330 protein-coding genes, 2 tRNA genes, 2 rRNA genes and 1 riboswitch (2 of these 335 cut by a window edge) are annotated in these 443,946 nt (G+C 70.6%); of the genes, 132 read left to right on the forward strand and 202 right to left on the reverse strand.

Features of this window, described 5'->3' with window-relative positions; all coding sequences use genetic code 11:
• Together OG226_RS13465 and OG226_RS13470 are read left to right on the forward strand one after the other, a co-directional pair.
• Nucleotides 1–505: the 3' portion of a dolichyl-phosphate beta-glucosyltransferase gene (locus tag OG226_RS13465; RefSeq protein ID WP_328677362.1), read on the forward strand. The gene continues 338 nt to the left of window position 1, outside the view; the window shows 505 of its 843 coding nt (coding positions 339–843); its start codon lies off the left edge, out of view; its stop codon occupies nt 503–505.
• Nucleotides 502–2,685 carry an ArnT family glycosyltransferase gene (locus OG226_RS13470; RefSeq protein ID WP_329349091.1) on the forward strand — a complete coding sequence of 728 codons (2,184 nt, stop codon included), beginning with the start codon at nt 502–504 and terminating at the stop codon, nt 2,683–2,685. The genes OG226_RS13465 and OG226_RS13470 overlap by 4 nt, the downstream gene beginning before the upstream one ends.
• Nucleotides 2,686–2,815: 130 nt before the next feature.
• Here the strand turns inward: OG226_RS13470 and OG226_RS13475 are convergent, their stop codons facing one another.
• A complete protein-coding gene (locus OG226_RS13475; protein ID WP_329349092.1) occupies nt 2,816–3,427 on the reverse strand; it encodes a hypothetical protein in 612 nt (203 codons plus the stop codon).
• Between the two features lie 149 nt (nt 3,428–3,576).
• On the opposite strand from OG226_RS13475, the gene OG226_RS13480 reads away from it, so the two are divergent.
• The gene (locus OG226_RS13480; protein ID WP_329349093.1) at nt 3,577–4,224 is read left to right on the forward strand and encodes a hypothetical protein; all 648 of its coding nucleotides are present in this window, start codon (nt 3,577–3,579) and stop codon (nt 4,222–4,224) included.
• 79 nt (nt 4,225–4,303) lie between these two features.
• Entirely contained in the window at nt 4,304–4,447 is a 144-nt protein-coding gene (locus tag OG226_RS13485) for a hypothetical protein (RefSeq protein ID WP_329353751.1), read from the forward strand.
• Between the two features lie 127 nt (nt 4,448–4,574).
• On the opposite strand, the gene OG226_RS13490 is transcribed toward OG226_RS13485, so the two are convergent.
• The 3 genes from OG226_RS13490 to OG226_RS13500 are packed head-to-tail and all read right to left on the reverse strand — an operon-like array spanning nt 4,575 to nt 7,120.
• Entirely contained in the window at nt 4,575–5,315 is a 741-nt protein-coding gene (locus tag OG226_RS13490) for an FAD:protein FMN transferase (RefSeq protein ID WP_329349094.1), read from the reverse strand.
• Between the two features lies 1 nt (nt 5,316).
• The gene (locus OG226_RS13495; protein WP_329349095.1) at nt 5,317–5,772 is read right to left on the reverse strand and encodes an FMN-binding protein; all 456 of its coding nucleotides are present in this window, start codon (nt 5,770–5,772) and stop codon (nt 5,317–5,319) included.
• A 10-nt stretch (nt 5,773–5,782) separates the two neighbouring features.
• A complete protein-coding gene (locus OG226_RS13500; protein ID WP_328677368.1) occupies nt 5,783–7,120 on the reverse strand; it encodes a ferredoxin reductase family protein in 1,338 nt (445 codons plus the stop codon).
• A 150-nt stretch (nt 7,121–7,270) separates the two neighbouring features.
• Here OG226_RS13500 and OG226_RS13505 point away from each other — a divergent pair, with 150 nt between their 5' ends.
• Both OG226_RS13505 and OG226_RS13510 read left to right on the forward strand, forming a co-directional pair.
• The gene (locus tag OG226_RS13505; protein ID WP_328677369.1) at nt 7,271–7,960 is read left to right on the forward strand and encodes a response regulator transcription factor; all 690 of its coding nucleotides are present in this window, start codon (nt 7,271–7,273) and stop codon (nt 7,958–7,960) included.
• Nucleotides 7,957–9,399, forward strand: a complete 1,443-nt coding sequence (locus OG226_RS13510; RefSeq protein ID WP_328677370.1) for a sensor histidine kinase — start codon at nt 7,957–7,959, stop codon at nt 9,397–9,399. The genes OG226_RS13505 and OG226_RS13510 overlap by 4 nt, the downstream gene beginning before the upstream one ends.
• A gap of 150 nt (nt 9,400–9,549) precedes the next feature.
• Here OG226_RS13510 and OG226_RS13515 read toward each other — a convergent pair whose 3' ends face one another.
• The gene (locus tag OG226_RS13515; RefSeq protein WP_329349096.1) at nt 9,550–10,155 is read right to left on the reverse strand and encodes a GOLPH3/VPS74 family protein; all 606 of its coding nucleotides are present in this window, start codon (nt 10,153–10,155) and stop codon (nt 9,550–9,552) included.
• A gap of 369 nt (nt 10,156–10,524) precedes the next feature.
• Between OG226_RS13515 and OG226_RS13520 the strand changes: the two genes are divergently transcribed.
• Genes OG226_RS13520 through OG226_RS13545 form a run of 6 tightly spaced genes read left to right on the forward strand, consistent with a single transcriptional unit; the run spans nt 10,525 to nt 25,373 of the window.
• Nucleotides 10,525–17,406, forward strand: coding sequence for an SDR family oxidoreductase (locus OG226_RS13520; protein ID WP_443066884.1), 6,882 nt, complete (start codon nt 10,525–10,527; stop codon nt 17,404–17,406).
• A 38-nt stretch (nt 17,407–17,444) separates the two neighbouring features.
• Nucleotides 17,445–21,977, forward strand: coding sequence for a beta-ketoacyl synthase N-terminal-like domain-containing protein (locus tag OG226_RS13525; RefSeq protein WP_443066993.1), 4,533 nt, complete (start codon nt 17,445–17,447; stop codon nt 21,975–21,977).
• Nucleotides 21,974–22,276: an acyl carrier protein gene (locus OG226_RS13530; protein ID WP_328677373.1), complete on the forward strand. Its 303-nt coding sequence runs from the start codon at nt 21,974–21,976 to the stop codon at nt 22,274–22,276. The genes OG226_RS13525 and OG226_RS13530 overlap by 4 nt, the downstream gene beginning before the upstream one ends.
• A gap of 3 nt (nt 22,277–22,279) precedes the next feature.
• Nucleotides 22,280–23,098, forward strand: coding sequence for an alpha/beta fold hydrolase (locus OG226_RS13535; protein WP_329349098.1), 819 nt, complete (start codon nt 22,280–22,282; stop codon nt 23,096–23,098).
• Nucleotides 23,095–24,294 carry a glycosyltransferase gene (locus tag OG226_RS13540; RefSeq protein WP_329349099.1) on the forward strand — a complete coding sequence of 400 codons (1,200 nt, stop codon included), beginning with the start codon at nt 23,095–23,097 and terminating at the stop codon, nt 24,292–24,294. Before OG226_RS13535 ends, OG226_RS13540 begins: the two co-directional genes overlap by 4 nt.
• Nucleotides 24,291–25,373, forward strand: a complete 1,083-nt coding sequence (locus tag OG226_RS13545; protein ID WP_329349100.1) for a class I SAM-dependent methyltransferase — start codon at nt 24,291–24,293, stop codon at nt 25,371–25,373. The genes OG226_RS13540 and OG226_RS13545 overlap by 4 nt, the downstream gene beginning before the upstream one ends.
• A 17-nt stretch (nt 25,374–25,390) precedes the next feature.
• Here OG226_RS13545 and OG226_RS13550 read toward each other — a convergent pair whose 3' ends face one another.
• Entirely contained in the window at nt 25,391–25,861 is a 471-nt protein-coding gene (locus OG226_RS13550; protein WP_329349101.1) for an AAA family ATPase, read from the reverse strand.
• Entirely contained in the window at nt 25,831–26,523 is a 693-nt protein-coding gene (locus OG226_RS13555) for an MFS transporter (RefSeq protein ID WP_329349102.1), read from the reverse strand. The genes OG226_RS13550 and OG226_RS13555 overlap by 31 nt, the downstream gene beginning before the upstream one ends.
• Nucleotides 26,524–26,555: 32 nt before the next feature.
• On the opposite strand from OG226_RS13555, the gene OG226_RS13560 reads away from it, so the two are divergent.
• Nucleotides 26,556–27,134: a DeoR/GlpR family DNA-binding transcription regulator gene (locus OG226_RS13560; protein WP_328677379.1), complete on the forward strand. Its 579-nt coding sequence runs from the start codon at nt 26,556–26,558 to the stop codon at nt 27,132–27,134.
• A 208-nt stretch (nt 27,135–27,342) separates the two neighbouring features.
• Here OG226_RS13560 and OG226_RS13565 read toward each other — a convergent pair whose 3' ends face one another.
• Entirely contained in the window at nt 27,343–28,107 is a 765-nt protein-coding gene (locus OG226_RS13565; protein ID WP_328677380.1) for an SIS domain-containing protein, read from the reverse strand.
• A 118-nt stretch (nt 28,108–28,225) separates the two neighbouring features.
• Here OG226_RS13565 and OG226_RS13570 point away from each other — a divergent pair, with 118 nt between their 5' ends.
• The 6 genes from OG226_RS13570 to OG226_RS13595 all read left to right on the forward strand — a co-directional run bounded on the left by OG226_RS13570 (nt 28,226) and on the right by OG226_RS13595 (nt 37,499).
• Nucleotides 28,226–29,110 (forward strand): MurR/RpiR family transcriptional regulator, encoded by an 885-nt coding sequence (locus OG226_RS13570; RefSeq protein WP_328677381.1) that lies wholly within the window; start codon nt 28,226–28,228, stop codon nt 29,108–29,110.
• A gap of 133 nt (nt 29,111–29,243) precedes the next feature.
• Nucleotides 29,244–33,476, forward strand: a complete 4,233-nt coding sequence (locus OG226_RS13575; protein ID WP_329349103.1) for an NEW3 domain-containing protein — start codon at nt 29,244–29,246, stop codon at nt 33,474–33,476.
• Nucleotides 33,473–34,102, forward strand: coding sequence for a peptidyl-prolyl cis-trans isomerase (locus OG226_RS13580; protein WP_329349104.1), 630 nt, complete (start codon nt 33,473–33,475; stop codon nt 34,100–34,102). The genes OG226_RS13575 and OG226_RS13580 overlap by 4 nt, the downstream gene beginning before the upstream one ends.
• A gap of 129 nt (nt 34,103–34,231) precedes the next feature.
• Complete coding sequence (locus tag OG226_RS13585) at nt 34,232–35,602, forward strand: extracellular solute-binding protein (RefSeq protein WP_329349105.1); 1,371 nt, start codon at nt 34,232–34,234, stop codon at nt 35,600–35,602.
• Nucleotides 35,602–36,618: a carbohydrate ABC transporter permease gene (locus tag OG226_RS13590; protein ID WP_329349106.1), complete on the forward strand. Its 1,017-nt coding sequence runs from the start codon at nt 35,602–35,604 to the stop codon at nt 36,616–36,618. The genes OG226_RS13585 and OG226_RS13590 overlap by 1 nt, the downstream gene beginning before the upstream one ends.
• Nucleotides 36,615–37,499 carry a carbohydrate ABC transporter permease gene (locus OG226_RS13595; RefSeq protein ID WP_329349107.1) on the forward strand — a complete coding sequence of 295 codons (885 nt, stop codon included), beginning with the start codon at nt 36,615–36,617 and terminating at the stop codon, nt 37,497–37,499. Before OG226_RS13590 ends, OG226_RS13595 begins: the two co-directional genes overlap by 4 nt.
• Here OG226_RS13595 and OG226_RS13600 read toward each other — a convergent pair.
• A complete protein-coding gene (locus tag OG226_RS13600; protein ID WP_329349108.1) occupies nt 37,489–39,720 on the reverse strand; it encodes a glycoside hydrolase family 3 N-terminal domain-containing protein in 2,232 nt (743 codons plus the stop codon). The genes OG226_RS13595 and OG226_RS13600 overlap by 11 nt on opposite strands.
• The gene (locus OG226_RS13605) at nt 39,717–40,727 is read right to left on the reverse strand and encodes an N-acetylglucosamine kinase (protein WP_329349109.1); all 1,011 of its coding nucleotides are present in this window, start codon (nt 40,725–40,727) and stop codon (nt 39,717–39,719) included. The genes OG226_RS13600 and OG226_RS13605 overlap by 4 nt, the downstream gene beginning before the upstream one ends.
• 11 nt (nt 40,728–40,738) lie before the next feature.
• Here OG226_RS13605 and OG226_RS13610 point away from each other — a divergent pair, with 11 nt between their 5' ends.
• Nucleotides 40,739–42,055 carry a glycoside hydrolase 5 family protein gene (locus OG226_RS13610; protein WP_443066994.1) on the forward strand — a complete coding sequence of 439 codons (1,317 nt, stop codon included), beginning with the start codon at nt 40,739–40,741 and terminating at the stop codon, nt 42,053–42,055.
• Between the two features lie 3 nt (nt 42,056–42,058).
• Here the strand turns inward: OG226_RS13610 and OG226_RS13615 are convergent, their stop codons facing one another.
• Nucleotides 42,059–43,537, reverse strand: coding sequence for a glycoside hydrolase family 3 N-terminal domain-containing protein (locus tag OG226_RS13615; RefSeq protein WP_328677390.1), 1,479 nt, complete (start codon nt 43,535–43,537; stop codon nt 42,059–42,061).
• 255 nt (nt 43,538–43,792) lie between these two features.
• Between OG226_RS13615 and OG226_RS13620 the strand changes: the two genes are divergently transcribed.
• The 3 genes from OG226_RS13620 (at nt 43,793) to OG226_RS13630 (ending at nt 47,383) form a co-directional block, all read left to right on the forward strand.
• Nucleotides 43,793–44,836: a lysylphosphatidylglycerol synthase transmembrane domain-containing protein gene (locus OG226_RS13620; RefSeq protein WP_329349111.1), complete on the forward strand. Its 1,044-nt coding sequence runs from the start codon at nt 43,793–43,795 to the stop codon at nt 44,834–44,836.
• A gap of 87 nt (nt 44,837–44,923) precedes the next feature.
• A tRNA-Lys gene (locus OG226_RS13625) sits at nt 44,924–44,995 on the forward strand.
• Between the two features lie 3 nt (nt 44,996–44,998).
• A complete protein-coding gene (locus tag OG226_RS13630; protein ID WP_329349112.1) occupies nt 44,999–47,383 on the forward strand; it encodes a hypothetical protein in 2,385 nt (794 codons plus the stop codon).
• Between the two features lie 22 nt (nt 47,384–47,405).
• On the opposite strand, the gene OG226_RS13635 is transcribed toward OG226_RS13630, so the two are convergent.
• Nucleotides 47,406–48,023, reverse strand: a complete 618-nt coding sequence (locus OG226_RS13635; protein WP_328677393.1) for a TetR/AcrR family transcriptional regulator — start codon at nt 48,021–48,023, stop codon at nt 47,406–47,408.
• 175 nt (nt 48,024–48,198) lie between these two features.
• Between OG226_RS13635 and OG226_RS13640 the strand changes: the two genes are divergently transcribed.
• Nucleotides 48,199–48,657, forward strand: coding sequence for a cupin domain-containing protein (locus OG226_RS13640; RefSeq protein ID WP_328677394.1), 459 nt, complete (start codon nt 48,199–48,201; stop codon nt 48,655–48,657).
• Between the two features lie 32 nt (nt 48,658–48,689).
• Here the strand turns inward: OG226_RS13640 and OG226_RS13645 are convergent, their stop codons facing one another.
• From OG226_RS13645 to OG226_RS13680, 8 genes are all read right to left on the reverse strand, one after another.
• Nucleotides 48,690–50,156 carry an NADase-type glycan-binding domain-containing protein gene (locus OG226_RS13645; protein WP_328677395.1) on the reverse strand — a complete coding sequence of 489 codons (1,467 nt, stop codon included), beginning with the start codon at nt 50,154–50,156 and terminating at the stop codon, nt 48,690–48,692.
• Nucleotides 50,153–50,719 carry a phage tail protein gene (locus tag OG226_RS13650; RefSeq protein WP_328677397.1) on the reverse strand — a complete coding sequence of 189 codons (567 nt, stop codon included), beginning with the start codon at nt 50,717–50,719 and terminating at the stop codon, nt 50,153–50,155. The genes OG226_RS13645 and OG226_RS13650 overlap by 4 nt, the downstream gene beginning before the upstream one ends.
• 31 nt (nt 50,720–50,750) lie before the next feature.
• Nucleotides 50,751–52,709 carry a putative baseplate assembly protein gene (locus OG226_RS13655; protein WP_328677399.1) on the reverse strand — a complete coding sequence of 653 codons (1,959 nt, stop codon included), beginning with the start codon at nt 52,707–52,709 and terminating at the stop codon, nt 50,751–50,753.
• A 3-nt stretch (nt 52,710–52,712) separates the two neighbouring features.
• Entirely contained in the window at nt 52,713–53,156 is a 444-nt protein-coding gene (locus OG226_RS13660) for a GPW/gp25 family protein (RefSeq protein ID WP_019062855.1), read from the reverse strand.
• Between the two features lie 37 nt (nt 53,157–53,193).
• Nucleotides 53,194–55,101, reverse strand: a complete 1,908-nt coding sequence (locus OG226_RS13665; protein ID WP_328677407.1) for a VgrG-related protein — start codon at nt 55,099–55,101, stop codon at nt 53,194–53,196.
• On the reverse strand, nt 55,101–55,823 hold the full coding sequence (locus OG226_RS13670) for a CIS tube protein (protein ID WP_327400575.1): 723 nt from the start codon (nt 55,821–55,823) through the stop codon (nt 55,101–55,103). The genes OG226_RS13665 and OG226_RS13670 overlap by 1 nt, the downstream gene beginning before the upstream one ends.
• A 34-nt stretch (nt 55,824–55,857) precedes the next feature.
• The gene (locus OG226_RS13675) at nt 55,858–56,280 is read right to left on the reverse strand and encodes a phage tail protein (protein WP_200691099.1); all 423 of its coding nucleotides are present in this window, start codon (nt 56,278–56,280) and stop codon (nt 55,858–55,860) included.
• Between the two features lie 71 nt (nt 56,281–56,351).
• Nucleotides 56,352–57,104 carry a hypothetical protein gene (locus OG226_RS13680; protein ID WP_328677410.1) on the reverse strand — a complete coding sequence of 251 codons (753 nt, stop codon included), beginning with the start codon at nt 57,102–57,104 and terminating at the stop codon, nt 56,352–56,354.
• A 70-nt stretch (nt 57,105–57,174) separates the two neighbouring features.
• On the opposite strand from OG226_RS13680, the gene OG226_RS13685 reads away from it, so the two are divergent.
• Nucleotides 57,175–57,450: a hypothetical protein gene (locus OG226_RS13685; protein WP_329349113.1), complete on the forward strand. Its 276-nt coding sequence runs from the start codon at nt 57,175–57,177 to the stop codon at nt 57,448–57,450.
• 2,642 nt (nt 57,451–60,092) lie between these two features.
• On the opposite strand, the gene OG226_RS13690 is transcribed toward OG226_RS13685, so the two are convergent.
• The 4 genes from OG226_RS13690 to OG226_RS13705 form a co-directional block, all read right to left on the reverse strand.
• Nucleotides 60,093–60,251: a DUF6760 family protein gene (locus tag OG226_RS13690; protein ID WP_328677412.1), complete on the reverse strand. Its 159-nt coding sequence runs from the start codon at nt 60,249–60,251 to the stop codon at nt 60,093–60,095.
• Nucleotides 60,248–60,754 (reverse strand): hypothetical protein, encoded by a 507-nt coding sequence (locus OG226_RS13695; RefSeq protein ID WP_328677414.1) that lies wholly within the window; start codon nt 60,752–60,754, stop codon nt 60,248–60,250. The genes OG226_RS13690 and OG226_RS13695 overlap by 4 nt, the downstream gene beginning before the upstream one ends.
• A complete protein-coding gene (locus OG226_RS13700; protein ID WP_327400579.1) occupies nt 60,754–61,197 on the reverse strand; it encodes a phage tail protein in 444 nt (147 codons plus the stop codon). The genes OG226_RS13695 and OG226_RS13700 overlap by 1 nt, the downstream gene beginning before the upstream one ends.
• Before the next feature lie 78 nt (nt 61,198–61,275).
• Nucleotides 61,276–62,868 (reverse strand): phage tail sheath family protein, encoded by a 1,593-nt coding sequence (locus tag OG226_RS13705; protein WP_329349114.1) that lies wholly within the window; start codon nt 62,866–62,868, stop codon nt 61,276–61,278.
• Nucleotides 62,869–63,160: 292 nt separating this feature from the next.
• Here OG226_RS13705 and OG226_RS13710 point away from each other — a divergent pair, with 292 nt between their 5' ends.
• Complete coding sequence (locus OG226_RS13710) at nt 63,161–64,588, forward strand: COG1470 family protein (RefSeq protein WP_329349115.1); 1,428 nt, start codon at nt 63,161–63,163, stop codon at nt 64,586–64,588.
• Nucleotides 64,589–64,601: 13 nt separating this feature from the next.
• Here the strand turns inward: OG226_RS13710 and OG226_RS13715 are convergent, their stop codons facing one another.
• The 3 genes from OG226_RS13715 to OG226_RS13725 form a co-directional block, all read right to left on the reverse strand.
• Nucleotides 64,602–66,629: an ATP-binding protein gene (locus tag OG226_RS13715; RefSeq protein WP_328677421.1), complete on the reverse strand. Its 2,028-nt coding sequence runs from the start codon at nt 66,627–66,629 to the stop codon at nt 64,602–64,604.
• On the reverse strand, nt 66,626–67,309 hold the full coding sequence (locus OG226_RS13720) for a DUF4255 domain-containing protein (protein WP_328677423.1): 684 nt from the start codon (nt 67,307–67,309) through the stop codon (nt 66,626–66,628). The genes OG226_RS13715 and OG226_RS13720 overlap by 4 nt, the downstream gene beginning before the upstream one ends.
• A 172-nt stretch (nt 67,310–67,481) precedes the next feature.
• Complete coding sequence (locus OG226_RS13725; RefSeq protein ID WP_328677425.1) at nt 67,482–68,150, reverse strand: helix-turn-helix transcriptional regulator; 669 nt, start codon at nt 68,148–68,150, stop codon at nt 67,482–67,484.
• A gap of 218 nt (nt 68,151–68,368) precedes the next feature.
• Between OG226_RS13725 and OG226_RS13730 the strand changes: the two genes are divergently transcribed.
• A complete protein-coding gene (locus tag OG226_RS13730) occupies nt 68,369–71,179 on the forward strand; it encodes a LuxR C-terminal-related transcriptional regulator (RefSeq protein ID WP_328677427.1) in 2,811 nt (936 codons plus the stop codon).
• A 37-nt stretch (nt 71,180–71,216) separates the two neighbouring features.
• On the opposite strand, the gene OG226_RS13735 is transcribed toward OG226_RS13730, so the two are convergent.
• Nucleotides 71,217–72,482, reverse strand: coding sequence for an alpha/beta hydrolase (locus tag OG226_RS13735; protein WP_328677429.1), 1,266 nt, complete (start codon nt 72,480–72,482; stop codon nt 71,217–71,219).
• Nucleotides 72,483–72,792: 310 nt separating this feature from the next.
• Between OG226_RS13735 and OG226_RS13740 the strand changes: the two genes are divergently transcribed.
• Entirely contained in the window at nt 72,793–74,934 is a 2,142-nt protein-coding gene (locus tag OG226_RS13740; protein WP_329349116.1) for an ATP-binding protein, read from the forward strand.
• A 94-nt stretch (nt 74,935–75,028) separates the two neighbouring features.
• On the opposite strand, the gene OG226_RS13745 is transcribed toward OG226_RS13740, so the two are convergent.
• Entirely contained in the window at nt 75,029–75,589 is a 561-nt protein-coding gene (locus OG226_RS13745; RefSeq protein WP_329349117.1) for a DUF3455 domain-containing protein, read from the reverse strand.
• Between the two features lie 353 nt (nt 75,590–75,942).
• Between OG226_RS13745 and OG226_RS13750 the strand changes: the two genes are divergently transcribed.
• Nucleotides 75,943–76,980, forward strand: coding sequence for a thaumatin family protein (locus OG226_RS13750; protein WP_329349118.1), 1,038 nt, complete (start codon nt 75,943–75,945; stop codon nt 76,978–76,980).
• Between the two features lie 78 nt (nt 76,981–77,058).
• Here the strand turns inward: OG226_RS13750 and OG226_RS13755 are convergent, their stop codons facing one another.
• The gene (locus OG226_RS13755; RefSeq protein WP_329349119.1) at nt 77,059–78,963 is read right to left on the reverse strand and encodes a sigma-70 family RNA polymerase sigma factor; all 1,905 of its coding nucleotides are present in this window, start codon (nt 78,961–78,963) and stop codon (nt 77,059–77,061) included.
• Between the two features lie 210 nt (nt 78,964–79,173).
• On the opposite strand from OG226_RS13755, the gene OG226_RS13760 reads away from it, so the two are divergent.
• Both OG226_RS13760 and OG226_RS13765 read left to right on the forward strand, forming a co-directional pair.
• Entirely contained in the window at nt 79,174–80,187 is a 1,014-nt protein-coding gene (locus tag OG226_RS13760) for a thaumatin family protein (protein WP_329349120.1), read from the forward strand.
• A 114-nt stretch (nt 80,188–80,301) separates the two neighbouring features.
• Nucleotides 80,302–81,027, forward strand: a complete 726-nt coding sequence (locus tag OG226_RS13765; RefSeq protein WP_329349121.1) for a DUF4241 domain-containing protein — start codon at nt 80,302–80,304, stop codon at nt 81,025–81,027.
• A 140-nt stretch (nt 81,028–81,167) separates the two neighbouring features.
• Here OG226_RS13765 and OG226_RS13770 read toward each other — a convergent pair whose 3' ends face one another.
• Nucleotides 81,168–82,136 (reverse strand): alpha/beta hydrolase, encoded by a 969-nt coding sequence (locus OG226_RS13770; RefSeq protein ID WP_328677443.1) that lies wholly within the window; start codon nt 82,134–82,136, stop codon nt 81,168–81,170.
• 98 nt (nt 82,137–82,234) lie between these two features.
• Entirely contained in the window at nt 82,235–82,552 is a 318-nt protein-coding gene (locus OG226_RS13775; protein WP_328677444.1) for a putative quinol monooxygenase, read from the reverse strand.
• Between the two features lie 143 nt (nt 82,553–82,695).
• Here OG226_RS13775 and OG226_RS13780 point away from each other — a divergent pair, with 143 nt between their 5' ends.
• Nucleotides 82,696–83,601, forward strand: a complete 906-nt coding sequence (locus tag OG226_RS13780) for an AraC family transcriptional regulator (protein WP_328677446.1) — start codon at nt 82,696–82,698, stop codon at nt 83,599–83,601.
• 156 nt (nt 83,602–83,757) lie between these two features.
• Nucleotides 83,758–84,507, forward strand: coding sequence for an SDR family oxidoreductase (locus tag OG226_RS13785; RefSeq protein ID WP_328677448.1), 750 nt, complete (start codon nt 83,758–83,760; stop codon nt 84,505–84,507).
• A gap of 119 nt (nt 84,508–84,626) precedes the next feature.
• Here the strand turns inward: OG226_RS13785 and msrB are convergent, their stop codons facing one another.
• The 4 genes from msrB to OG226_RS13805 form a co-directional block, all read right to left on the reverse strand.
• A complete protein-coding gene (gene msrB, locus OG226_RS13790; protein WP_328677450.1) occupies nt 84,627–85,034 on the reverse strand; it encodes a peptide-methionine (R)-S-oxide reductase MsrB in 408 nt (135 codons plus the stop codon).
• A 13-nt stretch (nt 85,035–85,047) separates the two neighbouring features.
• Entirely contained in the window at nt 85,048–86,436 is a 1,389-nt protein-coding gene (gene murC, locus OG226_RS13795) for a UDP-N-acetylmuramate--L-alanine ligase (RefSeq protein WP_328677452.1), read from the reverse strand.
• Nucleotides 86,437–86,596: 160 nt separating this feature from the next.
• Nucleotides 86,597–87,070 carry an indole-3-glycerol phosphate synthase gene (locus OG226_RS13800; protein ID WP_328677454.1) on the reverse strand — a complete coding sequence of 158 codons (474 nt, stop codon included), beginning with the start codon at nt 87,068–87,070 and terminating at the stop codon, nt 86,597–86,599.
• Nucleotides 87,071–87,224: 154 nt separating this feature from the next.
• Complete coding sequence (locus OG226_RS13805; protein ID WP_328677456.1) at nt 87,225–88,019, reverse strand: pyrimidine reductase family protein; 795 nt, start codon at nt 88,017–88,019, stop codon at nt 87,225–87,227.
• 37 nt (nt 88,020–88,056) lie between these two features.
• Here OG226_RS13805 and zapE point away from each other — a divergent pair, with 37 nt between their 5' ends.
• The 10 genes from zapE (at nt 88,057) to OG226_RS13855 (ending at nt 96,959) form a co-directional block, all read left to right on the forward strand.
• The gene (zapE, locus tag OG226_RS13810) at nt 88,057–89,160 is read left to right on the forward strand and encodes a cell division protein ZapE (RefSeq protein ID WP_328677458.1); all 1,104 of its coding nucleotides are present in this window, start codon (nt 88,057–88,059) and stop codon (nt 89,158–89,160) included.
• 154 nt (nt 89,161–89,314) lie between these two features.
• The gene (locus tag OG226_RS13815; RefSeq protein WP_328677461.1) at nt 89,315–89,713 is read left to right on the forward strand and encodes a hypothetical protein; all 399 of its coding nucleotides are present in this window, start codon (nt 89,315–89,317) and stop codon (nt 89,711–89,713) included.
• An 87-nt stretch (nt 89,714–89,800) separates the two neighbouring features.
• On the forward strand, nt 89,801–90,382 hold the full coding sequence (locus OG226_RS13820; protein ID WP_328677463.1) for a carbonic anhydrase: 582 nt from the start codon (nt 89,801–89,803) through the stop codon (nt 90,380–90,382).
• An 8-nt stretch (nt 90,383–90,390) separates the two neighbouring features.
• Nucleotides 90,391–91,917, forward strand: a complete 1,527-nt coding sequence (locus tag OG226_RS13825; protein WP_328677465.1) for a SulP family inorganic anion transporter — start codon at nt 90,391–90,393, stop codon at nt 91,915–91,917.
• 100 nt (nt 91,918–92,017) lie between these two features.
• Complete coding sequence (locus OG226_RS13830) at nt 92,018–92,821, forward strand: slipin family protein (RefSeq protein WP_328677467.1); 804 nt, start codon at nt 92,018–92,020, stop codon at nt 92,819–92,821.
• A 71-nt stretch (nt 92,822–92,892) separates the two neighbouring features.
• Complete coding sequence (locus tag OG226_RS13835; RefSeq protein WP_328677469.1) at nt 92,893–93,780, forward strand: PPK2 family polyphosphate kinase; 888 nt, start codon at nt 92,893–92,895, stop codon at nt 93,778–93,780.
• Between the two features lie 23 nt (nt 93,781–93,803).
• Nucleotides 93,804–95,009 carry an NADAR family protein gene (locus OG226_RS13840; RefSeq protein WP_328677472.1) on the forward strand — a complete coding sequence of 402 codons (1,206 nt, stop codon included), beginning with the start codon at nt 93,804–93,806 and terminating at the stop codon, nt 95,007–95,009.
• Nucleotides 95,010–95,036: 27 nt separating this feature from the next.
• Nucleotides 95,037–95,879 carry a polysaccharide deacetylase family protein gene (locus OG226_RS13845; protein ID WP_328677474.1) on the forward strand — a complete coding sequence of 281 codons (843 nt, stop codon included), beginning with the start codon at nt 95,037–95,039 and terminating at the stop codon, nt 95,877–95,879.
• A 46-nt stretch (nt 95,880–95,925) separates the two neighbouring features.
• A complete protein-coding gene (locus OG226_RS13850) occupies nt 95,926–96,069 on the forward strand; it encodes a hypothetical protein (RefSeq protein ID WP_317888587.1) in 144 nt (47 codons plus the stop codon).
• 158 nt (nt 96,070–96,227) lie between these two features.
• Entirely contained in the window at nt 96,228–96,959 is a 732-nt protein-coding gene (locus OG226_RS13855) for an aminoacyl-tRNA hydrolase (RefSeq protein ID WP_328677476.1), read from the forward strand.
• Nucleotides 96,960–97,103: 144 nt separating this feature from the next.
• On the opposite strand, the gene OG226_RS13860 is transcribed toward OG226_RS13855, so the two are convergent.
• Nucleotides 97,104–97,370: a hypothetical protein gene (locus OG226_RS13860; RefSeq protein ID WP_328677477.1), complete on the reverse strand. Its 267-nt coding sequence runs from the start codon at nt 97,368–97,370 to the stop codon at nt 97,104–97,106.
• Complete coding sequence (locus OG226_RS13865; protein WP_328677479.1) at nt 97,316–97,960, reverse strand: methyltransferase family protein; 645 nt, start codon at nt 97,958–97,960, stop codon at nt 97,316–97,318. Before OG226_RS13865 ends, OG226_RS13860 begins: the two co-directional genes overlap by 55 nt.
• 193 nt (nt 97,961–98,153) lie before the next feature.
• Here OG226_RS13865 and OG226_RS13870 point away from each other — a divergent pair, with 193 nt between their 5' ends.
• Nucleotides 98,154–99,038, forward strand: a complete 885-nt coding sequence (locus OG226_RS13870; protein WP_329349122.1) for a DUF2236 domain-containing protein — start codon at nt 98,154–98,156, stop codon at nt 99,036–99,038.
• A 12-nt stretch (nt 99,039–99,050) separates the two neighbouring features.
• On the opposite strand, the gene OG226_RS13875 is transcribed toward OG226_RS13870, so the two are convergent.
• The 9 genes from OG226_RS13875 to OG226_RS13915 all read right to left on the reverse strand — a co-directional run bounded on the left by OG226_RS13875 (nt 99,051) and on the right by OG226_RS13915 (nt 107,745).
• Nucleotides 99,051–99,578, reverse strand: coding sequence for a flavin reductase family protein (locus OG226_RS13875; protein WP_328677482.1), 528 nt, complete (start codon nt 99,576–99,578; stop codon nt 99,051–99,053).
• A 49-nt stretch (nt 99,579–99,627) separates the two neighbouring features.
• Nucleotides 99,628–101,067, reverse strand: a complete 1,440-nt coding sequence (locus OG226_RS13880) for an MFS transporter (RefSeq protein ID WP_328677484.1) — start codon at nt 101,065–101,067, stop codon at nt 99,628–99,630.
• Nucleotide 101,068: 1 nt separating this feature from the next.
• On the reverse strand, nt 101,069–102,403 hold the full coding sequence (locus OG226_RS13885) for an NtaA/DmoA family FMN-dependent monooxygenase (protein ID WP_329349123.1): 1,335 nt from the start codon (nt 102,401–102,403) through the stop codon (nt 101,069–101,071).
• Nucleotides 102,400–103,059 carry a cysteine hydrolase family protein gene (locus OG226_RS13890; protein ID WP_329349124.1) on the reverse strand — a complete coding sequence of 220 codons (660 nt, stop codon included), beginning with the start codon at nt 103,057–103,059 and terminating at the stop codon, nt 102,400–102,402. Before OG226_RS13890 ends, OG226_RS13885 begins: the two co-directional genes overlap by 4 nt.
• Complete coding sequence (locus OG226_RS13895; protein WP_329349125.1) at nt 103,059–104,120, reverse strand: LLM class flavin-dependent oxidoreductase; 1,062 nt, start codon at nt 104,118–104,120, stop codon at nt 103,059–103,061. Before OG226_RS13895 ends, OG226_RS13890 begins: the two co-directional genes overlap by 1 nt.
• 56 nt (nt 104,121–104,176) lie before the next feature.
• A complete protein-coding gene (locus tag OG226_RS13900) occupies nt 104,177–105,289 on the reverse strand; it encodes an ABC transporter substrate-binding protein (RefSeq protein ID WP_329349126.1) in 1,113 nt (370 codons plus the stop codon).
• Between the two features lie 135 nt (nt 105,290–105,424).
• A complete protein-coding gene (locus OG226_RS13905) occupies nt 105,425–106,294 on the reverse strand; it encodes an ABC transporter permease (protein ID WP_329349127.1) in 870 nt (289 codons plus the stop codon).
• 17 nt (nt 106,295–106,311) lie between these two features.
• A complete protein-coding gene (locus tag OG226_RS13910) occupies nt 106,312–107,139 on the reverse strand; it encodes an ABC transporter ATP-binding protein (protein WP_329349128.1) in 828 nt (275 codons plus the stop codon).
• A 150-nt stretch (nt 107,140–107,289) separates the two neighbouring features.
• Nucleotides 107,290–107,745 (reverse strand): hypothetical protein, encoded by a 456-nt coding sequence (locus OG226_RS13915; protein WP_329349129.1) that lies wholly within the window; start codon nt 107,743–107,745, stop codon nt 107,290–107,292.
• Nucleotides 107,746–107,790: 45 nt separating this feature from the next.
• Between OG226_RS13915 and OG226_RS13920 the strand changes: the two genes are divergently transcribed.
• From OG226_RS13920 to OG226_RS13950, 7 genes are all read left to right on the forward strand, one after another.
• The gene (locus OG226_RS13920) at nt 107,791–108,474 is read left to right on the forward strand and encodes a TetR/AcrR family transcriptional regulator (RefSeq protein WP_329349130.1); all 684 of its coding nucleotides are present in this window, start codon (nt 107,791–107,793) and stop codon (nt 108,472–108,474) included.
• A gap of 115 nt (nt 108,475–108,589) precedes the next feature.
• Nucleotides 108,590–109,201: a TIGR03086 family metal-binding protein gene (locus OG226_RS13925; RefSeq protein WP_329349131.1), complete on the forward strand. Its 612-nt coding sequence runs from the start codon at nt 108,590–108,592 to the stop codon at nt 109,199–109,201.
• A gap of 133 nt (nt 109,202–109,334) precedes the next feature.
• Entirely contained in the window at nt 109,335–110,123 is a 789-nt protein-coding gene (locus OG226_RS13930) for a DUF4142 domain-containing protein (protein WP_328677502.1), read from the forward strand.
• A 171-nt stretch (nt 110,124–110,294) separates the two neighbouring features.
• On the forward strand, nt 110,295–111,653 hold the full coding sequence (locus OG226_RS13935) for a DUF692 domain-containing protein (RefSeq protein WP_329349132.1): 1,359 nt from the start codon (nt 110,295–110,297) through the stop codon (nt 111,651–111,653).
• 136 nt (nt 111,654–111,789) lie between these two features.
• Entirely contained in the window at nt 111,790–112,560 is a 771-nt protein-coding gene (locus OG226_RS13940) for a DUF4142 domain-containing protein (protein WP_329349133.1), read from the forward strand.
• A 128-nt stretch (nt 112,561–112,688) separates the two neighbouring features.
• A complete protein-coding gene (locus OG226_RS13945) occupies nt 112,689–113,465 on the forward strand; it encodes a TIGR04222 domain-containing membrane protein (RefSeq protein ID WP_328677508.1) in 777 nt (258 codons plus the stop codon).
• Nucleotides 113,466–113,599: 134 nt separating this feature from the next.
• Nucleotides 113,600–115,195, forward strand: a complete 1,596-nt coding sequence (locus tag OG226_RS13950) for an alpha/beta hydrolase (RefSeq protein ID WP_329349134.1) — start codon at nt 113,600–113,602, stop codon at nt 115,193–115,195.
• 66 nt (nt 115,196–115,261) lie between these two features.
• Here the strand turns inward: OG226_RS13950 and hemQ are convergent, their stop codons facing one another.
• Together hemQ and hemG are read right to left on the reverse strand one after the other, a co-directional pair.
• Entirely contained in the window at nt 115,262–115,993 is a 732-nt protein-coding gene (gene hemQ, locus OG226_RS13955) for a hydrogen peroxide-dependent heme synthase (protein ID WP_328677512.1), read from the reverse strand.
• 4 nt (nt 115,994–115,997) lie between these two features.
• The gene (hemG, locus tag OG226_RS13960; protein WP_329349135.1) at nt 115,998–117,428 is read right to left on the reverse strand and encodes a protoporphyrinogen oxidase; all 1,431 of its coding nucleotides are present in this window, start codon (nt 117,426–117,428) and stop codon (nt 115,998–116,000) included.
• Nucleotides 117,429–117,602: 174 nt separating this feature from the next.
• Here hemG and OG226_RS13965 point away from each other — a divergent pair, with 174 nt between their 5' ends.
• Both OG226_RS13965 and OG226_RS13970 read left to right on the forward strand, forming a co-directional pair.
• The gene (locus OG226_RS13965; RefSeq protein WP_329349136.1) at nt 117,603–118,565 is read left to right on the forward strand and encodes a DUF4349 domain-containing protein; all 963 of its coding nucleotides are present in this window, start codon (nt 117,603–117,605) and stop codon (nt 118,563–118,565) included.
• A gap of 27 nt (nt 118,566–118,592) precedes the next feature.
• Entirely contained in the window at nt 118,593–119,993 is a 1,401-nt protein-coding gene (locus OG226_RS13970; RefSeq protein ID WP_328677517.1) for an FAD-dependent oxidoreductase, read from the forward strand.
• A gap of 6 nt (nt 119,994–119,999) precedes the next feature.
• Here the strand turns inward: OG226_RS13970 and OG226_RS13975 are convergent, their stop codons facing one another.
• Nucleotides 120,000–120,326: a hypothetical protein gene (locus tag OG226_RS13975; protein ID WP_328677519.1), complete on the reverse strand. Its 327-nt coding sequence runs from the start codon at nt 120,324–120,326 to the stop codon at nt 120,000–120,002.
• Nucleotides 120,327–120,451: 125 nt separating this feature from the next.
• Between OG226_RS13975 and OG226_RS13980 the strand changes: the two genes are divergently transcribed.
• A complete protein-coding gene (locus OG226_RS13980; protein ID WP_328677520.1) occupies nt 120,452–121,276 on the forward strand; it encodes a rhomboid family intramembrane serine protease in 825 nt (274 codons plus the stop codon).
• 6 nt (nt 121,277–121,282) lie between these two features.
• Here the strand turns inward: OG226_RS13980 and hemE are convergent, their stop codons facing one another.
• On the reverse strand, nt 121,283–122,350 hold the full coding sequence (gene hemE, locus OG226_RS13985; protein ID WP_328677523.1) for a uroporphyrinogen decarboxylase: 1,068 nt from the start codon (nt 122,348–122,350) through the stop codon (nt 121,283–121,285).
• 146 nt (nt 122,351–122,496) lie between these two features.
• On the opposite strand from hemE, the gene OG226_RS13990 reads away from it, so the two are divergent.
• The 5 genes from OG226_RS13990 (at nt 122,497) to OG226_RS14010 (ending at nt 129,090) form a co-directional block, all read left to right on the forward strand.
• Entirely contained in the window at nt 122,497–123,123 is a 627-nt protein-coding gene (locus tag OG226_RS13990) for a DUF3000 domain-containing protein (protein ID WP_328677525.1), read from the forward strand.
• A 237-nt stretch (nt 123,124–123,360) separates the two neighbouring features.
• Nucleotides 123,361–124,023, forward strand: coding sequence for a response regulator transcription factor (locus tag OG226_RS13995; protein ID WP_030605794.1), 663 nt, complete (start codon nt 123,361–123,363; stop codon nt 124,021–124,023).
• A gap of 167 nt (nt 124,024–124,190) precedes the next feature.
• Nucleotides 124,191–125,468, forward strand: a complete 1,278-nt coding sequence (locus OG226_RS14000; RefSeq protein ID WP_328677533.1) for a ribonuclease D — start codon at nt 124,191–124,193, stop codon at nt 125,466–125,468.
• Between the two features lie 278 nt (nt 125,469–125,746).
• Nucleotides 125,747–126,964, forward strand: coding sequence for a thiolase family protein (locus tag OG226_RS14005; RefSeq protein ID WP_328677537.1), 1,218 nt, complete (start codon nt 125,747–125,749; stop codon nt 126,962–126,964).
• Entirely contained in the window at nt 126,961–129,090 is a 2,130-nt protein-coding gene (locus tag OG226_RS14010; RefSeq protein WP_329349137.1) for a 3-hydroxyacyl-CoA dehydrogenase NAD-binding domain-containing protein, read from the forward strand. The genes OG226_RS14005 and OG226_RS14010 overlap by 4 nt, the downstream gene beginning before the upstream one ends.
• Nucleotides 129,091–129,161: 71 nt before the next feature.
• Here OG226_RS14010 and OG226_RS14015 read toward each other — a convergent pair whose 3' ends face one another.
• Nucleotides 129,162–130,181 (reverse strand): hypothetical protein, encoded by a 1,020-nt coding sequence (locus OG226_RS14015; RefSeq protein ID WP_329349138.1) that lies wholly within the window; start codon nt 130,179–130,181, stop codon nt 129,162–129,164.
• A gap of 68 nt (nt 130,182–130,249) precedes the next feature.
• On the opposite strand from OG226_RS14015, the gene OG226_RS14020 reads away from it, so the two are divergent.
• Nucleotides 130,250–130,621, forward strand: a complete 372-nt coding sequence (locus OG226_RS14020; RefSeq protein WP_328677542.1) for an NTP pyrophosphohydrolase — start codon at nt 130,250–130,252, stop codon at nt 130,619–130,621.
• Between the two features lie 86 nt (nt 130,622–130,707).
• On the opposite strand, the gene OG226_RS14025 is transcribed toward OG226_RS14020, so the two are convergent.
• The 9 genes from OG226_RS14025 to ngcE all read right to left on the reverse strand — a co-directional run bounded on the left by OG226_RS14025 (nt 130,708) and on the right by ngcE (nt 142,839).
• Nucleotides 130,708–132,231 (reverse strand): amino acid permease, encoded by a 1,524-nt coding sequence (locus tag OG226_RS14025; protein WP_328677543.1) that lies wholly within the window; start codon nt 132,229–132,231, stop codon nt 130,708–130,710.
• 148 nt (nt 132,232–132,379) lie between these two features.
• Nucleotides 132,380–134,344, reverse strand: coding sequence for a 1-deoxy-D-xylulose-5-phosphate synthase (gene dxs, locus OG226_RS14030; RefSeq protein ID WP_328686302.1), 1,965 nt, complete (start codon nt 134,342–134,344; stop codon nt 132,380–132,382).
• A gap of 194 nt (nt 134,345–134,538) precedes the next feature.
• On the reverse strand, nt 134,539–135,858 hold the full coding sequence (locus OG226_RS14035) for a sugar ABC transporter permease (protein ID WP_328677546.1): 1,320 nt from the start codon (nt 135,856–135,858) through the stop codon (nt 134,539–134,541).
• Nucleotides 135,855–136,643 (reverse strand): ATP-binding cassette domain-containing protein, encoded by a 789-nt coding sequence (locus tag OG226_RS14040; RefSeq protein ID WP_328677548.1) that lies wholly within the window; start codon nt 136,641–136,643, stop codon nt 135,855–135,857. Before OG226_RS14040 ends, OG226_RS14035 begins: the two co-directional genes overlap by 4 nt.
• Nucleotides 136,644–136,853: 210 nt before the next feature.
• Nucleotides 136,854–137,948 carry a sugar ABC transporter substrate-binding protein gene (locus tag OG226_RS14045; RefSeq protein ID WP_329353385.1) on the reverse strand — a complete coding sequence of 365 codons (1,095 nt, stop codon included), beginning with the start codon at nt 137,946–137,948 and terminating at the stop codon, nt 136,854–136,856.
• Between the two features lie 132 nt (nt 137,949–138,080).
• Nucleotides 138,081–139,280 carry an ROK family transcriptional regulator gene (locus tag OG226_RS14050; protein WP_019063292.1) on the reverse strand — a complete coding sequence of 400 codons (1,200 nt, stop codon included), beginning with the start codon at nt 139,278–139,280 and terminating at the stop codon, nt 138,081–138,083.
• Between the two features lie 182 nt (nt 139,281–139,462).
• Entirely contained in the window at nt 139,463–140,389 is a 927-nt protein-coding gene (locus tag OG226_RS14055; protein ID WP_328677555.1) for a carbohydrate ABC transporter permease, read from the reverse strand.
• Between the two features lie 4 nt (nt 140,390–140,393).
• Nucleotides 140,394–141,320 carry a carbohydrate ABC transporter permease gene (locus OG226_RS14060; protein ID WP_327400659.1) on the reverse strand — a complete coding sequence of 309 codons (927 nt, stop codon included), beginning with the start codon at nt 141,318–141,320 and terminating at the stop codon, nt 140,394–140,396.
• 49 nt (nt 141,321–141,369) lie between these two features.
• Complete coding sequence (gene ngcE / locus OG226_RS14065; RefSeq protein WP_328677559.1) at nt 141,370–142,839, reverse strand: N-acetylglucosamine/diacetylchitobiose ABC transporter substrate-binding protein; 1,470 nt, start codon at nt 142,837–142,839, stop codon at nt 141,370–141,372.
• Between the two features lie 370 nt (nt 142,840–143,209).
• Between ngcE and OG226_RS14070 the strand changes: the two genes are divergently transcribed.
• Nucleotides 143,210–147,001 carry a GH92 family glycosyl hydrolase gene (locus OG226_RS14070; RefSeq protein ID WP_328677561.1) on the forward strand — a complete coding sequence of 1,264 codons (3,792 nt, stop codon included), beginning with the start codon at nt 143,210–143,212 and terminating at the stop codon, nt 146,999–147,001.
• A gap of 7 nt (nt 147,002–147,008) precedes the next feature.
• Here the strand turns inward: OG226_RS14070 and OG226_RS14075 are convergent, their stop codons facing one another.
• The 3 genes from OG226_RS14075 to OG226_RS14085 form a co-directional block, all read right to left on the reverse strand.
• Nucleotides 147,009–147,383, reverse strand: coding sequence for a hypothetical protein (locus OG226_RS14075; RefSeq protein ID WP_328677563.1), 375 nt, complete (start codon nt 147,381–147,383; stop codon nt 147,009–147,011).
• Nucleotides 147,384–147,450: 67 nt separating this feature from the next.
• Nucleotides 147,451–150,843: a GH92 family glycosyl hydrolase gene (locus tag OG226_RS14080; RefSeq protein WP_329349139.1), complete on the reverse strand. Its 3,393-nt coding sequence runs from the start codon at nt 150,841–150,843 to the stop codon at nt 147,451–147,453.
• A 369-nt stretch (nt 150,844–151,212) separates the two neighbouring features.
• Nucleotides 151,213–152,301: a lytic polysaccharide monooxygenase auxiliary activity family 9 protein gene (locus OG226_RS14085; RefSeq protein WP_443066885.1), complete on the reverse strand. Its 1,089-nt coding sequence runs from the start codon at nt 152,299–152,301 to the stop codon at nt 151,213–151,215.
• Between the two features lie 237 nt (nt 152,302–152,538).
• Here OG226_RS14085 and OG226_RS14090 point away from each other — a divergent pair, with 237 nt between their 5' ends.
• Both OG226_RS14090 and OG226_RS14095 read left to right on the forward strand, forming a co-directional pair.
• Nucleotides 152,539–153,180, forward strand: coding sequence for a hypothetical protein (locus tag OG226_RS14090; protein WP_329349141.1), 642 nt, complete (start codon nt 152,539–152,541; stop codon nt 153,178–153,180).
• Nucleotides 153,181–153,302: 122 nt separating this feature from the next.
• A complete protein-coding gene (locus tag OG226_RS14095; protein WP_329349142.1) occupies nt 153,303–155,570 on the forward strand; it encodes an NEW3 domain-containing protein in 2,268 nt (755 codons plus the stop codon).
• Nucleotides 155,571–155,618: 48 nt separating this feature from the next.
• On the opposite strand, the gene OG226_RS14100 is transcribed toward OG226_RS14095, so the two are convergent.
• From OG226_RS14100 to acnA, 3 genes are all read right to left on the reverse strand, one after another.
• A complete protein-coding gene (locus tag OG226_RS14100; protein WP_329349143.1) occupies nt 155,619–157,172 on the reverse strand; it encodes a sensor histidine kinase in 1,554 nt (517 codons plus the stop codon).
• A complete protein-coding gene (locus OG226_RS14105) occupies nt 157,169–157,894 on the reverse strand; it encodes a response regulator transcription factor (protein WP_328677574.1) in 726 nt (241 codons plus the stop codon). The genes OG226_RS14100 and OG226_RS14105 overlap by 4 nt, the downstream gene beginning before the upstream one ends.
• Nucleotides 157,895–158,039: 145 nt before the next feature.
• Nucleotides 158,040–160,754, reverse strand: a complete 2,715-nt coding sequence (acnA, locus tag OG226_RS14110; protein ID WP_329349144.1) for an aconitate hydratase AcnA — start codon at nt 160,752–160,754, stop codon at nt 158,040–158,042.
• A 255-nt stretch (nt 160,755–161,009) separates the two neighbouring features.
• Here acnA and OG226_RS14115 point away from each other — a divergent pair, with 255 nt between their 5' ends.
• From OG226_RS14115 to OG226_RS14125, 3 genes are all read left to right on the forward strand, one after another.
• Complete coding sequence (locus OG226_RS14115; protein ID WP_328677577.1) at nt 161,010–161,918, forward strand: class I SAM-dependent methyltransferase; 909 nt, start codon at nt 161,010–161,012, stop codon at nt 161,916–161,918.
• 70 nt (nt 161,919–161,988) lie between these two features.
• Nucleotides 161,989–162,186 (forward strand): DUF4236 domain-containing protein, encoded by a 198-nt coding sequence (locus tag OG226_RS14120; RefSeq protein WP_266773474.1) that lies wholly within the window; start codon nt 161,989–161,991, stop codon nt 162,184–162,186.
• 99 nt (nt 162,187–162,285) lie between these two features.
• Nucleotides 162,286–163,815, forward strand: coding sequence for a helix-turn-helix domain-containing protein (locus tag OG226_RS14125; RefSeq protein ID WP_328677582.1), 1,530 nt, complete (start codon nt 162,286–162,288; stop codon nt 163,813–163,815).
• 60 nt (nt 163,816–163,875) lie between these two features.
• Here the strand turns inward: OG226_RS14125 and OG226_RS14130 are convergent, their stop codons facing one another.
• The 10 genes from OG226_RS14130 to eccD all read right to left on the reverse strand — a co-directional run bounded on the left by OG226_RS14130 (nt 163,876) and on the right by eccD (nt 203,842).
• Nucleotides 163,876–165,114, reverse strand: coding sequence for a ricin-type beta-trefoil lectin domain protein (locus OG226_RS14130; protein WP_329349145.1), 1,239 nt, complete (start codon nt 165,112–165,114; stop codon nt 163,876–163,878).
• Nucleotides 165,115–165,150: 36 nt separating this feature from the next.
• Entirely contained in the window at nt 165,151–194,946 is a 29,796-nt protein-coding gene (locus tag OG226_RS14135; protein WP_329349146.1) for a hypothetical protein, read from the reverse strand.
• An 18-nt stretch (nt 194,947–194,964) separates the two neighbouring features.
• Complete coding sequence (locus tag OG226_RS14140; RefSeq protein ID WP_328677587.1) at nt 194,965–195,330, reverse strand: hypothetical protein; 366 nt, start codon at nt 195,328–195,330, stop codon at nt 194,965–194,967.
• 7 nt (nt 195,331–195,337) lie between these two features.
• Nucleotides 195,338–195,787, reverse strand: coding sequence for a YbaB/EbfC family nucleoid-associated protein (locus OG226_RS14145; RefSeq protein ID WP_327400675.1), 450 nt, complete (start codon nt 195,785–195,787; stop codon nt 195,338–195,340).
• The gene (locus OG226_RS14150) at nt 195,784–198,894 is read right to left on the reverse strand and encodes an AAWKG family protein (RefSeq protein ID WP_328677591.1); all 3,111 of its coding nucleotides are present in this window, start codon (nt 198,892–198,894) and stop codon (nt 195,784–195,786) included. The genes OG226_RS14145 and OG226_RS14150 overlap by 4 nt, the downstream gene beginning before the upstream one ends.
• Nucleotides 198,895–198,992: 98 nt before the next feature.
• Nucleotides 198,993–199,442: a type VII secretion system-associated protein gene (locus OG226_RS14155; RefSeq protein WP_328677594.1), complete on the reverse strand. Its 450-nt coding sequence runs from the start codon at nt 199,440–199,442 to the stop codon at nt 198,993–198,995.
• Nucleotides 199,443–199,560: 118 nt separating this feature from the next.
• Nucleotides 199,561–199,884, reverse strand: coding sequence for a WXG100 family type VII secretion target (locus tag OG226_RS14160; protein ID WP_043678268.1), 324 nt, complete (start codon nt 199,882–199,884; stop codon nt 199,561–199,563).
• 67 nt (nt 199,885–199,951) lie between these two features.
• Nucleotides 199,952–200,290, reverse strand: a complete 339-nt coding sequence (locus OG226_RS14165; RefSeq protein ID WP_019065061.1) for a hypothetical protein — start codon at nt 200,288–200,290, stop codon at nt 199,952–199,954.
• Between the two features lie 221 nt (nt 200,291–200,511).
• Nucleotides 200,512–202,080 (reverse strand): type VII secretion protein EccB, encoded by a 1,569-nt coding sequence (eccB, locus tag OG226_RS14170; protein WP_329349147.1) that lies wholly within the window; start codon nt 202,078–202,080, stop codon nt 200,512–200,514.
• 361 nt (nt 202,081–202,441) lie between these two features.
• Complete coding sequence (gene eccD, locus OG226_RS14175) at nt 202,442–203,842, reverse strand: type VII secretion integral membrane protein EccD (RefSeq protein WP_328677601.1); 1,401 nt, start codon at nt 203,840–203,842, stop codon at nt 202,442–202,444.
• A gap of 329 nt (nt 203,843–204,171) precedes the next feature.
• On the opposite strand from eccD, the gene eccCa reads away from it, so the two are divergent.
• Nucleotides 204,172–208,104: a type VII secretion protein EccCa gene (gene eccCa, locus OG226_RS14180; protein ID WP_329349148.1), complete on the forward strand. Its 3,933-nt coding sequence runs from the start codon at nt 204,172–204,174 to the stop codon at nt 208,102–208,104.
• 98 nt (nt 208,105–208,202) lie between these two features.
• On the opposite strand, the gene OG226_RS14185 is transcribed toward eccCa, so the two are convergent.
• Together OG226_RS14185 and OG226_RS14190 are read right to left on the reverse strand one after the other, a co-directional pair.
• Nucleotides 208,203–209,474, reverse strand: a complete 1,272-nt coding sequence (locus OG226_RS14185; RefSeq protein ID WP_329349149.1) for a S8 family serine peptidase — start codon at nt 209,472–209,474, stop codon at nt 208,203–208,205.
• Nucleotides 209,471–212,815: a right-handed parallel beta-helix repeat-containing protein gene (locus OG226_RS14190; protein ID WP_328677604.1), complete on the reverse strand. Its 3,345-nt coding sequence runs from the start codon at nt 212,813–212,815 to the stop codon at nt 209,471–209,473. The genes OG226_RS14185 and OG226_RS14190 overlap by 4 nt, the downstream gene beginning before the upstream one ends.
• A gap of 310 nt (nt 212,816–213,125) precedes the next feature.
• Between OG226_RS14190 and OG226_RS14195 the strand changes: the two genes are divergently transcribed.
• Nucleotides 213,126–214,346 (forward strand): hypothetical protein, encoded by a 1,221-nt coding sequence (locus OG226_RS14195; RefSeq protein ID WP_329349150.1) that lies wholly within the window; start codon nt 213,126–213,128, stop codon nt 214,344–214,346.
• Nucleotides 214,347–214,414: 68 nt separating this feature from the next.
• Here the strand turns inward: OG226_RS14195 and OG226_RS14200 are convergent, their stop codons facing one another.
• Nucleotides 214,415–214,843 (reverse strand): DUF6299 family protein, encoded by a 429-nt coding sequence (locus tag OG226_RS14200; RefSeq protein ID WP_328677607.1) that lies wholly within the window; start codon nt 214,841–214,843, stop codon nt 214,415–214,417.
• Nucleotides 214,844–215,128: 285 nt separating this feature from the next.
• Between OG226_RS14200 and OG226_RS14205 the strand changes: the two genes are divergently transcribed.
• The 6 genes from OG226_RS14205 (at nt 215,129) to OG226_RS14230 (ending at nt 219,769) form a co-directional block, all read left to right on the forward strand.
• Entirely contained in the window at nt 215,129–215,329 is a 201-nt protein-coding gene (locus OG226_RS14205; protein WP_328677609.1) for a DUF5999 family protein, read from the forward strand.
• A gap of 109 nt (nt 215,330–215,438) precedes the next feature.
• Entirely contained in the window at nt 215,439–216,284 is an 846-nt protein-coding gene (locus tag OG226_RS14210; RefSeq protein ID WP_329349151.1) for a PaaX family transcriptional regulator, read from the forward strand.
• 71 nt (nt 216,285–216,355) lie between these two features.
• Nucleotides 216,356–216,907, forward strand: coding sequence for an adenylyl-sulfate kinase (gene cysC, locus OG226_RS14215; protein WP_328677614.1), 552 nt, complete (start codon nt 216,356–216,358; stop codon nt 216,905–216,907).
• Nucleotides 216,904–217,824, forward strand: a complete 921-nt coding sequence (gene cysD / locus OG226_RS14220; protein WP_443066886.1) for a sulfate adenylyltransferase subunit CysD — start codon at nt 216,904–216,906, stop codon at nt 217,822–217,824. The genes cysC and cysD overlap by 4 nt, the downstream gene beginning before the upstream one ends.
• A gap of 2 nt (nt 217,825–217,826) precedes the next feature.
• Nucleotides 217,827–219,038 (forward strand): sulfate adenylyltransferase subunit 1, encoded by a 1,212-nt coding sequence (locus tag OG226_RS14225; protein ID WP_329349153.1) that lies wholly within the window; start codon nt 217,827–217,829, stop codon nt 219,036–219,038.
• 275 nt (nt 219,039–219,313) lie between these two features.
• On the forward strand, nt 219,314–219,769 hold the full coding sequence (locus OG226_RS14230) for an ATP-binding protein (RefSeq protein ID WP_328677619.1): 456 nt from the start codon (nt 219,314–219,316) through the stop codon (nt 219,767–219,769).
• Between the two features lie 24 nt (nt 219,770–219,793).
• On the opposite strand, the gene argF is transcribed toward OG226_RS14230, so the two are convergent.
• Both argF and OG226_RS14240 read right to left on the reverse strand, forming a co-directional pair.
• Nucleotides 219,794–220,801: an ornithine carbamoyltransferase gene (argF, locus tag OG226_RS14235; RefSeq protein WP_328677621.1), complete on the reverse strand. Its 1,008-nt coding sequence runs from the start codon at nt 220,799–220,801 to the stop codon at nt 219,794–219,796.
• Between the two features lie 112 nt (nt 220,802–220,913).
• Nucleotides 220,914–222,137: an arginine deiminase gene (locus OG226_RS14240; protein ID WP_328677622.1), complete on the reverse strand. Its 1,224-nt coding sequence runs from the start codon at nt 222,135–222,137 to the stop codon at nt 220,914–220,916.
• Nucleotides 222,138–222,323: 186 nt separating this feature from the next.
• Between OG226_RS14240 and OG226_RS14245 the strand changes: the two genes are divergently transcribed.
• Both OG226_RS14245 and OG226_RS14250 read left to right on the forward strand, forming a co-directional pair.
• Nucleotides 222,324–223,370: an SPFH domain-containing protein gene (locus OG226_RS14245; RefSeq protein ID WP_329349154.1), complete on the forward strand. Its 1,047-nt coding sequence runs from the start codon at nt 222,324–222,326 to the stop codon at nt 223,368–223,370.
• Nucleotides 223,367–224,266, forward strand: coding sequence for a hypothetical protein (locus OG226_RS14250; protein WP_328677624.1), 900 nt, complete (start codon nt 223,367–223,369; stop codon nt 224,264–224,266). The genes OG226_RS14245 and OG226_RS14250 overlap by 4 nt, the downstream gene beginning before the upstream one ends.
• Before the next feature lie 83 nt (nt 224,267–224,349).
• Here the strand turns inward: OG226_RS14250 and OG226_RS14255 are convergent, their stop codons facing one another.
• Nucleotides 224,350–226,905: a polynucleotide kinase-phosphatase gene (locus tag OG226_RS14255; RefSeq protein ID WP_329349155.1), complete on the reverse strand. Its 2,556-nt coding sequence runs from the start codon at nt 226,903–226,905 to the stop codon at nt 224,350–224,352.
• A complete protein-coding gene (locus OG226_RS14260) occupies nt 226,902–228,365 on the reverse strand; it encodes a 3' terminal RNA ribose 2'-O-methyltransferase Hen1 (protein ID WP_329349156.1) in 1,464 nt (487 codons plus the stop codon). The genes OG226_RS14255 and OG226_RS14260 overlap by 4 nt, the downstream gene beginning before the upstream one ends.
• A gap of 210 nt (nt 228,366–228,575) precedes the next feature.
• Here OG226_RS14260 and OG226_RS14265 point away from each other — a divergent pair, with 210 nt between their 5' ends.
• Together OG226_RS14265 and OG226_RS14270 are read left to right on the forward strand one after the other, a co-directional pair.
• Nucleotides 228,576–231,965 carry an ABC transporter permease gene (locus OG226_RS14265; protein ID WP_329349157.1) on the forward strand — a complete coding sequence of 1,130 codons (3,390 nt, stop codon included), beginning with the start codon at nt 228,576–228,578 and terminating at the stop codon, nt 231,963–231,965.
• A gap of 103 nt (nt 231,966–232,068) precedes the next feature.
• On the forward strand, nt 232,069–234,996 hold the full coding sequence (locus OG226_RS14270) for a hypothetical protein (RefSeq protein WP_329349158.1): 2,928 nt from the start codon (nt 232,069–232,071) through the stop codon (nt 234,994–234,996).
• 22 nt (nt 234,997–235,018) lie between these two features.
• Here OG226_RS14270 and OG226_RS14275 read toward each other — a convergent pair whose 3' ends face one another.
• The 3 genes from OG226_RS14275 to OG226_RS14285 form a co-directional block, all read right to left on the reverse strand.
• The gene (locus OG226_RS14275) at nt 235,019–235,978 is read right to left on the reverse strand and encodes an ABC transporter ATP-binding protein (protein ID WP_329353386.1); all 960 of its coding nucleotides are present in this window, start codon (nt 235,976–235,978) and stop codon (nt 235,019–235,021) included.
• Nucleotides 235,979–236,114: 136 nt separating this feature from the next.
• Nucleotides 236,115–236,786: an ABC transporter ATP-binding protein gene (locus tag OG226_RS14280; protein WP_329353388.1), complete on the reverse strand. Its 672-nt coding sequence runs from the start codon at nt 236,784–236,786 to the stop codon at nt 236,115–236,117.
• Between the two features lie 130 nt (nt 236,787–236,916).
• Nucleotides 236,917–237,612: a TetR/AcrR family transcriptional regulator gene (locus OG226_RS14285; RefSeq protein WP_329349159.1), complete on the reverse strand. Its 696-nt coding sequence runs from the start codon at nt 237,610–237,612 to the stop codon at nt 236,917–236,919.
• A gap of 174 nt (nt 237,613–237,786) precedes the next feature.
• On the opposite strand from OG226_RS14285, the gene OG226_RS14290 reads away from it, so the two are divergent.
• The gene (locus OG226_RS14290; RefSeq protein ID WP_329349160.1) at nt 237,787–239,265 is read left to right on the forward strand and encodes an MFS transporter; all 1,479 of its coding nucleotides are present in this window, start codon (nt 237,787–237,789) and stop codon (nt 239,263–239,265) included.
• 78 nt (nt 239,266–239,343) lie between these two features.
• Here OG226_RS14290 and OG226_RS14295 read toward each other — a convergent pair whose 3' ends face one another.
• Entirely contained in the window at nt 239,344–240,267 is a 924-nt protein-coding gene (locus OG226_RS14295; RefSeq protein ID WP_329349161.1) for an LLM class F420-dependent oxidoreductase, read from the reverse strand.
• A 211-nt stretch (nt 240,268–240,478) separates the two neighbouring features.
• Here OG226_RS14295 and OG226_RS14300 point away from each other — a divergent pair, with 211 nt between their 5' ends.
• On the forward strand, nt 240,479–240,643 hold the full coding sequence (locus OG226_RS14300) for a hypothetical protein (RefSeq protein ID WP_328677640.1): 165 nt from the start codon (nt 240,479–240,481) through the stop codon (nt 240,641–240,643).
• Between the two features lie 85 nt (nt 240,644–240,728).
• Here the strand turns inward: OG226_RS14300 and OG226_RS14305 are convergent, their stop codons facing one another.
• The 4 genes from OG226_RS14305 to OG226_RS14320 form a co-directional block, all read right to left on the reverse strand.
• Complete coding sequence (locus tag OG226_RS14305; protein WP_328677642.1) at nt 240,729–241,202, reverse strand: DUF6099 family protein; 474 nt, start codon at nt 241,200–241,202, stop codon at nt 240,729–240,731.
• 211 nt (nt 241,203–241,413) lie between these two features.
• Nucleotides 241,414–241,740: a nucleotide pyrophosphohydrolase gene (locus tag OG226_RS14310; RefSeq protein WP_328677644.1), complete on the reverse strand. Its 327-nt coding sequence runs from the start codon at nt 241,738–241,740 to the stop codon at nt 241,414–241,416.
• The gene (locus OG226_RS14315; RefSeq protein WP_329349162.1) at nt 241,737–243,065 is read right to left on the reverse strand and encodes an ATP-binding protein; all 1,329 of its coding nucleotides are present in this window, start codon (nt 243,063–243,065) and stop codon (nt 241,737–241,739) included. Before OG226_RS14315 ends, OG226_RS14310 begins: the two co-directional genes overlap by 4 nt.
• Before the next feature lie 98 nt (nt 243,066–243,163).
• Nucleotides 243,164–243,559, reverse strand: a complete 396-nt coding sequence (locus OG226_RS14320) for a cell division protein SepF (RefSeq protein WP_328677648.1) — start codon at nt 243,557–243,559, stop codon at nt 243,164–243,166.
• Between the two features lie 199 nt (nt 243,560–243,758).
• Between OG226_RS14320 and OG226_RS14325 the strand changes: the two genes are divergently transcribed.
• On the forward strand, nt 243,759–247,775 hold the full coding sequence (locus OG226_RS14325; RefSeq protein WP_329349163.1) for a bifunctional nitrate reductase/sulfite reductase flavoprotein subunit alpha: 4,017 nt from the start codon (nt 243,759–243,761) through the stop codon (nt 247,773–247,775).
• A gap of 198 nt (nt 247,776–247,973) precedes the next feature.
• Entirely contained in the window at nt 247,974–249,650 is a 1,677-nt protein-coding gene (locus tag OG226_RS14330) for a hypothetical protein (RefSeq protein ID WP_329349164.1), read from the forward strand.
• 7 nt (nt 249,651–249,657) lie between these two features.
• Here OG226_RS14330 and OG226_RS14335 read toward each other — a convergent pair whose 3' ends face one another.
• Nucleotides 249,658–250,173 (reverse strand): YceI family protein, encoded by a 516-nt coding sequence (locus OG226_RS14335; RefSeq protein WP_329349165.1) that lies wholly within the window; start codon nt 250,171–250,173, stop codon nt 249,658–249,660.
• 123 nt (nt 250,174–250,296) lie between these two features.
• On the opposite strand from OG226_RS14335, the gene OG226_RS14340 reads away from it, so the two are divergent.
• Entirely contained in the window at nt 250,297–250,788 is a 492-nt protein-coding gene (locus OG226_RS14340; RefSeq protein WP_328677653.1) for a MarR family winged helix-turn-helix transcriptional regulator, read from the forward strand.
• Nucleotides 250,789–250,795: 7 nt separating this feature from the next.
• Here OG226_RS14340 and OG226_RS14345 read toward each other — a convergent pair whose 3' ends face one another.
• The 9 genes from OG226_RS14345 to OG226_RS14385 form a co-directional block, all read right to left on the reverse strand.
• Nucleotides 250,796–251,395 carry a sigma-70 family RNA polymerase sigma factor gene (locus OG226_RS14345; RefSeq protein ID WP_329349166.1) on the reverse strand — a complete coding sequence of 200 codons (600 nt, stop codon included), beginning with the start codon at nt 251,393–251,395 and terminating at the stop codon, nt 250,796–250,798.
• Nucleotides 251,396–251,518: 123 nt separating this feature from the next.
• Entirely contained in the window at nt 251,519–252,154 is a 636-nt protein-coding gene (locus tag OG226_RS14350) for a hypothetical protein (RefSeq protein WP_329349167.1), read from the reverse strand.
• Between the two features lie 104 nt (nt 252,155–252,258).
• Nucleotides 252,259–252,933 (reverse strand): 4-carboxy-4-hydroxy-2-oxoadipate aldolase/oxaloacetate decarboxylase, encoded by a 675-nt coding sequence (locus OG226_RS14355; protein ID WP_329349168.1) that lies wholly within the window; start codon nt 252,931–252,933, stop codon nt 252,259–252,261.
• An 18-nt stretch (nt 252,934–252,951) separates the two neighbouring features.
• Entirely contained in the window at nt 252,952–254,166 is a 1,215-nt protein-coding gene (locus OG226_RS14360; protein WP_329349169.1) for an aspartate transaminase, read from the reverse strand.
• 5 nt (nt 254,167–254,171) lie between these two features.
• Nucleotides 254,172–254,915: an SDR family oxidoreductase gene (locus OG226_RS14365; RefSeq protein ID WP_329349170.1), complete on the reverse strand. Its 744-nt coding sequence runs from the start codon at nt 254,913–254,915 to the stop codon at nt 254,172–254,174.
• Nucleotides 254,916–254,993: 78 nt separating this feature from the next.
• On the reverse strand, nt 254,994–256,304 hold the full coding sequence (locus tag OG226_RS14370; RefSeq protein ID WP_328677664.1) for an MFS transporter: 1,311 nt from the start codon (nt 256,302–256,304) through the stop codon (nt 254,994–254,996).
• A 298-nt stretch (nt 256,305–256,602) separates the two neighbouring features.
• Nucleotides 256,603–257,589 carry a biotin-dependent carboxyltransferase family protein gene (locus tag OG226_RS14375; protein WP_329349171.1) on the reverse strand — a complete coding sequence of 329 codons (987 nt, stop codon included), beginning with the start codon at nt 257,587–257,589 and terminating at the stop codon, nt 256,603–256,605.
• Nucleotides 257,582–258,379 carry a 5-oxoprolinase subunit B family protein gene (locus OG226_RS14380; RefSeq protein ID WP_329349172.1) on the reverse strand — a complete coding sequence of 266 codons (798 nt, stop codon included), beginning with the start codon at nt 258,377–258,379 and terminating at the stop codon, nt 257,582–257,584. The genes OG226_RS14375 and OG226_RS14380 overlap by 8 nt, the downstream gene beginning before the upstream one ends.
• A 5-nt stretch (nt 258,380–258,384) precedes the next feature.
• Entirely contained in the window at nt 258,385–259,164 is a 780-nt protein-coding gene (locus tag OG226_RS14385) for a LamB/YcsF family protein (RefSeq protein ID WP_329349173.1), read from the reverse strand.
• 309 nt (nt 259,165–259,473) lie between these two features.
• On the opposite strand from OG226_RS14385, the gene nac reads away from it, so the two are divergent.
• The gene (nac, locus tag OG226_RS14390; protein ID WP_328677671.1) at nt 259,474–260,388 is read left to right on the forward strand and encodes a nitrogen assimilation transcriptional regulator NAC; all 915 of its coding nucleotides are present in this window, start codon (nt 259,474–259,476) and stop codon (nt 260,386–260,388) included.
• A 111-nt stretch (nt 260,389–260,499) separates the two neighbouring features.
• The gene (locus OG226_RS14395; RefSeq protein WP_329349174.1) at nt 260,500–261,492 is read left to right on the forward strand and encodes a 2-hydroxyacid dehydrogenase; all 993 of its coding nucleotides are present in this window, start codon (nt 260,500–260,502) and stop codon (nt 261,490–261,492) included.
• 4 nt (nt 261,493–261,496) lie between these two features.
• On the opposite strand, the gene OG226_RS14400 is transcribed toward OG226_RS14395, so the two are convergent.
• Complete coding sequence (locus OG226_RS14400; RefSeq protein WP_329349175.1) at nt 261,497–262,390, reverse strand: helix-turn-helix transcriptional regulator; 894 nt, start codon at nt 262,388–262,390, stop codon at nt 261,497–261,499.
• A gap of 155 nt (nt 262,391–262,545) precedes the next feature.
• On the opposite strand from OG226_RS14400, the gene OG226_RS14405 reads away from it, so the two are divergent.
• From OG226_RS14405 to OG226_RS14420, 4 genes are all read left to right on the forward strand, one after another.
• Entirely contained in the window at nt 262,546–263,463 is a 918-nt protein-coding gene (locus tag OG226_RS14405) for an alpha/beta hydrolase (RefSeq protein ID WP_328677676.1), read from the forward strand.
• A gap of 67 nt (nt 263,464–263,530) precedes the next feature.
• Nucleotides 263,531–264,001 (forward strand): MarR family winged helix-turn-helix transcriptional regulator, encoded by a 471-nt coding sequence (locus OG226_RS14410; RefSeq protein ID WP_328677677.1) that lies wholly within the window; start codon nt 263,531–263,533, stop codon nt 263,999–264,001.
• Nucleotides 264,002–264,032: 31 nt separating this feature from the next.
• On the forward strand, nt 264,033–265,451 hold the full coding sequence (locus OG226_RS14415; protein WP_329349176.1) for an MFS transporter: 1,419 nt from the start codon (nt 264,033–264,035) through the stop codon (nt 265,449–265,451).
• A 38-nt stretch (nt 265,452–265,489) separates the two neighbouring features.
• Nucleotides 265,490–266,086: a cysteine hydrolase family protein gene (locus OG226_RS14420; protein ID WP_328677681.1), complete on the forward strand. Its 597-nt coding sequence runs from the start codon at nt 265,490–265,492 to the stop codon at nt 266,084–266,086.
• 31 nt (nt 266,087–266,117) lie between these two features.
• Here OG226_RS14420 and OG226_RS14425 read toward each other — a convergent pair whose 3' ends face one another.
• The 4 genes from OG226_RS14425 to OG226_RS14440 all read right to left on the reverse strand — a co-directional run bounded on the left by OG226_RS14425 (nt 266,118) and on the right by OG226_RS14440 (nt 270,173).
• Complete coding sequence (locus OG226_RS14425; RefSeq protein WP_328677682.1) at nt 266,118–267,068, reverse strand: RNA polymerase sigma factor; 951 nt, start codon at nt 267,066–267,068, stop codon at nt 266,118–266,120.
• A 202-nt stretch (nt 267,069–267,270) separates the two neighbouring features.
• A complete protein-coding gene (locus tag OG226_RS14430; protein ID WP_328677684.1) occupies nt 267,271–268,686 on the reverse strand; it encodes a carotenoid oxygenase family protein in 1,416 nt (471 codons plus the stop codon).
• A gap of 95 nt (nt 268,687–268,781) precedes the next feature.
• Complete coding sequence (locus tag OG226_RS14435) at nt 268,782–269,492, reverse strand: alpha/beta fold hydrolase (protein WP_328677687.1); 711 nt, start codon at nt 269,490–269,492, stop codon at nt 268,782–268,784.
• A gap of 99 nt (nt 269,493–269,591) precedes the next feature.
• Nucleotides 269,592–270,173, reverse strand: a complete 582-nt coding sequence (locus OG226_RS14440) for a hypothetical protein (protein WP_328677688.1) — start codon at nt 270,171–270,173, stop codon at nt 269,592–269,594.
• A 200-nt stretch (nt 270,174–270,373) separates the two neighbouring features.
• Between OG226_RS14440 and OG226_RS14445 the strand changes: the two genes are divergently transcribed.
• Nucleotides 270,374–271,069, forward strand: a complete 696-nt coding sequence (locus OG226_RS14445; protein ID WP_328677690.1) for a DUF998 domain-containing protein — start codon at nt 270,374–270,376, stop codon at nt 271,067–271,069.
• Complete coding sequence (locus OG226_RS14450) at nt 271,066–271,737, forward strand: TetR/AcrR family transcriptional regulator (protein WP_328677691.1); 672 nt, start codon at nt 271,066–271,068, stop codon at nt 271,735–271,737. Before OG226_RS14445 ends, OG226_RS14450 begins: the two co-directional genes overlap by 4 nt.
• Nucleotides 271,738–271,841: 104 nt before the next feature.
• Here OG226_RS14450 and OG226_RS14455 read toward each other — a convergent pair whose 3' ends face one another.
• From OG226_RS14455 to OG226_RS14490, 8 genes are all read right to left on the reverse strand, one after another.
• Nucleotides 271,842–273,116 carry a TIGR02679 family protein gene (locus OG226_RS14455; protein ID WP_328677693.1) on the reverse strand — a complete coding sequence of 425 codons (1,275 nt, stop codon included), beginning with the start codon at nt 273,114–273,116 and terminating at the stop codon, nt 271,842–271,844.
• Nucleotides 273,113–277,324, reverse strand: coding sequence for a TIGR02680 family protein (locus OG226_RS14460; protein ID WP_328677695.1), 4,212 nt, complete (start codon nt 277,322–277,324; stop codon nt 273,113–273,115). The genes OG226_RS14455 and OG226_RS14460 overlap by 4 nt, the downstream gene beginning before the upstream one ends.
• Nucleotides 277,325–277,332: 8 nt before the next feature.
• The gene (locus OG226_RS14465) at nt 277,333–278,580 is read right to left on the reverse strand and encodes a TIGR02678 family protein (protein ID WP_328677697.1); all 1,248 of its coding nucleotides are present in this window, start codon (nt 278,578–278,580) and stop codon (nt 277,333–277,335) included.
• A complete protein-coding gene (locus OG226_RS14470; RefSeq protein ID WP_328677699.1) occupies nt 278,577–280,265 on the reverse strand; it encodes a TIGR02677 family protein in 1,689 nt (562 codons plus the stop codon). The genes OG226_RS14465 and OG226_RS14470 overlap by 4 nt, the downstream gene beginning before the upstream one ends.
• A 268-nt stretch (nt 280,266–280,533) precedes the next feature.
• Complete coding sequence (locus OG226_RS14475; RefSeq protein WP_329349177.1) at nt 280,534–280,743, reverse strand: DUF397 domain-containing protein; 210 nt, start codon at nt 280,741–280,743, stop codon at nt 280,534–280,536.
• Nucleotides 280,725–281,567 carry a helix-turn-helix domain-containing protein gene (locus OG226_RS14480; RefSeq protein ID WP_329349178.1) on the reverse strand — a complete coding sequence of 281 codons (843 nt, stop codon included), beginning with the start codon at nt 281,565–281,567 and terminating at the stop codon, nt 280,725–280,727. The genes OG226_RS14475 and OG226_RS14480 overlap by 19 nt, the downstream gene beginning before the upstream one ends.
• Nucleotides 281,568–282,051: 484 nt before the next feature.
• Nucleotides 282,052–283,380 (reverse strand): class I SAM-dependent RNA methyltransferase, encoded by a 1,329-nt coding sequence (locus OG226_RS14485; RefSeq protein ID WP_329349179.1) that lies wholly within the window; start codon nt 283,378–283,380, stop codon nt 282,052–282,054.
• Nucleotides 283,381–283,523: 143 nt separating this feature from the next.
• On the reverse strand, nt 283,524–285,575 hold the full coding sequence (locus OG226_RS14490) for an APC family permease (RefSeq protein ID WP_328677738.1): 2,052 nt from the start codon (nt 285,573–285,575) through the stop codon (nt 283,524–283,526).
• 381 nt (nt 285,576–285,956) lie between these two features.
• On the opposite strand from OG226_RS14490, the gene OG226_RS14495 reads away from it, so the two are divergent.
• The gene (locus OG226_RS14495) at nt 285,957–286,628 is read left to right on the forward strand and encodes a potassium channel family protein (RefSeq protein WP_019061075.1); all 672 of its coding nucleotides are present in this window, start codon (nt 285,957–285,959) and stop codon (nt 286,626–286,628) included.
• The gene (locus tag OG226_RS14500) at nt 286,628–287,305 is read left to right on the forward strand and encodes a potassium channel family protein (RefSeq protein ID WP_328677743.1); all 678 of its coding nucleotides are present in this window, start codon (nt 286,628–286,630) and stop codon (nt 287,303–287,305) included. The genes OG226_RS14495 and OG226_RS14500 overlap by 1 nt, the downstream gene beginning before the upstream one ends.
• A gap of 71 nt (nt 287,306–287,376) precedes the next feature.
• On the opposite strand, the gene OG226_RS14505 is transcribed toward OG226_RS14500, so the two are convergent.
• The 8 genes from OG226_RS14505 to OG226_RS14540 all read right to left on the reverse strand — a co-directional run bounded on the left by OG226_RS14505 (nt 287,377) and on the right by OG226_RS14540 (nt 295,194).
• Nucleotides 287,377–288,156: a DUF3159 domain-containing protein gene (locus OG226_RS14505; protein ID WP_328677745.1), complete on the reverse strand. Its 780-nt coding sequence runs from the start codon at nt 288,154–288,156 to the stop codon at nt 287,377–287,379.
• Nucleotides 288,157–288,159: 3 nt separating this feature from the next.
• Nucleotides 288,160–288,558, reverse strand: a complete 399-nt coding sequence (locus tag OG226_RS14510) for an OB-fold nucleic acid binding domain-containing protein (RefSeq protein ID WP_200678990.1) — start codon at nt 288,556–288,558, stop codon at nt 288,160–288,162.
• 45 nt (nt 288,559–288,603) lie between these two features.
• The gene (locus OG226_RS14515; protein ID WP_329349180.1) at nt 288,604–289,287 is read right to left on the reverse strand and encodes a response regulator; all 684 of its coding nucleotides are present in this window, start codon (nt 289,285–289,287) and stop codon (nt 288,604–288,606) included.
• A complete protein-coding gene (locus OG226_RS14520; protein ID WP_328677753.1) occupies nt 289,284–291,836 on the reverse strand; it encodes a sensor histidine kinase KdpD in 2,553 nt (850 codons plus the stop codon). Before OG226_RS14520 ends, OG226_RS14515 begins: the two co-directional genes overlap by 4 nt.
• A gap of 161 nt (nt 291,837–291,997) precedes the next feature.
• Complete coding sequence (locus tag OG226_RS14525) at nt 291,998–293,173, reverse strand: alginate lyase family protein (RefSeq protein ID WP_329349181.1); 1,176 nt, start codon at nt 293,171–293,173, stop codon at nt 291,998–292,000.
• 158 nt (nt 293,174–293,331) lie between these two features.
• Entirely contained in the window at nt 293,332–294,087 is a 756-nt protein-coding gene (locus tag OG226_RS14530) for a DUF3710 domain-containing protein (RefSeq protein ID WP_328677755.1), read from the reverse strand.
• A gap of 1 nt (nt 294,088) precedes the next feature.
• On the reverse strand, nt 294,089–294,613 hold the full coding sequence (gene dut, locus OG226_RS14535; RefSeq protein WP_328677756.1) for a dUTP diphosphatase: 525 nt from the start codon (nt 294,611–294,613) through the stop codon (nt 294,089–294,091).
• Nucleotides 294,610–295,194 carry a PaaI family thioesterase gene (locus OG226_RS14540; protein ID WP_329349182.1) on the reverse strand — a complete coding sequence of 195 codons (585 nt, stop codon included), beginning with the start codon at nt 295,192–295,194 and terminating at the stop codon, nt 294,610–294,612. Before OG226_RS14540 ends, dut begins: the two co-directional genes overlap by 4 nt.
• Before the next feature lie 58 nt (nt 295,195–295,252).
• Here OG226_RS14540 and OG226_RS14545 point away from each other — a divergent pair, with 58 nt between their 5' ends.
• On the forward strand, nt 295,253–295,717 hold the full coding sequence (locus OG226_RS14545; protein WP_033283956.1) for a DUF3093 domain-containing protein: 465 nt from the start codon (nt 295,253–295,255) through the stop codon (nt 295,715–295,717).
• 7 nt (nt 295,718–295,724) lie between these two features.
• On the opposite strand, the gene OG226_RS14550 is transcribed toward OG226_RS14545, so the two are convergent.
• The 4 genes from OG226_RS14550 to OG226_RS14565 form a co-directional block, all read right to left on the reverse strand.
• Entirely contained in the window at nt 295,725–296,642 is a 918-nt protein-coding gene (locus OG226_RS14550; protein ID WP_328677762.1) for a hypothetical protein, read from the reverse strand.
• Between the two features lie 13 nt (nt 296,643–296,655).
• Nucleotides 296,656–296,952: a DUF4193 domain-containing protein gene (locus OG226_RS14555; protein WP_005481602.1), complete on the reverse strand. Its 297-nt coding sequence runs from the start codon at nt 296,950–296,952 to the stop codon at nt 296,656–296,658.
• Nucleotides 296,953–297,347: 395 nt separating this feature from the next.
• Nucleotides 297,348–298,598 carry a sensor histidine kinase gene (locus OG226_RS14560; RefSeq protein WP_329349183.1) on the reverse strand — a complete coding sequence of 417 codons (1,251 nt, stop codon included), beginning with the start codon at nt 298,596–298,598 and terminating at the stop codon, nt 297,348–297,350.
• 6 nt (nt 298,599–298,604) lie between these two features.
• Entirely contained in the window at nt 298,605–299,258 is a 654-nt protein-coding gene (locus OG226_RS14565) for a response regulator transcription factor (protein WP_019061062.1), read from the reverse strand.
• 416 nt (nt 299,259–299,674) lie between these two features.
• On the opposite strand from OG226_RS14565, the gene OG226_RS14570 reads away from it, so the two are divergent.
• A complete protein-coding gene (locus OG226_RS14570; RefSeq protein WP_019061061.1) occupies nt 299,675–299,848 on the forward strand; it encodes a hypothetical protein in 174 nt (57 codons plus the stop codon).
• A gap of 89 nt (nt 299,849–299,937) precedes the next feature.
• Here OG226_RS14570 and OG226_RS14575 read toward each other — a convergent pair whose 3' ends face one another.
• Nucleotides 299,938–300,753: an inositol monophosphatase family protein gene (locus OG226_RS14575; RefSeq protein WP_328677954.1), complete on the reverse strand. Its 816-nt coding sequence runs from the start codon at nt 300,751–300,753 to the stop codon at nt 299,938–299,940.
• Between the two features lie 8 nt (nt 300,754–300,761).
• Nucleotides 300,762–301,889, reverse strand: coding sequence for a ferrochelatase (locus tag OG226_RS14580; protein WP_329349184.1), 1,128 nt, complete (start codon nt 301,887–301,889; stop codon nt 300,762–300,764).
• A gap of 245 nt (nt 301,890–302,134) precedes the next feature.
• Between OG226_RS14580 and OG226_RS14585 the strand changes: the two genes are divergently transcribed.
• Together OG226_RS14585 and OG226_RS14590 are read left to right on the forward strand one after the other, a co-directional pair.
• Nucleotides 302,135–303,379: an MFS transporter gene (locus OG226_RS14585; protein WP_329349185.1), complete on the forward strand. Its 1,245-nt coding sequence runs from the start codon at nt 302,135–302,137 to the stop codon at nt 303,377–303,379.
• On the forward strand, nt 303,339–304,658 hold the full coding sequence (locus OG226_RS14590; RefSeq protein WP_329349186.1) for a D-arabinono-1,4-lactone oxidase: 1,320 nt from the start codon (nt 303,339–303,341) through the stop codon (nt 304,656–304,658). Before OG226_RS14585 ends, OG226_RS14590 begins: the two co-directional genes overlap by 41 nt.
• On the opposite strand, the gene OG226_RS14595 is transcribed toward OG226_RS14590, so the two are convergent.
• Nucleotides 304,582–305,316 carry a hypothetical protein gene (locus tag OG226_RS14595; RefSeq protein WP_329349187.1) on the reverse strand — a complete coding sequence of 245 codons (735 nt, stop codon included), beginning with the start codon at nt 305,314–305,316 and terminating at the stop codon, nt 304,582–304,584. The two genes, OG226_RS14590 and OG226_RS14595, sit on opposite strands and share 77 nt — an antisense overlap.
• Before the next feature lie 481 nt (nt 305,317–305,797).
• Here OG226_RS14595 and sepH point away from each other — a divergent pair, with 481 nt between their 5' ends.
• Entirely contained in the window at nt 305,798–306,823 is a 1,026-nt protein-coding gene (gene sepH, locus OG226_RS14600; protein ID WP_328677964.1) for a septation protein SepH, read from the forward strand.
• Nucleotides 306,824–306,890: 67 nt separating this feature from the next.
• Here the strand turns inward: sepH and OG226_RS14605 are convergent, their stop codons facing one another.
• Nucleotides 306,891–307,742, reverse strand: coding sequence for a sulfurtransferase (locus tag OG226_RS14605; RefSeq protein WP_329349188.1), 852 nt, complete (start codon nt 307,740–307,742; stop codon nt 306,891–306,893).
• A 321-nt stretch (nt 307,743–308,063) separates the two neighbouring features.
• Between OG226_RS14605 and OG226_RS14610 the strand changes: the two genes are divergently transcribed.
• Nucleotides 308,064–308,867, forward strand: coding sequence for a VOC family protein (locus OG226_RS14610; RefSeq protein ID WP_329349189.1), 804 nt, complete (start codon nt 308,064–308,066; stop codon nt 308,865–308,867).
• A gap of 72 nt (nt 308,868–308,939) precedes the next feature.
• On the opposite strand, the gene OG226_RS14615 is transcribed toward OG226_RS14610, so the two are convergent.
• The 4 genes from OG226_RS14615 to OG226_RS14630 all read right to left on the reverse strand — a co-directional run bounded on the left by OG226_RS14615 (nt 308,940) and on the right by OG226_RS14630 (nt 314,409).
• Nucleotides 308,940–309,587, reverse strand: coding sequence for a thymidine kinase (locus OG226_RS14615; RefSeq protein ID WP_033283967.1), 648 nt, complete (start codon nt 309,585–309,587; stop codon nt 308,940–308,942).
• 65 nt (nt 309,588–309,652) lie between these two features.
• Complete coding sequence (locus OG226_RS14620) at nt 309,653–310,897, reverse strand: alkaline phosphatase family protein (RefSeq protein ID WP_328677971.1); 1,245 nt, start codon at nt 310,895–310,897, stop codon at nt 309,653–309,655.
• Nucleotides 310,897–311,493, reverse strand: coding sequence for a DUF5998 family protein (locus tag OG226_RS14625; RefSeq protein ID WP_328677973.1), 597 nt, complete (start codon nt 311,491–311,493; stop codon nt 310,897–310,899). Before OG226_RS14625 ends, OG226_RS14620 begins: the two co-directional genes overlap by 1 nt.
• A 57-nt stretch (nt 311,494–311,550) precedes the next feature.
• Nucleotides 311,551–314,409 (reverse strand): bifunctional acetate--CoA ligase family protein/GNAT family N-acetyltransferase, encoded by a 2,859-nt coding sequence (locus OG226_RS14630; protein WP_329349190.1) that lies wholly within the window; start codon nt 314,407–314,409, stop codon nt 311,551–311,553.
• A gap of 189 nt (nt 314,410–314,598) precedes the next feature.
• Between OG226_RS14630 and OG226_RS14635 the strand changes: the two genes are divergently transcribed.
• Nucleotides 314,599–314,880 carry an HPr family phosphocarrier protein gene (locus tag OG226_RS14635; protein ID WP_013000229.1) on the forward strand — a complete coding sequence of 94 codons (282 nt, stop codon included), beginning with the start codon at nt 314,599–314,601 and terminating at the stop codon, nt 314,878–314,880.
• 162 nt (nt 314,881–315,042) lie between these two features.
• Here the strand turns inward: OG226_RS14635 and OG226_RS14640 are convergent, their stop codons facing one another.
• From OG226_RS14640 to OG226_RS14655, 4 genes are all read right to left on the reverse strand, one after another.
• A complete protein-coding gene (locus OG226_RS14640) occupies nt 315,043–315,738 on the reverse strand; it encodes a GntR family transcriptional regulator (RefSeq protein ID WP_328677982.1) in 696 nt (231 codons plus the stop codon).
• Between the two features lie 188 nt (nt 315,739–315,926).
• Nucleotides 315,927–316,682, reverse strand: a complete 756-nt coding sequence (locus OG226_RS14645; RefSeq protein WP_328677984.1) for a M23 family metallopeptidase — start codon at nt 316,680–316,682, stop codon at nt 315,927–315,929.
• A gap of 13 nt (nt 316,683–316,695) precedes the next feature.
• Nucleotides 316,696–316,855, reverse strand: a riboswitch (cyclic di-AMP (ydaO/yuaA leader).
• Nucleotides 316,856–317,069: 214 nt separating this feature from the next.
• On the reverse strand, nt 317,070–318,458 hold the full coding sequence (locus OG226_RS14650; protein ID WP_328677986.1) for a M16 family metallopeptidase: 1,389 nt from the start codon (nt 318,456–318,458) through the stop codon (nt 317,070–317,072).
• Nucleotides 318,455–319,810: a M16 family metallopeptidase gene (locus OG226_RS14655; protein ID WP_328677988.1), complete on the reverse strand. Its 1,356-nt coding sequence runs from the start codon at nt 319,808–319,810 to the stop codon at nt 318,455–318,457. Before OG226_RS14655 ends, OG226_RS14650 begins: the two co-directional genes overlap by 4 nt.
• A 327-nt stretch (nt 319,811–320,137) precedes the next feature.
• Between OG226_RS14655 and OG226_RS14660 the strand changes: the two genes are divergently transcribed.
• Entirely contained in the window at nt 320,138–322,594 is a 2,457-nt protein-coding gene (locus OG226_RS14660; RefSeq protein ID WP_328677990.1) for a DNA gyrase/topoisomerase IV subunit A, read from the forward strand.
• A gap of 10 nt (nt 322,595–322,604) precedes the next feature.
• Here the strand turns inward: OG226_RS14660 and OG226_RS14665 are convergent, their stop codons facing one another.
• On the reverse strand, nt 322,605–323,672 hold the full coding sequence (locus OG226_RS14665; protein WP_329353389.1) for a CobW family GTP-binding protein: 1,068 nt from the start codon (nt 323,670–323,672) through the stop codon (nt 322,605–322,607).
• A 918-nt stretch (nt 323,673–324,590) separates the two neighbouring features.
• Between OG226_RS14665 and OG226_RS14670 the strand changes: the two genes are divergently transcribed.
• Together OG226_RS14670 and OG226_RS14675 are read left to right on the forward strand one after the other, a co-directional pair.
• Nucleotides 324,591–325,157 (forward strand): DUF6082 family protein, encoded by a 567-nt coding sequence (locus tag OG226_RS14670; RefSeq protein ID WP_329349191.1) that lies wholly within the window; start codon nt 324,591–324,593, stop codon nt 325,155–325,157.
• Nucleotides 325,158–325,305: 148 nt separating this feature from the next.
• Nucleotides 325,306–325,542 carry a hypothetical protein gene (locus tag OG226_RS14675; protein ID WP_328677994.1) on the forward strand — a complete coding sequence of 79 codons (237 nt, stop codon included), beginning with the start codon at nt 325,306–325,308 and terminating at the stop codon, nt 325,540–325,542.
• A 187-nt stretch (nt 325,543–325,729) separates the two neighbouring features.
• Here OG226_RS14675 and OG226_RS14680 read toward each other — a convergent pair whose 3' ends face one another.
• Nucleotides 325,730–326,908: a citrate synthase/methylcitrate synthase gene (locus OG226_RS14680; protein ID WP_329349192.1), complete on the reverse strand. Its 1,179-nt coding sequence runs from the start codon at nt 326,906–326,908 to the stop codon at nt 325,730–325,732.
• Nucleotides 326,909–327,005: 97 nt separating this feature from the next.
• On the opposite strand from OG226_RS14680, the gene OG226_RS14685 reads away from it, so the two are divergent.
• The 4 genes from OG226_RS14685 (at nt 327,006) to OG226_RS14700 (ending at nt 331,750) form a co-directional block, all read left to right on the forward strand.
• On the forward strand, nt 327,006–328,262 hold the full coding sequence (locus OG226_RS14685) for a citrate synthase family protein (protein WP_328678026.1): 1,257 nt from the start codon (nt 327,006–327,008) through the stop codon (nt 328,260–328,262).
• Between the two features lie 54 nt (nt 328,263–328,316).
• On the forward strand, nt 328,317–329,255 hold the full coding sequence (locus OG226_RS14690) for a sucrase ferredoxin (RefSeq protein WP_328678027.1): 939 nt from the start codon (nt 328,317–328,319) through the stop codon (nt 329,253–329,255).
• A gap of 138 nt (nt 329,256–329,393) precedes the next feature.
• Entirely contained in the window at nt 329,394–331,073 is a 1,680-nt protein-coding gene (locus tag OG226_RS14695) for a sensor histidine kinase (protein ID WP_328678028.1), read from the forward strand.
• Nucleotides 331,070–331,750 carry a response regulator gene (locus OG226_RS14700; protein ID WP_328678029.1) on the forward strand — a complete coding sequence of 227 codons (681 nt, stop codon included), beginning with the start codon at nt 331,070–331,072 and terminating at the stop codon, nt 331,748–331,750. Before OG226_RS14695 ends, OG226_RS14700 begins: the two co-directional genes overlap by 4 nt.
• A 71-nt stretch (nt 331,751–331,821) precedes the next feature.
• Here OG226_RS14700 and OG226_RS14705 read toward each other — a convergent pair whose 3' ends face one another.
• The 3 genes from OG226_RS14705 to OG226_RS14715 all read right to left on the reverse strand — a co-directional run bounded on the left by OG226_RS14705 (nt 331,822) and on the right by OG226_RS14715 (nt 334,644).
• The gene (locus OG226_RS14705) at nt 331,822–332,883 is read right to left on the reverse strand and encodes an ABC transporter substrate-binding protein (RefSeq protein ID WP_328678030.1); all 1,062 of its coding nucleotides are present in this window, start codon (nt 332,881–332,883) and stop codon (nt 331,822–331,824) included.
• A 77-nt stretch (nt 332,884–332,960) separates the two neighbouring features.
• The gene (locus OG226_RS14710) at nt 332,961–333,839 is read right to left on the reverse strand and encodes an ABC transporter permease (RefSeq protein ID WP_329349193.1); all 879 of its coding nucleotides are present in this window, start codon (nt 333,837–333,839) and stop codon (nt 332,961–332,963) included.
• Complete coding sequence (locus OG226_RS14715; RefSeq protein ID WP_328678033.1) at nt 333,829–334,644, reverse strand: ABC transporter ATP-binding protein; 816 nt, start codon at nt 334,642–334,644, stop codon at nt 333,829–333,831. Before OG226_RS14715 ends, OG226_RS14710 begins: the two co-directional genes overlap by 11 nt.
• A gap of 159 nt (nt 334,645–334,803) precedes the next feature.
• Here OG226_RS14715 and OG226_RS14720 point away from each other — a divergent pair, with 159 nt between their 5' ends.
• Entirely contained in the window at nt 334,804–335,496 is a 693-nt protein-coding gene (locus tag OG226_RS14720) for a response regulator (protein WP_329349194.1), read from the forward strand.
• Nucleotides 335,497–335,544: 48 nt separating this feature from the next.
• Here OG226_RS14720 and OG226_RS14725 read toward each other — a convergent pair whose 3' ends face one another.
• The 6 genes from OG226_RS14725 to OG226_RS14750 all read right to left on the reverse strand — a co-directional run bounded on the left by OG226_RS14725 (nt 335,545) and on the right by OG226_RS14750 (nt 342,583).
• Nucleotides 335,545–337,137, reverse strand: a complete 1,593-nt coding sequence (locus OG226_RS14725) for a solute symporter family protein (RefSeq protein ID WP_329349195.1) — start codon at nt 337,135–337,137, stop codon at nt 335,545–335,547.
• Nucleotides 337,134–337,694 carry a DUF485 domain-containing protein gene (locus OG226_RS14730; RefSeq protein WP_328678038.1) on the reverse strand — a complete coding sequence of 187 codons (561 nt, stop codon included), beginning with the start codon at nt 337,692–337,694 and terminating at the stop codon, nt 337,134–337,136. Before OG226_RS14730 ends, OG226_RS14725 begins: the two co-directional genes overlap by 4 nt.
• Nucleotides 337,695–337,763: 69 nt before the next feature.
• Nucleotides 337,764–338,450: a response regulator transcription factor gene (locus tag OG226_RS14735; RefSeq protein WP_328678039.1), complete on the reverse strand. Its 687-nt coding sequence runs from the start codon at nt 338,448–338,450 to the stop codon at nt 337,764–337,766.
• Entirely contained in the window at nt 338,447–339,598 is a 1,152-nt protein-coding gene (locus OG226_RS14740; RefSeq protein WP_329349196.1) for a sensor histidine kinase, read from the reverse strand. Before OG226_RS14740 ends, OG226_RS14735 begins: the two co-directional genes overlap by 4 nt.
• Nucleotides 339,595–340,119 carry a DUF1453 domain-containing protein gene (locus OG226_RS14745; RefSeq protein ID WP_329349197.1) on the reverse strand — a complete coding sequence of 175 codons (525 nt, stop codon included), beginning with the start codon at nt 340,117–340,119 and terminating at the stop codon, nt 339,595–339,597. Before OG226_RS14745 ends, OG226_RS14740 begins: the two co-directional genes overlap by 4 nt.
• A gap of 343 nt (nt 340,120–340,462) precedes the next feature.
• The gene (locus OG226_RS14750) at nt 340,463–342,583 is read right to left on the reverse strand and encodes a DNA gyrase/topoisomerase IV subunit B (RefSeq protein WP_328678046.1); all 2,121 of its coding nucleotides are present in this window, start codon (nt 342,581–342,583) and stop codon (nt 340,463–340,465) included.
• A 443-nt stretch (nt 342,584–343,026) separates the two neighbouring features.
• Here OG226_RS14750 and OG226_RS14755 point away from each other — a divergent pair, with 443 nt between their 5' ends.
• Entirely contained in the window at nt 343,027–343,260 is a 234-nt protein-coding gene (locus tag OG226_RS14755; protein WP_033283991.1) for a DUF7455 domain-containing protein, read from the forward strand.
• 116 nt (nt 343,261–343,376) lie between these two features.
• On the opposite strand, the gene OG226_RS14760 is transcribed toward OG226_RS14755, so the two are convergent.
• The 8 genes from OG226_RS14760 to OG226_RS14795 form a co-directional block, all read right to left on the reverse strand.
• Entirely contained in the window at nt 343,377–344,234 is an 858-nt protein-coding gene (locus OG226_RS14760; protein ID WP_328678051.1) for a S1 family peptidase, read from the reverse strand.
• A 132-nt stretch (nt 344,235–344,366) separates the two neighbouring features.
• On the reverse strand, nt 344,367–345,908 hold the full coding sequence (locus OG226_RS14765) for an RNA polymerase sigma factor (protein WP_328678053.1): 1,542 nt from the start codon (nt 345,906–345,908) through the stop codon (nt 344,367–344,369).
• A gap of 435 nt (nt 345,909–346,343) precedes the next feature.
• Complete coding sequence (locus OG226_RS14770) at nt 346,344–347,231, reverse strand: FadR/GntR family transcriptional regulator (RefSeq protein ID WP_328678055.1); 888 nt, start codon at nt 347,229–347,231, stop codon at nt 346,344–346,346.
• 163 nt (nt 347,232–347,394) lie between these two features.
• Nucleotides 347,395–349,401 (reverse strand): ABC transporter ATP-binding protein, encoded by a 2,007-nt coding sequence (locus tag OG226_RS14775; RefSeq protein ID WP_329349198.1) that lies wholly within the window; start codon nt 349,399–349,401, stop codon nt 347,395–347,397.
• 103 nt (nt 349,402–349,504) lie between these two features.
• Nucleotides 349,505–350,263 carry an NUDIX hydrolase gene (locus OG226_RS14780; protein ID WP_328678059.1) on the reverse strand — a complete coding sequence of 253 codons (759 nt, stop codon included), beginning with the start codon at nt 350,261–350,263 and terminating at the stop codon, nt 349,505–349,507.
• 130 nt (nt 350,264–350,393) lie between these two features.
• Entirely contained in the window at nt 350,394–352,697 is a 2,304-nt protein-coding gene (locus tag OG226_RS14785; RefSeq protein ID WP_329349199.1) for a glycogen debranching N-terminal domain-containing protein, read from the reverse strand.
• Between the two features lie 455 nt (nt 352,698–353,152).
• Nucleotides 353,153–354,997, reverse strand: a complete 1,845-nt coding sequence (locus OG226_RS14790; RefSeq protein ID WP_329349200.1) for a DUF4192 domain-containing protein — start codon at nt 354,995–354,997, stop codon at nt 353,153–353,155.
• Nucleotides 354,998–355,312: 315 nt separating this feature from the next.
• A complete protein-coding gene (locus tag OG226_RS14795) occupies nt 355,313–357,472 on the reverse strand; it encodes a RecQ family ATP-dependent DNA helicase (protein ID WP_328678062.1) in 2,160 nt (719 codons plus the stop codon).
• Nucleotides 357,473–357,840: 368 nt separating this feature from the next.
• On the opposite strand from OG226_RS14795, the gene OG226_RS14800 reads away from it, so the two are divergent.
• A complete protein-coding gene (locus OG226_RS14800) occupies nt 357,841–358,476 on the forward strand; it encodes a hypothetical protein (protein WP_329349201.1) in 636 nt (211 codons plus the stop codon).
• A 242-nt stretch (nt 358,477–358,718) separates the two neighbouring features.
• Here the strand turns inward: OG226_RS14800 and OG226_RS14805 are convergent, their stop codons facing one another.
• From OG226_RS14805 to OG226_RS14815, 3 genes are all read right to left on the reverse strand, one after another.
• Nucleotides 358,719–359,360, reverse strand: a complete 642-nt coding sequence (locus OG226_RS14805; protein ID WP_329349202.1) for a hypothetical protein — start codon at nt 359,358–359,360, stop codon at nt 358,719–358,721.
• Between the two features lie 68 nt (nt 359,361–359,428).
• On the reverse strand, nt 359,429–360,130 hold the full coding sequence (locus tag OG226_RS14810; RefSeq protein WP_328678066.1) for a ribonuclease HII: 702 nt from the start codon (nt 360,128–360,130) through the stop codon (nt 359,429–359,431).
• 83 nt (nt 360,131–360,213) lie between these two features.
• A complete protein-coding gene (locus OG226_RS14815) occupies nt 360,214–360,837 on the reverse strand; it encodes a TetR/AcrR family transcriptional regulator (protein ID WP_328678068.1) in 624 nt (207 codons plus the stop codon).
• Nucleotides 360,838–361,036: 199 nt separating this feature from the next.
• On the opposite strand from OG226_RS14815, the gene OG226_RS14820 reads away from it, so the two are divergent.
• A complete protein-coding gene (locus OG226_RS14820; RefSeq protein ID WP_329349203.1) occupies nt 361,037–362,584 on the forward strand; it encodes an MFS transporter in 1,548 nt (515 codons plus the stop codon).
• A gap of 211 nt (nt 362,585–362,795) precedes the next feature.
• On the opposite strand, the gene OG226_RS14825 is transcribed toward OG226_RS14820, so the two are convergent.
• The 3 genes from OG226_RS14825 to OG226_RS14835 all read right to left on the reverse strand — a co-directional run bounded on the left by OG226_RS14825 (nt 362,796) and on the right by OG226_RS14835 (nt 365,164).
• A complete protein-coding gene (locus OG226_RS14825) occupies nt 362,796–363,746 on the reverse strand; it encodes an ADP-ribosylglycohydrolase family protein (RefSeq protein WP_329349204.1) in 951 nt (316 codons plus the stop codon).
• Nucleotides 363,747–363,758: 12 nt separating this feature from the next.
• Complete coding sequence (locus OG226_RS14830) at nt 363,759–364,418, reverse strand: histidine phosphatase family protein (protein ID WP_327400834.1); 660 nt, start codon at nt 364,416–364,418, stop codon at nt 363,759–363,761.
• A gap of 140 nt (nt 364,419–364,558) precedes the next feature.
• Nucleotides 364,559–365,164, reverse strand: a complete 606-nt coding sequence (locus OG226_RS14835) for a YdbC family protein (RefSeq protein ID WP_328678075.1) — start codon at nt 365,162–365,164, stop codon at nt 364,559–364,561.
• Nucleotides 365,165–365,319: 155 nt separating this feature from the next.
• On the opposite strand from OG226_RS14835, the gene OG226_RS14840 reads away from it, so the two are divergent.
• Nucleotides 365,320–365,853 (forward strand): TerD family protein, encoded by a 534-nt coding sequence (locus tag OG226_RS14840; protein ID WP_329349205.1) that lies wholly within the window; start codon nt 365,320–365,322, stop codon nt 365,851–365,853.
• A 19-nt stretch (nt 365,854–365,872) separates the two neighbouring features.
• Here OG226_RS14840 and OG226_RS14845 read toward each other — a convergent pair whose 3' ends face one another.
• The 3 genes from OG226_RS14845 to nrdR all read right to left on the reverse strand — a co-directional run bounded on the left by OG226_RS14845 (nt 365,873) and on the right by nrdR (nt 370,358).
• On the reverse strand, nt 365,873–366,568 hold the full coding sequence (locus tag OG226_RS14845; RefSeq protein WP_328678078.1) for a DUF6215 domain-containing protein: 696 nt from the start codon (nt 366,566–366,568) through the stop codon (nt 365,873–365,875).
• Between the two features lie 179 nt (nt 366,569–366,747).
• Complete coding sequence (locus OG226_RS14850; RefSeq protein WP_328678079.1) at nt 366,748–369,642, reverse strand: vitamin B12-dependent ribonucleotide reductase; 2,895 nt, start codon at nt 369,640–369,642, stop codon at nt 366,748–366,750.
• Between the two features lie 164 nt (nt 369,643–369,806).
• Nucleotides 369,807–370,358, reverse strand: coding sequence for a transcriptional regulator NrdR (nrdR, locus tag OG226_RS14855; RefSeq protein WP_328678080.1), 552 nt, complete (start codon nt 370,356–370,358; stop codon nt 369,807–369,809).
• Between the two features lie 564 nt (nt 370,359–370,922).
• Between nrdR and lexA the strand changes: the two genes are divergently transcribed.
• A complete protein-coding gene (gene lexA / locus OG226_RS14860) occupies nt 370,923–371,702 on the forward strand; it encodes a transcriptional repressor LexA (protein ID WP_026151025.1) in 780 nt (259 codons plus the stop codon).
• A 170-nt stretch (nt 371,703–371,872) separates the two neighbouring features.
• On the opposite strand, the gene OG226_RS14865 is transcribed toward lexA, so the two are convergent.
• The 3 genes from OG226_RS14865 to OG226_RS14875 form a co-directional block, all read right to left on the reverse strand.
• Entirely contained in the window at nt 371,873–373,855 is a 1,983-nt protein-coding gene (locus OG226_RS14865; RefSeq protein ID WP_329349206.1) for an ATP-dependent DNA helicase, read from the reverse strand.
• A gap of 477 nt (nt 373,856–374,332) precedes the next feature.
• The gene (locus OG226_RS14870; protein ID WP_329349207.1) at nt 374,333–375,298 is read right to left on the reverse strand and encodes a GNAT family N-acetyltransferase; all 966 of its coding nucleotides are present in this window, start codon (nt 375,296–375,298) and stop codon (nt 374,333–374,335) included.
• 170 nt (nt 375,299–375,468) lie between these two features.
• Nucleotides 375,469–377,571, reverse strand: a complete 2,103-nt coding sequence (locus OG226_RS14875) for an IucA/IucC family protein (protein WP_443066887.1) — start codon at nt 377,569–377,571, stop codon at nt 375,469–375,471.
• 571 nt (nt 377,572–378,142) lie between these two features.
• Between OG226_RS14875 and OG226_RS14880 the strand changes: the two genes are divergently transcribed.
• Together OG226_RS14880 and OG226_RS14885 are read left to right on the forward strand one after the other, a co-directional pair.
• Nucleotides 378,143–379,372 carry a trypsin-like serine peptidase gene (locus OG226_RS14880; RefSeq protein ID WP_328678090.1) on the forward strand — a complete coding sequence of 410 codons (1,230 nt, stop codon included), beginning with the start codon at nt 378,143–378,145 and terminating at the stop codon, nt 379,370–379,372.
• A 197-nt stretch (nt 379,373–379,569) separates the two neighbouring features.
• Nucleotides 379,570–380,766 (forward strand): trypsin-like serine peptidase, encoded by a 1,197-nt coding sequence (locus OG226_RS14885; protein ID WP_329349208.1) that lies wholly within the window; start codon nt 379,570–379,572, stop codon nt 380,764–380,766.
• Nucleotides 380,767–380,850: 84 nt separating this feature from the next.
• Here the strand turns inward: OG226_RS14885 and hflX are convergent, their stop codons facing one another.
• The 6 genes from hflX to miaA all read right to left on the reverse strand — a co-directional run bounded on the left by hflX (nt 380,851) and on the right by miaA (nt 389,343).
• Nucleotides 380,851–382,344, reverse strand: coding sequence for a GTPase HflX (hflX, locus tag OG226_RS14890; RefSeq protein ID WP_328678094.1), 1,494 nt, complete (start codon nt 382,342–382,344; stop codon nt 380,851–380,853).
• A 167-nt stretch (nt 382,345–382,511) separates the two neighbouring features.
• Entirely contained in the window at nt 382,512–384,041 is a 1,530-nt protein-coding gene (locus OG226_RS14895; RefSeq protein WP_328678096.1) for a M1 family metallopeptidase, read from the reverse strand.
• A gap of 388 nt (nt 384,042–384,429) precedes the next feature.
• Nucleotides 384,430–386,583 carry a RelA/SpoT family protein gene (locus OG226_RS14900; RefSeq protein WP_328678099.1) on the reverse strand — a complete coding sequence of 718 codons (2,154 nt, stop codon included), beginning with the start codon at nt 386,581–386,583 and terminating at the stop codon, nt 384,430–384,432.
• Nucleotides 386,584–386,866: 283 nt separating this feature from the next.
• Nucleotides 386,867–387,736 (reverse strand): diaminopimelate epimerase, encoded by an 870-nt coding sequence (gene dapF, locus OG226_RS14905; protein WP_329349209.1) that lies wholly within the window; start codon nt 387,734–387,736, stop codon nt 386,867–386,869.
• A 59-nt stretch (nt 387,737–387,795) separates the two neighbouring features.
• Nucleotides 387,796–388,296 (reverse strand): hypothetical protein, encoded by a 501-nt coding sequence (locus tag OG226_RS14910; RefSeq protein WP_327407040.1) that lies wholly within the window; start codon nt 388,294–388,296, stop codon nt 387,796–387,798.
• A 108-nt stretch (nt 388,297–388,404) separates the two neighbouring features.
• The gene (miaA, locus tag OG226_RS14915; RefSeq protein WP_329349210.1) at nt 388,405–389,343 is read right to left on the reverse strand and encodes a tRNA (adenosine(37)-N6)-dimethylallyltransferase MiaA; all 939 of its coding nucleotides are present in this window, start codon (nt 389,341–389,343) and stop codon (nt 388,405–388,407) included.
• Nucleotides 389,344–389,592: 249 nt separating this feature from the next.
• Here miaA and OG226_RS14920 point away from each other — a divergent pair, with 249 nt between their 5' ends.
• Together OG226_RS14920 and OG226_RS14925 are read left to right on the forward strand one after the other, a co-directional pair.
• Nucleotides 389,593–389,814, forward strand: a complete 222-nt coding sequence (locus tag OG226_RS14920; protein WP_329349211.1) for a hypothetical protein — start codon at nt 389,593–389,595, stop codon at nt 389,812–389,814.
• Between the two features lie 24 nt (nt 389,815–389,838).
• Nucleotides 389,839–390,129 (forward strand): antitoxin, encoded by a 291-nt coding sequence (locus tag OG226_RS14925; protein WP_329349212.1) that lies wholly within the window; start codon nt 389,839–389,841, stop codon nt 390,127–390,129.
• A 563-nt stretch (nt 390,130–390,692) separates the two neighbouring features.
• On the opposite strand, the gene OG226_RS14930 is transcribed toward OG226_RS14925, so the two are convergent.
• The 3 genes from OG226_RS14930 to OG226_RS14940 form a co-directional block, all read right to left on the reverse strand.
• Nucleotides 390,693–391,430, reverse strand: coding sequence for a class III extradiol dioxygenase subunit B-like domain-containing protein (locus OG226_RS14930; RefSeq protein WP_329349213.1), 738 nt, complete (start codon nt 391,428–391,430; stop codon nt 390,693–390,695).
• Nucleotides 391,431–391,547: 117 nt separating this feature from the next.
• The gene (gene miaB / locus OG226_RS14935; protein WP_329349214.1) at nt 391,548–393,065 is read right to left on the reverse strand and encodes a tRNA (N6-isopentenyl adenosine(37)-C2)-methylthiotransferase MiaB; all 1,518 of its coding nucleotides are present in this window, start codon (nt 393,063–393,065) and stop codon (nt 391,548–391,550) included.
• 63 nt (nt 393,066–393,128) lie between these two features.
• Nucleotides 393,129–393,533 (reverse strand): MazG nucleotide pyrophosphohydrolase domain-containing protein, encoded by a 405-nt coding sequence (locus OG226_RS14940; protein WP_328678114.1) that lies wholly within the window; start codon nt 393,531–393,533, stop codon nt 393,129–393,131.
• A 209-nt stretch (nt 393,534–393,742) separates the two neighbouring features.
• On the opposite strand from OG226_RS14940, the gene OG226_RS14945 reads away from it, so the two are divergent.
• Nucleotides 393,743–394,741, forward strand: a complete 999-nt coding sequence (locus OG226_RS14945; protein ID WP_329349215.1) for a TAXI family TRAP transporter solute-binding subunit — start codon at nt 393,743–393,745, stop codon at nt 394,739–394,741.
• A gap of 101 nt (nt 394,742–394,842) precedes the next feature.
• On the opposite strand, the gene OG226_RS14950 is transcribed toward OG226_RS14945, so the two are convergent.
• Both OG226_RS14950 and OG226_RS14955 read right to left on the reverse strand, forming a co-directional pair.
• Entirely contained in the window at nt 394,843–396,255 is a 1,413-nt protein-coding gene (locus OG226_RS14950; RefSeq protein ID WP_329349216.1) for a sensor histidine kinase, read from the reverse strand.
• A 9-nt stretch (nt 396,256–396,264) separates the two neighbouring features.
• Complete coding sequence (locus tag OG226_RS14955; RefSeq protein ID WP_328678120.1) at nt 396,265–396,951, reverse strand: response regulator transcription factor; 687 nt, start codon at nt 396,949–396,951, stop codon at nt 396,265–396,267.
• 290 nt (nt 396,952–397,241) lie between these two features.
• On the opposite strand from OG226_RS14955, the gene OG226_RS14960 reads away from it, so the two are divergent.
• The 7 genes from OG226_RS14960 (at nt 397,242) to OG226_RS14990 (ending at nt 403,628) form a co-directional block, all read left to right on the forward strand.
• Nucleotides 397,242–398,018, forward strand: a complete 777-nt coding sequence (locus OG226_RS14960; protein ID WP_019060965.1) for an amino acid ABC transporter ATP-binding protein — start codon at nt 397,242–397,244, stop codon at nt 398,016–398,018.
• Between the two features lie 191 nt (nt 398,019–398,209).
• Nucleotides 398,210–399,052, forward strand: coding sequence for a glutamate ABC transporter substrate-binding protein (locus OG226_RS14965; RefSeq protein ID WP_328678123.1), 843 nt, complete (start codon nt 398,210–398,212; stop codon nt 399,050–399,052).
• 52 nt (nt 399,053–399,104) lie between these two features.
• Entirely contained in the window at nt 399,105–399,773 is a 669-nt protein-coding gene (locus OG226_RS14970) for an amino acid ABC transporter permease (RefSeq protein WP_328678125.1), read from the forward strand.
• The gene (locus tag OG226_RS14975; RefSeq protein ID WP_329349217.1) at nt 399,770–400,678 is read left to right on the forward strand and encodes an amino acid ABC transporter permease; all 909 of its coding nucleotides are present in this window, start codon (nt 399,770–399,772) and stop codon (nt 400,676–400,678) included. Before OG226_RS14970 ends, OG226_RS14975 begins: the two co-directional genes overlap by 4 nt.
• A 175-nt stretch (nt 400,679–400,853) precedes the next feature.
• Nucleotides 400,854–402,449, forward strand: coding sequence for an FAD-dependent monooxygenase (locus OG226_RS14980; RefSeq protein WP_329349218.1), 1,596 nt, complete (start codon nt 400,854–400,856; stop codon nt 402,447–402,449).
• A gap of 265 nt (nt 402,450–402,714) precedes the next feature.
• The gene (locus OG226_RS14985) at nt 402,715–403,230 is read left to right on the forward strand and encodes a cysteine dioxygenase (RefSeq protein WP_329349219.1); all 516 of its coding nucleotides are present in this window, start codon (nt 402,715–402,717) and stop codon (nt 403,228–403,230) included.
• Nucleotides 403,227–403,628 carry a rhodanese-like domain-containing protein gene (locus tag OG226_RS14990; protein WP_329349220.1) on the forward strand — a complete coding sequence of 134 codons (402 nt, stop codon included), beginning with the start codon at nt 403,227–403,229 and terminating at the stop codon, nt 403,626–403,628. Before OG226_RS14985 ends, OG226_RS14990 begins: the two co-directional genes overlap by 4 nt.
• 54 nt (nt 403,629–403,682) lie before the next feature.
• Here the strand turns inward: OG226_RS14990 and OG226_RS14995 are convergent, their stop codons facing one another.
• The 3 genes from OG226_RS14995 to recA all read right to left on the reverse strand — a co-directional run bounded on the left by OG226_RS14995 (nt 403,683) and on the right by recA (nt 407,394).
• Nucleotides 403,683–404,645 (reverse strand): sugar ABC transporter substrate-binding protein, encoded by a 963-nt coding sequence (locus tag OG226_RS14995; protein ID WP_443044925.1) that lies wholly within the window; start codon nt 404,643–404,645, stop codon nt 403,683–403,685.
• Nucleotides 404,646–405,273: 628 nt separating this feature from the next.
• A complete protein-coding gene (recX, locus tag OG226_RS15000) occupies nt 405,274–406,257 on the reverse strand; it encodes a recombination regulator RecX (RefSeq protein ID WP_328678135.1) in 984 nt (327 codons plus the stop codon).
• A gap of 3 nt (nt 406,258–406,260) precedes the next feature.
• On the reverse strand, nt 406,261–407,394 hold the full coding sequence (gene recA, locus OG226_RS15005; protein WP_328678136.1) for a recombinase RecA: 1,134 nt from the start codon (nt 407,392–407,394) through the stop codon (nt 406,261–406,263).
• Between the two features lie 334 nt (nt 407,395–407,728).
• Here recA and OG226_RS15010 point away from each other — a divergent pair, with 334 nt between their 5' ends.
• The gene (locus OG226_RS15010) at nt 407,729–407,932 is read left to right on the forward strand and encodes a hypothetical protein (RefSeq protein ID WP_328678138.1); all 204 of its coding nucleotides are present in this window, start codon (nt 407,729–407,731) and stop codon (nt 407,930–407,932) included.
• A 79-nt stretch (nt 407,933–408,011) separates the two neighbouring features.
• Here OG226_RS15010 and OG226_RS15015 read toward each other — a convergent pair whose 3' ends face one another.
• Nucleotides 408,012–408,623, reverse strand: a complete 612-nt coding sequence (locus OG226_RS15015) for a dihydrofolate reductase family protein (protein WP_328678140.1) — start codon at nt 408,621–408,623, stop codon at nt 408,012–408,014.
• Between the two features lie 179 nt (nt 408,624–408,802).
• On the opposite strand from OG226_RS15015, the gene OG226_RS15020 reads away from it, so the two are divergent.
• A complete protein-coding gene (locus OG226_RS15020) occupies nt 408,803–409,561 on the forward strand; it encodes a hypothetical protein (protein ID WP_328678143.1) in 759 nt (252 codons plus the stop codon).
• Between the two features lie 34 nt (nt 409,562–409,595).
• On the opposite strand, the gene OG226_RS15025 is transcribed toward OG226_RS15020, so the two are convergent.
• Nucleotides 409,596–410,987, reverse strand: a complete 1,392-nt coding sequence (locus OG226_RS15025) for an AI-2E family transporter (RefSeq protein ID WP_443044665.1) — start codon at nt 410,985–410,987, stop codon at nt 409,596–409,598.
• Nucleotides 410,988–411,068: 81 nt separating this feature from the next.
• A complete protein-coding gene (locus tag OG226_RS15030; RefSeq protein ID WP_327400872.1) occupies nt 411,069–411,263 on the reverse strand; it encodes a DUF3046 domain-containing protein in 195 nt (64 codons plus the stop codon).
• A gap of 80 nt (nt 411,264–411,343) precedes the next feature.
• Between OG226_RS15030 and OG226_RS15035 the strand changes: the two genes are divergently transcribed.
• On the forward strand, nt 411,344–412,288 hold the full coding sequence (locus OG226_RS15035; protein ID WP_328678145.1) for a hypothetical protein: 945 nt from the start codon (nt 411,344–411,346) through the stop codon (nt 412,286–412,288).
• 12 nt (nt 412,289–412,300) lie between these two features.
• Here OG226_RS15035 and OG226_RS15040 read toward each other — a convergent pair whose 3' ends face one another.
• From OG226_RS15040 to OG226_RS15050, 3 genes are read right to left on the reverse strand one after another with little or no spacing between them, the layout of a single operon-like run.
• The gene (locus OG226_RS15040; protein WP_328678146.1) at nt 412,301–412,609 is read right to left on the reverse strand and encodes an AzlD domain-containing protein; all 309 of its coding nucleotides are present in this window, start codon (nt 412,607–412,609) and stop codon (nt 412,301–412,303) included.
• A complete protein-coding gene (locus OG226_RS15045; RefSeq protein WP_328686314.1) occupies nt 412,606–413,382 on the reverse strand; it encodes an AzlC family ABC transporter permease in 777 nt (258 codons plus the stop codon). The genes OG226_RS15040 and OG226_RS15045 overlap by 4 nt, the downstream gene beginning before the upstream one ends.
• Nucleotides 413,286–414,272, reverse strand: coding sequence for an AraC family transcriptional regulator (locus OG226_RS15050; protein ID WP_328678147.1), 987 nt, complete (start codon nt 414,270–414,272; stop codon nt 413,286–413,288). Before OG226_RS15050 ends, OG226_RS15045 begins: the two co-directional genes overlap by 97 nt.
• 176 nt (nt 414,273–414,448) lie before the next feature.
• On the opposite strand from OG226_RS15050, the gene OG226_RS15055 reads away from it, so the two are divergent.
• From OG226_RS15055 to OG226_RS15065, 3 genes are all read left to right on the forward strand, one after another.
• Nucleotides 414,449–419,626, forward strand: a complete 5,178-nt coding sequence (locus OG226_RS15055) for an ATP-dependent helicase (protein WP_328678148.1) — start codon at nt 414,449–414,451, stop codon at nt 419,624–419,626.
• A gap of 462 nt (nt 419,627–420,088) precedes the next feature.
• Complete coding sequence (locus OG226_RS15060; protein WP_329349221.1) at nt 420,089–421,090, forward strand: DNA-formamidopyrimidine glycosylase family protein; 1,002 nt, start codon at nt 420,089–420,091, stop codon at nt 421,088–421,090.
• 88 nt (nt 421,091–421,178) lie between these two features.
• Nucleotides 421,179–421,943, forward strand: a complete 765-nt coding sequence (locus OG226_RS15065) for an SDR family NAD(P)-dependent oxidoreductase (RefSeq protein WP_328678152.1) — start codon at nt 421,179–421,181, stop codon at nt 421,941–421,943.
• Between the two features lie 892 nt (nt 421,944–422,835).
• On the opposite strand, the gene OG226_RS15075 is transcribed toward OG226_RS15065, so the two are convergent.
• From OG226_RS15075 to OG226_RS15110, 8 genes are all read right to left on the reverse strand, one after another.
• Complete coding sequence (locus OG226_RS15075; protein ID WP_019060943.1) at nt 422,836–423,210, reverse strand: helix-turn-helix domain-containing protein; 375 nt, start codon at nt 423,208–423,210, stop codon at nt 422,836–422,838.
• A 109-nt stretch (nt 423,211–423,319) separates the two neighbouring features.
• Nucleotides 423,320–423,865, reverse strand: a complete 546-nt coding sequence (locus tag OG226_RS15080; RefSeq protein WP_328678156.1) for a CinA family protein — start codon at nt 423,863–423,865, stop codon at nt 423,320–423,322.
• Entirely contained in the window at nt 423,862–424,767 is a 906-nt protein-coding gene (gene pgsA / locus OG226_RS15085) for a CDP-diacylglycerol--glycerol-3-phosphate 3-phosphatidyltransferase (protein WP_328678158.1), read from the reverse strand. The genes OG226_RS15080 and pgsA overlap by 4 nt, the downstream gene beginning before the upstream one ends.
• Entirely contained in the window at nt 424,764–426,236 is a 1,473-nt protein-coding gene (rimO, locus tag OG226_RS15090; protein WP_327400882.1) for a 30S ribosomal protein S12 methylthiotransferase RimO, read from the reverse strand. The genes pgsA and rimO overlap by 4 nt, the downstream gene beginning before the upstream one ends.
• A gap of 110 nt (nt 426,237–426,346) precedes the next feature.
• Nucleotides 426,347–427,204 (reverse strand): helix-turn-helix domain-containing protein, encoded by an 858-nt coding sequence (locus tag OG226_RS15095; RefSeq protein ID WP_328678161.1) that lies wholly within the window; start codon nt 427,202–427,204, stop codon nt 426,347–426,349.
• Nucleotides 427,205–427,468: 264 nt separating this feature from the next.
• Complete coding sequence (locus OG226_RS15100; protein ID WP_329349222.1) at nt 427,469–430,177, reverse strand: DNA translocase FtsK; 2,709 nt, start codon at nt 430,175–430,177, stop codon at nt 427,469–427,471.
• Nucleotides 430,178–430,300: 123 nt separating this feature from the next.
• On the reverse strand, nt 430,301–430,984 hold the full coding sequence (locus tag OG226_RS15105) for a response regulator (RefSeq protein ID WP_328678164.1): 684 nt from the start codon (nt 430,982–430,984) through the stop codon (nt 430,301–430,303).
• A gap of 286 nt (nt 430,985–431,270) precedes the next feature.
• Complete coding sequence (locus OG226_RS15110; protein WP_328678165.1) at nt 431,271–436,733, reverse strand: HAMP domain-containing protein; 5,463 nt, start codon at nt 436,731–436,733, stop codon at nt 431,271–431,273.
• A 379-nt stretch (nt 436,734–437,112) separates the two neighbouring features.
• Here OG226_RS15110 and OG226_RS15115 point away from each other — a divergent pair, with 379 nt between their 5' ends.
• Complete coding sequence (locus OG226_RS15115; protein WP_328678166.1) at nt 437,113–439,863, forward strand: SpoIIE family protein phosphatase; 2,751 nt, start codon at nt 437,113–437,115, stop codon at nt 439,861–439,863.
• A 54-nt stretch (nt 439,864–439,917) separates the two neighbouring features.
• On the opposite strand, the gene OG226_RS15120 is transcribed toward OG226_RS15115, so the two are convergent.
• The 4 genes from OG226_RS15120 to OG226_RS15135 all read right to left on the reverse strand — a co-directional run.
• Nucleotides 439,918–439,993: transfer RNA gene (locus OG226_RS15120), tRNA-Thr, on the reverse strand.
• 95 nt (nt 439,994–440,088) lie between these two features.
• A complete protein-coding gene (locus OG226_RS15125) occupies nt 440,089–440,751 on the reverse strand; it encodes a DegT/DnrJ/EryC1/StrS family aminotransferase (RefSeq protein ID WP_329353392.1) in 663 nt (220 codons plus the stop codon).
• A gap of 113 nt (nt 440,752–440,864) precedes the next feature.
• Nucleotides 440,865–440,981 (reverse strand): 5S ribosomal RNA (gene rrf / locus OG226_RS15130).
• A gap of 92 nt (nt 440,982–441,073) precedes the next feature.
• Nucleotides 441,074–443,946: ribosomal RNA gene (locus tag OG226_RS15135) — 23S ribosomal RNA — on the reverse strand (it continues 250 nt past the right edge of the window).

A 443,946-nucleotide genomic window follows, 5' to 3' on the forward strand; every position in this document is an offset into this window, starting at 1 on the left:
CCTGCCCCTGGTCGCCCCGCTCCTGTCCGGCCACAGCGACGTGGCCATCGGCAGCCGACTGCACCGGCAGTCAGCCGTACAGCGCGGTGCCAAGCGCGAGTTCATCTCCCGCTCCTACAACCTCCTCCTCAAGGCAGGCCTCGCGGCCCGCTTCTCGGACGCGCAGTGCGGCTTCAAGGCCGTCCGCACCGAGGTGTTCCGGGCGCTCGCCCCGCACATCGAGGACACCGCCTGGTTCTTCGACACCGAGCTCCTCGTCCTCGCCCAGCGCAACAGGCTCCGTATCCACGAGGTCCCGGTCGACTGGATCGACGACCCCGACAGCCGCGTCGACATCGTCCGTACCGCCCTCGACGACCTCAAGGGCATGCGCCGCATGTTCAAGCAGACGATCACCGGCCGCGCCCGCATCGCCGCCGTACCCCACCGCACCCGCACCGCCATCCCTGTCCTGCCCGTCGGGGCGCCCGCCTCTTCCGCGGAACACCTGGAGTACGCGTCATGACGACCCTCGCCCCGCCCCCCAGTCAGGAAGACGCCCGGCGCTCGCACCGGGCGGGCCCGCCCGCCGACGGCGGCGTCGCCGCCCGTGCCAGAAGCCTCTTCACGGGCCCGGAGGACGACCCGCGCTGGGCCCGCCCCGCCCTGTGGGGCATCCTGCTCCTCGCCACGGCGCTCTACGCATGGAACCTGACCTCGATCACCGGCAACACCTTCTACGACGCGGCCGTCTACAGCGGCACCAAGAGCTGGAAGGCGTTCTTCTTCGGCGCGCTCGACTCCGGCAGCTTCATCACGGTCGACAAACCACCGTTCGCCCTCTGGGTGATGGGCCTCTCCGCCCGCGTGTTCGGTTACGGCACCTGGCAGTTGATGCTGCCGATGGTCGCGGCCGGCACCGGCTCGGTCGCTCTCCTGTACCGCCAGATCAAGCGGGACTTCGGTCCGATCGCGGGCACGATCTCCGCACTGGTCCTCACCCTCACCCCGATCACGGTCGCCATCACCCGCGACACCAACCCGGACCCGATCCTCGTCCTGCTGATGATGCTCGGCGCCGCGGCCCTCATGAAGGCCGTCCGCAACGGCAGGTTGATGCCGCTGGTGTGGTCGGCGGTCGCGATCGGCTTCGCGTTCAACACCAAGATGATGCAGGCGTACGTCGTGCTGCCCGTGTTCTTCCTCGTCTACCTCTGGGCGACGAACGTCTCCCTCGGCAAGCGCGTCCGCAACCTCGCCGTCGCCACCGTCGCGCTGGTCGTCTCCAGCGCCTGGTGGATGGTGATCGTCGACCTGATCCCCGCGTCCTCCCGCCCCTACATCGGCGGCTCCACCGACAACACGGTGTGGGACCTGGTCATCGGATACAACGGCTTCGGCCGGATCTTCGGTGCCGGCTCCTCGGTCGGCTCGCAGGGCAACGGGGCGAGTTTCGGCGGCGGTTCGGGCCTGTACCGGATGTTCAACGAGATCATGGGCGGCCAGATCTCCTGGCTGATCCCCTTCGCGGCGATCGCCCTCGTCGGCGGTCTCGTACTGCGCGGCCGGGCTCCCCGCACGGACGCCAAGCGCGCCGCGCTGATGCTCTGGGGCGGCTGGTTCGTCCTCCACTTCCTGACGTTCTCGCTCGCCGAGGGCACGTTCCACCCGTACTACGTCACCGCCATGGCGCCCGGTATCGCGGCCCTGGCCGGTGCGGGCGGGGTCCTGCTGTACCGCGCCTTCCGTGAGGGTTCGGCGGCGAAGTGGGCCTGGGTGCTGCCGGCGGCGATCGCGGCCGGCTCCGTCTGGGCGGTCGTCCTGCTCCAGCGGGTCTCCGGCTCCGGCACGGTGTACACGGTCGCGGAGATCGTGGTCGCCGTGGCTGGCGTGGCCTCCGTACTCGGCCTGCTGGTGGGGCGGTTCACCAGGCGCCACCGCCTGATGGGCTTCGCGGCGCTGGCCGCCATCGTCGCCCTGCTCGCCGGTCCCGCGGCCTACTCGGTCTCGGCGGCGACCTCCTCGACCAACGGCACCAACCCGACGGCCGGTCCCAGCACCGGTGGCGGCATGGGTGGCGGCGGTGGCGGCATGGGCGGCGCACCGGGCGGCAGTTCCAGCGGCACCAAGGGCAAGATGGGCAGCGCGCCGAGCGGTTCGGGCTCCGGTTCCGGCAAGATGGGCACGCCGCCGTCCGGTGGCACGGCTCCCTCGGGCACCGGCTCCTCGACCGGCAAGACCGGGACGACCGAGGCGGGCACCGAGTCGGGATCCACCTCCAGGTCCACGTCCGAGTCCGGTACGCAGCAGGCCGGTGGCGGTATGGGGGGCGGTTCGCAGGTCTCGTCCGAGATGATCGCCTACCTCAAGAAGCACCAGGACGGCGCGACTTGGCTGCTGGCGGTGTCCACCGACCAGACGGCGTCCTCGATCATCCTGGAGTCGGGTCAGCCCGTGATCTCCATGGGCGGCTGGTCCGGCAGCGACAACGCGATGACCCTCGCCAAGCTCAAGTCCCTGGTGAAGTCAGGCAAGTTGCACTACATCATCGTCAGCAGCGACGGCGGCCAGGGCACCAACTCCGCGATCGCGACCTGGGTCAAGGCCCACGGCACGGCAGTCAAGTCCTCGGCGTACAGCAGCAGTTCTTCGAGTTCCTCGACGAGCAGCGGCCTGTACCGCCTGGACGCCTCCGACGTCGGCTGATCCACTCCTCCGAACCACATCTCCCGAGACGAGGAGGACCGCTGCCAGGCCCTGGGAGATCGAAGACGACTTTGCCGGGAGTGAGGGCAGGCGATGTGCTTCTCGCAGCGTGCCGCCTCGGTGTCTCGGGTCATTGATGGTCGACGTAGGCGACGAGCCCGCCGATGGTCAGGCCCATCCCGCATCCGCGGCGGAAGGATTCGTGGCGCATGCGCGGGGTGTGCTGGGCGTCGGTCATCGCGTACGGTGCGCGGATCCCCAGTTCCACGCCGCACAGGCACACGACGCAGCCGTGCCGCAGGGCGGCGGCTGCCCACTCGGGGTCGTGCGGGACCCAGGTCCGGGAGTAGATGTCCCCGTCGGGCGTCCGAAGTTCCAGCCGGGAGTAGGTGTATCCGTAGCACCGCTCCAGTTTTGGCTGTTCATCGGGTATCGCGTGCAGCTCCCATCCAGGGATCCAGCGCAGGTCGGAGACCTCGGGCGGTAGGCGCCTCATGCCGAACAGGATGGCGCCTTCGATCTGCGGTTCCTCGGGTATCCCGTCGAGCGAGGCTCCCTCCGGCACGACATACCCGAAGTAGCCCACGCCCAGGGCATGCCTGAACTCGAAGAGGGCAGTGGGCATGCGGCGTGTCTGTGCGGGATCGAGACCCATCAGGATCCCCTCAAGCCGCAGCGCGGGGTCGTCGCTGAACAGGATCCGCCCGAGGTCGTCGACCTGTTCGAAGTGATGCGGGCTCATCTCCTTCAGCCCTCCGGTTGGTTGCCGTTCCGCGTCCGCGCAGCAGACGACTCAATGTTGAACCATCCTATTGAAGGATCGTTCAACAATCCATACATTGGGACGCGTGCATCACCAGTCCGACGGTTTCGTCGAGAGCAGGGGTGAGCGTGAGCGCGGAGGAAGCGGGCAAGAGGCGGACAGGCGTGGGTCGGCGGGCGCTGGTGGGCGCCGCGAGCACCGGCGCAGCGTTGGCGCTGTGGGCGGTCGTGCGTCTGATCGGGCGCGGAGCCTTCGTCACGCACGCCCTGTGGATCGACGCGCTGTGCGCGCTGGCGATCCTCCTCGGCTGCGTGTTCGTGTGCACGTGCTGGTACTTGGACATCCGGTGGCTGCTGTGCGCGGTGTGCCTTTTCGGGGTGCTGTTCCTGCGGAACCTGGAGCTGGATCAGCAGGCGCTGCACCAGCACGGACGTACCGAACACGTCAGGGTCCGACAGATTCGGTGGTCCGCCGGCGACGGCATGGGGGCGAGCGTCCACCGGTACACGGTCACCGTCCTCGACGGCCCACCGCTGGCTCCGTTCGAGGAGAACGGGCTCATGGGCTGGAAGTGGGCGGTAGGCGGCACTTACACGGTGACCGTCGATCCGCAGGGCCGTGCCCCGCTCAGGCGAGGGGACAAGCCCGGGCCTCCGGTGATCCAGCAGTTCCTGCAGATCCCCCTCGGCCTCGGCCTGGCCTTCGCCCTGTGGCGGCCCGCAGGGCAGCTCCTGCGCCGGCAACGCGTCCCGTCAGCCGGACCCGCTCAGCGATAAGGGGGCTGTCATAAGGGGGCTGTGACTGAGCGGCGCCGGGACGCCGACAGTCCCACCTGCTTTTGTCCCGGGAGTGTGGATGGTCGGCGTCGTCTCGGTGGATCCGGTCCGGCTCGCCGCCGTGACGACCGGCCTCGAATACGCCGACGTGTCGAGCTTGCTGTCACCCACCGGGGTCGGGACCGGCGCCAGGATCACCGCCTCGACATCGATACGTGCTTGATCGACGTCCACCTTCGGGAACACGTCGCCGGGCCCATCGCGTGCGATCGCGTGGCTGACCGCATCCCGCCGCTCGGCGGCCTCGTGCACGACACCGACCGCCGACCGGGCCAAGCCCAGCACTTCCGTCAGGCGTCCTGAGCCGTCGCCATCGCGACCGGAAATCCGGGCGTACGACGGACCCGTCGCCCGGCGTCGACCGCGAACACCTCGCAGCCGGGCCGGGCGGCGGCCCAGTCGACGCCCTCCGGGCCCATCGCGAAGGCCGCGGTGGCCGTGGCGTCGGCCTCGGTGAGGGAGGCGGCCACGACGGAGATGCCGAGGAGGCCGGTCGCGGGAGTGCCGGTGCGGCCGTCGACGATGTGGTCGCCGCGCTCGTAGCGCGCGGAGGTCGCCACCGCCCCGTCGGTCAACTCCAGCACTGTGCACAGCTGGTCGGCGTATTCGGGATGCCGCACGCCCACCCGCCACGGGCCGCCGGCCACGACGACGTCGCCACCGGCGTTGAGGATGAAGCGCCGGGCGCCTGCGGCGGTGAGGAGTTCCGCCGCCCGCTGCACCGACCAGCCCTTGACGACCGCGCAGGGGTCGAGGGGCCGGCCGGGCAGGCGGACGTCGAAGGCGCCGCCGGTGGCGACCCGGTACTGCTCACAGAGGTCGAGGACCTCGGTCAAGTCCGCGCTGAGGTCCCGGAGTTGCAGCTCGCCGCGGTCGTAACGGCAGACCTCGCTGTCCGGGCGGAACGGGCTGAAGCGGGCGTCGACCTCGCGCAGCCAGGCGAAGAGCGCGTCCGCGACCTCGCCCCCGATGCCTTCGTCGTCGACGCGCAACGACACCGGGAACCCCATCACATGCTCAACTCGCCGCATTTCACGCGCCCTTGGCGTCGATCGCGGCCTGGAGCGACTGGACGTACGCGTCGCTGGTGATGGTGGCGCCGGACACCGTGTCGATCTTCGAACTCTGCGCCTTGAGGGTCTCCTCGATCAGTACCGGGACGGCCGCCGTGGTCTGCGGGTGGTCCGGCTGCTGGAGCATGCTCACGGAGCTGATCTTGTCGCCCTCGAAGGTCACCTGCACCTGCACGGTGCCCTTGTCGGTGTTGATCGCGGCGCCCTGGACGACCTTCTTCGAGGACGTGGAGGAGGTCGACGAAGAGCCGGACGAGGACGAGGACGGGGACGACGAAGTGGCCGTAGGAGTCGGTGTCGAGACCGCCTCGGTCGTGGTCGTCGTGCTCGTCGTCGTCCCGATGGACGGCTCGTAGCGCCACACGGGGATCAGCCCCGCGACGGACAGCACCAGGACAGGTATGACTCGCTTCACGATATGTCTCTCATCCCGCCAGGCTGAAGCGTTCGAAGTGGATCTGCTGCTTGGGCACACCTATGTCGCCGAGGCTGCGCAGCACCGCGTTCATCATCGGCGGCGGTCCGCAGAGGAAGACGTCGCGGTCGGCGATGTCCGGTACGAGCCGGGCGAGTTCGCGCGGGGCGAGCTTGTCGGGGACGGGCGGGCCGGTGACCAGGTGGAGTTGGGCGCCCTTGGCCTGGGCGAGTTCGACCAGCTCGTCGTAGAGGACGGCGTCGCGGTCGGTGGCGACGCGGTAGATGACGACCGCGTGGCCCTCCAGGTCCTCCAGCAGGGCGCGGATCGGGGTGACGCCGACGCCGCCCGCGATGAGCAGGGACTCGCTCTTCGTGCGGTGCAGGGTGGTGAAGGCGCCGTAGGGGCCCTCGGCGAAGACGCGGGTGCCGACCTTGAGGTGGCGCAGGGCTGCCGTACCGGCGCCGGCTGTCTTCGCGGTGAGGCGGAGGCGGGTGCCGTCGGGGGCGGCCGAGAGGGAGAAGGGGTTGGCCTGCCACCAGCGGTCCTTCGTCAGGAAGCGCCAGAGGAAGAACTGGCCCGCCTGGGCCGGGAGTTGGTGGAGGTCGCGGCCGGTGATGTAGATCGAGACGACGTTGTCGGACTCGGGGACGACTGCCTCGACCCGGAGTTGGTGGCGGAGGTTGCGCCACAGCGGGAGGATCACGCGGCCCAGGGCGACCGAGCCGAGCGCGACGCCCCACACCGCGTACCAGTACGTCGTGGCGGCGGACGACGCGGTGAACGTCGTACCGACGGCGACCTGGTGGGTGAAGGCGAGGACCACCGCGACATAGGTGTAGAGGTGGATGAAGTGCCAGGTCTCGTAGGCGAGTCGGCGTCGCGCGTAGCGGGCGGAGGTCGCGCCGATGACGAGGATCAGGGCGAACGCGACGAGCGCGCGCAGGATGCCCTCGGTGGTCTCGGCCAGGTCGACGACCTCGCCGACCGGGCCGGTGTCGGTGCCCTGCGCGTAGCCGAAGGCGATGAACACGAGGTGCCCGAGCAGCGTCCAGAGCAGCGCGAAGCCGGTCCAGCGGTGCCAGTTGGTGAGCCGGTCCATGCCGATCCGGCGGTCGAGCCAGGGCAGTCGGGCCACCAGCAGCAGTTGGAAGGCCATGACGAGCGCGCCGTAGAGGCCGAGGAGGCGGCCGATGACGATGAGCGCGTTGGAGGCGAATCCTGCCTGGGCGAAGAAGACGGTCACCACGGCGACGTTCGCGGCCAGCACGGCGTACAGGCCCGTGCGGGCCACCACCCTGGGGCGTATCGCCGTGGGGGGCGCAGGGGGTGATTGGACGGTCGTCACGGACGGCAGCTCCTTGATCGGGTCCTGGGAGACGAGCTTGACCTCGGGGAGCTGTCTTTTTCCTGTCGGACAACTTTCAAGTGGTTATCGATGTGGGTGGGACGGTGACGCGGGTCTGGCGTCCACCGGTGCGTGGCGCAGTATGAGCGGGTGGAAAAAGTACGACTCCTCGTCGTGGACGACGACCCGCCGATCGCCGATCTTGTCGCGACGGTCGCCCGGTACGAGGGCTGGGAGGCCGCGTGCGCGTACTCCGGTGAGGAGGCGCTGACCGTGGCCGCCGAGTTCAGGCCGGACATCGTGGTGCTCGACCTGATGCTGCCCGGCCTGGACGGTTTCGGCGTGCTGGACCGGCTGCGGCACTCCGGGACGATGGTGCCCGTGGTGTTCCTCACGGCTCGGGACGCGGTGGCCGACCGGGTCGCGGGGCTGACGCGGGGCGGTGACGACTACCTGGTCAAGCCGTTCGCGGTGGAGGAGCTGATGGCCCGGCTGCGGACCGTGCTGCGGCGCAGCGCCGGGCCCGGGTTCCAGCGGTCGGTCCTCCAGGTCGCGGACCTCACGATGGACGAGGACACGCGCGAGGTGCGCCGCGGCGACCACCTCCTCACGCTCACCCCGACCGAGTACGAGGTCCTGCGCTACCTCATGCGCAAGTCGCCGACCGTGCTCACCAAGGCGCAGATCCTCGACCACGTGTGGGAGTACGGCTTCGGTGGCCGCTCCAATGTGGTGGAGCTGGTGGTCAGCCGCCTGCGCCGCAAGCTGGACGAGGGGCACGATCCGCTGATCCACACCGTGCGCGGCTTCGGCTATGTGATCCGGCAGGCCGCCGAATGATCCGACGACTGCGCCACGACTGGCGCCGGGTACGTCTGGGCACCCGCCTCGCCCTGGGCGTGGGCGTGCTGTCCCTGATCGTGTTCGCGGTCGTCGGCACGGCCCTGACGATGTACATGCGGGACTACCTCGAACGCCAGGTCAGCGACCAGATGAAGCTCGTCCAGGTCGTCCAGTCCAAGGACGCCCAGGCGCACGGCATCGTCGAGCGCAAGCCGTACTACGGCTGGTACACGGCGGTCTACGACGTCAAGGGCACGACCCCGAAACTGCGCGAGCCCTCCGACGTACCGGACGACACCAGCGCGCTCACCGCCCTCGCCAAGACCATGGCGCACTCCACCACGGAGGTCTCCCGCACGGTGACGATCGACGGCGAGGGCACCTATCGGCTGCGCGCCTGCGAGGTCGAACCCGGAGTGGTCCTGGTGAGCGCGGCCCCGCTGGCGGACGTGCAGGGCACGGTACGGCAACTGGTCACGGTCCAGGTGGTGGCGTTCGCGCTGGCGCTGCTGGTGCTGGTGGTCATAGGGCGGAACCTGCTGCGGCGCGGGCTGCGCCCCCTCAGCGACATGGCGACCACGGCCCACGGCATCGCCTCGCACGACCTCACCGAGTCGGCGGCCCGGCTGCCGCTGCGCGCCGAGCGGGGCGACGGCGGGCCCGAGGTGGAGGAGCTGCGCACCGCGTTCAACACGATGCTGGAGCACATCGACGACTCCCTCGCGGTGCGCGCGGAGGCGGAGCAGCGGCTGCGCCGGTTCGTCGCGGACGCCTCGCACGAGCTGCGGACCCCGCTGATGTCGGTGCGCGGCTACGCGGACCTGTTCCAGTACGCGGCGGCGAACGTCCCCGAGGAGCGCGACAGGCACCTGGCCCGGCTGCGCGCCGAGGCCGCCCGCATGGGCGTCCTCCTCGACGACCTCCTCCTGCTGGCCCGCCTGGACGCGGCGGACGTGGAGACTCCGCTACGGCCTGAGGACGCGGACCTGGTGGACCTGGTGGGGCAGGCGGCGGACGCCTTCCGCGCCGGGCACCGGGACCACCCGCTGACGGTGTCGGTGCCCGAGTCCCCGGTCCGGCTGCGCGTCGACCCGGTCCGTATCCGGCAGGTGCTGGACAACCTGCTGGCCAACGCGGCCGTGCACACCCCGGCCGGGACGCGGGTGTCGGTGTCGCTGTCGGTCGCCGCCGGCGTCGCGTCGGTGCGGATCGCCGACGCGGGCCCCGGTATCCCGGAGGACGACCGGGCCCGGGTCTTCGACCGCTTCTACCGGGTCGACAAGGCCCGCACCCGGGACCGGGGCGGCAGCGGGCTGGGCCTCGCGGTGGCCCGGTCGCTGGCGAAGGCGCACGGCGGCACGGTGGAGCTGACGTCCGGGCCCGGCGCGACGGTCTTCACGGTGACGATCCCGCTGGGGGCGGCTTCGTACCGGTGAACGCAGGTAGCGGGCGGGCGCCGTTCCTCGCTCTAGGCTCGGCGCCGGGCTTGTGCCACCATTACTGACGTGTCGTCACCTCTGGCTCAGGACACTCAACTGGCTCTGTCCGATCGCCAGTTGCGGCACCTCGAAGCCGAGAAGTCGCCGTCACATCCCGCGCCACACGTTGTCGTAGGCCGCGTCCTCGACACTCTTCCGCTGCCGTACGGCCTCCAGCTCCGTCACCGCGTCGTGGACCACGGCGATGACCGTGTCCAGCGACTCGTCGGTGACCTTCGCGGAGTCCTCGTCGGACACCTCACGGATCCCGGCGGCGGCGGCGAGCTGGGCGAGGACGGGTTCGCCCTGGGCCCAGCGGTCCGCCGCACGGCTGCGGGCCGGGGAGTCGACCAGGGCCGTCCGCCCGGTGCGGACCGGGATCCAGCGCCCGCGCTGCCGGGCGACCAGTCCCTCCGCCTCCAGCGCGGCGAGATAGGCGGAGGACAGGCTCCGCCCGCGCCGCCACAGCCAGTCCTCGACCGACTCGTACGGCGTCTCCCGCACGAGCGCGGCCGCGGCCTGGTCCAACAGGTCGTCCTCCAAGGGAACTTGGGGGTTCGGCACGATCAGGTCGCCGTCCAGCACGACGGCTTCGGCGGCGAGGAGGTCGACCACCTCCGCTCCGGCGAGCGCGAGCGAAAGGTCACCCGTCTCGACGGGGCGGTCGGGTGCGACGTCCATGGCCACGATCATCAGGTCCCGCGGTGTGCTCATAGGTGCCAACCTAGCGCGGCTTATGGGAGGAGGCAGCGACACCCAACGTTTACATAATTCCGTCCCGCCGTCAGTGGTGTTTCGGGACTGTGAGCCCCGGATGAATATCAGGGGCTTTTGGACCGCTTGCGCCACTGCGGTCCGAGTGGTGTGCCCTCTGAAGGAAATTGGCCGGGTTTTCGGCTGTTTGGGGACCCCTTTCCGGCTGGCTGGATCACTGCCCTCGACCAGTTGCTTGCCTTGGCGTTGTTGACCGACGAGTAACCGGGGGGCTAGCTTTCCATCAGCTCTCTTGCGCCTCTGCGATTACTTTCGGCGTCCCCTGCCGAAACCCCCCACCGTGCAGTTTCACCGTTTATTCGGAGAATCATGACGCCTGTCGCGCGCGCCGCAGAAATGATCATTGGAATCACTCCGTTCCATGAACCGGATGCCCGACTCGCGGCGGCCGTCAGCCGCGCCGGCGGGCTGGGGGTACTGGACCTGGGAATGGGCGACCGAAGATCCAGAGAGGCCCTGGCGAGAATCCGGCGCTGGTCGCCAGGCCCTTTCGGGGTACGGGTCGGACCCCACTGCCGGATCGGCCCGGGTGACCTCACGACGGGCGGCGGCGCGACCCCGCACACCGTGGTCCTCGCCGCGGACGCCGCCTGGCAGGTGGGCGAGGTCGTGGCGGAGCACCGGGTGCTGGTCGAGGTCACCGACCCGGACCAGGCACTCGCGGCGGTCCGCGCCGGTGCGCACGGACTGATCGCCCGAGGCGCCGAAAGCGGCGGCCGGGTGGGCGAGTTGAGCACCTTCGTCCTACTCCAGCGGCTGCTCGCCGAGCCCGGTGTGGACGTCCCGGTCTGGGCCTGCGGCGGCATCGGCCCCCGTACGGCCGTTGCGGCGGTGGCCGGTGGCGCGGCCGGGGTCGTCCTCGACAGCCAACTGGCCCTGCTCGCCGAGTCGGTCCTGCCGGAGGCCGCCGCTGCGGCACTGCGCTCGATGGACGGCTCCGAGACCACCCTGGTGGCCGGCCACCGCGTACTCCTACGGCGCGGTCCTGACGCCCCGCGGGTATCCGCCGACCGAGTGTCCGAACTGCTCGGCGCCCGTGACCCGCGCACCCGGTTGCTGCCGGTCGGCCAGGACGGTTTCCTCGCCGCGCGCTTCGCGGAACGCTGGGGGGACACGGGTCGCACAATACGCGAACTGACCTCCGTCATACGGGAGTCGGTACGGGACGAGCACCCGGCCGACGCACTTCGCGCAGGCTCCCCCATGAGCCGGACCCTCGGCACCCGACTCCCCGTCGCCCAGGGCCCGATGACCCGTGTCAGCGACCAGGCGGAGTTCGCCGCGGCCGTCGCCGAGGGCGGTGCCCTGCCGTTCGTCGCCCTGGCGCTGTCGAGCGGCGAGCAGTCGCGGGCGGTGCTGGCCGAGACCCGCGCCGCCGTGGGCGACCGTCCCTGGGGTGTCGGGGTGCTCGGCTTCGCGCCCGAGGAGATGCGCGACGCCCAGCTCGAAGCCGTACGGGAGTTGAGGCCCACGCACGCGATCATCGCGGGCGGACGGCCCTCCCAGGCCGAGGCGTTGGAGCGGGCCGGGATCGCCACGTTCCTGCATGTGCCCTCGCCGGGGCTGCTGCGGCAGTTCCTGGACGCCGGGGTGCGCAGGTTCGTGTTCGAGGGCTCCGAGTGCGGCGGCCATGTCGGACCGCGCGGCAGCTTCCCCCTGTGGGAGGCCCAACTCGCCGTCCTGGAAGACTTCTTGGCCGCGGCCGAGGCAGGCACGGCGGAACACGTCGAGGTGTTCTTCGCGGGCGGTGTCCACGACGGGCGCTCGGCGGCGATGGTGGCCGCGCTCGCCGCACCGCTCACCGCACAGGGCGCGGCCGTCGGTGTACTGATGGGCACCGCCTATCTGTTCACGGAGGAGGCGGTGACGCGTGGGGCGGTCCAGCCGCTGTTCCAGGAGCGGGTGATGGGCGCTACGCGGACCGCACTCCTTGAGACCGCGCCGGGTCACGCCACCCGCTGCGTACCGAGCCCGTTCAGCGACAACTACCTTGAGTTCGAGGCCACGTTGCGCGAGCAGGGCGTACCGGACCGCCAGATCTGGGAGAAGCTGGAGCGGCTCAACGTCGGCCGGCTGCGCATCGCCAGCAAGGGCGTCGAGCGGGACGTGGACGGCGCGCTGACCGCCGTGGACGAGCGACGCCAGCTCGCCGAGGGGATGTTCATGGCCGGCGAGGTCGCCGTGCTGCGTTCGACGACCACCACGATCGACGCCCTGCACCGCTCGGTGACCGAGGAGGCCGCCGACTTCCTGGCCGAGAGCACCCGAACCGCCCGCGCCCGCCTGGGAGTCGAGGAGACCACCCAGCCGGAGGCACCGGCCCCCCTGGACATCGCTGTCATCGGCATGGCGTGCATGTTCCCGCAGGCCCCCGACCTCCCCACGTTCTGGGCGAACATCCTCGGCGGACGCGACTCCGTCGACGAGGTCCCGCCCGACCGCTGGGACCCCGCCGTGCACTACTCGGCGGACAAAGACGGTGCCACCCCGTCGAAGTGGGGCGGTTTCCTGCCGCGCATCCCCTTCGACCCGCTGCGCTACGGCATCCCGCCGGCCTCCCTCGGCAGCATCGAACCGGTCCAGCTGCTGGCCCTCGAAGCGGCCCGGCGTTCGCTGGAGGACGCCGGATACGGCGACCGGGGGCGGGAGTTCGACCGGGCGCGCACCTCCGTGGTGTTCGGCGCGGAGGCGGGCAGCGACCTGTCCAACGCGACCACGCTGCGCGCCGTGCTCCCCTCCTACTACGGCAAGATCCCGCAGGGCATCGAGGAGCAACTCCCCACGCTCACCGAGGACTCCTTCCCCGGCATGCTCTCCAACGTCATCTCGGGCCGCATCGCCAACCGGCTCGACCTCGGCGGCGCCAACTTCACGGTCGACGCGGCCTGCGCGTCCTCGCTGGCCGCCGTCGACGTCGCCTGCAAGGAACTCGTGGGCGGCACCAGCGATGTCGTGCTGTGCGGGGGCGCCGACCTCCACAACGGCATCAACGACTACGTCCTCTTCTCCTCCGTGCACGCCCTCTCCCCCACCGGCCGCTCGCGTGCCTTCGACAGCTCGGCGGACGGCATCGCGCTCGGCGAGGGCGTCGCGTGCGTGGTCCTCAAGCGGCTCGCGGACGCGGAGCGGGACGGCGACCGGATCTACGGCGTCATCAAGGGAGTCGGCAGCTCCAGCGACGGCCGCTCCCTGGGCCTGACGGCACCCCGTCCCGAGGGCCAACGGGCCGCGCTGGAGCGGGCGTACCGCAACGCGGGCGTCTCCCCCGCCGAGGTCGGCCTGGTCGAGGCACACGGCACCGGAACGGTCGTCGGCGACCGCACCGAACTCTCCATCCTCAGCCAGGTGTTCACCGAGTCCGGTGCGGAGAAGGGCAGTTGTGCGCTCGGCTCGGTCAAGTCCCAGATCGGGCACACGAAGTGCGCCGCGGGACTCGCCGGTCTCATCAAGACCGTGCTGTCCCTCTACACCGGCGTCAAGCCACCCACGCTGCACATGAAGCGGCCCAACCCGGCCTGGCAGCAGGACAGCAGCCCGTTCGTCTTCCACGCCCGGCCCCGGCCGTGGGCGGCCCCGGCCGAGGAACGCGTCGCGGGCCTCAGCGCGTTCGGCTTCGGCGGCACCAACTTCCACGCGGTGATCGGGGCGTACGGCGAGGCGGTTCCGCCTGCGCAGGGTCTGGACGCGTGGCCCGCCGAGCTGTTCACGTTCCGGGGTGCGGACCGGGCGGCGGCGCGCCGGGGCGTCGAGGAGATCCTGAAGCTCGCGGAGGCAGGTCACTGGAAGCTGCGTGACCTCGCGCTGAGCGCGTCGCGCCGCGCGGATGCCCGGCAGGAGCCGGTGCAGGTGGCGGTCGTGGCACGGGATGTGGAGGGGCTGGTCGGGCAACTGCGGCGGGCGTTGGCGGGTGAGCACGATCCGGTCGCCGGAATCCACCTGGCCGACGCGAGCGCGGAGTCCGGCAAAGTCGCGTTCCTCTTCCCCGGCCAAGGCAGTCAGCGCCCCGGCATGCTCGCCGACGTCTTCATCGCGTTCCCCGAGTTGCAGCACTACCTGCACCTCGGCCGCGACCACGCCGACGCGCTCTACCCGCCCGCCGCCTTCGACGACACCGCCCGCGACCGCCAGCAGGCCGGTCTCACCGACACCCGGGTCGCCCAACCAGCCCTGGGCATCGCCGGGTTGGCCGCCTACGCCCTGCTCACCGAGGCGGGCGTACGGCCCGACATGGCGGCCGGGCACAGTTACGGCGAGCTGGTCGCCCTGTGCGCGGCGGGCGCGATCACGCCGGAGGCGCTGCTGGAGCTGAGCGCCGAACGCGCGGCGGCGATCCTCGAAGCCACCGGCGCGGACGACCCGGGAACCATGGCCGCGGTGGCTGCCGGTGCCGATGACGTCAAGCAGGCCCTGAAGGCGGCGGACGCCCCCGACTCCGTCGTCATCGCCAACCACAACTCACCCCGCCAGACGGTGATCTCGGGTCCGACGGAGGCAGTCGCCACAGCCGTACGGCTCCTGCGCGACGCCGGTCTCGGCGCGAAGCGCATCCCCGTGGCCTGCGCCTTCCACAGCCCGCTGGTGGCTGGAGCGGGGGAACGGTTCGCGGAGTCCCTCGCCGAACGGCCGGTGCTCGCAACCGAGTTCCCCATCTGGTCCAACCGCACCGCGGCCCCGTACGGCGAGGGCGCCGACGCGGTCCGGGCCGAACTCGCCGCGCAGATAGGCTCCCCGGTCGCCTTCGTCGCGCAGATCGAGGCGATGTACGGGGCGGGCGCCCGGGTCTTCGTCGAGGCCGGTCCCGGCTCCGTGCTGACCAGGCTGGTCGACCAGATCCTCGGCGACCGCCCGCACCGCACGGTCGCGTGCGAGCCCCGGCAGGACAGCGGGCTGCGCGGCTGGCTCGACGCGCTGGCCCAACTGGCCGTCGCGGGGCTGCCGGTGCGTACCGGATGGCTCTTCAACGGGCGCGACGCCGTCGACGCGGCCCGGACCCCCGTGCCCTCGCGACCCGGCTGGACGGTCGACGGACAGCTCGTCCGTACCGCCGCCGGAGCACTCCTGCCCGGTGCCCTCGCACCGGCCCGACGCGTTGTGGAGACGACTGTGACGACGAACCCTCAGGACGGTGTCCCCGTCGAGGCGAACAGGGACGCGCTCATCTCCGAATTCCTGCGCACCAGCCGGGAGATGGTGGCAGCGCAACGGGATGTGCTGATGACGTACTTCGGCGCGGTGCAGGGCACGGTGCCGCAGGGAACGTGGGTTCCGGCACCGGCGCCTGCCGTGGTCGAAGCGCTGCCGCGGATACCCGCGCTGCCGAACGCTGTCGAGACATCGACCGCTCAACAGACCGTTGCCCCACAGGAGTTGGCCCCCGCACCCGAAGCCTTCACCGAGGCCGACGTACTCCGGGTCGTCCTGGAGATCATCAGCGAACGCACCGGCTATCCCGTCGACATGATCGAGCCCGACCTCGACCTGGAGGCGGACCTCAGCATCGACTCCATCAAGCGCGCGGAGATCGCCGGCGAACTGGCCCAACGCCTCGGCATCGGCGGCGGAATGGACGTCGCCACGCTCGACGACGCCGAGTTGGAGGACCTGGCGAAGGCCCGTACGGCGGCCTCCGTCACTGGCTGGCTGTCGGCACGACTGACCGGGCCCGCCGTGGAAACGGCAGCCGATACACCCCCGGTCGACAGCGCCCCGCAGGACCAGATCACCGGCGCCGCACCCAAGCGGCTCCAACTGCGCCCGGTCCTGCTGCCGCACCAGGACGGAGCCAACCCGACGGACCCGGCATCCGTACTGAGCGGCCGACGCTTCGTCCTCTACGGCGACGGTGACGCCACGGAGACGGTCGCGGCGCACCTCTCCTCCTACGGCGCCGACACGGTGACCGTCGCCCCCGAGCACCAACTCACCGATACGGACGGCCAGGTGGACGGCGTCCTGTACCTCGTGCCCCTCACCGCGTCGGCTCCGGTGTTGCCCGACGCCTTCCCCGTGTTCCAGGCCGTCCTGCGACGCGGCCCGCGTCAACTCCTCGCGATACAGGGCGCGGACGACGCATCGGCGGGCCTGCACGGACTGTTCCGTACGGTGGCCCGCGAGTACCCGGACACCACCGCCCGGGTCGTCGAGCTGGCGGACACCGCACCGGCCGCCGTCGCCGACGCGGTGATCGCCGAACTGCTGGCGCCCGACACCGAGCCCGTCGTCGTGCGAACCACCGCCGGACGGCACGGACTTGAGCTGACCGAGACACCGCTCGGCGCGCTCGCGACCAACGGCGCCGGACCGGCCGGTGACGGAGTCGCCGAGGCCTCCGCGATCGGGCTCGACCGTGACTCGGTGGTGCTGCTGGTGGGCGGCGCGCGGGGCATCACCGCGAAGTTCGCCGTCGCGCTCGCCGCGGCCTCCCGGTGCCGTATCGAACTCCTGGGCAGGACGGCCGCACCGGCAGGCCCCGAGGACCCGGCGACCGCGGGCGCCCGTACCCCGGCCGAACTGCGCGCGGCGCTCGCCGCGAAGGGCCGTGGACTCACCCCCGCCGAGATCAACCGCACCGCCGAACTCCTGCTCGCCCAGCGGGAGATCAGCGCGACCCTCGACGAAGTGACCGCCCTCGGCAGCCAGGCCCGCTACCACTCCGTCGACTTCCGTGAACCGGACGCCGCGCTCCAGGCGGTCAAGGAGGTCCACGCCGAGCACGGCCGCCTCGACGGTGTCGTCTACGCGGCCGGTGTCATCGAGGACCGGCTGATCGCCGAGAAGACCACCGAGTCCTTCCAGCGGGTCTACGGCACGAAGACGCACGGCGCCGAAGCCCTGCTGTCGGCGCTGGAGGAGTTGCCCAACGGCCCCGCTTTCGCCGTGCTGTTCGGCTCCATCTCGGCCGTGCTCGGCAACCGGGGCCAGGTCGACTACGCCGCCGCCAACGACGCCCTGCAGAGCCTGGGCACCGCCTGGTCCGCCCGCACCGGGCACCGTGCGCTCACCGTGCACTGGGGTCCGTGGGCGCCCACCGGTGGTCATCACGGCATGGTCACCCCGGAGTTGGGGCGTGAGTATGCCCGGCGCGGCATCTCGCTGATCGACCCCGAGGAGGGCACCGCGGCCCTGCTGCGCGAACTCGCCTGGGGCGACGAGTCGGCCGGAGCCGTCGTCTACACCGCTTCGGGCTGGTAGCCGTGACGGACCGTCAAGTGCCGGTCGCCATCGTGGGCATGTCGGTGCTGCTCCCCGGCGCCGCCGACCTCGACGCGTACTGGCGGAATCTGCTGGGCGGCACGGACGCCATCAGTGAGGTGCCGGACGGGCGTTGGGACGCGGACTACTACCGGCCGGACTCCGCGAGCGGTCCGGCCGTGGCCGACCAGGTGTACTGCCGGCGCGGTGGTTTCGTGGACGAGTTGGCCGAGGTCGAGGTCACCCGGTTCGGCATCATGCCGAACTCGGTGCCCGGCACCGAACCCGACCAGCTCATCGCCCTGCACGTGGCCGCCGCCGCCCTCGCCGACGCGGGCGGTGAGTCCCGGCTGCCCGACCGGCGGCGGGTCGGTGTCGTCCTCGGCCGGGGCGGCTATCTCACCCCGGGTCTGGTCCGCCTCGACCAGCGGGTCCGTACCGCGGGCCAACTCGTCCGCACACTGGGCGAGTTGCTGCCCGACCTGGACCCCGGCCAACTCGACCGCATCCGCTCCGCGTTCACCGAACGGCTCGGCCCCGACAGCCCCGAGTCGGTCATCGGCCTGGTCCCCAACCTCGCGGCGTCCCGCGTCGCCAACCGCCTCGACCTGCGCGGCCCGGCGTACACGGTGGACGCGGCCTGCGCCTCCTCGCTGATCGCCGTCGACCAGGCGGTGACCGAACTCACCTCCGGCCGCTGTGACTTGATGCTCGCCGGAGGCGTCCACCACTGCCACGACATCACGCTGTGGAGCGTGTTCTCCCAACTGCGCGCGCTCTCCCCGAGCCAGCGCATCCGCCCCTTCCACCGCGACGCCGACGGCATCCTGATCGGCGAGGGCACCGGAGTCGTCGTCCTCAAGCGCCTCGCCGACGCCGAACGCGACGGCGACCGGATCTATGCCGTCATCCGCGGCACCGGCGTCTCCAGTGACGGCCGCGCCGCGAGTCTCGTCAACCCGGACTCGACCGGCCAGACCCACGCCGTACGCCAGGCCTGGCAGGCGGCGGGACTGGACCCGGCACTGCCCGGCTCCATCGGCCTGCTGGAGGCGCACGGCACGGCGACGCCGGCCGGTGACGCGGCCGAACTCGCCACGCTGGCCGAGGTGTTCGGGGACGCGGGCACCTCCCATGGCCGTGCGGTCATCGGCTCCGTGAAGTCGATGATCGGCCACACGATGCCGGCCGCCGGAGTCGCCGGCCTGGTCAAGGCCGCCCTCGCCGTCCACCACGGCATGCTCCTGCCGACCCTGCACTGCGACGACCCGCACCCCGCGCTCGCGGCGACCCGGTTCCGTCCGCTGGAAGAAGCGGCACCCTGGGAGACGACTCCCGAACAACCCGTGCGGCGAGCGGCCGTCAACGCGTTCGGGTTCGGCGGCATCAACGCGCATGTGGTGCTGGAGGAGGCGCCCGGGGCGCGCGCATCACGCTCGGCGGCGGCGGTCGTCGACGAACCGGAACGCACCGACGCCCCCGCTCGCACAGCCTCCGTGGCCGAACCGGAACGCGTGCTGATGCTCACCGCCGACAGCCCCGAGGCTCTCGCCACGCTGCTGGACACCGACGACTCCGTCCTCCTGGCCGGGCAGAACTCCCCTGCCACCTCCGGCCGTTCACGGCTCGGCATTGTCGCCCCGGACGCCAAGCGCCTCGCGCTGGCCCGCCGGGCGGTCGCCAAGGGACGGGCCTGGCAGGGCCGTAGCGATGTGTGGTTCACGCCGAGCCCGCTCATCGGACCGGGCGCGGGAAAGCTGGCGTTCGTCTTCCCGGGCCTGGAGGGCGACTTCACGCCCCGGGTCGAGGACGTCGCCGCGCACTTCGGACTCCGCGAGAACCGGTCCGCAACCCCGGCGCAGGTAGGGGATGTCGGCCGTCACGGCTTCGATGTGGTCGGCGTCGGGCGGTTGCTGGACGCCGCGTTGCGGAAGATGGGTGTCGTCCCGGACGCGGTCGCCGGACACAGTGTCGGCGAGTGGACCGCGATGACGGCCGCCGGGGTGTATTCGCCCGATGAGGTCAGCGACTTCATGGAGGCGTTCGACCCCGACTCGGTGACGGTCCCCGGCCTCGCCTTCGGGGCGATCGGCGCCCCGGCCGAGCGCGTGCTGTCGGCGCTCGCCGCCGACTGGCCGGAGGCCGGAATCGTGCTCTCGCACGACAACGCGCCGGGTCAGTCGATGGTGTGCGGACCGGACAAGGCCGTGGACGAGTTCGTGCGGTCCTTCCGCGCACAGGGGGTCCTGAGTCAGGTCCTCCCGTTCCAATCCGGCTTCCACACACCGATGTTGAAGCCCTACCTCGCCCCGATCGAAGAGGCCACGAACCGCTTCCGCCTCCACCCGCCGACGGTCCCCCTCTGGTCCGGGACTACTGCCTCGCCGTACCCCACGGACGAGAAGGCGGTACGCGAACTGTTCATCCGCCACCTCCTGGAACCCGTCCGCTTCCGCCAACTCGTCGAGGCCATGTACACAGCCGGCCACCGCGCGTTCGTCCAGGTCGGCACCGGCCAACTCGGCTCCCTCATCGACGCGACACTCAGCGGACGCGACCACCTCGTCGTCGCCGCCAACTCGCCCCACCGCTCCGGACTGGCCCAACTTCGCCGCGTGGCCACGGCGTTGTGGGCAGCGGGCGGAGCGACGGACCCGACGACACTGGCCCCGCGGAAACCGGCTCCACGACGGGAACGGCCCCCGGTACGGCTCGACATGGACGGCGCACTCGTGTCCCTGGACGCCCCGACCTTGGTGAGACTGCGGGCGGAACTACGCACACCGGTCACCGCCAACACCCCTGCCCTCGCTGCCCTTTCGTCCCTGGACGCCCTCACCGACCGCTTCCCGGCCGCCGCCGAACTGCACGCCCTCATGCGCGACACCGCCGACACGGCGGCCCAACTCATCAGCGCGGGCAGCCGCCGTACCGCACCGGCCGCACCCGCACACGTGCCCGCACCCCGGGTGTCCGCCCCCGTCCCACCACCCCAACTCCCCGCTCCCCCAAGGGAGTGGCGGACCACGGTCCACGTCTCCCCCGAGTCCATGCCCTACCTCATGGACCACTGCTTCTTCCCGCAGCGCCCCGACTGGCCGGACGTGGCGGACCGTTGGCCGGTGGTCCCCGCGACCACGATCGTCCAGCACATGATCGAAGCGGCGGAACGCACCGCGCCAGGCATGCGCGCGGTCACCGTGCACGACGCCAGGTTCGACCGCTGGCTGACGGCGACACCGTCGGCCGACGTACCGGTGCGGGTGGTGGCGGACACCCCCGACCGACTCGCCGTCTCCTTCGGCCCGCACGCCCGCGGCGTGGTCGAACTGGCCCCCGCCCACGCCGTATCACCCCCACCGCACCCCCGCCCGGACCCGGCCACCGAGCGTGTCCCCGACCACACCGCGGCCCATCTCTACGACGAACGCTGGATGTTCCACGGCCCGGCGTTCCAGGGCGTCACCGAACTCACCGCGATCGGCGACCGCCACGTTCGCGGCGTGATCACCACACCCCCGGCTCCCGGCGCCCTGCTCGACAACGTCGGCCAGATCCTCGGCTACTGGATCATGGCGACCCGCACCGAACGCACTGTCGTCTTCCCGGTCGGCATGCGCGAGATGCGCTTCTACGGCCCGCATCCGCGCCCCGGCGCCGAGGTGGAGTGCCTGGTTCGGATCACCTCGCTGACCGACACCGCGCTCGAAGCCGACGTTCAGCTCACGGTCGACGGCGAGGTGTGGGCGGACCTCACCGGCTGGCAGGACCGGCGCTTCGACAACGACCCGCAGACCAAGCCCGTCGAGCGCTTCCCGGAGCGCAACACCCTCTCCGAGGCCCGCCCCGGCGGCCGGACCCTGCTCAACGAGCGCTGGCCCGACCTGGCCTCGCGCGACCTCATCATGCGCAACTCCCTGAGCAGCGTGGAGCGTTCGCAGTACGCCGAGCATCCGCCGCGCGGGCGCCGGCAGTGGCTGTTGGGCCGGATCGCGGTGAAGGACGCGGTACGACAGTGGCTGTGGGGTCATGGCGAGGGGCCGGTCTTTCCGGCGGAGATCCGGGTCCACAACGACGAGTCGGGCCGCCCGTACGTCACCGGACTGCACGGCCGGATCCTGCCCCCGCTGGACGTCTCGCTGGCCCATCGCGCCGAGGCGGCGGTCGCGATCGTACGGCCGCATGTTCCCGGCCCCGGCCCCGGGATCGACATCGAGGAGGTCGTGGAACGCCCCCCGAGCACCCTCACCACCGCTCTCGGTGAGGAGGAACTGACGCTCCTCCGGGCCCAGTCGACGGCCACCGGTGAGTCCGAGGCGCTGTGGTTCGCCCGTTTCTGGGCGGCGAAGGAGGCGGTGGCCAAGGCGGAGGGCACCGGCTTCCGGGGACGGCCGCGCGACTTCGCCGTCTTCCAAGTGGCCCACGGATCACGGCTGTTGGTGTCGGGGCGCCTGGAGCGCGCCTACACCGTGCACTACGAGCCGGCCGGCAATCCCCCCAGTCTGCCGGACAGGACCTACGTCGTGGCCTGGACGACGGGACCCGCGCACGAGGAGGAGTACGACCGATGACCACCACCACCGAGGACACCGTCCTCGCCGACCTCACCGGCATGCTCACCACGCTGCTGGAGGACGAGTACGGCGTCGACGACGTCGAGATCACCATGACGACGACCTTCAACCGCGACCTGGAGCTGGAGAGCATCGACCTGGTGACGCTGGCCGGTCTGCTCCAGGAGCACTACGGGACGAAGGTCAACTTCGCCGAGTTCCTGGCCGGGATGGAGTTCGACGAGATCATCGAACTCACCGTCGGCCGGCTCGTGGAGTACGTCGTGCAGAGTCTCAAGGCAGTCGAGGCGGGCTGAGCCATGGCGATGGTCGACACCGGTCAACTCCGGTTGCACGTACAGCGGATGAGCCCGCCCGACGGCCGGCCGGTCACCGCCACGGCGGTGCTCGTGCACGGTCTGCTCACCGACAGCCTGGCCAGCTACTACTTCACCATCGCGCCGCCGTTCGCGCTGGCCGGCGTCGACGTGGTCATGTACGACCTGCGCGGCCACGGGCGCAGCGGGCGCCCGGCCACCGGTTACACGCTCGACGACAACATCGACGACCTGGAGGCGCTGCTCGACCGGCTGGAGGTGACCGGCCCGGTCCATCTGGTCGGCAACTCCTACGGCGGGACAGTGGCGTTCGGCTACGCGGCCCGACACCCCGAGCGGGCCGCGAGCGTCTCCCTCATCGAGTCGGAACCGGCGACCACCGCCTGGGCACCGAAACTCGGCGGCATCCTGGACCGTGTGCTGCACGAGCTGGCGCACAACGAGGACGACGCGATCGCCTGGATCAGCGCGAACCGCGGCCACAACACCGCCCGCCTCGCGAAGGGCGCCGCCCGCCTGGCCCGGGAGACCTCCCTCTCCCAGGACATCCCGGCCAGCGGTGTGTTGACGGAGAATCAGATCCGCGCGGTGTACTGCCCGGTGCTCGGCATCTACGGCGGCGACTCGGACCTCGCCCTCCTCGCGCCCTGGCTGGAGTCCGTACTCCCCGACTGCCGGACCGTCGTCGTCCCCGGCCACGAGCACTCGGTGCTGGTCGAGGCGGCGGGCACGGTCGGCGGGCACATCCTCTCCCTGATCCAGGCAAGTGCGCCGGAGGCCGCCGAGGTGGCGGCCCGGTGAGCCGGTTCCTGTTCGTCGTCCCGCCGTTGGTCGGCCACATCAACCCGGCGGTGGGCTTGGCGGCCGAACTGGCTTCACGGGGACATGAGTTGGCGTGGGCCTGCGCCGACCCCGATCTCGTACGGCGGCTCGCGGGCGAGTCGGCGCGCGTGTTCCCCTGCGCCGGACCGGTACCGGGGGAGGGCGACGGAGTACGCCCACCCGACATCCGTGGCCCCGAGGCCCTGAAGTTCCTGTGGGAGGCATTTCTCGCGCCGCTCGCCGAACAGATGGCGCCGGGAGTCGCCGCGGCCGTCCAGGAGTTCGGGCCCGACGCGGTCGTCGCCGACCAACAGGCCCTGGCCGGTGGGCTGGTGGCGGAACGGCTGGGCGTGCCGTGGGCGACCTCGGCGACCACCTCCGCCGAGTTCACGGACGTCCTCGCCGGGATGCCCAAAGTCGCCCTGTGGCTGGACCAGTTGCTGCACGGACTCCGCACCGGCATCGGCGATCCGTCCGGCACCGCCGACCCGCGCTTCTCCCCGCATCTCGTGCTCGCGTTCAGCACCCCGGAGCTCGTCGGCCCCGAGACACGGCGGGGCGAGCAGATCCGCTGGGTCGGTCCGTCGATCGCGCCCCGCCCGGCCGCGCCTGACTTCCCCTGGGACTGGCTGGACCCGGCCCGGTCGTTGGTCCTGGTCAGTCTGGGCACCGCCAACACCGATGTGGGCGCCCGTTTCCTCGCGGAGTGCCTGACGGCGCTGCGAGCACGAACGGACCGCGTACAGGCGGTGATCGCGGACCCCGGCAAGACGCTCGGCGCACCGGACGAGCAGGACAAGGACATCCTCGTCCTCCCCTCGATCCCCCAACTCCCGCTCCTCGAAAGGGCGGACGCGGTCGTCTCGCACGCCGGGCACAACACGGTGTGCGAGGCGCTGTGGCACGGCGTCCCCCTCGTCGTGGCGCCGATCCGTGACGACCAGCCGGTGATCGCCGGACAGGTCACCGGCGCGGGCGCGGGCATCCGCGTCCGCTTCGGCCGGGTCACCGCCGCCAAGCTGGGCGCGGCGATCGACGCCGTACTCCACGAACCCGACCACCGCGCCGCGGCCGGCCGCATCCGTACGGCGTTCCGCGCGGCCGGAGGTACCCGCGCGGCGGCGACCCATCTGGAGCTGCTGGCCGCCGGCGCGTCCCCGAAGGAGACCCCGTGAGCAACGAGGACGACCCCAGGCCCCCGAGCCGCAACGACCAGGTGGCAGCCCTACGGCCCACCTACCAGGCCGACTTGGCCGACGGCCTGGACCGCTTCTTCGAACCCCGGCGCGAGACCTGCCCCTGGTGCGACTCGTCCCGTCTGAAGACCCGGCTGCGCACGAAGGACCTGATCCAGCACAAGCCGGGCACCTTCGTCCTGGACCGCTGCGAGGACTGCCGGCACACCTTCCAGAACCCCCGACTGAGCCCGGCCGGGCTGGAGTTCTACTACCGGGACTTCTACGACGGCCTGGGCGAGAAGCAGTTGGGCAACACGTTCGCCGCTCGCACCAAGATGTACGAGCAGCGCGCGGAGTCGCTCCTGCCGCACTCACCGACCCCCAAGAACTGGCTGGACGTCGGCACCGGCCACGGCCACTTCTGCGAGTCGGCCCGCACGGTGTATCCCGACACCACCTTCGACGGCCTCGACTTCACCGACGGCGCCGAACTCGCCGAACAGGCGGGACGGGTGGAGCGCGGATACCGAGGCAGCTTCCCCGAGTTGGCCCCGGGTCTCTCGGGCCACTACGACGTCGTCAGCATGTTCCACTACCTGGAGCACAGCACCGAGCCCGAGCGCGAACTGACCGCAGCGCACCAGGCCGTGCGCCCCGGCGGCCATCTCCTGATCGAGGTCCCGGACCCCGACAGCCGGTACTCCCGTCTGCTGGGCCGCTGGTGGCTGCCCTGGCTCCAGCCGCAGCACCTGCACTTCATCCCGGTCGAGAACCTGCGCCGCCGACTCACCGACCTGGGCTTCACGGTCGTGGCGGAACAGCACGCGGAGCCGCACGATCCGGTCGATCTCCTCGCCGGTACCTGGCTGGCCCTGGACACGGCCGCGCCCCGCGACAACCTGCCGTGGGTGCCGAAGCCGCCGTCGGGACCGGCCCGCGCGGGTCGCGCGGCGGTGCTGATCGCGGGGATTCCGGCGCTGCTGCTGGGCACGGCGCTCGACCGGTTCGTCGTGAAGCGGCTGTCACACCGGCTGGGGGTGTCGAACGCCTATCGGCTGGTGGCGCGGCGCGACTGAGCCTGCACGCCGCTTGCTCAGGGGCCCGGTGGGTCCAGTTCCGCCCGCGCTCGGGCGACCGCGTCCGCCGTCACAGCGTCGGCGGGGTTGTCGAACACCAGCCGCCGCCCGTCCGCCCATTGGCACTCGTTGGCCTCGGACGGCCAGTGGTGACGGTATGTCACCTCGGCACAGTAGTCCGCCTGTTGGAAGTAGCGCCCTAGCGGCGCGTCCAGGACGACCGGGCGCCCCACCCGCAGGTTGTCGGCGGCCAGGTCGAGGACGGTCGCGTATTCGAGGTCCATCACCACGGACTGGTAGTACGGGTTGAGGTCCCGCTCGTTCCGGTCCGTGCCGGCGAGTTCGAGGAGCGTCTCGGCGAGGCGGGTGCAGGCGGTGTCCTTGTCGAGGTACGCGGCGCCGCTCAGCTCGGCGATCAGCCGGGCCACGCCGGTCCTGCCCGACCCGGCGGGGCCGATCACGAAGTACACCCGTGGGGCGGCGGCCATGGGCGGCGTTCCTTCACGAAGAAGAGGTACGACATCCCGCCGAACAGCAGGAGCGCTCCGCCGACGAGGAAGCCGCCGAAGTTCTGGATCGCGCCCAGCGAGGCCACCTGGTGCGACTCGGCGATGTCGGAGGCCAGCGTCCACAGGCAGCCCATCGGGACCTGGGCGGCGAAGTAGCCGAGGGAGAGCGCGAGCGGGGTGCTGTGGACGTACGCCACAGGGAGGACCGCGGCTGCCGCCAGGACGGCACCGCCGACGATGGGGACCTTGCGGGAGACGACCGCGGAGTGGCCCCTGCGGATCAGCCGGCCGGAGAGCCAGCCGCCGAAGAGGACGCCGAGGATGCCGCAGAGGTAGGGCAGGGAGGACAGCCAGCCGGTCTCCGAGAGGCTGAGGCCGCGGGAGGTCTGGAGGTAGCTCGGCAGCCAGGTCGGGTAGACCCACACGGTGCAGAAGATGCCGAAGGCGCCGAGGATCATGAAGTAGGTGTTGCGCTGCCGGAACGGCGCGCACCAACTGGCGGGCAGCGCCTGCTTGTTCGCACAAACCTCCGCTACCTCCTGCCCCCTGATGATGACTTGCTCGCGCAGGGTGGGGTCCCGGTACACGCGCAGCCGGACCAGCATGACGAGGATGCCGAGCGCGCCGACGGCGACGAACATGCCGCGCCAACCGACCGTCAGGAGAAGGCCATGTGCCGCCCCGCGAGCGCGCCTCGCGCGCGGCGCTGGAGATGCCCCGCAAGCAGGCGATCGCCGGGCGGGCGGCGGAGCTCGTCGAGGACGGCATGGTGGTGTTCCTCGACGCGGGGACGACGTGCCAGTCGGTCGTGCCGTTCCTGCCCGGCCGCAAGGATCTCACCGTCGTCACCAACGACTTTCACGCCGTACTGGCGCTGTGCGAACTGCCGTCCGTGCACACGGTCCACACCGGCGGCGAGGTCGACGTGTCGAGCGGTTCGAGCAGTGGCCCCCTCGCCGCCAGGACGGTCGGCGCGCTCAATCTCGACCTCGCCTTCCTGAGCGCCGGATCCTGGGACCTGGCCCACGGCGTCACGAGTTCCTCGATGGACAAGGTCCTGCTCAAGCAGGCGGTGATGCAGGCGGCCGGCTCGGTCGTGCTGCTCGCCGACAGCACGAACGGGGCCACGGTGGAGTGGTTCAACGTGACGAAGCTGGACCGGCTCGACACCGTCGTGACCGACGACGGCCTGCCGTCCGCGGTGGTCGACCGCATCGCGGAGGAGGGCCCGGCGGGGCTCCGCACGGGCTGAGTACCCGCCCCCCAGTGGCCGAGTACCGGCTGTCCCCCATTGAATGATGCATTCACCGCGCCTAGCATCACTTGGTGATTACAGCAATTCCCGTCTGACTCCTGCGTGTTGACGGGAGACGTGTCGACGGGGGACGTGACGACGACGAGCGGCCGCGGCCCGGTTCCGGGGGCTCCGGCCGCTCGTCCCACTCCGCCTCTACGTCGACTCAGCTCGCGGTACGGCGAATTCGCCCCGCGTACCGCTTCTCCAGCTCCAGATTGCCCTCGAAGCCGCCGGGCACATTGGCCGAGACGTACACCGGAGGCCGCTCCCCCGAGGCGAGCAACCGCGCCGCCGCCTCCGCGACCGACAGCTGGACGAGCATCGCGCCGGTGAGCGTGGACAGGGCGCAAACGGCACCCCCGGTGGGGAGTTCGAGAAGGGCGTCCCCGCGTGGGGCCGCGTTGTCGAGGACGACGTCGGCGAGGTCGGCGAGCTTCTTGCCGCTCGGGTGACCGGCCGGGACGGCGCGGGTGTGGGCGAGCGAGGTGATGGCCAGAAGCCGGTGGCCGCGCTCCTTCACGCGCAGGGCCATCTCCACGATCACCTTGTTCACACCGGAGTTGGAGATGATGACGAAGAGATCCTCGGGTCGGGGCGCCGCGAGGTCGTAGAGGCGCTCGGCGACTCCGGCCCGCCGCTCCAGCAGCGGGTCGTCGAGGACGCTGGGCGGATCGCCGCCGTAGAGGACGAGGTCGGCGATGCTCAGGCGGTTGGTGGGCACCAAACCCCCGGCGCGGCCCGCGAGTTCGAGGACCATGGCCTGGGAGTGGCCGGTGCCGAAGGCCTGGATGACGCCGTCCGTGCGGACGCAGTCCGCGATCAGTCCGGCGGCGCGGGACACGGTGTCGCGGCTGGACTCGGTGATGTCCTGGAGGACGGCCAGACTCTCGCGCGCGAAGGTCTCGGCGCTTACGGACTCGGCGGACACGCGATTCTCCCCACCGGTGGATCAAACCACCTGTTCTTTCCAGATCAATGAATCAATAAATCACATGCGGTCCTGGTATTCAATCGATGGCCTCTGGGGTGGCTGATACCTTCTGCACATGCCCCCGACAGACGTCACCACCCTCATCCGCACCGAGCTGCCCCGACTGGCCGGCTCACTGAGGAAGGTCGGCGAGCTGATCCTGGAGGATCCGGCCGCCGTCACCCACTGCTCGGCCGCCGAGCTGGGCCGCCGCACCGGGACGTCACAGGCGACGGTGACCCGGTTCTGCCGGGCGGTCGGCCTCGACTCGTACCAGCATCTGCTGATCGAACTGGCCCAGGAGCGCGGTCGCGGCGAGGTCTCCGACTGGGGCACGGCCGAGATCGGCCCGGACATCTCGCCGGACGACGATCTCGAACGGGTCGTGCAGGTCGTGGGCAGCGCGGACCTCCGCGCGGTGCAGCAGACCATCGACCGGATCGACCTCGACGCGGTGGAGCGCGCGGCCACGGCCACCGCCCGCGCCCGGCGCATCGACGTCTACGGCATCGGCGGCAGCGGGGCGGTCGCCCAGGAGACCGAGACCCGGCTGTTCCGCATCGGCTGCGCGGTGCGCGGCTGGACCGAGGTGCACGCGGCCGCCACCTCCGCCGCCCTGCTCACCCCGGCGGACGTCGCCATCGGCATCTCCCACTCCGGTTCCACTCGCGAGACCATCGAGCCCTTCGAACTCGCCAAGGAGCGCGGCGCCACCACCATCGCCCTCACCTCCGACCCGCGCTCCGCACTCGCCCGCGCCGCCGACATCCGGCTGATCTCGTCGTCCTCCGCGACCAGCTTCCCCACCGGCATCATCGGCGCCCGCCACTCCGTCCTGGTCCTCATCGACTGCCTCTACGTCCGCGTCGCGCAGCTCTCCTACCAGCGCGCGAGCGCCTCCCTGGCCCTCACCGACCACATCGCCGGGGAGCATGCCGTGAAGGCCCGCAGGGGTCGGTGATCCCAGCCGGGACCCGGCCGTGATCTCGGCCGAGTCTGCATGGATGAACCACCGAAGTTACGCGGGGATGGTTGTTTGAATCATCTTCGCGGTGTCAGGATGGGCGCTCCGCCGAGCCTCTGGTAGGAGACCCATGCGCGTCACCGCTGCCCTGTCGACCGAGCTGTTCGTCGGCACCGCCGAGCATCCGCTCCAGGTGGTGGCCGCCGAACTCGCCCATGTCCCCGGCCGGCCGGTCCGTCTCACGGTCGAGGGCCCCGGCGTGCACGGCACCGCGGAGACGGTCGTGGGCGAGGACGGCACCGCGCACGTCGAGATACCCGTGACCTCGGACCTCGCGCCCGGCGAGCGGTGCGCGATCGAGGTGACGGCGGCCGACGGCGACCAACGGGCCACGCTCACCGCCGAGTTCACGGCCGCCGAACCCGGCTGGACCATGTTCATGGTCAGCCACTTCCACTACGACCCGGTCTGGTGGAACACCCAGGGCGCCTACACCGAGACCTGGGACGTGGCCGACGACCCCGCCTCCACCGGCCTCCCGGCCCGCACCTTCGACTCCCGCGGCCAGTCCGGCATGACCCTCGTCCGCGCCCACTGCGACCTGGCCCGCCGCGACCCCGCGTACACCTTCGTACTGGCCGAGGTCGACTACCTCAAGCCGTACTGGGACGCCTTCCCCGAAGAGCGGGCCTTCCTGAGGGAGTTGATGCGCACCGGCCGGGTCGAGATCATGGGCGGCACCTACAACGAGCCCAACACCAACCTCACCGGCGCCGAGGCGACCGTACGCAACGCCCTGTACGGGGACGGCTTCCAGCGCGGCATCCTGGGTGCGACGCCTGAAACCGCTTGGCAACTGGACGCGTTCGGGCACGATCCGCAGTTCCCCGGCCTGATGGCGGACGCGGGGGTGACCTCCAGCTCATGGGCCCGTGGCCCGTTCCACCAGTGGGGCCCGACCCTGTCCGTGTTCGGCGAGGAGCCGCGCGACGCCCGACGCATGCAGTTCCCGGCCGAGTTCAGCTGGATCGCCCCCTCCGGGCGCGGGCTCCTCACGGCCTACATGGTCAACCACTACGGCGCCGGCTGGGCCATCGACAACGCGCCCACCCTCCCCGAGGCCGAAGCGGCGGCGCTGAAACTCTTCCGAGGGCTCAAGAAGGTCGCGCTCACCCGCAACGTGCTGCTCCCGGTCGGCGGTGACTACGCGCCCCCGTGCCGCTGGGTGATGGACATCCACCGGGACTGGAACGCCCGTTACGTGTCGCCGCGCTTCGTCAGCGCGATCCCCCGGGACTTCTTCGCCGCCGTCCGCGCCGAGTTGGACGAGGAGGGCCGCAAAGCGTCCCCGCAGACCCGGGACATGAACCCGATCTACACCGGCAAGGACGTCTCCTACATCGACACCAAGCAGGCCCAGCGCCACGGCGAGACCCTCCTCGCCGACGCCGAGGCCTGGTCGACCCTCGCCTCGCTCGTCGCCCGACACCCTTACCCGGATGCGGCGTTGGACAAGGCCTGGCGACAGCTCGTCTACGGCGCCCACCACGACGCCATCACCGGCTCCGAGTCGGACCAGGTGTACATCGATCTGATGACCGGCTGGCGCGAGCTGTACGACCTGGCCGAGACGGTGCACGCCGACGCGACGGATGCCCTGGCCGCGAAGGTGGCCCAACTACCGGGCGGCACAAACGACTTGGTCGTGTTCAACGCGGCGACCTGGGAGCGCCGGGACGTGCTGACGGTCGCCGACCCGGGCCTGATCCCCCTCGACGACACCGGCCTGCCCCTGCCCGCCGTACGCGAGGGCGACCAACTCCGTGTCGTCGTACCGGAGGTCCCGGGCATGGGCCTCAAGGCCCTCCCGCTCACCGAGGGTTCGGTACCCGAGTGGACGCCCGGCGAAGGCCTCACCATCCGCAACGAGTTCTACGAGGTCACGGTCGACCCCGCACGCGGCGGCGGCGTCAGCAGCCTGCGCGAACTCGCCGGGGAAGGGCGGGAGTTGCTGCGCACCGGTGACATCGGCAACGAACTCGTCGTACAGGAGGAGTACGCGCGGCACCCGCGCTTCGGCGAGGGGCCGTGGCATCTCACGCCGACCGGGACCACCGCCGCACGCAGCCGGGACGTCGTCGCCGACATCGATGTCCGGCACTCCCCCGCCGGTTCGCGGATCACCGTCACCGCCGACCTCGGACTGTTCCGGTACACGCAGCGGCTGACGCTGTGGGCCGGAGTCCCGCGCCTCGACCTGACGACGACCATCGACGGCTACGACGGCGCCGACCGGCTGATCCGGGTGCGCTGGCCGTCCGACGTGACCGGCGGGCTGCCGGTGCACGAGGTGGCGGACGCGGTGATCGGGCGCGGGTTCGGATTCGTGGAGGTGGACAGCGAGGAGTTCCCGTGGACGCTCGACAACCCGGCGAACACGTGGTTCGGGCTGGGATCCACCGCACGGGTCGCGGTGCGGGACGAGTCGGGGCAGTTGCTCGGGCACCGGTCGATCGGTGTCGCCGAACTCGTCCACGCCGACTGGGACGACGCCGGCGAACTCGGTACGCCGCTCGCGGCGGCCCTGGTCCGTGCCGGGGTCACCGCGACCTCTACGATTGCCGGTGGCCCGCGCTACGGCGACCTCGAAGTCGACTCCAATCTCCCCGACTTCCGGATCGCCGTGGGTGCGCCCGAGCGCAACTCCGTGGTCGCCGAGGCCCTCGGCTGGGACCCGGCAGCAGGTCGCGAGGTGCGTCGGCAGCTGTCCGAGCGGGGCGTGGCGGTGGTGTGGGTCGCGCCGCGTGCCGGGCTGCGCGAGGAGTGGGTGCCCGGGGCCGACCTGCGCGACCTCGAACGGCTGCCGCTGCTCGTGGTGGCGGGCGCACGTCCCGAGGACGACGCCAAGGCGGTGGACGCGCTGATCGCCGACCTCGACGACGCGGTCCTCACGGCCACGGCGGCGGGCGGCTGCGAGGCGCTGCCGCCGGGCGACGCGTGGGACGGCCGCAGCTTCGCCGTCCTCAACCGGGGCACGCCCGGCTGTGTCGTCACCTCCTCCGGCGACCTCTACATGTCCCTCATGCGCTCCTGCACCGGCTGGCCCTCCGGCATCTGGGTCGACCCGCCCCGCCGCACGGCACCCGATGGCTCCGCCTTTCAACTCCAGCGCTGGACCCATGAGTTCGAGTACGCGGTGGTCGCGGGCGCGGGTGACTGGCGTGAGGCGCGTTTCCCTCAGGCCGGACATGAGTTCAACCACCCGCTGACGGCCCGCCTGCGGACCTCCACCTCCACCCAACAAGGTTTCCTGCCACGGAAGTTGGCCCTGCTCGCCCTGGAACCGGCGGGCGAGGTCCTGCTCGACGCCCTCAAGCCGCTCGGCTCCCCACTGGCCCGGGGCAGCGCGGTGCCGGTCGATCCGGGGCGCGGTGTCGTCGTACGGATGCACGAGGTGAACGGTCGGCCGGTGCGGGCCCGGATACGCGGACCGCACGACTGGGCCGAGGGTGCGCGGGCCGACGTACTGGAGGCGCGCGGTGAGGAGTTGGCGCCGGAGCGGGACGGTGGACTCACCCTCGACCTGACCGGTTTCGAGGTCGCGACGGTGCTGGCGACCGCCGACGCCGGGACTTCAACCGGGCCTGGAATCACGGCACATGAGCCCGCACAACCCGTCCACACCCGCTACTGGCTCCACAACTCCGGCCCCGCGCCCCGGGGGAACATGCCGGTGTCGGTGTTCCTCTCCCCCGGCACGCTCACCGTGTCCGGTCCCGTCACCGCGACCGTCCGGGTCGGCTCGGAGCTCACCGACGCACCGGTGTCCGGCACCGTGAGGATCGAGGTCCCGCCCGGCTGGACCGCCCGACCCGCCGAACTGCCGTACGCGTTGGGCCCCGGCGGGTTCACGCTGGCCGAGGTGACCGTGACGCCACCGCCGGAACCGGAGCCCGGCCGGCACTGGCTGGCGGCACGGTTGGAGTACGGCGGGCAGACGTACGAGGACGTCTTGGCGCTGGACGTGGCGAGCGGGCAGCACGGACCAACCCTCGTGTGTGGCCTGGGAGTTGAGCGGATCACCGTGCGGGCGGGCGAGCGGGTCCAGGTGCCCGTGACCGTCCGCAACACCACCCGGGGGCCCATCAACGGCACCCTCTGGGCCGTCTCCTCGTGGGGCACCTGGGCCGGGGTCGAACCCGGCTGCCAGGGGTTCACGGTGGCCGGTGGCGCGGAGCAGGAGTGTGTGATCGACGTGGACGGCTCGGTGGTGCCGCCGGGGTCGTACTGGCTGCTCGCGAAGGCCGCCTGGCACGGGTGTGTCGCCTACACGGAGGCGGTCGCGCTGGAGGTGACGCCGTGACGGAGCACGCGGCCGTGGTGAGCGGCCGGCCCGTTCCCAAGAGACGGGTGGACGCGTTGCTCGCGGCCGTACCGGCCCGGGACCGGGAGAGCACCCGGCCCGAGGCGCTCGCTCGGGCAGAGCGGCAGCGTCGGCGGTGGGCGACGCAGGTGGTGGTCATCGACGAGCTGGCTCAACGAGCTTGCGTGGAGCGGGGGTTGCGGCCTCCCGCGGAGGTGTCGCCGGATCGGGTGCTCGGCGTCGCCGAGACGGACGTAGCGGATCTTGGCAGCATCGTCGCGGCGGCGCTCGCGCACTCTCCGGCCGCCCGGCTGCTGCTGGCCGAGTTGGAGGGCGAGCAGGAGGTCGCGGAGGGGGCCGTGCGGGACTACTACGACCGGAACCGGGACCGCTTCCTCACCACGGAGGCGCTACGGCGCGGTGTCGACCCGTTCGGCGGGGTGTCATCGGAGGATTTCGTGCCCTACGGGCAGGCCCGTGCGGAGGTCGAGCGGGAGTTGCGGCGGGCCGCGGGGCGGCGGGCCTTCTTCGGCTGGTTGGACCAGGCCAAGTCCGGCGTTGTGTATGCCGTGGGTCATGAGCATCCCGGCGATCCGGCGCACCCGGACCACGAGCACCGGCACTGATCGCTCCCGGAACCTAAAAGCAACACGGGAACCCATTGACCTCCGATGAATTCTGGTCCACCTTTTCATCAATCAGAGTCGAAGTCGGTTAATTGAACCAACTGTTGGCTGATGCTCAGGAGGGCAGCGATGCGCACAGGAAGACTGACCGGATCGATGGTGGGGATCATCGTCCTGACCCTGACGGCCGCCGGCTGCGGGCTGTCCGGCAGTTCGGGCGACAGCGACTCCACCGCGGGCGGCTGCACGGTGGACAAGGGCAACGTGGGGTCGGGGAAGCTCACCGGCGCGGTGAAGGGCAACATCACCTTCCAGACCACCAACCTGAAGAAGGACTTCGGGAAGTTCTTCAACGGGGTCATCAAGTCCTTCGAGAAGGCGCACCCCGGTACGTCGGTCAAGTGGATCGACGATCCGGGCGACAGCACCTTCACCCAGCGCACCGTGGCCGACGCCCAGGCCTGCACGCTGCCGGACGTCCTCAACCTCAACTCGGAGACGGCGACGGCGCTTACGAAGGCCGGCTACCTGCTCGACCTGGGCGTCAAGGACCCCTCGGTCGGCAAGCCGTTCGTCCCCGCGTTCTGGAAGTCGAGCACCTTCAAGAACGCCTCGGGCTCCGCGCTGCACACCGTGCTCCCCTGGTACACCGGCGGCATCGTCCTGACCTACAACACCGACCTGTTGAAGAAGGCCGGAATCGATCCCGCGAAGCCGCCCACGACGATCTTCGGGCTGTTCGCCGACTACGAGAAGATCGCCGAGTCGGCCAAGGGCAAGTACTACGCGACGATGGCCAACCCGATCTGGCGCATCCCGGCGGACTTCGACCAGATGAACATCAAGACCCTCTCCAGCGACGGCAGGTCGGCCGTGTTCGCCGACGATCCGCGCACCACCCAGTGGGTCGCCTGGATGGCGAAGCTGTACAAGGAGGGCGCGATGCCGAAGGACTCCCTGTCCTCCAGCAACGACCCGTCCACGCCGTACACGCAGGGCAAGGTCGCCTACGGCTCGACCAACCCGAGCTATGTGCGGTTCGTGAAGCAGAACAGCCCCTCGATCTACGCCAGGACGGCGGTCGGGCAGCAGCCCTACGACGCGCTGGGCCACACCACCGGCGCCCCCCAGTACATCTCGGTCGCCGCGACCAGCGAACACGCCCCCGTGGCACTGGCGTTCGCGGAGTACCTCACCAACGCCGAGAACCAGACGGCCTGGGCCAAGGACCCGGACGTGGTGATCTTCCCGACGACCACCACCTCGCTGAACGACCCTTTCTTCCAGAAGGCCGGCGGCAACGACCAGTTCGCACAGGCCCGCAAGCTCGTGGCGGACCAGCTCAAGACGACCACGGCCTACCAGACCAACCTCTCCCCGGCCGTGCAGAACGCGATCGTGTCGCAGGTGCAGTTGGCCATGCAGGGCAAGAAGAGCGCGGCGCAGGCCGTGAAGGACGCCCAGGCGAAGGCCAACGAGCTGCTGAAGCAGGCTGGTTGATGGTGGCGACGCAGACCGCGAAGCCGGTGACCGTGCCCGGTGCGGAGGCCGTCGGCTCCGCACCGGGCACGTCCCGCATACGCAAGTTCGCCCGCGCCGTCCTGCCCGGTCCCGCCTCCGGTGCCAACGGTGCGGCCCTGTACCGCCGTTGGTGGCTGCCCTGGCTGTGGACCGCGCCCGCGGTCGTCTGCGCGGCGGTGTTCGGGGTGTTCCCGTTCCTCAACACGCTGCTGCTGTCGTTCACGAACGCCAAGCCGCTCGGCGGCGCCGCGAGCTTCGTCGGGCTCTCCAACTACACCCGCATGCTGGGTGATTCGGACTTCTGGCTGGCGACCCGCAACAGCGTCCTGTACGCCGTGATCGTCGTCCCGCTCATGGTGCTGCTGCCACTGCTGCTGGCCGTCCTGGTGGAGAAGAACCTCCCCGGCATCGGCTTCTTCCGCTCCGCCTTCTACACCCCGGTGCTCGCGTCCAGCGTGGTCGTCGGTCTGAGCTGGCAGTGGCTGCTGGCGGACGACGGGCTGGTCAACACCTGGCTGGAGAAAGCCCACTTGATCCGGTCGGCGATCCCCTTCCTCTCCGACTCGTGGCTGATCCTGCTCTCGGCGATGGGCCTGACCCTGTGGAAGGGCCTCGGCTGGTACATGGTCTTCTACCTGGCCGCGCTCGGGAACGTTCCAAAAGAACTGCACGAGGCCGCCTCCATGGACGGCGCCGGTGCCGCCCGCCGCTTCTGGCACATCACCGTGCCCGGCGTACGCCAGGCGATGATGCTGGTCGGCACCCTCACGGGCATCGGTTCGCTGCGCGTCTTCACCGAGATCTACATGCTCGGCAGCTCCACCGGCGGCCCCGGCGGCGCCGACCGCACGCTGCCCTTCTACATCCGGGACGTCGGCCTGGACCCCATTACCGGCAGCGCGGGTTACGGCTCGGCGGTGAGCGTGGCGCTGTTTGTCCTGACCCTGGGCCTGACCCTGCTGGCGCAGGGCCTCACGAAGGAGGACGAGTCATGACGACGACCGCCGTGCGGCCCAAGTCCCGCCGCCCGACGCCCCGTTGGCGTGACTACGGCCGCCCCCGCGAACTCCTCGTCCGCTACCTGCTGTTGCTCCTCGTCCTGGGCCTCACCGTGGGCCCACTGATCTGGCAGCTCCTGGCCTCGCTCAAGGGCACCGGCGAGGACGTCTTCGGCGCGGACGCCTCCCTGCTGCCCCACCACCCGACCCTGCACGCCTACCGCGAGGTCTTCAGCCAGGTCCCGGTGGCGACGTACATCAAGAACAGCCTGATCGTGGTCGCCCTCTCTGTCGGCAGCCAACTCCTGTTCTCCACGACGGCCGGCTACATGCTCTCCAAGCCCTCCTGGAAGGGCCGCAGAGCGGTCTGGATCCTCCTGGTCGCCTCCATGATGTTCCCCTTCGAGTCGATCATGGTGTCGCTGTTCCTGAGCATCCGCGACCTCGGTCTGGTCGACAGCGTGGTGGGCGTGTGGCTGCCCGGCTTCGTCGGCGCGATCAACGTCCTGCTGATGCGCGGCGCGTTCCTCGCGGTACCGCGCGAGATCGAGGACTCGGGGATGCTGGACGGCGCGAGCGAGTGGCAGCGGTTCCGCCACCTCTATCTCCCGTCCGCGTGGGGCGCGATCATGGTGGTCACCATCAACACCTTCATCAGCGCCTGGGACGACTTCCTCTGGCCCCTGATCGTGCTCCGCTCCGAGGACCACATGACACTGACGCTGGGCCTCTCCCGGTTGCAGAGTTCGTCGTTCGGCTACGACCAGCGCGTGGTGATGGCCGGTTCGGTGATCTCCGTGATCCCGGTGCTGGTGCTGTTCGTCATCACCCAACGCTGGTTCTACAAGGGCGTGTCGGCGGGAGCCGTCAAGCTCTGAGGCGTACGACGACGGGCTCGACGGCGAGCGCCGCCCGCGCGGACTGCGCGACCCGAACCTCCACGGCCCCGATCTGCTCCAACCGGTCGGTGCCGAAGGGGATTTCCACCCTACGGCGCTCCCCCGGGGCCAACTCGACTCCCTGGAAGGCATGCAGTTCGAGCGTGCGCGGCCACACCGGGGTGATCAGCCGCCGGATGTACACCTGGACCACCGAACGCCCGTTCCGCTTCCCGGTGTTGGTGACGTCGACCTCGATCACGCTCCCCACGACACGCGGCGGGCCGTACTCGAAGCTCGTGTACGACAGCCCGTGTCCGAAGGAGTGGCGCGGCTCGGCGTCGGCGTCCACGTATCCGCCGTACTCGGTGTCCTTGTGGTTGTAGTGGACGGGGAGTTGGGCCACCGAGCGGGGCACGGAGACGGGCAGGCGGCCGGTCGGTTCGGCGTGGCCGAGCAGTACCTCGGCGATGGCCTCGCCGCCCCACGGGCCGGGGTACCAGGCGGTGAGCAGGGCGCCGGCATGTTCGGGGACGACGTGCGGGCGGCCCTGGATCAGGACCACCACCGTGGGTGTGCCGGTCGCGGTGACCGCGTCCAGGAGGGCGAGTTGGGCCCGGCCCGGGCTCAGGCCCGCGAGGTCGACTCCCTCGCCGCACGTCATCTCCGAGACGGCGTTCCGCGCGGCCCCGTTGGCGTCGAAGTCCGTGTCGGGGGTACGGGCGCTGCTGCCGCCCAGCACCAGGACGGCCAGGTCGGAGGCGGCTGCTGCGGCGACCGCCTCGGGGATGCCGGAGAGGTCGTCGCCGGTGAGGGCGCAGCCGGGGGTGTGGCGGATGTCGGTGCCGGGCGGGGCGAGTTGGCGTAGGCCTTCGAGGACGCTGACACCGGAAGTCCGTGGTGCCGTGTAGTCGCCCAACTGGTGCGCGGAGGTGCCCGATTGGGGGCCTATGACCGCGATACGGGAGACGGTCGCCGGGATGGGCAGGACGTCGCCGTCGTTGTGGAGGAGGGTGATCGCGGCTCGGGCGAGTGCCGTGCTCAGCTCCCTGCCCTGCCGCGGGGACGGGAACTCGCCTGTGCTGTAGGGCCGTTCGAAGAGGCCCAGACGGAACTTCAGGCCGAGCACACGCGCCACGGCCGCGTCGAGGGTCTCCTCACTCACCAAGCCCCGCTCGACCGCCTCCTCCAAGTGTGTGAAGCCCTCGTCCCACAGGCTCAGGTCGACACCGGCGTTGAGCGCGAGGGCGCCCGCCGAGACCTTGTCGCCGGTGATCCGGGCCAGCCGGTCCACGGCGAGGCCGTCGGCCATCACCAGGCCCTCGAAACCCCAGTCCGCGCGCAGGAGTTGGGTCAGCAGGGCGTGGTTGCCGGAGCAGGGCAGGCCGTCGACCTCGTTGTAGGCGGACATGAGGGCGGCGGCACCCGCGCGGACTCCGGCGCGGGCGGCGGGGAGGTGGATCTCGTGGAGTTCGCGGAGGCCGAGTTCGGACTCGGCGGAGTTGCGGCCACCGACCGTGGCGCCCTGGCCGGCGAAGTGCTTGAGGACGACGGGGGCCTTGTCGGGAGCGAAGGCGTCACCGGGCTCGCCCTGCATCCCGCGCACCAGCGCCTCGGTGAGGCGGGCGGCGAGGTGCGGGTCCTCGCCGAAGCACTCCTCCGTGCGGCCCCAGCGCGGGTCGCGGGCGATGTCCAGGGCGGAGACGAGGGCCAGGTGGCCGCCCCGGGCGCGGAGTTCGGCGGCGGCGTGGGCGGCGGCCCGCTCGTACAGGTCGGGGTCCCAGGTGGCGCCGACGGCCAGGTTGACCGGGAGGACCGTGCCGTCCAGGGCCATGTGGCCGTGCGGTACCTCCTCGACGAACAGGGCCGGGATGCCGAGCCTGCTGCTCGCGATGACATGGCGTTGCACCAACTCGGCCAGCGCGGCGCTGTCTTGGGCGCCGGGGCCGTTGGTGTGGTCGACGCCGGACCAGGCGTCCGCGCGGAACAGGCCGTAGAGCGCGCCGAGTCCGGCGAAGCGGTCGGTCTCGGCACGGAGGGCGTCGGTGAGTTCGAACCCGTCGGGGCTGTCGGGAGTGCGGCGGTAGGCATTCCAGCCGTACATCCGCTGGTTGAGCTGGCCGACCTTCTCGCGCAGGGTCATACGGGCGAGAAGGTCGGAAACCCGGCTGTCCACGAGGGCGTCGGGGTCGCGGTAGACGGGGACGGTGGAGTCGGTCATCGGATGTCACCGTCGTAGGCGAGTCGGGCGAGGGCGACCGCGCCCCGGCAACCGTCCGGTACCCAGTCGAGGGTGAGGCCGAGGGTGTGGAGGCGGTCGGTGAGGGGGGTCGTCAGCGGTCCCTCGGGGCCGAGCAGGCCGCCGGTGGCGACGACCCGCTCGCCCGGGGCCGGTGCCAACGCCCGCACCGTGTCGGTCAGTTGGTCCGCAGCCTCGTCGAGGATGCCTTCCGCCACGGCGTCCCTCTTTCCCGCCGCCTCGACGACCAGCGGGGCGAACCGGGCCAGGCGGATGGGGAGTTCGGCCATCACGGCGGGGAGTACGTGCATGCGGTAGGCCTCGCGGTGGGCGCGGGACCAGTCGCCGTCGGTGGGCAGTTCCTCGGCCGGCACTCCGAGTGCCTGTCCGACGGACCCGGCCAGCGCGGTCGCAGGGCCGCGTCCGTCCGCCATGCGCAGGGCCGCGCGTACCGCGCTCCGGCCGATCCAGAAGCCGCTGCCGTCGTCGCCGAGGAGCCAGCCGTCGCCGTCCACGGTGGCCGTGGAGCGGCGGTCGGTGATGCGCAGGGCGACCGCGCCGGTGCCCGCGACCAGGGCGAGGCCGTCGGCGGGGGTGCCGGGGGCGGAGGCGAAGGCGGCCTCGATGTCGCTGCGGACGCGGATGCGGTCGGCGGGGATGCCGAGGCGCTGGAGCGCGGTGGTGAGGGCGGTGCGGGCGTTGACGTGTCCCGGCTCCTCGGTGGAGGCGGCCGTGGCGCCCGCGAAGCCGCCGGACACGGCGACCACGCGGGCGCGTGCCGGTTCCGGGACGGCCTGCCCGATCGCCTCGACCAGGTGGTCGGTGAGGCGCGGTACCGGGACGGTGAGGGCGTTGCCGGGCCCGGCCGCGCCCTCACCGAGGGGGCGGCCGTCCTCGGCGGCGGCGAGGACGACGCGGGTGCGGGTGCCGCCGGCGTCGAGGCCGACGACGAGGCCACCGGCGAATTCTTGGTTCAAATCATTGCTCATCACTGACTATGGTGGTTGATACATTCGCGCAGAACAAGAGCCTTCGCGCAGAAGCAAGACCCAAAGACCAGAACAAGACCCAAAGACACAGACAGGGCAAGACCGGACCTGGGGAGGATCCCATTCCTACGCTCCGCTTCGGCGTCAACTACACGCCGCGCCGCGGTTGGTTCCACTCCTGGCACGACTTCGACCCGGGGCACGCCCGCGAGGATCTGGCCCAGATAGCCGGGCTCGGCCTGGACCACGTCCGGATCTTCCACCTCTGGCCGCTGCTCCAGCCCAACCGCACGCTGATCCGCCGGACCGCCGTGGACCAGCTGGTGCACCTCGTCGACCTGGCGGGCGAGGCCGGGCTCGACGTCCTCGTGGACGGGGTCCAGGGTCATCTGTCGAGCTTCGACTTCTACCCGGAGTGGACCCGCAGCTGGCACCACCGCAACGTCTTCACGGACCCGGAGACCATCACGGCCCAGGCGGAGCTGATGCGCACGCTGGGCAGCGCCCTCGCCGACCGCCCGAACCTGATCGGGCTCCAACTCGGCAACGAGCTCAACAACTTGGTGGAGCACAACCCGGTGTCGGTGGCCGAGGTGGACCGCTATCTCGACACGCTGCTGGCCGCCGCCCGCGAGCACCTGCCGCCGGACCGCCTGGTCACGCACTCCGCGTACGACGCCGCCTGGTACGGCGACGACCACCCGTTCACTCCGGAGGCCTCGGCCCGCAAGGGCGATCTGACCACCGTCCACCCGTGGGTGTTCTCCGGCGACTGCGCCCGCCGTTACGGTCCGCGCTCGCCGCAGGTGCTCCATCTCGCCGAGTACGGAACGGAGTTGGCCAAGGCGTACGCCACCGACCCGGCCCGCCCGGTCTGGGTCCAGGAGACCGGCGCGCCCGAGCCGCACATCCCGGCGGCCGACGCCCCGGAGTTCGCGCGCGCGACCGTGCGCAACGCGGCCGAGTGCGAAGGCCTCTGGGGCGTGACCTGGTGGTGCTCGCACGACGTGGACCGCTCGCTCGCCGACTACCCCGAACTCGAATACACGCTGGGCCTGTTCGACTCGGCGGGCGGCCCCAAGCCGATCGCCGCGGCCTTCGCCGAAGCGATCGCGGAGCCGCACACCGTGCAACTCCGCGACACCGCACTGGTGTTGGACTGCACCCGGGGCACCCGCTCGGTGTCCGGTCCGGGTGGCGCGTACTTCGAGGAGTGGATGCGGCTGCGCACGGAGGGCGTCCGGCCCGCGGTGGTGCTGGCCGAACGGGCCCAGGACGAGGCGTACTTGGCGGCGCGGGGCATCAAGGAAGTCGTACGCCCGACGTGACGGTCAACTGCCCGTCAGCACCTCCGCGACCGCCCGCAGGTTGACCCGTCCGCGCCCGTAGGAGCAGAGGGCACCGCCCTCCGGCAGTCCGGTGTCGACCAGTACGGCGTCAGGTCGCCGGGCGGCGAGCGTGTCGCGCAGTCGGGCCTGCCAGGGGTGCAGGCCGGCGTCGGAGGTGGCGACGACCAGCGGGGCGCCCCTCCGGACGATCCCGTCGACGAGGGCGGCGAGCTCGGCAGGTTCCGTGTTGAGCGCGGTGCCGGTGGCCGTGGGGTCGATCGCGCGGAGTTCGGTGAGGAGGTCCTCGCCGCCCCAGTTCAGGGCGGGGTGCGGGGCCGGGAACAGGTCGACGACGTGGGCGCCGCGTATCGGCGAGAGGAAGCTCCGGGTGCGTACGGCGCGGCGGGCCGCCTCCAGGCCGGCGTCCGCGTCCCAGGCGGTGACCGTGCGGCGCGGGGTCGCGTACCGCTCGGCGAGCCGTCGTACGCGCCCGGCCGCCTCCCACACCCGCTCCTCGGGCAGCACCTGCGCGTGCAGCGCGTCGAGCACGGCGTCCCGGCAGGCCAGGGTGACGTCCAAGTCCGGTACGGCGACGATGACTTGGTCCGCTCCGGCGGCGAGGGCGATCCGGGCCCCGGCGGCTTCGCCGTACGCGTCGGCGATCGCCTTCATCTCCAGGGCGTCGCTGACGAGGACGCCGTCGAAGCCGAGTTCGAGGCGGAGCAGATCGCCGAGGATGCGGCGGCTGAGGGTGGCGGGGCGGTTGGCGTCCAGGGCCGGGAAGACGACGTGGGCGCTCATCAGCATCGGCACGCCCGCGGCCATGGCGGCGCGGAACGGTGCGAGGTCGACGAGGAGTTCGTCGTACGGGCGCGGGTCCGTGGCGACACCGTGATGGCTGTCGGTGATTGTGCCGCCGTGGCCCGGGAAATGCTTGGCACAGGAGGCGATGCCGCGGACGTCGGTGGCGGTGATCCAGGCGCGCAGATGGCGGGCGGCCAGGACGGGATCGGCACCGAAGGAGCGGGTGCGCACGATCGGGTTGCGCGGTTGGTGCTGAAGGTCGGCGACGGGTGCGTACGAGGCGGTGATGCCCAGTGTGGCGAGGTGACCTGCGAGCGCGTCGGCGCAACGGGCGGTCAGGGCCGGGTCGTCGACGACTCCGAGGGCGTAGGAGCCCGGGACGTCCGGGGCTCCGGCGTTCACCAAGTGGCCGATGTCGCCGCCCTCGTTGTCGATCGCCACGAGCAGGTCCGGGCGGATGGAACGGAGTTGGTCGGTGAGCCGGCGCACCTGCTGAGCGTCGCGCACATTGCGGGTGAACAGGATGACCCCGCCGAGGCCGCGGTCGATGAGCCGCTTGAGCGGGTCCGGCACCGTCGTCGCGCCGTCGAACCCGGCGACCAGACAGCGGTGGGCCGCCTCGTCGAGGTCGACGGGCAGGGCGGTGACGGCGGCGGACGTACGCTCGGCGTGGGTCATACTGGAATTGAAATGGCTCGATCAACCTAAAGTCAACAAACCGATGGATTGTTGATTCAGGCAATGATCTGGGGTGGTGGCGTGGGTGGTGGAGCGGGCGGTGACGTGGGCGGTGCCACAGATGAGGCCGATGGTGCGCCCGGTGCGTTCACCCGGGCCCTTCAAGCCATTCATGCCGTCCGCGTCGCCCAGCCGCCCGCGCCCCTTCCGCTGACGGACACCACGACGTCATACCGGACGGGAACGTTTCGCAACGTGTCCCTGCTTCCGCTCGAAGAGATCCCCGGGCCGCTCCCCGTCTCCACCGCCGGCCCCGACGCCACTCCGACCGCCCCCGTCCCCTTCCGCCTCCCCCGCCTTCCCTCCGCGGCACGCCTCGCCACCAGGATCCTGACCCTGCTGCCCCTGCTGCTGATCGCGGTGTGGGCGGCGGTCGACTGGCGCGCCATGTACGACGGCACGGCCCGGCTCGCCTCCGCCGACCCCTGGTGGCTGCTCGCCGCGTTCTTCTTCACCTGTCTCGGCTGGGGCACCGCCGCCCTCGTCCGCCAGGGCGCCGTGCCCGAGCGGCTGCCGACCGGCCTGCTGATCGCCTCGCAGTTCGCCGCCGGCGCCGCCAACCACGCGCTGCCGGCCAGCATCGGCGCCCACGCCGTCACGCTGCGCTTCCTCCAGGGCCGCGGCATCCCCCTCGCCCGCGCCACCGCCTCGCTCGCCCTGTACTCACTCGTCCGGCCGATCGCGAAGACCATCGTGCTCATCGCCTTCCTCATCGCCTTCCCCGAGATGCTGAGGTCCGGCCAACTCGTCCCGCGGGGCTGGTCGTTGGTCCTCGCCTTCGGCGGGCTGGGGGTCGCGTTCGGCACGGCCGGCCTGCTCCTGGCCGTCGTCCCTCCGCTGCGCCGCCCGGTCCTCCGCTGCTTCCGCACCGCCCTGACCGACGTACGGCAGCTGCACACCATGCCCAGCCGGATCCTCGCCCTGTGGGGCGGCGCGGCCGCCGCGCCGGTACTCCAGGCGACAGTGATCTTCTCGGTCGGCGCCTCGCTCGGCATGCCGCTGTCCTGGCCGCAGGTCGTCCTCGCGTTCCTCGCCGCCAGCACCGCGGTCGGCGCGGTTCCCGCACCCGGCGGGATCGGTCCCGTGGACGCGGCGACGGTGTTCACGATGGTCGCGTTCGGCGCCCCCATGGACGTGGCCACGGCGAGCGTCATCGGCTACCGCGTCCTGACGGTGTGGGTGCCGTTGCTGCCGGGCGCGTTGATGCTGTCGGCGCTGGTCCACCGGAAGGTGCTGTGACCGGCATCCCCCTGTACGGCGACATCCCCTCGGCCGTCGAAATCCCCTTGTACGGCCACCCGTCCGGCGTCTAGCGTCGCTGCTCATCGGCGTGTGGCTCAGCAGCAGAGCACCGGGCTCTTATCCCGGAGGACGCAGGGGCAGGACCTGCCACGTCGGCTTATGAATGACGACGCTGACCAGCAGCACCTCACCGCGAACCCCGGCTATGCCCAAGGGCAGTTGGCCAAGGCCTTCACGACCGCGCTGACCCACGAGGACGCCGACACCCGCCGTCGCGCGGAGAGCCGCGTGACGCGCTGGCGTGCCGTGCTCGCGGGGATGGCCGGCGGCCTGCTGTCGATCGGTTCGCGCACCCCGGTGGCCGGACTCCCCGCCTGGGTCACTCCCGAGGTGGTGCACGGCGGCTTCGCCACGGGCACCCCGGGAGCGGGCGGCCCGCTCCAGCCGTACGAGACGCGGCTCGCGGAGCGGTTCGGCGTGCCCGCGGACCGGCGGGCGCTGTTCGCGCACTGCCTCACCGACACCGGACTCACCTGGCTGTGGGGGCAGTTGAACAGCGGGCGGTACGAGGTGACCGTGCCCGAGGAGGGCGCGCTGCTCACCATGGCGTGGCTGGTGCGGCACGGGCAGTCGGCCGCCGCGCTCGACCTGGTCGCGGAGTTGGAGCCGTTCGCGGATCAACTCCGGTTCCTGCCGCGCCCGTCGACCGGTCGGCCCGCGTCTGACGTCACCGACGCGCTGTACCGCCGTAGCGTCTCCGACACCGTGGACCGGCTGGTCAGGCGGCGCCCCGACGCGGCCGTGGAGACACAGCGCGAGGCACTCGCCGTATGGCAGCCGTTCGGGGACGAGTTGCTCGTCCACTGGCTGGAGACGGCGGGCGGGGAGGACGCGCGGGTGCTCGAACTCGTCCCGGATGCCGACTGGTTGGAGCGCGGTGCCGGTCTGCTGAGCCGATACCGGCTGCTGGCCGGGGAGCACACACGCTGCGGGAAGCACCGTGATCCCAGGGAGAACCTGGGCATTCTGCGCGGCGCGCTCGAAGAGACCGTCGCCGGACGGGCGTTGGACGCGCGGCGGCTCGGGCTGCTGCGGCACGCCGTCACGTCGATGGTGCGGCGGCGCGGCCTGCCGGGCTCGGCACCGCACGCGGAACTGCGCCGCGTGCAGCGGGCCCAGGCCGCACTCCCCTCCCACTACGCCCTGGCGCACGTGGTGGTGGGCCGGCTCGCCGGACTGCCCCAGGAGTCGGGCATCGCCGACCTCGCACCCGTACTCGCCCCGGTCTCCGAGCCGGAGCAGCGGGAGAGCGGCCTGCCCGCCGGTGCCCAACTCCCGCTCGCCATACGCCGGGTGGTCGAGGACGCGCTCAGCGCACCGGTATCCACCCTCGTGGAGCGGGGAGTCGTCCCCTCGGCCGAGGTACTCGCGCAACTGGTACCGCGGTTGGTCGCCGTCACCACCGCGCGGACCTACGACGACGAGACGCTGCGGACACTGATGGCCGCGAACTACCGCGCGTTCCGCAACCGCCGTTCGTTGCTCCTGCTCAACCTGGAGCGACAGGTCCGGATCGAGGAACTGCCCTGGGTACGGGCGGTGGCCGCGCAGCGTGGCGACGGAACTGCCGAAGCCGCCCTGCTGCTACGGCAGTTGGGCGAGCTGGCCGTGCGCGGGTTCCCGGGCACGATCCTGCCCAACCCGCTCGTGCGCGAACTCGGCGTGCTCGCCCGCCAGTCGGAGCTGGGCGCCCCGCTGGTGGAGGAGCTGGCCGCCGACATCTTCATGGACGCCTTCGGCCCCAAGTTCCTTGTGGCGGCCGGGATCGCGGGCGAGCTGCTCGGTGGTTCGCTGTACGAGCGGTACTACGGCATCGACTACGCGGCGATCCGGGAACTGGCGATCGCCGAAGGGACCGTCCAGGCGGGTGAGTCGGCGGGCCGGTCGGACAGAGCCGGGGCAGGGCCCCGCACCTCCCCGGGGTTCGCGCGGCTGTGCGCGGAGCGGGCCGCGGGGGCGTCCTCGGCTCCGGCGGGGCCGAAGTCCGGTTCCTCGTCCGGCTCCTGGGTGGCGGCGAACGGCAAGGTGATCGAGCAGTCCCAGATCCTGACCACGCACAACCTGGCCACCCTGGTCCACCGGGTCGGCATCGCCCCCGAGCCGGGGTGGGCGGATCTGGCGCGCCGCTGTTTCGGCACCGTGTGCCGGCTGACGGCCCGGGTGCAGCGCAACCCGTGGCCGTACTCCACGATCAAGGACGCGGCGTACGCCTGGCGGCAGTTGGTGTTCCACCTGTCCCTCTGCACGCCCGCCGAACAGCGCCGCGTGCTCGACGACCTGGACGCGGAGGCGGCCCGCCACGCTCCCCCTGTCGCCGCCCGCCTCGCGCCCGCGCTGACCGGGCTGCGCCTGGTCGCGGACGGCGGCACCTTCGCCCCCGACGGCACGGCGGACGGGGGCCGCGCCCGCCGACTCGTCGGCTGGACCACGGACGGCCACTGGCTGGCGACGGACCCAACCGCCGCAGAGACAAAGGGCAGTTGAGAAGCGCGCACGCCGACGGCCGCTAGGACCCGTCGGCCACCGCGCGCACCGCCGCCTCCGTCAGGGTCTTCGCGGTGCCTACGGCGCTGGTGATCGCCTCGTCGGGGGTGAGGCCGCACTGGTCGGTGAGGGTGAACAGGGCGTCCGCGGCCATGACCACCGCGAGACCCCGCTTGAGCTGGGTGAACGCCTCCGGGTCGGCCTCCCCGAGGGTGGCCGTCAGGGGGGCGAGGGCGTGGTCGATGAGGCCGAAGCGGATGCCGGGACGCATGTTCGCCGTGTCCGGACGGACGATCGTCGCGGCCATCATCGCGCGCACCCCGCCCTGCCGGGCCAGGGTGCCCCGGAGCAGGAACTCGCAGGCGAACGCGATCCGTTCGACCGGATCGCGGGAGTCGGCGACCGGGCCGAGCGCGTCGACGGGGTCGGGCCACACACCGGCCAGGGCCTCGCCGATCAGTGACGGCAGGTCGGGGAAGTAGCGGTAGGCGGTGGCCTCGGAGACCAGGGCGACGCGGGCGACCTCGGGCATGGTCACCTCGCTGCCCGTGCCGATCAGTCCGCGCGCCGCTTCGACGATCGCCATACGGGTGCGCTTCTTCTGGTTGCTGCGGCCCGTGTCCGTCTGTGCTGTCGCCATCGGTGCGTCACTTCCCCGTATTCGCTCGTCGCTGCCGTCCGTCTCCCTCACGTTATCACGACAAGCTCTCATTGTGAGAGTCTGCTTGCATAACGAGAGATGTCCGCCTACTGTTCCGAGGGCGCGCCACAGCGCGACGAACGCTCAACTCGCGCCACATACAAGGGAGTCGGCGATGAACGAGGTTTCCGTGGTCGGTCCGGACGACGGCGAGTCGATCCGGCTGGGCCCGGTCACGATGCGCATCCTGGAGGACGGCAGCACCACCGGCCACCGTCTCGGGATCGGCGAGATCACCCTCGCCCCGCACACCCAGGGCCCGCCGCAGCACCGCCACGCGCAGCACGACGAGGGCTTCTACGTCGTCTCCGGCACCGTGCACTTCACCATCGGCGAGACCGTCCACGTCGCCCCCGCGGGCACCCTCGCGATGATCCCGCCCGGTGCCCCGCACACCTTCGCCAACCCCGGCGACGAGCCCGTGGTGATGGTCAACACCTTCACGCCCGACCTGTTCGTACAGTACTTCCGCGACCTGCGGGACATGATCGCCGGCGGCCGGGAGTTCAACACCGAGTCGACGATCGAGACGATGAGCCGCTACGGCACGGTCCCCGCGACCGACTACGCCTGAGGCCCCGCGCTCGCCGCCTCACGGACCGTCCGTCAGGAGCCGCCCGAGTTCGACGGGCCGAAGAACTCGATCTCGGCGATGGCCACTTGCTTGCCCCCGGAGGCTCCGTAGGCGGACTCGATGGTGAAGCGGACCGACGTGACCGTGCCGACCCGGAAGGAGCGGCGCTGGGCGCCCGCGCCCTGGTCCAGGGTGAGTCGGCGGGTGATCTTCTTGCCGTCGGCCGTGGTGATCTCCGCCTCGATCCGGTGCGGGAGCGCCGACTGGCTGAGCTGGTCCGGGCGGGTGGACTCACCCGGGGTGATCATCAGGTCCAGCAGCCGGGTCGGCTCGTCGAACTTCGCCTCCAGCCACTCCCCCTTGCCCGACTGGGTCACCCCCGGCCCCCACCAGGTGTTGTTCAGCCGGTCGAAGGCCAGGTCCGGCTTGTGGCCCGGGAAGGAGCGGGAGGCGGTGACGCGGTCCGGGTAGACGGGGGCCCGCTTGGCGAAGTGGTCCTTCGTCGCGTCCACGCCACGCGGGATGTTGACGGCCAGCACGATCAGCAGGGTCAGCACGACCGCCGCGCCCACCCAGGTCAGCACCCGGTCGAAGGTACGGCGCAGCCGGGGCCGGTCGCCCGCCCACGGGATCTCGCCGTTCCGGAACGCGAGCAGCCGCCGCCACCAGGGCAGCCGGCCGGGGGCCTGCTCGTCGCCGGCCATGGGCATCGCGCAACGGGCGCAGTAGTGCCGGTCGGGCCGGTTGCCCGTCGCGCACCAGGGGCAGGGCACTCCGCCGACGGCGCCCGGTTCCACGCCGGGTGCCCGTACGGCCTGCGGACGCGCGGCGACCGGGCGGCCGGGCAGGACCGGGGCGACGGACGGCGCCTGGCGGGGCTCCGGGTCGGAGACCGGGACGAGGAGCCGCCGGGCGCGCTCGGCCTCGGATTCCGGTTCCGGTCGCGGTTGCGGTTCCGGGAAGGTGGCGGGGATCGGTGCGGTGGGCGCGGTGTCGGTGGTGGAAGGGGTGCGGGCGGTGGCGCCGTCGTGGTTCGCGTACGGCGCGTCGGGCGCGGGGGCCGGGGCGGGCGCCGGGTCCGTGCTCGGGTGGGGCGCGGGGTGGGTCGTAGCGGCGCCGGAGGCGCGAGGAGTCGTAGAACCGCCGGACGCCCCGGCGCTCGCCGGTTCCTGGCGGGCGCCCGCGCCGACCGCGTCGTAGGAGCCGCCGGCGGCCAGGGCGTCCAGGCGCAGGGACAGCGCGTCGAGTCGGGCGGCGGGGTCGTCCGAGCCTGAACTCCCTTGTACGGGGCGCTGGTTGTCGGACTGGGAGAGGGTGTCCCAGCGCGGTTCACCACCGGCGGCCGGGGCTTCCCCGGCACCCTGGGCGCGTTCGGCCGGGGCCCCGGTGCGGGCGCCCGCGCGGTCCGTCCAGCTGAGGACGGCGCCGCAGGCGTCGCAGAACGACTGGCCCGGTTCCGCGCGGGTTCCGCATTCGGCGCAGCTCTGGGTGGTCGTCATCTCTCGGGGTTCCTTTCGGGGAGCACGGTGGCGGTCACCTGGACCGTGTACGGCATGTGGGCGGGGCGGGCGGCCGCCACGAGGGCGTCGAGGCGGTGGGTGTCCAGGGTGGTCGGCGCCGGCAGCCGCAGGTGGACGTGCAGACGCGGGCTGCGTTCGCCGGGTACCGGGCCGAGCGGGCGGGCGCTCCAGTCGGCGGCCCCGCTCTCGGTGATCTCCGGTTCGGCACCGAAGGCGAGCCGCACGGCCTCGGCCAGTCCCCGCCGGGTGCCGCGAATACGGTGGAGGTACGTGGCGGCGGCTACGGCGGCCCGCAGCCGCTCCTCCGGTTCACTGCCGTCGGTCTCGGCACCGACCCAACTCCCCAGCCACTGAACGAAGTCGAGCGGTGCGAGCGACGGCCTGAAGTACGTGTCGAGGCAGTCCAGCACACTCAGGATCGGCGCTACGACCTCGTCGAGCCCGGCGACGAAACGCTGGGCGAGGTCGTCGTCGGCGAACACGGCGGGAAGCATGGCGCCGATCGGCGCGGAGGAGCCGAGGCCGTCAACTGATCCCCTCAACGCAGGCCTCCCCAAAGGCAGTTGCTGGTTCTCACGCGCCGTCTCCGATCACGCGGACGCGGTGGTCGAAGGAGAACACCAGGGACGGCCGCTCCAGGTCGATGCGGTCCGTGGGGTCGCCGCGCTTGCCGGTGAGCGGGTCGGCGGGGTGCAGGACGACCTCGTCGACCAACTCGACGCCGGGCACCCGCTGGAGCACCGCGAAGACCTCGCCGGACTGCACGGGGCGTCCGAACGGCCAGCCCTTTCCGTCCGAGCCGCCGGTGAGCGGGTCGAGGTGCCGGTAGAGGGCGTCGTGGGCCTGGCGGCGCACCCGGTCGGTGTCGACGCCTCGGAAGGCGTGGACCGTGGCGACGACGGTGACGCCCTGGTAGAAGGGCGGGCCGACCGCCAACCGGGTCCCGATCAGCCGCCGTTCGTCGAGATGCCGGGTGATGCGGTCCAACAGGGCGTCTCCGGGGACCAGTTGCTCGAAGCGGAGCCGGCCACCCGGGTCGGGCACGGCCTGCGGGACCACCAACACCCGTACGGCATACGCCCCGTGCTCCTCCTCGTCGCCCTCCAGGCAGGTGATGCGCGCGGTCTCGGGGGCGGCCCGGCGGGAGAGTTCCTCGTAGTCCCGGAGGGTGACCGCCCGCTCCTGGGCGCGCAGGGTGATCGGCGCGCGGGTCTTGGCCTCCTGGACGGTCTCGCCGTCCACTCCGCCGCGCGCGGCCTCGCGGTTGACGACCTCGGAGACGTACGGGATGGAGCTGCGCAGGATCTGGACCGCGCCGCGGGCCACGTTGCCGGCCCGGCCGCCGCCGGTGCGGTAGCGGCGGGCGCGGATCACCGAGCCCTTGGGGGCGACCCCGCCGTACTGGCGCAGGGAGCCGTCGGGTTCGCGGACGGCGGGTCCGAAGGCGAGTTCGCCGGTGGCCGCGTCGAGGGTGATGTGGCGGTCGTCGGGGCCGGAGGCGGCGAAGTGCGGGACGACCTGCCAGTCCGTCCACCCGTCGTGCTCGGCGGTCTGGAGGAGCAGGGGTACGGCGTCGCCGACGACCGGTGTGTGGGAGAGCCGCAGCCGCTGCCCGGGCAGGCCGGTGGACTCGCCGAGCGCCTCGTCGTAGACGGTGTCGGCGTGGACGACGCTGGTGGTGCCTCCGATGGTGAAGGCCTCGGCGGAGCGGACGGTCGGCGAGGTGGTGTAGAAGGGCTGGTCGGAGTGGGGTTCGGTGACGCGGCAGCGCAACCAGCCCGCTTCCTGGCCGCCGTTGCGCGACAGGGTGTGGCCGCCGGGGACGTGCAGGACGACCGCGCCGGGGCGGTTGAGGCCGCCGGTGCCGTCACGGTCCACCTCGCAGAGCTGCCAGCCGTCGGCGGTCCACGCCTCCCACACCAGGGGCGGTTGGCGCGGGTCGACGCCGACTCCGTCGACGCGGCTGTCGAGTTCGAGGGCGAGGGCGCAGTGCGGGACGGCGGCGGTGAGGCCGAACAGCATGGAGTCGCCGGGGTCGGGCGCCTCGGCGAAGCACATCACGTGATTGCCCTCGGCCAGGTCGTGGGTGCGGTCGACGACCTGCTTGCCCCGGTGCTGCACCACAAGATGCCGCAACACACTTGGCACGACGGCGAGTTCACGCTCCGTGGCGAAGACGACCGCCTCCTCGCCCTCGGTGCGCATGGTCGCCACCTCGGTGCCGAGCGGCACGTGCACCGCTTCCTCCTGGGGCGCCGACAGCCAGAACGTGACGTCGGTGCGGGCCGCGGACGGCGGGAAGAGCGTGATGCCGACCAGGTCGAGAAAGGCCAGGTGGTTCTTGTCCGGTACCCGGTTGAGGCGGTAGACGATCTGGTCGGCCATGTGCGCGACCGTCTCGACGAGGGTGACACCGGGGTCGGAGACGTTGTGGTCGGTCCACTCCGGGGCGCGCTGCTGGATGTAGCGCTTGGCGTCGTCGACGAACTGCTGGAAGCGGCGGTCGTCGAGGTTCGGGGAGGGCAGGGCCATCGGTCAGTTGTCGCTTTCAGCAGCCGTGCCGGGCGTACCGGAGGTGTCCGGCTCGTCGTGGGACGGGATGACGTAGAAGGGGAAGACGAGGCTGCGCGGGTTGTTGGTGCCGCGGATCGAGTAGCGGACGTCGATGTACAGCACGCTCTGTTCGGTGCCCGCGGTGACCTCGACGTCGTCGACCTCGATGCGCGGCTCCCAGCGGTCGAGGCTGACGTGCACCTCGTGCTGGATCCGGCCCGCGGTCTGCTCGTTGACCGGTGCGAACACCAGGTCGTGGATCGCGCAGCCGAAGTCGGGCCGCATCGGCCGCTCGCCCGGCGCCGTCGACAGGACGAGCCGGATCGCCTCCTCGACCTCGCGTTCCCCGCTGACCAGCGCGATGCCGCCGGTCGGCCCGATGCGCAGCGGGAACGACCAGCCGGAGCCCACGAATTGTTCGGCCATCAGACAACACCCGCCCGTTCCTCGCCCGTTGGGCCGCTCATGCCGGAATCACCATCGGGACAAGGCCGTTGAGGGTGACCACGCCCATGATCGGCACGGTGACGGCCCGAATCCCCACGTTGGCGATGGAGTTGATCTGCACGCTCGCGCCGCCGGTGAGCATCGCGTTGCCGAGCGCCTTCATGTTGAGGGCGCCCATCGCGTCCACCGTGATGGCTCCGGTGGTCGACTTGACGTTGACCAGCCCGCGCCCCTCGATGTTCAGCGGTCCGCCGCTTTTGATCGTGAGACTGCGCCGGGCGCTGAGGGTCAGATCGGTACCGGCCTCGACCGACACCGCGCGGCTGCCCTTGATGGTGACCTCGCCCTTGCTGTCCACGACGATCTCGGTGTTCGTCCGGTCCAGGGTGATGGTCAACTGCTTGTCCCCGGAGGCCAGTCGGACGCCCTGCTTGCGGCCGCCGGTCTTCTGGCTGAGCAGGTCCATCCGGTTGCCGTCCCGGTCGGAGACGGTGTGCCGGCTCGCCTTCTTCCGTACGGCGTCGTGCAGCGGCACGTCACCGACGACGGTCGGCTTGTCCTTGCCGTTGTAGAGCCCGCCGATCACGAACGGGTGGTCGAGTGCCCCCCGGTCGAAGGCGACCAGCACTTCGTCGTTGACGTCCATGGGGAAGATCCCGCCCCCGCCGAGCCCGCCCCACTGCACGGTTCGCGTCCAGTCGCTGACGTACGTGTCGTCCAGCCACGGAAACTGCAAGCGCACCCGCCCCTGCTTGAGCGGGTCGTTGACATCGGTGACCACGGCGTTGGCGACGCCGGGCAGCCGGGGCGCGGTCTCCGAGCCGCCCGAGGCGAGCCCGTACAGCGAACGCCACTGGCGTCCGCTGACCGTCACCCAGGTCTCGTAGTGCTTGCCGTCGCCGAAGACGTGCCGTACGGAGGTGGCCGTGTACTTGCCCTCGAAGGGCGAGCCCACGTCAGCGAGCGCGACCGGAACTCCCGGACGCAGCTTGGGATTTCCGCGCGCGACGACCTCCAGTTCGGCGAAGGAGGACGTCACGTCGTCGGCGAGGGCGGCGGCGGCGAACTTCACCTCGTTCTGCTTGTCGTACGGCGTGCCCGTCTCGACCAGCTTGGCCGTCTTGAACTTGCCGGCCGCCGCGCCCGGGGTGGTGCCGATGCCGATGCCCGGGTTCGAGGCGCCGGGCGAGGTGGCGGTGAGCTTCTTCTTCGTGGTGACGTCCCAGCCGCGCGCCTCGACCCTGCCGACCTGGTCGGCGGCGGTCACGGCGGCCCGCAGCCGCAGGATGTCGTGCCCCGCCTGGAGCACGAACGGGCTTTTGTCGCCATCGGTTTCGGGCGACGGAGCACCGGACGACGGCTTCGGCTCCACGAACTGGAACTTGCCGTCCGCGTCGACCGACATCACCATCTCGTTCTCGTCCGCGAGCCGGGCGAGAAAGTCCCAATCGGTCACATTGGACTGGGAGATGAACTCGTACACGGTCCGCGTGGACGTGATCTTCCCGATCGGCACCCCGTCCTGGGCGGCGAGTTTGCGGGCGATGTCGGACGCGCTCTGGTTGCGGTAGGCGGCGACCCGGCGCTGGCGCAGCAGCCGGTGCCCGAAGTCGTAGCCGCGTACGACGGTGAAGGTGCCGGTGCCGTCGTAGTCGGCCTCAAGTCCCGTGACTTCACCGGTCAGCAGCGGATCGGAGGCGCCCTGCCCGTCGGCGACCGGCGCGATGACGACCTTCGTGCCGAAGGTGACGCCGAGTTTGCCGAGGATCAGCCGGTACGGGTCCCGGAAGGTGAGCCGGAACGCGGCCGGGACGCCGACACCCTGGTCGACGTAGCTGTCGACGAGGTAACGGGCGTACTCGGAAGGGATCTTGGCGCCGCCGATCTTCACCTCGACGACGTTCGAGAACGCGGACTTCACCATCAGGAACGCACCTCCTCGGCGGCGGGCAGCACGAGTTCGACACCGTTCGCGAGCCGCGTCGGGTCGTCGATCCCGTTGGCCTCGGCGATCGCCCGCCACGCGGCGGAGTCGCCGTACTCCCGCCAGGCCAGCGACTGCAAGGAGTCCCCTGCCACGACCCGGTGCACGCGCTGCGCCGTGAGCGCGCCCGAAGTCGGGTTCTGGCCCTTGGTGTTGCTCGGTATCTCGTGCAGTTGGAGCCGGCAGGTGGCGCGGATGGGCACGCCGGTGGTGCCGAAGAGCGAGTAGGCGGCCTCGACGGAGGAGACGTAGGCGGTGAACCGGGCGGTGGAGAACGACCCCCACTGGAACACCACCCAGGGCGGTGAAGGCTGTTTGGCGGCAATGGACTTGGTGGTCACGTCGCAGCACGCGAGCAGGGACTCGACCTTCTTCAGAACCGAGTTGCTGGTGGGCTCGTCGGAGGAGTCGAGGAAGATCTCCACGCCCATCTCGCGCGGCTGCGAACCCATGAACTCCGGGAGGGAGCCGTCCCGTTCGATCTGCGCGGGGGTCGTCTTCCACTGGGCGCGGCGGGTGAGCGACAGCTGCGCCGGGTTGAAGTCGAAGGCGAAGGTCTTGATGAGCCCGCCCGGGGTGGTACTCCCCCCTACCGGCGGCTCATGAATGGCAAGGCTGGCACGGACAAGGCTCTTGCCGGCGCCCCTGCTGGTGGTGGCCATGGTCTTGCTCTCCCTTCCTCCTCCGCCGCCGCGCTCAGTCCGTGAATCCGTGGTGGGCGATCTCCAGGACCTCGGTGGCGACGGCCGGCCCCGCCGGGTCGAGCGAAGGCCCCTGCCAGCTGACGGGCAGCACGTCGATGAGCCCCCAGTGCGCCACCTCCGACCCGTCCGCGCGCAGCGCCGCGATCTGTCCGGTGGGCCGCTTGATCCCGGTCTGCACGGAGGAGATCCACTTGGCGACCTTCGCGGTGTCCGGGGTGAGCGGGCGGGTCAGCCGGATGGTGGAGAAGGTGACACGGGTGGGGAGTTGCCAGACGAAGCCGTTGTTGCCGCCCTCCTGCCGGTGCTCGATCTCCACCGTCGACGACAGCCCGTCGCACCCGTTGAAGTAGCCGAGGCTCTCGCCGTCGATGCTGAGGGTGAACCAGATGGTGGAGCCCGGGTCGAGGCGGGACATCGGGGGTCGGCCTGCCTTTCTGCTGTTGCGGAGGGGGTGGGGCGGTTCGTCGTGGTGCGGGGTGGTGCCGGTCAGTGGCGGGGGTCGCGGAGTTTGCCGATTCGTTCGCGGTCCAGGCGGAGTTCCATGCGGATGAGGCGGGTGATGCGGCCGATGATCCGGTGCACCAGTTCGTCCAGCTGGAAGTCGGTGAGGTCTCGGGGGTCGAACTGGCCTGCGGGGACTGCCTCGTAGGCGGGGGGTGGGGGAGCCGTGCCGTTGGCGGTTGGGGAGTACAGAGGTGGCGGGTCTGGGGGTGGGGGTGACTGGGAGGGGGGTGGGGGTGGGGTGTACGGCGGGGGTGGGGTGGAGGGGCGTGAGGCGGGGGCGGCGAGTGTGGTGGGGGTGGAGGTGGGGGTGGAGGTGGGGGTTTTGCTGAGGGTGGGGTGGGCTCGGTTCAGGGGGGTGGCGGAGGAGGGGTTGCGTTGGACGGTGAGGGGGCCGGTTCCGGGTGGGGTGGAGACCGGGAGGGGGGTGTGGGACGTGGGGGTGGGGAGGCGTAGGGGTACTACGGGTATGGCGGCGGTGCCGGGGCGCGCGGCGGTCCTGGGTAGTACGGGGGCTCCGGGTACTCCGGGGGTGACGGGGGCTGCGGGGGTGCCGGGTACTACGGGTGGGGCGGGGGTCGTACGGGGGTGACGTTGTACGGGGGTGAAGGGCGATGCGGGTGCGGGGCGCTGCGCCGGGGTTGGCGTGCGGAGCGGAGCGATGGGGGGTGCCGGTGTGGTGGGGGTCCGTGTCGTGGGGCGGGGTGCGGTGAGCGGCGGTGCGGTGCGCGAGGTCACGCCGGGAGGGGGCAGGTCGGGCGTGGTCGGGCCGGGCGGAGTCGGGTTCGTGGTGCGGCGGGGTGGGGCGGTGAGTGAGGGCGGGGACGCGGCCAAGGGCGAGGGCACGGCTGAGGGCGGCGTCGCGGCTGACGACGAAATCCCGGCTGAAGACGAAGTCACGGCCCAGGTCGGGGGCACGACCGAGGACGGAAGGGCGTCCGGAGAGGGGCTCGCGGGTGGGGCTGCGGTCGGACGGTCTGCGGTGGGTGGGGGCGTGGCGAGTGAGGGGGCGGTGGTCGAGGGGGCCTGCGCGGCCCGTGCAGGCGGGCTCGGGGCGACGCTTCGCTGGACCGGTGTCGCCTGAGCTACCAGGTTGGCCGGGGACCCGGTGGGAGGAGCGCCTGTGACCGAGGAGGTGTCCGCGGCCCGTACGAGGGGGGTCGGGGCGACCCTTCGCTGGACCGTCGGCGCCGGAACCGGTGTCGCCTGAGCTACCTGGTTGGCCGAGGATGCGGGGGTCGGGGGCGCGGTGCGAGAGGGGCCCGTGACCAACGCGGTCTCCGCAGCGCGTTCAGGCGGGGTCGGGGCGACGCTTCGCTGGACCGTCGGCCCCGGACCCGGTGTCGCCTGAGCAACCAGATCCGCCGGGGACACGGTGGTCGGGGACGCTGTGCGAGAGGGACCCGTGGCCGGGTGGGCCTGCGCGGCCCGTACAGGCACGCTCGCCGCGACGCTTCGCTGGACCGGCTGCCCCGGACCCGGTGTCGCCTGAGCAACCAGATCCGCCGGGGACCCGGCAGTCGGGGACGCTGTGCGAGAGAGACCCGTGGCCGGGTAGGCCTGCGCGGCCCGTACAGGCACGCTCGCCGCGACGCTTCGCTGGACCGTAGACCCCAGGACCGGTGTCGCCTGAGCAACCAGATCCGCCGGGGACCCGGTGGTCGGGGACGCTGTGTGAGAGGGACCCGTGGCCGGGTAGGCCTGCGCGGCCCGTGCAGGCACGCTCGCCGCGACGCTTCGCTGGACCGGCTGCCCCGGACCCGGTGTCGCCGGGTTGGCCAGTGCTTCGGTCGGGCGGGGCGCGGTAGTTGGGGGCGCGGCAAGCGGATGCGCGGTGGTTGGGTATGCGGCGGGCGCGCGCGTGGTGGTTGAGGGCGCCGTGGCCGGGGGCGGTGCGAACGGGTCGGGGGCGACGGTTCGTTGGATCGTCGGCCCGGGTCCCGCTGTCGGCGTCGAACCCGGTTCCGTACGGTGCCCAGCGCCGGCCGGCGTGAACGGCGAACCGCTGAGCGGCCTCGCGTCTGCCGGTGTGGCGGTGACCGGAGCTCCGAGGGGTGAACGGCGCCGAACGGGAGTGGGCTTCGCGGGAACCGGAGAGTGAGGGGCCTGCGCAGGCGGGGACGTAGGCACCGGAACAGTCGGCGCATTACCTTGCGGCGCAGGGGTGTTGGGTGTGTTGCCCTGCGCGGGGCGAGCGGCCGGACCGGGCATCGGCGGTACGGGTGTTGAGGGCTGCCGTGTCTCCTTCGGGCGCGTGGTGAGAGGGGCGCCGAGGGGGATGCGAGGCGGGCGGCGGGCGGCGCTGCGTTGGATCTGGGGTGCGGGAGGGGGCGTAGGACCGGAGGTTGGATTGTTGGTCCGGGCGCCGGCGGAATCCGTCGGTCCTGCGAGGGGTGCCGAGGGGTGGGACCGGGGCTGGGTGGTGCCGTGGTCGTGTGCGGCCGGAGCAGTCGCGGCGCGTTGTACGGGCATCGGCACGCGGGAAGTGTTCGGGGGCGTCGGCTGCGCCGGGGCGGCAGGCATGGCTGACGGCGACTCGGCTGACGGCGCTGCGGGGTTCGGCGGCGTCGACGCCATCGTGGCCTTCGGAGCCGCCGAAGCAGCGGCCGTGGCACCCGGCGCGGTGACCGCCCGCTGCACACTGTCCGCCGTGTTCCCTGAGACGGGAGCCGCGCTACCGCGTGTGATGGGACGACTTTCGGGCTCGGTAGCGCTGGGGCCAACAGGTTCGTCACTACCGTCCGCCAGTGGCATCCGCGGTGTGCCCGATGGCGTCGCCGGTCGTCGTCGCACCGCGGGCTTCGCCTCACCGGAGCCGACCGCCGGCCTACTCGGAGCCGCCGGAACCACGTCCCGCCGCTCCCCCGCGCCACGAACTACGCCTGCGCCACCACCGAGTCGCTCTACAACGCCACCTGCGGCCGGAACGGCGAACGGAACAGATGATCCGCCGCCCGGATCACCTTCTCCTCGGTCACCGCCAGTTGCATCCGACGCGGACTCCCCACCCGAACCACCCCCCACGGTCCCCGAGTTCCGCCTCCCGACCAATCGCCGCTGCACCGCAGCCGCACCCGACCTCGTCAACGACCCCGTACTCGGCCGGAGTTGCTCCGACGCCGCCACCGCAGTCACCTGAATACCGGAAGCCGGAGCCATCGCTCCGACCGAACCAGCCACAGGAGCCGGAGCAGTACCGCGCACACCCACGGCCCCCCTCGACGCGAGAGGCACAGCCCGCTGCGCCACAGGCCCCGCAGTCGCCCGCAACGGAACCACAGGCCCCGGCTGCGCAACCAACCCCCGCTCGGCCAACGGCAGTTCACCCTGAGGCTGACCCAGGCTCGGTACCGCCCGCACCGGCGCCGCAGGCAGCGAGGAACCCGCGATCCGGGCACTCCGCTCCGCGTCCAGCACCGCACGGAACCCCGTCCCGGTGAACGACGGGTTCTGCCAGGTGGGCAGACGCGCACCGAACCCGGCATCGGCAACCCCGGTCCCCCCGACAGCGGAAGCCCGCTGGATCGGCGGCAGCCCAGGCCACGCGGCCAAGGCCACCGCAGGAGCCGTAGAGGCAGTAGAGGCCGTAGATGGCGAACTCACCGGACCTGCGGAGCCGTCCGCCTCACCGGAACTCCGCACCTCGCCGACTCCCGTACCCGTACCCGTACCGGAGTCGGCGTCCTCTCCAGCCCGTCCCCGCAACCGGTCCAAGAACCCCACCGGTCAGCCCTCCGCCCCGGAGCGCGTCACCAGGGACGCGATCTCGCCCAAGTAGCGGCGGCGGTCGTGGTGTTCGAGGTCCAGGATGTCCTCCAGACGCCAGTGGAAGTGGTAGGCGACGTACGCGATCTCCTCGTGCAGCCGGTCGGTCGCGTACGTCACGATTCCCCCAGGCGGCTCCCGCCGAGCTCCACTTCGAAGGGTTCCGCGCAGTGCGGGCACTGAACTGCCGCGCGGGTGTGCCCTTCCGCGTTGATCTGGCGGTAGAAGTCCTGGAGGAAGGCGAGGTCGGAGGCGAACATGTTCTCCACGATCCCGTCGTGGACCATGGGGACGGTGCCCAGCCTGGTGATCACCCGGCCGAGCAGCACCACCGACAGATACGCCGGGTTCTCCTGCACCCGGACGTCCCGCAGCGGCACCAACTCGTCGCGTGCGGTGGCCAGTCGCATCACACCGTCCTGGTGGACCGTGCCGGAATCGTCGACGTAACCGCGCGGCAGCTGGAAGGGGAATTCGGTCCGCAGTGTCTGCCGTACGGCCGGAGCGGGCGCCGGGGCGGCCGGGGCCGGGGCCGCCGTCGGACCGGCCCCCACCCCCACCGACGTCTCCGCAGCAGCACCCGCACCCGGCGCGGCCACCGCCGTAGCCGCCGAACGCCTCATTATTCGATGACCAGTTCTTCGAACACGATGGTCACGGACTCGGTGAGGGCGGCGGCCTCGCCCGCCTTCACCGTGCTCGCGTCGATCTTGCTGCACCAGGCGTTGCGCAGGTGGTAGCGCTTCACCGGGTTGTTCTGGAAGTCCATCATGATGATCGACGCGTTCTTGCGCGCGGTGGTCATCTGACCGGAGATCGACTCGTTGATCCACTGGGTGAACGAGGCCGACTGGGTCATGCCGCGAATCACCGTGCAGGTGCCGTTCTTCTTCACGCCCGGCATGTTCTTGACCACGTTCTGGCCGTTGGGGGTGTTCTGCTGGTACGTGATGACGTCCTGCTCGATGCTGAGGCCGCTGACCTCCGCGAGGTACTCGACCATCACGCCGTCGATCTGCAGGCCGAAATTGTGTGAGGTGAGGGCGTCACCCGGCTGGAGACTCATGAATTCGCTGTCCTTCTAAGGGTGTTGAAGACGACCTGGGGAGATGACGACCTGGAGTGACGGCGGGCCCGGCCTCGCCTACTCCTCCAACTCCCCGCTGCCGCTGGAGAACTGAGCCAGTCGGAAGATCACGAACTCGGCCGGCTTGACCGGCGCGATGCCGATCTCGCAGACGACCCGGCCGACGTCGACGGACTCCGGCGGGTTGGTCTCCTCGTCGCACTTGACGTAGTACGCCTCCTCCGGCCGCTGGCCGAACAGGGCGCCGCTGCGCCACTCGTTGACCAGGAAGGCCGAGATGTTGCGCCGGATCCGCGCCCAGAGGGCGTGGTCGTTCGGCTCGAACACCACCCACTGAGTGCCGATCAGGATCGACTCCTCCAGGTAGTTGAAGTACCGGCGGATGTTGAGGTAGCGCCAGGCCGGGTCGGAGGACATGGTGCGGGCGCCCCAGACGCGGATGCCGCGGCCCGGGAAGGCCCGGATGCAGTTGACGCCGATCGGGTTGAGCAAGTCCTGCTCGCCGCGGGTGATTTGGGTCTCCAGGTCGACCGCGCCGCGTACGACCTCGTTGGCGGGCGCCTTGTGCACGCCGCGCTCGGAGTCGTTGCGGGCCCACACGCCGGAGATGTGGCCGCTCGGCGGGATCAGCCGGGACTGTCCGCTGGACGGGTCGAAGGTCTTGATCCACGGGTAGTACAGGGCCGCGTACTTGGAGTCGTAGCCGGCCGTCTCCTGCCGCCAGACCCGGATCTGACGGGCGTTCAGGCTCGGCGGCGGGTCGATGACGGCGACCCGGTCGCCCATCAGCTCGCAGTGCGCGATGAGGCCCAACTGGACTGCCTTGACGGCCTCCAGGTCGATCGCGCCGCGCTGGTAGGCGGCCATCAGGTCGGGCACCGCGACCATGGAGATCTCGTCCACGGCCTCCAGGCCGCCGAAGCCGGTGCGGTCGGAGGAGTCGCCGAGGTAGGTGGCCGGGCCGGGATGTGACGCGGTGTCATTTCCCTTGCCGGGTACGGCGGGTGCGGCGGAAGCGGGCGCGGGCGCGGTGAGGGCGACCGTCTGGTTCTCCGGGCGGGCCAGCTGCGCGGCGGGCGCCGTCTCGGCCACGGCGATGAGCTTGGAGCGCTCCTTGACCTGAGTGACGACGTAGTTGCGGCCGCCCTTCTTGGCGGTCACGTCGAAGCTCTCGACGTCCTTGCCGGCGTCCTTGACGATCAGCCGGAACCGTTCGGCGGGGCCTTCACCCTCGGCGTCGGCCACCTCGACGCTCAGGTCGCCTGGCGCCAGCGCGGTCACGGCGAAGGTGCCGAGCTGGGCCGGCTCGCCGGGCGGCAGCGCGGCCGGGGCGGCCGAACCCGTCACGGCGGACGGGGAGTTGGACTCGGCGGCGGTGCCCACGGCGGTGCCGCCGACGCGGACGACGTAGGCGGCCGAACCGCCGTTGTTGAAGAAGCCGTAGACGGAGTGCGCGAGGTAGTACCCGTCGGTGAACTCACCGAAGGCAGCGACGTACTGCGTCCAGTTGGTCACCAGGGTCGGCTCGTTCAGCGGACCGGTCGGGGCCAGGCCCACGAAGGCCGCCACCGAGGTGCCCACTCCCTCGATCGGGCGCGAGCCGCTGGCCACCTCCTCGACGTAGACGCCGGGCGACAGATAGGACGGCATGCTCTGCTCTCCTCGGGGTACGAGACAGGATGCCCTCAAGCGTCACGCGCGCGACCCGGCCGCCGAAACGTCCCCGAGTGCCTGCCTTGGGGCAACTTCCTTGCCCTCAGGGGCAGTCCCCGGCACGGTTCGCGGGCAGCCCGCCGCGTCATGTCCTCCGTAAAACCGTGCCACCGCGGTGGACGCCGTCGCCGTGGGGGCAGTGACGGGTTTGATGAGCGGCCCTTTTGGGCAACTGGTGTTGCCCGGGCGACTCCTGACGCGCCCTCACCATCCGTCGTAGCGTCGGCTCATGAGTCTGTGGACCTCCCTGGAGCCCGCGTCCGCGACCGTCGATCCCGGTGGCAGTACCCGCGTGCGGCTGCGGCTGCGCAACACCGGCGACGTCGTGGACGAGTACCGCTTCGAGCCGGTGGGGAGCATCACGCCCTGGACCACTGTGGAGCCGCAGACGCTGCGGCTCTATCCGGGCACGACGGGCACGGTCGACCTGACGTTCGCGCCGCCGCGCACCCCGGACGCGACGGCGGGCCCGAACCCGTACGCGGTACGGATCACGCCGACCGAGCACCCGGAGGCGGTCACCGTCCCCGAGGGCAATCTGACCATCACCCCGTTCACGGAGGTGCGGGCGGAGCTGGTGCCGCCGACGGTCAAGGGACGTTTCCGGGGCCGCCCCCAACTCGCCGTGGACAACCTGGGCAACACCAGGCTGACGGCGTCGATCAGCGGCAGCGACAACGGCGACCAGTTGTCGTACGACATCCATCCGGGCAATGTGCAGATCGAGCCGGGCCGGGCCGCGTTCGTCAAGGCGTCCCTGAAGCCGCGGAAGATCATCTGGTTCGGGCCGAAGGAGCAACGGCCGTACACGCTCAGCGTGTTGCGGTCCGGCGCCAACCCGCTTCCCGTGGAGGGGACTTATCTCCAGCGCGGGTTCCTGCCGCGCTGGCTGGCCACCTTCCTCGGTGTCCTGACCGCGCTCGCGCTCACCTTCCTCATGCTGTGGATCGCGTACAAGCCGCAGGTGAGGACGGCCGCCACCGAGCAGTTGAAGGACGCGGGCGTCAGCACGCTCGCGCCCAGCCCCACCCTGAGCGCCGCTCCCCCGCCGCCCTCGCCCGTCGCGACGAGCCCGCCCCCGGCGGCCGAGACCTCGACGGCCGCGGCGACCGGTGGCGGGTCGGGCGGCGGCGGGGACTCCAAGCCGTCCGCCAAGCCGAAGCCCGTGACGGCGGCGACCGCGGTGAACAAGCTGGCCGCGCGGGACTCCGGACGCCATGTCTGCTACCGGATCTACATCGGCGGCAAGGGCTGGAAGGCCCCGGAGTGCGACGGCGCCGCGGCCGCCACGTCCACCGACGACGAGCAGATCCTCTCCGTGAACATCGCGGTCTCCGGGACCGCCGGTTCGGCCGCCAACGCCTTCATCCACGACCCCGCGTCGACCAACGGCATCGGCAAGTACCAGCCTTCGGGATGGACGGCCATCATCGCCGACGGCAAGGACAACTACATCGGCGCCGCGAAGCCGGGCGCCGCGTACATGACGGGCTTCGCGAACAACATCGGCAGTGGTCAGCTCTGTTGGATCGTCCGCAGTTCCGGCTGGGACTGGGGCGATCAGAAGTGCACCGCCCCGCGGCCCGCGTACGGCTTCTCGGGCACCCTCGACAACAACCACTGGCTGGTGGCGGTCAGGCTGACCGTGCCGAACTGACTCACCGGGGCGGCTACCAGGTGCCTTCTCCCGGCACCAGCCGCCCCGCCTTGCGGTATTCGCGGCGGGCCCCTTCGAGGAGGTCCGCCGCGGTCACCGTGTCCCCGCGTCCGGCGGCGAGGTACGCGGCGGTGACGACGGCGCTGCGGATGGAGCCGCCGGCCAGCTCGAACTCCTTGGCCAGCGGACCGAGTTCGAGGTCGGGCACGCTCGGCACATGGGTCAGCCCGTGCCGCCACAGCGCGAGCCGCTGGGCCGGGTCCGGGAACGGGAAGTCGACGACCAGGTCCAGCCGGCGGGTGAACGCCTCGTCGATGTTGGCGCGCAGGTTGGTGGTGAGCAGCGCGATCCCGTCGAAGGACTCCAGGCGTTGGAGCAGATAGGCGCTCTCCATGTTGGCGTACCGGTCGTGCGAGTCCTTCACCTCGGAGCGCTTGCCGAAGACGGCGTCGGCCTCGTCGAAGAGGAGCACGGCGTCGGTGCGGTCGGCCTCCGTGAAGATCCGTTCGAGGTTCTTCTCGGTCTCGCCGACGTACTTGTCGACGATCGACGACAGCTGAACGACATAGAGATCCAGGCCGAGTTCGGCCGCGACGACCTCCGCCGACAGCGTCTTGCCGGTGCCGGACTCCCCCGCGAACAGACCGAGCACACCACGCCCCCGGCCACCGCCCGCGCTGAGCCGCCAGTCGCCGAGGACCCGGTCGCGGTGCCGGGCGCGCAGGGCGAGTTCGTGCAGCTGGGTCAGCGACCGCTCGGGCAGGACCAGGTCCCGCCAGTCGACGGCGGGCCGGATCCGCCGGGCATGCTGTTCGAGCCCCGACGCCGACTGCTGCCGTGCCGCGAGCCGCAGATGGGCGGCGCTCATCGGGGTGCCGTCGAACGCGGCAAGACCATGTGCCGCACGGGCGGCGCGCGCGATGCGGTCGGCGCCGAGATGGTACGGCGCGACGGTGGCCCGTACGTCGAAGCCGCTCTGCTCGCCGACCGCGTCCGTCCAGGCCCGCACCGCCGCGGCCCGCTGCCGGGGCGCCTCCAGGATCAGCGGATCACTCTCGCACCACTGCGGGTCGTACGGCCGCGCACCGGCGATCAGCACGGAGACATCGACGGCATCGGTCAACGCCCTTACCAGTGCGCCGGGTTGGTCGGACAGTGCACCCACGACGACCGTACGACCACTCAGCCGGGCCTCGCGCAGCAACTCCGGCACCCGCTCCACGGGACCGGAGTACCGCACGGCGGCCACACCGGCCGCGTGCAGGGCACTCGACACGCACACGAGCCCGTCACCCTCGTGACGCTCCCTCACATACACGGCGAGGGGCGGACCTTCGGCGAGCAGCGCGGCCAGCCGGTCCACGAAGCCGGTGAACTCGCCGTCGGGGCCCGGCTCTTGCCCGTCGTGGGACACGCTCGGCACCGGCAGCGGATGGAGATGCCCGGTGAGGCTCGCGTCCGGGGTGTCGTCGCCGAGCAGATGCGCCACGACCCGGTCGGACACACGCAACGAGCGGCTGAGGAAGGGGTGTTCGGGTTCCTCCACGGTGAGCAGGCCGAGGACGGACAGCGGGGCCGTCGGAAGGAACCGGGCCCGGCCCGACGCCTGGTGTGCCGGTACGCCGCACAGGTCCAGGGCGAGTCCCACGGTGGCCCGGCGGCGGCTGACGTCGTCGTTGAGGTAGCCGTAGAGCGGCTCGAAGGTGCGGTCCAGGTCGGGAGCGAGAGCGACGAGGAGGAGGGCGGTGTCGAGGTCGGTCAGGCGCAGGGCGGCCAGCCGGTCGGCCGGGCTGTGCGCCAACTCGGTTGCGGGCGTTGCCAGTTCCCGTTCCGGTTCCGGTTCCGGGGAGCGCAGCAGCAGCTGCCGTACCGCCTCTTCCGGGAGGTACAGGCCGCGCATCGGGTCACCGGCCGTGGGGTCGGTGACGGAACGCCGGTCGACGAGCAGGGCGACTCGCTCCCGGAGCCGACCGAGCCGGGCGAGGAGGGCGTCGGTCTCCGACCCACCGGTGAAGGCGACGGCCTCGTCCGTGACCGTCATGTCGGCGTCCCCGGCGCCCTCTTGCGCCGGGCCACCTCACGGGACTCCCGTACCGCCGCCACCTGGCGCGGTCGGTGGGCGCGTTCCTCCACGCCAGGTTCCCTGCCGTCGAGGCCGCTCACGCGGACCGCCGCGCCCTCGGTGACGGGCGGGCCGGCGTCGTACTCGGGGTAGGCCGGGAAGGGCGCGGTGACCACGAGGTCGAGGGACGGCTTGAGTTCGCCGCCGAGGGCGGACCAGATCTCCGCGAGGGAGCGGGACTCGGTCTGGATGCCGGCCACCGAGATCGGCACCGACAGACCCAACTCACGCAGGGAACCGGGAAGTTCCGCGGGGGCGAGCAGTTCGCGCGGGATCAGGGTCGACAACACGGCGGACAGCAGCCGGTGTTCGTCCTGTGGCCGCTTCGTCCACGCCGTCACCAGGTACGACAGCCGGAACCAGCGCGGCGGCTGGCGGCGCTTGACGACCACGTCCCGCTCGTCGCGCACGGCCACGTGCCCGCGCTGGCGCCGGTGCACGTCCTCCCGGATGTCGTACAAGTAGGTGTTGATCGTGGGGGTGTTGCGGCGGGCCGCCCAGTCACGGGTCGGGGCGTCGAAGGAGACCTCGATGCCCGAACCGGCCAGGGCGCCCCCTCCGATCAGGTCCCCCAGAACCTCGTCCACCTCGTGGATCACCGCCGAACTCCCGCCCTGCCGTGCTGTCGTGCCCCGCGGTACGGCGCCCGGTACGCCCCTGTCGGCCGTCCCTCGATCGTGCCGTCCCAACCGCCCGTCCCCGCAAGCACCTTGGGGACGGGCACAGGGCACGACACGCTGCCCGCGTGTTCTCCTTCGAGTGCCCGTTCGGTCAGATGTAGCCTTCCCGAAGGGCATGCGCCACGGCATGCGCCCGATTGCGCAGGTGAAGGCGTGTGGTCAGTCCGTGCATGACGTTTTTGACGGTGCGTTCCGAATAGGAGAGCTTGCTGGCTATCTCTCCGGTGTCCAGCCCCTCGGCGACCAGCCGCAGGACGTCCACCTCACGCGGCGAGAGCCCCGAGGGATGGACTCCGGACCGGCCCGCCGCGCTGCGGTGCATCGTCCCCACCTGTTCGACGAGCCGGCCGATCAGATCGGCCGGCAGGTCGCCGTCCCCGCGCGCCGCGGCGACCACGGCCTGCACCAGGCGCTGCGCGGTCGCCTCCCCGCGCCACACGATGGCACCGACCCCGCACTCGATCACATCGAGCAACTCGGCCTCGCGCAGCGCCCCGACGACGAGCACGGCGCGCCCGCCCTCGCTGCGCACGAGCCGGCGCAGCCGGGTGAGCGCGGTCTCGTCGAGGGTGTCGGCGATGAACAGGGCCACCCTGCCGGGACCGGTGTCGTTCTCCTCGCGGAGGTCGATCTCCGGGTATCGGCGCAGCTGGCTGAGGGCTCCCTCGCGGGAGATCGGGTCCGAGGCGTGCACCGCCACGGGTATCCGGTCGGCGGGGTCGGCGGTACCGGGGTGTGCGGGCCGCGATGAGCTGAGCAACGTTCTCCCTCGAATCCACATCCAACTACGCGCCACCCCAGGTGCGCTGGTGGCGGCCGTGTACTCCTCACCCTCACGGGACGGACGGGGCGCGCGCAATCGTGGAGCACCACGAGCAGCACCACGAGATCGGACGTACGGCGGACCACGGCGAGTGAGCGGCCAACACGACGGAAGCGACCGGCACGACGGGTACGAGGGACACGAGGAGGACCGCGATGACGGTATCGACGCCTGACGCCGGAGCGTCCGCGACGCCGCCCGAACACCGGCACGCGACACGGCTGTTGGCGGCGGAGGCCGCGTGGGCCCGAGCCGGTGCCGGCCGGCTGGTGCTGCTGCGCGGGGCCACCGGGACGGGCCGTACCGCCGTGCTGGAGGGCGCCGTCACGGACGCCTTGGCCCACGGCATGCGGGTGCTGCGGGCCCGCTGTTCGCCCCGCGACCAGGCGGTGCCGTACGCCACCGTGCTGCAACTGGTGGCTCCGGTAGCGGAGTTCGGGGACGCGAGGTTCACCGGGGACGAGCGGGCGAGCGCCGAGCTGTTCCGGCGGGTGCTGCACTCGTACGCCGACCGGGCACCGCTGCTGATCGCCGTGGACGACGTCCATCTGGCCGACCCCGCCTCGCACCGCTGGCTGGTCGAGTCCGCCCGGCACGTCGACCGATTACGGATCCTGCTGGTCGCCACGGAACGCAGCCAGTACGACGTCGACCCACCGGCCCCGGGCCTGACCCACAGCCTGTCGCCCGCCCTGGTCCGCACGCTCACGCTGGCCCCGCTGACCGCGAACTCGGCGGCCGAGCTGGTGCGTTCGGCCCACCCGGATGCCGCCGAGCCATGGGTGGAGGACTGTGTCCGGGCCGGTGCAGGCAACCCGTTGCTGCTGCGGGCCCTGCTCGACGACCTCGGCGCCGGCCGGCATCCGACCATGCCGAAGACGTCCGCCGCGCTGTACCCAGGCGCGTATCCGGCCGCCGTGTCCTGGTGGTTGGACAACGCGGGTCCGGCCACCGGCGAGGTCGCCCGGACGCTGGCCGCGCTGGACGAGGGGTGGGACGGGGGCGCCCCGCGGGATCTGCCGAGCGGCCACGCCACCGGCCCCGCCGAGGAACTGGCCGCCGTGATCGCCGAGTTGACGGGTGTCGACCCGGCGCGGGTGACCGGCTGGCTCACCGCGATGAGCGGGCTCGGGGTGCTGCGCCCCGACCCCGACGGGCGTCCGCGCTACGCGCATCCGCTCCTGCGCGACGCGGTGCTCACCGGCGTGCCCGCGACCCGACGGCGGGCCGCACACGCGGCGGCGGCCGAGACGATGCAGCGCCACGGTGTCTCCCCCGACACGGTCGCCCGGCAGTTGCTGCTGTCCGATCCGGTGGGCGAGCCCTGGGCATCGGCCGCGCTCCAGGAGGCGGCCTCGCTCGCGCTGCGTGACGGCCGCACGTCCGACGCGGCGGCCTTCCTGCGCCGGGTCCTGGCGGAGCCGCTCCAGGACGCCCGCAGACAGCGTCTGCTGACCGAACTGGGCTCCCTGGAGTACAAGGCGCAGACGTCCTCGGCCGGCATCCCCCGGCTGAGCGAGGCGCTACGGCTGCCGGGGGCGCCGCAGGACACGGTGCGGGCGGCGGTCGCGCTGGGCACGGCGCTGGCCGGGCGGGGCCGGACCCTGGCCGCGGTGGACGTACTGCGCACGGTGGAGGACGAGTTGACGGACCGGCCGCAGCTGATCCGCGCCCTCCAGACCGCCTCGGTGCTGCTGTCCGAGCAGGACCAGACGGTGCGGAAGGATGTGTACCGGTGGCTGTGCGACGCCGCCGAGCACTCGCCGGAGCTGGTCGGCACGGCCGGTCACGCGCTGGTCGTACGGCATGCGGCCACGGCCGGGCTGATCTCGGCCGCGGAGGCGATGCGGCGGCTGCGGGCGCTGCTCGCGCAGCCCGCCGATCCGCTGACCGAGCCGTTCCTGATCGGCACGGCCGCCGCCGTCGCCCAGTGGGCCGACGAACTCCCGGAAGCGGAACGGCTGGTGGAGCGCGGCCTGGTCGGTCAGCGTCCCGACGTGCTGCACCCGATGCACGAGGCGCTGGTCAACGTACGGGCCGACATCCTGGCCACGCGCGGCGAGCACGCGCGGTTGCTGGCGGACCCGTGCCCGCGCGAGAGGGCGCGCCGCGGGCCCTCCAACCGGCAGGCCCATGTGCTGCTGTCGCTCGTGGCGACCGGCGAGGAGGCGCGGGCGCTGCGGCTCGCGGAGGGTTTCGATCTGCGGTCGGCGCCCGAATCCTGGGAGTTGAGCCGCTTTCTCTACGCGCGGGGCGCGGTGCGCGCCGCCACCGGCGACACGGCGGGCGCGCTGCACGACTTCCTGGAGTGCGGGCGCCGCCAGTCGGCCCGTGAGGTGTTCAGCCCGATCGTCACCCCGTGGCGCACGGCCGCCGCCGAATGCCGTCTCGCGCTCGCCCGCCCCCGGGAGGCCATCGCCTTGGCGGAGGAGGAGCTGCGGTTGTCCCGGGTGTGGAACACGCCCCGCACGGTGGGCCGTTCACTGCGCGTCCTGGCCGCGGCGACCGGTGGCCGGCGCGGTCTGGAGCTCGCGGAGGAGGCCGTACGACTGCTGCGGGGCGGGCCGGTGGGCACGGAGGCCGAGTTGGTGTCGGCGCTGGTCGTGCGGGGCCGCGGGCTGACCGCGGCCGGGGACCGGGGGCGGGCCCGGGCCTGTCTGCGGGAGGCCGCGGAGCGGGCCGAGCGGCTGGGGGCGACACGTCAATGGGCCTTGGCGGAGGAGGCGTTGGGCGAGAGCGGGGCCCGGCGCTCGGCGCCCGCGCGGACCGGTTCGCGGTCGCTCACGACCAGTGAGCGGCGGATCGCCGAACTGGCCGCCGACGGCCGGACGAACACCGAGATCGCCGATCTGCTGCATCTGGCCCGCCGCACGGTGGAGACCCATCTCACCAGTTCCTACCGGAAGTTGGGCATCCGGCGGCGGGGCGAACTGCCCGGGACGCTGGGGCATACGAACGGGCAGTGACCCGCCGCCCGTCGAACGGGCCGTGAGCCGCCGCGAGTTACTTGCGGGTCCCGGCCGTCGGCTTCTTGGGCTCGGTGCCCTCCGCCCGCACGGTGCTGTTGCCCTTCTTGGGGACGTGCCGGGGCACGACGTCCTGGGGGAAGGTGAGTTGCTGGTTCATCCACTTCAGGGAGGCGGGCATCTCCCGCACCCAGGTGGGGAAGTTGTGGCTCCCCGACTCGGGAAGGATCGACGCGACGCGCATGGGCGCCTTGACGGCCCTGATGAAGGCGACGGTCTGCGGATAGCCGCGCTCACCGTGCTTGCTGTCGGCGACCAGGACGGAGACCTGGGGTACGGGCAGGTGCTTCAACCGCCACATCAGGTCGTGTCCGTTGACCCGGTTGACCCGGCCGAGGCCGCTGCCGAAGAGGTTGCCGGTGGTGGGGTCGTCCTTGATCCGGTAGTCCGGGGAGAGCGCGGCGGCCGTCGTGTACACGTGCGGGTTGCGCATCGTCAGCTGCAGGGCGCAGGTGCCACCGGAGGAGTAGCCCATGACGCCCCAGGCGCTGGCGTCGTGGCCCACCCGGTAGACGGACTTGAGGGCCTGCGGAAGGTCCTTGGCGAGGAAGGTCTCGGTCTGCGGTCCGCCAGGGACGTTCACGCACTCGGTGTCGCGCGGCGGGGCGATCGTCGGCCGGATCATCACCATGATGGTCGGCTGCATCTGACCGCTCCTCTGCAACTGCCCGGCGGTCTGCGACACCCGCAGGTACTGCGCGAGGTTGAAGATGCTGCCCGGGTAACCGCTGAGCGCGACGACGACGGGGAAGCGCTGGCGCGCGTAGGCCTTCTGGAAGTACTGCGGCGGCAGGTAGACGAACGCCGGGTCGACCACTCCCGTACGGCGGCCGATGACCTTCACGGACTCCACCTTGCCGTTCACCGCGGGATTGCCGGTGGGCAGTCCGCTGACCCGGCTCAGCTGCTCGTCGCCCGCGGGCTGCACCAGCGCGCCCTTCACGGTGACGCCGCCGATCGAGCCGTCACCGCTGTGGTCGGCCGCCTGGGTCACGCCGACGGGGGCGGTGTCGACGTTGCCGAACAGCTCGCCCCACGATCCGAAGAACTGGTACGAGGAGTTCAGCCAGCACGCGAACGCCGCGATGATGGTGACCTGAGTCACCCCAATGGCTGCCAGCCGCCCGAGCACGTGCCGCACACCCCGATTGGCGAGCCGCGGCCACACCCAGACCAGCAGCGCCACGCAGACGGCAGCCACGGCCGCCACCACATAAACGGTAGTCTCGCTGGTCAAACCCATGCCACTCAGTCCCCGGTTTCCTTGCCTGTGCTGTTTCCTTCACACAGAAGGAGGGCTACGGACCCTTCTGCGTTCCTCAACGAGCACGAATAGGACAAAGAAGCGGGTCGGTACGGGTTTCCACGGACGGCCCCCTCGTAGGTTTACGGCGTCCGGTCCGGTGTCGGGTCGGCGTCCCGCCGGCATCTCTCCGGCGATCGGCGGAGTCGTCCGTAAGCCCGCCGTAAGGTCTCGCCGTGCCCCGTCGTCCGGCCCGACCCGGTAGGTTTCGCAGCGGTCCGAAGCGGTCGACTCCGGGAAAGGGAACGGCATGGCGAAGGACGATTCCGCCCTGCGGTCCGGTCCCGGCGACGCCAACTCGCCGGACGGGCCCGGCAGATCGGCCGGAAACGGTCGGCTGGCCGACAGACTGGCCTCCGCCCGCCTGCAGAACTTCGTCGGCAGGCGCGAGGAACTCGCCCTGTTCCGGCGGGCGTTGGCCGGCGAACCCGGCGCCCCGATGGTCATCGTGCTGCACGGTCCGGGCGGCATGGGGAAGAGCGCGCTGCTGCAGCGCTTCGCCGCGGAGGCACGCGCCGCGGGCCGGCCGGTCGTCGGCGTCGACGCCCGTACGGTCGAGCTCTCACCGGCGGCCTTCGAGGAGGCGACCGCCGAGGTCTTCGCCCGTGACAACGCTGTCCTGCTGGTCGACGACTTCGAGCGCTACCGCGCCATGGAGGAGTGGATACGCGACCGCTTCCTGCCGCGGTTACCTTCCGGAGCCCTGGTCGTCGTCGCCGGACGGCACGCACCCGACCCCCTCTGGAAGGCGGACCTCGCGTGGAGCGAGGTCCTCCAGGTCGTACCCCTGCGGGAGTTGGGGCCCGCGGACTCGGCGGCGCTGCTCACCGCGCAGGGCGCCGACCCCGCACCCCACGCGTCCCTCCTCCGGTTCGCCGCGGGCCATCCGCTCGCCCTGCGCCTGGTGGGCGAAGCGGCGACCCACGGCAACTCGTCGACGGACGAGGTCTTCTGGGCCCCGCTGCGCACGGTCGTCGACCGCCTGCTGACCCACATGGTCGGCAGACCGCCCTCGCCCGCCCACCGGCGGGCACTGGAGGTGTGCGGCCATGTCGCGGACACCACCGAGGAGTTGCTGCGCGTGGCGCTCCCGGACGAGGACGCCACCGAACTCTTCGCCTGGCTGAGGCAGTTGTCGTTCATGAAGTCGGGCCCCTTCGGGGTGTGCCCGTACGACGTCGTCCGTGACGCCCTCGACAGCGACTTCCGCTGGCGCGACCCGGAACGCTACAAGGCCATGCACCGCGCGATCCGCCGCCATCTGGTGGAGCGGGTCCGCGACGCACCCGAGAAGGAAGCCCTGCGCGCTGCCCGCGAGTTCGACCACATCGTCTCCAGGGCCCAGTGGCTGAGGGAGTTCCAGGGCACCCGGGACGAACCCGACGTCCACGAGCAGCCGATGCGCCCGGAGGACGCCGCCGCGCTGGTCGAGCTGGCCCGCAGGGTCGAGGGCGAGCACAACGCCCGTACGGTCTCCTACTGGTTGAGACGCCAGCCCGAGGCGTTCCACGTCCACCGGCGCTGCGACACCGGCCAACTCCTCGGGTTCATGGCCTGGTTGAGGATCGACGCGCTCGACGACGAGACCCGGGCGGCCGATCCCGTGCTGGCGGAGGCGTGGGAGCTGGTCTCCGCGATGACTCCCCCGCGCCAGGGCGAACACCTCGGTGTGGCGCGGTTCATGGTGCACGAGGAGAACCATCACCGCCCCTCGCGGTCATGGGACCTGGTGCGCACCCGGATCGTCTTCGAGGTGCTGCGCGCCAAGCACTGCGCCTGGTCGTGCTTCGTCAGCGCCGAACCGAAGTTCTGGGCCCCGCTGTTGACGTATCTGGGCATGTTCCAGCCGCCCCGCCGGGCCGTGCACGCCGATCGCGGGTACGGCCTGTTCTGCCACGACTGGCGGGTGGCGCGGGCCGAGGAGTGGGCCGAGGGCATCGACGCCCGCCTGCTCGGCGGGGCACCGGCCGTAGCTGCCGGGAAGCCCAAGTCCCGTGTCACACCGCTGAGTCGGGAGGAGTCGGACGCCGCCGTCCGGGAGGCGCTGCGCGGCTGGCTGGACCCCGGCGGGCTCGCCGACAACCCGCTGCTGCGCGGGCGGCTGGTGGAGGAACTCAGCGAGGGCGACCCGGTGACCGCGCTGCGCGACCTGATCGGCAAGGCCGTACAGCGGCTCGACGCCCATCCCCGCACCCGGCATCTGCACGACGTGCTGACGCTGACGTACCACTCGACGTCCACGCAGGACGCCGTGGCGCGGAAGCTCAACCTGGCGTTCAGCACGTACCGCAGGCATCTGGCCCGCGCCTTGGACGAGGTGCGCGAGACGGTGTGGGACTGGGAGGTGCACGGCCGGATCAGGGCCGGACAGGAGCCTCCGCAAGGAAGTTGAGAGGGCGTCCACGGCGGGTCCGTTCACGGACGTGTTCCGGCAGTCGGCCCCTCGGGGTCGCCCGAGGGGCCAACTGCCTTCACCACCGGCCGCGTTACTTGGCGGGCTTGTAGAACGCGTACGTGGCGGTGTACTGCACGCTGACCTGGTCCGTGCTGATGCCGGTGCAGGCCGTGGTGGGGGCGACGCCGCCGCTCGTGCCCAGACGCTGGACGTAGGAGACGTCGGCGAACATCCCGGTGCCGCGGGTGGCGGTGGCCTTCAGCAGCAGCTCAGGGATGGTGCCCGTCTTGGGCGAGTTGGCGATCGCGGAGCCGTTGACCGCGCTGCCGTCCACCGTGGACACCCACACCGGGCCGCGGGAGTGCAGGGCGACGGGACGCTTGGCGCGGTCGTTCTTGGCCCACAGCGTGGCGGCCGGCTCCAGCAGCGTCCAGGCGCTGTTGGTGCAGGTGTAGGTCTGGACGCCGGCGGCGGAGAAGACGCCGGTGAGCGTGTTGCCGTCCGGGACCTTCAGCGCGTCGGGCACGGTGACGCCGAGGCGGAGGGGCGGCTGCGGGGTGGCGGCCTGGCCGGCGGTCGCGCCCACGAGCGTGCCGGCGGCCACGGCGGTGACGGCCGCGGTGGTGAGGATGAGACGTTTGGCGATCTTCATCGGTGTGTCTCCAGAGCAATTTCTGAACAGGATCGCGGGTATCGGGGTCGCGGAGGTCCGGACTCCCGGGCCGATCAGATGATCTTCGGCCCCGCTGCCGCAATGTACGGGGGATTACGCGCGGCCAGGGTGCCAACTTCTGATCGACTTATGACCAGCACTGCTCACTTCGTCCGTATCGCCGTCCTCGATTGCCGGTCCCGTTTCCGTTGTCCGGCTGGACCTGCGCCGGTCTCCTCTACGGAAGACTCCGCCGACCGGATCACCGCGCGGCGGAGCGTGGGAACGGACAGGAGTGTTGAGACATGCCTCGTTGCCGGTTGTCCATCCGCCGACAAGGGCGCGCACGAGCCGTGGCGGGCCACCGCCGTGCGCCCCGCCCGCCCCGCCCGGTACGCAGACAGGTCGGCCTGGCCGCCGCGGTGCTCCTGACCTGCCTCGCCGTGGTGACCGGCGTCCTGTCGGCCCGCGCACAGACGGGAACTCCGGGAGACCGTACGGTCGCAGGCCCGTCGTCCACGCACGGCACAGCGTCGGCCGGCACCCCGTCCCGCACCGGACCCTCGCCCACGACGACGCCATCGCCGCGCGCCACGCCCTCCCCCTCGCCCACCCCGGACACACGGAAACCGTCCAAGGCCAAACCCTCGCCGTCCCCTGCGGCCGAGCAGCCGAAGACCGCGCCCGCCGGCAAGCGGACCGTCACCCTGGTCAACCGCCTCGACCAGACGATCTGGCCCGCGATCGCCGCGGACCCCAAACACCCTGTGGAGGCGACGGGTTGGGTGCTGAAGCCCGGGGCCGGCCTGAGCTTCACCGTCCCCGACCACTGGGACGTCCGGGTGTGGGCGCGTACCGGTTGTTCCTTCGACGCGTCCGGTGACGGCCACTGCCTGACCGGCGACTGCGGGCGTTTCCAGTGCGGGTCGACCTGGGGTGAATTCCCGTCCACGCTGGCCGAGTTCAACCTGAACGCCTGGAACGGCATGGACTTCTACGACGTCAGCCTGGTCGAGGGCAACAACCTGCCGATGTGGATCAACAGTTACGGCGGCTCGTCCCACGACAAGATCGACGCGAACGGCTGCTCCGCCGCCGGGTGCACCCGGGACGCCAACGCGACCTGCCCCACCAAGCTCCAGCGCGTCCGGGACGGCCGGGTCGTGGCCTGCCTGAGCGCCTGCCTGGTGTTCAAGACGGACAAGACCTGCTGCACCGGCGCCTACGCGGCACGACCCCAGTGCGTCCCCTCGTCCTGGCCCGTCGACTCGGCGGCGGTGTTCAAGAAGGCCGAACCCTTCGCCTACTCCTACGTCAACGACGACGCGACCAGCGTCCTCACCTGCTCGGGAGAGTGCGGGTACCGCATCACCTGGGGCGTGAGCCCATGAGTCCGCGGTGCCCCTGACTTCGGCACGGGCACAGAAAGGGCGCCCGGCCTCTCGGACCGGGCGCCCATCGCGTGTGCGTCAGCCCGCCGACTGGAAGGCCCGCCCGGCCGCGGTCGTCGTCGTACCGTCCGTGAAGAGCCCACTGCTCGGCTTCGACGCGTCCGCGCCGAGCCCGAACCACGCGTAGCGCCGCACGTACGACAGCCCGCCCAGCGCCTTGGTGGACGCGGTGACGAAATCGGCCTGTTGCTGCGCGGACGGGAAACGGGTCCCCTGGGAGAAGTCGATCAGCGCGTACTCGGTGAGCCAGATCGGCTTGTGGTAGCGCGCGTACACCGCGGCCAGGTACGACTTCAGCTGCTCGACGGCCTGCGGGGTGCGGAAGTCGCCGCCGTACCAGTGCAGGGTGATGAAGTCGACGCGGTAGCCCTTCGCCTCGGCCCCGGACATGAACCGGTCCAGCCAGCCACCCGCCGTGTCACCGCCGTAGGCGACCGCCGGGCTGCCCAGGATCTTGCCTGCCGCCATGAGCCGGGGCCACAGCTGGAGCGCCTGGTCGACCGTCATGTTCGACTGCTGCGCCATGTCCGGTTCGTTGAACCCCAGCAGATAGGGCCCGTACTGCCGGGCCTGGGCCAGCGAGGAGTCGGTGACGGACTTCGCTCCCCAGATCATGGGCACGAACGACCCCGACGCGGGCGTCGCGATCCCCGAGTGCTGCGTGGACCAGGTGTAGTACCAACTCGCCCCGCTCGCGGCCAGCGCCTGACTCACCCCGCCGAACGACCACACCCCGACCCCCTTCTTGGCACCGGAGGCGATGTGCGCGGGGACGGCGGCGGTGTGCTTCGAGGGAGAGGGGCTCGGCTTGGCCTTCGGCGTCGGGGACGGGCTCGGCGACGCGCTCGGAGAGGCCGAGGGCGTGGGCGTGGGGCTCGGGGTGACGCTGACCACCGGAGCGGGCGAGGCCACAGCCGTCGTGGAGGAGGAACCGCCCGTCAGCCGGGGCGCGACCAGCGCGGCCACCACGACGACGGCGACCGCCGCCGAACCACCCACGATCTGCTTGCCCATACGGCCGGACCGACCGGACCGGCGCCCGTGCCGACGACGGGTTCCCCGGCGCGGGGAGTGCGCGAGTTGGTCCGCCGGTGAGGACGAACCGCCCTGCCCCAGCACGGCGTTGAGCACCCGCGCCGGGTCAAGTCCCGTCGGCACCGCCACCAAGGGAAGCCCGCTCAGCAGCCGGTCCATCGGAAGCAGCCCCGCGTCGAGCCCCTGGCACACCCCGCAGCCACGGATGTGACGGGCGAACCGCTTACGCCACAAGGCACTTGGCGTGCCGTCCCACGTCGAGGCCGTCTCCTCCAGCGCCGTGCAGCGCGGCGCGGCCACCAGCGCCCGCACCACCACCCGCGAGACCTCCATCTGCTTCTTCATCCGCTGCACGCGGACGGAGGCGTGCCGGTCGGAGAGTCCCAACGCACCGGCGAGTTCGGCGCGTTCGAGTTCGCCGGTCTCCTCCAGCCACCACAGGGACAGCAGTTCCTGGTCGTCGGGGTCGAGCCAGCGCGTGGCCTCGACGACCTCGCGGCGCTGCTCGGTCAACCCGAGCCGCAGGATGGTCAGTCCGGCGAAGTCGAGCGCGGGGTCGGTGATCGCCTCCGCGTCCTCCAGGTGCGCCCTGCGGTCGCGGTCGGCGGCCCGTATCTGCTCACGGTCCCGTACCTGCCGGATCGTGATGGCCACCAGCCACGACCGGAACGCGGCGGGATCCCGCAGCTTCGGCAGCCCCCGCACCATGCGCAACAGCGTCTCCTGTACGACGTCATCGACGTCGGCGTGACCGTTCAGGGCCCGGCCGACGATGTTGTAGACCAGCGGCAGGCACTGCGTCAGCAGGTGGTCCAGGGCCTGCCGGTCACCCGCGCACGCGGCCGTCACCACGCCCGCGTCGGGTCCACTCCTGGGCTTCTCGGTCATCTGCGTTCGTTCCTCCGCGTGTGGTCCGGCCGTGACGTGTCCCTGATTCGGAGACCGCCGACGCGCGCAAGGACTACAGAAAACAGGACAGCAAAAGAAATCAGCCGGTCGCGTCCGAATTTATGTTGTCGAGCCGTCGCCGAACAGGTCACCGATAGGCAGGACCACATCTGGACCGCATCCGGAGAGCATCAGGAAGGCGCGAGGACCATGGCACGAGGACGCAGAAGACTCGGCGCGAGCCCGCGGCGACACCGCCGAGGCTGGTGGTACGTCGCGGCAGCCGCCATCGCCACGGCCGCCACCGTGCTGATCGCCTACAGCGTGTGGACGCCGTCCGGAACGGGCGGCACCCGCACGACGGCCCACCAGGACACGGCCGCGCGCCCGGCCGTGTCCCGAAGCGCGTCGCCCTCGCCTTCACCCTCGCCTTCTCCCAGGCGGAGCGCCTCGGCTTCTCCGTCCCCCAAGACCGCCGCCTCGAAGAAAGGCACAAGCAGGCCCACCGCCAAGGCAGTCGACCCGGCGGCGCACCCCTCTGCAGCCCCCGTCGGCAAGCGCCTGATCACGGTCGTCAACCGCACCCCGAAGACGGTCTGGGCGATCGTCACCAATACGGCCGTCTACCCGCAGGGCCGCCGACTCGCCCCGGGCCAGAGCCTGTCGGTGACCGTGGCGAACAACTGGGGCGGCCGTATCTGGGGCCGCACGGGCTGCACCTCCACGGCCGCCGGCCACTGCGCGACCGGCGACTGCACCAGCGTGTGCGAGGGCGCCAACCCGCCGACCACACTGGGTGAGTTCACGTTCGACGCGTACGCCGGGATGGATTTCTACGACGTGAGCATGGTCGACGGCTCGAACCTGCCGATGTACATCAACATCTCGCACACCACGACCGTCGACCCGGTGAGTTCCTCGGGCTGCTACAAGGGCGTCTGCACGTCGGACGTCGACTGCCCCACCGCGATGCAGGCGGTGTCGGGCGGCCAGGTCGTCGGCTGCGAGCCGCCCTGCGCGGCGTTCGGCGGCGACACGTACTGCTGCCGCGGCGCCTGGGCTGGCCGCGACAACTGCGTCCCCTCGAAGTGGCCGGTCGACTACACCCAGGTCTTCAAGCGGGCGGCCCCCTACGCCTATTCGTACGCCTTCGACGACGGGGCGACGATGCCGTGCAAGGGGGCCTGCTACTACAAGGTCACCTTCGGGACGACCGGGTCATAGCACGCGGTTCGATGCCGGTCGCCCGGCTCGCTGTCAGTACGCCCAGCTCGATGTCAGTGGCCCCCCGTACCTTTTCCTTGACCGTCCAGCCGGACGGCGAGGGAGGGACGGGACATGGAGTGGTTCGGGGACGCCCGGCTGGCCGCCGGACCGGAGGCGGCCTGGTATCTGGAGACGGCGTTCACGCCCGGCGCGCACCTGGGGACGGTGTACGACGATCCGTCAACGCCGGTCGTGGTCACGGGAATTGAGCGGATGACCACCATCCGCATACCCAGCGGCCGGCTGATCGTGGACGCGCCGTGGCACGACGACGAGGTCGGCGACTACGAGGACGGTTCGCCGACGAGACCCCCGCGCGAGCTGGCCGTGCGGATTCCACCGGGCACCTACCCGGTGGAGGTCGCCTGGACGGCGGGGCCGTACGAGTTCTTCGGTGAGCACTTCGACGGCATCGCGTGTGCCGCGACCCGGCTGTGTCTGAGCGACGACCCCGTGGCCGGGTGGGAGATGGGCCTGGGGATCCACGACGACATCGACCGGCTTCAGCCGGGTGAACAGGTCGGGTTCTCCTCCGACGCCAACGTCGGCTGCTTCGCCGACGCCGGGGCGTGGACGACCCTGGTGGCGCCGTTCCGCACGTTCGTGGACGGGATCCCGGCGCCGCGCGATTCCGAGCAACTGCCCGACAACTGCGAGCGGTTGAGTGACGAGACACGACACGCCGACCTCGTCACGTTCACCGCGGAGTCGGGCGGTGTGGTCTGGCTGGGCCGCACCGGGTCCGGCGCGGTGGCCGCGATCGTGGTGACCAGCGGCATGTCCGGCGCCAAGGCCTGACGCCGCACGCTCGGCGGACTGCCAGCTCTCGTCCGGCGTTCGCCGCGACGAGCGGGACGAGTTCAGCTCAGTGCGCAAAGGGGACGGTTCGACATCACCGAGCGCACAACAGGCTCAACGCCGGTTCTGCGCACGGTGCGTCACGCGGAGCCGTTCGTGCGCAGGGTTCGGCTGAGCCAGTCGGTGCGGGTTCGGCGGGCCGTGGCCGAGATGTCTGCCTGCGGGTACAGCGCGTCGAAGCCGTGGAATCCGCCTGCCCAGACGTGGAGTTCGGCCTGGCCGCCGGCCGCCCAGATGCGGGTGGCGTAGTCGGTGTCCTCGTCGCGGAAGACTTCGGCGGAGCCGGCGTCGATGTAGGCGGTCGGCAGGCCCGAGAGGTCCTCGGCCCGGGCCGGCGAGACGTACGCGGGCACCTCGCCGTCGGTGAGGTCGCCGAGTACGGCTCGCCAGCCGAACTCGTTCATCTCGCCGGTCCAGACACCGGGCACGCCGGAGTACTGGCGGCTGGAGGTGGTGGTGTTGCGGTGGTCGAGCATGGGGCAGATCAGCACCTGCGCGGCGATCGCCGGGGTGCCGAGGTCTCGGGCCAGCAGGGTGACGCCGGCGGCCAGACCGCCGCCCGCGCTGGCGCCCGCGACGACGATCCGGGTGGGGTCGATGCCCAGTTCCTCGGCGTGTTCGGCGGTCCAGAGCAGACCTTGGTAGCAGTCGTCGACGAGGGTGGTGCCGTTGACTTCCGGTGCGAGCCGGTACTCCACGGAGACCACGACCGCGCCGAACTCGTCGAGCCATTCCAGCGGGATGTCGATCTGCGAGAAGCGGTCGCCCATGACCATCCCGCCCCCGTGGATCCAGTAGACGCAGGGGGCGGCCGTGGAGCGATCGGTGTTCGCGGGGCTGAAGACCGACAGGCGGATCCGGGCACCGTCCTCGGCCGGCACGCTCACCTCACGCCTGTCGACCTGCCGGTGTGCCAGGAGCGAGTCGACGGGCGGCGAAGGGAACTGCCGCAGGTGCGCGAGAAGTTCCGGGGTGAGCTGGGACATGAGGGGCATGTCGCTCAGCAGCTCGCGCAGTTCGGGGTCCAGGGCGGGACGTACCGGGGTCATGGCGTGGGCCTTTCGTAGTGCGGGGCGGACGAAGACGGGAGCGTCCGGGCGGGTGGCCGGGTAGCGGGTCGAGCGGGTCGGCAGATGGGCCCGAAGGCTCAGAACGCGGCCTTGCCGAGGACCGGGACGTAGTCGGTGTACTCGGACTCCTTGGCCAGCAGCCCGCCGATCCGCGCCACGATGGCCTGGGCGGCCTCGCCGGCGAAGATCCGGTGGTGGTCCTCCTCGCTGGTCCAGCCCTCGGTGACATGGACGACGTCGGGGTCGGACGCGGAACGGGAGACGAGGTAGACGACGCAGTGTTCGCTCGCGCCGGGGCTGCCCTCGTCCAGGCCGGTCAGCAGCAGGTCGACCAGGCCGCTGCCCATCCCGGGCTTGGCGGTCAGGGTGGCGTTGAAGCCGTAGTTGGCGAGCATGGGTCTCTCCTTGGCAGTGATGGAGTGCGGTGATTCCATTCAATGCCCCTGACCTGCTGAAATGTTAGAACGATGCTCGCGAGCACTTGCACGATCCTCGCGTTCTCGGGAGCTGTACCGCCGCGGGGTGCTGCAATGGACGCATGTCCCTGGAAGAGTTCCGAACCCTGCTGGACCGGCATGCCCGGCCCGACTGGACCACCGCCATCGACGGCGTCCTGATCTCGAAGGTCGACCGGCCGGACCCGCCCGCGCCCTCCATGTCCGGCACGGTGGTCGCCGTCATCGCCCAGGGCGCCAAACGCCTCGCGCTGGGCGAGCGGGTCTACGAGTACGGCCCCGGGCAGTACCTGGTCGCATCCGTCGACCTGCCCGTCACCGGGCAGTTCACCCAGGCCGACCCCGAGCGGCCGGCCCTCGGCTTCGGCCTCACCCTGGAACCGTCCGCCGTAGCCGAACTCCTGCTCCAGGCGGGGCCCGGCGACCTCCCCCGCACCGGCGGAGTCACACCGTCGGGCATCGCCGTCAGCGACGCCTCACCCGCCCTGCTCGACACGGTGGTCCGGCTGTTGCGCCTGCTCGACCAGCCCCGCGACCGGGCCGTCCTGGCCCCGCTGGCCAAGCGCGAGATCCTGTGGCGGCTGATCACCGGCGAGCAGGGCGCGACGGTGCGCCAGCTCGGCCTCGCCGACAGCGGCCTCAGCCATGTCTCCCGGGCCGTGCGCTGGATCCGCGAGCACTACGCGCAGCCGTTCCGGGTCGAGGACGTGGCGCGGCTGTCCGGCATGAGCGTCTCCGCCTTCTACCGCAACTTCCAGGCGGTGACCGCGATGAGCCCCATCCAGTTCCAGAAGCAGATCCGCCTCCAGGAGGCCCGGCTGCTGCTGGCCACCCACCCCGGAGACGTCACGGGGGTCGGGCAGCGCGTCGGCTACGACAACCCGTCGCAGTTCAGCCGCGAGTACCGCCGCCAGTTCGGTGAACCCCCGAGCCGGGACGCGGCCCGCCTGCGGAACATCGCGCGCACCCCCGCGGGCATCCTGCCCTGAGCGGAACCGGAGAAGAAAAGAGGATCGTGCAAGTAGTGGGGAGAATACTTCTACTATCTCCCCAGGTAAGAGCGATGTACTGGGATCAGAAGTTCTTCCGCAGAGTAGGAAAATGCCTGCTCGTCGCGGATCCCACCACATCGCGAGGATCACAGCATGAAGACAGTCCTGATCACTGGTGCCTCATCCGGATACGGGCGGGCGACCGCCCTCCACTTCCACGCGCAGGGGTGGAACGTCATCGCCACGATGCGCACCCCGCGTGCGGGTGTCCTGCCCGAGTCGGACCGGCTGCGCGTCGTCGAACTCGACGTGACCAAGCCGGAGACCATCACCGCCGCGTTCGAGGCGGCGGGGCCCATCGACGTCCTGGTCAACAACGCGGGCGTCCCGTCGATCGGCGTCTTCGAGGGCACCCCCATGGACCGGGTGCGGGACGTCTTCGAGACCAACACGTTCGGCGTGATGGCGACGACGCAGGCCGTGCTCCCCCAGTTCCGCGAGCGGGGCTCCGGCGTGGTCGTCAACGTGACCTCCAGCGTGGTGCTGGGCCACATGCCCCTCTCGGCCGTCTACAAGGCGAGCAAGATGGCCATCGAGGGGTTCACCTCGTCCCTCTCGCTCGAACTCGCGCCCTTCGGTGTGCGGGCGAAGACGGTCGAGCCGGGCGCCTGCCTGACGACCAACTTCGCCGCCAACGCCACGAACGGCACCTCGGTGGACGAGCTGGTCCCGGCGCCCTACGCGGCATGGGCGAAGAAGACCATGGACTCCTTCACGGGCCAGGACCTGTTCACCAAGGAGAGCGACGTCGCCGAGACGGTGTGGCGCGCCGCGCACGACACGACCGGCCAGCTGCGCTTCCCGGCCGGCCCCGACGCGGTCTGGCTCGCCCAGGCCAAGTGATCACCCGGCAGGCGACATGACGCCGTACCGATGCACAAGCCGGCCCCGCACGCAGGTGCGGGGCCGGCTCGCTGTCCCAGAGCGCGCTCACCACCCCGCTACGTGGTGACCGGCCGGCGTCAGCTCTCTTCAGGCGTCAGCCGCAGCGAAATGGAGTTGATGCAGTACCGCTGATCGGTCGGCGTGGCATAGCCCTCGCCCTCGAAGACGTGCCCGAGGTGCGAACCGCATCGGGCACACCGCACCTCGGTGCGCACCATGCCGTGCGAGCGGTCCTGGATCAGTTCGACCGCGTCGGTGTCCTTCGGGTCGAAGAAGCTCGGCCAACCGCAGTGGGACTCGAACTTCTCGGTGGAGGTGAAGAGTTCGGCGCCACAGGCCCGGCAGGAGTAGACGCCCTTCGTCTTGGTGTCGGTGTACTCACCGACGAAGGCGGGCTCCGTGCCGGCCTGCCGCAGCACCGCGTACTCGGCCGGGTTCAGCTCCGCGCGCCATTCCTCGTCCGGCTTTTCGACGTCGTACGACATGAAGCTCAGCCCCTTACTTCGCGAGACGGTCCAGGATCCGCGGGCCGAGGTCTGTCACATCGCCCGCTCCCATGGTGAGAACCAGATCACCGGGCTTCGCCATTCCCGCGACGGCCTCGGGTACGTCCGCCTTGTCGTGGACGGGGGTCACGTCGGCGCCCGCGGCGCGCGCGGCCTCGATGATCAGGTCGCTGGTGATGCCGGGGATCGGGTCCTCGCGGGCCGGGTAGATGTCCAGGACCAGCGACGCGTCCGCGAGGGCGAGGGCCTGGCCCATCTCCTTGCCGAGTTCCTGGGTGCGGGAGAAGAGGTGGGGCTGGAAGACGACCAGCAGCCGGGCGGAGGAGGCCGCCGCGCGCATCGCCTCCAGGTCCGCGGTCATCTCCGTGGGGTGGTGGGCGTACGAGTCGATCACCTGGACGCCGGCCGCCTCGCCCTTGAGCTGGAGACGCCGCTTCACGCCCGTGTACGCGGCGATCGCCGGCGCCAGTTCCGCGGCCGGGATGCCGAGCGCGACGCCGGCGGCGAGGGCCGCGACGGCGTTGCTCGCGTAGTGGCGGCCGGGGACCGAGACGGTGAAGGTGAGTTCCTCCCCGCCGAGGAGGACCGTCACCTCGCTCTTCAGGCCCTGCGCGACCACGGAGCGGATGCGTACGTCGGCGTCCTCCGCCTCTCCGTACGTCACCGTCCTCACGGAGTCGGACACTCGCCGCGTCAGCTCCCGCGCGCCCTCGTGGTCCGCCGAGATCACCAGGGTGCCGTCCGGCACGATGCGGTCCGCGAAGGTCTGGAAGGACTCGTAGATCTCTTCCATGGACGCGTAGTTGGCGTGGTGGTCGAGCTCCACGTTGAGGACGATCGCGACCTCGGGGGCGTACTTGTGGAAGCTGCGGTCCGATTCGTCGGCCTCGGCGACGAAGATCTCGCCGTCGCCGTGCAGCGCGTTCGAACCGGGGGCGTCCAGGTCGCCGCCGATCGCGTACGACGGATTCAGGCCCAGCTCGGTCAGGGAGACCGCGAGCATCGACGTCGTGGTGGTCTTGCCGTGCGTGCCCGCTACGGCGATCGGGCGCAGGCCGTCCATCAGGCGGGCCAGCGCGTCCGAGCGGTGGACGACCGGGATGCCCAACTCGGCCGCGCGGGCCAGCTCGGGGTTGTCCTCGCGGATCGCCGACGACACGACCACACAGGTGGCGTCGTCGGCGAGGTGCTCCGCGGCGTGCCCGATGTGCACAGTGGCGCCCAGGGCGCGCAGGGCGTCGGCGGTCGCGGAGTCCTTGGCGTCGCTGCCCGCGACCTTCGCCCCGCGCTGCGCGAGGATCTTGGCGATCCCCGACATCCCGGCCCCGCCGATGCCGATGAAGTGCGGTCGGTCCATGGCGGTGGGAAGGCCGGGTGCCATGCGTGTCTCCCTGTGCGTGCGTGCTCGTACGACTGAATACGACCGGCTGACCAGCGACCGGCCGAATACGACGAATGCGGCGGATGTTCAGCTGTCCAGTGGCAACCCTATGCGGTGCCACTGACAATCACGGACACCCGTCGGGCCGTCCCGCCGACCGCTACTCCTTGCTGTGCGAGAACAGCTTCAGCACCGGTACGCCGACCTTGTGACGGGCGCGCGAGGCCCAGTCCCGGTGGAAGAACTCCTCCACGTAGTGGGGATCGGTCAGCACGATCACCTCGTCCGCGCCGATCTCGTCCACCAGGGTCTTCAGCGCGTCCAGCGGGTGGTCCTCGATGAGCCGCCCCCGCGCCTCGCTGCCGGCCGCGTGCAGGGCCGTCAGGGACACCTCCAGAGCCTGCGTGCCGAGTGCCGCCGCGTCCTTGCCCTCGGGGGTCTCCCGCTCGTGTGCCGCCTCGTCGAGTTCGCCGAGGGCGACGTCGTCGATGGCCCGCAGCAGGCGGTCCGCCTGGTCGCCGCGGGGCTGGAGCAACACGTGGAAGGAGACGGTCTCGTCACCGTGCAAGGTGGTGACGAACTCCACGTCGGCGGACGTAAGGGCCTTCTCGATCATCAGTACGCTTGTGAACACCAGGCGCCCCTTCTCCTTCGAGGACCCGCGGGCCCTCTCTCCTCCGTGGGCCGTCGAGGCCCTGCGGAAACCATCCTGCCCCGTGATCGCACGGGTACTGCCGGATTTAGTGTGCCCGTCGAAAGACAAACGGAACGGATCATTCCGCCCGGTCTCAGGACCGACGGTAGCGACCGAACAGGAACCCGGCCTCTTCCAGCAGGGACACCAGTTCGAAGCGCTGGGGAACCTTAACCGACGGCCCGCCGGAGATCCGCTGCGCCTCCCCCGCCACGAGCATCGGCGACAGGGTCAGACACAGCTCGTCGAGCACCCCGGCGGCCACGAACTGCCCCAGCAGCCGCGGCCCGCCCTCGGCCAGCAGCCGGGTGTGCCCCAGTTCGGCGAGCGCCTGTACGGCCCGTGCGGGGTCCACGCCCGCGCCGTCACCGGCGACCACCACCCGGGCGCCCGCCTTCCCGGCGGCCGCGACCCGGTCCGGCGCCGCCTGGGCGCCCGTCAGGATCAGCGTCGGCACCAGGGGCGAGGCGAAAAGCGGAAGCGAGAAGTCGAGGTCGAGGCTCGCGGTGACGACCGCGATCACGGCGGCGGGACCCTGCCCGGCACGCGTGCGTGCCGCCGCGAACTCCGCACGCGCGCGTGCGGGCCGATAGCCCTCCTGGCGTACCGTTTCCGCACCGACGACCACGACATCCGCCAGCGCCCTCAGCGTGCCGAAGATCCGCATGTCCGCGTCTCCGGAGATGGGCTGCGAGCGCCCCTCGTGCTGACCGGCCCCGTCGAGCGTGGACACCATGTTGGCGCGCAGCCAGGGGCTGTCGGCGGCGGGGTAGGCGTACGCCTCCGCCAGCTCCGAAAGCCCCCACTCCCGGTCCGCCCCACGCACATCGGGGCCCCTGTTCGAGGCCTGGGCTGCTGTTTCATCCGTCACAGGGAACAGGCGTCGCATGTCGTGCAGTGTGGCACGCCCCCTAGACTGATGAACCGTGTCATCCTCCTCCGCCGCCTCCGGGATCAGCCCGATAGCAGACGCGGCCCCGCTGTCCCTGTGCACCCGTGAGCCGCATGTCCCCGCGGACCGGCTGGTCGCCGAGATGGTGCCGCCGCCGCGCTTCGACTCGGTGCGCTTCGCCACGTACATCCCGGACCCGAACCAGCCCAGCCAGACCGAGGCGGTCGGCGTCCTGGAGACGTTCGCCGCCGGACTCGGTGGGGCGCACTCCGCCGGCGCCGCCAAGCGCGGCTTCCTCGGCTTCGGCAAGGGCAGGGCGAAGGCTCCGACGGGCCCCCGTGGCGTCTATCTCGACGGCGGGTACGGCGTCGGCAAGACCCACCTCCTGGCCTCCCTCTGGCACGCGACCCCGGCCGAGCCCGCGCTCAAGGCCTTCGGCACCTTCGTCGAGCTGACGAACCTGGTCGGCGCGCTCGGCTTCCAGAAGACGGTCCAGACGCTCTCCGGCCACCGCCTGCTGTGCATCGACGAGTTCGAGCTGGACGACCCGGGCGACACCGTCCTCGTGTCGACCCTGCTCGGCAAGCTGGTCGACGCGGGCGTGGCGCTCGCCGCGACCTCCAACACCCTGCCGGGCAAGCTCGGCGAGGGCCGCTTCGCGTCCGTCGACTTCCTGCGCGAGATCCAGGGCCTGTCCGCGCACTTCCGCTCGCTGCGCATCGACGGCGACGACTACCGCCACCGCGGCCTGCCGGAGGCCCCGGCCCCGTTCTCCGACGAGCAGGTGACGAAGGCGGCGTACGCGACCGCAGGCGCCTCCCTCGACGACTTCCCGCACCTGCTCGCGCACCTCGCCAAGGTCCACCCCAGCCGCTACGGCGCCCTCACCGACGACCTCACGGCCGTCTGCCTCACCGACGTCCAGCCGATACCCGACCAGTCGACCGCGCTGCGGCTCGTCGTCCTCGCGGACCGGCTCTACGACCGTGAAGTGCCGGTCCTGGCCTCGGGGTTGCCCTTCGACCAACTGTTCAGCGAGGAGATGCTGAACGGCGGCTACCGCAAGAAGTACTTCCGCGCGATCTCCCGCCTCACCGCGCTGGCCCGGGACGCCAAGGGCCTCGTCAAAACCGCCTAGTTCACGCCAGCCCAGGTGCGGTTTTCACGCTCTCTTACATCGGAAACGCTGCGTTAACCCTGCAAACAACTTCACCGGGTTACCGTGTTACTTGACCAGCCATTGACCCGGCCTTGGTCTGTACTAGGTATACGAACGGGCTGAAGGGGGGCGCATGTTCCGAGGTAGGACGGCTCGGACCGTCTTGGCGCTCCTCACTCTCGTCCTGTTCGCCCTCCAGTTCTTCGCTTCCACGGAATCCTTCGCACCCGCGCACACAGCGCGTCATGCGGAGGCCAAGGCACAGCCCGGGCTCAAGCTCAGCGGCAAGGCCATGCGCGCCGAGACGATCACGTTCCGCGACTGCGGCGCCTCCGGGGCTCCCACCGTCCCGCTGCGCCTGCGCGACCGATACCGCTCCGCCGACTGCGGACCCGAGACACCCGAACGCCCGCTCCTGACACAGGACCCGGCCGCCGTACGCACCCCTGTGGCGCCCGGCACGGCGCGGCATCGCACATCGAGATCCTCAACAGCACACACTCCGGCGGCACTTCAGGTCTTCCGCTGCTGAGAGCTGAGCAGGCAGTCAATTCCCCCACGCACACTGTCATGCAAGCCCGACGCGCCCAGAGGGCGCGCCAGGAGGAGCCAACACGCCATGCAGCCCCTCATCGACAACGCCCGTACGTTCGGACAACGCCCTGAGGAGTTCGCCGGACTCGCTGAAGGCCAGTCCCCGCAGGTGCTGTTCATCACCTGCTCCGACTCCAGGGTCGTGCCGGCCCTGATCACGGGCGCCCGCCCGGGCCAGCTCTTCGAGTTGCGCACCGCCGGCAACATCGTCCCGCCGTACGCCTCCGGCAGCCCCACCAGCGAGGAGGCCACCATCGAGTACGCCGTGGAGGTGCTCGGCGTCCAGGACGTCGTCGTCTGCGGCCACTCCCACTGCGGTGCCGTCGGCGCGCTGGTGCGCGGCGACGACCTCGCCGCCGTCCCGGCCGTACGCGACTGGCTCGCGCACGCCGCCGACGAACCCGCCCCGAGCGACCCGGCCGACCCGACGGTCGCCGGGGCCGTGCAGAACCACGTGCTCGCCCAGTTGCTGCGACTGCGTTCCTACCCTTGTGTGGAGCGGCGGTTGGCGGACGGACGGCTGCGGGTGCACGGCTGGTACTACGAGGTGCACACCGGTGCCGTGCTCGAACACAGCGCGGACACCGACCGGTTCGAGGCCCTGTGAGCCGCGCCATGGACCTGAGGAAGAACAAGAGGAACAACCCGAAGAAGAACGACGGCACGCCCAAGTTCCCTTATCTACGGCAGGACTTCGCGGCCTCGCTCGTGGTGTTCCTGGTCGCGCTCCCGCTCTGCCTGGGCGTGGCCGTCGCCTCCGGTGTGCCGGCCGAACTCGGCCTGGTCACCGGCATCGTGGGCGGGCTCGTCACCGGACTCATGCGGGGCAGCAGCCTCCAGGTGTCCGGGCCCGCCGCCGGTCTGACCGTGCTGGTCTTCGAGGCGGTGCGGGAGTACGGGCTGCCCGCCCTCGGAGTCATCGTGCTCACCACCGGTGTGCTTCAAATCGCCATGGGCGTCCTGAAGTTGGGGCGCTACTTCCGGGCCATCTCGGTCTCGGTCGTCGAGGGCATGCTGGCCGGCATCGGACTGGTGCTGATCGCCGGGCAGTTGTACTCGGTGGCCGGGGCGAAGGCCCCCGCCTCGGGGCTGGACAAGATAGCCGAGCTGCCCGGCGCGCTCATCGACGCCGTCGGGAGCACGAAGGCGCTGGCCTCGCTCGCGCTCGGCGCCGCCACCATCGCCGTACTGGTGCTGTGGAAGCGGATGCCGGCCAAGGTCCGTACGGTGCCTGGTCCGTTGGCCGCCGTAGGACTGGCGACGCTCGCGGCGCTCGTCTTCGGGCTGCCGGTGGCGACCGTCGAAGTGCAGGGGCTGCTCGGCTCGTTGCAGCCGCCGCCGCTGAGTGCGTTCGGTGAGCTGGCGCAGGTCGGGGTGCTGGGCACGATCGTCGCGTTCACGTTGATCGCGTCCGCCGAGTCGTTGTTCAGCGCGGCGGCCGTGGACCGGCTGCACTCCGGTCAACGCACCCAGTACGACAAGGAGTTGGTGGCGCAGGGCGCGGGGAACGCGCTGTGCGGGATGCTCGGCGCGCTGCCGATGACCGCGGTGATCGTGCGCAGCGCGGCGAACGTGCAGGCGGGCGCGCGGACGAAGGCGTCCCGGGTGCTGCACGGCGTATGGCTGCTGCTGTTCGCGGCGCTGCTGCCGAACGTCCTCGCCTACATCCCGATCCCGGCCCTGGCGGGCATCCTGGTGCACGCCGGCGCCAAGCTGATCCCCGTGCGGCAGATCGTGTCGCTGTGGCGCGAGCACCGGGGCGAGGCGCTGATCCTGGTCGTCACGGCGCTGTCGATCGTCGCGGTCAACATGTTCGAGGGCGTTCTCATCGGCCTCGCGCTGGCCGTCGCGAAGACGGCGTGGGAGGCCTCGCACATCAAGCTGGAGGTCGTCGACAAGGGCGCGGGCCCGGTCCAGGCCTACCTGTCGGGCAACGCGACCTTCCTGCGGCTGCCGAAGATCCTCGACAGCCTGGAGGCGCTCCCCCAGGACCGCCCGGTCGAACTGCACCTCTCCGGCCTGCACCACCTCGACCACGCCTGCCGTACGGCCCTGGAGAACTGGGCCGAGCGGCACAGCGCGGCCGGCACCGAGCCGGTGAAGGTCACGGCGATCGAGGCCACGGCCACGGCCGTGAAGTAGCGGTGCCGGTGCCTGCTCCGGGGTGGTCGTGGCCCCGGAGCAGGCACCGGGCATACCCTTGCAGGAGCAGACAAAACGGCCTCTCGACGAGGGGGTCAGAATGCTCCAGGAACTACTGGTGGCGGGCGCGGCAGCCGGTTCCGCGTGCGTGGTCTACGTGGCCGCGGCGGCCAGGGTCGTCAAGCAGTACGAGCGCGGGGTGGTCTTCCGCCTCGGGCGGGTGGCCGGCGAGGTGCGGGCGCCCGGGTTCACCATGGTCGTCCCGTTCGTGGACCGACTCCGCAAGGTCAACATGCAGATCGTGACGATGCCGATCCCCGCACAGGAGGGCATCACCCGCGACAACGTGACCGTGCGCGTCGACGCGGTCGTCTACTTCAGGGTCGTCAACGCGGCCGACGCGATCATCACGGTCGAGGACTACCGCTTCGCGGTCTCGCAGATGGCCCAGACGTCACTGCGCTCGATCATCGGCAAGAGCGACCTCGACGATCTGCTCTCCAGCCGCGAAAAGCTCAACCAGGGGCTGGAGTTGATGATCGACAGCCCGGCCGTCGGCTGGGGCGTGCAGATCGACCGCGTCGAGATCAAGGACGTGTCCCTCCCCGAGATGATGAAGCGCTCGATGGCCCGCCAGGCCGAGGCCGATCGCGAACGCCGGGCCCGGATCATCAACGCGGACGCCGAGTTGCAGGCCTCGAAGAAGCTGGCGGAGGCCGCCGGGGTGATGTCCGAACAGCCCGCCGCACTCCAACTCCGACTGCTGCAAACAGTGGTGGCGGTCGCTGCCGAGAAGAACTCGACCCTGGTGCTCCCCTTCCCGGTGGAGCTGCTGCGCTTCCTGGAACGCGCGCAGCCGCAGCAGCCGCCTCCCGCTCCGCCGCCTCCCGCCGTGGACCAGTAGTCCCGCCCGCTGACTGGCGGGCACGGCCCCCGCGCCGCAGGATCGAGGGAGCCGACCGGAAGGGGTGCCCCATGGCCGAGAAGGGCGCGAAGCGCAAGAGCGGGAAGAAGAGCGGGGCGGTCCCCGTCGCCGACCTCCTGCGCGTCCCCGCCGGCCGCCCGGTCGACCTCTCCTCCTACGACGCTGCAGCCACCCCCGGCGGACCCGCCGACAAGTCCGCCGGCCTCAAGGACACCGCCCGGATGGGCGAACACCTCGCCGACCTGCAAGAACGCCTCTGGGCATCGAGCACGGCCGGCGACGGACGCCGTCTGCTCCTCGTCCTCCAGGGCATGGACACCAGCGGCAAGGGCGGCACGGTCAAGCACGTCATCGGCCTGTTCAACCCCTCCGGCTGCCGGATCAGCGCCTTCAAGGCACCCACCCCCGAGGAGCGGAAGCACGACTTCCTCTGGCGCATCAGACGCGCCCTCCCCCACCCCGGCGAGATCGGCATCTTCGACCGCTCCCACTACGAGGACGTCCTCATCGCCCGCGTCCGCGAACTCGCCCCGCACCGCGAGATCAACGACCGCTACACCCAGATCAACCGCTTCGAGAAGTCCCTGACCGACGACGGCGTGACCGTCGTCAAGTGCTTCCTCCACATCTCCTACGACCAGCAACAACGCCGCCTGCTGGAACGCCTCGACAACCCGGACAAGCACTGGAAGTTCAACCCGGGTGACATCGCGGAACGCGCCCTGTGGCCCGCGTACCAGAAGGCGTACGAGATCGCCCTCGACCGCTGCTCCACGCCGGAGGCCCCCTGGTACCTGATCCCGGCCGACCGCAAGTGGTACCGCAACTGGGCGATCAGCCGCCTCCTCCTGGAACACCTGACGGCACTGGACCCGCAGTACCCGAAGGCGGACTTCGACGTGGCCAAGTCCCGGGAGCAGCTGCTGAGTTCGGGCTGAGCGGGGACCGGTACGGTTCACCCATGGCATGGCGGGAACGGACGTATCGGATGGTGGACGGGGAACGGATCGAGGGGGTCTGGTGCCACGTCTGGCGACGCACCGACTTCAGTGGTGAGTACTACGTCGACGATCTCGTCCTGTATGCCGACGGGAGCGTCTCCTGCGGTGCCAAGGATCTGCCCGGCCTGAAGAAACACCTGGACACGGGCCAGTTGGCGCTCACGTCTCCCGACGCTCCCGACCGGCCGGACGAGGAGTCGAAGTGGCGTTCCCGGTGGGGCCGGCCGCGCACCCCGGAGAGTTTTCTGCTCGAAGTCGCCGACCGGGTCGAGGAGTTGAACGGCCGCCCGACCGCCGGGAGCCGCCTCCGGGAGGCGATACGGCGCTTCGTCGGGGAGCCCAGCCAGGCGAACCGGGAGCTGCTGCGGAAGGCGTATCTCGCCGTGCCGCAGCACCTGCGCATCTTCGTGCTCGGTGACATGGACCGGCAGGACCGCCCGCTGCGGATCCTCCTCACCGACGTGGGCGTGCCCGTCGACGGGGACGGTCCCCTGGTGACGGCGGAGATGCACGAGGCCCAGCTGGAGTACTTCCAGCGCGGGGAGGCGGCGCTCGCGGAGGCGGAGCGACAGCGGGCCACGCTCCATGCGGACGACCCGGTCACGGCCGGACGGCCGACCGTCACCTCGCACCAGACCGTCTACCCACGGGGCTGGCCTACCGAGCCGGGCCTGTTCATGCTGCGGAACGAGTTCCCCGCGCCCATCTCCTACGACGGCGAGACGTACCCGTCCGTCCTGCACGGCTACTGGGCCCTGTCGGCGGCCGACCCCGCCGACCGTGCCCGTATCCGCGAGGCGCCCTCCGGGCGGGACGCACAGGAGCTGGGCGGCGAGGTCGTACGTCGGGACGGGTGGACCGGGCTGCGGCTCGCGGTGATGGCGGGGCTGCTGCGGGCCAAGTTCACCCAGCATCCGGATCTCGCGGCCGTCCTGCTCGGCACGGAGGACGCGCGGATCAGTTACACCGGCTTCTCGGACTCGCGGTTCTGGCTCGACGTCCGTGCCGACCGGGGGCGCAACTGGGTGGGGCGGCTGCTGGAGCTGGTCCGGTCGGAACTGGCCCTGGCCCAGGAGACGCGGGGAGTCCGCCAGACAGAGGGAATCCGCCAGACGCGGGGAGGCCAGGGGACGCAGGACACCCAAGGAGTGCATATAACCGGATAATCCCTTTTGCTGCGTTACGTTCGCTCGGTGACCATTCGAGTACGACGAGTCGCCGCCGCCTGTGCACTCGGCGCCGCGCTCACCGCCTGCGGGGCCCCCTCGGCGCCCCACGCCAGCCGTCCGGCGCCCAGCGCGCCCACCGCCGCCGTCTCACGGCCGCCCACGCTCGCGCCCGGCCCCGCCGGTCTGACCCCGGTCTTCAAGAACGGTCCGCGAGAGGACGGCAAGACCGTCGCGCTGACCTTCGACGCCGACATGACCGCCGACGAGGGGCCGCGCGCGGCGGCGGGCGAGCACTTCGACAATCCGCAGCTGATCTCCACGCTGCGCACGCTGAAGGTGCCGGCGACCGTGTTCATGACGGGCCGGTGGGCCGACGAGTACCCGGCCGAGGCCCGCGCCATCGGACGCGACCCGCAGTTCGAGATCGCCAACCACTCCTACAGCCACTACGCCTTCACCGGTGACTGCTACGGCCTGCCGACCGTGTCCCCGGAGCGGATGAAGGCGGATGTGGAGCGCGCGTACACCGCGTTCAAGAAGGCGGGCGTGCCGAACGCGATGCCGTACTTCCGCTTCCCCGGCGGGTGCTACGACCGGCAGGCGCTCAAGACGCTGAGCGCGGTCGGTGTCACGGCGGTGCAGTGGGACGTGGTGAGCGGCGACGCGTTCGCGACGGACTCGGACGCCGTGGCCCAGCAGGTGCTGGAGGGTGTGAAGCCCGGCTCGGTCGTCGTCATGCACTGCACGCGGAGCGCCGCCCCGGCGACCGAACGCGCCGTCCGCATGATCGTGCCCGAGCTGCGGAAGAAGGGCTACCGGTTCGTGAAGGTCTCCGAGCTGATCGGGGCGACGGACCGGCACCGCTGAGGTCGGCCGGGGTCGGCTGGTGGCGCGCTCCTCTTACGCTGGTCGTATGAGCGACGAAGAGCCGGCGCCGGCGTACGCGGAGTGTGTGCTGTGCCAGGAACCCACCGAGTACCCGGAGTCGTACAAGGGGATCACGCTGTGCCCCGTCTGCGAGTGGCAGGAGGCACAGCGCACCGCCTGTTCGGGGTGAACGGCGGGAGGTGAGTGCCCTGGTCAGCGGCATCGCGGGCACCGCCCGGCCGGATGGGCGCGCGACGGAGTCGCACCATGTCACAGCCCCGCGCCCCTGGGGAGGTCCTCGCAGCGGTGTTCCGAAGAGCCGATCTTCCGCCTGGCAGACTGGAGGGCGTGACCAGTGATGCCATCGTTCCCGGCGACAACGCCGACCCCTTCCTCAACGAGCCCACCGTCCGCGACGAGGCTCCGCAGTTCGTGCTGCCCCTGGTCGTGCGGATCGAGCGGGATGCTCCCCCGGCCCGAACCGACGCGCTGGAGACCGCCGCTCGGGCCGTACTGACGATGCTCAGTGATGAGCGGGCCGTCGGGGACGGGGAGTGGGCGCAGGTCATGCGGGACTGGCAGGACGCGCGGATCCGGAAGGTGGTCCGGCGGGCGCGCGGGGCCGAGTGGCGGCGGGCCGAGGCGCTGCCGGGCATCACCGTGACCGGGAAGTCGGCGGAGGTACGGGTCTTCCCGCCCGTCCCGCTCGACGGCTGGCCCAAGGACCTGGCCCGGCTCCAGGTCTCGGGCACCGACCTCGACGACCCCGAGCCGCCGGCCGACGCCGACCCCACGGCACCGGTGCTCTGGCTGAACCCCGATCTCGACATGTCGGCCGGCAAGACCATGGCCCAGACCGGCCACGGCGCCCAACTCGCCTGGTGGGAACTGTCGGACGAGGACCGGACCGCCTGGCGCCAGGCGGGTTTCCCGCTCTCCGTCCGCACCGCCGACCCCGGCCGGTGGACCGAACTCACCGGCAGCGGGCTGCCGTTGGTCAAGGACGCGGGCTTCACGGAGATCGCGCCGGGCTCGGCGACCGTAGTGGCGGAGCATCCGGCGCTGCGGCGACGAGGCTGATCCAGCGCAACCGAGGCGCCCGCGCCGGCCGTTGCGGAAGACGTACGGCCGTGTCGGCGGCCTGCCCTGCGGTATCGGAGCCTGCCCGACGGGCAACGGCCGGTCGCCGACGCCCCGTCGGCCGTGTGATCTTCTTCCGCCCGCTCAACTCGGCGCCGCCGACATCTCCTCCTCGCCCTCGGGTGCCTCCTCCGCTGTCCGGGATCTGCCGTCGCGACGGTCCAGCCCGCTCAGCACCGGAACCGTCATGACCGTCATGACCGTGGTGACCAGGGCGACCAGGACGAGCGCGGTGAACAGCTCCTCGCTGACGATGCCGGCCGACAGACCGATGGCAGCCGCACGAGGGACCCGGACTACCCCTGCCGGCTGTCGACGGCCCGGGGTCCGACCGGAGCGGGCCGGGTCCACGGGATCAACGCCGGAACGCGGGCGCGGTAGGCGTCGTAGGACGCACCGAACCGGTCGGCCATCATCCCGTCCTCTATGCGCACCCGGCGCAGCAGCCACGGCACGGCGACGGCCAGGAACACGATCCATATGCCGAAGCCGCAGGCCAGCATCCCGCCGAGGACGAGGCCGAGGAGGCCGGTGTAGATGGGGTGCCGCACTATGCGGTACGGGCCGTCGGTGCGCAGTTCGTGGTGTTCGTGGAGCAGCGGGATGCTGGCCCACATGACGCCCAGCACCCAGCGGGCCCACAGCAGCAGCGCGGTGGAGGCTACGGAAAGCACGGCGCCCAGGATCGCGAGCTCGGGCTGCCAGTACTGGAGGTGGTGCCAGAAGGAGTCCGGTGAGTGTCTGATCAGCAGGGAGACGGCGTAGCAGCCCACGAACAGCAGTGCCCGCCGGGGCAGGGTGCGGCGGAGGCCGTGTGCCCAGCCGGACAACCCGGCCTCGCTCTTCACGCCGAAGTAGAGGGCGCCCGCGATCCAGGCCACGAGGAAGATCGCGACACAGATGCCGGTGAGAGCGACGAGTGCGGAATGTAGTGAGCCCATGGCACAAGGCTGCGCCCCGACCCGCGTCGATCACCACCACCCACGGGCTGATTCAGTGGCTCCACCCTCGGGTGGAGATCCATGGCTCACGCCATGACTCACGGTCGGGGTGACTCGGATCACGACGGATCGTGGCATCGGACAGCCCTGCCGCGGCGTCTCCCTTCTGACAGTCCACGAGGGGGTACCGGCAGTGCGCCGTGGCTACAAATGGGTCGACCGCGAGCTGGCCCGGATGGATCCGGACACCGATTGGGAGCGCATGATCTCGCTCTACGTCGGCCACCGCGTCCCCGAGTTCGCGCTGGCGATGATGGTCTATCCGGGCACCATGCGCATGATGCAGCCGGGCTTCGGGTCCGCCACCCTCGCCCACACCGGGAAGCTGGAGACGCGGCCCCGACGGCGTTTCGAGGACGGCAACGCGTTCCTGATGGCCTGGATGGTGGACGGGTTGTCGAGCGCGGCGGGCCGCGAGGCCGCCGGACGACTCAACCGCATGCACCTGGCCATCGCCCGTGGGACACCGCACCTGCCCGGCAACTTCGACGACGTCGACGACTTCGTCTATCCCCTGGTCCTGCTGGCCACGTTCGCCGACCGTCTGCAGACCTCGCTCGGCCTGCCGGGTACGAGCGAGAAGATGAAGACCGCCTGGCATCGCTGGGCGCGGACCCTCTTCCTCCTCCTGGAGCGCGAGTCCGGCCCGCTCGCCGACGAGGCTTTCCCGGAGGACTGGGACGCGATGACCGAGTTCGCCCTGAAGTTGGAGTCCCGGCCGTACGAGGAGACGGAGTCCGGCCACCGGGTGGCGACCGCGATGATGGAGTTCTTCGCCGCGTACTGGTTCCCCACCCCCTTACGGGCGTTCGGCAGGGACCTGACCCGGTATCTCGCCGGCGAGCGGGTCTGCCGGCTCCATCGGATCGGCTGGCTCTCCCCTCGCCGCGAGCGTGCCGTCCGCCTCTTCCTGAAGTCCGCGTTCCTCGCCCAGCGCCTGCTGCCCGACTACCGCAGGCCGCTTCCCCAGCGGCTACGGCAGACCCGACGCGGGCCGTCCGCCACGAGCGCCCCCTGAGCGTGCAGCGCGTCAACTACCCAGCATCTTCAGGGTCCTTCGGTGCCACACCAACGGACTCCTCTCATCGTCGGACCGCATCGCGAGCACCCGCAGCACGATGATGTCGTGGTCGCCCGCCGGATAGCTGTGCTCGGCGGTGCACTCCAGCCACACCGGTGCGCCGTCGAGGAAGATCGCGCCGGACTCCGCCTCCACCGTGCGCAGGTCGGTGAAGCGGGCCGCCTTGCTGCGGGAGCCGAGTTGGCGGGCCTTGTCGCTGTGGCCCTCCCCCAGGACGGAGATGCCGATGGCCTGCGCGCGGGACAGGACCGGCCAGGTCGTCGAGGTGTGTTGTACGGCGAAGGAGACCATGGGCGGGTTGTGGGAGACGCCGACCGCGAAGGACGAGACGATCATGACGGTCGGGTCGCCGTGGACACGCGCGGAGAGCGCCGCGACCCCCGACGGGAACCCGGAGAACGCCCTCGTGATCTCCCCGGGATCCGAGGTGATGCCGTCCAGATCCTCCAGGCCGGCCATGCCTTCCGTTGCCGTCATCGTGCAACCCCCGTCCGTATCGGGCCTCATGACGCCTCGTCGGGATTCATCACGCGACTCCTGTGGGTAGTTGTGGCGCGGCGGACACCGGCAGGGCTCCGTTGCCGGGAGGCTCGGTACGAAGGAGTGCGCACGCCAGGAGGCAGAGCACTCCGACCGCCGCGAGCCCGCCGAGCGTCGTCGCGTAGCCGTGGCCGGCCAGCAGCACCGCGCACACGGCACTGCCCAGCACCGCGCCGAGTTGCTTCATGGCGTTGAAGGTTCCGGATGCCGCCCCGACCTCGTCCGGGCCGACCGAGGTCACCGCCGCGATCGAAAGGGGCGACCAGACAAAGGAGTTGGCGACCCCGTACACCGCGAAGGTGACGGTCAGTGCGGAGATCGGGGCGTCCGTCGCCACGAGCACCGCCGACGTCCCGATGGACAGGACGAGAGCGCCGGAGCCGATGACGGCGACCGCGCGGGACCCGATGCCGTTGTTGAGCCGGGCCGACACCGGAGCCCCCAACAGACAGACCACGCCCATCGGTACGAGGGTGAGGGCAGCCGCGCCCGCGTCGAGCCCGCGCTCCCGCTGGAGGTACAGCATCAGCGGGATCATCGCCGACCCGGAACAGAAGGCCGCGGCGGCACCGGCCCAGGCCGCGACGACGAACCCCCGGCTGCGCAACAACTCGACCGGCACCAGGGCGCGTTGACCGTCCCGGCGCTGGAACCACACCACGCCCGCGACCACCACCACACCGACGGCGACGAGCAACCACCGTGGCACGCCCAGCACTTCACCACTCGCCGCATCCGTGCCCTGGATGCCGATCACCAGCGCGCCGACACCGCTCGCGTTCGCGCAGATCGCCCACACCGGGATGCGCGCATCCTGCCGCGGCAGGACCGGTACGAACACCGCCACGGCCACCAACGCGCCGACACCGACGGGGACGTTGACCCAGAACACCGCGGGCCAGCCCCCGGCGGCGACGAGGAATCCACCCAGCAACGGCCCGACAGCCACCGCCGCTCCCCCGACCGCACCCCACACCCCGAGCGCTACCGCGAGCCGCGGCGGCCGGAACAGCGCCTTGATGAGGGTCAGGCACTGCGGTGTCATCAGCGCGGCACCGATGCCCTGCACCACCCGCCATGCGACAAGTGCCGTGATGGAGGCGGCAGTCGCGCACAGCAGCGAGCCGAGCGTGAAGGCCGCCAGCCCGACCAGGTGGACGCGCCGATGGCCGTAGCGATCCCCCAGTCGTCCCGCGACGACCAACGGCACCGCGTAGGCGATGAGATAGCCGCTGTTGACCCACATCGCGGCCGTCTCGTCGGCGTGCAGCCCGGTGATCAGGGACGGCAGCGCGACCGAGGTGATCGTGCTGTCCAGCAGGAGCATGAAGAACCCGGTGCAGAGACTGCCGAGTGCGAACCACTCGCGCCGCACGCCCGCGCCCCCAGCCCCACCCGCAATCGCGCCCGCACTCACCGCGGGCATCTCAAACCGCCAGGTTCTCGCGGAGAGTCGGCCCCTGGTACCGCGGCGCGAGCGCACCCCGGCGGCGCAGTTCGGGCAGCAGCAGTTCGCTGATCCCGGCGAAGCCGGAGGGCATGGCCAGCGGGCTGGAGAACATGAAGCCGCCGCGCGATCCGGTCGCGGCGAAGGTCTCCTCCAACGCGTCGGCCACGGCGGCCGGATCGCCGACGACACTGTGGTCCAGGCCCGTCGCCCGCCCCCGGCCGTGCTCGAAGAACTCGCCACGGCTCATGGTGTGGTCCGCGCCGAACTCCGTGACGAGCGAGCCGACGATCCCCGCGGGACTCGCGTTGGCCGCCGTCAACTCGTCGCGCAACTCGCCCAGTTGGAAGGAGTCCGGGAGCGTCGAGAAGTCGTAGCCGGCGTTGTGCGAGAGGTAGGTGGCGACGGCCTCCTCGTTCCAGAACTCGTGCACCGCCTCGCAGCGCGCCGACGCCTCGGCCTTCGTGCGGCCGACGATCACCTGGGTCGCCCAGAGGATGCCCACGTGTTCCGGGTCCCGGCCCTCGGCGAGGAGGGCCTCGTCGAGCAGTTCGCGGTGGCGCTGCTGGCCGGCGAGGTTGCCGCCGAAGCCGAAGACCAGGTCGGCGAAACGGGCCGAAGCGGCAATGCCCCGGGGCGAGTTGCCCGCCTGGACGATGAGCGGGTGGTACTGCGGACCGGGTACGGACGCGAGCGGTCCCTTGACGGTGAAGAAGCGCCCCTCGTGGTCGATGGGGTGGACCTTCTCGGGGTCCGCGAACCGGCCCGTGCTCCGGTCGCGGACGATGGCGTCCGGTGCGACGGAGTCCCACAACGCCCGGCAGACGTCGACGAATTCCTCCATCCGCTCGTAGCGCAGGTCGTGGTCCATCAACTCGGCGAACCCGTAGTTGGCCGCGTCGGCGCCGCGCGTGGAGGCGACCACGTTGAAGGCGATCCGGCCGCCGGTCACATGGTCGAGCGAGTTCAACAGCCGTGCCACGTAGAAGGGATGCATGAAGGTCGAGGAGTACGTCAGCCCGAAGCCGACCTTCTCCGTCACCGTGGACATCGCGGCGATCACCGGCGCCATGTCGTGGCGCGGCCACTGGATGCCCCACTCCACGGCGGGGGCGATGCTGCCCCGCCAGGTGCTGGGGACACCACTGCCGTCACCGAAGAACAGCAGGCCCACGCCCGCGCGTTCGGCGGTCTGCGCCAGCTCCATGAACATGCGGACGTCCGGGAAGTCCCGCCCGGTCCAGGAGCCCTGTCGCGCCCAGGCACCCTCGGTGTGGGTGAAGGAGAGGTCGTAGCCGATGTGCATTCCGGTCATCGCGCGGCCTTCTTCCACAGCTCGGCCACTTCGTCGGCGTCGCTCAACAGGGCTACGTTCAGACCCAGTTGGAACAGGGCGGCGGCGTTGACGTGGTGGTCGTAGGCGGTCGTCGTGTCCTGCGGTACGACGACGGGCCAGTCGAGTTGGACGGCGTCCTGCGCGGTCGCGTACACGCAGCACTCGCTCGTCAGCCCGACGACGGTGAGCCAGTCATGGCCGGCGGCGCGCAGCCGTGCGTCGAGATCGGTGCCGAGGAAGCCGCTGTAGCCGCGCTTGACGACCCGCAACTCCCCCTTTTCAGGATGCATTTGATACCAGTCGGCGCCCGGCGTCCCGACCCGGCACGGCTCGTCCGGGCTCATGGGCGCTTCGTAGTCGCCCTCGCGCAGCCAGTTGCTCGACCGCCACGGCCGTGCCGGGTCGCTGCCCAACTCGACCCAGACGACCGGCACTTCGGCGGCGCGCGCGACGTCGACGAGCTCGACGATACGGGTGACGGTCCGGTCGAGGGTCGCCAGCGTCGTGTCCGTCAGGCCGTAGGCCCCCAGCCGGTCCGGGTCGGCGAAGTCGCGTTGCACGTCGACCACGACGAGCGCGGGCCTGCCGAACGGCCCGGCGAGCTGGGCGAGTTGTCTGTCGCGCAGGTCGGACATCAGGCCGCCACCTCGTCGCGGGCGCGCAGCTCGGGCAGCACGGTCTCGCCGAACAGCAGCATGTCCTTGTCGTACTCCGGGAAGATCAGCATGAGTCCGTCGAGGTCGGCCTCCCGCACGATGTACTCGATGTGCTCGGTGACCGTACGGGCCGACCCGGCGACGTACGGCGTCTGGAAGGCCGCCTCCCCGTCGGCGCCGTCGGCCCACGCGCGGGCCTGGTCAGCGGGGACACCCCAGGTGTGCCGCATATGGGCGAGGGCCTCGCGGTCGACGCCGACGCCCCACTCCCTCACCTTCTTCACGGCCAGTTCGTCGGTGTCGTCCTGGACGACGGTGAGCATCGAATACGTCTTGCAGACACGGCCGTTGGCCTTCGCCCGCGCATGCACGTCGGCCGAGAGCGACCGCATGTCGTCGAGGCTGTCGGCCGCGAGAAAGGCACCGTCGGCGTACCGCGCCTGGAACCGCCGCGCGTCCTCGGACCGCCCAGCGCTGATGACGGTCGGCCGGGTCGCCGGATGCGGCCGGGACTCGCAGTCGACGAGGTCGAAGTACGGGGTGCGCAGCGTGACCGAGTCCTCGGTCCACAGCCGCGTGACCGCCTCCGTCCACAGCTCCGTCATCCGATATCGGTCCTCGTGACTCAACTCCGGGTCCCAGTCGCCGAACTGCTCGAACTCCCCCGCGTACGACCCGTTCACGATGTTCATCCCGGCCCGCCCGCCGGAGATGTCCTGGAGCGTGGTGAGCATCTTCGCCGCGATCGCGGGATTGTGGATATTCGCGTGCAGAGTCGCCCAGATCCTGACCCGGCTGGTCGCCTCGGCGAGCGCCGCCATCATCGTCATCGACTCCAGCGAACGGCCCCAGTGGTCCGTACTCCCGCCGAAACCAAGCCACTTGGCCATCGACATCACGAAGTCGAGCCCGATGCTCTCCGCGTGCACGGCGGCACGCTTGTTGTACGCGTAGGTCGCCTCGGGATGCGGCGCGGTGGTGGACAGCATCCAGCCGCCGTTCCCGATGGGAAGGAAGATTCCATACTCTTTCGCGGGCACGTCACGGACCTTTCTACGGCTCTGCCTATCTACGGCTCTGCGGGTCTCTTGCGTTCTTACGGCGCGGGCCAGACGAGCTTGTCGCCGCTGTAGATGTCCTTGACGAAGGACGGGTCGAACCACCCCGTGGCCTTGGCGGCGGTCACACCGCTCGGCACGATCTTGAACTGGTGCAGCATGGCGACGAGTTGGGTGACGTTGTCGGGGTCGATCCCGCCGAGCGGCTGTCCGGGCGTCGGGTTCTCCTTGACGACCTGTGTCTCGGTCTTCCAGATCGTCGCGTTCAGCTTCTTGTCGTAGGTCGGGCCGGACAACTTGGCCGCGTAGCCGACGCATTCGCTGATGTGCGCCTCGCCGGCGGAGCAGTACGCGTACGCGTGCAGCGCGGCACGCAACACGTCCTCGACGGCATGCGGATGCGCCTTGGCGAACGCCGGGTTGACCGCCATCGCCCCGATCGAACTCGGGATCTTGTAGTCGACCGGCTTCCACACGGTGACGTCCTTACCGGCCGCCTTGAGCTGGTTGGGCTCATTCGAGATAAACCCCGTGAGCGCTTCGAGGCCGCCCTGCTTGCGCGGCAGCACCGAGGGGTCGTACCCCTCCTTGACCAGCTTGAGCGAGTCCCACTTCACGCCGGCCTTGACCAGCATCGCCTCGACGGTGGCGGGCACATACCCCTTGTGCCCGACGACCTTTCCGTCCAACTGGGTCAGATCGGTGATGTCCTTGTTCGTCATCAGAATGTCGAGTCCGGCATTCGAGTACGAGGAAATCCCCTTGATGTCAATTCCGTTGGCCTGCGCCTGGATCAGGTCCTGCTCGGAGATGGCGGACACGGTCGCCTGTCCCCCGGCGAGCAGCTTGGTGTTCTGCGCGGTGTCACCGCTGCCCGGCTTGAGGTCGACGGTGAGGCAGAGGTCCTTGAAGTAGCCGAGCTTGGCGGCCGCGATGTATTCGAGGATCGAGACGGAGGACTGGAACTGGTACCCGGAGAGATACGTGATCTTCCCGGCCGCTTTGTTCTCAGCACACCGCTTGGCGGAAATCGCGGACCCGGCCGAGCCGGCGGAGGCACTGTCGTCCACCCCGGAGCCGCATCCGGCGACTCCGAGCACCAACACGGCGGCGACGAGGGCAGATCTGGTGAGGCGATGGTGATGACGCATGGGTGACTCCGAACTGGCGTGAATGCCGAGAAGTTAATGGACAAGGTCCAGACAGGCGCGCCCCAAAGGGGCGCGGGGAACTGCGCGACCAGCCCCCACCGGGCCCGCAGGTTCAAGACCACCGAGCCAGCGCAGCTACTCCTGCACGCTGTCGTGCCAATGCAGCACACGCCGCTCAACAAGCGTGACCGCCAGCAACAACAACACGCCCATCAGCGCAAGCACGAGGATCGAGGCGTAGACGACAGGGAGTTGATTCATGGAGGAGGCCACACTGATCGCGGTGCCCAGTCCCCCTGTAGACCCCGACGCCGACATCTCCGCCACCACAGCGCCAATGATCGACAGCGGAAAGACGATCCGCAGCGCGGCAAAGAGATACGGCAGGGCATGAGGAACACGCACATGCCACAACAACTCGACCCGGCTGGCGTCCATCGTCCGATACACCTGCAACACCTGCTGCGGCACAGACCGCAACCCCGTAGCCGTATTGATGAGTATCGGAAAGAAACAGATCAGCCCGGTGATGATCAGCTTCGGCATGGCCCCGAACCCGAAAGCCACAACAAGGGCCGGCGCGATAGCGACCAGCGGCGTGACATTCAGGACGACAGCGATCGGCATCACCGCCCGCCGCACCAACGGAAGTTCACTCGTCAGCACCGCAAGGACGAACGCCCCCACGAACCCCATCCCCAGCCCGGCCGTAGCCTCACCAAGGGTCACCAGCGCGTTGTGGACGTAGTAGCCGAGCTCATCGGAGAGCGAACTGCCCACATCCGACAACGGCGGCAACAGATAGGGAAGTTGCTCGGCTCCCCAATGCCAGAGCCCGCCCAGCAGCACCAGCATCACGACGAGCGGCAGCCACACGGCCGGCCGGATCCACGCGATCCGCGACCTCGGATGCTCCAGGCTGAACCGGGACGGTTCGACGGGCGACGGTTTCCCGGCCGCACCGGCCACCGGGGCGTCGGTGGCGCGTTCGTCGGCGACGGTCATGTCCCTCACGCCCCCACTCACGCGGCTTCACTGTTCCACGCGCGCCGCAGCCGCTCTCGAACCAGATCCTCGTACTCGTGGAACCGCCGTTCCCCGAAGAGCCGTTCACCGCGCGGTCGAGGCAGGTCGACGTCGATGCTCTCGACGATCCGGCCGGGGTTCGGCGCCATGACGACGACGGTGTCGGAGAGCCGTACGGCCTCGGAGACCGAGTGGGTGACGAACAGGACGGTCGTCCTCAACTCCTCCCACAGGTCGAGCAGTTGGTCCTGAAGACTTTCGCGGGTGAACTCGTCGAGTGCCGAGAAGGGTTCGTCCATGACGAGTACGTCGGGCCGCAGGCCGAACGCCCGGACGATCGCGGCGCGTTGGCGCATGCCGCCGGACAGCTGGGAGGGAAGTTTGTCCAGGGCGTCGCCGAGACCGGCCTTGACGAGGAGTTCCCTCATGTCGGGGACGGCCGCGGCCTGCCGCTCGGCGAAGTCGGCGATGCGCTCACGCCGCTTCCCCGCACCCCGGTTGATCTTCTGCGGCAGCGTGACGTTGCGCAGGACGGACAGCCACGGCAGCAGCGCGGGGCTCTGCGGTACGAGGCCGATCATCTTGGCCGCGCACGCCTCCGCCGGTGTCACCCCGTGCACCGACACCTCGCCGAGGTCCGGCTGTTCGAGGCCCGCGACGAGACGCAGCAGGGTGGACTTTCCGCAGCCGCTGGGGCCGATGAGACTGACGAAACGGCCCGACGGCACCGTGAGGTGGACGTCGTCGAGGGCCGTGGTCGCGGCGGACCCGAAGCCGTAGACCCGTCGTACCGACCGCAGTTCGAGTGCTGGCGTACCAGTCACCTTCACGCTCCCATCCATGTCGCGAGCACAAGTGCCCGATCCTGGAAGTCGGAGAGCGTGCGTAGCGAGTGCGACTGACTGCCACGCGGAAATCCGCTTAGGTGCCCCCGACCGTAGGAAGATTGTGTTTCGGGACAGCGCAGTTGACTGTTACGGGCGTTTTACGTCTGACCGCGACGGGAGGTGCAGCGGGGCGACCGCGCTGCCGTCGAAGACCTGGATCTCGATCCCGAGGTCCGCCGCGGCGCGCGCCACCCAGCCGCCGAGGGCCTGCACGATCAGCTCGGTGACCAGCAGGACCGCGCGCTCGGCGGTCGGTACGGACTCCCGCAGCCAGAGCAGTTTGAACATGTCCGCCATGACCTTGTTGCGGTAGGCGGGCTTGTACGCACCCTGGTTGCCGACGAGTTGGACGAGTACGCGGCAGCCCGCGTCGATCCCCTCGACCTCGACCCGGCTGCCGTCGGGCAGCATGAGCGGCTTCGGGCGCAGCGGCGTGCCGAGGCGGTCGCCGAGCGCGAGCAGCATGCGGCGCTCGACGGAACCCTCGGTGAACCGGCTCCACTCGGTGGGGGCGTCCAGGACGATCAGGTGCACGCGCCGCATCCTAGGAAGGGTCCGTTTCCCCCGTGTTGCTTAGGGTGGACCACCATGAGAGCAGGCGGAGCGACCAGGACACCTGACGAGGACGCGGGTACGGCACGGCTCGACGGCCGGGTCGAGCGGGGCAACCGCACCCGGCGGCTCGTTCTGCGCCGCACCGTCGACATCGCCTCCGTCGAGGGCCTGGGGGCGCTGACCGTCGGCCGGTTGGCCACCGAGCTGCAACTCAGCAAGAGCGGGGTGTTCGCACTCTTCGGCTCCAAGCAGGAGTTGCAACTGGCCACCGTGCGCGAGGCCGCCCGCATCTACGCCGAGAAGGTCATCAGGCCCGCCGCCGAAGTCCCGGTCGGCGTAGGCCGGTTGTGGCGGCTGTGCGAGCTGTGGCTGGAGTACTCACGGGGGCGGGTCTTCCCCGGCGGCTGCTTCTTCTACGAGGTCATCGCCGAGTTCGACGCCCGCTCCGGGCCGGTGCACGACGCGGTGGTCGGCGCCCAGCGGGACTGGACGGCCCTCGTGGAGCGGACGGCCGCCGAGGCCCGGGACGCGGGCGAGCTGCGGGCCGACACCGACATACCGCAACTCGCCTTCGAGATCGTCGCGTTGATGGAGACGTCCAACGCGGTCTCCGTACTGCACGACGAGGAGACCGCGTACCGCCGGGCCCGTATCGGCATAGCGGCACGGCTGCGGGGCGCGGCCACCGACCCTTCGACAGCTCTTCAAGTCCCCTGACACACAAGCGGCATACAACGCATTACCCCTCCCCGCACACAGCGCTTTCCCCCTCTTCTCACTTCGGCCGAAAACAAGTAGCACGACCGTTCGCGCAGTTTTAGGCTCAGGCCCCATGACAGCCACCGGAACGGACATCGTCGAGCTCGACCGGATCGCCGTGTACGAGGCGCTGCGCGTAGTGGAGTTGGCGCAGGAGGAGGACTGGCAGCGGGACACCCCCTGCGCGGGGTGGGACCTGCGGCGGCTCGTGGCACACATGTCCGCGCAGCATCACGGGTTCGCCGCCGCCGCGCGCGGCGCGGGCCAGGACACGGCGTACTGGCGGCAGCCGGAGGACATGAGCGAGCCGGCCAGGACGCACCGCGCGGCGGCCACCGCCGTCCTCGCCGCGTTCGCCGAACCCGGCGCCACCGAGCGGGAGTTCACGCTTCCGGAGCTGGGCGCGAGCTTCTCCGGCCGGACCGCGATCGGCTTCCACTTCATCGACTACGTCGTCCACGCCTGGGACGTCGCCGCCACCCTCGGCACAGAACTCGACCTGTCGGACGACGTGTTGGACATCGCGCTGGTGGTGGCCCGACTGGTACCCACCGAACCGGCCGTACGCGGACCGGAGTTCGCCTTCGCCCCGCCGCTCGACATACCGCCGGAGGCCGGCCCGCTCGACGAGGCGCTACGGCTGCTCGGCCGGACGCCGGAGCAGTGGCCCGTGAAGGGTCGCTGAACTCGCCTCCTTTACCTGCCCTTTGAGCAAAGCTGCCCTCCCTTTGAACAAGGAATCCGCTCCGCGCGTACCTCCTGGCACTGGCCACACGTCAACTTCTCCAACGACCAGTTGGTTCCCCCGGGAGGCTCCCTTGCGTCGTATCAACGGTACGGCTGTGTTCGTCGCCACCATTTTCGCCACCGCCGGTGCGCTCGTCTTTCCCGTGTGGTCGTATGCCGATCGGGCGGGGACCGGGCAGGCGAACGTGGCAGCGGGCACCGTGAACACCGAGTGGGGGCCGTTGACGGCCTCCGACCGGGATCTGATCGTGCGGGTGCGGCTGGCCGGACTGTGGGAGCTGCCGGCCGGGCAGCAGGCGATCGAGCGGGCGCCCAGCCAGGCGATCAAGGAGGCCGGGGACCATCTCATCGTCGGCCACACCGACCTGGACAAGAGGGTGCGGATCGTCGCTGCGCAGCTCAATGTCGCGCTGCCCAATGTGCCGAACGAGCAACAACAGGGCTGGCTGCGGGAGATGAGCGCGGCGACCGGCGCCGAGTACGAGTACAAGTTCGTCAACCTGCTGCGGGCCGCGCACGGCAAGATCTTCCCGGCCATCGGCGCCGTACGGAACAGCACGCGCAACACCCTCGTGCGGCAGCTGGCCTCGGACACCAACCAGACCGTGCTGGACCACATCACGGTGCTGGAGAAGACCGGACGGGTCGACTTCGACGCGATCGCCAACGGGATCGCGAACGCCTCCACCGCCAGCCCGACCGGCCCCGCCGCGCCGGTGCCCGGCCAGGTGGCGCCCTCGGCCCCCGTCGCCGAGGCGAGCCCGAACATCCGGACCACCTCCCGGCCGTCCCCGGCCGCACCGGGCGCGGTCAACACCGGCCGACCGGATCCGGTCGACTCGAACGGCGTGCTGGGTTAGGGCTCTCCCGGCCGTCCGGGTCCCGGCCCCGAAGTCCTGGCCCCGAACCTCAAATGTTGCTCTGAAAGTGACGCGGCCGAGGTTCGGGGCCTTGCCCATGGGCGATACCCCCGTCACGCCGAACAGCGGACCTGTGGAGTTCATGACCTGCACGGAGAACGGGGACGGACGATGGAGCGACTGGGAACGGGCATCGGCTGGCGGCCGGAGATCGCGGACGCCGTGGAGCGCATGCCGGGCATCGACTGGGTCGAGGCCGTGGCCGAGAACGTCTGCCCCGGCCACCTCCCCGACTCCCTCCTACGGCTGCGCGAACGCGGCGTGACCGTGATCCCGCACGGCGTCTCCCTCGGCCTCGGCGGCGCCGACCGGCCGGACGAGGGCAGGCTGACGGCGCTCGCCGAGCGGGCCGAGGCGTTGGGCGCACCGCTGGTCACGGAGCACATCGCGTTCGTCCGCGCGGGTGGCCCCCTGACCGCCTCCCCGCTCCTGGAAGCCGGCCATCTGCTGCCCGTACCGCGCACCCGGGACGCCCTCGACGTGCTCTGCGAGAACATCCGCATCGCCCAGGCCGCACTGCCCGTACCCCTCGCCGTCGAGAACATCGCCGCGCTGCTCGCCTGGCCGGGCGAGGAGATGACCGAGGGACAGTTCCTCTACGAACTGGCCGACCGCACCGGCGTACGGCTCCTCATCGACGTCGCGAACCTGCACACCAACCACGTCAACCGCGGCGAGGACCCGGCCAAGGCCCTCGCCGAACTCCCCGTCGAGGCCATCGCGTACGTCCATGTCGCGGGCGGCGTCGAACGCGACGGCGTCTGGCACGACACCCACGCCCACCCGGTCCCCGCGCCGGTCCTCGCCGTCCTCACCGACCTCGCCTCCCGCGTCTCCCCGCCCGGGGTGCTGCTGGAGCGCGACGACAACTTCCCCGAACCGGCCGAGCTGGAGCGGGAGTTGGAGGCGATTCAGGGGGCGCTGACCAAGGGGTGGGCGCGGTCGGTCGCGAGCAGGGTGCCCACGCGGGAGGCGAAGGCGGAACCGGCGCTGGAGGCCACCGCCGCCGCTCCGTCCACCCCGCCCGCTCCCCCGGCCGCACCGCGGTCCTCCGAGTGTGCCCGCCAGCGTCTCGCCCTCGCCCAGACCGCCCTCCTCTCCGCCCTGGTCGCCGGCACCCCCGTCCCGGACGGGTTCGACCGGGTACGGCTCGGTGTGCAGGCGCGGGCGCTCGGGGTGAAGCGGGCCGATGTCGTGGCGAAGGTCGCTCCCGAACTGCCCCTGATCCTCGGGGGCTTGTACCGGCCGGCCTTCCTCGCGTACGCGCACTCGCACCCGATGACCGGCGGTTACCGGCGTGACGCGCTGGACTTCGCCGGGCAGTTGCTGCTGTCGGGCGGGCCCGAGGGCGCGGAGGCGCGGCGGGAGTTGCGGGAGTGGTGGCTGGAGCGGTCGGGGCCGGCCCCGCGTTCGACGCGGCCCACGGTCCGGCTCGCCCGTGCCACCCGGCGGGCGCTGCTGCGCCGTTGAGGGGTCGGGACGGGGCTGACGTGGGGCTTTCGTGGGGCCTTGGAAGGTGACGGTGACTCCACAGTAATATTGCGGTTCCGCACGAGAAGCGCACGAAAAGCACACTCACGTGCGGTGCCGTGACAGGAGGCACCCCATGCGACGGCGACCCCCCGTGAAGGGCCGAGGCATATTCAGTGGCACCGGCGTCATCGTCATGGGCCTGACCGCGACGCTGGCCGCGCTGATCTTCCCGGTCTGGTCCTACGCCGACCGGTCCGGGGCGTCCGGCGCCAACGTGCTCAGCGCCCAGACGGTGACCACCCGGTACGGGCCGTTGTCCACCCTGGACCGGGACTTCGTCACCAAGGTCCGGCTGGCCGGGCTGTGGGAGCTGCCGGCCGGCCGGCAGGCCGAGGAGAAGGGCACGACCGCGGCCGTACGGACGGCGGGGCAGCACCTCATCGACGGGCACACGTTCCTGGACGAGCGGGTGCGCGATGTCGCCGCCCGGCTCGGGCTGCCGCTGCCGAACCAGCCCAACGTGCAGCAACAGCAGTGGCTCGCGACGCTCGACGCGGCGCAGGGCGTGGACTTCGACCGCAAGTTCGCCAACATCCTGCGCCTGGCGCACGGCAGGGTGTTCACGGTGGTCGCGCAGGTCCGTGCCACCACCCAGAACTCCCTGGTCCGTGCCCTCGCCGACGACGCGAACACGACCGTCCTGGACCACATCAAGGTCCTGGAGGCCACCGGGTACGTCGACTTCGCGACGCTGGCCCGGGACATGGCGGCGTCGAGTTCGCCCGTACCCAGCGTCTCCGCCGCGGCCGATCCCGGTCAGGTGGTCCCGCTGGCCCCGTCGGTCTCCCCGACCTACACGCTCCCGCCGGCCGCCTCCGCCCCACCGCCGTCGGGCCAGCCGTAGATCCGTTGCGGGCGTGGGTCGTTCGTGGTTCGTTTCCGGACAATCGGAACGTCACATACCGACAACGCTCCGTCCGGATTGTGAACAAGGCATGGCGTCGCACTGGGCCTTTGGCATAGAAACTTGGCATGTTCTGGGTCCTCCTCCTGCTCCTGGCCTGGGCCGTCGCCGGCACGGCGTGCACGCGGCTGTGCCTCGCCGCCGTCAGAGCGGCGGCCGTCGACACGGACGACACGGGCACGGGACACGATCTGACGCTCTACGAGGCGGCGTTCCTGTCCGGCGGTCCCGCGCGGGTCGCCGATCTGACGCTGGTCTCCATGGCGCGGCAGCACCGGCTGCTGCTCGCGCACACCGGCTGGGCGACCGTCGTCGACCCGCGCGGCCGGGACGCCATCGAGCGGTCGGTGATAGGCGCGATCGGGCCCGAGGGGCAGTCCAGGATCGGCCCGGTGCGGGCCACCGCGGCGGCCACGGACGCGGTGCGCGAGGTCGCGGTCCGGCTCGTCGACGCGGGCCTGGCCGTCCCGGACGGCAGCACTACGACCGTCGCCTCCGGGGTACGGCAGGTGCGGGCCGCCGCGCTCGTCGTGCTCGTGCTGGGCGCGACCGCGCTGCTGACGCCGGGGGCCGAGATGCCGCGGGGGCTGGTCGCGCTCTGGTTCGGGCTGCCGCTGGCCCTCACGCTGAGCTGTCTGGCCATCGCGCGGGTCGAGGTGCACCCGTACTCGCGCTGGGCGTCCCCGGCCGGTCAGCGGCTGCTGGGCACGCTGGCCCGGCACGCGGGCAGCGGGGACGACCGTACGTATCTGACGTCCGTCGCCGTACGCGGCATCCGCGCGGTCGGCGAGCCGGATCTGCGGGCGGCCTTCGCGCACCGCGAGCAGTACGAGTGGCGCCGCTGACCACAGCGTGAAGGCGCTCCCCGGGGGCGCACAGGGGTCATTGGGGCCGACACCGCCCGATGGTGCTTGCCTTCGCCAACGGCCGAACGAAACATCCCTTTTGTTGCTGCCGTGCTCCGAAGGGATACCCCACCATGCGAGCCGCCGCCCTGTACTCGGCCGCCGGGTCCTTGCTCCTCACCACCCTCGCCGCCGCCCCGGCCACCGGAACCCCCGGCGTTCCCGGCGTCCGGGCCGCCGAACTCACCGGCACCGCGCTGGCCGCCGCGCACGCCCGGGCGGCGGGCATCACCTTCGGGAAGTGCCCCGACGCGCAGGACCTGCCCGGCGTCATGGAGTGCGGCACGGTCTCCGTCCCGCTCGACTACGCGCACCCCGACGGGAAGCAGATCAAGCTGACCGTCAGCCGCGCCCGGGCCACCCACAAGGACCCGCACAACAGCAAGCGCAGAGTGCCCGGCCAGGGCCCCCTGGTCTACAACCCCGGCGGCCCCGGCGCCTCCGGCCTCTACTTCCCGCTGATCGGCATGCTCCCCGAGTGGAAGCGCATCGCGTCGGCGTACGACCTCGTCGGCTACGCCCCGCGCGGGGTCGACAAGTCGGCGCCGCTGTCCTGCGAGGACCCCAAGCACTTCTTCAAGGCGCCCTCGCAGTCACCGACGTACCCCTCGGAGTCGTACAAGAAGGAACGCGTCGCGGAGGCCAAGAGCTACGCGCGCGGCTGCGCCAAGCGTTCCGGCGGCAAACTCCGCTTCTACACCTCCCTCAACAACGCCCGCGACCTGGACGTCCTGCGCGCAGCGCTCGGCGAGGACCGGCTGACGTTCATGGGCGCGTCCTACGGGACGTACTTCGGGGCGCTGTACGCGACGCTGTTCCCCTCGCACGTACGGCGGATGGTGTTCGACTCGGCGGTGAACCCGGATCCCGAGCAGATCTGGTACCGCAACAACCTCGACCAGTCGGCCGCGTTCGAGGGCCGCTGGACGGACTTCCGCGAGTGGATCGCCAGGCACGACGACGTCTACGGCCTCGGCGACACGGCGGAGAAGGTGCTCGGCAACTACCGCAAGGCCGAGGCGCGGCTCGCCGAGAAGCCCGCGGGCGGCAAGGTGGGGCCGGCGCAGTTGCAGGGCGCGATCCTGTCCGCCGGGTACTACGACGACTACTGGCCGCACAGTGCCGCCGGGCTGTCGTCGTACCTGAAGGGCGACCCGAAGCCGCTGATCCAGCAGGCCGGGCCGACGCCGGGGGCGGCCGTCGAGGCGGAGAACGGGAACGCGGTGTACACGGCCGTCGAGTGCAACGACGCGGCCTGGCCCACCGAGTGGAGTGTCTGGGACCGGGACAACACGCGGCTCGCGCGCGAGGCACCGTTCGAGACGTGGGACAACGTGTGGATGAATCTGCCGTGCGCGTACTGGCCCGAGCCGCGTCAGCAGCCCCTCGATGTGCGGACCGGGCCCGGTGAGTTGCCGCCGGTGCTGATCCTGGCGGCCGAGCGGGATGCGGCTACGCCGTACGACGGGGCGCTTGAGTTGCAGCGGCGGTTGTCGGACTCGGTGTTGGTGACCGAGCGGGATGCGGGGACGCATGGGATCGCGGGTGGGTCCAACAAGTGTGTCAACGGGTATCTGGACGCTTACCTGTTGGAAGGGCGGTTGCCTGAGGGGCGGGCTGCGTGCGCGCCGCATGCAGCCCCGGTCGCTGCGCGGCCAGGCAGTAAGTAGTCTGCGGCCCCGGTGGGGGCTGGTCGCGCAGTTCCCCGCGCCCCTGAAAGCCAAAAGGCAGGGCAGCTACGCCAGGCCTGCTACCAAGTCACCGATGTCCTTGCGGCGGCCCGTGTAGAACGGGACCTCCTCGCGGACGTGCATGCGGGCCTCGGAGGCGCGTAGGTGGCGCATGAGGTCGACGATGCGGTAGAGCTCGTCGGCCTCGAAGGCGAGGAGCCACTCGTAGTCGCCGAGGGAGAAGGAGGCGACCGTGTTGGCGCGGACGTCCGCGTAGCCGCGGGCCATCTTGCCGTGGTCGGCGAGCATGCGGCGGCGGTCCTCGTCGGGGAGCAGGTACCAGTCGTAGGAGCGCACGAACGGGTACACGCTGACGTAGTTGCGCGGCGTCTCGTCGGCCAGGAAGGCCGGGATGTGCGAGCGGTTGAACTCGGCGGGGCGGTGCAGCGCCATGTTCGACCAGACCGGCTCCAGGGCGCGGCCGAGCTTCGTGCGGCGGAAGAGGTTGTAGGCCTCCTGCAGCTGGTCGGCGGTCTCGGCGTGCCACCAGATCATGAGGTCGGCGTCGGCACGCAGGCCCGACACGTCGTACGTGCCGCGGACCGTCACGTCCTTCGCGGCGAGCTGGTCGAACAGCTCCTGGACCTCGTCGGCGTAGCCCGCGCGGTCCTCGGGCAGTACGTCCTTCAGCTTGAAGACGGACCACAGCGTGTAGCGGATGGCCTCGTTGAGGTCCTTGGCCAGCTTGCCCTTGTTCGGGATGCGGCCGGGCTCGGTGGTGGGGGCGTCGTCGCTCATGGGGCTATTCTCCCGCTCCGCCGGAGGCGCTCGGCACCGGGTCACCGGTCAGCCGCTCGACGGCCGCGTACGCGCTCGCGATGGTGGCCGGGATGCCGACGCCGTCGTACACCGCGCCGCAGACCGCCAGGCCGGGGAGCTTGCCCACGTGCTCGCGGATACGGGCCACGCGCGCGTGGTGGCCGACCGGGTACTGGGGCAGGCCGTCGGTCCAGCGGGTGACACGGGTCGCCAGGGGCGTGGCGTCCAGGCCGGTGGCCTCGCGCAGGTCGTGGCGGGAGACGTCCACGAGGCCGGTGTCGTCGCGCTCCAGGATCGTCGTCTCGCCGTACCGGCCCACCGAGGTGCGCAGGACCAGCACGTCCGGGTTCTCGTCGGCGATCCAGCCCCACTTCTGGGAGGCGAAGGTGGACGCCTTGATGGTGCGGCCGTCGACCGGCGGCACCAAGAAGCCGCTGCCTTCGGGGAGTTCGATGTCCGCGCGGCGGTAGGCGAGGGTGATCAGGGCCATCGACGCGTACTCGACGGCGCTCAACTCGGCCGCGGCGCCCGGGACTTCGTCCTGTAGCAGTGCGGCGGCGGCCGGGGCGGGTACGGCGACGATCACGCCGTCGGCGTCCAGCACACGGTCTCCGGCGACCACCCGCCAGCCCGCTGCCCCGCTCCGGCGCAGCTCCGTGACCGGTGTCCCGGTGAGGATCTCGGCGCCCCGCGCGCGTGCCGACTCCGCGACGGCGAGCGGGAGTCGGCCCACTCCGCCCTGGATGCCCATGAAGACCGGGCCGGTCTGCTGTGCGGCGGCGGCGCGCTCCTGGATGCCCCGGACGGCCTCGGTGAGGGAGTCGTGGGTCCGCGCGGCCTGGAAGAGCTGCGGGACGGCGGAGCGCATCGAGATGCGGTACGCGTCGCCCGCGTAGACCCCGCCCAGGAGGGGCTCGACGAGGCGGTCGACGACCTCGCGGCCGAGGCGTGCCGCCACGTACTCCCCGACCGCGACGTCGTCGCCGACCTCCGTGCGGGGCAGATCGGCGTCGCGTTCGATGCGGTGCAGGCCCTCGTCCGAGAGGACTCCGGAGAGGGCGGACGCGGTGCCGGGGACGCCCATGACGTGGCCCTTGGGCATGGGGCGCAGGGCACCCCGGGTCCAGATCGACGCGGTGGCCGTGGCGGGCACCCGGAGGCGGTCGGTGAGGCCGACCTCGCGGGCCAGCGCGACGGCCTCGGGGCGGCGGGCCAGCATCGACTCGGCGCCGAGGTCCACGCGGGCGCCCTCGATCTCACCGGGCAGCAGCTTGCCGCCGACCCGATCCGACGCCTCGACGACGGTCACGCGCACGCCGCTGTCCAGCAGCCGGTGTGCGGCGGCCAGCCCGCCGATCCCGGCGCCGATGACGACGACATGCCCTGTGCCCGGACGAGTCTCCACTTCGCGCATGGACCCAGCCTCTCAGACCCCACTGACAGTCCGGCTCCGGGCCGGTGTCGGGCCCGGTGTCCGGCGCGCGTTCCGACCGTGACCGCATCGGAACCGTTTCCGGCCAACGTCCCGCCCGGTCCCGGCGTCGAAGGAGCGTCAGTCGTCACGACGAACCTCGGGGGTACCCACACCATGCGCGCACACCACGCCATACGACCCGTCCAGGCCCTGGCCGGTCTGCTGCTGGCCTCGGCACTCGCGCTGGCCGGGTGCGGCGGCGGCGCGAGCGAGAAGAGCGCCGGCGACTCCGGCGCAGGGGCCGCCGACAAGGCCGCGGCTCCAGAAGCCCGGCAGGAGGGCGCGTCCGGCAGCGGCAACGCCCGGAACACCAAGGCCGTCCCCAAGCTCACCGCGAGCAGCATCATCCGTACGGCCTCGCTGTCCGTGCGGGTCAAGGACGTACCGAGGGCCCTCGACGAGGCCCGCACCACCACCGAGAACGCCGGCGGATTCGTCGGCGACGAGTCGACCAGCCGGGACGGGCAGGGCCACGAGCGCACCCGGGTCGTCCTGCGGGTTCCCAGCGACAAGTACGACGAGGTCCTCGCCGACCTGGAGGGCACGGGCAAGCTGCTCGACCGCACCGCGAAGGCACAGGACGTCACCGACCAGGTGGTGGACGTGGAGAGCCGCATCGCCTCGCAGCGGGCCAGCGTGGCACGCGTGCGTGAACTGATGGACCGGGCCACCAAGTTGAGCGATGTGGTGGAGCTGGAGGGCGAGTTGAGCACCCGCGAGTCCGACCTGGAGGCGCTGCTCGCCCAACAGGCCTCCCTGAAGGACCGCACCAGCCTGGCCACCATCACGCTGTCCCTGTCGCAGACCCCGGTCGCGAAGGCCGCCGCGAAGGACGACGGCCCCGGCTTCGTGGACGCCGTGGCGGGCGGCTGGCACGTCTTCGTGACGATGCTGCGCTGGATCGCCCTGTCGCTCGGCGCGGTACTGCCGTTCGCGGCCGTGGCGGCGTTGGCGCTCCTCGTGTGGCTGCGTCTCGTAAGGCCGCGTCGCGTGGCGACCGTTCCGGCGGCCACCGGGGTGGGACCACTCCCGGCGGCCCGTCCGGTACGCCCCGAGGAGGAGGGCGGGCAGGACTGAAATGATCGGTCCCCGTAGCGTGTTCGCATGAGCATGAGCCGTGCGAGTGGTACCCGGGAACGACTGGTCGTCATCGGCGGAGACGCCGCGGGTATGTCCGCGGCGTCGCAGGCCCGCCGCCTGAGAGGGCCGGACGAGCTGGAGATCGTGGCCTTCGAGCGCGGCCACTTCACCTCATACTCGGCGTGCGGCATCCCCTACTGGGTGGGCGGCGACGTGTCCGCCCCGGAGGAGTTGATCGCCCGCACCCCCGAGGAGCACCGCGAGCGCGACATCGACCTGCGCATGCGCACCGAGGTCGTGGAGCTGGACGTCGCGGGCGGGCGGGTACGCGCGCGGGACGTCGATTCCGGGGCCGAGTCCTGGACGTCGTACGACAAGCTCGTGATCGGGACCGGGGCGCGGCCGATCCGGCCGGACATGCCCGGGGTGGACGCGCCCGGGGTGCACGGGGTGCAGACGCTCGACGACGGGCAGGCGTTGCTCGACTCGCTGGCACGCACGCGTGGGCGTCGCGCCGTGGTGGTCGGGGCCGGGTACATCGGGGTGGAGATGGCGGAGGCGTTCGTCAACCGCGGGTATGACGTGACCGTCGTCAACAGGGGCAAGGAGCCGATGTCGACGCTCGACCCGGACATGGGGCGGCTGGTGCACAAGGCGATGGAGGGCCTGGGCATCACCATGGTCGACGACGCCCACGTCACCGAGCTGCTCACCGGGGACGACGGTCGGGTGCGGGCCGTGGTCACCGAGGACGCGGAGTACCCGGCGGACGTGGTGGTGCTGGGGATCGGCGTGCGCCCGGAGACGACGCTCGCGAAGGCGGCCGGGCTGCCGGTCGGGCAGCACGACGGGCTGCTCACCGACCTGGCGATGCGGGTGCGCGGGCACGAGAACATCTGGGCCGGCGGCGACTGCGTCGAGGTGCTCGACCTGGTCTCCGGGCAGGAGCGGCACATCGCCCTGGGGACGCACGCGAACAAGCACGGGCAGGTCATCGGCACCAATGTGGGCGGCGGTTACGCCACCTTCCCCGGGGTGGTCGGTACGGCCGTCAGCAAGGTGTGCGACCTGGAGATCGCCCGTACCGGGCTGCGCGAGAAGGACGCCCACCGCGCGGGCCTGCAGTTCGAGACGGTCACCATCGAGTCGACCAGCCGTGCGGGCTACTACCCCGAGGCCTCTCTCATGACGGTGAAGATGCTCGCCGAACGCCGTACCGGGCGTCTCCTGGGCGTGCAGATCGTCGGCCGGGAGGGCGCCGCGAAGCGTGTCGACATCGCGGCGGTCGCCCTCACGGCCCGTATGACGGTGGAACAGATGACGGCCCTGGACCTGGGGTACGCCCCGCCGTTCTCACCGGTGTGGGACCCGGTCCTGGTGGCGGCCCGAAAGGCGGCCGCCAAGATCCAGGCGAGCCCGCGGTGAGAATTCCTACGCCGTTCCGTTGATGCGGTCTATGGCCTGCCGTGCCTGCTCGGCCGGCGGCCTGGCGGGCAGCGAGGACACCGACGCGCTCGGCGGCATCATCGCGGCGGGCTGTGCCGCCGCGGCGGGCTTCGCGTGGGCGCCCAGCGCGTTGGACCGCAGCCGGTTGCTCACCGCCTCGTCCAGGGTGACCGGCCGCTGCATCTGCGCGGCGAGCCGTCCCGCTTCCTGGCCGAGCCTGGCGACGTCTTCCCAGGGGAGGCGCACCACCAGGGCGATCTCGGCCTCGCCGTCGGGCGTGGCGGTCATCTGAGGGGAAATACGGTCGTTCATCGCCTGTTCCTCACGTCGTCCCCGCGACACGCCTTCCCCGCGCCGCGGGCGGTTGAGGAGTCATACGCAGCGGCGGACAGCGGTGTTCACCGGTTCGCCGCGCGTATCGGGGGCACTAATTCCTTGTGGTCATCCCCGTCCATGACGTGAACCCGGTGCGCCGCACCCCTTGGGTGACGTATGCGCTCGTCGCCGCGAACGTGCTCGTCTTCCTGTTCACACCCGGAATGGCGGGCTCCGTGGCGGGCGGCAGCGACCTCTCGCAGCTGTGCCATCTGCAGGCGTTCCTGGACCACTACGCGGCCGTACCGCGGGAGTTGATCCATCATCAGATGCCACAGCTGGTCCCGACCGGCGCCGTCCAGGCCGGCCCCGGCGGCCCGGCGTGCGCGGCCGGACCGCCGAGCTACGACAAGTCGGCCCCGCTGAGCGTCTTCACCGCGATGTTCCTGCACGGCAGTTGGATCCACCTGCTGGGCAACATGCTGTTCCTGATGATCTTCGGCAACAACGTCGAGGACCGCATGGGCCACATCCGCTACACGCTCTTCTACGTAGTGTGCGGTTACGCGGCGGGCTACGGCTTCGCGCTGCTCAACGCCGACTCGGCCGACCCGCTGATCGGTGCCTCCGGGGCGATCGCCGGTGTGCTGGGCGCCTATCTGGTGCTGTACGCGAAGGCCAGGGTGTGGGTCCTGGTGCCGTTCCTGTTCTTCCTGCCGCTACGGCTGCCCGCCTGGCTGGTGCTGGGCTTCTGGTTCGTGCTCCAGGCGTTCTACTCGTCCGGCGAGGGCGTCTCCGACGCGGGCACGGTGGCGTACGAAGCCCATGTCGTCGGCTTCCTGGCGGGCATGCTGCTCGCCTGGCCGCTCAAGGCGGGCACGCCCGCGCCGCCGGAACCGCGCGGCCTGCTGTTCGGCAGGCGGGCGAGGCCCCGGCACACGTGGTGAGCGCGCTTATCGGGCCGTCTGGGTGTGGACGTACTCGGTGAGCCGGGTGAGCGAGTCCGGGTCGGTGGACGGCATCACGCCGTGACCGAGGTTGAAGATGTGCCCCTCCAGGCCCTTGGCCGAGTCGAGAACCTCGCGGGTCTTGGTCTCGACGGCCTCTGTGGAGGCGAACAGGACGGTCGGGTCGAGGTTGCCCTGGAGCGTCTTGCCGGGGCCGACGCGGCGGGCGGCCTCGTCGAGCGGGACGCGCCAGTCGACGCCGACGACGTCCGCACCGGCCTCACCCATCAGGCCGAGCAGCTCGCCGGTGCCGACACCGAAGTGGATGCGCGGGACGCCGTAGCCCTCGACGGCCTTGAAGACCTTCGCGGAGGCGGGGAGCACCGAGCGGCGGTAGTCGGCCGGGGCGAGGGCGCCTGCCCAGGAGTCGAAGACCTGGACGGCGCTGGCGCCCGCCTCGATCTGGACCTTGAGGAAGGCGGCCGTGATGTCGGCGAGGCGGTCCAGGAGGTCGGCCCAGAGCTGGGGGTCGCCGTACATGATCGCCTTGGCGTTCTCGTACGTGCGGGACGGGCCGCCCTCGATGAGGTAGCTCGCGAGGGTGAACGGTGCGCCGGCGAAGCCGATGAGGGGGGTCGAGCCGAGCTCGGCGGTCAGCAGGCCGATGGCCTCCGTGACGTAGGAGACGTCATCGGGGGTCAGGTCGCGCAGCCGGTCCAGGTCGGCGCGGGTGCGGATCGGCTTCTCGACGACCGGGCCGACGCCGGGCTTGATGTCGAGGTCGATGCCGATGGCCTTGAGCGGGACGACGATGTCGCTGAAGTAGACCGCCGCGTCCACGTTGTGCCGACGCACGGGCTGGAGCGTGATCTCGGCGACCAGCTCGGGCCGGGTGCAGGAGTCGAGCATCGCGATGCCCTCGCGCGCCTTGTGGTACTCGGGCAGCGAACGTCCGGCCTGCCGCATGAACCACACGGGTGTGTGGGGCACGGGCTCGCGCCTGCACGCCTTCATGAAGGCGGAGTCGTAAGTGGCGGTCGGCTGCTGGCCCGCGGGGCTCTGGTTGGCACTCACGGGGCAAGTCTCGCACGGCGCCAGAAGGCGATTACACGGTGTGCTGAGCGGAAGAGCGGGTGTCTAGTCCCGCACGATGCCTCCGTTCCCCTTAATCTTCCCGCATGGCTGCGGCTCAGGGACGATTGTCGGATGGCGCTGACGGGATGGACGACTCCAAGGAGGGGGACCGGGATGGGGGCGGTGCGGCGCCGCCGGCTTTCCAGGCCGCGGTCCAGGCCCTGCGGAACAGCAGGCTGAGGCCGCAGATCGAGATCGATCCGACGCCCGCGCCCCAGCGGCTCGCGCCCTACGCGTACGCGTTGGAGGCAGCGGTCGTCGACGGCGACCAGGACCTGGCCGACGGCCGGCTGGTGCTGCTGCACGACCCGGACGGGCACGACGCCTGGCACGGCACGTTCCGGCTGGTGACGCTGGTGCGCGCGGAGCTGGAGCCGGAGATGGCGGCGGACCCGCTGCTGCCCGACGTGTGCTGGTCGTGGCTGACCGGTGCGCTCCAGGCGCGCGGACTGACGTACGGCGAGGCGAGCGGCACCGTCACGCGGGCCAGCTCCCACTACTTCGGCGGGCTGTCCGAGCGGCCGTCCGCCTCCCAGATCGAGATCCGTGCCTCGTGGACGCCGCGCGAGGGACTCGGCGGCGTTCCGGACACGGCGGCGCATCTCGCCTCCTGGTGCGATCTGCTGGCCCAGGTCGCGGGCCTGCCCCCGGCGGGCCCGGGCGACGCGTCCATCGTCACGCTGCCGCAACGCCGGGACCCGCAGTCACGCTGAGCCTTACCCGAGACACACCGAGGTCTTACCGATCGTTTCCGGTGTCTTTGTCGATACGGCCACTTTCAATCAGGAGTGGCCCATCGAACGAGCCGTTTCGTTCACCGAACGATCGACAGCGTGTCCGAATTGCACTGATTGCTACTCACTAAATCGTGATCTTTCTCTAAAGGACCTGGGGTTTGGTGCCGAAGACGACTGTGACCTTGAAAGTCGTCCCGCACCCCAGGAGGCCTGGTGTCCGTTCTTCTTGAGCAGCCCGCAAGCCTGGTCGCCTACCGCCCGAACAAGCCGACCGCCATGGTGGTCGTGGCCGACCCGCGCGTACGCTCCACCGTCACCCGCCACCTGTGGGCGCTCGGTGTGCGCGACGTCATCGAGGCCTCGTCCGTCGCGGAGGCTCGTCCCCGCATCGGCAACCCCCGCGACATCTGTGTGGCAGACGTCCACCTTCCCGACGGTTCCGGTCTCACCCTGCTCTCCGAGACCAGAGCCGCAGGCTGGCCCAACGGCCTGGCCCTGTCCGCCGCCGACGACATCGGTGCCGTGCGCAACGCCCTCGCGGGCGGCGTCAAGGGCTACGTCGTCACCGGCACCCGCACCAACGTCGGGCTCCCCACCCGGCCCGGCGCCGCCCCCATCGGCTCCGCCGCCGCCCGTATGCACCGCCGCCCCCCGGGTTCCCCGAGCCACCCGGGTGGCTACCGCGAACTGTCCGGCCGTGAGGTCGAGGTCCTGCGTCTGGTCGCGGAAGGCCAGTCGAACAAGGCCATCGGCGTCTCCATGGGCCTGTCCGCACTGACCGTCAAGAGCCACCTCGCGCGCATCGCCCGCAAGCTCGGCACGGGTGACCGCGCCGGCATGGTCGCGGTGGCGCTGCGCACCGGAATCATCCACTGACCCCCTCCCGCAACCCCGTCCCCACACCCTCTCCCGCCCTCCTTCCCACTCCCCCTTCGAGCCGTGAACCGGATCTTTCACTTACCTGACTGGTTTACGACCCCCAGACGCCCGTCGACGGAACGTTCCGTCGGCGGGCGTTGTCCATACACGGATACCCTTGACAGGTGACCGACGCCCAAGAAACCGCAGCAGACAGCTCACTGCGAACCACCGGAGGCGCCCCTCCGGACGACGTCGAAACGGCGCCGATCCCTTTGCTTGAGCCCCGAGAGGGCATTCCGCCCGTGATCGCCGACGAGGACGCCCTCGCCGAGGTGATCGCGGCCTTCGCCGCCGGCACGGGTCCCGTGGCCGTCGACGCCGAGCGCGCGTCCGGCTACCGCTACGGACAGCGTGCCTATCTGGTTCAGCTGCGCCGTGCGGGCGCGGGCACCGCACTGATCGACCCCGTCGCCTGCCCCGACCTGTCGGGCCTCGGTGCGGCCATCTCCGGCGTCGAGTGGGTGCTGCACGCCGCCACCCAGGACCTGCCCTGTCTGCGCGAGATAGGCATGGTGCCGACGCGGCTCTTCGACACCGAGCTGGCGGGTCGGCTCGCCGGATTCCCGCGGGTCGGACTGGGCGCGATGGTCGAGGGCGTACTCGGTTTCGTCCTGGAGAAGGGGCACTCCGCCGTCGACTGGTCCACCCGCCCGCTGCCCGAACCCTGGCTGCGCTACGCCGCTCTCGACGTCGAACTCCTCGTCGATCTGCGGGACGCGCTGGAGAAGGAACTCGACCGGCAGGGCAAGCTGGACTGGGCCCGCCAGGAGTTCGACGCGATCGCGGCGGCGCCGCCCGCCGAACCCCGCAAGGACCCGTGGCGTCGTACGTCCGGGATGCACAAGGTACGGCGGCGCCGGCAGCTCGGTGTCGTACGGGAGCTGTGGCAGACGCGGGACCGGATCGCGCAGCGGCGGGACGTGTCGCCGGGGAAGGTGCTGTCGGACGCGGCGATCGTCGAGGCTGCGCTCTCCCTTCCCGTCGACGTGCAGGCGCTTGCCGCGTTGAACGGGTTCGGGCACCGGATGGGGCGGCGGCAGCTGGAGCAGTGGCAGGCGGCCGTCGATCGGGCGAAGACCCTTCCCGACTCCGCGCTGCCGCAGCCCGGTCAGCCGGTCACCGGGCCGCCGCCGCCTCGCGCCTGGGCCGACAAGGATCCTGAGGCCGCGGCTCGGTTGTCCGCGGCGCGCGCGGCGGTTTCCGCGGTGGCCGAGGGACTCAACATGCCTCAGGAGAACCTCATCACTCCGGACACCGTGCGGCGGGTTTGCTGGGAGCCGCCGAAGCATGTGGACGTGGAGTCCGTGGCGGCTGCTCTTGCCGGGTACGGGGCTCGGGTCTGGCAGGTTGAGCAGGTTGCGCCGGTTTTGGCGGACGCGTTGACCGCGAAGGCCCCGTAGGGGTTGTGCGTTGTTTTGCGGGTGCGGGTCCGTTGTGGCTGGTCGCGCAGTTCCCCGCGCCCCTAAGAACAAAGGGGCTCGGAAGCGCAGCGTCGGCGTCGAGATCAGGCCAAGATCCTCGGAGCACAGGCGGGGAACTGCGCGCGGACGGGATGTGACGTTCACCGCTCCCGGCCCCGGGGCTGGGCAGGGTGGTTACCCGCAAGTAGCATGGGTACTGAGCGCGCGCTCAGCGCATCGCAGCAGTGCCGATCCCGCACCCTGGAGGAGAGCCAATCGTGCCTCGTACCGTCAGGGACGTCGTCTTCGTCGACGGCGTCCGCACCCCGTTCGGCAAGGCGGGCCCGAAGGGCATCTACCACGAGACCCGGGCCGACGACCTCGTCGTGAAGGCGATCCGGGAGCTGCTGCGCCGCAACCCCGGACTCGACCCCGCGAAGATCGACGAGGTCGCCATCGCCGCGACCACGCAGATCGGTGACCAGGGGCTGACCCTCGGTCGCACGGCAGGCATTCTCGCCGGGCTGCCGCAGTCCGTCCCGGGCTACTCCATCGACCGCATGTGTGCGGGCGCGCTGACCGCCGTCACGACCACCGCGGGCTCCATCGCCTTCGGTGCCTACGACGCCGTCATCGCCGGTGGTGTCGAGCACATGGGCCGCCACCCCATGGGCGAGGGCGTGGACCCGAACCCGCGGTTCGTGAGCGAGAAGCTGGTCGACGACTCCGCGCTGTTCATGGGCATGACCGCGGAGAACCTGCACGACCGCTACCCGCACATCACCAAGCAGCGTGCCGACGAGTACGCGGTGCGTTCGCAGGAGAAGGCCGCCAAGGCGTACGCCAACGGCAAGATCCAGCAGGACCTGGTGCCGATCTCGGTACGCAACACCAACGAGCAGGTGGGCGAGGTCGGTTGGGGTCTCGTCACCGCCGACGAGCCGATGCGTCCGGGGACCACCCTGGAGAACCTCGCCGGGCTCAAGACGCCGTTCCGCGTGCACGGCCGGGTCACCGCGGGCAACGCGGCCGGTCTGAACGACGGTGCCACCGCGTCGATCATCGCCAGCGAGGACTTCGCGCGCGAGCACAACCTGCCGGTGAAGATGCGTCTCGTGTCGTACGCCTTCGCGGGCGTCGAGCCGGAGGTCATGGGCTACGGCCCGATCCCGGCGACCGAGAAGGCGCTCGCCAAGGCGGGCCTCGGCATCGAGGACATCAACCTCTTCGAGGTCAACGAGGCCTTCGCCGTACAGGTGCTGGCCTTCCTCGACCACTACGGCATCGCGGACGACGACGAGCGCGTCAACCAGTACGGCGGCGCGATCGCCTTCGGTCACCCGCTGGCCTCGTCGGGCGTCCGCCTGATGACGCAGCTGGCCCGTCAGTTCGAGGAGCAGCGACACGTCCGCTACGGCCTGACGACGATGTGCGTCGGCTTCGGCATGGGCGCCACGGTCATCTGGGAGAACCCGCACTTCGAGGGGGACAAGTGAGCACCACCACCGAGCTTCTGAAGGGTGCGGCCGAGCTGTTCCCCGACGAGGTCGTGACGTCCGCGCACGTCCGTCACCTCGAACTGCCGTACAGCGCCGGGCGGTTCGCGCTCATCACGCTGGACAACGGCTTCGACCACACCAAGCCGACGACCTTCGGCCCGGCCTCACTGGCGAATCTCGACACCGCCATCGACCAGGTCGAGAAGGAGGCGGCGGCCGGCGAGATCGTCGGTGTCGGCATCACCGGCAAGCCGTTCGTCTTCGCCGTCGGCGCGGACCTGAAGGGCGTCGAGCTCCTCAAGAACCACGACGACGCGCTCGCCATCGGCAAGGGCGGCCACGAGGTCTTCAAGCGCCTGGCGGACATCGCGGTGCCGACCTTCACGTACTACAACGGCGCGGCCATGGGCGGCGGTGTCGAGGTCGGTCTGCACTGCGAGTACCGCACGGTGTCGAAGCACATCGCGGCGTTCTCGCTGCCCGAGGTCTTCCTCGGCCTCGTCCCCGGCTGGGGCGGCTGCACGCTGCTGCCGAACCTGATCGGCGCCGAGAAGGCCGTCTCGGTGATCATCGAGAACAGCCTCAACCAGAACAAGCAGCTCAAGGGCCAGCAGGTCTTCGACCTCGGGATCGCCGACGCGCTCTTCGAGGGCGCCGACTTCCTGGAGCAGTCGCTGATCTGGACGGCCAACGTCCTCAAGGGCGACATCAAGGTCGAGCGTCCCGCGATCGACCGCGGCGAGGCCTGGGACCAGGCCGTCGCCAAGGGCCGCTTCGTCGCGGACTCCAAGGTGCACGGCGCGGCCCCGGCCGCCTACCGCGCCCTCGACATCATCGGGGCCGCGAAGAACGCCGACCTCCAACAGGGCTACGACGCCGAGGACTTGGCGCTCGCCGACCTGATCATGGGTGGCGAACTCCGCGCCGGTATCTACGCGTTCAACCTCGTCCAGAAGCGCGGCAAGCGTCCGGCGGGTGCGCCGGACAAGAACCTGGCGCGTCCGGTGACGAAGGTCGGCGTGGTAGGCGCGGGCCTGATGGCCAGCCAGCTCGCCCTGCTCTTCCTCCGCCGCCTCGAAGTACCGGTCGTCCTCACGGACATCGACCAGGAGCGCGTCGACAAGGGTGTGGGCTACGTCCACGCCGAGATCGAGAAGCTGCTGTCGAAGTCCCGCATCAACCAGGACAAGGCCAACCGCCTCAAGGCCCTGGTCACCGGTGTGCTGGACAAGGCCGAGGGCTTCTCCGACGCCGACTTCGTCATCGAGGCCGTCTTCGAGGAGATCGGCGTCAAGCAGCAGGTGTTCGCGGAGGTCGAGGCAGTCGCCCCGGCGCACGCGATCTTCGCCACGAACACCTCCTCGCTGTCCGTCTCCGAGATGGCGTCGAAGCTGAAGAACCCCGAGCGGGTCGTGGGCTTCCACTTCTTCAACCCCGTGGCGATTCTGCCCCTGTTGGAGATCGTGCGCGGCGAGCAGACGGACGACGCCTCGCTCGCGACCGCGTTCGCGGTGGCCAAGAAGCTGAAGAAGACAGCGGTGTTGGTGAAGGACGCCCCGGCGTTCGTCGTCAACCGCATCCTCACCCGCTTCATGGGCGAGATCCAGAACGTCATCGACGAGGGCACGCCGGTCGCGGTCGCGGAGAAGGCGGTCGAGCCGCTCGGCCTGCCCATGTCCCCGCTGGTCCTTCTGGAGTTGGTCGGTCCGGCGATCGGCCTGCACGTCTCGGAGACCCTCAACCGGGCCTTCCCCGACCGCTTCACGGTCTCCCCGAACCTCGCGGCCGTCGTCAAGGCGGGCAAGCGCGGCTTCTACGTCTACGACAGCGGGAAGCCGGAGTTGGACCCCGAGGTCGCCGCGCTGCTCAAGCAGGGCGACTCGGTGCTGGCCGAGGAGCAGGTGCGGGACCGGGTCCTCGACGCGGTGGCCCAGGAGATCGGCCTGATGCTCGACGAGGGCGTCGTCGCCGAGGCCCAGGACATCGACCTGTGCCTGATCACGGGCGCCGGCTGGCCCTTCCACCTGGGCGGCATCACGCCGTACCTGGACCGGGAGGGTGTGTCGGAGCGGGTGAACGGGAAGGCGTTCCTGGCGCCGGGTCTGGCCAGCGTTCCGGCGTGATGTGACGACCGGCAACTACTGAAGGGGGCCTCCGCGCGATCGCGCGGAGGCCCCCTTTGTCTGTTTCGTGTTCAGACCTCCCGCCAGGCCTCCAGCGCGAGCCCCGCCTCCGCCTTCCGCCGGGTGACGAGGAGTTGACCGGTGGACGGAGACACCGTCGCCGCGGCCACCCGATCGTCCTCGTCCAGCGTCAGCGAGACCTCGGCGTCCGAAGGAAGTTGGGGTCCCGACTCCGTCCACCAGGCGCCCGCGGACTCCTGTTCCGTGGGATACGCCGCGAAGGCGACCCGACCGCTCGCCGAGCGCTGGGCGAGCAACGTGCAGTCGTAACCGTCGAGTTCACAGCGGACCGCGGAGACCGGGCCGGGGCCGGCCGAGGGGAGGAGGGTGATGGGCTTGGTGCCGGGGCGCCAGACGCAGAGGTCGCCGGAGTCGTCCGTGTAGAAGAGGGTGGTGCTCGACGGGGAGGTGGGAAGGGCGCGGAGTGTGCCGGGGCGGATCGTGGCCTCCATCGCCTCCTCCAGCACCGGTTGTCCGCCCGGTTCCAGCTGACGCCGGTGCAGGATCGCGCCCGGTACCGCCGCGTACAGCTCGACCGTGCCGGACTCGCCCGTGACCGCCGCCAGGTCCTCGTGGACGTCGCTGCCCTTGAGGTCGCGCCACGGTTCCCAGCCGCCCTTCTCCCGTTGGGCCAGCAGGCTGACTCCGGCCCCGGCGTTGCGCACGAAGACGTGGGCCCGGCCCTCCGCGTCGACGGCGATCGCCGGTACGCCGGTGCGGTCACCCTTCTTGTCCGGGTGGCCGACCGGGCTCCAGTCGAGGGCCGCGAGCCGGGGTCGGAAGTGGGTCGAGTGGACCAGTCCGGACTCGCCGGCCGCCGTGGGGCGCCAGGACACGAGGTGGGCGTAGCCGTCCGCGCCCTGCCCGATGCCGAGCAGCCCGGGGTGCAGCTTCTGGTCGCCGCCGACCTTGCGCGGGGCGCTCCAGAGGCCGCCGGGGCCGCGTTCCGCCCGGCACAGGACGGCGTCGCCCGAGGGCAGATACACACTGAGCCGGCCGTCGCGGCCGCGGATGAGCCAGTCGCCGTTCACCGGTTCACTGTAATTGGGGCGGGCGCTTCCGCGCGGGGCACCCCCCGTCCGCGTGCGACCCTTGGCCCATGGACGAGGACACTCCCCTGCTGGTGATCGTCGACGGCGCGAACGTCGTCGGGTCAGTGCCCGACGGCTGGTGGCGCGACCGCAAGGGTGCCGCCGAGCGCCTCCGCGACCGGCTCGCGCGCGACGGCCTGCCGGGCCGCACGGACCCCGTGGAACTCGTCCTCGTCGTGGAGGGCGCGGCCCGCGGCGTGGCGTCCGTCCCGGGCGTACGGGTGGACTCGGCCCCCGGCAGCGGCGACGACCGCATGGTCGAACTCGTCGCCGAGGCCGCCGGCCGCCCCCGTCTGGTGGTCACCGCCGACCGTGAACTGCGGCGCAGGGTCACGGAGTTGGGCGCGGAGGTCACCGGGCCGCGGAGCGTACGGGGCTGACACAACACGCGACCCGGCCCCGCGAATCCCCTCCACGGAGCGGGATTTGCGGGGCCGGGCGACCAACTGGGTCGATCACGAAGGAACTACGAAGCCTTGCCACCCGGCGGTGTCGCCGACTCCCCCGCCTCCGCCGCCTGTTGCAGGCCCAGACGGCTGTGTGTGCGGCCGTAGAAGAAGTACACGGCGAAGCCGATCGCCATCCAGATGGCGAAGCGGAGCCAGGTCTCGGCGGGGAGGTTGAGCATCAGCCAGAAGGAGGCCAGGACCGAGACGATCGGAAGGGCCGGGACCAGGGGGGTGCGGAAGGAGCGGGGCAGGTCCGGGCGTCGCTTCCTGAGGATGACCACGCCGATCGCGACCACGATGAACGCGAACAGCGTGCCGATGTTGACCAGTTCGGCGAGTTCGCTGAGGCTCGTGAAGCCCGAGACGATCGCGATGATCACGCCGAGGAGGATGGTCGGGCGGTACGGGGTGCGGAAGCGCGGGTGGACGTGGGAGAAGAAACGCGGGAGCAGTCCGTCGCGGCTCATCGCGAAGAAGACCCTGGCCTGGCCCAGCAGCAGGATCATGCAGACCGTCGTCAGGCCGATCGCCGCGCCGAAGCTGATCAGGCCCGCGAACCACGGGTGCCCGGTGGCCTTGAACGCGTCGGCGAGCGGTGCGTCGATCGAGAGCGAGCTGTACTTCTGCATGCCGGTCACGACGACCGCGACGGCGACGTACAGCGTGGTGCAGATGATCAGTGAGCCGAGGATGCCGCGCGGCACGTCGCGCTGCGGGTTGCGGGTCTCCTCGGCGGCGGTGGCGACGACGTCGAAGCCGATGAACGCGAAGAAGACCACGGAGGCGGCGGTGAAGATGCCCATGACGCCGAAGTTGGAGGGCGCCCAGCCGAACATCAGCTGGATCAGCGGGGCCTTGAGGTTGCCGCCCGCCTCCACGGCCTGCGACTTGGGGATGAAGGGCTTGTAGTTGTCGCCCTTGATGAAGAACGCGCCGGCGACGATCACCACGAGGACGACGGCCACCTTGATGGCGACGACGACCGAGGTGACCCGCGCGGAGAGCTTCATGCCGAGCACGAGGATCGCGGTGAGGACCAGGACGAGCAGCGCGGCGAGGATGTCGAAGCCGAAGCCGTGGGCGCCGTCCCGGCCGCTGAGCGCCTCGGGCAGGTGCCAGCCCGCGTTGTCCAGCAGCGAGTGGATGTAGCCGGACCAGCCGACCGCCACCACCGCCGTGCCGAGGGCGAGTTCGAGGACCAGGTCCCAGCCGATGATCCAGGCGGGGAACTCGCCGAGCGAGGCGTACGAGAAGGTGTACGCGGAGCCCGCGACCGGGACCGTGGACGCGAACTCGGCGTAGCAGAGCGCCGCGAGGGCACAGACGACGCCGGCCACGACGAAGGACAGGGCGACCGCTGGACCGGCGGTGTTCTTGGCGGCCGTGCCGGTGAGGACGAAGATGCCGGTGCCGATGACGACGCCGACGCCGAACACGGTGAGATCCAGGGCCGAGAGGGATTTTCTGAGCGCGTGCTCGGGTTCCTCGGTGTCCTTGATGGACTGTTCGACTCTCTTCGTCCGGAAGAGTGTGCTGCTCACGGGTGTACCTCCCACGCTTGGCGTCCTCGACATGATCGAGAGGGGGCGTGGTGCGTATGCCCCGACGCGGGCGGGTTCACGCGAACGGACCGCTTTCACCACTGCAAAGAGTGGTAAAAGCGGCCCGTTCAGGGGTGCCGGCCGTGCCTCAGTCGCGCGCGGACTCCACCGAGTCGACCTTCGCCGTGGGGCGTTCGATGGGGGTCCCCCCATTCGAGCGAAGCCGAGAAAGGGGGAGGCCGTCCAGCTTCGAGACCAGGCCGGTGACCTGACGGGCGATGTCGGGGGCGGTGAGGCCGATCTCCGTCATCACCTCGGCGCGGGAGGCGTGGTCGAGGAAGCGCGGCGGGATGCCGAAGTCGCGCAGCGGGACGTCGACGCCCGCGTCGCGCAACGCCTGCGCGATCGACGAACCGACGCCTCCGACACGGGAGTTGTCCTCGACGGTGACGACCACCCGGTGCTGCTCGGCGAGCGGGGCCATGGCCTCGTCGACGGGCTTGACCCAGCGCGGGTCGACGACCGTGGTGGAGATGCCCTGTTTGTCGAGGAGGGTGGCGATCTCCAGGCACATCGGCGCGAGGGCGCCGACCGAGACCAGCAGGACGTCCGGGGCGTCGGTGCCGGGCGCGCGCAGTACGTCCATGCCGCCGATGCGGCCCACGGCGGGTACGGCCGGGCCGACCGCGCCCTTGGAGAAGCGGACGACCGTCGGCGCGTCCTCGACCTGGACGGCCTCGCGGAGCTGGGCGCGGACCTGGTCGGCGTCGCGGGGTGCGGCGAGCCGGAGGCCCGGGACGACCTGGAGGATCGACATGTCCCACATGCCGTTGTGGGAGGGGCCGTCGGTGCCGGTGACGCCGGCCCGGTCCAGGACGAAGGTCACCCCGCACTTGTGCAGGGCCACGTCCATCAGCACCTGGTCGAAGGCGCGGTTGAGGAAGGTGGCGTAGACGGCGAAGACGGGGTGCAGTCCGCCGGTGGCGAGGCCGGCCGCGGAGACCGCGCCGTGCTGCTCGGCGATGCCGACGTCGTAGATGCGTTTCGGGAAGGCGTCGGCGAACTTTTTCAGGCCGACGGGCTGGAGCATCGCGGCGGTGATCGCGACGATGTCCTCGCGCTCCTGGCCGAGGGCGACCATCTCGTCGCCGAAGACGGAGGTCCAGTCGGCGCCGGAGGCCTTGACGGGCAGGCCGGTATCGGGGTGGATGGGGCCGATGCCGTGGAAGCGGTCGGCCTCGTCCTGGAGGGCGGGCTGGTAGCCGCGGCCCTTCTCGGTGAGGCAGTGCACGATGACCGGTCCGCCGAAGCGCTTGGCGCGGGCGAGCGCGGACTCCAGGGCGTCGATGTCGTGCCCGTCGATGGGCCCGACGTACTTCAGACCGAGGTCCTCGAACATGCCCTGCGGGGCGATGAAGTCCTTCAGGCCCTTCTTCGCGCCGTGCAGCGTCTCGTAGAGGGGCCTGCCGACGACCGGAGTGCGCTCCAGGAGGTCCTTGCCGCGGGCCAGGAAGCGCTCGTAGCCGTCGGTGGTCCGCAGGGTCGCCAGGTGGTTCGCGAGGCCGCCGATGGTCGGTGCGTACGATCGCTCGTTGTCGTTGACGACGATGACGAGCGGGCGGTCCTTGGCGTCGGCGATGTTGTTCAGCGCCTCCCAGGCCATACCGCCGGTCAGCGCGCCGTCACCGATCACCGCGACCACGTGGTCGTCGCGTTCGAGGACCTGGTTGGCCTTGGCGAGGCCGTCGGCCCAGCCGAGGACCGTCGAGGCGTGCGAGTTCTCGATGACGTCGTGCTCGGACTCGGCCTGCGAGGGGTAGCCGGACAGGCCGCCCTTCTTCTTCAGTTTCGAGAAGTCCTGGCGGCCGGTGAGCAGCTTGTGGACGTAGGACTGGTGGCCGGTGTCGAACAGCACCCGGTCCTTCGGCGACTCGAAGACGCGGTGCAGGGCGATGGTCAACTCGACCACACCGAGGTTCGGGCCGAGGTGGCCGCCGGTCTTGGAGACGGCGTCGACGAGGAAGGTCCGGATCTCCCCGGCCAGCTGGTCCAGCTGCTCCAGGCTGAGCCGGTCCAGATCGCGCGGTCCCCTGATGCGGGTCAGCAGCGGCACCCGTGCCTCCTTGCGAGTAGAGCTGATCGAGCTGTTGCCGGGCTTGTCGAGTCTAATGTTCCGCCTTTGCGGACCGCGCCCGGGCTCTGCGTCGTACGTCACGCGATCGGCTGTACCCACGAACAGCCTTTCCTACGACACGACTGTGCCCGGTACCGCCATCGGTACCGGGCACAGTCTGGGCGAAGGGCAGGTCAGCCGCGACCGGAGGCCTTCTGGCTCTTGCGGGACACCGAGTCGATGACGACCGCGCCGAGCAGGACGCCACCCGTGATCATGTACTGGATCGACGTGTTCATGTTGAGCAGGTCGAGGCCGGTCTGGATCGACTGGATGACGAGCATGCCCAGCAGGGCGGACCAGACGGTGCCGCGGCCACCGAAGAGGCTCGTACCGCCGATGACCGCGGCCGCGATGGCCAGCATCAGGGTGTTGCCGCCACCGGCGTTGAGCGTGGCGCTCTGCGTCTGGCCGGCGAAGAACATACCGCCGACCGCCGCGAAGCCGCCGGAGATGGCGAACACGGTGATCCGGATCATGGACACGTTGATACCGGCACGGCGCGCGGCCTCGATGCCGCCGCCGACCGCGAAGACCTTGCGGCCGTACGGGGTACGACGGAGCACGAAGTCCACGATCACCAGGGACGCGAGGAAGATCACCAGCGCGTTGGAGACACCGGCCGAGGAGTTCAGCACGTACGCGGTGACGAACGCGGCCACGGCGAGCAGACCGACCCGCAGCGCGATCTCGCTGGTGGGCCGGAACGGCACCCCGGCGGCCTTGCGGCGGCGCTGCTCGACGAGCGAGCCGTAGAGCAGGGACGCGACGCCGAGGGCGGCCAGGATGTAGGCGCCCGCGATCGACTGGTCCATGAAGAACGAGCCCTGGCCGAGCAGGTGCACCGGACCCTGGTCCGGGATGTTGATGGTGCCGCTCGAACCGAGCAGCCACAGCATCAGACCGTTCCAGCCGAGGAAGCCGGCCAGGGTGACGACGAACGCCGGTACGCCGATCCTCGCGAAGAAGAAGCCGTGCAGCGCGCCGATGCCGATGCCCGTGACGATCGTCAGGATCAGCGCCAGCCAGCCGTTCATCCCGTGGTTGACCACGAAGACGGCGAACAGGGTGGACGCCAGACCGCTGACCGAGCCGACCGACAGGTCGATCTCACCGAGCAGCAGCACGAAGACCAGGCCGATGGCGAGCATGCCGGTCGCCGACAGGTAGTAGCTGATGTTGGACAGGTTGTCCGCGCTCAGGAACCGGCTGTTCTGCGACTGGAAGATGATGCCGATGACGATCAGGCCGGCGACGACCGGCAGCGAGCCGAGCTCACCGCCCTTGATCTTGCGCTTGAACTCGGTGATGTAGCCGCGGAAGCCCTCTTCGCGGACCAGCAGACGCGGGTCGACGACGGTGGCGGCACCGGCCGCCGCCGTGGGGTCCTCGGCGAGAGGCGCGCCGGTCGGTTCGACCGCGTCCTTCTTCACGGTGTTGGACGTGTCGCTCACTTTGCCGCCTCCGTGCTGCGCACCGCACGACGGGTCACGGCGTTGTCCGTGGCCCCGGTGATCGCGGCGATGATCGTTTCCTGACTGGTGTCCTTCACCGGGAAGGAGCCGTTGTTCTTGCCCAGGCGCAGCACGTTGACGGTGTCGGCGACCGCCTTGACGTCGGCCATGTTGTGGCTGATGAGGATCACGCCGAGGTTGCGCTCGCGCAGCCGCTCGACCAGGTCGAGGACCTGCGCGGTCTGCTCGACGCCGAGGGCGGCGGTGGGCTCGTCGAGGATGACGACCTTGGGGTCACCGATCAGCGCGCGGGCGATCGCGACGACCTGTCGCTGGCCACCGGAGAGGCTGGCGATCGGGATGCGGACGCTCGGGATGCGGATCGAGAGCGTGCTCAGCAGCTCACGGGAGTTCTTCTCCATCGTGACCTCGTCGAGCACCCCGTGGCGCAGCAGCTCACGCCCGAGGTAGAGGTTGCCGACGACGTCGAGGTTGTCGCAGAGCGCGAGGTCCTGGTAAACCGTCGCGACGCCGAGTCCCTGGGCGTCGTGCGGCTTGTTGATGCTGACCGGGTTGCCCTCCCACTCGATGACTCCTTCATCGATGGGGTGCACTCCGGCGATGGTCTTCACCAGAGTGGACTTTCCTGCGCCGTTGTCGCCGACCAGTGCGACGACTTCTCCGGGGTGGACCTCCAGCTCTACTTCGGTGAGGGCCTGCACCGCACCGAATCGCTTGGAGACTCCGCGCAACGCCAGCACGGGCGTAGCGGACACGTTAACCATCTCCTTCGCCGCCTGACCGGCGGGGATGCCGCGCTTGATCAAAAGGCGCGGAGGGTTGTGCCTAGGCACAGATTTACAAGATGAACATGCGCGCGGCCGGTGCCAGTTGGCAACGGCTGCGTTCGCACGGGTTCCGATCGGCGCCCGCCCCGCAGCGGGGTTGGAAGGCGGGGCGGACGCCGAAGGGGCTCTGTCACCGCTGGGCGGTGATTACTCCAGACCGGCCGCCTTGCACGCCTTGGCGTAGTCGGCGGTGCAGATCTGCGCGACGGTGTAGAGACCGTCCTTGATGACCGTGTCCTTGATGTTGGCCTTGGTGACCGACACCGGGGTCAGCAGCTGCGAGGGCACCTTGTTGCCGGAGCCGCTGGTCTGGGTCGTGGTGGCGAGCGAGGAGATGCTCTTGCCCTGCGCCAGGTCGACGGCGAGCGTGGCGGCCGCCTCGGCCTCCGGCTTGAAGGCCTTGTAGACGGTGCTGGACTGGGTACCGGCGACGATGCGCTGGATACCGGCGAGCTCCGCGTCCTGGCCCGTCAGCGGGATGCCGCTGATGCCGGCGCCCTTGAGGACGGTGGCGATACCGCCGGCCATGCCGTCGTTGGCGGAGTAGACGCCCGCGATCTTCTTGGCGCCGAGCTGGGTGATGGCCGCCGACATCTTCTGCCCGGCGACGGTGTCCTTCCACAGGCCGGACTGCTCGTAGGCAATCTTGACCTTGCCGTCGAGGGCCTCGTGGGCGCCCTTCTTGAACTGCGCGGCGTTCGGGTCGGCGTCGTCACCGTTGATCATGACGACGTTCGCCAAGGGGGTCGCCTTGGAGCCCAGCGAGGTGAGGAGCGCCTCGCCCTGGAGCTTGCCGACCTGGACGTTGTCGAAGGAGACGTACGCGGAGACCGGGCCCTGGGCCAGACGGTCGTACGCGACGACCTTGATGCCCTTGTTGACGGCCTGCTGGATCGAGGACTTGATCGCGGCCGAGTCCTGGGCGCTGATCACGATGACCTTGACGCCCTTGGTGATCATGCTGCTGACCTGCTGGGCCTGCGTCGCGGCGCTGGCGTTCGCGTTGTTGTACTGGACGGTGCAGCCGGAGCAGAGCTCCTTGACCTTCGCCTCGAAGTACGGCTTGTCGAACTTCTCGTACCGAGCGGTGACGCTGTCGGGCAGGAGCAGGCCGATCGAGGCGTTGGTACCGCCCGAGGAGCTGGAGCTGCTGTCGGACTTCTTGTCGTCGCCTGCCTTGCCACAGGCAGCCATCGAGACGGCCATCGTGGTGGCGATAACGGCAACGGCGGCACGACGCATACGCGTGTTCACTTTGAAACCTCCCTGACGAGGCCGCGTCGTTGCGGCCGAGGTGGCTGGAAGTCAACTCGGCCGCGCGTTCGGCGTCAAGAAGTAAATACTTAACGAGATGGCAACGGCGTCGTGCGTTCTCTAAGTGAAGACAGGTGTGGCCGCGGTCAGCGACCCGTCCAAAAGGGTCGAATCACCCATCTCGCTGAGTGCGAGAGCGAGTGCTCCGAGCACTTCCGCACGGCCTCCAAGTGCCCCCGGGAGAACGGACAATTGACGCGCCGCACTGGGGATCGCGTAGCGGCCGACAGACTCCCTGATCGGCCCGAGCACCAGCTCACCGGCCTCGGCGAGATCGCCACCGAGGACCACTCGGCTCGGGTTCAGCAAATTGCAGAGATTGGCGACTCCACTGCCGATGTGTCGGCCGACGTCGGCGATCACCCGACGGCAACCAGGGTCTCCGTCCCGCGCCAGCCGCACGACTCCTTCCATGGTCAGGTCGGTTCCGTGACTGGACTGGAGAAGCGGCAGCACATAGCGCGCGGCCGTGAAGGTCTCCAGGCAGCCCCGGTTTCCGCAACGGCAGACAGGGCCGGACTCATCAAGAGTAATATGCCCGATTTCTCCCGCTGTGCCACCCGGGCCCCGGTAGATCTTGCCGTTGATGACCAGTCCCGCGCCGACCCCGCTCGCGACCTTGATGTACGCGAGGTCCCTGACGCCCCGCCCGCTGCCCCAGACCAGCTCACCGAGGGCGCCGAGGTTCGCGTCGTTGTCCACGTGCACCGGTACGCCCAGACGGCTGCCCAGCTCCTCCGCGGGTCTGGTGCCGGTCCAGCCCGGGAGGATCGCGGTGGAGCCCAGGGTGCCCGACTCCACGTCGATCGGTCCGGGCACGCCGAGGCCCACCCCGGCGATCTTGGAGCGGTCCACTCCGGTCGCCGTGATCAGCCGGTTGACCAGCTCTTCCGCCCGGTCGAACCCTTGTGTCGAGGAGGCGTCCACATCGACGGGCTCGGACTCCTCGGCCAGCACCTGGTGGGCGAGATTCCCGACCGCGACGCGCAAATGCGTGTGCCCGAAGTCGACGCCGATGACGATGCCGGCGTCCCCGCTCAGCGAGACGCTGCGGGCCCGGCGGCCACCCGCCGAGGTGGGGGTGACCTCGACCGTTCCGCCGTCCTTGAGCTCGCGCACGATGTTGGAGACGGTCGCGGCGGACAGGCCCGTCGTCCTCGCGATCTCCGCCTGTGTCAGCGACCCGGCCAACCGCACCGCTCGCACGACCCGTTCGAGATTGGCTCGGTGCAGTGACGACTGCGACCCCGGAGTCTCCACGACGACCTCCTGCGCGCGGGACCGCATCGATGAGGCCCCGTCTATGTCCAACTAGTGAACTCTAAGCTGAGCTGTTCGGGCTGCCTCCCGTCAAGAGGTTGAACCGCATCCGGGTACTTGCACACATGCGTGTAGGCCGCTCCGGAGGCCCGGAGCGGCACACACGAGGCAGGGGCGGGCCGCTACTTGAGCGCCCCCGCGGTCAGGCCCTGTACCACCTGACGCTGGAAGACGATGTAGGCGGCGAGCACCGGCAGCATGGCCATCACCAGACCGGCGAAGAGCCCGGACCAGTCGCCCTTGTAGCCCTGGCTGGCGGCGAGCTGCACCAGGCCCTGGGTGAGGACCCGCTTGTCCGGGTCGGTGTTCAGGACCGTCGGCAGCATGTACTGGTTCCACTGGCCCAGGAAGTTGAAGATCCCCACGCTGATCAGGCCGGGCTTGGCCATCGGCAGCATGATCTGGAAGAACGTCCTGGTGTGCGAGGCACCGTCCACGAACGCGGCCTCCGCCACCGAGGTGGGCAGCGTGCGGAAGAACGCGGTCAGGAAGAAGACCGTGAACGGCAGCGAGTACGCGATGTAGACCAGGATCAGACCGTGGATCGTGTTCAGCAGTCCCATGTTGTTGACGACGTAGAACAGCGGGACCAGGGCGAGCATGATCGGGAAGCTCATGCCGCCGATGAACAGGAAGTAGATGAAGCGGTTGCCCGGGAAGTCGAACCGGGCGAGCACGTACGCGGCCATCGAACCGAGCACCAGCGTGCCGATGAGTGAACCCGCCACCACCAGAATGGTGTTGAAGAAGTAGTCACTCATGTTGGCGTCGGTCCAGGCCCGCGCCCAGTTGTCGAAGTGCAGTTTGTCCGGCAGCGCCCAGGGTGAGCTGAAGATCGCGCTGTCGCTCTTGAAGGACGTCATCACCGCCCACGCGAGCGGCAGGACGACCATGAACGCCCACAGGATGAGCATGCCGTGCGAGAAGGCGTTGAGGACGGAGCCCTCTTTCTTCTTCCGCTTCGGCGAATTCCCGTCCGGTGCGCCGACCTTGGCGACGGGGACACCGGACTCGGCCGGCACGGGGGCGGGGGTCTCGGTCGTCTTCATGTGATCAGAACTCCAGCCGCTCACGGCGGCCCAGTCGCATCACGATGGCGGCGAACGCCAGCGTGACGACGAGCAGGGCGACGCCGATGGTGGTCGCGTAGGCGGCCTGTCCGTCCCGGAACGCCTTCTGGTACACGTACAGGACCAGGACGGTGGTCGAGTAGTCGGGACCGCCGGGACCGGTCGTCATGATCTGTACGACCGCGAACGACTCGGCGCCCAGCGCGAGGATGCCCATGTAGACCCAGCCGGACATCACCGTGTCCCACAGCAGCGGCAGGGTGAGGCGGAAGAACGTGGTCATCCGGTTGGCGCCGTCGAGCAGCGCCGCCTCGTACAACTCCGCGGGAATGGAGGCCATACCGGCGGAGAAGAGGACCACGAAGAAGCCGACGGAGGACCAGACGAGGACCGCCATCACACACCACAGGGCGAGGCTCGGGTCACCCAGCCACAGCGGCTGGAGACTGCCGAGCCCGATGCCGCGCAGCAGGGAGTTGATCGCGCCGCTGTCCGGGTTGTACGCGAAGGCGAACAACAGGGCGACGATCGCGATCGACAGGACCTGCGGGAAGAAATAGACGATCTTGTAGAACGAGGAGCCGCGGACACCCGAGATAACCGGGCCGCCCACCCGGCGCCGTCCCCCCACGTTGATCATGAACGCGAAGAACAGCGCCAGGCTGATCGTCACCAGCGGCAGCACCAACGCGAACAAGAGACTGTGCTGCAACGACTTCCAGAAGATCTCGTCGTGGAACATTCTCTTGTAGTTGTCGAAGCCGACCATTTTGAATTCCGGGCTCAGCCCCGTCCAGTCCGTGAACGAATAGTAGATGGACTGGATGAACGGCCATACGACGAAGAGCGCGTACAGCCCGAGGGGAACCGTCAGGAACCCCACGATGAACCGGTACTTGCCGTGCTGCATTGCTACCGACCCCGTTCTCTGGGCGGGCGCCGCCGCTGGTGACGGATCCTCACTGGTGCTTGTAGTGCTTGATCGACGTGTCCTTGGCGGTCGCGTCCGCGTAGCCCTGGATCTTCTTGATGGTCTCCGCCGGGGTGGCCCGGCCGGCCATCATCTCGCCGAGGCCCGCCACGCCGATCTGCTCCTTCTGCAGCTGCACGTACCAGTCCTGGAGCCGCGGGTTCAGCACGTTGGCGCCGGCCAGCTTCAGGGCCGCCACGCCGGACGTGAGGCCCGGGGTGAGGGTGATCCCGGAGGTGCCGCCGTTGTACGCGGTCAGCGACTTCACCTTGCTGGTGAAGTTCTTCGAGGAGGCCTCGCTGAGCATGATGCGCAGCTGCTCCATGCCGCCCGCCGTGTTCGCCCCCTTGGCCGGGACGATGAAGGGTTCACCGCCGGACGCCCAGATGGTGCCGAAGGGCAGCTTGTCGGAGCTGTCGATGCCGGTCGGCGCGGAGACGGCGAGGTTGAAGTCCTTGGGGATGACGTTGGCGGACTCGTTCTCCACCCAGGAGCCGTTCGGGATGAACAGCGCCTTGCCCTCGGCCCACGCGGTCTGCGACTGGATGTGGTCGATGCCGGGCGTGCCCTTGAGGATGTAGCCCTTCTTGAAGAGCTCGTAGTACGCCTCGAAACAGGCCTTGACGGCCGGGTGCTTCCAGGCGTTCGGCTCCAGGTTGTCGATCGCGTCGAGGACCTCGCGACCGCCGACCTTGCCGATCATCGGGTAGAGCGAGAAGGGGAGGTAGTACGGGTACTTGCCCGCGTACGTCCAGCCCGCCATGCCCTTCTTCTTGGCCTTGGCGCAGACCGCGAGCATCTGGTCCCAGGTCTCGGGGTACTTCTCGTCGAGCGAGTCCAGGGCCTTCTGCGAGTACCAGACGCCGTACACCGTGTAGGCGTAGTACATGATCCAGACCGGGTCGCCGTCGAGCTGGCCCATCTCGACGATGCCGGGCCGGAGGGTGTCGCGGACCTTCTTCGACGGGTCGTCGTAGGAGGGCGCGTCCAGCAGCGGGGTGAGGTCGGTGAGCTGCTTCTTGCCGGCCAGGACGCCCATGTCCATCTGCTCGGCACCGGAGTTGTCGATCAGGTCCGGCGGGGTGCCCTGGTTGAAGCGGGGCTGCAGCGTCGACTGGATCTTCTGCGTGGCGGAGAACTTGACCTTCGCCTTGGGGAAGTCCTTCTCGTAGATCTTGACGGCGTCCTCGGCGTACTCCTTTCCGAAGCCGCCGTCGAAGAGCACGAACTCCATCTGCGCGGTGGCGTTCACCGCCAGCGGGTTCTTCGCGGTCTTGGTGCCCGCCGTGGCCTTCTTGTCCGAGCCGCTGTCGCTGCTCGCACAGGCCGAAAGGAAACTCATCGTGGGTACGGCGATCAGGCCGAGTGCGGCCGACCGCTTGATCAGGTCTCGGCGGCCGACATCCGGTGCGCCGGTGTAATCGGAACCGTTGTTGTTCTCGGCGGAAGTGGATCCCATGCTCAAGTCCTCGCCTTCAACAGGACTCAGGCGGTGAACCGGATCCTCCCCGGCACCGCGGTCAGGTCGAGCTTGGTCGTGCAGGAGGTACTTCGTGCGTGCTGCTGCGAGAGCGGTGTCGAACGCGACAGGTATAGTCCACTTCCGGTCGACAGAGCAAGATCGAATGCAGGGTGGGTTGTCGGTCTTTTCCGAAGTGAGACCTCGCGGAAATATGAACGCCCTGTGTGTTCGATGACGGAGAAATCCCCGTTATTGCCCTCGAATGCCTCACTCAACACCCTTGACACACCAGGCCACTTGACTCCCTACTGTTCCTTGCGCATCGAAGCTGACAACGTTGTCCAGCGTGCAGGGAGGATGCCCTCGTATGCATCACAGATGGTGGGGTACGGCGGTCGTGTCGACCGCCGCACTGACATTGCTCGTGGGTTCACAGGGGGCGGCGGTCGCCCTCCCGGCGAAGGCCCCGACCGGCGGGGAGTTCGCCTCCTCGTTCGAGTCGGGAGACCCGTCCCCGGACTGGCTGAACACGGTCGACACCGCGCCGGACGGCGCCAAGCGGGCCTCCGGCGTCGACGGCGGATACAGCACCGGCATCCCCGGCAACGTGACCGACCATGTCACCGACGTCCGGGCCAGTTCCGAGAACACCGGCGGCGGGGAGGTGAAGGAGAACCTCGTCGACGGCGAGTCCGGCACCAAGTGGCTGACCTTCGAGCCCACGGGCTGGGTCGAGTTCGACCTCGACAAGCCGGCCAGGATAGTGACGTACGCCCTGACTTCGGCGAACGACTTCGCCGAACGCGATCCGAAGGACTGGACGCTGTCGGGCTCGACGGACGGCAAGGACTGGAAGACCCTCGACACCCGCTCCGGCGAGACCTTCGCCGACCGGTTCCAAACGAAGTCCTACGACCTCGCCGAGCCGGCCGAGTACCAGCACTTCCGGCTCGACGTCACGAAGAACAACGGCGCGAGCGGCATCCTGCAGCTCGCCGACGTCCAGTTCTCGACGGGCGGGAGCACCGCCCCGATCCCCGAGGACATGCTCTCGCTGGTCGACCGGGGCCCCAGCGGCTCCCCCACGGCCAAGGCGGGCGCCGGCTTCACCGGGAAGCGCGCGCTGCGTTACGCGGGCCGTCACACGGCCACAGGGCGGGCGTACTCGTACAACAAGGTCTTCGACGTGAACGTGCCGGTCGGCCGGGACACCGCGCTCTCCTACCGGCTCTTCCCGCAGATGTCCGACGGCGACCTCGACTACGACGCCACGAACGTCGCCGTCGACCTCGCCTTCACCGACGGCACCTACCTCAGTGGCCTCGGCGCGACGGACTCGCACGGCTTCGCGCTGACTCCGCAGGGGCAGGGCGCGGCGAAGATCCTCTACGTCAACCAGTGGAACAACGTCCTCTCGCGGATCGGTTCGGTCGCGGCCGGCAAAACCGTCGACCGGATCCTGCTGGACTACGACTCCCCCGGCGGCCCGGCGAAGTTCCGCGGCTGGCTGGACGACGTGAGCCTCAGGACGGTCGCGCCCGAGAAGCCGAAGGCGCATCTGTCGGACTACGCGCTGACCACCCGGGGCACCAACTCCAGCGGCAGCTTCTCGCGCGGCAACAACTTCCCCGCCGCGGCGCTGCCGCACGGCTTCAACTTCTGGACGCCGGTGACGAATTCGTCGTCGCTCAGCTGGCTCTACGACTACGCACGCGCGAACAACGACGACAACCTGCCGACGCTCCAGGCACTCAGCCTGAGCCATGAGCCCAGCCCCTGGATGGGCGACCGGCAGACCTTCCAGGTGATGCCGTCGGCCGCGTCCGGAACGCCCGACACCGACCCCACGGCACGGGAGTTGGCGTTCAAGCACGAGAACGAGACCGCGCGCCCGTACTACTACGGCGTCACGTTCGAGAACGGTCTGAAGGCCGAGATGGCCCCGACCGACCACGCGGCCTCGCTGCGCTTCACCTACCCCGGCGACGACGCGAGCGTCATCTTCGACAACGTCACCGAGCAGGCGGGCCTGACCCTCGACAAGGAGAACGGGACCGTCACCGGCTACTCGGACGTCAAGTCCGGGCTGTCCACGGGTGCTACCCGGCTCTTCGTCTACGGCACGTTCGACGCGCCCGTGACGGACGGCTCCTCCAGCGGGGTCAAGGGCTATCTGAAGTTCAAGCCGGGCGCCGACCACACGGTCACCCTGCGCCTGGCCACCTCGCTGATCAGCGTCGACCAGGCGAAGGACAACCTGCGCCAGGAGATCCCGGACGGCACCTCCTTCGACACGGTCAAGAAGCAGGCCCAGAAGGTGTGGGACAAGCTCCTCGGCAAGGTCGAGGTGCAGGGCGCCACGCCGGACCAGCTGACCACGCTGTACTCCAGTATGTACCGGCTGTACCTGTACCCCAACTCCGGCTTCGAGAAGGTCGGTTCGACGTACCAGTACGCGTCGCCGTTCTCCCCGATGCCGAGCCAGGACACCCCGACGCACACCGGCGCGAAGATCGTCGACGGCAAGGTGTACGTCAACAACGGCTTCTGGGACACCTATCGGACGACCTGGCCGGCCTACTCGTTCCTGACGCCCGGTCAGGCGGGTGAGATGGTCGACGGGTTCGTGCAGCAGTACAAGGACGGCGGCTGGACCTCGCGCTGGTCCTCGCCGGGCTACGCGGACCTGATGACGGGCACCTCCTCGGACGTCGCGTTCGCGGACGCGTACGTCAAGGGCGTGAAGTTCGACGCCAAGGCGGCCTACGACGCGGCCGTGAAGAACGCGACCGTCGTCCCGCCCGCCTCCGGCGTCGGCCGCAAGGGCATGACCACCTCGCCCTTCCTCGGCTACACGAGCACCGACACCGGTGAGGGCTTCTCCTGGGCGATGGAGGGCTATGTCAACGACTACGGCATCGCCAAGATGGGCCAGGCCCTCTACAAGAAGACCGGCGAGAAGCACTACAAGGAGGAGTCCGAGTACTTCCTCAACCGCGCCCAGGACTACGTGAACCTGTTCGACAAGCAGGCCGGGTTCTTCCAGGGCAAGGACGCCAAGGGCAACTGGCGGGTGGACTCGGCGAGTTACGACCCGAAGGTCTGGGGTTACGACTACACGGAGACCGACGGCTGGGGCTACGCCTTCACCGCCCCGCAGGACAGCAAGGGCCTCGCCAACCTCTACGGCGGCCAGAAGGCCCTCGGCGACAAGCTCGACCAGTACTTCACCACCCCGGAGACCGCCTCGCCCACCAACGCCGGTTCCTACGGCGGTGTCATCCACGAGATGACGGAGGCGCGGGACGTCCGCATGGGCCAGTACGGCCACTCCAACCAGGTCGCCCACCACGTCACCTACATGTACGACGCGGCCGGTGAGCCCTGGAAGGCGCAGAAGGACGTGCGGGAGGTGCTGTCGCGCCTCTACACCGGCAGCGAGATCGGGCAGGGCTACCACGGCGACGAGGACAACGGCGAGCAGTCGGCCTGGTACCTCTTCTCCGCGCTCGGCTTCTACCCGCTGGTGATGGGCAGCGGCGAATACGCCATCGGCTCCCCGCTGTTCACCAAGGCGACCGTGCACCTGGAGAACGGCAAGGACCTGGTCGTCAAGGCACCGAAGAACAGCACGAAGAACATCTACGTGCAGGGTCTGAAGGTCAACGGCCAGAACTGGACGAAGACCTCGCTCCCGCACTCGCTGCTGGAGAAGGGCGGAGTGCTGGACTTCTCCATGGGCTCCAAGCCCTCGTCGTGGGGCAGCGGCAAGAACGCGGCGCCGGTGTCGATCACCAAGAACGACCAGGTGCCGACGCCCCGCGGCGACCAACTCGCCGGTGTCGGCGCCCTGTTCGACAACACGTCGGCCACGGACGCGACGGTGGCCTCGGTGGACCTGCCGGTCACGAAGGCCACCAAGGGCGTCCAGTACACCCTGACGTCGTCGAAGGACCACACGCAGGCACCGACCGGCTGGACCCTCCAGGGCTCGACCGACGGCAGCAAGTGGAAGACGCTCGACAAGCGCTCCGGCGAGTCCTTCACCTGGGACAGGCAGACGCGCGTCTTCTCGGTCAAGTCGCCTGGCTCGTACGCGCATTACCGCCTGGTCCTGAACAGTTCCTCGACCCTCGCGGAGGTGGAACTGCTGGCCTGAGGCACGGTCACGGCACGGGGAGGCGGGGCAGCAGCCGCCGCAACGCCTCCGCGTGCTGGTGAACCCGTCTGAGCACACCTTTTCTGGTCGACGCGAAGACGGGGACGTCCTGGGCCGGGCCGCACGCGGCGGCCGTGTACAGGTCGTCGAGCCACGCCCCGCTCCCCCTGGTGCCGTCCGGCGCCAGGGGGACCAGTCGTGTCAGGACCTCCGATTCGGCGCCGCCCAGGAACCAGACGCGCACCATCAGATCCCCGCGCAGATAGCGCAGGCCGCCGTCTATGTCCTCCGGCGGCGCGAAGCCCTCGTCCCCCACCAGGAACGCGAAGGCCGTACGGGCTTCGGCCCGGAACTCCTCGGGCAGCTGCGGCCGTTTCACCATCTGCGGATGCTCGCACGCGCCGATGTGCCCCCGCCACCGGAACGGGCGAGGGCACACAGAGTGGACGTCAGTTCACCGCAAGGGTGAACACATGGAGATCCGGGTCGTCCGGAAGTGTCACGCTCTTGATGGTCTTGCCCGAGGGCGCCGCGAACGGCTTGGTGGCGAACACATAGGTGGCCACCGGATCCTTGTCCGCACCCGCGACATTGCGGTACGCGGTCCTGGCGACGACCTCGTTGCCGTACTGCACGGTGCCGCCGCCCCCGCCGACCGTCCAGTCCGTGAAGGACAGGTCGACGGCGTCGGTGCTGCCGTCGGTGTAGGTGACGGTCGCCTTGGTCTGCTGGTTGCCGTTGACCGCGCTGCCCAGGAAGGACAACGTGCTTGCGGGCTGCGGGAGTCGGACGGTCTGACCGGCCGCCGAGACGTTGTCCGGGCGCCCGTTCGGCGAGCTGGGCCAGGTGAAGCCGAGCCCGTCCACCGTGCCCGTGCCGCCGGGGGTCAGCCCGGCCGCCTCCAGCGCCTGGAGGGAGTAGCTCCAGCCGCCCCCGTCGTAGTCCGCCTCGTCGTGCTCGCCGGTGTCGTCGGAGACGCCGGTGTTGTTGTAGGCGGCGAAGAGGGTGCCGGGCGCGGCCACGGTCAGGGACACCGGCTGCTCGTACGACGTGCCGCCCGAGGTGACGGTGACCTGCACGTCGTAGAAGCCCTGCTGGACGTCGGTGGCGGCGGTCAGGGTGATGGTCTGGGAGCCGTCGACGACCGTGCCCCGTGCGGGAGTCGCCGTGACTCCGGCGGGCGTCTCGACGGTGTAGCGGACCTCGGGTCCGGTGCCGCCGTTCAGGGACAGGGCCTTGATGGTGACCTTGGTGCTGTCGCCGGGGGCGAGGGTCGCGGCGGTCGGGCCGACGCCGATCTGGTACGGCTGTTCGCCGGTCCGGAAGGACGGCGGGGCGTCGGCGGGGGCGCTGCCCCAGGTGCGGTTCGGGGTGGTGGAGAGGGTGTAGTCGAGGGTGCCTCCGTTGCGGACGATGGAGGAGGAGAGCCACGGCTGTTGCGTGCTACGGCCGTTGACCTTCAGGGACTGGATGTACGGGGCGTCGGTCGCGGCGCCCTTCGCGCGGATGGAGATGTCGTTGCCCTGGGGGCGCTTGATCTCGATGCGCTCGAACAGCGGCGAGGCGAGGGTGAGTTCGGCGCGGGAGGGGACCTGGGGGTACATGCCGAGGGCGGAGAAGACGTACCAGGACGACATCTCGCCGAGGTCGTCGTTGCCGGGGATGCCGGCGGGGTCGGTCTTCCAGAGCTGCTTCATGGCCGCCCTGACCGTCTCCTGGGTCTTGTAGGGCGCGCCCGCGTAGTCGTACAGGTAGGGGACGTTGACGGAAGGCTCGTTGTCCAGCTCCGACTTGTCGCCGCCGCTGCCGGTGAAGGCCCAACTCCCGTCCGCCTCATGGAAGAAGGAGTCGAGGCGGGCGAGTGCCTTGTCCGTGCCGCCCATCGCCGCGAAGAGGCCGGCCGGGTTGTGCTGGACCATCCACGTGTACTGGGCGGTCGTGCCCTCCACGAAGCCGTTGCCGGTGCCCGGGGTGAAGCCGGTGACCCAACTGCCGTCCGCCTTGCGGTTGGCGATGTAGCCGCCGGTGGGGTCGGCGGCGATGTTGAAGTTGTTCTGCCACCACTGGGCCCGCTGGGCGAAGTCCGACGCCGTGCTCTTCTTCCCCGCCGCCGTGGCGAGTTGGGAGAGCGCGAAGTCCGCCGTGGACATCTCCAGCGTCTCGGCCGCGCCGCCCCAGGCGTTGGAGACGGACGGCATGTAGTGCAGGTTCAAGTACTTGTCCAGGGACGGACGTTGACCCACCGAGAGGACGGGCTTGCCCGAGGAGGACAGGTCCTGTGCGGTGGGGACGGTGGCCGCCTGGACGAGGGAGGCGAGGGCCCCCTTCAGGTCGAAGTCGGTGCCGCCGAAGGCGCGGATGCCGGCCAGGGCGGTGGGCGAGGGGTCGCCGTTCATGACGTGCGTGCCGCTCGCGCCGTGCAGCCAGCGGTCCCAGACTCCCCCGTTCTGCTGGGCGAGTTCGTAGAGGGACTGCGCGATGTCCGAGCCGGTGCGCGGGCTGAGGAGGGTGAGCAGTTGGACCTGCGACCGGTAGATGTCCCAGCCGGAGAAGGTGCCGTACTGCGCCTGATGCCCCCCGCTCACCTTGTGCACCTTGCCGTCGCTGCCCGTGTATCTGCGGTCGGCGTCGCTGATGACGTTCGGGTGCAGGAGGGAGTGGTAGAGCGCGGTGTAGAAGGTGGTCCGCTCGGTGTCGGTGCCGCCGCCCACCTCGATCGCGCCGAGCTGGTCGCGCCAGGCGCGGTGCGCAGCGCTCTCGACGGTGTCGAAGGAGCGCTTCGGCGGGTTCTCCACCGCGAGGTTGGCCTTCGCGCCGGCCTGACCGACGTACGAGATACCGACCTTGACGCCGACCGGGCCGGTGCCGGGCTCGAACTCGACGTAGCCGCCCGCGCCCTTGCCCGCGACGGGACGGCCGCCGGTGCTGAACCCACCCGTGCCGCCGGTCGTGTTCGTCGACCCCGGGGTCAGCCTGTCGTCCTGCCAGGTGCCGGTGGTCTTGAAGGCGCGGTCGAAGGTGGCGGTGAAGTACAGGGTGTAGTAGGCGCGTTGGCCCTCGGGGTCGAGGTAGCCGCAGAAGTCGCCGGAGGTGACCGAGCCGGAGACCGTGCGGGTCTTCGGGTCGATGGTGACCGCCGAGTCGGTGGACCCCACCTCGGAGTTGGCGGTACGGATCAGCAGCGAGGCGGGCTTGTCGGCCGGGTAGGTGAAGCGGCCGGAGCCGGTGCGGGCCGTCGCCGTGAGGTCGGCGGTGACACCGGAGGCGAGGCCGACCTTGTAGTGGCCGGGTTCGGCGGTCTCGTCGGTGTGGCTGAAGTCGGAGGCGTAGACGGCGTCCTTGGTGTCGCTCGCCGGGGACGAGGTGACCTCACCGGCGTACGGGTAGAACGGGATGTCGCCGCTGCCGCCCGCGCAGCCCGTGCCCGACATGTGGGTGAGGCTGAAGCCGCGGATGCGGGTGGCGTCGTACTGGTAGCCGCCGGGCGCGGCCGTGCTGGTCGCGCTGCCTCTGGTGTTCTCCGGGCTCCAGGAGAGCATGCCGAAGGGCACGACGGCGCCCGGGAAGACGTTGCCGCCGTTCTTGGTGCCGATCAGCGGATCGACATAGGCGGTGGGGTCCTTGACGAGTTGTGGCGGGGCGGTGGTGGCCGCCAGGGCGGGGGTGGCGCCGCCGACCGCGAGTGCGGCGGCCAGTGCCGCGGCAGGCAGTGTTCGCCCACCAAGGCGCGGCGTTCGGTGCGTGCTCTCGGCGTGCCGGCCGGAAGTCCTCGTACTGGACGTACTTGGACTTTCGGCCGGTGCGGCGAGAGGGCGTGCCGGGCGTCGCGACGGGGCGGACATTGCCTGTCGCGGCACTGGCAACAGGGACATGGGACGGAAACGCATGACGCGGCCCCTCCTCCTTCGGACGGGTCGCGCACCACAGGTCGCACAAGCCGCAGGGACAGTAACGTGCGCCACCCGTACCACGGAAGAGCGCGTCGACCGGTGAGGGCACGCGGGGCACCTACTCGTACGGCGCCCGCAGGCCAACTGGGTTGACATCGTTGTCCGTTGGGGCGGTAGAGTCATATGCAGACCATCCGACAACGTTGTCGCACCGCAGTGTCGTCCCAAGCCGCGCACCACCCGGGCAGGCTGAACCCCCATTCCCTGCCCGGCTCGCGGACCCGGTGGCCCCCGACCGCCGGGTCCGCCCCGAGCTCGGGCTCAACCGACCTGGCAGGGCAGGGTAGTTGCCGTGTCTCCGCCGTCGCCGTTCACGACGTAGCCGAAGGTGGCGCTCTGCCCGGGACTCAGTGAGCCGTTCCAGTCGGCGTTGTGGACCATCACGTCCTGGCCGGTGTAGGTCGCGTTGCCGTTCCAGAGGCTGGCGACCGACTGGCCTGCGGGGAGTGCCCAGTTGACCATCCAGCCGAGCATCGGGACGTCACCGGAGTTGGTGACGGTCACCTCGGACTGGTAGCCGCCGGGCCAGGTTCCTGTCGTGTGCCGGGTCGCCGAACAGACGCCGGGTACCGGGTCGGTGGGGTTGCCCGGGTCGTGAATACCCGTCACTTCACCGTTGCCGCCGTCGAACACGACGTCCGAGCAGGAGTAGAAGGTCTCCGTGCTGTCCGAACGCTGCCACACCATGTAGATGATGTGGCGCCCCGACTTGCCCGCCGGAAGCTGCCCGCTCCAGGAGTAGTTGGCCTCGACCGTGCCCGGAGTGCCGTTCAGCGGCGGGTGGTCGACCGTGAGGAACGGGGTGTCCTCCATGTCGTCCCAGGTGAGTGTCTTCGTCGGGTCGAAGCCGTCCTTGGTGATGTAGACGTAGAACCAACCCGGGTGCGCCGCCCAGGCGTTGTACGAGAAGTCGACCGTCGCGCCGGAGGTGAGATGCGTCAACGGCCAGTCGTCGCGCGGGAGATCGAAGCCCGTGAAGTTCGGGTTGCCGCCACTGCACAGCGAACCGTCCGGCACGAAGCCCCGGGTTCGGCCGGCGCCGTCGGAGCGCAGCACCGAGAACCAGTTGTAGAACGGCGTGGTACCGCTGACCTGTTGGGCCGCCTTGCACGCCGGGTTGATGGGTTTGATCTCTCCGGTGTCGGTGAGCGCGTCCTGCCAGCAGAGGAAGGTACGGCTGCCGGGTTTCATGGGGGTGCCGTGGGCCTCCGCGCGGCCACCCGTGGCGAGGATCAGGGCCAGGGCGGGGACGGTGGTGAGCAGGGCGAGGAGGACGAGGAAGAGGGCTCGGTGGGGAGTTGGGCGCGGTAATCGCGGTACGACGCTCGGAGTTGAGCTTTCATTTGTCACAGACATGACAGTGTTACGTCCCTTCGGTCGGCGGGTGCGAGGAACGTGCGGAGGTGGATACGTGGGGTGGGGCGACCCGACCACCCGGCGGGTTCCGGACCGCCGGGCGGGTGGGAGCGCTCCCACCCCACTTGTCCGTGAAGTTAGCGCGGACTGGGGAGGCTGTAAACGTCTGGTGGCTCTCGAAGTGGCGGTGGGGGCGCGCTTGTTCGGAGCCGGGTCTCACACGATCCCGGCATGATCGCAGTCGTCGTCACGGTCGCACTGGCCTTCGCCGGGCATGTCGCCACATACCTCAACGGTCTACGGTTGACGCAGCGACAGGAGCGGCTCACCCGGGTCAATCGCCAACTCGGGGACTTCTACGGGCCGTTGCTCGCACTGACGGAGGCCAACGCCCGCACCTTCGCCGCGTTCGTGGAGCGGCACGCCCGGCCCGGGGGCATCTCGCCCTTCAGCGGCGGGACTCCGCCGACCGACGAGGAACTCGCCGAGTGGCGGCTGTGGGTGATGACCGTCTTCCTGCCGGTCCTGCGGGAGATGCGCGATCTCGTCGTCGGGCGGGCGGATCTGCTGCGCGAGCCGGACATGCCGCCGCTGCTGCTGGAGTTGTGCGCGCACGCGGCCGGATACGAGATCACCGCGGCACGCTGGGCGCGGGGCGACTTCTCGGAGCATCTGTCGCCGGTCGCGTTTCCGAGCGCGGAGTTGGCCGCGTACGCGCGGCGGGGTTTCGGTGAACTGAAGCTGGAGCAGGCGCGGTTGCTGGGCGCGGGCACGGGCGGCGGCAGATGGCCGCGATGGCCGAACAGGCCGATGCGCGGGGTGGGACAGAGGGGACTTCCTCCGGCCGGCGCCACCGTCACCCCACAGCCTTGACCCAGTCTTGACCCAGCGCGCCATGTGGTGACTGGCGTTCGGCCATGTTCACTTGTCGCGTCCACGGAGTTTGTTCTTGACGTTTTCTGAGTCGAGTGGGCGTTGCGATGGAGGAACAGCTCATGAGAAGACAGATCCGCGGTGCACTGGCCGCCTTCACCGGAGCACTGCTGCTCACCATGGGAGTCACCGCGACCGGCGGCCATTCCGCGCGGGCCGATGACAACGATGTCGGGCTCAAACCCGTGCTGGGGTGGAGCAGTTGGAGCTTTGTGCGGCGCGATCCGACCGCGCGGACCATCGAGGCGCAGGCGAAGGCGCTCAAGGACAGCGGGCTCTCGAAGAACGGGTTCGTCTACGCCAACGTCGACGACTTCTGGTACCAGTGCCCGGGCAGTCAGGGGCCGGACGTCGACCAGTACGGCCGCTGGGTCACCGACCCGGTCAAGTTCCCGCCGCGCGGCAGCGAGAACGGCGTCCAGGTCGTGGCCGACCATGTCCACTCCCTGGGGCTGAAGTTCGGCCTGTACGTCACGCCCGGCATCTCGCAGCAGGCGGTCGCCGAGAACACCGCGATCAAGGGGACCGCCTACCACGCGCGGGACATCGCCACCTCGACGATGGAGAGCAACTACAACTGCGGCGGCATGGTGGGCATCGACTACACCAAGCCCGGCGCGCAGGCCTTCGTCGACTCGTGGGCCGGTCAGTTCGCCGGGTGGGGCATCGACTACCTGAAGATCGACGGCGTCGGCACGTCCGACCAACAGGACGTCCAGGCCTGGTCGGACGCGCTGCATCACACCGGGCGGCCGATCCACCTGGAGCTGTCCAACAACCTCGACATCAACAACGCGGCCACCTGGAAGAAGCTCTCCAACGGCTGGCGCACCGGTGGCGACATCGAGTGCTACTGCGGCCCTGACGGCAGCAGTTACCCCCTGACGACCTGGGCCTCCATCGCCTCCCGCTTCGACCAGGTCGCGGCCTGGGCACCGTACGGCGGGCCGGGCGGTTACAACGACTACGACTCCCTCGAAATCGGGAACGGCGCCAACAACGGCCTCACCCCCGACGAGCGCAGGACGCAGATGAGTCTGTGGTCGCTGGCCGCCTCGCCGCTCGTCCTCGGCACCGATCTCACCCGTCTCGACCCGGCCGACCTCGCGTCGCTGAAGAACACCGATGTCCTCGCGGTCGATCAGGACGGCATCGACGCCCGGCGGATCTCCTCGGACGCGAACGCGCAGGTGTTCGCCAAGACCGAGGCCGACGGGGATGTCGTGGTCGGTCTGTTCAACACGGGTTCCGCTCCTCGGGAGGTCGCCACGACCGCCGCCGCGCTGGGTCTGTCCACGGCGCGCGACTACTCCCTGCGGGATCTGTGGAGCCACCGGCTGACCGAGTCGGCGGGCCGGATCGCCGCCAGTGTGCCGGCGCACGGTGTGGTTCTGTACCGGGTGCACGCCACTCACCGCACGGTGACCGGCGCGGCTCCGGACGTGTCGTTCGGGCTCAACTGGGCGCCCGCGCCCAGCGACAGCACCACCCGTACCGTGACCGCCGTCCTGTCCGACAACGGGTCGCGGTCGATCACCGATGCCGATCTGGCCCTCACCGGGCCGGCCGGCACGAAGATCACCACGCGCTCAGTGACGCGGGCCCGGACGGTCCGTGGCGGCCATGCGCTGAAGGCCACCTACTCCGTGTCCATCCCGCCCTCGGCGAAGCTCTTCGCCGAGGGCGATTTCCGGGGGACGGCGAGTTACCGCTTCCGGTCGGACGGGAGGAGTCGTCTCAACGCCGGTGACACGATCACCGTCAATCACCAAGTGACCGCCCCCTACCGGACGTTCGCCTCCACCACCGCGAGCTTCAGCGAGTCCGGCACCCAACTCGGCATCCGGGCACAGGGTGCGGACCTGTACAACGGCACCAACGAGTACGGCTCGATCTATCTGCCGGGTGCGGAGCACGACGGTTCGGTGACGACCGTGAAGCTCAACTCTCAGTCGGACACGGATGTTTGGGCCAAGGCCGGGATCATGGTCCGTAACGACATCACCCGGTCCAACACCTCCCCCGGGTACGTGGCCCTCGTCGCGACCCCGGGCAACGGCTATCTGCTCGACTGGGACAGCGACGGCGACGGAAAACTCGACTCGCAGGACTCCGCCGGCACCGCCGCCTACCCGTCGTGGCTGAAGCTCGTCCGCAACGGCACCTCGTACAGCGGCTACTACTCGACCGACAACACCACGTGGAACCTGGTCGGCACCGTCGACGTCCCGACGGCCGCAACCACCCAGGACGTCGGCCTCACCCAGACCTCGCACGCCTCGGGCACCACCGGCGAGGCCGACTTCGACGGGTTCACGACGACTCCCTAGGTCTACGGCGACGACGGCGATGCGCGTCCGCCGGTGCTCGGTGCTCTTCTAGACCGGGGCCGTGCGGGCGCGCATCGCCGGTTCCGCGGGCGGGAGTTCGGTCGCGGCGGCGGGGAGTTCGATGGTGAACTCCGTGCGGCCCGGGACGCTGGTGACGTCGATGCGGCCCCCGTGGGCTCCGGTGATCGCCGTGGCGATGGCGAGGCCGAGGCCGGAGCCGCCCTCCTTGCCGCCGGCGCGGGCTCGGGAGGCGTCGGCGCGGGTGAAGCGTTCGAAGACCGTGGGGAGGAGGGCTAGGGGGATGCCGGGGCCGTCGTCGCGGACCCGGATGACGACGGTGCGGACGGCGGTGGCCTCGACGCTCGCCGTGACCGTGGTGCCGACGGGTGTGTGCATGCGCGCGTTGGCCAACAGGTTGGCCAACACCTGGTGCAGACGGGCCTGGTCGCCGATGACCAACGCTGGTGCTTCCAGGGACAGTTGGAGCTGCCAGTCGTGGCCGGTGCCGGCCGCGCGCGCGTCCCACACCGCCTCGGCGAGCAGGGCGGCGAGGTCCACCTCGGCGGACTGCAACGGCCGGCCCTCGTCGAGCCGGGCGAGCAGCAGGAGGTCCTCCACGAGGCCCGTCATGCGCGCCGACTCGGCGGTGACCCGGCGCCAGGCGAGGCCCGGTTCGATGCGGTCGGTGCCGCGGTTCATCAGCTCGGCGTAGCCCGCGATCGAGGCGAGCGGGGTGCGGAGTTCGTGGCTGGCGTCGGCGAGGAAGCGGCGCATGCGTTCCTCGCTGCGGCGCATCTGCTCCTCGCTGCGCTGGCGTTCGGCGAGCGAGGACTCGACGTGGTCGATCATGCGGTTGAGCGCGGCGCCGACCTGGCCGGCCTCGCTGCCGGGGTCGGTGTCCCGCTCGGGCACCCGGGTGAGTGCGGTGACCTCGCCGTGGCCTAGCTGCGAGCGGGAGACCTCGACCGCGGTGGCGGCGACCCGGCCCAGCGGCCGTAGCTGCCGTCGTATGACGACCGCGCACAGGCAGCCGGCGACGGTCAGGCCGGCGAGGGCGACGGCCGCCTCGACCACCACCAGACCGCTGATCATGTCCTGGACGTCGTCCATCGGGAGGCCGGTGATCACCCGGACCCCTTGGTGGTCGAGGGCGGTGAGCCGGTAGGTGCCGAGGCCCGGCACGGTGCGGGTGTGCTTCGCGCCGTCGGCGGTGATGCCCGCGAGGGCGTCGCGCTGGGCGGTGGTGAGGTTCTGCGGCGGGGCGTCCTGGCTGACGACGGCCGCGGCGATGATCGTGCCCTTGTCGTCGAACCGTGCGGCGAGCGTCCCGACGGCGTGGCCGTTCTCCATGAGGAAACCGAGGTCCCCCTCGAAGGCCGGGTGGTGTTCGGCGCCGCCCAGGCTGCGTTCGGCCGCGTTGCCGACCCGGTCGTCCAAGTTGCCCAGCAGATAGGCGCGTTGGACGAGGACGGTGGTGAGGGACATCGCGGCGCACACGACGACGAGGGTGGCGCTGATGAAGAGGAGGAGCCGGGTGCGCAGTGAACGGCCGTGCGGGCGGCCTCGGTTGCGGGTACGGAGGTTGCGGATTCGGAGGTTCATCTGCCGTCCTCCACGGGCCGTAGGGCGTATCCCATTCCCCGCACGGTGTGGATCATCGGGGCCCGGCCCCGGTCAATCTTCCGGCGGAGGCTGGAGATGTAGACCTCGACGAGGTTGCCGCCGCCGTCGAAGCAGCTGCTCCACACCTGGTCGAGGATCTGGGCCTTGCTCAGCACCTGGCGGGGATGGTCCAGGAACAGGGTGAGCAGGTCGAACTCCTTGGCGGTGAGCTGGACCGGCTCACCGGCGCGCCGCACCTCGCGGGTCTCGCCGGTCAGGACGAGGTCGCCGAGGACCCGTACGGAGTCGTCGGACGGGGTGCGTTCGCCGCCCGCCCGGCGCAGCAGTCCGCGCAGCCGCAGCACGACCTCCTCCAGGGAGAAGGGCTTGGTGACGTAGTCGTCGGCGCCCGCTTCGAGGCCGTCGAGGCGGTGCTCGATCGCGTCGCGGGCGGTGAGCATGAGGACGGGCAGCCGGGGGTTCTCGTAGCGGAGTCTGCGCAGTACCTGGATGCCGTCGAGGTCGGGCAGCATGCCGTCGAGGACGACGGCGTGCGGGGCGCAGCCGCGGGCGATCCGCAGCGCGCTGTGTCCGTCCGGCGCGGGGTAGGGCCGCCAGCCGGCCTCGGTGACCGCGACGGAGAGCAGTTCGGTGAGCGCGGGCTCGTCGTCGACGATGAGCACGCGGACACGGCTGCCGCGGGACCCCGATGTGCCAGTCATGTCCCGATTCTGTCCCCGTCCGCTGGGGGAACCCTGTGTTCCACCTGAGTCCTGGCGATGACCTGCGCGGACGTGCGGCGGACAGACGCGGAGGGCCGCATCCCCGTCACCGGGGATGCGGCCCTCAACTGCCTTGCCGTAGCCGCTAGTTGCGGATCAGGTTGCGCAGGACGTACTGCAGGATGCCGCCGTTGCGGTAGTAGTCGGCCTCGCCGGGGGTGTCGATGCGGACGACCGCGTCGAACTCCACGCCGGTGTCGGTGGTGACCTTGACCGTGCCCGGGGTGGTGCCGTCGTTCAGCTCGGTGATGCCGGCGACCGAGAAGGACTCCTCGCCGGTGAGACCGAGGGACTCGGCGGACTGGCCCGCCGGGTACTGGAGCGGGATGACGCCCATGCCGATGAGGTTCGAGCGGTGGATGCGCTCGTACGACTCGGCGATGACGGCCTTGACGCCGAGGAGCGCGGTGCCCTTGGCGGCCCAGTCGCGGGACGAGCCGGAGCCGTACTCCTTGCCGGCCAGGATGACCAGCGGGATGCCCTGCTCGATGTAGTTGCGCGAGGCGTCGTAGATGAAGGAGACGGGGGCGTCCGCCTGCGTGAAGTCGCGCGTGAAGCCGCCCTCGGTGCCCGGCGCGACCTGGTTGCGCAGGCGGATGTTGGCGAAGGTGCCGCGGATCATGACCTCGTGGTTGCCTCGGCGGGAGCCGTAGGAGTTGAAGTCACGCCGCTCGATGCCGTGCTCGGTGAGGTACTTGCCGGCCGGGGTGTCGGCCTTGATGGCGCCGGCGGGCGAGATGTGGTCCGTCGTCACCGAGTCGCCGAGCTTGGCCAGCACGCGGGCGCCGTCGATGTCGGAGACCGGGGTGGTCTCCATCGTCATGCCCTCGAAGTACGGGGGCTTGCGGACGTAGGTCGACCGGGCGTCCCACTCGAAGGTGTTGCCCTCCGGGATGGGCAGCGCCTGCCACTGGGCGTCGCCCGCGAAGACGTCGGCGTAGGACTTGTTGAACATGTCCTCGCCGATGGAGTTGGCGACGACGTCGTTGACCTCGGCCTCGGTCGGCCAGATGTCTTCCAGGTAGACCGGCTTGCCGTCCTGGTCGACGCCGAGCGCGTCCTTGGTGATGTCCACCTTCATGGAGCCCGCGAGGGCGTAGGCGACGACCAGCGGCGGGGACGCCAGGTAGTTCATCTTGACGTCCGGGTTGATCCGGCCCTCGAAGTTGCGGTTGCCGGAGAGCACCGACGTCACGGCCAGGTCATGGTCGTTGACGGCCTTGGAGACCTCCTCCGGCAGCGGGCCGGAGTTGCCGATGCAGGTGGTGCAGCCGTAGCCGACGAGGTTGAAGCCGACCTTGTCGAGGTAGGGGGTGAGCCCCGCCTTGTCGAAGTAGTCGGTGACGACCTTGGAGCCGGGCGCGAGGGTGGTCTTGACCCAGGGCTTCCGCGTCAGCCCCTTCTCCACGGCCTTCTTCGCGACGAGCGCGGCGGCGACCATGACGTACGGGTTCGAGGTGTTGGTGCAGGAGGTGATGGCCGCGACCGTCACCGCGCCGTGGTCCAGCTCGTAGGTCGAGCCGTCGGGGGCGGTCACGGTGACCGGGTTCGACGGGACGCCGTTGCTGGCGGCCGGGGAGTCGGAGGCCGGGAAGGACTCCTTGCCCGCCTCGTCGTCGTCGGCGACGTAGTTGCGCACGTCGCTCTTGAACTGCTCGGAGGCGTTCGCGAGGACGATGCGGTCCTGCGGGCGCTTCGGGCCCGCGATCGACGGGACGACCGTCGAGAGGTCCAGCTCCAGCTTCTCGGAGAAGTCGGGCTCGGCGGCCGGGTCCAGCCAGAGGCCCTGCTCCTTGGCGTACGACTCGACGAGCGCGACCTGCTGCTCGTCGCGGCCGGTCAGGCGCAGGTACTTCAGGGTCTCGTCGTCGATCGGGAAGATCGCGGCGGTGGAACCGAACTCCGGCGACATGTTGCCGATGGTGGCGCGGTTCGCGAGGGAGGTGGCGGCGACGCCCTCGCCGTAGAACTCGACGAACTTGCCGACCACACCGTGCTTGCGGAGCATCTCGGTGATGGTGAGCACGAGGTCCGTGGCGGTGGTGCCCGGGGTCAGCTCGCCGGTGAGCTTGAAGCCGACGACGCGCGGGATGAGCATCGAGACCGGCTGGCCGAGCATCGCGGCCTCGGCCTCGATGCCGCCGACGCCCCAGCCCAGCACACCGAGGCCGTTGACCATCGTGGTGTGCGAGTCGGTGCCGACCAGGGTGTCGGGGTACGCCTGGCCGCCTCGGACCATGACGGTCCGGGCCAGGTGCTCGATGTTGACCTGGTGGACGATGCCGGTGCCCGGCGGGACGACCTTGAACTCGTCGAACGCGGTCTGGCCCCAGCGCAGGAACTGGTAGCGCTCGCGGTTGCGGCCGTACTCCAGCTCGACGTTCTGCGCGAACGCCTCGTGGGTGCCGAACTTGTCCGCGATGACGGAGTGGTCGATGACCAGCTCGGCCGGCGCGAGGGGGTTGATCTTCGCCGGGTCGCCGCCCAGCTCCTTCACGGCCTCGCGCATGGTCGCGAGGTCCACCACGCAGGGCACGCCGGTGAAGTCCTGCATGATCACACGGGCGGGCGTGAACTGGATCTCCTGCGACGGCTGGGCCTGCGAGTCCCAGGTGCCGAGGGCGCGGATGTGGTCGGCGGTGATGTTCGCGCCGTCCTCGGTGCGGAGCAGGTTCTCCAGCAGGACCTTAAGGCTGTAGGGGAGCCGGGCCGAGCCCTCCACCTTGTCCAGGCGGAAGATCTCGTACGACTCGTCGCCCACCTGCAGTGTGCTGCGGGCGTCGAAGCTGTTCGCCGACACGACAGTCTCCTTCATTGATGTGCGCGTTCCCACCGCATCCTGCCGCTACGACGTCTTGGCCGATCCGCTAAGGTAAGGCTAAGTTAGGCAAGCCTTACTACTGGAATCGGCGGAGTGTGCGGCTGCGGTGCACCTCGGCAGATATCTCGATGTCGAGATAACTCTAGTACATGGGGGCGGGCTGGTCATGCCCGGACCCGTCCGCGCCGGAAAACCGGTGGAGCCGACGCGCCCCGCGTCCGTACCGTCCCCGGGGTGACCTATCTGAGCCCCCTCGGCTATCTGCTGGGACTTGAGGGTGCCGCCCTGCTGCGCGGCTTCCGGGAGAGAAGCGCCGACCAGGCCTTCGTCGAGGCCCGGATCGCCGAGATCCGCAGGCTGCTGGACACCCCGGAGCTCGCCGACGCGGAGGGCGTCACCGCGGTCCCGGGCTCGATCAGCACGGCCGACGTCTATCAGGACTGGGCGCCGCGCTACGACGACCCCGGCAACCAGATGATCGACATCGAGCAGCCCGTCGTCCGGCGCATCCTGGACGGCCTACCCGTCGGCGCGGCACTGGACGCCGCGTGCGGCACCGGCCGGCACACCGCGCACCTGCACCGGCTCGGCCACCGTGTCATCGGCGTCGACGCCTCCCCGGACATGCTCGCGCGGGCCCGGGAGCAACTGCCGGACGTCGACCTCCGCGAGGCCGACCTGCACCAACTGCCGCTTCCCGACGATGCGGTCGACACCGTCGTCTGCGCGCTCGCGCTGACCCACGTCCCCGATCTGGCGGCCGTGCTGGCCGAGTTCGCGCGGGTGCTGCGTCCCGGCGGGCATCTCGTGATCTCGGACGCGCACGTCATGTCGTCCTATCTCCGGCCCACCCTCCCCCGGCGGGCCGGCCCGGACGGCCGCGCGACCCTGCTCACCGAGTACCACCGCCCGCTCAGCGCGTACCTCTCGGCCGCCCTCCCGCTCGGCTTCCGGGTCCGGCACTGCGAGGAACCCCGCCGCCCGCGCCGCTCCCCCGACCCCGGCGCCGCCCCGGACCCGCTGCCCACGTGGATGTCCTGGGACCTCCTGCACTGGGATCCCGAGGCGTCCGCCGCCGCACTGGACGAATCGCCGGTCGCGGTCGTCTGGCACCTCCAGCTCGGAGACAGCGGGGAGGAGTGAGCAACTCCCTTTTGTCCTCGGTTGATTGGCCGACTTCGGGGTACCCGGTGCCGGACGAAAGGGGGCGGGTATGCCGCTCACGTTCCGTAAGAGCTTCCGGATCCTTCCTTGGCTTCGGCTGAACATCAACAAGGGGTCGCTGTCGTTCACGACAGGCGGCAAGCGCGGCCCGCGCTACACGCGCAGCACCTCGGGGCGCCGTACGACATCCATGAACCTGCCCGGGCCGTTCGGGTGGCGCAAGACGCGCACCAAGAAGGACGACTGACAGCGGCCACCGACAGCGGAGGGCGGGACTGCTGACCGGTCGTCACCCGAATGGACCCCCCAGGAGGCGCCATCTCATATCTGAGATAACCTCGGCCTCATGGCAGACGACTACCTCGTACGTATCGGCAAGCTCATCCGTGACGCCCGGCAACATCGGGGCTGGACACAGACGCAGCTCGCCGAGGCGCTCGGCACCAGTCAGAGCGCCGTCAATCGCATCGAGCGCGGCAACCAAAACATCAGCCTTGAGATGATCGCTCGAATCGGTGAAGCCCTGGACAGCGAGATCGTCTCTCTGGGCTACGCCGGTCCGATGCATCTGCGGGTGGTCGGCGGGCGCCGGCTGTCCGGCGCGATCGATGTGAAGACCAGCAAGAACGCGTGCGTGGCACTGCTGTGCGCCTCGCTCCTCAACAAGGGGCGCACGGTGCTGCGCCGGGTCGCGCGGATCGAGGAGGTGTACCGCCTTCTGGAGGTACTCGGCTCGATCGGCGTGCGCACCCGCTGGATCAACGACGGCGTCGACCTGGAGATCGTGCCGCCGGCCGAGCTGGACATGGAGTCGATCGACGCGCAGGCCGCCCGCCGGACCCGCTCGATCATCATGTTCCTCGGCCCGCTGCTGCACCGCATGGACAGCTTCAAGCTGCCGTACGCGGGCGGTTGCGACCTCGGCACGCGCACGATCGAGCCGCACATGATCGCGCTGCGCCGCTTCGGCCTGGACATCGCCGCGACCGAGGGTCTCTACCACGCGCAGGTCGACCGGTCCGTCTCCCCGGACCGGCCGATCGTGCTGACCGAGCGCGGCGACACCGTCACCGAGAACGCGCTGCTGGCCGCCGCCCGCCACGAGAGCGTCACGGTCATCCGCAACGCGTCCTCGAACTACATGGTCCAGGACCTCTGCTTCTTCCTGGAGGCGCTCGGCGTACGGGTCGAGGGCATCGGCACCACCACGCTCACCGTGCACGGCGTGCCGACCATCGACGTCGACGTGGACTACTCCCCCTCCGAGGACCCGGTCGAGGCGATGAGCCTGCTGGCCGCCGCCGTCGTCACCGAGTCGGAGCTGACGGTCCGCCGGGTGCCCATCGAGTTCCTGGAGATCGAGCTCGCGGTCCTGGAGGAGATGGGCCTCGACCACGACCGCACACCGGAGTACGTCGCGGACAACGGCCGTACGCGCCTGGTGGACCTCACGGTCCGGCCCTCCAAGCTGGAGGCGCCGATCGACAAGATCCACCCGATGCCGTTCCCCGGCCTGAACATCGACAACGTGCCGTTCTTCGCGGCGATCGCGGCGGTCGCGCAGGGGCAGACCCTCATCCACGACTGGGTCTACGACAACCGCGCGATCTACCTCACGGACCTCAACCGCCTCGGCGGTCGGCTCCAACTCCTCGACCCGCACCGGGTGTTGGTCGAGGGCCCGACCCGCTGGCGGGCCGCCGAGATGATGTGCCCGCCGGCGCTGCGGCCCGCGGTGGTCGTCCTGCTGGCGATGATGGCGGCGGAGGGCACGTCCGTGCTGCGCAACGTCTATGTCATCAACCGCGGTTACGAGGATCTGGCGGAGCGGCTCAACTCGATCGGGGCGCAGATCGAGATCTTCCGGGACATCTAGGCCGCGTCTTTGGTGTCCGGGGTGCCGCCGTGCCTTACGGGTGCGGCGGCACCGTCGTGTTCAGCGGGTGCTCCACTTCTGGTTGTCCTGGCCGTTGCAGTCCCAGAGCTGGAGCCGGGTGCCGTTGCCGGTCTTCTGGTCCTTGACGTCCACGCACTTGTTGGCCTGCGGATTGACCAGGTCGTTGCTGGAGTTGAGGCGGAACTGCTGGGCCGGGTTGCCGCTGCACACCGCGATCTGGATCACCGCGCCGTTCGCCGACGAGCCCCAGGCCACGTCCATGCACAGGCCCATCGAGCGGATCGTGCCGTCCGAACGGAAGTCCCACTTCTGCCAGTTCTTGCCGGTGCAGCTGTTGATCTGCAGCGGCGAACCGTCGGCGCCCTTGTGACCCACCATCTCGATGCACTTGTTGGAGGCGTGGCCGTAGATGGTGGTGCCGGGCGCGGCGACCACCGTCTTGGTGGCCGTGATCTTGGTCGTGGTGGTCTTCTTCGAACCCCCGCCGGAGGACGCCTTCTTGGGGGCCTCGGCGGAACTGCCCGCGATCACTCCGGCACCGGAACCGGCACCGGCGGCCGCGGCTCCCGCGCCCTTCTTCACCGTGTTGTTCTTGCCGCCGCTCGGGTGCGAGGGGGTCGGCTTCGGCGAGGTCGGGTCCGGGCTGGCCGAACCGTAGGCGCCGGCACCGATGTTCGTCGTCGCCCCGTTCAACACCGTTCCCGCGTCGGCCACTTGGTCCGACGGCTTCGCGTCCGAACTCGACCTGCCGAGCAGACCGGACACCAGGAAGGGCACGCCGATCAGCAGCGCGCCGGCTATCGCGGCTCCGGCGAGGACTCCTCGGGAGGGACGGCCGAAGGCGGGGGCCGCGGCGGCTGTGTCCTCCCCGGCTTCCGAACCGGCTCCGGCTCCGGCTCCAACTCCGTCTCCGGATCCGGCCGTTGCCGCTCCGGCCACGGCCTCGGGGCCCGGGTCGGGGTCGGCGTGGGTGTCGGGTGCGGCTTCGGGTGCGGCACCTTCGTCGGTGCCTACGGCGGCTTCGTCAGTGCCTGCGGCGGCTTCCGCGGTGGGGAGTTGGGCCACGGCGGCGGGCTGAGCGGGAGACGTCGGCTCCGCTTCCGCCTTCGTCGCGGTCTCGGGGTCGTCGCCGGCGCGGGCGGCCGTCGCCTCCCCGCTGGTCGGCGGGAGTGCCGCCGCTTCGGTCTCTGGGGCGCCGCCCGCGGTGGTGTCCGGGGCCGGGGCGGGCTCCGTCCCGCCCGTCGCTGCCTGGTGCTGCGGGCTGTTCTTGCCGGACATGCTGTTCCTTCCAGAAAGGGATCGGGTGACGACCGGTCAGTCGTCGTCCGGGGCGGGCGGGTTGATCGAGAACCGGTTGCCGTCAAAGTACAAGGTCAGCGGTGTGCCGTCGGCCGGGCCGAACCGTTGGGCGCGGTCGCTGGGACTGATCACCTGGACCGGGTGCCCGGTGTCCCGTACGACCAGTGCCGCCAGCGTGGCCACGTAGGAGGGGGCGTCGGGGCGGGCCAGCACCAGGGCGAGGCGGGCGGAGTCGTCCAGTCCGGCCTCCGCGACGGTCACCATGCCGTTCTGGAGGATCGCCTGAGCCCGCAACTCCTCGGTGAGGGCGCCGATATGAGCCAACGCGTCGGTCGACACCTCCGTGGCCGGGGCCGGGAACCCCGGGTCGTCCGGCGCACCGTGAGCCGCCACATCGGCCTGGACCCAGGCGAGCAGCGCGCTGTGCGGGTCCCGGGCGCGGGACCACGCGGGGGCCGCGTCGGAGTCTTCACCGCGCCGACGGACCAGGTCTACGTTGCCGTCCTGGTGAAGGCCGTAGTCGCGGACGTACGTCGAAGGGGGCGCCGCTAGCGGTGCGTGGGAGGTGGGCCAGGTGAGGGGGGTGTCGGTGGGGATGGGCGTGGTGTCGGGGTCCTGGGCGGGGGTGGTCTCGTCCTGGCCTGCGTGGTCGTGGAGTTGGGGCCCTGCGGAGGTGACGTTCTCGATGGTGCGGAGGTAGCGGTGCGGGATGTGGACAGCGGTCTGGGTGGTGGCCATGACGCCGGTGGTCCGGACGGTGGTGCTGTTCGGGTGGTTGCGCAACAGGAAGTCGTTGTCGCGCTGTTCGTCCGGCAGACCGAGGTAGTGCAGGACCTCGTGCAGCAGAGCCTCGTCGGAATGGCCCAGGTCCAGGTGGAGTTGGTCGGCGCGGCCCGGCTTCTCGGTGTCGGTGAGGGTGATCGCCTCGGGGTGGGCCGGGTCGGCGATCAGGTTGAGGTTGATCTGGAGCTGATCGCCTGAACTGGGCAGCGCGAGACCGGAGTTGAGGTGTGTGTCCAGAAGACGGGTGATGCGGTTCTGAAGCCGGGTGGTGAGGGCCGGGTCCGTCGCGGTGACCGGGAGGTTGAGCGTGTAGTCCCGTATCCACTGGCCGTTGGGGGCCTGGATACGACGGATGGTGGTACGGACGAGCGTCGTAGCACCGCTGAGAGCGCCAGGCCGGGGCGGGTTGCTCTGGTCCGCGTGCGGATCGAACCGCTCGGTCGAGTGCACGGCGGGACGGGCATACGGACGCAGACCGTGCCAGGTGTCCTTCGGCGCCGGGTCGGCGACACGGGACGCGGGCCGGTCCTCGTCGGCGTCACGGATCGGCGCGGGACGGTAACGCCCGTCCGGCAGAACGCTGTTGGCGTCCCCAGGACCCCGAGGCGCCTGGGACGTGGTGATGCTCGCGTTCGCGGCGCTCGCGCTGTAGTGGTTCAGGCCCGTGTAATGGACCTCCAGCGCAGGGGTGTTGGTGGTCGGACCGTAGCGCAGGACGATGCCGCGGGGGCCGCCGGTCGCGGTGGCGCCGGCGAGCGGGTCGGAGGTCGGCTGGAAGACGTGGATCGGGGCGTCGAGGGTGTCGGCGAGCAGCGGCAGGAAGGTGTCGCCGATCGGGTCGGCCCACGCGTTCGACCAGTCGCCCACCGCGCTGCCGAGCATGTTCGCCTCGTCCGGGCTGAGTGCGGCGGTGCTGCGGTGGTAACCGGCGATCAGCAGCGACCGGCGCTCGTCCGTGGTCATGGTGGCGAGGGTCGGCAGGCCGTTCACCGCACGGAGATAGGCGAACATCCGGCGGTTGCTGGGCGCGGGACCGGTCAACGCGGGCGGTGCGCCCGGTGCCGAGACGGCCTGCAGATAGCGGGTCTGGAGGTCGACCGGGTCCAGGTCCTCGGCGTGCGTCACGCCCTGGATGCCGTAGCGGGCCAGTTCGTTGCCGATCTGAGCGGCGGGCATGTTCTGGACCGCCGCGGTGAAGGGGGTGACGAGGACGCCGCGGAGCTGGCCGAGGACCTGCGGCGGGAGGGGTCGGCCGCCGTTCCGCGCTGCCGCCAGCCGGGCCAGCACCAGGTTCTGCAACTCCTGCCGTGCGGCCCGCAGTTGATTGGATCCCCGGTCGTTGGCCTGCGGGTTCTGCGCCATCGTCGTGAGGGCACGTTGTACTTCGTCGGGCCGGGCGAGCCAGGCCGCGGTGGCCGGGGCGAGGGCCGGGCCGGTGCCGGTGGCGGCGGCCTGTTGGAGCCGGGTGCGGACCAGGTGGGGTGCGCTGCCGATGACGGCGTAGAGGAGGCAGTTGCCGTCGCCGGGGGTCTGGACGGCGTTGCCCGTGGGGTCGACATAGGGGGTCAGGGGGGTCGCGGGAGCGGTGGTCGTGCCGGGCGGCGAGGTCGTGGCCTTGGCCTTGCCCTTGTCGAGGCCTGTGCTCTTGCCGGTGTCCTTGCCCTTGTCGAGGCCTGTCTTCTTGCCTGTGTCCGTGCTCGTGCTCGTGCCCGTGGTCTTGCCGGTGCTGGCGCTCTTGCTCGTGTTCTTGTCGGCGGCCGACTTCTTGTCCTTGCCCGCCTTACCCGTGTTGTCCGTCCTGCCCGTCTGGGCGTTGCTCGTACCGGACTTGGGCGGCCCGCTCTTCTTCGGCCGCGGTTTCGTCGTGGTCGTGGTCCCCGCGTTGGTGGTACCGGTGGTGGTCGCGGACGCCGGGGTGTGGGTCTGGCCGCCTGCCGGAAGGGGCGCGGCGCGGCCGTCGGGGGCGGGCCAACGGGGCGGGGTGGTGGCGAAGGTGGTCCGCAGGGATTGTTCGGGCGTCGGGGCGTTGTCCTGGACGTCGCTGGACAGACCCGGCAACGCGGCGGTCGCCGACATCTGATCCGCCGCGGCCTGCAACTGCGCGGTGACGGCGGCGGCGACCAGCCCGTTGCGGCGGGCGACTTCGGTCTCGGCCGCGGTCACCCGACCCTGGGCCGCGTTCTCGTTCCGCTGGGCGACCCGCAGTCTGCCGGCTGCGTCGACCTCGGCCGCCGCTGCCTCCTGCGCCTCCTCCACGGCGTCCTCGTGGTTGCCCTCCTCCTGGCTGATGCGGGCCGGGCCGACGTTGACGATGTGCTCCGCCCTCGCCAGTACCGGCCGGGCAGTGGTGAGCGCGGTGGTGGCCTGCTGGATCGCGTTGTCGGCGGCGGTGATCGCCGGCACCGCCGCCTGGACACGCGGGTCGCCGGCGACATCGGCCGCAGGAGTGTGGGAGCGCGGGGCACCGGGCGCGACGGGAGCCGGTACGGGAGCGGGGGTAGCGCTCAACTGCCCGTTCTTCGTGGCCTGTTGAGCGACGGCCCGTGCCGCGGCGGCACGCTCTTCGCGCACCGTGTTCTCGGCCCGCGTCAGCGCGGCCAACGCCGTCTGAAGATCGTGGCGACCCTTGGTCTCGTCCCGCTCGTGCCGCTCGATGACCGACGGCAAGGTGGCGGCGGTCCTTTGGGCCTCCGCGAGATCCCGCTTCAGCCGGGCGACCAACGCCTCGGCCTCACGCGCGGCCTCGGCGGACTCGGCCGCCTCCTGCTGCGCCTCCGCGTGGGCGTCGGTCGCGTTCTTGACCGCGACCCGCGCCTTCCCATGGGCTGCTACGGCGGCTGTGTGCGCCCGGTTGGCCTGCTGGAGGGCGCCGGTGAGGAGGTTCAGCCGCTGCGGGGTGTCGGCAAGGGTGTCGGTGGCGGTGTGCAGGAGTTCAGCCTGGGCGTCGAAGGCGTTCCACGCGGTGGACAGGTCGGGGTCGGCGGTGACGAGGGCACCGTCGGGATTGAACTCCCAGCGGCGGATGCCCTGCGGGTCACGGGTCATCAACTCCAGCGGGCGGTTTCCGAGCACGGCGGTGCGGGACGCGGCGTAGAGGGCCTGGCCGAGGTGTTCGCCCTGCGGGTCGGCGCCGAGAGCCACCCAGACCTGAACAGCGTGACTGCCTGCGGGGATCGCCGAGTTGAGGCGTTCCGGCAGGGTGTGCGGCTCCGCTGTTGCCCAGTCAGGGACGAGCGCGGGCAGGTCGTGCAGGTTCGGCGGGGTCTCGGTCGGGGTGAGGAGTCCGTGGCCGAGGAGGTCACGCTCCTCGATGCGGAGGGTGACCGTACCGGTGACGTGACGGGTGCCTTCGGGGCCCTCCACGAGCAGGTGGGCGTCGGCGTCGACGACGTAACTCCGGGTCCCACGCGCCCCGTTGGCGGGCGCCGACGTGCTGCCGGACTTGAGCCAGTCACGGCGGCTGCCGGTGGTGGTGCCGCCGAAGGTGGAGGGCTGGGTCTGCCGCTGGGCGAGCGGGACGCTGATCCCGGCGATCTCGTGATTGTCGTCGTCACCGCTCAGGAGCTGCGTGAACGAGGTCGCGAGGGAGTGGTCGGCACCGGCCGCGGTGCTCACCGTGTCGGTGGTGTTGTGGAGCTGGTCGAGGGTGACGTCGTCGGCATGGGTGGAGCGGCGCGGATTGTAGAGCGTGACTGCGATCGACGGGGCCTGGTCGGGTGCCCCTTCGAAGGGCGCGGTGCCGGGCATCTTGCGGGTGAGGTCGGCGGCCAGCCGGGGGCGGTCGAGGGAGACCCGTCCGGCCTGGATCAACTGGCCCAGCCGGACCGCCTGTCCCTCCACCGAGACGGACGTGAACTGTGAATGCCAGCCTCGACCGCCGCGCGGGGCAACGTCGTTGAGCGCCGTCTCCAAGTGCGCCCAGCCGTCGAAGTGGAACGCCGGGGTCGGCCCCACCGGGTGGAACATCTGCGCGTCGGCGAGATACGGCCCGGCGGCGGGACCGGCCGGACGCACGGTGTTGCGCGGGTCGGCGCCGGAGACGACGGACGGGGCGTTCACCGGAACCGGGCCGCCGACGCCGGGCAGGGCGGTCTCGGTGCCGGTGAACCGCAGCGTCAACCGGACCGGGACAGTGCTGGTGCGCGGGTTGCCCCGGACCATCAGTTCGTCTATCCAGCGGCGTACGTCGCCGTCCGCGTCGGACCAGGCGATGACACCGTTCTGGATGAGACCGCCGATGACGTTCGGCGGCCAGTCGGTGACCAGCGCGGAGCGGACGGACAACTCGTAGTCGTACTGCAGGCCGTCGAAGTCGGCGCCGTTGTCGGTGCGCAGCCAGAAGCGGTTGTCGGCGGTGGTGGCCCGCCGGGCGGAGATGCTGGTGGCCGCCTGCGGGGTGAACACGGGCGCCGCGCGATCGGTCCTGGCCGGGTCCGGGCCCTGGTTCGGACGGGGATAACGCGTGGCCAGGGTGACCGGGAGCTGCGTCTGCCGGACCGAGGCACGGGTGGTCGTACGGCCCGCCGAGGTGTGCGACTGCCACTGTTCGAGGCCCGAGCCGGGCGTTGAGGAACCCCGGATGCCGGCCAGGTTCTGGGTCCGCCGGGGCCGTGCCGTGAGCGTGACCTCGACCAACCGCTCACCGCCGTGGCCGTGGTGGCGGAAGTGGAAGCGGGTGGTGGCCCGGCGCGGAGTACCGTCCGGACCGCGCCCGGGCAGCGAGCGCAGTCCGGCGGACGAGGTGAGCTGCGCGATCCGGCTGTGCACACCCTGCTGGTAACCGGAGTGCCCCGGCGTGACCGCTCCGGGTGCCTCGGCCTCCACCAGCGCCAGCAGCTCGCGCCCGATCAGCCCGCGCCGCTCCCTCGGATTGACCGGCGCCAGCGGGATCTGCCCGGCGGCGGGCCCGGTCGTGGGGACGGGGGCGGCGACGGGCCGGTCGTACTCGATGACCGACAGGACGCCGCCGAGGCCCAGTTCCCGATTGCGGGTGTACGGCGCCGGGAGGGCCGCCGTCAACGCCGGGGCGGGCGCCGGAGTGAGCCCCTGCACAGAGCCCATCCACCGTGCGTCGCGGGCGAGTTGGCCCTGGGTCATGAGGAACTGGAGGCCGTCCGGGACGTCCACCGCGAAGGTGACGGGCTCGACCGTGCCGGGTTCGCCGACCCCGTTGAGCAGGGTGCGGGAGCCCGCGCGGACCGTGACGATGTAGGTGACGTCGGCGACCACCCGGTGCAGGTCACCGCTCTCGGTGGGGGTGCGGTTGACGCCCGTACTGGCGGAGAGCGTGTCCGCGGTGTCGGTGCGGGCGACATGGCCGAGCCGTGCCGAGGGGTTGAAGAGGCCCTTGTACGACTTGCCGCTGGTCTGGCTGGTGGAGACCGAACCGTCCGACTCCGGACCGGTGTTGCCCTGCCCCGCCGACTTGGCGGGCGGGTTCTGGGTCACCACCCCGCTGCCACCGAACTGGTGTGACTTTCCTAGGGACTTGAGCTGCTGCGCGTTGTCGGTGGCCGAGACGCCCGTCTCCAGGTACTGCCGGGTGGTGTCGAGCAGGCGGGGCCGGTTCGCGACGGCTTGGATCTCCAGCGAGTACTGCCCGTCGGCGACCGTTCCCGGGAGGCTCAGGCCCTCAACTACGTAGGAGTTCTTGAACAGTTCGTGGCCATGGGCGACGAGGCTGCCCGGCGTGATGGCCGCGTGCCGGGTCTCGGCGGCACGCGTCCTGCTGTCCGTGAGCCCGTGCCCGGCGAGGGGAGAAATGCCGTCGCGGGCGGGCGCGGGGGCAGCACCCGGGGCTGCACCGGTGGTCGCCGGGGCCGTACCGGTGGTCGCGGGGGCGGTGACCGGGAGAATCGGGCCGGTGGCCGGGGTGGTGGGCGTCGCCGCCTGCGCCTGGTTGCGGATGACCGTGGCGGCCCGCTGGAAGACGGACTCGATGGCGGCGGAGCCGCGCACGGTGTCGATCAGGGCGTCGTCCGGTATCCGCACCAGTTCCGGGCGCGGGGTGCCGGTGGCATCGGTCGCGTCGAGCCGCGCCCTGTCGACCGCGCTGGGTCGGCGCGGCGCCCCGTCGGCACGTGCGGCGGGCGGCGCGGGGGTCGCCGGGGGCGCGTGCGTACGACCGTGCGGTACGGCCAGCCGCAGTGAACCGGTGACCGTCGTCGACGGTGGGGCGGGCGGCGCGGGGGCAACAGGCGGCGCACCGGGGACAGTTGGAGCCGGGGCGGCGGCCGGGGCCGGGGCGAGGGCCTGGTTCACGTTTCGCCCGAACCGCTCACTCGGCTGGTCGCCGTCGTCCGCGTACAGGTCCAGGGCCAACCGCACCGGCACCCTGAACTCGTGACTGTCCTGACCGGTGCCGATGTAGAACTGGTCGTGCGAGGTCGCCCCGCCCACGGTGTCGCCGTGGGTGACCTGGTGGCCGTACTGATAGTCGGCCCCGAACCCGATGGACCCCCAACTCCCCAGCGGCCCGCTGACGCTGGCCATCGGCCCGACCGCGCCACCGTACGACTCACCGCGCTGCTCGGCGTCGCTGCCCGCCATCTGGGCCAGCCCCATGACCTGGATGCCCGGCAGGACCAGGTGATGGGTGCTGGCCTGCCCGGCGTCCCGGTCGGCGGAGAGGAGCAGCCGGACGCGGCGGACGCCGGTGTCGGTGCTGTTCGGCACCTCGAAGTGCAGGGAGTGTCCGCCGTCGACCATCGCGTCGGTCGCGGCGCGCAGCCCGGTGCGGGAGCGGGCCTCGCGCAGTCGGCGCAGGTTGTTGAGCTGGGCGTGCAGCCGGATCTGGTGCTCGGGCTCGTGGTTGCGCACCGCCTGCTTCAGCCGCGCGCCAACTCCCGTGGTCGGCGGGGCTGTTGGGCTGGGAGGCAGGAAACCCTCGCGGCGCAGCCACGCCTCGGCCTCGTCGAACAGGCCGTCCGTGCCGGTGACGTCGAGGGGGGCGGCACTCAGCCCGATGCCGTCCAACCGCTCAAGGGAATCCGGGAGTTCGCGCGTCTCGGCGGCGGTCGGCGGGTGCCCGGTGGCGTCCGTCTTGCTGAGGACCCGTAGATCCATGCCGTGTGTCTGGGTGAGCGCAGGCGCCGCCGTCTCGGTGCCGTCGGGCCGGATCAGGGTGACCTGGTAGGTGACACCGGAGGGGGTGAGGAGGTGGCCGCGGTTGGTGCGGATGGCGTGCATCGTGCCCGCGGAACTGCTCGCGCTGTACGTGTTGGTGACGGTCGCCTGGGTCTGTCCGCGCAGGCCGAGGCTGCCGCCGATGGTGCTGGAGGCGTCCGGATGGCCTTGGCTGTGGTCACCAGTGAGAGCGGCGGCGGCACTCCCGCTGACCCCGATACCGCTCGTGTACCGCGAAGAGAGGTCCACCTTCGCGGTGTTGACCAGGTGGCTTTCGAGGTTGATCTGGCCGGGGGTGCTCTGCCGCAACGGCGTGCCGACGGCGGGCGTGGTGACCAGGTGCAGCATGCCGACCGCGTTGCCGTCGGCGTCGGTGATCACCGGGGAGTAGATCCCGCCGTCCACCTGCATGGGCAGCGTGCCCCGCAGCACCTGTTCCGAGAGGAAGTCCGACACCTGCCCGGCCGCGGTGTCGTCCAGATCGGCGTGGAACGCCTGGTGGACGTGCTCGTACAGAGCCCGGGGGTCGATCACCGAGTCGACCCCATAGAGCGGGAGATCGGCCATCGCGGCGGGCGCGGGCAGCGAACCCGGCGCCGGATCGGGGGTGGTGAGGTGCCGGGGGAACCAGATCGTGGTGGGGCCGTGGGACTCCGCCGTGCCCCACCCGTCCGGTGCCGGGGTGGCCGTAGGCGCGGTGGTGGGTGCGGTGACGGGCGCGGTGACGGCGGGCGCGTCGACACGTACCCGCCACCGGGTGGTGAACTCCACAGGATCCGAGGGCTCGTTGGAGCGCTGGGAGGAGGTGGTCTGGACGGCTTGCGTGACGGTGGTCGCGTCGCTGGCCTGGTTGTGTGTGATCGCCGCCGTCAGCGATCCGTCCACCGCCCGCACCGGCGTCGGCGCGGTGATCGGCCACGATCCGGTCCACGGCACCTGGAACGTCCGGTACGTACTCGAAGGCTGACTGGAGAAGTTCTCCCGCGTGCCGAACCCGCGCCGCTCGACGTGCTTGTCCGCGTCACGCGGATCGAAACGCCCCTGCCGCAACGAGGCGCGAGCATCGGAAAGCGTCAGCTGGACATCGACCGTGCGATCGCGGCCACCGACCCGGACGGTGATGCGGAGACCGCCGTTCGAGCGCAGATACGGCAGTTGGAGCGCCAGGCTCTCCCGGCTCAACTCGCCCCGCACCTGCTCACGCACCGACTCGGGCGGGTTGTCGGCATCCAGCCCGAGCGCCTCGTAGACCTGCCCGTGCAGCCCCGCGATCACCTCGTCGGAGAACGGCTCCGCGTACACCAGCCCGACGGTCCCGTCGGGAAGCGCACCGTATGAGGTCACGTAGGTGGACGGGAGTTGGACCTGCGCGGGCGGCTGTGCGGTCGGTGCGTGGGAGGCGGGCCAGGTGAGGGGGGTGTCGGTGGGGATGGGGGTGGTGTCGGGGTCCTGGGCGGGGGTGGTCTCGTCCTGGCCTGTGTAGTCGTGGAGTTGGGGTCCGGCCGCGGTGACGTTCTCGATGGTGCGGAGGTAGCGGTGCGGTATGTGGACGGGGGTCTGGGTGGTGGCCATGACGCCGGTGGTCCGGACGGTGGTGCTGTTCAGGTGGTTGCGCAACAGGAAGTCGTTGTCGCGCTGTTCGTCCGGCAGACCGAGGTAGTGCAGGACCTCGTGGAGGAGATCCTCGTCGGAGTGGTTGGCGTCGAGGTGGAGTTGGTCGGCGCGGCCCGGCTTCTCAGAGTTGGTGAGAGTGATCGACTCCGGGTGCGTGGGGTCGCTGATCAGGTTCAGGTTGATCTGAAGCTGGTCGCGTGAACTGGGCAGTGCCAGGCCGGAGTTGAGGTGCACGTCCAGCAGGCCCGAGATGCGCTCGTTGAGTTGGGTGGTGAGTGCCGGGTCCGTGGCGTTGACCGGGAGGTTGAGCGTGTAGTCCCGTATCCATTGGCCGTTGGGGGCTTGGATACGACGGACTTGCGTACGGATGAGAGTCGTCGCACCGCTGAGCGTGCCTGGGCGGGGCGAGTTGGACTGGTCCGCGTGCGGATCGAACCGCTCGGTCGAGTGCACGGCGGGACGGGCATACGGGCGCAGGCCGAACCAGGTGTCCTTCGGCGCCGGGTCGGCGACACGGGACGCGGGCCGGCCCTCGTCGCTGCTGCGGGTGGGCACCGGACGGTAACGCCCGTCCGGCTGAACGCTGTTGGCGTCCTCAGGACCCCGGGGCGCGTTCGACGGGGTGATGTTCGCCGGGTTGGCGGTCGTCGGGTTGGTGCCGGTGTTCGCGTCACTCGCGCTGTAGTGGTTCAGGCCCGTGTAATGGACCTCCAGCGCAGGGGTGTTGGTGGTCGTCGGGCCGTACCGCAGCACGATGCCCTGGGGACCGGTGGGCGTGTTGATCACCGGCTGGAAGACGTGGATCGGGACGTCGAGGGTGTCGGCGAGCAGCGGCAGGAAGGCGTCGCCGACCGGATTGGCCCACGTGTCCGACCAGTCGCGCACCGCGTCGTCGAGCGCGTCCGCCTCGTACTCGGTGAGTGGGGCGGTGCTGCGGTGGTAGCCGGCGATCAGCAGCGACCGGCGCTCGTCGGGCGTCATGGTGGTGAGCGTCGGCAGCGCGTTCGCCGCACGGAGGTAAGCGAACATCCGGCGGTTGCTGGGCGCGGGACCGGTCAACGCGGGCGGTGCGCCGGGTGCCGAGACGGCCTGCAGATAGCGGGTCTGGAGGTCGACCGGGTCCAGGTCCTCGGCGTGCGTCACGCCCTGGATGCCGTACTCGGCCAGTTGGGCGTCGACGTCGACGATGGGCGCACTCTCCACCCGAGTCGCGAACTCACCGGCGAGGACGCCCCGGAGCTGGCCGAGCACCTGCGGCGGGAGCGGTCGGCTGCCGTCGCCCGCCGCCGCCAGCCGGGCCAGCACCAAGATCTGCAACCCCCGCCGCGCGGCCCGCAGATGACCTGATCCCTGGTGGGTGGTCTGCGGGTTCCCCGTCAGTGTCGTGAGGGTCTGCCGTACGTCGTTGGGCCGGGTGAGCCAGGCGGCGGTGGCCGGGGCGAGGGCCGGGCCGGTGCCGGTGGCGGCGGCCTGCTGGAGGCGGGTGCGGACCAGGTTCGGCGCGCTGCCGATGACGGCGTACAGGAGGCAGTTGCCGTCACCGGGGGTCGGGACGGCGTTGCCCGTGGAGTCGACGTACGGGGACAGCGGAGCAGCCGGGGTCGTGCCGGGCGGCGGGGGCGACTGCACGAGCAGGGACTTGGCCTTGGCCTTGCCCTTGTCGACGCCCTTGCCCTTGTCGACGCTCGTGCTCTTGCCGGTGACCGGCTTCTTGCCCTTGTCGGTCTTGCCGTCGCTCGTACCGGACTTGGCCGGCCCGGTCTTCTTCGGCTGCTGTTTCGCCGGCTTCGTCGTGGTCGTCGTGGGGTTCGTCCCCGTGGTGCCGGTGGTGGTCCCGGGCGGCGGGGTGTGGGTCTGGCCGCCGGCCGGTAGCGGGGCGGCCGGGCCGTCGGGGGTGGGCCAGCGGGGCGGGGTGGTGGCGAAGGTGGTCCGCAGGGATTGTTCGGGCGTCGGGGCGTTGTCCTGGAGGTCGCTGGACAGACCCGGCAACGCGGCGGTCGCCGACGTCTGGTCGGCCGCGGCCTGTACCTGCGCGGCGACGACGGCGACGATCTCCGCGTCGCGGTTGGCGACCTCGGTCCGGGCCGCGGTCATCCGACCCTGGGCGACGGTCTCGTTCTTCGTGGCGACCCGCAGGTCGCCGGCCCGAAGAGCCACGGCCTCCGCGTCCTCTCGCGCCTCCTCCACGGCGTCCTCGTGGTTGCCCTCCTCCTGGCTGATGCGGGCCGGGCCGACGTTGACGATGTGCTCCGCCCGAGCCAGCGCCGGCCGCGCGGTGGTGAGCGCGGTGGTGGCCTGCTGGATCGCGTTGTCGGCGGCGGTGATCGCCGGCACCGCGGCCTGGACACGCGGGTCGCCGGCGACATCGGCCGCGGGGGTGTGGGAGCGCGGGGCACCGGGCGCGACGGGGGCCGGTACGGGAGCGGGGGTAGCGCTCAACTGCCCGTTCCGCCCTGCCTGTTGAGCGGCGGCCCGTGCCGCGGCGGCACGCTCTTCGCGCACCGTGTTCTCGGCCCGCGTCAGCGCGGCCAACGCCGTCTGAAGATCGTGGCGACCCTTGGTCTCGTCCCGCTCGTGCCGCTCGATGACCGACGGCAAGGTGGCGGCGGTCCTTTGGGCCTCCGCGAAGTCCCGCTTCAGCCGGGCGACCAACGCCTCGGCCTCACGCGCGGCCTCGGCGGACTCGGTGGCCGTCTCCACCGCCTCCTCGTGGGCGGTCCTTGCCTGCGTGACCGCGAGCCGCGCCTCCCCATGGGCTTCTACGGCTGCCGTGTACACCCCGTTGGCCTCCCGACGGGCAGCGAAACGGAGGTTCAGCTGCCGCGGGGTGTCGGCGAGAGTGTCGGTGGCGGTGTGCAGGAGTTCGGCCTGGGCGTCGAAGGCGTTCCACGCGGTGGACAGGTCGGGGTCGGCGGTGACGAGGGCACCGTCGGGATTGAACTCCCAGCGGCGAATGCCCTGCGGGTCACGGGTCATCAACTCCAGCGGGCGATTCCCGAGCACGGCCGTACGCGAGGCCATGTAGAGGGCCTGGCCCAGGTGTTCACCCTGCGGGTCCGCACCGAGAGCCACCCAGAACTGAACACCGTGACTGCCTGCGGGGATCGCCGAGTTGAGGCGCTCGGGCAGGGTGTGCGGCTCGGCCGTGGCCCAGTCGGGGACGAGCGCGGGCAGGTCATGGACGTTCGGCGGGGACTCGCCCGGAGTCAGCAGACCATGACCGAGCAGGTCACGCTCCTCGATGCGGAGAGTGACCGTACCGGTGACGTGACGGGTGCCTTCAGGTCCCTCGACCAGCAGATGGGCGTCGGCGTCGACGACGTAACTCCGTGTCCCACGCGCCCCGTTGGCGGGCGCGGCGGTGCTGCCGGACTTGAGCCAGTCGCGGCGGCTGCCGGTGGTGGTGCCGCCGAAGGTGGAGGGCTGGGTCTGCCGCTGGGCGAGCGGGACGCTGATCCCGGCGATCTCGTGATTGTCGTCGTCGCCACTGAGAAGTTCCGTGAACGAGGTCGCGAGGGAGTGGTCGGCACCGGCCGCGGTGCTCACCGTGTCGGTGGTGTTGTGGAGCTGGTCGAGGGTGACGTCGTCGGCATGGGTGGAGCGGCGCGGGTTGTAGAGCGTGACCGCGATCGAGGGAGGCTGATCCGGCGCTCCCTCGAAAGGTGTGGTGCCGGGCATCCTGCGAGTGAGGTCCGCCGCCATCCGAGGCCGGTCGAGGGAGACCCGCCCGGCCTGGATCAACTGGCCCAGCCGGACCGCCTGTCCCTCCACCGAGACGGACGTGATCTGAGCGTGCCAGCCTCGACCGCCGCGCGGGGCAACGTCGTTGAGCGCCGTCTCCAAGTGCGCCCAGCCGTCGAAGTGGAACGCCGGGGTCGGCCCTACCGGGTGGAACATCTGCGCGTCGGCGAGATACGGGGTCGGAGGTGTGCCCGGCAGCACCCTGTTGCGCGGGTCGGCGCCGGAGACCACGGACGGGGCGGTCACCGTGGGCAGCGGTACGGGTGCGTTGGTCTCGGTGCCGGTGAACCGCAAAGCCAGACTGACCGGGACGGAGCTGGTGCGCGGGTTGCCCCGCGCCATCAACTCGTCTATCCACTGGCGTACGTCACCGTCCGCGTCCGCCCACGCGATGACACCGTTCTGGATGAGACCGCCGATGACGTTCGGCGGCCAGTCCGTCACCAGAGCGGAACGAACCGACAGGTCGTAGTCGTACAACAGGCCGTCGAAATCAGCCCCGTTGTCGGTACGCAGCCAGAACCGGTTGTCGGCCGTGGTGGCCCGCCGGGCCGAGATGCTGGAGGCCGCCTGCGGGGTGAACACCGGCGCCGAACGGTCCGTCCTGGCCGGGTCCGGGCCCTGGTTCGGGCGGGGATAACGCGTGGCCAGGGTGACCGGGAGCTGCGTCTGCCGGACCGAGGCACGGGTGGTCGTACGGCCCGCCGAGGTGTGCGACTGCCACTGTTCGAGACCCGAGCCCGGGGTCGAGGAACCCAGCACGTTGGCCAGGTTCTGGGTCGGTCGAGGCCTCGCCGTCAGGGTGACCTCGACCAACCGCTCACCGCCGAAACCGTGGTGGCGGAAGTGGAAGCGGGTGGTGGCCCGGCGCGGAGTGCCGTCCGGGCCGCGCCCGGGCAGCGAGCGGAGTCCGGCGGTCGAGGTGAGCTGGGCGATCCGGCTGTGCACACCCTGCTGGTAACCGGAGTGCCCGGGGGTGAACGATCCGGGTGCCTCGGCCTCGACCAGCGCCATCAGCTCGCGCCTGACCTGGCCGCGCCGCTCCCTCGGGGTGACCGGCGCCAACTGGATCTGGCCGGCGACCGGTGCCGGGGCGGGGGGCCGCTGGAACTCGGTGACCGAGAGGACGCCGCCAAGGCCCAGTTGCCGATTGCGTACGTACGCCGCCGGCAGCGGGGCCTGGCCCTGGACGGGTGCCGGGGTGAGACCGGTCACCGAGCCCATCCACCGTGCGTCGCGGTCGAGTTGACCCTGGGTCATGAGGAACTGGAGGCCGTCCGGGACGTCCACCGCGAAGGTGACGGGCTCGACCGTGCCGGGTTCGCCGACCCCGTTGAGGAGCGTGCGGGAGCCCGCGCGGACCGTGACCACATAGGTGACGTCGGCGACCACCCGGTGCAGATCACCGCTCTCGGTGGGGGTGCGGTTGACGCCCGTACTGGCGGAGAGCGTGTCGGCGGTGTCGGTACGGGACACCTTGCCGAACCGTACCGACGGGTTGAACTGGTCCTTGTCCGGCTTGCCCGCGCTCTGGCTGGTGGAGACCGAACCGTCCGACTCCGGACCGGTGTTGCCCTGCCCCGCCGACTTGGCGGGCGGGTTCTGGGTCACCACCCCGGTGCCGCCCGACTGGTTCGACTTCCCGAGCGACTTGAGCTGCTGGGCACTGTCGGCGGCCGAGACACCCGTCTCCAGGTACTGCCGGGTCGTGTCCAACAGCCGGGGCTGGTGCGCGATCGCCTGGATCTCCAGCGAGTACTGCCCGTCCGCGACCGTGCCCGGCAGGCTCAGGCCCTCAACTACATAGGAGTTCTTGAACAGTTCGTGGCCATGGGCGACCAGACTGCCCGGCGTGATCGCGGCGTGCCGGGTCTCGGCGGCACGCGTCCTGCGGTCCGTCAGCCCGTGCCCGGCGAGCGGCGAGATGCCGTTGCGCGCGGGCCCGGCGGGGGCGGGAGCCGTACCGGTGGTCGCGGGGGCGGTGACCGGGAGAATCGGGCCCGTACCGGTGGTCGCGGGTGGCGCCGGCTGGGCCTGGTTGCGGATGACCGTGGCCGCCCGCTGGAAGACCGACTCGATGGCCGCCGAGCCGCGCACGGTGTCGATCAGCGCGTCGTCCGGTATCCGCACCAGTTCCGGGCGCGGGGCACCGGTGGTGGCGTCGGTGCCGTCGAGCCGGGCCTGGTCCACCTGGTTGGTGGGGCGCGGCGCACCGTCGGCCCGGAGCGCGGGCGACGCGGGGGTCGCCGAGGGCGCGTGGGTACGACCGCTCGGCACCGCCAGCCGCAGCGAGCCGCTGACCGTCGTCGACGGTGCGCCGGTCGGCGCACCGGGGACGACGGGGGCACCGGTTACGGCCGGGGCCGCCGCCCGGTTGACGTTCCGTCCGAACCGCTCGGTCGGCGCGTCCGTGTCGTCCGCGTACAGGTCGAGGGCCAACCGCACCGGTACGTCGAACTCGTGGCTGTCCTGGTTGGTGGCGATGAAGAACTGGTCGTGCCCGGTCGCGCCGCCCACGGTGTCGCCGTGGGTCACCTGGTGGCCGCGTTGGTAGTCGCCCCCGAACCCGATGGACCCCCACTTGCGCAGCGGCCCGCTGACACTCGCCATCGGCCCGAGCGCACCGCCGTACGACTCACCGCGCTGCTCGGCGTCGCTGCCCGCCATCTGAGCGAGACCCATGACCTGAATACCCGGCAGGACCAGGCGATGGGTGCTGGCCTGCCCGGCGGCCCGTTCGGCGGAGAGCACCAGCCGGACCCGACGGACGCCCGTGTCGGTGCTGTTGGGCACCTCGAAGTGCAGGACGTGCCCGCCGTCGACCATCGCGTCGGTGGCGGCACGCAGCCCGGTACGGGAACGGGCCTCGCTGAGCCGACGCAGGTTGTTGAGCTGCGCGTGCAGCCGGATCTGATGCTCGGGCTCGTGGCTCCGCACCACGCCGTGAGCGGACGGCAGGAAGCCCTGGTCGCGCAGCCATGTCTCGGCCTCGTCGAACATGTCGTTCGTGCCGATGACGTCGAGCGGGGCCGCGCTCAGCCCGATGCCGTCCAACCGCTCCAGGGAGGCGGGGAGTTCACGCGTCTCGGCGGCGGTCGGCGGGTGCCCGGTGGCATCCGTCTTGCTCAGGACCCGCAGGTCCATGCCGTGCGTCTGGGTGAGCGCAGGCGCCGCCGTCTCGGTGCCGTCGGGCCGGATCAGCGTGGCCTGGTAGGTGACACCGGAGGGGGTGAGGAGGTGGCCGCGGTTGGTGCGGATCGCGTGCATCGTGCCCGCGGAACTGCTCGCGCTGTACGTGTTGGTGACGGTCGCCTGCGCCTGGCCGCGCACACCGAGGCTGCCGCCGATGACGCTCGACGCGTTCGGGTGTCCCTGGCTGTGGTCGCCGGTGAGGGCGGCGGCGGCGCTGCCGCTGAGACCGATGCCGCTGGTGTACTTCGAGGAGAGGTCCACCTTCGCGGTGTTGACCAGATGGCTCTCCAGGTTGATCTGACCCGGAGTGCTCTGCCGCAACGGGGTACCGACAGTCGGCGTGGTGACCAGGCGCAGCATGCCGACCGCGTTGCCGTCGGCGTCGGTGATCACGGGCGAGTGGATCCCGCCGTCGATCTGCATGGGCAGCGTGCCGCGCAGCACCTGCTCGGACAGGAAGTCCGAGACCTGCCCTGCGGCGGTGTCGTCCAGATCGGCGTGGAACGCCTGGTGGACGTGCTCGTACAGAGCCCTCGGGTCGATCACCGAGTCGACGCCGTACAGCGGCAGATCGGTCGGCGCGGCGGGGGCGGGCAGCGCACCATGAGCCGCGTCCGCGGTGGTGAGGTGCCGGGGGAACCAGATCGTGGTGGAGCCGTGCGAGACGGGCCGGCTCCACGTGCCCGGCGCCGGGGCGGTGGGCGCGGCTGTCACTCCGGGGGCGTCGGTGCGCACCCGCCAGTGGGTGGTGAACTCCACAGGATCGGAGGGCTCGTTGGAGCGCTGGGCGGAGGTGGTCTGGACGGCCTGGGTGACGGTCGTCGCGTCACTGGCCTGGTTGTGCGTGAGCGAGACCGTCACAGACCCGTCCACCGCCCGCACCGGCGTCGGCGCGGTGATCGGCCACGATCCGGTCCACGGAACCTGGACCGTGCGATACGTACCGGCCGGCTGACTGGAGAAGTTCTCCCGCGTGCCGAACCCGCGCCGCTCGACGTGCTTGTCCGCGTCACGCGGGTCGAAACGGCCCTGCCGCAGCGAGGTCCGGGCATCCGAAAGCGTCAGCTGTACGTCGACGGTGCGATCGCGCCCGCCGACCCGGACGGTGATGCGGTGGCCGCCGTTCGAGCGCAGATACGGCAGTTGGAGCGCGAGGTTCTCCCGGGTCAGCGCATCCCGCACCTGCTCGCGCACCGCCTCGGGCGGGTTGTCGGCGTCCAGCCCGAGTTCCTCGTAGACCTGGCGGTGCAGCCCGTCGATCACCTCGTCGGAGAACGGCTCCGCGTACACCAGCCCGACGGTCCCGTCGGGAAGCGCCCCATAGGTGTTGACGTACGTCGACTGGAAGCGGCCCGGACCGGGCGGCTGTGCGGTCGGGGCGTGGGAGGCGGGCCAGGTGAGGGGGGTGTCGGTGGGGATGGGGGTGGTGTCGGGGTTCTGGGCGGGGGTGGTCTCGTCCTGGCTTGCGTGGTCGTGGAGTTGGGGCCCCGCGGAGGTGACGTTCTCGATGGTGCGGAGGTAGCGGTGCGGGATGTGAACAGGGGTCTGGGTGGTGGCCATGACGCCGGTGGTCCGGACGGTGGTGCTGTTCGGGTGGTTGCGCAACAGGAAGTCGTTGTCGCGCTGTTCGTCCGGCAGACCGAGGTAGTGCAGGACCTCGTGGAGGAGATCCTCGTCGGAATGGCCCACGTCCAGGTGGAGTTGGTCGGCGCGGCCCGGCTTCTCGGTGTCGGTGAGGATGATCGCCTCGGGGTGGGCCGGGTCGGCGATCAGGTTGAGGTTGATGTGGAGCTGGTCGCCTGAACTGGGCAGCGCGAGACCGGAGTTGAGGTGCCTGTCCAGGAGGCCGGAGATCCGCTCGTTGAGCTGCGGGGCGAGGTCCGGGTTCGTCGTGGTGACCGGGAGGTTGAGCGTGTAGTCCCGTATCCACTGGCCGTTGGGGGCCTGGATACGACGGATGGTGGTACGGACGAGCGTCGTAGCACCGCTGAGAGCGCCAGGCCGGGGCGGGTTGCTCTGGTCCGCGTGCGGATCGAACCGCTCGGTCGAGTGCACGGCGGGACGGGCATACGGACGCAGACCGTGCCAGGAGTCCTTCGGCGCCGGGTCGGCGACACGGGACGCGGGCCGGTCCTCGTCGGCCTCACGGATCGGCGCGGGACGGTAACGCCCGTCCGGCTGAACGCTGTTGGCGTCCCCAGGACCCCGGGGCGCAGGCGCCGGGGTGATGGTCGCCGGGTCGATGGTGAGGGGCCCTGCGTCGGTGGCGTTGTAGTGGTTCAGGCCCGTGTAGTGGACCTCCAGGACGCGGGTGGCCGTGGGTGAGCCGACGCGGGTGACGGTGCCGAGGCCCGTCGACGCGTCCGGCCGCAGTACCTCGACGGCCACGTCCAGGGTGTCCGCCAGCAGCGGGAGGAACAACTCGCCCTGGTTGCTCTCGTACGACTTGGACCAGCTCTGGACGGCGGCCAGCGCGTGGGCCAGTTCGGCGTCGGTGAACTGTGCGTCGCTGACGGTGTATCCGTGCCCGAGCAGCCCGCGGAACTGGTCGTCGGAGAGGCGCTCCAGCGTGGGCACTCGGCCGGTGTCGCGCAGGTACGCGAACATGTCCCGGACGCTGGGATCCGGCGCGCCGATCGCGTCGTCGCCGGTCAGCGCCTCGATGTAGAGCGTGTGGAGATCGTCGATCTCCAGCTGGTCCGGCTCCGTCACCCCGGTGATGCCGTACTCGTCGAGGGTCGTCAGGAGTTCGGGCCGGTTCATGGTCGCTGTGCGTCCCTCGAACCACCCCGCGAGCGTCTGCCGTACCTGGCCCACCACCTCGTGCGGCAGCGGGCGTTCGCTGCGCGCGGTGAGCAGTCGGTCCTCGGCGAGGATGCGCAGCTGGTCGGCCGCGAGCATCAGGTGGTGGCCGGCCCGGGGCATCGGGGTGCCCGGCCGCCACTGGGTGAACTGGGCCAGCCCGGCGCGGACTCGACCCGGGTCGCCGAGCCAGGCGTAGGTCTCCGGAGCCTGGGTCCGCAATCCGGGCAGCCGGTCGCGGACCCGCGCCGGGTCGGTGCCGATGAACGTGTAGAGCATGCACCGGCCGTCACCGCGGGTCGGCACCAAATTCCCTCGCGGCGCCCGCACTTGGAAGGCGGCGGGCCGGGGTGCGGTGAGGCCGGGGGACGTGGGGTCGGATGAAGTCGGTCCGGGCGACGCGCCGTTGGTGTCGTCCAGGGCGGGGGCCTTGCCCTTGCCCTTCTCCTCGGTCGTGGGTGCGTCGGTCTCGGGTGCGTCGGTGTCCGTGTCCGCCGGTGCGCTGTGCGGGTCGGTGGACGTGGTGGTGGTGTTGCCGACCAGGGCGTCGAACGCGCTGTCCTGGGCGGAGGTCGTGCCGGGGGCGCCGGACGGGTCACCGCCTTGGTCCCCGCCGATGGTGTCCTTCGGCGGGACGAGGGACGTCGGGTCGGGGGTGGTGAGTTCGGTGTCCGCGTCCGAACTGTCGTCTCCCGCTGCGTCCTCGTCCTCTGAATCCTCGTTCCGGGTGGTCGAGTTGTCGCTCTCGGAGGTGTCGCCGTCGCCGGGGAGCGGTGCGTTGCCGGTGGAGGGACCCGCCGTGCGGGGGATGCCCGAGCCCGGCCAGCGCGGGGTGGTGGATGCCAGCGTCGTGCGGGAGGTGGGCAGCGCCGAGGGACCGGAGGCCAGCACCGGGCCGGTCGCGCCGGGCAGCGCGGTCTCCGCCGCCGCCCGGCGCGCGGCGGCGTCGTCGCGCCGGCCGAGGGCGTTGCCGATCCGCGCGTCGATCTCGCCGAGCGTCCGCGCCGCCCGCCCGTGGTTCTCCCGTGCGTCCTCGTGGACCAGGGCCGCGTCCTCGGCCCGCCCACGAGCCGTGTCGGCCTCCGAACGCCGGGTGCCGGCCGTGTCCCGCACGCCGGGGAGCTGCGCGCGCGCCTCCCGCTGGGCCGCCACGTCACGGTCCAGACCGGCCCGGGTGTCCCGGAGCGCGGCACGGTCCCGCTCCAGACCGTCCCGCACCTCGGCGAGGTCCGCGTCCAACTTGCTTACCTGCGCGGTGACTTCGTCGATCCGCTGGGCGAGAGGGGGGTCTACGGCGGGGGCGGGTTCTACGACCGTTTCCGGCGCGGGTGCTACGTCCGTGTCCGGCGCGACGCTGTCCGACGTGGTCGTGCCCGGCGCGACCGTATCCGGCGTCGCGCTCTCGACCGTCGTAGCGCCGTCCGTGTCGCCTGAACCGGAGCCGGAGGCCCTCGTCTTCGCGGCCTCGGCGGCGCGGGCGGTGAGGTCGGACAGGTGGCGTCGGGCGGTCTTGGCCTGGGCGCTGAGGTGTAGTTCCTGGCGCTCGCCCTCCGAGACCGCGTCGGTGAGCGGGCCGATCGCGCGGCGGGCGTCGGAGATCCCGCCGGTCAGGGTCTTCTCGTGGTCGACGAGGTCGCGGAGGTCCTGTTCGGCCCTGTCCGCGGTCTGCTCGGCGGTGGTCGCGGCCGTGTCGGACCGGTGGGCCTTGTCCGCCGCGTCCGTCAGTGCGGTGACCGCGTCGTTCAGGGCGTCCTGCGCGTCGGGCCGCAACCCCCGCTGCTCGTGTTCGTCGTCGAGTGCCGCCGTGTGGTCGTCCTGGGCGCGGTCGAACGCGGCTGCCTCGCGCTCGAAGTCCGCCCAGGCCTGGTCCAGGGTCGCGACACCGGTGGTGGAATCCGACGCCTGCGGCCCGGTCAGCGTGCCGTCGGGGTCGAAGGGCCAGATGCGCAGACCCTCCGGGCCCCGGGTGACCAGTTCCACCGGGTGCCCGTTGTCCCGGGCCGCCCGCGACGCGGCGTAGAGGGCCAGGGTCAGGCGGGAGCCGTCCGGGTCGGGGCCGGTGGCCACCCAGAGCTGGAAGCCGTCGTCCGTGAGGTCGACGCCCGCGTTCAGGTTGGTCCGTACGTCCCCCGGCCGGGTCGTCGCCCAGTCCTCCGGCGCGGTGCCGGTGCCTTCGGTGAGCAGGGCCGGGAGGTCGTAGACGCCGGGCACCGGGCGGGGTTCGGTGATGCCGTGGCCGAGTGCGTCGCGTTCCTCGATGCGGATCGTGGCCGTGCCGGTGACATGGCGGACGCCCTCGGGGCCGGAGATCTCGATGTGGACGTCGGTCCGGACCTCGTAGCTGCGGGTACCGCGGCCGTCGGCGGGGAGGCTGGTGCTGCCGGTCTTGAGCCAGTCGCGGCGCCCGCCGGAGACTCCGCTGCCGAAGTTGCTGGCGTCCACGGGCCGTTGGAGCACCGGCGGGGTCGCGCCGAGGAGGTTGCGGTCGGGGTCGTCGGCGCTCAGGACGAACGGCAGCGACAGCCCGAGGGTGGTGTCGGCGCCGGAGACCGTGCTGCTGCTCTGTGTGCTGATCCGCAGCCGGTCGAGGGTCACGTCACCGCCGTCGGTGACCGCCCTCGGCCGGTACAACGAGACGGTGAGGGTGGGCCGTTGGTCCGGGGCGTTCCGGAGCGGGAACGCGCCCGGCATCGTCGGCAGCATGCCGCCGACCTGGCGGGGTGTGTCCAGCGAGATCGTGCCGGCCTGGATGAGTTCGCCGAGCCGTACCGACGCGTTCTCGTCGGAGGTCGAGGCGGGCACGGAACGCCAGCTGCTCCCGGTGTCCGGGGCCACCTGGTCGAGGGCGGTGGCCAGCTGGCTCCACGCGTCGAAGCCCTGGACCGGGACGGAGCCGGTCGGATGGAACAGGTCGGCGTCCCGCAACACGAGCTGCGCGGCGGGCAGTTGGCGGGGGTCGACCCGGGACAGCGCGGGCGGCGGGGGTGCGGGCAGCGGGGGGCGGGTGCCGTCCGTCTCGCTGCCGGTGAAGCGCAGGCTCACCCGGGCCGGTACCCGGACCTGACCGCCGAGTTCGCCGGAGAGGGTGCGGCTGAGCCAGGAGCGGGTCGGCGCGTCGGCGTCGTCCCAGGCGATGATCCCGCGCTGCACCAGCGCGCCCACCACGTTGGGCGGCCAGTCGACGACCAGCGTGGAGCGGACCGTGGCGACCAACTCGTAGTCCAGGCCGTCGAAGTCGGCGGCGCTGTCGGTACGCAGCCAGAACCGGTCCTCGGCGGTGCGGCCCTGCTTGTCGACCTTGCTGGAGGAGGAAACCACAGTGGCGGAGGGGCCGAGCCGGTCCGTACGGTCGTCGGCGTCGGGGCGGCTGAAACGGGCCGTCGGGTTGCCGGTGAGACGGTGTGTCCGGCCCACCGAGGAGGAGAGCGAGCGCCCCTCCGCCGTGTGTGAACCCCACTGCTCTATACCGGACTTGTCGCCCGGTACGGCGGTGCCCCGCAGGGCGCCCCGGTCCGCGGCGGTGCTCGTGGGGCGGGCCGAGAACGTCACCTCGACCAGGGCCGCGCCGCCGAACCGGTGGTGCCGGAAGCTGAACCTGGCCTGTCCGCCGCCGCGCCCGATCAGCGCCCGCTTCCCGGCGACACCGGTGTTGTCGGCGATCAGCGCGGCGACACCGGGCAGGTAGGAGGCGTGGCCGGGGGTGGTCACACCGGGGGCGTACCGCTCCACCAACTCCCTCGCGTCGTCCTGGAGTCGGGCCCGCTGCTCGATCGGCGGGGTCGGCGTCGTACCCGTTCCCCGGTCGGAGAACTCGGTGACCGAGTTGACCGCGGCCAGGCCGAGGGTGCCGTCGTGGACGTACCTGTTGGGCAGGGACGGCCTCGTCAGACCGATCGTCGACGGGTCGTCCGGACGCTCGGGCAGGGCGCCCATCCACCGTTCGTCGCGCCGGAGTTGACTCTCCGTCATGAGGAACTGGAGCCCGCGCGGCACGTCCACGGCGAGCGTGACGGTCTCCCCCGGCCCGAACCCGAGGGAGTTGGCGACCACGTTGCGATGCCCGGACCGTACGGTGATCAGGTAGGTGACGTCGGCCGTGACCCGGTGCTGGAGGCCCGACTGGGTGGGCGTCCGGTTGGTGCCGGTGCTGCTGGTGAGGGTGTCGGACTTGTCGCTCTTGCGGTCGTACTGGTAGCGCCCGGACGGGTTGAATCGGGACGGCGTGGACGGCGTGGGTGCCGGGGAGCCGGCCGGCCGCGAACTCGCGGGAGGAGTCGGCGGGTTGTTCTGGGTCGCCGAGCCGCCCAGCCCGAACTGGTGTGTTTTCCCCAGGCCCTTGAGCTGCTGCGCCGAGTCGGCGGCGGAGATGCCGGTCTCCAGGTACTGGTTCACGCTCTGCGTCAGGTGGGGCGTGTGGGCGACGGCCTGGATCTCGATCGCGAGCTGACCGTCGGCACCGAGCCCGGGCAGCGTCAGCCCTTCGACCACGTAGGTGCCGCTGAAGATCTGGTGCCCCCGGCCGACCAGCGAACCGGGCGAGAGCGCGGTGGTACGGGCCTCGGCACTCACCGTGGTGGTGTCGCCGAACGGACTCCCGACCAGCGAACTGCTCAGGAATCCGGTGAAGTTGTCCACCAGCCGGGAGACGCGGCCGGGTGGGACGGTGACAGTGGCGGGCGGGGCGGCCGGATCTTCACCCAGGTCGGTGTCGGCACCGGTGTCCGGGATGGCGTCGGTGTCGGCACCGGCATCGGAGTCGCTGTCAGTGTCACTGTCGGGGTCGATCCCGGCGCCCGTGACGATCCGCCGGAAGGCGTCCTGGAGCGCCCCCGAACCGCGCACCACGTCGATCAGCGCGTCGTCCGGGACGCGGACGACGTCCGGGTGCGGATCGCCGGCGGCCGGGTCCGTCATGGCCAGCCGGTCCAGGTCCTCCTGCGTGACCTGCCGTACGGTGAACGGCTCGCCGTCCGGCGCGGGCTCCGCGTCGGCCAGTGTGCGCTCGTGCGGTACGGCCAGCCGGATCGTGCCCGCGACACCTCTCTCCTGGGGCGCCCCGAGGCCCAACTCCGGTTCGGGCTCGCCGTGTTGGGCGGGCGGCGGCACCTCGCCGAACCGGGCCACGGGTTCCTGGCCCGGGCCCTCGTACAGGTCGAGCGTGAGACGGGCCGGTACCCCGAACTCGTGGGTGTCCTGCCCGGTGCCGATGAAGAACTGGTCGTGGCCGAGCGTGGTGCCGGTGGTGTTGCCGAGCGTGGCCTGGCCGACGTACTGGTAGTCGCCGGTGCCGCTCAGGGTCCACGCGCCGCCGTGCGGGGTGGGCACGGTGAGGCCGCCGCCGAACCCGGCGCCCAGGCCGTAGGTGTTGCCGAGCCGGGAGGTTCCGCCACCGGCCGCCTGCGCGAGCCCCATGACCTGGATGTTGGGCAGCACCGTGCGGTGTCGCACCGGCCGGTTCGGGTCGCGCTGCGCGCCCAGCTCCAGCCGTACCCGGCGCCGCCCCGTCACCGAGGGGATCTCCAGGAACAGCGAGTGGCCGCCGTCCACCATGGAGTCCGTCGCCGCGCGCAGCCCGAGCGGCGAACGCAGCTCCTGCAACCGCCGCAGGTTGTTCAACTGCGCCTGCACCAACGTCTCGTCGGGCAGTCGGCCCCGGCGCGGGGCGTCCGCCGGCGGGGGCAGGAAGCCGTGCTTCCGCAGCCAGGTCTCCGCGTCGTCGAACAGCGGATCCGCGTCGCCCTCGTCCACCCCGAGCGGCGCGATGGACTGGCCGATCGACTCCAGGTTCTCCAACTCGTGCGGCAGCACCCGCACTTCGTCCGGCTCCGGTGCGTGCCCCGCCGCGTCCTCGGCGCTGAGCACGCGCAGATCGAGCGCGTGGGTCCAAGTGCCGGGCGCATAGGTCGAGATGGAGCCGTCGGGCCGGATCAGGGTGAGGGTGTACTCGACGTCCGCCTCGGTCAGCAGGTGGCTGCGGTTGGTGCGCACCGCGTGCATGGTGCCCGCGAGGTTGCTGGTGCCGAACACGTTCTGCGCGGCGAGGCTCGCGGTGCCCTTGCCGTTGACGGTGCCGCCGATGCCGTGGGACGCGTCCGGATGTCCCGCGCGGTGGTCGGTCGTGAAGGTCGGACCGACACTGCCGGTGAAGGTCACCCCGCTGTTGAACGACGTGTTCTGGTCGTTCTTCACCGAGTTGACGACATGGCTCTCCAGGTTGATCTTCTTGTCGAGGCTCTTGGCCACCGGGGTGGTCCCCCGGACCGTCGCGTCCAGCCGCATCATGCCGACCGCGCGTCCGTGCGCGTCGGTGAGCACCGGCGAGTACAGCCCGCCCTCGACCTGCATCGGCAACGTGCCCCGCAGGATCGGTTCAGCAAGGAAGTCCGCGAGTTGCGCCGACGACGTGTCGTCCAGGTCGTCGCGGAAGTTCTCGGCGGCCCCCTCGTACAGCCGCCGCGGATGCAGCACCGAGTCCACGCCGTAGATCGGCAGTGTCCTGATGTCGGCGGGTGCGGGCAGCTCCTGGCCGGGATCGCTGTCCGCGTCCACCAGGTGCTGCGGGAACCAGATGGTGACCGACCCGTGCTGCTCGGCCGGACTCCAGTCGGGGGCGGGATCGGGATTCGCGACGACAACAGCCGTATCCGCCACGCCTGTTGGGTCGGCCGTATCTGTCGTGTCTGTCGGCTCCCCCGCGTTCGCCACGTCCGTCCCCAGGGCCGGCGCGTCCACGCGGACCTGCCAGTTGTCGGTGAAGTCGTAGGCGCGGGAGGGCTCGTTGCTGCGCTGGGCGCTGGTGGTCTGCACGACCTGGGTGACGGTGGTCGAACCGTCCGCCTGGTTGTGGGTGATGGTCGCGCCCAGCGCGATGTCCACCCCGCGGACCGGTCCCGCCGCGCCGACCGGTACCGAACCGGTCCACGGCACCGGGATCGTCGAGAACGTGCCGGACGGCTGCGCCGAGACGATCTCCCGGGTGCCCTGCCCGCGCCGCTCCACGTGCTTGTCGGGATCGCTCGTGTCGAGCGCGCCCTGCCGTCCGGACGGCCGCCTGTCGTCGAGCGTCAGTCGTACGTCCACGTCGCGGTCGACACCGTCGACCTCCAGGACGATCCGGTGCCCGCCGAGACTGCGCAGATACGGCATGTTCAGCGCCATCTGCTCCGCCGACAGCACGTCCCTGAGCTGCGTGAGCACGGGGTCGTTCGGTCCCGGAGCGGGCCGGCCGAGCGCCGTGAGCACCTGGCGGTGCAGCCCGTCGACCACGTCCGGCGCGAACGGCTCCACGTGCACGAGCCCCAACTGGCCGTCGTGCCGCCGCCCGTAGCCGCCGAGGTAGGAGCCGCTACGACGGCCACCGCCGACCACCACCTCGGTCGGCGGGGTGGTGTCGCCCTCCGGGGAGGTCAGGGTGATGTCCGGGACCGGCACGACCGCGGGAACGGTCTCCGTCTCCGTGTCGGTGTGCGTGTCCGCCGGATCGATGTCCAGCGAGTCCGTGTCGTGCAGCCCCGGCACGGGCGTGGACGTGGTGACCACGGGGGTCGGTACGGTGTCGCTCTGATCGACCTGGTCGACGGTGGGGATGACCGGGGCGGGCGGGTCCGCGCCGGGCGCGCCCTGGACCGGTCCCCGCCGTCCGGGACCCCGGTGGTCGTCCGCGGGATCGCCGACCAGGGTGCCGATCAGTGCGAGGTGACGGGGTCGCAGCCCACCCGACGCGTACGCCGGGTCCGACACGGGCGTGAACCGCGTGGGGTCGCCCATCAGGCTGGCCGTACCGCCGCGTTGCGGGGCGGCGGAGTCGAAGCCGCTCTCGTCGCGCAGGCCGACCTGGTGGCCGATCTCGTGGGCCAGGTCGGAGTCGGAGATGTCGGCCGGCCACGAGTGATGGGTGGCCGGTGTCCCGTCCACCGGGTCGGTGAGCGTGACGTCGAGGTGCGGTGTCTCTCCGGGTGCGGCCGGCACGACGGTGACGTGCAGTCGGCTCCCGTCCCCCAGCCGGTGCCCCGGGGTGTTGAACACCCGCTGCACACCGTCCGTCAACCGTTGCTGGACCCCGTCGACCCGCGCCCCCAGCTCCGGGCTGCCGGTGAGCCGATAGGTCACGGTGAGATCGGTGACCGGCACCCCGTCATGGGTGAAACGCCGCACGGCGAACCCGGCCCGCACCACGTACTGCGTCCGCGCACCGTCCGCCCCGAGGGGCCGCGACACCGGATCGACCCAGGTGTGACTGCGCTCCGAGGGCGTCACTCCGGCCCGAGCGTCCTCGAAACTGCCGGGCTCCGGCGTGGAGTTGGGCGGCACGGAGGGGGTGAGATCCACGGGCGCGACGGGGTCGGGCGTACTGCTCGGCTCCGGTACGGCGGTGTCATCGGAGGAGGAGGTGGTGGTCGTCTCGGTACCCGGGGCCGGGGTGGCAGTACCGGTGTGGGACGGCTGGGTCGCCTCGGGCGCGGGGGTCGTGTCCGGTGCCGAACTGGTCGTGGGGGGCGCGGTGTTGCTGGTGGTGGCGACGGGGGTGGGCAGGTCGGTGCCCGAGTTCGTTTCGGTGCTGGTGTTGGTATCGGTCCCGGTGTTCGTGTCGGTGTTGCCGAAGGTGCCGGGATCGGAGTGGGAGGTGTCGATGCCCTCCGTGCCCGTGCTGTTCGTGGTGTCTGTGCTGGTGCTGTCGGAAGTCGTGCTCTCCGGGCGCCCAGTTGTCGTAGTACGCGGGTTGCCGGCGCCGTGCGAGGGCGTGCCGGAACCGGAACCGGAACCGGACGTCGGACTGCCCGTGTTCGTGCCCGTGCCCGTACTTGTGGTCGGCGGCGCGACGTTGGTGTTGGACCCGCTCGCCACCGGAACGTCCGGCGAGGGCAGCGGAGTTGAGGTGTTCGAGGTATCGCCCTGCTGACCGGTACTGCTCCCCGGCGCGGGCTCCTCCGTGTCCTGGCCCGACGGCGTGTTGACGGTGTGCGGGCTGCCGCCGGTGTTCGAGGTACCGCCCTGCTGACCGGTCCCCTGCGCCTCGTCGGTACCGCCTGCTTCGACCTGTTCCGGCGACCTCGTGGGCGTACTGCTCGTCGGCGTATGGGTCGTAGGCGTACTGGAAGACGGCGAGTTGCCCCCGCCGGACGTGCTCGTCGTCCCGTGCGGGACGTTGCTCTGGACGTCTCCCCCGTCGATCTTCACGTCGTCGATGTGCGTGTCGGTGGACTCGGTCGGCGGGGTGTTCGTGGACGTGCGTTGGGGGGTGCCACTGGACGACGAACTGCCGTTGTTCGAGGTCGTGTTGACGGGCCTCGGGCCCGACGTGGTCGTCGAGTCGGACGACGGGCCGGTCGTCGAAGAGTCGTTGCCGGGGCCGGAGTTGGTGTTGGAGGTGGAGTTGGAGTCGGAGCTGGTGTCGTCCGGGATGTCCGCCGTGCCCAGGGTGTTCACCTGGGGCGGGGTGGTGAAGTTGAACTTGTTGCCGATCGCGCCCGCGCCCTGGCCCAGGTGGCGTTCGCTCATCGAGCTGAGGCCGGCGCCCAGGAACGTGTTCAGGGGGTCGATGGGGAAGCCGTAGATGGACGCCGTGGCGATCTCGCCGAGCGTCTCCGCGCCGCCCTCGGTGAGGAAGTGCTCGAAGTCCTCGCCGAGTTCGTGCTTCACCTTGTCGCCGAAGCTCTTCGGCTTCGGTGTGGGCGTCGGGGTCGGTGTGACGTGCGGGGTCGGCGTCGGGGTGGGCGTGGTCTTCGGGTTCGGGGTGGGCGTCGGCTTCGGGTTCGGCTTGGTGTTGACGTCGGGGTTGTCGAACTTGTGGTTGTTGAACTTCTTCCCGTTGCCGCTGATGTCCTTGAACGGGTTGTGGGTGTCGAAGATGTTCTTGAAGTTGTTCTTCAGGCCCTTGCCGAAGTCGTGCAGCAGGCCGTGGAACAGGCCGGTGAACGCGCCGAAGACACCGTCCTGGACGATCTGCGACCAGTCGAACCCGTGCGGGCGGCGGCCCTTGGGCGCACCGAGCATCATGGCCAGCCGTACCGCGAAGGTGGTGAACGCCTCTTCGAGCGCCTCGGTGAGGCTCGGCATCAGATGCGTCTTCTTCATCAGCCATTCCATCAGCGTGAGAATGGCGACCCGGCTGCGGGCCTTCGCCACCGCGGCCTGGCTGGAGGCGGAACCCCCGGTGAAGGCGGACAGCACCGCGATGACCAGCAACTCGATGAGCAGCCGCACCAGTTCGGCGATGATCTGCCACTTCGACTCCATGATGTCCATGGAGGACTTGGTGCGGGACTGCCCGATGCCGTCGAGTTGGTCGGCGAAGTCCTTCAGGTAGTTGACGCCGCCGCTGTCGAGGAACATGTGCATCGCCCGCACATAGTTGTTCCCGACCTGCGGCGGCAGCGCGCGCCCCACCCCACCGGCGGTCTGCTCGATCAGGTCCGAGAGGTCACGCATCCGCCGGCCCAGCCGCTCGTACGGCTTGCCGTTGGCGAAGGCCATGTCCTCGTCGGCCTGGAGGAACTTCTCGCCGATGAGCACGAACATGAGGTTGTTCAGCTGAGGCGACGCGTGGATGGTCATCAGGGGCGATCCGCTGCGTCAGTGCTTTCCGCCGTGCGAACCACCGTTGGTGTCGCCCGTGTTGATGTCGGAGTCGTGGATGGCGCCCAGTACGCCGTTCTGGGTGCCCAGCACGCTCTTGAGGTTGGTGAGGGTGCCGTCGCCGATGCTGACGATCGCCTCGGAGAGGGACGAGCCGGTCTTGATGGAGCCCTCCCGTTGTTCCTTCTCCTGCGGCAGCATCTGCTCGGCGTAGCTGTCGTCGTGTCCGGGCCAGCCGGAGGTGGACGACACGTCCGTGATGAACTCGTTGATCATCTCATTGGCCAGCCGGCTGATCTGCTCGATCTGCCGGGTACCGGCGACGAGCGCGGGCGGGCTGGCGGAGTAGGCGTTCGACGACATCGTCTTCTCAGTCCTCCGGGTCTTCGCTGATCTCGTCGCGGAGCCGGCCGGCCCCGCGCCGTCGGCCGCCCTTGGGGCCCTCCAGGACACCGGGCCCGAAGATCTTGTTCCAGTCGACGTCGAAGCCGGTGATCTCGGGTGCCTCGGGGTTGGCCTTGGTGAAGGGCTCGAAGGTGGCCATGACGTGCCGGGCCATCCGCGCCCGGGCCTCCTGCACCGCCTCCAGCACGCTCGCGGCGAGCTGACCGGCCGGCATCGTGCGGTACTTGTCGTCCAGGAAGGTCAGCGCGCGCAGGTCGCCCTGCGCGGAGACGGTCACCTCGACCGCGCGGTCCGCGGAGCGCACCGTGCTCTCGGCGTGGGCGAGTTCGCCCTCGGCGCGGGCCACCGCGGCCTCGGTGGCCTCCAGTTCGGCGACCGCCTTGGCCAGCCGCTGCTCGATCGACTCGCTGTTCATCGGCCGATCACCGCCGGCGAACCGCCCTCGTCGGTGCCCCAGACGTCCTCGTCCTCGGTGAGCCACGCGTCACGGGCGCGGTCGCCGCTCTCCGTGGAACGGCCGTTCTGTCCGGCGCCGTTGCCGCCGGGACCGCCCACCGGGTAGGGGGCGCTGGACGTGGTGGGCCGGGTGTACACGACGTCCTCGTCCTCGTCCACGTTTGCCGCCCGGTTGGTCCGGCCGCGCCGGGTGGCGCCGTTGGACGGGTCGGTGAGGACGGCGCGGGTGCGCTCGCTGGTGCCGCCCTGTCCGCCGCCTCCGCCACCGCCCATACCGCCCATACCGCCGCCGCCCATGCCTCCCATGCCCATCGGGTTGAGCGGGGTGCCACCCGACGCCTGGGCCGGGGTCGACGCGTCGAGCGCGGCGGTGTCGAGGGCGTCGGAGCGCAGCGCGCCGCCGGTGTAGGGGGTGCTGTCGTAGTCGTCGTAGCCGCCGTCGAGGCCCGAATCCAGGCCGCCGCCGGTCGTGTTGAGGCTGCCGCCGCTGAGGCCACCGCTGTTGAGGCCGCTCGTGTTCAGGCCGCTCGTGTCGATGCCGCTGCCGTTGTTCAGCCCGCTCGTGTCGATGCCGCTGGTGTCGATGCCGTTGCCGTTGAGGCCGCTGGTGTCGATCGAGGACGAGGGGAGGCCGGTGCCGTCGATGTCGGTGGTGGTCGTGTGGCCCGACGGGTCGGTGGTGGTGAGCTGGCCCGTGTCCGGGTTGAGGGTCTGGGTGGAGCCGTCCGGGAACTTCGTGGTCAGCGAGCCGTTGTCGTTCAGCGTGGTGGTCGAGCCGTCCGGGTTGGTGAAGGAGTCGCCCGGGTTGAGGTGCGAGGTGGTGACGTGCCCCGAGGGGTCGGTGACGGTGACCTGACCCGTGTCCGGGTTGAGGGTCTCGGTGGAGCCGTCCGGGAACTTCGTGGTCAGCGAGCCGTCGGCGTTGAGCTGGGCCGTCGAGCCGTCCGGGGTGGTGAAGGAGCCGTCGGTCGGGTTGAGCGTCGACGTGCTGACGGTGCCGTCCGGGTTCGTGGTGGTGACCTGGCCGGTGTCCGGGTTGAGGGTCTGGCTCGTGCCGTCCGGGAACTTGGTGGTCAGCGTGCCGTCGTTGTTCAGCGTGGTGGTCGAGCCGTCCGGGTTGGTGATGGTGCTGCCCGGGTTGAGCTGGGAGACCGAGGTGGTGCCGTCCGGGTTGGTGGTGGTGACCAGGCCGGTCGACGGGTCGATGGTCTGGGTGGAGCCGTCCGGGAACGTCGTGGTGAGCGAGCCGTCGCCGTTGAGCTGGGTGCTGCCCCCGGTCGGGGAGTTGAGCGTGGTCGAGCCGTCCTTGGTGGAGTCGTTGCCGTTGTTCAGGAGCGACGGACCGTTCAGCATCGTGCTGGCGAGGTTGCTCAGGTCGTTGCCGTTCGAACCGTCGCCGTTCAACAGGCTGTCGTTGCCGAGGTTGTTGAGGTCGTCGAGCCCGCTGCCGACGTTGTTCAGGCTGTTGCCGAGATCGTCGTTCAGGTTGTTGAGGCTCGAATTCAGGCCGTCGCCGATGTTGTTGAGGCTGTCGTTCAGGTTCGTGTTGAGGTTCGTGCCGAGGTTGTTGAGGCCGTCACCGAGGTTGTTCAGGTTGTCGTTCAGGCCGTCGTTCAGGTTGTTGAGGTTGTCCCCGAGGTTGTTGAGGTTGTCGTTCAGGTTGTCGTTGAGGTTGTTGAAGTTGTCGCCGAGGTTGTTGAGGTTGTTCCCGAGGTTGTTCAGGTTCTCGTTGAGCTTGTCGTTGTTCTCCTTCGCCTCCTCCTCGGCGATCTCGTTCTCCTCCTTCTGGAGGACCTCGGAGAGCGTCTCGTTGTTCTTGTTCGTGACCTCGTTGGCGAAGGCGTCCTCGACGTCCGCCCAGGCGTTCTTCACGGCGCTGAGCGCGTCGATGGACGGCTGCTTGAGCTTGGAGTCCGCGTGGTCCGACCAGCTCTTGACGGCGGCGTCGGCGATCTTCTGCCAGGTGGTGTGCTGGGTGAGGTCGCCGTACTCGGGGACGGACTGCTTGAAGTTGGCGTCGGTGGAGTAGCTGGTGGAGGTGGAGGTTCCGTACTGGCTGGTGGTGGTGGTCGACTTCGACAGCACGTGGTTGATGTTGTTGTTGATGACCCACTGGCTGATGTCGTCGAGGATCTTCTTCGCGTGGTAGTGAGGGTCGTGCTGACCGTCCGACGCCCAGTCGTTCCACGCGGTCTGCAGCGCGGTGACCGCGTCCTTCAGGGCCAGTTGGGCCGCGGCCAGCGCGTCGCTCAGCTTCGACTTCGGGGCGTAGCCGCCGAGGGTGCTGTTGGTCGCCGTGTAGTCCCGGCCGCCCAACTGGGAGACGTAGCCGTCGTAGTTGGTCTTCAGCTCGTCCAGCAGATGCCAGAAGAGGCTGGCCGCCTTGCCCTTCCAGGCCGCCTGGTCCTCGCCGAGCGAGGTCATCCACTGGTTGACGATGTCCGAGTGGTCCTTGAAGAACTGCACCACCCGGTCGAAGGACTGCCCGGTGGTCTCGAAGGAGAGCATGTCGACGGCGTTGGCGTCGATGACCGACAGTCCGCTGTACTCGAAGCCCTGCGTCGAGTACGGCGACGCCAGGATGTGGTCGAGGACCAGCTTGCTGCCCGAGATGTACTGCGCCATCGGCCCCGAGTCCCACTGGACGTGCGAGTACGAGCCCTCGAACGCACCGCCGCCGGTGACCTCTCCGCCGCTCCAGAGCGTGGCGCGGCCGTTCCCGTCGACGGTGACGCCGATCATCACGATCCGGGCCTTCTTCATCGACACGCTGTTGTGCGCGCCGTCGCCGCCGGCGTCGTAGAAGGCCAGGTCGTAGTCCTCGCCCTTGTTGACCTGCCAGCCGCCGATCGCCGAGTAGTCGGCCGCGGTCACCGACCTCATGCTCATGCCCTGGATGTCCATCCGGAACAGCTTGAGGTTGGCGAAGCCGTCGTTGGACGAGCTGCTCAGCTTGTCGAACAGCGTGGACCGGGCCGGGAGCGTGTAGCCGGTGAAGTCGGTGACGGCCTGGGCGAAGTAGTCGTCCGGGTCGTAGTTGGCGGTCCCGGTGGTGGTTTCGGCCATGGGGCGGACTCCGCTGCGAAGGAGGAGGGGGACTGGGTGGGGGGATCCAGGGTGCGGGGCCCGGGGCTCGGCAGCGGCCGGCGGGCCGCGCACCGACCTCAGGAAGTCTTCGAGTCGCTGCCGCTCATGTCGCCGTCGACGGTGTCGAAGATGTCCAGCAGCTTCTCGCCGTCGATCGAGTCGAGACTGTCGCCCTGTGTCTTGAGCAGGGTGGTGATCGTCTCGTCCAGCGCGTCGTCGATGTCGTCGAAGAGCGTCTTCTGACCGGTGAGGATCTTGTCCAGGGCGGTCGCCTGCGTCTTGAGCGCCTCCACCAGGGTGGCCCCGCCGACCGGGTCCGAGCTGTCGCCGCCGTTCATCAGGCCGATGCGCAGGATCTTGGCGAGGCCCTGGGCGGAGCCGGCACCGGTCTCGGCGATCAGGTTCTTCAGGGACCGGACGCCCGCGTTGTCCTTGCGGATGGCCAGGAGATCGCTGATGAAGTCGGCGACGTCGTGGTTCTTGAAGTTCTTCAACGCGGTCGAGTCGAGGTGGGTCAGATCTGCCATGGATGCCTCCGCGGGCGGAACGCGCCGACCCTGGCGTACGGCGCGGCGACGGAACGGGAAGGAGCCTGGACCGCACCGACCACGAGGAGACCGGTCGGTGCGGTGGGGGCCGGCCGGCTCAGCGGCCGATGGTGACCTCGGACCACATCTGGCTGAGCGAGTTCTCGCTGTACTTGTAGCTGTTGGAGATCTCGTTGAGGAGCTGCGAGTGCGAGGTGAGCAGCGTCTCCATGTTCTGCACCGCGCCGTCCCAGGCCGCCTGCTTCTGGCGGTAGGTGTCGGCGTCGTTTCCGTACCACGTCTTGGACAGCTCGCCGAGTTCCTGCTCAAGGCTGGAGAGCGTCTGGGCGATCGCCTTGGTCTGCGCCACCATGTCGTCCGCGGCATTCGACATGTGGTTGTAGCTGACGTAGATGACACCGTCGGACAGGTTGTCTGCCACAGCTTGCCTCTCTTACGCGATGTGGGGATCGGACGTGACCGCGAGGTCACGGGGAAGCGGGCGTCGGTCAGCCGGCGAGCTGGTCGAAGGCCGACTGCGACGCGTTGTACGCCTGGTTGATGGAGTCGTTCGAGGAACCCTGGGTCTTGTTGTGTTCCACGAGGCTCTGGTTCAGCCGGTCGATGACGTCCTCAAGGTTCTTGAGGATGACGTTGCACTGGCCGTCCCACTGTGCGAGGAGCTGGCCGTACTGGCCGCCGTCGCTGCCCTGGTAGCCGCTGCCCAGGGTGGAACGGGTGCTGTCGACGTCCTGACGGATCTTCACGATGCCGCTGAAGGCGCTCTCCAGGGCCTGGATTCCGTTCCGGGTCGAACCTTCGCTTGACTGCTGGCCATCTCCAGCCATCGTCCCACCTTTCGTAAGTCGATCTGAGGTACGAGTGCAACCGAGCCTAGATTGACGGAAGTTGCGCTGACAACGAACTGAGGAAGATCTGAGGTTGCCGACGGCTTCCGTTCAGATGCTTTTACCGGTAAGCAACTTGACCGGAACACGCGGTTCCGTGGTAGGCGGTTCTGGAGTGAATCCAGTTTGGCGTGAACACGATCAGCATCGGCGTGAATCCGTCAGTTCCCGGCACCCGAGGCCGAGTTGAGGGAGCCGCCCACCGGGGCCTGTCCGGCGACGGCGGGCAGGCCGGCCTCGATGCCGGACCGTCCGCCGGCACCGACACCGGCGCCCGTGCCGCACTGCGCCGCCACTCCGCCCGTGCCCCCGCCCACCGAGCCGGAGTCCGACGAGGCGGCCCTGGCGCTGAGTTCGGGTCCGGTCGGCAGCATCGACAGCAGCGTGGACGGCACCTTCACCGGCGTGGCCCCGCCGTAACCGAGGGCGGCGAGCGCGCCGGCGTCCGGGATGCGGTACTTCACGCCGTCGTCGCCGACCAGGAACGTGGTGTCGCCGACGGTCTCGCCGGCCGCGCCCAACACCCTTACCAGCGTGCCGTGTCCGGGCCGGGTCACCACCCGGTCCACCGTCACGCAGGCCGCGGTCAGCGCCGTCGGGTCCGCCTGGGCCGCCGGGTACAGGGCGGTCTCCGCGACCCGTACCGAGGTCACCCGCACCTGCCCGTCGGCCGGGTCGACCTGGGCGCACACCGACTCCCCCGCCGCCAGGGCCAGCGCGCTCGGCGGAGTGTCCGGCAGCCCGGCGACCGACGGGTCGGTGCCGGCCGATCCCGGTGCCTGGTGGGCGCGCAGGTCGGACACGTCGATGGTGACGACGTTCGGGGCCCCTCCGTCGTAGGCCTTCTTGCGGGTGTCCGGATCGCCGAGCAGCAGCGCCGACTGGGTGTCCGTGACCGGGTGCAGGCCGTCCTTCTGCAGGAGGTACTCCTGGTTGCCGGAGCCCGCGACCACGCGGAACACCTGGCCGATCCGGGTGGCCCGGCCGCCGAGTTCGGGGCCGGTCGCGCCGCGGCCGTCGACCTTCGGGGTGGCCAGGTCGGGGCCGGTCACCAGGGCGTCGAGGAAGGCCGCGGACACCGGGAGGGGGGTCACCGGCGCGTAGCCGAGGGACTCCGCGGCGCCCGAGTCCTCGTCCAGCTTCAGGCGGCTGCCCTGCCACACCAAGTAGGTGTGTCTGTCGGGGCCCTTGACCACCAGCGCCGACTTGGCGCCGACCGGGGCCGTCTCCACGGGGGCGCCCGGCACGAGGGTCGTCTGGCTGCCGGAGCCGGTCGAGCAGACCTCCCACGGCGAGGACTCCAGGTCGCCGGTGCCCGGTACGGAGTCGGGGGCGCCGGTGATGCCGACCGGCCGGCCGACCGGGGTGCCCGCGAGCGACTTCGAGCCGACCGACGTGGTCTTCAGGTCGGCGCCGCCGATCAGCACGGCCGACGCGTAGTTGCGCACCGGGCGCAGTCTGCCGTCGGCGTACAGGTAGCGGGCGCCGGTGTCCTTGTTGACGATCAGGGTGTCGCCGCTGCGCCAGGCGTCGTTGCCGCCGGGCCTGAGCAGCCCGAACACCAGCGCCCCGCCGCAGAACAGCACACCGACGATCAGGCCGACGAGGGCGCCCCGGCTGGTGCGGCCCAGTGGGCTCTCCGGTGCGTCCGGGTCGGCCAGCAGCATGCCCGAGGTCAGGCGGCCCATCATGAACGTGTGCGCTTGCACCTGGTCGCGCTTCGACCGCACGCTTTCCTCCCGGCTGGTCGTTCGGCTTCTTGTTCGTCCGGCTGTGCCCGGACCGTGCTCACGGATCGACGGCCCGGTCGGCCCGTGACACCGCGTCCGTTTCCCGCTCTCGTTCGACGTACCCGGCCCGTGCCCGCGAACCGACGGTTCTCGAACCGGCCCGGAACGGCGGCCGGTTCACCCGAACCTCGTCGCGGACCGGCGGGCAAGTCCACCCGCATTCGGCTTCCGGCTCCCGTTCCGCGGGCCTGGACCCTGCCCGCGGACTGGCGGTTCCCGGACCGACCCGGAACGGCGGTTCCCGACCGGCCCGCTTCGGCGGCCGGTTCACCCGGTTCTCGTCCGCGGGGCCGGCACGTGGTCAGCCGAACATGCCGCGGAGGGTGCCGAAGACGCCCAGCAGCCACAGGGTGAGCGGCAGGAGGGCGATCGCCAGCAGGGAGTGCAGGATCTCCGCCGCGCGGCCCCAGTACGGGACCATGCGCCGTCCCGGTACGGTCCACACCGCGACCGTGAGGGCCGCCGCCACCGCGAGCAGGCCCGCGACCAGCAGTGTCCGCTCGGTGCCGGAGAGCCGCAGGCCCCAGCCGAACGCGAGCAGCAGCAGACCCCAGGCGCCCGGCAGTACCAGCACGAGGCGTTGCGCGGTGTTCACCAGGCCCCGGCCGTGCAGGAGCAGCAGCAGCGACAGGACCAGCGCGACCAGCAGCGCGGGGAGGCTCGGGCGGCGGGCGAGGGCCACCAGGCAGGCCGACGAGAGCACGCCCGTCGCGCCGTAGAGCGCGGTCATCCACTCGCCGGCCAGCTCGGTGCGTACGGCGACGTCGTTGCCCCGGTAGGGCTCGATGCCCTCCTGGAGCTGTTCGGCGTTGGTGGGCAAGGCGGGCATGCGCATCCCGGCGAACTTGAACGACAGCGCGGGCACCAGACCACCGAGCAGCACCGTGAGCGCCGCGACCACACCGGCCGCGCCCGCCACCCGCACGTCGAACACCGTCATCAGCACCCCGCCCACCGCCGCCGCGAGCGCCACCAGCGCCGAGGCCAGGAACAGCGGGGTGCGGGCCGCGGAGGCCGCGAGGGCGAGGACCGCGCCGCCCGCCCAGGCCGCCGCCGCCCCCAACAGCCGTGCCCCCAGAACCTGGTGGGCCTGCGGACCGCTCAGTTCACCGCCCGGCACCAGCCAGCCCGCGAGCGCGAGCGCCGGGGACGCGAGCAGGCCCAGGACCACCCCGGTCGCCGGATCGTCCACCGCCCGGCTCGCCGACGCGGCCCCGGCCAGCAGCAGCAGACCGGTTCCCACGGCGGTGGCCGCGCGCAGCGACGCCGGGGCGCCCGGCAGGGCCAGCAGGACCAGGCCGGTGAGGACCGCCACGGCCACCAGTCCGCGCAGCAGGCGCCGGGCCGCCTCGGGGCTCCAGCCGTGCAGCCGGTCCCGGGTGACCGCGGCGATGCCGTCGACCAGGTCGTCGAGGCGTACCTCGGGCAACGCCTCGGTGCGCGGCCGGAGATGGAGCGCCTCGCCGTCGGTCATCCCGAGCGAGGCGAGGGTCGCCTCGTCGTCGAGCGGCCGGCCGCCGAGGCGCTGGAGCACCCAGCCGTCGTGTTCGAGACCGGTCTCCTCCGCCTCCTCCCCCGCGTACCGCAGCACGGTGGGCAGCAGGTCGGCGACCGGCACGTCGGACGGCACGGCGAGGTCGATGGTGCGGGCCGGGGCCCGCACGGTCAGATGGCACAGGCCGGTCACGGAAGTGTCGGTCATACCGGGGCTCACGTCTCCTGGACATCGAAACGGGGGCACGCGGCGCGGCGTGCGGGGTGGGGGGGAACTAGGGGAAACAGCGTGCCGGTGTAGCGGGGGGTGACATGGACGTACAGAGTTGACGGGGTGCACACTACTGACACTCCCTACGACGCGTGTCAACGGGAGTCCCCACCAGCGGTGTTGACAGCGTCCTCCACCGCGCCAGTGCCGAGGCCGGAATTCGGTGCATGCCCCCACATGCCGCCGCGGTGCGCGAAGTCCGTTAGGAGCCCCAAGCGTTGAGCGTGGTCCTGTTCCGTCGTCCTGCCCGCCGTCGTGGACCCGACATGCCCGCAGGCGAGTTGGTCCTCCAGGAACCGCCGACCCTCATGGAGACCGTCCCGGACACGTCCGCGGTGTGGACGTATCTGCCGATGGCCATGATGTCGGTCTCGATGATGATGCTGTTCCTGCGGCAGGGCGGCCAGTCCAGCGGTGTCTTCATGTACATCGCGCTCGGCATGATGGTGATGGCCGCCGGTGCGATGATGGTCGGCCAGGTCATGCGCAAAGCGGGCGACCGCAAGCAGCGGCTGCGCGGTGAACGCCGTGACTATCTGCGCTACTTGGCGCAGAGCCGGCGGACGGTGCAGCGGGCCGTGGTGGAGCAGCAGCTCGCCCTGGCCTGGCGGCATCCCGAGCCCCGGGTGCTGCGGGCCATGGTCCGCACCACAAGGCTGTGGGAGCGCCGGGTCAAGGACGAGGACTTCGGCGAGGTGCGGATAGCCGTCGGCGACCAGCAGCTCGCGATGCGGCTCACGCCGGTCTCCAGCAAGCCCGTCGAGGACCTGGAACCGTTGTGCGCGCACGCGCTGCGCCGGTTCATCCGCGCCTACAGCACGGTTCCCGGCCAGCCCATCGCGCTGTATCTGCGGTCCTGGTCACGGGTGTTGGTGCACGGCGACCACGACGCCGCGCGCGGGATGCTGCGCGCCGCGCTGTCCCAACTGGCCCTGTTCCACCCGCCGGAGGAGCTGTGGATCGCGGTCTGCGCCGCTGACGAGGTGCGTGCCGAGTGGGAGTGGGTGAAGTGGCTGCCGCACAACCAGCACCCCCAGGAGACCGACGGCGCGGGCCCGTTGCGCATGGTGGCCTCCGCCTTCACCGATCTGGAGGACCAGCTCGGCAGCGAGTTCTCCGAGCGGCCCGCGTTCGACCCCGACGCCGTGCCCGGCCGTGACGAGCCGCTGGTGGTCGTCATCGTGGACGGCGCGAGCATCCCGGCGGGCCACCGCTTCGACGGCCCCGGTTACCGCAACGCCGTCGTCCTCGACCTCTCCGACAGCCTCACCTGGCGGCCCGGCCGCACCACCCTGCGCCTCGACGTCGCCCCGGACGCGGTCTCCCTGGTCCGCACCGACCGCAGCCGCAAGGAACAGGCCACCGTCCTGGGCCGTCCCGACCGGCTCGGCCCGGTCGCGGCCGAGGCGCTGGCCCGGCTGATCGCGCCGTACCGGATGACGCTCTCCTCCGACGCGGTCGAACCGCTCTCCAACGACACGGAGTTGACCACGCTGCTCGGCATCGCCGACCTGCACCGGCTCGACCCCGACACGATCTGGCGGCGGCACACCGGCTCCGCCCGGCTGCGCGTCCCGGTCGCCGTCGGCGCCGACGGACGGCCGGTCGAGCTGGACATCAAGGAGTCCGCGCAGGGCGGCATGGGCCCGCACGGCATGCTGATCGGCGCGACCGGTTCCGGCAAGTCGGAGCTGCTGCGCACCCTGGTCCTCGGTCTCGCGCTCACGAACTCTTCCGAAACACTCAACTTCGTCCTGGTGGACTTCAAGGGCGGCGCGACCTTCCTCGGTCTCGACGAACTCCCGCACACCTCCGCCGTCATCACCAACCTCGCCGACGAGGCCGCCCTGGTGGAGCGCATGCAGGACGCGCTGCACGGTGAACTCATCCGCCGCCAGGAGCTGTTGAGGTCGGCGGGCAACTACACCTCGGCCCTGGAGTACGAGAAGGCGCGGGCCGGCGGCGCCGATCTCGCCCCGATGCCCAGCCTGTTCGTCGTCGTCGACGAGTTCAGCGAACTCCTCGCCTCGCACCGGGAGTTCATGGAGCTGTTCGTGATGATCGGCCGCCTCGGCCGGTCGCTGGGCGTGCATCTGCTGCTCGCCTCGCAGCGCCTGGACGAGGGCAGGATGCACCAGTTGGAGTCGCACCTGTCGTACCGGATCGGTCTGCGCACCTTCTCCGCGATGGAGTCACGGGGTGTCCTCGGTGTCCCCGACGCGTACGAGCTGCCCTCGCAGCCCGGCAGCGGCTACCTCAAGTCCGGCATCGAGGCCCTGACCCGGTTCCGCGCCGCCTATGTCTCCGGCCCGTACCGCAGGCGCGGCGGCGCGGTCGCGCAGGCCCGGGTCGCCACGCAGGTGGTGCCCTGGTCGACCGGGTACATCGTGCCGCGCGCTCCCGCGCCGGCCGCGATCGTGCCGGAGCCCGAGGCGGAGGAGACCGCCGAGAGCCTGCTGGCGGTGGCGCTGGACCGACTGCGCGACTCCGGGCCGCCCGCCCACCGGGTGTGGCTGCCGCCGCTGGACACCGCGTCCCCGCTCGACGTCCTGCTCGGCGGCCTCGCCGAGGACCCGGACCGCGGTCTGAGCGCGTCCCGCTGGGTCGGCGCCGGGAAGCTGCGGGTCCCGGTCGGTCTGGTCGACAAGCCCTTCGACCAGCGCCGTGACCCGCTCGTCGTGGACCTCGCCGGGGCGGGCGGCCATGTCGCCGTCGCGGGTGGTTCGCAGAGCGGCAAGTCGACGGTGCTGCGCAGCCTCATCATGGCGCTCGCGCTCACCCACACCCCGCGCGAAGTCCAGTTCTACTGCCTGGACTTCGGCGGCGGCACGCTCTCCCAGCTGACCGGCCTGCCGCATGTCGGCGGGGTCGCGGCCCGCCTCGACACCGAGCGGATCAGCCGTACGGTCGCCGAGGTCACCGCCGTCCTCACCCAGCGCGAGCAGTTCTTCCTCGACAACGGCATCGACTCGATGTCCACCTACCGGCGCCGCCGCGCGGCCGGGGAGTTCCCCGACGAGCCGCACGGCGACATCTTCCTGGTGATCGACGGCTGGTCGGCGGTCCGGCAGAACTTCGACCAGTTCATCCCCACGTTCAACCAGATCGCCACCAGCGGTCTCAACTACGGCATCCACCTCATCGTCGCGACCGCCCGCTGGCTGGAACTCACCGCCCCGGTCCGCGACCAGTCCGCGACCCGGCTCGAACTCCGGCTCGGCGACACGATGGACTCCGTCGTGGACATCCGCAAGGCGAGCGCGGTGCCCCAGATCCCCGGTCGCGGTCTGACCGTCGAGACGAAACTCCACTTCCTCTCGGCGCTGCCGCGCGGCGACGGTTCCACCGACCACGAGACCCTCAGCGAGGGCGTCGCTGACCTGGTCGACCGGATCGCCTCGGCGTGGCACGGCCCGCGTGCCCCGCAGGTCAGGATGCTCCCGCACCGGCTGCCCGCGGCCGAACTGCCCGAGCCCGAACTCGGCGACGGCGTCAGCCTCAAGCTCGCGCTCGGCCAGGACGAGGAGACCCTCGGCACCGTCTGGCACGACTTCTCCCGCACCCCGCACCTGGTCGCGGTCGGCGACTCGGAGAGCGGCAAGACCAACCTCCTACGGCTGGTCGCGGACTCCGTCGTCGCCCGCTACACCCCGGCCGAGGCCCGCATCCTGGTCGTGGACTACCGCCGCGGCCTGGTCGAGGCGGTCCCCGAGGAGTACCGCCTCGGCCACGCGGTCGCCCTGGAAGCCCTGAAACAACTGGTGGGCGGCTCGGCGAAGGCCCTGCGCACCCGCGTCCCCGGCCAGGAGATCACCCCGGCCCGCATGCGCCAGGCCGACTGGTGGACGGGCCCCCGCCTGTTCGTCCTCGTCGACGACTACGACATGGTCGGTGGCGGCACCGTCATGGACCACCCCTTCTCCCCCCTCTTCGAACACCTCGCCCTGGGCCACGAGTTGGGCCTCCACGTGGTTGTCGCCCGCTCCGCCACCGGCGCCGGCCGCGGCCTGAACGACCAGCTCCTGCGCCGCCTGGACGAGGTCAACACCCCGGGCATCCTGATGTCCTGCTCCCCGTCCGAGGGCTATGTCTTCGGCAACGTGAAGCCCCGCGTCCTCCCCCCGGGCCGAGCCCTCCACATCGTCCGCCGCAAGCCGTCCCTCATCCAGACGGCACTGGCGGCGGGAGCGGTGGAGTAGGCGCCGACACGGAACGGAACGGCCCCGGGCGACTGTTCGTCGCCCGGGGCCGTTCCGTCTCACGCTGTGCGTCGTGTCCGCGACGACCGGTCCGGTCGTCAGCTCTCCGAGGTCCCCTGGGCACCGGTGCCCACCGGGACCGGGCTCTCCGCGCCCTCGGGCCCGGGCCCGGCCGCACGCTCCGGCCGCGACGGACGCCAGCCCAGGCGGCGCCCCCGGGGCAGGATCAGGCCGAGCCACACCACCGCGATGATCACGGCGAGGCCCCCCGACGCGGGCCACAGGGCGCGGCGGAGGGGGCCGGCCGCCTTGTCGACCGGGAGGTGGACCGGGGTGCCGGCGTCGCCCCGGGCCGGTGCGGCGGCGGTGCCGGTCAGGACCGAGGTGACCGCCGCGTACGGGTCGAGGCGGGGCACGTCGGCCGGGTAGGCGGAGCTGCGGAGGAGGGTCGCGGTCTGGGCGGCGGTCAGGTCCGGGTGGACGGAGCGGACCAGCGCCGCCGCCCCCGCCACGAAACCGGCGGCCAGTGACGCGCCCGAGCCGATGTAGTGGCCGGCCTTCTTCGGGCCGATGCCGACAACTCCGTCCCCGGGCGCGGCGATTGAGGCGCTGAAGGGCGTGTACGCGCCGGTCGGCCGCTTTCCGGAGACGTCGACGTCGAGGACGGAGAGCACACCGTCGTCGGCGGCCGGGTAGTAGTCGCGGGCGGGCGGAGTGTCCGTCGAGGTCGCCGTCGCCGGTGCGTCCGGTACGGCCGCCGCGATCACCAGGACGTCCTTCTTCGCGGCCAGCGCGACGGCCGAGCGCAGCGCGACGCTGTCGGCAGCGAGCGCCGCCGACACCGTCACCACCTTCGCCCCGCCGTCCACAGCGGCCCGGATGCCCTCCGCGACCCGGTCCGCGCTGGCCTTCCCCCGCGCGTCGCTGCCCCGCACCGCGAGGATCCGCGCCTGCTGCGCCACCCCCGCGAACCGCACACCGTCCGCTACTGCCGCGCCGACCAGCCCGGCCACGAAGGTGCCGTGTCCCACGCAGTCGGTCCCGGCGTCGCCGATCGCCGTGACCCGGCCCTTGAGCGCGGGGGCGGAGGACGAGACCCCGGTGTCGACCACGCCGACGGTCACCCCGGTGCCCGAGGCGAACGGCCAGGTGCGGCTGAGCTGGAGGGAGACCTGCTCCCAGGGCACGTCGGTGGCGCGCCGGTCCGAGCCCGTCGCGCAGGCCGCGTCGGCGTCCAACCGGGAGGCCAACACGGGGAGTTGGACCGTGCCGCCGGCCGCCGTCGCGGATCCGGCGCCGACGGCGCTCGCGGCACCCGTCAGCAGCAGTGCCAGACCGGCGGCGACGGCCTTGTGATGGGTCGTCGTCATGCCCGGGCCGCCCCGCTGGAGGTCGGGGAGGCTGCCGTCGGGTCGGCGAGGTCCTCCGGGAGGAGCAGCCGCAGGTCGTCGAGGCTGGGGACGGCCAGTCTGCTGAGCCGGCCCGCCTGTCGGGTCATCATCCGCTCCAGGATCTGGCGAGCGGTGCGCGCGTTGCCGAACGACCGGTCGCGGGGCAGCCCGTCGAAGTACTGCCGGAGCACCGGTCCCAGTCCGGCCGCGCACTCGTAGCCGAGCTGTACGGCGTGTTCGCGGACGATGGTGACCAACTCGTCGGAGGAGTAGTCGGCGAACTCGACCCGGCGCGAGAACCTCGACGACAGGCCGGGGTTGGAGGCCAGGAAGTTCTCCATCTCCTGCGTGTACCCGGCGACGATGACGACCACCTTGTCGCGGTGGTCCTCCATCAGCTTCAGCAGGGTGTCCACGGCCTCCCGGCCGAAGTCGGAGCCGGACGCCTCACGCGGGGTGAGGGTGTACGCCTCGTCGACGAACAGCACACCGCCCAGGGCCCGTTCGAAGACCTCGCGGGTCAACTGCGCGGTGTGGCCCACGTATCGGCCGACGAGGTCGGCGCGGGACACCTCGACGAGCTGGCCGCGCGGCAACACGCCCAGGGAGGCGAGGAGTTCGCCGTAGAGGCGGGCCACGGTGGTCTTGCCGGTGCCGGGCGGGCCGGTGAAGACGAGGTGGTGGCTGAGCCGGGGCACCGGGAGTCCGGCGGCCTCGCGCTGCTTGGCGGTCGACACGAGGTTGACGAGGTCGGTGACGTCCCGCTTCACCGCGTGCAGTCCGACCAGCGCGTCCAGCCTGCTCAGCGCGTCGTCGCCGGGGTCGGCGGTGTTCGGGCCGTCGGCGGCGGTGCGGGCCGCCTCCTCGCTGATGTCCTGCGGCAGCAGCAGCGAGAGGTCCTGCTCGGTGACGTCGGTGAGCGCGGACAGCCGTACGGCCTGCCGGTCCACCATCTCCTCGAACACCTGCCGGGCGGCACGGCCGTTGCCGAACCCGGCGTCCTTCGGTATCCGTTCGAAGTGCACCGCGAGCGCGTGCCGGGTCTCGTCGGCGAGTGCGTACTGGTGGCGTACGCACATGCTCTCCATGATCTCGACCAGCTCCGGCACCGAGTAGTTCTCGAACTCGACGGTGCGTGAGAAGCGGGACGCCAGACCGGGGTTCGAGCCGAGGAAGCTGCGCATCTCGTCGGAGTAGCCCGCTGCGACGACGACCACGTCCTCGCGGTGGTCCTCCATCAGCTTCAGCAGGGTGTCGACGGCCTCGCGTCCGAAGTCGGCCCCGGAACCACGGGAGTCGGAGGTGAGGGTGTACGCCTCGTCGACGAACAGGACACCGCCCAGGGCCCGTTCGAAGGCCTCGGTGGTCTTGATGGCCGTACCGCCGATCACCTGGGCGACGAGGTCGGCGCGGGAGACCTCGACGAGGTGTCCGGAGCGCAGGGCGCCCAGCTCGGCGAGGATCGTGCCGTAGAGGCGGGCCACCGTGGTCTTACCCGTGCCGGGGGGACCGGCGAAGACGAGATGGCGGCTCATCGGCGGTGCGGACATGCCGAGTTGGGCGCGGCGGGCGGCGAGCTGGGTGAGGTTGACGAGGGTGCGGACCTGTTCCTTGACGTTGTCGAGGCCGATCAGGCCCTCCAGCGCGACCATCGGTCCGTCGGGGCGTCCGGGACCGTCGGAGGCGGACACCGTGCCCGCCGGGTCGGTTCCCTCGGCCTCGCCGAAACCCCAGGCGTCGCGGGACTCGTTGCCGGTGCTGGTGAGGTTCTCCACCGCGAGCCGGCCGCCGGCCTTGGCCTGCACGAGGCCGCCGCCCTTGTTGTCGCGGACCGTGCAGCCCACGACCGACACCGGTGCCTCGGACTCGACGCGGATGCCGTCGCGGTCGTTGCCGGCCGCCTCGCAGCCGTTCAGGGAGGCCCGGCCGCCGTCGCGGACCAGGAAGCCGTGCTCGGCGGACGCGGCGGTCCGTACCCGGTTCGCCGTCAACTCGCCGCCGGTGTCCACGAGTACACCGCAGCCGCCGGCCGAGACCAGCTCGCCGTCACGCAGCGCGGCCGTACCTTCGCCGCCGATCTCCAGACCGGCGCCGCCGGGGTTGTTGACCCGGAAGCCCGCGAGATAGACGTTGCCGCCCGCCGCGACCTCCGCGCCCGCGCCGCCCGGCGCCTCCACCGTGCAGTCCTCGACCCGGCCGCGCCCGCCGTCCCGCACGGACACACCGGAGCCACCGGCCCCCGTGATCCGGGCGCGCCGCACCAGCGGGTTGGCGTTGCCGCGGATCACCACACCGGCGCCCTTGACGTCGATGATCTCCACGCGCTCCAGCTCGGCCGCCGCGTCCTCTTCCAGCAGGACGCCGTCCGACTCGCCGTCCCGGACGGTCAGCGAGGTCAGCGTGGGCGAGGAGGCCCCGGCCACCCGCAGCGCCGCCATCTGGGCGCCGGTCAGCCAGCAGTCCTCGTACGTGCCGCGCGAACGGTCCGTCACCAGCAGGCCGTTGCCCGTGGTGCGGGCGGTGCGGCAGCGGCGCAGCACCGGGTCGGAGCCGTGCGAGACGATGATGCCGGGCCCGCTGGAGCCGGTGACCCGCACCTCTTCCAGCTCGCAGCGTGCGGTGCTGGTGATGTGCACACCGATCGAGGTGTCGCGGACCACGGTCCGCAGCACGCGTATCGCGCTGCGCTCCTCAAGTGCCAGCGAGGGCTTGTCGGTCGAGGCGAGGTCGCAGTCCTCGACGGAGCCCTGCGCATCCCCGTTGGCGAGCACGCCGTTGCCGCGCGCGTCCCGCACGGTGCAGCCGCGCAGGGTGGCCCGGCCGCGCTCGCCGATCACCACCCCGCTGGTGCCGAAGTGTTCGAGGGTGCAGGACTCCAGCGAACTCTCCGTCGGCGAGGTGACGACGACACCGGCGCCGGTGCGGTTCGACACCCGGCACTCACGCATCGCCAACGAGCCGGAGTTGCGCGCCAGTACGGTCGCCCACGAGGCGCCGGACAGATCGCAGCCCTGCATCGCGACCTGCCCGTGCGAGGCGTCCACGGCCGGATGTTCCTCGTCGTGGCCCTGGACCACCAGGTCGGTCAGCATCACCGCGTCGACGCGCAGCGAGATCACGGTGCCCTTGCGCGGGGCCAACCGGACGGTGCCGCGCGCCTGTTCGGCGACGATGGTGACCCGGGTGGTGACGACGAGGTTCTCCTCGTACGTCCCCGGGCGCACACTCAGCACCGCGCCGCCGCGCGCCCTGGCCAGGGCCTCTCCGATCGTCCGGGCGTCCCCGGTGCCCTCCGGACAGACCGTCAGTACCTGGCGCACTCAGCTGACCTCCTCGTGTCGGCACCTGTCGGTTGCGGTAACCCCATCATGCCGTCCCCGCACGCGCGTTCCCACTCCGGTCCGGAAAGCGGAACGTTCGCGGCGGGCGCGCGCCGTACGGCACAACAGTGCCGTACGGCGAATTATGGGCTGTTGCGCAACGGCGGTACCAGCACCGGGGCTTGTCCGTGACGATTGTTAACTGCGGTGAAAGGAACCGGTGTTGGCGCATGCGCGTGAATGGACATGAATAGGATTGCGCACACAGACGTACGACGAACTGCTGGGCGAATGAGAGCGGACAGGGCGGATGACAGACCGAACCGGACCGGCCGCGCGGAAAACGGCGGCAGAGAACGCGGCAGCGAATTCCGTGACGGGTGCCCCGGCCGGGGAAGCGACGGCGGCGGACCCGACGGCACCGACATCGATATCAGCGGCGGCGCCCGCCGAGGAAACGTCCACCACGGCGAGCGAGGCATCGGCCGCGAATACGGCGGGTGAGGCACCCAAGTCCCGTTCAGGGGCTGCCGGTTCGCTCGGGTCCCCCGGGGCCGTCTCCGCGGAGTCCCTCGCGGCTGAGCCGACCCCTCCCGCGATCTCGGCGGCGGAGGTCGAAGCGCTCGCCGGCAGCGGCCGTACGCCGGACGAACCCGCGGGGCCGACGGGCCCGGAGTCCGCTGCCGTCGCCCGCGCGGCGCGGCAGGAGGCCGAGGCCGAGGCGCCCGCCGGGGTGCTGGCCGCGAGCATGTCCGAGGGCGACGGACCGACCCCCGGAAGCGCTGCGGCCGCGTCCGTCGGCCGCCCGGGCCGCCCGCTGCTGGCCGGTGCGGCCGTGCTCGGCGCGCTGCTGATCGCCGTACCGGGGCTGTTGATGAGCCGGGACCGGACGCCGGAGACCCACGACCGCGTGGTCGCCGACCAGGCGGGCACGATCCTCGGCGACGGCGCGGCGACGCTGGACGCCGGGGCGTACGCCTCGGGCACCCCGACCGCCCCCGCCGGGCACAGCACACCGAAGATCGCCACACCGCGCAAGACCTCGTCGGGAAAGACGACCGTCAAACAGCCGGTGAACGAGCCGACGACGGTCAAGAAGACGAAGAAGCCGACGGCGAAGGCGACGAAGAAGTCCACGCCGACCAAGTCCGGGACGAAATCGAGCACCACCACCACGACGACCAAGTCCTCGTACCCGTCGGACGTCCTCGTCACGGCGACCCGGGTGCTGAAGGCGGGCCAGTCCATCAACGCGAAGAAGGCCCGGCTGCGCATGCAGACCGACGGCAACTTCGTCCTCTACGACGAGAACAACAAGGCCCGTTGGGCCACCATGACCTTCGGCTCGAACTACCACGCGGTGTTCCAGGGGGACGGCAACCTCGTCGTCTACACCTCCGCCGACAAGCCCGTCTGGGCGAGCAACACCGGCGGCTACAACGGCTCGATCCTCCGCCTCCAGGGCGACGGCAACATGGTGATCTACTCCGGCGGCTCGACCGCGATCTGGGCGAGCAACACCCAGCACTGACGGAGCTGAGCCCAACTCCCCTCCGGCCCGCACCCCTTGGGGGTGCGGGCACGGGGCAGGTCAGGCGCTCAGCTCCGGGTGAGGGTGACGTCCTGCTGCCGCGTCGCGTGGAAGCGGGGCAGGGGCAGGCCGGAGCCGGCGGAGAGTTCCATCACCGTGGCCTCGACGCGGGCGGCGCCGGGGGTGACCGGGTGGGACGGCTTGCCCGAGTTCTCCCAGCTGTGCTCCGTGCCGTCGCAGACCGCGTGGGTGCCTCCGATGCCGTGATGGACCGAGGGGTCGCCCTGCATGACGGAGGAACTGACAAAGACGGCACCCGAGTTGCCGAGACAGCGGTAGGTGCCCGAAAGGGTGACGGTGCCGTCCGGGGCGATCGTGCCCGTGGGGTCGACCGTCACCGTCTCGTACGGGGCGGCGGACGCGGGCGCGGCGGGGGCGGCGGCCAGCAGGAGCAGCGCGGCACCGGCCGCCGTACCGAGGACGGAACGCAGGGACATGGGAGTACCTCCTGGAGTTGGGACCTCCACTGGTACCGGGCGACGGCCTCGACTCCCGTGATCCTCACTCCTTCGGTGGCGAGTCCGTACCGAGCGTCGCGATCGTCACTCATCAGGTGGCGGGTCCGCACCGAGCGTCGTGGAACCGTCCGAGTGTTGTCCGCGTGTTGTCACGCTTCACAGCGGGCGGTTCCGATGAGTTCGCGGCGGGAGGATGGTCTGTATATGCGATGCGGGCGGTGACGGAGCCGCCGGAACGGATCGCATCCGACGTGGAGGTACGCCATGTGTTCCCACCAGTCCTCGTGCCCCGTGACCGACGCCGGGACCACCACCCCGCACATCGTCTCCGCCCACCCCGAGCAGGGCTGGACGCTGCTGTGCGACGGCGCGATCGTCTTCGACGACCTGGGCGCCGTTCTCCCCGACGGCCGGATCGTCGCCCCGCACCGGGTCCCGGCGGACCAACTCGCCGTCGCCGCCTGACCGTTCGCTCGTGATCGGCTGCCCGAAGCCGCTACCCACGGTGATCGTCCGACCGTAGAAGTTCAGGTTGCGCACCCGAGGTGACCAGCAGCGATACCGTCGGCCTAAGATGATCAACGTGTCCGACCAACCTGCTCCACGGTCTCTCATCGTCACGCTCTACGGCGCGTACGGCCGCTTCGTGCCCGGCCCGGTTCCCGTCGCGGAACTGATCCGGCTCCTGGCCGCGGCCGGCGTCGACGCGCCCTCCGTGCGCTCGTCGGTGTCCCGCCTCAAACGGCGCGGACTACTCCTGCCCGCCCGTACGGCGGAAGGCGCCGCCGGGTACCAACTCTCGCCCGAGGCACGGCAGTTGCTCGACGACGGCGACCGGCGCGTCTACGCGGCCGCACCCCCGGAGGACGAGGGCTGGGTGCTCGCGGTGTTCTCCGTACCCGAGTCGGAGCGCCAGAAGCGGCACATCCTGCGCTCCCGCCTGTCCGGCCTCGGCTTCGGCACCGCCGCCCCGGGCGTCTGGATCGCCCCCGCCCGCCTGTACGAGGAGACCCGGCACATCCTCCAGCGGCTGCGCCTCGACCCGTACGTCGACTTCTTCCGCGGTGAGCACCTCGGCTTCGCGGCGACCGCCGAGGCCGTGGCCCGCTGGTGGGACCTGCCCGCGATCGCCGCCCAGCACCAGGCGTTCCTCGACCGTCACGCGCGCGTGCTGCACGCCTGGGAGCAGCGCGCGGACACCCCGCCCGAGGACGCGTACCGCGACTACCTCCTCGCCCTGGACTCCTGGCGCCACCTCCCCTACGCCGATCCCGGACTCCCCGCGAGTCTGCTCCCCCGGGACTGGCCGGGCGCCCGCTCGGCCGAGGTGTTCCGCGCGCTGCACGAGCGGCTGCGGGACGCGGGGGCGGCGTTCGCGGGCGTGCGACGGCAGCCCTCAGGCAAACCTCAGGTTCCTTAGCAGGTCCTCTCAGAGTTCTTACCTAGCCTTCGACGACGTCGCTCGTCGGGTAAGAAAGAGGACTGTTGCGCATGACCACCACGGCAAGGGCTCAGGGAGCCACCGTCTGGCTCACCGGACTGCCGAGCGCGGGCAAGACGACGATCGCCCGGCATCTCGGGGAGCGGCTGAGAGCCGAGGGACATCGCGTGGAGGTCCTCGACGGCGACGAGGTACGCCGCTTCCTCTCGGCCGGCCTCGGCTTCTCCCGCGAGGACCGCAACACCAACGTCCAGCGCATCGGCCTCGTCTCCGAGGTGCTCGCGCGCAACGGCGTGCTCTCCGTCGTCCCGGTCATCGCCCCGTACGCCGACAGCCGCGAGGCCGTCCGCAAGCGCCACGAGGCGAGCGGGACGCCGTACATCGAGGTCCATGTCGCGACCCCCGTGGAGGTGTGCGGCGAGCGCGACGTGAAGGGCCTCTACGCCCGCCAGGCCGCGGGCCACCTCACTGGCCTGACCGGTGTCGACGACCCGTACGAGCCACCCACGGACCCGGCGCTCACCCTGCCGACGCAGGTACAGAGCCCGCAGGAGTCGGCGGACGCGGTGTACGCGGTGCTGTCCGAGCGGGGGCTGGTGTGAGCGCGGTGACGACCACGGAAGCCTTCAAGCTCTCGCACCTGGACGCTCTTGAGTCCGAGGCGGTGCACATCTTCCGTGAGGTGGCGGGTGAGTTCGAGCGGCCGGTGATCCTCTTCTCCGGCGGCAAGGACTCGATCGTCATGCTGCATCTCGCGCTGAAGGCGTTCGCGCCGGCGCCGGTGCCGTTCTCGCTGCTGCATGTGGACACCGGACACAACTTCCCCGAGGTGCTTGAGTACCGCGACCGTGTGGTCGCCGCACATGGGCTGCGGCTCCATGTGGCCTCCGTACAGGACTACATCGACCGCGGTGTGCTGCGCGAACGCCCCGACGGGACCCGGAATCCCCTGCAGACCGTGCCGTTGACGGAGAGGATCCAGAGCGAGAAGTTCGACGCGGTCTTCGGCGGCGGTCGTAGGGACGAGGAGAAGGCGCGCGCCAAGGAGCGGGTGTTCTCGCTGCGGGACGAGTTCTCGCAGTGGGACCCGCGCCGCCAGCGCCCCGAGCTGTGGAATCTCTACAACGGGCGGCACGCGCCCGGCGAACACGTCCGCGTGTTCCCGCTGTCCAACTGGACCGAGCTGGACGTCTGGCAGTACATCGCCCGCGAGGGCATCGACCTCCCGCAGATCTACTTCGCCCACTACCGCGAGGTCTTCGACCGCGGCGGCATGTGGCTGACCGCCGGTGAGTGGGGCGGCCCGAAGGCGCGCGAGACCGTCGAGAAGCGCCAGGTGCGGTACCGGACCGTCGGTGACATGTCGTGCACCGGTGCCGTCGACTCCGATGCCGCCACGCTGGAGCAGGTCGTCGCCGAGATCGCCGCCTCCCGGGTCACCGAGCGGGGCGCGACGCGTGCCGACGACAAGATGTCCGAGGCCGCGATGGAAGACCGCAAGCGCGAGGGGTACTTCTAACCATGAGCACGACCACCATCGACACGCTGCGGTTCGCGACGGCCGGTTCGGTCGACGACGGCAAGTCCACGCTCGTGGGGCGGCTGTTGCACGATTCCAAGTCGGTGCTGACCGACCAACTGGCGGCCGTGGAGAGGGTGTCGGCCGACCGCGGCCAGGACGCTCCCGACCTCGCCCTCCTCACGGACGGGCTGCGGGCCGAGCGCGAGCAGGGCATCACGATCGACGTGGCGTACCGCTACTTCGCCACGCCCCGGCGCCGGTTCATCCTCGCCGACACCCCGGGCCATGTGCAGTACACCCGCAACATGGTCACCGGCGCCTCCACCGCCGAGCTGACGATCGTCCTGGTCGACGCGCGCAACGGTGTCGTGGAACAGACCCTGCGGCACGCGGCCGTAGCGGCGCTGTTGCGGGTGCCCCATGTCGTCCTGGCCGTGAACAAGATGGACCTGGTCGGGTACGGGCAGCCGGTGTTCGAGCGGATCGTGGAGGAATTCGCGGGCCACGCGGCCGAGTTGGGACTACCCTCCTTCACGCCGATCCCGGTGTCGGCGCTCGTCGGCGACAACGTGGTGGACCGGTCGGCGCACATGGACTGGTACGCGGGTCCGGCGCTGCTGGAGTTCCTGGAGGACGTGCCGGTCGGCGCGGATCCGTCCGACGCACCGGCCCGTTTCCCGGTGCAGTACGTCATCCGGGACGGTGAAGTCCGTTGGTACGCGGGCCAGTTGGTGTCCGGATCGCTGCGGGTCGGCGACCGGGTGACGGTGCATCCCTCCGGTGGGGGTTCCGAGATCACCGGGATCTCCGTGCTCGGTACCGAGGCCGACGCGGCGTACGCGCCGCAGTCGGTCAGCCTGCGGCTCGCCGATCGACGGGACGTGGCGCGCGGGGACATGATCACCGCCGGGGCCGACGCGCCCGCGCTCACCCAGGACGTGCGGGCCGCCGTATGCCATCTGGCCGACCGGCCGCTGCGGGTCGGCGACCGGGTGCTGGTGCGGCACACGACCCGGACGGTCAAGGCGATCGTGAAGGATCTCGCCGGCGCGGCCGAGCTGACCGCGAACGACCTGGGGCGGATCACCCTGCGCACGGCCGAGCCGCTCGCGCTGGACGACTACGCGGTCTCGCGCCGTACGGGCGCGTTCCTGGTGATCGACCCGGCGGACGGCGCGACGCTCACCGCGGGGATGGCCGATCTGGCCTGATCCTCGCCCGCAGAACGCCCTCGGACCCCGTTTCGCACGGGGTCCGAGGGCGTTTTTGTGCCCGGCCTGAATATCCCGTCGAAATGACCTGTTGCCGTCGCATCCGTCACGAGTCGTCAATAGCGCGGTAACAACGGGAGCAGTTGTGCGGAAGTGGCCGTTCAACGGGGTATGCCGCTCGACACGGGGCCAAAAGTCCCGGGCGGTGCCCGTCGAGAGACCCTGACAAAGGGCGCCGTACCATTCATATAGTTGAAAGCAGGACAGCCTGCTCCATGAACGGACCCGCCTTGCAAGAACGCCCTTCCGCCTCCGCCTCCTGGCGCATCGCGCTGCCGCACACCGCCGCGGCCGTGCCGGTGGCCCGCGCACTGGTCCGTACGGCTCTGTCCGAGGTGAAGTACACGGCCGACAGCGACACCGCGGAGCTGCTGACGGCGGAGCTGGTCGCGAACGCGGTGGAGCACACCGCCGGTGACGCCCCCATAGAGCTCGTGGTCGAGCTGCTGCCCACCGGCTGCCAGGTCGAGGTGCACGACCCCGACCCGGAGCCGCCCGGAAGCCTGACGAAGCCCGTCGCCGAGGAGCCCGACCCCTGGCAGGAACACGGGCGCGGTCTGCTGCTGATCCGCGCCCTCAGCTCGTCGTGCGGCCACCGCCCGACCGAGTCCGGCAAGGCGGTGTGGTTCAGGCTGCCCGTCGTACCGGAGCAGTGGCGTCCGGCGGGATAGGCAGCCGGGCGGCCTACGCGCTGGTCAGGCCAGTGTTGCCACGAGCACGGCCTTGATGGTGTGCAGTCGGTTCTCCGCCTGGTCGAAGACGACCGAGTGGGCGGACTCGAAGACCTCGTCCGTGACCTCCAGCGAGTCGAGACCGTGGGTCTCGTATATCTCGCGGCCGACCTTGGTGCCGAGGTCGTGGAAGGCCGGCAGGCAGTGCAGGAACCTGACGTCCGGGTTGCCGGTGGCCCGCAGGACGTCCATGGTCACGGCGTACGGCGCGAGGGCCGTGATCCGCTCGTCCCAGACCTGTTTGGGCTCGCCCATGGAGACCCACACGTCGGTGACGACGAAGTCGGCGCCCGCCACCCCTTCCTCGATCCCCTCGGTGAGCGTGATGCGCGCCCCGCTCCGCTCGGCGAGCGCGCGGGCGGCGGCGACGATCTCCTCGGCGGGCCAGTACGACTTCGGGGCGACGATCCGTACGTCCATGCCGAGCAGCGCGCCGGTGACCAGGTAGGAGTTGCCCATGTTGAAGCGGGCGTCGCCGAGGTAGGCGAAGGCGATCCGCTTCAGCGGCTTGGCGCTGTGCTCGGTCATCGTGAGCACGTCGGCGAGCATCTGGGTGGGGTGCCAGTCGTCGGTGAGACCGTTGTACACAGGCACGCCCGCGTGCGCACCCAGCTCTTCCACGGCGGCCTGGCTGTCCCCGCGGTACTCGATGCCGTCGAACATACGGCCGAGCACGCGCGCGGTGTCCTTCACGGACTCCTTGTGCCCGATCTGCGAGCCCGACGGGTCGAGGTAGGTCGTCGAGGCCCCCTGGTCGGCCGCGGCGACCTCGAACGCGCAGCGCGTGCGCGTCGAGGTCTTCTCGAAGATGAGCGCGATGTTCCTGCCCGACAGGTACCGCGTCTCGGCCCCGGCCTTCTTGGCGGCCTTCAGCTCGGCGGCCAGCTCGATCAGACCGCGGAACTCCTCCTCGGAGAAGTCCAGCTCCTTGAGGAAGTGGCGGCCGGCGAGGGCGGTCGGGACTGTCGCCATGGGGGCGCTCCATCGGTGCGGGTACAGGTACGGATACAGGTACGGGTACAAGGTCTTTTGGAATTCTATACGACTCCTAGCATTTCTATACGGTAGTCCGATCCCTGGACGCCTACACGGCCTCCCGCTCGACCGGGCAGCTCATACAGCGCGGCCCGCCCCGGCCCCGGCCCAGTTCGCTGCCGGGGATCTCGATCACCTCGATGCCCTGCTTGCGCAGATACGTGTTGGTGGTGGCGTTCCGCTCGTAGGCGACGACGACGCCGGGCTCGACGGCCAGGACGTTGCAGCCGTCGTCCCACTGCTCGCGTGCGGCCGCGTGCACGTCCTGCGTGGCGGTCAGGACCCGGATCCCGTCCAGACCGAGGGCGGCGGCGATCGCGCGGTGCATGTGCTCCGGCGGATGGTCGGTGACCTTCAACTCCTTGTCGCCGACGCCCGGTTCGATCGTGTACGACCGGAGCATGCCGAGCCCCGCGTACTGGGTGAAGGTGTCGCCGTCGACCATCGTCATCACCGTGTCGAGGTGCATGAAGGCGCGCTGCTTGGGGATGTCGAGCGCCACGATCGTCTGCGCGGAGCCCTCGGCGAACAGCTTGTGCGCGAGCATCTCGACGGCCTGCGGGGTGGTCCGCTCGCTCATGCCGATGAGCACCGCGCCGTTCCCGATGACGAGTACGTCGCCGCCCTCGATGGTGGAGGGGTAGTCGGCCTGTCCCTCGGACCAGACGTGGAACTTCTCGGCGCGGAACAGCGGGTGGTGCCGGTAGATCGCCTCGAAGTGGACGGTCTCGCGCTGCCGGGCCGGCCAGCGCATGGCGTTGACGGAGACGCCGTCGTAGATCCAGGCGGAGGTGTCGCGGGTGAAGAGGTGGTTGGGGAGGGGGGCGAGGAGGAAGTCGTCGAGGTCCATGACGTGGAAGCGGACGGAGGTCGGCTCCGCGTGGGCTTCCAGGAACTCCCGCTTGGTCATGCCGCCGACGAGCGCCTCGGCCAGTTCGGGTGCGGGCAGGGCCTCGAAGGCGGCGCGGAGGTGGTCGGTGGCGAGGGGGCCGTACTCCTTCTCGTCGAAGACGCGGTCCAGGACGAGCGCGCGGGCCGCCGGGATCGCCAGGGACTCGGCGAGCAGGTCGCCGAAGAGGTGGACGGCGACGCCCCGGTCGCGCAGCACGTCCGCGAAGCCGTCGTGCTCGGCGCGCGCCCGGCGCACCCAGAGCACGTCGTCGAAGAGAAGGGCGTCCTTGTTGCTGGGAGTGAGCCTTTTGAGCTCCAGATCCGGCCGGTGCAGGATGACGCGGCGGAGCCGCCCGGTCTCGGAGTCGACATGGAGTGCCATGTCTCCATCCTGACCATCCGGGGCCGGGTTCACCCCCTTACTTCACATACCGCCACCGCTTCCCGTACCGCCACTTGTTTTCGTCCCCTTGACGACAAGTGGGTCGCACGATTATCGTCTTACTGACGAGATCAATGCGGGATCCGACGCGATCTCACGGGAACCGACGGAATCCGAGGGACTCTGATGGCCGACATCACCCGGCGCCTGGGCTGGCGCCACCTGCGCGGGGCTCCTACGGCGCACATCCGGCACCACCGCTCGGGCACGCTGCTGCACGACGGGCCCGGACTCAGCTTCTGGTTCCGCGCGTTGACCGCCGCGCTCTCCGAAGTGCCGGTCGACGACCGGGAGTTGGCCATGACCTTCCACGCCCGTACGTCCGACTTCCAGGACGTGGCGGTCCAGGCCACCGTCACCTACCGCATCAGCGACCCGGCCCTCGCCTCCGCCCGCCTCGACTTCTCCGTCGACCCGGACACCGGCGTGTGGCGCGGATCGCCCCTCGAACAACTCGGCACCCTGCTCACCGAGACGGCCCAGCAGCACGCGCTGGCCGTGCTCGCCCGGACACCCCTCGCATCCGCGCTGGTCGACGGCGTGACGGCGGCACGGGAGCGGATCGCGACCGGCCTCGGCGCCGAACCCCGCCTCCCGGCCACCGGCATCGAGGTGGTCGCCGTCCGCGTGATGGCCATCCGCCCCGAGCCCGAGGTGGAACGGGCACTGCGCACCCCGGCCCGCGAACAGATCCAGCAGGAGGCGGACAAGGCCACCTACGAACGCCGGGCCGTCGCCGTCGAGCGCGAGCGCGCGATCGCCGAGAACGAACTCGACAGCCAGATCGAACTCGCCCGCCGCGAGGAGCAGTTGGTCGACCAGCGCGGCACGAACACCCGCCGCGAGGCCGAGGAGCACGCGGCGGCTGACGGCGTACGGGCCGAGGCGGAGGCCACCCGTACGGTACGGCTGGCCGACGCCGAGGCGGCACGTTCCGTACGGCTGTCCCGTGCCGAGGCCGAGGGTGCGCGCGAAGTGGGTGACGCGCGGGCCCACGCCCAGTTGGCATGGCTGCGGGTGCACGCCGACGTCGACGTGGCGACCCTGCACGCGCTCACCGGGACCCGGCTCGCGGAGAACCTGCCGAACATCGACAGCGTGACGATCTCGCCGGACGTGCTGACGGGGCTGCTCAGCAGGCTCGGTGCCGGTGGCGGCGAGGCCGGCGCGTGAGTCTCGCGCCGCGGGCCGTCCTCGTCCACCGGACCACGGAGTACGAGGAGTTGGTCGCCCGGCACGGGACGCACGGCCAGGCCGCGTACTTCCTCCGGTCGCGGGGGCGGGACATCGAGGAGGTCGCCGAACGGCACCGCCGGACCCGCCGGGCGCTGGCCGAGGTGTCCTCGGCGATCCCCCTGACCTGGCGTCAGACCCAGGTCGAGCGGGCCGACTTGGACCGGTTCCTGTTCGCGCCGGAGGACGTGGTGCTGGTCGTCGGGCAGGACGGGCTGGTCGCGAACGTCGCCAAGTACCTCTCCGGGCAACCGGTGTTGGGCTTCGACACCGACCCCGGCCGCAACCCGGGCGTCCTGGTACGGCACCGCCCGTCGGCCGCGGCCACGCTGCTGCCCTCCGCGCACGCGGCGAGCACTGCTGTGGACGAACTGACCATGGTCGAGGCCGTCGCCGACGACACACAGCGACTGGTCGCGCTCAACGAGATCTATCTGGGAGCCGTCGGTCATCAGACGGCCCGATACCGCCTGGGTCTGGAGGGCGACGGGGGTGTCGTCGAGGCCCAGGCGTCCTCCGGGGTGCTCGTGGGAACGGGCACCGGGGCCACGGGGTGGCTCCGGTCGGTGTGGCAGGAGCGGGGCAGTTCCCTCGCCCTGCCGCACCCCTCGGAGGACCGGCTGGTGTGGTTCGTACGGGAGGCGTGGCCGTCGCCGGTGACGGGGACGTCGTTGGTCTCGGGCGAGCTGGTCGGGTCCGCGGTGCTCGAACTCACCGTGGAGTCGGAGGGGTTGGTCGTGTTCGGGGACGGGATGGAGGGGGATGCGCTGGAGTTGACGTGGGGGCAGGGGGTTCGGGTGGGGGTCTGTGAGGAACGGTTGCGCTTGCTGGGCTGACGGGTGGTGGGTGGGTGGCAAACGGGGGGCTGGGGCGAAGCCCCAGGGCGACCACCCTCACCCAGCCCACCCACCCGCACAGGTCACAACCGCGGATCCACCGGCTCCGACTCCAACGCCAGCACCCCGAACACCGCCTCGTGAACCCGCCACAACGGCTCCCCCTCGGCCAGCCGGTCCAGCGCCTCAAGACCGAGCGCGTACTCCCGGATCGCCAACGACCGCTTGTGGTTGAGGAACCGCCCCCGCAGCCGGGCGAGGTTGTCGGCACGGGTGTACTCCGGACCGTAGATGATCCGCAGGTACTCCCGCCCCCGGCACTTGATACCGGGCTGGACGAGTCGACCCGCCTCGCTGCGCACCACCGCCCCGACCGGCTTGACGACCATGCCCTCGCCACCGCGCCCGGTCATCTCCAGCCACCAGTCGACCCCGGCCTGTACCGACTCCGGGTCACCGGTGTCGACGTACAGCCGGCGCGTGGTCTGCAGCAGACCCGTACTGTCGTGCTCCACGAGCCGGTCCAGCAGGGCGAGTTGGTCGTCGTGCGGAAGTCCGGCGAGGCTGCGTCCCTGGACCGCGAGGAACTGGAACGGGGCGAGCCGGACACCGTCGAGGCCGGACGTGGTCCAGCAGTAACGACGGTACGCGTCGGTGAACGCCGAGGCGTCGGCGGCGCGTTCACGCTGCCGGGACAGCAGCGCGTCCACGTCGACACCCCGCCCCGCGGCACCCTCCAGCGCACCCAGCACACCCGGGAACACCGCACCGGCCGCGGCGCCGACCGCCGCGTACTGACCGCGCAGCAGCCCGGACGCCTTCAGCGACCACGGCATCAACTCCGCGTCCAGCAGCACCCAGTCAGTGTCCAGCTCCGCCCACAGGCCCGACTCGTCGAGCGCCGTCCGCAGCCGGCCCAGGATCTCCTCGGTGACCGCCGAATCGTCGAAGAAGGGACGGCCCGTACGCGTGTACAGCGACCCCGTCACGCCGTGCCCGCCGTCCACGCCGAACCGCTTCGCCGCCGCCTCCGCGTCCCGGCACACCAGTACCACCGCCCGCGAACCCATGTGCTTCTCCTCGCACACGACCCGCGCGACCCCCTCGTCGGCGTACTGCGCGAACGCCTCGGCCGGGTGCTCCAGATAGCCGTCGACGTGCGAGGTCGCCGTCGGGGCCATCGTGGGCGGGAGGTACGGCAGCAGGCGCGGGTCGACCGCGAAGCGGCTCATGACCTCCAGGGCCGCCGCCGCGTTCTCCTCGCGGACCGACACCCGGCCGGCGTGCCGGGTCTCCACCACCCGGCGGCCGTGCACGTCCGCCAGGTCGAGCGGGCGGCCGTCGTGGCCGCCGGGCGCCTCCGTGCGCAGCGGGCGGGTCGGCTCGTACCAGACCCGCTCGGCCGGTACGTCGACCAACTCCCGTTCCGGCCACCGCAGGGCGGTCAGTTTGCCGCCGAAGACGGCACCCGTGTCGAGGCAGATGGTGTTGTTGAGCCAGGTGGCCTCGGGGACCGGGGTGTGGCCGTAGACGACGGCCGCGCGCCCCCGGTAGTCCTCGGCCCACGGGTAGCGCACCGGCAGGCCGAACTCGTCGGTCTCGCCGGTGGTGTCGCCGTAGAGCGCGTGCGATCGGACCCGGCCCGAGGTGCGGCCGTGGTACTTCTCGGGCAGGCCGGCGTGGCAGACCACGAGCTTGCCGCCGTCGAGGACATAGTGGCTGACGAGTCCGTCGATGAACTCCCTCACCTGGGCGTGGAATTCCTCGGTCTCCTCCTCCATCTGCTCGACCGTCTCGGCCAGGCCGTGGGTGTGCTGGACCTTGCGGCCCTTGAGATAACGGCCGTACTTGTTCTCGTGGTTGCCCGGCACGCACAGCGCGTTGCCCGAGCCGACCATGGACATCACGCGGCGCAGCACACCGGGCGAGTCCGGGCCGCGGTCGACGAGGTCGCCGACGAAGACGGCCGTACGGCCCGCCGGGTGGACGCCGTCGTCGTAGCCCAACTTGCCGAGCAGGGTCTCCAGTTCGGCGGCGCAGCCGTGGATGTCGCCGATGATGTCGAAGGGGCCGGTGAGGTGGGTCAGGTCGTTGTAGCGCTTCTCGGTGACAACCGTGGCGTGGTCGATCTCCTCGACGCCCCGCAGCACGTGCACCTTGCGGAAGCCCTCACGCTCCAAACCCCTCAGGGAGCGCCGGAGTTCGCGGGTGTGGCGGGTGATGACGCGGCGCGGCATGTCGGCGCGGTCGACGCGGGAGGCGTTGCGCTCGGCGCACACCTCCTCCGGTACGTCGAGCACGATGGCGATGGGCAGCACGTCGAACTGCTTGGCCAGGTCGATCAGTTGGCGTCGGCTCTCCTGCTGGACGCTGGTCGCGTCGACGACCGTGCGACGGCCGGCGGCGAGGCGCTTGCCCGCGATGTAGTGCAGGACGTCGAAGGCGTCCCGGCTGGCGCCCTGGTCGTTCTCGTCGTCCGCGACCAGGCCCCGGCAGAAGTCGGAGGAGATGATCTCGGTGGGCTTGAAGTGCCGGTGCGCGAAGGTGGACTTGCCGGATCCTGAGGCGCCGATCAGCACCACGAGGGAGAGGTCGGTGACGGGCAGGGTACGTACCGTCGCGGGGGTCTCGTTCGTCATGCGGCCTTCTCCTCCTTCACGGAACTCACGCTGAACACGGCCATCTGGGTGGGCGGTCCCACCTCGGGGTCGTCGGGTCCGACCGGGACGAACTCGACGTCGTAGCCGTGCCGTTGGGCGACCTTCCCGGCCCACTCCCCGAACTCGGCGCGCGTCCACTCGAAGCGGTGGTCGCCGTGCCGGACGTGTCCGGCGGGGAGGGTCTCCCAGCGGACGTTGTACTCGACGTTCGGGGTGGTGACGACGACCGTCCTCGGGCGGGCGGCGCCGAACACCGCGTACTCCAGGGCCGGCAGCCGGGGCAGGTCGAGGTGCTCGACGACCTCGCTGAGCACGGCGGCGTCGTAGCCCTTGAGGCGGTTGTCGGTGTAGGCGAGCGAGCTCTGGAAGAGCTGGACGCGCGAGGCCTGCCGCTCCCCCATGCGGTCCAGCTTGAGGCGGCGGCTCGCGATGGTGAGCGCGCGCATCGACACGTCGGTGCCGACGATCTCCGTGAACCGGGTGTCCTTGAGCAGCGCCTGCACCAACTGGCCCTGCCCGCAGCCGAGATCGAGCACGCGGCCGGCGCCGGACGTCCTGAGCGCCTCGACGATCGCGTCCCGGCGCCGCACGGCGAGCGGTGTCGGCTTCTCCTCGGCCTCGGTCTCCGGCTCGACGGCGTTGTCGATCTCCTCGACCTCGCTGTCGTCGGCCTCGGCGAGCCGCACCAGTTCCAGCCGCTCCATGGCCTCCCGGGTGAGGGACCAACGGCGGGACAGATAGCGGCTGGTGATGAGCTTCTGCTCCGGGTGCGCGGGCAGCCAGCCCGCACCGGCGCGCAGCAGCTTGTCGACCTCGTCGGACGCCACCCAGTAGTGCTTGGCGTCGTCGAGCACGGGCAGCAGGACGTACAGGTGGCGCAGCGCCTCGGCGAGGGTCAGCGTCTCCGCTTCCAGTAGGAGGCTCACGTACCGCGAGTCGCCCCACTCGGGGAACTCTGCGTCCAGCGCGACCGGTTCGACGGTGACGGTCCAGCCTAGCGGCGCGAAGAGGCTCCGTACGAGATCGGGACCACCCCTAGCGGGCAGCGCGGGCACCTCGACGCGCAGCGGCAGCGGCTGCTCCGCGCGCTCGGGGCGGGCGTTGCACACACCCCGCATGGCGCTGGAGAAGACCGCGCTCAGGGCCACGGCGAGCAGCGAAGAGGCCGCGTACGGGCGGTCGTTGACGTACTGGGCGAGCGCCGCGTCGGGCGCGCCGCCGCGCCCCTTGCCCTTGCCGCGCCGGACCAGCGCCACCGCGTCGACCTCCAGCAACAGCGCCGCCGTGCACCGCCCGGGATCCGCCTCGGGGTAGAGGACGTACGCCTTGCCGTAGGACGTGGAGAACGCCTGCGCCTTGTCGGGATGCTTGTGCAGCAGGAAACCGAGGTCGGTGGCGGGGCGTTCGGGGGTGCCGGTGGTACTGATCGTCAGGAACACGGTGGGCCTGCCTCGTAACGTCTACTGGGCCTCTGAGCTGGGGAAGCGCGCCACCGCGGACCGCGGGGCGCCCGCCCAACGTACAGCGAACATCCCTGGCGTACTCAGGCATTTTCCCCGCGCGCTCCTCCACCGGGCAGCCATGACGATCAGCTTTTCTTGCGGCGTCGGGGCACGGCTGGTAGGACTGTGGCGCGCCGTCACCGTCACATGTTCGATTCTGCGGGGGTTCATGTGGTCGCCACGGCCTTTACGTCCTCGTCGCGGCGGCATCCGGACGCTCCGCGCCCAACTCGGCGGCAGATACCCGCAGTTGCCCGGCGCGCCTCGCAGCACGGGCTGGTGCTGGCCGCTGTCTCGGTGACCGTGTTGCTGTGTGCGACGGCGTTGGCCGCGCTCGCGGCGCTGGCCGGGAGTTCGGTGCAGGCCGGGGCCGTGCGGCGGCTGGCCGGGGATCTCGGTGCGCAGGTGAACGTCAACGCGGCCTATCGGGCCGGGGGGATGGCCGTCGCCGACCGGGACGTTCGGGCCGCCGCGGAGCGGGTGTTCGCCGGAGTGCCGCAGCGGACGTATGTGGGGCTGCTCGGTACGTCGCCGGTCTCGGTGACGGGGATCGACGGGGTCGTGGGGCCGCCGCGTGGTCCCGGGGGCAGCGGGTTGCATCCGGTCGCGGTCCAAGACGCGCGCGAGTTCGGGGAGTTGGTGGCCGGGCGGTGGCCCGCCGGTACGGGCGACGCCCCGGCCGGTGCCTTCACCTCGCTGCCCGATGTGCCCGTCGCCACCGGGTCCACCGCGCCGGTCGACACGGCGGTGCCCGACGCCCTGGCCAAACGCCTCGGTATCAGGCCCGGTTCGAGCCTTCGGGTGCGGGACGCCTTCAACCGCCCCATGACGCTGCGGGTCACCGGGGTCTTCCGGGCGACCGGTGCCGTCGGGTTCTGGCCCGCGATGGCCGGTGACCTGACCGAGGGCGAGACCGCCGACCAGGATCTGCTGGTGGTCTCGGCGGCGGCGCTCAACGGCAGCGCCGTCCTCAACGGCCATCTGACCGCCCACTGGAGCGTGCAGCCCGACCTCTCCCGGCTAGACGCGGACAGCCTCGCCGGACTGCGCGACCGGCTGCGCGCCTTCTCCGGCAGCCAGAGCGGGGTGTCGGTGTTCGGCGGACGGCAGCCGTCGCTGGACGACCTGACCGTGGCCTCCGGACTGCCGGGCGCGATCGACGACTTGACGGTCCCGACGGTCGCGGCCCGCTCCTCGCTGTGCCTGCCGAGCGTGCTGCTCGCGGCCCTCGCCCTGGCCACCCTGGTACTGGCCGCCCGCCAGCTGACCGAGCGCCGCCGCGAGGAACTCGCGCTCCAACAGGCCCGGGGCGCGGGCACGTTGAGGCTGCTGCGCGGCGCGACGGCCGAGTGGGCGCTCACCGGCGTACCGGCCGCCGCGCTCGCACCGTTCCTGGCCGGGCTGCTGCACCCCGGCACCCGGGGCACCGACGCGTGGGCGGCCGTGGGACTGACTCTGCTGGTGCACGCGGCGGCGGTGCTGCTGCCCGTGCTGCCGTCGGCGCGGTCGCGGCCGGCGCGCGGCGCGCGGGCCGCCGCCGCGCAACGGCTGGGTGCCGACCTGGCGTTGCTGGCCGTGGCGACCCTGGGGTACCTGGAGTTGCGGCGGCACCACTCGCTGATCGCCGACGTGGGCACCGGCAGCGCGTCCGCGGACCCGGTGCTGGTCCTCGTGCCGACGCTGGTGGCGGGCGCCGCCGCACTGCTGTTGCTACGGCTGCTGCCGCTGACGTCGCTGTTGCTGGACGCGTTCGGGCGTCGTAGCCGGGGGCTCGTACTGGCCCTGGCCGGTTGGCAGTTGAGCCGGCGGGCCGCCCGCAACGCGGGGCCGGTCGTGCTGATGTGTCTGGCCGTGTCGGTGAGCGCCTTCGCCACCACCGCGCTGGCCTGTCTGGGCGGACTGGCCTCCGAGGAGGCCGCGTTCACCGTCGGCGCGGATGTGCGGATCGACCCGTCGGCGGACGACGGTTACCCCTCCGCGGTCCTGGCCTCCGCCTATCGGGCGCTGCCGGGGGTGACCGGCGTGACACCGGTGACACGGTCGACGGTGAACCTGCCCGGCGGCGCCACCGAGGACCTGGTCGGCACGATCGGCGGGCCCGCTCCCCGCACTCCGTCGCCGGTCGTCCCCGGCATACGGCTCCCCGGCCGGCCGGCCGCGCTGCTGCTGGACGAGCGGCTGCGCGGCGACGGCAGCCGGGTGGCGCCGAGCCTGGAACTGACCGTGCAGGACGCGTCCGGCCTGGTCAGCGTCGTGTCGGCGCGACTGCCCACCGCCGACGGGGCCAGACGTACGGTCGTGGTCCCGCTGGGTGTGGCGCTGAGCGGGGGCCATCCGCGGGCGTATCCGCTGACGGTGACCGCGGTCAGTGTCCTGCCGCAGCCGAATGTCCCTCCTGCGCGGCTGGACCTGGACGTGATGCGGGTGGGAGCGCGCGGCAGCGCGGGCAGTTCGGACACTGCGGACACCTGGGTCTCCCAACTGCCGGGTGGGCAGGCCTGGTTCGACGGTACGGACCATGCCGCCGACTCCACCGAGGGTGCGTGCAAGGGGAAGTTGACCGACACCTACAACCCCGGTATGCCCGGGGTGTGCGCGATCACGCCGGGCGGACCGGCCGTGCTCCGGACCACGGTCAGCACCGGCATCCGCCCCTCCCAGGCGACCTCGGACGCCTTCGGCGGGCTGTCCGCCGGCGACTACGCCACCCAACCCGGCAGCCAGGTAAGGCTCGTGGCGGGCCCGGCGGGCGGTCCGGCACCGCTTCCGGTACGCGCCGACGCCTCGACGCTGCGCGCCGCCCGGCTGCACCTGGGCAGCACCACGACACTCGACCTGGGCGGCGGCCGGATCACCGCCAAGATCGTGGGCCGCGTGGACTCACCGCCCGGACTGGGCCGCGGCCAGGGCCACTTGATCGCCGACCAGCGCCAACTCGCCACCGCGCTCACCCTGTCCGGTGCGGACCGGCAGGACCCCGCGTTCTGGTGGCTGAACAGCACCGACAGCGCGCGTACGGCCGCTGCCGCCGAGGCGCAGCCCGCGCTGGGCAGCGTCACGACCACGGCACGCACCGCCGCGTCCCTGCGGGCGGACCCCTTCCGCGCCGGCCTGCGCCGGGTGCTGGAACTGGTCCGGTACCTGGCCCCCGGTTTCGCGGTCATCGCCTTCACCGTCCACGCGGTGGTCTCCACCAGGCAGCGCCGCAAGGAGTTCGCCCTCCTCCGCGCGATCGGTGTCCGCGCCACCAGCCTGTCCGCGTTGCTGGGCGCCGAGCAGGTGGGGTTGGCGTTGTTCGCTGTGGTGCCGGGGGCGTTGATGGGGATGGCGCTGGCGTCGGCGGTACTGCCGCTGGTCACGGTGGACGACACCGGAGAGGCCCCGTATCCGCCACTGCCGCAGGTCGTTCCCTGGGGCACGGTGGCGTTGACGGCGGTGGCAACCGCGTTGGCCATCAGTGTGGTCGTGCTGGGGCTGGCACGGTTGTTGGCTCGGGTGGATCTGGTGCGGGTGTTGCGGGCGGGGGAGGACCGTTGAGCCGGGGACCCGATCGGAGAGACCGGCCGATGACCCAACTCGTGGACGCGGAAGCAGTGTTGACGCGACCCATGGGACCGAGCACGACAGGAATGGGCAGACGGTGACCCGAACCATGGACACGGACGCGGCGGTGGCACGACCCGTGCAGCAGGGCCCGGCGGTCACCCGGCGTCTGATCCGCAAGGAGACCCGTGGTGACCTGCCGATGTTGGTCTGCCTGGCGGTACTCGTCCTGGTGCTGACGGCGTTGTGTGCCTGGGCCCCTGCCCTCGCGGGGCGCCAGGAGGACCGGGCGCTGCGGCAACGCGTCGATGCCGCGCAGGTCCAAGCCCCGCTCATCAGCCTGAGCACCACGCCGGAGATCTTCAACACCTCACCGCCCACCGTGGACATGGCCGTCCTGCTCGCCGCCGGCCGCACCCTCACCCACCCGCTCAGCGGCGCCGCCGCGCGGTACCTGTCCTTCACCGGCGGCGGCAGCTACGACTACGACCCGGCGTCCCTGCTCTCACCCCGCCCGCCGGGCCCGGCGAACACCAGCGCCCAACTGACGGCCAGTTACCTGCCGTCCGCGCGGACCCACCTCCGCTATGTCAGCGGTCACGCGCCCGCCGACCACACACCGCTGGCCACTACACCCCAGATCGCCCTGTCGCAGGCCACAGCGCGGGCGCTGGGCGTCCGGACCGGCAGCCGGCTGAGCCTGGAGTTCGCCAAGACGCCGGGGGCACAAACCTCCGCGCCACAAGCGGAGTTGGTGGTCAGCGGCGTCTACCGCACCACGGCCAGCACCGACGACTTCTGGACCGGCCGCGAGACCCTGGACCAGCCCTCGCGCTACCCGGCGGAACGCTCCACCGGCACCGTGCTCGCCGTCCGCGGCCTCGTCGGTCGCGATGCCGCCGACCTGTTGGCCGGTGCCGGGGTGGGCGGCCCCCGGGTGACCTGGCAGTTGCGCGCCGACCTGTCCGGGGCCGCGCTCGACCGGGCCCGCGCACTGACCGGCCCGCTGTCCCACTTCAGCGCGGACCTGAGCGCCGCGCTGTGCCAGGGCAGCGACTGGGTCACCGGTGACATCAGTTGCCAGGTCGGCGGCCAGTCCACCCAGTCCCTGCTGGTGACCGACTCCCTGACCCCGCTCCTCACCACGTTCACGGCCCAGGACCGACAGGCCCGAGCGCTCGCGACGTACGCCGTCGACGCGCTCGCCGGGGTCGCGCTGGCCACCGTCGCCGTAGCGGTACGACTGCTGCTGCGCCGGCGCCGGCCACACCTGCGGTTGCAGCGCGCACGGGGCGCGTCCACCGCCCGGCTGGTGCTGCTGCGCTGCGCCGTGGCCTGGCCGGTGGTAGTGGTCGCCGCGCTGCTCGGCTGGGCGACCGGCCGGACCCTCGCCCCCACCGGCACGTCCGGCTCACCGCAACCGTTGCCCGCCGCCCTCGTCACCGCCGTGGTGCTGCTGACGGTGCCTCTGATGACCTGGCTGGCGGTCCGTGAACCCCGCCGCCCCGGCCGACTCCGCCGCACCCGCCGCAGAACCGCCGTGGGCCGACGCGTGGTCCTGGAACTGACAGTCCTGCTCGCGACGGCGGCGGGCGTGACCGCGCTCCGCTCACAGGGCCCCGACGGAATCCTGGGCGCGGTACCGGTACTGGTGGCACTGTCCGTCGTACTGATCCTGCTGCGCGTCTACCCGCTCGTACTCCGCCTGGTGCTACGGCAGAGCCGCCGCGGCCGGGGCGTGGTGGGCTTCGTCGGCGCGGCCCGGGCCGCCCATGACGCCCCGGCGACCGGACTGGCCCTGTTCGTCCTGGTGTTGACCCTGGGCACGGCGGTGTTCGGGGGCCTGGTGCAACGTACGGTCGACGATGGGCTGTCCACCGGGGCGGCGTGGACCACTGGCGCGGACGCGAGCGCAACCGTGGCGGGGACCGTGACACCGGCCGGGACGGCGGGGGGTGCGGGTGGGGCCGTAACTCCCCCCGCAACCAAGGCCGTTGCCCCGGCGACCGGCGCCCCCACCGGCATCCGAACCGCCCTCCAGCACCTACGCACCCTCGACCTCGCGGGACAGACCGACGGCGCGGTGATCTCCCAGGTCGCCGTCATCACCGTGGACCCCCGCCAACTCACCGCCATCGCCCCGAAATCACCGCTGGCCGCCGCCCTCCTCTCCGGCCTGGCCACCCCGCCGGGAACCCGGACCAGCGCAAGCACCCCGCTGCCGTCCTTCCTCTCCCCCGGCCTCCGGGGGAGCGAGCACACCGGCGGCTTCACCACCACCGTCGTGACCCAGGGGAAACCGCCGGTGAACCTGACCCTCAAGCCGGTCGGCACCCTCACCACCGCGGAACTGCGCGACCCCCTCCTCGGCCCGATCACGGCGCGGATCCCCGCCGGGACGCCGCTGCTGATCACCACCGCCTCCGCCGAACACCTGCTGCCCCAACAGGCTTCCGGCAGCACGATCTTGCTCCTCAAGGGCAACGGACCCGCCGCCCCCAGCCCTGCGGCACTGCGTTCGGCGGCAGCCAAAGCGCTCGGGCCGTTGGCCCGGATCGGCGTGCGCACCGAGGCGCTGAGCACCCTGCGCGCGGACGGACTGACGCAGGGCCTCGGCACGGTCTACACGACCAGTTCGATCCTGGCCGCGCTGTCCGGCCTGCTCGCGCTCGCCCTGGAGCTGACCCTCACCTCCCACGAACGCAGCCGCACCACCTCGTTCCTGCGCACACTCGGACTCGGCGGCAAGGAGGCCGGGGCGATCCACTTCCTGCAACTACTACCCCTGGCGCTGGCCTCAGCGGTGGGCGGCACACTGCTCGGCCTGCTCGAACCGCGCCTGCTGGCAGGGACGTTGGACCTACGACAGTTCACCGGCGGCCCGGCCCAGCCGGCCCTGCACACCGACTACTCACTGACCCTGGCCCTCGTCGCCGGCGTGACCGCACTGATCCTGGCCGCCGCGGCGACCGAGACGGTCCTCGCCCGCAGGCGCCGCCTGGGAGCCGTGCTTCGGCTGACCTGAACACTCCCTGGGGGAAAGCCGGTTACCGCACAGTCTCCGTGCCGTCCGCCTCGGACTTCGCCCGCCGCGCCGCCTCGTCGGGCCATACGCCGATGTGGTCGCTCTCCAGGGCCAGCCGCACCCGCTTGCGCAGATGCAGCCGCTCCGTGAACTCGCTCGGCAGTTGCAGCCGTCCGCTGGCATCCAGTACCGCGTACTCCTCGGCGGTGAGCACCTCGACACCGTCCTCACCGGTGGCGACCCGGCGCAACACCTCAGTGGACGTACGGCCGTTGCGGATCCGTACCGTCCGCTGGACCTGCTCGGAGACCAGCGCGTCGTGGGTCACCACGATCACGGTGACGCCCAACTCCTCGTTGGCCCGGCGCAGCGCGGCGAAGACCTCGTCGCTGGTGGCGGTGTCGAGTTCGCCGGTGGGTTCGTCGGCGAAGAGCACCCGGGGCTCGTTGGCATTGGCCACGGCGACCGCGACCCGCTGCTGCTCACCGCCGGAGAGCGTGTCGGGCGTACGGTCCCGGCAGTGGCCGACGGACAGCAGATCGAGCAACTCCTCGGCGCGCGCCCGGCGTTGGGAGCGCTTGATCCCGGTGTACGTCATCGGAAGCATCACGTTCTCGGCCGCCGAGAGGTACGGCAGCAGATTCCGGGAGGTCTGCTGCCAGACGAAACCCACGGTCCCACGACGGTAGTCGAGCCGTTCGCGGCGCTTCATCGCCAACAGGTCGTGCCCGGCGACCTCGGCCGCACCCGCGGTCGGCACGTCCTGGCCGGAGAGGATGCCCAGCAGGGTGGACTTACCGGAACCGGACGCCCCGATCACCGCGATCATCTCGCCCTGGGCCACGGCCAGATCGAGCCCCTGGAGGGCCTGTACCTCGACGCCCTCGGTCTGGTAGATCCGCACCAGGTTCTCGCAGACGACCAGCCCCTCCTCGCGTCGCGGCACCGCGGCCTCGGCGGCCCGCCGACGCAGCTCGTCCAAGTCCGGTGCCCCGGTGGGCTGTTGATGAACTGCCACACGGTCCCCCGAGGAGATGAGAGGAGATGAAATGAAGTCTGCGGTTGCCGATGAGGATGTCGGACAGCCGCCAGGGTAGTGCGGAAGACCGACGACGCGGTCAGTCGTCCTCGACGATCCGCCCGTCCCGAAGTTCGAGCACCCGGTCGGCCAGCGCGAGGAGTTGCGTGTCGTGCGTGGCGACGAGCGCGGTGACCGACTCGCTGCGGACGACCGCGCGCAGCAGATCCATCACGGTGAGACCGGTGTCCGCGTCGAGCTGGCCGGTGGGTTCGTCGGCGATGATCAGGGCCGGGTTGTTGGCGAGCGCGCGGGCGATCGCGACCCGCTGCTGCTGGCCGCCGGACAGCTCGCCGGGACGCTGGTCCGCGTGGTCGGAGAGGCCGACCAGGGACAGCAACAGGTCGACGCGGGCCTCGCGTTCACGGGTCGGGGCCTTCCGCAGGCGCAGCGGCACCCCGACGTTCTCGGCGGCGGTCAGGATCGGGATGAGCCCGAAGGACTGGAAGACGAAGCCGATCCGGTCCCGGCGCAGTGCCAGCAGCCCGTCGTCACCGAGCCCGGCCAAGTCCGTGCCGTCCAGGGTGATCCGGCCGCCGTCCGGAGTGTCGAGCCCGCCGACCAGATTGAGCACGGTGGTCTTCCCGGACCCGGATCGCCCCCGGAGTGCGACGAGTTCACCGCGCGGCACGCTGAAGGAGACGCCACGCAGGGCATGAACAGCCGTGTCGCCACTGCCGTAGGTGCGGCGCAGATCCTCGACCACCACCATCGCGCCGCCCGCCGCCGCTCCGGCATCCGCGACAGCGCCACGCCCACCGAACTGCTCGCTCACACGCCCTCCCCCACCCCGTCCCGGTCCTGCAACCGCACCGTACGGTACGCCGACCGCCCAAGTCCCCTTACCCGCAGGGCGGAACGACCCGCCGATCTCGGACCGACGCCCCGCCCGCCAGCCGCTCCACCGTCGTGACCGTCTGGTCGAGGATCGTGTCGTAGAGACGCGCGTGGGCGGCGGGCAGCCCGGCGAGGAGAGGGCGCAGGGCGTCCGCCGTGGGGTCGGGGCCGGGGAGTTCGTCGAGCAGGGCCGTCATCTCCTCGTCGGGTCTGCGGTAGCCCTCGTAGACGGCGTGGCCGAGCATCGTCGAGGAGATGAGGGCCACGGCGAGGGCCAGGTCCTCGGCGGAGAGGCCGGCCGGGGTGAGGATCTCGCGGAGGCGGGTCAGGCCGGGGAGCCAGGCGGGGTGCCGGGTGGTCGTCATGTACGGCATGAGCTGCGGGTAGGGGCGGAGGTTGGCCTGGGCCGCCCGCATCCAGGCGCGGAGGCGGTCCGGCCAGGGGCCGTCGGCGATGGGGGCGCGCTCCATGGCCTCCAGGACGTGGTCGGCGGTGGCCTGGAGGAGTGCGTCGCGGTCCGGGAAGTAGCGGTAGAGGGCCATGGGGGCGGCGCCGACGACGTCGGCCACGCGCTTGATGGTGAGGGAGACGGCCGGTTCGGCGAGCAGTACCTCGACCGCGCCCTCGACGATCCGCTCCCGCGACAGCCGGGGCGGGCGCCCCCTGCCCCTGCGGCCGGAATCCGTCGCCACCTGCGTCATCCGCTGTACCTCTCCGTCCGCGACAGCCGTGCCCGGACAGGGGAAGGCTACCGCTCCGGCAGTTCTCGATCCCGCCTCGATCTATTTTGCGTACGTCATACGAAAAACATGCCAGACTCGTTTCGTTCAGCCCCGTGTCGCACGCACCAGCACGCATCAGCCGGAGGCTTCGCCATGTCCGCGTCCAGCTCCCCCTCCCCACCCGTTCCCGTCGAGGGGGTCGGACCGTCGCGCTCCGGCGCCGTCGTCTGGGTCCTGGCCCTCGGCGGGATCACCGTCTCGCTGATGCAGACGCTGATCATCCCGATCGTGCCCGAACTCCCCAAGCTGCTGAACTCCTCACCGTCCGACGCCACTTGGACGATCACCGCGACCCTGCTCGCCGGTGCCGTCGCCAACCCGGTCGTGGGGCGGCTCGGGGACATGTACGGCAAGCGGCGGATGCTGCTGCTCAGCCTGGTGCTGCTGATCGTCGGGTCCGTGATCGGCGCGCTCAGCGACACGCTCGTGCCGATGATCGTCGGGCGCACGTTCCAGGGCGTCTCGATGGCCGTCATCCCGCTCGGCATCAGCATCATGCGCGACGAACTCCCGCCCGAACGGCTGGGATCGGCAACGGCGTTGATGAGCGCGTCGCTGGGTGTGGGCGGTGCGCTCGGGCTGCCGACGGCCGCGTTCATCGCCGAGAAGGCGGACTGGCACGTGCTGTTCTGGACGGCGGCGGTGCTCGGTGCCGTGGTGGCCGCGCTCGTGGTGACGCTCGTCCCGGAGTCGGCGGTGCGCAGCGGCGGCCGGTTCGACGTGGTCGGCGGCGTCGGGATGTCGATCGGTCTGGTGTGTCTGCTGCTCGCCATCTCCAAGGGTGCGGACTGGGGTTGGGGCAGCGGCACGACAACGGGCCTGCTCGCCATGGCAGTCGTGGTGCTGCTGGTGTGGGGCTGGTGGGAACTGCGTACCGTACGGCCGCTGGTCGATCTGCGCACCACCGCGCGCCGCCAGGTCCTCCTCACCAACCTCGCGTCCGTGGTGTTCGGCTTCGCCATGTTCGCGATGTCGCTCGCCGTACCGCAACTGCTCCAACTGCCCACGTCCACCGGCTACGGCCTCGGCCAGACCGTGCTCGCGGCGGGGCTCGCGCTCGGCCCGTCCGGCCTGGTGATGATGGCGACCGCACCGCTCTCCGCCCGGATCTCGGCGACGGCCGGCCCCAAGGTCACCCTGATGCTGGGCGCGCTCATCGTGGCCGCCGGTTACGGGCTGGGGGTCGTCATGATGGCCGCGGTCTGGCAGGTCGTGGTGGTGTGCTGCGTGATCTCCGCGGGCGTCGGTTTCGCCTACGGCGCGATGCCCGCGCTCATCATGGGCGCCGTGCCGCTGTCCGAGACGGCCGCCGCGAACAGCCTCAACAGCCTGATGCGGTCCATCGGTACGTCCGCCTCCAGCGCCGTCGCCGGAGTCGTCCTGGCCCATATGACGACGAGCTTCGGCTCCCTCACCGTGCCCTCCCACAACGGCTTCCGCGTGATCATGGGCATCGGTTCGGCGGCCTCGCTCGCGGCGCTGGTGCTGGCCGCGTTCCTGCCGGGGCGACGGGTCCCGGTGGATGCGGGGGTGCCTGCGGCGGCCAACGAGGCGGCGGGGGCACGGAGTTAGGCACGGCGGCCCGGCAACACGCCGGTCGTGCGGCGGGCGGGGTCGACGCACCCCGCCCACACGGCACTGCTCCTGGGCCTACGACAGCTGCGTCTGCACCTGGGCCGAGATCAGCTCCAGGTGGTCCAGGTCGGAGAGGTCGAGGACCTGGAGGTAGATGCGCTCGGCGCCGATCCCGGCGTAGCGGCCGATCTTGTCGACGACCTCGGACGGGGTACCCGCCAGGCCGTTCTCCTTGAGTTCGTCGACCTCGCGGCCGATCACGGCGGCGCGGCGGGCGACTTCCTGGTCGTCCTTGCCGACGCAGACCACGAGGGCGTTGGAGTAGGTGAGGTCGTCGGCCTTGCGGCCGACCGCCTCGGCGGCGGCGCGGACCCGGCCGAACTGCCGCTCGCTGTCCTCGATCGAGGCGAACGGCATGTTGAACTCGTCGGCGAACTGCGCCGTCAGCCTCGGGGTACGGCTCGCGCCGTGGCCGCCGATCAGCACGGGGATCCTCGCCTGCGCGGGCTTGGGCAGCGCGGGCGAGTCGGTGAGGTCGTAGTGCGTGCCGTGGAAGTCGAAGGTGTCGCCGGGCCCGGTCGCCCACAGGCCGGTGACGATCGCCAGCTGCTCCTCCAGGCGCGCGAACTTCTCCTTCGGGAACGGGATGCCGTACGCCGTGTGCTCCTGCTCGAACCAGCCCGCGCCCAGGCCGAGTTCGACCCGGCCGCCCGACATCTGGTCGACCTGCGCGACCTGGATGGCGAGGACACCGGGGAGGCGGAAGGTGCCGGCCGTCATCAGGGTGCCCAGCCGGATGCGCTTGGTCTCGCGGGCGAGACCGGCCAGGGTGATCCAGGCGTCGGTGGGGCCGGGGAGGCCGTCGCCGGAACCCATGGCGAGGTAGTGGTCGGAGCGGAAGAAGGCGTCGAAGCCGAGATCCTCGGTGGCCTTGGCCACGGCGAGCAAGGTGTCGTAGGTCGCCCCCTGCTGGGGCTCGGTGAAGATGCGCAGATCCATGGTTCCATCCTGCACGCTCGGGTCCCGGTCAACCCCATCGGTCCCTACGGCCCATCTGGTGCCCGGTCGGGTGAAATTGCGTCAACCGTGCGCACGGGGGGCGCCCGCGCCAGTGACCGGCCCCGTCGATGATCGTTGGCTCGGGCGGAGCCGGACCGCCCGGATTCCCGCCTCCTCCTCGCCGGGGAGGCCACGGGCCGAGGAGGCCGTCATGTCCGAAGAAGCCGTGCCGCAGCAGGGCGGACCTGCACAACCCAAGGGGTTGTTGCAGCAGATGGAAGAGCTGATGGCGTCCCTGAACGCGGACCTGTCCGCCCTGAACGCGGACCTGCAGTCGACGTCGATGGACGACACGGATCGCGTGAAGCGCCCTTAAAGGGGCGCGGGGAACTGCGCGACCAGCCACGACGGCGTCGCGCAGACCCTACAAACCGCACCCACCACGGCGCTCCCCCGCAGCGTCACCCCGCCTCCCGCTCCGGTATCGCCGCGGCTTCCCGGTCCGCGAGTCTGCGCAGCATCTCCAGCACCCGGTCCCGCGACTCGTCCGCCGCGTCGATCGCCTCCATGCACTGCCAGTACGTCCCCTCGTCGTCCGCCGCGCAGGCGATGCCGACGAGGGCGATACCGACCTCGCCGAGCAGCCCGCCCAGGCACAGCAGGGCGAGGCGGGCGTCGCCCAACTCCGTGAGCTGGGCCGCGCGTAAGTCCTCGATGGCGAGCACCGGGGTGTCGAGGACTCCGCAGCCCCGGCCCGCCAGCTCGGTCAACCCCAGTGCCTCGCCCCGCAGTTCGGGTGGTCCGAAGACGGCGAGGCGGCTGCCTATCGCCTGGGCGAGCGCCTGCGCCTGCCACACCTCCGTCAGGGTCTCCGGCACGCCACCGCTTCCGGCCAGGGCGCGCCTGCTCGTCACGATGAGCCGCATCGCGTCCATGCGCTGCCCCTGTCCTGTCCCGACGCGCTGTTCGCACGTCCGCCCGAACTCCCCTGTCCACTACCCAGAGTGAGAGTCCCTGAGACGAAAAGCCAGAGGAAGGCGGAAATCTGTGGACAACAAATCGGTTGCGGACAGATGAACGACTCCGGAGAGTGAAAATGGACGCTCCGACTCCAACAAACGGTCGGCTACGACTACGAGTTGTCGGCTACGGCGCCGGGAACCTGCCCTCGTTCCGGTCGATCTTCGCGTCCAGCGCCGCGAGCGGATCGATGCCGAGCACCTCGCACAGTTGGAGCAAGTACGCGAGGACGTCGGCGACTTCGTCCCGTACCCGGTGCGCGCTGTCCGGGTCGTCCATCACCCGTGTCGACTCCTCGGGGGTCAACCACTGGAAGATCTCGACGAGTTCGGAGGCCTCCACACTGAGCGCGGAGACGAGGTTCTTGGGGGTGTGGTAGGGCTGCCAGTTCCGCGTGGCCGCGAACTCGGCCAGTCTGCGCTGCAGTTTCGCCACGTCGAGATGTTCTGTCACGGGTCCAGGTCTACCACCGTGACGCCGTCGATCCGAGTCGCCCAGGACGCGTCGCTCACGGCGCCGACCAGCCGGATGTGCCCGCGCTCGCACATCCGCGCCGCGAGCCGCAGCAGTTCGGCCCGTTGCCGTACGTCCACTCCCCGGTCGAGGCCATCGGCGAGGACGGTGAGCGTCTGCATCGCGGCCGGGACCTCGCCGGGCGGGTCGACCTCCAGCACCCCGGGGCCGGTGAGGAGCACCAACGCCATTGCCGTGTAACGGAGTTCGCCGTCACCGAGCCGCTCGAAGGCGGTGCGCAGGCCGTCGCCCCGGTCGAGCACCGCGCGGAGCATGCCGTCGGTCAGGGGTTCCGCGAGGACGTCCACCACCGGCCCGGCACACCCCGTGCGCACCGCCGTGACGAGCTGCCCGTGCCGGCGCCCGCACTCGGACCGGGTGCGCCACAGCACGTCGGCGAGGTTGCCGCAGTCCCGCGACAGGCGCCCGTCGCCGATCGGCACGGCATCACGCATCCGCTCGGGTGCCGGATCGCAGGCGAAGACGGAGCGCAGGGCGACCACCATCTGCTCGGCGGCGGCCAGGACCTGGCGCTGCCCGTCGGTCTTTCCGGCGACCCGCAACGGCAGCAGGGCGGTGCCGAGCCGGTCGTCCGGCAGGGGTGCGCGGGTGACCGGCGACGAACCCGCCGTATGCCAGGCGGCCTGCACGAAACGGCGGGACGGGTCGCGCAGCGCGGTCTCCAGGAGGACCAGGCCGCCCGACGTCAACCGCTCGCCCACGATGCGCAGTTCGGGCTCGGCCTGCACGGCGACGTCGAGCCGTACCGGGCCCTCGGGCCCGTCCGCCGTACAGCCGATACGGAATCCGCGTCGGCGCTGGGCGTCGGGCCGGGCCCGTTCCGGGACGCAGGCGACCGGGTCCGGGAAGACCTCGCCCACCTCGCTCCCGCCGCCGAGCCGCGCGAGTGCCTCGTACGCCCGCAGCGCACTCGTCTTGCCGCAGCCGCTGGGCCCGGTGAAGAGGGTGAGCGACCCGAGCGGGAACCCGGCGCCCCGGTGCGTGGCGAACGCCGACAGGCGCAGTTCGGTGAGGTGCGGCCGGTCGGGGTGCGCCTCGACGCGCCCGGGGTCCGTCGACTCGGGCGTCCGCGACGACGGCGGGGCGACGCCGGCCGACGACTCCGGCGCGGGCCGGGTCCGGCGCGAGCCGGCTTCGGGCGACCGCCCCTGCGGCGGCACGGACTCGGACGACCGGGAGGACGCGGGCGGCGTGCTGAACCGGGAGGAGCCGGACGGCTGGGGCGACTGTGCTGACACGGTCATATCCGGACCGTAGGCCTCCGCCGGCAGGCGAACCGTTCCGCCCCCGAGACCTTCCTACGATCGAGGGACCGGCCCTGCCTCTCCCGTCGCCCGGGATCTCACACGCCCGGGACCCCCGCGCCCTCCATCAGCCCCTGCACCTCGGTCCCCGGCGGGGTGAGCAGGAACACGTTCCGGTCGACGCGGGTCATCCCGCTGGCCAGGCCGAAGACGACGCCCGTGCTGAAGTCCAGCACCCGCTTGGCGACTTCCGTCTCCGCGCCGGTGAGGTCGAGCAGCACCGGGATGCCCGCCATCAGGGTCTCCGCGACCTCGCGGGCGTCCCCGAACACGTTCACCCGGAGGACGACGAAGCGGCGGCGCGGCTCGGTCCGGGCCTCGGGTATCGAACGGTGGCCCACGGCGGACGGCCAGGCGTCGCGCCCCCGCAGCGGCACTACCTGGGCGAGCCCTTCCCACTGTTCGTCGGTGACATCGTGGCTGTTCACCGGCATGCTCCGTCCTGGGTCGCGCTGGCAGTCTGCATCCGCCAATTGTTGCGCACTGTCACCCGTTCAGCCCAACTGCGACACACTCCGCGACAAGATCGGGCCGCATCTCACAGTGGACCCCGCCCGGTTGTGCACCGGGCGTAACCCCTCATGATCGGGCCGCGTGACCTCGGCGTAACGGGCAATTCGTACGGTCTACGGCATGACGAAGCCCCCCACGCGACAGGTACGGACGGTCTGCTCGTACTGCGGTGTGGGCTGCGGCATGCTGCTCGACGTCGGCGCGGGCCCCGACGGCAGTCCTACGGTCCTCAGGGCGTCCGGCGACAAGGCGCACCCGGCGAACGGCGGCCGGCTCTGCACCAAGGGCGCCACCACGGCCGAGATGCTCGCCGCGCCGGGCCGGCTGACCGGGGCGCTCGTGCGGGGCGAGCGCGGCGCGGAGTTGGTGCGGGCACCCGTGGCCGACGCGATCGCGGAGACCGCGCGACGGCTCCGGCGGATCGTCGACGAGCACGGGCCGGACGCGGTCGCCCTCTACGTCTCCGGGCAAATGAGCCTGGAGGCGCAGTACTTGGCGAACAAGCTGGCCAAGGGGTTCGTCCGGACGAACCAGATCGAGTCCAACTCCCGGCTGTGCATGGCGAGTGCGGGCGCCGGTTACAAGTCGTCGCTGGGCGCGGACGGGCCGCCGGGGTCGTACGAGGACTTCGAGCGCGCGGACGTGTTCCTGGTCATCGGCTCCAACATGGCCGACTGCCATCCGATTCTCTTCCTGCGGATGATGGAACGGGTCAAGGCGGGCGCCAGGTTGATCGTCGTCGACCCGCGCCGGACGGCCACGGCGGCGAAGGCGGACCTCTTCCTGCAGATCGCACCCGGCACCGATCTCGCCCTGCTCAACGGGCTGTTGAGGCTGCTGCACGAGAACGGACACACCGACCCGGAGTTCATCGCCGCGCACACCGAGGGCTGGGAGGCGCTGCCCGCGTTCCTCGCCGACTACGCGCCGGACGCCGTCGCCGCCCTCACCGGTCTCGCCGAGGACGACATCCGTACGGCGGCCCGGCTGATCGGCGAGGCGGGCGAGTGGATGAGCTGCTGGACGATGGGCCTCAACCAGTCCACTCACGGCACCTGGAACACCAACGCCCTGGTCAACCTGCATCTCGCGACCGGCGCCATCTGCCGCCCCGGCAGCGGCCCGTTCTCCCTCACCGGCCAGCCGAACGCGATGGGCGGCCGTGAAATGGGCTACATGGGGCCGGGGTTGCCGGGCCAGCGGTCCGTACTGGTCGACGCGGAACGGGAGTTCACCGAGGAGGTGTGGGGTCTGCCGCCCGACACCATCCGCGGGGACGGCGTCGGCCGAGGGACCGTGGAGATGTTCCGGAAGATGGCCGACGGCGACATCAAGGCCTGCTGGATCATCTGCACCAACCCGGTCGCCTCCGTCGCCAACCGACGCACCGTCATCGAGGGCCTGGAAACAGCCGAGTTCGTCGTCACCCAGGACGTCTTCACCGACACCGAGACCAACGCCTACGCCGACGTCGTCCTCCCCGGCGCGCTGTGGACCGAGTCCGAGGGCGTCCTCGTCAACAGCGAACGCACCCTCACGCTGGCCCGCCCCGTCGTCGCCCCACCCGGCGAGGCGATGCCCGACTGGCGGATCATCGCGTCCGTGGCCTGCGCGATGGGCTACGAGAAGGGCTTCTCCTACGACAGCGCCGAGCAGGTCTTCGAGGAGATACGGCAGTTCTGGAACCCGGTGACCGGCTGGGATCTGCGTGGGGTGACGTACGAGAGGCTGCGGTCCACGCCGGTGCAGTGGCCGTCGGCGGAGGAGGACGGCCCGGACCGCAACCCCATCCGGTACGTGGGCGGGGGCGAGCTGCGCTTCCCGACTGCCAGTGGCCGAGCCGTCTTTCACGCCCGCCCGCACCTGCCGGCCGCCGAACTGCCCGACGACGACTACCCGTTCGTGCTGAACACCGGGCGGTTGCAGCACCAGTGGCACACGCTCACGAAAACCGGCAGGGTCGCCAAGCTCAACAAGTTGAACCCCGGACCCTTCGTGGAGCTGCATCCGCTGGACGCGCGGGAGTTGGGGATCGCTGAGGGCGACTCGGTGGAGGTCGCTTCGCGGCGGGGGCGGGCGGTGCTGCCGGCCGTGGTGACCGACCGGGTGCGGCCGGGGAACTGTTTCGCGCCGTTCCACTGGAACGACCTCTTCGGCGAGTATCTGAGCGTCAACGCGGTGACGAGCGACGCGGTGGATCCGGTGTCGTTCCAGCCGGAGTTCAAGGTGTGCGCGGTGGCGCTGACGAAGGTGGCGAGCGCTCCACCGGCACAGCCGGAGGTCGTCGCGCCGGCCGCCACCACCCCGGCCGGGAATCCCTTCGGACTCGATCCCGTCCCGCCGCCCGTCCTCACCGCACGCGAACGCCTCTACCTGACCGGCTTCCTCGCGGGCATCGAATCCGGCGCCCCGGGAGTCCCGACGCTTCCGCCGGACGCGCCCTTCGGCGCCGAACACGCCTTGTGGGTCAACGGAGTTCTCGCCGGGATGTATTCGAGGTCCACGGCCGCTCCCGCGCAACCGCCGCGCCCCGGGCGGCAGATCGTCGTCCTGTGGGCCTCGCAGACCGGCAACGCCGAGGAGCTGGCGACGGCCACCGCCGAACGGCTGGGCTCGGCGGGGCACCGGACGACCCTGCTCGGCATGGACCAGGCCGACGCCGGCACGTTCCCCGCCGACGCCGATCTCCTCTTCATCACCAGCACGTTCGGCGACGGCGACGCCCCCGACAACGGCTCCGGCTTCTGGGACACGCTCGCCGGCGAACAGGCACCACGGCTGGACGGAGTGCGGTTCGCGGTGCTCGCCCTGGGCGACTCGTCGTACGACGACTTCTGCGGGCACGGGCGCCGACTGGACGCCCGGCTCGACGAGTTGGGCGGGGTGCGGCTGGCCCCGCGTACGGACTGCGAGCCTGACTTCGAGCCGTCGGCGGACGCCTGGCTGGGTCAGGTCATCACGGCGCTCGGCACCGACACCGAAGCCCCGACAGCACCACCCCGGGTCACCAAGCCCGCCCCCGTCGCCGCCCGGCTCGTCGGCAACCGCCTGCTCAGCCGCCCCGGCGCGGGCAAGGAGGTCCGCCGCTTCACCTTCGACACCAGCGGCACCGACCTCACGTACGAGACCGGTGACGCACTCGGTGTGCGGCCGGTCAACTCGCCCTCCCTGGTGCACGAATGGCTCACCGCCACCGGCACCGACGCCGCAACGGTCGTAGAACTGGCGGGTCTTGGAGAGCTTCCCTTCGCCGAGGCGCTCCAGCGGCAGTTGGACATCACCCGGATCACTCCGGACCTGCTGCGCTTCGTGGCCGAACGGGCGCGGGACGAGCGGGAGTTGCGCGGGCTGCTGCGGGCCGACAACAAGGACCGGCTGGCGCAGTGGAGTTGGGGGCGGCAGGCGGTGGATGTGCTGGGCGAGTATCCGGTGAAGGCGGGGGCCGAGGAGTGGGCCGGGGTGCTCAAGAGGCTTCAGCCGCGGCTGTACTCGATCTCGTCCAGTCCGCTCGTCGACCCGCACAGCGTCTCGCTGACGGTGTCGGTGGTGCGGTACGAGGGGCTCAACGGGCGCCCGCGCGGCGGGGTCTGCTCGCCGTTCCTCGCCGATGCCGACGCCGGGGCGGGGGCGGGGACCGAAGTGCCGGTGTTCGTGCAGCGCTCGCCGCACTTCCGGCCGCCCGCCGATCCCGCGACACCGATGGTGATGGTCGGGCCCGGCACCGGTGTCGCGCCGTTCGTCGGGTTCCTTCAGGAGCGGCGCGCGCTCGGGCATCCCGCGCCGAACTGGCTGTTCTTCGGGGAGCAGCATCGCGGGACGGACTTCTACTACGAGGAGGAGTTGACGGGGTTGTTGGACGAGGGTTCGCTCACCCGGCTGGACACGGCGTTCTCCCGGGACCAGCGGGCGAAGGTGTACGTGCAGGACCGGATGCGGGAGCACGGGCCGGAGTTGTGGCACTGGTTGCGGGAGGGTGCCCACTTCTATGTGTGCGGGGACGCCTCGCGGATGGCGAAGGACGTGGATCGCGCGCTGCGTGACATCGCGGTCGCGCACGGCGGGCTGGACGAGGACGAGGCTGCCGCGTACGTGAAGCAACTGGCGGCGGCTAAGCGGTATGTGCGCGATGTTTACTGAATGAACTGATGGCCACGGCGAGTTGAACAATGCCGTTCGAGTTTGCCCTATTTGGGCCACAACGAGGCCTTCTTACCCGTCTCACACCGGAATCTTCTCGATTGCCGACACCTCGCTCACCGGGCGGGATTAGCGTCCCGTGTCGTGCACTTGGCAGAAACACAACAGGTGGCACCCGGTCGGCGGACACAGTCGGCGGTGTCCGCCCCGGAGCCTCCCGCGCAGTGGCACCGCATCCTCACCCTGCTCGCCGACATCAGTCTGTTCATCGGCGTCCGCCCGGTGTGGACGGAGGCCGCCGGCCACCGGCTCGTCGTGGCCGCGGTCGTCTGCCTCTGCTACGCCTCGATCCTGGTGTGCGGGGTGCTGGCCCTCGTGGTCCGCCGGACACGGTCGCTGGCCCGGATCGATCTCGCCGTCCTGGTGACCGCGGTCCTGCTGGCGCTGTCCGCGTGGTCCGTGTTCCACACCGGCGGCGACGAGGCGGTCCTCACCACCCAGGCCGCCAGGGAACTGGTCGCCGGACACCCGATCTACGGCCACCCCTGGCCGTGGCTCTTCCACCCCAGCCACGGCGTCGCCCTCACCCCGACGGTGACCGGCGGCTACGACTACACCTACGGCTATCCCCCGCTGGAGACGCTGCTGACGGCGCCCCTGCTGTGGATCGGCCACGATGGCGCCCCCGCGACGGCCGTCGCGACCGGCGCGCTGATCGCCGCCGCCATCCTCATGTGGCGACTGCTGCCCACGCAGTGGCGGTCGGCGGCCACCATGGCGTGCCTCGGCCTCGGCCTGCTGCCGACCTACGGCCGTCAGGGCTATCCGGCCGTGCTCGCCCTGGCGTTGCTGGTGCCGGTGGTGATCCGCTGGCCCCGGATCGGCAGGGGCGGCCGGCTCGGCCGGGCCGGGATCGCGCAGGCCGCGTGCCTGGGGGCGGCCTGCGCGGCGCAGCAACTCCCCTGGTTCCTCACGCCGTTCCTGCTCGCCGGGATCTACGCGGTGCGACGCGGTGAACTCGGCGCCCGGCAGGCCGCGTCGGTGCTGCTGCGGATCGTCGGGGTCGCCGTCACCGTGTGGCTGCTGATCAACACGTACTTCATCGTGCACGAGCCGGGCACCTGGCTGCGGGGTATCGCGCTGCCGTTGACGCAGGGTGCGGTGGTGCACGGTCAGGGCCTGGTGGACATCTCGCTGTACTTCACGAACGGCAGCGACCGGCTCGACTGGTACTCCCACGCGAGCATGCTGCTGGCGGCGGGTCTGCTCGCCGTATTCGTGCTGTTCGTACGGCGGTTGGGCCCGGCGGCGACCGTGCTGCCGTGGTGCGCCTTCTATCTGGCGACCCGTTCGCAGGACGGCTACTACCTGCTGATGACGCCGCTGTGGCTGGCCTCGGCGGTGACGGCGCCGATCGCCGAGTTCCGTACGGCGTGGCAGCCGCGCCCCCGGCTGCTGTCCGGCCCGCACCGCCGGCAGGCCCGGGTCGCGGCGGCCGTGCTGCTGGTCACGCCCGCGCTGGCGAGCGCCGCGGTGGCGGCGACGGGGGCACCGCCGATGGACATGCGACTCACCGGTGTGCGGCGCGCGTCGCCCACCGTCGTGACCCGGCTGACCCTCAAGGTGACCAACGCGTCCGGCACCACGCTCGCACCCCACTACACGCTCACCACGGGCCAGGGCATGAGCAGGTACTGGTCCCAGGTGGGCGGCCCGGCGACGCTGCCCGCGCACAGCACGGAGACCGTCGAACTCCGGCCGCCAAACGGGACGTTCACCCTGCCGCACAAGAAGGTCCGCATCCGGGTGCGTGCCTTCACCGCCACCCCGCAGACGCTGTCCAGTTCGGACATCCGTCTGCGGCTTGCCGATTGACGGTCCGTCAGGCGGCCGTACGCACGAAGCGGAGCGTGGTGGTCACGGCGGTCAGGCCGCGCAGCATGCCCAGCTGGTTCCAGCCCAGGCCGAACTGGTCGCGGTCCACGGTGAATTCGGCGTCCAGCGTGAGCGCCTCGCCGGTCGTGTCCTTGAGGCGGGCCGTGAAGGTCTGCGGGCGGCTGATGCCGTGGACGGTCAGCTGACCGACGACGTGCACGGTGTCGCCGTCGCGCAGTTCCGCGCTGCGTACGGCGAAGGTGATCTCCGGGAACTTGTCGGTGTCGAACAGGTCGGCGGACCGCAGATGCTTGTCGCGCTTGGCGTTCTTGGTGTCCAGGGAGGCGGCGTCCAGGGTCAGCGTGCCGATCGCGGAGCCGTCGCCCCGGACCTCGCCCTGACCGCTGACGGTGCCGAAGACGCCCTTCACATTGACCAGGCCCCACATCGTCCTGTGGCTGATGCCCACGGTGGAGGCGGCCTGGTCGAGCTGCCACACCCCGGTCTCGACGGCGACGGTCATGATCTCTCCCACTGGTTCCGATAGTCCAAATTTGAATGAGCCTTGATGAGCCTCACGCTAGTCCATTATCCAAATCTGGACAACCACCTCCTCCAAAATTGGACAACAGGTAGACTCGACACCATGGCCGACCCCGCTGAGCACCCTGCCGACCAGCTCCAATGCCCCTCCATGCGGGGCGACGGGCTGCTCCCGCCCGAGCTGCGCGCCTGGATGCTGCTGCTGGCGGCGACGGGTGCGGTGGAGCAGGAGCTGCGCTCGGTCGTGAAGGGGAACCTCGACGTCTCGCACGACGAGTTCCTGGTGCTGTGCCTGCTGGCCGAGCAGCCCAAGGAGGGGCTGCGGATGACCCGGATCGCTGAGCTGCTGGGCCGGCCCAAGACCCGGCTGACCTATCAGATCGCCTGCCTCCAGCACGCGGGCCTGGTCACCCGCAAGTCCGTCTGCGGCGACAAGCGCGGCATCGAGGTCGCCCTCACCGACAAGGCGACCCAACTCCTGCGCGAGGCCTCCGGGTCACTCGCCGAGACGGTCAGGCGCGGGCTCGCCCAGTTCGTGGGGCGCGAGCAACGGGACGCGCTGGACGCGCTGTTCCCGGATCGCGCCGCCACCTGACGCCGCTCTAAAGGGCGTTGGGGGCACCCCCGTCCGCCAGCAGGTCCAGGAGTGTCGCCCGGGCCCGGGCCACCCGCGAACGAACCGTCCCCACAGGACAGTTGCTGAGTTCCGCCGCCTCCTCGTAGGGCAGGCCCAGGAGTTGGGTGAGGAGGAACGCCTCGCGGCGTTCGTCCGGCAGGACGGCGAGAAGGTCGAGGAGCGCCACCCCGTCCTCGAAGCCGGGGAGGCCCCGGGGTTGGGCCAGTTCCACGGCCAGTTGCCAGTCCTGGACGTCGGACAGGCGGGGACGGGCGGCGGCGCGGCGGTAGCTGTCGATCACCGCGCGGCGGGCGATGGACAGCAGCCAGGTGCGGGCCGAGGAGCGGCCCTCGAAGCGGTGCAGGCTGCCGAGCGCCCGCAGGAACGTGTCCTGCGCGAGGTCGTCGACCGCCTGCGGGTCGGCGCAGAGGTGGGAGACGTAGCGCAGCACGTCGCGGTGCAGGGCGCGTACGAGGTGGTCGACGGCAACGGAGTCGCCGTGGCGGGCGGCGAGCGCCCAGTTGGTCAGTGACTCGTCGCTCGACTCCGTCACGTCGGGCGATGCGGGCAGGGTAGGAGTGCTCACCTGAGGTCCTTCTCGGTCACCGTGAAAGGGGATCGGCCGTCCCGCGCCGCCCGGAGGAGGCGTGGCGCGGGGGTACGGCCCAGGCCCGGGGCGCGTAGGCGCGGCCCGGGGTGCCGGCTGTCGTCAGGCGACAGCGGTCCCCGGGGGCGGACCCCGAGAGGTGATCGCGTGGACGAGAAGGAGAAGCCGCGGCGCCCGCTCGGAACGGGGGCGGCGCGGACGGAGACGCGGACGGTGCGGCGGGGTGGGGAGTGCGAGCAGCAGTCGTAGCGGAGCGATCAGTCGTCCGGTCACGGCTCGCAGGACGCGGAACGCGGCGCGCTCGCCGTGCGCCAGCCACAGGCCGCAGAGCAGGGCGGCGAGGAGGTGGGCGGTGAGCATGCCGGGCGAGGAGGTGCCGGCGGTGGTGGCCGACATATGGCCCATGTCCATGGAGTCCGTGGCGCTCATGTGCATGGAGCCCATGTCTGCCGACCCCATGTCCATGGACATGGGCTGGCCTGTCGCGGGTTCCCCCAACGAGAACGCCGTGTGGAGGGCGGCCTGGGCGGCGACCACGAGGGTCACGATCAGGGGGAGGCCGCGTTCACGGCCCGCCAGGGACCAGCCGGCCGCGCCGGTCGCGGCCAGGCCGGTGGCCAGTGCCCAGGCCGGCACGTGGTGGCCGGACATCAGGACGTGGGCCAGGGCGGCGAGCACCACACAGACGGCCGCGAACATCGCGGCCCGTACCGTGCGCGCACACCACCCTGCCGTCATGGCGCCTCATCCTGGCATCCGAACCTGGGTCTCAGCCGTGGGTACGGTATTTCCCGGCCCGGTGCTCAGTGGTGGTGACGGTGATGGTCGCCGCGGGGCCGGTCCTACTCCTCGATGACGAGGCCCTTCGCGGCGAGCACCGGCGCGAGGTCGCACATCTCCACGACCGTCTTTCCCGCGCGGTACGCGGCGATGAACCCGGCCTCGGCGTCGACCCGTTCCCGCGAGAGGGCGGCGGCCTCGGCCGCGTCCTCGCGGCGGACGACGACCACGCCGTCGGCGTCGGCGCGCATGATGTCGCCGGGGCGGACGAGCACACCGCCGACGGTGATCGGCTCGCACATCGGGCCGACGGTCTCCTTGACCGTGCCCTTGATGGAGACGCTGCGGGAGAAGACCGGGAAGCCCAGGGCGCGCAGGTCCTCGGTGTCGCGGACGCCCGTGTCGGTGATCAGACCGGCGAGGCCCTTGGACTGGCAGGCGTTGGCGAGGACGTCGCCGAAGGAGCCCGCCTCCTCGTAGTTGCCGGCGGACACGACGACGACGTCGCCGGGCCGCGCGTAGGCGATGGCGGTCTGGAGCATGAGGTTGTCGCGCGGGGCGCACTGCACGGTGAACGCGGGGCCGCACAGGGACATGGTGTGGTCGACGGGCTTGATGGCCGAGTCCAGCGCCCCGAGGCGGCCCTGCGCCTCGTGGACGGTGGCCGAGGAGAAGGCACTCAGCCGCTTGACCACGGCGGGCTCCGGGCGGTCGAACTTCGTGCTGACGCGGATCATGATGACCTTTCGGAGGGATCAGACGGTGGGTGCGGAGGTCAGTTCGGCGCACGCCGTCGCGATGCGCTCGCAGGCCTCGGTGAGGACGTCCGTCGACGTGGCGAACGAGATACGGAAGTAGCCGGGGGCGCCGTACGCGGCTCCGTGGATCACCGCGACCTGCCGGCTGTCGAGGAGGTGGCGGGCGAAGTCCTCGTCGTTCTCGATCCGGGCGCCGGCCGGGGTGAACTGACCTATGGCTGCCTGGCAGTTGACCAGGAGGTAGAAGCCGCCGTCCGGAACCGTGCAGCTCAACTGCGGGACGTCGTTGACGAGCTTCACGGTCTCGTCGCGGCGGGCGCGGTAGACGCGCACGGTGTCCTGGACGAAGTCCTGCGGCCCGGTGAGCGCGGCGGCAGCGGCGGCCTGGCTCACGGACGAGGGGCACGAAGAGGTCTGGGACTGGAGGGTGTTGATCGCCGTCACCAGGTCGGCCGGGCCCACTCCGTATCCGATGCGCCAACCCGTCATCGCGTACGTCTTGGAGACGCCGTTGGTGAGGAACACCCGGTCGGCCAGGCGCGGTTCGACCGCCGCGAGGGACGGGGCGTCCTCGTCGCCGTACCAGATCTCGTCGTAGATCTCGTCGGTGAGGACGCCGACGTTCGGGTGGGCCAGCAACACCTCGGCCAGGGCCTGGAGTTCGGCGGTGGTGTAGGCCGATCCGGTCGGGTTTCCCGGGGTGTTGAGGACGACCCAGCGGGTGTTCTCGGTGATCGCCGCCGTGAGCCGCTCCGGCGTGAGCTTGAAGCCTTCCGCCTCGGGGCAGTCGACGATGACCGGCGTGCCGTCGTTGGCGCGGACCATGTCCGGGTACGACACCCAGTACGGGGCGGGGACGACGACCTCGTCGCCCTCGTCCAAAGTCGCCATCAGGGCGAGGAAGATGACCTGCTTCGCGCCGCCGCCGACGGTGATCCGCGCGTCGGTGACGTCCAGGCCGTGGCGCTCGCGGAGTTTGCCGGTGATCGCGGCGCGCAGGGCCGAAGTGCCGTTCACCGGCGTGTACTTGGTCTCCCCCTCCTCGATGGCCTTGATCGCGGCGGCCTTGACGTGGTCCGGGGTGTCGAAGTCGGGCTCGCCCACGGTGAGGTCGAGGATGGTGAGCCCCTGGCTCTTCAGCTCGCGGACGCGCTGGGCCGCCGCGGTGCTCGGCGAGGGCTTGATGCGGCGCAGGCGCTCTGCCGTCTTCACGGTGATCAGCCCTCCCTGCGCTCGAAGTTGAGGCCGCCGGGCACCTGGAAGGTGGGCAGGATCTCGATGTGGCCGATGTTCACGTGGCGGGGCGAGTCGACGGCGAACTCGATGGCGTCGGCGATGTCCTCGGGCTTCAGGGACTCGTAGCCGTCGTAGAACTCACGCTGGGCGGCCTCCATGTCGCCCAGGAGGCGGCCGAAGATCTCGGTCTCCACGCGGCCGGGGCAGATCTCGCTGACGCGGACGCGGCGGCCGTAGCCGTCGACGCGGAGCTGGCGGGAGAGGGTGTGCACGGCGGCCTTGGTGGCGTGGTAGATCGTGTTGCCGCCGAAGTTGTAGACACCGGCGATGGAGCTGATGTTGACGATGTGGCCGCGGTCGCGCTCGACCATGCCGGGCATCAGCAGGCGGACCAGGTGGAGGACGGCCTGGATGTTGACGGCGATCTGCTCGTCGATCGCGAACTCGTCGGCGGTGAGGATGTTGCCGGTCCGGGAGACGCCCGCGTTGTTGACGAGGACGTCGATCTCCAGACCGTCGAGGACGGCGGTGAGCGCCTCGGTGTCGGTGATGTCGACGGCGTGCGGGATGCAACCGGTCTCGTCGGCAAGGGTGTTGAGCCGGTCGGCGGTGCGGGCCACGGCATGGACTTCGAGGCCGCGCTTGGCGAGCCGTTCGACGACCACGGCTCCGATGCCGGTCGACGCTCCGGTGACGAGGGCCGTCCTGTAGTCGGAGATGGGCATGCTGAGGGCTCCTTGCTGTGCGGGGGTGGGGGGTTGTGCGGACGTGCGGGTGCGGGAGACGCGTGGGGCGTGGCGCGGTCAGGCGTCGCGCAGGGGCAGGTGGGCGCGGTCCGTCACGCGGGACACGGCGATGAGCGTGCCCAGGGCCGTGATCACGGCGTAGAAGGCCGGCATGTTGACGTTGCCCGTGCGGTCGATCAGGTAGGTCATCAGCAGGGGGGCCGTGCCGCCGAAGAGGGCGGAGGAGACGTTGTAGCCGAGGCCGTAGGCGGAGTAGCGCACCCGGGTCGGGAAGAGTTCGACGAGGAGTATGTGGATGACGCCTGTGTGGCCGGCGAACACAACGGCCATGATGCAGGCGCCGATGACCGCGAGGGCCACGTTGCCGGTGCCGATCAGCAGGTAGCAGGGGATGCCGACGACGGCCATCGCCACGGCGGATCCGGCGAGGACCTTCTTGCGGCCGACGCGGTCGGAGAGGCGGCCCATGTAGGGGATGGCGATACAGATCGCGACCAGGCTGGAGGCGGTGACGAGGAGGCCCTGGACCTTGCCGAAGTGCAGCTCGCTGCTCATGAAGGTGGGCATGTAGCTGAACAGGACGTAGTAGCCGGAGCCGTTCATCAGGGGGATGAAGAGGGCCAGCAGCATCGCGCGCCGGTGCTCGGCGGAGGCGAAGGCCTCCTTGAGCGGGTTCTTGGAGAGGCCGTCCTCTTCTTTCAGGCGGGTGAAGTTGGGGGTGTCGCTGATGCGCTTGCGGATGTAGATGCCGGCGATGCCGAGCGGCACGGCGAGCAGGAACGGGATGCGCCAGCCCCAGGACTCCATGCGCGCGGAGCCGAGGCCGCTGGTCATCGCGGCGGCGACCAGGGTGCCGGTCAGCAGCGCGAGGAACGAGGCGATCTGCGCGTAGCTGGTGTACAGGCCGCGCTTGCCCTCCGGGGCGTGCTCGGCGAGGAAGCTCATCGCGCCGGAGGCCTCGCCGCCGACGGAGAAGCCCTGGGCGACGCGGAGCAGGATGAGGAGGGCGGGGGCGGCTACGCCGATGCCGGCGTAGCTGGGGAGTACGCCGATGGCAGCGGTGGCGGCGCTGATGAGGAGGATGACGAAGACCAGCATGCGCTGGCGGCCGATGCGGTCGCCGAGGTGGCCGCAGATGACGGCGCCGAGGGGGCGGAAGAAGAAGGAGACGGCGTAGCCGAGGAAGACGAGCTGGACGGCGTTGTCGGAGCCGGGGAAGAAGACGGCGGCGAGCGAGCCGGCCATGAAGCCGAAGATGCCGTTGTCGTAGAGCTCGGCGAAGATTCCGACGCAGCCCGCGAGGGTGACCTTGCGGGCGGTTCTGGGGTCGACCGTGCTGGGGACTGGCTGAGCGGCCACGGTACTCATGGCGTCTCCTGTCTGGGGCGGGGCGTGGTCGGGGGAAGGGCGTTGCGGCTCCGTGCGGGGTGCTTCCGGCGGGGTGGCGGGGAGCGGGTGGGTGTGCGGGTGGGTTTTGTGTGCGGGTGGGCTAGGTGCGGGTGGGCTAGGTGCGGGTGGGGAGCGGTCGTGGGTTTGGTGCGGGTCGGTGGGGGCTGGTCGCGCAGTTCCCCGCGCCCCTTCCGAAGCGGGCCTGTGTGAGGAAGTGCGGGGCGTCAGGCGCCGACCGGAACCGGAACCGGCAGCCGGACGTAGCCGGTACCGGGGGTCAGGCCTCCGCGGGTGCGCGGATGCGTAGGGCCTCGAAAACCGTACGGACTCTGGTTCTCAGGGCGTCTATCGCTTGGCGTTGGGCTCGGTGGGCGGTTACCGCCTGGGCGAGGGTGCGGTGGCGGAAGTGGATGGTCTGGCCGGGGCGGACCTGGCCCAGGGCGGACAGGCCGGTGGCAGTGACCACGGCGAGGACGGGGTAGCCGGCCGTGACGCCGCGGCCGCGGTGCAGGACGAGGAGTTCGTCGCCCGCGGGTACTTCTACGGCGCCGATGGGGACGCCGCGGGAGAGGACCTCGCCCTGGGTGACTCGGCGGGGTACCGCGCCCTGGAGGCGCAGGCCGATGTGGTTGCTTCGCGGGGTGACCGTGAAGGGGGCGTCGAACAGGCGCCGGCCCGTGTCGCCGAACTCGGCCCGGTCGGGGCCGTCGGTGACGTCGATGGTCCAGCTGGTGGGGAACGGGGGGACCGGCGCCTTCAGGCGGAACAGGGGGATGCGCGAGAAGGGGTGGTCGATGGGCGGGCAGCCGGTGCGCAGGGTGAGTTCGTCACCGGCGCTCAGGGTGGGGCCGAAGCCGAGGATCGTGTCGGGGGCGCAGCTGCCCTGGAGGTGGTCGGCCTCGAACGAGCCGAGTACGGCCAGGTAGACGCGGAGGCCGTGGTGGATGCCGGTGATCCTGATGGTCTCACCGGCTCGGACCGGGACCGGTTCCCACCGCGGGCGTGAGACTCCGGCGACGGTGAGGTCGGCGGGGGCGCCGGTCACCGCGATGAGGATGTCGCCGGAGGGGACGCACGCGAAGTCCAGGGCGGTGATCTCCAGGAGCGGGGCCCGGTCGTGGTTGCCGCACAGGACGTTGGCGACGCGTGCCGAGTGCTGGTCGACGGCTCCGTTGGCGGGCAGGCCGTAGCGGGAGCGGCCGACGCGGCCGAGGTCCTGGACGGTGACGATGCCGGCGGTGCGGACGGTGAGGATGTCAGCCATGGCGCACCGCCGGGTCCGTACAGTCCGCGAGGCTCAAGTCGGCGTAGTCGTCCCACTGTTGGGGCTCGATGGGACGGAAGCGGAAGGTGTCGCCGGGGCGGTACGCGGTGATCGGGTCGCTGTGCAGGTCGAGGACGCGTACCGGGGTGCGGCCCAGGAGCGGCCAGCCGCCGGGGGACGGCATCGGGCAGATGACCGCCTGACGGCCGGCTACGGCTACCGAGCCGGGGGCGACCTTGGTACGGGGTGAGGCCAACCGCGGTACCGGTTTCGGGAAGGGCGGGCCGTCCGTCATCGGGGCTCCGGCGGGTGCGCCGAGGCAGCGCACGGTGAGGTCGGAACCGGCGTGCAGGGCGATGATCTCGCCCTCGGTCAGGCCGAGTTGGGCGGCGACCTCGGGGAGGTCGGGGCCGTACTCGGCGCCGTAGACGACGGGGACGACGAAGTGGCGCGGGGGTGTGGTCGGCGCGGGGTGCGGGCCGAGGCGGGCCGCTTCGTGGGCCAGGACGCGGCGGACCGTGTCGTGGTCGGTGGCGGCGCAGTCGAACTCGACGAGCAGGGCGTCGTAGGTGGGTACGACGTCGTGGACGCCGGTGAGTTGGACGGCGTTCAGGGCGTCGGCGAGGGCGTGGACGAGCTGCCAGGCGGGTTCGGCGGCGAGGCCCACGGTCTTGGCGACCAGGGCGGAGTCGCCGCAGTCGGCGATGGTCACGTTGGCGTTGACTTTGGCGTAACCGCCCTTTGCAGTGGGCCCGTTCACGACGGGGCCGTCCACGAGGAGGCTGTTCATGTCGGTCATCCCTGGCCGCTCAGGACTTTGTCGAGGGTCGTGATCTCGACGCCGGCGGCGAGGAGTTGCTCGCGGATGCGCGCGGCGAGCGCGATCGCCCCGGGGCTGTCGCCATGCAACAGGACGGTGTCGCAGGCGACTTGGACGTCCGTGCCGTCGACGCTGCGGATGACGCCCTCGGTGACCATGCGCAGGGTGCGCCCGGCGACCTCGTCCGGGTCGTGGATCACGGCGCCGGGTTCGGAGCGCGGGACGAGCGTCCCGTCGGCGCGGTAGGCGCGGTCCGCGATGCCCACGATCCCTACGCGCAGGCCACGGGCGCGGGCCGCGTCGGCCAGCTCGCCGTCCTGCGCGAGGACGATCAGTGACTCGTCCAGGGCGGCCACGGCGTCGACGACGGCGCGGGCGTAGTCGGCGCGGACGGCGACCAGGTTGCCGAGGCGGCCGTGCGGGGCGACGTGGTGGACGCGGGTGCCGTGGGCGACGGCGAAGGCCTGGAGGGCGCCGATCTGGTAGAGCACGTCCGTGCGGACCTCGTCCGGCGTGAGGTCCATCGCGCGGCGGCCGAAGCCGACCAGGTCGGGAAAGCTCGGGTGAGCGCCCACGGCGACCCGCTTCTCCACGCACGTCCGCACGGTGGCGTCCATGATGCGGGGGTCACCGGCGTGGAATCCGCAGGCCACATTGGCGGACGTCAGCAACTCCAGAAGGGCGGCGTCGTCGCCCATTGCGTAGGCGCCGAATCCCTCGCCGAGATCGGCGACGAGATCAACCATGGGAGTCATGACGTCCTCCGGGAGGGAATGCCGGAAAGGGGGAATTCCGGGGCGGGGAATTCTGGATGACAGCCGCCAGCACGTCTTCGTGACACCGGGAACGGAGAATGTTCCGGGGCGGGTGTTCCGGTCTGGATGTTCCGGTCTGGATGTTCCGGTCAACTTATTCCGCCGGTCGCGTGATCGCCAATATGCGTTCGGTCTGGCGTTATCGCGAACGGCTATGACCCCCCTCACAGCCCCCCGCTCACCCGGGCTGTGCTTCGGGCTGATCCCTCCCTACGATGAGGCTTCGCTCCATCTGGAAGGCCACGCGCAATGGACACCAGGCGTCTCTACTCGTTCATCAAGATCATCGACGCGGGGAGCATCACGCGCGCGGCCGACATCCTGCACATCGCCCAGCCGGCACTGAGCCAGCAACTGTCCGCGCTGGAGGCACAGTTCGGGCAGCAGCTGCTGATCCGCAGCAAACGCGGGGTCGCCCCGACCGAGGCGGGCCGCGCCCTGTACCTGCACGCCCAGCTCATCCTCCGCCAGGTGGACCTCGCCCAGGCCGCCGTCGACGTCTCCGGCCGGGCCCCCGCCGGCAGCGTCTCGGTCGGCCTCGCCCCGTACAGCCTGGGCGCGGCCCTCGCGCTGCCCCTCCTGAAGAGCGTCCGCGAGCGCTACCCGGACATCCTGCTGCACATCAACGAGAACTTCGGCGGCGTGATCAGCGAGGCGATCATGACGGGCCGCATGGACATGGCCTTCATCTACGGCGCCGGGCCGCTCCGGGGTGTCCAGTTCGAGCCCGTCCGCACCGAGGACCTGTACCTGATCGGCGCGCCCGGCGACACGGCGCCGCCGGGGCAGGGCGAGGTGAAGCTGGCGGAGCTGGCCGGCCTGCCCTTGCTGCTCCCCAGCCGTATCCACACGATCCGGCAGGTCGTGGACGCCGCCTTCCAGCAGGCCTCGCTCCGGCTGAACGTGGTGGGCGAGGTCGAGTCCGCGCTGACCCTGGTCAACGCCGTGGACGCGGGCATCGGCGCGACGGTGCTGCCGTGGTCGGCGGCGCGGGCCATCCTCGACGTCCGCGAGCTGTCCGTGCGGCGGATCGTGGAACCCGTCATCACGGTCAAACTCTCCGTGGTCACCTCGGACAATCAGCCGCTCTCGGAGCCCGCGCTGGCCGTGCACGATCTGTTCCTGGAACTGATCGACACCGACAGGAATAAGGACGACCAATAGCGTCACACGAATCCGCTATTTGTCTCCGGTGACCGCCGCGGCTAGCGTCTTTCGAATAATCCGCCCGGCCGGTAATGCATGGCTGTACATGGCTCGTCACTGGAGAAGAACATGAAGAATCGTGTCCTCGCCGCCCGTGAAAACCTGCCCGGTGAAGGCCTGCGACGCCTGTCCGAGAACGCGGAGCTGGTGGCCTGGCCCGGTGCCGGCAAACCCGATTCCGCCGACCTCGCCGCGATGGCCCGTGGCGTGAGCGGTGTGCTGGCCCTCGGCAACGACTCCGTGGACGCCGCCCTGATGGACGCGGCGGGCCCCTCGCTGCGCGTCATCGCGCTGGCCAGCATGGGCTTCGACAACGTCGACCGCGCCGCCGCCGCCGAGCGGGGCATCGTCGTCACGCACACGCCCCGCGTCCTCGCGCAGACCACCGCCGACCTCACCTTCGCGCTGATCCTCGCCGCCCGCCGCCGCCTCGGCGCGGCCTCCGCGAGCCTCGCCGACGGCTCCTGGGGACTGTTCCGGATGCACGACTATCTCGGCCTGGACGTCCACGGAGCCACCCTCGGCCTGGTCGGCTACGGCCAGATCGGCCGCGCGGTCGCCCGCCGCGCCCACGGTTTCGGGATGCGCGTGATCCACCACGACCCGTACGCGCCCGACGACGACCTGTCGACCTCGGTGGGCCTGCCCGCACTGCTGGCCGACTCCGACGTCGTGTCGCTGCACGTGCCGCTCACCGACGAGACCCGCCATCTGATCTCGGCCCGCGAACTGGCCGCGATGAAGCCCACGGCCACGCTGGTCAGCACCGCGCGCGGCGGAGTCGTGGACGAAGAGGCCTTGTTGGACGCCGTCCGTGCGGGGCGCCTGCACTCCGCCGGGCTCGACGTCTTCGAACGGGAGCCGATGGGAACGGAGTTGTCCCCGCTGGTGGCCGAGCCGAACATCGTCACGCTGCCGCACATCGGGTCGGCGACGGAGGCGACCCGGGCCGCGATGGTCGACCTGGCGGTGGACAACATCCTCGACGTACTGGCCGAACGGCCCGCACGTACGCCCCTTCCCGGCAGTTCCGCGGTGACGGGCGCGCCGGTCGGCGGCTGAGCGCTCATCCCGCCTGAGTGCTGGTGAGACCGGCCCACTGCAACAGGAACCGCAGCGCGTCCTGCGAGGGCGAGTCCGGTGGGGCCGTGTACGCGACGAGGAACTGGTCCGGGTGCGTGTCGACGGTGAACTGCTGCACGTCGAGGGTGAGTTCACCGGCGACCGGATGGACGTACGTCTTGGTGAGCTGTCGCGGTCCGCGTACCTGATGCTCGGCCCACCAGGTGCGGAAGTCCGGGTCGCGGGCGGTGAGTTCGGCGATCAGGGTGTCAAGTGCCGGGTCGTGCGGGGTGCGGCCCGCCTCCATGCGCAGCACGGCCACGCACTCGCGGGCGGCCCGGGGCCAATCGGCGTACAGCGCCCGGAAGTTCGCATCGAGGAAGGTAAGCCGGATCAGGTTGCGCTCGGCCGGGGGCAGGGCGCCGAAGTCGGTGAGCAGGGCGGTGGCCGCGCGGTTCCAGGCGAGGACGTCCATGCCGCGGTGCAGCACCATCGCCGGGACGTCGTGCATGGTGTCCAGCAACTGCCGTAGCCGCGGGGCGACTTCGGAGCGTCCGGGTGGCCGGGTGGATGCTCCCGGCGCGACCTCGGCCAACGTGAAGAGGTAGGCGCGCTCGTCCTGCGCGAGGTGCAGCGCGTCGGCCAGCGCGTCCAGGACGGCGCGGGAGCCCCGGCGGGTGCGGCCCTGTTCCAGGCGGACGATGTAGTCGACGCTCACGTGCGCGAGATACGCCAGTTCCTCCCTGCGCAGCCCGGGGACGCGCCGCAGCCGGCCGTCGTCGGGGAAGCCCGCCTGGTGCGGGTCGCGGTCCGCTCGGCGGGCGCGCAGGAAGTCGCCGAGTTCGTTGCCGGAGGGGCCGGAGGGGCCGGCGGGGGGCGGCGCGTCACGGTCTGCCATGGGTCCAGTGTCCCCGGGGCGGCGAGGGCGTGCCTGGTACAGAACCGCATAGGCAGAGCCGTCCCTGGTGGCGCGGGGCGGGGTGGCGTGACGGTGGGGGCACGGCCGTAGAACCGGCCTCTCTCTCCTCCTCACCTGCGACTGGAGTGCATCCCATGCGTACCGATGTCACCTTCCTCAGTGCCGGCCTGAAGCTCGCCGGTCATCTCTACACCCCGGACGGGGAGACGCCGGGGGTGCCGCGTCCCGCGATCGTGGTCGGGCATCCCGGTACCGGGGTGAAGGAACAGGCCTCCGGTCTGTACGCCCGCCTGCTGGCCGAGCGCGGGTTCGTCACGCTCGCCTTCGACGCCGCCCACCAGGGCGGGAGCGAGGGCGAGCCGCGCGGTCTGGAGGATCCGGGGCAGCGGGTCGAGGACCTCAAGGCCGCCGTCTCCTTCCTCGGCACCCTCGACGAGGTCGACCCCGGCCGCATCGGGGCGCTGGGCATCTGCGCCTCCGGCGGCTACGCCCTCGCGGCGACCGCGACCGACCCGCGCATCCGGGCCGTGGGCGCGGTCAGCGCCGTAGACATGTCACGGCAGTTCCGGCTCGGCGCGGACGGCGCCCAGGACCCGACCGTGGTGGAGGGCATGCTGGTCGCCGCCTCCGCGGCCCGTACCGCCGAGGCCCACGGCGCGGACGTCCAGCGGTTCCCGGTCTTCGCCGCCACCGAGGAGGAGGCGCGCGCGAGCGGTCCGCATGTCCACGACGGCTGGGAGTACTACCGCACTCCACGCGCCCGGCACCCCCGCTCGGCCAAGTCGCTGACCTGGACGAGCGTCGACCGCATCGCCGCCTTCGACACGTTCGCGTCCGTCGCGCTGATCGCTCCGCGGCCCCTGCTGCTGATCGTCGGGCGGGCCGCGGTGACGTCCTGGATGAGCGTGGAGGCGTTCCAAAAGGCGTACGGGCCGAAGGAGTTGGTGTGGATCGAGGGCGCTTCGCACGTCGATCTGTACGACAAGGACGCGTACGTGACGCCCACCGTGGAGAAGCTGGACGACTTCTTCGCCACGCATCTGGCGGTGTGATTCAGCAGACAGGGAAAACTGCACAAGTAACTTGGCAAAGTTACTTGTGCAGTTTTATGTTGGATCCATGACCACGAACTCCGCGCCACAGCAGTCCGTCGCGACCGCGCAGCGGCTCAACGACGCGATCATCCGGCTGCGTGCACGACTGCGCACGGAGTCCGGGCAGCATGCGACCGGCCTGACCCCGACGCAGCTCGGCGTGCTGGCGAGTGTCGTACGGGAGGGGCCGGTCACCGCGGCACGGCTGGCCGCGCTGGAGCGGGTCAGCGCGCAGTCCATCGCCCAGAGCCTGGCGGTGTTGAAGGCCGCCGGACTGGTGCACAGCGCCCCCGACGAGCGGGACGGCCGCAAGAAGCTGATGAGCGCCGACCCGTCCGCGACCGAGCTGATCGACAAGCTGCTCACCGGACGCGCCTCCTTCCTGGCGCGGGCCATCGACCAGTTGGTGGCCCGGGACGAGCGCGCGGACGTGGAGAAGGCCATCGAGCTGCTGGAGCGGTTCGCCACGGCCGAGCTGAACGAAGGCGGCATATGAGGACCGGGACCGTCCGCATGAGAAGCGGCATATGAGGACCGACACCGGCAAGGCCACCGGCCCGGCGCGCGACCTCGTGCGCAAGCCCTTCGCATGGACCTTCACGACCCCGCTCTATGTGGGCGCCGGGCTCAACCCGGTCAACAGCTCCATCATCGCGACCGCGCTGGTGCCGATCGCCACCGAACTGCATGTCGCGGTCGGCAGCACCGCCGTCCTCGTCTCCTCGCTCTACCTGGCCAGCGCCGTGGCACAGCCCACCGCCGGCAAGCTGGCGGAGGTGCTCGGCGCGCGCCGGGTCTTCCTCTTCGGAATCGTCCTGGTGCTGCTCGGCGGGGTCGTCGGCGGCCTCGGCCAGAACCTGGCGATGCTGACCGTGGCCCGGGTGCTGGTCGGCATCGGCACCTCGGCCGCGTTCCCCTGCGCGATGGTGCTGATCCGGCGCCGCGCCCAGGACGCCGGTCTCGACGCCCCGCCGGGCGGAGTGCTCGGCGGGATCGCGATCGCGGGCATGGCCACCGCCGCCGTCGGACCGCCGATCGGCGGGCTGCTGGTCGGCGCCGCGGGCTGGCGCTGGGCCTTCCTGATCAACATCCCGGTGACGCTGGCCGCGATGGTGATGGCCGTGCGCTGGCTGCCCGAGGACCCGCCGCTCGACCGCGCGGACAACGGTTTCCGCAGGGTCGCCGACCGGATCGACCTGCCCGGCATCCTCGGTTTCGCCGTGTCGATGACCGCGCTGGTCATCTTCCTGACGGGTCTCCCCCGCCTCGGGTGGACCGCACTCGCCGTCTTCGTGCCGGCCGCGGTGCCCACGGTGTGGTGGGAGCTGCGCAAGTCGGCACCGTTCTTCGACTTCCGCGGCCTCGCCGCCAACGGCGCCCTGAGCCGGACCTATCTGCGCCAGGCGCTCTCCCTGCTCGGCACCTACACCGTGATGTACGGCGTGACGCAGTGGATGGAGGCCGCGCACGGCTTCTCCACCGTGACGGCAGGACTCCTGCTGCTGCCGATGGGCGCCGTCTCCGCACTCCTCTCGCGCCCGCTCGCCCGCCGCAATCTGATCCGCGGCCCGCTGATCGTCTCGGCGGTGTCCATGCTGATCGGCTCGGCCGGGATCATGCTGCTCAGCTCGCACGGCCCGGCGATCACGATCGTGCTGGTGTCCCTGATCTTCGGCGTCGTCTCGGCGACCACCACCGTCGGCAACCAGACCGCCCTCTATCTGGAGGCGCCGCCGGACCAAATCGGCACCGCCTCCGGCCTGTTCAGGACCTTCGGCTACCTCGGGACGATCACCTCCGCCGTGATCGGCGGCATCGTCTTCCGCTCCGGCGTGACCGACCACGGCCTGCACGTCCTCGGCCTCGTCCTGGTCGGCGCGGGCCTCGCGGTCCTCCTGCTGACCGTCCTGGACCGCCGCCTGATGGGCCGCACCAAGACCACCTGACCGCACCTCAGCAAGAACCCCACCAAGGAGAACCTCGCGTGAGCACCCCCTCCCTCCCCACGATCACCCCCGAGCGCACGGCCCTGCTGGTCATGGACGTCCAGAACGGGATCGTCCCCATCGCCCCCGACTCCGACGCCCTCGTCGAGCGGGTCAAGGACACCATCGCCGAGGTCCGCGCGGCCGGCGGCACCATCGGCTACGTACGCGTCGCCTTCACCGAGGACGACTGGTCGGCGGTCCCGGACACCAACAAGTCCTTCAGCGCGGTCGCCGCGGCGAAGATGCTGCACCACGAGGACGACGCCACCCGGATCGACGCGCGGATCACGCCCGAAGACGGCGACATCGTCGTCCGCAAGATCCGCTACGGCTCGGGCTCGACCACCGATCTCCACGAGCAGTTGAGCGACCGCGGCATCGACACCCTGGTCCTCGCCGGGATCAGCACCAGCGGCGTGGTCCTTTCCACGGTCATCGACGCGGCCGACCGCGACTACCGCGTCCTCGTCCTGTCCGACGGCGTCGCCGACCCCGACGCCGAGACCCACCGGGTGCTGGTCGAGAAGGTGTTCCCGTCCCGGGCCCACGTCATCGACACCACGGTTCTACGGCAGTTGCTCCAGTCCGCCTGACGCGGCCGGCGCGCTCCGCCTGGCACAGGGCTCACGCCGGTGCCCCGGGCGGCGTCCCGGGGAAGACCACGCGGAGTTTCCGCACCCGCCCGCCCTGGCGGAACATCAGCCAGGCCAGGGTGGGCGGGCAGGGGTCGGGGATGCCGGCGGGGTTGACGACCTCCATCTCCCAGATGGCGATGTCCCGGCTGGCCACGACATGGCGCAGATGCTGGGTCACGCCCTTGTCCCGGGTGCTGCGCATCGCCGGGAAGGGGTGGCGGCGTTCGCCGTCCTTGTTGAGGACGCCGACGAGTTCGGTCTCCGCGGGCCACAACTCCAGGATCTCACTGGGCAGTTGGCCGCGCATGGCACCGTCCAGCGTGACCTCGGCCTCCTGCCGGCTGTCCTCGGTGAGCGCGGAGGCGTCGTCGTGGCCCTCCGTCGCCGTGGACAACAGCACCTTGGCCATTTTTGCCCGCGCCTGGTTGAGCCGGCTGCGCACGGTGCCGACCGGCACCTCGCAGACCTCGGCGATCTCCTGGTACGAGGTGATCCCGCTGAAGTGCCGCAGCATCAGCACCAGCCGCTGCTGCTGCGGCAGTTCCTCCACCGCGTCCCAGATCCAGTCCCGCATCGCGTGCTGCTCGACGACCCGCTCCGGGTGCGAGGGCTCGTCCTCCCGCACCCGCAACTGCTCCAGCGCGTCGAGACCGGGCACCTCCCGCACGGCCCGCAGCCGCATCCGGGCGGCGTTCCGCACGATCGCCCGCAACCACGCCCCCACGGCGGCAGGCTCCCGCACGTCACCGATCCGCCGCAGCGCGGTCAACGCGGCATCCTGTACGGCGTCCTCGGCGTCGGGGCCGTAGCCGAGCAGGCTCAACGCGACGGCACGCATCGGGGCTTGATGGCGCGTCAGCAACAGGCCCAGGGCATCGGACTCGCCGGCCTGGGCCCTGCGGGTGAGTTCCTCATCCGTGGGGTGGTCGAGGGGCACCATGAAGCCTCCATGCGCACACATCACAAGCCCTGGGCCACTCCGGGGAGTTGGGCTCATGCTCCGGGGACCCCACTTCTCCCACCCGCCGATGAACAGGAGATGGACCCCACGTGTCGGACCGAGGGGACCCTTGTCGAGGAAGATACGCCGCTACGGCTCCTCGCCGGGCCCCCTCGACCGGATCGGTCAACCCGCCCCCGTATCAGCCCTGTTCGGCCGACCCGGGCTCGGGCTCGGGGAGCCAGCTGCCGTGGAAGCCGGACGGGACCGGGTACGGCAGTTCCACGACCGCCTGCACGGAGAGGTCGCCGGCGTCGAGGACGAGGAGTTCACCGGCCGCGCCGTTGTCGTCCGAGACGAGCGACATGAGCCAGCCCGCGTCCTCGTCGGTGCCGTCGGACGCCGGTACGAAGACGGCCTCGCCGGAGTAGCGGCTGCCGGGCGTCTTGTGGACGTCCCCGGTCTGGCGCTCCAGGTCGTGCTTGGCGATGCCGTCGCCGTTGACCGTGTAGAGGTAGCGGTTCCGGCGCCCGGTGCGGGTCTCGTTATGGGTGGGGAACTCGGCCTCGCGGTCGTCCAGTTGGGTCTCGGTGACCCGGCCGGCCACCGGGTCCAGGGTCCACCGGTACAGGACGGAGGGGGCCTGGGTGTGGCCCGGTTCGCGCACCCCGACCTGGCCGTTCGGCACACCGGGGACGCTCGGCGCGCCCTGGCCGGTGGGTCCGCCGATGTCGCCCCAGACCTTCCGGAACCCGGCGTCGTCGTAGCGCACCGCGTCCAGCACCACACGACCCTGGGCGTCCTCGTAGGCGTTGCCCACATGGAAGACGTAGCAGGGGTCGACGTCGAACCAGCGCACGTCGGTGGAGCCGTGCTCGCGGGACATGATGCCGATCCGTGCGCCGTACGCGTCCGCCCACCGGTACGGCATGCCGCCGCGCCCGGCCAGGGTGTGGTCGAAGACGACGGGTAGGTCCATCCACACGATGTGGTTCTCGGTGATGGCGAAGTCGTGCATCATCGTCGGCCCGGGCACGTCGATCGGCCGGCTGTCGAGCAACTCGCCCTCCGGGGTGACCCGGTGGTAGGTGAGGTACGGCGGCGCGAACCCGGTGCCGAACAGGTGCAGTTCACCGGTGACCGGGTCCTCCTTGGGATGCGCGGTCATCGCGGTGGTCAGCTTGCCGCCGAAGTCGTACGGGCCGACGGTCTCCAGCTCCGGGGTGACCCAGTAGGGCAGGCCGACCTCGCACAGGGCGAGGACGGTGTCGGCGTGCCGGATCACATGGGTGTTGGCGGGCACGGCGGCGAGGTCGACGCTGAAGTCCTCGCGGACGAAGGGGTGACCCTCCAACTCCCTGGTCCTGACCCACCTGTTGCGGTACCACTCGGCACGGCCGCCGCGCAGCCGGATGCCGTGCAGCATGCCGGGGCCGGTGAACCAGTGGCCCCGGTCCTCGCCGGGCAGCGGGTTGGGGCCGTTGCGCAGATAGCGGCCGTCCAGGTCGGGCGGGAGGGTGCCCCGCACGGTGAGTTGGGCGGCGGTGTACTCCTCGGGGACCGGCGCGAAGCGGCCCTGGAGGTAGAGGGGAACAGGTGTGTCGGTCTCGTTCGTCATGCTGCTTTCCTTAAAGGTTTCGTGGCTCCACGCACCCGAACGCGCTTGCTCCGGGACGGAGTTGGCCGCGCGGCGGCGGAGAGGGTTCGGGCGGCTCAGGCGGTGGTGCCCGACGCCGCCTTCTTGATGAACGCGGCGACCTCGTCCGGCTTGGACACGTACACGGCGTGACTGCCGCCGGTCTCGGCGACGGTCGCGCCGGCCCGCTCGGCCATGAGGCGCTGGGCGGGCGGCGGGATCATGCGGTCGTCGGTCGCGACGAGGTAGTAGCTCGGCTTGGTCTGCCAGGCGGGCTCGGTGACCGCTCCCGCCAACGCCGCCACGCCCCACGGGACTTGGGAGTCCGCGAGGAACTGTGCGTCGTCGACGGGCAGGTCCCCGGCGAAGGACGCGGCGAACTTCTCCCGGTCGAGGAAGAGGAACCCGTCGACGGGCGGCAGGATCGGCGGAACGGGAGCGCCGGGTGGCGGGTCGGCGATGAGGGTGTTCACCGACTCGCCCTTGTCGGGCGCGAACGCCGTGATGTACACGAGCGCCGACACGTTCTCGTGGGTGCCGGCCTCGGTGATCACCGCGCCGCCGTAGGAGTGTCCGACGAGTACGGTCGGGCCGTCCTGGGCGTCGAGGACCCGTTTGGTCGTGGCGGCGTCGCCTTCGAGCGACAGCGTGGGGTTCTGGACGACGCTCACGCGGTAGCCGTCGGCGCGGAGCGCGTCGTGGACGCCCCGCCAGCCCGATCCGTCGACGAATCCGCCGTGTACGAGGACGACGTTCTTCGCCGCGCCTGCTTCCGGTGTGGTGCTCACGATGCGCCAGCTCCTTCGTGGGGTGGGTGTTCTGGTGCGGAGAGGTCCTGAAGGTTCTCGAAGTCGTGCGACAGGGACGGGAGTTGCCCGTCTCCGGGACTACGGAACGGCCGTCACCGGCGGCTGGGCCAGGGCCATGAGCCGGGCCTGGACCCGGGCGGGGTAGACCTTGGTGAAGATCGCGGGGCCGACGAGCCCGACGACGTGGGCGGTGATGCCCACCCAGGCCGGAGCGTCCACCGTGCCCGCGACGGCCAGGCTGACGGCGATGAAGGTGAAGCCGGCTCCCCAGGCGCTGGTGATGTAGTTGTTGACCTGGAGGAACCCCGGCGTGTCCCAGTACTCGCGGGGTGTCTGCCGCTTGGCGATCCCCAGCGTGAAGGGGCTCCAGACCACCAGGCTGCCCCACGCGGTGGCGGCCAGCCAGATGAACGAGATGACGTCGGTGTGGCCGGCCAGCGAGGAGTCCGGCCTGACCACGGAGACGGCGCCGATCACGACGAAGTACGCGAGAGTGCTGATCTCCAGGACGAGCGCGTCGAAGCCGACCCCGCGGCGACGGTCGTTCAGCATCATCAGCAGCCCCGTGACGAGACCGCCGAGCGCGCCCCAGCGCCAGTCGAAGGACGACAGGACGCCGGCGACGATCCAGGGGGCGAATCCGGGCAGATAAGCCAACATTGATTGTTTCCTCGGTGGATGGGAGTGGACGCCGACTAGATGCACGGCGGCCCTCGAAGTTCGAACCCTGCAATGTGATGCCGGTCACACGACTGGTGGGTACTCGCGACCGCTAAACGGATAGATCTATCCACTTAATGTAGGGTGGTGAGCATGACCTGCCGAGAGGACCGGTGATGGGAGTGGTGATGGGAGCTGTGATGGGAACCGAGATGTCCCGCAAGAAGTGGCTGTCGCCGGGGGCCGCCGTCCTGGTGCTGAACGCGGTGCAGTGGGTGGTGTCCGAGGCGGTCACCGCGGCCGCCTGGACCAGCCCCGCCTACAGCTACGCCACGAACTACATCAGCGACCTGGGTGTCACGGACTGCGGCACGAAGTTCCAGGACCGCGTCATCTGCTCACCGGATCACTCGCTGATGAACACGTCGTTCATCGTCCAGGGGATCCTGTTCGCCGCCGGGGTGATCCTGCTGGCGGTCCCACTGCTCACGGGCCGCGCGCGCCGTGTCGTCATCGCCCTGGCGGGCACGCACGCGGTGGGCTTCCTGCTGATCGGCCTGTTCCACGGCTCCGCGGACGGACCGGGCTACAGCCTGGGGCTGCACGTCGGGGGCGCGGCGGTCGCCATTCTGTGCGCGAACACGATCGTGATCATGGCGGGCTCGCTGAAGAGCCTCCAACTGCCGGGCGCGTACCGCGTGTTCAGCATCGCGGTCGGCACCCTGGGCCTCCTGAGCGAGGCGGGCGTGGGCGTCTCGACGAGCACGGCGGGCATCTTCGAGCGGGGCGGTGTGTACTCATGGCTGCTGTGGAGCGTCGTGACCGGCGTATCGATCCTCGTCCGGCAGACGCGCCGGGCCGCCGAGCCGAAGATGCCGGAGAATGTCCCGGCGTGAGCCCGGAAACCCCACCCCAACGCCCGCTGCGAGCGGACGCGGAACGAAACCGCCGCCTGATCATGACGACGGCCGACCGCCTGTTCGCCCGGCGGGGGGCCACGGTCCCCCTCAACGAGATCGCCCGCGAGGCCGGGATCGGCGTAGGCACGGTCTACCGCCGCTTCCCGGACCTCCAGTCCCTGGTGGACGCCCTGTTCACGGAACGCTTCACGCTGTTCCTGAACCTGGCGACCACGGCCGCGGAACTCCCGGACCCGGCCCGGGCCCTACGGCACTACCTGCTGGCGGCGGCCCGGTGGCGCTCCGAGGACCGCGCCCTGGAGGTCGTCCTGGCCAACGCGAGTGTCGACACGGGCCCGGTCGCCCGCACCCGCGACCAACTCGGCCGCCTCGTCGACGGCCTCGCCGAACGGGCGGTGGCCGCCGGCGCCGTCCGCAAGGACTTCGCCAGCGCCGACGTGTACGCCTTCCTGAACATGATCGGCGCGGTCGCGGACCGCACGCACCACGTGGCGCCGGATGCCTGGCGGCGGTATGCGGAGGTGTTGATGGTGGGGTTCGGGCTGGAGGGGGCGACGGCGGACGGTACGTCGGCGTTGACCGACGAGCAGCTGTTGGAGAGTTGGCCGAAGCCGTCGGGCGAGCAGCCGGGGGCAGGCGGCTGAGGGTGCGGCACAGTGGCCCATCGATGGCGTCGCAGCGCGGACGTCGGCCACACCCTGTCCGCGCGCGCTGAGCGGCAACGGTGCCCGGCACGTAAGGACGCACTTCAACGAGCCTGCGTCTCCAAGTCCGCAAGCAGGTCGTCGAGCACCGCCTCTTCTTCGACGCGAACACCCCGTTCGGCGAGAGCGACGGCCAGGGCCGGATCCCACGGAGTCGCGGCGGGCGAACCCGTCAGCGCCGGGGCCTCGGCCATCTCGGCCGCCGCCGCCCGATAGTGGGCCGCCGTGTAGCGCCACGGCCGCCACGGGACGCTTCGCCGCAGCGTCACGGCGATACGCGCACCACCCCAGTCGAAGTCACCGTGATAGAGCAGGTCGGTTCCCTGGGCGGAGAGACCTCGCAGCAGGGTGAGCGCGGCGGCCGAGGGTTGCCCCTGGAGGCACACCATGGGCGGACAGGCCGGGCCGAAGGCGTCGGCGGCGGCGGACAGTACCGCCGGGTTCTCACACACGTGGACGGTTCCCCTCGTCGTGCTGACGGGAACCGGTGTGCGGCGGGTGAGGAAGCGCAGCGTCAGGACCGCGGGCTCACCGGAATCGGCCATCCAGTCCAGGGAGGGGGTGCCCCGGAGGTTGAGGGACAGGACGGTCGATGACACGTCGTCCTTGAGCAGACCCGCCGACGCCCAGGCTTCGCGTCGCCATTCGGCACCCTCACCGTCGGGGAACGCCGTGAGGCAGCGCAGTCCCGACAGAACGAGGGCGGCGAGCGGTGTCCCTTCGTCCAGGGCATGGGCGTTCGAAAGATGCCGAGCGGCGAAGGTCGCCCGTGACGTCGGCGGTACGGCGGGCAGCGAGCGCAGCGCACGTACGGCGGCCTCCACCATGGGTCCGGCGGCTTCCGGTGTGCGGGCGAGTCGTCGTACGAGACCGTCCTTGCGTATCCGCTCCGCCCAGTCGGCCAGCGCGGCGTCAAGGGTGCCGAGCGGGGCGTACGCCTTCTCCCACGCACGTTGCTGGCTGTCCCGCGCCTCGGCGCGCAGAGTGACGGGGCCGGTGAGTGCCACCACCGCGGCGGCCAGCCCCTCTCCGCTGACACCGGAGCGGCGCAGGATCGCGTCCACCGTGTCGAGGCGGACGGTGAGGGAGCGACCCGCACGCGGTGCCCGGCCCAACAGGCTTTCCGCGGCCAGGCGTTGGGATTCGTCCGGGGTGGCCAGGGTGACCGGACCGGTGAGCGGCCGGTCGTGTGACAGCCGCTGCCGAACACGCTCCACGAGCCAGGCGAGGCCCGGGTCACCGAGCAACCGGCCGAGGCGTTCGGCGTCGATCTGTTCGCCGGCCCGCGGTGTCGCGGACGGAGTCACCGGAGGATTCATGTCCACAGGGACTCCTGTTCGCCGATGTCGTCGGCGGCGGCAGCGGCTCCCGGCCCGGCGGACGGACGCTCGGTCCAACCGGCCGTCTCGTCAAGGCCGTTGCCCTGGCCCGGCACCGTCATCGCCTCCACGGGTCCGCCCGGCTCTGTGCCCCGCCGTCGGTCACTGCCGTCCCACTCCCACCGGGTCACCAGGACGGCGGCGATGTCGTCGACGCGGGAGAGCTGCGCGATGGCGATGCCGGGGACCTGCGGGTAGCAGGCCCATTCCCGTTCGCTGGTCATCACGACGTCGAGGTCGAACGCCCGTAGCAGACCGAGACACTTGGCACGGGAGTCGTCGTCCACTCCGGCGAACGCCTCGTCCAGGGTGACCAGGCGTGGGGCGTAGGCGCCACCCGCGCTCGCGTAGTGGGAGGAAGCGGCGGCGAAGAGGGGTACGGACGCGGCCAGCACCCGTTCACCGCCCGAGGCGGGCCCCGCGGCCGGTACCCACTTGCCGTGCTGGTGCCGTTCGACGCCGAACTCGTGCCAGGCCCGGTAGTCGAGGGCCGCGGTGAGGTCCTCCAGCCAGCTGCCGGCACTGTCGTCGGCCTGTCGGCGCGCGATCTGCTCCTGGAGGAACGCGCCGACCGCGGCCCTGTCCTCGGGCGACCATGCATCGGCGGACTGCCGCAGCCGGTCACGGGCCTGCGCCAGCCCTTGCGGGGCCCGGCGGGAGGCTCGCCACACCAGCCGCAGTTTCATGCCGGTCGAGGTCGGGCGCTCCTCCAGTTCCCTGTTCATGGCACGCACCTGTCGTTCGGCGGCGCCGATCAACTCCTGGAGCGTGCCGGCGACTTCGGTGATCAGGTGGGTCTGGAGGATCTCGCGCTCGTGCGCGGACAGGATGCGGGTCAGTTCGGCGACCTCGGTGGCGAGGGCCGCGGCGAGTTCGGGGACCGCCCGTTCACGGCCCTGGTAGACGATGTCGACCCGCATGCCGTCCTCACTCGGACGGGCGGTGGCGGTGTGGCCGTGGCGGGAGAGCGCGTCCTGCAGTCTGCCGAACTCCTCGCTCAGCCGCTTCTGTACGCGTTCCCAGGCCGCGTCCGAGTCGTCGGTGGAGGAGAGCCGGGACTCGATGGCGCGAGCGAGGTTCACGGCGGGGGTGGCCGCCCAGGTGCCGCCGTCGCTGTCCGGCACGACAGCATCGGGAAGAGCGACGGCCAGCAGTCCCGTCGAGACGAACCGCTGGAGAGCCACGACGGCTCGCTCGCGGGCGGCGGTCGCGTCGGTGACATCCTCGCCGAGTCGCTCGATGCGCCCCTCGGCGTGGCTCGCGCGCCGGTCCGCGTCGCCGAAGTCCGTTCGGGCGCGCTGCTGTTCGCCCTCGCAGTCGCGTATGGCCACCGCTGTCTCCTCCAGCCGGCGCTGGAGTTCGGCGACGGCCGCTCCTACGGTGGAGCGGAGTGTCGTGAGGCGTTCGTCCGCGGCGGCGGCGAGGCGGACGGCTTCTGTCGTGCGCTCCGCGAGTTCGACGACGAGGAGTTCGGCCCGGCCGGTCTCCGCCTCTTCTCCGGTGACCGCGTGCTCGGCCTCCGCGCGCTCACGCAGGGCCGGCCACAGCGCCGCGAGGAACGCGGTGTGGTCGGCGAGCGCCTGGCGCACGGATGCCAGTCCGGGCCGGTCGGCGGGGAGGTTCATGTCGGCCGCCGCCTCGTCGAGTTCGGCTGCCGCACGGTCGGCGTCCCCTGCCGCCCTGGCCAGTTCCGCGCCCCGGTCACTCTGCCGGGTACGAGCCCGGTGCGCCGCGTCCACCGCGGCGGTGACGCGCGCGTGGGCACGGCGCAGGTCGTCGTCGCCCGGTACCGCGGCGAGTTCGGCGTCGAGCACGCCACGACGCCCGGCCACCGCACGTGACTCATCGGCCAGTCGCTCCCGCTCCGCCTCCAACGCGCCGAGTTCGGCGCGCAGTTCGCTGATCCGGGCACGGCGTGCCTTTTCCCGTGCGCCCTCGCCCACGTACTGGGCACTGTCCTTGGCCCAGCTTCCGGTCAGCGCGCCGACGCGGTAACTCCCGTCCGTGGACACCCAGGTGTCGTCGGTGCTCTCGACCGCCCAGGAAGCGTCTTCGGGCGTGTCACCGTTCTTTCCCGCCAGCCCGATCGCGGCGAGCAGACGCCCGACCGTCTGCTCCCCCACGGCGGCGGCCCCCACGTCCGCGTGATTGACGGCCGCACACAGTGCGCGGTCGAGGCCGCCTCTGCCGGGCGGGCCCACGGGGTCGAGCAGCACGTCGTGGCCGTCCGCCGCCACCGCGGAGCCGTCCGGCCGCACCCAGGCGTCGAGGAGCCCGGACGCCTCCAGCGCGGCTTCCAGTCCCGCGCGTTCGGCCTCGGTGACGTGGGGGCGGAAGTCGACGAGCCTCCAGAGCGGCGCGCCGAGACCTCGGTCCCGGACATCGGAGGTGCGGGTGTACGGAGCAGACGGGCCCCGCTGGCCGCCCGTTTCGAGAGCGGTCAACTCCCCCGCCGCCAGCCGCTGCCGTTCCGCCCTTGCCGCCTCGCCGTAAGCCAGAGCGGCTGCCCGGTCGGCCAGTCGGGAAGCGAGAATGCGATGGATTGCGGCCGCCGCCGTGCGTGCCGGGTGAGGGCCGTCGAGACCGCTCACCCAGTCCTGCACCGCGTCGAGGATCCCCGGCAGCCCGGGCACCCGCAACTCCACGCAGCCGGAGAGGTGTTCCTTCACCGCCATGACCAGTGCACGTCCCGCCTCGGAGACGTCCTCCTCGGCCTCGGCCAGCCGCTCCCCGCTGTGCACGACCTCCTCGTCGGCCTCGTCGGCGCGCAGTCGGGCGGTCCTGCGCACCTCCTCGGTCCGCTCGGCCCGCGTGGCGAGTTCCTCCACATGCCCCACGGCGCGCCGTCTGCGGGCCGTCGCCTCGTCGGCCTCCCGGCGCAGGACCGCGTCGGGGGCTCCCTGCGTCCGGGGAATGTCGAGCCGGGCTGCCGCGGCACTCTCCGCCACGCGGCCCTGGCCGATGTCCAACGCCTCCTGCGCGGCGGTGAGTCGATCGCCCGCGGTGGCGAGCCGGCCGAGGGCTCGGGTATGTGCCTCCGACGCCGTCCGGCGGTCCGCCTCGGCACGCGTCGCCTCCCCCGCCGTGCGAGAGGCCTCGACCGCCGCCCGGTCGAGTTCGCGGGCGTCGCGCATCTCCGGCCCGGTCCGCAGCGCGGCGTCCTGGGCGCTCAGTCGCGCGGCCCGCTCGTCGAGCGCGACCGCCCTCTCCTGGGCCTCCTTCCGGTCCGTCACGGCCTGTTCCCGGTCACCCTGCGCGGTGAGCAGTTCGCGCTGGAGGTGTTCGTAGCGGGCGTGTTCGCTGCGGGGCAGGCGGGCCCTGCGGCGGGAGGCGATGCGGGCGTAGCGCCGGTAGTGGTCGAGGAATCCCGATGACGCCTGCTCGGCCTCGCGCGCCGCGCGCAGTTCCTCCTTCTCCTCGTCCAGCGACCTGAACGCCTCCGCCGCGTCGGCGATGACCGCCTGGTCCATCGGCGGCAGCGCCTCCGTCAACGCCCTGGACAGGGCAGCCTCGTTGGGGCGCTTGGACAGCTGCGGCTGGCGCAGTTGGATCAGGAGGTCGACGAGTGCCGCGTACCGCCGCTCGCCAAGGCCGAAGAGCGCCTCGTCAACGGCCCTGCGATACGTCTTCGCGGTGTCGTAGACCATGCCGCGGCCACCGACCGCCTCCGCGAGACGGTCCCGGGACAGGGCCGTACCGGTGGCGTCCAACAGGTCGAGTCCGGCGCCGATCCGCTGGTCCGTCAGCGCGAACCAGTGGCGGGCGATGCCTCGTCCGGCGACCGCCTTCAGCCCGCAGAGCAGCGTACGGAAGTGCTGCTCGCCCGTGGCCCCGTCGAGCCGTCCGAACTCGATCCAGGTGTAGCCGAGCCGTTCCGGATGCGGGTGTTCACCGCCCAGGAGCAGATTCCACTCCATCCGCTTGCCCGGGTCACCGTCGGGCTCGACGCGACGTGCGGAGAGATCCCCGTCCAGCAGGAACGGCAGGGTGAGAGCGAGCACCTTCGACTTGCCGGTGCCGTTGTTGCCGCGCAGCAGCAACCGGCCGTCGCGGAACCAGAACTCCTCGACGTCGTAGTGGAACAGGTCGACGAGCCCGACCCGCAGGGGCCGCCACCGCCCGGGGGCTGGACTGGGGAGCGCGGTCACCGCGTGGTTCACCTTTCGTCCGTCACGATCGTGTCCGGCGGCGTGGCCGGATGGTGGGCTACTCCCGGTTCCCCGACGACGGGCTCACCGACCGCGTAACGCGCGAGAGCCGGTCGTGGCAGCACACCACGCTTCGTGCGCAGGGCGAGCCCCAGCGCCACCAGCTTGGCCAGCGCCTGCTCCACGAGTTCGGGCTCCGCTCCCGGCTCTCGCGCCGACTTCGACCAGAAACCACCGTGTTCCAGGGCCAGTTCACGCACTCGGGATTCCAACTCCGCCGACTCGACAGGCCGGGCGGCTCGCGCCAGGTGTCCCGCGAGCAGCAAGGTGATGTGACCGTGGGTGCCCTGTTCCGGCATGCGTACGTCGGTGAGGTCGTCCAACGGGTCGACCATGGCGACGCCTTCGGCCCGCACCTCGGCGACCAGTCCGGTGAGTTCACCGATGCGCGCGGTGATGAAGCCGCGTTGCCGGGTGAGGTAGCCCAGTTCGTCGTCGGTCAGGTCGTCGTAGTAGAGCACCGGGTCGTCGAGGAGACGGCGGGTCAGCTTCCAGCGGATCGCGCGGAACCTGAGCTCGTCGCTGTCGAGGGCGGTCTGCGCCGTCATCTCCACCAGGCGTTCCTCGAAGTCCCGGGACTCGACCATGGAGGGGCCGCGCCGGGCCGTCGGCATCCCGGCCAGCACGCGCCGCCGCACGTCGTACAGCACATCTCCCGATCCGCTGACGTACGCCTCCTCGTCGCCGGCCACCCGTCGCAGCACCCCGAGCCGCAGCAGCAGTCGTACGACGGCCGCGAGGTCGAGGCGCTCGTCGCGCCGCTCCAGGGTGAACGTGATCCCGGCGGCGACGAGTTCGGGATCGGCCGCGGCCAGGACGACCTGTTCGGCGAGACGTCCGAGTGCCACCTGCGACTCGCCCCGCTCCAGCGCGGCCAGCGTCAGACACAGCAGGACATAGCGGCGGCGCGTGAAGGGCAGCGCGGTCCGGGCGGCCTCGCGGGCCGGGTGCGTGGCGTCGGTGAGGGTGCCGGGTGTCTTGCGCAGCCGTGCCGCGTCGGAGTCCGTGCGCAGGGTCCAGCCGACGTTGCGCTCGAACCACTCCCGCAGTTCGGCGGTGTGCCGGCGCACCAGCCGGAACTCGTCGGCGTACGGCCCGTCAGCGGTGAGCAGCGGCTCCTTCAGCAGGGCACGCGCGGCCCGTTGGAGGTCGGCCCCACGCTGGCCGTCCAGCACCTCGGCCAGCGGGCCGGTCATCTGTCCTCCGTCAACTGTCGCGAGGCTGGGGAAGGTTGGAAGGCTGTGCCCTGCCGGGGGACGGACCCGGTCCCGTTCCGTGTGCCCGACTCGGCCGGTACGTAGGACAACGGTCCGGCGGGCGCGTCGGCCTCGCCGCCCTCTCCCGCCGTGAGGTCGACGATGTCGATCACGTGGTCGGGTCCCATGAACACCCCGTCGGGCGTGCGCACTTCGGCCGCCGAGCCGTCGCCGAGCGCGGTCAGCCGGATCTCCATCGAGCCGTCCCCGCTGGTGGCCACGGTGGTCGTCATGCCCGGCCGCCAGCCTGCGAGGGCGTCACCGAGCAGGCGCAGGAACAACTGGAAGGCGAGCGGGTCGAGTTCGCCCAGGCGGGAGAGCCGCACCGGCCCGCCTGTCGCAAGACGGTCCCGTGCCTCTCTGGCCTGCCCCGCCTGCTGTGCGGCGATCTCGGCGAGCCTGCGCTTCGCCTCGCCCCGGTCCGCCACCCTGCGCGGCTTGCCGCGTCGTTCGTAACTGCCGGTACGGCGCAGCTGAGGACTGATCCGCAGCGGTCGCGCCTCACCCCACGGGGTCGCGGCCGGCTCCGGCCCGGCCGCCCGTTCGGCGAGGGTGTCGGCGTCGACGGTGAGATGCCGGGAGGAGTACAGCCCGAACGCCACCCGCCACAGCCTGTGCCGCGTCTCGTCGTCCGGCGCCTGGGCGAACCAGCGCGCCAGCACCCGGAAGTCGGCCGAGCGATCGGAACGCCCGGCCCGTCGCTCGTTCAACTGCCGAACGACAGCAAGTAGTTGAGGAATCGACCCGAGCGCCCGCCCACGAAGCAGCCTGGCCTGCGACTCACGCCCCTCCGCCGACACGAACCACTGGGCGAGCCCGGACCACCGGGCGGCCCACCTCTCGTACGCCACGGTCTCCGCGTGCTCGGCATCCTCGGGCGCGGCGTCGGCCGCCTCGCGGGCGGCGGCAAGTCGCAGCATCGGCCCGGCCCTGCCCTGTTCCTCCAACTCCCCGATCAGCAGGGCGATCCGGCCACCGAGCGTGATGAGGTCCTGGATGAACCGCTCCAGGTACTGGATCAGCCGGTCCTTGTACGCGAGGAACGCCTCCACCTCGATGTCGTGCAGGTCGATGGTGCGCTGAAGCGACCCCATGAAGGCACGGGCGTTGTCGGCGAGGTCGGTGAAACGTGCGGTCAGGACAGCCAGGGCGAGGTACGCCTTGGCCGGGTCCGGCTCGTCCTCCGAAGCGATCACGAGCAGCGCCCGCAACTGCGTGACGATGTCGTGCAGGGCGACCGCCTGGAGCTCGCCGCGCCGCCCCAACACCTCGTCGTACGTCCCCAGCGCCGCCTCGGCCGCCTCGCCGGCCCGCGTGAGCTGGTAGATGAACCGCTTACGGTAGAAGTCCTCGACCGCGGTCACCCGCGCGGTGTCCGGATCGGCCCGCAGATTCCCCCACGCGACAAGGCTGTCCAGCGCCTTCACCACCGCCTCGACATCGGCCGGCCTGGTCCCCGCGTCCAGCACGGCATACACGTCCTCCGGCCGCAGATGCACCGCGAACCGCTCCTTGGCGACGAGAAAGGCGTGCATCACCTGGCGGTAGAGGGCTGCGTTCGGGACGGTCAGGTGGGCAAAGGGGGCGTAGTCGACGGGGTCCGGGCCGGGAGTCTGGGCAGTCATCGTCGGTCCATCCTCCCCGACGGGCATCGCTTGCCACGTGTGATGTCTGATTTTCGCCCGTCTTGGCGAAGTGGAGAGATCGTCGGGACAGCATGCATGCGGGCCACACGACCCGAGACCGGCCATTGGGGTCCACGGACCACTTCAGCGCTGAAGCGCCATCAGCCGGACGGCACCGACCTGGCCTGCGTCCCTCAACAGCAGATGGAGCAGGGCAAGGCGATGACCCCACGATCGGAGCAGATCGTGGGGCCGTCGCCTTGCCTGATCAGTCGCTCAACTGCCCGTTCCCGATTGCCGAAACGAAGGAGTTCCACCCGCCGGCAGGGAACACAAGCACCGGCCCGTGGGGAACCTTGCTGTCCCGTACCGGGACGACAGCGGCGAAGTCGTCAGAGACCTCGACGCAGGCGCCACCGTCCGAGTTGCTGTATGAGCTCTTTCGCCAGTTTATGACGCTCAGGTCGATGGATCGCACGGCACTTCCTCCAACATGCGCAGGACGAACTTCCGCGACTCGGCCGGGGACAGCGCCAGGTCACGAACTGCATCGTAGGCACCTTGCAGCTTCTCGACCGCCGCACCGTCTTCGATCAGGTCGCCGCGGTGCGCATTCTCCGTGTATGCCACCGTACGTCCCTGCGGCATACACAGGAACCACAGGTCAGTGCTATCAAGCCCGTAGGGGCCAGCACTGAACGGCAGCACATGAACGGCAACGTTCGGGCGTTCAGCCATCTCAGCCAGGTGCTCCAACTGCCCGCGCCACTCACGGGAGTTCAGCAATGCCGTGCGTAGGACCGCCTCAGAAAGAATGGTCCGGAACCGGGGCGCACCCTCCCCCTCCAACAACTCCCGCCGCCCCATCCGGGCATCGACCTGCTGCTCAAGTTCCTTACCCTCAAGCCCGCCCGCCGCCAGCATCTCCCGTGCATACCCCGGCGTCTGCAACAACCCCGGCAGCACGCTCACCGCGAAGTGCCACAAGCTCACCGCCTCCGCCTCCAGCGCCATGTACCGCCGGTACCGCTCGCGGAACTGCGTATGGTCCCCAGCCGCCAGCTCCCACAACGCCAGCAACAGCCCCGGCGTCCCGTAGTGCGTGTCCAACGCCTGGACGACCTCCGGGCTGCCGAGCGTCTCGCCGTTCTCCATCTTGCCGAACAACGACCAGTCCCAGCCGAGCCGTTCACCAAGCGCCCGCAGGCTCAGCCCGCTCGCTTCGCGCAGCCTCCGCAACTCCTCGGCGAACCGCTGGCGGGGTTCCTGGCTGCGGTCGGTGATGACGCGCCGTTGCGGCATACCACTCCCTCCGGGACACGCACGTGAGCGATGTGGAACCACCTCCGCGCGCCGGGGAACCACCACCCCGTCCGCAACCCGGCCGCCCACCTCCGGCCGCATTCTCGTAACGGCCGGACTACGCAGCGTAATTCACCCAGAACAGCCAGGTCACGCGATCAGCGAAACCGCATCACTGTCCGAACGCGTCGGCCAGCTCGCCTCGGTAGGGCGGGCCGCACAACCACAGACAGCGCCCCGCAGAGGCCCGCTTCCGGCCGACAGGTCGATCTCCGCGTGAGCGGAGGCGTTCCGCACGTGCGGCCGAGCGCAACCACTTGGCTTCACGAAGCCCTCAGCGGTGCTCCACGACCGAGCTGCACATCTGACCGCTCACCTGCGACACAGCGCGCCTGACACCCCATCAGGACGAGCGTCATTTCAGCGTCGAGATACCGCCCGCAACACCCACACCGCACATAACACGCACGTACAAAACCGCAGGTCAGGACGGCTTCGCCACCGGCTCCAGAATCGCCACGCACTCCACATGATGAGTCATCGGAAACAGATCGAACGCCCGCAACGTCCGCACCCGATACCCCCCATCCCGGAAATAGGCGATGTCCCGAGCCAACGCCGCCGGATCGCAAGCCACATAAGCGATCTTCCGTGCCCCGAGGGACGACAGGTGCTCCACGGTCTTCTTGCCGGCCCCCGCCCGCGGCGGATCCAGCACGATCAGATCGACCTCACTGATCCCCGTCCGCGGAAGCACACTCTCGACCTTGCCCTGCTCGATCCGCACCCGTTCGAACCCGGCGAGGTTGTGCCGCGCGTCCTCGACCGCGCGCTTGCCCGACTCGATGCCGAGGACCGCGCCCTTGTCGCCGAGGCGGTCGGCCAGCGCGCCGGCGAAGAGGCCGACGCCGCAGTACAGGTCGAGGGCCATGTCGCCCTTGCGCGGCAGCAGACCCTGCATGACCGCCTTGACGAGGGTGTCCGCGGCCATCGGGTGGACCTGCCAGAAGCCGCCGCTGCCGACGCGGTACGTACGGCCGTCGGCCCGCTCGCGGACGAACGCGCGGCCGTGCACGCGGTGGATGCCGCCGTCGTGCTCCTCGACGCGCATGACGGAGACGGGGCGTTCGAGCTCGACCAGGGGCAGCCGTGCGCCGGGGCGGGGCTCCAGGATGACCATGCAGTCCTGGGAGCCCGTCGCCGCGATCGCCTCGACCGACGCCATGCCGGACCAGTCGCGCTCCTCGATGCCCAGCTCGCTGACGCCCAGCGCCGCGATCATGCAGTGCTCGACCGGCTCGACCTCGTGCGAACGGTGCTTGCGCAGACCGGCGTTGCCGTCGACGTCCACCGCGTACTGGACGCGCGTGCGCCACCGCGGCACCTGGCCCGCGGGCAGCTTGTCGCCCTCGGCCGGCATCACCGTGCCGTCCCAGCCGGCCTCCTCGGGCGTGAGCCCCGCGAGCCGCTGCAACTGCTCGGTGATGACCTCGCCCTTGAGCCGGCGCTGGGCGCCGGGCTTGGCGTGCTGCCAGTCGCAGCCCCCGCAGCGGCCGGGCCCGGCGTACGGACAGGGTGCCTCAACCCGGTCCTTGGACTCGTCCAGGATCGTCACCGCGTCGGCACGCAGGAACCGCGCACCCTCCTCGCCGTCGGTGACCCGCGCGACGACACGCTCACCGGGCAGCGCGTGCCGGACGAACAGCACCTGCCCCTCGGACGTACGGGCGATGCAGTGCCCGCCATGGGCGACGGGGCCCACCTCGACCTCGTACTCCTCCCCCACCAGCGATTTCTTCGGTTCTGCCTGCATGGCGGGGTGACTCCAAATGCGAAAGGGGGCGAGCGAAAGGACGTACACAGGGGAACGGCCGGACAACAGCCCACCAGTCTACGTGGGCCCCGCCCGACCGCTCACCACAAAGCCGTCCCGGCCGGAGCCCGGCTAGAGCCCGGCTAGAGCTTGGACTTCGGGGACTCGGTGTGCCGCTCCTCCGCGGGGCCTCGCCGCACCGCCCCCGGCGCACTCCACTCCTGCCGCTTCCGCGCCCGGTTCTTCGCCGCCTCGGAGGACTCCAGCTGGTACGGCACCGACGTCACCATCACGCCCGGCGTGAACAGCAGCCGGCCCTTGAGCCGCAGCGCGCTCTGGTTGTGGAGGAGGTGTTCGTACCAGTGGCCGACCACGTACTCGGGGATGATCACGGACACCGCGTCGCGCGGCGACTCCTTCCGCAACCCCTTCACGTACTCGATGATCGGCCGCGTGATCTCCCGGTACGGCGAGTCCAGCACCTTCAGCGGTACGTCGATCCCGCGCCGCTCCCACTCCTCGCGCAGCGCCCTGGTCTCCGCCGGGTCGACGTTGACGCTGAGCGCCTCCAGGGTGTCCGAGCGCATCAACTTGGCGTAGGCGAGGGCCCGTAGAGCCGGGCGGTGGATCTTGGAGATCAGGACGACCGAGTGCACGCGGGACGGGCGGAGGCTGTCGTCGCTCGGGCCCTCGGGGGCCGCGATCTCCTCGGCGACCCGGTCGTAGTGCTTACGGATCGCGGTCATCGTGGCGTAGAAGATGCACATGCCGAGCAGCGCCACCCAGGCGCCGTGGGTGAACTTCGTGACCAGGACGACGACCAGCACCAGGCCGGTGAAGAACGCGCCGAAGGTGTTGATGGCCCGGGAGCGGACCATGTGCCGGCGCTTGTTCTGGTCCTTCTCGGTGGCCAGGTGGCGGTTCCAGTGCCGGACCATGCCGGTCTGGCTGAGGGTGAAGGAGACGAAGACGCCGACGATGTACAGCTGGATCAGCCGGGTCGAGTCGGCGCCGTAGATCGCCAGCAGCAGCGCGGCCGTGCCGGCGAGCAGCACGATGCCGTTCGAGAAGGCCAGGCGGTCGCCCCGGGTGTGCAGCTGGCGCGGCAGGTAGCGGTCCTGGGCGAGGATCGAGCCGAGCAGCGGGAAGCCGTTGTACGCCGTGTTGGCGGCCAGGAACAGGACCAGCGCGGTGGCCGCGGCGAGCACGACGAACAGGAAGCTGCCCTTGCCGAACACGGCCTCGGCGACCTGGGAGATCACCGGGTTCTGGACGTAGCCGGAGCCGATCGCGACGCCGTTGTGGAGCAGGTCGGTGCCCGGGTTCTCGGCCATGCGGACCTTGGTCGTCATGGCCAGCGCGATGATCCCGCAGAACATCGTGACGGCCAGGATGCCCATCGCCGCGAGCGTGGTCGCCGCGTTCTTCGACTTGGGCTTGCGGAAGGCCGGGACGCCGTTGGAGATCGCCTCGACACCGGTGAGCGCGGCGCAGCCGGAGGAGAAGGCGCGCAGGAGCAGGAAGACCAGGGCGAAGCCCGCCAGGCCCTGGTGTTCGGCCCTGATGTGGTAGGCGGCGGTCGGCGCGCGCATGGTGTCGCCGAGGACCAGGCCGCGGAAGGCGCCCCACGCGATCATGATGAAGACGCCCGCGACGAAGACGTACGTCGGGATCGCGAACAGCGAGCCGGACTCCTTCACGCCGCGCAGGTTCATCAGCGTGAGCAGCACCACGACGGCGACCGCGCACAGCACCTTGTGCTCGACCACGAAGGGGACCGCGGAGCCGAGGTTCTCGATGCCGGAGGCGATCGAGACGGCGACGGTGAGGACGTAGTCGACGAGCAGGGCGCTGGCGACGGTGAGGCCGGCCTTGGGGCCGAGGTTGGTGGTGGCCACCTCGTAGTCGCCGCCGCCGCTGGGGTAGGCATGCACGTTCTGCCGGTAGGAGGCGACCACGGTGAACATCAGCACCACGACCGCGACCGCGATCCACGGGCTGAAGTGGTACGCCGACACGCCCGCGATGGAGAGGACCAGCAGCACCTCGCCCGGCGCGTACGCCACGGAGGACAGCGGGTCGGAAGCGAAGACGGGGAGTGCGATGCGCTTCGGCAGGAGCGTTTCGCCCAACCGGTCGCTGCGCAGTGCGCGCCCGATGAGGATGCGCTTGGGCACGTCGGTCAGTTTGGACACAACAGAGGATCGTAGGCCTTCGAACAGGCGATCCTCTACTCGCCACCGGCTTGACCCGGTCTTGACCCCCGTCATCTGCCTCGCGAGTGGAACGAGGGACGAGTGGAGTCGCGGATTCCGTCAAGATCGCCGACTCCGTGTCTGTATGACAAAACCCCGCTCCCCACCGCCTCCTGGAGGTTCCATGCCCGCGACCGCAGAGCTGATCGGCGCCCTGGCCGCCCTCGTCGGCCGCGGAATCCTCACCCTGGCCGGCGTGCGCAGCATCGGCCGCCGCTGACGCACAGGGGTGCCCCCAAAGGACCGGACGTGTGTACTTTGGCCTCGGTCTGAGACCCTGATGGGGCTGAGCATTGATTTCAGGACACCGGAAGGACGGTCGTGCACATCGTCATCATGGGCTGCGGCAGAGTGGGTTCCGCTCTCGCCCAGACCCTGGAGCAACAGGGGCACACGGTCGCCGTGATCGACCAGGACCCCACCGCCTTCCGTCGGCTGGGCCCCGGATTCGGCGGCCGCCGGGTCACCGGGGTCGGCTTCGACCAGGACACCCTGCGCGAGGCCGGCATCGAGGAGGCGGGCGCGTTCGCGGCCGTCTCCAGCGGTGACAACTCGAACATCATCTCGGCGCGCGTGGCCCGCGAGATGTTCGGCGTGGAGAACGTCGCGGCCCGTATCTACGACCCCCGCCGCGCCGAGGTCTACCAGCGCCTGGGCATCCCCACCGTGGCCACGGTCCGCTGGACCGCCGACCAGATGCTGCGCCGGCTGCTGCCCTCGGGCGCGGAGCCGCTGTGGCGGGACCCCACCGGCGGGGTGCAGCTCGCCGAGGTGCACGCCTCGGCCGCCTGGGTCGGCCAGCGGATCAGCAAGCTGCAGGAGGAGACGGGCGTCCGCGTGGCGTTCCTCACCCGTCTCGGCGAGGCGATGCTGCCCTCTTCGCAGACCGTGTTGCAGGAGGGCGACCTCGTGCACGTGATGATGCGTACGGACGAGATCGACAAGGTCGAGGCGGCGTTCGCCAAGGGTCCCGAAGAGGAGGGCGGTCACTGATGAGGGTCGCCATTGCCGGAGCCGGCGCGGTCGGTCGTTCGATCGCCGGAGAGCTCCTGGAGAACGGTCACGAGATCCTTCTCATCGACAAGGCCCCGACCGCGATCTCGGTCGAGCGGGTCCCCCAGGCGGAGTGGCTGCTGGCCGACGCCTGCGAGATCACGTCCCTGGACGAGGCGGCGTTGCAGCGCTGCAATGTCGTGATCGCCGCGACCGGCGACGACAAGGTCAACCTCGTCGTCTCCCTCCTCGCGAAGACGGAGTACGGCGTCCCCCGCGTCGTCGCCCGCGTCAACAACCCCAAGAACGAATGGCTCTTCAACGAGTCCTGGGGCGTCGACGTGGCCGTCTCCACCCCGCGTCTGATGTCGGCCCTGGTCGAGGAGGCGGTGTCGGTCGGCGACCTCGTCCGCCTGCTCCGCTTCAGCCACGGCGACGCCAACCTCGTCGAGCTGACCCTCCCCGAGGAGTCCGCCCTCGCGGGCACCCAGGTCGGCGACGTGGAGTGGCCCGAGGACACGACCCTGGTGGCGATCATCCGCGGCACCCGCGTCCTGACCCCGTCCCGCGAGGACTCCCTGGAGGCGGGCGACGAGCTGCTGTTCGTGGCGGCTCAGGCGCGCGAGGAGCAGTTGGAGGACCTGTTGTCGGTGCGCCGGGAGGACGCGGCGAGCTGATCCGTCTTGGGTCTACGACGAGGAGGGGCGCCCTGAGATCTCAGGGCGCCCCTCCTCGTCGTAGCCAGAAACTATGCGTCGCGACGGTGCCGTCCCGACGTGGCGTCCTGTGCCTCGCCCGCGGACTCGGCGGCGGCCTTGCGGTCCTTCTCGGCCTGCTCCTCCGCCTCCATCTCCGCGAACACGTCGATCGGCGCGGGCGCCTTCGCGAGGAAGACCCAGGTCAGCCAGACGGCGAGCAGGAACGGCGGGATCTTCAACGCGACCAGGACCCAGCCGAGTTGGGCGGTGTTGGCCCACCAGTAGAGCGGGAAGAGGATCGCGCACTTGGCGAGCAGGATCAGGCCCCAGGCCCAACTGGCCTTCGCGTAGGCCTTCTTGCGGCCGGGGTTGCGGGTCCGCCAGGAGAGGTTCTCCTTGAAGACCGGGCCCAGGATCAGGCCGATCAGCGGGACGCCGGCGAGGGTCGTGATGATGTACGCGAGGGCGAGCCCCAGCGTGTAGAGCATGCCCGGCAGATAGAAGTTCTTGGCGTTGCCCGTCATCATCGCGAAGACGACACCGAAGGCGACGCCGAAGACTCCGCTGAAGGCGTGCTTGACGGTGTCCCGCATCACCAGCCGGACCACGACCAGGGCCAGCGCGACGGCCAGTGCGGCGATCGCCGACCAGTGCAGGTTCTTGTTGACGGTGAAGATGCTGACGAAGAGCAGGCCCGGCAGGACCGTTTCGATCATGCCGCGCAGTCCGCCGAACGCCTCGAAGAGGGCTGCCTCGGTCACCGCCCGGACATCCTGCTCGCTGTCGTCGGCGTCCACGGTGTCCGCGGTCGGCTTGTCGAGCGACGTCACCGGCTACTCCCGTCCGAGGGGTCTCAGTTCGTATTTCGGGTTGAAGAGCACCCGGCGGCCTCTGCTCATCGAGATCCGGCCGGACGCGATCAGCTTGCGCCCCGGTTCTATCCCCACGATGGAGCGCCTGCCGAGCCACACCACGTCCAGGGCGGCCGAACCGTCGAACAGCTCGGCCTCCAGGGCCGGAACTCCCGCCCGGGGGCGCAGCGTGACCGTGCGCAAGGTACCAGTAACCGTCACGATCTGTCGGTCGTGGCAGTCGCCGATCCGGACACAGCCCTCTGTCTCGGCGTCCTCACGCAGCTCCTCCGACTCCAGGTCCTCCTGCGAGGTGGAGAGCCGGTCGAGCATGCGCCGGAACCGTCCGGCCGGCTTTTCGGAACGAGGGACAGCGCTCATATCTGAAGCGTACCGGGGTCCACTGACAGCAACGTACCCACGGCCTCAGCGCTCGAACCGGTAGCCCATACCGGGCTCCGTGATGAAGTGCTTGGGGTGCGCGGGGTCCGTCTCCAGCTTGCGCCGCAGCTGTGCCATGTACACGCGCAGGTAGTTCGTCTCGGTCCCGTACGACGGCCCCCACACCTCCTGGAGCAGCTGCTTCTGGCTGACCAGCCGCCCGGTGTTGCGCACGAGCACCTCCAGCAGATGCCACTCCGTGGGGGTGAGCCGTACGTCCCGCCCGTCCCGGTGGACCTTCTTGGCGGCCAGGTCGACGGTGAACTCCTCGGTCTCGACCAGGACGTCGTCCTCGCCGCCCCCGGTGGGCTCGGCCCGGCGCACGGCGGCCCGCAGCCGGGCCAGCAGTTCGTCCATGCCGAAGGGCTTGGTGACGTAGTCGTCGGCGCCCGCGTCCAGCGCCTCGACCTTCTCGTCGGAGGAGTGCCGTGCGGACAGCACGAGGATCGGCACCCGGGTCCAGCCGCGCAGTCCCCGGATCACCTCGACGCCGTCCATGTCGGGCAGCCCCAGGTCGAGGACGACCACGTCCGGGTGGCGGGAGGCGGCGAGGTCGAGGGCGGTCTTGCCGTCGGCGGCGGCGTCGACCTCGTACTTCCGCGCCTTGAGGTTGATCACGAGGGCCCGCACGATCTGCGGCTCATCCTCGACCACGAGGACCCTGGTCATGAGGCCTGCCTTTCCGGTTGTACGTCAAACACGTCATGCGCGTCCTCTACGACGCCGTCCGCCGCGCGGAGCGTGAGCACCATGGTGAGGCCGCCGCCGGGGGTGTCCTCGGCGTTCAGGGTGCCGTTCATGGCCTCGGTGAAGCCGCGCGCCACGGCGAGCCCGAGTCCGACTCCGGCGCCGCGCGGTGCGTCGCCGTAGCGCTGGAAGGGCTCGAAGATGCGGTCCTTGGCCTGGTCCGGGACTCCGGGGCCCCGGTCGACCACCCGTACCTCGACGCGGTCGGCGATGGCGCTGGCGGACACCAGGACGGTTTCGCCGGACGGGCTGTACTTGACCGCGTTCTCGACCAGGTTGGCCACCGCGCGCTCCAGGAGCCCGGGGTCGACGGCCACCATGGGCAGCGTCTCCGGGATGTCGAGTTCGGCGCTGCCTTCGGGGACCCCGCCCAGCGCCATCGGCACCACCTCGTCGAGGTCGATCTCGCGGATGATCGGCGTGACCGTGCCGGTCTGGAGGCGGGACATGTCGAGCAGGTTGCCCACGAGGTGGTCGAGCCGGTCGGCGCCGTCCTCGATGCCCTCCAGCAGCTCGGCCTGGTCCTCCTCGGACCACGCCACGTCGTCGGAGCGCAGACTCGACACGGCCGCCTTGATGCCGGCGAGGGGCGTCCGCAGATCGTGGCTCACGGCCGCCAGGAGGGCCGTACGGATGCGATTGCCCTCGGCGAGCGCACGGGCCTGGTCGGCCTCCTCGCGCAGGCGCCTGCGGTCGAGTACGACGGCCGCCTGCGCGGCGAAGGCGGCGAGCACCCGGCGGTCGGAGGCGGGCAACACGCGGCCGGTCAGCGCGAGGGCCATGTGGTCGCCGACCGGCATGTCCACATCGCCGTCCTCGGGCCGCTCCAGCGGCGCGCCCACGCCCACGCGTCCGGCGCAGGTCCAGGGGTCCACGTCGCTCTTGCGCTCCAGCAGGGCCACGGACTCCATGCCGAAGGTCTCCCGGACGCGCTCCAAGAGGGCCTCCAGGCTGGTCTCGCCGCGCAGCACGCTGCCCGCGAGGAAGGACAGGATCTCCGACTCGGCACGCAGTCTGGCGGCCTGCTGGGTGCGTCGCGCCGCGAGGTCCACCACGGAGGCCACGGACACGGCGACGCCGACGAAGATCGCGATGGCGACGATGTTCTTGGGGTCGGCGATCGTCATCCGGTGCAGCGGGGGCGTGTAGTAGTAGTTCAGCAGGAACGATCCGACGGCCGCCGAGACCAGCGCCGGTGCCAGCCCGCCGAGCAGCGCCGCCGCGACCGTCAGCGACAGGAACAGCAGCATGTCGTTGGCGAGCCCGAGGTGGACGGCGTTGAGCAGGAACGCGAGCCCCACCGGGCCCACCACCCCGACCAGCCACCCCGAGACGATCCGCGCCCGCCCGAGCCGCGCGCCCCGGGACACGGGCAGCCCGCGCCCCCTGGCGACCTCCTCGTGGGTGACGATGTGGACGTCGAGATCGGGCCCCGACTCGCGGGCGACCGTGGCCCCCACCCCCGGCCCGAAGACGTACTGCCAGGTCTTGCGGCGCGAGGAGCCGAGGACGATCTGCGTGGCGTTCACCCCGCGCGCGAAGTCGAGCAGCGCGGCCGGGATGTCGTCGCCGACGACGTGGTGGAAGGTGCCGCCGAGGTCCTCGGCGAGGGTGCGCTGGAGGGCGAGTTCCTTCGGGGAGGCCGAGGTCAGCCCGTCGCTGCGGGAGATGTAGACGGCCAGCACCTCGCCGCCGGCCCCCTTCTCGGCGAGCCGCGCGGCCCGCCGTATCAGCGTCCGCCCTTCGGGGCCGCCGGTCAGTCCTACGACGATCCGCTCGCGGGAACCCCAGATCGCCGAGACCTGGTGCTCGCTGCGGTACTCCTGGAGGTACTCGTCGACCCGGTCGGCCACCCACAGCAGGGCCAACTCCCGCAGGGCGGTGAGGTTTCCGGGCCGGAAGTAGTTCGAGAGGGCCGCGTCGACCTTGTCGGGCTTGTAGATGTTGCCGTGCGCCATCCGGCGGCGCAGCGCCTGGGGCGACATGTCGACGAGTTCGATCTGGTCGGCCCGGCGGACGACCTCGTCCGGCACGGTCTCCTGCTGCCGGACCCCGGTGATCGACTCGACGACATCGCCGAGTGACTCCAGGTGCTGGATGTTGACGGTCGACACGACGTCGATGCCGGCCGCGAGGAGTTCCTCGATGTCCTGCCAGCGCTTGGTGTTGCGGGAGCCGGGGATATTGGTGTGGGCGAGTTCGTCCACCAGGGCGACGGCCGGAGCCCGGCGCAGCACCGCGTCGACGTCCATCTCGGTGAAGACGGTCTCCCGGTAGGCCAGCTCCACGCGCGGGACCTGCTCCAGGCCGTGCAGCATCACCTCGGTGCGGGCCCTCCCGTGGTGCTCCACGAAGGCGACCACGCAGTCCGTGCCCCGCTCCACCCTGCGGTGGGCCTCGGACAGCATGGCGTACGTCTTGCCGACGCCCGGTGCCGCACCGAGGTAGATCCGAAGCTTGCCGCGTCCCATGGCCCCATTGTCTTCCCGTCACAGCTCTGTACGCAGCGTCGACTTTACGGCCAATAAGTCCGACAAATAGGGTGGCGAGCGCGGTGGGGGACGTCTTTGACGCATCTCTGATGCCCGTACGGCACCGTACGGGCATCAGGGTCCGGCGAGGTTCGGGATGTTCAGTTGGGGTTGTCGCCGTGGGTCAGGGTCTCCCAGGCCACGAAGAGGTTGTTGCTGCCTGCCGGGCGGTTGTTGAGGGTGAGTGTCTGGGTGTTGGCCATCGCGATGCCCAGGCGGTTGTGCAGGGCGTTGTAGCCGACCTCGGTGACCGGCCCGAGCCCCAGGGTCAGCGACCCGCCGCACAGCCAGCTGGGCACGGCCGTGCCCAGCTGGTACTTGGCCTGGAACCCGAGCGCCTGCCGCAGCCGCTCCCCCACGTCGGTGCCGTAGAGGTCGGTGCCCTGGATCCGGCTGGTCTCGGCGACGTGCGAGATCGACGAGAGGCCGTACCCGGTGTGCGTGAAGTCGCGGCACGTCTCCTGGGTGAGCCCGGTGACGAAGGTCGACTGGCCCTGCCAGTAACTGACGATCTTCGCCGTGGTGTTGAGGTTCTGGCTCGGCACGGTCTTCGGTACGGAACCGTCCGAGGCGAGGTAGATGTACGCGGCCGTCCGCGTCCGGAAGATCGCCATGGCCTTGTCGTACGACGTCCTGTCCTCCAGGAAGACGGAGATGCCGACGGCGGCGTCCATCATCGTCAGCTCCCAGTTCCCGTTGGAATTGGAGCCGTTGATGATCTCGGGCAGGTACACGTTGCGCAACATGGTCGCGAAGCGGGCCGAGTTGGCCCACGTCCCGGTGTACGTGTACTTGATGATCTCGGCGGCCTTGGGCCAGGAGGAGCCGGCCCAGCCGGTCTGCAGGGGCGCGTTGCTGTTGGTGTGGCTGGTGATCGTGGCCGACCAGGCGTCCATGATCTCGATGGCCTTCTGGGCGTAGCGCGCGTCCTTGGTGATGTACCAGGCGAGCGCGTCGGTGTAGGCCGCGATCGCGTCCTCGCGCTCGTCGGTGCAGCCGTAGTTGGGGTTGGAGTACGAGCCGCACTCGACGACGGCTCTCGGCTTCGGGGTGCGACTCAGGCTGGCGTAGGAGCTGGCCATCATCTGGTCGTAGGCGCCCTTCCAGGGCTGGGCGCCGGCGAGGACCTCGGTGCGGGCGAAGTCCAGCTGGCTCCTGGAGACGTCGACTCCGGGGTGGACGAAGGTGGCGGGGGCGGCCTGGGCGGTGGTGCCGGGCTGGGCGAAGAAGCCCAGGACCAGGGCGGTGACGACGGAGAGCAGGGCAGCGCGGCGCACGGTGACTCCGTTCTCGTATGTGAACACAGAGCACCCTCATGAACTTGGGCGTTGAGCCGAGACCATAGGTACGGACCAATGAGCCGTCAAGAGTGCGCGCACGACGAAGGGCCGTACCCCGAGGAGGGGTACGACCCTTTCGTGTCTGTCTGTTCCGGCTAGCGGACCTCGGTGATCTCCGGTCCGCGCTGCAGCTGCCCCATGCCGCCGGAGAAGCGGGAACCCGCCTCCTCCTGCTGGACGCCCTCGGGAACCATCTGCGCGTCGTTCGGCAGCTTCAGGACGATCGGGTCGCGGGGCGCCATCGGGCCCTCGCCACGCACGACGACCGTGTCCCGGAAGATCTGTTCGAGCAGCCCGGCGGCCTGCGGCTGCACCGCGCCCTGCCCGGAGATCACCCCGCGCAGGAACCAGCGCGAACCGTCCACACCGACGAACCGCACCACCTGGAAACCGCCCGTGCCGTCCGGCAGCTGCACCGGAACCTGCGCGCGCAGCTCCCAGCCCAGCGGGCCCTCGACCTCGTCGACGATGCCGCCCTGCTGGGTGATACCGCTGGCGATCTCCTCGCGGACCTCACCCCAGATGCCCTCGCGCTTGGGAGCGGCGAAGGCCTGCAACTGGATGGCACTGTCCTTGAGGACCACGGTGGCGGCGACGATCGCGTCACCCGCGACCTCGACCCGCAGCTCCATGCCGTCGACTCCCGGCACGAACAGACCGCCCAGGTCCACCCGGCCCTCGGCGGGGTCGCCGATCTCCGAGTCGTCCCAGGGTCCGTCGGGGCGGGGCTCCGGTTCGAGCTTCACGCGCTCGACCGATCCGTCCGCCTCAGTGTCGACGTCGTCGACGACCTGCTCGGCCTCGCTCGCCGCGTCCTCGGCGGCAGTGCCCTTCTTGCGACGTCCGAACACGTCACTGTCCTTCCCGGTCGGATACGACCGAAGCGTATCGATTCCCACCCGTGGTGCCGCCCACGGCGGCGTGACCGCCGGTGGACCCGAAGCCCCCCTCGGCCCGCGCCGATTCGGGAAGCTCCGCGACCTCCTGGAAGCGGACCCTCTCGACCTGCTGGACGACAAGCTGGGCGATCCGGTCGAAGCGCTCGAACCGAACCGACTCGTACGGGTCGAGATTCACCACGATCACCTTGATCTCCCCACGGTACCCGGCATCAACCGTCCCCGGGGCATTCACCAGGGCAACACCGCAGCGGGCGGCGAGCCCCGAACGAGGGTGTACGAAGGCCGCGTACCCCTCCGGGAGAGCGATAGACACCCCCGTGGGCAGTACGGCCCGTTCACCCGGCTTCAGTTCCCGGCTCTCGGTGGTCCGCAGATCGGCTCCCGCGTCACCGGGATGCCCGTACGACGGAAGCGGTACGTCCGGGTCGACGCGGCGGATCGACACGGCGAGCTCTTGACGGGGTTCACGGCTCACGGGTTCACCTCGAAGGCACGGGTACGCCGGACCTGGTCCGGGTCGTCCATGGCGGCCCGGATCTCCTGCGGGCGGCCGTTGTCGATGAAGTGGTCGACCTTCACCTCGACGAAGAGGGCGTCGGCGCGCACCGCGACGGGCCCGTCGGGGCCGCCGATGCGTCCGGTGGCGGTCGAGTAGATCTTCCGGCCGGCCACGGCCGTCACCTCGGCCTCCAGGTACAGCACGGTGTCCACGGGCACCGGCCGGACGAAGTCGGTCTCCAGGCGGCCGGTCACCGCGATCGTCCGCAGCAGCCAGTTCAGCGAGCCGAGGGTCTCGTCCAGCGCGCTGGCGAGCACTCCGCCGTGCGCGAGGCCCGGGGCACCCTGGTGGGCGGCCCGCACGGTGAACTCGGCGGTGATGGTGACGCCCTCACCGGCCCGCGCCTCCAGGTGCAGCCCGTGCGGCTGGTCGCCGCCACATCCGAAACACTGTTCGTAGTGCGCACCGAGCAGCTCGCCCGGCGCGGGCGCGTCAGGGTGCCGCACCGGTTTCACGGCGTCGGACGGAGGCTCAAGAGCTGGGGAAGTACCACTCACAGGCGCAGACCTTACCCGCGCGTCGGTAGGTTCCGGACACCGTGCCAAGCTTGGCTCCATGCAGCTTTCCGCCTCCCCCTACGACGAGCGCCTCACCGCCCCCCGTTCGTGGTGGTTCATCTCGTTCCTGGTCGGCGTCTCCTTCGCCCTGATCCTGCTGCCCTTCGGCACCCTGCCGCTGCTCGGCGGCCTGGTCGGCGGCACCGCGGTCGCCTCCGTGATGGCCAGTTCCTACGGCTCGCTCCGCATCCGGATCGTGGGCGACCAGCTGATCGCCGGCGAGGCGAAGATCCCGGTGACGGCCCTGGGCGAGGCGGAGATCCTGGACCCGGAGGAGGCCCGCGCCTGGCGCACCTACAAGGCCGACACCCGCGCCTTCCTGCTGCTGCGCTCGTACATCCCGAGGGCACTGCGCGTCGAGGTCACCGACCCGGACGACCCGACGCCGTACCTGTACCTGTCGACCCGCGAGCCGGAGCGGCTGGCGGAGGCCCTGAAGACGGCCCGCGCGGCAGCCGTCTAGGGCCTTCTCAGCGACCGAGTTCCTTCGGGATCTCACCCATCCGGAGCGGGTCCGGCGGGGCCTCCAGGGGCGGCAGTTCGGGCAGCGCGTCCCACGGGACCTGGGCCTTGCGCAGGTCCTTGCGGATGCGCTCGGCGAGTTTCCTGGTGTCCCGGCGGTTCATGACCGCTCCGACGGCGGCGCCGACCATGAAGGGCATCAGGTTCGGCAGGTCCCGGACCATGCGTTTCATGATCTGCTGGCGCAGCTCGCGCTTCATGTGACCGTTCAGCGCGGCGCTCATGGTCGACGGCTTCGTCACGTCGATACCGCGCTCCCCGGACCAGGAGTTCAGATACGTGGTGCTGCGCTGCCGGAGGTCGCCGGGCGGACGGGCGCCGTAGACCTCGTAGAGCTCGGCGATCAGCTTCAGTTCGATCGCGGCGACGCCGGTGATCTCGGCGGCCAGTTCGGTGGGCATCGCGGGCGGCACCGGCAGCATCGCCGCGGCACCGATGCCGGCGCCGACCGTCGATGTCGCGTTGGCGGCGCCCGCCACCAGTTTGTCGGCGAGCTGTTCGGGGCCGAGGCCCGGGAACTGCCGCCGAAGCGCCTGAAGGTCCCGCACGGGGATCCGCGGGGCTATGTCGATGATCCGGTCGGCGAGGTACGCCAGACCGGCCCTGGCCCGGCTGCCGCCCTTGCGGACGCCTTCCCTGGCCTTGTCCCGGATCACCGCCGCCCGTCGTTTGGCGACGGGGGCGGCTGCGGGAACATCCGTCGGAACCGGGAGGTCAGCCCGGTCGGCCGCCGGTTCGAGCGAGGCTGATCCAGGTTCGGATGAGCCCCGCTCGTCGTCACGCGCGCCATGAGGACCGTCCGTCGGCCCTTCGTCCGCTCCCGACCTGCGGGAGCGGCGCTTCCAGGGTGGGGTCGAGCCAGTCACGGCCGACCCCTCCTCAGTCGCAGTCGCGGCAGATCGGCTGGCCGTTCTTCTCGCGGGCCAGCTGGCTGCGGTGGTGCACCAGGAAGCAGCTCATGCAAGTGAACTCGTCCTGCTGCTTGGGCAGCACCCGGACGGCCAGCTCTTCGTTCGAGAGGTCCGCTCCGGGCAGCTCAAGGCCCTCGGCGGCCTCGAATTCGTCGACGTCCACTGCGGAAGTCGACTTGTCGTTCCTACGCGCCTTGAGTTCTTCAAGGCTGTCCGAGTCGACGTCGTCGTCGGTCTTGCGTGGGGTGTCGTAATCCGTTGCCATGTCGCGCTCTCCCCCTCTGGGTGTCTGCGGTGTCTCCAGCGCACGTAACGCGTGAGAGGCCGGACTTGTGCCCGACCTGAGGCGGAGATTTTGCCTCACATCAAGGTCTGTTACTCAATCGACACCCAACCGGACCCCTCAAGAGTGATCGGCTTGGATGGCGAAGGGGACCGTACACGGTCCTCGTGCCGCTCTTCAAAGGCACCTCATCGTGTACTTCCCGTGATCAAGACCCCCGAAAACCCGGATTTTCCCGGCTTTCCGACAGGGTGCATGATCACGGAGAGTAGATGGCCTGAAAATCGCGCTTGTGATCGATCACACACGAGGTTGCCGGAGAAGCGGCCAGAAAATTCCGCGCAAAGCGAACATCCTCGTGTGTCGGCGACATGATCTCAGATGGGCAGGGTGACTCGCATCACGAGTCCACCCCCCTCACGCGGCAGGGCCGAGATATGGCCGCCGTGCGCCCGCGCCACGGACCGCGCGATCGACAGCCCGAGGCCCACACCCTTGTCGCTGCCCGTCCGCTCCGTACGCAGCCGCCTGAAGGGCTCGAAGAGGTTGTCGATCTCGTACGCCGGGACCACCGGACCCGTGTTCGAGACTATGAGCACCGCCTGGCCGTGCTGGACCTCGGTGGTGACCTCGACCCAGCCGTCCTCCGGCACGTTGTAGCGCACCGCGTTCTGCACCAGGTTCAGGGCGATCCGCTCCAGCAGGACGCCGTTGCCCTGGACGACCGCGGGTTTCTGTTCGCCGCGGATCACCACACCCTTGGCGGCCGCCTCGCCGTTCACCTGGTCGACGGCCTGCTCGGCGACCTCGGCGAGGTCCACGGGCTTGCGCTCGACGATCTGGTTGTCGCTGCGGGCGAGCAGCAGCAGACCCTCGACGAGCTGCTCGCTGCGCTCGTTGGTGGCGAGCAGCGTCTTGCCCAGCTGTTGCAGCTCCATGGGGGCGCCTGGATCGGAAAGGTGCACTTCCAGGAGCGTGCGGTTGATCGCCAGGGGAGTGCGCAACTCGTGCGACGCGTTCCCCACGAAGCGCTGCTGGGCGGTGAAGGCCCGCTGCAGCCGCTCCAGCATCTCGTCGAAGGTGTCCGCGAGCTCCTTCAGCTCGTCGTCCGGGCCGTCCAGCTCGATCCGGCGGGACAGGTCCGAGCCGGCCACCGCGCGGGCGGTGCGGGTGATCCGGCCGAGCGGGGACAGCACCCGGCCCGCCATCGCGTACCCGAACGCGAAGGCGATGATCGCGAGGCCGAGCAGGGCCAGGAGCGAGCGGCTGAGGAGGTTGTCCAGGGCGCCCTGGCGCTGGTGGTCGATGCACTCGCTGATCGCGGCGTTGAACGCGCCCAGCGAGATGTTGCTCGCGTTGTTCACCGCGGGGCAGCTGTCGCTGGTGACCTTGATCGAATCACCGTCGATGATCTTGAACAGAGGTGCGTTACCTGTGTTCACAGCCTGCGCGGCGAGCAGGTAGATGATCGACAGCAGCAGGATGCCGGCGATCAGGAACATGCCGCCGTACAGCAGCGTGAGCCTTATGCGGATGGTGGGTCGCAGCCAGGGGAACGGTGGTTCGGGCCTTCTGGGGTCCCACGTGGGCTTCGGGGGCGCCTGGGGAGGCGCGGGAGTCGTCGCCACAGTGGATCAGATCCGGTAACCGGAGCCGGGGACGGTGACGATGACCGGGGGCTCACCGAGCTTGCGGCGCAGGGTCATCACGGTGACGCGCACGACGTTCGTGAACGGGTCCGTGTTCTCGTCCCAGGCCTTCTCCAGGAGCTGCTCCGCGGAGACGACGGCGCCCTCGCTGCGCAGCAGCACCTCCAGGACGGCGAACTCCTTGGGCGCGAGCTGGACTTCCTTGCCGTCGCGGAACACCTCTCGGCGGTTCGGGTCGAGCTTGATGCCGGCGCGCTCCAGGACGGGCGGCAGCGGCACGCTCGTACGACGTCCGAGGGCACGCACGCGTGCCGTCAGCTCGCTGAACGCGAAGGGCTTGGGCAGATAGTCGTCGGCGCCGATCTCCAGGCCCTCGACACGGTCGCTGACGTCGCCGGACGCGGTGAGCATCAGGACGCGCGTGGCCATGCCGAGCTCGACGATCTTGCGGCAGACGTCGTCGCCGTGCACGAGCGGGAGGTCCCGGTCGAGGACGACCACGTCGTAGTCGTTGACGCCGATGCGCTCCAGGGCGGCCGCGCCGTCGTACACGACGTCGACGGCCATGGCCTCCCGGCGCAGTCCGGTGGCCACCGCATCGGCGAGCAGCTGCTCGTCCTCGACGACGAGTACGCGCACGTCGCTTGTCCTTCCTCTGTCCACCCGCGTAGCGCGCCTCGGCGCACGCGGGCAGGGTCTTCGTGGCTGTGTGACCTCCATCCTGCCCTTTTCGGCCATAAGTCGGCTGTAAGGCGGCCGGGCGCGAGATGAAGGTCGGGTGTGAGGCCCGGGAATGCGGGATTTTCTCGGTGGGTTGAGGTTTCCACGGAAGAGAGCGGGGGGAGGACGGCTTTACACCCCGCGATCACGCTCTGCATGTGGCAAGCCACCTTGTGGTACGTCCAACCGCTTCCGCAGAGCGGGCGTGGGTGTCCGGCACCGTCGCCGCCCAGCCAGGGCAGCGCTGGGCACCCCATACCGCAGACGTGATCGCCCCTTCCGAACGGCACACCCCCGTGCCAAACGACCCACGACCCAGGACGAGGGGGCGCAGCATGGACGCATTCACCGCAGGACTTCTGCAGCGCATAAGGGCGACCGAGACCGACCTGACGCGGGCTCGTGACGAGGGCGACGACTTCCTCGTCGAGGTGGAACAGGCCGAGCTCGACGACCTGCGCCGCCTCGCCGCCGACCACGGTGTGGAGGTCGGCGCGACGAGCGTCTGATCAGTGCGAACAGCAGAAAAGCAGGCCCCTGGCGAATCCAGCGCCGGGGGCCTGCTGCTTTTCACTTGCCTCGCCCGGTTCCGTGAGCGTCAGTCGTGCCACGCCCCGAAGTCCTCCAACAGCCGCTGGAGGGGCTCGAAGACGCCCGGGGTGCCCGCGATCGCCAGATCGCGTGCGGGGCGCTCTCCGGGGCGTCCACCGGTCAGGGCGCCCGCCTCGCGGGCGATCAGGTCACCCGCGGCGAGGTCCCACGGGTTCAACCCCCGCTCGTAGTAACCGTCCAGGCGCCCCGCGGCCACGTCGCACAGGTCGACCGCCGCCGAACCGCCCCGCCGGATGTCACGCAGCAACGGGATCAACTTCTGCGCCACGTCGGCCTGGTGGGCTCGGACCTCGGTGACGTAGTTGAAGCCGGTCGAGACCAACGCCTGCTCCAGGGGTGCCGCCGGGCGGCAGGCGAGCCTGCGTTCGCCCTCCCACGCGCCCGTGGCCCACGCCCCGCCGCCGAGCACCGCGTGGAACGTCTCGCCGCGCATCGGGACCGCGACGACCCCGGCGACGGTCTCACCGTCCAGCTCGGCGGCGATGGAGACGGACCAAGTGGGCAGTCCGTACAGGTAGTTGACCGTGCCGTCGAGCGGGTCGATGACCCAGCGGACGCCGCTGGTGCCCGTGACGGAGGCTCCCTCCTCGCCCAGGAAGCCGTCGTCGGGGCGCTGTTCGGAGATCAGGTCGGTGATCAGCTTCTCGGCCGCGATGTCCATCTCGGTGACGACGTCGATCGGGCTGGACTTCGTGGCGGCGACCGCGAGGTCGGCCGGGCGGCCGTCCCGCAGCAGGGCGCCGGCCTTGTAGGCGGCTTCCTGGGCGAGTGCGAGCAGTTCCTGGTGCAGGGGGTCGGTCACGGCGCTCCTCAGGCGTAGGGGCTGTCGGCGCCCGCGGCGGCGGGGCGGGGGGCGCGGGCCGGGCAGCAGCCCACCGGGCAGACGTTGTGGCCGGCGCCGAGCGCACCCAGGGCGCAGGGCGTGACCTGGTGCCCGCTCTCTACGGCGGCGCGCTCCAGGACCAGCTCGCGGATCGCGGCGGCGAAGCGCGGGTCGGCGCCCACGGTGGCCGACCGGCGGACGGGCAGGCCCAGTTCGGCGGCCTTGGCCGTGGCCTCCGTGTCGAGGTCGTAGAGGACCTCCATGTGGTCGGAGACGAAGCCGATGGGTGCCATGACGACCGCGGGGACGCCGGCCGCGTGGCGCTCCTCCAGGTGGTCGCAGATGTCGGGCTCCAGCCACGGGATCTGCGGGGCGCCGGAGCGGGACTGGTAGACGAGCTGCCAGGGGTGGTCGACGCCGGTGCGCTCGCGGACGGCGTCGGCGACCAGCCGGGCCACGTCCAGGTGCTCCTCGACGTACGCCCCGCCGTCCCCGTGGTCCTCGACCGGGCCGGAGCCGTCGGCCGCGGCGGTCGGGATGGAGTGGGTCGAGAAGGCGAGGTGCGCGCCGTCCCGGACGTCCTCGGGGAGGTCGGCGAGGGACTCGACCACCCCGTCGATCATCGGCTCCAGGAAGCCGGGGTGGTTGAAGTAGTGGCGCAGCTTGTCGACCTTCGGGAGGTCGAGGCCCTCGGCCTCAAGGGCGGCCAGGGATTCCGCGAGGTTCTCCCGGTACTGGCGGCAGCCCGAGTACGAGGCGTAGGCGCTGGTGGCGAGGACCAGGATGCGGCGGCGGCCGTCGGTGACCATCTCGCGCAGGGTGTCCGTGAGGTACGGGGCCCAGTTGCGGTTGCCCCAGTAGACCGGCAGGTCCAGGCCGTGGTCCGCGAAGTCCTTGCGGAGGGCGTCCAGGAGGGCGCGGTTCTGGTCGTTGATCGGGCTGACCCCGCCGAACAGGAAGTAGTGCTGCCCCACTTCCTTGAGGCGTTCCTTGGGGATGCCGCGCCCACGCGTCACGTTCTCCAGGAACGGAACCACGTCGTCCGGGCCTTCGGGGCCGCCGAACGAGAGCAGGAGGAGGGCGTCGTAGGGGCTGGCATCGAGCACGTCTGGCATGCCTCCGATCCTGCCACCCGTCACTGACAGCCGGGAAACGGCGGGGTGCCGGACGGGGGTCGGGGCGGAGATCCGCTCGGGGATCGGGGCGGAGATCCAGGCGCCTCACGGGCGGGTGCATCCTGCTCGACCTGCTCGTAAGCTGTATCAGCCGCATTCGCACCTTACCGAGCCGTCGCTGCCCCTCACCGAGCCGTGATGGTTCCCCCCGAGCCGCCCCCGCTCCTTCCCGACCGGAGACCACCGTGCCCAGCCCCTATCGCGCCCTGTTCGCCGCACCCGGCTCCAAGGGCTTCTCCGCCGCTGGGTTCCTCGGCCGTATGCCCCTGTCGATGATGGGCATCGGCGTGGTCACGATGATCTCCCAGATCAACGGGCGCTACGGGCTCGCGGGCGCCCTGTCGGCGACCATCGCGCTGGCCGCCGCCGCGATCGGGCCGCGGATCTCGCGCTGGGTCGACCAGTACGGGCAGCGGCGGGTGCTGCGTCCGGCGACGCTCGTCGCGCTGACCGCGGCGACCGGACTGCTGCTGGCCGCGCGCTTCGAGTGGCCGGACTGGGTGCTGTTCGTGTGCGCCGCCGGGATCGGATCGGTGCCGAGCCTGGGGGCGATGGTCCGCGCGCGCTGGGCGGCCGTGTACCGGGGCACCCCGCAACTGCACACCGCGTACTCCCTGGAGTCCGTGGTGGACGAGGTGTGCTTCATCTTCGGGCCGATCATCTCCATCGGGCTGTCCACGACGTGGTTCCCGGAGGCCGGTCCCCTACTGGCGGCCTGTTTCCTGGCGGTCGGTGTCTTCTCGCTGACCGCCCAGCGCGCCACCGAGCCCGCGCCGCATCCACGCGCGCGTGGCGACAAGGGCGGTGGTTCGGCGCTGCGGACGGCCGGTCTCCAGGTGCTGGTGGCCACCTTCGTGGCGACCGGGGCGATCTTCGGGGCGGTCGACGTGGTCACCGTGGCGTTCGCCGACGAGAGAGGGCACAAGGGCGGCGCCAGTGTGGTCCTCGCGCTGTACGCGGCGGGCTCCTGCGCGGCGGGCGTCGTGTTCGGGCTGATGCGCTTCCGGGGAGCCCCCGAACGTCGGTGGCTGCTGGGCATATGCGCGATGGCCGTGAGTATGATCCCCCTCCTACTGGTCGGAAACTTGCCGCTTCTGGCCGTGGCGCTGTTCCTTGCGGGCCTGTCCATCGCACCCACGATGATCACGACGATGTCCCTCATAGAAGAGCACGTACCTCGCGCGAAGCTCACCGAGGGCATGACCTGGGTGAGCACCGGCCTGGCGGTCGGGGTCGCGCTCGGCTCCTCCGTCGCCGGCTGGGTGATCGACGCAGCCGGCGCGCGTGCGGGGTACGGGGTTCCGGTCGTCGCCGGTGCCGTCGCGGTCGTGGTGGGTTTCCTCGGGTACCGCCGGCTCAGCAGACCGGCACCGGGTCGGGGAGGCACCGTTGAGCACCACAGCGAGCGCGAAGAACGGCACGTGGCGTAACTGGGGCGGTACGGTCGCGTCGCGGCCCGCGCGGGAGGTCACGCCCGCCTCCGTGGAGGAACTGGCCGCGGCCGTACGGAGGGCCGGTGAGGACGGTCTGACGGTGAAGGCCGTCGGCAGCGGGCACTCCTTCACGTCGATCGCCGCCACGGACGGTGTGTTGATCCGCCCTCAACTGTTGACCGGGATCCGCAACATTGATCGTGCTGCCTTGACGGTCACGGTCGAGGCGGGCACCCCGCTCAAGAGACTCAACCTGGCTCTCGCACGCGAGGGTCTGTCGCTCACGAACATGGGCGACATCATGGAGCAGACGGTCTCGGGCGCGACCAGCACCGGCACGCACGGCACCGGCCGCGAATCGGCCTCGATAGCCGCCCAGATCAGGGGACTTGAGCTGGTCACGGCGGACGGCTCGGTGCTCACCTGCTCCGAGAAGGAGAACCCTGAGGTCTTCGCGGCCGCCCGCATAGGCCTCGGCGCCCTGGGCGTCGTCACCGCGATCACCTTCGCCGTGGAGCCCGTCTTCCTGCTCACCGCCCGCGAGGAGCCGATGACCTTCGACGAGGTCACCGGACGCTTCGACGAACTCTGGGCCGAGAACGAGCACTTCGAGTTCTACTGGTTCCCGCACACCGCGAGCACCAACACCAAGCGCAACAACCGCAGCGCGGGCCCGGAGCAGCCGGTGGGCAAGGTGGCCGGCTGGTTCGAGGACGAGTTCGTCTCCAACGGCCTCTGGCAGGTGGCCAACATGGTCGGCCGCGCGGCGCCCGCGACCATCCCGACCATCGCCCAGATCTCCACCCGGGCCTGGTCCACGCGGACGTACACGGACATCCCCTACAAGGTCTACACATCGCCCCGCCGGGTGCGGTTCGTGGAGATGGAGTACGCCGTCCCGCGCGCGGCCCTGGTGGACACGCTGCGGGAACTCAAGGCGATGGTCGACCGTTCGGACTTCAGGATCAGCTATCCGGTGGAGGTCCGCACCGCCCCGGCGGACGACATCGCCCTGTCCACCGCCTCCGACCGGGACAGCGCCTACATCGCCGTGCACATGTTCAAGGGCACGCCGTACCAGGCGTACTTCACCGCCGCCGAGCGCATCCTCACCGCGCACGAGGGCCGGCCGCACTGGGGCAAGGTGCACACCCGGGACGCGGAGTACTTCGCCGGGGTCTATCCGCGCTTCGGCGAGTTCACGGCGTTGCGGGATCGGCTGGATCCTGATCGCCGGTTCCAGAACGACTACTTGCGGAGGGTGCTGGGTCCGTAGCCGACGCGCTCGGCGTGGGGGTCGGCGTACCGCCGCCGTCCGAGGCGCTGGGCATCGGCGTCGGACTCGACGTCGTACCACCGCCGTCTGACGGTGCACCGCCGTCGGTCGAGCCGGATGACGACTCCGGGTCGGCCGACGAGCCGTTCGAGGAGCCGGACGGGGAATCGGCCGGACTCGGCTCATGGTCACCGGACTTCGGGGACGACGACGTGTCGTGGCCGGTGACGGCGGCGCTGACCGTGGTCCCCTTGCCACCGCTGAAGCTGTCGCCGGACACCAGCTCGTAGACGGTGATGCCGGTCATGGTGACCCCGAAGACGAGGGCCGCGGCGAGCAGCGGGCGCCGCCAACTGCTCACCCGCGCGCGGTAGACCGTGCCCTCCGTGAACTCCCCTGGGCGAGCGGGAGTTCGTGCCCCCTCCTCGGAGGTGACGGTCGCCTCCCGGAACTGTGCTCCGGTCCGGCTGAAGAAGTGCTGGAAGACGGTGCCTCCGGAGGTGGCTATCGCGCTCACGACGCCGGCGCCGAGGATCGTGCCGTAGACCCCGAAGTAGGAGGCGAGTTTGGCGGCCACCACCGCCGCGACCGCACTGCCGGCGACTTGAGGGACGCTCAGATCGATCCGCTTCTTGCTGACATCGGGCCTTGCACGCATTCCTGGACCTAGCCCCGCTTTCTCGCACTTTCTCGTACCTGATCAACCATCTGTACGACAAAGGGACGTACGGCCGAAACCAATAGTTCCGTTTCCGGCTATTGCGTGAAGTACGCCACTTTCAAGATCGCCCGGAGTCCACTCCGAGCCGCCAAGTCCCGCCCCCCGCAAGAAGTTGGGCGGCGTGCCAATCCACGCACGTGGTCCAAATGGAGTACTGTTGCGAGCCCTGGGCGCGGTCTCCTGCCAGGGCGTCCGCGGCCTCAATGGACCGCTCAGAGGGGGCCAGTTGCACAGGGTGACGTAGTTGGTCACTTAGCGTTGCGAATAGGTAACCGTGCCATAACGGCGAGTCAGGGCCCGTACCCGACACGCCGGGCAACTCGGCAAGGTTGTGGCAGGCTGCACCCGGGCAGGCCACACTCGACTAGCGGAAGCAGCGACGCACGTGACGTCGGCAGGCACCACCCGGGAGGTCCCCATGCCCGAACTGCGTGTCGTGGCCGTCTCTAACGACGGCACACGGCTGGTGCTGAAGGCTGCGGACAGCACGGAGTACACGCTTCCGATTGACGAGCGTCTGCGCGCCGCGGTACGCGGCGACCGTCCCCGCCTCGGCCAGATCGAGATCGAGGTGGAGAGCCATCTCCGCCCCCGAGACATTCAGGCACGTATACGTGCCGGCGCCTCCGCGGAGGAAGTCGCCCAACTAGCCGGTATCCCCGTCGACCGAGTACGGCGCTTCGAGGGCCCTGTCCTCGCGGAGCGCGCCTTCATGGCCGAGCGCGCCCGGAAGACCCCCGTCCGCCGCCCCGGCGAGAACGCGGGACCACAGCTCGGCGAGGCCGTCCAGGAGCGGCTGACGCTGCGCGGTGCCGACAGGGAGACCGTCCAGTGGGACTCCTGGCGCCGCGACGACGGCACCTGGGAAGTCCTGCTCGTCTACGTCGTGGCGGGCGAACCGCACTCGGCGAGCTGGACGTACGACCCGCCCCGGCGGCTCGTCCAGGCCGTCGACGACGAGGCGCGCTCGCTGATCGGCGAGTCCGACGACCTCTCCGCGACACCTGAGCCCAGCTTCCCGTTCGTGCCGCGGATCGCCCGGCTGCCGCGCGACCGCCCGCTGGACCGTGCCCTGGAGCGCCCGGAGCGTCCCGCGCTGCCGTCGCCCGAGCCGGTCGAGGAGAGCGAGCGCGACTCCCTGACCAGCCTCCTGGAGGCGGTACCGAGCTTCCGCGGCGACATGGTGGTCCCCGAGCGCCCCTCGGACCCCCCGGAGGAGCCCGCCGTAGAACCGGAAGAGGAGGAGCCCCCGGCTCCCGCGGCCTCGGCCGGTTCGGCGTACGCGGACGTCCTGATGCCCCGCTCCGTAGGGGCCCATCGCGACCGTCTCATCGGCTCCACCGACCGTCAGGCCGAGGCGGACGGTGTCCGTCCGGGCCGTAGAGCGGCCGTTCCGAGCTGGGACGAGATCGTCTTCGGGACGCGCAGGAAGAAGCAGGAGTAGCAGGACAGTTGCTCGTACGAGAGGGCCCGCAGCCGGTTCGGCTGCGGGCCCTCTCGTCATACGGGCGCTACTGGGGATCGGGACCCACGGCGACCGGCCGCTCCGGGTCCGCGGACCACTCCGACCAGGAGCCCACGTAGAGCGCGGCCGGAATGCCTGCCACCGCCAGGGCCAGTACCTCGTGGGAGCCCGAGACGCCGGAGCCGCAGTACACGCCGACGCCCGAACCCTCCGTAGCGCCAAGGGACTTGAAGCGGGCGGCCAGTCGCTCCGCGGGGAGGAAGCGGCCGTCCGTGCCCACGTTCTCGTTGGTCGGCGCGGACAGGGCCCCCGGGATGTGGCCGCCGACCGGGTCGATCGGTTCCACCTCGCCGCGGTAGCGCTCCCCCGCGCGGGCGTCGAACAGGACGCCGGTGCGGGCGAGGGCGGCGGCTCCGTCGGCGTCCAGGAGTTCCACGGCGCCCGGTTCGGGGGTGAAGTCGCCCTCGGCCGGTGTCGGCGCGGCCGTCTCAAGAGACCCCTCCCAGGAGGGAAGCCCGCCGTCGAGGACCCGCACGTCCGGGTGACCCGTCCAGCGCAGCAGCCACCACGCGCGTGCCGCCGCCCAGCCCTGGCCGCCGTCGTACACGACGACCGGACGGCCGGCCGACACGCCCGCGTGGCGCATCGCGGCGCCGAAGCGCGCGGTGTCCGGCAGGGGGTGGCGGCCGTGGGCACCGGGGGCCGAGGCGAGTTCCTGATCGAGGTCTACGTAGACGGCACTTGGGATGTGCCCGGCCGCGTACTCGGCGCGGCCGTCGAAGGGCGGCTCACCTGCGGCCTTCGCGACGCTGAGCTGCCAGCGGACGTCGAGCAGGACCGGCGGGTTCGTCCCGGCGAGATCGCTCGCCAGTTCGGATGCGGAGATGATGGCGTTCATGGCCACCATCCTCGCGCAAGGGGTGGCCGTCGCGTCCAGGTCCGACTACTGTGCTCGGCCGGACAGCCTCGATCACGAGGCGTACGGGAACGAGCACATGCTGTACAGCTGATGGACACCCCTCGGCAATCATCCGGAAACGGACGAGTGGCCGCAGATCGGTCATCCTCTCCACGTGAGCCGCCCGTCGACGGCGCGGCCGGGGCGCGGTGCGTCACGGGGGGTGCGAGCATCGGCACGGGGCGTGCACGCGGCTGCGGCACGCGGATCCGCACTGCGGAAGCGATACGGCCTCCGCGAGGGGCCTAGGAGAAGGTGACGATGACCGAGGCACGGGGGTCGGCCGGCCTGAACGGCGACACGCACACTCGGCGTACGCAGGGCTCACCCTGCTGGGTGAGTCTGATGGTGCACGGGATGGCCACGACCCAGGAGTTCTACGGAGAGCTGTTCGGTTGGGAATTCCAACCCGGTCCCCAGCAGCTCGGCCCCTACGCGCGGGCCCTGCTGGACGGGCAGGAGGTGGCCGGCATCGGGCAACTGCCGCCGGACCGGCATCTGCCCATCGCGTGGACGCCGTATCTCGCCTCGGACGACGTCGACCAGACGGCCGAGACGGTACGGATGTGCGGCGGCACGGTCGGGGTGGGCCCCCTGGACGCGGCCGAGGCCGGCCGGCTGGCGATCGGCTCCGACCCGTCGGGGGCGGTCTTCGGCATCTGGCAGGCCTCCGACCATCTCGGCACGATCCTCACCGGCGTCCCCGGCACACCCGCCTGGAACGAACTGCTGACCTCCGAGACCGCGAGCGTCGCCAAGTTCTACGAGGCGGTGTTCGGCTACGAGGAGGTACCGGTGGCCTCCGCCGACCTCGACTACGTCACCCTGCACCTGGACGGCCACCCGGTCGCCGGCATCCACGGCATCGGCACGGCCCTGCCCCGCGACCGGGGCCCGCACTGGATGACGTACTTCGAAGTAGCCGACACGGACGAGGCCCTGCGCCGCGTCACGGACCTCGGCGGCCACACCCTCGAACCACCCCACGACAGCCCCCACGGCCGCGTGGCGACGGTCGCGGACCCCGAGGGCGCGATGTTCTCGGTGATCGAGGGACCGCGGTAGCCCTCCGGGTGCGGTGCGGGCAGTTCGACAGTGCTGCCGGACGACGTCGGCGAGCAGCAGGTGCCCCGAGCCCTACGCCGACGTCATCGGCAGCACGTCAGGTGACAGCGCCGCCGCGCGCGCCGTAGCCGCCGTCATGCGGCGGCGGTGGTGGCGGCGGCACAGGACCTCGTAGCCGACCGCCTCCGCCTGGTTGACGTCGCCCACGACGACCTGGGCGCCCTCGACGACCATTTCGCCGCCTATGGTGCGGGCGTTGTGGGTGGCGCGGGCGCCGCACCAGCAGAGGGCCTCGACCTGGAGGACCTCGACGCGGTCGGCGAGTTCGACCAGGCGTTGGGAGCCGGGGAAGAGCTTGGAGCGGAAGTCGGTCGTGATGCCGAAGGCGTAGACGTCGAGGCTCAGGTCGTCGACCACGCGCGCGAGTTGGTCGATCTGCACCGGTGCCAGGAACTGTGCCTCGTCGGCGATGACGTAGTCCGCCCGGCCGCCCTGGGAGAGGTGGTCGACGACGTACGCGTAGAGGTCCTGCTCGTCCTCGACTTCCACCGCGTCGGTGACGAGGCCGAGGCGGGAGGAGAGCTTTCCCTCGCCCGCGCGGTCGTCCCGTGTGAAGATCATCCCCGCCAGGCCGCGCGCGGAGCGGTTGTGCTCGATCTGGAGCGCCAGGGTCGACTTCCCGCAGTCCATCGTTCCGGAGAAGAACACCAGCTCGGGCATGGGGAGTTGAGCACCTTTCGGCGGAGAGGGGGGCGCAGGAGGAGAGTGCGGGGGACGGAGGGACCTCAGGAGCGTACTTCGAGCAGGGGGACGAACTGCTCGGCAGGGGTCATCGAACCGTGGTTGCCGACCATCGCCGACTCCTTCGGCTCCCGCTCGGACGCGACGATCAGGACGTCGTCGCGGGCCGCCGCGATCACGTCGCCGAGGCGGTCGTAGACGCGCTCGTCGATGTGCGGGCCGAACCAGCCCGCCGCGATCGCCTCGTCCCGCGAGGCGATCCAGAACTGCTCGCCGAGGACCTCGCGCCAGCAGGTCAGCACGTCGTTCTCGGCGCCCCGCACCGCGTACACGTGGCGGGCGCGGCCCTCGCCGCCGAGGAGGGCGACGCCGGCGCGCAGCTCCCAGTCCGCGTCGAAGTCGATGCGGTGCTCCTCGTCGAAGGGAACGTCGATCATGCCGTGGTCGGCGGTGACGTACAGCGCGCTGCGCGGCGGGAGTTGCTCGGCGAGGCGCTGGACGAGCCGGTCGACGTACATGAGTTGACCGCGCCAGGTGTCGGAGGCGACGCCGTGGCGGTGGCCGGCGCCGTCGAGTTCGGCGTAGTACGTGTACACCAAGGAGCGGTCCCCGGCGGCCAGTTGCTCGGCCGCGAGGTCCATGCGCTCCTCGCCGGTCAGCCGCCCGTGGAACGTCCCGCCACTGAGCGCGACCTTGGTCAGCGGGGTGTTCTGGAAGGTGGGCGAGGAGACCTGCGCGGCGTGCACGCCCGCGTCCTGGGCAAGTTGGAAGATCGTGGGGTACGGCTGCCAGACCCCCGGCTTGGTCCACGGCTGCCAGCGCAGCTGGTTCATCAGCGCGCCGGTGTCCGGGTTGCGCACGGTGTAGCCGGGCAGGCCGTGGGCACCGGGCGGCAGGCCGGTGCCGACGGAGGCGAGGGAGGTCGCGGTGGTCGCCGGGTAGCCGGCGGTGAGCGGACGTCCGGTGCCGCCGCGTGAGCCGCCGAGCAGCGCGTGCAGGTACGGCGCTTCGTCGGCGTGGTCCTTGATCTGCTCCCAGCCGAGGCCGTCGATCAGGAAGACACAGTTGCGGTCGGCCGGGGTCAGCTCCGGGATCGCCGCGGTCGTACCGGGTACGCCCATGCCCGCGGCCAGCGTGGGCAGCAGGTCGGCGAGGGAGCCGGAGCCGTACTCGGGAACGGGCGCGGACTCGACGGCGAGGGGCTCGGGGTGGTCCCAGGTCGCGGAATCAGGAGGGGTGGGCGCGGAGCGCCCTCGATCATGGGCGGCGGGGGGAGACGGGTGGGACATCAGCGCGGAACGTCCGCGGTCGCCTCGGAGAGCGACTGCGCGAAGGCGAGGGTCTGCTGGACCGTCTCCGGGCCGTCCCCGGCCTCGCTGACGCGCAGGCTCAGGTCGTCCGCCGTCGAGTTGCCCGTGTAGCCGTGGTCCGCCTCGCAGTTGGGGTCGCCGCAGGCGGCCGGCTCCAGGTCGATCCGGGCGACGGCACCCCAGCCGATGGTCAGCACGACCTCGCGCGGCAGCGTGCCCGGCGTGTACGACTCCGGGTTGGCGACCACGCGGCTGAGCACCACGGACGAGATCCGGCTGAGCTTCACGGACTCCGTGGACGTCGTCGCGTACGGCGTCGGGGAGGTACTGTCGGCTGCCTGCTCGTCGGTGTGGCTGACGATGAAGCGGTTGCCGGTGAGGACGAGCACGGTCACGTGCCGACGCACCTCGTTCTGGTCGAACGTGGTCTCCTGGTGGACCAGGAACGACCGGATCGGCTCGCCGCCCACGGCGGCCTCCACCGCCTCGGCCACGAGGGCCGGGTAGTAGCCGCTGCGCTCGATCGCCGCACGCAGCCCCTGGGTCGTCGTACTGGTCTTGGCCATGACGTCCATCCTACGGTGGCGCACTGACTGCGAGGCACCGCCGAGCACGGTCTCGTCACAGCTGTCTCAGTACACGGGAAGCGTCCTCGGGCCGAGGTCGTCGCGGGCCGGCGGCGGGGAGAGGCGGACGGAGGCACCGAGCACGCTGAGTCCGTGCGCGGCCACGACGACCGGCTCCAGGGTCACGGCGACGACCTCGGGATGATCGTCGACCAGCCGCGACACCCGCAGCATCAGCTCCTCCAGGGCAGGCGTGTCGACCGGCGTCGAACCGCGCCAGCCGAACAGGAGCGGCGCCGTCCGGATCGACCGGATCAACGACCCGGCCTCCCGGTCCGTGACCGGAATCAGCCGGTGCGCGGTGTCCCCGAGCAACTGCGAGGCGGCTCCGGCGAGCCCGAACGACAGCACGGCCCCGGCCGCCGGATCGATGACGGCCCGTACGACGGTGTCGACCCCGCGCGGCGCCATCCGCTGCACGACCGGCCGCAGTTCCTCCGGCTTCCCGAACAACTCGCCCAACTCGGCGTACGCCCGCCGCAGTTGGTCCTCGTCCGCCAGATCCAGTCGTACGCCGCCCAGGTCGGCCCGGTGTCGCAGGTGCGGGGCGGTGGCCTTGAGGGCGACCGGGTAGCCGAGGGTGCGGGCGGCCTCGGCGGCGGCGTCGGGGGTGGGCGCGGGCAGCGCGCGGTGGACGTCGACGCCGTACCTTCCGAGCAGTTCGCACGTCTCGTCGACGCCGAGGGTGAGGCCCTGCCCGCGCGCGAGGAGGCCGCCGATCAGCCCGGCGGCGCCCTTCTCGTCGATGTCCTCGAACTCGGGCACCCGGCCCGGGTCGGTGGCCTCGCGCCGCCACTGCGCGTACTTCACGGCTTCGGCGAGGGCCCGGACGGCACGCTCGGCGGCGGGGAAGGCGGGGATCAGCCCGCCGCCTTCGGGGGCGGGCATCGCGGTGACGGACTGCTCCGGCTCTACGGCGCTCCGTCGGGGTGGTCCTTGCGCGGGGCGGGACCGGTCGGCGCCCTCCTCGGCGCCGGGTGCCTTGGCAGCGACCTGTGGTGCCGTGCTCATCGCGGCGGACAGCGCTTCGGCCAGCCCGCCGAGCTCCACGTGCACCACCAGGACCGGCTTCCCGGGAACCGCCGCCGCGGCGGAGCGCAACGCCTCCGCCAGCGCCGCGTCCTCGGCCGGCCCCTCCCCCACCGCGGGTATCGCGGTCACGACCACCGCGTCGCACGAGTCGTCGGCCAGCGCGCCCGACAGCGCCCGGTGAAAGTCCGCCGCCGTCGCCGCGGTCGTCAGGTCCACCGGCGGCGACGGCCGCAACCCCTCGGAGAGGCAGGCGTCGTAGGTCAGCAGTCCGAGCGATTCGGAGTTCCCGACGATCGCCACCCGGGGCCCGCCGGGCAGCGGCTGGCGCGCCAGGAGCAGCCCTGTGTCGACCAGTTCGGTGATCGTCTCGACGCGGATCACCCCGGCCTGGCGGAGCAGCGCGGACACGGTGGCGTGGGGCAGTCGCGTCGCCCGTACGGCGTGTCCCTGGGGGGCGGATCCGGCGCCCTGGACGACGACCAGCGGTTTGGCCGCAGCGGTGCGCCGGGCGAGGCGGGTGAACTTGCGGGGGTTGCCGATGGACTCCAGGTACATGAGGGCGACGTCGGTGTCGGGGTCGTCGTACCAGTACTGAAGGACGTCGTTGCCGGACACGTCCGCGCGGTTGCCGGACGAGACGAACGTGGAGACGCCGGTGACTCCGGTGACTCCGCCGCCGCGCCGGTGCAGGCGGGACAGCAGGGCGATGCCGATGGCGCCGGACTGGGCGAACAGCCCGATGCGGCCGGGGCGCGGCATCTCGGGGGCGAGGGACGCGTTCAGCCGTACGTCGGCCGCGGTGTTGATGACCCCGAAGGCGTTCGGTCCGATGATGCGCATGCCGTACGTGCGCGCGTGGCGCACGAGTTCGCGCTGACGCTCGCGTCCCTCGGGGCCGCTCTCGGCGTACCCGGCGGTGACCACGACGAGCCCCTGCACCCCGTGTTCGCCGCACTCGGTGACGACTTCGGGGACGTGCTCGACCGGAACGGCGACGACCGCGAGGTCCACGGGGCCCTCGATGTCGCGCACCGAGCGGTACGCCGGCACCCCGTCGAGGTCCTTCCGCTCCTCGGGGAACGCCTTGTTCACGGCGTACAGGCCGCCGGTGAAGCCGGCGTCCCTGATGTTGTCGAGAACGCTGCGGCCCACCCCTCCGGGGGAACGACCGACACCGACGACGGCGACCGAGCCGGGCACCAACAGCCGCCGTACGGACCGCGCTTCGGCCCGCTGCTCCCGCGCGCGCTGCACGGCGAGGGACCTGTCGGTGGGTTCGAGGTCGAACTCCAGGCGTACGACGCCGTCCTCGAAGCTGCGCTTCTGGGTGTAGCCGGCGTCCGTGAACACCTTGATCATCTTGTTGTTGGCGGGCAGCACCTCCGCGGCGAAGCGGCGGATGCCGCGCTCGCGGGCGACGGCCGCGATGTGCTCCAGGAGGGCGGAGGCGACACCCCTCCCCTGGTGCGCGTCCTGCACCAGGAAGGCGACCTCGGCCTCGTCGGCCGGGGCGGTGGCGGCACGCCCGTCGGCACTAATGCGTTCATAGCGTACGGTGGCGATGAACTCGCCGCCGACGGTGGCCGCGAGTCCCACCCGGTCCACAAAGTCGTGGTGCGTGAAGCGGTGGACATCCTTGGCGGACAGGCGCGGATACGGCGCGAAGAAGCGGTAGTACTTCGACTCGTCGGAGACCTGCTCGTAGAAGCTGACCAGGCGATCGGCGTCGTCGACGGTGATGGGCCTGACGCGCGCGGTACCCCCGTCGCGCAGCACCACGTCGGCTTCCCAGTGGGCGGGGTACTCGTGCCGGTCCGACGAGGTCTGCTGCATGGGGCCCAGCGTACGGCTCGCGTCTGACAACGGCGCGAGGCAGTCTGTGGGTGAAAAGCAGCGAGGGGAAGTCGGGCCGAGGCCGCGGTCCGACGACTCGCTCCGGACGGTCCACGGGACCGGTCCGGGCTCGCTTCACGTGTGGGAAACTGGTCTAGACAACCCTGAGACTCTGAAGGGCAGCATCACATGGCTGAGCGCCGCGTCAACGTCGGCTGGGCGGAGGGCCTTCACGCCCGCCCCGCCTCCATCTTCGTCCGGGCCACCACGGCCTCGGGTATCCCCGTGACGATCGCCAAGGCCGACGGCAACCCCGTCAACGCGGCCTCCATGCTCGCGGTTCTGGGCCTGGGCGCCCAGGGCGGCGAGGAGATCGTCCTCGCCTCCGACGCCGAGGGCGCGGACGCGGCCCTCGACCGACTGGCGAAGCTGGTCGCGGAAGGTCTTGAGGAACTCCCCGAGACCGTCTGAGCACCACCCAATTGAGGGTTGCGGTGCTTTTGGCCCAAAACCCGGTGCACCACAACCTCGAAGGGCTCGTCCGAATTACCGGGCGAGCCCTTCGCAATTCCACTTGTGGGCAGCATGAATAATCCCCCGCGAATTAGCCTCTCTTTGTATACGGCGCCCGTGTTAATGCCGCAGACCCGACATGTTTACGGGAGGTTGCGAAGTCCTCACACGGTCCGCGCCGTTCGCCCCGCCGGGAAAGCGCAGCCGGTGCGCGGTGCCCGCGCGCTCGGTGTGCAGGGCGGTGATCGCCCGGGCGCGCTCGCTGTCGCCGCGGGCCACGGCGTCCACGATGGCCCCGTGCTCCGCCCAGGACTCCACGGGGTTGGCCGGGGCGTCCACCGCGTACATCCAGGCGATCTTGTGCCGCAACTGGGTCAGCATCGAGGTCAGCGCGGGGCTCCCGGAGGCCTGTGCCAGCGTCTCGTGGAACCAGCTGCCCAGGGAGCGCAGATCCTCGCTGTTGCCCCGCCTGGCACGCTCCTGGCCCAGCCTGACGAGGCCGCGCAGCACCTTGAGGTGGGCCTCGGTGCGCCGCTGGGCGGCCCGCGAGGCGCCGAGCGGCTCCAGCAGCATGCGCATCTCCAGCAGGTCGGCGGCCTCCTGCTCGGTCGGTTCCGCGACGCACGCGCCCGCGTGCCGCCGGGTCACGACGAACCCCTCGGCCTCCAGCGTGCGCAGGGCCTCCCGGACGGGGACGCGCGAGACCCCGTACCGGCGCGCGAGGAGTTCCTCCGTGAGCCGGCTGCCGCGCTCGTAGACACCGGCGACGATGTCGTCCCGGATCGCCGTGCATACCGAGTGCGCCGGAATACGCATGTCCGACCTCCGCCTTAATCCCCGTGAAACGTCGACGATTGACGTGTGTTCCGTGACTCTATTGCAATGAGCGGGAATTTCCGATGGCGGGCCGGAATCCATGGATATTTTTTGGACAGGAGGGCTCCGGAAACACCGAAAGCCCCGGCCGGGCGGGCCAGGGCTTCGGGAAGTGCGGCGGTACGTCGTCAGACGTTCACGCCGTGCTTGCGGAGGTAGGCGACGGGGTCGACGTCGGAGCCGTACTCGGCGGTCGTGCGGGCCTCGAAGTGGAGGTGCGGTCCGGTCACGTTGCCGGTCGCCCCGGAGAGGCCGATCTGCTCGCCCGGGGTGACCGTCCGGCCGACGGAGACACCGATGGACGACAGGTGGCCGTACATGGTGTACATGCCGTCGGCCATCTTGATCACCACTTGATTGCCGTACGAGCCGCCCCAGCCGGCCTCGACGACGGTGCCGGAACCGACCGCGTGCACGGAGGTACCGGTCGAGGCGTGGAAGTCGATGCCCGTGTGGGCGCCGGAGGACCAGAGGGAACCACCGGTCTTGTAGCCGGTGGAGACGTACGAGCCGGTGACCGGTGCGACGAAGGTGTTGAGCTTCTTGCGCTCGGCGGCACGGGCCGCGCGCACCTCGGCCGCGCGCTCCGCCTTGGCCAGTGCGGCGGCCCTGGCGCGGGCCTCTTCCTTGGCGGCCTGCTCGGCCGCGGCCTGCTGCTGGGCGGCGGCCTGGGCGTCGATCTTCTCGGCGACGGCGTCGCCCATGGCGATGACGGGGGTGAGGCCGGTCTGTTCCACGGCGGGCTCCGCGGCGAACGCGGGGGCGCTCGCGAGGGTGCCGACGACGCCGGTGGTGGTGAGGGCCGCGACACTGGCGACACGAACGGTGGTGCGGTGGGTCCGGCTCGGGCGACGGTGCTTCCCGGTGGCGCGGGTGAACGCCATGAAGTGGGTGGTCCTTTCCTTCCTTCTCGCCTACCGGGTTAGCTGACGGGTTCGGAGCAGGAAGGTCTCCTACGGACCCCCTCGCTCCACGCGCGGGCGTCCGATTCACCCCAGGGACATGGGTCCCCGGCTCCCCTGGCTCGCGCCGTACGGGGACTCGGCGATGACTGTCCGGTGCCGCGAGTGCGGCGCGGTGCCTGACGGACAGCCGGACCGACGCTAAGGGGGGCCACTTTCAATCCCCAAACGGATCACGGTTTTTGTTGCACATGCCACAGGGCAGACAGGCAACCTCTCCCCCAATTCGGACAATAGGGGGCCCTGGTGACTCTTCAGTCACCAGGGCCCCCACGCGCGCGTGCCGCTGTTCGGCTCGCTACGGGTCGTCTACTCGGCCGGGACGACGGTCACTTCGCCGATGCCGAGAGCCTCCACGGGCTCCTTGATCTGCTCCGCGTCGCCGACCAGGATCGTCACCAGACGGTCCACCGGGAAGGCGTTCACGACCGCCGCGGTGGCCTCCACGGTGCCGGTCGCGGCGAGCTGCTGGTACAGCGTCGCCTGGTAGTCGTCGGGCAGGTGCTGCTCGACCTGGTCGGCCAGCGTGCTCGCGACGGCCGCGGCGGTCTCGTACTTGAGGGGCGCCACCCCGACGAGGTTCTGTACGGCGATGTCCCGCTCGGCGTCGGTGAGTCCGCCCTCGGCGAGCTTGCGGAGCACCGTCCACAGGTCGTCCAGCGCGGGACCGGTGTTCGGGGTGTCCACGGAGCCGCTGATGGCGAGCATCGAGGCGCCCGTGCCGTCGGGTGCCGAACGCAGCACCTGGCCGAACGCCCGCACGCCGTAGGTGTAGCCCTTCTCCTCGCGCAGGACGCGGTCCAGGCGGGAGGTGAGGGTGCCGCCGAGGCAGTACGTGCCGAGCACCTGCGCGGGCCACACGCGGTCGTGCCGGTCGGCGCCGACGCGGCCGATGAGCAACTGGGTCTGGACGGCGCCGGGACGGTGCACGATCACGACCCGCCCGGTGTCGTCGGCGGTCACCGGCGGCACGGGACGCGGCTGTGCGGCGGAACCCGTCCACGATCCCAGGGTGTCGGCCAGGAGCGCGTCCAGGTCGATGCCGGTGAGGTCGCCGACGACCACGACGGTGGCCGTCGCGGGCCGGACGTGCCGGTCGTAGAAGGCGCGTACGGCCCCGGAGTCGATCTTCTGGACGGTCTCCTCGGTGCCCTGGCGCGGACGCGACATGCGTGAGGTCGCCGGGAACAGCTCCTTGGAGAGCTCCTTGGCGGCGCGGCGGGACGGGTTGGCCGTCTCGTGCGGGATCTCGTCGAGGCGGTTGCGGACCAGCCGCTCGACCTCGCTGTCCGCGAAGGCGGGCGCCCTGAGCGCGTCGGAGAGCAGACCGAGGCCCTTGGCCAGGCGCGAGGCCGGGACCTCCAGGCTCAGGCGCAGCCCCGGGTGGTCCGCGTGCGCGTCGAGGGTGGCGCCGGAGCGCTCCAGCTCGGCGGCGAACTCCTCGGCGGAGTGCTTGTCGGTGCCCTCGGAGAAGGCCCGCGCGGTGATCGTGGCGACACCGTCCAGGCCCGCCGGTTCGGCCTCCAGGGGCGCGTCAAGGAGCACCTCGACGGCGACGACCTGCTGGCCGGGGCGGTGGCAGCGCAGCACGGTCAGGCCGTTGCCCAGCGTCCCGCGCTCCGGGGCCGGGAAGGCCCACGGCCTGGCCTCGCCGGCCTGGGGCTGCGGGTGGAATTCCATCGTGGCGAGCTCGGTCACTTGGCCGCCTCCTCGTTCTCGTCGCCGGCCTCTGCTTCGTCATCCTCGTCCGCGAGCGGCTCGTAGACGAGCACCGCGCGGTTGTCGGGGCGCAGACGGGCCTTCGCGACCTCCTGCACCTCCTCCGCCGTCACGTCCAGGACGCGCTGTACGGCGGTCAGGGCGAGCTGCGGGTCGCCGAACAGGACGGCGTACCGGCACAGTTCGTCGGCGCGGCCCGCGACCGTGCCGAGCCGGTCCAGCCACTCGCGCTCCAACTGGGCCTGGGCGCGCTCCATTTCCTCGGCGGTGGGGCCCTCCGCGGCGAACCGGGCGAGCTCCTCGTCGATGGCGGCCTCGATGACCGGCACCTCGACGTCACCGGACGTCTTGACGTCCAGCCACCCCAGGGAGGGCGCCCCGGAAAGCCGCAGCAGGCCGAAGCCGGCCGCGACGGCCGTACGGTCGCGCCGTACAAGGCGGTTGTAGAGGAGCGAGGACTCGCCGCCACCGAGGATGGTGAGGGCGAGGTCGGCCGCGTCGGACGCGCGCGTGCCGTCGTTCGGCAGGCGGTAGGCGCACATCAGGGCGCGGGCCGGGACCTCCTCCTCGACGACCTCGCGCAGTTGACCGCCGATCACCTCGGGCAGCGTGCCGTCGCGGGGCTCGGGCTTGCCGTCGTGCGACGCGATGGACCCGAAGTACTTCTCGATCCAGGCGAGCGTCTGCTCGGGGTCGATGTCGCCGACCACGGACAGGACCGCGTTGTTGGGCGCGTAGTAGGTGCGGAAGAACGCGCGCGCGTCCTCCAGGGTGGCCGCGTCCAGGTCCGCCATCGAACCGATGGGCGTGTGGTGGTACGGGTGGCCCTCCGGGTAGGCGAGGGCGGTCAGCTTCTCGAACGCGGTCCCGTAGGGCACGTTGTCGTAGCGCTGGCGGCGCTCGTTCTTGACGACGTCGCGCTGGTTCTCCATGGACTCCTCGTCCAGGGCGGCCAGCAGGGAGCCCATGCGGTCGGCCTCCAGCCAGAGCGCGAGCTCCAACTGGTGGGTGGGCATGGTCTCGAAGTAGTTCGTGCGCTCGAAGCTGGTGGTGCCGTTGAGCGAACCGCCCGCGCCCTGCACCAGCTCGAAGTGGCCGTTGCCCTTCACCTGTCCGGAGCCCTGGAACATCAGGTGCTCGAAGAGGTGAGCCAGGCCGGTACGCCCCTTGACCTCGTGGCGGGAACCGACGTCGTACCAGAGGCACACCGCCGCGACCGGGGTCAGGTGGTCCTCGGAGAGGACCACGCGCAGACCGTTGGCCAAGCGGTGTTCGGTCGCTGTCAGACCGCCGGACCCTGCCTCGGCGGTGGCCGTGTGACCCATGGGCATGTACGTCCCTTCGATCGCGGATTCTCTGGCTGGAACCGCAGAAATCCTGCTCGTCCCGCCACTGTATGCAAGCGTGCGGACCGTCGGCGAAGTTCCCGGCGGACGTACGCCGAGAGCGAGATCGCGTAGCCTGCGGGCAGTCGCACACGTGGACTCACGCGGCAGCCGCCGGCGACGGACCCGAGCGGGCAACGCCGGGTCCTGGTCCGCGTTGTCAGTGCCGCGGTCCACAATGGTTCACGTCAAGACCCCGTTCACGCTTCAGCAAGAGTGAGCCGAAGGGGAGCGACCCCCAGGCGAGCGACCAGAAAAGAGGAGCCGGCAGCGATGGCCCGCCGCAGCACGAAGACCCCGCCGCCCGACGACTCGTTCGAGGAGCGGATCCTCGACATCGACGTCGTCGACGAGATGCAGGGCTCCTACCTTGAGTACGCGTACTCGGTCATCTACTCCCGCGCCCTGCCGGACGCCCGGGACGGCCTGAAGCCGGTGCATCGACGAATCGTCTACCAGATGGACGAGATGGGCCTGCGCCCCGACCGGGGATACGTCAAGTGTGCTCGTGTCGTCGGCGAAGTGATGGGCAAGCTGCACCCGCACGGGGACGCGTCGATCTACGACGCCCTGGTGCGCATGGCCCAGCCCTTCTCCATGCGCGTGCCGCTGGCCGACGGCCACGGCAACTTCGGCTCGCTGGGCAACGACGACCCGCCGGCCGCCATGCGGTACACGGAGTGCCGGCCGTCCGAAGCGGCCAACCTGATGACCGAGTCGATCGACGAGGACACGGTCGACTTCACCCCGAACTACGACGGCCAGGAGCGGGAGCCGGTGGCCCTGCCCGCCGCCTTCCCGAACCTCCTGGTGAACGGCTCGTCGGGCATCGCGGTCGGCATGGCCACCAACATGCCGCCGCACAACCTGGGCGAAGTCATCGCGGCCGCCCGGCACTTGATCCGCTATCCGAACGCGGACCTGGACACCCTGATGCGGCACGTCCCGGGTCCCGACCTGCCGACGGGCGGCCGGATCGTCGGCCTCACCGGCATCCGGGACGCGTACGAGACGGGCCGCGGCACCTTCAAGATCCGCGCCACGGTCGCCGTGGACAACGTGACGGCGCGCCGCAAGGGCATCATCGTCACCGAACTGCCCTTCTCCGTAGGCCCCGAGAAGGTGATCGCCAAGATCAAGGACCTGGTCGGCGCGAAGAAGCTGCAGGGCATCGCCGACGTCAAGGACCTCACCGACCGCGCGCACGGCCTGCGCCTGGTCATCGAGATCAAGAACGGCTTCGTGCCGGAAGCGGTCCTGGAGCAGCTCTACAAGCTGACGCCGATGGAGGAGTCCTTCGGCATCAACAACGTCGCCCTGGTGGACGGCCAGCCCCTCACCCTGGGCCTCAAGGAACTCCTGGAGGTCTATCTCGACCACCGCTTCGACGTCGTACGGCGCCGCAGCGAGTTCCGCCGCACCAAGCGGCGCGACCGTCTCCACCTGGTGGAGGGTCTGCTCACCGCGCTCATCGACATCGATGAGGTCATCCGGCTCATCCGCTCCAGCGACAACTCCGCGCAGGCGAAGCAGAGTCTGATGGAGCGCTTCTCCCTGTCGGACATCCAGACGCAGTACATCCTGGACACCCCGCTCCGCCGCCTCACCCGGTTCGACCGGATCGAGCTGGAGTCGGAGATGGAGCGACTCACCGCGGAGATCGCGGAGTTGACCCGCATCCTGGAGTCCGACACCGAGCTGCGCAAGCTGGTCTCGACCGAACTGGCCGCGGTGGCAAAGAAGTTCGGCACCGACCGGCGTACGGTCCTGCTGGAGTCGGCGGGCGCCCCCGCCGCCACCGTGCCGCTCCAGGTCGCCGACGACCCGTGCCGGGTCCTGCTCTCCTCGACGGGTCTGCTGGCCCGCACGGCGAACGGCGAGCCCTTCCCGGAGGACTCCGAGGCCCGGCGCACCAAGCACGACGTGATCGTCTCGGCGGTCCCGGCGACAGCCCGCGGCGAGCTGGGCGCGGTCACCTCGGCCGGCCGCCTCCTGCGGATCAACGTCGTAGACCTCCCGCAGCTCCCGGAGACGGCCGCCGCGCCGAACCTCTCAGGTGGCGCCCCGGTCTCGGAGTTCGTCTCCCTGGACGAGGGCGAGACGGTCATCTGCCTGACGACCCTCGACGAGTCCTCCCCCGGCCTGGCCATCGGCACAGAGCAGGGCGTCGTCAAGCGTGTGGTCCCCGACTACCCCACGAACAAGGAGGAGTTGGAGGTCATCACGCTCAAGGACGGCGACCGGATCGTCGGCGCCGTCGAGTTGCGCACCGGCGAGGAGGACCTGGTCTTCATCGCGGACGACGCCCAACTGCTGCGCTACCAGGCCGCCCAGGTGCGCCCCCAGGGCCGCGCGGCCGGCGGCATGGCGGGCATCAAACTCACCGAGGGCGCGAAGGTCATCTCCTTCACGGCCGTCGACCCCGCCGTGGACGCGGTCGTCTTCACGGTCGCGGGTTCGCGCGGCACGCTCGACGACTCCGTCCAGACGACCGCCAAGCTGACCCCGTTCGACCAGTACCCCCGCAAGGGCCGCGCCACCGGCGGCGTCCGCTGCCAGCGCTTCCTGAAGGGCGAGGACTGCCTGTCCCTGGCCTGGACGGGCGCCGTACCGGCCAAGGCCGCACAACGGGACGGCACACCGGCGGAACTCCCGGAAATGGATCCGCGACGGGACGGCTCGGGCGTGTCGCTGGCGAAGACGGTGTCGGTGGTGGCGGGGCCGGTGTAACCCCGGCCCCTCAGGCCTCCGGCCCCGGCTCCTCGTCGGACTCCGGCTCCTGGTCCGGTTCTTGTACGTAGCGCAGGACGCCCCACATGCCGTGTTCGTCGGCGTGTGGGGCGTCCTGCTTGCACGCCTCCAACTCCTTGCCGAGGGCGGGCATGTCGAGGCCGGCGCCGATGAGCACGAGCTGGGTCAGCCGGGTGTCGCCGCTCGCCCAGGGCTCCGGATAGAACCTCAAGAAGCGTCCTACGGCGTGCACGGCGTACCGGTTGCGCGGATCGTGGGCGCCGAAGTCGACGTACCCCTTGGTGCGGTAGAGCCCCTCGGGCCTGCTGTCCAGGAACGCCATCAGCCGTCGCGGGTCCATGGGCATGTCGTCGGAGGCGAAGGAGAGGCTGTCGTAGGCGCTGTGCAAGTGGTCGGCGTGCGCGTCGTGTTCGTCCTGCTCCGCACCGGCGTGGTCGTGCAGGTCGTCGAAGGTCAGCTGCCCGACGCGCTCCTCGTTCGGCCGACAGTCGAAGAAGAACTCCGGGTCGATACGGCCGTAGGTGGCGGGCACGACGACGGCACGGTCGGTGAGCGAGCGGACGAGTCCGAGGACGCGCGGGGCGTCGACCGCCCGGTCCAGCTTGTTGACGACGACGAGGTCGGCGAGGGAGAGATGCCGGTCGATCTCGGGGTGCTTCGCGCGCGTGTCGTCGAACTCGGCGGCGTCGACGACCTCGACGAGCCCTCCGTAGACGATCCCCGGGTGCTCGCTGGCGAGCAACATCCGCACCAGTTCCTCCGGTTCGGCGAGCCCGCTGGCCTCGATGACGATGACGTCGATACCGGCGGAGGGCCGGGCGAGCCGCTCCAGATAGACGTCGAGTTCACTGGCGTCCACGGCACAACACAGGCACCCGTTCCCGAGCGACACGGTCGAGTCCCCGAGCGCCCCCGCCACGGCCAGCGCGTCGATCTCGATCGCCCCGAAGTCATTGACGATCGCTCCGATACGGCTGCCTCCGCTGCGGTGAAGGAGGTGGTTGAGGAGGGTGGTCTTGCCGGAGCCGAGGAATCCGGCAAGGACTAGGACGGGGATCTGGTGGGGGTTCGGGGGCGGGGTTGGATCCGGGGAAGGGGTTGGGGCGGGCGTTGGGGCTGAGGCGGGCGTAGGGGCGGAGGTCGGGGTCGGGGCCGGGGCGGAGGTCGGGGCCGGGGCGGAGATCGGGGCCGGGGCCGGAACCAAGGCCGGAGCCGAAGCCGAGGCTGGGGTCGCGGCCTGAGCCGGGGCAGGGGCCGGGTCCGGGATCGGGGTCGGGGTCGGGGTCAGGTCGGAGGCCAGAGCCAGAGCCGAGGCTTGAGCCGGGGCCGGGGTCGGGGCCGGGGTCGGGGTCGGGGTCAGGGTCAGGTCGGAGGCCGGAGCCAGAGCCGAGGCTGGGGTCGAGGCTTGAGCAGGGGCAGGGGCAGGGGCCGGGGTCGAGTCCGAGGTCGGGTCCGGGACAGGAGCCGGGGTTGGGTCCGAGACGGGAACCACAGTCGAATTCCGGCTCGGAACCGGAGTCGTGGCCACGCTCGGAACCGAGGTTGCGGCCACGCTCGGAACCGAGGTTGCGGGCAGGCTCGGATCCGTACTCGGGACCGACGCCGGATCGGTGCTCTGGCTCGGGCTTGCGCTCGGACTCTGCTGGCTCAACGTGCGACCTCTTTCACGCCGACGCGTGCACCGGCTCGCGGTCCGGCACACGTACGGAGGTTGAATGCCGCCCCAGGATACGAGCCGGGAGAATCGCCGCGAAGTGAACGATTGTTAGCAGCGCTCGCGGGGCAGACGTTGGGCAAGGCGCCGGTTCGTGCGACCCTCGCTTCCCTCCGTGCGCCTCCTCTCCGCCTCCCTGCCGATCAGAGCCGCTCGGCACTCTGGGAGACGGCAAGCGCCGCCCATCGCTCGCCGGTCCCCGTCTCCACCAACCCGCACCCGACGGCCGGCGGATGGCCGCCTGATTCGGGGGTTTTTGACATGGCCACACGGAAGTACTCGGCGGGGAGGGTCGGCTCGGCAGCACTCAGCCTGCTGCTCGCCACCGCCACGATGACACTGGCGGCACGTCAGCGACGGCTGGAAGCGGCGCGTCTTGCCGAACAACGGCTGGCGGAACGGCGCCTGGAACTGGAGGAGTTGGCGATCCGGCGGAAGGCGCTGGCGCATCAGCAGCGCATGCACTGGGAGCTGCTGGCGCGGGCCATCGACGATCCCTCCCTCGCCGCGGTGATCGACACCTACGACAAGAGCATCCCCGCCGAGAAGCGTCGGCAGTTCTTCTACGCCAACGCGTGGTACGTCCACCTTTTCCACCTCTACCGGGCCGGGATACTCGACCGGGACGAGTTGTACAGGTACCTGCGCGAGTTCTTCCAGAGCCCACTCTTCCGGGAGTACTGGGAGGCATCGCAGGCCCAGCGGGCGACCCTGAGCGAGTCGTCGGACGAGGCCGTGATCGGCCACATCGTCGACGGCCTGGTCACGGACCTCGACGAAGCGGACACGGACGAGTGGTGGGTCGTGGGCACCCCACCCACCGACTGACGTCACCCGCCGGGCTCCACTCGTCAACCCTTCAGCACCACGCACACAGCTGAGTGACTTTCTGCCATGTCGCCACGAACTCCTCGTGTGTCACAGTATTTTGTTGATCACAACTGTGCCCACACCCTTTGTAAGGACCGGTACCCCTTTGAAGATCGTGCGCCGCATCGGTGTGCCTCCGAGTGCCCGTGGCAGCAACTCAGGAGCCAACTGCCCCGATGTGTTCGAACTCAGCGACGGCAACTTCGCCGTCATCGGCACCGAGGCAACCGAGGCGCTGGACGGTGAACTGCCCCCGGACGCCGCACGCGCCGACTACGAACGCATCGTCGTCGTCAGCCGGGAAACGCTGATTCGAGCCAAGGCAGACATCCCCGACGCCTGACAGCACCGCACGAGCACGCGTCCCACCAAAGAGACCCGTCCCGTACCGACCTCCGGCCGCACGCCACCGTGAGCGAGTCCGGCACCCGACCGGCGAGCAGCCCGCCACCCCGTCACTGCTCGATCACCACCCCCTGAGGCCTGGCGCCAGAACGGCACCAGGCCACACGCGTTTCCGGGAGCCGCCCTCAGCTCATGAGCGGCACCGCCACCGGCGCCCCCACCCCCACATACCGAGCCACCGGCCGGATGATCTTCGAGTCCTCCGCCTGCTCCACCACGTTCGCGCTCCACCCCACCACCCGCGCAGCCGCGAACGTAGGAGTGAACATCTCGCGCGGCAGCCCGCACAGTTCCATGACCAGTCCCGCGTAGAACTCGACGTTGGTGTGCAGCTCACGGCCCGGCTTGAGTTCCGCGAGGATCGTCTCCACCTGGCGCTCGACCTCGACGGCGAACTCGACCCGCGGACCGCCGAACTGCTGGGCGACCTCGCGCAGCATCCGGGAACGGGGGTCCTCCGTACGGTAGATCGCGTGGCCGAAGCCCATGATGCGGTCGCCGGCGAGGACGCGCGCGCGGATCCAGGGGTCGATACGGTCCGGGGTTCCGATCGCGTCCAGGGTGTCCAGGGCACGACTGGGCGCACCCCCGTGCAACGGACCCGAGAGCGCCCCGACCGCCCCGACCAGACAGGCCGCCACATCCGCCCCCGTCGACGCGATGACCCGCGCGGTGAAGGTTGACGCGTTGAATCCGTGGTCAATGGTTGAGATCAAGTATTGCTCGATCGCCCTGGCCTGCTGCTTGTCCGGTTCCGAACCGGTCAGCATGTAGAGGTAGTTGGCCGCGTAGGAGAGGTCGTCGCGCGGCTCCACGGGGTCGAGTCCCCGACCCAGCCGGTACAGCGCGGTCAGCAGCGTCGGCACGGCCGCGGACGCCACGAGGGCGTCCCGGCGGCGCGCGTCCGTGTCGATGTCGTACACCGGCCGGAAGCCCTTCGCGGCACCGAGCAGCGACAGCGCCGTACGCATCCCGGACAACGGCCCCGACAGCGACCCGGACGTCCCGCTCGCCGCCGCCACCGCGGGCAACGCGGCCCGCACCTCGTCCGGCAACAGGCGCAGCGCCGCGGTCTCGGCAGCAAAGGCCGCACTCTGCTCCGCGTCCGGCAGTTCGCCGTAGGCGAGGAGATGCCAGACGTCCTCGAAGCCGCGGGTCTGCGCGAGTTCGACGGCGGAGTACTGGCGGTAGTGGTAGAAGCCCTCGATCCCCCGGACGTCACCGATTCGGGTGTCGGTGACGACGACGCCCGCGAGTCCCCGCGGAACCTCGATACGAGTGGCTGCGGCCCTGTTGATGGACATGTTTCCTCCCTGGACTTGATTCAATGTCCATGGTTGACTCAATCTCTGTCAATATTGATTGAATCAATGTATGCAAGGAGTGGTTACCGTGGCCTCCATGCGCGATCAAGAAACCGCTCCCGGTCACCCCGAGCGACGGCTGAGCACCAAGGAGACCGCCGGACTGCTCGGCGTGAAGCCGGACACCGTGTACGCCTACGTGAGCCGCGGGCAGCTGAACAGCAGGCGCGAGCCCGGCGGGCGGGGCAGCACCTTCGACGCCAAGGAGGTGGAGGCACTCGCCCGGCGCAACAGGCGGGAGAGCAGCGGGAGTTCGGGGTCCGGGGGCGAGCTGTCCGTGCGGACCCGGATCACGCTCATCGAGAAGGACCGGTACTACTTCCGGGGCGTCGACGCGACCGGGCTGGCCGCGCGCCACTCCTACGAAGAGATCGCCGAGTGGCTGTGGACCGGGGAGTTGCGCCCCGGAATCACGTTCAGCGCGCCCAAGGCGGCCATCGCCGTCGCCCGTCGCGCCGTCGACGCGCTGCCCGAACACACCGGCCCCACCGACCGGTTGCGGGTCGCGGCCATCGCGGCGGCGACCGCGGACCCGCTGCGCTTCGACCTGTCCGAGGACGCCGTGCTCGGTACCGCGCGCATCCTCATCCCCACCCTTGTAGCGGCCCTGCCGCCGGTACGGCGAGCCCATCGCGACGCGGGTCCGCTGGCCCACCGCCTGTGGGCGCGGCTGAGCGGTCGGTCGGCTGACGAGGCGTCACTGCACGTCCTGGACACGGCACTTGGGCTGCTCGTGGACCACGACCTGGCCGCCTCGACGCTCGCGGTGCGCGTCGCCGCCTCGGCCCGCGCCCACCCGTACGCGGCCGTCTCCTCCGGCCTGGGAGTCCTCGAAGGCCCCCTGCACGGCGCCGCCAGCGGCCTGGCGCACCGGCTGCTGCTCGACGTGCTCGACCAGGGCACCGCCGCCCCGGTGGTCGCGGACGAACTCCGCGCCGGCCGCCGTATCCCCGGACTCGGCCACCGGCTCTACCCGGGCGAAGACCCACGCGCGCGTGCCCTGTTCGCCTTCCTGAAGGACATCCCGGGCGCCGCGCCCGCCCTCGCCGCGGCCCGCGACATCGTCGCCACCACCGCCCGGCACACCCCGCTGCACGCCAACGTCGACCTGGCTCTCGCCGTACTCACCGTCTCCTCCGGGATGCCCTCCACGGCGGGCGAGACGATCTTCGCTGTCGCCCGTACGGCGGGGTGGATCGCGCACGCCCTGGAGGAGTACGGGGAGCGTCCGCTGCGCATGCGGCCGAGCGGTCACTACGTAGGCCCCAGGCCGCCTCAACCACTACCGGAGTAGGACACGAGCGCGGCCGGAAGTCGCCCTGGGCCAAGTCAGGTTAGGCTCACCTCTGTGAGTACGTGCGCGACCGTCTCTCAGGACCTCGACGAGCCCATTTCCGGAACCGCGGCCACGGCGACGACGTGGCTGCTGCTGGAACAGCCCGGCCCTTGGGGTGCCAAAGCGCTCACTTCGAGCCACCTGGACCCCGCGCTGGGGCGTGCCCTGGAAGCGGCCGCCGCGAACACGGGCGTACGGATCGCACTCATCCGGCGCCCCGGTCGGCACGCCGACCCCGCGGCGTCGCCGGTGCGCCATGTGTACGCGGCCCACACCGTTCCCGGAAACGTATGGCTGCACAGCGCCACGACCGAGGAGCCGGGGCAGTTGCTCGCCCTGGACTTCGCCGCCCTCGGTGCGGGCGACCCGCGCTCGTTCGGTTCGGCGCTCGGCGGGCAGGCCCACACCGGTGACCCGCTCGCGCTCGTCTGCACCAACGGCAAGCGCGACCGCTGCTGCGCGCTCCTGGGCCGTCCTCTCGCCGCCGAACTGGCCGCCTCCGGGGTCGAGGGCGCCTGGGAGGTCACCCATCTGGGCGGTCACCGCTTCTCGCCGACGGTGCTCGTCCTGCCGTACGGCTACGCGTACGGGCGGGTCCAGGCGCACGGCATCAAGGAGATCCTCCAGGGCGTCCAGGAGGGCCGTGTGGTCGTCGAGGGCTGCCGGGGCGGCTCGGCCTGGGAACGGCCCGGACAGGCGGCGGAGCTGGCCGTGCGGACGTCGGCGGGCGAGTACGCGACGGACGCCCTGAGCGTCGTACGGACCGACGGCGACGCACCGCGCTGGGAGGTGACCGTCGCGCACGCCGACGGACGCCACTGGCGCGTGATCGTCGCCCAGGGGGCCTCGCTTCCGCCCCGCCCGGAGAGCTGCGGGGCGTCGGTCCTCGGCGCACCGGCGCGGATGGACGTGGTGGCGGTGCGCGAGCTGACGACGGCGCTGGCCGGCTGACTCGCCCGGCGCCGGGCCGCCCGACCGGCTTCCGCGGGAAACCGCCCTCTACTGGAGGCCGGTTTCCCCAAGAACTGGTCAAGAGATCCACGCCACACCCCTGGGGCAGCCCCCGCCCCGGCACGTACCGTCAGGGGTATGAGCCCCACACCCCCCGCACGCCGCCGTCGCCTCGGGCTGCCGCGGCGGGTGTTCTCGCAGGTGCTGCTGATGCAGCTGGCGATCGCCGCGGGAGTCGCGGTCCTGGCGACCGGGCTGTTCCTCGCGCCGCTGAGCGAACAGCTCGACCAGGAGGCGATGAACCGCGCCCTGGCCATCGCCCAGACCACCGCGCAGCAGCCGCTGATCATCAAGGACGTCCAGGACACCCCGCCGACCGTGGACGGACCCGTGCAGAAGGAGGCGGAGCGGATCCGGAAGGCCACCAAGGCCGAGTACGTGGTGGTGATGGACTGGCGGGGCATGCGGTGGTCGCACACGACTCCCAGCGAGATCGGCCGCTTCGTGTCGACCTCTCCCGACCAGCCCCTGGCCGGTCAGGAGGTCAAGGAGATCGACAAGGGCACCCTGGGCCGCTCGGCCCGCGGCAAGGTGCCCCTGCGGGCCGCGGACGGCACGGTCGTCGGGGCCGTCTCGGTGGGCATCAAGTACGACAGCGTCCGCGCGCAGCTGATCAGCGCGATCCCGGGGCTGCTGGCGTACGCCGGGGGCGCCCTCGCCGTCGGTGCGCTGGCGGCCTGGCTGGTCTCCCGGCGGGTCCAGCGGCAGACCCGGGACCTGGCCTTCTCGGACATCTCGGCGCTGCTCTCGGAGCGCGAGGCGATGCTGCACGGCATCCGGGAGGGCGTCGTCGCCCTGGACCGCACCGGCCGCATACGACTTCTGAACGACGAGGCGCGGCGCCTCCTGGGCATCGGCGACGAGGCCGTCGGCCGCTCCCTGGACGAGGCGCTCGGTGCGGGCCGTACGACCGATGTCCTGGCCGGCCGGGTGACCGGCACCGATCTGCTCGCCGTCCGCGGCCAGCGGGTCCTGGTCACCAACCGGATGCCCACCGACGACGGCGGCGCCGTGGCCACCCTGCGCGACCGCACCGAACTGGAGCAGCTGGGAAGGGAGTTGGACTCGACACACGGTCTGATCGACGCCCTGCGCGCCCAGGACCACGAGCACGCCAACCGTATGCACACGCTCCTGGGGCTGCTCGAACTGGAGATGTACGACGACGCCGTGGACTTCGTCGGCGAGGTGGTCGGCGATCACAGGGCGACGGCCGAACAGGTCACCGAGAAGATCCAGGACCCGCTGATCGCCGCCCTGTTGGTGGGCAAGGCGACCGTCGCGGCCGAGCGGGGTGTCGCCCTGTGGATCTCCGACCGGACCTGGCTGCCCGACCGGTTGATCGACCCGCGCGGGCTGGTCACGGTCGTCGGCAACCTGGTGGACAACGCGCTCGACGCCGTCGCGGGCACACCGCACGCACGCGTGGAGGTCGAATTGCGGACGGAGGGGCGTACGGCCGTTCTCCGGGTGCGTGACACGGGCCCCGGAATCCCGGAGGAACAACGGGAGTTGGTCTTCACCGAGGGCTGGTCCACGAAGAAGCCCCCGGCGCACGGCAAACGCGGGATCGGCCTCTCCCTGGTGCGTCGGCTCGCCGAACGGCAGGGCGGCAGCGCGGTGGTGACGGAGGCGTTCGGCGGGGGCGCGGAGTTCGTGGTCGTCCTGCCGGAGGCACTGACCGAGGCGCTGACCGAGCCGGACCTGGAACCCGCCCTCACCGCCCCCGGGGAGACCGTCGAGGAGGATTCGCGATGATCGAGGTCCTGGTCGTGGACGACGACACCCGGGTCGCACAGGTCAACGCCGCCTACGTGGAGAAAGTGCCGGGCTTCCATGTCGCGGCCGAGGCGCACAGCGCCTCCGAGGCACTCGACAGGCTGGAGGCGCTGCCCCATCTGGACCTGGTCCTCCTGGACCACTACCTGCCCGACGAGACGGGTCTGGCCGTCGTCCAGGAGATGCGCCGACGCGGCCACCAGACCGACGTGATCATGGTGACGGCGGCCCGCGACGTGACGACCGTGCAGGCGGCCATGCGGCAGGGCGCGCTGCAGTACCTGGTCAAGCCGTTCGCGTTCGCGGGCCTGCGCGCCAAGTTGGAGGCGTACGCGGAACTGCGCCGCACCCTCGACAGCGGCGGCGAGGCCGAACAGGCCGAGGTGGACCGCATCTTCGGCGCCCTGTCCGCGCCCTCTGAGCCCGGGCTGCCCAAAGGGCACTCCCCCACGACGGCGGAACTCGTCCGCCAGTCCCTGATGAACGCAGAAGGCCCCCTGTCCGCCCAGGAGATCGCCGACCGCACCGGGGTGAGCCGGCAGACCGCCCAGCGCTATCTGAAGCTCCTGGAGCGCACCGGACGGGCCAGGCTGACGCTCAAATACGGCGACGCGGGCCGCCCGGAACACCGTTACGTGTGGGCGACCCGCGCCTGAGGAGCACGGCCTGTGGGGGCGGGGGAAGGAGCCGTACCCCTCCTTCTTTACGGATGCCGACCGCGCGGTCGTCAGCCTGTGGCGTTCTTCACGAACTCGGTCGTGTACGTCTTGTCGAGGTCCACATCGGCGTTCTTGATGGTGGGGTTGAACGCCTTGAGCACCTTCTCGACGGTCTCCGGGCCGTTCTCCGGCATCACGCCGTCCTTGGTGAACATCGGCAGCGTGCTCTTGATCGCGGTGGAGTAGAGGAACTTGTTGCCCTGCGAGTAGTCGGCGGGCATCTTGTCGGCGATCTCGGTCGCGCTGTGGGTGGACATCCACTTGAGCGTCTTGACGAATGCATTGACCATCTTCTGCACAGTGGACTTGTGGCTGTTCACCCAGTCCGTCTGCATGTACAGACTTGACGAGGGGTACGGCCCACCGAGCGCCGCCTGTGAGCCCTCGGGTGTCCGCATGTCGACGAGGATCTTGCCGGCCTTCTTGTCGAGAATCGTGGCGACGGTCGGGTCGGTCGTCATCCCGGCGTCTATGGAGCCCTGTTGGAGCGCGGCGACGAAGGTCGGCCCCGCACCCACGGCGACCGGGGTGAACTCGCTGATGTTGACGCCGTTCTTGACGGCGAGGTACTTGGTGAGGAAGTCGGTGGAGGAACCGAGGCCGGTCACGCCGAGCTTCTTGCCCTTGAAGTCCTTGGCCGACTTGACCTTCCCCGCCGCCTTGGTGGAGACGACCTCCACCTCGCCGGGCGCCTGCGAGAACTGCACCACGGACTCGACCGACTTGCCCTTGACCTGCAGGTCCAGCGTGTGGTCGTAGAAGCCGACGGCTCCCTGGACCTGCCCGGAGACGAGGGCGGTCTCGGCCTGGACGCCGGCCGGTTCGCTCAGCAGCTCGACGTCGAGGCCCTCGGCGTCGAAGTAGCCGAGCCGCTGGGTGAGCATCGCGGGCAGGTAGATGACCTTGTCCAGGCCACCGACCATGATCTTGACCTTCACGCCCTTGCCGTCACCCTTGCCGCCGGAGCCGGTGGAGGCGGTGCTGGCCGCGTCGTTGGCGCAGGCGGTGAGCGAGGAGAGGGCGAGCAGGCCCGAGGCGGCCAGGGCGGCGTATCTGGCGGTCTTGCGCATGGCGGTTCACGTCCTTGTGAGGGTGCGGTGCGGGGAGGAAGGGAGGCGTCTTCAACGGGGCTGCGACGAGGGGCCGTTCAGCTGTCGGAGCCCGACGGCTTCCAGCGGAAGATGCGGTTCTCGGCGAAGGTGAGCAGCCCTTCGGCGACCAGGGCGACGACCGCGAGGATCACCATCGCGGCGTACACGCCGGCCGCGTTGAAGGTGCCCTGGGACTGCGCGACGAGCAGGCCGATGCCCTTGGTGGCGCCGATGTACTCGCCGACGATCGCACCGATGAGGGCGAAGCCGAAGCTGACGTGGAGGCTGGTGAAGATCCACGAGGTGGCGGACGGGATGACCACCTGGAGGGTCACCCTGCGGTCGCTGGCACCGAGGATGCGGGCGTTGGCGACCAGATTGCGGTCGACCTCGCGGGCACCCTGGAAGGCGTTGAAGAACACCGGGAAGAAGACGAGCACGACGGCCGAGGCGACCTTGGAGGCCGGTCCGAGTCCGAACCAGATCACGAAGATCGGGGCGAGCACGATCCTCGGTATGGAGTTGAGCACTTTGATGTATGGACCAAGTATGTCGGCCATCAAGATGATCCGGCCCAGCGCAATACCGAACACGACACCGGCGATCACACCGATGACCCAGCCGATCAACGCCTCCTGGAGCGTGGCCCAGATCTGCTCCCCCAGGGATCCGAGCGCGGTCCCGTGCATCACCCAGGTGTAGATCTGGTCCCAGATCTTCGAGGGCATCGAAAAGTTGAACGGATCGATGACCTTGGCCCGGGAGAGCCATTCCCACAGGCCGAGAAAGGCGACCAGGAGCAGCACACGGGCCGCTCCGACGCCGACTCTGCGTTTACGTGCGGCACGCGCGCGTGAATGGGCGCGGTCCGTCTTGGTGGCGGGCTCGGTCATGGACCGTACGACCTTGTCCTCGGGCAGGACGTCAGGCGACATTGGCCGCACCCCTCTCGCGCGTGATGCGGACCTCTTCGCCGAGCGACTCCCAGATCTCGCGGTAGATCTCGATGAACCGCGGCTCCAGGCGCACGGATTCAACCTTGCGGGGTCGCGGCAGGTCGATGTCGAAGACCTGCTTCACGGTGGCGGGCCCGGCAGTCATCACGACGACTCTGTCGGCCAGCGCGATGGACTCCTCCAGGTCGTGGGTGACGAAGACGACCGAGGTACCGGTGCCCTCCCACAGCTCCAGGAGTTCGTCCGACATCAGGGCCCTGGTCTGCACGTCGAGCGCCGAGAACGGCTCGTCCATCAGCAGGATCTCGGGGTCGTTGACGAAGGTCGCGGCGAGCGCGACGCGCTTGCGCATACCGCCGGAGAGCTGGTGCGGATAACGGTCCTCGAAGGCGGAGAGCCCGACCCGGGCCAGCCACTCACGCGCCTTGGCCTTGGCCTCCGCCTTCGGTACGCCGCGGAAGCGCGGGCCCGCCATGACGTTGGACAGGACCGTACGCCAGGGGAAGGTGGCGTCCTGCTGGAAGACGAAGCCGACCTTGTCGCCGACGCCGGAGACCGGCTCCCCGGCCACCAGCACATCGCCCTCGGAGGGCTCCTCCAGCCCGCTGACGAGGGTCAGCGTGGTCGACTTGCCGCAGCCCGTGGGCCCGACGACCGCCACGAACTCGCCACGTCCGACGGTGAGATCAAGCCCCCGTACGGCCGTGTGCAGACCCCCCGACGGGGTCCTGAAGGTCTTGCTCGCGCCCCGCAGCTCGATGGCGGGGCTGGTGTCTGCGCTCATGGCCGGGACCGTAGATGTGGCGCGGACCACAGCAGCAGTCTTCTGGGCGCAAGCCGTTCTTTTGCTCGCAAGAGCCTGTTGTGCTCGTTTTGCTCGCGCTACAACTGCGGAGCCGAAACACGGGCTTAACGCTCGCCTGGCCTTGAGGAAAGAGGCCCAATGATTGACGTCATGGTCGTGGACGACGACTTCCGCGTCGCCGAGATCAACGCCAAGTACGTGGGAAAGGTTCCCGGCTTCCGGGTCGCCGCCCGCGCGCACAGCGCCGCCCAGGCGCTGGCCACCGTGGAACGCGGGACCATCGACCTGGTGCTGCTCGACCACTATCTGCCCGACCAGACGGGTCTCGAACTCGTCCACCGCATGCGGCAACAGGGCCACACGACCGACGTCATCATGATCACGGCGGCCAGTGATGTGACGACCGTGCAGCGGGCGATGCGCCTGGGCGCCCTGCACTACCTGGTCAAGCCGTTCACCTTCGCCGCGCTGCGCACGCGCCTCGACTCGTACGCCGCCCTGCGCCGCACCGTCGACCGCGTGGGTGGCCGCGGCATCGCCGGTCAGGAGCAGGTCGACCGCATCTTCGGCGCCCTGCGCACGACGACCGTGCCGGCCTCCCCCGGTCTGCCCAGCGGCCACTCGGAACCGACCACCGACCTGATCTGTGCCGTCCTGCACAGCGCCGGCCACCCGCTCTCGGCCCACGAGGTCGCCGCCGAGACCGGCCTGAGCCGCTCCACGGCCCAACGCTACCTACGCCACCTGGAACAGGCCGGCCGCCTCCGCCTCTCCCTCAAATACGGCGACACGGGTCGCCCGGAACACCGCTACGCCTGGGTGGCGCCGTAGCCACGCGACAGCCGCACAGCCGCGCGTGGCTACGGCACACGGGTCCCGCTACACGGCTCCCGCCCCCGTCAGCGCCCGTACCTCGGTCTCCGCGTGCTTGGCCTCGTCCGGGACCTCCGTGGAGGTGACCGTGCCGAGCCAGCCGGCCAGGAAACCGAGCGGGATCGATACGAGGCCGGGGTTCTGCAGCGGGAAGAACTGGAAGTCGACGCCCGGGAACAGCGATTCGGGGCTGCCCGACACGACCGGCGACAGCAGCACGAGCACCAGTGCCGGGATCAGTCCGCCGTATACGGCCCACACGGCGCCGCGGGTCGTGAAGCCGCGCCAGAACAGCGAGTAGAGCAGCACCGGGAGGTTCGCGGAGGCGGCGACGGCGAAGGCGAGGCCCACCAGGAAGGCGACGTTGAGGTTCCTGGCGATGAGGCCGAGCCCGATCGCCGCGACCCCGATGCCGACCGCGGCGACCCGCGCCACGGCCACCTCACTGCGCGGCTTGGCGTTCGGGCGCCGCAGCGACGCGTACAGGTCGTGCGCCACGGATGCCGAGGAGGCCAGGGTGATCCCGGCCACCACCGCGAGGATCGTGGCGAAGGCCACGGCCGCGACGATCGCGAACAGGACGGTGCCTCCGGTGGAATCGGCTCCTCCGCCGAGGTCGAGGGCGAGCAGCGGGACCGCCGTGTTCCCGGCCTCGTTCGACTTCCGAAGGGTGTCCGGTCCCACGACCGCCGCGGCGGCGAAGCCGAGGACGATCGTCATCAGGTAGAACGCGCCGATGAGTCCGATCGACCACACCACCGAACGGCGCGCGGCCCGTGCGGTCGGCACGGTGTAGAAGCGGGACAGGATGTGCGGCAGCCCGGCCGTGCCCAGCACCAGCGCGAGGCCCAGGCTGATGAAGTCGAACCGCGCGGTCCAGTCCCCGCCGTACTTGAGCCCCGGCGCCAGGAAGGCGGCACCGTGACCGCTGCGGGCGGCGGCCGTGAGCAGCAGGTGGTTCAGGTTCCCGTGGAAGCGCACCAGGGTCAGCACCGTCAGCGCGATGGTGCCGCTCATCATCAGGACCGCCTTGACGATCTGGATCCAGGTGGTGGCCCGCATCCCTCCCATCGACACATAGATCACCATGAGCGCCCCGACGCCGATGACGGTCCAGGCCCGCGCGGCCGCACTCGTCCCGCCCAGCAGCAGCGAGACCAGGCTGCCCGCGCCCACCATCTGCGCCACCAGATAGAGAACGGACACGGTGACGGAGGAAGTTCCCGCCGCGATCCGCACCGGCCGCTCGCTCATGCGCGCGGCGACCACGTCGGCGAGCGTGAACCGCCCGCAGTTGCGCACCAGTTCGGCGACGAGGAACAGCACCATGAGCCAGGCGACGAAGAAGCCCACCACGTACAGCAGGCCGTCGTAGCCGAACAGCGCGATGAGCCCGGTGACTCCGAGGAACGAGGCCGCGGACAGATAATCACCCGAGATGGCAAAACCATTCTCCATCGGGGAGAAGAGACGCCCGCCCGCGTAGAACTCCTCCTCCGAACCATGCCGGTTGCGGCTCACCCAGGTGGTGATCCCGAGGGTGACCGCGATGAACGCGCTGAACAGCAGCAGCGCCAGCGTCTGATGGTTCCCGGTCACGACGTACCGCCTCGAATGCCTCGTGTCAGTTCCTGTGTGTCCCAGCGCAGTTCGAGCGCGGCCCGGTCCCTGCGCAGCCGCGCGTGCCGGGCGTAGGCCCAGGTGAGCAGGAAGGTGGTGAGGAACTGTCCCAGTCCCGCGACCATCCCCACGTTCACCGCGCCGGCCACCGGCCGGGCCATGAATCCGGGCGCAGTCGTCGCCGTCACCACGTAGGCCACGTACCAGGTGAAGAAGACGACGGTGGCGGGCACCACGAACCGCAGATACCGGCCGCGCACCTCCTGGAAGGCGGCGCTGCGCTGCACCTCCCGATACACATCGCCCGCGCGGACGGCGTGGTCCGCGTCCTCCCGGCGCGCTGCGGGCACTTCGGGCGCGGGCCCGCCCGTGCCGTCCGTCTCGCCCCAGCCGGACGCGAGCGCGTCGTACCAAGGGTCGTGGTACCTCACCTTTCCGGTTGCCTCGGCGGGGGTCAGGTCATGACCTTCGTGGTTCTCGGCCGGACTCTCGTGACCACTCCCGCCACCGCGGGAACGACCGTTGCTTGACTGCATGCCCAAGGATGGACAGAACGGGAAGTTCCCCGACTCTTCTTCTCCGTTGTCTTCACCCCATCAGGTGACTCAACCCGCTGGTGGCCGCACCAGTCCCTTGCCGTAGGCGTAACGCACCGCCTGCGCACGGTCCTTGAGCCCCGTCTTGGCGAACAGGTTGTTGATGTGGGTCTTCACGGTCGCCGTGGAGACGTGCAACGCGCGGGCGATCTCCTGATTGGTCAGGCCCTCCGCGATCAGCAGCAACACCTCGGCCTCCCGCGCGGTGAGCCCGTCCGGCGGCTCGGCGGGCTCCGACGGCTCCTGTGGCTCGGGCTCCGACAGGCGCTCCAGCAACCGCCGTTGGATGCTCGGCGACAGTCCCGCGTCCCCCGACAGCACGCTCTCCACGGCCCGTACGATCTCGTCGCCGCCCGCGTCCTTGGTGAGGTAGCCACGTGCCCCCGCGCGCAGCGCCGGGAACAGCGACGCGTCGTCCGCGAACGTCGTGAGCACCACGACCTGGGTCCCGGGATGCTCCGCACGGATCCGCCGGGTCGCCTCGACACCGTCGCAGCGCGGCATGCGCAGGTCCATCAGGACGACGTCCGGGGCGAGTTCGGCGACGAGCCGCACCGCCTCGTCCCCGTCGACCGCGGCGCCGACGACCTCGATCCCGGGCAGCAGCCCCAACAGCATCACGATGCCTTCCCGTACGACGGTCTGGTCGTCCGCGACCACGACCCGCGCGGGCTTCCTCACAGCCTCATCCGTCATGCAGGCACCTTCAGCGTCACCACGAATCCCTCCTCGTCCGGCCCGGCCCGCAACGAACCGCCCAGCAGCTCGGCGCGTTCCCGCATGCCCAGCAGACCGTATCCACCTCCCGCCGCGATTAGTTCGCCCGGCGAGCCGCCCGAGTCCCTTACGTCCAGGGTCACTTCGTGCTCTCCGTAGTCCAGCGTGAGCAGCACCTTGGCGCCCGGGGCGTGCTTGCGGACGTTCGTCAGGGCCTCCTGGGCGACCCGGCGCACGGCCTGCGAGGCCTCGGCGGGCAGCTGTCTCCGGTCACCCGTAACGGTGACCTCGGCACGGCCCGTCGTACCGACGATCTCGGTCAGAAAGTCCTCCAGCGGGCTCATCTCGCCCCGCAGCGCGGACAGGGCCTGCCGGGTCTCCACCAGGCCGTCGCGGGCCATCCCCCGGGCCGCCACGACCCGTTCCAGGATCGTCTCCCGGTCGGCGCCCCGCTCGATCAGCAGCCTGGCCGCCTCCAGGTGCACGAGCTGTGCCGAGAGGCTGTGGGCCAGCACGTCGTGGATCTCCCGGGCGATACGGGCCCGTTCCGCCAGCGCGGCGGACTCCGCCTCGGCCGTACGTGCCATGCGTTCCTGGGTGAGCAGCCGCTGGGCGTTGCCCCGGGCCTCGGCGTCGAGGCGGAGCGTGTATCCGGCGAGGGCCAGCCCGGCCGTCGTGACCGCGGTGGTCAGCCATACGTCGTTGTCGACCGCGGCGAAGGCCGCGAGGGACACCGAGGTCACCGGCACGGCGACCGCGATGGGCAGCCGTTCGAGTGAACTGACCGCACAGCCGCACCAGATGACGAGGGCCGGGACCGTGAACCCGGCGGCCTGTCCCACGATCGCGATCCCGAGGAGCACGGCGATGAGTGCCACCGACGGCCAGAGCCTGTGGTCGAGGGTGGTGCGCCAGAAGGCCCAGGCGAGAACCGCGGCCACCAGGATCCCGGCCACGCCGCCGACCAATGTCCAGCCGCGGATGTGGCTGCCGGCGAAGGCGCTCCCCAGCAGCATGCCGAGCACCAGTAGCCGGACGGCCCAGGCGAGCAGCCGCCGGGGCCGTGAGACTCCCTCTCGGCTCAGCGCCTCCCGCGAGGGCCAGCGCGTCCAGGCGTTCTCCGTCACACGCGCTCCTTCCGGGCGGGCCGCGCCATGCCGAAACCGTACGCCGGGGCCGGCCCGGCCGACCCGGTGAAGGACTGGGCCCGCCAGGCCAGGACCCCGGAGCGGACCAGCAGCGTCGCCGCGAGGCCGAGCATGAGGGCCGAACTGTTCTGGTGCACACCCACGACCGCGCCCAGGACGACGAGGCCGACGCGCAGGGCTATGCCGACGATCCAGACGCCCCCGCTCGCCTTGGTGCTCTTGCTCCACACGGAACCGTCCGTCTCGACCCACAGGCGCGTGGTCCAGGCCCAGCCGGCTCCGGTGGCCAGCCCGACGACCAGCTCGACGGCGAGCAGGAGGGCCGACCCGGTGTGGTGGTGGGCGTCGAGTATGCCGGGGTCGCGCAGCGCCACGACGGCGAGGATCACGGGAAGGAGCCACCAGCGCCGGTCGGTGTCGATCCGACGGGCGCGGAACTGCCGCACGATCACCACCGCGACGACGGCCACGATCACCAACGCGTTGACCAGCCCGGACATCAGAGCCTCCGTGAGCGGAAGAGGATGCCGGCGGCGAGCGCTGCCGACGCCTTCGACGCTACGGAAATTCGCTGGTCGGCAGATCGGCGCCAGGGTGGATCGTGGGTGGATCTCCGAAACGCCTCAGCCTCCACCCACGGGTGGAGCCGACCGGTGGCGCCGGGTCAGTGTCAGGCGCGGAACAATCGCGGCGGGCCCTCGCCAACCCCTCCGAGCACAGGGCCCGGCCTGGGTCCAGGCCTCCGAGCCAAGGGCCGAGCCCGGGTCCAACCCTCCGAGCCGCGGCCGGGACCGGGTCGGACCCGAGTCCGGGCCCAGGTCGAACCCGGGCCCGGTCGTGCGGTCAGGCGTCGATCCGCGACCGGTCCAGCGTCGCGGCCGAGCTGGAGATGAACTCCTTGCGCGGGGCCACGTCGTTGCCCATGAGCAGATCGAAGACCTGCTCGGCCGCGTCCAGGTCGGAGAGGTTGATCCGGCGCAGGGTGCGGTGGCGGGGGTCCATCGTCGTCTCGGCCAGCTGGTCGGCGTCCATCTCACCGAGACCCTTGTAGCGCTGGATGGAGTCCTTGTACCGGACGCCTTTCCTCTGGAACTCCAGCATCTTCTCGCGCAGCTCACGGTCCGAGTACGTGTAGACGTACTTGTCCTGGCCCTTCTTGGGCTGGACAAGTTCGATGCGGTGCAGCGGCGGCACCGCGGCGAACACCCGGCCGGCCTCGACCATGGGCCGCATGTAGCGCTGGAACAGGGTCAGGAGCAGGCACCGGATGTGGGAACCGTCCACATCGGCGTCGGTCATCATGATGATCTTGCCGTAGCGGGCCGCGTCGATGTCGAAGGTACGGCCCGACCCCGCTCCTATGACCTGGATGATCGCCCCGCACTCAACGTTCTTCAGCATGTCGGTGACGGACGACTTCTGGACGTTGAGGATCTTGCCGCGGATCGGCAGCAGCGCCTGGAACTCGGAGTTCCGGGCGAGCTTGGCCGTACCGAGCGCGGAGTCTCCCTCGACGATGAACAGCTCGCTGCGCTCGACGTCGTCGCTGCGGCAGTCGGCGAGCTTGGCGGGCAGCGAGGAGGACTCCAGGGCCGTCTTGCGGCGCTGCGCGTCCTTGTGCTGCCGGGCCGCGATACGCGTGCGGGCGGCGGCGACGGCCTTCTCCATGACCACGCGGGCCTGGGCCGCCGCGTCACGCTTCGTCGAGGTCAGGAAGTCCTTGAGCTCCTTGGCGACCACGTTGGCGACGATCCGGCGGGCCGCCGACGTACCGAGCACCTCCTTGGTCTGACCCTCGAACTGCGGTTCGGCGAGCCGGACGGTGACGACGGCGGTGAGGCCCTCCAGGGCGTCGTCCTTGACGACGTCGTCCTCGGCGACGCGCAGCAGCTTCTTGGCGCGCGCCACCTCGTTCATCGTCTTGACGACAGCCTGCTCGAAGCCGGCGACGTGGGTGCCGCCCTTGGGGGTGGCGATGATGTTCACGTACGACCTGAACGTCGTGTCGTAACCGGTCCCCCAGCGCATCGCGATGTCGACGCCGAGTTCCCGGGTGACCTCGGTGGGCGTCATCTGGCCGTGGTCGTCCAGGACGGGCACCGTCTCCTTGAAGCTGCCCTGGCCCGACAGGCGCAGTACGTCGCAGACCGGCTTGTCGCTCGCCAGGTACTCGCAGAACTCACTGATGCCGCCGTCGAAGCGGAAGGACTCCTCCCCCTTGCTGCCGCCTTCACCGAGGCCGTACTCGTCGCGGACGACGATGGTCAGCCCGGGCACCAGGAACGCGGTCTGCCGGGCCCGCTGGTGCAGGCCCTCCAGCGAGAGCTTGGCGTCCTTGAGGAAGATCTGACGGTCGGCCCAGTAGCGCACGCGCGTGCCGGTGCGGGTCTTGGGAATCCGCTTGGTCTTGCGCAGGCCGCCAGGCTCGAACGTGGCGTCCGGACCGGCGTTCGTGAAGGAACCCGGCACACCGCGCCGGAAGCTGATGGCGTGGGTGTTGCCGCTGCGGTCGACCTCGACGTCCAGCCGCGCGGACAGGGCGTTCACCACGGAGGCGCCCACGCCGTGCAGACCGCCGGAGGCGGCGTACGAGCCGCCGCCGAACTTGCCGCCGGCGTGCAGCTTGGTCATGACGACCTCGACACCGGAGAGGCCGGTCTTGGGCTCGACGTCGACCGGGATGCCCCGGCCGTTGTCCCGGACCTCCACCGAGGCGTCGTCGTGCAGGATCACCTCGATGTGGTCGCAGTAGCCCCCGAGGGCCTCGTCCACGGAGTTGTCGATGATCTCCCACAGACAGTGCATCAGGCCACGACTATCGGTCGACCCGATGTACATGCCCGGGCGCTTGCGTACGGCCTCTAGCCCCTCAAGGACGAGCAGGTGCCGCGCGGTGTAGTTGGAACCGTCCCGGTCTGCTCCTGCCAGCAGCGCTGTCGACGGCACGGACGTTTCGGCGGTCACGCGGTTCGCTCCTCGCTGAATTTCAGATGAGGCCCTTTTGGGTAAGGGCCCGGCTTCGGTTGCCGCTCAGAGGGTACCGAGGCCTGGTAGAGCCGTTGTAACGCCACCCTCGTCTCCTCCTCACACTAGTCCAGGGTCGTATACCTGTTCGATCCCTCGATGGAGTGAAGTACATATCACGTTCCCTTCGGGGCATGAACCATTTAGGCTCCGGGCACGTCCTCATGAACAACCGGCAATCCAGCCGGGTGGACCCGACCCTGACCCCACAGCGCGAACCCGTACAGACACATAGACACGCAATACGGCACATTCGCCGCCAACCGGCAGCAGACAGCCGCCCCGGAAGAATTTTTCGAGAAAAGGCCACGAGCGGGAACGTTTTCGGCCTGGTTGGATGTTGACCCTGGTACGACAGCTCGTCGAGCTAGAGAAGAGGCGACGTGACTACTGTTCTGACCCCCGCGAGCCCACTGACGGCCGCCGATCGCTGCGACCGCTGCGGCGCCCAGGCATACCTGCGCGTCGTCCTGCTGAGCGGCGGAGAACTGCTCTTCTGCGCCCACCACGGCCGCAAGTTCGAGCCGGAACTCAAGAAGATCGCCGCTGAGATACAGGACGAGTCGGAGCGGCTGACCTCCGCTCCAGCAGCAAGCGCTCCTGAAGAAGACCGCTGACACATCGCGTCCACGACGAGCCAGCACCGGCCCAGGCCGGCGACGGGCGGCCCCGCTCCTGAACCACAGGAGCGGGGCCGCCCGTCTTCATACCCGCAGATGCCTCTCAGACGCCGTCAGGCGCCCTTGTGCGGCCCTGGCGAGCCGCGGTGGCGGCCCAGTGTCCGCAGGACGTCCGACACCCTGGTGTAGACGCCAGGGCTCCCGGCCCGCCCGCACCCGCTGCCCCACGACACCAGCCCGATCAGTCGGCCCTGGGCGACCAGCGGCCCACCACTGTCCCCCTGGCAGGCGTCACGGCCTCCCTGAGCCTCTCCGGCGCAGAGCATGGACTCGGGGAGGTAGGAGCCGTCGGCACCGGCCGGATAGGCCTCCTCGCACTGCGCGTCGGACAGCACGTGCAGGCGCGCCGCGTGCAGGCTGCCCGCGTAGTCACCGCTGCCGGTGAGATCGCCCCAGCCGTAGACCGTGGCCGCCGTGCCCGCTCGGTAGGCCGTGTCGCCCGCGGCCGCCATCTTGACGACCGAACTCTGGGGCAGCGGATCGGCGAGGGTGAGCACGGCGAAGTCGCCGGCGTTGCTGGCGGGGTCGTACTCCGGATTGACCCACACATCGCGTACGGCGATCTCCTGGCCCCGGTCCGACAGCAGGTCCGTACGGCCCGCGATGGCCTTGAGGTCGGTCGCCCGGTGCGGCGGCGCCCCCAGAACGTCGTCACCCATGCAGTGGGCCGCGGTCAGCACGACGGTCCGGTCCACGGCCACACCGCCGCAGAACTGCCCCGCCCGGGTACCCCCGAACCGGTCACGGCTGGACAGCGCCACCGTCCAGGGGCTCACGGAGACATCGACCGGGAAGCCGCCGACGACGATGCTGTCGGCGGCCACGGGGGACGCGGAGACCAGCGGTATGGCGGACGCGGCAGCCGCCAGGACCAACGGCCGGGTCAGCGCCCGGGCAAGGGGACGACGCATGCACGTTCCTCACTCTGGGATGGTCGTGGGAGACCCAGAGTGATCCAGCACGCGGCGCGCCGCACCTGCGGCCAGCACGAAGGCCCGGCCCCCTGAGGGGAAACCGGGCCTTCCGTGTCGTACGACTACGACCTAGTCGAGGTAGTCGCGCAGCACCTGCGAACGCGACGGGTGGCGCAGCTTCGACATGGTCTTGGACTCGATCTGGCGGATGCGCTCACGGGTGACCCCGTACACCTTGCCGATCTCGTCGAGGGTCTTCGGCTGACCGTCGGTGAGACCGAAGCGCATCGAGACCACGCCGGCCTCGCGCTCGGACAGGGTGTCCAGGACGGAGTGCAGCTGCTCCTGGAGGAGGGTGAAGCTGACCGCGTCGGCCGGGACGACGGCTTCGGAGTCCTCGATGAGGTCACCGAACTCGCTGTCGCCGTCCTCACCCAGAGGGGTGTGCAGGGAGATGGGCTCGCGGCCGTACTTCTGGACCTCGATGACCTTCTCCGGGGTCATGTCGAGTTCCTTGGCCAGCTCCTCCGGGGTGGGCTCGCGGCCCAGGTCCTGGAGCATCTGGCGCTGCACGCGCGCGAGCTTGTTGATGACCTCGACCATGTGCACCGGGATACGGATGGTGCGGGCCTGGTCGGCCATCGCGCGGGTGATCGCCTGACGGATCCACCAGGTGGCGTACGTGGAGAACTTGTAGCCCTTGGTGTAGTCGAACTTCTCGACCGCGCGGATCAGACCGAGGTTGCCCTCCTGGATGAGGTCCAGGAAGAGCATGCCGCGACCGGTGTAGCGCTTGGCCAGGGAGACCACCAGACGGAGGTTGGCCTCCAGGAGGTGGTTCTTGGCGCGGCGGCCGTCCTCGGCGATGATCTCCAGCTCGCGCTTGAGCTTGGGGGCGAGCTTGTCGGCGTTGGCCAGCTTGTCCTCGGCGAACAGACCGGCCTCGATGCGCTTGGCGAGCTCGACCTCCTGCTCGGCGTTGAGGAGGGGGACCTTGCCGATCTGCTTGAGGTAGTCCTTGACGGGGTCGGCGGTGGCACCGGCGGCGGCGACCTGCTGCGCGGGCGCGTCGTCCTCGTCCTCGTCGGAGAGCACGAACCCGGCGCTCTCGGCACCCTCGGGCTCGTCCCCGGTCTTGCCGGGGGTCTCCTCGGTCGCCTCTTCGTCGACGACCTCGGCGTCGTCCTTCTTGGCGCTGGTCTTCTTGGCCGCCGCCGTCGTCTTCTTGGCGGCGACCTTCTTGGCGACCGCCTTCTTGGCGGGCGCGGTCTTCTTGGCAGCGACCTTCTGCGCGGCGTCGTCCTCGACGGAAGCGTCGGCGACGGAGGCCGCCGGCGTGGCGGTGGCGGTGGCCTTCTTGGCGGTCACCGTCTTCGCGGCGACCGTCTTGGTGGCGGTGCGCTTGGCCGGACTCTTCGCTGCGACGCTCTTTCGGGTGCGCTTGGGCTCCGCGGCACTGACCATCAGCGTCACACCCTCTTCCTCGAGGATCTGGTTGAGGCTGCGCAGTACGTTCTTCCACTGAGTGGCCGGAATCTGGTCAGCTTCGAAGGCCCGACGCACGTCATCGCCGGCGATCTGCCCCTCAGCCTTTCCCCGCTCGATGAGCGCCATGACAGAGACGGACTCGGCGATCTCCGGCGGGAGCGTACGGGATGTGCTGGCCGACACGAACAACCTCTCGGAACGATGGAAAACGGCTTCCGGCCCCGTCCGGTACGGACAGGAACCGACGACCGCCGACTTGGGGATGGGCCGACGGCGCGGGCTGGGGCCGGGAAGAAACACAGCGCCTCGAACGGCGTCCGTATTCCCTTCCGCGGCTGTCACCTCTTAGGTCATCGCGCAGTGCCCGCGAGCGTTACGCCCAATCTGCGTGGCCCGAGTCACACCCCGTAAGCGTTCAAAAACGGTCAGACACGGGCAGAAGAGGTCACCCACGGCCTTGACGGGCGCTCCTGAGGGAGATCCGACACCCCATCGCACCGCCGGACCCCGCCGGATTCCCTGGAGGATCCTGCGGGGTCCGGCGGAAGACGGGCGCCCCGGCCGGGCGCCGCCACGAGAACGCGGCACACCTCGACCGCACGGACCATCCCGTGCGCGTCAGTGCTCGCGCGGGGCGGGCACCACGCGCTCCACCTCGGGGTGCACGATGAGCAGCTGCCGCATGGCCGCCTCGGCCGCCGCACCGTCGCCGGCGCCGAGGGCGTCGACGATCCGGGCGTGGTGCCCCAGGGAGGCCTCGGTCGGGCGGTCACAGCCGGTGACCGGTCCGCCGGAGACATGGAGGGCCGAGGAGACGATCCCGGAAAGGTGCTCCAGCATCCGGTTGCCCGCGACCTGGATGAGCAGCGAGTGGAACTCGGCATCCGCGCGGGAGAAGGTCAGCGCGTCACCCTGCCCCATGGCGTGGCTCATGATCTCGACCATGTCGGAGAGTCGCTGCTGGACATCCTCGCGCCCGTGGCCGGCGGCCAGGCGAGCGGCGAGCGGCTCGATCGTCCAGCGCAGCTCGCTCAGCTCGCGGCGCTGGTTGTCGCGCTGCGGGCCGAAGGCGCGCCATTCGATGATGTCCGGGTCGAGGAGATTCCAGTCACTGACGGGACGCACGCGCGTGCCGACGTTCGGGCGGGCGCTGACCAGGCCCTTGGCCTCCAGGACACGGAGCGACTCGCGGACGACGGTGCGGGAGACCTCGAAACGCTGGCCGATCTCCTCGGGCACCAGCGGGCGGTCGGCGCCCAGGTCCCCGGAGACGATCATCTGACCCAGTTGCTGGACGAGTTGGCCGTGCAGCCCGCGTCCGCGGTTGCCCGCGGCACGCCGGCCCACGCGGCCCAGCTCGGGGTCGGAACCGTCCCAGGAAGGGGCTCCGAGGCGCTCGGTGACGGGCGCCTCGGCATAGGGGTAGCGGTCGAGTTCGCCCGGGCCGGCGAGACCGGAGTCTGCGGAGCGGGCGGCGGTCATCATGGTGTGCGCAAGGGTACTCACGGATCATTTGTCGGCGCTGTCCCCAACTCCCTTGAGGTCTTTGGTGAAAAGCACACGAAAGGGTGATCGCTCACCCCGTCGCAATTGACGCCTTATCGGAAAGAAATGGGCTTTCTGCGGGGAGTTGTGCGCAGAGCGGCACCCCGAAGGGTACGGACGCTCGTCATCGGACCCTGCTACGCAGGGTCGTGAGCAGATACGCGCAGAGCAGAGCGGTCAGCGACAACGCCAGTGCCCCGCCCACGGGTTGGGCGATCATCCGCGCCGCCGCGGACAGGTAACGCTCTCCTCCGAAGGGCCACTGCAGCAGCAACACCTTGTGCATCCGCATCGGGAAGCCTTCCGCGGTCCGCACGGCGGGCCCCTCCAACGCCTTGTGCACGAGGGGTACGACGAGAATCGGTACGGCGACCACCGCGGCGAGCCCCGCCGTGGTGGACCGGAAGATGCCGGCCGCCAGAACGCCGGCCCAGGCGCAGCCGACGACCAGGCCGATCCAACTCGCGCCCATCGAAAGCCAGTCCGCGGGAACTTGCGCAAGCTCCCGTCCGTAGACGAGATAGAGCACTTCGGCGTCGCAGCCCACCGTGAGAAAAGCCAGCAGCAGTGCGGTGGCCGCGGAGACGAGGAGCTTCGCGACGAGCAGCCCCATCCGTCGGGGCACGGTGCCGCGGTCCGCCGCCAGGGCGGGGTGACGGAACTCGTCACCGAACGCGAACGCCCCGAGCAGTCCCGCACCGAGCGCCGCGGGCGGCAGGGGCAACTCCCGCGGCCACGCGGCCAGCAGACGCGACTGCGGAGTGTGCCCGATGCGGGCCAACAGCAGCGCGGTGAGCGCGGACACGGCGAGCACGGCGGCCCCGGTCAGAAACCCGGTGCCGATACCGGCGGCCCGACGCAGCTCGTAGCGGAGCGGGCGAAGCGGGCTGGGGGCGGAGCGGACGGAGATGGGGGGCGGGAGCGGGGACAGGGTGTCGGGGGTGAGGACTTGGGAGGGGCGAGGGGCACGTGTGCGGGGACGGGTGTCGGCCGACTCCTCGGGGTCGATGAGGGGGACGAGGCGGGAGTTTGTGGTGGGGGTGCTTTCAGCGGTTGCCTGGGCCTCGTACGGCGGTTGAGGTTCGGCGACGGGGTGTGGTTCTTCGGCGACGGGCGGCGCATCCGTGAGTCGCGTCGGTTGCCCGGTGAGTGGCACGTCACTGCAGGCCGATGGCATCCCTGCTGTCGACGGGGTGTCAGGCACTCGCGGCTCGTCGACGGATTCCGCCTCGCCCTGGAGGGTCGTTCCGGCGCCCGGTCCCATGTCCCCGATCTCGTCCGCGAGTTGGTGGACGAGGATGTCGTGCCGGAACGCCGTCTCGCCGACGTCGGCGCAGGTACTGCCGTACACGGAAAGGCGGTTGCCGTCCTCGCGTACGACTTCGACTGAGCGGTGTGCGGTGCGGGCCTCCTTGGTGAGGAGGGCGGCGAGGCGGTTGGCGTGTGGGCTGCGGACGGCGACGCGGGGGCGCAGCCGGGTGCGGGCGAAGTCTCCGGCCTCCTGGTCGGCGACGAGTCTGCCCTGCTCCAGGGTGACGACCCGATCGGCGCTGCGGGCGGCCTCCTTGGGGTCGGCGGTGGTGAACAGGACCGTGCCGCCCTGGGCCGCGTGCGCGCGCAGCATGCCGTACAGCCAACGGCTTTCGCGGGCGGAGAGGGCGTCCGCGGGTTCGTCCAGCACGAGTGTGTGCGGGTCGGACAGCAGGGCGCAGGCAAGGCCGAGGCGGCGGTCCATGCCGCGGGCGAGGCTGCCGAGGCGTTCGTCGCGCAGGCTGACGATGCCGACCACTTCGAGGACTTCGTCGGCGCGCCGGGCCGGAACGCCCGCCGCGGCACACAGCATCCGGAGGTGGCCGCGGACCGATCGGGCCGGATGTCCCGGCACATCGCCCAGGAGGACGCCGACCTCGCGCGACGGGTGGGCGATGCGGTGCAGGGGACGGCCCCTGAAGTAGGTGATTCCACGTCCCTGTTGGAGTTCGAGCATGAGCCCGAGCGCGGCCGTCTTGCCCGCGCCCGGTGCTCCGAGGAGTGCGGTGACACGGCCCGCACGTGCCTCGAAGGAGACGTCGTCGACGGCGGGCGGATGCTCCTTGCGGGCGTTGCTGGTCAGTCCGAAGGCCTGGATCACCCACAGCAAGATAGCGCGCTATGTCCGTTTTTCCAGGCACCGAACGGCCCGCTCCGCAACCGTTGATCGCCTCGGTCGGTCACTTCGACGAGGTGCTACGACCTCACACCTCGGGACGCAGCATCGGCGGGTTGAGCAGCGTGGCCCCGCCGGCCCGGAACAACTGCGCGGGACGGCCGCCCTGACGGGTCGTCGTACCGCCCGTCGGGACGAGGAACCCGGGCGTGCCGGTCACCTTGCGGTGGAAGTTGCGCGGGTCGAGCGCCACGCCCCACACCGCCTCGTACACGCGGCGCAGCTCGCCGACGGTGAACTCGGTGGGGCAGAAAGCCGTCGCCAGGGACGAGTACTCGATCTTCGAACGGGCGCGCTCCACCCCGTCGGACAGGATCTGCGTGTGGTCGAAGGCGAGCGGCGCCACCGGATCGCCGTCGCGTCCGAACCCGCCCTGCTTCAGCAGCTCTTCGACGGGCGCCCAGCGTGCGTTGCTGGCGTCTCCACCGGCGCGTGGTGCGGGCAGGTCGGGAGCGAGCGCGAGGTGGGCGACGCTGACGACGCGCATCCGCGGGTCGCGCTTGGGGTCGCCGTACGTCGCGAGCTGCTCCAGATGTGCTCCGTTGTCCTGGGCGGGGACGCCCGGGTCGTGGGCGCGCAGTCCCGTCTCCTCGGCCAGTTCGCGCGCGGCGGCCTGCGACAGGTCCTCGTCGGCCCGCACGAAGCCGCCTGGCAGCGCCCAGCGCCCCTGGAACGGCGGCTCACCCCTGCGTACCGCCAGCCCGCACAGAGCATGGCGGCGCACGGTCAGCACGACCAGGTCCACGGTGACGGCGAAGGGCGGATACGCTGACGGGTCGTAGGACATGCGGCGATCATAGTCGTCTGCCTGACGATAAACACTCCCTTCGCCGGTACCGCCGCGACTGATCCACTTCGGTGCGATGTGCGGCTCGCCTACCGTTTCCGGCCGTCTTCCGATACGGCCTCCTCCGAGGTCACGCTCCCAATTGCAGGCCGTCAGCCGCCTCTTCGACCATGGCGATACCGAGTCGGCCGACCCTTACGGCGAAGGGGGCGCCCGCGATCCGCAGCCCGGTGAGGCCGATCTCGCCCAGGGGCGCGCTGCGCATCGGGCGGAGGGTGACCGTGCGGGCGGGGGCGTCGGGGCGGATGCCCGCGAGGGTGGTCAGCAGCAGCACTCCGGCGGCCGCCGCCGTGGCCGCCGGGCGGCAGGCCGCAGGGTGCGGAAGGGGAGCGCTCCCGTCCGTGCGCTGCTCCCCCGCGTACATCTCGGGGAGCCGGTGTCCGAACGCCTCGGCCGCGGCGAGGACACCCCGCAGCAGGGAGGTCGCCTCCCTCTCGTACGCGGCGGCTGCCAGGCCCGCGACGGCGATCGCCGTCTCCGCCACCCGCACGGCTCCGCCCCGGTGACTGAACGGGCTGTACCCCGGCTCCTTCACACCCAGGCCGCGCAGTCCCCAGCCCGAGTCCATGGCCGGGGCGCCGAGCAGCCGGGCGAGTTGCTCGGCCCGCACCTTGTCCAGCAGGCCGGGCGCGTACTCACCGCCACCCAAGAGGCCGGTGTCGAGGAGGTGGGCGCCGGTCGCGCCGAGGTGCGGTACGAGGCGTCCGTCCGGAGATCTGGCTGCTGCCGGGCGGCCGCCGCCCAGGTCCCCGATCCAGAAGTCCGCGCGGAAGGCGGTGCGTAACTCCTGGGCCCACTGCCGCAGTTCCGCACCACCGGGTCTGCCGAACGCGTCGAGCAGATCGGCACCGAGCAGTGCCGCCCGGTGGGCGTGGGCCTGCGTCTCGCAGCGGACGGGTCCGCCCGGGTGCGGGTCGCGCAGATATGTGCTGTCGCCCACGGTGGTCCGCAGCCAGCTCAGACAGCGCTCGGCGGCCGGGACCAACTCCCGTGTCTCCTGCTCCGGGAGCCCCCAGCGGCGGGCCTCCGCGAGCAGCACCGGGAAGAGCAGGGTCGCCTCGGTCCCCGTGCAACTCGGCGGCAGATGGGCGCCGGCGTCACGACGCGGTCCGGGAATCATGCCCAACTGTGTTCCTGCGCGCTGGAGTTGGGTGCGGGCGAGGATCCGCAGCGTGCCTGCGGCGAGCCGCGTACCGAGAGGCAGCGTCATCCGCGCCGCCGTGAGCGACTCCGCCGGCGCCAGACCGCAGCGCCAGGGTGCGCCGGCCGCGAGATGCGTGTCGGAGGGGTGCGCGGGGTCGCGCATCAGCAGCGCCTGGAGATCCTCGATGCTGGTCCGCAGGAGCACTGGGACTCGAGGGTCGTCGCCGGTCGCCCGTGCGGAGGCCAGGGGGCTCGTCGCGCCGTGGCCCACCGCCCGGATCGGTCTCGCGCCGTCCGTCCGTACCCGGAGTTCCACGCTCACCGTGCCGCCCGGTGGCAGGTCGAACTCCCAGCGCAGAAGCCCTGCGGAAGCCAGCGCGTCGGCGGGCGGAGGGTCGGCTGTGACCGCCGAGTTGCCGGTGGGACCGGACCAGCGCAGGCCCGAGTCGTGGACGCTGGCGGGCAGTTCGGGTCCTGCACTGCCTGCGGCGATCGCGCCCAGCTCGGCCATGTCGGTGCCGAGCGCGACCTCGACCGGCAGGCGCAGCGGGCGCCAGGAGACGCTGCGCAGGGTGATGCGCTCAGTGCCGTCGGCATGTCGGGTCCGCTCGACGACGAGGTCCGGGTCCGGGCCGCAGTCCGGGGACACCCGCATGGTCCCTACGAAACGGGCTCGGTCGGCGGCCGTCATCCTGGCCTGCACCGCCAGTGGTTCCCGTCCGGCCACTCGCAGCTGACATCGGGAGAGCACACGTCGCCCCGCGCGGTAGAAACCCTCCAACCCCCGGCCGTTCAGCTGCCCTTGCTCGGTGGAGACTGCGAAGCCCGGGAGAGCTACGCAGATCAGGGTGGTGTGGGTGGGAGGTAGTTCGAGGGAGCGGCGAGGCGTCGGGCGGGACGGGGGTGGCTGGGGTGGCGGTGGACTTTGCGGCGGGGAGATGGAAGAGGGCCGACGTGAGGAGACGGGAGACGGCTGGCGTGGGGATGCGGGCGGGGGCGGGGGTGGGCGCCGGATCTGGCCGGGCGGCCAACCTGCTGCCGGCGGATGGGAGGGTTGCGGCGGGTGCTCGGGGTCGACGGTGCCCGTATCGGACGTACCTGTGCCTGTGTACGGCGGCGGGGAGCTGGTGCCCTGGTGCGTCGGCGACGGGTTGGTGCCTCGGCTCGGGCGCGGCTCGGGGACACCGGAGTCAGCGTGATCGTCAGCGGCAGAGGGCGTCGGCTGGTGCATGGGCGGCTTCTTCTGCGCTCTGTGCGCCTCAGACGTGTTCGGCGCCGGATGGAGGGTTCCGGGAGGACAAGGGCTGTCCGGCGACACGACCCGTTCAGGCGTTCCGCCACTCAGGTGAACGGAGCCGGGCTCCTCGTGGTCACGCCTGCGGCCTGGGAAGCCGACCGAATGGCGGCGCGGCGGAGAGGCCGGAGCAGGCGGACAGCCGGCGCTGGTCTGCCGGTCCCGGTGGCCACCGAACCGGCGCACGGTCGGTTGGCCGCACGCGCCCGTTTCCCGCGCCGCGTGCCCCTCAGCGAGTCCGGCGTCAGTCCGCGTGCTGAGGACATTGACCGCATGTGGAGTCAGCTCCGCCAGCTGGGCGCCCCGACGGAGCCAAGCATGGAACCAAGCTCCGAACGCACCCTGCCGACCGCCAGACCGGCGAGACTGCCATCCACTCCCCCACACCTTGATCACCCGTCCCCCTCAATGCCGTTGCTCCCCGGCTGCGGCGCCTCCGAGCAGGTGTCGTAGCGCCGCGAATCGGCCTTCTTCGAGGTGCGCGGACGTGTGCTGCCGGAGCGCGTGGGGCCCTGCGCCGGTGTGCGCGGACGGGATCCGTCGGTCCCGGATCGGCGGCCGTTCACGCCAGCGGGATGGGGACGGCCCTCGGCTCCATCAGCCGTGCGTGTGCGTCGCCGACGACGAGAGGCCGTGGGCGAGGCCGGCTCCGGTGCAGGGCCTTCGACGGGACCACTCGCGTCCTGTTGTGCGGAATCGTCAGCGGTCGCCGCACCGCTGACAGCACCTCCCGTGCCCGTCATCGCTCCAGCTCCCGCCGCGCCTGCAACTCCCGTCACATCTCCAGCGCCCACCACCCTTCCAATGCCGGCCATCTCTCCGATGCCTGCCGCTTCTCCAACTCCCGTCGCCCCTCCGGCTCCCATCGCCCTTCCAGCTCCGGTCATCGCTTCATAGCTCGCCGCACCTCCAGCGCCGGCCTTCCCTCCGACGCCCGCCGCACCTGCAACTCCCGTCGCCTCTCCAACAACCGTCGCCCTTCCAACTCCCGTCACTCCGGCCCCCGCCAGCTTTCCAACTCCCGCGCCCGACCCCTCTCCACCTCCCGCAACCCCCGCCCGCCCCACCCGCTCCGCGCGCAAACACCGCCGAATCGACTCCGGGTCCAGACCCTCGTTGCAGGCCTGGTGCAAGAGGCGGGCGAACAGGTAGTCGGGGTCCGCGCCCAGGGCCATGGCCAGGGCCTCCCTTGCCTCCAGGTCGTCGCCGGTCGACCAGGCGACCCAGCCGGCGAGGGTGAGCGGAGCCGCGGCGTGTTCGCCGTACGGTCCGACGCAGCGGCGGGCCAGCGCGCGCCAGAGACGCAGGGCCGGTAGCGCGTCGTCGCCCTCCATCCACTCGGCGGCGCGGTCGCGGGTCGTGCGGTCCTGGAGGCCGAGGATCAGCGTGGCGGCTTCGTCATGGGCGAGCAGTGCGTCGTCGCGGAAGTCCGAGTGGAAGGCACCAGACACGTGCGGTGCCGCGGCGAATCGCCTCATGATCCGCTGGGCCAGATCCAAGGTCTCCTGCGCCACGTCCGCTCGGCTGGCGTCGTCGAGGATCCTGGGAACCAGGGTCATACCGGCGGCGTCCAGCGCGACTTCCTGCCGAAGTGCCATAGCCGTTTCCCAGGGCTGCAGCCTGGCCCGCAACTCCCTTAGCGTGCCGCGCACTTGGAGTCCCGCGTAGGTCGCCGCAGCGGCCAGCACGGAGGTGCCGGGGAAGCCCATCGGAGACCCGTCGACCGGGCAACACCCCTTGCCCGCGCAGCAGTACGACCAGAAGCGGCCGTCCGAGATGCAGAGCGCCTCGATCACCGTCACGTCCAACCGACCGCACTCCGTGCGCAGCTTCTGCACGAGCGGGCGCAGGCGCTCCATGACCTGACGCCCCGACTCTCCAGGCGCCGGTTCCTGACAGACGTAGGCGATCATCTGCTCGGGCCGGGTTCCCCTGCGCTCGCTGCCGGTCACCAGGCCGTGGGCCAACTGCCGTGCCACGGAGGCCCAGTCGTCCGCGCCGGCGGGAATGCCGAGCCGGGCCCTGCCGCCGAACCGGCCCCGGCCGTCCCGATCGTGCAGGGCGACGAGGACGATGCTGTCCTCGGGGCGGTACCCGAGCAGATAGGGCAGGGCGTCGGCGAGTTCGGCAGGGGTGCGCAAGGTGAGCTGGTGCTCGGGGTTGCCGTGTCGGTCGTACGCGGTGGGGTCGATGTCGCCGTTTTCGGAGGATCCGGTCGTTTCGCTGTGGTTCGTCATGCGTCGACGATCTCGCGGATCACGAAGTTCCGCTTGGGCCTGTGGATAAGTCCGGGCAGGTGCACGTCACATGGGGTTCGGCAGGGTCAAGTCGGCCCACCTGACCGGGAAATCCGGACCGTCCCCGGCGATAGTGCGGTCGCCCCGCGGGGAGGGGCCGACCGAGGCGATTCAGGCGCCGCAGCCAAAGCTCGTCCCGAGCAAGGCAATTCCCCGCCGCCGAAACCCGCCCCACCCCAGCGCGAATCACCACCCCCGCAGGCTGCCATCACCCCGAACGCAGGTCACCCACGACCAGGTCCCGAAATCGAAACCTCAGCCCGCCGCAGCCAGGACCAGCGGAAGAACCTGTTCGCTGCCTGCCCTGCGGAGCAGTCGGGCGGCAACCGCGAGCGTCCAGCCCGAGTCGGTGCAGTCGTCCACGAGCAGGACGGGCCCGGGAGAGGCGGCCAGCGCGTCGGCCAGTTCCCCCGAGACGGCGAAGGCGTCGGACAGGGCCCTGAGGCGCTGGGCGGAGTTGCTGCGGCGTGCCGCGTGTGTGCCGTCCGGTCCGGTGTACGTCAGGGTGCCCAGGAGGGGGAGGCGGCCGATGGTCGCGATGCCCTGGGCGAGGGAGCCGACCAGTTGCGGGCGGCCCAGGGACGGTACGGCCACGACGCCCACGGGCCGGGCGGAGGGGTCCGCGGCGTTCGGTGCCCAACCGCCCGGAGAGCGCGCCCAGTCGGCGAGGACCGCCACCGCCGCTTTCAGGACGTCGTCGGGGACGGGACCGTCGGGCGCATTCTCGGCCAGAAGTGGGCGCAGCCGGTTGCCCCAGCCGATGTCCGAGAGCCGTCCCAGGGCGCGCCCGGTGGAACACTGGTCCTTCGCCGGGATACGGCCCTTGAGGTCGACGCCCAGCGCGGCCATCCCGGTCGGCCACATACGGCGCGGTTCGACCTCCACGCCTGGGCGGTCCAGTTCCTTCGTCGCCCCCGTCAACGTCTCCGCTGAGACCGAGGAATCGATCCAGGCGCCCGCGCAGTTGTCGCACCGGCCGCACGGCACCGCGCCTTCGTCGTCCAACTGCAGGCGCAGGAACTCCATCCGGCACTGGACCGTACTCACGTAGTCGCGCATGGCCTGCTGCTCGGCCGCCCGCTGCTTGGCCACCCAGGTGTACCGCTCGGCGTCGTACACCCACTCCGCACCCGTGGCCGCCCAGCCGCCCTTCACGCGCTTGACCGCGCCGTCGACGTCCAGGACCTTCAGCATCGTCTCCAGCCGACCGCGTCGTAGGTCGACCGCCGTCTCCAGGGCCGGCACGGACAGCGGGCGTCCGGCGTCGGCGAGGGCCGAGAGGGTCTGCCGGACCTGCGTCTCGGGCGGGAAGGCCGTATCGGCGAAGTAGCGCCAGATGGCCTCGTCCTCGCGGCCCGGGAGGAGCAGCACATCGGCGTGGGCCACACCGCGCCCCGCTCGGCCCACCTGCTGGTAGTAGGCGATCGGCGAGGAGGGCGAGCCGAGGTGGACCACGAAGCCCAGGTCCGGCTTGTCGTAGCCCATGCCGAGTGCCGAGGTGGCGATCAGGGCCTTGACCCGGTTCTCCTGGAGGTCGACTTCAGCCTGGAGGCGGTCGGCGTTCTCCGTCTTGCCGGTGTACGAGGCCACCTTGAAGCCGCGCTGGCGCAGGAAGGCGGTGGCTTCCTCGGCGGCGGCCACGGTGAGCGTGTAGATGATCCCGGAGCCGGTCAGCTCGTCCAAGTGCTCGGCGAGCCACGCCAAACGGTGGGCGGCGTCCGGCAGTTGGACCACTCCCAGCCGCAGGCTCTCCCGCTCCAGCGGACCGCGGAGCACCAGGGCCTCCCCCGCGCCCGTGCCCAACTGCTCGGCCACATCGGCGGTCACGCGCGCGTTGGCGGTCGCGGTGGTGGCCAGTACCGGTACGCCGGCGGGCAGTTCGGTGAGCATCGCCCGCAGCCTGCGGTAGTCGGGGCGGAAGTCGTGTCCCCAGTCGGAGATGCAGTGCGCCTCGTCGACCACCAGGAGGCCGGTCGTAGCGGCGAGCTTGGGCAGCACCTGGTCGCGGAAGTCCACGGAATTCAGCCGTTCGGGACTGACCAGGAGAACGTCGGTCTCGCCCCGTTCGACCTCTCCGTAGATGTCGTCCCACTCCTCGGGGTTGGCCGAGTTGATGGTGTGCGCCCGGATTCCGGCCCGCGCCGCCGACTCGACCTGGTTGCGCATCAGCGCGAGCAGCGGCGAGATGATCACCGTAGGACCGGCGCCGCGCCGGCGCAGCAGGGCGGTGGCGACGAAGTACACCGCCGACTTGCCCCAGCCGGTGCGCTGCACCACCAGCGCGCGCCGGCGCTCCTCCACCAGGGCAGCCACCGCCTGCCACTGGTCCTCGCGCAGCCGCGCCGTACCGCTCTGATCACCGACCAGCTCGGCGAGGATGGCGTCGGCTTCTGCACGCAGCTCCTGGTTGCTCATGCCCCCATGCAACCGCACGCCACTGACAACGACCCAATCCCCCGCCGCGGCGAAGCGCGCGGCCCCTCGTCCCGCACCCGGGCCGACCGGCTCCCTCTGGACCTTCCGCACCTCAATGGCGTACGAAAGTGTCGTGCCCGAATGTCCCAGGCGTCGTCAGGTGACGCGTTGGGTAGGGATATAAGCCACAGTCCGTCAGATAACGGTCGGTGGCCCCATTTGCTCGTTGCCGCATCCCAGTTCGGCAGGAAGAATTGGAGTCCGCTCCCCGCGCGGCTCGTCCGTGATCCGGTAGGGCTCTGCTGCGGTGTGCGCTCCCCCGAATCCGACCCCGCCCGTAGTGTGGGCGCGTAGCCGAAGGGAGGACCGTGACCTTCGGATTCGCTCCGTCCTCCGCGGCATCCACGTCGACGTCTGCCGACCTGTCCGCCGCTTCCGCCAACCCCCTCGCCCGTCTGCTCGAACCCTCCGAATGGGCAGCCGCCGGAATCCCGTTGCTGCGCAATCCCCGCGAGGTCGTCAGCGGGCTGCACTCCCGGCATCGCCCCAGACCGGCGACGGCGATCGTGGCCGTCCTCGATCCGGACGAGCGGCTGCTCGCGAGCGCCTCGTTCGTCCGGCGGTCCGCCCCGGCCGACGGCTGGATGTTCCGCAACGCGCTGCTCGCGCAGCTGCGCCGCGTCATCCCGCACGATCTGCGCCGCCGTACTCCGGTGCGTACGGCCGTGCTGCTCTACTGCCGCGAGGGCGACGCGCGTTGGACCGAGGAGGACGGCGCGTGGATGTGGGGGCTGCGTGACGCCTGCACCCTGCACGGGCTGCGCTGCGGGGCCTACATCACGCTGACGCGTGACGGCTGGCAGGTGCTCGGCGAGGGGCGCGGCGGCCGTAGGCCCAGCGCGGACTCCGCGCCGGAACCTTTCGCCATGTCCGAGGTACCGCCTCTGCTGCCCCGCACCGGCGGCGCAGCCTCGGAGGTCCTGCGCCGCGCCGCGGCCCGCTGAAACCCGGTCCGGGCTCCGCGCCCGGACCGCTTGGCGCCATCGCCGCGGAGTCCGTACTACGCCGAGTCACCCGCGCTCCGGTCAAGGCGCACGGGACAGAGGTACAGCCCCGGCAGGCACACTTCACTGGCCGCGCCAGACATCCGCGCACGCCGAACGCGTCTCCGTGCACAGACCGTCGCGACGGCGTTCACCGGACCGCCGTCACCCTCCGAGAGCCTTCCGGGAGTTCCCGGAAGGGCTCAGACGCCCGCGCCCAGCACCGAGTTGATCTGCTGCGGGTCACCGCAGACGATCAGCAGGGTGCCGGCCCGGCCGAGGGCCAGGGGCAGGACGGTGGTGGCAACGTCGGCCGCGCCTCCGTTGACGGCGACCACGACGACGGGACGGGACGCCGCCCGCCCCACGACGGCGGCGTCCGCGTAGAAGACGTCGTCGCGCGCGTCGTGCTGCGCCCAGTAGGAGGCTTCACCGAAGGAAAGCTCGTGGGCTGCCCACGGGTGCGGTTCGCCGGTGGTGATCACCAGCACGTCACTGGGGGCACGACCTGCCTCCAGAAGCAGGTCCACGGCTTCCTCGGCAGCGTCCAGCGCACCGTCGGCCGAGGCCGGGATCAGCTGAATCTGCGGGGTCGCCACAGGGGTGTCGGAGGAGGCGGGAACAGCCGGACCCGAGGGTCCGGGCTTGGCCACGGCCACGTCACGCGGCGTGCGTTGCGCAGGCGCCGTGGGCCGCAGGGGGCCGGGGCGACCGGGACGCGACGGAGCCGCGGGGCGGGGGCCGGGTACAGGGCGGGGGGTCGGCGCGACGCGGCCACTGGCCGGAGTGACGCTGGGACCCTGGGCACTCTCGTGAATCTGAGGCTCCTCGGGAATGAGAGGCATGAGCTGATTTTTATCAAACGCTGGTGCGGCTTGCGGCAGCGGGTGGCACATGAGTGCGAGCGGAACGGTCAGAAGTCGAAACCGAGCTGGCCCTCGATCTTCGGAACGTTTCCCTCCGCCCAACTGCGGGCCTTCTTGAGGTGCCGCCACTGGGGCAGCGCATCAAGATACGCCCACGACAACCGGTGGTACGGGGTGGGGCCCCGCTCCTCCAGTGCGGCCTTGTGCACCGGTGAGGGATACCCGGCGTTGGCCGCGAAAGCGAAGTCTGCATGGTCGATGCCCAGTTCGGCCATCATTTTGTCGCGCTGAACCTTGGCGATCACCGAAGCGGCCGCGACCGCCACGCACGACTGGTCGCCCTTGATCACCGTACGGACCCGCCAGGGGTCCCCGAGGTAATCGTGCTTCCCGTCGAGGATGACCGCGTCGGGGCGAACGGGCAAGGCCTCCAGAGCACGCACTGCGGCGAGCCGCAGCGCGGCCGTCATCCCCAGTTCGTCGATCTCTTCATGTGAGGCATGCCCCAGGGCGTACGCCGAGACCCACTTGCGAAGTTCCTCGGCGAGTTCGGTGCGTCGTCTGACCGCGATGAGTTTGGAGTCGGTGAGGCCTTCGGGGGGGCGGCGCAGTCCGGTGACCGCCGCGCAAACGGTGACGGGACCGGCCCACGCACCGCGCCCCACCTCGTCGACGCCGGCAATGACCTTGGCCCCAGTCGTGGCGCGCAGTGAGCGCTCGACGGTGTGAGTGGGTGGTTCGTACGGCATGGCGTGCTCAGGGTACGCCGCCCGGAACCCCTCTGCGACACCCGGGTTTCCCCAAGCCTCCTGAAGACCGCCCCGCTTCGGCTTCACGAACCACCGGGCCGGAGCAGCGGAAGCATCAACTGGTCGATCATTTCCTCGATGTCACGGTCGATCCATTCACTGCCGCACATCTTCGAGCGGTACATCATCATCGCCGGGACAGCGTCCAGGACATAGCCGTTGGAGGCGTCGGAGCGGACCTCGCCGCGCTCTATTCCGCGGTTGATCACCTCCCCGAGCAGTCGGATCGTCGGTTCCACGACCCCTTCGAAGATCACGCCGTGGAAGCGCTCCGCCTGGGCGGTGTCGCATTCGTGAATGACCGAGCGCAGGGCGTATCCGGGGCGCGAATACATCGCGTCGCGCGCCTGCACGCACAACGCCAGCAGGTCCTCCCGCACGTTCCCGAGGTCGGGCGCCTCGTTCAGACGCGGCAGCCCTGCCTGCAGCGCGTCCGCGACGAGGTCTTCTTTGGACGACCAGCGCCGGTAGACCGCGGCCTTGCCGGTCTGGGCGCCGGCGGCTACGCCTTCCATCGTAAGGGCGTTCCATCCGACCGTGCCGAGTTGCTCCAACGCGGCGTCCAGGATCGCGCGTTCGAGCACGGCACCGCGACGTCGGAGGGAGGCCGTCCGAGCGGGGGCGGCCGTCCAGCCCGAAGTAACCATGTGAGTGTCTCCAGCGAGCAGTGGAATGGGGAATTCCGAGGATCGGTGACGGGGATCGAGGATGCGTCACGCGGCAGCGACGGGGAGATGCCGCATGAAGGCGAGTTAAGTGAACGCTTGCGTTCTCTGTTGGGGACTCACTACCGTTGACGCGGCAGTGAACGCGAGCGTTCACTAACACACTTGTGGGGGACCCATAGTGACAACCTCTCAGTTGATTCAGCACCCCAAGCCAGGAGCGGCCCGCCGGGAGGGGCATCCCGGCATCGCGCTCGCAGTCATCGCGGCCTGCCAACTCATGGTGGTACTCGACGCGACGATTGTGAACATCGCCCTCCCGCACATTCAAGCCGCTCTCAGTTTCAGCACCACCGACCTCACCTGGGTCGTCAGCGCCTACACGCTCACCTTCGGCGGCCTGCTGCTTCTCGGCGGTCGGGCCGGCGACATCCTCGGCCGGCGACGGGTGTTCACCACCGGCATCCTGCTCTTCACCTTCGCCTCGCTGCTCGGCGGACTCGCCCAGGAACCCTGGCAGTTGCTGGCCGCACGCGTCCTGCAGGGCATGGGTGGCGCGATCGCGTCGCCCACCTCGCTGGCGCTCATCACCACCACGTTCCCCGAAGGGCCGGAGCGGAACAGGGCGTTCGGAGTCTTCGCCGCGGTCTCGGCGGGCGGCGGCGCGATCGGTCTGCTCGCGGGCGGCATGCTCACCGAGTGGCTCGACTGGCGCTGGGTGTTCTTCGTCAACCTGCCGATCGGCGTACTGATCGCCGTCCTCACACCGCTGTACATCAACGAGTCCGAACGGCACACCGGCCGCTTCGACATCGCGGGCGCGATGACCTCGACGGCGGGCATGGCGTCTCTCGTCTACGGCTTCATCCGCGCGGCGGACAAGGGGTGGCGCGACGGCCTGACCATCGGCTCCTTCGCAGCGGCGATCGTCCTGCTGCTGGCCTTCGTGGTCACCGAGTCCCGGGCCAAGGAGCCGATCACCCCGCTCAGGATGTTCGCCGACCGCAATCGCTCGGGCACCTACGTGATCATGCTGAGCCTGGCCGCCGCAATGTTCGGGATGTTCTTCTACATCGTGCTCTTCGTGCAGAACGTGCTGGGGTACACCCCGATCCAGGCAGGGCTCGCCTTCCTGCCGGTGACGGTCGTGATCGCGGCCGGCGCGGGTCTGTCCCAGCGGTTCCTGCCGGTGCTCGGGCCACGGCCCTTCATGCTCATGGGCTCGACGCTCGCGGTGATCGGGCTGGCCTGGCAGACCCTCATCAGCTCGGACAGTTCGTACGTCGGCGGAGTGCTCGGTCCGATGCTCGTGTTCGGCTTCGGGATGGGCCTGAACTTCGTGACGCTGACGGTGACCGCCGTCTCCGGTGTCGCCCAGCACGAGGCGGGCGCGGCCTCCGCGCTGCTCAACGCCATGCAGCAGGTGGGCGGTTCGCTCGGTCTGTCCATCCTGACCACGGTGTTCGGCTCGGCCAGCAAGGACGAGGCGAAGAAGCAGCTGCCGAAGTTCCTGGCCGACGGATCGGCGGGACAGAAGGCGGCCTTCTCCAAGTCGCACCAACTGCCCGCGCCTTGGGGACACGAGGTGCTCGCGCACGGCATCGCGACGGCCTTCATCCCTGCCGCCGCGATGGCCGTACTCGCCCTCGTCACCGCCTGGTTGGTGATCCGGGTCCGCAGGAGCGACCTCGACGCCCTCGCGGGCACGGCGGGTCCGGGAGTCGCCTGACCGCCGGCCGGGCCCGGTCAGGGCCCGGCCCACGGACACCATTGAGGACCTCATGACCACACCCCCCGGCTGTCGTGTCCCGTCTGTGCGGACTCCCGTGCCGCACAGCGACTGCCACGACAACGGGCGGGCGGTCACGGAGAGTTCCCAACGAGCACGGAGAGTTTGAATCGGATTTGGGCGGCGCTGCCCGGGCGAGGAGGTGAGGACGTCAGAGGGACGTCGGAACCCAGCCCGGCAGCGCCTCCGTCCGCTCCAGCCACTCGGCGGGCGGCGCCCCCGCCTTCTCGCCGGCGATCACACCGCCCACGATGGCGCAGGTGGTGTCCACGTCCCCGCCGACCTGGGAGGTGGCCCAGAACGCCGCCTCGTAGTCGCCGAGGCCGCGCGCGGCCGACCAGAGCGCGAAGGGGACCGTGTCGTGGGCGGACGTACGGCGTCCGCAGCCCAGGACGGCCGCCACGGTGCCGGGATCGCCGTAGTCGAGCATGTCCCGGGCGCGCCGCAGGCCCGCGCCGACGGCGCTCTTCGGTACGAGCGCGATGACGCCGTCGAGGAGCGCCTCGGCACTGGGCGGGCCGCCGGGAGCCGCAGCCAACGCGGCGGCCGCGGCGACGGCCATGGCACCCACCACGGCCTCACGGTGCTGGTGCGTGGGGTAGGCGGAGATCTCCGCCTGATGGGTGGCCTGCTCGGGGTCGTCCGCGTACCAGGCGCCCAGGGGTGCGATCCGCATTGCAGCACCGTTGCCCCACGACCCCTGTCCGTTGAAGAGCGCGGCGGACAGTTCGCGCCAGTCACCGCCTTCACGGACGAGGCGCAGCAGCCGGTTCACCGCGGGGCCGTAGCCGCGGTCGAAGTCGTGGTGTTCGGCGAAGGAATGCGCCAGGGCATCCTGGTCGATTCGGCGGTGGGCTGCCAGGACGGCGACCACGGAGCACGCCATCTCCGTGTCGTCCGTCCACTGCCAGGGAGTCGGGGGCAGTTCGCGGCGCTTGAGCAGCGGGTGGTTCGCGGGGACGAAGAACTGGGAGCCCAGCGCGTCGCCCACGGCGAGTCCACGCAGGCTGGCCAGGGCACGCTCCAGGCGCGCATCGAACGAGTCGGGAGAGGCAGGAGAATCAGAAGGGTCGGGAGTGTGGGAAGAGGGGTCAGCGATCATCGGTCGGCCACCCTATCCGGTGATCCCGTACGGCTCCGGGTCTCGCCAACTGTCGAACGGCCGGTCCAGCGCGTACCGGCCGTCCTCTCCCAGAACGAGCATCCGCATCTCGGCGTTCCCCGGATTCGACAGCGACTCGAACTCCGCGACCGTCCAGTGGAACCATCGCATGCAGAAGAGCCGCATCGCCAGGCCGTGGGTCACGAGGAGCACGTTCGGCGGGTGGTCGGGGGCCTCGAAACTGCGGTACAGGCTCTCCAGGAAGCCGCCCACCCGGTCGTAGACGTCTGCGCCGGACTCGCCCTGGGCGAAGCGGTAGAAGAAGTGCCCGTACGCGTCCCGGTACGCCTTCTGGAGGCGTACGTCGTCGCGGTCCTGCCAGTTCCCCCAGTCCTGTTCGCGCAGCCGAGGTTCCTCCCGTACGCGGACGAGGTCGGGGTCGAGGTGGAAGGCGCGGAAGGTCTCGTGCGTACGGCGGTACGGGGAGACGTACACGCTGAGGCGCTCGCGGCCGAACACCTCCCGCAACCGCTTTCCGGTCTCCTCCGCCTGTCGCCAGCCCTGGTCGGTCAGCGCCAGGGAATGGTCGGGTTCACGCTCGTACACAGTGTCATCAACATTGCCCGTTGACTCGCCGTGCCGGACAAGGACGATGCGCCGTGGTCGTGCCATGCCAAAACCCTAGATCGAAAGACGGCATATCGAGCACTCGTACGGGCTCCATACGGCGTAGGTCACACGAATTCTGCCCGATCGGCCACATAGGGGCGCACGATTCACACAGCGGGACGCCAGTGGCGTCAGTTCGGATTTCAAACCGTCCAGGACGGTTCCAGTTGGACGATGTCTCCCGTGAGGGAGTCGATGTCCGCCTCGATCTGGGCCCGCAGGGCGAGCCGCTCAATCCGCTCGGTGCGGTACTTACCGTGCTCGGCGGCCGAGTGCCACATCGACAGCACCATGAACTCGTGTCCCGGAGCCTCGCCGAACAGCCCGCGGAGCATGCCGGGGGAACCGGCCATCGCCGGGTTCCAGACCTTCTCCTGCATCAGCGTGAAGTGCTCGGCACGCTCCTCGTGGACACGGCACAGGGCCACCCGCACCAGGTCCGCGTCGGTGAAGCGCGGCTCGAAGCCGGTCTTCACGTCGAAGCGGTGATCGAACAGCTTGACCTGCGCGTCCTTGAAGGTGCCCACCTGGGCCGACGCCAGCCGGTCGTGGGATCGGGCCATGAAGGAGTCGTAGAAGGCACGGCTTTCCCAGAACGCGAAAATGTGTGCCACCCCTGGCCGCGCTCTGCTCCAGCCTCCCCCCTGTCCCCGAAATCCCGGCTCCCCCAGAAGCCCCGCCCACTTTCGCTGCCCGCGCTCGAAGCCGCGGCGGTCCACCACGGTGCAGCGAATCCACTTGACCAGCACCGCGCCATCGTAAGGCCCTGGAGCGTGGCGCCGGTCACGCTCCGGCTGAGATCGTCGGCGCATGCGCCCCCGCGCACGTGGCACGATGGACAACGAAGGCTGATCGCCCAGTAGTTGGGGCGCGCGATCGAGGCGAACGGGGAAGGGGAACTGTGGTGAACGGCCTCAACAAGGGGATCCGCAAGGCCGAAGTCGGGCTCCAGTGGGATCCGAGTCCCACCGGGCAGCCGCCCGTCGATCTGGACATCGTCGCCACCACGTATGTGGCGGGCGATCTGTACGGCGCTCCCGCGTACGCGGTGCACTTCGACAGCCGCTCGCCCGACGGCACCATCTATCTCAACCGGGACAGCAAGGACGGCAAAGGCTTCGGCTGGGACGAGGTCATGACCCTGGAGCTCGACCGGCTCTCCGAGCGGTACGCGCGCGTGGTGGTCGGTGTGGTTATCCAACAGCGGGTCGCCCACCGCACGTTCGTCAACGTCCTCAACCCGAAGCTGCGCATCCGCGAGGGGTACACCGTCCTCACCGAGGACGACTTCGGTGACGTCCTCGGTGCTACGGCGGCGACGGTCGGGGAGTTCGTCCGGGACGAGTCCGGAAGCTGGGACTTCCATCCCGGCATCCGGGGCTTCGAGGACGACCCCGCGACCTTCACCAGGACGATGGGCAGGGCACAGCAGCCCTGAGCCCGTCGCGGACGGCGCGTCAGCCGGCGGTCCAGCCCGGGACCGTCGGCAGCACCTCCTCGGCGATGCGGAACAGCGCCTCGTCGTCGGGCGGCACGTCGTCCTGACGCCAGATGGATATCTCGAAGGAGTCGCCGCCGTCCTTCGCGCTCGTGGACACCAGCAGGCTGCGGGCGATGCCCCCGGGGCCCGTACTAGCCTTGCCTCCACCGAGGTTGAAGCTGATGGCGATGGTCCGGTCCGAGTAGAGGACGGCCGGGTGCCCCAGGACCATCTTCACCTCTGAGGTCGAGTCAACGTAGCGGGCCGCCTCGGCGACGGGAACGTCGTCGTAGGACGCCGACAGCCGTACGGAGTAGGTCGTCAGGTCTACGTCGGCCTCGGGGCTGGCGATCTTGGTGCCACCGGCGAGCGTCATCCAGCCCGCACTGCCCCCGGCGGTCTCCGCGTGCTCGTCCGGGGTCCCCAGGAGCACCGGAAGATCCGATCGGTTCAGTGCCGTGCAGAGTTGCACCGGCGAGACGTACTTCGCCGGCAGGGACTTGTCCTGGCTCGCCGTGCAGGTCGCCGGTTTGCTGTCCTGCTGCGACGTCTTCGGCAGGACTCCTCCGAGTCCCCACATGCCGCCTACGACACCCCCGACCACGACCACCGCCGCGACTGCCTGGGCCCCCGCCCTCATACCTTTTTCGGGCTCGACGGAATTGTCGACCATGCCCCCACCCTCCCCTGTGCGCACGCTATGCGCGTCATGCACGTCGAGGGAGATTAACCGCTGATCGTTCCGCTGGGAAACCGGATTCGGCCCGGGCCCGGACATGCTGAGGGCGGTGAAGCCCGGATATCGGCTCCACCGCCCTGACCAGCTAGTTCACTTCAAGCAGATGCGATTGATCAGCTGCAGCCGCTGGTCGAGCCGCACCCCTCGCAGATGTAGCAGGAACCGGCCCGCTGCATCTTCGTACCGCAGGAGAAGCACAGCGGGGCGTCGGCCTGGATGCCCAGCTGCATCTCCACCAGCTCGGCGCTGGTGTGCACCTGTTGCAGGGCGGGCTTGGCCGCCTCGACCACGGCCTTAGGTGCGGCCACGGCCTTCAACTCCTGGGCGCGCGGCGCCGACTGGGCCAGGCCCTCCACGTCGACCTCGTCCTCCGCCGGCTCGTACGAGCCGGTGTCCAGGTGACGCTGGCGCTCATCGGCGGAGTGGATGCCGAGCGCGGAGCGCGTCTCGAAGGGCAGGAAGTCGAGCGCCAGGCGACGGAAGATGTAGTCGACGATCGACTGTGCCATCCGTACGTCCGGGTCGTCCGTCATACCGGCCGGCTCGAAGCGCATGTTCGTGAACTTGGAGACGTACGTCTCCAGGGGCACGCCGTACTGCAGGCCTACGGAGACGGCGATCGAGAAGGCGTCCATCATGCCCGCGAGGGTCGAGCCCTGCTTCGACATCTTCAGGAAGACCTCGCCGAGACCGTCGTCCGGGTAGGAGTTGGCGGTCATGTAGCCCTCGGCGCCACCGACCGTGAAGGAGGTCGTGATGCCCGGGCGGCCCTTGGGGAGACGCTTGCGGACGGGGCGGTATTCGACGACCTTCTCGACCGCGGTACGGATGGTCTCCTCGGCCTTGGCGGTGACCTCGACCTTCTCCTTCTCCTTGGTCTTCGCGGAGAGGGGCTGGCCGACCTTGCAGTTGTCGCGGTAGATCGCGAGCGCCTTGACGCCCAGCTTCCACGCCTCGAAGTAGACCTCTTCGACGTCCTCGACGGTCGCCGTCTCCGGCAGGTTGACCGTCTTGGAGAGCGCGCCGGAGATCCAGGGCTGGATGGCGGCCATCATGCGGACGTGACCCATCGCGGAGATGGAACGCTCGCCCATGGCGCAGTCGAACACCTCGTAGTGCTCCTGCTTGAGCCCCGGGGCGTCGATCACATTGCCGTTGTCGGCGATGTGGGCGACGATCGCCTCGATCTGCTCCTCCTGGTAGCCCATGCGACGCAGGGCCTGCGGGACGGTGCCGTTGACGATCTGCATCGAGCCGCCGCCGACCAGCTTCTTGAACTTGACCAGGGCGAGGTCGGGCTCAAGTCCGGTGGTGTCGCAGGACATCGCGAGACCGATGGTGCCGGTCGGGGCGATGACGGAGGCCTGCGAGTTACGGAAACCGTTCTTCTCGCCGAGGCGCAGCACGTCCTGCCAGGACTCCGTGGCCGCGGCCCAGATGGGCGTGTCCAGGTCGTCCGTGCGCGGGGCCACGGCGTTGGCGTCGGCGTGCTGCTTCATGACGCGCAGGTGCGGCTGCTCGTTGCGGGCGTAGCCGTCGTACGGGCCGACGACCGCGGCGAGTTCGGCGGAGCGCCTGTACGACGTGCCCGTCATCAGGGAGGTGATGGCACCGGCGAGGGCACGGCCGCCGTCGGAGTCGTACGCGTGGCCGGTCGCCATCAGCAGGGCGCCGAGGTTGGCGTAGCCGATGCCGAGCTGGCGGAACGCGCGCGTGTTCTCGCCGATCTTCTGCGTCGGGAAGTCCGCGAAGCAGATGGAGATGTCCATCGCGGTGATGACGAGCTCGACGACCTTGGCGAAGCGCTCGACCTCGAAGGACTGGAGGCCCTTGCCGTCGTCCTTCAGGAACTTCATCAGGTTCAGCGACGCGAGGTTGCAGGACGTGTTGTCCAGGTGCATGTACTCGCTGCACGGGTTCGAGCCGTTGATACGGCCGGACTCCGGGCACGTGTGCCACTGGTTGATGGTGTCGTCGTACTGGATGCCCGGGTCGGCGCAGGCCCAGGCGGCCTCGGCCATCTTGCGGAAGAGCTGCTTGGCGTCGACCTCCTCGATGACCTCGCCGGTCATGCGGGACGTCAGGCCGAACTTGTCGCCGTTCTCCACGGCCTTCATGAACGTGTCGTTCACGCGGACCGAGTTGTTGGCGTTCTGGTACTGGACCGACGTGATGTCGTCGCCGCCCAGGTCCATGTCGAAGCCCGCGTCACGCAGCGCGCGGATCTTCTCCTCTTCCTTGACCTTGGTCTGGATGAAGTCCTCGATGTCGGGGTGGTCGACGTCCAGGATGACCATCTTGGCCGCGCGGCGGGTGGCGCCACCGGACTTGATGGTTCCCGCGGATGCGTCGGCGCCGCGCATGAAGGAGACCGGACCCGACGCGTTGCCCCCGGAGGAGAGCAGCTCCTTGGAGGAGCGGATGCGGGACAGGTTCAGGCCGGCGCCGGAACCGCCCTTGAAGATCATGCCCTCTTCCTTGTACCAGTCGAGGATCGACTCCATGGAGTCGTCGACGGCCAGGATGAAGCAGGCCGAGACCTGCTGGGGCTGCGGGGTCCCGACGTTGAACCAGACGGGACTGTTGAAGCTGAAGACCTGGTGCAGGAGGGCGTACGCCAGCTCGTGCTCGAAGATCTCGGCGTCGGCGGGCGAGGCGAAGTACCTGTGGTCCTCGCCGGCCTTCCGATACGTCTTCACGATGCGGTCGATGAGCTGCTTGAGGCTCACCTCGCGCTGCGGGGTGCCCACGGCACCGCGGAAGTACTTGCTGGTGACGATGTTGACCGCGTTCACCGCCCACTCGGCGGGGAACTCGACGCCACGCTGCTCGAAATTGACCGAGCCGTCGCGCCAGTTGGTCATGACGACGTCACGACGCTCCCACTCCACCTCGTCGTACGGGTGCACGCCGGGGGTGGTGTGAATACGCTCGATGCGCAGTCCCTTGGTGGTCTTGGTGCCCTTCGCGCGGGAACCTCGTGCCGGACCGCTCGCCGTCTCTGTCATGCCGCCTCCCTCTACAGGCAAAAACGCCCGAAAATGCCACGATGTTCCCGTGGCAGAGTGTTTGTCTGATGCCGCGGGCGCCCACAGCTCATGGCCCCGCAACAAGTCCTGGTTCGCCGCCGCCCGGCCGGACCCGGGGCCTCCGCCCGGTGCCGGCCCGTCGGTCAGTCGGCGGAGTGGGCGGGCACGGGGACCTGAACAGTCCCTCCGGTCCCGCCGTCGTCTTCCTGGCTCCCCGATACCGCGTCTTCGTCGTCCACGGCGGGGCCTGGGGTCACTTCGCGCAGCTCCACGATCGCGGCCTCGAAGTCCTCAAGGGAGTTGAACGCCCTGTAGACGGAGGCGAATCGCAGATAGGCGACGAGGTCGAGCTCCTGCAACGGACCGAGTATGGCCAGCCCGACGTCATGGGTGGTCAGTTCGGCGCTTCCGGTGGCCCGCACCGCTTCTTCGACCCGCTGACCGAGCTGAGCGAGTGCGTCCTCGGTGACAGGCCGTCCCTGGCATGCCTTGCGCACACCGTTGATGACCTTGGTACGGCTGAACGGCTCGGTGACTCCGGACCGCTTGACCACCATGAGCGAGCACGTCTCCACGGTCGTGAAACGACGGGAGCAGTCAGGGCACTGGCGGCGCCGGCGGATCGACGTGCCGTCGTCGGTCGTACGGCTGTCGACGACACGACTGTCGGGGTGCCTGCAGAAGGGGCAGTGCATGGTCTCCAACCCTCCCTCGCAGCAGACTCAATAGCCTCGTGAGACCCCTTGGGCCTCTCGAAGCAGCCCCAAGCATAGGCGATGACCGAGACTCTGGAGACCCGGGGGACCACAACTTCTGGGCTGCTGCCGCAATCCAACCACTAGATGTGGTGATTGGCTCACACAAACACGCCGTACGCGCGTGTCGCACCGTATCGGCATGTGCCATACGACTGCCCCGTCACCCGGAACACGCGGGCGCGCAGCCGTACCGCCAGGCCGCTTACGGAGATACCGTGAGCGCGGCACGGAGGAGACGTGGGGCTCCCGCACAGAACGGGACCGGCCCCCGGCTGCCGGGACACCGGGTGGCAGACTGAGGCGACAACCCACGAGGTCACCACCACGGCGGCGAAGAGTACGACAATGAGCCCTTTTGTCCGCCAGGTGCCGCGTTGGCCATACACCCAGACGCGTGATCACAACAGGCTAACTGTACTTTTTCACTCGAACGTGTGTTTGGCGCAACCTTTCGAAAGCAACTACCGTTGTCCAGCAGGGAGACCATCGAGAGGGGCCGACGTGACCACCACCGCAGACAGTGCCACCATCACTGCCCAGGATCGCTCCCAGGGCCGACTCGAGCCGGTGCATGCAATGAACGAAGCCGCGAATCCCGAGGGACACAAGCGCTCCCTGCCGGGCCGACCTCCCGGTATCCGGGCGGACAGCTCGGGGCTCACGGACCGGCAGCGCCGGGTGATCGAGGTCATCAGGGACTCGGTGCAGCGACGGGGTTACCCGCCGTCGATGCGCGAGATCGGCCAGGCCGTGGGCCTGTCCAGCACGTCCTCGGTCGCACACCAGCTGATGGCACTGGAGCGCAAGGGCTTCCTGCGCCGCGACCCGCACCGCCCGCGCGCGTACGAGGTCCGCGGCAGCGACCAGTCCTCGTCGGTGCAGCCCACGGACACCGCGGGCAAGCCCGCCGCGTCGTACGTCCCCCTGGTGGGCCGGATCGCCGCCGGTGGACCGATCCTCGCCGAGGAGTCGGTCGAGGACGTCTTCCCCCTCCCCCGCCAACTGGTCGGTGACGGTGAGCTGTTCGTCCTCAAGGTCGTCGGTGACTCGATGATCGAGGCCGCGATCTGCGACGGCGACTGGGTCACCGTGCGCCGCCAGCCGGTCGCCGAGAACGGTGACATCGTGGCCGCCATGCTGGAGGGCGAGGCCACCGTCAAACGCTTCAAGCGCGAGGACGGCCACGTCTGGCTCCTCCCGCACAACTCGGCCTACGAGCCGATCCCCGGCGACGACGCGACGATCCTCGGCAAGGTGGTGGCAGTGCTGCGGCGCGTGTGACGGCCGCGGCGGGCGGGCCTCATCGGCCCGGCCCCCTGACCGGACCCCGGGACCCCTGCGCCGGTTCCGGGGTCCTGTGCTGTCCGGACCCCGGTGACGGCCGGTCGTCGATCCGGTGCCGGTCGTCGATCCCGTGTCGACCCGGCGTACCGGGCCAACACGGCCCCGGATCACTCCGCTTCGGCTTCCTCCTGCTTCGCCTTCGCGTCGATCGCGGCCAGCGACCTCCGGGCCTGGTTGCGGTCCGTGGTGTACCAGAAGTCGGGCAGTGACGCCTTGAGATAGCTGCCGTAGCGGGCGGTTGCGAGCCGCTGGTCGAGGATGGCGACCACCCCTCGGTCCCCCGACGCGCGGACGAGACGGCCGGCTCCCTGGGCCATGAGGAGCGCCGCGTGTGTGGCGGCCACCGCCATGAAGCCGTTGCCCCCGGCGTCCTCGACCGCCTTCTGGCGGGCGCTCATCAGCGGGTCGTCCGGGCGCGGGAACGGGATCTTGTCCATGACGACCAGCTGACAGCTGGCTCCGGGGACGTCGACGCCCTGCCAGAGCGACAGCGTGCCGAAGAGACAGGTCTTCGGGTCGGCCGCGAAGTTCTTGATCAGCTCGCCGAGCGTCTCCTCGCCCTGGAGCAGGATCGGGTACTCCGGAATGCGGGAGCGCAACTCCTCTGCGGCGAGCTGGGCGCCCCGCATCGAGGAGAAGAGGCCCAGGGTGCGACCGCCGGCCGCCTGGATCAGCTCCGTCAACTCGTCCAGCATGTCGGCACGATCGCCGTCCCGCGCGGGGCGCGCGAGGTGCTTGGCGACGTACAGGATGCCCTGCTTCGGGTAGTCGAAGGGCGAGCCCACGTCGACGCCCTTCCACTGCGGCAGGTCGTCGCCGGCGGTGCCTTCGGGGGCGAGGCCGAGGGAGGCGCCCACGCCGTTGAAGTCGCCGCCGAGCTTCAGTGTCGCGGAGGTCAGGGTCACCGAGCGGTCCGTGAAGAGCTTCTCCCTGAGCAGGCCCGACACGGACATGGGGGCGACGCGCAGGGAGGCGCCGAAGCGGTCGTGGCGTTCGTACCAGACGACGTCCCATTCGGAGCCGTTGGTGATGCGCTCCGACACGTCGTGTACGGCCTCTACGGAGGCCAGCGCCTGCTTGCGGACGGCGTCCTCGTCCTGCACGGACTTGTCGCGGGTGGCGCCGATCCCGGAGATCACCGTGCGACAGGCGTCACGCAGCGCCATGAGGGCGTAACCGAGGTCCTCCGGGATCTCCTCCAGGCGACCAGGCAGGGCAAGCTCCATCATCCGCTCGAAGCCCTCCGCGGCGGTCTGGAGCTGATCGGCGGCCTTCTCGTTGACCAGCTTCGCGGCGCGACGCACCGCGCGGTTGACCTGTCCCGGGGTGAGTTCGCCGGTGGCAACTCCGGTGACCCGGGAGACCAGTTCATGAGCCTCGTCGACGATCAGCACCTCGTGCTGCGGAAGGACGGGGGCGCCCTCGATGGCGTCGATCGCGAGCAGTGCGTGGTTCGTGACGACGACGTCGGCGAGCTTGGCGCGCTCGCGGGCCGCCTCCGCGAAACACTCCGCCCCATAAGCGCACTTCTGGGCGCCCAGGCACTCGCGGGAGGACACCGAGATCTGCGCCCACGCGCGGTCGGAGACTCCGGGTGTGAGGTCGTCCCGGTCGCCGGTCTCGGTCTCATCGGTCCAGTCACGCAGCCGCAACAGGTCCTGGCCCAGCTTGCTGGTGGGGGCGGCCGCCTCGAACTGGTCGAAGAGACCCTCCTCCTCGTCCTGCGGCATGCCCTCGTGGAGCCGGTGCAGGCACAGGTAGTTCGACCTGCCCTTGAGCATCGCGTACTGAGGGCGGCGGCGCAGCAGGGGATGCAGCGCGTCGACCGTGCGCGGCAGGTCGCGCTCCACGAGCTGGCGCTGGAGCGCGAGGGTGGCGGTCGCCACGACCACACGCTCCCCGTGCGCGAGCGCTGGCACGAGGTAGCCGAGCGACTTGCCGGTGCCGGTGCCGGCCTGGACCAGCAGATGGGAGCCGTCGTCGATCGCCTCCGCGACGGCTTCGGCCATGGTCACCTGGCCGGGGCGCTCCGAACCGCCAACGGCAGTGACGGCAGCATGCAGGAGTTCGGGGAGTGAGGGCTTCGTCATAGCGCGACCAGCCTACGGGGCGGGACTGACAGCCGGGCGATCAAGGCGAGGGGAAGGGGTGGATCTCGACCGGGGACTTTTGGGTGGGGGTGGGTCTTGTTCGGATGGGGATCGGGTTGGTTCGGTTCGGGGCAGGTGGAGATCGGTTCGGGGCGGAGGGGGTTGGTTTTGGGGGCGGACGGGGTGCTGGTTGGGGCTGGTTTGGTTCGAGGTGGGCTCGGGTTGTTCGAGGCTGGCTCGGGTTGTCCAGGATGGGGTCGGGTTGTTGCGGGTGGGGTCGGATTTGGTTCGGGGGCTGGGATTGGTGGATTGGTTCGGCAGGGTCGGCTCGGATTGTTCGGGGATCCGGTCGGTTCGGAGGCGGGTTGGGCGGCGGGGTCGGGCGGTCGGGGCGTGGCGGCCAGAATCCGCTTCGAGGGAGTGGGAACCCGATCGACCCGAGCGGTGTACCAAAAGTGATGGCGCTGCCACGTGGCGCTACAGCAGATCGCGCAAGGAACGGTCTCGGACCATGAGGGCGGCCCGCTTGGTGGGCAGGTCGACCTCGGCGGAGAACCGGAAACCGGCGCCCAGAAAAGCGGCTACGGAAGGGGTGTTGCGAATGTCGGGTTCCGCGACGATACGGGCGCAGGTGGATCGCTTGTCGAGTACGAGGTCGGCGACGGCCCGGAGCAGGGTGCCGCCCAGTCCTCGTCCTCGGTCGGTGACCGTGCCGATGAGGAGGTGGATGCCGGTGTCGTGCGGTCGGGCGGGGTAGTGGCGAGCCAGAGGGTCGAGATCCGCCCGGTAGATCTCCCAGTAACTCATCGGGGTGCCGTCCAGCACGCCGAGACAGGGAACGCTGCGTCCGTCACCGGCGAGTTGGGCGCGCAGGTGGTCCTCGGTCAGGGCCCGGGGGCCGGCCAGTTCCCAGAACTCTGCGACGGCGGGGTCGTTCATCCAGCGGTCGATCAGCGGAAGGTCGCGTTCGATGTCGACGGGGAGGAGGTGGAAGGCGCCTGCGGAGGTGTTGGTCGGGCCCCAGTCGGCTACGCGGTCGAGGAGGTCGTCGCCGGGCGGGATATGGGAGTTGAGGGAGAAGCCAGAGGTAGGTGGGGCGTCTACGTCGGGCGGGACGGCGGAGTTGGGCTGCGCCGTGCCCTCCGTGCCCTCCGGCGGGTTCCGTAGCCCGATGGTGCCGGCCTCGCCGAGGGCGGCCTCACGGGGAGCCGATGCGTGGTGGTCTACCTCGTCGTGGGGCGCCGCACGGGGAGCTACAGCGTCATGGGCTACCGCGTCGGCTGCGTCGTCCGCCTCAGCGAAGAGCGCGATGAACTCCTCGGGCAGGCGGAGGTCGAGGGTGTCCTCGCCGTCCGTACCGGGAGTCTGGCTCGCACTCGCGCTGGTGCCTAGATCGGAGCGGGTAGCAGTCGCGGTGTCGGCGCTCGCATCGGTGGGAGGCACGGTGGCGCTCCTCTCAGGAGAGGGGGTGGGTCATGTTCCTCAGGGCGTAAGGGGTCGGCGGTGGTCGGGGATTGGTTATTGGCGGTCGAGGTTGAGGTTGAAGGGGGTCTGTGGCGATCGAAGTTGGAGGTAGCTGGTGCATTCGAACCTGCTGGTGGTGACGGTGACGATCAGAAACGAAGGGGGTTCGCGATGGTGACGTAGACGGACTGGGTGTCGACCGGGCCGATGAGCTCGTCGAGGCCGTGCAGCCGGGTCAGCAGGTTGGCCTTGCAGCGCAGGACGGGTGAGTCGAGCAGGCGGGCCGGCAGGGAGGTACGCAGCCGGGCGGGACCGGAGGCCACGTCGCCGAGGAATCGGCGGAAGGCGGAGAGCAACAGCCACTCGTCGGCGAGACGTTGTGAGCCGAACGCTCCGATGAGACCGAACACGTTGTTGATCGCGAGGTAGTACGCGAAGCGTTCGTCGGTGACCTCGTCGGAGACGAACGTGTCGCTGTGTTCGCCGATGCCGGGCAGCCGGGCGTCGAGTTCCGCGCGCCGGGATGCGCGGAAGTAGTAGCCCTGGTTGTCGCGGTACCGGCCGCCCACGGGCCAACCTTCACCGTCCAGCAGAAGCAGGGTGTTCTGCTGGTGCGCCTCCAGGGCGATCCCCGCCTCACTGTCCAGCCACAGCACGGGACGGACGACCTGCTCCAGGTAGCGCAGGAACCACTCGGCGGCGACGGCTCCGCGCGACCGGCCGGTTCGTGCGGTGAGGCCCGTGACGACCTCGGCCAGACGGGACCGCAACAGCGGTGTGCCGGACGCGGAGAGGCTGAAGTGGCTCGTGTCTGAGGCTGCCGCCGGTCCGCCAACGGTGGCGCTCCGCTCCTCGTACGGCCGAAGTGAGACGAGCCCGGCGACGCAGGACACGTCATCGGACGCGCTGAACGGGTTGTGCCGGATCACCACGTCGATTCCGGCCAAGGGCACCCGGGCATCACGCTCCCCACCCCTGGCACGGTCGGCGCCGCACTCGTCCAACGCGTCGACGGCCAGCCAAGCCGGGTCGCGGACGATGTCGAAGCCTGGGTGGGCGGCACGCCACTGCTGGGACAGGCCGGTGCGCAGCAGGCGGTGTACCTCGACACTTCGGTGGAGTTCCTTGCGGAGGTTCTCTCGGCGGGAGTTGGTGATGCGGAGGCCCAGGGACAGCTTGAGCATGGCGGAGGCGCCGGGTTGGTGGACGGTTCGTACGGAGGAGGTGGGGTGCCACGGGGCGCCATGGGTGCCGAGGTCCTGGATCAGGCCGGCGTCGAGCAAGGCCGCGATATCGGCTCGGTGTTGGATCTCGCGCCACTGCCAAGGGTGGAGGGGAAGAGCGGCGTGGCCCTCAGGCAGCGGCAGTTCGGGGCCGGCGAGTCGGGCTGTGAGATGAGCGGCGGGGACAGGTCGGCCGCGTTCGGTCCAGGCCGAGTCGGTCGCGAGTACGGAAGGGGCGACAGCCAGCCAGTGCAGCGGGAAGGAGCCGCGCAACTCCGGTGAGTACAGGCGGACTTCGGTCTCGGAGAGGCCCTCGCGGCTCTTCGGGGTCGGGTGCAACGGGTGGCCGAACAGGAGTGCCTGTTCGGCGGAGAGGAAGAGATCGGGACCGTCGGCCGGGTGTGCACGGCGGTCGGTGATGAAAGTGACGGTACGGCGGACGGAGTCGGCTACACGGGCCACCAGGTCGGTCACGGTTTCGGGTGCCGCTGCGAGTTCTGTTGCCGGCGCCGTTGTCGCTGCCGTTGTCTCCTCCTCATCAACGACCGGCGGTGCGCCGGGAACTGCCGATACGTCAGCAACCCCGACAGCACGGCCGGCCCACCCTGCCTCCCTGGCGAGCAACGCCGCGACCGTCACCGCGTCGGGCGGTGGTGCGCCGTGGGGAGCGTTTGACAGGTAGGGAAGGCCGAAGCGGTGCCAGCCCGTCGGGGACCAGTAGTGGACCTGGGCGAGCAGGGCCGTGCCGCTGGCGGTGAGGGGAATGTGGAGGGTGCCGTTGGTGGGAGCGGGGAGGTTCGTTTCGCGTACCCAGCAGCGCAGGAGGTTCTCGACGGCTGCGGCCTGGGCGGCGGTGTGGGGGTCCGGGTGCTCCAGGAGGTCGGTGATGGTTGCACCTCGCGGCTCACCTGCTTCCGGGCTCCGGGGCTGCTGCCGAGGCACGGCCTCGGCCGAGGCCGACGCCAGGGTCTGCGTGTGTCGAGGGCTCGCCTCGTGGGAGGGGCCGTCGGAGGTGGGCGTGGGATTCAAGACTGTTCCTCGGGAGGTGTTTCGGAGTGGGAATCGTGTGGGGTCGAGTCCCGTTGTTCTGGCGAGTGTTGAGCTTGGTGGTTCTGCAACTGGCCCTGCGGATCAGCCGAGTTGCCGTCCGGTGGCGCACCACCCTCCGGAGCAGTCACCTCGACATGCCGGTGGCGACCGGTCGGGGTACCGGTACGGGCCAGCCGACGTACCGATGCACTTCCGCAGGGCGCGCTCGTACCGCCCGCACCCCAACTCGCGCCCCAGGAGCCCCTCGTACGGCCCGCCCACCGACCGACGCCCCACGGCCGCCCTCCAGCCTCACCGCAGACACACCGCCAAGCCCGTCCACACAAGCGCAGGGGACCGCGCGTCGACAGCGGGCCCCCTCGCTACCAACCCCGCACCGCCCACGGGGTTACGGGTTGTCCCAAGATCCTTGCCGTGACGGAACCGTTGCCGTCCCGTGGGAAGTCCCCCACAGCGAGCGCATAGTGTGTGATGCCGTTCCGAAGGCTGCGAGTTCGCGGAGATCGCAGCCGGAAGCGCAACATCCTTTCACCCAGGGGGAGTCAAGACCATGCGATCGATACGCCCAACCTTCACCGCCCGTCGTGGGAGGGGCGCGCGTCGCGGAACCTCCCCCGTACTGGCCGCAGTTGCCCTCGCCTCGGCGCTCGCGCTCACCGCGACCGCGTGCGGTTCCAGTGACACGAAGGCCGACGGCAAGTCCACCGCGTCCGCCACCAGCGGTGACACCGGTGACGGCAAGATCAAGATCCCGGACGACATCAGGGACAAGCTCAAAGAGCACGGGATCGACATCGACAAGTGGAAGAACGGCGCCTGGAAGAACTGGAACAGGGACGACTGGCTTCGCGAGGCCGACGACTACATCAACCCGATCATCAAGGGGCTGTGGAGTTCCGGCCGGATGCGGGACGCCAACGACCCGGACACGGGCGTCGACGCCAACGACATCTCCGGCGACCAGGGCGTGACCGACCCGACGCCCGCGGTGGTGAACGCGAAGGCCGTGACGCCCACGTACCACGCCAACGCGGCGACGGCGGGCAAGGTCTTCTTCGACTCCCCCGAGGGCACCATGGTCTGCTCGGCGACGGTCGTGGAGGACCCGGCGCACCCGGGCAAGTCCGACCTGGTGTGGACGGCGGGCCATTGCGTGCACGCGGGCAAGAAGGGCGGCTGGTACCGCAACATCGCGTTCGTGCCGTCGTACAACAACGCGGGCCGTTCCGCAGCGCAGTTGGAGACGGCGACCCGGGACCAGGTCGCTCCGTACGGTGTCTGGTGGGGTGACTGGGCGCAGACCTCGCAGCAGTGGATCGACCAGGGCGGCGAGACGGGCGGGCAGGGTTCGTCGTACGACTACGCCGTGATCCATGTGACGCCCGAGAAGGGCAACGGGGGCAAGTCCCTTGAGGAGACGGTCGGTTCGGCTCTTCCGGTGAACTTCACCGCGCCGGCCGTGCCGAAGGTGTCCAGCCTCACGGCGACCGGCTACCCCGAGGCGAAGCCGTACGACGGTTCGACGCTGTACCAGTGCACGGACAAGCCGGGGCGGCTGTCGATCAACGCCTCGGACCCGACGATGTACCGCATCGGATGCAGCATGACCGGCGGTTCGTCCGGTGGCGGCTGGGTCGAGACAGGCTCCGACGGCAAGCCGTCACTGGTGTCCAACACCTCGATCGGGCCCGTGACTTCGGGCTGGCTGGCGGGTCCGCGGCTGGGTGATGTGGCCAAGGGTGTGTACGACTCGGTCAGCAAGAAGTTCGCCGGCCAGTAGGCGCGACGGCAGGCACAGTCGGGGGACAGATTTCGGCGGGGTGTCTCACAGGAACCTCACCGCCTCACCGGCGTTCGTCCCCAACTCCCCCGGCATAGTGGGGTGTCGCAGAACGACCCGCAGTACACGGTCAGTTATGCGCGATCAGTAGTTATCGGCAGTAGAAGGTCAGCAGTTCTCACGGGGGTTATCGCACCATGCGTTCCACACGTACGCCCGCTTCGTCCCGGCGCGGGCGGCACACCGGCCTGGCCGGCGTCGGTCTCGTCGCGGCTCTGGCGCTCACCGCAACCGCCTGCAACGGCGACGACTCGGCGAACGACAAGCCCGCCGCCACCGCCACTCAGGCCTCCGGCCAGGACAAGGTCCGGATTCCGTCGTCCGTCGCCGACAAGCTCAGGGCGCACGGCGTCGATGTCGACAAGTGGGCGGACGGCGGCTGGAAGAACTGGGACAAGGACAAGTGGCTCAGTGAGGCCAAGGACTTCGTCAACCCGGTGATCAAGGGACTGTGGAAGCCCGAGCGGATGAAGTCCGCCGAGGAGGCCAACAAGACGGTCTCGACGAAGGACGCCGCCGCCGACCAGGGCGTCAGCGACCCGGATCCGGCGCCCGTCGAGGCCACGGCCGAGAAGACGCCGTACCACCAGAACGCGGCCCCGGTCGGGAAGGTCTTCTTCGACTCCCCCGAGGGCTCGATGGTCTGCTCCGGCACGGTCGTCAAGGACGTCAACCACCCCGGCAAGTCCAACCTCGTGTGGACGGCGGGCCATTGCGTCCACGCGGGCAAGGACGGCGGCTGGTACCGCAACATCGAGTTCGTGCCCTCGTACAACGACCTCGGCGAGTCCGCCTCCCAGTTGAGCAGCGCCTCGGCGTCCGAGATCGCTCCCTACGGCCAGTGGTGGGCGGACTGGGCCTCGACCTCGAACCAGTGGATCCAGGGCGGCTCGGAGACGGGCGGCGCGGGAGCGACGTACGACTACGCCATCCTCCATGTGAAGCCGCAGTCCGGTTCCAAGTCCCTTGAGGAGACGGTCGGCGCGGCGCTCGACGTCGACTTCTCGGCGCCCTCCGCGACCGAGGTCGGCTCGATGGGCGCCTGGGGTTACCCGGCCGCGCCGCCGTACAGCGGTCTGAAGATGTTCAAGTGCCTCGACCGGCCCGGCCGGTTGTCGCTCAGCACTGCCCTCCCGACGATGTACCGCATCGGCTGCACCATGACCGGCGGCTCGTCCGGCGGCGGCTGGTTCCGGGTGGTGAACGGCAAGACGGAGCTGGTCTCCAACACCTCGATCGGCCCGTCCGACAACACCTGGCTCGCGGGCCCCCAACTCGGCGCCACCGCCAAGTCGCTCTACGAGAACATGAGCAGGACGTACGGCGGTCGGTGACCCGAACGCACGCGTGTACGCCGAAGGCCCGCCCCCGGGACGAGAATTGGGGGCGGGCCTTCGGACTTGCAGTGCTACGACCCGTCAGGCCAGCGGTGCCGGGACGTACGGCGCGAGTTCCGCCGCGAGTTCCTCGTGCACCCGGGCCTTGAGCTGGGTGCCCTCCGGGGTGTGCTCCTCGGAGATGACCTCGCCCTCGGAGTGGGCGCGGGCGACCAGCTTGCCGTGGGTGTACGGCACGAGCGCCTCGATCTCGACCGAGGGGCGCGGCAGTTCGCTGTCGATGAGCGCGAGCAGTTCCGCGATGCCCTGGCCGGTGCGGGCCGAGACCGCGATGGAGCGCTTCTCGTTCCGCATCAGCCGCTGGAGCGTCAGCGGGTCGGCCGCGTCCGCCTTGTTGATGATGACGATCTCGGGCACCTTGGTGGCGCCGACATCCCGGATCACCTCGCGTACGGCGGCCAGCTGCTCCTCCGGGACCGGGTGGGAACCGTCCACCACGTGCAGGATCAGGTCGGCGTCGCCGACCTCCTCCATCGTGGAGCGGAAGGCCTCGACCAGGTGGTGCGGCAGGTGCCGGACGAAGCCGACGGTGTCGACCAGCGTGTACAGCCGCCCGCCCGGGGTCTCGGCCCGGCGCACGGTCGGGTCGAGGGTCGCGAACAGCGAGTTCTCGACCAGCACGCCCGCGCCCGTGAGGCGGTTGAGCAGGGACGACTTGCCGGCGTTGGTGTAACCGGCGATCGCGACCGAGGGCACCTTGTGGCGACGGCGCTCCTGGCGCTTGATGTCGCGGCCGGTCTTCATGTCCGCGATCTCCCGGCGCATCTTCGCCATCTTCTCGCGGATACGGCGCCGGTCCGTCTCGATCTTGGTCTCACCGGGACCGCGGGTGGCGAGGCCGCCGCCCGAGCCGCCGCCCATCTGACGGGACAGCGACTGACCCCAGCCGCGGAGCCTCGGCAGCATGTACTGCATCTGCGCGAGCGCGACCTGCGCCTTGCCCTCCCGGGACTTGGCGTGCTGGGCGAAGATGTCCAGGATCAGGGCCGTACGGTCGATGACCTTGACCTTGACGACGTCTTCGAGATGGATCAGCTGGCCCGGGCTGAGCTCACCGTCGCAAATGACGGTGTCGGCGCCGGTCTCCAGGACGATGTCCCGCAGCTCGTTGGCCTTGCCCGAACCGATGTAGGTGGCCGCGTCCGGCTTGTCGCGGCGCTGGACGACACCGTCGAGCACGAGGGCGCCCGCGGTCTCCGCGAGGGCGGCCAGCTCGGCGAGCGAGTTGTCCGCGTCCTGGACCGTGCCCGTGGTCCAGACGCCGACGAGTACGACGCGCTCCAGGCGGAGCTGTCGGTACTCGACCTCGGTGACGTCCTCAAGCTCGGTGGAGAGGCCGGCGACGCGGCGCAGGGCCGCGCGCTCGGAGCGGTCGAGCTGGTCGCCGTCCCGCTCTCCGTCGATCTCGTGGCTCCAGGCGACGTCCTCTTCCATCAGGGCATCGGCCCGAAGACCTTCGGGATAGGCGTGCGCGAGGCGCTCAGTGTCCTGGGAAGGGGAAGAAGAGGAGGTCATTGGGTCCTTACGTCGATGGGAGTCCTGCGAAGGTCATAACGTGCGAGCGCCTCCGGAGATTCCCGATGGCTGCCGGGTATGCCCCGGGTGACCCGCGCCGCCGACCCGAAGATGGTCGCACGGCGCGGATCGCCACGTCACTGCCTTATTTATTGCCCGTCACCGCCTCATTTCACCGGTGCCTGCGACTTCCAGTCCGGGTGTCCCGGCATCGGCGGGGTCTTCTCGCCGTAGAGCCAGCCCTGGAAGAAGTCGCTCAGGTCGCGGCCGGAGATCGCGGAGGCGAGTTCCTCGAAGTCGGCGGTGGTGGCCGTGCCGTCCCGGTGGATGCTCACCCAGGTGCGCTCCAGGCGTTCGAAGGCCGGGCTGCCGATCTCCTGGCGCAGGGCGTAGAGGGCCAGGGCGGCGCCGTCGTAGACGTTGGGGCGGAAGATGCCGATCTTCTGGCCGGGCGCGGGTGCCTTGGGGAGTGCGGGCGGTCCGCCTGCGGCGCGCCAGCGGTCGGAGGCCGCGTAGGCCGCCTTCATGCGTGTCTCCATCGGCCTGTGCGCCTTCTCCTGGGCGTACAGCTCCTCGTACCAGGTGGCGTGTCCTTCGTTGAGCCACAGGTCGGACCAGCCGCGGGGGCTGACGCTGTCGCCGAACCACTGGTGGGACAGCTCGTGGACCATGATCGACTCGACGTACCACTTGGGGTAGGCGGGCTCGGTGAAGAGATCTCTCTCGAAGAGAGAGATCGTCTGCGTCTCCAGTTCGAAGCCGGTGGACGCGTCGGCCATGAGCAGCCCGTACGTCTCGAAGGGGTACCGGCCGACCTTGCTCTCCATCCAGGCGATCTGGTCGGGGGTCTTCTTGAGCCACGGTTCGAGCTGCTTGGCGTCCTTGGCGGGGACGACGTCGCGCATCGGCAGGTCGTGCGGTCCGGTGCGGTGCAGCACGGCGGAGCGGCCGATGGACACCTGGGCGAGTTCGGTGGCCATGGGGTGCTGGGTGCGGTACATCCAGGTGGTGTTCCCGCCGACCTTGTCGACGCCGGCCGGCAGTCCGTTGGCGACGGCCGTGTAGGCGTTGGGGGCGGTGACCCGGATGGTGAACATCGCCTTGTCGGAGGGATGGTCGTTACACGGGAACACCAGGTGTGCGGCGTCGGCCTGGTTGGCCATGGCGAGCCCGTCCTTGGTGCGCACCCAGCCGCCGTCCTGGCCCTTGGCCGACACCGGGTCGCTGGTGTGCCGCACGGTGATCCGGGTCCAACTCCCCTCGGAAATCGCCCTCTCCGGAGTCACCACCAGATCCTCACCGGCACTGGCGAAGGTCGCGGGCCGCCCGTCGACCTCGACCGAGTCCACGGTCCCGTGCGCGAAGTCGAGGTTGATCCGGTCCAGCGTCTCGGTCGTCCACGCGTCGATGGTGGTGACGGCCTGGAGCGGCTTGCTGTTGCTGCCGGGATACGTGAACGAGAGGTCGTACGACGCCACGTCGTAGCCCGGGTTGCCCAGCGTCGGGAAGAGGCGGTCACCGACGCCCAGGGGCGTGGGCGGCGCGCTCGCGGCGACGAGGCAGACGGACACGGCGGAGGCGAGAAGCGCCGCCTTCAACCGTCGGGAGTTCCTGGTGCGCGACCGGGGAGCCGGATCACCGGAGCCGGTGCGGGGGATGCCGTTGCCGGTCGTGCCGGTGCGAGGGGTGAGCAGCATGCCCCACCGCTACCAGCGCGCGCGTGCCCCACGGCGCCGACTCGCGCCTGGCCCACTCGAACGGGGTCCTCTCGGGGGCTTACGGGGCGCTGAAACACCGGGTTTCAAGGAGCCGGGCACTCAAGTCAGCGCGTCTCAGCGGGCCGGGTCGTTCCACGCTGACGCGTGCCTCGGAGGACCGGCCGCTCGGCGTCGGCGCGTGCCTGAGAGCTTCGGAGGGCCTCACGGCGGACAAGCGTCGCGAAGCCCCCCTCCGGAGGGGGGCTCATAACGGACGCGGAACTCAACGGGACGGGGCGGACCAGGGCGAACGCGGGTCTCCGAAGATCAGGGGCCGCTCAAGCCGAACCCGCGCCGCAACGGCCCGGCAGCGCAACCCGCACCCCGCTCAGAAGGCCGTCGTGTTGTGGTGCTGTGCGCGGCTCACGTCGTAGACGCCGGGTACGTTGCGCATCGCCCTCATGAGGGTCAGGAGGTGGGCCGCGTCCGGGAGTTGGAGTGTGTAGGTGTGGCGGACGCGTTGCTGGGTCGGGGGTTCGACGGTTGCCGAGACGATTTCCGCGCCCTCCAGGGCGATCGCTTCGGTGAGGTCGGCGAGAAGATGCGGGCGGCCGAACGATTCGGCTACCAGCGTGACGCGGCACTCGGTGGTGTCGCCCCAGCGCACTCCGACTTCCGCGCGCCCCACGCTCTTCATGTGCGCCACCGCGCTGCACGCCACGCGGTGGACGGTCACGACGCCGCCGCGTACCGAGAACCCGGTGACCTCGTCAGGCGGTACGGGCGTGCAGCAGCCCGCGAGCCGTACCGTCGCGCCGGGTAGGTCGACAACTGGGGTGGCGGGGGCGTCCTCAGTGTCCAGGGTGCCCGGGGTGTCTTCGGAGACAGGGGGCGCCGAACGGACGCTCTGCGCCCCCTCGTTCGCCGCCGCGGCCGCTCCGCCGTCGCTCGCCGGGTGCGCCGCGATCCACCGCTGGATGGCGATCCGGGCGGCGGGCGTGTGCGCGTGCTCCAGCCACTCCCTGGAGGGCTCGGAGGCCGGGTCCTGGCCCATGAGAAGCTGGACGGTGTCGCCGTCCTTCAGGGGCGTGCTGAGGGTCGCCAGGCGGCCGTTGACGCGGGCGCCGATGCAGGCGTGGGCGTCCTCGCCGTACTGCGCGTACGCGGCGTCCACACAGGTCGCGCCGTCGGGCAGGCCCAACGTGCCGCCGTCGGGCCGGTACACGGTGATCTCGCGGTCCTGGGCGAGGTCCTCGCGGAGCGTCGACCAGAAGGTGTCGGGGTCGGGCGCGCCCTCCTGCCAGTCGAGGAGGCGGGAGAGCCAGCCGGGCCGGGTGGGGTCGGCGCGCTCGCCGTCGTTCGCGGCCTGTTGCTCCTCCGAAGGAGGAGCGTAGGGATTGCCGAGCGCGATGACGCCGGCCTCGGCGACCTTGTGCATCTGGTGGGTGCGGATGAGGACTTCGACGACCTGGCCGTCGGTGTGGGCGACGGCGGTGTGCAGCGACTGGTACAGGTTGAACTTGGGGACGGCGATGAAGTCCTTGAACTCCGAGACCACCGGCTTCAGACAGGTGTGCAGCTCGCCGAGGACGCCGTAACAGTCCGCGTCCTCGTTCACGAGCACCAGGAGGCGGCCGAAGTCGGCGCCGCGCAGTCGGCCGCGCTTGCGGGCGACGCGGTGCACGGAGACGAAGTGCCGTGGCCTGATGAGGACTTCGGCCTGGATGCCGGCGTCGCGCAGGACGGTGCGTACCTCGTCGGTGACCTCGGCGAGCGGGTCGTCCGTGCGGGAAGCGTTGTCGACGATCAACTCGCGTGTGTGGTCGTACTCCTCGGGATGGAGGATCGCGAAGACGAGATCCTCCAGTTCGGTCTTGAGCGCCTGGACGCCGAGCCGCTCGGCGAGCGGGATGAGGACGTCCCGGGTGACCTTGGCGATACGGGCCTGCTTCTCGGGGCGCATCACGCCCAGGGTGCGCATGTTGTGCAGGCGGTCGGCCAGTTTGATCGACATCACGCGAACGTCGCTGCCGGTGGCGACGAGCATCTTGCGGAAGGTCTCCGGCTCGGCCGCGGCGCCGTAGTCGACCTTCTCCAACTTCGTGACGCCGTCGACGAGATAGCGCACCTCGGCGCCGAATTCCTCGCCGACCTGATCGAGGGTCACTTCCGTGTCCTCGACGGTGTCGTGGAGCAGCGAGGCCGTCAACGTCGTTGTCTCGGCGCCGAGTTCGGCGAGGATCAGCGTCACCGCTAGGGGGTGCGTGATGTACGGCTCGCCGCTCTTGCGCATCTGGCCGCGGTGCGAGGACTCGGCCAGGACCCAGGCGCGGCGCAGCGGTTCGAGATCGGCGTCGGGATAGTGGGCGCGATGCGCCTCGGCGACGTGGCCGATGGCGTCCGGCAGCCGGTCGCGCGCGGCGGGACCGAGCAGGGCGGCCCGGCCGAGCCGGCGCAGGTCGATCCGGGGGCGGGCCTTCCTGCGGGGCACTGTGTTGGTCACAGGGCCTGGGGTCGCAGGGTTCGTGGCCTCCGCACTCATGGGCACCTCCGGCTGCTTGACCGGCGGACGGGTGCCCCATGGCGTACTCGGCTCAGGGGATCTTCGATCCCCCGTCCGGGCCGGTGCTTGATGCTACCGAGCCCACCACGTGCGACTGACCGCCTCTCGCCGAGCGTGAAACGGATCACCCATTCGAGCGAAGGTCGGCAGGTTTACGGTTTTGCGCCACGACATATCAGGTCAGCCGTGGTTTCCAGCCGCGTCGGACGCCGGAGACTTCGGATCAGGGTGTCCGGAGCAGCCAGGACTGCGATTCACCCGTTCAGCGGATGGCGTTTTCCAGCCACTCGGCATCGATCTCGCCCTCGGCGACGATCACCGCGGGACCGGTCATCTCGATCTGGCCGTCGGGCCGCTCGGTGATCACCAGCGTTCCACCGGGCACATCGACGGTGTACGTCGCGTGCGTTCCGGTGACGGCCGGGTCGGCGCCGTCTCTGCGGGCGGCGGCCACGGCGACCGCGCACGCGCCCGTGCCGCACGAGCGGGTCTCGCCGGCGCCGCGCTCGTGCACGCGCATGGCGACGTGTCCGAGGCCACGGTCGACCACGAACTCCACGTTCACGCCGTCCGGGTAGGCGGCCGCCGGGCTGAAGGGCGGCGCGGACAACAGGTCGCCGGCCTGCGCGAGGTCGTCGACAAAGGCGACCGCGTGCGGATTGCCCATGTTCACGTTCCGCGCGGGCCAACCGCGCTCGCCCACGCTCACGTTGACGTCCCCTTCAGGGAGGCGGGCCTTGCCCATGCCGGTGGTGACGTCACCGTCCTTGGCGATGTGCATGGACTTCACACCCGCGCGCGTGGCGATCGCGAAGTCCCCTTCGGCCACATACCCGGCCCGCTGGAGATAGCGGGCGAACACACGGGTGCCGTTCCCGCACATCTCCGCGATCGACCCGTCGCCGTTGCGGTAGTCCATGAACCACTCCGCCTCGGCCGCCATGTCCCGCGCCTCGGGATGCGCGGCGGACCGCACGACATGCAGCAGTCCGTCGCCGCCGATGCCCGCGCGACGGTCGCACAGGGCGGCCACGGCGGCCGGGGACAGGTCGATGACGTTCTCGGGGTCCGGAACGATCACGAAGTCGTTCTCGGTGCCGTGCCCCTTGAGGAAGGCGATCCGCGTGCTCATTCCTCGATCGTACGGGGTGCCTATGACAACCCGACGATCCCGGTGACGGACCTCTGCGGCTAGCGGAGCCTGGCCACGCGCCACACGGCCAGGACGACCACTACGGCCACCACCAGGGCGTACGCGATGACGACCCGCCAGTCCGGGCGGCGCCCGGAACCGCGCTGCGGGAACCCGGGCCAGGTGTAACCGACGCGGCGGGCGGCCGTCGTGCCCCAGCCGGCCGCGCAGGAGCAGATGAGCAGGCCGAGCATGGCGACCACGGCCCCGCTGTCGCCGAAGTCGAAGGCGAGCGGGAAGGCGAACATCAGGGAGCCGACCGCGGCCAGGGCCACGATGGGGGCGAGCTGCCAGATCCGCAGACGACGCTGCGGGCGGAGCTCGACCTCGACCTCGGGACCGGCGAACATCTCGTCGGGCCCGGGACCGTCGGCGGTCACGCCACCCTGGATCTCGTCCGGGCCGTCCGGGCTCAGTCGGCCGTCGGCCTCTTCCGGTTCACCAAGGTCAGCGGTGACCTGATCGATGCCTTCTGCGGTGTCGCGAGGGCCGGCCTCCATCGCCACGCGCCCTCCCAACTCGGACTCCACTTGGTCGATCGAAGCTCGATGATGGCACGCCCCCGGAGGCCGGAACCGCGGCCTGAGCGTCCCGATGCCATGACGTGATCAGGCTGTGACCGGTCGCTCGACCAACGCCAGTGCCAGGTGCGGCAGTTCTGTGAGATCCGCCGCAGCCCCACTCAACCAGTGCACCCGGGGATCGCGCCTGAACCACGAATCCTGACGGCGCGCGAAGCGCTTGGTGGCACGCACGGTCTCCGTGCGCGCCTCCTCTTCCGCGCACTCCCCCGCGAGCGCCGCGAGCACCTGCTGATAGCCGAGCGCGCGGGACGCCGTGACCCCCTCGCGCAGACCACGCGCCTCCAGCGCGCGGACCTCGTCCACGAGCCCCGCGCTCCACATCCGGTCGACCCGGCGCGCGATGCGCTCGTCGAGTTCGGGACGCCCCACGTCGACGCCGATCTGGACGGTGTCGTAGACCGAGTCGTGGCCGGGGAGGTTGGCGGTGAAGGGCTTGCCGGTGATCTCGATGACCTCCAGTGCCCGGACGATACGGCGACCGTTGCTGGGGAGGATCGCGTGTGCGGCCTCGGGGTCGGCGGCGGCCAGGCGGGCGTGCAGGGCGCCGGAGCCGCGCAGGGCGAGTTCCTCCTCCAGGCGGGCGCGGACCTCGGGGTCGGTGCCGGGGAACTCCAGGTTGTCGACGGCTGCGCGCACGTACAGCCCGGAGCCGCCGACCAGGATCGGCCAGCGTCCCTCGGCGAGCAGGGCGTCGATGCGCTCACGGGCGAGCCGCTGGTACTCGGCGACGGACGCCGTGACCGTCACGTCCCAGATGTCCAGGAGGTGGTGCGGGACGCCGTCGCGTTCCTCGGGCGTCAGCTTGGCGGTGCCGATGTCCATCCCTCGGTAGAGCTGCATGGAGTCGGCGTTGACGACCTCGCCACCTAGGCGCTGGGCCAGGAAGACGCCCAGATCGGACTTTCCGGCCGCGGTCGGTCCGACGACGGCGATGACTCGGGGGGCGGGGGGTGCGCTGCTCACGTTCCCAGTCTCGCAAACGTCGGACCCTGCCCTCGAACGAGTTACGTGACAGCACGCGCGCGGGGTCGTTGCCCGTTGCGAGGTATCCCGCCGCCGGTTTCTGGAGGCGGTGACCCGGGCGACGCAAACGGACGCACCGGGCTGCGCGGGATTTCGCCCGCACAAGTAACGTATGGAGTTGATATGGGCGTTTTTGACCGGATTCTTCGGAGGTCGAAGGCTACGGAGGAGGCGTCAACCGCCGAAGCGGTGGCCGACACGGAGACGGTCGAGGCACTGACGGCCGCAGCGGCGGACGAGGTGTCGGAGACCGAGGCGGGGGCAGGGGTCGAGGAAGTGGCGGAAGCGACGGCGACGGAGGCCATCGCGACCGGCGAGTCCGCCGACGCTGTCGGCAGCGTCGAGATTCCGCAGCAGCAGTCCGCCGAAGTGGCCGCCGACAACGAGGCCGGTGAAGGCGCCCGAACGTAACTGCCCCGCGTGGAAAGGTGAACCATGGGTCTGATGGACAGTTGGAAGGCCAAACTCGCCCCGGCGAAGGACAAGGTCTCGGGCCTCGCGCAGCAGCACGGAGGCAAGATCGAGAACGGCCTGGACAAGGCCGCGAAAATGGTCGACGAGAAGACCAAGGGCAAGTACAGCGACAAGATCCAGACGGGCACGGGCAAGGCCAAGGACGCCATGGACCGACTCGCGCACCAGGGCGACACGGGAAACACCGGAAGCACCGGGGCGGAGGGCGGCGGCACGACCACGCCGCCGGACCCGACCCCGCCGGCTTCCTGAACGGCACCTGCACATCGATCGGCGGACGGCCGCGGAGCGTTTGGCTCCTCGGCCGTCCGCCGTTTCGTGGGCCGGGGACGGGGGCGGTTCGGACGCCGGGGGAGTGGGGTCGATCCGGACTGGGGCGAGTGGTGGTGACGGTGGGCGTGGTGCGTGGGCGCTACGGCTGCCTCGGGCTCGCCCGCCGCCTGCCGACCGAGTTGCGCGCCTGCCGCGCTGTCGGCCCGCCACGCATCTGTCGTCAGCGCGACGACGTGGCAGGCGGGTGCGTGTCACGCGCTCCGGGAGCAGGCATGAGTCACCTCAGGGCGCTGGCAGAGGACCGCTTCCGCTGCCCCTCCCCCACCTAGCTCGCCGTCTCCAACCCACCCGGGGCGCAACGCATGCCACGTGGCGCACCACTCGGCCCGGCGCAACCGCACAGCGCCCCGCACGCGCGACGCCTGGATCACGCCACGGCCCCGCTGACGACGGCGGCCCAGAGCACGTCACCCCCGCCTAGGCCTCAGCCGCACCAAGCACCCCGCCCCCGCCGCCGCACGCACCCGCACCCGCACCCGCACCTACGACCAGGTAGCAACCACATACCCGACCCCGTACGGCGCGTCCTCGTACAACAACGCCCCGCCGAGGTCCGCACCCTCCGCCGCGCCCGCGAGCACCTGCCAAGGCGCACGGCCCGACGCCTTCAGTTCGTACGCCAGCTCGGCATCCAGCGCCTTGACGGCCGCCACGTCCGCCGCCCCCAGCGCACGCGCGACCTCCGCGTCGAAGGGTGCCGCCCGCTCGTCGAGATAGCCCGGCGCCTTCAGCGTCCGGCACGCGCTGGCGTCGCCCATCACCAGCAGCGCGACCCGGTCGGCCCGCGCGACGATGTCCCTCCCGGTTTGGATACACCGCTCGGCCTCAAGAGGTTCCCCCACGCCGAGTCCCTCGATCGGGGCGTCGGACCACCCGGTCCGCTCCAGCAGCCACGCCGCGACGGCGATCGAGGGCGGAAGCTCACGCTCCGACGCCTCGCCACTGTCCGCGCGCCCATCCCCGTTCCCGTTCCCGCCCAGCCGTACGGCGAGATCCACACCGAAGCCGCGGAACGAACCCCGGGTGCCCTCAGGATGCGACCCGCGCCCGCTCTGCTCGGCGGGCCCGACGACCACCAGGCGGTCGGGCCGGGCGGCGGCGAGCACGCCCAGCGCGTCGGTGCACGCGGCCCGCGCGGCGGCCAGTTCGGGCGCGGCACCTGCGGCGACATCGGGGACGAGGAGCGGCGGGCAGGGGCACACGGCGGCGGCTACGAGCATGGCCGGAACACTAACAAGGCGCCCAACAGGTCACGCGGACAGTCGACATGACCACGCCGCCGACTCGACGTCGATCCGGTATCGGCCCGGCGTCACGCTCAGCGGTGCACGACGACCTCAGTCGCAGCCGCAGCCGCTCCCCGTGGCGACGGGCAACGGCGCGGGTGCACCGATCTTCGGCAGGCCCAGCATCACGCCGGCCGGTTTGACGGCCTCGGCCGCGTTGCGCTTCTCCCAGGCGTCGCCCGCGCGCGTGGGACGCACGTCCAGGGTCGGGCCCTCGGCAAGAAGGTGATGCGGGGCGGCGTACGTGATCTCGACCGTCACGACGTCACCGGGGCGGACGTCCTGGTCCGGCTTGGTGAAGTGGACGAGGCGGTTGTCGGGGGCACGCCCGGAGAGGCGGTGGGTGGCGCCGTCCTTGCGGCCCTCGCCCTCGGCGACCATCAGCTCCAGGGTGCGGCCGACCTGCTTCTTGTTCTCGTCCCAGGAGATCTCCTCCTGGAGGGCGATGAGACGCATGTAGCGCTCCTGGACGACCTCCTTGGGGATCTGGTTCTCCATGGTCGCGGCCGGGGTGCCGGGTCGCTTGGAGTACTGGAACGTAAACGCTTGCGCGAAGCGCGCCTCGCGGACCGCGTGCATCGTCTGCTCGAAGTCCTCCTCGGTCTCCCCGGGGAAGCCCACGATGATGTCGGTGGTGATCGCGGCGTGCGGGATGGAGGCGCGGACCTTCTCGATGATCCCCAGGTAGCGCTCCTGGCGGTAGGAGCGGCGCATGGCCTTGAGGATCGGGTCGGAGCCGGACTGCATGGGCATGTGCAGCTGCGGCATCACGTTCGGCGTCTCGGCCATCGCGGCGATGACGTCGTCGGTGAAGTCGCGCGGGTGCGGTGAGGTGAAGCGGACACGCTCCAGGCCCTCGATCGCGCCGCACGCCCGGAGCAGCTTGCTGAAGGCCTCGCGGTCGCCGATGTCGGAGCCGTACGCGTTGACGTTCTGGCCGAGCAGCGTGATCTCGGAGACGCCCTCGCCGACCAGGGCCTCGATCTCGGCGAGGATGTCGCCGGTGCGGCGGTCCTTCTCCTTGCCTCGCAGCGCCGGGACGATGCAGAAGGTGCACGTGTTGTTGCAGCCGACGGAGATCGACACCCAGGCCGCGTAGGCGCTCTCGCGCCGGGTCGGCAGCGTCGAGGGGAAGGCCTCCAGGGACTCCGCGATCTCGACCTGCGCCTCTTCCTGGACACGCGCGCGTTCCAGCAGGACCGGCAGCTTGCCGATGTTGTGGGTCCCGAAGACGACGTCCACCCAGGGCGCCTTCTTCACGATGGTGTCGCGGTCCTTCTGGGCGAGGCAGCCACCGACGGCGATCTGCATCCCGGGGCGCTTCGTCTTCATCGGGGCGAGCCGGCCGAGGTTGCCGTAGAGCCGGTTGTCGGCGTTCTCACGCACGGCGCAGGTGTTGAAGACGACGACGTCCGCGTCCCCGTCCGAACCCTCGGGCGCACGCACATAACCCGCGCCCTCCAGGAGACCGGAGAGCCGCTCGGAATCGTGAACGTTCATCTGGCACCCATAGGTGCGCACTTCGTACGTCTTGACGTCCACTGCCCCGCTCCGGTCACCGCTACTCATGTGACAAGGGTAGGCGGTGCCGGGAGCGACTCTTCCGACGGCCGAAAACCACCGTGCCTCACGTCACTCGTCGCCCGCGCTCCACCCCTGCTTGCGCAGCACCCCGGAGACGTCCGGCGCCTCGTAGTACTCCCCCTTGAGCACCTTGCCGTCGGCCCGGCGGGCGATCTCGCCGTCCGGGCCGATCTTGGTCATGTTGGCGCGGTGGATCTCGGCGATCACCGCGTCGAGGTCGAAGCCGTGGACGAGGGCCGTGCCGTACGCGACGTAGACGACGTCGGCCAACTCGTGCGCCAGCCGGTCCAGGGGGCCGCTCACGGAGACCTCGGTGACCTCCGCGGCCTCCTCGGCGAGCAGTTCGCCCCGGTGGGCGGCAAGGTCGGGAGCGACCTCGGTGGGCGTGGTGCGGGCGTCGAGCCCGAAGGCCAGGTGGAATTCGCGGACCAGGTCGGCGGGCGAAGAACTCATGCGACGACCCTAATGGCCGCCACTGACATCCCCGGACCTCAAGGGTCTGTCGGGCGGATCCGCTCGCGGCCCCGGGGCGCACGCACTCCGGTCGCACGCGCCAACCCCCTGTCACCCGCGCCGATCAGGCTCCGCCCCGATCCGCCGCACGGTTCCGAGCCCCACCCTGCCCTGGTCAGCACCGCGCGCGGACTGGCAGGATCGCGCGCATGCTCAAGCTGTTCTCCCGTATCAGCAGGCGCCGGGCCCTCCAGGGCGTGGCCGCCGGCTTCGTCGCGTTCGGGCTGTTGCTGTGGTGGCTGCTGCCCCTGGGCGACGAGCCGCCGACCGGGACGATCACCTTCAGCACCGGGACCCGGCTGGGGGTCTACCAGGAGTACGGCAAGCTCCTGCGCGCCGAGTTGGGCAGGGACATGCCGGGCCTCACGGTGAAGCTGGTGAACAGCGACGGGTCGCAGGAGAACGTCGCGCGCGTGGCGACCGGCCATGCCGACTTCACCATCGCCGCGGCCGACGCGGTGGGGACGTACGAGATGGAGGGCAAGCCCGGTGCGGCCGGGCTGCGCGGGGTCGCGCGGCTCTACGACGACTACGTACAGCTCATCGTGCCGCGTGACTCGGACATCGACTCGGTCAACGACCTGCGGGGCAAGCGCGTGGCCATAGGGCCGGACCGCTCGGGTGTGCGGCTGATCGCCGACCGGGTGCTCACGGCGGCCGGCATCGACCCGAAGAAGGGCGTCGAGCCGGTGGCGGCCGGTATCGACACCGGACCGGATCTGCTCAGGCGGGGCAAGATCGACGCGTTCTTCTGGTCGGGCGGGCTGCCGACGGACGGACTGAAGGACCTCGCCAAGAACTACGCGTTCCGGTTCGTGCCGATCGAGGCGACCCTCGTGGCCAAGATGCACGAGCAGGGCGACGCCACCCGCTACTACCGCGCCACCAACATGCCGGAGTCGGCCTACCCCACCATCCAGCGCGGGTCCACCGTCCCGACCATCGCCGTGTCCAACCTGCTGATGACCCGCGAGGACGTGAACGCGAGGCTCACCGAGTGGATCACCAAGACCGTGATCAAGAGCCGCGACGGCATCGGCAAGCAGGTCCACTCCGCACAGCTGGTGGACCTGCGCACGGCGATCTACACCGACCCCCTGGCCCTGCACGAGGGCGCCCGACGCTACTACCGATCCGTCAAGCCGTAGAACCGGATCTCAGGGCCTCAGGGCCCGCCACAGGCCCTGGACACCGCCCGCTCGGGCTCGGGGACCTCGGGGACCTCAACTCCGGCCCCTGAGTCGCCCGTTCAGGCCGTGGGGCCGCTCCTGGGCACCGACACGGTCACCTTGAGGCCGTGCGGCTCGTGGTGGTCGTACGTGAGCGAGCCGCCGCCCGCGGCCAGCAGGACCTGGGAGATGGACAGGCCGAGGCCGGAGCCCTTGATGTTCTGGTGGCGGGCGCTGCGCCAGAAGCGGTCGCCGACGCGGGCGAGTTCGTCCTCGGTGAGGCCCGGGCCGTGGTCCGTGACGACGACGGTCGAGGTCTCGCCGTTCGACGCGACCGTCACCTCGACGGACTCGTCCTCGGGCGTGAACTTCACCGCGTTGTCGATCACCGCGTCCAGGGCGCTGGACAGCGTGACCGGGTCGGCCCAGGCCGTGGTGGGCGGGCAACTGCCCACCAGGCGCACGCCCTTGGCCTCGGCGGTCGGTGCCCAGGCCGCGACGCGCTCGGCGGTCAGCGCGCCGATGTCGGTGATCCTGAGGTCGGCGTCCGCGTGCTCGGCCAGGGCCAGGTCGAGCAGGTCGTCCAGGACCTGGGTCAGGCGTTTGCCCTCGGTGCGGACCGAGGCGATCTCGTCGTTGTCCTCCGGCAGTTCGAGTGCGAGCAGTTCGATGCGCAGCAGGAGCGCCGAGAGCGGGTTGCGCAACTGGTGCGAGGCGTCGGCGACGAAGGCGCGCTGCTGCTCCAGCACGTCCTCGACGTTGTCCGCCATCTCGTTGAACGAGCGGGCCAGGCGCTGGAGTTCCGGCGGCCCGCCGGCGGCCGCGACCCGGGACTTGAGGCGTCCGGTGGCGATGTCGTGGGTGGTGGCGTCGAGGACCCGTACGGGTCGCAGGACCCAACCGGTCAGCCGGAGGGCCGCGCCTACCGCGAGCAGCATCGCGGCGATCTCGCCGGCGCCGATCGTCAGCCACCCGCGCAGGGTCCGTGAACGCATCGGCCCGGTGGGCGAGTCGGTGACCACTACGGCGATGACGTCGCCGTCCCGGATGACCGGCGAGGCGACGACGAGGCGGTTGCGCTGCCAGGGCCAGACCTGTTCCGGGTCGTGGCTGCGGCGGCTGAGGAGCGCCTCGGCGAACGCGTCCCGCACCTCGCCCGTCTTGGGCAGCAGGAAGTCGTCCGGCGCGTTCGCCATGGAGATGTCGGTGCGGTAGAAGACGCCCGCGCGGATGCCGTAGACCTCGTAGTAGCTGGCGAGTTCGCGGTCCAGGGTCTCCTGGCGCTCGTCCGGAACGGTGTTGGCGGGGCGTGATCCCGTGGGCGCGTCGGTGACGAACTGGGCGAGGGCCGCGAACCGCGCGGTGTCGTCGATACGGTCGACGATCACCTTCTGCTGCTGGGCCGCGGCCGTGCTGATGGCGAGCGGGACGCCGAGCGCCAGCAGTACGGCCGCCATCAGGACGATGAGCAGCGGGAGGAGACGTGTGCGCACCCGGGCCCGCTACGCGGCCGGGGCGACGAGCCGGTAGCCGACGCCTCGTACGGTCTCGATCAGTGCGGGCATCCGCAGCTTGGCGCGCAGGGACGCGACATGCACCTCCAGGGTGCGTCCCGTGCCCTCCCAACTGGTGCGCCACACCTCGCTGATGATCTGCTCCCGCCGGAACACCACTCCGGGGCGTTGTGCCAGCAGCGCCAGCAGGTCGAACTCCTTGCGGGTCAGTTGGACGACCGAACCGTCGACGCTGACCTGGCGGGTGGGCAGTTCGATGCGTACCGGGCCGAGCCGCAGCGCGGTGTCGCCGCCCCCGCCGGCGTCCTCGTGGACGCTGCGCCGGCTGACGGCGTGGATGCGGGCGAGCAGTTCCCCGGTGTCGTACGGCTTCACCACGTAGTCGTCGGCTCCGAGGTTGAGGCCGTGGATGCGGGAGCGTACGTCGGAGCGGGCGGTGACCATGATCACCGGGGTGCTGGTGCGCTTGCGGATCTTGCCGCAGACCTCGTAGCCGTCCTGGTCGGGCAGGCCGAGGTCGAGGAGGACGACACCGAAGCCGTCGCTCTCGGGGACGAGCGCCTGGAGGGCTTCCTCACCGCTGCGGGCGTGCGTGACGTCGAATCCGTGCCGCGCCAGGACCGCGGACAGAGCGGCGGCGACATGGTTGTCGTCCTCGACGAGGAGCAGTCTCATCCCGGCCCCCTCCGGTTCATCGTTCGTATGGTGTCGGCCTGTACAAAAGCACGTCTCACGCGCGCGTGCACCCAGGCAGTCACGCTGATGGACGAAGACGCCGTCAAGTGGGTTCCGGTTGCGTGCGGCCTTCCGTTATCCAGCCGGTACGGATCCCGGCGACAAACTGCTACGACACGTGTCCTATTGCTATCCGATCGTGATGCTCAGATCTCGCTCAGATGTGATGACGCTGGTCGTGAGGCCTCACTACTGTCCTCCGCAACCGACGAGGACGGAGCCAGCAAGCGATGACCGAAGTATCGGTGGCCAAGGAAGATGTGGCCGCGACCGGCGAACTCGTCGTCCTGAAGAGCGTCAACAAGCACTTCGGCGCGTTGCACGTACTCCAGGACATCGATCTGACGATCGCCCGCGGCGAAGTCGTCGTGGTGATCGGACCCTCCGGGTCCGGGAAGTCCACTCTGTGCCGCACCATCAACCGCCTGGAGACGACCGATTCGGGTTCGATCACGATCGACGGCAAGCCGCTGCCCCAGGAGGGCAGGGAGCTGGCCCGACTGCGTGCCGATGTCGGAATGGTCTTCCAGTCCTTCAACCTCTTCGCGCACAAGACCGTGCTCGAAAACGTGATGCTGGGTCAGATCAAGGTCCGCAAGGCCGACCGCAAGCAGGCCGAGGAGAAGGCCCGGGCGTTGCTCGACCGGGTCGGCGTGGCCACGCAGGCGGACAAGTACCCGGCCCAGCTGTCCGGCGGTCAGCAGCAGCGCGTCGCCATCGCGCGGGCGCTGGCCATGGACCCCAAGGTGATGCTCTTCGACGAGCCGACCTCGGCCCTCGACCCGGAGATGATCAACGAGGTGCTGGAGGTCATGCAGCAGCTCGCCCGGGACGGGATGACGATGATCGTCGTCACCCATGAGATGGGCTTCGCCCGCTCGGCCGCCAACCGAGTGGTGTTCATGGCGGACGGCCGCATCGTCGAAGAGGCCGTGCCGGACCAGTTCTTCAGCAACCCGCGCAGCGACCGGGCCAAGGACTTCCTGTCGAAGATCCTTCACCACTGACGACCCGCTGACCATCGCCGACGACCACTGACGATCAGCCACGACCGCTGACGAACCGCTACAGCCAGCCACTGGCGGCCCGCCGACGACGGGCGGCCGCCGACTGCCGCTGAGGGTCCCGCACGCCCTCAGGGCCATCCTCACGCGCCCTGACGGGCCCTCATCTCCTCTCCAGCCAAAGGATGTTCACCATGAAGCTCCGCAAGGTCACCGTGTTCGCGACCACCGCTCTCGTCCTCTCGCTCGCCGCGACGGCGTGCGGGAGCAGCGACAAGGACGACTCCGGTTCGGGCTCCGGCGGCGGCAGCAAGGTCAAGATCGGCATCAAATTCGACCAGCCCGGCCTCGGCCTGAAGCAGCCGGACGGGACCTACGCCGGCTTCGACGTGGACGTGGCGACCTATGTGGCCGGGCAGCTCGGCTACAAGCCCGCCCAGATCGAGTGGGTCGAGACCAAGAGCGCCGACCGCGAGAACGCGCTGGCGCGCGGCGACGTCAAGTTCATCGCGGCCACGTACTCGATCAACGACGAGCGCAAGAAGAAGGTCGACTTCGCGGGCCCCTACCTGCTGGCCCACCAGGACCTGCTCGTCAAGAAGGACTCGACGATCGCGAAGGCCACGGACCTCAACGGCAAGAACCTGTGTTCCGTGACCGGCTCGACCTCGGCCCAGAACATCCACGACACGATCGCCCCGAAGGCCAACCTCCGTGAGAACGCGGGCTACTCGGAGTGCATCGCGGCCCTCCAGAGCGGCGCCGTCGACGCCGTGACCACCGACGACTCGATCCTCGCGGGCTTCGCCGCGCAGGACAAGTTCAAGGGCCAGTTCAAGCTCGCCGGCCTGAAGCTCAGCAACGAGAACTACGGCATCGGCGTCAAGAAGGGCGACTCCGCGACTCTCACCAAGATCAACACCGCGCTGGAGAAGATGGTCAGCAGCGGCGCCTGGCAGACCGCGGTCACCAAGAACTTCGGCCCGGCCGACTACAAGAACGAGCCCGCCCCGAAGATCGGCAACATCGTCAAGTAGGCCCGAGAAAACCCCGGTAAGGCAGGCCCCATACCCGGAAGCGCGGGAGATCGTGTTCGACTTTCTTCAAGGTTATGACGTCCTCGGGGCGTTCTGGATGACGGTGAAACTCACCGTCCTCTCCGCCCTCGGCTCCCTGGTCTGGGGCACACTGCTGGCCGGCATGCGGGTCAGCCCGGTCCCCCTGATGCGTGGTTTCGCCACCTTCTACGTCAACACCGTCCGGAACATCCCTCTGACGGTCATCATCGTCTTCACCTCGCTCGGCCTCGCCGACATCTTCGGCGTGACCATGGGCGCGTCCGACGACTTCAAGGTGCAGGGTTTCCGGCTGGCGCTGCTGGGTCTCGTGGCGTACCACGCGGCCTTCGTCTGCGAGGCGGTGCGTTCCGGCATCAACACGGTGCCCGTCGGGCAGGCGGAGGCGGCCCGCGCCATCGGGCTGAGCTTCAGCCAGGTGCTGCGGATCATCATCCTTCCGCAGGCGTTCCGCGCGGTCATCACTCCGCTGGCCAACGTGCTGATCGCGCTGACCAAGAACACCACCGTGGCGGCCGCGATCGGGGTCGCCGAGGCGGCCGCCCTGATGAAGACGATGATCGAGAACGAGGCCCAGACGGTCGCCATCGGCGCGGTCTTCGCGTTCGGCTTCGTGGTACTGACCCTGCCGACCGGCCTCCTCCTCGGCTGGCTGGGCAAGCGACTGGCGGTGAAGCGATGACCTCCGTCCTCTACGACGCGCCCGGCCCCCGTGCCAAGCGGCGCAACGTGCTCCTCTCTGTCGTGTTCTTCGTCCTGCTGGCCCTCTTCTTGTGGTGGGTCTGGCAGACGATGGACGACAAGGGCCAGCTGAAGTGGGCCCTGTGGCAGCCGTTCACCACGTCGGACGCCTGGACGACGTATCTGCTGCCGGGCCTCGGCGACACCCTGAAGGCCGCCGGCCTCGCCATGGTGATCGCCCTCCCCCTGGGCGCGTTCTTCGGTATCGCCCGGATGTCCGACCACCGGTGGGTGCGTGTCCCGGCCGGCGTGGTGGTCGAGTTCTTCCGGTCGATCCCGGTCCTGCTGCTGATGCTGTTCGCGAACGAGTTCTACGTCCGCTCCACGAACATCGGCAGCGAGGAACGGCCCCTGTACGCCGTCGTCACCGGCCTGGTGCTCTACAACGCCTCGGTGCTCGCCGAGATCGTCAGGGCGGGCATTCTGTCCCTCCCCAAGGGGCAGACGGAGGCCGCGCACGCGATCGGTCTGCGCAAGGGCCAGACGATGACGAGCATCCTGCTCCCGCAGTCCGTGACCGTCATGCTGCCGGCCATCGTCAGCCAGCTCGTGGTCATCGTGAAGGACACCGCGCTGGGCGGCGTGATGCTGGGCTTCACCGAGCTGCTCAACGCGCGCAGCACCCTGGCGGCCAACTACGCCAATGTGGTGGCGAGTTTCATCGTCGTGGGGATCATCTACATCGTGCTGAACCTCGTCCTCACCACCTTCGCGAGCTGGCTGGAGCGCAGGCTGCGGCGCAGCAAGAAGAGCACGGGCGCGACCGTCGACCTCGAAGACGCCACGGGGCTCAACCCCGCGCAGGTGGGTGGCGGCTTCGGAACCGGCGCCGGCGGCACGATCTGATGATCGGTCAAGTGGCATGAACGACACGGAGGCAGTGGCATGATCGCCACTGCCTCCGTCACTTGACGCAAGCACCGGCAATAGGTTGCATACGTTCTGTGATCGTGCACCCTGCTCCAACTTCCTGTTCACATGCGTCCCTGAGGACACCGTCACGGGCAGGGGGCGCCACACCGTGGACCCGGTGATCATCGTCGGGGCGGGGCCCGTGGGGCTCACGCTCGCCCTGGCACTGGCGCGGCAGGAGGTGCCCTCCGTCCTTCTCGACGAGGGTCCGGGCAAGGACGAACCCCGCCCGGCGCGCACTGTCGCCCTCAGGGAGGACACCGCGGCACTCCTGGAGCGACTCACCGGCGTACCCCTCGCCGAGCTCGGGACGCGCTGGGCCGGATGGCGGTCGATGCGGCGCAAGCAGGTGATGCGCGAGATCACGTTCGACGAGACCGAGCCCGCCCCCCTGCACATCGCCCAGCACGTCCTCACCGGCGCGCTCCGGCAGGCGCTCGCGGGCGAACGACTCGTGAAGATCGCCCCGGACAACCGCCTCGACTCCATCGAACAGGAGCCCTCGGGCGTCACCGCCCACACCCGCGGCCCCAAGGGCACGTGGTGGCGCGGGAGTTACCTGGTCGGCTGCGACGGCCCGCGCTCGACCGTGCGCAAACTCCTGGACATCCGCTTCCCCGGTCGTACGGCGGTGGAGCGACACGCCGTGGCCGCGCTGCGCACGGAACTTCCGTGGCCCGACCAGGCGTTGTTGCATCGGGTGCCGCCGTGGCGGACGTCCGGACCCTCGGCGGGGGAGGTCACCGGACGCCCCCTCCCGGACAGCGTGTGGCGCCTGGACTGGCTGCTGCCGCCGGGCAAGGACCTGGTCACCCCCGAGCTGCTGCTGGCCCGCATCCGGGAGACGCTCGCGGGCTGGACCGAGGGCCCGACACCGCCGTACGAACTGCTCGACACCGGAGTGCACACCGTGCACCACCGACTCGCGCGGCGGTGGCGGGCGGGGCGGGTGTTCCTCGCCGGGGACGCCGCGCATCTGCTGGGGGCGCTCGGGACGCAGGGGCTGGACGAGGGGCTGCGGGACGCCGACAACCTCGCCTGGAAGCTGGCCCTGGCCTGGCACCACGGGCCGCACGAGCCGCTGCTCGACAGTTACCAGGCGGAGCGGCGGGCGGTCGTCGCGGCCCGGCTGCGCGCCGCCGACCAGGCGCTGCCGCTGGTGCGCGGCGGCGCCGGACTGCGCTCGGTCGTGCCCGGATCGGCCCGCGGCCACGACGTGCTGCTCACGGACGGTCACCTGGGGCACGGCGCGCTCGGTGCGCCGGGGGCGTACGCCGACTCACCGCTCGCGCCCCGGCACATCGAGGCGGAGGTCCCCGTGGACACACCGCCCGGCGCGCCGGTCACCGACGTCCTGGTCACCGCCGAGGACGGCGCCTTCGTACGGCTGCGGGACCGCCTCGGGCGCGGCTCCCTGCTGGTCGTCCTGGTCGCGCCGGGCACGGGCGTGTGGGAGCGCAAGCACTGGGTGACGGCCGGAATCATGCCCCGCCTGGCCGCCGCCGTGACGGCGCTGCCGCACCCGGCCGAGCTGCTGGTCGCCGAGAGCTACCCGGGCGCAGCCGCCCACACCGTCCTTCTCGTACGGCCCGACGGGCACCTGGTCACAGCGCTGAGCGGGGTGCGTCCGGCCGACCTCTACGCGGCGGCCGAGGCGACCCTGGGCGGCCCGACGAGGACGGAGGCCACAGCCGGCTCGCGCTGAGGCCTCCGTACCCGAACTGTCCACATAGTGACGCTGAGTTGACCGGCCCGTACCGCCGTGCTGTACTCCGGACCATGACCGACACCTCTGTCCACCTCTGGCGGAAGGTCCATCTGGACCTCGTCCGCTACGTGGGCTGTGTGTGTCACGTCGCCTGCTGAATTCGCATCTCTCTCACCCGCGCGCGCCACTGTCGTGATGCCTGCGCGCACCTTCGCGAACACTCATCAGGACGGTGCACGTGTCTGCCTCCCCTTCTGCCTCCGTGTCCCCCGCCGCACCCTCCCAGGCCCCGACGCAGGCGGACCTGCTCGACTTCGTCCGGCGCACGGCCGCCGACGCCGAGCTGATCGCCTCGCTCCCCCTCGACCCCGAGGGCCGCACCTGGGTGCGGCTCGACGGTCCCGGCGGCAGCGAGGCCTGGCTGATCGGCTGGCCGCCCGGCAGCGGCACAGGCTGGCACGACCACGCGGAGTCGGTCGGTGCCTTCCTCACCGCCGCCGGCGAACTCAAGGAGAACTCGCTCGCCGCCCGGCTCCCGAGCAACGGCTGGAAGACCCTCGAACTGGAGGAGGGCGTGGACCGCGAACGGCGACTGCCGACCGGCAAGGGCCGCGCCTTCGGTCAGCACCACGTCCACGAGGTGCTCAACGAGTCCTCCGAAGAGCACGCGATCTCCGTCCACGCCTACTACCCACCGCTGCCGCAGATCCGCCGCTACAGCCGTACGGGCCCGGTGCTGCGCCTGGAGCAGGTGGAGCGCCCGGAGGACTGGCAGTGAGTGCCGCGCACGAACAGCCGCTCGGCATAGACGAGTTGCTGGAGCGGACGCGCGAGACCTACGAGCGGATCGAGGCGCGGGCTGCGTACGAAGCGGCCCGCGACGACAAGGCCCTCCTGGTCGACATCCGCTACGCGGCCCTGCGCGACCGCGACGGCCTCATCCCCGGCGCCCTGGTCATCGAGCGCAACGAACTGGAGTGGCGCCTCGACCCCCAGGGCAGTCACCGCGCCCCCGAAGCCACCGACCACGACCTGCGCGTCGTGGTGATCTGCAACGAGGGCTACGCGTCCACCCTGGCCGCCGCGTCCCTGCACCGACTGGGCCTGCACCGCGCGACGGACCTCGTCGGCGGCTTCCAGTCCTGGAAGGCCGCGGGACTGCCTGTCACGTCGTAGACACTGTGTCCACGACGTGACACACCGGGTCTACGACGTGACGCGCCGACCCGCTCACGACCCGTCGGAGGGGCAGTAGAGCGGGGCGGTGTCCGCGTTGGTCCTGGTGATCAGGCGGGCCGGTGTGGTGGCGATCTTCTCCACCTTCTCCTTACGGAGAAGGCTGATGGTGTTGGTGACGGCCAGTTCGCCGGTGTCCTTTGCCGAGTTGGAGACGGTGGCGGCGAAACGACCGCCCTTGAGGGCGGCGAGGGCCTCGTCGGTTCCGTTGACCGTCACGATCTTGACCTTCTTGCCGCCGGCCGCGTCGAAGGCCCTGCGGGCGGCGAACGCCATCTCCTCGTTGGCGACGAACGCGTAGTCCAGATCGGGATGCGCCCTGATCATGCTCGCGGCGACGATCTTCGCCTTCGCGGCGACGAACATGGCGGGCTGGTTCGCGACCACCTTCACATTCGCCGGCAACCCCTTGGTGAAACCGCCGACGAGCAGGTCGGAGGCGGCGCCGGGCGCGCCCGCGATGACACCCACCTGCACCTCGCGCCCTGCGGCGTCGTCCTCGATCCAGCCGGCGTCCAGCTTGCCCACCGCCTTCAGGTCCACGACGACGGCCCCGAGGATGTCGGACGGATCGGCACTGACCGAGGTCAGGAAGATCGGGATGTGCGCGCTCTTGGCCTTGGCGATGTCGCTCTTGAGGGCGGTGGTGTTGACCGTCTGCAGGATGATCGCGTCGACGTGGCGCGCGATCATGTCCTGGATGTTGGCCAGCTCCCGCGCGGCGTCCTGATGCGAGTTGACGGTGACGAGCTTCGCGAAGTTGCTCTTGGCCGTGTTCTCGATCGACTCCTGCAGACAGGTGTGGAACTCGGTGCTGCCGCCATTGACGAACCCGAGGGTGGTGGGCCCGTCGTCGGCGGGCGTGGCACTGGACTCCAGTCCGCAGCCACTCAGTAGGAGACCGGTACCGACCAGGAGGACCACCAGCGTTCTTCGGTGGTGAGCGGGCAGGGACAAGAACAAGGGAGGCCGCCTTTCAGGGCGTACGAGGACCGGTCGGTGAAACGACCGGAGGCACTCGGGCAGGCCTGGCTGCGGCTCAGCGGGCGGGATGGCCGGGGTTCGGCAAGCGTGGGGGCCGAGGCTCGGCAGCAGAAGCTACTCCCGCGGCAAACATGCGCACCCTCTGCGTCGTGCACGCTAAGTCTGCGGAACGTGTGGCCTTCGGTGAGGCGGGTGGCCGCGTGGCCGCTGGGGGGGGATCTCTGACGGTTGCCGTCGCTCGCTTTCGGGACGGACGACCGGGGGTTCCCGCGTTCACTCCCTGGCGGTCGCCACCGTGACCGCCAAGACGAGGCCCATGGCCAGATAGTGGAGCTCGGCGTTCGCCTACTGCCGCTGCCTTGTGGGCGCCTCCGCGCCGGGTGTGCCGGGTTCCTGCGCCATGCGTGCACAGCCGTTTGTACACAGGTGTCTGCGCGCTGGGTCAATCCGGCGTCTACAACCGGGAGTTGGCCCTACCCCGGGCACGGACCCGGTGCTTGCCTGAACGCGGTCGGCGCCCCCGCGCGTCCACCGTGTTCAGGACGTTCGCACCGCCGAGGGATCGGAACCGGGGATCGATCAGAACCGGATCGATCCCGGATCAGTACCCCTCGTCCCCGAGGAACTCCGTGTCCTCGCCCTCTTCCTCCAGTGCCTGCCGGACCACTCGGAGGGCCATGCCCTGGGAGTAGCCCTTGCGGGCCAGCATGCCCGCGAGGCGGCGCAGCCTCTTGTCGCGGTCGAGGCCCCGGGTGGACCGCAGTTTGCGGTCGACCAGTTCACGGGCCGTCGCCTCCTCCTGCTCGGAGTCAAGCTGGGAGACGGCCTCGTCGATCAGCGTCGAGTCGACGCCCTTGGTGCGCAGCTCCTGGGCGAGCGCGCGCCGGGCCAGGCCCCGGCCGTGGTGGCGGGACTCCACCCAGGCATCCGCGAACGCGCCGTCGTTGATCAGCCCGACCTCCTCGAACCGCGACAGCACCTCGTCCGCCACCTCGTCCGGGATCTCCCGCTTGCGCAGGGCGTCCGCGAGTTGCTTGCGGGTGCGCGGGTTCCCGGTGAGCAGGCGCAGACAGATGCCTCGCGCCCGCTCGGCGGGGTCCGTCGGCGGTTCCTCCTTCTTCTCTGCCTTCTCCGCCCTCGACGAGGAGAAGTCGCCTCCGTCCCCTCCGGACGACTCGCCGAAGCCGCGACTACCGGCACGGCGCCCGCGTCTACCGCGTGCGCCGTCACCGCGCGCCGTAGACCCTCGCGAGCCGCCCTCGCCACGCGCTCCGCGACCGCGGCGCGAGCCGCTGCCGGGTGCGTCGTCATCGGCGGACCCGTCGCCGGGCGGACTTCCGCCGGGCGCCGAGCTTCTGAAAAGCCGACCGGTGCCCGCCGGACCATCGTCGGGCTCCGGGCCGCCGAAAGGCGGACCGGTCTCCCCCGCAAGACCGCCGCCCGGCTCGTCGCCGTACGGCCCGTCCATGCCGTACGGCTCCTCTGCCGTGCTGCCCGCACCGTAGGCCAGGCCGTCGCCGCCTCTCCCGCGCCCCTGCGGGGCGTCGGGATACGCGTACTCGGACCAGTCCGTTCGTCGTGTCACGGGTCAGCTCTTGGCTGCCGTGGCCTTGGCCTTGGTGGTCTTGGCCGCGGCCGGAGCGGGCACCGCCTTGGCGGCGTCGTCCGTGGCGGTGGGGACCGCCGCGTCCGCGGTCGGCTCGGCGGTGGGCTTGTCCTTCTCCGGACGGACGCCCACGCCCAGCTTCTCCAGGATCTTCTTCTCGATCTCGTTGGCCAGGTCGGGGTTGTCCTTGAGGAAGTTGCGCGCGTTCTCCTTGCCCTGGCCGAGCTGGTCGCCCTCGTACGTGTACCAGGCGCCGGCCTTGCGGACGAAGCCGTTCTCCACACCCATGTCGATCAGGCCGCCCTCGCGGCTGATGCCATGGCCGTAGAGGATGTCGAACTCGGCCTGCTTGAAGGGCGGCGCGACCTTGTTCTTGACTACCTTGACGCGGGTGCGGTTGCCGACCGCGTCGGTGCCGTCCTTGAGGGTCTCGATACGACGGATGTCGAGTCGCACCGAGGCGTAGAACTTCAGCGCGCGGCCACCGGTCGTGGTCTCCGGGGAGCCGAACATCACGCCGATCTTCTCGCGGAGCTGGTTGATGAAGATCGCGGTGGTACCGGACTGGTGGAGCGCGCCTGTGATCTTGCGGAGCGCCTGGCTCATCAGACGGGCCTGCAGACCGACGTGGCTGTCGCCCATCTCGCCCTCGATCTCCGCGCGCGGGACGAGTGCCGCGACGGAGTCGATGACGATGAGGTCGAGGGCGCCGGAGCGGACCAGCATGTCCACGATCTCCAGGGCCTGCTCGCCGTTGTCCGGCTGGGACAGGATCAGGTTGTCGATGTCGACGCCGAGCTTCTTCGCGTACTCGGGATCGAGGGCGTGCTCCGCGTCCACGAACGCGACCTGGCCGCCGGCCCGCTGGGCGTTCGCCACCGCGTGCAGGGTCAGGGTCGTCTTGCCGGAGGACTCCGGGCCGTAGACCTCCACCACTCGGCCGCGCGGCAGACCGCCGACACCGAGGGCGACGTCCAGTGCGGTCGACCCGGTGGGGATGACCTCGATGGGCTCGTTCGGCCGCTCGCCGAGGCGCATCACCGCGCCCTTGCCGAATTGCCGTTCAATCTGTGCGAGTGCGGCGTCCAACGCCTTCTCGCGGTCGGTTCCTGCCATGGGTTCCACCCGGTTTGCTTGAGTCGATCGCTTCACGTCAAAGACGCTAACGCCTGCCACTGACAATGCGTCCCGACGCCCGCCCAGCCTGTGGATAACTCGGACACTTCGCCATCAAAAGCCTGCCGAAATGCCCGTCATGGCCTCGCCGGAACTTCCATGAGAATGGATGTTCGATTTTCATGTCAAGCGCACCACGCGGCACTCGCGTCATCGATGTCCCGTGACGCCCACGCCGTGGCGACGCTTCGAAGGACATGGAAATCCTTCCCGTGCCGGGGGTCGGGCCCGTTGACTGACGGCAGCCAACGGCAACCGATGATGGGAGAACCCGATGAAGATGTGGAAGCGCGCGGGGATCGCGGCCGTGCTGGCCATGGCGGCCGTCGGCATCATGAGTCCGGCGGCGTCGGCCGCACCCATGCCCTGGGAGACCAGCCGTGTGCACCACCCCGCACCGGCGCAGGGCACGGCGATCACCTCGGCCGGCGAGAGGGGCACCGTCACCATCCTGTGCAGCGGAAACTGCTACCAGTAGGAACCTCCGCGAGCGTCGCGCGCGCCGCCGAACCGTCGGGCTCCCCGGCACGCCCTCGTACCTTGATGCCACAGGACGATCACGTCCCGACCGGCCGACAGCGCACGTTCACCGCGGCCGCGTGGTCATCACCGTTCAGGAGCCCGAGCCGGACCGGGACGCCGCCGGGGTTGTCGTAGAGCCGGATGCCGTCGCCGAGCAGCACCGGCACGATGTGCAGGTCGATCTCGTCGATCAGTTCGCGCTCCAGGAGCTGTCGGCCGATCGTGGGCGAGAGCACTTCGAGGTTCTTGCCCCCGGCGGCCGCCAGCCCGATACGGACGGCGTCGGCCACATCGCAGTCCAGGAAGGTCACCCCGAGGGCGGGCGGCGCGTCGTCGGGGTGATGTGTGAGGACGAACACCGGCCCCTGCCACGCACCCCCGTAGACGCTGCCGGCATCGGGGAAGGCGTCGAAGCCGTCCCGGCCGCCCAGTACGGCACCGGTCGTAGCGGCGTACTCCTCGACGAGGCCGGCCCGGAACGAGAACCCCGTCATCCAGTCCATCGCGTGGTCCGGCCCGGCCACGAACCCGTCCAGCGACATCGTGAAGTGCCACAGCACCTTGCCCGCGGCGGTCTGCGGTTCGGTGTCCGCCAACTGCTGGGCGGGCGTGGTCTCGACGCTCTGCGGGGCCTTTGCGGTGGACATGATCGATCCTCACTTCGGGGGTCACCGTTCCGCGGACTCCGGGCGGCTCTCACCTCTATGGACCCGGCGCGCCCCCGAAACTCATCGCCGCACGCCTGGGAGCACTACTTCCTCCGTCGTACGGCGGGTGCCTTCGGGCGTACGACGACTGCGCGGCGCGTTCCCGCGAGGCTCGGGCCATGACTCGGACCCTGAAGACCGACGTACGCCCCGCCGAGCGTCTCTGCCACGTGACCGGCGCCCTGTTGATCCTCTCCGGGCTGGTGCACCTGGGGGTGTTCGCGGTCGACGGCGGCCCCTGGTACGGGCCCGTCTCCTGGCGCAAGCCCGTCACGTTCGGGCTCTCCTTCGGGGCGACGCTGATCGCGGTCACCTGGGTCACGTCGTACCTGCGTGTCGGGGCCCGGCTGCGTACCGTGCTGCTCGTCGTGTTCGCCGCCGACTGTGTCGTCGAGGTCGGCGGCATCACCCTCCAGGCGTGGCGCCGGGTGCCGTCGCACCTCGACATGGAGACGCCCTTCGACACGGCGGTGTCCATGACGCTCGCGGTGGGCGGCGGTGTCCTCGTCGTGCTGCTCACCGTGTTCGCGGTTGCGTCCTTCCGGCACCGACCGACGGGGCCCACGGGGATGGCGCTCGCGGTGCGTTCCGGGTTCGCGATCCTGCTCGTGGCGCTGGCCTCGGGTGCCGCGATGATCGCGCGCGGAGTGGTTCTCGCCCGGACCGGTCACCAGGAGGCGGCGTACCACTCGACGGCCCCGCTCAAGCCACTGCACGGGGTGAGCCTGCACGCCGTCCTGGTGTTGCCGACGCTGGCCTGGCTGCTGTCCCGCACGACCTGGAGCGAGGCGGTACGGCGGCGGACCGTGACCGTCGCGGTCGGCTGCTACGTGGTAGCCGTGGCCGGGGCCGGGGTGTGGGCGGTGCTCACGTACTGACCGCGACGCCCCGATGTTCTCGCCGGATCATCCCTCAGGAGGAGCCGGAGGAGCCCTCTCCGGGGCTCTTCGGTTCGGAGTCGGTCGGCTCCGGATCGGTCGGCCGGGAGTCGGCTGTGGCGGAGTCGGTCGTAGTGGCGGAGGTCGTAGCGGCGGAATCGCTGGTGCCGGCGGAGTCGACCGCTGTGGGTTCCTCCGCCCCCTGTCGCCGCTCCCACACCCGTCGCACGCGCGTCACCAGGCCGGGCCCGCCGGATTCTCGGGCGGTCCGGTGTCCATGGACCCGGGGGTCGTCCGTGACGGCGTACCGCTTCACATACGCCCCGAGGAACGCCTGGAGCGTGGCGACGGCCGGGATGGAGATCAGCGCGCCCACGGCACCCAGGAGCGCGGTGCCCGCGATGACCGAGCCGAAGGCGACCGCGGGGTGGATGTCGACGGTCTTCGCGGTCAGCTTGGGCTGGAGCATGTAGTTCTCGAACTGCTGGTAGACCACGACGAAGATCAGCACCCACAGCGCGTACCAGGGGTCCACGGTGAAGGCGATCAGCATGGGCAGGGCGCCCGCGAGATACGTGCCGATGGTCGGGATGAACTGGGAGACCAGACCCACCCAGACGGCGAGCACGGGCGCGTACGGGATGCCCAGCGCCTGCAGCAGGATGTAGTGCGCCACTCCGGAGACCAGCGCCATCAGACCGCGGGAGTATATGTAGCCGCCCGTCTTGTCGACGGCGATCTCCCACGCGCGCAGCACCTCGGCCTGCCGGGCGGGCGGCAGTACGGAGCACAGCGCGCGCCGCAGCCGCGGCCCGTCGGCGGCGAAGTAGAACGAGAACAGACCGATCGTCAGCAGCTGGAAGAGGCCCCCGAGCACCTGGGTGGACACGTCCAGCACTCCGGTCGCGCTGTTCTGCACGTACTTGCGCAGCCAGTCGGAGTGGAGCAGCCCCTCCTGGATGTCGACCCGTCTGAGGTCGGTGTGGAAGTGCGTGTTGATCCAGTTGATGACGGAGTCGAGGTAGTCCGGGAAGTCCTCGATCATCTTGATGATCTGGCCGGCGAGCATCGACCCGAGGAGGGTGATGAACCCGGCGCTCACGATCAGCAGGCCGAGGAAGACCAGGAAGGTGGCCAGCCCCCGGCGCATGCCGTAGGCGGCCAGCCGGCTCACCGCGGGCTCGATGGCGAGGGCCAGGAAGAACGCGATGAGGATGTTGATCAGCAGCCCGATGAGCTGGTGGAAGGCCCAACTGCCCAGCTGGAACACGGCGACGAGGGCGAGCGCCAGCACCATGGCGCGGGGCAGCCAGCGCGGCATGCCCGGGCCCGGCGCGGCGCCGTCGGCCGGGGGCCGGGTCGGCGGCGTCGCACCGATCGGGGATGTCTGCTGGGCGTTGTGCCCGGTCTCGTCAGTGACTGCCACGGTGCAAGTCTCGCCTACGCCACTGACAACCGGTCACCGCCGTCGATCTTCGTGACCGATCAGCGACTTTCCCGCGGAAGATCAGCGGCTTTGGCTCGGAACGTTCATGACGTCGCAGACCACGCGCCATACGTCCTTGGCCTCCCAGCCCGCGTCCAGCGCCTCGTCCACGGTCCGCCCGCCGAGTTCCGTCATCACGTGATCGCGCGCGAAGCTCTCGGCGTATCCCGCGCCGAAGTGCTCCGTCATCCGCTGCCAGAAGACCGTCAACCGCATGACACCAGTATCCCGCCCCTGAGAGTGGGACCAGGTCGGGACCCCTTGCGGAGACCGCTTTCCGTCCTACGGTCTGACGCATGGCCGAAACAGGAGCTTCCCCACTCCCCCCGACGCCCCCGGCGCACTCCCCGCTCTTCCGCGCCGAGCGCTTCGTCTGGCTCACCGCGCGCGTGCTGGAGCAGCGCCTCTTCGCGTACCACTTCCTCAACGGCGAACCCGATCCGGTGGAGACGGCGCTGGACGCCTACCGCAACGAGGACGGCGGCTACGGGCACGCGCTGGAACCCGATCTGCGCGGCCCGGTGAGCCAGCCGCTGCACACCGGTCACGCGTTGCGCGTCCTGGACGCCGTCGGGCGCTGCGGCGGGCAGCGGGTGGAACGCGTGTGCCGCTATCTGACCTCGGCCTCCACGGCCGACGGCGCCCTGCCGACGGTCCTTCCCGGCCAGCGCGGGTATCCGACGGCACCCTTCGTGCCGATCGTGGACGACCCGCCCAGCCAACTCCTCGCCACCGGGCCGGTGGTGGGCCTGCTGCACCGCAACGAGGTGTGGCACGCCTGGTTGTTCCGGGCCACCGACTTCTGCTGGCAGGCCGTCGACTCCCTGGAGAAGTCGCACCCGTACGAGATCGAGGCCGCCGTGGCCTTCCTGGACTCGGCACCCGACCGCCCGCGCGCGGAGGCCGCCGCCGACCGCCTCGGCCGCCTGGTGCGCGAGCACCGGCTCACCGCCCTGGACCCGGAGCACCTGGAGGCCTGTCCGGTCGCCCCCGGGTACGCGCCGGGCGAGCACCATTTCCCGTACGACTACGCGAAGACGCCGAGTTCCCTCGCGCGCGCGTGGTTCACGGACGACGAGATGGCCCGTTCCCTGGACCACCTGGCGAGCGATCAGCGGGAGGACGGCGGCTGGCCGATCCGCTGGCGGCAGTGGGCGCCGGGCATCTCCCTGGAGGCACGCCCCATGGTGACGATCCAGGCACTGCGCACCCTGAAGGCGTACGGCCGCTCCGTGGGCTGACCCCGGGTCGCCTCAGCCGCCGATGGCCCGTACGCCCGCCGTCACCAGCACGGCCGCCGCGACGACGAGCAGGAACGGTGCCCGTAGCACCAGCGCCACGGCGGCCGCCGCGAGCCCCGCGGCCCGAGCGTCGAGCACGAGCGCGTGCCCGTCGGCGAAGGTCTGCTGGGCCGTGAGCGCGGCGAGCAGGGCGACCGGCAGCAGTGCGGCGAGCCGCCGCACCAGCGGCCGTTCAAGGGCGCCCGCTGGCACCAGCAGTCCGGCGAGCTTGACGATGTAGCAGCCGAGGGCGGTCGCCACGACCGCGATCCAGACGGTCAACGGTCTTCCTCCTGTGCGTCCTGTGCGTCGTAACTGCCTTCTTCTGGTGGGTCGTTACGCGCCCCGCCCTGCCGACGGCCCTCTACGTAGAGGGCGATCGGCGCCGCGAGAGCCGCCGCCAGGACCGGCACACCGGCCGGCAGCACGGGTAGCAGCCCCAGTCCCAGGAGGACCGCGAGTGCGGCGACGGCACGCTCGGTGGTGGTCGTGAGCATGGGCGCGAGCAGCGCCAGAAAGACGGCGGGCCCGGCCGCGTCGAGACCCCAGGCGTCGGTGTCCCCGATGGCCTTGGCGCCCAGGGCGCCGAGCAGCGTGGTGAGGTTCCACAGCAGGTACAGGGTGAGCCCGGTGACGGTGAAGCCGATCCGCGCGGCACGCCGCGTGGGCTGCGCGAGGGTGACGGCCGTCGTCTCGTCGATGATCCACTGGGCGGCGAACGGCCGTACCGCGCGCGGGAGGGCCAGCAACTGCGACAGCCGCAGCCCGTAGAAGGTGTTGCGCACGCCCAGGAAGAAGGCTCCCGCCGCCGCGGTGAGCGGATTGCCGCCGGCCGCGAGCGCTCCCACGAGCGCGAACTGGGACGCGCCGGTGAACACCAGGAGGCTGAGGGCGCAGGTCTGCAGCAGGGTGAGCCCGCCACCGGCCGAGGTCACCCCGAAGGCGAACCCGGACAGCCCTACGGCGACCCCGACGCCGAGGGCGTCCCGGACGACGGCGGAGTCCGGCTTTTCCCCTGGGTTGGACTCCAGTTCTCCTCCCGCTCCGGCGCGTATGTCTTCTGAAGCGATCTGTTCTGCCACGTGTCGGACGGTACGAGCAGCCGGTGTCCCACGTCTTGTACGTTCTTGCGCTCCCGCTGGTACGCGCCCGGGGGCACGCCCACGATCCGGGCGAAGTGCCGGTTGAGGTGCGGCTGGTCCGTGAACCCGACGGCGACGGCCGCCTCCGCGGGCGCCGTGCCCGCGTCCAGGAGGCGGCGTGCCTCCCGCACCCGGGCGTCGGTCAGCCAGGCGTGGGGCGGCATCCCGTAGGCGCCCCGGAACGCGCGCAGCAGCGCGAAGGGGCTGGTCCCCAGATCCCCGGCGAGCCGCTCCAGGGTGGGCGGTTCCGCCATCCGCTCCTCCAGCACGGCACGCGCGCGTGCGGCGACCCGGCCGCCTGCCGTGGGCACGGCGCGCTGCGGCAGGGGTCCGCCGTTCAGCCGGAGCAGTCTGGTGACGGCGACCCGCAGCAGGGTGTCGGCGGCGAGCGCGTTGCCCTCGTCGGCCGCGCGCAGGATCTGATGGACGAGCCCGACGGTGTAGGGATCGTCGAGCACGGGCCTGATGAAACCGGGAGTGCCACGGATCGAGGTGGTCTCGGCGGCTATCGCGGCCACCACTTCGGGCGACGGATAGACAGCCCCGTACCGCCAGCCCTCGGGCACGCCCGCCCGGCCGGTGTGCGGGGTGTCCGGATTGACCAGCGCGAGCGCTCCCGCCCCGGCGGACACATCGCCCCCACCGTGGTGGAACACCTCGACGCCGTCCGCGATGGCGGCGATGACGAAGTTCTCGTGCGTGTGCCGCACGAACGTCTTGCGGATGTACCGGGCCCGCAGCAGGTCGACGCCGGGCAGCTCCGTGTACTGCCAATGCCGCGCCAGCTCGCCCGAACCTGTCATACGGCCATTCTCCGCCAGGGCGGCGGAACGACGCGGTCCCGCTCACGGCGACCGGAAGCCGCCGAAACGATTCCTGGCCACGGCGGCCAGTGAGGACCGAAACGATTCCGCGAGCCACCGTCGCGGAATCCCCGCAGGTCAGACGCATTGTCAGTGGTCGGGTGCAGGATGGACGCATGGTCAGCTCCGCACATCGAGCCCTCGACGGCTTCTCCCCCGCGACCCGCGGCTGGTTCACGGGGGCCTTCTCCGCGCCCACCGCGGCCCAGGCGGGCGCGTGGCAGGCCATCGGCGAGGGCTCGGACGTGCTGGTGGTCGCCCCGACCGGCTCCGGCAAGACCCTGGCCGCCTTCCTCGCCGCCCTGGACCAGCTCGCCGCGACGCCCCCACCCGCCGACCCGAAGAAGCGCTGCCGCGTCCTGTACGTGTCTCCGCTCAAGGCCCTCGCGGTCGACGTGGAGCGCAACCTCCGCTCCCCACTGACCGGCATCCGCCAGGAGTCCGTCCGCCTGGGTCTGCCCGAGCCCGAGGTCAAGGTCGGCATCCGCTCCGGCGACACCCCGCCCGCCGAGCGCCGCGCGCTGTCCACTCGCCCGCCGGACATCCTGATCACCACCCCGGAGTCCCTGTTCCTGATGCTGACGTCGGCCACACGCGACGCGCTGACGGGCATCGAGACGGTGATCCTGGACGAGGTGCACGCGGTCGCGGGCACCAAGCGGGGCGCGCATCTCGCCCTGTCCCTGGAGCGGCTGGACGAGCTGCTGCCGAGGCCGGCCCGCCGTATCGGCCTCTCGGCGACCGTCCGCCCGGTCGACGAGGTCGCCCGCTATCTCTCCCCGCGCCGCAAGGTGGAGATCGTCCAGCCGAAGTCCGGCAAGGAGTTCGACCTCTCCGTGGTCGTCCCGGTCGAGGATCTGGGCGAGTTGGGCGGCTCCCCGGTGGCCGACGGCAAGGAGGGCGCGGAGAAGCCCTCGATCTGGCCGCATGTCGAGGAGCGCATCGCCGACCTCGTCCAGTCCCATCGTTCAACGATCGTGTTCGCCAACTCCCGCCGCCTCGCGGAGCGATTGTGCAACCGGCTCAACGAGATCGCCTACGAGCGCACGACCGGCGAGCCCCTGGACGAACACCACGCACCGGCCGAGCTGATGGGCGGCTCAGGCGCCGCCCAGGGCGCGCCCGCTGTCATCGCCCGCGCCCACCACGGCTCGGTCTCCAAGGAGCAGCGCGCCCAGGTCGAGGAGGACCTCAAGGCGGGCCGACTCCCGGCAGTGGTAGCCACGTCGAGTCTGGAACTCGGCATCGACATGGGCGCCGTCGATCTCGTCATCCAGGTGGAGTCCCCGCCCTCCGTGGCCTCCGGCCTCCAGCGCGTGGGCCGCGCGGGACACCAGGTCGGCGCGGTCTCCACGGGTGTGGTCTTCCCCAAGTACCGGGGCGACCTCGTCCAGGCCGCCGTGGTCACCGAGCGGATGCGCACCGGCTCCATCGAGTCCCTGAAGGTCCCCGCCAACCCCCTGGACGTCCTCGCCCAGCAGCTCGTCGCGATGACGGCGCTGGACACCTGGCAGGTCGACGACCTGCTCGCCACGGTCCGCCGCGCCGCGCCCTTCGCGTCGCTCCCGGAGTCGGCATTCACGGCCGTGCTCGACATGCTCGCGGGCCGCTATCCGTCCGACGCGTTCGCGGAGTTGCGCCCGCGCGTGGTGTGGGACCGCATCGCCGGCACGATCACCGGCCGCCCCGGGGCGCAGCGCCTCGCCGTCACCTCCGGGGGCACGATCCCCGACCGCGGTCTCTTCGGGGTCTTCCTGGCCGGCGCCGACCCCAAGAAGGGCGGCGGCCGGGTCGGTGAGCTGGACGAGGAGATGGTGTACGAGTCCCGGATGGGCGACGTCTTCACGCTCGGCACCTCCTCCTGGCGGATCGAGGACATCACCCGCGACCGCGTCCTGGTCTCCCCCGCGCCGGGCGTGCCCGGCCGCCTCCCCTTCTGGAAGGGCGACCAGTTGGGCCGCCCGCTCGAACTGGGCCGCGCGGTGGGCGCGTTCCTGCGCGAGGTCGGCTCACAGCCCAAGGAGGACGCCCGCCTGCGCCTCCTCGCCGCGGGCCTCGACGCCTGGGCCGCGGAGAACGTCCTGTCGTACCTGGCCGAGCAGCGCGAGGCCTGCGGCCACATCCCGGACGACCGCACGATCGTCGTGGAGCGCTTCCGGGACGAACTCGGCGACTGGCGCGTGGTCATCCACTCACCCTTCGGCGCCCAGGTCCACGCCCCCTGGGCCCTCGCTCTCGGCGCCCGCCTCTCCGAGCGTTACGGCATGGATGCCCAGGTGATGCACGCGGACGACGGCATCGTCCTGCGGCTGCCCGACGCCGACCTGATGGGCCTGGACCTGCTCGACCAGGAACCCATGAAGGCCGGCTCTCCTTTCAACACGGCGGTCGACGCCGACCAGGCCCCCGTAGGCGCGGCGGACGTCGCCTTCGACAAGGGCGAGGTCAATCAGCTCGTCACCGACCAGGTGGGCGGCTCGGCCCTCTTCGCGGCCCGCTTCCGCGAGTGCGCCGCCCGCGCGCTGTTGCTGCCGCGCCGCAACCCGGGCAAGCGCACCCCGCTGTGGCAGCAGCGCCAGCGCGCCGCCCAACTGCTGCAGGTGGCAAGCGAGTTCGGCTCGTTCCCCATCGTCCTGGAGGCCGTCCGAGAATGCCTCCAGGACGTCTTCGACGTCCCCGGCCTCACCGAGCTGATGGGCGACCTGGAGTCCCGCAAGGTACGCCTCGTCGAGGTCACCACCCCCGAGCCGTCCCCCTTCGCCCGCTCCCTCCTCTTCGGGTATGTCGCCCAGTTCCTCTACGAGGGAGACTCGCCCCTCGCCGAACGCCGCGCCGCCGCTCTCTCCCTCGACTCCCATCTGCTGGCCGAGCTGCTCGGCCAGGCGGAGCTGCGCGAACTCCTCGACGCCGAGGTGCTGACCGAGCTGGAGCGCGAACTCCAGTGGCTCACCGAGGACCGCCGCATCAAGGACGTCGAGGGCGTCGCCGACCTGCTGCGGATGCTCGGCCCGCTCACCGACGCCGAGTTGGCCGAGCGGGGCGCCGCGCCGCAGTGGGCGCAGGAGCTGGCCTCGGCCCGCCGCGCGATCCGGGTCCGTATCGCCGGTGCCGACCACTGGGCGGCGATCGAGGACGCGGGCCGCCTGCGTGACGCGCTCGGTACAGCGTTGCCGGTCGGCGTCCCGGAGGCCTTCACCGAACCGGTCAAGGACCCGCTCGGCGACCTCCTGGCACGGCACGCCCGCACCCACGGCCCGTTCACGTCGGCCACGGCGGCGGCCCGCTTCGGCCTCGGCGTGGCGGTCACCGACGGCGCGTTGCAGCGACTCGCGGCCAACGGCCGTGTCGTACAAGGGGAGTTCCATCCGGCCGGGATCGGCCAGGAGTGGTGCGACGCGACGGTGCTGCGCCGCCTGCGCCGCCGCTCCCTGGCCGCGCTGCGGCACGAGTTGGAGCCGGTGCCACCGGCCGCGCTCGCGCAGTTCCTCCCCCAGTGGCAGCACATCGGCAAGGGTCACGGACTGCGCGGCATCGACGGACTGGTGCGCGCCGTCGAGCAGTTGCAGGGCGCCTCCGTCCCCGCGTCCGCCCTGGAGAAGCTCGTCCTGCCGTCCCGCGTGGCGAACTACGCACCCGCCATGCTCGACGAACTCACCTCCGCCGGCGAGCTGGTCTGGGCCGGCGCGGGCTCCCTCCCCGGCAAGGACGGCTGGGTCTCCCTGTACCTGGCGGACGCGGCCCCCCTGCTCCTCCCACCCCCGCACCCCCTCGAACTCACGGCACTGCACCAGTCGGTCCTGGACACCCTCTCCGGCGGTTACGGCCTCTTCTTCCGCCAGATCACCGACCAGATCCGCGCGACCACCCACCCCGACGTCACCGACCCCCAACTCGCCGATGCCGTATGGGACCTGGCCTGGTCCGGCCGCCTCACGAACGACACGCTCGCCCCGATGCGCTCTCTGCTGGGCTCCGGCCGTACGGCAGGTTCCACGGCCCACCGCGCCAAACGCACGGTCCCGCGTGGACGCTACGGCTCCCTCACCGCCGCCGCGCGCCCGGCCTCCCGCACCGGTCCGCCGACCGTCGCGGGCCGCTGGTCCCTGCTCCCCGCCCACGAACCGGACCCGACCGTGCGCGCCCACGCCCTGGCCCGCACCCTGCTCGACCGGCACGGCGTGGTGATCCGGGGAGCGGTCGCCGCGGAGGGCGTCGAGGGCGGCTTCTCGGCGATGTACCGCGTCCTGTCCGCCTTCGAGGACAACGGTCAGGCACGGCGCGGCTACGTCGTGGAAGGCCTCGGCGCGGCCCAGTTCGCGATGGACGGCGCGGTGGACCGCCTCCGCGCGGTGGCCAACGCCCGCGACCGGGGCGACGACCTGCCCACTCCGGCCCCCACGGACAACGACCCCTACGGCTTCGGCGCCCTCACCGGCTCCAGCTCACCAACACCCGCCCCCGGCAACGGTTCCGCCGACCCGTTCGAAACCCCGAGCGCCACCTACGACTCGCCTGGCAACGGTGGCCGACAGGATCCCTACGCCTCGCCGGCCCCCGACAACCGGCAGGCCCCGTACGCCTCCCCCGCCGACCACGGCCGACACGACACATCCCACTCCCCCGGAACATCGGGCACGCCGGGCGCAAACGACGCCCCGGGAGTACACGACTTCGCCGACGCCTTCGGCCCGTTCACCGACTTCGACGACCTCGACAGCCTGGACACACCGGACGACCACCTCCCGACCCCAGGCGCCCCCACCTCCCGACACCACCGCACCCCCGCCTCCCACCCCCCGTCCCCCGGCGACTACATCTCCCCCCGCGATTTCCCCGCCCCACCACCCCAGGCCAACACCAGCTCCCCCTACGCCAACCACCATCCCCGCCGCCCCTCCCTCGCCACCCGAGCCGTGGTCCTGGCCGCCGCCGACCCCGCGAACGCGTACGGCGCCGCCCTCCCCTGGCCCGAGCCGCCGACCGGTGCCGGGCACAAACCGGGGCGTAAGGCGGGCTCTCTCGTAGTGCTGGTCGAGGGTGAGCTGACCCTCTACATGGAACGCGGCGGCAAGACCCTGCTCGCCTGGCCCTCCGCACCGGACACCACGGCCACCGAAGACCCACGCCTTCAGGCGGCGGCCGAGGCCCTCGCGGCGGCAGCCCGAGCCGGTTCCCTCGGCACGGTCACGGTGGAGCGCGTCAACGGCGCCTCGGCCCTGACCTCCCCCATCGGCACCCTCCTGGAAGGAGCAGGCTTCATCGCGACACCGCGCGGCCTGCGCCTCCGCGCGTGAACCGGATCAACGCCCGTCCGGAGTCGGGATCAATGCCGTCCGGAGTTCGGCCACCGCTCACCCAGGCCGACCCTCACCCGAGCGACCTCCGAACCCGAACCACCCCTCAGCCCGAGCCGCCCCTTGCCCCCGAGCCGCCCCTTGCCCCCGAGCCACCGCTCGCCCCCGAGCTGACCCTCACTTCGTGCCGCCCCTGCCTCATGCCACCTCTCACTTCGCACACCCCGTCACCCCATGCCACTCCCACCCCAAGCCTGCCCTCACCTCGCGCGCCCTCTCTCCTGACGCCGCCCCTCTCCCCCGCGCCGACCCTCACCGCGGGCTCCCCTCACCCAGTGCCCCGTCTCATTCCGCGCCGCCCCACACCCCGCGCCCTTGCTCATCCGACGCGACCCCCTCACTCCAATCCGCTCCACACCCCCAACCCCCACGTCACCCCGTACCCCATGCCACCCTTGACCCATGCCTGAAGGCGACACCGTCTGGCAGACCGCGAAGCGCCTCCACGCGGCCCTCGCTGGCAAGGTGCTGACCCGTAGCGACCTCCGCGTGCCCAAATACGCCACGGCAGACCTCACCGGCCGCACCGTCCTGGACGTCACGCCCCGGGGCAAACATCTGCTGACCCGTATCGAGGGCGGCCTCACCCTCCACTCGCACCTACGAATGGACGGCACCTGGAGGGTCTACGCCAACGGCCAACGCTGGAGCGGCGGCGGCCCGGCCCACCAGATCCGCGTGATCCTCGGCACCGCCGACCGCACAGCCGTCGGTTACCGCCTCCCCGTACTGGAACTCCTCCGCACAACCGACGAGAACCGAGTCGTGGGCCACCTCGGTCCCGACCTCCTGGGCCCCGACTGGAACCCGGAACTGGCCCTCGCCAACCTCCTCGCGGACCCCGCCCGCCCCCTCGGCGAGGCGCTGCTCGACCAGCGCAACCTGGCCGGCATCGGCAACATCTACAAAAGCGAACTCTGCTTCCTCCTCGGCGCCACCCCCTGGCTCCCCTTCGGCGCACTCCCCGCCGACCGCGCCGCGAAGCTGCCCGCCATCGCCAAACGCCTCTTGGAGGCCAACCGCGACCGCCCCATCCGCAACACCACAAGCACCCTCACGAACAAATCCCCAAACCCAAACCGCACCACAGGCCCGAGCACCCCGACCCACCCCACTCCAGGCACCCGCGCTTCAGACCCCGGCACCCCAGGCCACCGCGCTCCAGACGCCCACACCTCGGGCCCCGGCGTCCCAGCCCACCCCGCGCCCCGCACCCGCGCCACCACCCCCCTCCGCCCCGCCGCACACCCCCACACCCCAGACCTCTTCGTCTACGGCCGAGCCCCCCGCCCCTGCCTCCGCTGCAGCACCCCCATCCGCACGGCCAACCAGGGCGACGGCTCCCGCGACCGCCCCACCTACTGGTGCCCGACCTGCCAAATAGGACCGGCACCGGCCGGATAGGACCGACGCCGGGCACCACCCCACCCCACAGAACTCAGCACCGTACGACTAATTGACGACCCGTCAGAAACCCTCGTACGGTCGGTTCATGCCCGTCAAGGCGTACGACCTCACCGGACGCACCGCTTTCGTCACCGGCGCCGCCAGCGGTATCGGCCGCGCATCCGCCGTGCTGCTCGCAGAGGCGGGTGCCACTGTGCACTGCGCCGATCGCGACGCGCAGGGCCTGCACGACACGGCGACCCTGATCAAGGACAAGGGCGGCACCGCCCGCACCCACCACCTCGACGTCACCGACCGCGCCCAGCTGAAGCAGGCCGTTGACTCCTGCGAGGACCTGCACGTGATGGCCGCGGTCGCCGGGATCATGCACAGCAGCACCGTGCTGGAGACCCGGGACGAGGATCTCGACCGGGTGCTGAACGTCAACTTCAAGGGCGTCCTGTACGCCTGCCAGGAGGCCGCCCGACTGATGCTCGACCGCGGCACCGGGGGCAGCATCGTCACCATGGCGTCGGGCGCGATCGACACCGGAGGAGCCGGACTCCTCTGCTACAGCGTGACCAAGGCGGCCGTCGTCCAGCTGACGAAGACATTGGCGACAGAGCTGGGCCCGCACGGCATCCGCGTCAACGCGGTCGCGCCCGGCTGGATCCGCACGCCCATGACCGACCACCACGAGGTCGATAAACAGGCCCGTACCGAGGCGATGATGGTCCGCCTGTCACCGCTGGGCCGGGTAGGTGAGCCGGAGGACATAGCCCACGCCGTGCTGCACCTGGCGTCGGACGCGTCGTCGTTCACGACGGGCCAGATCCTCCGCCCGAACGGCGGCGTCGCGATGCCTTGGTAACCGGCACCGACTCGACGCCCGACGCCGCTCCGGTGTCCGACGACTGCCAGGTATCCGATCCCGATCCGGTGCCAGACGACTGCCAGGCGTCCCGCGCCGATCCGGTACCCGACAACGGTCCGGCGTCCGGCAATGGTCCACCCGCCGGCCACACCCCAGCGTCCATCACGCCGAGGTCGGTCGACACCTCAGCGACCCTCGCACCGGGTTCAGCCGGCACCCCAACGTCCGTCACAGCGCCGTCCAGCGACACCCCAGCGACCGGCGACATCCCGGCGACCGGAGCCCCCGACACCCACGGATCGCCCGACACCCGCCAAGCCGCCCTCCACCGCCCCGCAGCCACAGCCCCCGCCGCCCGCGCCTTCGGCATGCAGTGCACCGGAAGCAGACTCAGCCCCCATCCCCCAGCCGCCACGGCCCCCTCCAGCGCTCCCGCGTGCGGCGTCAGCGCGAGCCGCAGCACGGCCCACCACCACACGGCGCAGAGCCCGAGCGCGAGCCCCCTGCGAGCTATTCGCCCCGCCATGGCCCCACCTCCAGCCCGACGCTAGAACGTCACGGTCACCCGCAAGAAGGGCGCATCAACGGCACACGGACGCACCACTCGCCTCAACCATGACCGGCCCGAGCCACACCGGCAAACGGACCGCTCCGGCTCAGGACGCCTGACCGTCCCACCCGCTCAGGGCCCCAGACCACAGCGACCCACGCCCGGCCCGCCAGGCCCCCCGCCACCGTCCCCACGCGAAACGCGACCAGGCGAGAACGCGAAAACCCCGACCGCACCCCTCCAGATCTCCCTGGAGAAGCCCCGGCCGGGGCTCACACACATCGTTGAGGCCGGTCAGCGCCTCATCGGTCAAGTCACAGCGTCACGTCGGCGTGAGCGTCACGCGGCGACCACGTCCACCGCCTCGGCGGGGGCCTTGATGGTCACCCGTTCCGGTGGCACACCGGTCACCGAGACGGAACCCAGCATCGGACGTACCGACGTGGGCACAGAACCGGTGGCCGCAGCAGACTGGGCCAGCTCGGCGAGAGCGAGCTCGTCGCTCACTTCCCGCATGAGTTCGGACATCCGTACGTCCAACGCGTCGCAGATGGCGGACAGCAGTTCAGAGGAAGCCTCTTTCTGCCCCCGCTCCACCTCGGAGAGATAGCCGAGTGAGACTCGGGCGGACGAGGAGACTTCGCGCAGAGTACGGCCCTGGCGCTGGCGCTGCCGACGCAGCACATCGCCCAACAGGCGACGGAGCAGAATCATCGGTGGCTCCCTCCTCGGACCGCGTAGCCGCATCCTTCTCGCCCCACCGTACCGCCTTGCGCCGCGGCCGTGCGGGGAGCGATGTCGTGTTCACTCAGGGCTGCAAACATCAAAACCCCCCGTTCTGTTCCGTATCCTGTGTCCGCTCATTCCCGGTCTGTTCGCTCACGAGCCGCTCCAGAAGCAGCGCGAGTACGCTCCGTACACTCTCCATACGAATTTCCGCCCGGCCGCCGTTCAACCGCAGCGCGGCTACTTTCCCGCCACCGGCGGCATCCGGATCCGGTCCGAAGGGCCCGTCCACGGCCACGAAAACGGTACCCACGGGCTGTCCGTCCTGCGGCTCCGGGCCCGCCACACCAGTGGTCGCGATGCCCCAGTCGGCACCCAGCGCCTTCCGCACACCGGCCGCCATCTGGGCCGCCACCTGCGCATCTACGGCTCCCCGCTCGGCCAGCAGGGTCGCGTCGACACCGAGCAGCTGATGCTTCAGCTCGGTGGCGTAGGCGGTGACCGAACCGCGGAAGGCCTTGGAGGCTCCGGGCACCGATGTGATCTCCGCCGCAACCAGGCCACCGGTGAGCGACTCGGCGACAGCGAGCGTCGCACCGCTCACCGTCAGTAGTCGCACCACTTCAGTGGCCGTGGAACTCACGCTTCCGTCTCCTCCGACGCCGCCATGCGCTCGGCGATTCCCTGTCTGCGCAGCACAATGGCCTGTCTCACATAGTCGAGCCCGGTCAGCACGGTCAGAACGACCGCCGCGGCCATCACCCAGAACCTCAGGGTGGCCAGCCAGCCCGTCAGCGCCAGCACATACATCCCTACGGCCACGCCCTGGGTGAGCGTCTTCAGCTTGCCGCCGCGCGACGCGGGAATGACGCCGTACCGGATGACAAGAAAACGCAGCAGCGTGATTCCGAGTTCCCGGCCGAGGATGACGACGGTCACCCACCACGGCAGATCGCCGAGCGAGGACAGGCAGATGAGCGCCGCGCCCATGATCGCCTTGTCGGCGATGGGGTCGGCGATCTTCCCGAAGTCGGTGACGAGGTCGTAGGTCCGCGCCAGATGGCCGTCGAACAGGTCGGTGATCATGGCGATGGCGAACGCTGCCCAGGCGAACGAGCGCATCGCCGGGTCGTACCCGCCGTCGGCCAGCATGAGCGCGACGAAGCCGGGGACGAGCAGCAGCCGGAGCATGGTCAGGAAGTTGGCGATGTTCCAGACACTCGCCTGGTTGACGGCCGCGGCGACGACCTTCGCACCGCGCGCCGGCCTCGGACCATCGGGCAGACCTGACTCGAGGACACCGGACGAGGCACTACCGACCGAAGCGCTGTCGAGCGAAGCACTACCAACCGAGCCACCACCCGCCGGAGCACCGCCGGAAGAGGCATCACCGGCCGAGACTCCCCCGGAGGGGAGACCGCCGGAGACACTGCCCGACATCGCGCCGGAAGAGGCGCCACCGGAGGCCGCACCGGAACCCGCGCTCGCGGGCGCGCCGTTCGCGCTGGAGGTGCCGCCCGCCGCCGATGCCGGGACTCCGGTCATCTGCCCGCCTCCTCACTACACGCGAGCGAGCCCAGGAGCGGCTCGGCCACCAGGTCGACACCTTCCGTACCGACCACCTTCGCCTCGACCATACGGCCGACGCTCAGGCCCTCGCCGCTCGTGAGGAGCACCTGGCCGTCCGTCTCCGGCGCCTGGTGCTCGCCGCGGCCGTAGGCGCCGTCCTCGGAGTCCACCGACTCGACCAGCACCTGCACGGTCTCGCCGACGCGCTCCTCGGCGCGCTGCGAGACCAGTTCCTCGGCGAGCCGGGAGATGTGTGCGAGGCGCTTGTCGACGACGTCCTGGTCGAGCTTCTTGTCGTACGTCGCCGCCTCCGTGCCCTCCTCGTCGGAGTAGCCGAAGACACCGATGGCGTCCAGGCGCGCGCCGTTCAGGAAGCGCTCCAGTTCGGCCAGGTCCGCCTCGGTCTCGCCGGGGAAGCCGACGATGAAGTTCGAGCGCACGCCGGCCTGCGGGGCCTTGGAGCGGATGGTGTCGAGCAGTTCGAGGAAGCGGTCGGTGTCCCCGAAGCGGCGCATGGAGCGCAGCACGTCGGGGGCGGAGTGCTGGAAGGACAGGTCGAAGTAGGGCGCGACCTTCGGTGTCGAGGTGAGCACGTCGATGAGACCGGGGCGCATCTCGGCGGGCTGGAGGTAGCTGACCCGCACGCGCTCCAGGCCGTCGATGTCCGCCAGCTCGGGCAGCAGCGTCTCCAGGAGGCGGATGTCGCCCAGGTCCTTGCCGTAGGACGTGTTGTTCTCGGAGACCAGCATGATCTCCTTGACGCCCTGCTCGGCCAGCCAGCGTGTCTCGTTCAGGACGTCGCTCGGGCGGCGGGAGATGAAGGAGCCGCGGAAGGACGGGATGGCGCAGAAGGTGCAGCGGCGGTCGCAGCCGGAGGCGAGCTTCACCGAGGCGACCGGGGAGCCGTCCAGGCGGCGGCGCAGGGGCGCGCGGGGGCCCGAGGCGGGCGCGAGGCCGTCCGGGAGGTCGACCGGGCCGTGGCCGGGCAGCGCGACGTCGGCGGCGGACTCCTGCCGCTCGGCGGGGCTGATCGGCAGCAGCTTGCGGCGGTCGCGCGGGGTGTGCGAGGCGTGGATGCCGCCGTTGAGGATGGTCTGCAGGCGGTCGGAGATGTCGGAGTAGTCGTCGAAGCCGAGCACTCCGTCGGCCTCGGGCAGCGCCTCGGCGAGCTCCTTGCCGTACCGCTCGGCCATGCAGCCGACCGCGACGACGGCCTGCGTTCTGCCGTGACCCTTCAGGTCATTGGCTTCCAGGAGGGCGTCGACGGAGTCCTTCTTGGCGGCCTCGACGAAGCCACAGGTGTTGACGACGGCGACGTCCGCGTCCTCGGCGTCCTCCACGAGTTGCCAGCCGTCCGCCTCCAAGCGGCCTGCGAGCTCCTCCGAGTCCACCTCGTTACGGGCGCAGCCAAGAGTGACCAGTGCGACGGTACGGCGTTCAGGCATGGGCTCAAGACTACTTCGTCCCACTGACACCCCACGTCGAAGGGGTTGGCCGATCTTGGCCAACCCCTTGGAACAACCACTCCACCGGACGCTTGACCGGCCTCAAGGTCTCAACCGACCTCGGGGTCGCCCTTCGTGTACGTGAGGCGCTCCACCGCTCCGGGCTGGAAGTCGTCCTCGATCTTCTTGCCGTTGACGTAGAGCTGGATCACACCGGCGTCGCCGAGGATCAGGTTGACCTTCGAGCTGTCCTGGAAGGTCTTGGACTCGCCCTTCTTAAGAAGTCCGTCGAAGAGCATCCGGCCGTTGTGGTCCTTGGCGGAGATCCAGCTGCGGCCGTCGACCGCGGTCACCTGGACCGTCACCTTGTCCTGCGGCGCGGCGGCGATGGCGCTGTCGGAGGGGTCGGACTTGGGCGTGGCGGTGGTGTTCGAGGGCTTGGGCGCGGCGGGCTTGCTGGCGCTGGGCGTGGCCCCCTGGGTGACCTGTGACGCGGCGTCACTGTCGCTGTCGCCGCCCTTGAACGCCGTGAACCCGACGAAGCCGACCACGGCGACGATCGCGGCGACCATGGCCGCGGTCCAGTTGGGGCCCCGTCGCTCGGGGCGGATACGTTCCGCCTCGAAGAGGGGCGCCGCCGGCGTCGGGGCCGGGCGTCCGCCGTGGTCGTCGTCGTAGCGGGCGAGGAGGGGGGCGGGATCGGTGTGGACGGCCTTGGCGAGGGTCCTGATGTGCCCACGGGCGTAGACGTCACCGCCGCAGGGCGTGAAGTCGTCGGCCTCGATGGCGTGCACGATGGCGATGCGGACCCGGGTGGCACTGCTGACGTCGTCGACGGTCAGCCCGGCGGCGATGCGTGCCTGCTGCAAGGCTCGGCCGACGGAAGGGCGGGCTTCTTCCTCATGACCGTCTGAGGAACGACCGTCTTCGAACGGACGCTCGTCTTCAGGGGAGTTGCCGATGGACACGGGGGCGCCTTTCGAGCGTGTAGCCGCCTGTGCTGGAAATTCAGTCTAGGGGGGGTACCGAAGGGTGGGGCAACCGGGCGGTGGGACTTTGTACGCCATCGGTATGGCCGGAGCGCCCGATGGCGAGCCAGACACGGACCCCATGGTGGGAGCCCCATCTGTCTTCTCGCTCAACTTGACGTACGGCAAAGGGAAACGGTTGCCCGACGATCTCTAACGGGTGGATCACGGTCGCATCCTCTCGGCGGACCTTTCGGCGGACGCCTACCCTTCAGACTCCCCGCGGATCACCGCGAGCACGCCATCCACCTCGTCGGCCTTCACAAGAACGTCACGTGCCTTGGATCCCTCGCTGGGTCCGACGATGCCCCGGGACTCCATGAGGTCCATGAGCCGCCCGGCCTTGGCGAAGCCGACGCGCAGCTTGCGCTGGAGCATCGAGGTGGACCCGAACTGCGTGGACACGACCAGCTCGACCGCCTGGCACAGCAGGTCGAGGTCGTCGCCGATCTCCTCGTCGATCTCCTTCTTCTGCTTGCTGCCCACGGTGACGTCTTCCCGGAAGACCGGCGCCATCTGGTCCTTGCAGTGCTGGACGATCGCCGCGACCTCGCCCTCGGTGACGAAGGCGCCCTGCATACGGGTCGGCTTGTTCGCCCCCATCGGCAGGAACAGTCCGTCGCCCTTGCCGATCAGTTTCTCGGCGCCGGGCTGGTCGAGGATGACCCGCGAGTCGGCGAGCGAGGAGGTGGCGAACGCGAGCCTGGAGGGCACGTTCGCCTTGATGAGACCGGTGACGACGTCGACGGACGGCCGCTGTGTCGCGAGCACCAGGTGGATGCCGGCCGCGCGCGCGAGCTGCGTGATGCGCACGATGGAGTCCTCGACGTCCCGGGGCGCGACCATCATCAGGTCGGCCAGCTCGTCGACGATCACCAGGAGATACGGATAGGTCTTGAGCTCGCGCTCGCTGCCCTCCGGAGTCTTCAGTTTGCCGTCGCGGATGGCCTGGTTGAAGTCGTCGATGTGCCGGTACCCGAAGGCCGCGAGGTCGTCATACCTGAGGTCCATCTCGCGTACGACCCACTGGAGTGCCTCGGCGGCCCGCTTCGGGTTGGTGATGATGGGCGTGATCAGGTGGGGGATGCCTTCGTAGGCGGTCAGTTCGACGCGCTTAGGGTCGACGAGGACCATGCGCACGTCCTCGGGAGTCGCGCGCACCATCACGGACGTGATCAGGCAGTTGATGCAGGACGACTTACCGGAACCGGTGGCTCCGGCGACCAGGACGTGCGGCATCTTCGCCAGGTTGGCCATCACATAGCCGCCCTCGACGTCCTTGCCGAGCGCCACCAGCATCGGGTGGTCGTCCTCGGCCGCGTCCGCCAGGCGCAGGACGTCGCCCAGGTTGACCATCTCGCGGTCGGTGTTCGGGATCTCGATGCCGACCGCGGACTTGCCGGGGATCGGGCTGATGATCCGCACATCGGGGCTGGCGACGGCGTAGGCGATGTTCTTGGTGAGCGCGGTGATCCGCTCGACCTTGACGGCGGGGCCCAGCTCGACCTCGTAGCGCGTGACCGTCGGCCCGCGCGTGAAGCCGGTGACCGAGGCGTCGACCTTGAACTCCATGAAGACGTTCTGGAGGGAGGCGACGACGATGTCGTTGGCGGCGCTGCGCGTCTTGCCGGGGCCGCCGCGCTCCAGGAGGTCGAGCGACGGCAGCGAGTACGTGATGTCGCCGGACAGCTGGAGCTGCTCGGCCCGCGGCGGCAGGTCGCGCATCTCCTCCGGGGGCGCCTTGGTCAGGTCCGCCACGACGCGCCCGACCGGCTCCGCCCTGAGCTTCTCCTGCTTGGGGCGCGCCGCGGGGGCCGGTACGGGCGTCGGGGTGGTGTCCTCGCGGTCTCCTCCGACGCGTACGCCCTGGGTGAGGTCGGCGACGATCGGCGAGGGCGGCATGCCGTGCAGGACGGCCCCGTCGAGCGCGGCTGCGGCGGCCGCGGCGACGTCCACGGCGTCCATGGGGCGGTTCATGTCGGGCTGGGGCACGGCGGAGCGTCGGGGGCGGCTCCGGCGCTTGGAGAGGGCGTCCTGCTCGGCGCTCTCGGGGTCGTAGGCCTCGGGGGCACTCCCGCGCTTGCGGGGGCGCGCGGGCAGCGCCTCGCGCCACTGCTCGTCGTAGCGCTCGTCGTCCTCGCCGAACTCGTCCTGGTCGTCGAAGTCGTGGACGATGCCCAGCTTCACGCCGAGCAGCCGCAGGCGCTGCGGGATCGCGTTGACGGGCGTGGCCGTGACGACCAGCAGCCCGAAGACCGTGAGCAGCACGAGCAGGGGTACGGCGAGGACCTCGCCCATCGTGTACGTCAGCGGGGTCGCCACGCCCCAGCCGATGAGCCCGCCGGCGTCCCTTATGGCCTGCATGCCGTCGCTGCGCGCGGGCGCGCCGCAGGCGATGTGGACCTGACCGAGCACGCCGACGACGAGCGCGGACAGGCCGATCACGATGCGGCCGTTGGCCTCGGGCTTCTCCGGGTGCCGGACGAAACGCACCGCGATCACCGCGAGCAGTATCGGCACGAGCAGGTCGAGACGGCCGAAGGCGCCGGTCACCAGGATCTCGACGAGGTCGCCGACCGGGCCGCGCAGATCCGCCCAGGTGCCGGCGGCGACGATCAGCGCGAGGCCGAACAGCAGGAGCGCTACGCCGTCCTTGCGGTGGGCCGGGTCCAAGTTCTTCGCGCCCTGCCCTATGCCGCGGAACACCGCGCCGACGGCGTGCGCGGTGCCGAGCCAGACGGCGCGCACGAGCTTGACGATGCCCCCGGTGGGGCTGGGAGCCGGCTTGGGCGCCGGGCGCGCGGTCCTCTTGGCGACCGCCTTCTTCGCCGGGGCCCTTTTCGCAGCGGCCTTCTTCGCCGGAGCAGCCCTCTTGGCGGGCTGCTTCTTGGCTGCGGAGGGACGTGAGGCCATAGGTGTGAGGTTACCTGTGGAGGCGGCAGGGGACACGTGCGTCCGCTGCTTCACCCGTTCGTGTCGCCCGTACCGGACCGGGAACTGACGGCCGCTCACGCACAACTGCGCCCGCGGCGGACGTCAGTTCTGCGACGGGACCGAATTCGCTCCGCTGCCCGTACCCGGCTCCAGGGCGTCGAGTGCCCTGCGCAGCCCGGTGAGTTTGCGTTCGAGATGAGCCGCGGTCGCTACGGCCGCCGCGTCCGCCGACTCGTCGTCGAGCTGTTTGGACAGCGCCTCGGCCTGTTCCTCCACGGCCGCGAGCCGCGCCGACAGCTCGGCGAGCAGTCCGGCCGGCTCCTTGACCGCACCGGCCGCGGGCTTGCCGCCGCCCTCCAACTGGAGCCGCAGCAGCGCCGCCTGCTCCCGCAGCTGGCAGTTCTTCATGTAGAGCTCGACGAAGACCGAGACCTTCGCGCGCAGCACCCATGGGTCGAACGGCTTGGAGATGTAGTCGACCGCGCCCGCCGCGTACCCCCGGAAGGTGTGGTGCGGGCCGTGGTTGATCGCGGTGAGGAAGATGATCGGGATGTCCCGGGTCCGCTCCCGCCGCTTGATGTGCGCGGCGGTCTCGAAACCGTCCATGCCCGGCATCTGGACGTCCAGCAGAATGACCGCGAAGTCGTCCGTCAGCAGCGCCTTGAGCGCTTCCTCTCCGGACGATGCCCGAACCAGTGTCTGATCGAGCGCAGAGAGGATGGCCTCCAGCGCCAGCAGATTCTCCGGCCGGTCATCGACCAGAAGGATCTTGGCCTTCTGCACCATGGCCCGCCCTCCTCGCCCCGGATGTGCACCGGGCGCCGCCCCAGGGGACGACTCTCTTGCGCCGTCCATCCTTGTGCCGGTCATGGTAGCCGCACCCCGCCCGTCGCCACACCCTGTCACCGTGATGTCACTGTGCACGTAGCAGAAACGTAGCGGGAGACCAGAAGGTTCCCCGAATCCCGTGCTTCTACACGGCTCCGGCCACACTCAGTCAGCAACTCCGCGTGGCCACCGAACGTTCCCCGCACCGTTCCCACTGTTTTCCCGTCAAGTCCGGTCGTTTCCTTCACTCCGGGCGCATCCACTGCTCCATCACCGCCAGCAGATGATCGGGATCGACCGGCTTGGTGACGTAGTCCGAGGCACCGGACTCGATCGCCTTCTCCCGGTCGCCCTTCATCGCCTTCGCGGTCAGCGCGATGATCGGCAGCCCCGCGAACTGGGGCATCCTGCGGATCGCCGTCGTCGTCGCGTATCCGTCCATCTCGGGCATCATGATGTCCATCAGAACGACCGTCACATCGTCGTGCTGCTCCAGGACTTCGATGCCCTCACGGCCGTTCTCGGCGTACAGCACGGACAGGCCGTGCTGCTCCAGGACACTGGTCAGCGCGAAGACGTTGCGGATGTCGTCGTCGACGATCAGCACCTTCTCCCCGTCGAACCGGATGCCCTGGCGCGACGGCGGCGACTCCGGTGCCGCCCACTGGTCCCGTACGGTCTGCCCCAGTTGCGTGGACTGCTCGATCGCCCTGCGCCGGCGCCTGAAGAGCGCGGCGGCACCGTTCTGCGTCTCGTGGTACGACTTCACCTCGGCCGGCGTCCCGAAGTCCACCTCGCTCCGATCGGAGAGCTCGGCGAGTTCCGCCGCGGACGACGCCACCAGGTCGCCCGCCTCCAGCGCCGGCAGCTGCTGGTAGCCCTGCGGGGGCAGTTCGCTGGGGTGCAGCGGCAAATACAGCGTGAACGTCGAACCGCGCCCCGGTTCGCTCTGCGCGTGGATCTCACCGCCGAGCAACTGCGCGATCTCCCGGGAGATCGACAACCCGAGGCCCGTACCGCCGTACTTCCGACTGGTCGTACCGTCCGCCTGCTTGAACGCCTCGAAGATGACCCGCATCTTGCTGCCCGCGATCCCGATCCCGGTGTCGGTCACCGAGAACGCGATCAGAGCGGCGTCCGCGTCCCGCAGTGAACCGGCCTCCAGGAGCTGCTCCCGGATCGCCACCGGCACATCCGCGCCGGCCGGCCGGATGACCAGCTCGACCGCCCCGGAGTCGGTGAACTTCACCGCGTTGGACAGCAGGTTGCGCAGCACCTGGAGGAGGCGCTGCTCGTCGGTGTGCAGCGTGGCGGGCAGTTCCGGCGACACCCGGACGGAGAGATCGAGGCCCTTCTCCGCGGTCAGCGGGCGGAAAGTGGCCTCTACGTAGTCGACGAGTTGGACGAGTGCGATGCGCGTCGGGGAGACGTCCATCTTGCCCGCCTCGACCTTCGACAGGTCCAGGATGTCGTTGATCAGCTGGAGCAGGTCGGACCCCGCGCCGTGAATGGTCTCGGCGAACTCGACCTGCTTCGGGGAGAGGTTCCCCTCCGCGTTGTCGGCGAGCAGCTTGGCCAGGATCAGCAGCGAGTTGAGCGGTGTGCGCAGCTCGTGCGACATGTTGGCGAGGAACTCGCTCTTGTAGCGCATCGACACCGCGAGCTGCTCGGCGCGCTCCTCCAGGACCTGCCGCGCCTCCTCGATCTCGGTGTTCTTGACCTCGATGTCGCGGTTCTGCTGGGCCAACAGCTCGGCCTTCTCCTCCAGTTCGGCGTTGGACGACTGGAGTGCCTTCTGCCGGTTCTCCAACTCGGCCGACCGCTCCCGGAGTTGCTCGGTCAGCTCCTGCGACTGCTTCAGCAGCACCTCCGTCTTGGTGTTGACGGAGATGGTGTTGACGCTGGTCGCGATCATCTCGGCGATCTGGTTGAGGAAGTCCTTCTGGATGTGCGTGAACGGCGTGAAGGAGGCCAGCTCGATGATGCCGAGCACCTTCCCCTCGAACAGCACCGGCAGCACGATCACCTGCGCGGGCGGCGCCTCCCCGAGCCCCGAGGAGATCTTCAGATAGCCGCTGGGCGCGTTCTCCACGAGGATCGTGCGCCGCTCCTGGGCGGCCGTCCCGATCAGCGCCTCACCGGGCCTGAACGAGGTCGGCATGGACCCCATGGAGTAGCCGTACGACCCGAGCATGCGCAGTTCGTACGCCTCCTCGCCCTCGACGTCCGCCAGGGGCAGCGCGAGGAAGAACGCGCCGTGCTGCGCGGAGACCACCGGCGTCAGCTCACTCATGATCAGCGAGGCGACGTCGTCCAGGTCGCGGCGGCCCTGCATCAGCGCGGAGATACGGGCGAGGTTGCCCTTGAGCCAGTCCTGCTCCTTGTTGGCGATCGTGGTGTCGCGCAGGTTGGCGATCATCTTGTTGATGTAGTCCTGCAACTCCTGGATCTCGCCCGCCGCGTCGACGTCGATCTTCAGGTTTAGGTCGCCGCGGGTCACCGCGGTCGCCACGCGCGCGATGGCACGCACCTGCCGGGTCAGGTTCCCGGCCATCTCGTTCACCGACTCGGTGAGGTCGCGCCAGGTGCCGTCGACGTCACGCACGCGTGCCTGGCCGCCCAGTTGGCCCTCGGTGCCCACCTCGCGGGCGACCCGGGTGACCTCCTCGGCGAACGACGACAGCTGATCGACCATCGTGTTGATCGTCGTCTTCAGTTCGAGGATCTCGCCGCGGGCGTCGATGTCGATCTTCTTGGTCAGGTCGCCCTTGGCGATGGCCGTGGTGACCATCGCGATGTTGCGCACCTGGCCGGTCAGGTTGGACGCCATCCCGTTCACGGACTCGGTGAGGTCCTTCCACGTGCCGGCCACACCGGGCACGCGCGCCTGACCGCCGAGGATGCCGTCCGTGCCCACCTCGCGGGCCACCTTGGTGACCTGGTCGGCGAACGAACTCAGCGTCTTCACCATGGTGTTGAAGGTGTCGGCGAGCTGCGCGACCTCGCCGCGCGCCTCGATCGTCACCGTCCGCGTCAGGTCACCGTTGGCGACGGCCGCCGCGACCTGGGAGATGTTCCGCACCTGCACGGTCAGGTTGTTGGCCATCAGGTTGACGTTGCCGCTGAGGTCCTTCCAGATGCCCGTGACACCCGGTACGTGCGCCTGGCCGCCCAGGATGCCCTCGGTGCCCACCTCGCGGGCCACCCGGGTCACCTGCTCGGCGAACGAGGACAGTTGGTCGACCATGGTGTTGACGGTCGTGACGAGTTCGAGGATCTCGCCCTTGGCGTCGACGGTGATCTTCTTGGAGAGGTCGCCCTTGGCGACGGCGGTCGTGACCTCGGCGATCTGGCGCACCTGGATGGTCAGGTTGTTCGCCATGAAGTTCACCGACTGCGTGAGGTCCTTCCAGGTGCCGGAGACACCCTGCACCTCGGCCTGCCCGCCCAACTGCCCCTCGGTGCCCACCTCGCGGGCCACGCGCGTGACCTCCTCGGCGAACGACGACAGCTGGTCGACCATCGTGTTCAGGGTGTTCTTCAGCTCCAGGATCTCCCCGCGCGCGTCCACGGTGATCTTCTGGGACAGGTCACCCCGGGCCACCGCGGTCGCGACCTGGGCGATGTTGCGCACCTGCGCGGTGAGGTTGCCGGCCATGCCGTTCACCGAGTCGGTCAGGTCGCGCCACACACCGGCGACGCCGGGCACCTGCGCCTGCCCGCCCAGGCGGCCTTCCGTGCCGACCTCGCGGGCGACCCGGGTCACCTGGTCGGCGAAGGCCGAGAGCTGGTCGACCATCGTGTTGATGGTGTTCTTCAGCTCCAGGATCTCGCCGCGCGCGTCCACGTCGATCTTCTGGGACAGGTCGCCCTGGGCCACGGCCGTGGTCACCTGGGCGATGTTGCGCACCTGGGAGGTCAGGTTCCCGGCCATCGAGTTGACGGAGTCGGTGAGTTCCTTCCACGTGCCCGAGACGCCGTCCACGCGCGCCTGGCCGCCGAGCCGGCCCTCGGTGCCCACGTCACGGGCCATGCGGGTCACCTGGTCGGCGAACGACGACAGCTGGTCCACCATCGTGTTGACGGTGTTCTTCAACTGAAGCATCTCGCCGGACACGTCGACGGTGACCTTCTGCGACAGGTCGCCGTTGGCCACGGCCGTCGTCACCTGCGCGATGTTCCTCACCTGTCCGGTGAGGTTGCGGAACGCCGTGTTGACGGAGTCCGTCAGGTCCTTCCACGTCCCGGCCGCGCCCGGAACCTGTGCCTGGCCGCCCAGTTCACCCTCGACGCCGATCTCGCGCGCCACGCGCGTGACCTCGGCACCGAACGAGGACAGCTGGTCGACCATCCCGTTGACGGTGTTCTTCAGCTCCAGCATCTCGCCGGCCACGTTCACGGTGACCTTCTGGGACAGGTCACCGCTCGCCACGGCGGTCGTCACGGCGGCGATGTCCCGCACCTGGATGGTCAGGTTCCGGAAGACCGTGTTCACCGAGTCGGTGAGGTCCTTCCACGTCCCCGCCGCACCCGGCACGTTCGCCTGCCCGCCGAGCTGCCCCTCGGCACCGACCTCGTTGGCCACGCGCGTGACCTCGTCCGCGAACGTACGCAGCGTCTCGGTCATCTGGTTGATCGTCTCGGCGAGCTGGGCGACCTCGCCCCGCGCCGACACGGTCACCTTCTGCGACAGGTCACCGTTGGCCACAGCCGTCGTCACCTGCGCGATCCCGCGCACCTGGGCCGTCAGGTTGCCGGCCATGATGTTCACCGAGTCGGTGAGGTCTTTCCACACCCCGGCCACACCCGGCACCTGCGCCTGGCCGCCCAGCTCGCCCTCGGTGCCCACCTCACGGGCGACCCGCGTCACCTCGGAGGAGAACGACGACAGCTGGTCCACCATCGTGTTGACGGTGTTCTTGAGCTCCAGCATCTCGCCGGCGACATGGACCGTGACCTTCCGCGACAGGTCACCCTTGGCGACCGCCGTGGTCACCAGCGCGATGTCCCGCACCTGGGCCGTCAGCCGGTACGCCATCGTGTTGACCGACTCCGTGAGGTCCTTCCACGAGCCGGACATGCCACGCACGCGTGCCTGCCCGCCCAGCTTGCCCTCGGTGCCCACCTCGCTGGCCACACGCGTGACCTCGTCGGTGAACGTCGACAACTGGTCGACCAGGTTGTTGACGGTCCGCCCGACCTTCAGGAACTCCCCGCGCAACGGATGCCCGGTCCCGTCCGGCGCCTGTGTCCGCAGCTCCATCCGCGGCGACAGATCACCCTCCGCCACCGCGGAGAGCACCCGTCCGACCTCGGAGACGGGCCGTACGAGGTCGTCCACGAGCGCGTTGGAGGCATCGATGGCCGAGGCCCAGGAACCCTCGCAGGCGCCCGTCTCCAGCCGTTCCGTGAGTTTTCCCTCACGGCCCACCATGCGCCGCACCCGGGACAGCTCACCCGTGAGATGCAGATTGCGGTCGGCCACCTCGTTGAACACGGCGGCGATCTCCGACATCACGCCGTCGCCGGACACCGTGAGCCGCTTGCGGAAGTTCCCGTCCCGCATGGAGACCAGAGCCGTCAGCAGCCGGTCCAAAGAGGCCGCGTCCACCTCCGTGGTCCCATTGCGTGGTTTGCGCTGGTTCTTCAGGGACTGTCCGCCTTTCGCGCGCGTCTTAGTGCCCCGCGTCGCTGCGCCAGACTCCACTGTGTCCCTCCCGCAGGGGTCGACCGTTACCGCTGTGCCGGTGTGCAACTGCTCGGCGTATCAGGTTCCGCCGCGTATCTCTGCCCGGTTTACCGGGCTTCAACAAGGTGTGGTGTCCTCCGTCCACAGAAGACACCCGGCCTGCCCGGACCTTCACCGGATTCCTGCCCAGTGTTTCACCCTGCCTGAACCAGGCCATAACAGTTCGGCAGCTTCGCACACGGTCCGCACACCCTGGGGACGTAAACACTGCGGACCGGCATCCGCATGGACGGTGAAGGTAAGTAACCTTGCATGCGGCTGTCCAGCCGCGCCGGTTCCGTCCGGCCTGGACGGTGGCACGAGCACGAGCGGGCAGGCATCGGAGGGGCACCGCACCATGACCACCGGACTGCATCCTGGGGGAACGCCCCAGGACCCCCCGCCGACCGGAAACCAGCCGGTGCCCCGGCAGGCGCCGATCGGCCATGGTGACCTGCCCGCCGACAACAGGCCGAGGAGTTCTGTGATCACCGCGCGCGCGGCCGCCAGCTTCGAGCCCGTCGGACGATCGGTCGCCACCGCGCGGTCCTTCGTCCGCGACACCCTGCAGGGCTGGGGCTTCGCCGACATCATCGACGACGCCGTGGTCCTCACCAGCGAGCTGGTGACCAACGCCGTCGTCCACGCGGGCACGGCCGCGGATGTGCTGTGCCTACGGAGTGACGACGGCGCGAGGATCGAGGTCGCCGACCACTACCCGGAACGCGAGATCCCCCTCCAGGGGGCCGCGATCACCATGAGCAGCCCCGACCGCGAGGGCGGCCGCGGCCTCCAGCTGTGCGCGGCCCTGGCCAGCCGCTGGGGCGTCGACTACACCCCCACGAAGAAGCTGGTCTGGTTCCAACTCGACCTCCCCGCCCGCCCGGTGGGCACCCGCGCGGCCGGCCCGTCCCTGCCGGCCGCCCTGCTCCCGCTCGCCGACGGCAGGGTCCGCGTCGCGGTCGTCCAGATCGACCGTACGGGCTCCATCACGTCCTGGAACGAGGACGCCGAGGAACTCTTCGGCTACGCCGCCGAGCAGGTCACCGGCAAGCCCCTCACCGACCTCGCCGCCTGGCCGCACACCCCGGGCACCAGCACCGGCATCGCCGAGGCCCTCCGCCTCTCCCGCTGGGAGGGCACCTACGGCATCCGCGGCGCCGACGGCCGGGTGACCCCGGTCTACGCCTCCCACCTCCGCGTCCGCGACACGGACGGCGAACCGTCAACCGTGTGCCTCCTGGTGAGGGACCACGAACGCGCGGTTCTGCAGACCCCGTTGCGCGGCCCCGCCCCCGACGCGGCGTCCACCCCGGACGGCCAGAACACCGACCCCTTCGAGGTGTTCATCGGCTCCCCCGCGCCGGACGACCTCGACGGCCTCCTCCAGCGCACGGTCGAGCGCGCCCGCGACATGCTCGACGGGGACTCCGCCTTCCTCCTCCTCGCGACCGACGACGAGACCGAGTTGGAGGTCCGCGCCTCCACCGGTCTCCCCTCCGCCCGCCAGCGCTTCGCGCGCGTGCCCGTCGAGGCGGGCCCCGGCCGCTACGGCTCCGCCCGCATGCCGGCCGTCCACGAGGACCTCCAGGCCGTCCCCGGCGCCGTACCGCTCCTGAGCGGCACCGGAATGCGCTCGGTCGTCACGGTCCCCCTGAAGGTGGAGGGCCGCCTCACCGGCTCCCTGGGAGTGGCCGCCGAAGGCCCCAACAAGTACTCGAACGAAGAAGCGCTACGGCTCCAGTTCGCGGCCGACCGCATCGCGTTGGCGGTCGAATCGGCCCGCCTGGGCGAACTGGAACGCCTGCGCCGCGGCTCCCTCAGCTTCCTGGTCGAGGCCTCCGACCTCCTCGCGGGCACCCTGGACCGCGATCAGACCCTCGCCCTGATGGCCCAGATGACGGTCCCGACCCTCGCCACCTGGTGCGCGGTCTACACGATCGCCGACCAGTCCTCGGACCCGTACCTCTCGTACGTCCTTCACGAGGACGAGGAACTCATCGACGGCATCAAGTCGTTGCTCTCTAAGATCGCCCCTCCGGACCCGGTCCCCACCCCCGGCGCCCGCGTCTGGGCCGCCCCGGCCGAGGCCGCCCACCAGGCCGCCCTGCGCACCTCCATGCGCAGCCTCGGCCTCGGCGAGCCCACCCGCCGCGTCAGCTCCGGCATCGGCCCAACTCTGGCCACGGCTTCGGCAGTCGGCGGCGAAACAGTCGTCCTCCCCCTGGTCGCCCGCAACCGCGTCATCGGCATGCTGACCCTCGGCAAGCCCACCGACGAACACTTCCGCCAGGAAATCCTGGAACTGGCCGAGGACTTGAGCCGACGGGCCGCCCTCGCCCTCGACAACGCCCGCCTGTACTCGGAGCGCACGGCCATCAGCCAGTCCCTCCAGCGCAGCCTCCTGCCCCCCGACCTCCCGCACATCGAGGGCGTCGAGGTCGAGGTCATCTACCGCGCGGCCGGCGAGGGCAACGAAGTGGGCGGCGACTTCTACGACTTGTTCCCCATCCGGGACGGTGTCTACGGCTTCGCCATCGGCGACGTCTGCGGCACAGGCCCCGAGGCTGCCGCGGTCACCGGCCTGGCCCGCCACGCCCTCCGTCTGCTCGCCAGGGAGGGCTTCGGCGGCCCCGCGGTCCTGGAGCGCCTCAACTCCGCGATCCTCGACGAGGGAGCCCGCAGCCGCTTCCTGACGCTCCTCTACGGCGAGTTGTGGCCCCAGGAGGACGGCAGCGCCGAACTGAAGGTGGTCTGCGCCGGCCACCCGCTCCCGCTCCGCCTCCGCCAGGACGGCACGGTCGAACCGGCCGCCGAACCGCAGCCCCTCCTCGGCGTCATGGACGACCTGGAGCTCTACGAGCAGACGGTCACCCTCGACCCCGGCGACGTCCTCCTGTGCGTCACGGACGGCGTCACGGAGCGCCGCGAGGGCACCCGCATGCTCGGCGACGACGGCCTGGCCGACGTCCTCACGACCTGCACGGGCCTCACAGCGGGAGCGGTAGCGGCCCGCGTCATGCGCGCGGTCGAACGCTTCGCGTCGGACGCCCCGTCCGACGACATGGCCATCCTGGCGATGCGCGTCCCGGGCCTCCAGAAGGACTGACCGACCTCGAACACGCAGAAGGCCCCGCCCAATTGGGCGGGGCCTTCTGATGTCTGGAGCCCTCTAACGGAATCGAACCGTTGACCTTCTCCTTACCATGGAGACGCTCTACCGACTGAGCTAAGAGGGCCTGTCGCTTTCCCGAGGTTTCCCTCGCGGCAACGAAAAGAATCATACCCCGAACAGGCCCGTGCGCCCAACCACCGCTGCGCGACCCCGACTCGATCAGAAAGCGGGCTGCAACAGTCCCCCGAGCGCGTTGCATGCAGAAACGATCCGCTGCATCTCCCGCTTGGTCAACGAGGCGTCCACCGGCAGCGCGAGCGTCTCGTCCGCGGCCCGCTCTGTCTCCGGCAGAGCCACACACCGCCGGAACTCCGGCAGTCGATGCACAGGAGTCTTCACCGGCACCCGGCACTCAACTCCCCTGCCACGCACGGCCCGAGCGAAGGCATCACGATCCGGCCGCCCGTTCCCCGGCACCCGCACGACGTACTGCTGGTAGGTGTGCCCGTCCCCATCGTCAGGCGTCCGCACCCCACGCAACTTCGCGTCAAGATAGGCAGCCCGCTCCCGCCGCTGAGCGACTTCGTCGTACGGCGCCTCGGACTCCCCCTGCTGCAACACCAGCAGCCCATGCCGCTGCCCGACCCCGAGCAACCGCCCGACATCAGCGGACCGACCGAATCGATGTACGACAACTATCGCCGCCGTACGCGGAGTTACGGCCGCTTCGACAGCGGACGCGTCCAGGCAGTAGGTCACCGGATCTATGTCGGCGAACACCGGCAGCCCACCCGCGAGGGTGACGGCCTCGGCGACTTCCACGTTCCCGAACGCCGGCACGACGACCTCGTCACCGAGTCCGACGCCTGCGGCCCTGAGCATTGCAGCAGTACCCATGCTCGGATGGTGATTGCGCAACGTGAACTTCAAGTGACGGCAAACAAAAAAGGGTTGGACCCCGAACCGAAGTTCAGGATCCAACCCTTTCAATATTTGTTCGGCGGCGTCCTACTCTCCCACAGGGTCCCCCCTGCAGTACCATCGGCGCTGTGAGGCTTAGCTTCCGGGTTCGGAATGTAACCGGGCGTTTCCCTCACGCTATGACCACCGAAACACTATGAAACAGACAACCGCACCACACCCGGTGGCCCCGGACATGGGGTTGTTCGTGGTTTCAGAACCAACACAGTGGACGCGAGCAACTGAGGACAAGCCCTCGGCCTATTAGTACCGGTCACCTCCACCCATTACTGGGCTTCCAGATCCGGCCTATCAACCCAGTCGTCTACTGGGAGCCTTAACCCCTCAAGGGGGTGGGAACACTCATCTCGAAGCAGGCTTCCCGCTTAGATGCTTTCAGCGGTTATCCCTCCCGAACGTAGCCAACCAGCCATGCCCTTGGCAGAACAACTGGCACACCAGAGGTTCGTCCGTCCCGGTCCTCTCGTACTAGGGACAGCCCTTCTCAATGTTCCTGCGCGCGCAGCGGATAGGGACCGAACTGTCTCACGACGTTCTAAACCCAGCTCGCGTACCGCTTTAATGGGCGAACAGCCCAACCCTTGGGACCGACTCCAGCCCCAGGATGCGACGAGCCGACATCGAGGTGCCAAACCATCCCGTCGATATGGACTCTTGGGGAAGATCAGCCTGTTATCCCCGGGGTACCTTTTATCCGTTGAGCGACGGCGCTTCCACAAGCCACCGCCGGATCACTAGTCCCGACTTTCGTCCCTGCTCGACCCGTCGGTCTCACAGTCAAGCTCCCTTGTGCACTTACACTCAACACCTGATTGCCAACCAGGCTGAGGGAACCTTTGGGCGCCTCCGTTACTCTTTAGGAGGCAACCGCCCCAGTTAAACTACCCATCAGACACTGTCCCTGATCCGGATCACGGACCCAGGTTAGACATCCAGCACGACCAGACTGGTATTTCAACGACGACTCCCCCTGAACTGGCGTCCAGAGTTCACAGTCTCCCAGCTATCCTACACAAGCCGAACCGAACACCAATATCAAACTGTAGTAAAGGTCCCGGGGTCTTTCCGTCCTGCTGCGCGAAACGAGCATCTTTACTCGTAGTGCAATTTCACCGGGCCTATGGTTGAGACAGTCGAGAAGTCGTTACGCCATTCGTGCAGGTCGGAACTTACCCGACAAGGAATTTCGCTACCTTAGGATGGTTATAGTTACCACCGCCGTTTACTGGCGCTTAAGTTCTCAGCTTCGCCACCCCGAAGAGTGACTAACCGGTCCCCTTAACGTTCCAGCACCGGGCAGGCGTCAGTCCGTATACATCGCCTTACGGCTTCGCACGGACCTGTGTTTTTAGTAAACAGTCGCTTCTCGCTGGTCTCTGCGGCCACCCCCAGCTCAAGGAGTAAATCCTCTCACCGGTGATGGCCCCCCTTCTCCCGAAGTTACGGGGGCATTTTGCCGAGTTCCTTAACCATAGTTCACCCGAACGCCTCGGTATTCTCTACCTGACCACCTGAGTCGGTTTAGGGTACGGGCCGCCATGAAACTCGCTAGAGGCTTTTCTCGACAGCATAGGATCATCCACTTCACCACAATCGGCTCGGCATCAGGTCTCAGACTTAATGAGCGGCGGATTTGCCTACCACTCGTCCTACACCCTTACCCCGGGACAACCACCGCCCGGGATGGACTACCTTCCTGCGTCACCCCATCACTCACCTACTACCATCTTGGGCCGGCGGCTCCACCACTTTCCATTCCCCGAAGGGTCCGGAACGGCTTCACGGCCTTAGCATTAATGGGCTCGATGTTTGACGCTTCACAGCGGGTACCGGAATATCAACCGGTTATCCATCGACTACGCCTGTCGGCCTCGCCTTAGGTCCCGACTTACCCTGGGCAGATCAGCTTGACCCAGGAACCCTTAGTCAATCGGCGCACACGTTTCTCACGTGTGTATCGCTACTCATGCCTGCATTCTCACTCGTGAACCGTCCACCACTAGCTTCCGCTGCGGCTTCACCCGGCACACGACGCTCCCCTACCCATCCATACAGGCGTTGGCCCTATTGTATGAATGACACGACTTCGGCGGTACGCTTGAGCCCCGCTACATTGTCGGCGCGGAATCACTAGACCAGTGAGCTATTACGCACTCTTTCAAGGGTGGCTGCTTCTAAGCCAACCTCCTGGTTGTCTGTGCGACTCCACATCCTTTCCCACTTAGCGTACGCTTAGGGGCCTTAGTCGATGCTCTGGGCTGTTTCCCTCTCGACCATGGAGCTTATCCCCCACAGTCTCACTGCCGTGCTCTCACTTACCGGCATTCGGAGTTTGGCTAAGGTCAGTAACCCGGTAGGGCCCATCGCCTATCCAGTGCTCTACCTCCGGCAAGAAACACACGACGCTGCACCTAAATGCATTTCGGGGAGAACCAGCTATCACGGAGTTTGATTGGCCTTTCACCCCTAACCACAGGTCATCCCCCAGGTTTTCAACCCTGGTGGGTTCGGTCCTCCACGAAGTCTTACCTCCGCTTCAACCTGCCCATGGCTAGATCACTCCGCTTCGGGTCTTGAGCGCGCTACTAAATCGCCCTATTCGGACTCGCTTTCGCTACGGCTTCCCCACACGGGTTAACCTCGCAACACACCGCAAACTCGCAGGCTCATTCTTCAAAAGGCACGCAGTCACGAGAGTGCATGCAAGCATGCACTCCGACGCTCCCACGGCTTGTAGGCACACGGTTTCAGGTACTATTTCACTCCGCTCCCGCGGTACTTTTCACCATTCCCTCACGGTACTATCCGCTATCGGTCACCAGGGAATATTTAGGCTTAGCGGGTGGTCCCGCCAGATTCACACGGGATTTCTCGGGCCCCGTGCTACTTGGGTGTCTCTCAAACGAGCCGTTGATGTTTCGACTACGGGGGTCTTACCCTCTACGCCGGACCTTTCGCATGTCCTTCGCCTACATCAACGGTTTCTGACTCGCCTCACAGCCGGCAGACTGTGAAAGAGAGATCCCACAACCCCGCATACGCAACCCCTGCCGGGTCTCACACGTATACGGTTTGGCCTCATCCGGTTTCGCTCGC

Origin of the sequence: Streptomyces sp. NBC_01261, assembly GCF_036226385.1 — a bacterium.
GTDB lineage: Bacteria > Actinomycetota > Actinomycetes > Streptomycetales > Streptomycetaceae > Streptomyces.

What these genes read in the sequence shown, in the direction of transcription:
- OG226_RS13660 (WP_019062855.1), bottom strand. Translation starts at nt 53,156, where the DNA reads ATGGCCGAACAATTCGTGGGCTCCGGCTGGTCGTTCCCGCTGCGCATC.
- OG226_RS13805 (WP_328677456.1), bottom strand. Translation starts at nt 88,019, where the DNA reads ATGCGACGCCTGTTCCCTGTGACGGATGAAACAGCAGCCCAGGCCTCG.
- OG226_RS14045 (WP_329353385.1), bottom strand. Translation starts at nt 137,948, where the DNA reads ATGCGTCGTGCCGCCGTTGCCGTTATCGCCACCACGATGGCCGTCTCG.
- OG226_RS14445 (WP_328677690.1), top strand. Translation starts at nt 270,374, where the DNA reads ATGGGAACCGAGATGTCCCGCAAGAAGTGGCTGTCGCCGGGGGCCGCC.
- OG226_RS13515 (WP_329349096.1), bottom strand. Translation starts at nt 10,155, where the DNA reads ATGAGCACACCGCGGGACCTGATGATCGTGGCCATGGACGTCGCACCC.
- OG226_RS14825 (WP_329349204.1), bottom strand. Translation starts at nt 363,746, where the DNA reads ATGATCGCTGACCCCTCTTCCCACACTCCCGACCCTTCTGATTCTCCT.
- OG226_RS14240 (WP_328677622.1), bottom strand. Translation starts at nt 222,137, where the DNA reads ATGGCACTCCATGTCGACTCCGAGACCGGGCGGCTCCGCCGCGTCATC.
- OG226_RS14910 (WP_327407040.1), bottom strand. Translation starts at nt 388,296, where the DNA reads ATGGAGGCCGGCCCTCGCGACACCGCAGAAGGCATCGATCAGGTCACC.
- OG226_RS14685 (WP_328678026.1), top strand. Translation starts at nt 327,006, where the DNA reads ATGCGCGATCAAGAAACCGCTCCCGGTCACCCCGAGCGACGGCTGAGC.
- OG226_RS14880 (WP_328678090.1), top strand. Translation starts at nt 378,143, where the DNA reads ATGCGATCGATACGCCCAACCTTCACCGCCCGTCGTGGGAGGGGCGCG.
- OG226_RS13710 (WP_329349115.1), top strand. Translation starts at nt 63,161, where the DNA reads ATGAGTCTGTGGACCTCCCTGGAGCCCGCGTCCGCGACCGTCGATCCC.
- OG226_RS13570 (WP_328677381.1), top strand. Translation starts at nt 28,226, where the DNA reads ATGCCCCCGACAGACGTCACCACCCTCATCCGCACCGAGCTGCCCCGA.
- OG226_RS14620 (WP_328677971.1), bottom strand. Translation starts at nt 310,897, where the DNA reads ATGTCCCACCCGTCTCCCCCCGCCGCCCATGATCGAGGGCGCTCCGCG.
- OG226_RS14400 (WP_329349175.1), bottom strand. Translation starts at nt 262,390, where the DNA reads ATGGCAGACCGTGACGCGCCGCCCCCCGCCGGCCCCTCCGGCCCCTCC.
- OG226_RS14640 (WP_328677982.1), bottom strand. Translation starts at nt 315,738, where the DNA reads ATGCGTATTCCGGCGCACTCGGTATGCACGGCGATCCGGGACGACATC.
- OG226_RS14120 (WP_266773474.1), top strand. Translation starts at nt 161,989, where the DNA reads ATGCCGCTCACGTTCCGTAAGAGCTTCCGGATCCTTCCTTGGCTTCGG.
- OG226_RS14095 (WP_329349142.1), top strand. Translation starts at nt 153,303, where the DNA reads ATGAGAAGACAGATCCGCGGTGCACTGGCCGCCTTCACCGGAGCACTG.
- OG226_RS14395 (WP_329349174.1), top strand. Translation starts at nt 260,500, where the DNA reads ATGAAGAATCGTGTCCTCGCCGCCCGTGAAAACCTGCCCGGTGAAGGC.
- OG226_RS14605 (WP_329349188.1), bottom strand. Translation starts at nt 307,742, where the DNA reads ATGAACGCCATCATCTCCGCATCCGAACTGGCGAGCGATCTCGCCGGG.
- OG226_RS14570 (WP_019061061.1), top strand. Translation starts at nt 299,675, where the DNA reads ATGGACGCATTCACCGCAGGACTTCTGCAGCGCATAAGGGCGACCGAG.
- OG226_RS13520 (WP_443066884.1), top strand. Translation starts at nt 10,525, where the DNA reads ATGACGCCTGTCGCGCGCGCCGCAGAAATGATCATTGGAATCACTCCG.
- OG226_RS13740 (WP_329349116.1), top strand. Translation starts at nt 72,793, where the DNA reads ATGGCGAAGGACGATTCCGCCCTGCGGTCCGGTCCCGGCGACGCCAAC.
- OG226_RS13485 (WP_329353751.1), top strand. Translation starts at nt 4,304, where the DNA reads ATGGTCGGCGTCGTCTCGGTGGATCCGGTCCGGCTCGCCGCCGTGACG.
- OG226_RS14080 (WP_329349139.1), bottom strand. Translation starts at nt 150,843, where the DNA reads ATGTCCGCCCCGTCGCGACGCCCGGCACGCCCTCTCGCCGCACCGGCC.
- OG226_RS14125 (WP_328677582.1), top strand. Translation starts at nt 162,286, where the DNA reads ATGGCAGACGACTACCTCGTACGTATCGGCAAGCTCATCCGTGACGCC.
- OG226_RS14670 (WP_329349191.1), top strand. Translation starts at nt 324,591, where the DNA reads ATGGCCACACGGAAGTACTCGGCGGGGAGGGTCGGCTCGGCAGCACTC.
- OG226_RS14060 (WP_327400659.1), bottom strand. Translation starts at nt 141,320, where the DNA reads ATGCAGCACGGCAAGTACCGGTTCATCGTGGGGTTCCTGACGGTTCCC.
- OG226_RS14865 (WP_329349206.1), bottom strand. Translation starts at nt 373,855, where the DNA reads ATGACGAAGCCCTCACTCCCCGAACTCCTGCATGCTGCCGTCACTGCC.
- OG226_RS13975 (WP_328677519.1), bottom strand. Translation starts at nt 120,326, where the DNA reads ATGAACGACCGTATTTCCCCTCAGATGACCGCCACGCCCGACGGCGAG.
- OG226_RS14850 (WP_328678079.1), bottom strand. Translation starts at nt 369,642, where the DNA reads ATGACAGAGACGGCGAGCGGTCCGGCACGAGGTTCCCGCGCGAAGGGC.
- OG226_RS13675 (WP_200691099.1), bottom strand. Translation starts at nt 56,280, where the DNA reads ATGTCCCGCCTCGACCCGGGCTCCACCATCTGGTTCACCCTCAGCATC.
- OG226_RS13940 (WP_329349133.1), top strand. Translation starts at nt 111,790, where the DNA reads ATGCGACGGCGACCCCCCGTGAAGGGCCGAGGCATATTCAGTGGCACC.
- OG226_RS13550 (WP_329349101.1), bottom strand. Translation starts at nt 25,861, where the DNA reads ATGGCCGCCGCCCCACGGGTGTACTTCGTGATCGGCCCCGCCGGGTCG.
- OG226_RS13950 (WP_329349134.1), top strand. Translation starts at nt 113,600, where the DNA reads ATGCGAGCCGCCGCCCTGTACTCGGCCGCCGGGTCCTTGCTCCTCACC.
- OG226_RS14140 (WP_328677587.1), bottom strand. Translation starts at nt 195,330, where the DNA reads ATGTCGTCGAACGCCTACTCCGCCAGCCCGCCCGCGCTCGTCGCCGGT.
- OG226_RS14630 (WP_329349190.1), bottom strand. Translation starts at nt 314,409, where the DNA reads ATGCAGCAGACCTCGTCGGACCGGCACGAGTACCCCGCCCACTGGGAA.
- OG226_RS13850 (WP_317888587.1), top strand. Translation starts at nt 95,926, where the DNA reads ATGAGCGACGAAGAGCCGGCGCCGGCGTACGCGGAGTGTGTGCTGTGC.
- sepH (WP_328677964.1), top strand. Translation starts at nt 305,798, where the DNA reads ATGCCCGAACTGCGTGTCGTGGCCGTCTCTAACGACGGCACACGGCTG.
- OG226_RS14695 (WP_328678028.1), top strand. Translation starts at nt 329,394, where the DNA reads ATGAGCCCCACACCCCCCGCACGCCGCCGTCGCCTCGGGCTGCCGCGG.
- OG226_RS14040 (WP_328677548.1), bottom strand. Translation starts at nt 136,643, where the DNA reads ATGGTTAACGTGTCCGCTACGCCCGTGCTGGCGTTGCGCGGAGTCTCC.
- OG226_RS14415 (WP_329349176.1), top strand. Translation starts at nt 264,033, where the DNA reads ATGAGGACCGACACCGGCAAGGCCACCGGCCCGGCGCGCGACCTCGTG.
- OG226_RS13760 (WP_329349120.1), top strand. Translation starts at nt 79,174, where the DNA reads ATGGCACGAGGACGCAGAAGACTCGGCGCGAGCCCGCGGCGACACCGC.
- msrB (WP_328677450.1), bottom strand. Translation starts at nt 85,034, where the DNA reads ATGTCGTACGACGTCGAAAAGCCGGACGAGGAATGGCGCGCGGAGCTG.
- eccD (WP_328677601.1), bottom strand. Translation starts at nt 203,842, where the DNA reads ATGACCGACACTTCCGTGACCGGCCTGTGCCATCTGACCGTGCGGGCC.
- OG226_RS14335 (WP_329349165.1), bottom strand. Translation starts at nt 250,173, where the DNA reads ATGACCGTCGCCGTCGAGACCGGGGTGTGGCAGCTCGACCAGGCCGCC.
- OG226_RS14625 (WP_328677973.1), bottom strand. Translation starts at nt 311,493, where the DNA reads ATGGACGTCATGGCCAAGACCAGTACGACGACCCAGGGGCTGCGTGCG.
- OG226_RS14780 (WP_328678059.1), bottom strand. Translation starts at nt 350,263, where the DNA reads ATGTCCTACGACCCGTCAGCGTATCCGCCCTTCGCCGTCACCGTGGAC.
- OG226_RS14410 (WP_328677677.1), top strand. Translation starts at nt 263,531, where the DNA reads ATGACCACGAACTCCGCGCCACAGCAGTCCGTCGCGACCGCGCAGCGG.
- OG226_RS14940 (WP_328678114.1), bottom strand. Translation starts at nt 393,533, where the DNA reads ATGAGTTCTTCGCCCGCCGACCTGGTCCGCGAATTCCACCTGGCCTTC.
- OG226_RS13815 (WP_328677461.1), top strand. Translation starts at nt 89,315, where the DNA reads ATGTTCCGAGGTAGGACGGCTCGGACCGTCTTGGCGCTCCTCACTCTC.
- OG226_RS14510 (WP_200678990.1), bottom strand. Translation starts at nt 288,558, where the DNA reads ATGAGCGCTGTCCCTCGTTCCGAAAAGCCGGCCGGACGGTTCCGGCGC.
- OG226_RS13915 (WP_329349129.1), bottom strand. Translation starts at nt 107,745, where the DNA reads ATGCGGCGCGTGCACCTGATCGTCCTGGACGCCCCCACCGAGTGGAGC.
- OG226_RS14135 (WP_329349146.1), bottom strand. Translation starts at nt 194,946, where the DNA reads ATGACCATCCACGCGTCGCCTCAGCTGAACAACCTCATGTTCGTGCTC.
- ngcE (WP_328677559.1), bottom strand. Translation starts at nt 142,839, where the DNA reads ATGGGATCCACTTCCGCCGAGAACAACAACGGTTCCGATTACACCGGC.
- recA (WP_328678136.1), bottom strand. Translation starts at nt 407,394, where the DNA reads ATGGCAGGAACCGACCGCGAGAAGGCGTTGGACGCCGCACTCGCACAG.
- OG226_RS14470 (WP_328677699.1), bottom strand. Translation starts at nt 280,265, where the DNA reads ATGACTGCCCAGACTCCCGGCCCGGACCCCGTCGACTACGCCCCCTTT.
- rimO (WP_327400882.1), bottom strand. Translation starts at nt 426,236, where the DNA reads ATGCCTGAACGCCGTACCGTCGCACTGGTCACTCTTGGCTGCGCCCGT.
- OG226_RS13945 (WP_328677508.1), top strand. Translation starts at nt 112,689, where the DNA reads ATGTTCTGGGTCCTCCTCCTGCTCCTGGCCTGGGCCGTCGCCGGCACG.
- OG226_RS14350 (WP_329349167.1), bottom strand. Translation starts at nt 252,154, where the DNA reads ATGACGGCAGGGTGGTGTGCGCGCACGGTACGGGCCGCGATGTTCGCG.
- OG226_RS13965 (WP_329349136.1), top strand. Translation starts at nt 117,603, where the DNA reads ATGCGCGCACACCACGCCATACGACCCGTCCAGGCCCTGGCCGGTCTG.
- OG226_RS13970 (WP_328677517.1), top strand. Translation starts at nt 118,593, where the DNA reads ATGAGCATGAGCCGTGCGAGTGGTACCCGGGAACGACTGGTCGTCATC.
- OG226_RS13885 (WP_329349123.1), bottom strand. Translation starts at nt 102,403, where the DNA reads ATGACCGGAATGCACATCGGCTACGACCTCTCCTTCACCCACACCGAG.
- OG226_RS13765 (WP_329349121.1), top strand. Translation starts at nt 80,302, where the DNA reads ATGGAGTGGTTCGGGGACGCCCGGCTGGCCGCCGGACCGGAGGCGGCC.
- OG226_RS14425 (WP_328677682.1), bottom strand. Translation starts at nt 267,068, where the DNA reads ATGGTGCCCCTCGACCACCCCACGGATGAGGAACTCACCCGCAGGGCC.
- OG226_RS13605 (WP_329349109.1), bottom strand. Translation starts at nt 40,727, where the DNA reads ATGAGCAATGATTTGAACCAAGAATTCGCCGGTGGCCTCGTCGTCGGC.
- OG226_RS13615 (WP_328677390.1), bottom strand. Translation starts at nt 43,537, where the DNA reads ATGACCCACGCCGAGCGTACGTCCGCCGCCGTCACCGCCCTGCCCGTC.
- OG226_RS14895 (WP_328678096.1), bottom strand. Translation starts at nt 384,041, where the DNA reads ATGCTGCTCACCCCTCGCACCGGCACGACCGGCAACGGCATCCCCCGC.
- OG226_RS14200 (WP_328677607.1), bottom strand. Translation starts at nt 214,843, where the DNA reads ATGTCCCTGCGTTCCGTCCTCGGTACGGCGGCCGGTGCCGCGCTGCTC.
- OG226_RS14595 (WP_329349187.1), bottom strand. Translation starts at nt 305,316, where the DNA reads ATGCGTGCAAGGCCCGATGTCAGCAAGAAGCGGATCGATCTGAGCGTC.
- OG226_RS13820 (WP_328677463.1), top strand. Translation starts at nt 89,801, where the DNA reads ATGCAGCCCCTCATCGACAACGCCCGTACGTTCGGACAACGCCCTGAG.
- eccCa (WP_329349148.1), top strand. Translation starts at nt 204,172, where the DNA reads ATGCCCGCAGGCGAGTTGGTCCTCCAGGAACCGCCGACCCTCATGGAG.
- OG226_RS14355 (WP_329349168.1), bottom strand. Translation starts at nt 252,933, where the DNA reads ATGATCCGCGTCAGCACGAAGTTCGACCGCCCGGAGCCCGCCGTGGTC.
- OG226_RS13925 (WP_329349131.1), top strand. Translation starts at nt 108,590, where the DNA reads ATGACAGCCACCGGAACGGACATCGTCGAGCTCGACCGGATCGCCGTG.
- OG226_RS14745 (WP_329349197.1), bottom strand. Translation starts at nt 340,119, where the DNA reads ATGTCCGGGCTGGTCAACGCGTTGGTGATCGTGGCCGTCGTCGCGGTG.
- OG226_RS14795 (WP_328678062.1), bottom strand. Translation starts at nt 357,472, where the DNA reads ATGAGCAACCAGGAGCTGCGTGCAGAAGCCGACGCCATCCTCGCCGAG.
- OG226_RS14020 (WP_328677542.1), top strand. Translation starts at nt 130,250, where the DNA reads ATGGACGAGGACACTCCCCTGCTGGTGATCGTCGACGGCGCGAACGTC.
- OG226_RS13645 (WP_328677395.1), bottom strand. Translation starts at nt 50,156, where the DNA reads ATGACGACCACCCAGAGCTGCGCCGAATGCGGAACCCGCGCGGAACCG.
- OG226_RS15020 (WP_328678143.1), top strand. Translation starts at nt 408,803, where the DNA reads ATGACTCGGACCCTGAAGACCGACGTACGCCCCGCCGAGCGTCTCTGC.
- OG226_RS13770 (WP_328677443.1), bottom strand. Translation starts at nt 82,136, where the DNA reads ATGACCCCGGTACGTCCCGCCCTGGACCCCGAACTGCGCGAGCTGCTG.
- OG226_RS14845 (WP_328678078.1), bottom strand. Translation starts at nt 366,568, where the DNA reads ATGGTCGACAATTCCGTCGAGCCCGAAAAAGGTATGAGGGCGGGGGCC.
- OG226_RS14930 (WP_329349213.1), bottom strand. Translation starts at nt 391,430, where the DNA reads ATGCTCGTAGCCGCCGCCGTGTGCCCCTGCCCGCCGCTCCTCGTCCCC.
- OG226_RS13695 (WP_328677414.1), bottom strand. Translation starts at nt 60,754, where the DNA reads ATGAGGCGTTCGGCGGCTACGGCGGTGGCCGCGCCGGGTGCGGGTGCT.
- OG226_RS13755 (WP_329349119.1), bottom strand. Translation starts at nt 78,963, where the DNA reads ATGACCGAGAAGCCCAGGAGTGGACCCGACGCGGGCGTGGTGACGGCC.
- OG226_RS14515 (WP_329349180.1), bottom strand. Translation starts at nt 289,287, where the DNA reads ATGACCAGGGTCCTCGTGGTCGAGGATGAGCCGCAGATCGTGCGGGCC.
- OG226_RS13490 (WP_329349094.1), bottom strand. Translation starts at nt 5,315, where the DNA reads ATGCGGCGAGTTGAGCATGTGATGGGGTTCCCGGTGTCGTTGCGCGTC.
- OG226_RS14925 (WP_329349212.1), top strand. Translation starts at nt 389,839, where the DNA reads ATGGGTCTGATGGACAGTTGGAAGGCCAAACTCGCCCCGGCGAAGGAC.
- OG226_RS14965 (WP_328678123.1), top strand. Translation starts at nt 398,210, where the DNA reads ATGAAGCTCCGCAAGGTCACCGTGTTCGCGACCACCGCTCTCGTCCTC.
- OG226_RS15065 (WP_328678152.1), top strand. Translation starts at nt 421,179, where the DNA reads ATGCCCGTCAAGGCGTACGACCTCACCGGACGCACCGCTTTCGTCACC.
- OG226_RS14090 (WP_329349141.1), top strand. Translation starts at nt 152,539, where the DNA reads ATGATCGCAGTCGTCGTCACGGTCGCACTGGCCTTCGCCGGGCATGTC.
- OG226_RS14295 (WP_329349161.1), bottom strand. Translation starts at nt 240,267, where the DNA reads ATGGATCTGCGCATCTTCACCGAGCCCCAGCAGGGGGCGACCTACGAC.
- OG226_RS14320 (WP_328677648.1), bottom strand. Translation starts at nt 243,559, where the DNA reads ATGCCGGTGAACAGCCACGATGTCACCGACGAACAGTGGGAAGGGCTC.
- OG226_RS13705 (WP_329349114.1), bottom strand. Translation starts at nt 62,868, where the DNA reads ATGCCGTCCTATCTGTCGCCCGGCGTCTACGTCGAGGAGGTGGCCAGC.
- OG226_RS13555 (WP_329349102.1), bottom strand. Translation starts at nt 26,523, where the DNA reads ATGTTCGTCGCCGTCGGCGCGCTCGGCATCCTCGTCATGCTGGTCCGG.
- OG226_RS13920 (WP_329349130.1), top strand. Translation starts at nt 107,791, where the DNA reads ATGAGAGCAGGCGGAGCGACCAGGACACCTGACGAGGACGCGGGTACG.
- OG226_RS13785 (WP_328677448.1), top strand. Translation starts at nt 83,758, where the DNA reads ATGAAGACAGTCCTGATCACTGGTGCCTCATCCGGATACGGGCGGGCG.
- OG226_RS14255 (WP_329349155.1), bottom strand. Translation starts at nt 226,905, where the DNA reads ATGACGAACGAGACCCCCGCGACGGTACGTACCCTGCCCGTCACCGAC.
- OG226_RS14195 (WP_329349150.1), top strand. Translation starts at nt 213,126, where the DNA reads ATGACAGACCGAACCGGACCGGCCGCGCGGAAAACGGCGGCAGAGAAC.
- OG226_RS14245 (WP_329349154.1), top strand. Translation starts at nt 222,324, where the DNA reads ATGGCCGACATCACCCGGCGCCTGGGCTGGCGCCACCTGCGCGGGGCT.
- OG226_RS14830 (WP_327400834.1), bottom strand. Translation starts at nt 364,418, where the DNA reads ATGGCACGACCACGGCGCATCGTCCTTGTCCGGCACGGCGAGTCAACG.
- OG226_RS14710 (WP_329349193.1), bottom strand. Translation starts at nt 333,839, where the DNA reads ATGTCGCCTGACGTCCTGCCCGAGGACAAGGTCGTACGGTCCATGACC.
- OG226_RS14340 (WP_328677653.1), top strand. Translation starts at nt 250,297, where the DNA reads ATGGCCGACCCCGCTGAGCACCCTGCCGACCAGCTCCAATGCCCCTCC.
- OG226_RS14715 (WP_328678033.1), bottom strand. Translation starts at nt 334,644, where the DNA reads ATGAGCGCAGACACCAGCCCCGCCATCGAGCTGCGGGGCGCGAGCAAG.
- OG226_RS14300 (WP_328677640.1), top strand. Translation starts at nt 240,479, where the DNA reads ATGTCCGAAGAAGCCGTGCCGCAGCAGGGCGGACCTGCACAACCCAAG.
- OG226_RS13600 (WP_329349108.1), bottom strand. Translation starts at nt 39,720, where the DNA reads ATGACCGACTCCACCGTCCCCGTCTACCGCGACCCCGACGCCCTCGTG.
- OG226_RS13535 (WP_329349098.1), top strand. Translation starts at nt 22,280, where the DNA reads ATGGCGATGGTCGACACCGGTCAACTCCGGTTGCACGTACAGCGGATG.
- OG226_RS14610 (WP_329349189.1), top strand. Translation starts at nt 308,064, where the DNA reads ATGACCGAGGCACGGGGGTCGGCCGGCCTGAACGGCGACACGCACACT.
- OG226_RS14365 (WP_329349170.1), bottom strand. Translation starts at nt 254,915, where the DNA reads ATGCCCATCTCCGACTACAGGACGGCCCTCGTCACCGGAGCGTCGACC.
- OG226_RS13880 (WP_328677484.1), bottom strand. Translation starts at nt 101,067, where the DNA reads ATGCCCGCGGTGAGTGCGGGCGCGATTGCGGGTGGGGCTGGGGGCGCG.
- OG226_RS14280 (WP_329353388.1), bottom strand. Translation starts at nt 236,786, where the DNA reads ATGGTGGTGGTCGAGGATCTGCGCCGCACCTACGGCAGTGGCGACACG.
- OG226_RS15015 (WP_328678140.1), bottom strand. Translation starts at nt 408,623, where the DNA reads ATGTCCACCGCAAAGGCCCCGCAGAGCGTCGAGACCACGCCCGCCCAG.
- OG226_RS13640 (WP_328677394.1), top strand. Translation starts at nt 48,199, where the DNA reads ATGAACGAGGTTTCCGTGGTCGGTCCGGACGACGGCGAGTCGATCCGG.
- OG226_RS14375 (WP_329349171.1), bottom strand. Translation starts at nt 257,589, where the DNA reads ATGGCTGACATCCTCACCGTCCGCACCGCCGGCATCGTCACCGTCCAG.
- OG226_RS15050 (WP_328678147.1), bottom strand. Translation starts at nt 414,272, where the DNA reads ATGACAGGTTCGGGCGAGCTGGCGCGGCATTGGCAGTACACGGAGCTG.
- OG226_RS14385 (WP_329349173.1), bottom strand. Translation starts at nt 259,164, where the DNA reads ATGACTCCCATGGTTGATCTCGTCGCCGATCTCGGCGAGGGATTCGGC.
- OG226_RS15030 (WP_327400872.1), bottom strand. Translation starts at nt 411,263, where the DNA reads ATGCGGTTGACGGTCTTCTGGCAGCGGATGACGGAGCACTTCGGCGCG.
- OG226_RS13905 (WP_329349127.1), bottom strand. Translation starts at nt 106,294, where the DNA reads ATGACCGTCGCCGACGAACGCGCCACCGACGCCCCGGTGGCCGGTGCG.
- OG226_RS14075 (WP_328677563.1), bottom strand. Translation starts at nt 147,383, where the DNA reads ATGGTGAAACGGCCGCAGCTGCCCGAGGAGTTCCGGGCCGAAGCCCGT.
- OG226_RS13780 (WP_328677446.1), top strand. Translation starts at nt 82,696, where the DNA reads ATGTCCCTGGAAGAGTTCCGAACCCTGCTGGACCGGCATGCCCGGCCC.
- OG226_RS14705 (WP_328678030.1), bottom strand. Translation starts at nt 332,883, where the DNA reads ATGCGCAAGACCGCCAGATACGCCGCCCTGGCCGCCTCGGGCCTGCTC.
- hemG (WP_329349135.1), bottom strand. Translation starts at nt 117,428, where the DNA reads ATGCGCGAAGTGGAGACTCGTCCGGGCACAGGGCATGTCGTCGTCATC.
- OG226_RS14730 (WP_328678038.1), bottom strand. Translation starts at nt 337,694, where the DNA reads ATGCAGTCAAGCAACGGTCGTTCCCGCGGTGGCGGGAGTGGTCACGAG.
- OG226_RS14975 (WP_329349217.1), top strand. Translation starts at nt 399,770, where the DNA reads ATGACCTCCGTCCTCTACGACGCGCCCGGCCCCCGTGCCAAGCGGCGC.
- OG226_RS13840 (WP_328677472.1), top strand. Translation starts at nt 93,804, where the DNA reads ATGGCATGGCGGGAACGGACGTATCGGATGGTGGACGGGGAACGGATC.
- OG226_RS14230 (WP_328677619.1), top strand. Translation starts at nt 219,314, where the DNA reads ATGAACGGACCCGCCTTGCAAGAACGCCCTTCCGCCTCCGCCTCCTGG.
- OG226_RS14655 (WP_328677988.1), bottom strand. Translation starts at nt 319,810, where the DNA reads ATGCCCATGGGTCACACGGCCACCGCCGAGGCAGGGTCCGGCGGTCTG.
- OG226_RS14760 (WP_328678051.1), bottom strand. Translation starts at nt 344,234, where the DNA reads ATGCGTCGTCCCCTTGCCCGGGCGCTGACCCGGCCGTTGGTCCTGGCG.
- OG226_RS14430 (WP_328677684.1), bottom strand. Translation starts at nt 268,686, where the DNA reads ATGACGAACGAGACCGACACACCTGTTCCCCTCTACCTCCAGGGCCGC.
- OG226_RS13530 (WP_328677373.1), top strand. Translation starts at nt 21,974, where the DNA reads ATGACCACCACCACCGAGGACACCGTCCTCGCCGACCTCACCGGCATG.
- OG226_RS13835 (WP_328677469.1), top strand. Translation starts at nt 92,893, where the DNA reads ATGGCCGAGAAGGGCGCGAAGCGCAAGAGCGGGAAGAAGAGCGGGGCG.
- OG226_RS14900 (WP_328678099.1), bottom strand. Translation starts at nt 386,583, where the DNA reads ATGAGTGCGGAGGCCACGAACCCTGCGACCCCAGGCCCTGTGACCAAC.
- OG226_RS14185 (WP_329349149.1), bottom strand. Translation starts at nt 209,474, where the DNA reads ATGACGACGACCCATCACAAGGCCGTCGCCGCCGGTCTGGCACTGCTG.
- OG226_RS15100 (WP_329349222.1), bottom strand. Translation starts at nt 430,177, where the DNA reads ATGGCCTCACGTCCCTCCGCAGCCAAGAAGCAGCCCGCCAAGAGGGCT.
- OG226_RS14810 (WP_328678066.1), bottom strand. Translation starts at nt 360,130, where the DNA reads ATGCCGTACGAACCACCCACTCACACCGTCGAGCGCTCACTGCGCGCC.
- OG226_RS13655 (WP_328677399.1), bottom strand. Translation starts at nt 52,709, where the DNA reads ATGGCCCTGCCCTCCCCGAACCTCGACGACCGCCGCTTCCAGCAGTTC.
- OG226_RS13825 (WP_328677465.1), top strand. Translation starts at nt 90,391, where the DNA reads ATGGACCTGAGGAAGAACAAGAGGAACAACCCGAAGAAGAACGACGGC.
- hemQ (WP_328677512.1), bottom strand. Translation starts at nt 115,993, where the DNA reads ATGAGCGACGACGCCCCCACCACCGAGCCCGGCCGCATCCCGAACAAG.
- OG226_RS14145 (WP_327400675.1), bottom strand. Translation starts at nt 195,787, where the DNA reads ATGAACAGCGAGTCGATCGAGCAGCGGCTGGCCAAGGCGGTCGCCGAA.
- OG226_RS14055 (WP_328677555.1), bottom strand. Translation starts at nt 140,389, where the DNA reads ATGAAGACGACCGAGACCCCCGCCCCCGTGCCGGCCGAGTCCGGTGTC.
- OG226_RS15105 (WP_328678164.1), bottom strand. Translation starts at nt 430,984, where the DNA reads ATGGTGCAGAAGGCCAAGATCCTTCTGGTCGATGACCGGCCGGAGAAT.
- OG226_RS13635 (WP_328677393.1), bottom strand. Translation starts at nt 48,023, where the DNA reads ATGGCGACAGCACAGACGGACACGGGCCGCAGCAACCAGAAGAAGCGC.
- murC (WP_328677452.1), bottom strand. Translation starts at nt 86,436, where the DNA reads ATGGCACCCGGCCTTCCCACCGCCATGGACCGACCGCACTTCATCGGC.
- OG226_RS14635 (WP_013000229.1), top strand. Translation starts at nt 314,599, where the DNA reads ATGGCTGAGCGCCGCGTCAACGTCGGCTGGGCGGAGGGCCTTCACGCC.
- dapF (WP_329349209.1), bottom strand. Translation starts at nt 387,736, where the DNA reads ATGAGCACGCGGATCGCCTTCCTCAAGGGGCACGGCACCGAGAACGAC.
- OG226_RS13670 (WP_327400575.1), bottom strand. Translation starts at nt 55,823, where the DNA reads ATGGCCACCACCAGCAGGGGCGCCGGCAAGAGCCTTGTCCGTGCCAGC.
- OG226_RS13830 (WP_328677467.1), top strand. Translation starts at nt 92,018, where the DNA reads ATGCTCCAGGAACTACTGGTGGCGGGCGCGGCAGCCGGTTCCGCGTGC.
- OG226_RS15115 (WP_328678166.1), top strand. Translation starts at nt 437,113, where the DNA reads ATGACCACCGGACTGCATCCTGGGGGAACGCCCCAGGACCCCCCGCCG.
- OG226_RS14155 (WP_328677594.1), bottom strand. Translation starts at nt 199,442, where the DNA reads ATGGCAGATCTGACCCACCTCGACTCGACCGCGTTGAAGAACTTCAAG.
- OG226_RS15055 (WP_328678148.1), top strand. Translation starts at nt 414,449, where the DNA reads ATGGTCAGCTCCGCACATCGAGCCCTCGACGGCTTCTCCCCCGCGACC.
- OG226_RS14465 (WP_328677697.1), bottom strand. Translation starts at nt 278,580, where the DNA reads ATGACCGGCCCGCTGGCCGAGGTGCTGGACGGCCAGCGTGGGGCCGAC.
- OG226_RS14440 (WP_328677688.1), bottom strand. Translation starts at nt 270,173, where the DNA reads ATGTTGGCTTATCTGCCCGGATTCGCCCCCTGGATCGTCGCCGGCGTC.
- OG226_RS14960 (WP_019060965.1), top strand. Translation starts at nt 397,242, where the DNA reads ATGACCGAAGTATCGGTGGCCAAGGAAGATGTGGCCGCGACCGGCGAA.
- OG226_RS14305 (WP_328677642.1), bottom strand. Translation starts at nt 241,202, where the DNA reads ATGGACGCGATGCGGCTCATCGTGACGAGCAGGCGCGCCCTGGCCGGA.
- OG226_RS14485 (WP_329349179.1), bottom strand. Translation starts at nt 283,380, where the DNA reads ATGCAGGCAGAACCGAAGAAATCGCTGGTGGGGGAGGAGTACGAGGTC.
- OG226_RS14790 (WP_329349200.1), bottom strand. Translation starts at nt 354,997, where the DNA reads ATGACGAACCACAGCGAAACGACCGGATCCTCCGAAAACGGCGACATC.
- OG226_RS14205 (WP_328677609.1), top strand. Translation starts at nt 215,129, where the DNA reads ATGTGTTCCCACCAGTCCTCGTGCCCCGTGACCGACGCCGGGACCACC.
- OG226_RS14555 (WP_005481602.1), bottom strand. Translation starts at nt 296,952, where the DNA reads ATGGCAACGGATTACGACACCCCACGCAAGACCGACGACGACGTCGAC.
- OG226_RS13575 (WP_329349103.1), top strand. Translation starts at nt 29,244, where the DNA reads ATGCGCGTCACCGCTGCCCTGTCGACCGAGCTGTTCGTCGGCACCGCC.
- OG226_RS15125 (WP_329353392.1), bottom strand. Translation starts at nt 440,751, where the DNA reads ATGCTCAGGGCCGCAGGCGTCGGACTCGGTGACGAGGTCGTCGTGCCG.
- OG226_RS14720 (WP_329349194.1), top strand. Translation starts at nt 334,804, where the DNA reads ATGATTGACGTCATGGTCGTGGACGACGACTTCCGCGTCGCCGAGATC.
- OG226_RS14265 (WP_329349157.1), top strand. Translation starts at nt 228,576, where the DNA reads ATGTTCGATTCTGCGGGGGTTCATGTGGTCGCCACGGCCTTTACGTCC.
- argF (WP_328677621.1), bottom strand. Translation starts at nt 220,801, where the DNA reads ATGGCGACAGTCCCGACCGCCCTCGCCGGCCGCCACTTCCTCAAGGAG.
- OG226_RS13735 (WP_328677429.1), bottom strand. Translation starts at nt 72,482, where the DNA reads ATGGGTTTGACCAGCGAGACTACCGTTTATGTGGTGGCGGCCGTGGCT.
- OG226_RS13470 (WP_329349091.1), top strand. Translation starts at nt 502, where the DNA reads ATGACGACCCTCGCCCCGCCCCCCAGTCAGGAAGACGCCCGGCGCTCG.
- OG226_RS14785 (WP_329349199.1), bottom strand. Translation starts at nt 352,697, where the DNA reads ATGCACCAGCCGACGCCCTCTGCCGCTGACGATCACGCTGACTCCGGT.
- OG226_RS14380 (WP_329349172.1), bottom strand. Translation starts at nt 258,379, where the DNA reads ATGAACAGCCTCCTCGTGGACGGCCCCGTCGTGAACGGGCCCACTGCA.
- OG226_RS14805 (WP_329349202.1), bottom strand. Translation starts at nt 359,360, where the DNA reads ATGCCTCTCATTCCCGAGGAGCCTCAGATTCACGAGAGTGCCCAGGGT.
- OG226_RS13585 (WP_329349105.1), top strand. Translation starts at nt 34,232, where the DNA reads ATGCGCACAGGAAGACTGACCGGATCGATGGTGGGGATCATCGTCCTG.
- OG226_RS15035 (WP_328678145.1), top strand. Translation starts at nt 411,344, where the DNA reads ATGGCCGAAACAGGAGCTTCCCCACTCCCCCCGACGCCCCCGGCGCAC.
- OG226_RS14580 (WP_329349184.1), bottom strand. Translation starts at nt 301,889, where the DNA reads ATGCCAGACGTGCTCGATGCCAGCCCCTACGACGCCCTCCTCCTGCTC.
- OG226_RS14520 (WP_328677753.1), bottom strand. Translation starts at nt 291,836, where the DNA reads ATGGGACGCGGCAAGCTTCGGATCTACCTCGGTGCGGCACCGGGCGTC.
- OG226_RS14480 (WP_329349178.1), bottom strand. Translation starts at nt 281,567, where the DNA reads ATGCCGCAACGGCGCGTCATCACCGACCGCAGCCAGGAACCCCGCCAG.
- OG226_RS14100 (WP_329349143.1), bottom strand. Translation starts at nt 157,172, where the DNA reads ATGAACCTCCGAATCCGCAACCTCCGTACCCGCAACCGAGGCCGCCCG.
- miaB (WP_329349214.1), bottom strand. Translation starts at nt 393,065, where the DNA reads ATGAGTAGCGGTGACCGGAGCGGGGCAGTGGACGTCAAGACGTACGAA.
- OG226_RS15010 (WP_328678138.1), top strand. Translation starts at nt 407,729, where the DNA reads ATGAAGATGTGGAAGCGCGCGGGGATCGCGGCCGTGCTGGCCATGGCG.
- OG226_RS14405 (WP_328677676.1), top strand. Translation starts at nt 262,546, where the DNA reads ATGCGTACCGATGTCACCTTCCTCAGTGCCGGCCTGAAGCTCGCCGGT.
- OG226_RS13700 (WP_327400579.1), bottom strand. Translation starts at nt 61,197, where the DNA reads ATGAGTCTCCAGCCGGGTGACGCCCTCACCTCACACAATTTCGGCCTG.
- OG226_RS15060 (WP_329349221.1), top strand. Translation starts at nt 420,089, where the DNA reads ATGCCTGAAGGCGACACCGTCTGGCAGACCGCGAAGCGCCTCCACGCG.
- OG226_RS14955 (WP_328678120.1), bottom strand. Translation starts at nt 396,951, where the DNA reads ATGAGACTGCTCCTCGTCGAGGACGACAACCATGTCGCCGCCGCTCTG.
- OG226_RS13590 (WP_329349106.1), top strand. Translation starts at nt 35,602, where the DNA reads ATGGTGGCGACGCAGACCGCGAAGCCGGTGACCGTGCCCGGTGCGGAG.
- OG226_RS14285 (WP_329349159.1), bottom strand. Translation starts at nt 237,612, where the DNA reads ATGACGCAGGTGGCGACGGATTCCGGCCGCAGGGGCAGGGGGCGCCCG.
- nac (WP_328677671.1), top strand. Translation starts at nt 259,474, where the DNA reads ATGGACACCAGGCGTCTCTACTCGTTCATCAAGATCATCGACGCGGGG.
- OG226_RS13935 (WP_329349132.1), top strand. Translation starts at nt 110,295, where the DNA reads ATGGAGCGACTGGGAACGGGCATCGGCTGGCGGCCGGAGATCGCGGAC.
- OG226_RS13875 (WP_328677482.1), bottom strand. Translation starts at nt 99,578, where the DNA reads ATGACGGCAACGGAAGGCATGGCCGGCCTGGAGGATCTGGACGGCATC.
- OG226_RS14885 (WP_329349208.1), top strand. Translation starts at nt 379,570, where the DNA reads ATGCGTTCCACACGTACGCCCGCTTCGTCCCGGCGCGGGCGGCACACC.
- cysC (WP_328677614.1), top strand. Translation starts at nt 216,356, where the DNA reads ATGACCACCACGGCAAGGGCTCAGGGAGCCACCGTCTGGCTCACCGGA.
- OG226_RS13990 (WP_328677525.1), top strand. Translation starts at nt 122,497, where the DNA reads ATGGACGACTCCAAGGAGGGGGACCGGGATGGGGGCGGTGCGGCGCCG.
- OG226_RS14660 (WP_328677990.1), top strand. Translation starts at nt 320,138, where the DNA reads ATGGCCCGCCGCAGCACGAAGACCCCGCCGCCCGACGACTCGTTCGAG.
- OG226_RS14130 (WP_329349145.1), bottom strand. Translation starts at nt 165,114, where the DNA reads ATGTCCGGCAAGAACAGCCCGCAGCACCAGGCAGCGACGGGCGGGACG.
- OG226_RS13665 (WP_328677407.1), bottom strand. Translation starts at nt 55,101, where the DNA reads ATGGTGAAGTCCGCGTTCTCGAACGTCGTCGAGGTGAAGATCGGCGGC.
- OG226_RS13475 (WP_329349092.1), bottom strand. Translation starts at nt 3,427, where the DNA reads ATGAGCCCGCATCACTTCGAACAGGTCGACGACCTCGGGCGGATCCTG.
- OG226_RS14680 (WP_329349192.1), bottom strand. Translation starts at nt 326,908, where the DNA reads ATGTCCATCAACAGGGCCGCAGCCACTCGTATCGAGGTTCCGCGGGGA.
- OG226_RS14815 (WP_328678068.1), bottom strand. Translation starts at nt 360,837, where the DNA reads ATGGTTACTTCGGGCTGGACGGCCGCCCCCGCTCGGACGGCCTCCCTC.
- OG226_RS14105 (WP_328677574.1), bottom strand. Translation starts at nt 157,894, where the DNA reads ATGACTGGCACATCGGGGTCCCGCGGCAGCCGTGTCCGCGTGCTCATC.
- OG226_RS14645 (WP_328677984.1), bottom strand. Translation starts at nt 316,682, where the DNA reads ATGGCGTTCACCCGCGCCACCGGGAAGCACCGTCGCCCGAGCCGGACC.
- nrdR (WP_328678080.1), bottom strand. Translation starts at nt 370,358, where the DNA reads ATGCACTGCCCCTTCTGCAGGCACCCCGACAGTCGTGTCGTCGACAGC.
- OG226_RS13510 (WP_328677370.1), top strand. Translation starts at nt 7,957, where the DNA reads ATGATCCGACGACTGCGCCACGACTGGCGCCGGGTACGTCTGGGCACC.
- OG226_RS13630 (WP_329349112.1), top strand. Translation starts at nt 44,999, where the DNA reads ATGAATGACGACGCTGACCAGCAGCACCTCACCGCGAACCCCGGCTAT.
- OG226_RS14945 (WP_329349215.1), top strand. Translation starts at nt 393,743, where the DNA reads ATGCTCAAGCTGTTCTCCCGTATCAGCAGGCGCCGGGCCCTCCAGGGC.
- OG226_RS14225 (WP_329349153.1), top strand. Translation starts at nt 217,827, where the DNA reads ATGAGCACGACCACCATCGACACGCTGCGGTTCGCGACGGCCGGTTCG.
- OG226_RS14735 (WP_328678039.1), bottom strand. Translation starts at nt 338,450, where the DNA reads ATGACGGATGAGGCTGTGAGGAAGCCCGCGCGGGTCGTGGTCGCGGAC.
- OG226_RS14455 (WP_328677693.1), bottom strand. Translation starts at nt 273,116, where the DNA reads ATGAATCCTCCGGTGACTCCGTCCGCGACACCGCGGGCCGGCGAACAG.
- OG226_RS15075 (WP_019060943.1), bottom strand. Translation starts at nt 423,210, where the DNA reads ATGATTCTGCTCCGTCGCCTGTTGGGCGATGTGCTGCGTCGGCAGCGC.
- OG226_RS14070 (WP_328677561.1), top strand. Translation starts at nt 143,210, where the DNA reads ATGCATCACAGATGGTGGGGTACGGCGGTCGTGTCGACCGCCGCACTG.
- OG226_RS14210 (WP_329349151.1), top strand. Translation starts at nt 215,439, where the DNA reads ATGATCAACGTGTCCGACCAACCTGCTCCACGGTCTCTCATCGTCACG.
- OG226_RS14500 (WP_328677743.1), top strand. Translation starts at nt 286,628, where the DNA reads ATGAGGGTCGCCATTGCCGGAGCCGGCGCGGTCGGTCGTTCGATCGCC.
- OG226_RS14615 (WP_033283967.1), bottom strand. Translation starts at nt 309,587, where the DNA reads ATGCCCGAGCTGGTGTTCTTCTCCGGAACGATGGACTGCGGGAAGTCG.
- OG226_RS13745 (WP_329349117.1), bottom strand. Translation starts at nt 75,589, where the DNA reads ATGAAGATCGCCAAACGTCTCATCCTCACCACCGCGGCCGTCACCGCC.
- OG226_RS13890 (WP_329349124.1), bottom strand. Translation starts at nt 103,059, where the DNA reads ATGTCCGACCTGCGCGACAGACAACTCGCCCAGCTCGCCGGGCCGTTC.
- OG226_RS14370 (WP_328677664.1), bottom strand. Translation starts at nt 256,304, where the DNA reads ATGAGTACCGTGGCCGCTCAGCCAGTCCCCAGCACGGTCGACCCCAGA.
- OG226_RS13775 (WP_328677444.1), bottom strand. Translation starts at nt 82,552, where the DNA reads ATGCTCGCCAACTACGGCTTCAACGCCACCCTGACCGCCAAGCCCGGG.
- OG226_RS14325 (WP_329349163.1), top strand. Translation starts at nt 243,759, where the DNA reads ATGACGAAGCCCCCCACGCGACAGGTACGGACGGTCTGCTCGTACTGC.
- OG226_RS14700 (WP_328678029.1), top strand. Translation starts at nt 331,070, where the DNA reads ATGATCGAGGTCCTGGTCGTGGACGACGACACCCGGGTCGCACAGGTC.
- OG226_RS14165 (WP_019065061.1), bottom strand. Translation starts at nt 200,290, where the DNA reads ATGGCTGGAGATGGCCAGCAGTCAAGCGAAGGTTCGACCCGGAACGGA.
- OG226_RS13715 (WP_328677421.1), bottom strand. Translation starts at nt 66,629, where the DNA reads ATGACGGTCACGGACGAGGCCGTCGCCTTCACCGGTGGGTCGGAGACC.
- pgsA (WP_328678158.1), bottom strand. Translation starts at nt 424,767, where the DNA reads ATGACCGGAGTCCCGGCATCGGCGGCGGGCGGCACCTCCAGCGCGAAC.
- OG226_RS13595 (WP_329349107.1), top strand. Translation starts at nt 36,615, where the DNA reads ATGACGACGACCGCCGTGCGGCCCAAGTCCCGCCGCCCGACGCCCCGT.
- OG226_RS14150 (WP_328677591.1), bottom strand. Translation starts at nt 198,894, where the DNA reads ATGGCCGAAACCACCACCGGGACCGCCAACTACGACCCGGACGACTAC.
- OG226_RS13525 (WP_443066993.1), top strand. Translation starts at nt 17,445, where the DNA reads ATGTCGGTGCTGCTCCCCGGCGCCGCCGACCTCGACGCGTACTGGCGG.
- OG226_RS13865 (WP_328677479.1), bottom strand. Translation starts at nt 97,960, where the DNA reads ATGGGCTCACTACATTCCGCACTCGTCGCTCTCACCGGCATCTGTGTC.
- OG226_RS14545 (WP_033283956.1), top strand. Translation starts at nt 295,253, where the DNA reads ATGCAGCTTTCCGCCTCCCCCTACGACGAGCGCCTCACCGCCCCCCGT.
- hflX (WP_328678094.1), bottom strand. Translation starts at nt 382,344, where the DNA reads ATGACCTCCTCTTCTTCCCCTTCCCAGGACACTGAGCGCCTCGCGCAC.
- OG226_RS13900 (WP_329349126.1), bottom strand. Translation starts at nt 105,289, where the DNA reads ATGCGTCATCACCATCGCCTCACCAGATCTGCCCTCGTCGCCGCCGTG.
- OG226_RS13730 (WP_328677427.1), top strand. Translation starts at nt 68,369, where the DNA reads ATGACGGTATCGACGCCTGACGCCGGAGCGTCCGCGACGCCGCCCGAA.
- OG226_RS14315 (WP_329349162.1), bottom strand. Translation starts at nt 243,065, where the DNA reads ATGACCGTGTCAGCACAGTCGCCCCAGCCGTCCGGCTCCTCCCGGTTC.
- OG226_RS14290 (WP_329349160.1), top strand. Translation starts at nt 237,787, where the DNA reads ATGTCCGCGTCCAGCTCCCCCTCCCCACCCGTTCCCGTCGAGGGGGTC.